We start from the raw sequence: 381,225 nt of genomic DNA on the forward strand, positions 1-381,225 counted from the left end.
CCGAGGACCTCGTGGAGGCCGTACGCAAGCAGGCCCGCGCGGGGGACGGCTGGGTCAAGCTGGTGGGGGACTGGATCGACCGCGACGCCGGCGACCTCGCTACGAGTTTCCCGGCCCGGAGCGTCAGGGACGCGGTCCGGGCCGCCCACGACGAAGGCGCCCGCGTCACGGCGCACTGCTTCGCGGAGGACACCCTCGATGACATGCTCGACGCCGGCATCGACTGCATCGAACACGGAACCGGGCTGCTTCCCCGGCACTTGCCGCGCTTCGTCGAACAGGGTGTCCCGATTGTCCCCACCCTGATCAACATCGCCACTTTCCCGGACATCGCGGCCCAGGCCAAGGCAAAGTTCCCCCGCTACGCGGCGCACATGCTGGGGCTCTGGGAACGCCGCGCCGAACGGATCCTCGAGGCGTATGAGGCCGGGGTCCCCATCTACGCCGGGACGGACGCGGGGAGTGTGATCAAGCACGGGCGCATCGTCGACGAACTTGAGGCCCTGCACGGCGCCGGGCTCCCCGCCGGCGCCGCCCTCGACGCAGGGGCCTGGGCCGCCCGCGACTGGCTCGGAGCCGACGCGATCACAGAAGGTGCCAGTGCCGACGTCCTGGTCTGCGCCGAGGATCCGCGCGGGAATCTCGGCACCCTGCGCGAGCTCAGGGGCATCGTGCTCCGCGGCGAACTGGTACAGGGGAGCATCCCCGGCCATTAGGAATAAATTGAAGCTTCAAGTAATTTAACTCTACGAGGGTCGCCGAAGGTCGGGGGCCACAGAACCACCGGAGCGTTTCAATGACCGTAGAAGCCAGCACCCAGGATCTCCTTCCTGCCGAACTCACCATGGGCACCGTGATGCTCAAGGTCGGCGACATGAAGCTGATGACGGACTACTACCAGCGCGCCCTCGGCCTCGACATCGTTGCCGAGCAGGACGGCGGGCTCTACCTCGGACGCAAGCTCAAGCCGCTGGTCCACCTGGCACCGGCACCCGGGCTGAACCTGCCCTCCCGCGGCGAAGCCGGCCTCTTCCACACCGCCCTTCTCTTTGAGGACCAGCCCTCGCTGGCCGCCACCGTCGCGTCCGCCGCGCAGTATGAGCCGCAATCCTTCACCGGCAGCGCCGACCACCTTGTCAGCGAGGCCTTCTACTTCAATGACCCGGAGGGCAACGGTATCGAGCTCTACTGGGACCGCCCCCGCGAAGCCTGGTCCTGGGACGGCAAGAACGTCGTGATGGACAGCCTGGCCCTGCCGCCGCAGCGCTACCTCGAGCAGCACCTCACCGAGGCGTCGCTCGCCGGGCAGCGCGAGGCCGACGCCGGCGTCGGGCACGTCCACCTGCAGGTCGGCGACGTGCAGTCCGCGCACGACTTCTACGTCGGCACCCTCGGCTTTGAGAAGACCGCGGGCTGGCACGGCCAGGCGCTCTTCGTCTCAGCCGGCGGCTACCACCACCACATGGCCATGAACGTTTGGAACAGCCGCGGCGCCGGCCCCCGCCGTGACACCCTCGGCCTCGGCGAAGTGCTGGTTGAAGTACCGTCCGGCGACGACGTCGGCGCCCTCGCCGACCGCCTCAAGACCGCGGGCGTCCAGTCGCACCACACCGGAGCCGAGCTGCGCTTCGAGGATCCGTGGCGCAACAGCATCCGCGTCGCCGTCCGCTGATCATCCGGACATGCCCAGCCTGCAGCGCCAGCGTTGGACATGTCCAATCCTCGAAGCCCACTCCGGGCATGTCCAACTTTCGACGGCAGGGTCCGCGGACATGTCCTGTGTGCGCGTCGGGGAATGGACATAGTGGGATTATGTCCATTGCTCGCGGCCAGGGGTGGGCATTTCCGCTGGCGGGAGTGCGCGAGGCAGGGCGCGGCATGGGGTCGCCCGGTCATGTCCGTCCGCCGATCGGGACGCCGGGCATGTCCATCCGCCGCGGCCAGGGATGGACATAGTGGGATTATGTCCATTGCTCGCGGCCGGGGCAGGGCATGTCCGGTCCGGGCGCGGCCGGGCTGGAGCGGATAGGCTGAAAGCGACGCCAAAAACGCGGCCAGCGCCGCCAACCCTCATCAGGAGCACTTCCTTGGGATTTACTGAAATCTTCGTCGCCACCCATGACGCCGCCCTCAAGCGTGCAGCGGCCCTCGACGGCGGCGCCGCGGTCGCCCCCGGCGCGGTCCGGATTCCGGACACCAGCGACTTCGAAGTCGAACGCCTGGGTGACCTGGCCGGGACTGCCGTGCATGCCGCCGGGGCCGACTATGAGCTGGCCATGGTGGACGTGGCCAGCGACTCCCTGCTGGGCGTGCCGGCCGCCATGGTCCGTGCCCTGGCCGAGTTGCTCAGCTACGAGACCGAGGGCGAGGGTGATGTCCTCGCGGACGTCGCCGAAGGCTGGGCCGCGGAGGAGGACATGCCCTTCGGTGCCGACCAGGCCGCCCGCTATGTCCGCCAGCTCGCCGAACTCGCTGCCGGCGTCGACCCCGCCACCAAGGCCGGGCTCTACGTCTGGACCTCCTGACGCGCCCAAGCCGACGGCTCGAAAAAGTGCCCGGACACGCAGCCCTAGGGTGTCAAGTCGAAATCCGCGCGGTGATCTGGCACAATGAACAGGTACTCGATCTGCGTGGCCCCTCTCTCCGCGTCCGGATCTTGTCCTTTTAGAACCCCCTAGTACGGCCCGCCCCACGGGTGCAGAACGCCGGGCTCGACCCCGTTTCAGAAACAGGAGTGACCACAAAAGTGGCCGTAAAGATTCGCCTTAAGCGCTTCGGCAAGATGCGCGCACCGTACTACCGCATCGTCGTCATGGACGCACGCTCCAAGCGTGATGGCCGTGCCATCGAAGAGATCGGCAAGTACCACCCGACCGAAGAGCCCTCGTACATCGAGGTCGACACGGACCGTGCCCAGTACTGGCTCGGCGTCGGCGCACAGCCGTCCGAGCAGGTTGCCGCGATCCTGAAGATCACCGGTGACTGGCAGAAGTTCAAGGGTCTCCCGGGCCAGGAGGGCACCTTGAAGACCAAGGCTCCCAAGGAAGCCTTCGTCACCCCGGAAAAGGGTTCCGTGATCATCCCGGAAGCTATCACCAAGAAGGCTAAGAAGGACGACGCAGCCGAGGCTCCCGCCGACGCCGAAGCAGAGACCACCGAGGCTGAGTAAATTGCTGGCAGAAGCGCTCGAACACCTGGTCCGCGGGATTGTTGACAGCCCCGAGGACGTCAAGGTCAGTGCGAAGAACAACCGCCGCGGGGACACCCTCGAGGTGCGCGTTCATCAGGACGATCTGGGACGGGTGATCGGACGCCAGGGCCGCACCGCACGCGCTTTGCGCACTGTGGTGGCGGCGCTGGCCGACGGCGAGCCGGTCAGGGTCGACGTCGTCGACACCGACCGCCGCCGGTAGCGCGACCAGCATTATTTGTCTTTAGTCCGGCCCCTTCACCAGCTTATGGTGGAGGGGCCGGACTGTTTTGCGCAGCAAATGCACCAACAAATCCCAGACTTTACGAGAACCCGAACAGAGGAACAGATGCAGCTTCAGGTGGCACGAATCGGCAAGCCCCATGGCATCCGCGGCGAAGTGACTGTCCAGGTGCTGACGGACGCCCCCGGTGACCGCTTTGTTCCCGGCACCCAGTTCGTGGTGGAACCGGCGTCGGCCGGGCCGCTGACTGTGGAGAGCGCCCGCTGGAACAAGGACATCCTGCTGCTGGCGTTCGAGGAGGTGGAGACCCGCAACGAGGCGGAAGCCCTCCGCGGAGCCAAGCTCTACGTCGAGACCGAAGAACTGGACGAGGACGACGACGAGGGCTGGTACGAGCACGAGCTGGTGGGCCTGGACGTCCGCATCGGCGACCAGGTGGTCGGCAAGGTCTCCGGTCTGCACACCATGCCGGTCCAGGACCTGCTCGTGGTGACTGACCGGGACGGCAAGGAAATCCTGATCCCGTTCGTGGAGCAGATCGTGCCTGAGGTTATCGTCGCGGACAAGTACGTCCTCGTCACCCCGCCAGCCGGCCTTTTCGAGGTCAACACCGAGGCCGGCGGGACCCCCGACGACGGCGGCACCGAAACAGACGCCGACGCCGAGGGAGCCAGCGACGCCGAACGTGGCGCGGGGGACAACGCCTAAGATGCGGATCGACGTCGTCAGCATCTTCCCCGAATACCTGGCACCGCTGGAACTCTCGCTGATCGGAAAGGCCCGCCAGGACGGGCTGCTGGACCTCAACGTCCACGACCTCCGCGACTTCACCACGGACCGGCACCGCACCGTGGACGACACCCCGTATGGCGGCGGGGCCGGCATGGTGATGAAGCCCGAACCGTGGGCCCAGGCCCTGACCGCCATTGCCGAGGCCGGCCCGAAAGCGCCTGGGGCGGAGGCCGTCCGGAAGCCCGTACTGATCGTCCCGTCGCCGGCGGGGGAGCGCTTCAGCCAGGCGATTGCCCACGAACTCGCGGAAGAAGAGCAGCTCGTCTTTGCCTGCGGACGCTACGAGGGTATCGACGAACGGGTCCTGGAGTGGGCTGCGGAACACTTCACCGTCCGGCCCATGAGCCTCGGTGACTACGTGCTGAACGGCGGGGAGGTGGCCGTGCTGGCCATGGTCGAAGCCGTGGGGCGGCTGCTGCCCGGCGTCGTCGGAAACCCCGAATCGCTCGTGGAGGAATCCCACTCCGACGGCCTGCTCGAGTACCCCGTGTACACCAAGCCCTCCAGCTGGCGGGACCGCGAGGTTCCGCCCGTGCTGCTGAGCGGCAACCACGGCAAGATCGCGCAGTGGCGGCGTCACGAACAGTACCGGCGCACCGCCGAACGCCGGCCGGACCTGCTCGACGCGTTCGACGCCGGCAAGCTGCCGCGCGCGGACCGCACCGCGTTCGGGGAACTGGGCTACGACGTCGTGGACGGCCGGCTCCGGCGCCGCCCCGACGCCTGAGCTGAGCCGATTCGCGAAGCCCATTCGCTCCGCCAATTCACCAAAACGTGCCGGAATGTGGCAAAATTAGTCCTTGTGCCGGCTGGGTGCGAACCTGCCACAGGGGGAGCGTCACCAACAGCGCGGCACCCCGGCCCCGTCAATTCCTGACGGAGCCGGAACGACAAAACTTTCGGCGGGAATTTCCGGTGCGCACAGCACCCGGGCTTGGCCGCCGTGACCCAACGTGAATGACCTGTGGCGTTCACCAGGAGTGGATCAATGCATATCCTCGATTCCGTAGATGCAGCCTCGCTGCGCAACGATGTTCCCGAGTTCCGCGCAGGTGACACCATCAAGGTGCACGTGAACATCATCGAAGGCAAGAACTCCCGTGTCCAGGTCTTCCAGGGCTTCGTCCTGGGCCGCCAGGGCGACGGCGTCCGCGAAACCTTCACCGTCCGTAAGGTCTCCTTCGGCGTCGGCGTGGAGCGTACCTTCCCGGTACACTCCCCGATCATCGACAAGATCGAGCTCGTCTCCAAGGGTGACGTGCGCCGCGCCAAGCTTTACTACATGCGTGCACTGCGCGGTAAGGCTGCGAAGATCAAGGAAAAGCGCGACTTCCAGACCGCCAAGTAAGTCCTTCGGACTTTCCAGCGGGTCCACGGAGGGCTCCGGTGTTTGCCGGAACCGTCCCCACTGCGCCGTTCAATTAGAAAAGCGTTAGAGGACACGGATCATGGAACAGACAAGACGCCGGCCCAGGAAACTGGGCTGGCGTTTTGCGCTTCTGGGCCTGGTGCTGGCCGTGGCAATCAGCGGCCTGGTCCGGTCACTGTGGCTGGATGTCTACTTCATCCCCTCCGCGTCGATGGAGCCGCTGCTCCGCGACGGTGACAGGATCCTGGTGTCCCGCACCGACTTCGCGTTCGACCCGGTCCGCCGCGGCGACGTCGTGGTCTTCGACGGCCGCGGCTCTTTTGCCCCGCTCAGCAGCGGCAAAGGACCTGCGGCTGACGTCCTGACCGGCGCTGGCCACTGGCTGGGCCTGACCGGCAGCGACACCACCTATGTCAAGCGCGTCATCGGGCTACCTGGCGACCGCGTGGTGTGCTGCGGCGCGGACGGCCGGCTCACAGTTAACGGCCAGCAACTTGAGGAACGCTATCTGTATGAAGGCGACGCGGCGAGTAAGTTGAAGTTCGACGTGATTGTCCCGGACGGCAGGCTCTGGCTGATGGGAGACCACCGTTCGAAATCGGCCGATTCGCGCAGCCTGCTGGGCGCGCCGGGAGGCGGTATGGTCCCCCTGGAGCGCGTGATCGGCCGCCCGGTACAGATCATCTGGCCGCTTGATAGATTTGCAGCAATTCCGCGGCCCAACGAGGCCGCCACGACGATGAAGAACGGACAGTAGATGCCCGAGACCGGACCCCGGACTCCTGATCCGCGGGGGCACGACGAGCCCCGAGTGACCTCCTCGCCCATCCCCGGCGCCGAACACCCGACGACGCGGCTGCCCGCCGCGCCGAGGCCCGAACACGCGCCGGACACTCGGCCGGTGCCCGCTGAATCGGTGCACGCTGAACCGGTGCACTCGGCGCCCCCACAGCCCGCGCAGCCCGAGCGGGCCGAGGGCGCCCCATTGGCCGGTCCCTCACATGCCGGACCGTCGTCGGCGCGTGCCCGAAAGGCTAAAGCCCGCCAGGGCCGCAACCCGATGCTTCTCTGGCTTAAGGAGATCGCCACGGTGGTGGTGATCGCCGTCGTACTGTCTTTCCTGATCAAGACCTTCCTGTTCCGGGCTTTCTATATTCCGTCCGAGTCCATGATGAACACGCTGGACGTCAACGACCGGATCTTCGTCAACTTGCTGGTGCCGGAGCCGATCGCCTTGGAGCGCGGGGACGTCGTGGTGTTCCGGGACACCAAGGGATGGCTTGTCCCGAGCGCCGTGAAGCCGGCCGGTCCGTTGACCGGTGTCCAGGATGCGCTGACGTTTGTGGGCCTGCTCCCCGACAACTCCGAGCAGCACCTGGTCAAGCGCGTCATCGGCCTGCCGGGCGACCACGTCGTCTGCTGCGACGGCAGCGGCCGGCTCACCGTCAACGGGGCTCCCCTGAACGAGAAATACGTCAACAGCGCCGAGGTCCCGCAGGTGCGCGACTTCGACGTCGTCGTCCCTGCCGGCAAGGTCTGGGTCATGGGCGACAACCGGAACCACTCCGCCGACTCGCGCGCCCACATGGAAAGCAACGGCGGCTTCATCGACGTGGCCGACATCGAAGGCAAGGCGGCCGTGATCGCGTGGCCGTTGAACCGGATCACGTCGCTGGACAACTATCCGGACGTGTTCCGCGGCGTCCCGGCTCCGGTGAAGAAGTAGGGACAGCAGTGTCCGAAGCTCCAACCCTCGACTACGAGCGCCGCTTCCGTGGCTCCGGCGCGCGGCTGCTCGCCGGGATCGACGAGGTGGGACGTGGTGCCCTGGCCGGACCCGTCAGCGTCGGAATCGCCGTCGTGGACCTGCATAAGCAGAAGCTGCTCGCCGACGTGCGGGACAGTAAGCTGCTCAAGGTCGCGGACCGGGAACGGCTCGAACCGCTGGTGCGCAGCTGGAGCGTCGCCTCGGCCGTGGGGCACGCCAGCGCGGCGGAAATCGACGCGCTGGGGATCATCGGCGCGCTCCGGCTCGCCGGCAACCGTGCCTGGTTCGCGGTGCTGGCCGCCGGTGTGACACCGGACGTGGTGCTCCTGGACGGCAGCCACAACTGGCTCTCACCCGTGGCGCAGGCCTCGCTGTTCGACGAGGGCCCCGAGGAGCCGGGCTGTGACGCGCCGGTCCACACCCTGGTCAAGGCCGACATGCAGTGCCTCAGCGTGGCCGCCGCATCCGTGCTGGCCAAGGTCGAACGTGACCGGCAGATGGCTGTCCTGCACACCGAGTACCCGGCGTTCGGCTGGAACGAGAACAAGGGCTACGGCACCGCTGCGCACAAGGAGGCCCTCCGCGCCGCCGGCCCCACGCCGTACCACCGGGTGAGCTGGCAACTGCTCGGCGACTGAGCGGTGGCGCGCGCCCGGCGCCCGATGGTGCAAGATGGAACCATGAGTGCCGAGGACCTTGAAAACTATGAGACCGACATGGAGCTACAGCTCTACCGCGAATACCGCGACGTCGTCGGGCTGTTCAGCTATGTGGTCGAGACCGAACGGCGTTTCTACCTGGCCAACCACGTGGACCTGCAAGCGCGCAGCGCCGACGGCGAGGTCTACTTCGACCTGACCCTGCAGGACGCCTGGGTGTGGGATGTCTACCGCTCCGCCCGGTTCGTCAAGAGCGTCCGCGTCATCACTTTCAAAGACGTCAACGTCGAGGAACTCCCGCGCAGCGAGGAGCTCGCCCTGCCCAAGGTCGAGGGCCTGGGCAACTGATTCCTGCCTCGCGTGACCTGAAGTTACCCACATAGCCGAATTTTTGTCCGCGTGCTGGCCGCCCTGCGATCCACGCTGGAGGCATGAGAGCTAAGGACATGCTGGGCCGGCGCGGCGAGGAACTCGCCGCCGGCTTTATCGAAGCCCAGGGGATGCGGATTGTTGACCGCAACTGGCGTTGCCCCGAGGGTGAAATCGATATCGTCGCGCTCGACGGCGACGCCCTGGTCATCGCCGAGGTCAAGACCCGAAGATCCCTCGCCTACGGGCACCCGTTCGAAGCCGTGGGCGTGGACAAGCTCGCCCGGCTGCACCGGCTGGCCTCGGCCTGGTGCCGGGACCATGAGCTGCGGATGCCGCTGCGCCGCGTAGACGTCATCGCCGTGGTCGACGACGGGACCGGTTCCCCGGCCATCGAACACCTCAGAGGGGTGGGGTAGATGGCGCTGGGACGGACCTATTCGGTGGCGCTGGTCGGCCTGAACGGCTACATCGTCGAGGTCGAGGCCGACATCGGCCAGACCCTGCCCGCGTTCGTGATCCTCGGCCTGCCGGACGCCTCGCTGAATGAGGCCAAGGAACGGATCCGGTCTGCGGCGCAAAACTCCGGGATCCCGCTCAGCCGCCGGAAGATCACCGCGAACCTCATTCCGGCGTCGCTGCCCAAGCGCGGCTCCGGATTCGACCTCTCCATCGCCATGGCGGTGCTGCTGGCCGCCAACGACGTGCGCTCCACCGGACGCCATGTCTTCATCGCCGAACTTGGCCTGGACGGGCGGCTGCGTCCGGTCCGCGGCATTCTGCCGGCCGTGATGGCGGCTGTTCAGGCGGGGTATCCCGACGTTGTGGTGGCCCAAGCCAACGCCGCCGAAGCAGAGCTGGTGCCCGGCGCCAGGGTCCGCGGCTACCGGACCCTGGCCAGGCTGGCGTTCGATTTCGGCGCCGACCCGCAGGACCTTGCCCTGGACTTCGAGCCGGACACCGCGGATGCCGACGACGTCGACGGGATGGCCCCGGCCGGCCTGGCACCGGATATGTGCGACGTCTCCGGCCAGTCTGACGGGCGCCGGGCCCTGGAAGTGGCCGCCGCCGGAGCGCATCACGTGCTGTTCACCGGCCCGCCCGGGGCAGGCAAGACCATGCTGGCAGAGCGCCTGCCCGGGTTGCTCCCTGATCTCGGTGACCGGGAAGCCATGGAGGTGACGGCCATTCATTCCCTCAGTTCGCTCACCTCGGCTTCCGTCACGCTGCTGCGGCGGCCGCCCTACGAGAATCCGCACCACACCGCCACCGCGGCTGCCATTATCGGCGGAGGATCCGGATTGCCTCGGCCCGGCGCGGCGTCCAGGGCTCACCGTGGCGTGTTGTTTCTCGATGAAGCCCCCGAATACGAGCGCCGGGTCCTCGACGCACTCCGGCAGCCACTCGAAAGCGGCGAACTGGTCATCCACCGCTCGGCGGGCACCGCTGCCTACCCGGCCCGGTTCCAGCTGGTCCTCGCTGCCAACCCCTGTCCCTGCGGCAAAGCCTCCGGAAAGGGCGTGAATTGCACCTGCACCCCGATGATGCGGCGCCGTTATCTCGCTAGGATGTCGGGGCCGCTGCTGGACCGGGTCGACATCCAGCTGGAGGTCGAGCGCGTCGCACTCGCAGACTTCGGCCAGCCCCGGGCCGAAGAGGCCACAGCCGACATCGCCGCCAGGGTGCGCGCCGCCCGGGAGCGCCAGCTGGACCGGCTCCGGCCGCTCGGACTGGAAACGAACTCGCAGGTTCCCGGACGGGTGCTCCGCGGCCCCCTGCGGCTCTCGGGACCGACAACGCGGATCCTCGACCATGCGCTGGAACGCGGCGCCCTGACGGCCCGCGGCTATGACCGGGTGCTGCGTCTGGCGTGGACCCTTGCGGATCTCTCCGGCCGCGACGGGCCGGACGCGGATGACATCGGTCAAGCGCTCAATCTTCGGCAATCCGCGTCGGCTGCCGCGTGACGGCGCCGAGCTGTCCCATCCCGCCACGCCCCGCTATCAGCACCACAGCAGCACCGGAAGAGGAGAGAGCAGCACCATGACACAGAACGAAAGGACCGCCCGGGCGGCGCTGTCCAGGCTTCTGGAACCCCAGGACGCCGCCGGCCTGGCGCTCGTCCGGGTTGCCGGCGCCGAGGATGCGCTGCGGATCGCCACCGGGCAACTGCCGGCCGGCCCGAGGCTGGAGCAGGAACTGTCCCAGGTGCTAGAGCAGAACGGCGCCGGCGGCGGCTGGACCGGCCTGGGCATGGCACTGAAGCGCTGGGCACCGCGGGTACCCGACCTGGCGCCGGAGCGCGACCTGGCGACCATGCAACGCCTCGGCGGCCGCCTGATTATCCCGGCGGACAACTCGTGGCCCGGCCAGCTCGCGGACCTGGGGCTGCAGGAGCCGCTCTGCCTCTGGTGGCGGGGCGTGGAACAGGAGTTGCCGCGAGTTCACAAAGCCATTGCGCTGGTGGGCTCCCGCGACAGCACAGCCTACGGCTCTGCAGTAACGGGTGACCTCGCTTATGGGCTGGCCCAGCGGGGCTTCACGATCATCTCCGGCGGAGCCTACGGGATTGACGCCCACGCCCATCGGGCCGCCCTGGCCGGGGCCGCCGCGGGCCTGCCAACTATCGCCGTCATGGCAGGGGGAGTGGACCGGTTCTACCCCGCGGGCAATGAGGATCTGCTCCGTGCGGTGGCCAACCAGGGCGCCGTGCTGGCCGAGGTCCCGCCGGGTTCTGCCCCCACACGGTACCGCTTCCTGCAACGCAACAGGCTCATCGCTGCGCTGGCCGCCGTCACGGTGGTGGTCGAAGCCCGGTGGAGATCCGGGGCGCTCAACACCGCCCACCATGCCGAGACCCTGGGCAGGGCGGTCGGCGCGGTGCCGGGCTCGGTGCACAGTGCCAACTCGGCCGGCTGCCACCGGTTGCTGCGCGAAGGCGGCGCAGTGTGCGTCACGGACGCGGCCGAGATCGCGGAACTGGCCTCGCCGAGCGGCGAGGCGCTGCCGGAGGCCAAGGCGGGCCGGGCGGAGGCCCACGACGGGCTGACCCTCGAAGACCTCATTCTCCTGGACGCCCTTCCGCTGCGGATCACCAGCACTATTGAGAAGCTTTCCGTGGTCGCCGGGCTGAGCCCGGAATCGGTCAGGGCTGGTCTTGGGCGGCTCGGACTGCTGGGCCTGGCCGAATCACACCGTGGCGGCTGGAAACGCTCCGCCAAGGCGGGCTGACGCGATGCACCAGCTCGGTGGCGCATCACCGCCCGGGGGCAAAACGCCATGCCGCCCCGCGCCGCGACTTCCAGCATGGTGCGGAGCAAGCACGCGGGCGTTGGCGGCGCGCCGCCGGACTGCGCTGGCGCCGGCCAAATTGCTGGGAGAGTGGGAGGGTGTCAACACAGCAACTTCCCCCAGCGCTCGCTGCGGCCGCCCACGGCTTCGGCCGGTATCTGGAGGCTGAGCGGGGCCGCTCCGCCCACACCGTCCGCGCCTACCTTTCCGACGTCGGAAGCCTGTTGGCGCATGCGGTCTCGGAGGGCGCGGAGGATCTGGCACACCTGGAACTCGGCACACTGCGGCGCTGGCTTGGCACCCAGAGCGAAGCCGGGATGTCACGAGCCACGCTGGCCCGGCGCGCGGCCACCGCGCGGGCCTTCACCGCGTGGGCCGTCCGCGAGGAGCTCATCGCCGCCGACCCCGCCCTGCGGCTGAAGGCCCCGAAACGGGAGAAGTCCCTGCCCGGCGTGCTGCAGCAGGGGCAGGTGCAGCGGCTGGTGGCCGGAGCCGAGTCGGCCGCCGCGGAAGGGGAGCCGCTGGCCCTGCGCAACCGCGCCATGCTGGAGCTGCTCTACGCCACGGGCGTCCGCGTCGGCGAGCTGGCCGGCCTGGACATCGACGATCTCGACCCGGACCGCCGGACCCTGCGGGTGCTCGGCAAGGGCAACAAGGAGCGGACGGTTCCCTACGGCCTCCCGGCCGCGGTCGCCGTCGACGACTGGCTGCGCCGTGGACGCCCGGCCCTGGCGGCGGACGGCTCCGGCCCCGCGCTCTTCCTCGGGGCGCGCGGAAAGCGGGTGGACCAGCGGCAGGTCCGTAGCGTCGTCAAGGGGCTGCTGGACGGGCTGGGGGACACCTCGGCCACGGGTCCGCACGCACTGCGGCACTCGGCGGCAACCCACCTGCTCGACGGCGGGGCGGACCTCCGCGCGGTGCAGGAAATCCTGGGGCACAGCAGCCTGGCAACCACCCAGATCTACACCCACGTCTCCGTAGACCGGCTCCGGAAAAGCTACCAGCAGGCGCATCCGCGGGCTTGACCGGCCGCCGTCCGGCACGGCGCCGCGACCTGGGCCATCAGGGCTCCCGGGGGCCCCTCCGGGGCGTGTCAAGGGCACCTGTGGACCATTAGCAAAGCCGGAACGACTCGCCGGGAGCGACGCGCCGAATTGCACTGGCGTAATTAGGCGGGGTACGGCACAATGAGACTCACGCCCGGCAACTTTCAAGTGGTGCTTGAACCGCTAAAGCATCGATTTACCACCTGAGAACCGGACATATTTTTTGCATATTGTTGTTTTGAAGAAACTGAATAGTCTGGCAGGGGCCAAGAGCCCCGCACGCGGATCCACGCAGCAGACAGGCATCCAGGCAGAGGTCGTTGGGGAAGACGTACCTATAGCTATGGAGGATGGAATGTCTGTTGCACTAACCCGCGGTGTCCTGTTCGTACACTCGGCCCCGACCGCCCTGTGCCCCCACGTTGAGTGGGCCATTGGGTCTGTCGTGGACAAGCGCACGGACCTCGAGTGGACTGCCCAGCCCGCTGCGCCCGGAATGTTCCGGGCCGAGCTGTCGTGGACCGGAACACCGGGCACGGGGGCTCAGTTGGCGTCTGCGCTCCGCGGCTGGGCTCACCTGCGCTACGAGGTCACCGAGGAGCCCAGCCAGGGCGTCGACGGCGGCCGCTGGTCGCACACCCCGGAACTCGGCATCTTCCACGCCGTCACGGACGTGCACGGCAACATCATGGTCTCCGAGGACCGCATCCGCTACGCCTACGAATCCGGCGCCGGCGACCCTTCCGCGGTCTACCATGAGCTCTCGCTGGCCCTCGGCGAGGCCTGGGACGAGGAACTCGAACCCTTCCGGCACGCCGCCGAAGGCGCCCCCGTACGCTGGCTTCACCAGGTCGGCTAGCCACTCTGGGGCTCTTCCCACGACCCTGGACGTACCGCACCACACTCCATAGCAACGCCAAATGACAGATGGCGGCAATGTTCACCAGGAACATTGCCGCCATCTGTCATTTCGGCGTGGAGGCCCAGTTGAGCGGGCCCCGGCGGGTTAGACGCTGCGGACGGCGATGACGGCGTTGTGGCCGCCGAAGCCGAACGAGTTGCTCAGTGCCACGATGCTGCCGCCGGGCAAGGCGCGCTCGGAGGTGACGATGTCGAGCGGGATCTCCGGATCCTGGTTCTCGAGGTTGATCGTCACGGGCGCCTTGCGGTCGTATACGGCCATGACGGTCAGTACGGCCTCCACCGCGCCGGAGGCACCCAGCAGGTGGCCCATCTGCGACTTGGTGGCGGAGACGGCCACGTTATCCACGTGGCTGCCGAGGGCGGCCTTGAGGGCGGTGTACTCGGGCTTATCGCCGACCGGGGTGGAGGTGGCGTGCGCATTGACGTGCACCACGTCCTCGGCCTGGATGCGGCCGTCGAACATGGCTGCCTTCAGGGCGCGGGTGGCGCCGAGGCCCTCCGGGTCCGGGGCCGTGATGTGGTACGCGTCGGCGGTTACCGAGGTGCCGGCGAGTTCGGCGTAGATTCGGGCGCCGCGGGCGAGGGCGTGCTCCTCGGCCTCGAGCACCAGAGCGCCGGCGCCTTCGCCCATCACGAAGCCGTCGCGGTCGCGGTCGTAGGGGCGCGAGGCATGCTCGGGATCGTCGTTGCGGCGGGACAGCGCCTGCATCGAGGCGAACGCGGCGATCGGCATCGGGTGGATGGCGGCTTCGGCGCCGCCGCAGACGACGACGTCGGCCTTGCCGGAGCGGATCAGGTCCAGGCCCATGTGCACGGCTTCGGTGCCGGACGCGCAGGCGGAGACGGGGGTGTGGGCGCCGGCACGGGCGCCGAGGTCCAGGCTGACGGCCGCGGCGGGGCCGTTGGGCATCAGCATGGGGACGGTCATGGGGAGGACACGGCGGGGCCCCTTTTCGCGCAGGGTGTCCCAGGCGTCCAGGAGGGTCCAGACGCCGCCGATGCCGGTGGCGAAGGCGACGGCCAGGCGGTCATGATCGATGTCGGTGATGCCGGCGTCGGCCCATGCCTCGCGGGAGGCGACGACGGCGAACTGCGTCGACGGGTCCATGCGCTTGGCCTCGACGCGGCTCAGGACCTCGGTGGCGGGGTTGGAGGCCCGAGCAGCGAAGTGCACGGGCAGCTCGTACTTGGCCACCCAGTCGTCCTCAAGCGTGTGCGCGCCGGAGACGCCCTTCAGCGCGTTCTTCCACATCGTGGGGACATCGCCGCCAATGGGTGTGGTGGCACCCAGACCGGTAATGACTACTTTGCGTGCCATGGGATCACTCTCTGTCGGTGCGCCTGCCGTATCCGGAACCTGGTGAAGGCGGCCGGGGCCTGCGTAGGGAAAACTCGGTGGTCATGCAGAAATCAGGGATTGAACTGTGGTGTTCCGGTCCGGGACGCTGTCGAAGCGTCCCGGACCGGCCACAAGCCCGGCCGTTGCCGGCCACAAGCTCCGGCCGGTTACCGGCCGGAGCCAAGGCGCAGGCGGAATTAGGCCTGGGCGTTGGCGATGAAGCTGACAGCGTCGCCGACGGTCTTGAGGTTCTTGACCTCTTCGTCCGGGATGCGCACGCCAAACTTTTCCTCGGCGTTGACCACGATGGTCATCATGGAGATGGAGTCGATGTCCAGGTCCTCGGTGAAGGACTTGTCCAGCTCGACAGCCTCGGGGGCCAGGCCGGTCTCTTCGTTGACGATTTCGGCCAGGCCGGCCAGGATCTCTTCGTTGTTAGCCATTGATGGCTCCTTTTCTTGTTGTTGCCGTCGGCTTCCGGTGGTTGTGCCGGGAACGTCGGGCGAAATGATTCAAACCGAGGGTTCGGCTTGGTTGGGAATCCGTGCTGTTGAGGAATGCGTTCAGCTTGGGAAGTGCGGTGGCCGCCTACGGAAGCACAATCACCTGGGCGCCGAAGACAAGTCCGGCTCCGAACCCGATCTGCAGTGCCAGTCCGCCGCTCAATTCAGGGTTTTCCTGAAGCAAGCGGTGGGTGGCGAGGGGGATGGAGGCTGCCGAGGTGTTGCCTGCTTCGGCGATATCCCGGGCGACCTTGACGGTCTCCGGAAGCTTGAGCTTCTTGGCCATCTCATCGATGATCCGCATGTTGGCCTGGTGCGGGATGAAGGCCGCGAGGTCCTCGGCCTTGATCCCGGCGGCGTCGAGGGCCTGCTGGGCCACCTTGGCCATTTCCCAGACCGCCCAACGGAACACCGTCTGGCCGTCCTGCCGCAGCGTGGGCCACAGGGCCGCCTCGGTGACGGCGGCCTCGCCCTCGCTGAGGGCGGTGTCACGCTTGCCGGCGGCGGCGAAGTCGCGGATGTCCAGCATCGAGTGGGTCATGCCGATGGCGTCCCACTTGCTGCCGTCCGAACCCCATACCGAGGGGCCGATGCCCGGGGTGTCTGAGGGTCCGATGACGACGGCGCCGGCGCCGTCGCCGAGCAGGAAGGAGATGGTGCGCTCGGTGTTGTCGATGACGTCGGAGAGTTTCTCCGCACCGACCACGAGCACGTACTTGGCCGCGCCGGAGCGGACCAGCGCGTCGGCCTGGGCGATGCCGTAGCAGTAGCCGGCGCAGGCGGCGGAGATGTCGAACGCCGGTGCCGGGGTGGCGCCGAGACGGTCGGCCAGGCTTGCGGCGGCCGAGGGCGTCGCATACGGGTGGGTGACGGTGGAGACGATTACCGCGCCGAGCTCGGAGGCCTCAATGCCGGCCTTTTCCAGGGCCTCGCGGGACGCGCCCTCGGCCATGTCGATCACGCTGACGTCGGCGGGGGCCCGGTGGCGCGTGATGATGCCGGTGCGCTGCCGGATCCACTCGTCCGAGGAGTCGATCCACTGGCAAACGTCCTCGTTGGTGACGATCACGCTGGGCCGGTACGCGCCGACGCCCATCACCCGGGTGTTTTCCTGCAGGGGAGCCTGCTTCAGAGTAGGAGCGCTCATTCCCCTCCCTCCAGTTCTGCGAATAGGGCCAAGGCGGCGGAAAGGTCATCCGGGGTCTTGACGGTGACGGTCTTCACGCCGGGCATGCCGCGCTTGGCCAGGCCGGCCAGCGTCCCGGCCGGGGCCAGTTCGATCACTCCGGTCACGCCGCGCTTCACGAGGGTCTCCATGCAGAGATCCCAGCGGACCGGGCGGGAGACCTGGGCAATCAGGCTGTCGACGGCGGCACCGCCGTCGGTGACCTCCGCGCCGTCGAAGTTGGACAGCAGCGGGACCTGCGGGTTCCGCGGGTGCAGCGAGGGCCGGAGGGCCTTCAGCGCGGCGACCGCGGGGGACATGTGCGAGGTGTGGAACGCGCCGGCGACTTTCAGCGGGATCACTCGGGCCTTGGCCGGGGGATTGTCGGCGAGGGCCTTCAGCTGCTCCAGGGTGCCGGCCGCGACGGTCTGGCCGGCGCCGTTGACGTTGGCCGGGGTGAGGCCGCAGGCCTCGATCGCGGCCAGGACTTCGGCGGGGTCCCCGCCCACGACTGCGCTCATGCCGGTGGGGGTGGCCGCGGCGGCCGCGGCCATGCCGTTGGCGCGTTCGCGGACAAAGGTCATCGCTTCGGTCTCGGTCAGGACACCGGCCAGGGCGGAGGCGGTGATTTCGCCGACCGAGTGTCCGGCGAGGATGACCGGGAGGGTGCCCAGTTCGACGTCGAAGAGCGACTTGGCGGCCACGAGTCCGGCGGCGACGATCAGGGGCTGCGCGACGGCGGTGTCCTTGATGGTCTCCTCATCGGAGGTGGTTCCGTGGGCGGTGAGGTCGATACCTGCTATTTCGCTAAGGGAGGCCAAATGGCCTGCGACGGGAGGCAATTCCAGCCAGGGGGCTAGAAAACCAGGGGTCTGGGAGCCCTGTCCAGGGCAAACGATTGCAAGCACGTATCCAGCTTTCCAAATTGCCGCGTGATTCATCGGTACTCTCATGCACCAAGCTCACTGGGTCAGATTGTAGGAAGTCTACAACGGGTCAGGAGTTGTTGCGCGACGGCTGGCGTTCCGCGGAGGGCCTGGGCGGGGCCGAGAGCCGGCCCACCACGAGCGCCGCCTGGAGCACAAAAGCCTCCCGGGGGATCAACGGATCCCAGCCCGTGACGTCGCAGACACGCTTGAGCCGGTAGCGCACGGTGTTGGCGTGGACGAAAAGCTCGCGGGCGGTCGCTTCAAGCGAGTGGCCGAGTTCGAGGTAGGTCCCGAGGGTCTCCACGAGGCCGTTGGACGCCGCGACCAGCGGCCGGTAAATGTTCTTGACCAGGGAACGCCGGGCCGCGTCGTCACCGGAGATCACGCGCTCGGGCAGGAGGTCATCGGCAGCCACGGGACGCGGCGCGGAGGGCCACGCCTTGGCTGCGGTCAGGCCGGCGAAGGCGGACTGAGCGGAGCTGCTGGCCTCCAGCAGGGATCCGGCCTCGGCGCCGTAGACCACCGGCCCCGGGGCGAAGAGCTCGCTGAGTTTCTGGCAGGCCGTTTCGCGGTCCTGCACGCCGCCCAGGATCAGGATCAGCCGGTCGCCCTGGATCCCGACGAGGGCGTCCTCGGCGAAGCGCCCGGCCGTGCGGCGGAGTTCGCTGACGTAGCTGGCGCTGGGTTCCGACGGGGAATTCCCCACCATCACGGTGAAGCGTTCCTGGGCTTTCCAGCCCAAGGCGGCGATCCGGGAGCGCAGCGCGTCGGTGTTTTCGCCGCGCAGGATCGCGTCGACAATCAGCGCCTCCAGCCGGGTGTCCCAGGAACCGCGGGTCTCGGCGGCGCGGGCGTAGACGTCGGCCGCGGCGAAGGCCACCTCGCGGGAGTAGCGCAGCACGGCCTCGCGCAGGCCGGCCTGGTCGGCTTCCGGGGCGATGATCGGCACCTGCTCCTCGACCACCTCCACGACGATCCGGATCAGCTGCAGCGCCTTCTGCAGGCTGATCGAGCGGGTCAGCTCGGTGGGGGCGGTGCCAAAGACATCGGAGAGGATCCAGGACGGAGAGCTGGGCCGCTCGAACCAGGTGACAAAAGCGGCAATGCCGTTCTGCGCGACCATGCCCAGGGCGGAGCGCTCATCGGAGTTCAGCCGGCTGTACCAGGGCAGTGATTTCTCCAGCTGCCGCAGGGTCGTGGTGGACAGCTGGCCCACGCTGGCCCGGAGCTTCTTCAGCGTCTCGGCCTTCTCCGGGGTGAGCGCCCGCACGGACGGCTTGCGTTTTGCGGGAGTGGTGGTGGGCTCTGCCATGCATCGAGCATACGGTGCCCGCCGTCCAAGCTCCATTTGTGCAAAGGCTACAAGTCCCTTTGGGCTGCGTCACAGGCTTAAACGCCCGACGGCGGCCCCCACCCGAAGGTGGGAACCGCCGTCGTGCGTTCGCTTTGGAGACTAAGAGTCGCCGCCCGCGTTGCCGGTGGTGCCGGCGTTGACGTTGAGCAGGCGGTACTTCTCGATTGCCTGGGCCGGGGCCTGGGCGTCGACCTCGCCGCGGCGGGCCAGCATCTGCAGGGAACGGACCACGATCGAGTGGATGTCGTTCTTGAAGAAGCGGCGAGCGGCGGCGCGGGTGTCCGAGAAGCCGAAGCCGTCAGCGCCGAGCGAGGCGAACTCGTTCGGGATGAACTGGCGGATCTGGTCCGGAACGGCCTTCATGTAGTCCGAGACCGCCACGATCGGGCCGGTGGCGCCGGCGAGCTGTTCGGTGACGAACGGGACGCGGGCCGGCTGACCCGGGTTGAGGAAGGCGTCTTCCTCGGCGGCCATGGCGTCGCGGCGCAGTTCGGTCCAGGAGGTCACGGACCAGACATCGGCGGAGACGCCCCAGTCCTCGGCGAGGAGCCGCTGGGCTTCGAGGGCCCAGGGGACGGACACACCGGAGGCCAGGATCTGCGTGCGCGGGCCGTCGATCTTGGCCGGTGCCAGCAGGTAGATGCCCTTGATGATGCCCTCGACGTCGAGTTCGGCGGGTGCCGGCGGCTGGACGATCGGCTCGTTGTAAACCGTGATGTAGTACATCAGGTTCCGGGCCGGGTCGTTGTCCGCCGGGCCCGGACCATACATCCGGTGCAGGCCATCACGCATGATGACGCCGATCTCGTAACCGTAGGCCGGGTCGTAGGTGACGACGGCCGGGTTGGTCGAGGCAAGGATCGGGGAGTGGCCGTCGGCGTGCTGCAGGCCCTCGCCGGTCAGCGTGGTCCGTCCGGCGGTCGCGCCGATGATGAACCCGCGGGTCATCTGGTCGGCGGCGGCCCAGAAGGAGTCGCCGGTGCGCTGGAAACCGAACATCGAGTAGAAAACATAGATCGGGATCAGCGGTTCGCCGTGCGTGGCGTAGGACGTGCCCGCCGCGGTGAAGGCGGCGACCGAACCGGCCTCGTTGATGCCGGCGTGCACGATCTGGCCGGCAATGGATTCCTTGTAGGCCAGGACGAGGTCGCGGTCCACGGACAGGTAGTTCTGGCCGTTCGGGTTGTAGATCTTCGCCGTCGGGAAGAACGCGTCCATGCCGAAGGTGCGTGCCTCATCGGGGATGATCGGCACGATCCGGGAGCCGAAGTCCTTGTCCCGCATCAGGTCCTTGAGCAGCCGGACGAACGCCATGGTGGTGGCGGCCTGCTGCTTGCCGGAACCGCGGTTGGCGACCTCGTACGCCTTGTCGCCCGGCAGGGTGACGTCGGTGTGCTTGGAGCGGCGTTCGGGGACGAACCCGCCGAGGGCGCGGCGGCGTTCCATCAGGTACTGGATCTCCGGGGCGTCGGCGCCGGGGTGGTAGTACGGCGGCTGGTACGGGTCGGCCTCGAGCTGCTCGTCCGTGACCGGAATGCGCAGGTGGTCGCGGAAGGCCTTCAGGTCCGCCAGCGTGAGCTTCTTCATCTGGTGGGTCGCGTTGCGGCCCTCGAAGTGGGTGCCCAGGCCGTAGCCCTTGACCGTGTGGGCCAGGATGACCGTCGGCTTGCCCTTGAACTCGGTGGCGGCCTTGTACGCGGCGTAGACCTTGTTGTAGTCGTGGCCGCCGCGCTTGAGGTTCCAGATCTCCTGGTCCGTCATGTCCGCGACCATGTCCTTGGTCTGCGGGGTCTTGCCGAAGAAGTGCTCACGGACGAATCCGCCGGATTCGGCCTTGTACGTCTGGTAGTCGCCGTCGACCGTCTCATTCATGATCTTCACGAGCGAGCCGTCTTCGTCCTTGGCGAGCAGGTTGTCCCACTCGCGGCCCCAGACGACCTTGATGACGTTCCAGCCGGCGCCGCGGAAGAACGCCTCGAGCTCCTGCATGATCTTGCCGTTGCCGCGGACCGGGCCGTCGAGGCGCTGCAGGTTGCAGTTGATGACGAAGTTGAGGTTGTCCAGCTTGTCGTTCGCGGCGAGCTGCAGCAGGCCGCGGGACTCCGGCTCGTCCATTTCGCCGTCGCCCAGGAACGCCCAGACCTGCTGGTCCGAGGTGTCCTTGATGCCGCGGTTGTGCAGGTAGCGGTTCGACTGCGCCTGGTAGATGGCGTTCATCGGGCCGATGCCCATGGACACGGTGGGGAACTCCCAGAACTCCGGCATGAGGCGCGGGTGCGGGTAGCTGGAGAGGGCGTGGCCCTCCTTGGACTTCTCCTGGCGGAAGCCGTCCAGGTCCTCCTCGGTCAGCCGGCCTTCCATGAAAGCGCGGGCGTACATGCCGGGGGAGGCGTGGCCCTGGAAGAAGACCTGGTCGCCGCCGCCGGGGTGGTCCTTGCCGCGGAAGAAGTGGTTGAAGCCGACCTCGTAGAGGGTCGCCGCACCGGCGTAGGTGGAAATGTGGCCACCGACGCCGATCTCGGGACGCTGGGAGCGGTGCACCATGACGGCGGCGTTCCAGCGCAACCAGGCGCGGTACTTGCGTTCGATCTCTTCATCGCCGGGGAACGGCGCTTCCTGGTCCACCGGGATGGTGTTGACGTAGTCGGTGGTGGTCACCATCGGCACGCCCACGCTCTGCGCGCCGGCCCGCTGGAGCAGGCTCCGCATGATGTATTGGGCACGCTCGGTGCCCTGTTCCTGAATCAGGGTGTCCAGGGACTCCAGCCATTCGGCGGTCTCTTCCGGATCACGATCAGGCAGCTGGTTAGTCAACCCGCTGAGGATATGGGAGGTATCTTCTCCTGCAGCCACGTCCAACCTCTCTTTGAGCGCATTCATCGGCACCCTCAGCTCCGGCAGGGTAACTGCCTGGCGTGAACGCGACGTGTGCGACATATCGGTAACAGCAGCCCGGTCCTGTACGCCGGGCTAGGTCCAATCACAACCATGCCTGCCTGTATTAGCGGTCGGTTGTCCGCGCAGGCAAAGTCGTCATCAGCCACTCTAGCCGTGTCAGTCCGCGGATGCGTAGCTGTCCTATGGGGCCACCGCCGTATTTCACGGGCATACTGGTTCTGTGACGTGGACCCCCTCCGGGGCCCGCGGAACGGCCGGTGTGACGCAGAATATGGCGGATCGCGGCGTTAGCAGCTTGAAGCAAAGGCCCAAAGGGTGTTGGCTTGTAGTAATGGAAATCACTAGCACCATTGGGTCCACCAAGCAGTACACCAAGAAGTACAAACAGCATAGGAGCACCACGTGAGCGAGGCCGACGCCGCCACTTCGGTAAATGTGGCGGAAAAATTGGGTTTCAAAAATGGAGATCTGATTCAAGAATTCGGTTATGACGACGACGTCGACTTCGACTTGCGCGACGACATCGAGGACCTCACCGGCTCGGAACTCTTCGACGAGGACGACCATGAGGTGGTCGACGCCGTGATCCTCTGGTGGCGGTCCGACGACGGGGACCTCGTTGACACCCTGGTCGGCTCGCGCACCACTCTGACCGAGGGCGGCGTGGTCTGGGTGCTCACCCCGAAGAACGGCCGGGTGGGCTACGTCTCACCGGCCGACATCCAGGATGCCGCGCCCACCGCAGGCCTGCACTACACCACGTCCGCTGGCGTCTCCAAGGAGTGGAGCGCCACCCGGCTGGTCACGCGGAAAAACAAGTGACCCAACCCGGCGCAGGAGTGGCGCTGGCAACCGCCGTGCCGGCGGTCGGCCAGCCCGCCCCCGACTTTGAGCTGGTCAACCAGTTCGGTGAGCCGGTCCGGCTGTCGGAACTGCGCGGACGCAATGTGGTCCTCGTGTTCTTCCCGTTCGCGTTCTCCGGCATTTGTACGGGCGAACTTTGCGAAATCCGGGACAACCTTGCGCTCTTCGAGGACGCCGACGCCGCCGTGCTGGGGGTTTCGGTGGACAGCAAGTTCGCGCAGCGCGCCTACGCGGAAAAGGAGGGTTACTCCTTCGACCTCCTTGCGGACTTCTGGCCGCACGGTGCCGTGGCCGAGCGCTATGGCGTCTTTGACCCCGACAGCGGCATGGCCAAGCGCGGCACCTTCATCATCGACGCCCACGGAACGGTCCGCTACGTCGTGGTGAACCCCCGCGGCCAGGCCCGGGATTTCACCGAGTACCGCGCCGCCCTGGCGGGGCTCGCAGGGAACTGACGGGGACAGGCGCGATGCGGCAGCGGCGACCCGGCGTCGGCATGACTGGCTTTGCCAGCCTGCCGCCGGTCGTTGCCGCCGAACCGGCGCGGAGCGAACTCGAGGTCCTGCGGGAAATCCACGGCGTCCTCGCGGGGGAGCGCTTCGCGTTGCTCACCGGCGCCGGGCTCAGCACGGATTCGGGCATCCCGGATTACCGGGGCCCCGGGGCGGCTCCGCGGGCGCCCATGACCTACCAGGAATTCATTGGCGACCCCGAGAACCGCCGTCGCTACTGGGCGCGGAACCACATCGGCTGGTCCCATCTGCGCCGCGCCGATCCTAACGACGGCCATGCGGCCGCCGCCCGACTCGAGCACCGCGGGCTCCTCACCGGCCTGATCACCCAGAACGTGGACCGGCTGCACGAGGACGCCGGGAGCGTCAACGTGGTGGACCTGCATGGCCGCTTCGACCGGGTGGTCTGCCTGGCCTGCCATCGCCGCTACAGCCGCTCGTTGCTGGCCGGCGTGCTGGAGGAACTCAACCCTGACTTCCTGACGGAAGCACTCGCCGCCGGTGTCGTGGAAATGGCCCCCGACGCCGACGCCACCGTGGAAGATTCGGAGCTGATCGCGGGTTTCGTCGTCGCCAACTGCCCGGCCTGCGGCGGCACACTGAAACCCGACTTTGTCTACTTTGGCGAGAACGTGCCCAAGGACCGGGTTGAGCGCTCCTACGCCATGGTGGACGACGCCGCGGCCCTGCTGGTGGCCGGTTCCTCCCTGACCGTGATGAGCGGACTGCGGTTCGTCCGGCACGCCGCCAAGCAGGGCAAGGCGGTGGTGATCATCAATCGTGGGCAGACCCGCGGCGATGACCTGGCCACCATCAAGCTGGAGGCAGGCGTCAGCGAATCGCTGACCTGGCTCGCCGCGGAGCTCCCCTCACTGTGAGGCGTTCCGGCCCGGCGGACGATTGGCGTTTCCGGCGCCGTTTCGGGTAGAGTCATTGTTCGTTGGTGGACGCACTGAAGTGCGGAAACAGCATCTTGGGTCTTTAGCTCAGCTGGTAGAGCGCCACGTTTACACCGTGGATGTCATCGGTTCGATCCCGGTAGGACCCACCAAGGAAAACCCCGTCGCGGCAGGCCTAAACGCCCGCCGCGGCGGGGTTTTTTGCTCTCCATGTGCTGTGTCCTGCACTATTCCCGCGCCTAAAAGTAGCCGGAACTATCTGTGTGCTCACATATCGGTTGGCAACGCGCGGGCGCTACGCTGCTGGCCCCGAGGGCCACTGCTCGCCGCGGGGGTCGGCAGGGGGCGCCCCGGCCGAGCAGGGAGTGGGGGATTCCGAACCGATAATAAGCTAAGTGATATTGTTATCTTACTTATTTGGGGGGCGACTTGTTAGGTTTACGTTCTTTTTTTGCCAGGTTTTGGGCTACAAAATGCCGGCTATGCGGGATTCCTGTTCCGGATTCCCGGGTCCCTTACTGCAAGGAGCAGCACCAGACGGAGTTCGAATCCGCAAACGCCTGGTAGTGGAGCGCGGCCCCGCTGCCCATGCGCTGTCGGCCATCCAAGTCCGGACTGCACCAAAATGTCGGTGCCTGTCCGTACCGTCACCGGCATGGAACATGTGATCGTAAAAACCGGCCCTGACGGACATCCGCGGGCCGTGGTCCGCGGTGGCCGCGAATGGGTGGTTGGCGCGGAACCCGTGCGGTGGTTTGAGCGCGTGAGCTGGTGGGAGGCCGAGCGCCGGATGCCGAAGGGACTGAGCCGGGTCGATGTCGAGGTGTGGCAGGTCCAGGCCAGGCTGGGCCGGAACAGCGGATCGGCCCTAACTACGATGGAAATCATCCGGGACGGCCTCGGCGGAGGCTGGCGGCTCCGGGACGCGGTGGCGGACGCCGCCGGACCAGCGCTCACCCGCGGCAAAAGCTTCCGCGCAATGGAAAAGCCTGAGGGCAATGGAAAAGCCTCCGGGCAATGGAAAAGCCTTCCACCGCGACTATTGGGGGATGCCGCGGTGGAAGGCTTGTTAGAAATATACCGTGAATGCGTCCAAATGTGAAACGCCTAGCGGTTGAATTTGACCATCGACGGGACTAATCCGGGCCCCGCGACTGTCTATCGGAAGCCGTGCCGCTGCCGTGCGGGCGGACTAGCGGGGCTGGACCGGGACGAAGACGCGGGGCTGGTCCTTCCAGCTGGGTTCCATGTCCGCGATTGTCTCGCGCATGATCTTGTTGGAGGCCTCGCGGGCGGCCACGCCGTCGCCGGCCGCAATCGCCTCCGCCACGTCCACGTGCCACTGCAGCGCGGAGGCCCTCGGATGGTCCGGCATCAGACCGTGGACGGTGCGGCCGGTCAGCGTCTCGGCCACCTGGCCCACCATGTTGGCGAACATCTCGTTGCCGGAACCGGTCAACAGCAGGGAATGGAACTGGATGTCCAGCTCGAGGAACCGAGGCACGTCGCCGGCCACGCCCGCCTCCCGCATGGCGTGGGAGATTTCCACCAGCCGGCTGCGGAGTTCATCCGGGGCGTTGCCGGCCGCCAGTTCGGCGGCCACCGGCTCCACCGCGGTGCGCAGCTCGGCCAGGGAGCGCAGCTGGGCGCCGCGGCCCTCGCCGGCCAGGCGCCAGCGGATCACGAGCGGATCGAAGGGATTCCAGCGGCTGGCGGGGAGCACCCGGATGCCGACACGTTTGATGGTCTCGACCAGCCCCAGGGACTGCAGCACGCGCACCGCCTCGCGGACCACCGAGCGGGAGACCTTCAGCTCATCCTCGAGGTGCTCGGCCAGCATGACATGGCCGGCGGGGAGCTCGCCGGCGACGATGCGGGCTCCCAGATGCTCGATGGCGCGGTGATGCAGGCTGGTCGACATAGTCGTAAGCATAGTGGCGCAGGCCGCAATCCCGGGGCTACAGGCGCAGTGGCCGCCGAAAATCATAGACTGTTTGTGACGCGCCGTATTCCGCCACGTGGGCGCTGCTTTCCTGCAGTCAGCGGAAATACATATGGTTTATTGACAGCCACTGATCCCAAGAAGCGTGTTCCGCAGCAACTGCGGGACGAACTGCACTCGATGCACAGAATGAATTGGAGTTTTGATGTCAGCACACATCGGTGTCACCGGCCTTGCGGTGATGGGGGCCAACCTGGCCCGGAACCTGGCCCGTAACGGCTTCACCGTTGCCCTGCACAACCGTTCCGTGGAGAAAACCGACGCGCTCCTCGAAAAGCACGGCCAGGACGGCGACTTCGTCCGCACCGAAACGCTGCAGGAACTCGTTGACTCGCTGGAGAAGCCGCGCCGCGTGCTGATCATGGTCAAGGCCGGCAAGCCGGTGGACTCCGTGATCGAACAGCTCGAGCCGCTGCTGGAGGCCGGCGACATCATCATCGATGCCGGCAACTCGCACTACGAGGACACCCGCCGCCGCGAGGCCGCCCTCGCGAAGAAGGACCTCCACTTCGTCGGCATCGGCGTCTCCGGCGGCGAGGAAGGCGCGCTCAACGGCCCCTCGATCATGCCCGGCGGCTCCAAGGAGTCCTACGAGGCGCTCGGCCCGCTGCTGGAAAAGATCGCAGCCCACGTCGACGGCCAGCCCTGCTGCGCCTGGATCGGCACCGACGGCGCCGGCCACATCGTCAAGATGGTGCACAACGGCATCGAATACGCCGACATGCAGGTCATAGGCGAGGCCTTCGACCTGCTGCGCTCCGGCGCGGGCATTGAGCCGGCCGAGCAGGCAAAGATTTTCGCCGAATGGAACAAGGGCGAGCTCGCTTCCTTCCTGATCGAAATCTCCGCCGAAGTCCTCGGCCACGTCGATGCCAAGACCGGCAAGCCGTTCGTCGACGTCGTGGTGGATGCCGCCGGCCAGAAGGGCACCGGCCGCTGGACGGTCATCTCCGCCCTTGAACTGGGTTCCCCGACTTCCGGCATCGCCGAATCGGTCTTCGCCCGCGCGTTGTCCTCGCAGGCGGAGCAGCGCAAGCTGGCCCAGGAACTGCTGGCCGGCGGCGAGGCCGCCGTCGAGGTCCCCGAGACTTTCGTCGAGGACGTCCGGCAGGCACTGTACGCCTCCAAGCTGGTCTCCTACGCGCAGGGCCTGGACATGCTCACCTCCGCCGCCAAGGAATACGGTTGGGACCTCAAGCTGGACGAGATCGCCTCGCTGTGGCGCGGCGGCTGCATCATCCGCGCAGAGCTGCTGAAGGAGATCACCAAGGCCTACGCCGCGGACGAGAAGCCGGCGAACCTGCTGTTCGCGCCGGCCTTCACCAAGGCGATCGCCGAGGTCCTCCCGGCCTGGCGGCGCGTGGTGGCCACCGCGGTGCAGCTGGGCATCCCGGTGCCGGTGTTCTCCTCCTCGCTGGCGTACTACGACGGCCTGCGGCGCAAGCGCCTCCCGGCCGCCGTGATCCAGGGCCAGCGCGACCTCTTCGGTGCACACACCTACGGCCGCATCGACACCGAGGGCACCTTCCACACCCTCTGGGGCGAGGACAAGTCCGAGATCTCGGCAGTGGACACGCACTAATCCAGACCGGTTAATCGACAGCGGCCGGCGGCCCCGTTTTGGGGCCGCCGGCCGCTGTCTTTATGACTGCGTGCCTTAGATGCGGTACTCGATCAGGTACTCGGCCGGGTCGACGGCGGGTTTGGTTTCGCGCTGGGCGTCGCGGTGCCGCCAGGTGGCGGGCACTCCGGTCAGGATCGATTCGGCCGGGGCGTCCTTGACTACGACGGCGTTGGCGCCGATGGCGCTGTCCCGGCCGATCGTGATGGGGCCCAAGACCTTGGCTCCGGCGCCGATGACGACGCGGTCCTCGATGGTGGGGTGCCGCTTGATCTTTGCGAGCGAACGGCCGCCGAGCGTGACACCGTGGTAGATCATGACATCCTCGCCGATCTCGGCGGTTTCGCCGATCACAACGCCCATGCCATGGTCGATGAAGAAGCGGCGGCCGATCGTGGCGCCGGGGTGGATCTCGATGCCGGTCAGGAAGCGGGCCAGCTGGGAGATCAGCCGCGCAGGGAAGCGCAGCGAAGGGTTCTGCCAGAGCCGGTGCGTCAGGCGGTGCGCCCAGATCGCGTGCAGGCCGGAGTAGGCAAAGAAGTTTTCGAAAGAACCGCGCGCCGCCGGGTCGTGGGACCGGGCGGCGTCGAGGTCTTCCTTCAGTCTTGCGAAGAAGCTCACAAAGACCTTTCTACGAAATCTTGGGACAGGGCTGGGCTTAGCCGCGGATGTCGTCGTACAGCACGGTGGAGATGTAGCGCTCCCCGAAGTCGCAGACAATGGCAACAATCAGCTTACCGGCGTTCTCCGGGCGCTTCGCGAGCTCCAGGGCCGCCCAGACGATCGCGCCGGAGGAGATGCCGCCGAGGATGCCTTCCTTGACGCCCAGCTCGCGGGCCACGCGGACCGAGTCCTCCAGGGTGGCGTCAATGACCTCGTCATAGACGTTGGTGTCCAGGATTTCCGGCACGAAGTTGGCGCCGAGGCCCTGAATCTTGTGCGGGCCCGGGGCGCCGCCGTTGAGGATGGGGGAGTCCTTGGGCTCGACGGCGATGATCTGCACGTCGGGCTTGCGCTCCTTGAGTACCTGGCCGACACCGGTGACGGTTCCGCCGGTGCCGACGCCGGCGACGAAGATGTCCACCTTGCCGTCGGTGTCCGACCAGATTTCCTCGGCGGTGGTGCGGCGGTGCACCTCGGGGTTGGCCTCGTTGGCGAACTGCTGCGCCCAGATGGAGTTCTCCGTGTTGGCGACGATCTCCTGGGCCTTCTCCACGGCTCCGCGCATGCCCTCGGAACCGGGGGTCAGCACAATTTCTGCGCCGTAGGCGCGGAGCATGACGCGGCGTTCGGTGGACATGGTCTCGGGCATGGTGAGGATGACCTTGTAGCCGCGGGCGGCGCCGACCATGGCCAGGGCGATGCCCGTGTTGCCGGAGGTTCCCTCGACGATGGTCCCGCCGGGCTTGAGTGCACCGGACTTCTCCGCGGCGTCGATGATGGCGACGCCGATCCGGTCCTTGACGCTGTTGGCCGGGTTGTAGAACTCCAGCTTGACCGCCACCGTGGCGTCCAGGCCTTCGCTCAGCCGGTTGAGGCGGACCAGCGGGGTGCCGCCGACCAGCTGGGTAACATCGTCATAGATCCGTGCCATGGGTAGGTGTGCCTATCTGTGAGGAGGAATTCTAAGGTCAGCGTAACGAGGGCGCTCAGGCCCTAGCTAAGCATTAAGCCATGCAGAGTAATATATCCTGGCCTTCGCCAGCTTCGGGTTGATGATCACCTGGCAGTAGCCCTGTTCGGGGTACTTCGCGTAGTAGTCCTGGTGGAAATCCTCCGCCACGTGGAAGACCGGCAGGCGGCTCACCTCGGTGACGATCGGGTCCGACCACAGCTCCTGGTTCCGGCCGATCGCTTCCTCGAAAAGGATCTTCTCCTCGGTGGTCTCGTAGAACATCGAGGACCGGTACTGGGTGCCGACGTCGTAACCCTGCCGGTTCAGCGTCGTGGGATCGTGCAGGGCGAAGAACATGTCCAGGATGACCTCGGCCGGGATCACCTCCTCGTCGAAGGTCACCGCCACCACCTCGGCATGGCCGGTGGTGCCGGAGCACACGCTGTAGTAGTCGGGGTTGCGGTCGTGGCCTCCGGTGTAGCCGGAGACGACCGAGCTGACACCCTTGGTCTTTTGATAGACGGCGTCGAGGCACCAGAAGCAGCCCCCGCCGAGGACGAAAGTTCTCATGTCCTGTTCAATGGACGAAGGGCCCGGATCATTCCCGAACCCGGCATTCCGCCAGCATCCGGGACTCCCGGCAGGGGTGGCTGGCACCGCGGATAGGGTAAAAATGAGGTTATGGAACCTGAGAACACCGACGTTTCAGCGCAGCCCGACGAAGCTACCCGCCCCGGCGAGGCCGCCACGCTGGGCATGATCCTGCTGGCCGTCGAGGAGCTCTGGCCCGAATCGCTGGCGGAGGAGTGGGACGAGGTAGGCCTGGTGGCCGGGCACCCGTCCGCCGAGGTGAGCAGGATTCTCTTCGCCGTGGACCCCACCCTCGAAGTCATCGAGGAAGCCGTCGCCTGGGGCGCCGAACTGCTCATTACGCACCATCCTCTGCTGCTCAAGGGCGTCACCTCCGTTGCCGCCAACACCCCCAAGGGCAAGGCGGTGCACCGGCTGATCGAGTCAGGGACCGCACTGCTGACAGTGCACACCAACGGTGATTCCGCCGTCGGAGGCGTCTCCGACGTACTGGCCGACGCGCTGGGCCTGCAGGACGTGGTGCCGCTGACGCCCGCCGCGAACGGCCTTCCGGAGGAAGGGATCGGCCGGGTCGGGGACCTCGCCGACGTGCAGACGCTGGGGGACTTCGCCGCGCGGGTCTTCGGCATCCTTCCCTCCGTGGCCGGCGGCGTCCGTGTTTCCGGCGACCGGGACGGCCTGGTGCGACGTGTGGCCCTGTGCGGCGGCGCGGGCGACTCGCTGTTCAACGAGGTCCGCGCGAGCAACGCCGACGTCTACCTGACCGCGGACCTGCGCCACCATCCGGCGTCGGAGGCCCGCGAGGCTGCCGTCAATGACCGGCCGTACCTGATCGACGTCTCGCACTTTGCGAGCGAGTGGCTGTGGCTGCCGGCGGCCGCCGAGGCCTTGGGGAATGTGCTGACCGACCAGGGCCACGACATTGAGATCCGGGTCAGCAGCACCAACAGCGACCCCTGGGACTTCATTCTGACTCCGGGCTAAGCCTGGCGTGCGAGGGGCCCCGGGTGAGCGTAGCGAGGCCGGGGAGCACGCTAGGCGCTAGAGTCTAGGGAGCGCCGGTACGGTGCCCGGCTCCGGCCGGTAAGTGAACAAGCGGAGGAAATAGTGGCCAAGGCAGCACCGGCGGAACAGTTGAAGTTGCTCGAATTGCAGGGACTCGATGCCAGGCTCAAGTCCCTGTCCAACCGCCGCCGCAGCCTTGAAAGCGACTCCCGGATCACCGACCTGGAGGCTGCCCTCAGTGTGGCCAACGGAGAACTCGGGACCGCGAAGGTGGCGGTGCACGACGCCGAACTGGAACTCAAGCGCGCCGAGGCCGACGTCGAGCAGGTCGCCTCCCGGATCGAACGCGACGAGGCCAGGCTCAACAGCGGCACCGGGCTGTCCAAGGACCTCGTGGCCCTGCAGCGCGACATCGCGTCCCTGAACAAACGCCGCTCGGATCTTGAGGACGTTGAACTCGAGGTCCTGGAGCGGCTGGATTCGCTGCGCCTGCGCCAGGCCAGCCAGCAGCAGATCGTTGACGATATCCAGGGTTCCTTTGGCACCATCCGCGCCGAACTGGACGAACAGCTCGCCGAAGTGGCCGCGGAGATGACCGTGGTGCGCGGCCAGCGCGCCGAGTTCGCCGAGGGACTGGACGCGGGAATGCTCGCCGTCTACGAGAAGACGCTCGCCAAGCGCGGCGTCGGCGCGGCCCGGCTCTTCCACGGCACCTCCGAAGGATCCGGCATGCAGCTGAGCCCCGGTGACCTCGCCGAGATCAAGGCCGCAGCCGAGGACGACATCGTCTTCTGCCCGGATTCCGGGTGCATCCTGGTCCGCTCCGCCGAGTGGGCCTAGCCCCCAAGTGACTCGCAGTTGTTGTCGTTTAGAGGCGTCTAAACGACAACAACTGCCAGCTAGTTGGGCAGGATGAGGTTGAGGGTGTGCGGCTTCCGGGCCGTGCCCTGGACCAGCTCCGCGGACCATTTCTCGGCGGCGGCCTTGTGCAGCTGCGCCGGGGTCTGCGGGGTCTTGCCGCGGCGGGCCAGCAGGTGCCGGGCAAGCTCCCCGCGGGTGTGCTTGGCGAAGTGGCTTACCACCTTTCGGACGCCGTTGACCTCCGTGAAGACGTTCACCGCCACGGTCCGCTCGGGCGGGGGAGCCCAGGCCGCGGCGTAGGTGCTGGAGCGGCAGTCGACCAGCAGCTCGCCGTCCGTTGCGGCGGCCAGGGCCTCAGTCAGCTGCGGCTTCCAGAACGAGGCCAGCCGTCCGACGTCGGGCAGGGACGTGCCCATCGATAGCCGGTACGCCGGCACCCGGTCCGCAAACCGGATCGCGCCCCAGAGCGCGGAGATCACCAGCACGTTTGCGTCCGCCTTCTTCCGCTGCGCCGGAGTCAGCGAGCGGTAGTCCAGGGCGTCGTAGAGGACGCCGGAATACACCTGGTGGGCGGGCGCGGCAGGCTCGGCGTGCAAGCGGGTGTTGCGTTCGACGTCGGCCTTCAGCGAGGCGCCGACGCCCAGCAGCGCCAGGGCGTCCTCGTGCGCGCTGACGGTGCCGAGCGCCTCGAGCACCTTTGCGCGGTAGGCGTTGAGGCCGGGGAAGCTGAGCGAAGCCGCGTCGACGGCGTCACCGCCGGTCGCGGGGGTCTTGCCTTCGGAGGGCGGCAGCAGAATTAGCACCGTACGATCCTACCGGCGGCCAGGCGGCTGCAGCCGCGCGCGGCCCGGCGTCGGGCTAGCGCCGGTGTCCGGTGTTGTCGAGGCCCACGAAATTCGACTGGCCGACTGTCTTGGCCCGCTGGATGTCCCGCCGTGCCCGCTCGGATTCCGGGTCGCTGCCCAGCCGCGCGTGCTTCCGGCGGGTCAGGATGTCACGCACGACGGTCGCGACGACCAGCAGTCCGGCGCCGACGGCAAGGAGCAACAGTTCCATGAGGTCAGGCTACCTTCGTTGGCGCCGCCGGGACAGGGGGAGGCGCCGTGGCCGCCACGGGGGTGGGGCCGGCGGCCTGGGCCGGCGCCGCTACCGCTGCCTGGGCGGCCTTGGTCTCCCGGGCCAGGAACGCGGACAGCTCGCCGATGGTGCTCATCAGCGGCGCCGGGAAGACCACGGTGGAGTTCTTGTCCACCGCAATCTCGACGAGGGACTGCAGGTTCCGCAGCTGCAGGGCCAGCGGATGCGCCATCATCATGTCAGAAGCCTCACCGAGCGCCGCCGCCGCGATCGACTCGCCCTCGGCGGCAATGATCTTGGCCCACTTCTCCCGCTCGGCCTCCGCCTGCCGGGCCATGGCGCGCTTCATGCTTTCGGGAAGCTGGATGTCCTTCAGCTCCACGAGCGTGACTTCGACGCCCCACTCCAGGGTGAGTGCGTCCAGGATTTCGCGGATGTCGCTGTTGATGTGTTCCGTTTCGGACAGGGTCTGGTCCAGGCTGTGCCGGCCGACCACCTTGCGGAGCGTCGTCTGGGCGATCTGGTTGATCGCGGCAGCCACATTTTCGATCGCCACCACCGACTTCACGGCGTCGATCACCCGGTAGTAGGCCACCGCGGAGATATCCACGCTGACGTTGTCCTGGGTGATGATGCCCTGCGACTGGATCGGCATGGTCACGATCCGCAGGCTGACCAGCTGCAGCCGGTCGATCACCGGGATGATAAAGCGCAGCCCGGGCATCCGGACTCCGATCACCCGGCCCAGCCGGAACAGCACGCCCTGCTCATACTGGCGCACAATCCGGATCGAGGCCCGGGCCAGGATGAGCACGAGCGCGGCGATGATCAGCCAAATGACGACGGCGGTGAAATCCATCCGAATCGCTTCCTTGCCTGGCGGGGTTGCTGCTTTCATTCTCCCACCGGCAGGCCCAAAAGGCGCCGGTGCGGTGAGCCTGCGGGGGCAGCCCGTAGAATGAGAACCGGATGGGTTGACCAGGCGGCCGCGCGTCACGCAAGTGGCTCGAGGAACGTCCGGGCTCCGCAGGGCAGGGTGGTGGGTAACGCCCACTCGGGGTAACCCGCAGGCCAGTGCCACAGAGAATAGACCGCCTGCCCCAGGGCCGTGTCCGCACGGTCGGGGGAGCAGGTAAGGGTGAAACGGTGGTGTAAGAGACCACCAGCTTCCCGGGTGACCGGGAAGGCTAGGTAAACCCCACCCGGAGCAAGGCCAGACAGGACACGTTTGAGGGCTGCCCGCCCGAGTGTCCGGGTAGGCCGCTGGAGGGCGTCGGCAACGGCGTCCGTAGATGGATGGCCGCTACTCCCGCGCCGGCAACAGCGCGGGAACACAGAACCCGGCGTATCGGTCAACCCATCCAACCAAACGAAAAGGACCGGCACCGTGTGGTGCCGGTCCTTGCCGTTTGGATCGAGGTGTAGGTTTCGGATCAGGCCTTGGCCTTCCGCTTCACCCAGCCCCACGCCGCCGTGGCGACGAACAGGACCAGGCCGATGACGGCCAGCCAAAGCAGGCCCTTCACGACGAAGCCCAGGATCGAAAGAATGAGCCAGATGACAAGTAGTGCAACTATGAGTCCCATCTGGACATCCTACGTCAAGGGCTGCGTGACGCGGCGGACCCCGCTCGTGTGAGTGATTTCACGCCGCCTCCGGCCCCCTGGACCGGCGCCCCGCTCTAGAATGGATAGCGAACGTAGATGTTCTGCCACCGGGTCTGCGTTCGCCGCCGGTGGCTTTTTCTTTGCGCTCCATGCAGGCGCCCGGGGTGGACCGAATCCCCGCCGCGTCCAGGTTCCGGAGATCCGCCGGCAGCCGACTTCCGCATACGAGGACGTATGTGGTGGATTTTAGGAAGGTAGTTCTGTGAGCCAGACGTCAGATTCTTGTCTTGATACGTGGATGGGCCGGGAGGCGCTCGCCGAGGCCATGATTCCGGTGATCGGCCGGCTGTACCGCGAAAACAACGTGGTGACGTCCATCCACGGCCGGAGCCTGATCAATAAGTCCACCATGAACATCCTCAAGGCGCACCGTTTTGCCCGCCGGATGAGCAAGGAAGAGCTGCGCCTCGAAGAGACCGCGCCCCTGCTCGACGCCCTCACCAAGCTGGACCTCGGCGCGGCAGCCATCGACATTGCCCGCCTGACCGAAAAGTACCGCGTAGAAGGCAACGGCATCAGCCTGGACGACTTCCTGCGCGAGGAGCTGGCCGAAGTGGTCGGCAAGCGCGGCGGCGACGACCGCACCAGCACCGACGTCGTCCTCTACGGCTTTGGCCGCATCGGCCGGCTCCTGGCCCGCCTCCTGATCGAGAAGGCCGGCGGCGGGCACGGCCTGCGGCTGCGCGCGATCGTGGTGCGCCGCGGGTCGGACAACGACCTCACCAAGCGCGCCAGCCTGCTGCGCCGCGACTCGGTGCACGGGTCCTTCGAAGGCACCATCAAGGTGGACCTCGAGAACGACACCATCACTGCCAACGGCGTCCAGATCCAGGTCATCTACTCGGACAACCCGGCCACGGTGGACTACACCGCCTACGGCATCCACGATGCACTGGTGGTCGACAACACCGGCCGCTGGCGCGACGCCGAGGGCCTCTCCCAGCACCTGCAGAGCAAGGGCGTTTCCCGCGTTCTGCTCACCGCCCCGGGCAAGGGCGAGCTGAAAAACATCGTGCACGGCATCAACCACGCCACCATCACGGATTCGGACAAGATTGTTTCGGCGGCGTCCTGCACCACCAACGCCATCACGCCGGTACTAAAGGCGATCAACGACCGCTACGGCGTCGTGCACGGCCACGTAGAGACGGTCCACTCCTTCACCAACGACCAGAACCTGATCGACAACTTCCACAAGGGTGACCGCCGCGGCCGCTCCGCCGCGCTGAACATGGTCATCACTGAGACCGGTGCCGCCAAGGCTGTCGCCAAGGCCCTGCCCGAGCTCCTGGGCAAACTGACCGGCAGCTCCATCCGCGTTCCCACCCCGGATGTCTCCCTGGCCATCCTGAACCTGAGCCTGGAAAACGGCACCACCAAGGATGAGGTCAACGACTACCTGCGCGAGATGTCGCTGCACTCGGAGCTGCGCAAGCAGGTCGACTACATCGATTCGCCGGAGGTTGTCTCCACCGACTTCGTCGGCTCCCGCCGCGCCGGCATCGTCGATGGCCTCGCCACCATCAGCAACGAGAAGAACCTTGTCCTCTACGTCTGGTACGACAACGAATTCGGTTACAGCTGCCAGGTGGTCCGTGTGATGGAGGAAATGGCCGGCGTGAACCCGCCGTCGTTCCCGGCCAAGGACGCGGCCGCGACCCTCGAAGCTGCCGGGCTGCCGGTCGAGGTCGGGTAGCCCCACTTTGGACCTTCCCGGCCGGTTCGCTGGAATCGGCCGGGAAAGGGAACCACAATGGAGCCATGGAACAGAACTCGGCTGTGGAGCACGAAACCACCCTGGAACATGCCCTCGACGTAGCCCGGCGGAACGCCAAGGAAGCCAAGCGCCTCCTCGACGACGCCCGAGCCAAACGCGAGGCCGGCGAGATCGACGACGCGCGGGTCAGCCAGTTGGAAGCGCTGCTGAATCTCGCCGAGGAGGACCTCCGCCGGGTCACCAAGGAACAGTGACCGCTCGGCACTGACCAGCCGGCGGCCGTCCGGCCGCCAGCCCCGGGGCATAGCCTGTCCTGTCCTGCACACTGTGGACAACCGGGCCGCTGTCGGTGCCCCGGCCTAGGCTGATGAGGTGCAGCAGCCCCATCCCTCCCCGGAACTTCCGTGACCGTCACCTGGCGCGACTTCAGGCGCGCCCGGCGCCGGTCGCGCCAGGCCTGGGCATTGCTGGGCGCCACGATGCTGGCGTTGCTGGCTGGCCTCGGCTGGTTCTTCACCGCCGGCCAATTTGCGATCGCAGAGCCGAGGGTGGCGGGGCCCACCGAGGCTCCCGTGCTGGCGGCGGGTTGGATGAAACCGGTCGCGCCGGTTCGGGCCGTGCCGTCCGGTCTCGCCGTGGACCTCCTGTCGGTGCTGCCGGTCAAGGGCCGCGCAGCCAGCGGCAACTACAACCGCAGTGCCTTTGGCCAGGCGTGGCTCGACGTCGACCGTAACGGCTGTGACACCCGCAACGACATCCTCCGCCGAGACCTGGCCGGCGCCATGTTCACCGAAGGCTCCCGCTGCCGGGTCGGATCCGGGACCTTCCAGGAGCCCTACACCGGGCGGACCATCGCCTTCCAGCGCGGTGCGGCGTCCAGCAAAGCCGTGCAGATCGACCACGTCGTGGCGCTGGGGGACGCCTGGCAAAAGGGGGCCCAGCAGCTGAGTCCGCTGCAGCGCCAGCACCTCGCCAACGATCCGCTGAACCTCATTGCCGTGGACGGGCAGGCCAACCAGGACAAGAGCGCGTCCGACGCCGCCACCTGGCTGCCGCCGAACAAGGCGTTCCGCTGCCACTACGTCGCCCGGCAAATCTCGGTGAAGGCCGCCTACGGGCTGTGGGTAACGCCGGCCGAAAAGGACGCGATGAAACGGGTTCTCGGTGCCTGCCCGGGGCAGCAGACCATCGTGCCGCGCTGATGTCCGGGCTGATTCGCGCTGCTGTCTGCGCTGTTGGGAGCGGAACGATTCCCGGCTCATTGACACCCGACACTGCCAGGTCTAGGACTGGAATCGTCAGCTACGGCCCACCACTCGAGGAGTAGAAATGGCCTACGGAGTTGTGCACTTTTTTCCGGGAGGAACCAAGGAACAGTACGAGGCGTCCATTGCCGCGGTTCATCCCGGCGAAGGCCGCTTGCCGGAGGGGCAGGTCTTTCATGCCGGCGGCGCATCGGCCGGTGGATGGACAATCATGGCGGTCCACGATTCCCAGGAGAGCTGGGAGAAATTCCGTGACGGCATCCTGATGCCCAAAATGCAGGCCGGCATCGAGGGCGGCTTCACATCCCCGCCGGAAGAGACCGTCATTGAGCTTTACAAGGTGATGCCTTAGGACACAGGCCGTCCGGCAGTCAGAACAGCAATGAGACGAGGCACCAGCAGGCCACGACCAGCCCCACGACCAGCATCGGGACGTTCCACTCGGACACGACCGTGCGCTCGGCCGAACTCTGGCCGGGGCCGCTGGTTGCGCCCGGCTGCCTGGCATCCTGCCAGGCCCGGACAATCGCATCCCGTCCGCCCGACGTCGGAGGCTGGCCCATGCGCTCATTGGACGGCAGCATCCCGAAGGGGCGTTCCTTCCAGTCCCGGGCCTGTTCGAACCCGGTGCCAAAGGCGCTGGGCGGCGTCGGGGCACCCCAGCTGACATACTTCCTACCGGCAGCCCTCACCGTGACGGAGTAGCGGACCTCGACGTCGTCCACGGCGGCGAACGGGATCCGGTGCCGTCGGAGCCCGTTGACCACGTCAAACTTGTCGGCTCCCACGATCAGCCTCGGCTGCCACTGCGTCAGATAGACCAGCAGGGCCGCGGCAGCCAGCCACGGCGCGGCCGCCACGGCAGCCCCGCCCCTTCCCGCGAGCATCAGCCAGCCCATGCCGGCAGCGCTGCCTCCCCAGACCAGGAGCGATACCACCCGGCCGGATGGCTCCTTGAAGGTGCGCGGCCTCGGTCTTGAGCTTGTTTCGGTTTCCCCCATGCGCCACATCATGCCAGCGGAGTGCCGGTTTCCCGGCTAGGCCCGGGCGGCTTGTTCCGCGAGTTCTGCTTCGAGCCGCTCGACGTCGGCCCGGTGGCAGAGCTCGGTGGCGCGTGTGGTGACAGTCGCGCTGCCGGCAGCGACCGCCGAACGGAACGCATCAGCCAGCGTGCGCCCCTGCGCCAGCCGGAGCACGAAGGCTGCCAGGAAACTGTCGCCGGCACCGACCGTGCTCTGCACCCGTACCGGCGGCACGGCCAGCCGGAGCGTGCCGCCCTGGGACGCCAGGACTGCTCCCTGGCCGCCCAGGGTCAGCGCGACATGTTCGGCGGATCCGTCGGCCACCAGCGCCATGGCGGCGTCGAGCTCGCTTTGCTCGGTCTCCAGGGTCGTGCCGAAATGCAGCCCAAGCTCCCGCCGGCTTGGTTTGACCAGGAAGACCCCCTCGGACAGGGCAGCGGCCAGGGCAGGCCCGGAGGCGTCGACGACGCAGCGCGCATTCTGCTCGCGCGCGAGCCTGGCCACCTCGGCGTAGAAGTTATCCGGTACACCGGGGGGCAGGCTGCCGCTGGCCACCACGTACCCGCCGGGCTGGATGGAATCCGCCACGAGCGCCAGGCACAGCCGCCACTCGGGTTCATTCAGCTCGGGTCCCTGCAGGACAAAGCGGAACTGCTTGCCGGTGGAGGTCTCATCGACAGTGAAGTCCTGCCGGGTGCTGCCCTGGATCGGAACCACCAGTGTGGGGAGCCGCTCCGCTTCGATCAGTCTCCGGTAGGCCTCACCCGTGGGGCCGCCCGCCGTGTAGATGGCCAGGGGACGTCCGCCGAGCCGTTGGACCACCCGGGCCACGTTCACGCCGCCGCCGCCCGGATCCAGGCGGCTGGGTCCGCAACGGAGCTTATGACCGCTGGTGACCACCCCGGTGGTGGTGCTGATGTCCAATGCTGGATTCACGGTCACCGTGAGGATGGGCTGTGCCGGCGTGGTGGCTTCCATGGGGCCAAGCATAAGAGCACGGCGTTCACACTGTCCCCGGGCCTAGATCCCCTTGTGGGCAGTGGGGCGCTCCGCAAGAATGGGCGCGGCAGGACAGGAGGCTGGAATTCAGCCGCCATTACTGGGACGGGAACCATGGCACATCGCAAGGCAGGCGCCGTCAAAGGCAGTGCCGTCAAGGGCAGTGCCGGCAAGGGTAGCGCCGGGCGGGAGCCCACGCGCCGGAAGGGCGGACCGGGGGAGGAACCGGGGCAGCCCGGGCGGCTGCCGCTGGGCGTCTACGCCGCGGAACTGGCGCGGCTTCAGGCGGAGCTGGTTGCGTTGCAGGAATGGGTCCGCAGCACGGGAGCGCGGGTGCTGGTGATCTTCGAAGGGCGCGACGCCGCCGGCAAGGGCAGCGCCATCAAGCGGGTCACCGAGTACCTGAATCCCCGCGTTGCCCGGATCGTGGCGCTGCCGGCACCGACCGAGCGGGAGCGCGGTGAATGGTACTTCCAGCGCTACGTCCAGCACCTGCCAGCGGCCGGGGAAATCGTGCTGATGGACCGCTCCTGGTACAACCGCGCCGGCGTCGAACGGGTGATGGGATTCTGCACGCCCGCGGAACACAAACGCTTTATGTCCCAGTGCCCGGTCTTTGAACGGCTGCTGATCCAGGACGGGATCCTGCTGTTCAAATACTGGTTCTCGATCAGCCACGCGGAGCAGGAACGGCGGTTCAGGTCCCGGCTGGAGGATCCGCTGCGTCAATGGAAGCTCTCGCCGATGGATCGGGAGGCGATCCTGCGCTGGGAGGACTACTCGCGGGCCAAGGACGACATGTTCATGCAGACGGATACCGCGGAATCGCCGTGGTTTGTGGTGGAGGCAGAGGACAAACGCCGGGCCCGGATCAACATGATCGCCCACCTGCTCTCCAGCATCGACTACACCGAAGTCAGGACGGAGCCGGTTACCCTCCCGCAGAGGCCGCGCGCCGTCAATTACACCCGGCCGCCGCGGGACTTGTTCCGCTACGTCCCCGACCATGCCGCCCAGCTGCTGAAACCGAACGAGGACTAGCCCGCCGGGGCGTAACTCCACGGCGGAAATTCCCCACTTTTGGGGGCGGCCGCCGGCGCGTCCCGCGAAATTCGCGGCGATTTCCTGCGTGTTGGCGTCAAAGGTGGGGAGACTCCGCGCCTGCGGGCGCAGTCCGAACGAGGACTAGCCCGCCGGGGCTAGTGGCCGAAGGGATCCGGGTCCACACCCGGCATCCAGGTCAAACCGGGGACGCCCCAGCCGCTCTTCTTGGCCTGCTTCATCGCCTTACGGGCGTAGCGGTCGATCAGCCGATTGACGTACAGCTTGCCGTCCAGGTGGTCGTACTCGTGCTGGATCACGCGCGCGAACCAGCCCGTTGCCTCGAACTCGACGGGTTTGCCGTCGCCGTCGAAGCCCTGCACCCGGGCCCATTCGGCGCGTTTGAGCGGGTACTGCCCGCCCGGGAAGGACAGGCAGCCTTCCTCTTCCTCGTCCGGGTCCGGCAGCGCCCCGGAGACTTTGGAGAGGGTCAGCACCGGGTTGACGACGACGCCGGAGGGCGGGGCGCCGTCGTCGTTGGCGTACTTGTACACGAAAAGCCGCTTGCCCACACCGACCTGGGGCGCGGCCAGGCCGACGCCGTTGGCGGCGTCATTGGTCTCGAACATGTCCGCGATCAGGGTGCGGAGTTCGTCGTCGAAGACCTCAACTTCGGCGGCCCGGCGGTGCAGCACGGGTTCGCCCCAGATCGTGATGGGTAGGACTGTCATGTCGAAAAAGTTCCTTTAGTGCTGTTGGCTGCTGGTGCTGCGACGGTCAGCCGGCGATGGTGCGGCCGACGACGTCGCGCATGATTTCGTTCGTGCCGCCGAAGATCGTGAGCAACCGTGCCGCGAGGAAGGCCTGCGCCACCGGGTACTCCAGGATGTAGCCGTAGCCGCCATGCAGCTGCAGGCACCGGTCGGTGACGGACTTGGCCCGTTCGGAGGCCCAGAGCTTGGCCCGCGCCGCCGAGGCGGCGTCGAGTTCACCCGCGTTGAAGGCCCGGATGGCCTGGTCCACGTAGGTTTCAGTGACCTCGACCTCGGTGAGGATGTCGGCCAGTTCGAAGCGGCTGTTCTGGAAATCGATGATCCGCTCGCCGAACGCGTTACGGTCCTTTGTGTACGTCACGGTCGCCTCGTAGACGGCGCGGACGACGGCGGAACTGGCGACGGCGATGGCCAGCCGGCCCTGGGGGAGCTGCTCGGCGGCGTACTGCAGCCCCTTGCCTTCTTCGCCGACCAGGTCGGCGTGCGGTACCCGGACGTTGTCGAAGAACAGCTCAGCGGTGTCCGAGGCCTTCAGCCCCATTTTGTCCAGCTGGTTGCCGGTGTTGTAGCCCTCGGACTTGCGCACCATGAACAGCGAGAAGGAGTCGCGGCCGCCCCGCCCGGTGCTGCCGTCGGTGCGGGCCAGGACCAGGGACGCGTCGCCGGAGATGCCGTTGCCGATGAAGGTCTTCTGGCCGGTGATGAGCCAGTCGTCGCCGTCGCGCACGGCCTTGGTGCGGATGCCGCGGAGGTCCGATCCGGCGCCGGGCTCGGTCCAGGCGACCGAGGTGACCGTCTCGCCGGAGACCATGCCGGGCAGCCAGCGCGCTTTGAGATCGTCGGAGCCGTAGGCCAGCAGGTGGGGGAGGACCATGTCATCGTGCAGGTGGAAGGCCAGCCCCACGGCAAGGTGGTTGCTCTTGGCGAACTCCTCGTCCAGCACGGCACGGAAGCGGTAGTCGTTCATGCCCAGGCCGCCGAATTCTTCGGGAACGGCGAGCCCCAGCAGGCCCTGCTCGCCGGCCGCGGTCCAGAGCGAACGGGGCATCATGTGGTCCTGGTCCCACTGGCCGTAGTGCGGGGCCACCGCCCGCGCGTTGAACTCCGCAGCCATCTCACGGAACATCTCGTGGTCTTCTTCAAAGAGCTGGCGCTTCATCGCGGTTCCTTCCACGCACGGACGAGACTGGACAGACAACAAAGGCCGCACCGGATATCCGGTGCGGCCTTTGGAAAAGGTCGGACAATTCTGCCGTCCTTTGTGAGGGTGAGCGACGGGGGTTGAACCCGCGACCTCCTGGACCACAACCAGGCGCTCTGCCAACTGAGCTACGCCCACCATGTGCCCCGCCATGCCTTCCGGCGAACCGGCTGGCTGAAAAGGCAACGACAAATAGCTTACCTGCTGTTTGGGGGTGGTTTTGCCACTTTCCTCGAATTCGACGAAATTTTCCCTAAACGTGGTGGAGATTACTCCGCGGGTGCTGCTGCCGGCGCGTCGGCGGGGGCGTCCGCAGGGGCCATGATCGACTTCGCGATCCGCTGCGCCGTGGCGCTGTCCGGACCCGGTGCGGGCACAAAGACCGCCTCGCGGTAGTAGCGGAGCTCGTCGATGGAATCCTTGATGTCGCCTAGGGCACGGTGGCCGCCGAGCTTGGCGGGGGACTGGAAGTACGCCCGGGCGTACCAGCGCCGGGAGAGTTCCTTGATGGTGCTGACATCGATCACGCGGTAGTGCAGGTGCTCCACCAGTTCCGGCATGTCGCGGACCAGGAACACGCGGTCGGTGCCCACCGAGTTGCCGCCCAGCGGGGCCTTCTTCGGGTCCGGCACCCACTTCTTGATGTACTCGAGCACGGCGGCCTGGGCTTCGGCCATGGTCTTGCCGTGGGGGAGTTCCGCCAGCAGCCCGGACCGGGTGTGCATGTCGCGCACGAAGTCGTTCATTTGGGCCAGCGCGGCGTCGTCCGGCTTGATCACGACGTCCACGCCGTCACCGAGGATGTTGAGTTCCGAGTCCGTCACCAGGGCCGCGACCTCGATGAGGGCGTCGTTTTTGGAGTCCAGGCCGGTCATTTCGCAGTCGATCCACACGATGCGTTCATTAGATATAGGCACCCGCCCAGCCTACCGTTCCGCCGCCGCTGAGCGGTCCGGTGCTAGGATTTCGGGTACGCGGCCGTCGAAGATTTTCGTCATCGCGGCGTGCCCCATGGCCGGCTTGTCGGTCCGTTGCGGGCCAAAACGAGCCCCACAAGAGATTGGACGATCCTGAGATGACGGCGCCTGTACCTGCGGCGGGGGAAACGGCTGCCGGTACCTCCCGCCAGTCTCCGAAGGCCGTTGTTGCCGATGTGGATAATGCCAGGTCGCCGATCCTTGCCGGATTCCTTGGCTCCGTGTTCATGGCGGTCGGCTCGCTGGGCGTCGGCTGGCTCGCTCCGGTGTCCGAACTGCGGCGCCTACCCTTGTTCATCTGGATGCGGACCGAGGCGGTGGGTGTCGGGCTGAGCATTGTGCTCCTGGCGGTCGGCGGAATGCTCCTGGTCCGCGCCTGGCTCCGGCTGGGGCAGCGCGTGCGGAGCTGGGGCCCCGGGGCCCGCAAGGCGACGCTGCTGGCGGTGGCTGCGTGGGGGCTGCCGATGATGTTCTCCGTCCCCTTGTTCAGCCGCGATGTCTACGCCTATATCGGCCAGGGCCGGCTGATGGTCGAAGGGTTCAACCCCTACGAGAACGGCATCTCGGCGCTGTCGAACTACTTCCAGCTGGGCGCGGACAAGATGTGGACCGAGGCTCCCGTGCCGTACGGACAGCTCTTCCTCTGGATCGAACAGTTCGTGGTCTGGTCCACGAACGTCCACCCCGAGGCCAGCATCATGCTGTTCCGGCTCGCGGCCCTGCTCGGAATCGTGCTCTGCGTGATCTACGTGCCGAAACTGGCCGAGCTGCACGGCGTCAACCCGCACCGTGCCCTCTGGCTCACCGCCGCCAACCCGCTGTTCCTGACCAACTTCATCGCCAGTGTGCACAACGATGCCCTGATGATCGGCCTGGCCCTCGCCGGCCTCTACTACTGCGCCACCAAACGCGTGCTGCTGGGCCTGGTCCTGGTCACGCTTTCCATCTCGGTCAAACCCATCACGATCGTGTTCCTGCCGTTCATTGGCCTGCTGTGGGCCGGCAAGAACGCCAGCTGGCCGCGCAAGTTCGTCTTCTGGGCGCTCACCGCCGGCCTCAGCCTGGCGCTGCTGTACGCGATGAGCCTGGTAAACGGCTTCGGCTTCGGCTGGATCAACGGGCTCTCCGCCCCGGGCAGCATCTGGATCTGGTACGCACCGGTCGGCCTGCTGGGGCTCATTGTCGCCTCGATCTTCAACGCCTTCAGCCTGGACGGCTGGGGGATGGCCAAGTGGGTTTATGACGCCGGGAAGCTGCTGGCGCTCGGCATCGTCGGCTGGCAGATCTTCCGCGGCGACTTCGACCGGCTGATGCGCCGGCTCACCCTGGCCTTCGCCGCCGTCGTCTTCCTGGCACCGATGATCCAGTCCTGGTACGTCGTCTGGCTCATCCCGCTCTTTGCGGTGACCGGCATCCGGGACGACTGGCAGGTCAAGGCGGTGTACTTCATAGTGTCCTTCTTCATGGTCTACGCCATTTCGGACCAGCTGGAAGTCTTCCCCTACCTGCAGACCGACGACCTGGGCCTCGCGCTCGCCCTGGCCCGCAACGCCGCTGCCATCATCGCCCTGCTGTTCGCGCTGTACCTGATCTTCCTCGACCCGAAAACCAAACAGCTGTTCAGCAAGCCATCGGAACCGGTGACCACCCGGCCCGTCATCTGAGCCGCCGGAGCCACCTGCTCCCGCGTCGGAAGGAAGCCCCATGTCCATGATCAAGAGCCCCGAAGAGATCGCCCTGATGCGCGAGGCCGGACGGGTGGTGGCTAACGCGCTGGCGCAGGTACGCGAGGCTGCCGCCGTCGGCGTGTCCCTCAAGGAGCTCGACGGCGTGGCCGCGCAAGTGATGGCCGAGGCGGGCGCCACGCCGGCATTCCTGAACTACCGTCCCCGCTGGGCTTCCGTCCCTTTCCCCGGCGTGATCTGCACCTCGGTCAACGACGCCGTGGTGCATGGCATCCCCAACGACTACCGGCTCGAGGACGGCGACCTGCTCAGTGTGGACTGCGGTGCCTTCCTGGCGGGCTGGTGCGGGGATGCCGCCGTCAGCTTCATTGTGGGCACGGCAGACCCGGGGGACCAGGCGCTGATCGACGCCACCGACGAGGCGCTGGCCCGCGGCATTGAAGCGGCGCGGATCGGCAACAAGATGGGCGACGTGGCGTACGCGATCGGCGGGGCCGCGCGCCGGGCCGGCTACGGGCTGCTCGCCGACCACGGCGGCCACGGCATTGGCCGGACCATGCACGCAGAGCCGCCCGTGCCCAACGACGGCCGGCCGGGCCGGGGCATCAAGCTGACCGAAGGTCTGGTCATCGCGATCGAACCCATGCTGATCCTCGGCGGCAACGGCGACTACTACCACGACGACGACGAATGGACCCTCCGATCGGCCAACGGACGCCGCGCCGCCCACAGCGAGCACACCGTGGCGATCACCGCGGAGGGCCCGGTCATATTGACGCTGCCATAGGGCCGGCGGGCGGCGCCGCGCCCGCTGGTGGTCAGCGGCTCCGCGTGGCCTGGCCAGCCAGTCGGATGCGCTGGCGGTGCGTTGCGAGCCGCAGCTGGATGATGCGGGCCGCCCCGGCGATGGCGACCAGCACACCGCCGCCGACCGCCGCGATGAAGAGGGCAACGCCGAGCGGGACGGAGCCCTCCAGGCCGAAGAACTTCACCTGGACATAGACCTGGTTTTGCAGGATGAAGACGATCAGCAGGATCAGCACCACCAGCGCGCTGGCAACCGCAGTCCACACCATGCCCGCGCGGGTGACCCGGCGGGGTTCCGGTGCGGCGGCCGTCGGTTCCGGCGTATCGGCACGGGGAGCTTCTTCGCGCGGAACGGCTATGGCGTCGACGGGGGCCCCGGCGCCGGGGTCGGTGCTGTCTGCCGTGCCGCCGGCGGGGTAGCCCTCAACGGAGCCGGACGGGGCCTCAGAAGTCACCGGGTACTGCGCGGGAGCGGCGTTGCGCGGATCCTGGGGATCGAATCCGTGGGGTGTCTGGGTCATGGCGGCCGTACCTTTCGATTGCGGGCGGGTCGCTCAGGCTTTCCCTGGTGCCCCGCCTGTCACCTCAATACTAAGCGTGCTCATGGCTCGGGAGGCTTGCAGCCTAGGGGTGCGTTGCGGCTCAGTCGGGCCGCGGCAAACGCAGGAAGGCAGGCTGTTGGCACCGGGCGGGCGGGGGTATAGCGTCACAGCCAAAGGGGCGCCCGGAGCGGGCGGTTCAGGCGAGGAGGCATGGCCGTGACGATCGTCGACAACGCCGTCTACGTGGACGGGTACCGGACCGCGGACCCTGAGGACCTGGACGAGACGTATTTCCTGTTGCGGCAGCGCCAGGGCATGGCCTGGATCGGGCTCTACCGTCCGGACGCAGCGGAGCTTCGCTCGGTGGCCGAGGAATTTGACCTGAACCATCTGGCGGTGGAAGACGCGCTCGCCGGCCATCAGCGCGCCAAGCTGGAACACTACGGCGACACCCACTTCCTGGTGCTGCGCCCGGCCCGGTACCTGGATGAGGTGGAGAAGGTCCAGTTCGGCGAGATCCATATTTTCACCGGTCCCGATTTTGTGGTCACCGTCCGCCACGCGGAATCACCGGACCTGGCCCGGGTGCGCCGTCGGATGGAGTCCCAGCCGGACTTCCTGGCCCTTGGGCCGGATGCCGTGCTGTACGCCATCCTCGACCAGGTGGTCGATGAGTACGAGCCCGTTGCCGCCGGCCTGGAGAACGACGTCGACGAGATTGAAGACGAGCTGTTCGCGGCAGATCCGGGAGTCTCCCGCAGGATCTACGAACTCTCGCGGCAGGTGATCATGTTCCAGCGCGCCACGGCGCCGCTCACCGGCATCCTGCAGGCTCTCCGGGCCGGCGCCCCCAACCACGTCCCGGGCCCGGAACTGCAGGACCACTTCCGCGATGTGCTGGACCATGTGCTGCGCCTGAGTGAACGGATCACTGCGTTCCGCGCCCTGCTCCAGAACGCGCTCGCGGTCAACGCCGCCCTCGTGGCGCAGCGACAGAACGATGAAATGCGGCTCCTCACGGAGTCGAGCATCGCCCAGAACGAACAGACCAAGCGGATCTCGTCCTGGGCCGCCATTCTCTTCGCGCCCACGTTGATCGCGTCGATCTACGGGATGAACTTCCGCCTGATCCCGGAGCTCGACTGGGTTTTCGGGTATCCGATGGCGCTCGGGCTGATGCTGGTGATGGGCGTGGCCCTTTACCTGACCTTCCGGCACAACAAATGGATCTGAAGGGGCCGGGCTTCGCGTCAGAGCGGGCTTCGGGGCGGCAGGGGTGCGGCCCTGGGCGGCGGATAAGCCGCGGCCAGGGCCGCACGTTGTGCCCCAGGAGGGAATCGAACCCCCGACCGGCGGATTAGAAGGCCGCTGCTCTATCCCCTGAGCTACTGGGGCACGTTCGGCGTGCCGACAGGCTACTGCCGGGGACGCCTCAAGAAGTTTACAGGGCCCCGCGCGCTCCGCCAGTCAAGCGTGCCCGCAAATGCCTGTGCCTGTCCGACCAGGTTTTCCACATAGCGGAATCCCGCACTGCCGTCCGGCGCGCCCGCACGTGAAGCTGGAACTGCTCGGTGGGGCAAGACCAAATCGAGCGAGCGTACTCAAGACAGGGCTTGTTCAGGACAGCGACTACTCAAGACAGGACAGACCAATGAACGACAGCATCACGGTCCGCGGCTTCGTCGCCTCGGAGATCAGGAGCACGACGACGCCGGGCGGGGTCGCCACCGCTTCCTTCCGGCTGGGCTCGACGGAGCGGCGCTTTGACCGCTCCGCAAACGCATGGGTGGACGGAAACACCAACTGGTTCACGGTGCAGGGATACCGCCAGTTGGCCGGAAACATGGGCTGCAGCATCAAAAAGGGCCAGCGCGTCATCATCGTGGGCCGGCTCAAGATGCGCAGCTGGGAAAAGGACGGCCGCGTTTATCACGTGGCAGAAATCGACGCCGAGTCTGTCGGCCACGACCTGATGTGGGGGTCCGCCAACTTCACGCGCACCGCCGCCAATGGCCCGGTGCCCGGACAGGACGCCGCAGCCCCCGGACGCACCGGGAGCGGCCACGACGCCCATGACGACGACCGCGGCGTGGACGCCGACGCGGACGATGCAGGGGCCGACGATGCCGGGTCGGACGACGACGAGCAGGATTTTGACGCAGAGACCGGCGAATTGAAGGGGGCCGCCGCCTGAGGCCGCCGGACGGCCGCCCATGGCAGAATTGCCGGGTGAAGCGAGCCCGGACGAACTCTCAAGACCAGGCGGTGCTGCCGGTGCTCGGGGCGCTTATCCTGCTGCTTGCATCAACGGCGGGTTGTTCGGCGGCCGCTGGGGGCAATGGGGGAGCGCCGGGGGGCGTCCTCTCCGCGGAAACACCGCCGGGCACGGCCCGGCCCGCACCCGCCCGGATCCCTTCCGCGGCAGCGACAGCGCGCCCTGCCACCTCCGCGGCCGCCGCCCGGCTTGAGGCGGCTTTGGCGAAGCTGGCCAGGGAGGCCGAGCCCGGAACGGAACAGATCCGGGCGGCCCTCGTCGAAGCCGGATTCCCGCGGGACGGCATCGAAGTCACGGCGAGCCGAACCCCTACCGGGCTGCAGGCTGACGCTGTGGAGGCTGCGGTCCGGCAAGACCGGGACTGCGTCGTTGCCCAGCTGCGCAACGGTACGGTGGCGGTGGCCGTGTTGCCCGTCTTGGCGGATGGCCGCTGTTTCGCGGGCTCACCCGCCTAGAGGCCGCCCGGAGACCCGGTGCCGGGGTGCCGGCTGGGCGGGGACCGGAATGTGAGTTATCCGCGTCAAGCCACTAGATTTGTAGGCATGGCGGAATTTATCTACACAATGACCAAGGCCCGCAAGGCCGTTGGCGAAAAACTTATCCTCGACGACGTGAGCATGTCCTTCTTCCCGGGGGCCAAGATTGGTGTTGTTGGCCCGAATGGTGCCGGTAAGTCCACCATTCTCAAGATCATGGCCGGCCTGGACACTCCCTCCAACGGCGAGGCCCGGCTGAGCCCCGGCTACACCGTCGGCATCCTGCTGCAGGAGCCGCCGCTGAACGAGGACAAGACCGTTCTGGGCAACGTCCAGGAAGGCGTCGGCGAGATCTACGGCAAGATCCAGCGCTTCAACGAGATCTCCGAAGAGATGGCCAACCCCGACGCTGACTACGACGCCCTCCTTGAGGAAATGGGCCAGTTGCAGGAAGCCATCGACGCTGCCGACGCCTGGGATCTCGACTCCCAGCTTGAGCAGGCCATGGATGCGCTGCGCTGCCCGCCGGCCGACGCCGATGTCACGCTGCTCTCCGGTGGTGAGCGCCGACGCGTCGCCCTCTGCAAGCTCCTGCTGCAGAAGCCGGACCTGCTGCTCCTTGACGAGCCCACCAACCACCTCGACGCCGAGAGCGTGCTGTGGCTTGAACAGCACCTCTCCTCCTACCCGGGCGCCGTCCTCGCCGTCACCCACGACCGGTACTTCCTGGACCACGTGGCCGAATGGATCGCCGAGGTGGACCGCGGCCACCTGTACCCGTATGAGGGCAACTACTCCACGTACCTCGAGAAGAAGCGCGCCCGCCTGGAGGTCCAGGGCAAGAAGGACGCCAAGCAGGCCAAGCGCCTCTCCGAGGAACTCGAGTGGGTCCGCTCCAACGCCAAGGGCCGCCAGACCAAGTCCAAGGCCCGTCTGGCACGCTACGAGGAAATGGCCGCCGAGGCGGACCGTACCCGCAAGCTCGACTTCGAAGAGATCCAGATCCCGCCGGGACCGCGGCTGGGCGGCCTGGTCCTGGAGGCCAAGAACCTCCAGAAGGGCTTCGAGGACCGCACCCTGATCGACGGCCTGTCCTTCACGCTGCCGCGCAACGGCATCGTCGGCGTCATCGGCCCGAACGGTGTCGGCAAGACCACCCTGTTCAAGACGATCGTCGGGCTGGAGCCCCTCGACGGCGGCGAACTGAAGATCGGCGACTCCGTCAAGATCTCCTACGCTGACCAGAGCCGTGGCGGAATCGACCCGAACAAGACCCTGTGGGAGGTCGTTTCCGACGGCCTCGACTTCATCCAGGTCGGCCAGGTCGAGATGCCGTCCCGCGCCTACGTTGCCGCGTTCGGCTTCAAGGGCCCGGACCAGCAGAAGAAGGCCGGCGTGCTTTCCGGTGGTGAGCGCAACCGCCTGAACCTGGCCCTCACCCTCAAGCAGGGCGGTAACCTGCTGCTCCTCGACGAACCGACCAACGACCTCGACGTCGAGACTCTCAGCAGCCTCGAAAACGCCCTGCTCGAATTCCCGGGTTGCGCCGTCGTGGTCTCGCACGACCGCTGGTTCCTGGACCGGGTGGCCACGCACATCCTCGCCTACGAAGGCGACGAGGAGAACCCCTCCAAGTGGTACTGGTTCGAGGGCAACTTTGAATCCTACGAGGAGAACAAGATCGAGCGCCTCGGCCCCGACGCGGCCAAGCCGCACCGGGTGACGCACCGCCGCCTGACCCGCGACTAAGTCCGCAAGGCGGTCCCGCCAGGGCCTACGCGAAAGGCCCGGCTCCCCACGGGGAGCCGGGCCTTTCGCGTGTCCGCGTCAGCCGCGGTCGGCCTTGCGCATCTGGTGCTCCAGCACCTTGGTCTGGACGGCGCCCTTGACCTTGTTCTTGAAGTCGGTCGGCACCCGGATCATGCCTTCCTGGGCCACCGTCGCGACGTGCCGGCCGTCGCGGCTGAAGATCTTGCCGGTAGCCAGGCCGCGGGCACCCTGGGCGCTGGGGGATTCCTGGACGTAGAGCAACCACTCGTCCACGCGGACGGGCCGGTGCCACCACATGGCGTGGTCGAGGCTGGCGACGGACATTCCCGGGGTAATCCAGCTCATGCCGTGCTTGCGCAGGACGGATTCCAGCAGCGTGTAGTCGCTGGCATAGGCCAGTGCGGCGCGGTGCATCTCCGGGTCATCGGGCATCGGGCCGAAGGTACGCATCCAGACCGCGTTCCGGGCTTCCTTCGGGCCTTTCGCGGAGACGTACAGGGCCGGATCCACATGGCGGATGTCGAAGGGGCGCTCGTAGGCCCAGTGGCGGGCCACCGGGTGGTCGTACTTGCCCAGCAGGTCAGCCGTGCTCGGCAGCGACTCCGGGTCCGGAATCCCGGCGGGCATCTGGGTCTGGTGCTCGATTCCTTCATCCTCGTCCTGGAAGGACGCGATCATCGACAGGATGGGCATGCCTTCCTGGTACGCGTGGACCCGGCGCGCGGAAAAGGAACGGCCGTCGCGCAACCTCTGGACGCCGAAGGTGATGGGCTTGTTGGCGTCGCCCGGCCGGAGGAAATAGCCATGCATGGAGTGGACCCCGCGGCCGTCCGGAACAGTGCGGCTGCCCGCCACGAGGGACTGGGCCAGCACCTGGCCGCCGAAGACGCGCTGCCGGGGCTGCTTCTGTGAGGGGCCCATGAAGATGTCCTCGTCGGTCCGCGCGCCCTCCAGCTCGCCGAGGTTCAGGAGTTGGATGAGCGAGGAGGTGGGGTCCTCGGTGGGCATCGCCTGTAATCCGGCTTCGGCTTCAGTCATGGTTTGACTCTAGACGGCACCCCGGCACGGCTCAAAAGAGGCACAGCCGGTAGAGTCAAGATTGTGTCTGACGTCCTAACCCAGCCCCTGCAGTTCACCGATCCCCGCGACCTCGCCGACCTGCGCACCTTCGCCACCCGCGCCCGGGCCATCGACGACGGCGCCATCCGGTTGAACGCTGCCGGGCCGGTCCTGGCCGCCTACGTCTGCGTGCTCCGGCCGCGGCTGCTGGGGGAGGCAACCCCCACCATCCTGGGGCTCCGGACCGTGGCGCTGGCAGCGCCGGCCGAGCTCGATGTGACCGTCCCGCTCTCTGCCGTGCTGGACCGTCTGGCCCGCGCGGGCGCCGACGACGTCGAACTCCCGGTGCCGCCGATGGCCGTCACCGAATCGTGGGCCGGCGTCGGCGCACCCCGCACCGGCTGGGAGCCGCTCGGCGCGCTGCCGGACACTGTCCTGCGGCAGGCCGCGGAGGCAGGCATCACCGAGATCGCAGCCATCATCCCGGACAAGCCCGGCGCCCTGATCGTGAACAACGCCCGGGCGACCGTCTGGGGCCGGGAGTTGCCCGACGCCGGCGGACTGCCCGCCGGGGCCGCGTTCGCCGCGCTGACCCTGGGCTTCCTGGCCGACGGCGAACAAAGCCTCTTCCGTTCGGGCCGCTGGTTCCGGCTCAGCAGCCCCCGCGGCCACGTCCTGGTCCGCGCCGGCTCGGGACTTTAGAGCCGCCAGGTCCAGAGGGGCGGCCGGCTGGCGGACTACCTGCTCAGTCCGCCGTGACGGACGCGAGTTTGACCGGGATCCGCTGTCCGGCCCAGGTAGCGGTGAGGGACTCAGGGCCAGCGGTCTGTTCCGCCAGTTGAAGCCGGCGGATGACCAGCAGCTCCAGCGCTCCGGTCCGGACCACTGTTTCCGCGTCCGTGCTGGAGGCTGTGCCGGGGCCGAGGGCCGGCGCCGCGGAACGTAGCGGCCCGGTGCTGCCAACGAGGACGGACTCCGGCATCGGCTCAAGCCTGCCATCGACGTCCAAAAAGTGCTGCGCCTGGGGCTCGGCCGTCAAAATGGCGGCAGCCAAGGCGTCCAGGTAGCAGGGATCGCCGACGGCGTCGTAAACCCACCGTTCGCCGAGGACCGAGTGCTGCATGGTGCCGATCAAGGACGCTTCGGCGCCTTGCAGAGGCGATCCCCGGTAGCTCAGCGGCACCTGGAACACGCTACCGTCAGCGGCGACGAGGATCGTCTCGATGCCAACTTCGCCTTCCGGGTCGTCGAACCGGAAGGCGCCCACCTTCCCCAGCGCCGCGGCGGTTCCCGTGAACCAGGGTTGGCGCGGCAGCCAGCCTTGGAGGAGTTCAAGTTTTGTGGGCTGCAGCTCAGCCTGATGAATGATCGCCATGATCGTCAGCCTAGCCGGACCGGGGTGCCGTCCCGGTCAGAACCGGAGGACGCTGAGTTCTTCGGCAGGCTGGAACCCCAGCCGGGCGTAGAAGTTCCGGGACGCAGGCGATGGCGAAAGCACCATCCGGGCCGCGTTGAGGCCCCGCGAGAACTCAACCGCCGCCTGGACCAACTGTGCTCCGATGCCGGCGTTCCGGAAATCCGGCAGCACGTAGACGTTGCCGAGGTAGACCCAGCAGGAGGGCGGTTTCCCCGGTTTGGGCATCCGCTCGAAGACCAGGAGGTTGAGCATCCCGACCAGTCGGCCGTCCACCTCGGCGACAAAGAACTTCCGCGGGTTGGCGTCCATCCAGTAGCCGTAGATCTCTTCGAAGCCGTGACCGTCCTGCGGTTCCGGCTCCTGTTCCGCGGCCCATGTGGCCCTGAGCGCTGCAAGGGCGGGGCGGTCCCCGGGCCATTCGTCGCGGATTATTGGCATGGGAAGTACCTTACTAATCCCCGCGACGGTCCTGGGACGGAATACTTGCCGCCCCATACCCGGCAGGGTATTCTGGACGCAGAAAGACCCCGGAGGCATTCCCCCAAGTGCCTCCGGGGTCTTTCCACGTCCGGTCCTAGGCCCCGGAAGGGCTGTTGACCATCGAGAGCGCGGCCCGCTCCATGTAGTCCCAGAGGGTCCCCTCGTAGAGCGGCGGCAGGTCCAGCGCATCGACGGCGGTGCGCATGTGGTGCAGCCAGGCATCCTTCGCCTCGGGCGTGACGCGGAACGGCTGGTGCCGCATCCGCAGCCGCGGGTGGCCGCGCTCCTCGCCGTACGTGGTGGGGCCGCCCCAGTACTGTTCCAGGAACATCAGGAACCGCCGCTTGGCCGGCCCGAGGTCCTCTTCCGGATACATCGGGCGCAGCAGCGGGTCGGTCGCGACGCCGTCGTAAAACACATCGATCAGCTTCACGAACGTGTCGTGGCCGCCCACGGCGTCATAGAAGTTGTCGGTGTAACCGGGCTGGCTGAACGGATCGTTCTGCATCAGCATCTTGGGCTGGCGGGGTTCGCCGGAAATGGGGATCGACATTTTATTCTCCGGCCTGTTGCTGGGTTGAGGAGCCGGCGTCGTCCGCCAGCCCGCTGTCGGGCGCCACGTAGCTGCCCTGCGAACGGTTGCCCACCCGCAGGATTTCGCCGTTGCGCAGGTACCAGACGGTGCCGTCCTCGGCCCTGACCCGGGTGATGCGCAGGCCCATGGACTCGACCGTTCCCACCACTTCGGACGTTTCGATGATGTCGCCGATACCGTACTGGTCCTCGATGGTGATGAAGATGCCGGCCAGGAAATCGCGGATCAGCTGCTGGGCGCCGAAACCGATCGCGACGCCGAGGATGCCGACACTGGTCAGCAATGGGGCGATGTTCACGTTGAGGTTCTGCAGGACGTACATCACCGTGATGACGACGACGAGCACGCTGACCACGCTGTTGAGCAGCGAACCGATCGTGTTGGCGCGCTGCTCGCGCCGCTGATGGTCCAGGGCACGAAGCGCGGGTGCCACCCAGCGGAAATGCGGTTTCTTGAAGAACGTGGTTCCGGCGGCAACCCGCTTCGTGATGCCCGCGATCACGAAGGACGCCACCAGCCAGGTGGCGACGCCAACGCCGATGCTGATCAGGACGCCCGGCAGGTTGACTGCCGAGATGTCCGGCGGCGTGAGGGGCTCGGCGGTGGTCAGGCTGTACATCAGCAGGGTTTACTCCTTAGGGGCGCCCGCGTTCGCCGGGCGCATAACACTCTGTTCAGCTTCCACATTAGCGCCGTAGCGTGGCCCCATGCGCATCCTGGTCCTCGGCGGCACCGCCTTCCTGTCAGCAGAAATCGCCCGGCAGGCCGTCGCCGCCGGGCACGACGTCATGTGCCTGGCCCGCGGGAGTCGGTCGGCCCCGCCGGAGGGCGCCAGCTGGCTGAAAGCGGACCGCTCGCTGGGCCCTGCCGCCTACGCCGGCGCCGCCGGCGCTGGGGACTGGGACGCCGTCATCGACGTCGCCCGGGACCCCCGCCAGGCGCGGGAGGCACTCGAAACCTTGGCCGGAACGGCCCGCCACTGGACCTTCGTTTCGAGCTGTTCGGTCTACGCGGACCCTTCCGTCCCGGGCACGGCCGAGGACGCCGCCGTGCTCGCCCCGCTGGCGGCGGGAATCGAGGCGACCATGGAGAGCTACGGCGAGGCAAAGTCGGCCATCGAACGCCTGACAACGGAACTAGCCGGGGACCGGGCGCACCTTTGCCGGGCCGGGCTGATCGGAGGGCCGGGGGATGGCTCGGACCGGTACGGCTACTGGCCCGCCCGTTTCGCCCGGGACGCGGGGCCGGTGCTGGCTCCGGACATTCCGGCGGATCCCACCCAGATCATCGATGTCCGGGACCTCGCCGCCTGGCTGCTGCTGGCGGCGGAGGCCGGCGTCACCGGGGCGCTGAACGCGGTCGGCGAACCGGTGCCGTTCGCCGAGTACCTCGAAGAGTCACGGCAGCTGTCGGGGGGAGCTGCGGAGGTGGTGGCCGCCCCGGCCGAATGGCTCGCCGAACGCGGGGTGAACTACTGGGCCGGTCCGGACTCGCTTCCGTTGTGGCTCCCGCCCGGCCACGAGGGCTTTGCGGCCCGCAGCAACGCGGCGGCCCGCGCCGCGGGACTGCAGTTGCGGCCGTGGACCCGGACGCTGCGGGACACGCTGGCGGACGAGCGCCGCCGCGGACTCCACCGGGAGCGCCAGGCGGGGCTCACCCCGGACGTCGAGGGCCGGCTGCTACTCGAGTTCCAGACCGAGTTTCAGTCCGCCTGAGCATCTGCGGCCGGATCCGCCGGATCCGGTGCACCGGGAACCGGTTCCACGGCGGCTGAGGCCTCGTGCCGGACCGGGAAGTTGACGCTCCGGGCGATGAAGCACACCGAGTTCGCTCCGCGGTGCAGTTCCTCGAAAAGTTCCCCGGCCACCGGGGCCGCCGTCGTGACCCGGGGTTTGAGCGTGACCGATTCGAACTGGCCGCTGCCGTCGCGGTTGGTCCGCATCACGCCCTCGGCACGGTCCTCATAGCCGGTCACCACCACGCCGTGCTTCACGGCGACGTGCAAAAAGGACAGCATGTGGCACTGCGAGAGCGCCGCCAGCAGCAGCTGCTCCGGGTTGTACCGCTCCCGGTCGCCGTGGAACGTGGGGTCCGCAGAGCCCTTCAGGACCGGCAGCCCGGGGATCTCGACGTCGTGGTCGCGCGAGTAGCCCCGGTAGGAGGACGTCCCGCTGCCCAGGTTCCCGGTCCAGCGAACCGTCAGGGCGTAGTGGTGCTCGTCGAGGTTCATGCGGCCAGTCTAACGGCGCAGGAACGGCAGGACCCCGGCGCCGCCGAGAGCGGTGCCGGGGTCCTGAACTGCTGGTCCTGAAGTGCGGGCTAGTTTCCGCCGGGCCTAGACGTCCGCGGCACGGGCGCGCAGGGCGCGGGCGACGCCGTCACGGTTTTCCAACATCATCCGTCGCAGCGCCGCGCTGTCTTCCGGCAGCGAGGCCAGGAACTCATCCGTGCGGTCCACCGTGGCCTGCGTGGTCAGCTGCGCCGGGTAGAGCCCGACGACGATCTGCTGGGCCAGGGCGTGGGTGCGGTCCTTGACGATGCCCGGCACGGCCTCGAAGTACTTTTCGGCGTAGGGCTCCAGCAGCGCGGTGTCCAGTACGCGGGTGAAGCCGGCAACCGCCGAACCCTGCAGCGCGTTGGACAGCTCGCCCTTGACCACGATCGATTCCCAGGCCGCGGCCTTGGCCTCGGCGGTGGGGATGGCTGCCTTGGCAAGGGCCGCCGCGTTTTGTCCGGTGGCGGTGTTGTCGTGCTCCAGTTCGGCGTCGATCTTCTCCTGCCCGGCCCGGCCGCCTGCCACGAGGGACGCGATCAGCTCCCAGCGCAGGTCCTGGTCCACGGTGAGGCCGGCCAGCTCCAGCGAGCCGTCCAGCAGGCCGGCGACGGTGTCCAGCTGCCCGGCGCTACGGGCCAGCAGGGCGTAGGACTTCACGAACTGCAGCTGCGCGTCGGACCCGGCCGGGACGCGGGAGGCGAGCTCCCAGAGCCGGTCGGCCGCGGCCGTCGCGGTGGCGTCCTTGTGCTCTGCGGCCACGTAGAAGTTCAGCGTGGTGGCGAGCTGCCGGAGCTGGACCAGGATCACGGAGGAATCGGACTCCTCAGCGATGTTGGCCAGGATCAGTTCCACGTAGCCGCGGGCCGGGGTTTCGCCGTCGCGCGCCGCGTCCCAGGCCGAACCCCAGACCAGCGTCCGGGGGAGGCTCTGGCCGAAGTCCTTCAGGTGCGCCGTGGCGGTGGCGAGGGACTTCGGGTCCAGCCGGACCTTGGCGTAGGCGAGGTCGTCGTCGTTGAGCAGGATGAGGTCCGGCTGCGCCAGGCCCGCCAGGGCGGGAACCTCGGTGCGCTCGCCGTCGACGTCGAGCTCCTCGCGGTGCACGCGCTCCAGCTTCCCGGCGCCGTCCAGGTTGTAGAAGCCGACGGCGAGCCGGTGCGGGCGGATGGTCGGCTGCGCCTCGGTGGCGGACTGCAGGATGGCGAACGAGGAAATGCTCCCGTCCTCGCCGACGGACAGCTCCGGCTTGAGCGTGTTGACGCCGGCGGTCTCCAGCCAGAGCCGTCCCCAGTGGTCCAGGTCGCGGCCGCTGGCCTTTTCCAGCTCGACCATCAGGTCGCTGAGCTCGGTGTTCTGCCAGGAGTGCTTGCGGAAGTACTCGCGGACGCCGGCCATGAACTCTTCCGGGCCCACCCAGGCCACCAGCTGCCGCAGCACCGAGGCACCCTTGGCGTAGGTGATGCCGTCGAAGTTCACCTCCACGTCCTGCAGGTCGTTGATCTCGGCGAAGATCGGGTGCGTGGTGGGCAGCTGGTCCTGGCGGTAGGCCCAGGACTTTTCCACCGAGGCGAAGGTGGTCCAGGCGTGGTCGAATTTCGTGTTCTCGACGGCGGCGAGGTGGGACATGTACTCGGCGAAGGACTCGTTGAGCCAGAGGTCGTTCCACCAGCGCATGGTCACGAGGTCGCCGAACCACATGTGGGCCAGCTCGTGCAGCACGGTGATGGCGCGGCGTTCCACCTGGGCGTCGGTGACCTTGCTGCGGAAGACGTAGCCCTCCAGGATGGTCACGGCCCCGGCGTTCTCCATGGCCCCGGCGTTGAACTCCGGGACGAAGAGCTGGTCGTACTTCTCGAACGGGTAGGGGCAGCCGAACTGTGCCTCGAAGAACTCGAAGCCCTGGCGGGTGAGGTCGAAGATGTTGTCCGCGTCGAGGTACTGCATGAGGGACTTGCGGGCGAAGACGCCCAGCGGGGTGACTTTCCCGTCCGCTGACTTCACTTCGCTGCGGACCGACTGGTACGGACCGGCAATCAGGGCGGTGACGTAGGAGGAGAGCCGCGGGGTGGGGGCGAACTCCCAGACCGAGCGCGCGCCGCCGTCCTCGCCGGGGATGGTTTCCACCGGCACCGGGGTGGGGGAGTTGGAGACGACGTCCCAGTGGGAGGGCGCGGTGACCGTGAAGGTGAAGCTGGCCTTGAGGTCGGGCTGCTCGAAGACAGCGAACATGCGCCGGGAATCCGGAACCTCGAACTGGGTGTACAGGTAGACCTCGTTGTCCACCGGGTCCACGAAGCGGTGCAGTCCCTCGCCCGTGTTCATGTAGGGCGCGTCCGCGACCACCAGGAGCTCGTTCTCGGCGGCCAGGTCCGGCAGCTGGATCCGGATCCCGTCCGAGACTTCCGCAGGATCCAGCTCGCGGCCGTTGAGCGTGACGTTGTGCACCGTGTGGGTCACGGCGTCGATGAAGGTCGAGGACCCCGGCTTGGCCGTGAACTTCACGGCGGTGGTGGAGCCGAAGACCTTTTCGCCCCGGGTCAGGTCAAGGCTGACGTCGTATGAGTCGACGGCGATCAGTTCTGCGCGCTCGCGGGCTTCGGCGCGCGTGAGGTTCATACCGGGCAAGAGGTGCCTCCAGAAGTGGTGGGAACGGTGGAAACGATACTGTGAAATTATTCTTTCACGTTGCGGTGCGTTGGCAAGTTGTCCACGTCACAACGCGTCCCCTCCGACCGGCCCCGGCAGGGGTAGCGTTGGCTTTATGCGAAAGATCCGGGATTCCGTTGACGCCAGGGCCCTGCGTTTCGCCGTGGGTTTCCCGCTCATGCTGGCCGCCGCCTTCGTGGTGTGCGCGCTGCTGATCCGCGCGGACCTGCCCGAGCCGCTGGCCGTCCGCTGGACCGACGCCGGCGCCGCCGATTTTGCGCCCTTTGGAGCCGTGGTGGGGGTTGGTGCGGCCATGATCGTCCTGGTCGGCTGGGCCGTCCTGCTGCAGGCGGCGCCGCTGTCCCGGCCGGCCCTGATGCGCCGGTTCATGATGGGCGCCGGGTTGGCGGTAAGCCTCTTCGTCACCACCGTCCTCGCCGCCGTGCTGGTGGGCCAGCTGGGGCTGGCCGATGCGCGGGAGTCCCGCGTGGACGTGGCGGTCCTGGCCATGGGCAGCGGTGCGGCCCTGGGCCTCGGCGTCGTGATGGGCTTTGTCTTCAAGGCGGACGAGCGGTGGTCCACCGAGGACGAACGGGCCGCGCAGGCCGCGCTGGAACGGGAGCTGGACCCCGAACTGGCCGGCGATTCCGTCAGCCTCTGGGTCCACGCCCGCAGCTCGGTGTTCGTGATGCTCGGGATTGCCACGCTGTTCCCGGCGGCCCTGCTCACCGTTGCCGTGCCGTGGCTGGCCGCGTTGCTCGTGGCGGTCGCACTGCTGGCGGCCGTGTTCCTGTTCGCCCGCATTCGCGTAGACCGGAGCGGCTTGCGGGTGTTCGCGGCCGGGTTCGTCCGGGTCATGGATGTTCCCGCGGCGGCCATCGACTCGGCGACGCCGAAAGAGGTCAAGGCTGCCGACTATGGCGGCTGGGGCTACCGGAGCCACGGCGCCACGACGGCGATGCTGGTCAGCAGCGGCCCCGCCGTCGTCGTCGACCGCTCCGACGGCCGCCGGCTGGCAGTGAGCGGCGGCAGCGCGACGACGGCGGACAACGTCGCGCAGGTGCTCTCCCGCGTGGCGGCCCGTGCGCGCCGCAACGGCGGGGCGCCGGCGGCATAGCCCTAGTAGGCTTGGACGAGCCCTGATCAGCAGCGCCGAGAGTCCACCGGCGCCCCACAGAACGGATACGCCGTGACCACTGCCCCGGATTTCCCGCGCGTTCACATCGCCACCGACCACGCCGGCATGGAGCTCAGTGCCCATCTGGTGGCCTACCTCCGCGCGAAGGGCTACGACGTGGTGGACCATGGGCCGAAGGTCTACGACGCTCTGGATGACTACCCCTCGTTCTGCATCAACGCCGCCCGCGCCATCGTGGCCGACCAGGAAGCCGGCACCCCCGCGCTGGGCATCGTCCTGGGTGGTTCCGGCAACGGCGAGCAGATCGCGGCCAACAAGGTCAAGGGGGTCCGGGCCGCCCTGGCCTGGAACCTCTCCACCGCAAAGCTGGCCCGTGAGCACAACGACGCCAACGTCGTGGCCGTGGGCGGCCGCCAGCACAGCGTCGACGAGGCCACCGAGATCATCGAGGCCTTCCTGACCGAGCCCTTCAGCAACGACGAGCGCCACGTCCGCCGGATCGGCAAGATCGCCACCTACGAAACCACCGGCGAGGTCGTCGAGTAGTGCCGGAAGGGCATTCGGTCCACCGGCTGGCGCGGCAGTTCGCGGACGTTTTCGCGGGGGAGCGGCTCGCCGTGTCCAGCCCGCAAGGACGGTTCGTGCAGGGCGCAGCGCTGCTGGACGGCCACGTCCTCACCGGGTCCGTGGCGCACGGGAAGCACCTGTTCCTCGGCTTCGACCACGGACTGGTTCTGCACGTCCATTTGGGGCTGTACGGCGCGTGGGACTTCGGCGGCGACGCGGACTTCCGCGGGGCCTCCAGCATTGGCGCGCCCCGGAAAATAGGGGAGCGGGAGGTCTACAGTGACGGCGGCGCGGATCCCGTATACGCGGGCCCGCCGGCTCCGGTGGGCGCGGTCCGGGTCCGGCTGGCCAGCGCGCACGGCTGGGCGGACCTGCGCGGGGCAACCACCTGCGAGACGCTGACCGAAACCGAGGCTGACGCCGTCACGGCCCGGCTGGGCCCGGATCCGCTGCGGAACCTTCCGGGGGACCGGGAGGATTTCATCGCCGCTCTGGCGAAAAAGCGCACCCCGCTGGCCACGCTGCTGATGGACCAGAAGGTGATTGCCGGCGTCGGCAACGTCTACCGGGCCGAGCTGCTGTTCCGGCAGCGGCTGGACCCCTGGCTGCCCGGGAGTGCCCTGCCGGCAGAATCCGCAGGGCTGCTCTGGGACGACACCGTCGCGATGATGTCCGACGGCGTCCGCGACGGCCGGATCATCACCACCCCGGCAAGCTACTGGACAGGACAAAGCGATGGAGCGGGGCAGAGTGACAGGCTGCCCGACCCCGAGGAATCGCACTTTGTCTACCGCCGGCAGGGCCAGGACTGCCGAGACTGCGGCACAGCCGTGGCTCTGACGGAACACGCCGCCCGGAAGCTCTACTGGTGCCCGGCCTGCCAGCGGGCCTGAACCGGCCGACGCACCGCGTGCTCGTGTCGGTTGCTCCATAAGTGCCCTTTTGACCCGCGAGAAGGGCACTTGCGGAGCAGTCGATGACGGGGGTGGGCACGAAAAAAGCCCCTCCGGGGAGGGGCTCGAGCTTCGTCATATTTGGAGGGGACGACGGGAATCGAACCCGCGTAATCAGTTTGGAAGACTGAGGCTTTACCATTAAGCTACGTCCCCGGGAATTTGCTGGAACTTCAGCAAAACTTCCGGGCGGCTGTTGAAGCCGGATACAACTAAACCCAATTCAGGCCCCCAGTGTCAAATGTGCAAATCAGCACAGTATGACCGTAGACTGTTCTGTGCACTTACGGGGTGTAGCTCAGCTTGGCTAGAGCGCCTGCTTTGGGAGCAGGAAGTCGCAGGTTCAAATCCTGTCACCCCGACTCTGCAGCAACTGCCAGATATGTGGCGTTGCAGAACCCCATCCCCCAAAACCAGGAGTACTTAGACTGTGAAGAGCGCTGTCGAGAACCTCACCCCTACGCGGGTCAAGCTCAATGTTGAGGTCCCCTTTGAGGAATTGAAGCCCAGCATCGCAGAGGCATACAAGACTGTTGCTTCGCAGATCCAGGTTCCCGGGTTCCGCAAGGGCAAAGTCCCCTCCAAGCTCATTGACCAGCGCGTTGGCCGCGGCTACGTCCTGGAAACGGCCATCAACGAAGGCCTCAACGGCTGGTACCAGGCTGCCGTGCAGGAAACCGGCATCCGCCCGCTGAGCCGTCCCGAGGTCGAAATCACCGAGGTGCCGGATCCGTCCGCCACCGACGGCGAACTGAAGTTCCACGCCGAGGTCGACGTGCGCCCCGAAATCGAACTCCCGGACTACTCCGGCATCAAGGTCGAGGTCGCGGCTGCCGAGTCGTCCGACGCCGACGTAGACAAGGCCCTCGACGAGCTGCGCGGCCGCTTCGGCACGCTCAAGTCCGTTGACCGCCCCGCAACCGACGGTGACTTCCTCACGATCGACATCACCGCCTCGATCGACGGCGCCGAGGTCGACTCTGCGTCAGGCCTGTCCTACCAGGTCGGCGCCGGTACCATGCTCGAAGGCCTCGACGAAGCCGTCACCGGCCTGAGCGCCGACGAAGACGCCATCTTCGACACCACCCTCGTGGGCGGCGACCACGCCGGCGAGGCCGCGCAGGTCAAGGTTGTCGTCAAGGCCGTCAAGGAGCGCGAGCTTCCCGAGGCCAACGACGACTTCGCCCAGCTGGCGTCCGAGTTCGACACTCTGGCGGAGCTCCGCGAGGACCTCGCCAAGCAGGCCGCCGACTCCAAGACGGTCGAGCAGGGCGTAGAGGCCCGCGACAAGGTCCTGGACAAGCTCGTCGAGCTCGTAGAGGTGCCGGTTCCGGAATCCGTCGTCGAAGAGCAGCTTGAGCAGCACTTCAGCGCCGAGAACTCCCACGGCGAAGGCGAGCACGACACCGAGGAACACCGCGCCGAGGTCAAGGCCAACACGGAGCGTGCCTTCCAGAACGAGATCATCCTTGACGCAATCGCCGAAAAGGAAGAAGTCAACGTCACTCAGAACGAGCTGATCGACTACATCGTCACCACCGCCGGCCAGTACGGCATGGATCCGAACCAGTTCGCGCAGATCATCGATCAGAGCGGCCAGGTTCCCATGATGGTTTCCGAGGTGCGCCGCCGCAAGGCACTCGCCGTGGTCCTGGGCCAGGCCGAGGTCACCGACTCCGAGGGCAACAAGGTAGACCTGAGCGACTTCGTCCGCCCCGGCGGCGAAGAGGCCTCCTTCGAAGCCGACGCCACCGACGAGGCAGCCGCAGCCGAAGCACCCGCCGAGTCCACCGAGGACGCGGCAGCTGCCGAAGCGCCCAAGAACGACGACCCCGCGGCCGTGAAGTTCTAGCACCCACGGTTCCCGCAGTTCCTGCCCGCACCCCCGGATCACTGATCCGGGGGTGCGGCTTTTTAAGCCTGCAATGAACCCTTCCGGGCAATCGTGCGCCGTCAGCGAACAGCCCTGCGCCTGAGCACAAAGCAGCCGCGAAAACCGTTAGTGTCCATGTAGGAAAGTTCAGTGATGCCGTCCAGTGGCGTCACCGTCGCCAGCGAGAGGTAAGTACACATGTCACAGCAAGCAGGGGCACCCCGGATGGCTACCGTCGATCCGGCAGCCCAGGATAACTACATTTACAACCGCCTGCTGAAAGAGCGCATTATCTGGCTCGGCTCCGAGGTCCGCGACGAGAACGCCAACGCGATCTGCTCGCAGCTGCTGCTGCTCTCGGCCGAAAACCCCGAGAAGGACATCTACCTGTACATCAACTCGCCCGGCGGCTCCGTCACCGCCGGAATGGCCATCTACGACACGATGCAGTTCATCCCGAACGACGTCGTCACCGTCGCCACCGGCCTGGCCGCCTCGATGGGCCAGTTCCTGCTCTCCTCCGGCACCAAGGGCAAGCGCTACGCCACTCCGAACGCCCGCATCCTGATGCACCAGCCCTCCGGCGGCATCGGCGGCACCGCCTCGGACATCAAGATCCAGGCCGAGCTGATCCTGCACATGAAGAAGGTCATGGCCGAACTGACCGCCGAGCAGACCGGACAGACCGTGGAGACCATCCTCAAGGACAACGACCGCGACAAGTGGTTCACGGCGCCCGAAGCCCTCGAATACGGCTTCTTCGACAAGATCGCGGCGCACGCCGGGTCCGTGGCAGGCGGCGGCGGAACCAACGCCGACGCCGGCACCGAAAACTAACCGGCACGCAGACAGAACCGACTTCAGGAGCAATGAACATGGACTACAACTTCGGATCGACTGCCGGTAACCTGCCGACCAGCCGCTACGTGCTGCCGCAGTTTGAAGAGCGGACCCCCTACGGCTTCAAGCGCCAGGACCCCTACACCAAGCTGTTCGAGGACCGCATCATCTTCCTGGGCGTCCAGGTCGACGACGCCTCCGCCGACGACGTGATGGCGCAGCTGCTGGTGCTCGAGTCCACCGACCCGGACCGCGACATCACGCTTTACATCAACTCCCCGGGCGGCTCCTTCACCGCCATGACGGCGATCTACGACACGATGCAGTACATCCGCCCGGAGATCCAGACGGTCTGCCTGGGCCAGGCCGCGAGTGCGGCCGCCGTGCTGCTCGCCGCGGGCACCCCGGGCAAGCGCCTGGCCCTGCCGAACGCACGCGTCCTGATCCACCAGCCGGCCCTCTCCGGCGGCCAGGGCGGACAGGCCTCCGACCTGGAGATCCAGGCCGCCGAGGTCATGCGGATGCGCTCCTGGCTGGAGGACACCCTGGCCAAGCACTCCGGCCGCACCTCGGAGCAGGTCAACAACGACATCGAACGCGACAAGATCCTCACGGCCGCCGAGGCCATGAGCTACGGCCTGATCGACCAGGTGCTTGACTCCCGCAAGATCAAGCCGCAGGCGATCACCAAGTAGCAACACGGCAGTTCAACCACGACGCCGGTGCAGCTCAAGCAGAAATGGGCCGCACCGGCGTCTCCTTTCCACCCATCAGGCCGAAAGTGACCTAGAGTGGAAGTTGTCACGGCCTCACGTCCCGCGAGGAACGTCCGTGATTCCAGTAACGGGTGCAGCGCTGCACAGGAGCACGACCCAGCCGGCAGCAAGATACTAAGGGGTTCACATATGGCTCGGATTGGCGAGAGCACCGATCTGCTGAAGTGTTCTTTCTGCGGAAAGAGCCAGAAGCAGGTCCGCAAGCTCATTGCCGGGCCCGGCGTCTACATCTGCGACGAGTGCATTGAACTCTGCAACGAGATCATTGAAGAAGAACTCGCCGAAGTAGCTGACCTGGGGAGCTTCGAGCTGCCCAAGCCCCGCGAGATCTTCGACTTCCTGCAGGAATACGTCATCGGCCAGGAGCCCGCCAAGCGGTCCCTCGCCGTCGCCGTGTACAACCACTACAAGCGGATCCAGGCCGGCCACGCACCCAAGAGCGGCACCCTTGCCGAGGGCGGCCACCACGACGACGTCGAGATCGCCAAGTCCAACATCCTGCTGATCGGACCTACCGGCTGCGGCAAGACCTACCTCGCACAGACCCTCGCCCGGCGCCTCAACGTCCCCTTCGCCGTGGCTGACGCCACCGCCCTGACCGAGGCCGGCTACGTCGGCGAGGACGTCGAGAACATCCTGCTCAAGCTGATCCAGGCCGCGGACTACGACGTCAAGAAGGCCGAACAGGGCATCATCTACATCGATGAGATCGACAAGATCTCGCGCAAGAGCGAGAACCCCTCCATCACCCGGGACGTCTCGGGCGAGGGGGTGCAGCAGGCGCTGCTGAAAATCCTCGAAGGCACGGTCGCCTCCGTCCCGCCGCAGGGCGGACGCAAGCACCCGCACCAGGAATTCATCCAGATCGACACCACCAACGTGCTCTTTATCGTGGCCGGCGCCTTCGCCGGCCTGGAGGAGATCATCGGGTCGCGCTCGGGCCGCAAGGGCATCGGCTTCGGCGCCCCGCTGAACGAGGTCAAGAACAACGCGGACTCCTACGGCGAAGTCATGCCCGAGGACCTGCTGAAGTTCGGCCTTATCCCCGAATTCATCGGCCGGCTCCCGGTCATCACCACGGTCTCGAACCTGGACCGGCCGGCGCTGATCCAGATCCTCTCCACGCCCAAGAACGCGCTGGTCAAGCAGTACCAGAAAATGTTCCAGCTCGACGGAGTCGAGCTGGTGTTCGAGGACGAGGCCCTGGACCTGATCGCTGACCAGGCCCTGGAACGCGGCACCGGTGCCCGCGGCCTCCGGGCCATCATGGAGGAAGTCCTGCTCCCGGTGATGTTCGACCTGCCGAGTCGCGACGACGTCGCCAGCGTGGTCATCACCGAGGACGTTGTGGCCAAGAAGGCCCCGCCCACCTTGATCGCCCACGACGTCAAACGCCGTAAGTCCGCCTGATCCGAACCGCGCAGCGCGCCGGGGAAGTTCCGGAATAAATCCGCCGGCAGCTTCGCTATGACTAGCTGATGCTCCGTGCCGTCCGCGGCCATTTCCGCCGGCCCGCCGCGGTTCCGCGTCCCCGTTGACTTCCAAAGGAGAACTCCTGTGCCTGAGACCATGACGAATAAAGCTGACTTCTGGTTTGACCCCATGTGCCCCTTCGCCTGGGTGACGTCGCGCTGGATCAGCGAAGTGGAAGATGTCCGCGACATCAAGACCGAATGGCACGTGATGAGCCTGGCCGTCCTGAACGAAGGCCGGGACGAGCTGCCGGCCGAGTACAAGGAATTCCTGGTCAAGGCCTGGGCCCCGGTGCGGGTGATCGTGGCCGCCGCCGAGAAGCATGGCGCCGAGTACATCAAGCCGCTTTATGACGCCATGGGCACCAAGATCCACAACGAGGGCAACAAGGACATCGCCGAGGTCATCGCCAAGTCGTTGGCCGAGGCAGGACTGCCGGCCGAGCTCGCGGCCGCCGGCCAGAGCGACGAGTTCGACGCCCAGCTGCGCGCCAGCCACGAAGGCGGCATCTCCCTGGTCGGCCAGGACGTCGGCACCCCGGTGGTGGCGTTCAACGGCACGGCGTTCTTCGGGCCCGTGCTCACCCGCATCCCGCGCGGCGAGGACGCCGGCAAGTTGTGGGACGCCACCGTCGCTCTCGCCTCCTTCCCGTACTTCTTCGAACTCAAGCGCAGCCGCACCGAGAGCCCCGTTTTCAGCTAGGCAGCCCCCGGCAGCGATCGCGAGGGCCCCGGAAGAACTACTCCCATGTAGTTCCGCCGGGGCCCTTGTGCATCCACAACCTCGGGAGAACAATAGAACTTACCCACTTCGAAAGAAGCGGGACGCAGGAACCAAAGATTCAGTGACACTCATCCGACGCAGCCTTCGGCAAAGTCAGATGATGGCTACCAGTGACGAGGTAGGAAGACCTGAAATTCCAAGGATCCCGCCAGATTACCTAAGACGTCACGTGGTGATCGAAAAGTCGAAGCCCCACCAACCGCAAAAAGCTGATGGGGCTTCCCCTTTGCCCAAAAATGGCCTCAGATTGGTGCCATGAGCACCGAGCCCATCGCGGACTACGCCCTGCTGTCCGACTGCTGGTCCGCCGCGCTGGTCAGCGCCGCAGGCTCCGTGGACTGGCTTTGTTTCCCCCGCTTCGACAGCCCCTCGGTCTTCGGCCGGCTGCTGGGCGAGGAGGCCGGCTTTTGGTCCATCCGGCCTGCCGGCGAGTACACAACCACCCGGCGGTACGTGGGCCCGTCCATGGTGCTGGAGTCGCTCCACACCACCGCCCGCGGGCGACTGACGGTGAGCGACGCCCTGGTCCTCGGCTCCGGCCGGCGCGGCCACGACCTCGGCCAGGCGTCCCCCGGAACGTTGCTGCGCCGGCTGGCCTGCACCGCGGGGACCGTGGAGGTTGAGGTCAGTTTCGCGCCGCGGCCCGGCTACGGCCTCATCCTTCCAATGCTTCACAACGTCGACGGCGGCGTCCTGGCCCGCGCCGACGCCGAGGAACTCGCCCTTTCCTCCCCGGTGCCGTTCGAGCTCGACGGCGGCACGGCGCGCGCCGTCCTGCGCCTCCGCGCCGGTGACGCTGTTGGCTTCGCCCTGCACCGCCAGCGCGGCCAGGACGAAGCGCCGTCGTTCTGGAGCCAGCAGGAGATGGCCGGCCGGCTTACGGACACCGTCGAGGGCTGGACAAGCTGGTCCGGAATCCACCAGAGCTACAGCGGTCCGTGGCAGGAGCTGGTGGCAGGCAGCGGCCGGGTCCTGCAGGCCCTGAGCTACTACCCGAGCGGTGCGATCGTGGCCGCACCGACCACCTCGCTGCCCGAGGTTGCCGGCGGCACGCGCAACTGGGACTACCGCTACACCTGGGTCCGGGACGCCAGCATGACGCTGCAGGCCCTGTGGGTGGCGGCCTGTCCGGACGAGGCGGGCAAGTTCTTCCAGTTCCTCGCCACGGCCGCCGCCCGCCAGCTCGCCGGCGGCGAAGAGCTGCAAATCATGTACGGGATCGGGGGAGAACGGGACCTGCCCGAACGGGTGCTGCACCACCTCCCCGGCTGGCGGTCCAGTGCACCGGTGCGCGTCGGCAACGGCGCCTGGAACCAGCGGCAGCTCGATGTCTATGGCGAACTGCTGGACGCCGCAGCCACCATGCCGGAATTCCTGGCGGAGCTGGCACCGGAAACCCTGCGCTTCCTCGCCGACGCGGCCGACGCCGCCATGGCCCGCTGGCAGAATCAGGACCAGGGGATCTGGGAGGTCCGCGGCGACCCCCGGCACTACCTGTATTCCAAGCTGATGTGCTGGGTGGCGGTGGACCGTGCGATTACCCTCGCCGGGATGCTGCAGGCGAGCGACCGGGTGCCCCGCTGGACGGACGCCCGGGAACAGATCGCCGCCTCCATCCGCGACAACGGCTGGAGCGAGGCCGCGGGCGCGTACACCCAGGCGTACGGGAGCGAGCAACTCGACGCCTCTGCCCTCATGCTGGCGATCGTCGGATTCCTGCCGGCCGGCGATCCCCGGTTCCTGGCCACCATCGAGGCCATCGAGCACCGGCTCACCGACACCCGCGGGCTGGTCTACCGGTACCACGGCGACGACGGGCTCCCGGGCGAGGAGGGAGCGTTTTTGCTGTGCACGTTTTGGCTCGCACACGCCCTTGCCCTGGCCGGGCTGACGGAACGGGCCAGGGCGGTCTTCGCGCGGGCCGCCGGATTCGCCACCGGCCTCGGACTGATGGCCGAGGAGGTGGCCCCGGACAGCAGTGAGCTGCTGGGCAACTTCCCGCAGGCGTTCAGCCACATCGGACTGGTCAACGCGGCCTGGGCCATCAGCGAGGCGGAACGGCGAGGCCGGGGTTCTGCCACCTAAGGGCGGCAGAGGACCGGCACGGCGTCGAGGGAACAAGTCCGGAAGCGCCGCTGTTGCCTCCAGTGAGCAAGCTGACCACGCGACCATTGGAGTGCCATGCCCATCACAGCCCACCTTGACCTGACCCTCAAAGCGGAATCCCTGCCCACGGCGCCGGCCGTGCTCCGCGACATTCTCGCCGACACCCGGGCGTTCGACGGCTGCCTTGGCGTCGATGTGCTGGTCGACAACGCGGATCCGGCGCACATCCTTGTCGTGGAACAGTGGGCGTCCCTGGAGCACGACTCCGCCTACCGCGCCTGGCGGGCGGGCGAGGGAGCCAGCGGGCTGGGAGACCTCCTGGCCGCCCCGCCGGTCCTGACGCACTTCGAGGCCACCACCGGGATCTGAGCCCGGAAGACCCAGAACGGAAGACCCAGAGCAGAAGACCCAGAACAGAAGACCCAGACAGAAGAGGGCCCTCCGCCCGGCGTGAGCCGGCCGGAGGGCCTTCTTCTTTGTTGTCGCTTTGCGTGGGTTACGCCTGGGCGGGCTCCTCGGCGGGGACCAGCACGACGTCGCTCACGGTCAGTTCGCCCTCGCCGGCCACCAGCGCCAGCTCACGCGCGTTGGCCGCGGCCTTGAGGTCGCCCAGTCCGGCCTTCAGCTGCGTGGTCAGGGACTCCGACGCCGTGATGGTCGCGGAGAGCACCTCGGTGCGCTGCTTGACCTTGGCCTCGGACTTGGCCTTGCGGATGCCGCCCAGCGCCGCGCCCACGGTGGCGAGCAGGGTGGTGTCGCCGTCGATGTCCACGGCGGCCGGCCACTGCGCGCGGTGCACCGAGCCGGTCCGCCACCAGCCCCAGACTTCCTCCGTGGCGAACGGCAGGAACGGCGCAAAAAGCCGCAGCAGGGTGTCCAGGCTCGTCGCCAGCGCGGCCAGCACGGACGCCTGCTGGGCCTCGCCGGCGGCACCGTAGGCGCGGTCCTTGATCAGCTCCACGTAGTCATCGGTGAAGTGCCAGAAGAAGCTTTCGGTGATCTGCAGCGCCCGGGCGTAGTCGTAGTTCTCGAACGCTTTGGTGGCCTGCTGGACCACGTCTGAGAGCTGGGCAAGCACGGCGCGGTCCAGGGGATTGGTGAGGACCGAGAGGTCGGAAGAGACCACCGAGTCCTCGGTGGCGCCGAGGTTCAGCACGAACTTGGACGCATTGAGGAGCTTGATCGCCAGACGACGGCCAATCTTCATCTGCGCGATCTCGTAGGCGGTGTCCGCGCCGAGCTTGGCCGAGGCCGCCCAGTAGCGGACGGCGTCCGAGCCGTATTCGTTGAGCACGTCGGTCGGGACGATCACGTTGCCCTTGGACTTGGACATCTTCTTGCGGTCCGGGTCCAGGATCCAGCCGGAGATCGCCGCGTGCTTCCACGGTGCGACGTCCTGCAGGGCATCGGCGCGGACGGCAGTGGAGAACAGCCAGGTCCGGATGATGTCGTGCGCCTGCGGGCGCACGTCGAACGGGAAGACCTTGGCGAAGAGTGCCTCATCGGTGCTCCAACCGCCCACGATCTGCGGGGTCAGCGACGAGGTGGCCCAGGTGTCCAGGACGTCCGCGTCGCCGGTGAAGCCGCCCGGCACATCGCGCTGGGCCTCCTCGTAGCCGGGGGCCGCATCCGCGGCGGGGTCCACCGGCAGCTGCCCGTCGGCGGGCAGGATGGGCGCGTCGTAGTCCGGGTTGCCGTCGGCGTCGAGCGGGTACCAGACCGGCACCGGCACGCCGAAGAACCGCTGGCGGGAGACCAGCCAGTCCCCGTTCAGACCGGTGATCCAGTTCTCGTAGCGGGACCTCATGAAGGACGGGTGGAATTCGATCTCGTTGCCGCGGCCGACCAGGCGTTCGCGCCGCTCCTCGTCACGGCCGCCGTTGCGGATGTACCACTGGCGGGAGGTGACGACCTCGAGGGGCTTGTCGCCCTTTTCGAAGAAGTTGACCGGGTGCATGATTTTCTTCGGTTCGCCGTCGAGCAGGTCCGCGGCGGCGAGCAGCTCCACCACGCCTTCCTTGGCGCTGAAGACCGTCTTGCCGGCGATCGCCTCGAACGCGGCCCGGCCTTCCGCGGACGTGATCCAGTCCGGGGTTTCGCCGATGATGCGTCCGTCGCGGCCGACGATCGCGCGGGTTGGCAGCTGCAGCTCGCGCCACCAGGTGACGTCAGTGAGGTCGCCGAAGGTGCAGACCATGGCGATGCCGGAACCCTTGTCCGCCTTCGCGAGCGGGTGGGCCTTGACCTCCACCTCGACGCCGAACAGGGGAGAGGTCACCGTCTTGCCGAAGAGCGGCTGGTACCGCTCGTCGTCGGGATTCGCCACCAGGGCGGCACACGCGGCGAGCAGCTCGGGGCGGGTGGTCTCGATGTAGATCTTCTCGCCCTCGGCGGTGAAGAACGGGTAGCGGTAGTACGCGCCGGCGACCTCGCGGTCCTCCAGCTCGGCCTGGGCCACTGCGGTGCGGAAGGTGACGTCCCACAGCGTGGGTGCCTCGGCCATGTAGGCATCCCCGGCGGTCAGGTTGGCCAGGAACGCCCGCTGCGAGATGGCGCGGGACTTGTCGTCGATGGTGCGGTAGGTCAGGTCCCAGTCGACCGACAGGCCGAGGGTCTGGAAGAGGTTCTCGAAGACCTTTTCGTCCTCGACGGCGAGTTCCTCGCAGAGTTCGATGAAGTTCCGGCGCGAGACGACGTCGAAGTCGCGCTGGTTCTTGGCGGGCTCCGCCGGCGGCCGGTACCCGGCGTCGTAGGGGATGGCCGGATCGCAGCGCACGCCGTAGTAGTTCTGCACCCGGCGCTCGGTGGGCAGGCCGTTGTCGTCCCAGCCCATCGGGTAGAAGACGTTCTTGCCGGTCATCCGCTGGTAGCGGGCCAGGACGTCGGTCTGGGTGTAGGAGAACATGTGCCCCACGTGCAGGGACCCCGACGCGGTGGGCGGGGGTGTGTCGATCGAGTAGACCTGCTCCCGGGTGGTCTCCCGGTCGAACTTGTAGGTCCCTTCGTCAAGCCAGCGCCGGGTGAGGGCGACTTCGAGCCCCTCGAGGGCGGGCTTGTCCGGAACGTTGATGGGGGCAGTGGTGGGCGTGTCTGTACCCTGAGTGTCTTCAGCCATGGGTCAATTCTTGCAGTTCTTTACACTTCGCTTCACCGCGCTTCGCTAGTTTCGCGAATCTAAGTGCAATAACCTGCACCACTATGGAGGAAAACACCGGAAGTTTCGCGATCAAGCGCATCTACGACGAGACCGCCGACGACGACGGTTGCCGGGTTTTGGTGGACAGGCTCTGGCCGCGCGGAGTCAGCAAAGAACGGGCGCGACTGGACTTGTGGCTCAAGGAAGTGGCGCCCTCGCCGCCGCTGCGCACCGAATTTGCGCACATGCAGGAACGCTTCGCGGACTTCCGCGCCGCCTACGAGGCGGAGCTCGAATCCAACCCCGCCGTTGGCACCCTGCGGGAACTGGCCGCCGAACACGGGAAGGTGACCCTGCTGTTCGGCGCCCGGGACCCGGAGACCAACCACGCCCGGGTGCTGCTGGAGTTCCTCGGGCGGGGCAGGAAATGAGCCGCCGATTCCCATAGGGTGGTGCCATGACTGAGGGAATCCACAACGCAGGAACTGCAACTACAGCAAAAGCCGCCGTCGTCACCGGCGCCAGCACCGGTATCGGGCAGGCCACCGTGCGCGCGCTCCGGCAGGAAGGCTGGACCGTCTTCGCCGTCGCCCGCCGTGCCGAACGGCTGGAGGCGCTCGCCGCCGAGACCGGCGCCGTCGCGGTCCCCGCCGATGTGACAGACGACGCCGACGTCGCGCGGCTGGTGGATGAGGTGACCCGCGCCGGCGGCATCGACACCCTGATCAACATCGCCGGCGGTGCCCGCGGCGCGGACAAGGTGGCCGAGGCCAAGACCGAGGACTGGGCGTGGATGTACGAGGTCAACGTGCTCGGCACCATGAAGCTCACCCGCGCGTTCCTGCCGATGCTGCGTGCCTGCGGCGAAGGCACCGTCCTGAACCTGACCTCGACGGCGGGGCTGTCCGCCTACGAGGGCGGCGGCGGCTACAACGCCGCGAAGTTCGCCCAGCACGCCCTCACCGGCGCCCTGCGCTTGGAAGAGGCCGAGCACAACCTGCGGGTGATCGAGGTGGCCCCCGGCATGGTGCAGACCGAGGAGTTCTCACTCAACCGGCTCGGTGACCAGGGCGCCGCGGAAAAGGTCTACGCCGGCGTCGAGAAGCCGCTGACGGCCGCCGACGTCGCCGACGTCGTCCGCTTTGCGGTCGCCGCGCCGCACCACGTCAACCTGGACCAGATCGTGATCCGCCCGGTGGCGCAGGCCTCCAACTTCAAGGTGATCCGCAAGGGCTAGCGGCAACCGCCGGGGCGCACCGGGCTCCGTCGTCGGGGCCCAGCGGGCCGCCCCCGGACGTTCACCCATGCGTTGCACGGTAGTCGGACAGGGGTGGCTGGGAGTTGGCTGGCGGAGGACACCGTGGGTGGGCAACTGCACACCACCAGAGTGGAGACTCCTTCCCATGCGCACCCCCACGAAGCCCGCTGGTTCGATTGTCAGCGCCGCCGCACTCGGCGCGGCCCTGCTCCTTGCCACTTCCGTCCAGGCCCATGCTGCCGACACCAACCCGAACGGCGGCGACAACCACTTCGACCTCCAGGCCCACCGCGGCGGCATCGGCCTGACCGTCGAGTCCACCCTGGCTTCCTTTGCCAAGGGCATCGAGACCGGCGTCTCCACCCTCGAGCTGGACCTCCAGATCACCAAGGACGGCCGTGAAGTCATCACCCATGACCGGAAGATCAGCGGCAAGAAATGCCTGGACACCGCGCCGGTCACGCCGAACGACCCTCAGTACCCGTACGTGGGCAAGTACATCAAGGACCTGACCTTCGCGCAGGTCCGCAGCCTGGACTGCGGCTCACTCACCCAGCCCGAGTTCCCCGGCCAGCAGGCCGCCCCGGGCGCCAAAATGCCGACCCTTGCCGAGGTGTTCGCCATGACGAACGCGCACCGGGCCAGCCAGGTGAAGTTCAATATCGAGACCAAGGTCGAAGCCGGTGCTCCCCAGGAAACCGCCCCGCGCGAGCAGTTCGTTGACGTGGCCCTGCGTGAGATCAGCAAGGCCCACATGCAGCACCGCGTCTCGATCGAGAGCTTCGACTGGGGTGCACTGCGGCTGGTGCAGCAGCGCGCGCCGCAGATCCCGACCGTGGCACTGACCAACAAGGACTTCCTGCAGGCAGGCCAGCCGGGGAAGTCCCCTTGGCTTGGCGGCATCGACGCTGACGACTTTGGCGGCGACCTGGTCGCTTCGGCCGCGTCGCTCGGCTTCAGTGCCATCTCGCCGGTGCACGGCACGCCGCAGAACGGCAAGGTCACCGACCCGGACTACGTCCCCTACGTCACCCCGGACATGGTCCGGCGCGCCCACGCGGCGGGCATGCAGGTCATTCCATGGACTGTCGACGACAAGCCCACCATGCGCGCCCTGATCGGCGCCGGCGTCGACGGCCTCATCACCGACTACCCGAACCTGTTGCGCGACGTCATGGCCGAGTCCGGCATGAAACTGCCCAAGCCCGCGCCGTCCGTCGGGTAGCCGCTGGGAGTTTCCGGTAACATCGACGTATCAGCTTTGACCCGGCCATCACCGGTGAGCTTCCGGAAGAACGCCCCGGCGCAGCAGCATTGTGCGCCGGGGCCGGTAGAACCGGACGGGTAAGCCCGTCACAGCAGTCAACGAGCGGCCGCCGCCGGTGCAGCGCTTTCCTTGGATTCTTAGGGAAAGGGCGGGACCGGTGCCGGTAAGTGAGGTGGTACCGCGGTGCCGGTGTTGTTCCGACAACACACGGGCCGTCCTCGCATCCTGAATGAATCCCGTTGTTCACCAGCTCAACCCAGGATGTCGAGATGACCCATTACCCCAAGGCCTCAGCCGCACCGTCAGGCGCCAGCACCTCCGCTTCCAACACCTCAGGCGTGTCCGCTTCCGTGAAGTTCCCGGAGATCGAAGAGCGCATCCTCAAGTACTGGGACCAGGACGGCACCTTCCAGGCCAGCATCGACCAGCGGGATGCGGGTAAAGACGGGTCCAACGAATTCGTCTTCTATGACGGCCCGCCCTTCGCCAACGGCCTGCCGCACTACGGCCACCTGCTGACCGGCTACGCCAAGGACCTCGTGGGCCGCTACCAGACCCAGCGCGGCCGCCGCGTCGAGCGCCGCTTCGGCTGGGACACCCACGGCCTGCCTGCCGAACTGGAAGCCATGAAGCAGCTCGGCATGACGGACAAGACCCAGATCGAGGCCATGGGCATCGACAAGTTCAACGACGCCTGCCGCGCCTCGGTGATGAAGTACGCCGACGAGTGGAAGAGCTACGTCACGCGCCAGGCGCGCTGGGTGGACTTCGAGAACGACTATAAGACGCTCAACGTCGAGTACATCGAGTCCGTGCTCTGGGCTTTCAAGCAGCTGCACGAAAAGGGCCTGACCTACAACGGCTACCGCGTGCTGCCGTACTGCTGGAAGGACGAGACGCCGCTGTCCAACCATGAACTGCGCATGGATGACGATGTCTACAAGAACCGCCAGGACCAGACCGTCACCGTCACCTTCCCGATCACCGCGGGGGAGTCGGAGCTGTCCCGGCAGCTGGCCGGGGTGCAGGCGCTCGCCTGGACCACCACGCCCTGGACGCTGCCCACCAACCTGGCGCTCGCCGTCGGGCCCGCGATCAACTACGTCGTGCTGCCGGCCGGCCCGAACGGGATCAAGGCCGCCTCGGCCGAGGCCCCCGTCACGGGCAGCTTCCTGCTCGCCGCGGACCTGCTGGGCGCCTACGCCAAGGACCTCGGCTACGGCGACGGCGCCGAGGGTGCCGCAGCGGCCGAGGCCGCCGTCACGTCCCGCCACACCGGCGCCGAGTTGGAAGGCCTGAGCTACGAACCGCTCTGGGACTACTTCCACGACGCCGAGAAGTACGGCACCGAGAACGCCTGGCGCGTCCTCGTGGCGGACTATGTCACCACCACCGACGGCACCGGCATTGTCCACCAGGCGCCGGCCTACGGTGAAGACGACCAGAAGGTCTGTGAAGAGGCCGGGATCCCGGTGGTCCTCTCGGTCGACGAGGGCGCGAAGTTCCTGCCGCTTTTCGGCCACGGCGACCTCGCCGAAATCGCCGGACTCCAGGTCTTCGAAGCCAACAAGCCCATCACCCAGGTGCTCCGCGCCCAGGGCCGCCTGGTCCGCCAGGCCAGCTACGAGCACTCCTACCCGCACTGCTGGCGCTGCCGCAACCCGCTGATCTACCGCGCGGTGTCCTCCTGGTACGTCGAGGTCACCAAGTTCAAGGACCGCATGTCCGAGCTGAACCAGGAGATCAACTGGATCCCGGGCAACGTCAAGGACGGCCAGTTCGGCAAGTGGCTCGCCAACGCCCGCGACTGGTCCATCAGCCGCAACCGCTACTGGGGCAGCCCTATCCCGGTCTGGCAGTCCACCGACCCGGACTACCCGCGCACAGACGTCTACGGCTCACTCGCCGAGATCGAAGCCGACTTTGGCCGGCTGCCGCTGAACAACGACGGCCAGGTGGACCTGCACCGGCCGTTCATCGACGAGCTCACCCGCCCGAACCCCGACGACCCCCGCACCCCGGAACAGGGCCAGTCCGTGATGCGCCGCGTCGAGGACGTCCTGGACGTCTGGTTCGATTCCGGCTCCATGCCGTACGGCCAGGTCCACTACCCGTTCCAGAACGAGGAGTGGTTCGACACCCACAACCCGGCGGACTTCATCGTCGAGTACATCGGACAGACCCGCGGCTGGTTCTACATGCTGCATATCCTCTCCACCGCGCTGTTCGACCGGCCGGCCTTCCGCAACGTCATCAGCCACGGCATCGTGCTCGGCTCCGACGGGCAGAAGATGTCCAAGAGCCTGCGCAACTACCCGGACGTCTCCGAGGTCCTGGACCGTGACGGCTCCGACGCGATGCGCTGGTTCCTGATGTCCAGCCCGATCCTGCGCGGCGGCAACCTCGTGGTCACCGAGCAGGGCATCCGGGACGGCGTCCGCCAGGTCATCCTGCCGCTGTGGAACGTCTACAGCTTCTTCACGCTCTACACGAACGCCGCGAACGGCGGGGACGGGTACGACGCGAAGCTGCGCTACGACGGTTACGCCGACACCCTGGATCAGTACCTGATGGCCAACACCGGGGACCTGGTCCGGAACATGACCGCGCAGCTGGACAGCTACGACATCTCCGGGGCCTGCGACGAACTGCGCGGCTACCTGGACATGCTCACCAACTGGTACGTCCGCCGCAGCCGCCAGCGCTTCTTCGACGAGAACGTCGACGCCTTCGACGCGCTCTACACCGCGCTGGAGACCGTCTGCCGGGTCGCGGCATCGCTGCTGCCGCTGGTCTCCGAGGAAATCTGGCGCGGCCTCACCGGCGGGCGCTCCGTGCACCTGGCCGACTGGCCGGACGCGGACCTGTTCCCGGCCAACGCCGGCCTGGTTGAGGCGATGGACCGGGTCCAGCAGATCTGCTCCACCGGCTCCTCGCTGCGCAAGGCCGCCAACCTCCGCGTGCGACTGCCGCTGCAGGAACTCACGGTCGTGGCACCCGGCGCGGACGCGCTGGCAGGCTTCGCCGCCGTCGTCGCCGATGAACTGAACCTGCGCTCGGTGCGCCTGCTCGACGCCGAGAGCGCCTCCCCGGAGGAGTTCGGCATCGAGCAGAAGCTCGTGGTCAACGCCCGCGCGGCCGGCCCGCGGCTGGGCAAAAACGTCCAGCAGGCGATCAAGGGGTCCAAGTCCGGCGACTGGTCCGTGGACGACGCCGGTGTGGTCACCGCCGGTGGCCTCGCCCTCGAGCCGCAGGAATACACGCTGGAAACCGTGGTGGCAGAAGCAGCCGAAGGCGAGGGCTCCCGCGCAGCGGCAGTGCTGCCGGGCGGCGGCTTCGTGGTGCTCAACACCGAGGTCACCCCGGAGCTGGAAGCCGAAGGGACCGCCCGCGACCTGGTCCGCGCCATCCAGCAGGCCCGCAAGGACGCCGGGCTGAACGTCAGCGACCGGATCCGCACCACCGTCACCGCGGCGCAGGACACCGTCGAGGCGCTGCTGGCCCACGCCGCGCTGGTCAAGACCGAGACCCTGACCGTGGAGCTGGACACCGTTCCCGCCGAGGTCAAGGAACCTCAGGTCAGCGTCGAAAAAGTAACCGTTGAAGCAGGGGCATAATTCATGAGCGACGAATTTTCCGTAGAGAGCGTCTACGCCGAGCTGCTGGGCCGGGCGCCGGAAAACAAGATGGAGCCGAGGCTGGCTCCGCTGCACCGGGCCATGGACATCCTGGGGGAGCCGAACAAGGCGTTCCCGATCATCCACGTCACCGGCACCAACGGCAAGACCTCCACGGCCCGGATGATCGAGGCCGGCCTGCGCGCCTACGGGCTGAGCACCGGCCGGTACACGAGCCCGCACCTGTCCAAGGTCACCGAGCGGATCAGCATCGACGGCGAACCGGTGCCGGATGAGACGTTCGTCCGGATCTGGGACGAGATCCGCCCGTACCTGGAAATCGTGGACAGCGAGCTCGTCGCCGAGGGCCAGCCGCGGCTGACCTACTTCGAATGCCTGACCATCCTCGGCTTCGCGGTGTTCGCGGACCAGCCGGTCAATGTCGCCGTGATCGAGGTGGGACTCGGCGGCATCACAGACGCGACCAACGTCGGCGACGGCCAGGTTGCCGTGGTCACCCCGATTTCGCTGGACCACACGGAGCTGCTCGGCGAGACCACCGAGGAGATCGCCTACGAAAAGGCCGGCATCATCAAGCCCGGCGGGTTCCTCATCAGCGCCGCGCAGCCCGTCGACGCGGCCCAGGTGCTGCTGGAAAAGGCCAAGGAAGCAAACGTGCCGTTCCGCTTCGAGGGCGTGGAGTTCGGCGTCGAGTCCCGCACCGTCGCCGTCGGCGGCCAGATGGTGAACATCCAAGGCATTGCGGGTCGCTACGAAGACCTGCTGCTGCCCCTGCACGGCGCACACCAGGCGGAGAACGCCGCCGTCGCCGTCGCCGCGCTGGAAGCCTTCTTCGGCGCCGAAAAGCCGCTCGACCCCGAGGTGCTGCAGGAGGCCTTCGCCTCTGTCACCTCCCCGGGCCGGCTGGAGGTGCTCCGCACCGCGCCGACCATCATCGTGGACGCCGCGCACAACCCGGAGGGCATCCGGGTCTCCGCCGAGGCGATCCACGAGGCCTTCAGCTTTAGCAAGCTCGTGGTGGTGGTGGGCGTCCTGAAGGAGAAGGATTCCGAGGAAATCCTCCGCCAGCTCAAGGAATCCCTGGGCGACCTCGCCTCGGACTACTGCTTCACCCAGTCCAACTCGCCCCGCGCCGTACCGGCCGAGGACCTCGCGGAGCTGGCGCTGGACCTGGGCTTCGGCGAGGACAACGTCCACGTGGCCGAGAAGCTCGACGACGCCCTGGAATGGGCCGTGGAGCGGGCCGAGTCCAACGACGACCTTGCCGCCGGGATCCTGGTCACGGGGTCCATCACGCTCGTTGCCGAGGCCCGGATCCTGCTCGGAAAGACCGAGGCGTAACCCATGGCCAGACTCACCAAAGCCCAGCGCGAATGGCGTCCGGGCATGCCCAAGAAACGCCGCTCCACCAAGGTCATGTTCGCCTCCACGGTGCTCCTGCTGGAGGCCTTCGTGGCCCTCTTCGGCACCCTGGCGGTCTTCGGCCTCCGGCGCGGCGAGTTCCCGCCGCTGCTGGTCTTCGGGGTCGGGATCGGACTCAGTGCGGTGCTTGTGCTGACCTGCGCGGTGCTTTCCAAGCCGTGGGGCGTGGCCTTGGGCTGGATCCTGCAGCTGGTGCTGGTCCTCACCGGGATTGTGGAGCCCACGATGTTCGTGGTGGGCGGCCTCTTCGCGATCACGTGGTGGTACGGCATCCGCACCGGCATCCGGATCGACCGCGAAGCCGCCGAACGCGAACGCGAGCAGGCGGCCTGGGAGGCCGCGAACCCCGAGGGCCAAAGCAACTAGACTTGTCCCGAACCCCACCCCAACACATTGGAGCAGCTGTGAGCACTGAGCGCACCCTAGTCCTGATCAAGCCCGACGGCGTCGCCCGCAACCTGACCGGCAGCATCATCTCCCGGATCGAAGCCAAGGGCTACACCCTGGCCGAACTGAAGAAGGTCAACGCCAGCCGCGAACTCCTCGAACAGCACTACGAGGAGCACGTCGGCAAGCCGTTCTACGAGCCCCTCGTCGAGTTCATGCTCAGCGGGCCCGTCGTTGCCGCGATCTTCGAAGGCCACCGCGTGATTGAGGGCTTCCGCTCGCTCGCCGGCACCACGGACCCGACGACGGCGGCGCCCGGCACCATCCGCGGCGACTTCGGCCGCGACTGGGGCCTCAAGGTCCAGCAGAACCTGGTCCACGGCTCAGACTCGGCGGAGTCCGCCGAACGCGAGATCAAGATCTGGTTCTAAGAACCCGCAGCACCGCACCGAGGTGACAGTTAAGGCCAATGTTCGCGTTGAACATTGGCCTTAACTGTCACCTCGCGGCGTTTGCGGAACGCTCAGTAGCCGGAGGTTCCGATGAACACCTGAATGAAGGCGAAGAAGATCGTGGCGACGACGGCGACGTAGAGCAGGGCCGTGAGGATCCAGCCGGAGTCCGCCAGGATGCGGGCGGCAGCGGCGGGCACCCGGATGACGCCGTGGCTCACGTTGCGGACCGTCACCCAGACGAACAGCGGAATCATCGCGGCCCAGACGATCATGCAGAACGGGCAGAGAATGTGGATCGAGTACAGCGCCTGGGACCACAGCCACACCACGAAGGCGAAGCCCAGCGTCACACCGGCCTGCAGCCCGATCCAGTACCAGCGGGCAAACGTGGCCCCGGCGAGGATTCCCATGGCCGTGGTGATGATGACCGCGAACGCGACAATGCCGATGAACATGTTCGGGAAGCCGAAGACCGAACTCTGCCAGGTCTGCATTACCTGGCCGCAGGAGATCCACGGGTTCACGTCGCACACCGTGGCGTGGTTGGGGTCCTTGAGGACAGCCAGTTTCTCCAGCACCAGCGTGCCGGACGCGAGCCAGCCGACGACGCCGGTGATCAGCAGGAGCCAGGCGAAGGGCCGGTCGCGCGTCATCGGGGGCAGCGGGCGCTCCGCAGCTGCCGCGCCGGTGCCGCGCTCGTGGGCGGTCACGTCGCCGGGGGCGTGGGAGATGCTGGGCATGGGATTTCAGTCCTTTGCGTCGGGTGCTCTTGGGCCGATTCTATCGCCGGAGGCTGGATGTAACCGGGTAGGAGTCGTGCCCTCACCGGTGATTCGGTCCGCGGCGCGGACTGGATGTCCCGCTTAGCCCTGCTTCGGCGGCTCCTGTGAGACAATGAACCTGGCTGGGGCCCGATCCACATTCGGGTTTCGGTCCGGCGACTTTGCTTTCAAGACCGCCAGTGATGAGCAGGGCATACTTCGGATCCCTCGATCCGGCCTATCCCGCAATGCCATTGGACGGCACCTGGTTGTGACAGAGAGATCAACGGGTTCAGAGCAATCTTGCCGGCCTTCCAGGGCTGCCGCACCCCACTGCCGGTGCGAACCTGGAGGTATCCAATTGACTTCTGTCAATGCCTGCGGGTGTTGACAAATATTTGCCCCACGGGTGCCGGATGTGGCGGTACATCAGGGGCAGGAGTGTCGCCACATATGGATAATGACCAGCTTGTAGCCGGTAACGACGAAGCCGCTGTTGCCGAAGTAGCACCGGAAGCCGCCGCCGCGGAGGCGCCCAAGAAGGCCACCCGGTCCCGCCGCAAGGCGGCCCCAAAGGCGGAGGCCGTCGCGTCCGACGTCGTTGCTGACGCCCCCGCCGTCGACAATCCCGAAGCGGCCCCGGAAGCGAAGGCCCCGGCCCGCCGGAGCCGGTCGCGGAAGAAGGTCGAACCCGAGGTGCTGCCCGCCTTCGCTGACTCAGCCGCCAGCACGGAAACTGCGGTTCCCGCCGATGAAGCGCCTGCCGAGCTGCCGGCCGCCGAGGCGGCACCGGAGAAGCCGGTCCGCCGCCGCGCCTCCCGCGCGAAGACAGCCGTGACGCCTGCAGCGACGGAAGAAGCCCCGGCCCCGGCCGAGGCTCCCGCCGCCGTGGCTTCCGACGCGCCGGCCCCTGAGGCCGCGCCCGTCGAGGCCCCGGCCGACGCTGCACCCGCTGCCGAGGCGTCTGTAGAAACATCCGGAGCCCCCTCGCTCTTCCTCGCACCGGGCGCCGTCACCTCGATGATCTTCCAGGCCCCGGATCTGAGCACCGTCATCCGCCCGGCCCCGGCCCCCGCTGCTGTTGCCGAGGAAGCCGAAGAAGAAGAAGACGAAGAAGCCGAGGGCGAGGATGCCGGCAGCCGCCGTCGCCGCCGCAGCCGTGGACGCCGTGGCCGCAGCCGGACCGGCGAAGCCGACACCGACGCAGACGGCGCAGCCGAAGATGCAGCGGAGACCGGCGAGGACTCCGAGAGCACCCTCGAAGACGGCGTGACCTCGCGCCGCCGTCGCCGTCGCCGCCGCGGCGACCAGGATCTCGAACTGACCGGCGGCGGGGACGACGATCCGCCCAACACGGTAACCCGCGTCCGGGCGCCGCGCTCGGTCAGCGAGGCCCCGGTCAACAACCGCGTCACCTCCGTCAAGGGCTCCACCCGCCTGGAGGCCAAGAAGCAGCGCCGACGCGAGTCCCGCGACACCGGCCGCCGCCGCACCGTCATCACCGAGGCCGAGTTCCTGGCCCGCCGCGAATCCGTGGACCGCCAGATGATCGTCCGCCAGCGCGACGACAGAATCCAGATCGGCGTCCTGGAAGACGGCGTGCTGGCCGAGCACTTCGTCTCCAAGACCCAGCAGGATTCCTTGATCGGCAACGTCTACCTGGGCAAGGTCCAGAACGTGCTGCCGTCCATGGAAGCCGCGTTCGTCGATATCGGACGCGGCCGCAACGCCGTGCTGTACGCCGGCGAAGTCAACTGGGACGCCGTCAACCTCGAAGGCAAGCAGCGGCGGATCGAAAATGCGCTCAAGTCCGGCGACTCCGTGCTCGTCCAGGTCACCAAGGACCCGGTCGGCCACAAGGGTGCCCGCCTGACCAGCCAGATCTCGCTGCCCGGCCGTTACCTGGTGTACGTGCCCGGCGGTTCCATGACCGGCATCTCCCGCAAGCTGCCCGACGTCGAACGCAACCGGCTCAAGCGGATCCTCAAGGACCGCCTGCCGGAAGACGCCGGTGTCATTGTCCGCACCGCGGCCGAGGGCGCTTCGGAAGAAGAGCTGACGCATGACATCAACCGGTTGCGAGCCCAGTGGGAGGGCATCGAAAGCCAGTCCACGTCCACCAAGATCCTCGCCCCCGAGCTGCTCTACGGCGAACCTGACCTGACCATCAAGGTGGTCCGCGACGTTTTCAACGAGGACTTCTCCAAGCTGATCGTCTCCGGCGAGGAAGCCTGGGACACCATCGAGGCCTACGTCACCTACGTGGCACCGGACCTGGTGGGCCGGCTTGAGAAGTGGACCAAGGACACAGACATCTTCGCTGCGTGGCGCATCGACGAGCAGATCCACAAAGCACTGGACCGCAAGGTCTTCCTGCCCTCCGGCGGCTCGCTCGTGATCGACCGCACCGAAGCCATGACCGTGGTGGACGTCAACACCGGCAAGTTCACCGGCAGCGGCGGCAACCTCGAGGAAACCGTCACCAAGAACAACCTCGAAGCGGCCGAGGAAGTCGTCCGGCAGCTGAGGCTGCGTGACATCGGCGGCATCATCGTGATCGACTTCATCGACATGGTGCTGGAATCCAACCGCGACCTCGTGCTGCGACGCATGGTGGAGTGCCTAGGCCGGGACCGGACCAAGCACCAGGTTGCCGAGGTGACCTCGCTGGGCCTCGTGCAGATGACCCGCAAGCGGATGGGCACCGGGCTGCTCGAAGTCTTCGGCGAACAGTGCGAGGCCTGCGCCGGCCGCGGCATCGTCACCCACGACGAGCCCGTGGAACACCGCCGTGCCAACACCGTCGCCGCAGAACACCACGTCCCGCGGACCGAGCACCAGCCCGCCGCACGCAGTGAGCGCAAGCGTCGCCGCGGCAAGGGCGGCCAGGGCGGCGAAGCCATGCCGTCCGCACCCGTCGCCGTGCACGCCGAGCCCACCGAGGCGGAGCGCCACGCCAAGGCAGAGGCGACGCGCGCCGCGCTGGCCAACATCGCCGCCGCGGCGCACGCTGCCCACCTGCACGATGGTGAAGCGACAGCAGCTCCCGACGCCGAAACCCGCCAGGCCGCGCTCGACGCCGCCGTGGAACTCGCTTCGTCGGAGGAGGCAGCGGGTCGTCCCGCGGCCGTGCTGACCTTCGGCGGCGAACAGGTTGCCTTGCCCTTCGTCGAGCACGCCGAGGAAACCCCGCAGCCCGCGCTGACCCTGGACCTGCTGACCGAAGCGTTCGCCCACCTGGGCGACGCCGAGACCGGCAAGCCAGCCGCCGCGGCTCCGGTTGCCGAGTCGCCCGCAGCCGAGGTTCCCACGGCCGAGCACGCGGCGGAGCACGCTGCGCCTGCAGCTGCAGCGCCGTCCCGCGCCACCCGGGGCCGCGGCCGCGCCAGGACGGCGCGGATCCAGCCGCCGAGTGTACGTACCGCCGAGGCCGAGGCCCCGGCCCCGGCTCGCCAGGAAGCTGCGAAGGCCCCCGCGGCCCAGGCGCCGGCCCGCCAGGAAGCCCGCAAGGCTCCTGCGGCCCAGGCCCCGGTACGCCAGGAAGCCCGCAAGGCCCCTGCGGCCCAGGCCCAGGCCCCGGACACCACCGGACCCCGACGGGTGCGCCGGAACCGGAGCGCCAGCCGAGCCCAGGGCGCCGCCAACGAGACGTCCGTGCAGCAGCGCGAGACCGCTCCGTCGGTTGAGGCCGTCTCGGTCCATGAGGCCAAGGCCCCGGAGCCGGCGAAGGTGGCCGCCAAGCCCACCGCCAACGAGCCGATCATCCTCGGCGTCGGCGTCCCGGCGTCGGAGCTCTAGGACCAAGCAGGCACCACCACTCGCGGGTTCCGTCCGGGATCGACGTAACATCACGTCGACCCCGGACGGAACCCGCGAGTGCGTTAAGGGGACGGGCTGAAATTTAGCGGGGTTGCCGGCGAGGAACGCTAGGCTGGGGGACTGACACGGGGTGCCGCGCATCGAGCCGGCTGAGATCCAGACCCGTTGAACCTGTCCGGTTAGCACCGGCGAAGGGATGTCTCTTGTCTTCAACAACCCAGCCTGCATCGGCGCAGCCTGCATCTAGCCGAACCTCAGCCATCCTGCAGTCCGTCTTCCCGGAGCCCGACGGCGGGGCCTCAACGCCGCCGCGGATTCCGCGGGTGCTGGCCATCGCGGGCTCGGACCCCTCCGGCGGCGCCGGCATCCAGGCCGACCTGAAGAGCATTGCCGCGAACGGCGGCTACGGGATGGCTGCCATCACGGCACTGACCGCCCAGAACACCCAGGGCGTCCGGTCGGTGCATGTACCGCCGGCAGCGTTCCTGACCGCCCAGCTGGAGGCCATCAGCGACGACATCACCATCGACGCCGTCAAGATCGGTATGCTCGGCGACGACTCGGTGATCGACGCCGTCCGGGCCTGGCTCGAAAAGGTGCGCCCCGGCGTCGTGGTCCTGGACCCGGTGATGGTGGCGACGAGCGGCGACCGGCTGCTCCAGGAATCGGCCGAAACCGCGCTGCGGGCTCTCCTGCCACTGGCGGACCTCATCACACCGAACCTGGCCGAGCTGGGCATGCTGCTGGGGGAGCCGCCCGCCGCGGACTGGGCCAGTGCGCTGGAACAGGGCAAGCGGCTCGCGGCCCTGGCCGGCACCACGGTTCTGGTCAAGGGAGGCCACCTGCCGGCCGGCGGAAGCCAGAACGACGGCGGTTGCCCGGACGCGCTCGTCAACACCGGGGGAGTGCTCGGCCAGCAGACGGTGGTGGTGCCGGGCGAGCGGATCGACACCCGCAACAGCCACGGCACCGGCTGCTCGCTGTCCTCGGCTCTGGCCACGGTCCAGGCCCGGACGGGGGACTGGGAGGCAGCGCTGCGGGAGGTCAAGCCGTGGCTGCTGGGTGCGTTGCGGGATGCCAGCCGCCTGGAGGTCGGATCCGGCAACGGACCCGTGCACCACTTCCACCACCTGCAGCACGCTGCGGCACCCCAGCTTCCTGCCGAGGGCGAGTTCGCCACGCTGCTGGCAGGGCACGCGGCGGACGGGCTGGACGCGATCTACGGCCTGGACTTCATTCGGGGGCTCGCGGACGGTACCTTGCCGGAACCCGAGTTCGCCTACTACCTCGGCCAGGACGCCCTGTACCTCAACGGCTACTCCCGGGTGCTGTCCCGCGCGGCGGCCCTGGCGCCGTCGGAAGCCGAACAACTCTTCTGGTCCCGCTCGGCGCAGCAGTGCCTCGAAGTCGAATCCGAACTGCACCGGAACTGGCTGGCCGGCCGCGCCGTCGAGACCCAGCTGGGACCGGTGACCAAGGCGTACGTGGACCATCTGCACGCGGCATCGCTCGCCGGCAGCTACGGCGTGCTCGTGGCCGCGGCGCTGCCGTGCTTCTGGCTCTACGCGGAGGTCGGCGCCACGCTGCATCGCGAGTTCCTCGCTGCCGGCGCACCGGCAACGCATCCCTACGCGGAGTGGCTGCGCACCTATGCGGACGAGGCCTTCGCGGAGGCGACGCGGCAGGCGATCAGGTACACGGACGCGGCGGCCGGTAGAGGCTCCGAGGCGGAACGCAGCGCCATGGCGGTGGCGTTCAGGCAGTCCTCCCGCTACGAGGCGGAGTTCTTCGACGCGCCGAGGCTGCACGCCTGAGCCGCGCTACGCGAAGCAGCCGGTAGGATAGTTGGGCGCGGTTCCGGAAGTCGCTGCGGCACCATAACTTTGGCCCCCGGGCGCAGGGTGTGGCGTCCGTCACGCACTACCTGCCGGGACCAGCCTCGTTTGCGGCCGAAGGCAAAATTAGCGTAGTCTAGATCTTCGGTGCTTACGCCAACACTTGGGTTATGACCTTGAGGAACAGTTCACCCGTATTACGGGCAGGACTTTTCCGCAGGATAGCTCATGGGTTCCCCCGGGGAATCCACCGGCGTTGAGGCACAGCGTGAGCCGGTCCAAGCATTTGGGCCCCAGGTTCCGCACGCAAATCTAGTAATAAACGTCGAGAGAAGTGAGTTCCCCAGTGGTGTACGCGATTGTCCGCGCAGGCGGCCGCCAAGAGAAGGTTTCCGTTGGAGACTTCGTTACCCTGAACCGCGTCCCCGGTGGAGCCGGCAGCACCTTTGAGTTGCCCGCACTGCTCCTGGTGGACGGTGACAAGGTCACGTCTGCAGCCAAGGACCTGGCCAAGGTAACGGTTACGGCTGAGATCCTCGAAGACCTCCGTGGTCCGAAGATCGTCATCCAGAAGTTCAAGAACAAGACCGGTTACAAGAAGCGCCAGGGTCACCGTCAGGAACTGACCAAGGTCAAGATCACCGGTATCAAGTAACTAACGTTACTGTTCAGGTTTTCAGCAGATTCCCCAGAATTTTAAAGGCAGGCATTTCAAATGGCACATAAAAAAGGCGCGAGCTCCACTCGCAACGGTCGTGACTCCAACGCCCAGTACCTCGGCGTCAAGCGCTTCGGCGGCCAGGTAGTTTCCGCAGGCGAGATCATCGTCCGCCAGCGTGGCACCCACTTCCACCCGGGCGCCGGCGTTGGCCGCGGCGGCGACGACACCCTGTTCGCACTGACCCCCGGCGCTGTCGAGTTCGGCACCCGCCGTGGTCGTCGCGTTGTGAACATCGTGGCTGCTGCAGCTGCAGAGTAACAACAAGTTCTAAATCGGTGGGGCGGACCAGTAGGTCCGCTCCACCGGTGTTTTAACCGCATTACAATCATCTTGGGCCCCTTGCGGGCCCGAGGAACAGCACTGAGGAGATCCACGTGGCGAGCTTTGTAGACCGGGTAGTACTGCACGTATCCGGCGGTACCGGCGGCCATGGCTGTGTCTCCGTCCACCGCGAGAAGTTCAAGCCCCTCGGCGGTCCCGACGGCGGCAACGGCGGCAACGGCGGCGATGTCATCCTGCGCGTGGATCCCCAGACCACCACCCTGCTCGACTACCACCACGCCCCGCACCGGCACGCCACCAACGGCGGCCCCGGCATGGGTGACTGGCGCGGCGGCAAGAACGGCGAGACCCTGGTCCTGCCCGTACCCGAGGGCACGGTCGTCAAGAGCAAGGACGGCACCGTCCTGGCCGACATGGTGGGCGAAGGCACCGAGTACGTCGCCGCTGCCGGCGGCATCGGCGGCCTCGGCAACGCCTCGCTGTCCTCGCAGAAGCGCCGGGCCCCCGGCTTTGCGCTGCTGGGCATCGAGGGCGAATCCAGCGACATCGTCCTGGAGCTGAAGTCCATCGCGGACATCGCCCTGGTCGGCTTCCCGTCCGCCGGCAAGTCCAGCCTGATCGCCGCGATGTCCGCCGCGCGGCCCAAGATTGCCGACTACCCGTTCACCACCCTGATCCCCAACCTCGGCGTCGTCCAGGCCGGCGACGTGCGCTTCACCATCGCCGACGTCCCGGGCCTGATCGAAGGCGCCAGCGAAGGCAAGGGCCTGGGCCATCACTTCCTGCGCCACGTCGAACGCTGCGCCGCGCTCGTGCACGTGCTGGACTGCGGCACGCTGGAATGGGACCGTGACCCGCTCTCGGACCTCGCCGTGATCGAAGCCGAGCTCGAAAAGTACGCCGTGGACATGAGCTACGCCGGCACCGACGGTGAAGTCGTGCCGCTGAACCACCGCCCCCGCCTGATCGCCCTGAACAAGGTCGACCTGCCGGACGGCAAGGACATGGCCGAGTTCGTCCGCCCGGAACTCGAAAAGCGCGGCTACAAGGTCTTCGAAATCTCCGCCACGAGCCACGAGGGACTCCGCCAGCTGGGCTTCGCCATGGCCGAGATCGTCAAGGCCGCCCGCGACGCCGTGGCCGCCACGCCGCCGAAGGTCCAGGCCCCCGTGCTGCGCCCGCGCGCCGTCAACGAGAGCGGGTTCACGATCCGCCGCGAGGAAAAGAACCTGGAGCCGCTGTTCCGCGTGCTCGGCGAGAAGCCCGTGCGCTGGGTCAAGCAGACCGACTTCACCAACGAGGAAGCCATCGGCTACCTCGCTGACCGCCTCGCTAAGCTCGGCGTCGAGAACGAACTGTTCAAGCAGGGCGCCAAGCCCGGCGACATGGTGGTCATCGGCGAGGACGACGGCGTCGTCTTCGACTGGGAGCCGACCATGATGGCCGGCGCCGAACTGCTGGCCTCCCCGCGCGGCACCGACGTGCGCTTCGCGGACATCGGCGACCGCCCCACCCGTGGCCAGAAGCGCGACGAGCAGCAGGAACGCCGCGACGCGAAGGCCGCTGCCCGGGCCGAGCTGGAGGCCGAGCGCAAGGCCGGCATCTGGACCGAGTCGGTCAGTGCCCGCCGCGCCCCGCAGCCGCTCAAGGAGAGTGGACTCGGCGAAGCCGATGACGAGTAACGCCGTCGTCGTGCCCGGAGCGGCGGCGGTCCCCAGCCGCACCCTGCTCTCCGGCGCCCGCCGAATCGTGGTCAAGGTCGGGTCTTCCTCGCTGACGTCCATCAAGGGCGGCATCGCCGAGGAAGCCCTGAGCGACCTAGCCGACGCCCTCGCGCACAAGCGCAACGCGGGCACCGAGATCATCTTGGTCTCCTCCGGGGCGATCGCCGCCGGGTTGGCACCGCTGGGGCTCGAAAAACGCCCTCGGGACCTCGCCACCCAGCAGGCCGCCGCGAGCGTGGGCCAGGGCCTGTTGATGGCCCGCTACACCCACGCCTTCGGCGCACACGGCGTCACGGTGAGCCAGGTGCTGCTGACCGCGGACGATTTCATGCGCCGCAGCCAGCACACCAACGCCTTCCGCGCCCTGGACCGGCTGCTGAACCTTGGCGTCGTCCCCGTGGTCAACGAAAACGACACTGTCGCGACCCACGAGATCCGCTTCGGCGACAACGACCGGCTCGCGGCCCTCGTGGCCCACCTGGTCCGTGCCGACGCCCTCGTGCTCCTCTCCGACGTCGATTCGCTCTACGACGGGCCGCCCTCGCACGGCGCCAAGCGGATTGCCCACGTCTCCGGCCCGCACGACCTCGAAGGCATCTCGATCGGCAGCACCGGCAAGGCCGGAGTCGGCACCGGCGGAATGGTCACCAAGGTCGAGGCCGCATCCATCGCCGCCGGCTCCGGGATCAGCGCCCTTGTGACCTCCACCGCGAACGCCGCTGCCGCGCTGGCGGGGGAGGACGTGGGAACCTGGTTCTCCGTCAACGGCGCCCGCAAGCCAATCCGGCTGCTCTGGCTTGCCCACCTGGCATCCGTGCAAGGCACTTTGGTACTCGACGACGGCGCCGTCCGCGCCGTGCGCGACCGCCACACCTCGCTGCTGCCGGCCGGGATTACCGCCGTGCGCGGGGACTTCGAAGCCGGCGACGCCGTAGAGATGGTCGGCACCGACGGGACCGTGATCGCCCGCGGCCTGGTGAACTACGGGGCCGCCGAGCTGCCCCAGATGCTCGGCCGCTCCACCCGTGAACTCGGCAAGACGCTGGGCCGCGGCTATGACCGTGAAGTTGTTCATGTTGACGACCTGGTGCTGGTCTAAGCTGCCGCCTCGCCTAAACTTGGAGCATGACTGAGGCCCTGACTTCGCACCCCGACCTGCCGGTTCACGACGCGCCCTCCGGGGGCCTGCCGCCGGCCGCAACGGACGTCGAAGCCGCCGTGCACGCCGTCGCAGACCGCTCCCGGACCGCCTCCCGCCGGATGGCCCGCGCCAACCGGGCCTGGAAGGACCGGGGGCTGCGCGCCATCGGCGCCGCACTGCTGGAGCACAGGGACCGGATCCTGGCCGCCAACGCCACGGACGTCGCTGCCGGCCGGGCCAATGGCACCTCCGCGGCGCTGCTGGACCGCCTCACCCTCAACGAAACCCGGGTGCAGGGCCTGGCCGCCGCACTGGAAAACCTCGCCAACCTGCCCGACCCGGTAGGCAACGTGGTGCGCGGCCAAACCCTCCCGAACGGGTTGCGCCTGCGCCAGGTCAACGTGCCGATGGGCGTGGTTGCCGCGATCTACGAGGCGCGTCCCAACGTCACCGTGGACATTGCCGGACTGGCCCTCAAGAGCGGCAACGCCGTGATCCTGCGGGGCGGAAGTGCCGCCGCCGCCACCAACGAGGCCCTTGTCGGCATCCTCCGCGAGGCGCTGGAGTCCGTGGGCCTGCCGGCGGACGCCGTCCAGAGTGTTGACCAGTACGGCCGCGACGGCGCAAACGTCCTGATGCGTGCCCGCGGCCGTGTCGACGTGCTCATTCCCCGCGGCGGACGCGAGCTGATCCAGACCGTGGTGACGAACTCCTCGGTGCCGGTCATCGAAACCGGCGAAGGCAACGTGCACATCTTCCTCGACGCCTCCGCGGACGAGGAGATGGCCGTCGAGATCCTGCTCAACGCCAAGACCCAGCGGCCCAGCGTGTGCAACACCGTGGAGACGCTGCTGGTCCATTCCGCTTCCACCGTGCTGCCCGCCGTCGCCGCCGCCCTGCGCGCCGCCGGCGTGACTCTGCACACAGACGACCGGATCCGCGCCGCGCTCCCGGCCGCAGTGGAGTCCGTGCCGGCCACCGAGGTGGATTGGGCTACCGAATACATGGACCTGGACCTGGCGGTGGCCATGGTGGACAGCCTCGACGAGGCCGTGGAACACATCCGCACCTGGTCCACCGGGCATACCGAGGCGATCCTCACCAACGACCTCGCCAATGCCGAGCGCTTCATCGCGGAGGTGGACTCGGCTGCGGTAATCGTGAACGCCTCAACGCGGTTCACCGACGGCGGGGAGCTGGGCCTCGGCGCCGAAGTGGGCATTTCGACGCAAAAGCTGCATGCCCGCGGTCCGATGGGGCTGACCGAGCTCACCACCACGAAGTGGATCGTGCAGGGCGAAGGCCAGGTCCGGGCCTAGCAACGCGGTAACATGGAACAGAAGCCAGGAACGGCGGGGACCTCCGTCGTCGCAAAACCGCAATTAATTTGTGAAGTCACTAGGGGAGAACATGCTGTTGCAGCAGATCACCACGTCCATCGCCGCAGCCGTTGAACATGAGGAGCTCGCGCCGCTCATTGCGCCGCCGTTCGTCATTGGCGGCTCCATGTTCGTGATCCTGCTGGTCCTGATGTTCATCACGCTGTCCTACGGCAACCTCGGCAAGCGCCACGAAGCCGTCGAGGAGCACGCGGATCCGCACCGCCAGCACCCGAACAAGCACGACCACGGCCAGGGCCACTAATATTTCCGCCAAGGTGAAGCAGCACGGCGCGAAGCGCCGCCTGCGGCTGGGTGTGATGGGCGGCACGTTTGATCCGATCCATCATGGTCACCTCGTCGCGGCCAGTGAGGTCGCGGCGAAGTTCGGCCTCGACGAGGTGGTGTTCGTTCCCACCGGCCAGCCCTGGCAGAAGAGCAGCAAGAAGGTCAGCGAGGCCGAGCACCGGTACCTGATGACGGTCATCGCCACGGCCTCGAACCCCCGGTTCACGGTGAGCCGGGTCGACGTCGACCGCCCGGGTCCCACCTACACCATCGACACCCTGCGCGACCTGCGCACGCTGCGGCCGGACGCCGATCTGTTCTTCATCACCGGCGCGGACGCGCTGGCCCAGATCCTGTCCTGGAAAGACATTGACGAACTGTGGTCCTTGGCGCACTTCGTCGGTGTGACCCGCCCCGGACACGTGCTGGACGGCATGGGCCGCGATGATGTCAGCCTGCTCGAGGTCCCGGCCATGGCGATCTCCTCCACGGACTGCCGGGCACGCGTCGCCGCGGGAAACCCTGTCTGGTACCTCGTGCCGGACGGCGTGGTCCAGTACATCGCCAAGTACGACCTGTACGACGGCCAGCCCGATCCCGGGCCGGATTTCCGGGAATCCCGGGCTGCCCTCGAAATAAACCAAACCGCCAGCACCGAATGAGCCTTCAATGAGTCAGGAACAGCCTCCCATCCGCAGCCGCCGCGAATTGCGCCAGGCCAGGGATGAACGCCAGGAAGTGAACCCCGGCGCCGGTACCGCGGGTGCTGGCGCGGATCAGGCTGCCCGGAATCAGGACGGCGGGGGTTCCGGCTCCCGGCAGGCCGGCGCGGATCCCTCCTTCTCCGGACGTCCCGAGGAACCGACCGAGGCCGAGACCACGGGCCGCCGCCGCGTCCCAGGCCCGGTGGATTCCGTCCGGACTACTTCCGCCGCCGAACGGTCCTCCCAGATCCGCGCCCGCGACCGTGCCGCGCTGCGGACCATCAAGGAACTTGCGGAAAAAGAGGGGCAGCTGTCGCCCGGCGGTGCGCCCACGCGCCGCCAGCTCCGGCTCCAGCAGCTTGCCGAGGAGACCGCACCTGCCACCTCGGCCAATCCGATCGTGCCGATGCCCAGCCCGCGAACCCGCTCGCACCCGGCAGTGGGAGCGGCTGCCAAGCCGCCGGCCGGCGCGGAAACGTCCGCTGACGCGGTCCCGACGCCGGCGGAGGCTGCCGCCGCCCCGAACCAGGGCGACGGCGAGCCCGGTCCCGGCCGCGGCGGAAAGCTGCCGGACGGAATGAGCGTCGAGCAGGCCCTCGCCGCGCGCGAACTGCTCGCCGAGCAGGCCCGCAACCAGATGGCGAAGATGGAGCACATTGCCGCCACCGATCCGGACGCCGTCGATCCGGAGATTCTGGCCGAGCAGATTGCCCTCGCCGAGCGGGCGGCGGTGCTCAACCGTCGCGCGGCCGCGAAGCAAAAGCTGGCCGAGCAGAACAACCGGCCCGCCCAGCCGCGCAGCGAACAGCCTAAGAACGATCCCTCGACCGCCAGCAACCTCGCCATGGTGACGCCGCTGGAATTTGTCGAGGTCCCCGGCGTGGAGCGGCCAGTAATGAAGCGCCCTGCCACGTCGTATGTCCCGCTGGTCACCAACTCCAGCCCGAAGGTCCAGCCTCCACGCACCTCGCGCCGTCCCGGCCAGGCCCGCAAGCGGGATGCCGCTCCGGTCAACGGCCGCTCCGGTGTCCTGGCACGCGCGGAGGCGGCCGCGCAGGCCGCACAGGTCCGCCGCCCGGCTGCGGCAGCCGCCCCCGAAAATCCCAGTGCCCCGGCGGTGGAGGAAGATTTTGCGGCACGTCCGCCGGTCGCTGCCAACGCCGCCTACGGCCTCGATCCGCTCGACGCGGCCACGGCCGGATTGGGCCGGGCGCGGCGTCTGCGAGCCCTTCAGCTCGGCGTTCTGGCCCTCGGCGTGCTGGCGCTGATTGCCGGCATCATCCTGATCGTCACCGGACTGGCGCACTAGCCGCTCCGCCGCGGCGGCGCCGGGCTGCTTCGGTAGCCTTCCGGTCCCAGCAGCGGTTCCAGCACACAGCTTTTCATTCCAACAGCTTTCGACATTCAATGCTTTTACATTCAACAAGGAGTCCCGTGACTGCAACCGATTCATCCATCGCCACAGCCCGCCACGCAGCCCGTGCTGCCGCGGAAAAATTGGCCGAGGACATTGTGGCCCTCGACGTCAGCGAGCGGCTTGCCCTCGCCGACGTCTTCCTGATCGCCTCGGCACCGTCGGAGCGACAGGTCAACGCGATCGTCGACGGCATCGAGGATGAACTGTCCAAGTTCGACCTCAAGCCCGTGCGCCGCGAAGGACGCTCCGGCGGACGCTGGGTGCTGCTGGACTACGCCGACGTCGTCATCCACGTCCAGCACGAGGAAGACCGCGTGTTCTACGCCCTGGAGCGCCTCTGGAAGGACTGCCCCGTCGTGGACCTCCAGCTCGGTGACGACGCCTCGGCGAAGGCCACTGCCGCCACCGAATCCGAGTAGGCGGCGCGGCAGCCAGCAGCGCAAAACCCTGAATATGCCCGATTTGGAATTTTCAGAAGTGCTGATCTAAGATATTTGAGTTGCTTCGGAGAGAACGAAGTCGGAGCAGCGAAAATTCGGGGCTGTGGCGCAGCTGGTAGCGCACCTGCATGGCATGCAGGGGGTCAGGGGTTCGAGTCCCCTCAGCTCCACCGGATAATCCGCCGGAATCGAAAGATTCCGGCGGATTTTTTTGTGCCCGCTCCGCCCGGAGGCGTGCGGACAGCGGTCCGGCCCGACACGCCGCACGCCGATTAGCGTCGGCGGCAAATGTAGATTAAGCTAATCAGGTTGCTTGATCGAACCGGCTCTTTGAAGGTCCCGGTCAGCGGCAGTTTCGGGGCTGTGGCGCAGCTGGTAGCGCACCTGCATGGCATGCAGGGGGTCAGGGGTTCGAGTCCCCTCAGCTCCACCGAACGAGGTCCCGCTCTCTGAGCGGGGCCTCGCTTAGTTAACGCTCAATTAGGATGGGGACCGTGAACGACTCCCTGCCGCCGTGCCCCGAATGCTCCAGTACATACAGCTACGAGCTGGGTGCCCTGCTGGTCTGCCCCGAATGCGGCCATGAGTGGTCCGCTACTGCCGATGCGGCGGAGGCCGAAGCCGGTGCCCGGGCCGCGCGAGTCATCAAGGACGCGGTGGGCAACGTGCTGGCCGATGGTGACACCGTAACGGTCATCAAGGACCTGAAAATCAAGGGCAGCTCCACTGTCATCAAGGTCGGGACCAAAGTACGCGGAATCCGCCTCATGGACGGCGTTGGAGACCATGACATCGATTGCAAGGTCGACGGCGTCGGACCCATGCAACTCAAGTCCAGCGTCGTCAAGAAGAGCTAAGCGGGGGACCCGCCATTCCTGAACCGCGTCCGGGCCAACCGGAAGCGCCAGTAATCTCCGCCGACGTCGTGGTCATCGGTGCCGGCCAAGCGGGGCTGTCCGCCGCCTACCATCTGCAGCGCCGCGGCTTCGTCCCGGCCGGCGTCTCCGGCAACGCCGGTGCGGACAGCGCCGCCGACCCGCTGAGCTATGTGGTGCTCGACGCCGAGGACGGCCCCGGCGGCGCTTGGCGGCACCGTTGGAAAAGCCTGCTGATGGACACCGTAAACGGCATCAGCGACCTCCCCGGCATCGCGCAGCCGCAGGTGGACCCGCAGGAGCCCAGCTCGAGTTTCCTGAGCCGCTACTTCGGCGGCTACGAATCCCGGCTGGGCCTGGCCATAGAGCGGCCCGTGAAGGTCCACGCCGTCACCCGCGAGGACAGCAACCCGGCCGGACGCCTGCGCATTAAGACCTCCCGCGGCGCCTGGTCCGCCCGGGCCCTGATCAACGCCACCGGCACCTGGACGCGCCCGTTCTGGCCCATTTATCCGGGCCAAGCCAGTTTCCGCGGCAGGCAGCTGCACGTCGCGGACTACGTGGCTGCGGAGGAATTCCGCGGCCAGCACGTGATCGTGGTGGGCGGCGGCATTTCCGCCGTCGGACTGCTCGACGAGATCTCCAAGGTCACCGGCACCACCTGGTTCACCCGGCGGGAGCCGGTCTGGCGCGACGCCGCCTTCGACCGGCAGGCAGGCCACGACGCCGTCGCCCTGGTCGAGGAGAGGGTCCGGCAGGGGCTGCCGCCGCAGAGCGTCGTCGCCGCGACCGGACTGATCTGGACACCGGCCCTGCGCGCCGCCGCGGACCGCGGCGTGCTCAAGCGACACCCCATGTTCACCGGCATTGAACCCGGGGGAGTGCGGATGGCGGACGGCAGCTTCCGGTCCGCCGACGTCATCCTCTGGGCAACGGGCTTCCGCGCCGAGCTGGAACATCTCGCGCCCCTGCACCTGCGCGGACCCGGCGGCGGCATCGCGATGGACGGCACCCGGGTCGCCGCGGAGCCCCGGGTGCACCTCGTCGGCTACGGGCCGTCGTCCTCCACCATCGGGGCCAACCGCGCCGGCCGGGCCGCCGTGGCAGGGATCGTCAAACTGCTGGCCGGTTCGGGATAACGTAAAGCGGTGCCCGTTACCAACAATCTTGAATCCCTCTTCCCCCGGCTCCGGAGGTTCCCCGACGTCGAGGCCGCCAACCTGCAGGCCTGGGACGCCACCGACCGTTTGTTGCTGGACACCGCCGCCGAACTGCGGGCCGCCGGCCAGGTGGCATCCGGCGGCAGGATCGCCGTCGTGGGGGACCGCTACGGTGCACTGACCCTCGGTGTGCTCGCGCTGGGGTGGCACGACGCCGGCCCGGTCCGGGTGCACGAAGACCTGATCACGGGCGAACGCGCGCTGCGGCATAACGCCGCCGCCACGGGGCTCACCGAGGGGTTCGAGCAGCTCCCGCTGGTCGACGCCGTGGAGGGCGCCGCCCTGGTCCTGCTCCAGCTGCCGCGGTCCCTGGCCGAGCTGGAGGAGATCGCCGACGCCGTCGCGCGGTACGCCGCACCCGGGGTGGTGCTGCTCGCCGGCGGCCGGGTCAAGCACATGAGCCTGGGCATGAACGCTGTGCTGGAGCGCTACTTCGGGGAGGTGCAGCCGCAGCTGGCGCGGCAAAAATCACGGATCCTGCTGGCCCGGGCCGCGAAAGCAATGGACGGGCCACCGCCGTTCCCCGTCTCTGAGCGGAACACCGGGCTGGAGCTCACGGTCTGCGCCCGCGGCGCCGTGTTCGCCGGCACCGGGCTGGACATCGGAACCCGCTTCCTGCTGGATTTCCTGCCGGAGATCCCCGGCGTCCGGCACGCCGTCGACCTCGGCTGCGGCACCGGCATCCTGGCCGCACTGTACGCCCGCAGCCATCCGGAGGCCCGGGTCACCGCCACCGACCGGTCCGCGGCGGCCGTCGATTCCGCCCGGGCGACGGCCCGCGCCAACGGCCTGGACCGCCGGATCGAGGTCCTGCAGGACGACGCCATGAGCACCCTGCCGGACGGATGCGCCGAGCTGGTCCTGCTCAACCCGCCCTTCCATCTCGGCGCCGCGGTGCACGCCGGAGCCGGGATCAAACTGATCGAAGCCGCGGCCCGGGTCCTGGCCCCCGGCGGTGAACTCTGGACGGTGTTCAACAGCCATCTTCACTACCAGCCCGCGCTGGAACGGCTGGTCGGCCGTACCCGGGAGGTGGGCCGCAATCCGAAATTTACCGTCACCGCGAGTGTCCGCAGGCCACGACCGTAGGAGCCCGCGCCGGTAATGGTAGGCCGTTCGGGCGAAATCTGACCGACTGTGACGGCCGAAGGTGGGGGCGTGGGGCCGCGGGTAACGTACGATTCTGACATCAGCAGTGCTTGGCCGAAGACGTTTAGAGGTATCAGTGACTGAGATCCGAACACCCTCGCCGCGGCGCGGAACGAACCTCCCCCGGATGGGGGATTTCAACCTCACGGTTATCCTGGATGCGATCCGGCGCGCCCCGGGCGGCCTTAGCCGGGTGGAACTCGCGCAGCTCGTCGGACTCTCGCCGCAGACCATCTCCAACATCTCCCGCCGGCTGCTGGACCAGAACCTGATCGTCGAGGCGGGCAAGGAGGGTACCGGTCCCGGAAAGCCGCGGACCATGCTCCGGCTTAATCCGGGCGGAATGTACGCCGTCGGCGTCCACCTCGATCCCGCCGTGCTGACGTTCGTGCTGCTGGACCTCGTCGGCGCCGTGGTGAAGCACTCCCGGATCAAGACACCCTCTGGCGCGGATCCGGGGTCCATCATCGACACCATTGCCGCCGAGATCAAGCAGCTGATCGAGGACTCCGGGGTGGACCGGGCCAAGGTCGCCGGGCTGGGCATCGCCTCGCCGGGGCCGATCGACCTCGAGGAAGGCGCCGTGGTGGACCCGCCGCTGCTGCCGGGCTGGGAACGCGTGCCGCTGCGCGACCGGCTCGCTGAAGCCACCGGGCTGTCCACGCTCCTGGACAAGGACGTCACCAGCGCCGCCGTGGCCGAAACCTGGGCCGGCGGCCCCAGTGGCGCCGGCAGCTTCGTCTTTATGTACATGGGCACCGGAATCGGCTGCGGGGTGGTCCTCAACGACGAGGTCATCCGCGGGACCTCCGGCAACGCCGGCGAAATCGGGCATATCATCGTCGACCCCGAGGGCCCGCTGTGCGACTGCGGGCAGCACGGCTGCGTGAAGTCCTCCGCCATCCCCCAGGTCCTCGTGGCCCAGGCCGAGGCGGCCGGCGTGCTGGACGGCGCACTCGCGGACCGGAGCGCTCCGGCGGTGCAGGAACGCTTCGCGGAACTCTGCGCACTGGCCTACGGCGGGAACGAGGAGGCCCAGGGCATCCTGCGGAGGTCCGCCGTGCTGGTGGGACGGGCCATCTCGGCCGTCACCAACGCCCTGGACGTGGACCGCGTCGTCTTTGGCGGCCCGTTCTGGACCTGCCTCGCGCCGGCCTACCTGGAGCTGATCCCGGGACTCGTCGGGGACAACAGCGCCACCCGGAAGATCCATGGGATCGAGGTCGTCGGCACCGGCGTGGGTGAGGATGTGGGCGCCGTCGGCGCCGCCTGCCTGGTCCTGGAGCACACCCTGGCCCCGCGCTCCCAGCGCCTCCTGCTGGAGGGGTAGCCGGGAGCCGTCCGGGTGCCTTGCCGTCAGCCGGGAACCGGAGCCGTCAGTCGATGTCCTCGATGACGGTCCCGAACGGGATGGTGTCATCAAGATGCGCCTGGTGGTCGTGCGGGTGCACCACCACCCGGACCCCGTGCAACTTGTCAGCCGCCGACTGCATCAGGATCGGGCGGACGGTGTTGATGACGCTCTCGCTCTTGCCGGCGAGATACTCCTGGTAACTGGCTGGAAGCTGGATCATGCCCTCAGGATAGACCTGCGCCGCGGACATGGGGAGGGCCGATAGGGCCCCGGTTCCGGGACAACGTCAGCCCACATAATCGGCCTGATCGGCGAAGAATCTTCCGTGGGAGGCTTCGCGAAGGCGTAAAGTCGCGTCTTAATTCGGCGGAGAACTTGAATGCCCTTCCCAGGCACCTTAGAGTCGTAGACAAGTTACCGCGGTAACGTGTCAGCGATCCTCCGCTGCGGGCCGGCTCTTGGAAGAATTCCATGCGAATTATTCACGGGCGGCCTAGGAGGGTGTGGGTGCCCCCATGTGGGCCTGACATTTGCTCACGGACAACTTCGTATCAGGCGTAACAGTCGCGGCTGCGTCCTGCTGAAGTTTCCTCCGTGTTCCCCAAACTCAACTCATTGGCGGCAGCGCCGGCCGGACTCCGGCCCAGCTGGCACCAATGGCCCACAGCCAAGGACGCAAATGTCTCCACCAAGCCTTATTGACGCACATCCAAATCTCGCCGGTGCGGCCCCCGTCGCCCTGTCCTACGAACTCTTCCCGCCACGTTCGCCAGCGGCTGCTGAGTCGCTCTGGACCACCATCGGGGAACTGGAAGCCACCAGCCCCGACTACGTGTCCGTCACCTACGGCGCGAGCGGCTCAAACCGGAACACCGCCGTCGAACTCATCAACCGCCTGGTGCAGGAAACCACGCTGCGCCCGCTGGCGCACCTGACCTGCGTAGGCAACACCCCCCAGGAGCTGGCCGAAATCATCGGCGAACTGCTCGACGTCGGCGTGCGCGGCATTCTCGCCCTGCGCGGCGACCAGCCCAGGGACGGCGGCGCCCCGGCCGATGGCTCGCTGCGCTACGCCCAGGACCTGATCGAGCTCATCCGCCGCGTCGAGCAGCGACGCTCGGCTCTGCTCTGCGCCGGCAAGGTGGCGGTCGGCGTCGCGGCCTACCCCACGCGGCACCCCGAATCCCCGAGTGAGGCGCACGACGTCGAGGTGCTGCTGGCCAAGCAGCGCTCCGGCGCGGACTTCGCCATCACCCAGGTCTTCTTCCACACCGAGCAGTACGCCCAGCTGCTGTCCCGGGCACGCCGGGCCGGCGTCACCATCCCGATCGTCCCCGGGGTCATGCCGCTGACCAGCATCCGGCGGCTCACCCGGCTGGGCGAACTGACCGGCGTCGAACCGGCGCCGGAGCTGATTGAGCGGCTGGCAGCCGCCGATACCGACGCCGAACGCAACCGGATCGGGGTCAGCGCCACCGTGGACCTGGCCAACGCGGCCCTGGACGCCGGCGCCCCGGGCCTGCACCTGTACACGTTCAACGAGCACGCCAGTGCCCTCGAGGTGCTGGACAAGCTCGCGCTTCCCCGCCCGCGAAGCGGCAACCGGCACAGTAGCCACCAACGCCCGGCTGGCCGCCGCCAGCTCGCCAGCTGACGGCGCCGGTAGACACAACTTTCCTCTGCACCGCACCACCAACTCTTAGGACTTCCCATGACTGACCACAACACCGCTGTCCCCACCCCGTTCCCGGCAGCCTCGATCCTGGGCTACCCGCGCATCGGCCGCCGCCGCGAGCTCAAGAAGGCCGTCGAGGCCTACTGGGCCGGCAAGATCGACGCCGCCGCCCTGGACGCCGCCGCCAAGGAGATCCAGCTGGGCACCGCCAAGCGCCTCCAGGGCCTCGGCCTGACCGAAGCCGCCGCCGTCCCCGGCACTTTCTCCTACTATGACCAGGTGCTCGACGCCGCCGCCCACCTCGGCGCCGTGCCGGCCCGCTTCGGAAACCTCCTCGACGCCGAGGGCCAGCTGGACATCGACGGCTACTTCACCCTGGCCCGCGGCACCAAGGACCAGCAGCCGCTGGAAATGACCAAGTGGTTCGACACCAACTACCACTACCTCGTCCCGGAAATCGGCCCCGAGACCAGCTTCGCGCTGACGTCCAACCGGATCGTCGAAGAATTCGAATACGCCCTGGCCAACGGGGTGCAGACCCGCCCGTACATCGTCGGCCCGGTCACCTTCCTGCTGCTGAGCAAGGCCTCCGACGACGCCCCGGCCGGGTTCAACCCGCTGTCCCGCCTCGAGGACGTCCTCCCCGTCTACACCGCACTGCTGGAAAAGCTCGCCGCGGCCGGCGCCAACTGGGTCCAGCTCGACGAGCCCGCCCTCGTGGTGGACCAGGACACCCCCGCCGACGAGATCCAGGCCGCCGTCGCCCGCTCCTACGAGGTGCTCGCCGCCGCCGCGGACCGTCCGCAGCTGTTCGTCTCCACCCCCTACGGTGCGCTCAACGGCCAGCTCGGCACCCTCGCGGCGACCGGCATCGATGCCCTGCACCTGGACGTCTTCAAGGGCGACGTCCCGTCCGCCGCCGCCCTGGCCGCGCTGGGCGACAAGACCCTCGTGGCCGGCGTCGTGGACGGCCACAATATCTGGCGCAATGAACTGTCGGCCTCGGCCGCGAAGATCGCCGAGCTGCAGAAGTCGGTGGCGAAGCTCGCCATCAGCACCTCCACGTCCACCCAGCACGTCCCGCACGACGTCGACGAGGAAGTCCAGCTCTCCGCGCAGCTGCGCAGCTGGCTGGCCTTCGCCGACCAGAAGGCCACCGAGGTCGTCACCCTCGCCGGGCTGCTGAGCGATGCCGACGCCGTCCGCCCGGCCATCGAGGAGGCCACCCGCATCATCGCCTCCCGCGCCGAGGCCGAGGGTGTCCGCCGTGCCGAGGTCCGTGCCCGCACCGCTGCCCTGACCGACGCGGACTTCAGCCGCTCCGCCTACGCGATCCGCGAAGCCGCGCAGACCGAGGCGCTGCACCTGCCGCCGCTGCCCACCACCACCATCGGCTCCTTCCCGCAGACCTCCGAGATCCGCACCGCCCGGGCCCGCGCCAACAAGGGCGAGCTCAGCACCGAACAGTACGAGCAGCTCATGAAGGATGAGATCAAGCGCGTCGTGGAGCTGCAGGAGGGGCTCGGCTTCGACGTCCTGGTCCACGGCGAACCCGAGCGCAACGACATGGTGCAGTACTTCGCGGAGAACCTCGAAGGCTTCGACGTCACCGTGCACGGCTGGGTTCAGTCCTACGGCTCGCGCTGCACCCGCCCGTCCATCCTCTGGGGCGACGTCACCCGCAGCGCCCCGATCACGGTGGAATGGGCCCGCTACGCGCAGTCGCTGACCAGCAAGCCGATGAAGGGCATGCTCACCGGGCCGGTCACCATCCTCGCCTGGTCCTTCGTCCGCGACGACCAGCCCCTCGGCGAGACCGCCAACCAGGTGGCCCTCGCGCTCCGCGACGAGATCGCGGACCTGGAAGCGGCCGGTATCAAGGTCATCCAGGTCGACGAGCCGGCCCTGCGCGAGCTCCTGCCGCTGCGCAAGGCGGACCAGGCCGCTTACCTGGACTGGTCCGTGAAGTCCTTCCGCCTCGCCACCGCCGGCGCCGCGGACGCCACCCAGGTCCACACGCACCTGTGCTACTCCGAGTTCGGCGCCATCATCGAAGCGATCGACGGCCTGGACGCCGACGTGACCTCGATCGAGGCCGCCCGCTCCCGCATGGAGGTTGTGCACGACCTCGAATCGCACGGCTTCGGCCGCGGCGTGGGCCCGGGCGTCTACGACATCCACTCGCCGCGCGTCCCGGGCGAGCAGGAAGTCACCGAACTGCTCAGCACCGCGGTCAAGCACGTCCCGTCCCGCCAGCTCTGGGTCAACCCGGACTGCGGCCTGAAGACCCGCGGCTACGCCGAGACCGAGGAGTCGCTGCGCAACCTGGTCACGGCCACCAGGACGGTCCGCGCGGAAGTGCTCGAAGCGGCCAAGTAGCACGCAGCTGGCCCGGCGGTCGCTGAACGGTCGGCGGCTTAACCGACGACGGCGGCCGGTCACCTTCCTAGGTGGCCGGCCGCCGTCGTACGTTTGTCCCATCGGCTGCTGAGCAGGGGCCCCTGTCAGCGCTCAGAAGGGCCGCTGCGGAACAATAGATTCAGGATTCCCAGAGGATCTCGTCGTCAACCACGCCGTCCTCGTCCGCGGAGGCCACCAGTACCTCGTCGGAGAAGTGCGCGCCCAAGGTGAAGTCGAGGACGAAGTAGCGCTCCGGCTGGCCCGGGTAGATGCCGACATGGCCGAGCTTCAGGGCCTTGAGGAAGACCTGGTTGGTCAGCTCTGACTTGTCCGTGACGCCGAAGACCTGCTGCAGGTGCTCGGGCTTGATGGCGTTGCAGTGGAAGCGGAGGTATTCCTGCGGGCTGGTGCCTTCCTGCTCCAACTCCTCGGCAATCATTTCGCGGACCTGGTCCACAAGCTCGGGCAGGAAGCGCAGCCGGTAGTCAACCTTGTGCATGGCCGCCTCGTCGAAATGGTCATGCGCGTTGACATTCAGGTCAAGCTCCAGGGGCTGGCCGGCAAGTTCGTGCTTCGCAGCGAAATTATGGTCACGCCCGTGGTTGAGCTCGATCTCTCCAAAGTGCTGGCTCGCTACCTTGCTCATGTCTTCAACATAGTCCTGAATACTGGTCCGTTCCAGCATTGGCCGGCATTTATCCGATACCGCCCCTGAACTCCGGCAGGGGAACGGTACATTGATCGGATGCAAACAGTTGCCGCCACCGTCGCCCGCGCCCGAGATTTTTTTGACAGCGGAACCACCCGCCCGCTGGCGTGGCGGCTGGAGCAGCTCGGCAACCTGCGGCGGATGCTCATCGAGCGGCGCCGGGAGTTTGCCGCCGCACTGGCCCGCGACCTGGGCAAACACGAAACCGAGGCGCAGCTAACGGAAATCGGGTTTGTCACGGCGGAAGCCGCGCACCTGGAGAAGCACCTCGAAGCCTGGCTGCGGCGGCGGCCGGTGTCCGTCCCGCTGGCGGTCCAGCCGGCGAAGGCCTGGACCGAACTCACCCCGCTGGGCGTGGTCCTGGTGATCGGCCCATGGAACTATCCGCTGCAGCTGCTGCTCGCCCCGCTGGCCGGCGCCCTGGCCGCGGGCAACGCCGTGGTGCTCAAGCCCAGTGAGCACGCCCCCGCCACCTCCGCCGCCCTGGCCCGCTGGATTCCGGAATACCTGCCCGGCGCGGCCCAGGTGGTCGAGGGCGGCATCCCCGAGACCACGGCGCTGCTGGCGGAGCGCTTCGACCACATCTTCTTCACCGGGGGCGAGGCCGCGGCCAAGGTGGTGCTCCGCGCCGCAGCCGAGCACCTGACGCCGGTGACCCTGGAACTGGGCGGCAAGTCCCCGGTGTATGTGGATGCCTCCACGGACCTGGCCGGCGCCGCCAAACGGATCGCCTGGGGCAGGTTCATGAATGCCGGGCAGACGTGTGTCGCTCCCGACTACATTCTGGCCACGGAGGACGTCCTGGTGCCGCTGGAACGCGAGCTGGTCAAGGCCATCAAGGCGCTGTTCGGCACGGATTCCGCGCGGAGCGAGTCCTACGGCCGGATCGTCAACGACCGGCACTTTGCCCGGCTCGCCGCGCTCGCGGACAGCAGCACGGTGGTCCACGGCGGTGAGCGCGACGCCGGCAGTCGGCACTTCGCTCCGACGCTGCTGCGCCCGGCGCCCGGGGATGCCGCGATGGGGGAGGAGATCTTCGGCCCGTTGTTGCCGCTGGTGCCGGTCAGCGGCCGGGACGAGGCGATTCGGACGATCAACGCCGGAGCCAAGCCGCTGGCCCTGTATGTGTTCAGCAACGACGCCGACACGCGCCGGGCGTTCGCCGAACAGACCTCCTCGGGGGCGCTGTGCTTCGACGTGCCGGCCGCGCACCTGACCGTTCCCGGGCTGCCCTTCGGCGGGGTGGGCGGCAGCGGCATGGGCGCCTACCACGGCGAACACTCGCTGCGGACGTTCTCGCACGAGCGCTCCACGCTCTCCAAACCGCTCTGGCCGGACACCCTGGCGCTGATCTATCCGCCGTACACAAGGGCGAAGCACCGGATCATCAGCACGCTCGTGGCGCCGGCCGGGAAGACCGGAAAGTCCCGGAAGTCCCGGAAGCCGGCGGAGAAGCCGGGCCGGTCCTAGCGCTCAGTCCCGGCGCGTGGTTCCGAGTTTGTGGAGCGTGTCGGCCAGCAGTTCCACGAACAGCTGGACCTGGGCCGTCTGCTTCTCCTTGGGCAGCAGCGCGAAGACGTTGCGGGCCAGCCGGATCTCGGGGACATCCAGCACCACCACGCCGGCCGGCCGGTGCAGCAAGGCCAGCTCGGGGACCAAGGCCGCGCCCAGGCCGGCAGCGGCCATTTCCAGGCTGGCGTGGAAATCGTCGCTGTAGGCCACTACGCGCGGGTGCAGGTTGCAGCTGGCGAAGAGCCGTTCGATCACTGTGGCGTCGGAGGTGCCGGGGTGGTGCATGATCCAGGGCATGTCGGAAAGGTGGTCGGCCGCCACCTTGGATTCGGGGCCGATGCCCCAGGCCGCGGGCAGCACCACCCGGAAGTCGTCGTCGCCGATCCACTGCCGGTTCACCGTATGCGGCCAGGCGAGGCCGGACTGGCCCACCTGGTAGACCAGCGCGACGTCGAGCTCGCCGCCGGTGCGCAGCCCCTGGATGGTCTGGCCCGGCTCGGCCACGGAGACCCGCAGTTCGATGCCCAGCTTCTTCCACGCCGGATTCTGCAGGATCCGGGGGAGGACGTACGTGGCCAGGCTGGGGAAGATGCCGAGCCGGAGTTCCTGGCTGGCACTGTCGTGGGTCCGGGCCGCCGCCGCCATCAGCGCGTCGATGTCGGTGAGGACCTTGGCCGCATGCCGGGTCATCACGACAGCGGCCTCCGTCGGGTTGATGCTGCGAGCCGAGCGCTGAAACAGGGCCACCCCGGTGTCCCGCTCCAGGGCTGACATCTGCTGCGACACCGCCGAGGCGGTGTAGCCCAGCCGCGTGGCGGCCGCCGCGAACGAGCCCAGCCGGACCACTTCCACGAGCGTTCGGAGGTGCACGGGGTTGATCAAGGGCGGCCCTTCGGTGGTTACGGTGAGGCGGGAGCGAAATCCCGCTTCATTCTGGCACATTGGTGTGCAGGCGGCCGCTGGGAAATCGGACTCATCCGGCCGCCCCGCGGTTACGAATTGCCCATAAGACGGTCCACCAGGACGATTCAGGCGAAGCAACAGGAGCAGACCAGTGCAGCAAGCATCAAGCATCCCGGACGGACGGCGCGTCGCCGTGATCGGAAGCGGGGTGGCCGGACTGACCGCCGCCTACGTCCTGAACCGGCGCGACCACGTGACGGTGTTCGAAGCGGATGCACGGCTTGGGGGCCACGCCCACACGCACGACGTCGGCCAGGCCGACGGCTCCGTCCTGGGGATCGACACCGGCTTCATCGTCCACAACAACCGGACCTACCCCACCCTGCTGCGGCTGTTCAAGGAACTGGGCGTGCAGACCCAGGAATCGGAAATGAGCATGTCCATCCGCTGCGACGGCTGCGGACTGGAATACGCGGGCGCCCGGGGCGGCGCGCGGGGCATCATCCCGAGGCCCTCCACCCTGCTGCGCGGCCGCTACCTGCTGATGCTGCTGGAGGTCACCCGCTTCTACCGCCGGGCCCGGGCCCTGCTGGCCGAGGCCGACGCCGCCACCGGCACCGGCACGGCTGCGCCCGAGCTGACCCTCGGCGAGTTCCTGGACCGGGAGAAGTTCAGCAGCTACTTCGTCGTCCACTTCATGACCCCCGTGGTCAGCGCAGTGTGGTCGTGCGACCCCACCACCGCCCTGGCCTACCCGGCCCGCTACCTCTTCACCTTCCTCGGCCACCACGGGCTGCTCGGGGTGAAGGGCTCCCCGCAATGGCGCACGGTCACCGGCGGCTCGCGCAGCTACGTGGATAAAGTCGCCGCGACTCTGCCGGACATCCGCCTCTCCAGCCCGGTCACACGGGTCCGCCGCCACGCCGGCGGGGTGGAAGTCACCACCGGGGAGAGCACCGAGCAGTTCGACGCCGTCGTGATCGCCACCCATCCGGCGCAGGCGCTGCGGATGCTCGAGGACGCCACTGCCGCCGAGCGCGAAGCCCTGGCCGGCATGCCCTACTCGGTCAACCACACGGTCTTCCACCGCGACGACGCCGTGCTGCCCGCCAGCGACAATGCCAAGGCGTCCTGGAACTACCGGCTGCCCTCGTGCGACGCCCGCCCCGACAGGGTCCTGGTCAGCTACGACATGACCCGCCTGCAGCGTCTGGAACCGGCGGACGGTAAGCGTTACATCGTCAGCCTGGGCGAGTCGGAGCTGATTGGAGACGGCACCGTCCTGGAGCGGATGGTCTACGAACACCCGCAGTACACGCCGGATTCACTGCGCGCCCAGCAGCAGATCCTGGGCCTTGGCGACGGCAGCCTGGCGTTCGCCGGCGCCTACCACGGCTGGGGCTTCCATGAGGACGGCGCCCTCTCCGGCGTCCGCGCCGCAGGGAAGCTGGGACGCGAGTGGGAACCCGCCGGTGTTGCCGAAGTGAAGGCGGCTTCCTTGCAGGCGGCTGCCCAGGAGGGTGCATGAGCAGTCAGGCAGCCATTTACCGCACGTCGATCGCGCACGTGCGCCGCACCCCGCTGCACAATGCCTTCACTTACCGCAGCTACAGCTGGTATGTCGACGTCGATTCCCTCCCCAGCCTGCCGCGCTGGCTCGCCCCGCTGGCCGGCTTCTGCGTTACCGACCACCTCGGTGACCCGGACGGAACGCTGCGCGGCAACGTCGAACGTTATCTCGCCACCCAGAACATTGAGCTCGATGGCGGGCGGATCACCATGCTGGCCAGCGCGCGCGTCTTCGGCCACGTCTTCAACCCGCTCAGCCTGTTCTGGTGCCACGACGCCGCGGGGGAGCTGCGCTGCGTCGTCGCCGAGGTCCACAACACGTACGGGGAACGGCACTGCTACCTGCTGGAGACCGACGACGCCGGACGGGCCACCGTACCCAAGGCGTTCTACGTCTCGCCGTTCAACGACGTCGACGGCCAGTACCGGATGAAGCTGCCGGAACCCGCCGAGCGGCTCGCCGTCTCGATCGTCCTGGAGCGGGACGGGCAGAAGCCGTTCGTCGCGACCGTGGACGGCAGCCGCCGCGACGCCACCGTGCCGAACATCCTGGCCGCGGCGCTCGCCGTCCCGCTGGCGCCGCTGCGGGTGGCCGCGCAGATCCGCTGGCAGGGAATCAAGCTTTGGGCACGTCGGTTGCCCATCATCAAAAGACCACACCACCCCTCACAGGAGGCAGTCCAGTGACCATGACCGAAGCGACCGGGTCCCAGCCTGCGCAGACGAACACTACGCAGGCGAACACGGCGCAGACGAAGACATCCGCGAACCCGTCGGTGCCCTACACGGTTCCGCAGCCGCCGGCGGCTATCGACGCCACGATCTGGCCCAGCATCGCGGCCGTGCCCTCCAGCCTCAAGGCCCGGCTGGCGGGGAAGGCCGCCGATGCGATCTTCCGTGCCGCGGTGCGCCGCCTCCCGCTGGAGGTGCGCTACCCCGACGGTTCCGTCCTCGGGAGGGCGGCATCCGGCCAGGCCGGGCCGGGCCAGTCCTTCCCGGTGATGACGATGAACCGTCCGGAGGCATTCGCTGCCCGGCTCGGCGACGGCGGACTGATCGGCCTTGGTGAGTCCTACATGGCCGGGGACTGGGACGCGGACGACCTGACCGCCGTGATGGAGGTCTTCGCGGCCCGGGTGGGAACACTCGTACCTGAGCCGTTGCAGAAGCTCCGCGGCCTGTACCTGCCCCGGACGCCGCGCACCGAGCGGAACACGGAGCAGAACACCCGCTCCAACATCTCCCGGCACTACGACCTGTCCAACGAGCTCTTTGCCACGTTCCTGGACAGCACCATGACCTACTCCAGCGCCCTCTTCCCGGAGAGCGGCGACGCGTTGCGGAATGTTGCCTGGGACGGCCTGGCCGCCGCGCAGCAGGCGAAGATCGACCGGCTGCTGGACAAGGCCGGTGTCACGGAGGGAACCCGCGTGCTGGAAATCGGCACCGGCTGGGGTGAACTTGCCCTCCGGGCCGCGGCCCGCGGGGCGACGGTCTACTCCGTGACCCTCTCCAGCGAGCAGCAGGAACTGGCGCGGCAGCGCGTGGCCGAAGCAGGCTACGCCGACGCCGTCACGATCGAGCTCAAGGATTACCGCGCCGTGGAAGGCGAGTACGACGCCGTCGTCTCCGTGGAGATGATCGAGGCGGTCGGCTACGAGTACTGGGCCACCTACTTCCAGACGATCGAGCGCGTGCTGGCCCCCGGCGGCAAGGTCGCCATCCAGGCCATCACTATCGGCCACGACCGGTTGATCGCCACCCGGACCAGCTACACCTGGGTGCACAAGTACATCTTCCCGGGCGGCGTCATTCCCTCGGTCCGGGCGATCGAGGAGATCACCGAGAAGCAGACCGGGCTCCGGGTCCGCGAACGACTCGCCATGGGCGAACACTACGCCCAGACCCTGCGGCTCTGGGAGGAACGCTTCATGGCCCGCGCGGAGGACGTCCGCGCCCTCGGGTTCGACGAAATCTTCCAGCGGATGTGGCTGTTCTACCTGTGCTACTCCCGCGCCGGCTTTGAGACCGGTTACCTGGACGTGCAGCAGATCGTGCTGGACAAGGTTTCCAGCAAGACTGCCGCCGGTAAGGCAGCGGCCAAGGTTTCCAGCGAGCGGACCGCAGGATGACGGCGGCGCTTGCAACCATGATCGCTGACGTCCTTCGCCCGGTGGTCGGCGGTGAACTCCCCGTCCGGCTCGTCGTGTGGGACGGCAGCGAGGCTGGTCCGGCCGGGGCTCCGGTGGTGCGGCTCAACTCCCCGGATGCCATCCGCCGGCTGCTCTGGGCGCCGGGGGAGCTGGGTGCCGCGCAGGCTTACGTCACCGGGGAACTCGACGTCGACGGCGACCTGAACTCGGCGCTTGAGCACCTCTGGAAGGTGGTCCGGGACCGCGGCCTGTCCGGCGTCCGGCCCACCCCGTCCATTCTGGCCGGCGTCGGCCGGATCGCTAAGGCTGCCGGCGCCTTGGGCGCGCCGCCCGAACCGCCGGCCAGCCAGGCCCGGGTGAAGGGCCGGCTGCACAGCCTGATCCGTGACCGCGCCGCCATCAGCCACCACTACGACCTCAGCAACGACTTTTACGCGCTGATCCTGGACCCGCAGATGGCGTATTCCAGCGGCTACTGGATGGATTCCCGCGGGAACGCCGCCCCAGGGTATGGGCTCGAGGACGCCCAGCGGGACAAGCTGGATCTGGTCTGCCGCAAGATCGGGCTGAAGCCGGGGATGCGGCTGCTCGATATCGGCTGCGGCTGGGGATCGCTGAGCCTGCATGCGGCGCAGCACTACGGCGTCGACGTCGTCGGTGTCACCCTGTCGGTCGAGCAGAAGGCGTTCATCGACGCGCGGATCAAGGAGCGAGGGCTGGAGGGCCGGGCAGACATCCGGGTGCAGGACTACCGCGAGATCCCGGACGGCCCGTTCGACGCCGTGGCATCGCTCGAGATGGGCGAGCACGTGGGGCAGCGTAACTACCCCATCTACGCCGCCGCACTTTTCAACAACGTGGTCCCCGGCGGCCGCGTCCTGGTGCAGCAGATGTCCCGTCGCGGCAAGCATCCCGGGGGAGGGCCGTTCATCGAGTCGTTCATCGCCCCGGACATGCACATGCGCCCGGTCGGGGAGACGCTGGGGTTCCTGGAGGGCGCCGGTCTTGAGGTCGAGGCCGTTGAGGCGATGCGCCGCGACTACGTCCGCACTCTTGAGGCCTGGCACGCGCGGTTCGAGCAGAACTACGACGCCGCCGTCGCGATGATGGGTGAGGAGATTGCCCGGGTATGGCGGCTGTACTTGGTGGGCGCACTGCGCAGCTTCGCGGAGGGCCGGATGGGCGTGGAACAGATCCTCTGCAGCCGGCCGGAGTAACAGTTCCGGAAGCTCCACCCTAGAAGGACTTGGCCAGCAGCTTCGCGAACATCCCGGGCGCCTGCTGCACGCCGCTGCAGTTGCTGGAGGCGCTGCTGCCTTCTTCGGGCCGGCTGGCGGAAGTGCAGGCGATGTCCCGGTTCAGCGACCACATGGACATCCGCCCGATGCCGCGTTCCGCGGCGAAGCTGTTCAGGCCTTCGGCGTCCGCGAGGGTGAAGACCTGGCCTTTCACATCGTTCACCCCGATCATCGGGGTGAGCCCGATCCGCTGCCACAACGCCGCATCGTCGAGCGGCTTGCCGGCTTGCTTGTACAGTGCACCCAGAGTCTGGTGGGTAGCCTCGGCAGCGCTTTTTGCCGCGGCGAGCATCGTCTGGCCAGGCGCGAGCGGTTCAAAGTCCATCACCATGATGTTGACGCCGGCGAGTTCGACTCCGGCGTCCAGCATGGCTGTCACGGACTTTTCGCCATCCGTCGTCAGGCCCTGCATCGACACGGGAAGGGTCAGCCAGACCTTCAACGGGTTGACGGCAGGACTGTCGGCCTGAAGCTTCGCGGCGGCCGCGGCACGTCGTGTTGCCGCGGCCTGATCGCTCAAGCCCGCGCCTTCTATGTCGAAGTCCAGGGTGTCGAGTCCGTACTTGGTGATGACCGCCGCGTAGGCCTTCACCAGCGCGGCGAGGTCGGTGCAGGTTTCGGCGAGCTCCTTGCCGAGCTGTCCTCCGAAAGAGACAGCTATGTCATTGCCGGCCTTGCGGAATGATTTGATCTGGTCGTCCACGCTCAGCTTGGCGCCGGCCTGGTCAAGCGTGTGTACGCCGTCCCAGGAGGGTTGGCAGGTATTTTTCGGATGTGCGCCAACAAAGGACAGGACCGTGGTGGCGGCTCCGTGAAGTGCCGTGTCCTGTAGGCGCAGGCTCGGGAGGAGCGTGACGTCGAGGTAGCCGCCGAACCACTGAGGGGCCGGCGCGGACTGGCTCCTGCGCGGCTCCTGTCCGTAGTTGGTCGGCGGTGCCGGAGAACAAGCGGCAACCGCCAACACTACGGCGGAGGTGGCGAGGACCCCGCTCCGGTTGCGGGAGCGGGGCCTATTCCGTCTTTGCATGAATGCTTCCTCCGTCCGCCACGAGGGCCGTCCCTTTCTTCGCCACGGATCCCGCCAACGGCCCTAGGCTACAACGGGGCCAGCTGGTCCGCATGCGCCGGGGCGAGGGCACCCAGTTTTGCCTGGCCCGTCGGCATCAGGACGCTGTTGGTGCGTTCGGGCCTGTACCAGCCGACGGCGGTGCCCCGCAGGGCCAGAATCGCGGACCCGAACACCACGTAGGCGCGGAGGGGTTCGTAGATGAGCCGGTAGATGGGGACCATGAGGAGGTGCATCGGGCTCTCATGGACCATCAGCACGGCCACTATCGAGATGATCATGTGGGTTGCGGCGACGAACACCGAGAACGCGGCGACGGCCTGCCATTCGCCGCGGGCCAGGCTGGTCACAGCCACAATGACCGTCAGGGGCATGAAGACCAGCGGAACCAGCACCGAGATCAGGGCGTAGGGCATGGTCAGCATGCCGAGGGCGCCGAACCGGGGATTGAAGAGCATCGAGCGGTGCTTGTAGAGCGTCTGGATGTTGCCATAAGTCCAGCGGAGCCGCTGCTTGAACAATCCCCGCAGGGTCATGGGCGCTTCCGTCCATGCCACGGCGGAGTTCTCCTGCACGATGCTGTAGCCGAGCCGCTGCAGGGAGAGGGTGAGGTCAGCATCCTCTGCGAGCGTGTCGTGGGAGTAGCCGCCTGCCTGGATGAGTGCCTCCCGCCGCCAGGCTGCGCAGGCGCCCGGGACAATCGAGATCGCTCCCATCAGGCCCTCCGCCATTCGGGTGACGCAGATGCCGGAGAGATATTCAAGGCTTTGCCAGGCAGTCAGGAGATTGCGGCGGTTTCCGACTTTCACGTGCCCGGCGACTGCTCCGACGATCTTGCCGTTGCGCGGCGCCAGGAAATGGCGGGCAAACATCTTGATGGTCTGGGGTTCAAACAGCGTGTCACCGTCGAGGGTGACCACAATTTCTCCGCGGGACTGGGCTATTCCGTGGTTACTGGCGGCGGACTTTCCGCCGTTGGGCTGGTCGATGACGCGCAGTTGCGGCCAGGTCTGGGCGTATTCGGAAAGAACCGCCAAAGTGCCGTCGGTAGAGCCGTCATTAATGGCGACGACTTCCATCCGGGGGTAGTCGCTGGCTCTAAGGGCATCCAATGTTTTGGCCACGACAAGTTCTTCGTTGAACACCGGCAGGACGACGCTGACGAACGGCCACTCTTCCTCCTTGACGTCCGCCCAAAGACGTTTCTTCTGCCGCTGATTGTTGATGACGGCGAGGACCACGTAGAGGAACGTCAGGACGGTCAGCGAGCCGATTCCGAACCAGAAAAGCCAGGTGAGGACCACGTTCGGAGTCACTAGATACGTCGTCATCGCGGCCAGGGTCGCATCGTCCTCCACGGCGGCCTTGGCGTCCGACTGGGGAATGTATTCGGGCGGAAGCAGCGGCTCGACCGTGGTGAAGGTGTAACCCATCGCTTTTGCCTGCGGGATGAAAGTCTTCAGCATTTCGATCGTTGCGCTGCGATCACCGCCGCCGTCGTGAACTAGGACAATGTGCCCTTGTCCGTCCAGTTTCTGCGCCTTGATCGGAACGCCGGGGGCGTAGGACCAGTCACGCGTATCAAAGTCCATGTTGATGTGGAGGAACCCCAACTGCTGGGATTGCAGGAGGGCCAATGTGTTGTTTTCCGGGTCTCCGGTGGGGATCCGGAACAGCCGTGTTCCATAGTTGTCTGCGGCGCGCATAACCCGGTCCGCCCCGATAATTTGCTGGCGGTTAAACAGGTCGTCGTGAGCCCAGAAATCGATGTGGGACATCGTGTGGTTTCCGACCATATGACCTTCCTGGGTCATGCGGCGGAAGATATCCGGGTACTTCACGATGTTGTCGCCAACCGTGAAGAACGTCGCCGGCACGCCTTCTTTGGACAGCAAATCCAGAATTTGCGGCGTATTCCGCGGGTCCGGCCCATCATCGAAGGTCAACATCAATGTGTGGTCCGCCGGCTTCCCAAAAGTTTCCATGGCGTAGGGGCTGTTGCCGATCAGCTCAATTTCCTCGGCGGTGGCCTCCCTCCAGATGGTGTTGCTGAAGGGATCCTTGAGGAAGACTTTGCCGCCTCGCCGCTCGATGAGCGCTATCCGGTCGAAGGCGAAGCCCCCTTCGGGGCCGATTCGGGGAATGTTGCGCAGATCCTGGGTGGACAGCAATTTCCGGGGATACTCCACGGACTGGTTCTCCGCCGCTTTCCATACCGGTGCGCTGGCAGCGGGCAGGATCCACACGACCGACAGGACGATCAACAGCACGCTCGCCACCAGGGCGACGAGGATGCGTCGCCACCGTTTTCCACTGGGATCGAAGAAGACCGGTGCAGTGCCGGAAACTGGGGATATTTTCTTCATGGATTGCCTCGACAGGGAATCTGGTGTGATGAAGTCCCGACCGGAGTCAGGGCGTGAGCGCCAGCGCTCGTGCCCGGGGGTCAAACCCGGAATTGGCGACCAATTCGCGGAGGGAAAAATCGGCGCTCATCTGATCTCTCCCTTGAAGCCGCGGGAGCCGCCGGTTCGCGGCGTCCCCTATGCCTTCGAGGTTAGGAGCGCCCGATGGGGTCACACACGCGTAGGAAACACCCGCGTTTTAAGAGTGGTTCTACTTGGTTTGAGGGGCCGACTACCGCGATTGGTGGCGACGAGTCGAGTAAGCGCGGCGGGGCACAACTGGGGTGCCGCCGGACTCTGAGAGACGGGTGAAGCTTGCGTCTATCGCCGCAGCCGGGCCGACGGGTAGCGTTCTAGGTACGTGGTCCGAATTAGTGGAGGCAGATGCCGAATGCGCAGAGAGATCGGACTGGCCGCGGGCTTGCTGTCGGTTGTCCTGGCTGCCGCCGCGTGCGAGGGCGCGCCGCCTTCGCCACCGCCTTCTCCTTCGTCATCGGGGCTCTCGGCCGTCCCGGACACGTACATCACGGCCTATACCTGGTTCGACAACACGCCCGAGGGCTCCCCGGACATCAGCCACCCGGTGCTGCACAAGAAGGCGGGCGGGGCAGGGACCTACGCGGATCCGGTGACGATCGCCGTCGGGCACTCCCTGGAGACAGGCCAGGATGTCCTTGATTTCCCTGCCGGCACCCGGATCTACTTACCCGACGTCCGCCGGTACTTCATCGTGGAGGACACCTGCGGGGACGGCCCCACCCCGGAGGACGGGCCCTGCCACGCACTGGCGGCCAGGCACGGGGGTGCATCCAGCTGGCTTGATGTCTGGATTGGCGGCGAGGGGGAGAGCGAGTCGTTTGCCAGGCGCTGCGCGGACCAGGTAACCGGTGTCCGGGCCGCCGTCTTCCACCCTGCGGACAACTACGTCGTGGCTTCCGGGGTGGGTGTGATCCACGACGGCAAGTGCGATAGCGGCTACGGCAATCAGCTCGTCACCACGTCACCGTCCCCGAAGGCCCGCTGATTTCCTGCGCCGAGTTTGAAAACAGGTCAAAGGACCCTGTCGATTGGCCTCTCCGCGCTTGCCAAGGTAACGTTTGGGTTACCGGTTGGTACACACGCCCGACAGAACATCCAGAATGCTCTCGCGTGTGGTAATCCCCTCGGCGAGGCGTCTTAGCGCTCCGCATGCCGTGACCAACTCCGGGCAGGAACCATCCCCAGGGACTGCCCGTTTTCCGCACCCCATGAAAAGGCTTTATTTTCCATGCGCAGAAATACTCTGCTGGCCGCCGGCATGCTCTCGGTCCTCCTCGCCACCTCGGCGTGTGGCGCCGAAACCGGCGCCTCCAATTCATCCGCCCAGTCTTCCGGAGCGGCAAACGCCGGTGTTGAGGTTTCGGCCGCTGCCGATAAGCCGTCCGCCGAGGTCGGCGCCTCGCAGCGGGCCGCTGCCGAGAAGGCCAAGGTTGCAGCTGTAGCCGCCAAGAAGGCCAAGGCGGCAGCAGCGCAGAAGGCCGCGGCTCAGAAAGCCGCAGCCGCTGCAGCAGCCAAAACTGCAGCCGCAGTAAAGACGCCGGTAACTGTTCCCGCCGCACCCGCCGTGCCGGCCGTGGCTCCGAAGCCGGCCCCGGCACCCGTTGTGCCGGCGTCGTCCTCCGAGCGGGTTGTCCACACCACGTACACGACGGCGTACACCTGGTACGACAACACACCGGTGGGCTCAGCCACGATCAGCCACCCCATTCTGCACAGCACGGCCGGGGGCACCGGCACCTACAACGACCCGATCACCATCGCCGTGGGTCATTCCACTGCCACCGGTAAGGACGTGCTGGACTTCCCGGCCGGCACCCGGATCTATCTTCCGGACGTGCGCCGCTACTTTGTCGTCGAGGACAGCTGCGGCGACGGCGACGACCCCCAAGGCGGCCCCTGCCACCAGGGCACCAACGTGGAGGGGACCAACTCCACCATCTGGATCGACATGTGGATCGGCGGCCAGAGCATGAGCGCTGACGGTGCCGACAACTGCGCCAGCCGGGTGACGAACGTCCGTACGGCCGTCTTCAACCCTGCCAGCAACTACGCGGTTGCCCCGGGCACGGGCGTGATCCACGACGGCAAGTGCGACGCCGGCTATGGCAACACGCTCCTGAAGCGGTAGCTTTCGGGAGATTGACCTCCGGCTGCGGCCGGAGGCCCTGCGGGGGCTGGCGAGACTTCGCCGGCCCCCGTTTTCTGTTGGCGGGGCCGGTGTTGGGCCGCCCCGTTCCGCTCCGGAGGCCCAAAGACCCTTGTTCCTGGCCTGGGACAACGCAGACTTGGATGGAGTAGTCGCACCCAAAAGGGGAGGGCGCCATGCGTCGGTCCGCACAGTCCGTCAGGGCAGTTTCAGTAGGGTTTTGCGTCGCTTTTCTGCTGGCGTCCTGTTCTTCCCCCAGTGGCCCGCCAACGGGTACCGGGACAGCTGCACCGTCGCCGGCCGCCTCGTCCGCAAGCTCGAAGCCGGGCCTGAAACCGTTGGCCCAGGCTTCACCCCGGCCGACAGGGCAGGCCGACTGGAAGACCTACACGACGCCGGATGGCACGCTTATGTTCGACTACCCGCCGGACTGGACCGTCAAGGACCGGGCCCGCGAGGCAGCGCCCGGGGGAGTCTTCATCGAAGTCCTCACCGGCGCCCGCAAGTCGATCGCCACCCTGCGGACCAACATTGTGACCAAGGCGAACTGCACCCGGAAGTTGCCGTATGCCCTGATGGACTCACAGGAGTTGCCGGCTCTTACCCGGAACGGTGTGAAGCCGCGCTTTGTGTTCGAGGGCCGGGACGACCATGAGTCCTACCCCTCAAGGCCGGCCCCGTTGTCCTACGGGATCACCTCCGCACCGCTGCCGGCCGGCCCCAGCGCCTGCCCGATTTTCCAGTTCTTCAACTGGCCGCCGGGCGTGGCGGCCTTCAGCGGCGTCTACGATCCGCTCCTTACGACACCGGGGGACACGCCCGACGTCGACACCCCGGAGTCCTATACGGGAACCGAGGAGTACGACTCGCTACGGCAGATGATCACCTCGCTGCGTCCGGCGGACTAGACCCGGCCGGGCGCCACCTGCCGAGGGCAGCGCGCCGCCGCCTCGGGTCCAAACCCGTCCATCCCGGTCCGGACACTCGGGGTGGCTCTTGCTGTGCCTTCGCCCACTGGATGTGGTGCTTCGTGCCACTCCGCGGCCTGCTGCGACGCACCTGCGACACGCCGTCCAAAATGCGACACGCGGGGCGGTTAATTGTGGCTAAGTACTCCACAGGGTGTGGATTTCGTCCTCGAAAACGGCTGAAATCCGGACATTTTGAAGGCCCTGGGCTGTGGATTAAAAGTGGGTTAAATGACATACTTGTAATACATCATCTTGGGGTCCGCGCGGGACTCTTGCACTACATGTAGTATCGACATACAGTTCGAGCGGAGCGGTTGCAGACCGCCAGGCGAGGCCAGTAACGGATAAGGATTCCTGTTCCGGTCAGGCCCCACCGGACACGAACCACAGATTTCAACAAAGGGGACTGAAGGACATGACCGTTACGGTTTACACGAAGCCGGCTTGCGTGCAGTGCAACGCCACCTACCGCGCTCTCGACAAGAAGGGCATCGCCTACCAGAGCGTCGACATCTCCCAGGATGCCGAGGCCCTTGAGCGCCTCAAGTCCCTGGGCTACATGCAGGCCCCGGTCGTCGTCACCGACCAGGACCACTGGTCCGGATTCCGCCCGGACAAGATCGAAGAACTGGCGCAGGCTGCCGCCGTCGCGGTCGCCTGAAAGCCAACACACGGCACAAGCACGTCAGATGAGGTGACTCCGATGGCACCGGTTACAGCGGCAACAGCTGACACGCCGCTGGCAGCAGGCGCCGGAGATCCGGACCCGGTCCGAACCACCAGCAGCCACCTCATTTACTTTTCCTCCACCTCCGAGAACACCAAACGCTTCGTTGCGAAGCTGGGTGTCGACGCCGCCCGCATCCCCCTCCACGCGAGGGAACCGGGGCTGGTGGCGACCGAGCCCTACGTGCTGGTGCTTCCCACCTACGGGGGGACCGGGGGAGAAGGATCGGTTCCGAAGCAGGTCATCCGCTTTCTGAACGATCCGAGGAACCGGCAACAGCTCCGTGGAGTGATCGGGGCGGGCAACACGAACTTTGGGGACAACTACTGCATGGCCGGGGACATCGTCGCCGCCAAGTGCCAGGTCCCGCACCTATATCGTTTCGAACTCATGGGGACGCCGGAAGACGTCAGCCGAGTACAACAAGGATTGGAAGAATTTTGGACACGACTGTCGCAGACACCGAAGTGACCGGGGACTCCCACGGCACCGCCGGTAAGGCCAGCAATACCGCCGTCGAGAAGCACACCGTAGCTGGCGAGAAGCCGGCCATGCCGGCCGCCTACCAGGGCCTGGGCTACCACGAGCTCAACGCCATGCTGAACCTCTACGGCCCCAACGGCGAGATCCAGTTCGAGGCCGACCGCGAGGCTGCCCACCAGTACTTCCTGCAGCACGTGAACAACAACACCGTGTTCTTCCACGACCTCGAGGAAAAGCTCGACTACCTCGTCAAGAACGAGTACTACGAGCGGGAAACCCTCGACCAGTACACGATGAACTTCATCCGCGAGCTGTTCAACCGCGCCTACAAGAAGAAGTTCCGCTTCGAGACCTTCCTTGGCGCGTTCAAGTTCTATACCTCCTACACGCTCAAGACGTTCGATGGAAAGCGCTTCCTGGAGCGCTACGAGGACCGCGTCTGCATGGTGGCCCTGCACCTGGCCCGCGGCGACGAGAAGCTTGCCCTGCAGATGGTCGACGAGATCATCGAAGGCCGCTTCCAGCCGGCCACCCCCACGTTCCTGAACGCGGGCAAGAAGCAGCGCGGCGAGCTGGTCTCCTGCTTCCTGCTCCGCATCGAAGACAACATGGAGTCGATCGGCCGGTCCATCAACTCCGCGCTGCAGCTCTCCAAGCGCGGCGGCGGCGTCGCGTTCGCACTGACCAACATCCGCGAGGTCGGCGCGCCGATCAAGCAGATCGAGAACCAGTCCTCCGGCGTCATCCCCGTGATGAAGCTCCTCGAGGACAGCTTCTCCTACGCCAACCAGCTCGGTGCCCGCCAGGGTGCCGGCGCGGTGTACCTGCACGCCCACCACCCGGACATCTACCGCTTCCTGGACACCAAGCGCGAGAACGCGGACGAGAAAATCCGCATCAAGACCCTCTCCCTGGGTGTCGTCATCCCGGACATCACCTTCGAGCTGGCCAAGAAGGACGAGGACATGTACCTGTTCTCGCCGTACGACGTCGAAAAGGTCTACGGCATGCCGTTCTCCGACGTCTCGGTCACCGAGAAGTACTACGAGATGGTGGACGATTCCCGGATCAAGAAGACCAAGATCAAGGCCCGCGAGTTCTTCCAGACCCTCGCCGAGATCCAGTTCGAATCCGGCTACCCGTACATCATGTTCGAGGACACCGTGAACCGGGAAAACCCGATCGACGGCAAGATCATCATGTCCAACCTGTGCTCGGAGATCCTCCAGGTCTCCCAGCCGACGACGTACCACGATGACCTGTCCTACGACCAGACCGGCAAGGACATCTCCTGCAACCTGGGTTCGATGAACATCGCCAAGGCCATGGACTCGCCGGACTTCGGCCTGACCATCGAGACGGCCATCCGCTCGCTCTCGGCAGTCTCGGACATGTCTAATATCACCTCCGTGCCCTCGATTGCCCGCGGCAACGACCAGAGCCACGCGATCGGCCTCGGCCAGATGAACCTGCACGGCTACCTGGCCCGCGAGCGGGTCCACTACGGGTCCGAAGAGGGCCTGGACTTCACCAACATCTACTTCTACTCGGTGGTCTACCACGCTGTCCGGGCCTCGAACCTGCTGGCCATCCAGACCGGCCAGACCTTCGGCGGCTTCGAGAAGTCCAAGTACGCGTCCGGGGAGTTCTTCGACAAGTACACGGACCGGGAATGGGTCCCGCAGACGGCGAAGGTCGCCGAGCTGTTCGCGCACATCCACATCCCCACCCAGGATGACTGGCGCGAGCTGAAGGCTTCCGTCATGGAGCACGGCATCTACAACCAGAACCTGCAGGCCGTCCCGCCGACCGGCTCGATCTCTTACATCAACAACTCCACCTCCTCGATCCACCCGGTGGCGTCCAAGATCGAAATCCGCAAGGAAGGCAAGCTGGGCCGCGTGTACTACCCGGCGCCGTACCTGACCAACGACAACCTGGAGTACTACCAGGATGCGTACGAGATCGGCTACGAGAAGGTCATTGACACCTACGCCGCCGCCACGCAGCACGTGGACCAGGGCCTGTCCCTGACGCTGTTCTTCAAGGACACCGCCACCACGCGCGACATCAACAAGGCCCAGATCTACGCCTGGAAGAAGGGCATCAAGACCATCTACTACATCCGTCTCCGCCAGCTCGCGCTGGAAGGGACCGAGGTAGAGGGCTGCGTCAGCTGCATGCTGTAACCAGCCGCTGAAGGCTTGAGTACGACGGCGGGCGCCCGCCCGCCGTCGTACGCTTTAACTTAGAGAACAACCCAACATTGAGGGGATGACATGACCGAGAAGGTCAAGCTGCTTAGCCACGTCGAGGCGATCAACTGGAACCGGATCCAGGACGACAAGGACGTTGACGTCTGGAACCGCCTGGTCAACAACTTCTGGCTGCCGGAGAAGGTGCCGCTGTCCAACGACGTGCAGTCGTGGGCGACGCTTACCCCGGACGAGCAGCAGCTCACCATGCGCGTGTTTACCGGCCTGACCCTGCTGGACACCATCCAGGGCACCGTCGGCGCCGTCTCGCTCATTCCGGACGCCCTTACCCCGCACGAAGAGGCTGTCTACACGAACATCGCGTTCATGGAGTCCGTGCACGCCAAGAGCTACTCCTCCATCTTCTCCACGCTGGCCTCCACCAAGGAGATCGACGAGGCGTTCCGCTGGTCCACCGAGAACGAGAACCTTCAGAAGAAGGCCCAGATCGTCATGGACTACTACCAGGGCGACGACCCGCTGAAGCGCAAGGTGGCTTCCACGCTGCTGGAGAGCTTCCTGTTCTACTCCGGCTTCTACCTTCCGATGTACTGGTCCTCACGGGCCAAGCTGACGAACACGGCCGACCTGATCCGCCTGATCATCCGCGACGAAGCCGTGCACGGCTACTACATCGGCTACAAGTTCCAGAAGGGCCTGGAAGGTCTCTCCGAGGAGCGCAAGCAGGAGATCAAGGACTACACGTTCGAGCTCCTCTTCGAGCTGTACGAGAACGAAGTCCAGTACACGCACGACCTTTACGACTCCGTCGGCCTGGCCGAGGACGTCAAGAAGTTCTTGCACTACAACGCCAACAAGGCGCTGATGAATCTGGGCTACGAGGCCATGTTCCCGGCCTCCGTCACCGACGTGAACCCGGCGATCCTCTCGGCCCTGTCACCCAACGCGGACGAGAACCACGACTTCTTCTCCGGGTCGGGGTCGTCGTATGTGATCGGCAAGGCTGTTAACACTGAGGATGATGACTGGGACTTCTAGGTCCTTGTGAGATCGGAAGCTAGTTGGCATTCCTCCAAGTAGGTGTCACTGAAGCGAGCCCTGCGCGATGAATCGTGCAGGGCTCGCTTCGTGAGCTTCGTCCATGGTTTGTAGCAGTGGCGCGGTCGTCTTTCACCACGAGATTGACCACGGACACGCCCACGCGCTGACTGAGCTGGCCAGGGGACGAGACATCCACACGCGCTCCGCCCCCTCGGCCGTGGGTACCGCAGCTTCGACTTAGAACACGAGAACGAGGCACCCGGGGACCTGCCCTCGGCCGTCCGCACACATGAGGTTGGACAGTGCCGGGACCCGGACTCCGAACCCGCGTCCCGGAGCGGAATTCTTCCTCGCCCGGAGTGGTTCCAAGAGTATGGCCCTTCCCCTTCCCCGGATTTCCATTCTCGACCGTGCCAACGCACGGGACGGGTTTCCTGCTGCGGACGCCCTGAACCGGGTGCTGGAACGGGCCCAGCGGGCCGAGGAATGGGGTTACCACCGCTTCTGGGTTGCAGAGCACCACGCGGTGCCAGGCATTGCCGGTTCCGTTCCGGCCGTGCTGATGGCCGCCGTTGCTGCCCGGACGCATTCCATCCGGGTCGGTTCAGGAGGCATCATGCTCCCCAACCACCAACCACTCGTGGTGGCCGAACAGGCGGCCACGCTGGAGGCTCTGCATCCCGCACGGATCGACCTGGGCGTCGGCCGGTCTGTCGGTTTCACCCCGGCAGTCCGGAATGCGCTGGGCGCCGGGAAACAGGACGCGGAGCGGTTTGAAGAGCAGCTGGCCCAACTGCTGGCTTACCTGTCCGGAGCCGCGCCCATCACTGCCCGGCCGCGGAACGATTCGGCTACACCGGTATTCGTGCTGGCCACCGGTTCGGGAATCGATATTGCAGCCCGTGCCGGCCTGGCTGTGGTGCTGGGCGGGCCGGCCGTGTTCCGGACGGATCAGAACGGCACACTCCCGGCGCTGGAAAGGTACCGCTCACAGTTCCGTCCATCACGCTGGTTCGAGCGGCCCTATATCCTGGTTTCCGCCAACGTAGCAGTGGCCGCCACCCGCCAGGCAGCGAGGGAACTGCTTCTGCCCGAAGCCGTCGCGCAGGCCCGATCCAGGACCACCGGCGAATTCGCTGCCTTGGCGCCCGTGGGTCCGACCGAGTGGGCCGGGCTGACTCGCCGGGAAAAGGAAGCGGTCGAAAGGAGCCTGTCCACATCGCTCTACGGCACGGCCTCCGAGGTGCGGACCCAAGTCCAGCACCTACTCGCGACCTCCGGAGCCAACGAGTTGCTGATCACAGGCGGAGCCTTCGATGTCGCGGCACAGGCGGAATCCGACCGGATCCTGGCCGGGATCTTACCCCAAGACGAACACCGCAGCATGGAAGACCGCCCTGGATTCGCCGCATCCCGTTGACGCCCACCTGACTTGACGCCGCCTAGCGCCCTCCCAGCGGGAGCAGCCATTCCGGCCTGGCCCGGTCCTATAAATGCGCTGTGGTGGAGGAGCTACTCGTCGGCGCCGCCGTGCAGGGGACCGTCGCTGGCGTCGCTGTCTGGTGTTGCGCCGAGGTCCTCCGGGGGCAGGTCGATGTTCCCGATCGCCTCGGACATATTGGGCATTCCGGCGACGCGGTAAGTATCCGGAAAGATGCCGTGGGCTTGTTCCTCGATCAGGGCTTCCTCTTCGCTGAAGCGGATCTCGTTCGCTTCGTCGCCGACGTCGCCCGGCACGTCGTCGCTGAACTTGGCGGGTTCGGAACTATAAAGCCGTTGAAGCTGTCTTCGCTGCTCCCGGTCGTTTGTTCATCCTTTCGTAAAGCCTCAATCACCTCAGCGTATGCCCGGCAGCTCAGGTATGACCCGGACGCGGCCGGGCGACTTTAAGGAGCGCTGGAGAGGGATAGGGTCAATGCGCACCCCGGCAGTGTGTATTGGGCTGTCCGGACGAGGGCGATCGATGCAATATTGACGGAGGACACGACGGCGCCGAAGAAGCAGCGCATACGGCCCCCGGATCCTGTGCGCTGTCCACAACCGGGGACGATTCTTATTCTTCTACCCTCTGGTCAGCAAAGGACGACCCCGCACCCGGTCCGGCGGAAGGGAATGCGGCGAGCGCGGCATGGGCTTTGCTCGACAGCACTCGCCCTCATCATTCCAGCGGTCATCCTTGCATTCTCATTCGGAACGGCACCCGCACGTGGTGCCGTCGCGGGCGGCCTTACAGCCGTCCACCCGACTCTCTCCAGAAGTAGCTGTCCCATCCGTAAAGAGCCAGTTCTCTTCGCAGTCTTACTGGGTGTGTCCCTATTCGGGTTGTGAGTGCACTCATCTGCCGTTGATCGAGCCTCTACTGAACACGCCCGCGACAAGGAGCCCCGCGGCTGTGGGCCGGTTCGCCTCCACGCGGCCGCCTTTACACGTGGTCGGCACATGATCGCGCGGTGGGGTCTGGCTCGTACGAGTGCGCCTTTCGTGGGTGATGACAGTGGCGGCTAAGGCGATGCTGAGGCCAACGACGGTCTCGAGGGCGCGCTGAGTCAGGAGGGTGCCGATCGAGGCGGGCAGCATGAGATCGCCGAGCAGAAGGGCCATCGGGGTGAAGAAGACCAGGCCGAGGCTGTAGTTGCGCCCGGTTGTCAGCTCGGTGCACGCCTGGAGCACGGCGATCACGATGATCGCGGCATAGCTGCTGGGGTGGGCGGCCAGGACGAGGGCTGCGACGCCGAGGCCGGCGGCGGTGCCGATCACCCGCTGGGCAGCGCGCGTGAGGCTGGCGTGCAGGTCGGGTGCCGACATGGGGACGGATGCCGTGACGAAGGTCCAGTAGGGGTGGCCGATGCCGCTGGTCGCGACGGCGAGGGCGGCGGCGGCGATACCGAGCAGATAGCGGGCGGCGTGGCGGCCCACCGGGTCGGACGGGCGTAGGCCGCGCCACGACAGCCGATACCGCACCGGGAGGCCGCCGTCGCGGGCGGTGCGACCCGGGAGGGCGAGCAGCAGCGCAAAGACGGCCGCGCCAGCCGCAGCGAGGGCGGCTGCGGGCACCGCGCTCAGCGCGATCGGGACCGTGGCCGAGGCTGTGAGAGCGAAGACCGGGTTGAGAGCTCCGGCCGGATGCCATCGGCCTAGCTCGGCTAGCACTACCGCGACGCAGGCCCAGGCGGCCGCGACCGGGACGAGCAGCCAGAGCCGGAACGGGACGGTCGCGACTAGGGCGCCGACGACGACGCCGACCACCAGCACCACGCCCGCCTGCGCCTGCATGGCTAGGCGTACCCGAGCCGGCTCGTGTCGGCCGTACAGTGCGGTGAAGGCGCCGATCGCCGCATACAGCAGCAGGTCGCCGCCACCGGACGCCAAGCAAGCCACCAGCGGTACGAAGATCGCCAGGCTTGCGCGCAGGGCGGTCCAATGGGCGCCGGCATGCGGGCCCAGATCGAAGACTGCCGCCCACCAGGACCGCGTGGGGGTGGCCTGCGTCATTCTAACCTTCCGCGGTGGTACAGGAATGAAGTACCTCAAGGTTACTACACGTATGAACTACTATTGAGTTGACCGAGGCGACCGCCACGGAGGCGCGGAGGAGCCGGATGGACCAGGACGCAGACAGCCTGCCCGCGCATGGCGACGTCGTAGACCGGATGCAGCGTGAGTGGGCCCTGCTGCGCCCGGACCTGAGCTTCACCAGCCTCGGGGTGATCCACCGCGTGCTGCGCGCTTCCCGCCTCATCCTCGAAGCCAGTGACGCCTTCCTCGCCGACTACGGGCTCACCCGCGGCGAGTTGGACGTGCTTTCCGCGCTGCGCCGTACGGGCGAACCTCTGAGCCCAACGACGCTGGCCCAGACGCTGCTTGCCCCGCGCTCGGCGATCACCATGCGGCTGAACGCCCTCCAGGCTCGGGGACTGCTGAGCCGGACGGCCAACCCGGCCGACGGCCGCTCGTCCCTGCTCGTCCTCACCGACACTGGCGCCGCGCTCGTGGACGAGGTGATTCCCGCCCAGCTCGCCCTCGAAGATGCCCTACTCGCTGAAGCCCCGGCCTGGGCCATCGAGGGCTTGGCCGGTCCTCTGCGGGCACTGACCTCCGTGTGGGAGCAAGGACGAGACCACCAAGCCGGGTCCAGCAAGCACCGGCGGAACGGCGCGCTCGAGCCCTCCGGATGAGCCGCAGCAGCGCGCGCTTCGGGTGAGCATCAGCCGACGCGCTACCGGGCTCCGCGTGGTAGACCACCAACGGCGCGCTGCTCCAACCTGAGGACGAAGAGCTACCGCGCGATGCGCGGTGGTCATCAGCCCTGCCGACTCCCGACGCCGGCAGCTTGTTTAGGGGACTATTTGCGCAACGCTGCCCAGGCTTGGAAACCGCCGATAAGGTCGGTCGCGCGGGTCAGTCCCAGCCGTCGCAGGGTGTGTGCAGCGAGACTGGAGCTGTAACCTTCATTGCAGACCACCACGATCCGCCGTGCGGGGTTGTCAGCGATCGGGAGCCGGTGGGGGCTGGAAGGGTCCAGCCGCCACTCGAGAACGTTTCGGTCAATAACGACCGCTCCCGGAAGATCACCGTCGCGGTCTCGCTGATCGACCGGCCGCGTGTCGACAACGAGGGCGCCCGCTGCCATCTCTCGCTCAAGATCCGAAGCGTGAACACGCTCGAGCCCCATGCGGCTCTCAAGTAGTAATTCGTTGATCGTAAGCGTTGCAGGGGAAGCGCTCGGATTTAGGACCCGTTGGCAGATCGGAACGCCGTCATCGGGGATTTCACACTGCGTCACGGTTTTCCTCGCTCTGCCTGCTGATCCGTCTGTCGTTCCACCCCCAAGCGGAACCATGAGCTATTTTGGTCATCATTCCAAGGGCATGGAGGGAATCATGTCAATACACGTCAATCACGCAATACGGCCATGCCCGGCCTCTCGCGGCGGAGTCGGCCCGTGCCGCGGGCTGAGGTGCGAGGCTGGGGCCCCGCGGGAATAAGAACCCCTAACAAGAGGTTGGACCGTGGTGTGAAAAACATCGGATTCCTGTCCTTTGGCCATTGGACCGACCACCCGGAGTCCGGCACGCGCAGCGCGTCGGACGCGCTGTTGCAGGCGATCGATCTTGCGGTCGCGGCCGAGGAGCTGGGGGCGGACGGCGCGTACTTCCGCGTCCACCACTTCGCGCGGCAGTACGCCTCCCCATTCCCGTTGCTCGCCGCCATCGGGGCACGGACCAGCCGCATCGAGATTGGTACCGGCGTGATCGACATGCGCTACGAGAACCCGCTCTACATGGCGGAGGACGCCGGTGCGGCCGATCTGATCTCGGGCGGCCGGCTGCAGCTGGGCATAAGTAGGGGTTCACCCGAGCAGGTCATCGACGGGTGGCGTCACTTCGGCTTCGCCCCCGCCGAGGGCGAGTCGGACGCCGATATGGGCCGCAGGCACACCGAGCGCCTGCTCGAGGTGCTCACTGGCGAGGGTTTCGCGGCGCCGAGCCCCCGCCCGATGTTCCCGAACCCTCCGGGCCTGCTGCGCGTGGAGCCGCATTCGGAGGGCCTGCGTGAGCGCATCTGGTGGGGTTCCGGCTCGAACGCCACGGCTATCTGGGCGGCGAAGCTCGGCATGAACCTGCAGAGCTCCACGCTCAAGGATGACGAGAGCGGCAAGCCCTTCCACGTCCAGCAGGCCGAGCAGATCGAGCTCTACCGGCAGGCCTGGAAGGAGGCGGGGCACGAGCGGGAGCCGCGCGTTTCGGTCAGCCGTAGCATCTTCGCCCTGACGGACGAGCGCGACTGGCAATACTTCGGCCGCGACCGCCGCAGCTCGGACCAGGTGGGCAACATCGACGAGAATACGCGCGCGGTATTTGGCCGGTCCTATGCGGGTGCCCCGGATGAGCTGGCCGCGAAGCTGGCGGAGGACGAGGCGGTCGCCACGGCAGACACCCTACTGCTCACGGTCCCGAACCAGCTCGGTGTCGACTACAACGCCCACGTCATCGAGTCGATTCTGAAGTATGTGGCGCCGCAGCTCGGCTGGCGCTGACCCCGCGTGGCAGCTTCCCCCTGGGAGACTGCTGAATTAGTGGCGTGGTTGGCTGATGCTGTACGCGTGCCGGAGCGCCCCCTTTGAGCGCGAGCAAAGCCAGCCCCAGCATCTCGAGCCCAGTCCAGGCGAGCGTCCCGCCCCAAATCTCGGCGGAGAAGCTGAGGGCCCCATCGTGGAGTGCCACACCGGCGAAGTAGGCGGCCCAGAACACGACGGGCGAGAGTGCTGCCGCGGTCATGAGCCTTGCCTGGTGGCCCGGGGCCGGGCGGACCGCCGCCCACACCACTCCCACGAGCAGGGAACCGACGAGGGCCACCGGCACGAGCCAGGCGTCCCGCATCGCGACCATAAGCTGCATCGCTACGGAGGGTACGAGTGCCATGGCCGCGGGCACCGCTGCGTTCAGGTGCCAGCGCAGCGACAGCAACAGGACGGGCACGAAGAGCACGGCCGTTGAGACGAAGAACGATCCCAAGGCGACCAGGATGGCCGACGACGTCGGAGCCGTCACCGCGGGCTGGGCTGCGGAGCCGGTGTACGTCTGGACGAGGCCATGGCGCGCGAAGACAGCGAATTCCTGCAGGATGAACGCCGCAACCATGCCCGAAAGCATCGCGCTCACGACGGCCGGCACCAGCTGTGGCCGTGACCGCTCTGGCGCGTGCCATGCGGCGGAAAACGGCGCGCTGAGGATCAGGAATGCGCCCGCAGCAAGTCCCAGATGGGACGGGCTGAACAGCGCCTTGAGGTTCTGCTCAATTCCGAAGACCGAATGCCAGGCGAAGTCGGCCACCCCGGAGGCAAGGAAGAGGAAGACGCCTGCAGCGGCGGGTCCGTAGCCGGCCGGGATCGCTTCCGTCCACCGCATGCCCGGTGCGTGCCGGCGCCACGTCAGGGCGGCGACCCAGAGGGCGCAGGCAGCAAAGCCCGAGTAGAGGACCGCGTGCCAAGGCGTGAAGAAGGTCTCAAGGTCGTGGAGGTTGTTGTGGGCCCAGCCGTCCACGTACGTCCCGCCGAGGAGCCAGACCCCGGCGGCGAGGGTGATGGTGTCTTCAGCGACCGTAGTGGGACGGTGCACTGAGACCTGCGGAATGGCCAAGGCGTTGGCGGCTGCGGCGTCCATGGTTCCACAGTAGGACTCGCGGCCTTTGGGGGCGAGAGGCTAAAAGCCCGGGGGTCACCGCATCACGGTGCGGTGACCGGCATCCAGACGCCGGGTCCAGCCGCGCGAGTCCAGATATTCAAGCAAGGGGACCGCGACCCGTCGAGTTGTGCCGAGGGCCTGGCGTGCCTGGCTGGTGGTGAAGGGCTGCTCCAAGCGGGCCAGTTCGCGCATCGCCAGGGCCGGGGCCGTAGGCAGCAGCACCACCCCGTCGCGCAACCGCAAGAGCCGCCCGGTGCGCTCGCCGGCAGCGAGCTCCCGGGCGCCCAGGCCCAATGCGGCCAGCTCATTGGTTTCCGGGGCATGGAAGGCGTTTTCAGTGAGCCTGCGCTCCAGCTCGGCGACCGCCGGCCCGGCGGCGCCCAGGTTGCCTTGGGTCCCTGGCAGCCGGACGTGGCCGCCCTCCTGTTCGAGACTTGCTTCGCGGATGACCGGGTCAAGAAGCCGCTCATCGGGCAGTTTGAGAAGGTCCCGGGCCGCGCCCCGGGAAAGGCCCGGTGCGAGAGGATCGCGCTCCTGCAGTTCCCCGAGCGCCGTACGCAGCCGACGCTGCCATGCCTCGAAGAGGGGAGCGTGCACCCACCAGTCGCCGAGAACCTGGACGCCGGGTGGCGCCGCCTCGTGCGCAGACAATAGCCCGAGCCGACGCAGGTGCTCTTCCTGCACGGCCCCGCGGCCTGCCACTTCCCCAAGCACGTCTCCGGCGGCGTCCATGCCTGCGAGCCGCTCAGCCCAGTGGACGCCGTCCCCGCGCCGCCGCAAGGCCGGCGGATCGGCGTCGAGCACCTGCGCGCCGCCCAGCACCGAGCGGGTCCCGGGGTCCCTCAGCACCAGACGGTCTCCGAGAACGAGCGGCAGGCGCCGGTCCAGGACAAGCCGGGCATGGTCGGCACCGAAGGGACGCAGCCGGGCCGGCACGGCAGCGGTTCCGGCATGCACCATGAGCTGCTCCGGTACGTCCGTGTAGGCCACGCCGGTTGTGCGCTGGATGCCCAGGACGCCCGTGACGGGCCACGCGTCGGGGGTCAGCAACGCGTCTCCCCGTCGGACGTCGGCGGCGGAAACATCGCGCAGGTTCAGTGCCACCCGGTTGACCGGCCCCAGCGAGGAGTACGACGTGTCGCGGCTTTGCAGGCCGCGGACCACGACGGACCGCGAGCCATCGTGGCCAAGCAGCTCCAGCCGGTCACCTTGAGCAAGGGTTCCCGCTGCCAAAGTTCCGGTTACCACGGTTCCGGCACCCTTGATGGTAAACGAGCGGTCCACCCACAGCCGGAGCCGGCCTGTAGTGGCGGGGGCGGGCACCCCGGCCAGAACGCCGTCGAGCGTGGCACGCAGTTCGGTCAGCCCGGTGCCCTCGATGGCAGACACAGCCACTGCGGGCGCATCCGCCAGGCCTGTCCCGGCCAGCTCTCTGCGCGTCCGGGCGAGCACTTCACCAACCTGCCCGGGTGCCCGGTCGGTGCGGCTGATGACTACGACGCCGTACTCGATGCCCAGCGCCGCGACGGCGTCCCGGTGGTCGCTTGACTGCGCCTGCCAGCCTTCATCGGCAGCGACGACGAAGCAGACGACGGGAGCGGGTCCGATTCCGGCGAGCATGTTCCCGAGGAATCGTTCGTGGCCCGGTACGTCCACGAAGGCAACATCCTGCCCGGAAGGCAACGTGGTCCAGGCGTAGCCCAGGTCAATGGTCAGTCCACGGCGCCGCTCTTCCTCCCAGCGATCCGGTTCCATGCCGGTAAGCGCGCGCACCAGCGTACTCTTGCCGCAATCGACGTGTCCGGCGGTGGCAACGACATGCACGGTTCAGCCCGCCCTGCCTGCATCCGAATCCGTGAGGGTCGCCAGCGCCTGGCGCACCGCGTCGAGTATCCGGTCATCGTCCTCTTCGGGCACGCAGCGCAGATCGAGCAGGCAGGAGCCGTCATGGACGCGCGGGAGCACGGCCGGGTCGCCGGTTCGCAGGGGCGCCGCGAGCGCTTCGGGTAGCCGGAGCGCCCACCCCTGCAGTGCCACGCCGGGCGCTCCGCCGCCGCCGACCCGGCCGTCGTGCGCGACGACCGGTACCCCGAGTGCCGCGGCCAGTCGGCCGGTACGGTTCCGCAACCACTCCGGGTCCGCGTGCAGGGTCCGGACAACCGGCGGTGCTTCACCCGCGACCGTCGCCTCCAGCGCCGCGAGGGCCAGTTTATCGGCCCGCACTGCTCGGGCCAGCGGGTGGCGTGCCAGCCGCGAGATGATCTCCGTCCGGCCGAGCAGCAGACCGGCCTGTGGTCCGCCCAGGAGTTTGTCGCCGCTGGCGATCACGACGTCGGCCCCGCTGGCCAGCGCGGTGGCAGCGTCCGGTTCTGCGGGAAGAAGCGGATCGGGCGCCAGCAGTCCACTGCCGAGATCGGCCACGAGGGCGACCCCGTGCACCGCGGCGAGCCTGCTCAGTTCGTCCAATGGAACAGCGGAGGTGAATCCGTCCACCCGGAAGTTGCTCGGGTGGACCTTGAGGAGGAAGCCGGTGGCTGGTCCGATGGCGTCGGCGTAGTCCCGCAGGTGCGTGCGGTTGGTCGTGCCCACCTCGTGCAGTGTCGCGCCCGTTGATTCGATCAGGTCGGGAAGCCGGAAGCCGGCACCGATCTCAACCAGTTCGCCGCGGCTCACCACCACCTCCCGGCCGGCGGCGAGGGCCGTGGTGGCCAGCACCAGCGCCGCAGCCCCGTTGTTGACCACCAGAGCGTCCTCGGCAGCGGGACAGGCGGCGAGCAATGCGGCCCGGGCACCGGCGCCGCGGCGGGCGCGGCTGCCGGTTGCCAGGTCGAGCTCCACGTCGACGTAGCCGCTGGCTGCGACAAGAGCTTCGACCGCGGCCGCGGACAGCGGGGCGCGGCCGAGGTTGGTGTGGACGACTACGCCGGTTGCGTTGAGCACCGGGCGCAGGGTGGTCGCCCTGCGTGCGGCGACGGCGGAGAGCAGGGCCGGTTCCACCTGGCCGGGAGCGAGTTCACCGCGCCGCGCCCGCTCCTGGGTTTGCCGGACGAGTTCACCGATGAGTTGTGCACTCAGACGACTCCGGGCCGCGCGGACGGCCGGCAATGCCAGCAGATCGTCGGTGCGCGGAATCAGGCGGCGGGGATCGACCTGGTCCACACAGTCCCTCTTCCTTCCGCGGCATTGCGTGACGGTGGTTGGCGGAGGCGGACGGGAATCGAACCCGCCAGGCCGAGATACTCAGCCTCACCGGTTTTGAAGACCGGGGGGCCCACCAGGACCCGGACGCCACCGCGTTCAATGTAGCAGATTGCCCCCGGGGGTAGCCTAGGGGTGTGAAAGAGACCGAGACGTCTATTCCGCAGCTCAAAAACGACGGCGTCGGAGCAGTCCGGCTCACCGGCTATGCCCACGGTGGGGGCTGCGCGTGCAAGATTCCGCCCGGCGAACTCGAAGAAGCGGTGCGCGGCCTTACCGGCCAGCCAGGAGCGGACGTGCTGGTGGGTCTTGACAGCGGCGACGACGCAGCCGCCGTCCTGGTGCGCGGCGACCTGGCGGTATTGTCCACCGCCGACTTCTTCACTCCCGTGGTCGACGACGCCTTTGACTGGGGCCGGATTGCTGCCGCCAACGCGCTCTCTGACATTTACGCCATGGGCGGCCGCCCGATCATGGCAATCAACCTCGTCGGTTGGCCCCGCGGCGTGCTGCCGCTCGAGTTGATGACTGAAGTGCTCCGCGGCGGCCTGAGCGTCGCCTCCGAGGCGGGGTGCCCGGTGATTGGCGGGCATTCGATTGACGATCCGGAGCCGAAATACGGCATGGCGGTCACCGGCGTCGCCCATCCGGACCGGTTGCTGCGCAACGACGCCGCCCGGCCCGGGCTGCCGCTCACCCTCACGAAGCCGATCGGCGTCGGACTGCTCAATAACCGGCACAAGCAGACCGGTGAAGTGTTCGCGGAAGCCGTGGCGACGATGACGCGCCTAAACCGCGGCGCCGCCGAGTCCGCGGTGGCGGCCGGCGTGCGGGCGGCCACGGACGTGACGGGTTTCGGGCTGCTTGGACATTTGTACAAGATGTGCCGCGCCTCCGGAGTGGGTGCAGTGATCGACCGGGCGGCCGTGCCACTCGTCGAGGGCGCCCGGGAGGCGTTGCGGGACGGCTTTGTCTCCGGCGGGACGCGGCGCAACCTCGATTGGGTTCGACCGCACCTGCGGGCCGAGGCGGGCGTCACTGAAGACGATCTGCTGCTGCTTGCCGATGCGCAGACTTCCGGCGGCTTGCTCGTGGTCGGCGAGGTGCCAGGCTATCCAGTGATCGGGCATACCGTCGTCGGTCAGGGCATCGAAATCCGCTGAACCCGGGATCTCCTGAACCCACGGTCCTCTAGATCAGCATCCCCTAGAGCACAGCGGACTCGTCAGCCGGCAGTGGTGATCGAGTCTCCGGTGATGCCGGCGGCGCGGCGGGCGGCGAGACGGTTCTTCTGCGGTTCGATCGTATACCGCGGGTCCCGAGCCGAGGCAAGGCCGGCCTCGAACACCCCGAACCGGGTCAGCCCCGAGGCGGCCAGCAGTGCCAGTCCCGAGACCGCGGCCACCGCCCGGTTGCGTCCGCCCAACAGTGCCCCCAGTCCGCCCGCAGCGGCTAGCCGCTCGCTCCATTTCAGCATGACACCGGCCTTGCCCTGATGCAGGGGCTCGGCGACCACCGGGTCCATCCGGTGCTCCATCACCCGCATGGCCACCACGTCACCCATCACGCCCAGCACCGCAAGTTTCCGGGCCGGGCCCGCCTCCTGTACCGGAGTCGTGATCATCGCGAGCCCGGCAGAAGCGAGGGCCGCGGAACTCACGAAGACGAAGGGCAGTTCCTCGTGCGCGGCGTTCCAGGTGGGGGTGGCCGTGTCACCGAGCAGGACCGCCGTGTACGCTGCCAGCGGTCCGGCGAAAAACGCGGCCTCGAAGCCGGCCGGTCCCTCGACCGCGTACAGCAGGTTCCGCAACGGACCCAGCGGCAACCGCGCTCCGGTCATCCGATCGACCTCCGCTGCCGCCGAGACCGCCGCGCCCACGCTGAATGCGCTGAGAATCCACGAGCCCACACTCATCGGCGAGGTCAGTTTGATGGTCCGCAGCATGTTCAGGAAGCGCTCCGGCCTGCCCAGATCCTTCAACAGCGCAACGGTGCCCATGCTTACTGCCGTCAGGGCACTCAGCCGGGCATTCCGGCGCAGCGTCGGCCGCCCGGTCAGCTGGCCGCCGAGACCGAGCAGTGCAGAGCCGGCCGCCACGCCGCCAAGGAACAGGTAGGCGGCCACATCTTCGGTCCAGGGTGCCGGTTTGACCACGGGACGGCCGTAGTACGAGGTGAATTCCGGCTCCGGGACCATAGGCATTTCTCGGGAACCGTCACCGCCGTCGCGGCGGCCGGTGCCGCGCTTGCCGCCAGCCCGACGCCGGCGGGCAGGTTCGGGCGGCCGAAAGCTGTCGAACTCGGAGTGGGTCACGCGCGCCCTCCCAGGAAAGCCAGCGCCGCGGCGGCGGCCATGCCGGCGACGGCCATACCGGCCCGCCGGTACATCTGCGGCAGATCGGCGGTTGGCACCCTCGGATCCGGCGGAAGCCCGTACACTTCCGGTTCGTCGAGCAGGAGGAAGACCGCTCCGGTTCCGCCGACGCCGTCGAGTTCGTTCGCACCATAGAGCCTGGCTTCCGTGAGTCCCTGCTGGTGCAGGGCGGCGACCCGTTCCCGGGCCGTCTCCACCATGTCGTCATGGTTGCCGTACTTGATGGACGTCGTCGGGCAGGCTTTAGCGCAAGCGGGCGTCTCATCGTCGACCAGCCGGTCGTAGCACAGCGTGCACTTCTGGGCGACGCCGACGTTGGGGACGGCGGGCTGCTTGGCGTGCGGCTCCTCCCGTTGGGCGGCCACCGCCACCATGCCGTCGCTGCGGCGCTCAATCACGCCGAAGGGACACCCGGCCACGCAGGTTCCGCAGCCGTTGCACACATCGTCCTGGACCACCACCGTGCCGAACTCGGTGCGGAACAGCGCTCCGGTCGGGCAGACATCAAGGCACCCGGCGTGCGTGCAGTGCTTGCAGACATCGGAGGACATCAACCAACGGAAGTCTGCGGTGTCCGGCGGCGTCGTATCCACATTCGCCAGGTCCGCCCCGGCGGACGCCGCCGTCGGGGGAGGCCCGATGCGGGGCATGCCGAGGTTGACCAGCGCGCGCCCGGATTCCCGCGCCTCGGTAATGCGTTCCTGGCCCTGTTCAACGAAGGCAACATGCCGCCAGGTGCTGGCGCCGAGTCCTCCGGTGTTGTCATAGGAGGATCCCAGCAGCTCCAGGTTCCCGTCGTGGGGGTTGTGGTTCCACTCCTTGCAGGCCACTTCGCAGGCCTTGCAGCCGATGCAAATGGAGGTGTCTGTGAAGAACCCCTTGCGCGGCTGCTGGTCCTCCCACCGGGCATCGGCGGCGGGGTCGGTCGGTCCGGACAGCTGGCCCATCTAATCCTCCAACATCGAGTCGGCATCCGGAACGGTGCCGCGCGGATCGGTAACGAGTCGGTTCCCGGTCTCGGTCGTCGCTCCGGCCCGGGCCTGGTACTCAGCAACCAGGGCAAGCAGCTCCGCCCCGCGGGGCCGGCGGCCCGGACGGATGTCACAGGAGGCGGCCTTGGATTCCTGGATCTGGACGTTGGGGTCCAGCGTCACGCCCAACAGGTCATTGGCCGCGTCACCGCTGACCACAGCATCCGCTCCGACGCCCCAGTGGTACGGCAACCCGATCTGATGGACGGTGTGGCCGCCGACGGCCAGCGGTTTCATCCGCTCGGTGACGAGCACCTTCGCCTCGATGGCGGAGCGGGCCGAAATTATGGTGGCCCACCCGTACGGCTCAAGCCCGCGCTCAGCGGCCAGCTCGGGAGAGACCTCGCAGAACATTTCCGGCTGCAGCTCCGAGAGGTACGGCAACCAGCGGCTCATTCCGCCGGCCGTGTGGTGCTCGGTCAGCCGGTAGGTGGTGAAGACGTAGGGGTAGACGCCCGCGCCACTGCTACCGGCGCTTGGTGCGCTGAGGTTGTCTGCGCGGGGGTACACCAGCCGGGCCGGATTTTGCTGCTGCGGGTAAAGGCCATTGGCCACCGGCGATTCCTGCGGTTCGTAGTGGGTGGGAAGGGGACCGTCGACGACGCCCTTCGGCGCAAACAACCATCCCTTGCCGTCTGACTGCATGATGAAGGGATCATCTCCTGTCAGGGCGGCCGGACCACCGAGATCGGGGTCGGGTTGGCTGCCCGGAGCACGGTCAACCGGGAAGTCGGGAACGTCGTCTCCGACCCAACGTCCCTGCTCCTGGTCCCACCAGATGTATTTCTTCCGCTCGCTCCACGGTTTACCGGCCGGGTCGGCCGACGCCCGGTTGTAGAGGATCCGGCGGTTGGCCGGCCAGGCCCAGCCCCATTCCGAGGCGGCAGGCCCTTGCTCATGGCCCGGTTTCCGGTTGGCGGCATGGTTGATGCCGTCGGCGTAGACGCCGGTGTAGATCCAGCAGCCCGCCGACGTGGAACCGTCGGCGCGCAGCTCTGTATACGCGGAGAGCGGTTTGCCTGCGTCCGGGCCGCTGAGGTGGCGGCCGTTGATCTCGGCCAGCACCGCCTCGCCGTCGGGCTCGCCGTGTTCGTCGGTGGGGTAATCCCAGGTGAGGTCGAGCAGCGGACGGTCGCGTTCATCCTCCGAACCCGCCAGTTTTTCGCGGATCCGCTGGCCCAGCTCAAAGAAAAACTGCAATTCACTTTGACACGCACCAGGCGGTGCCACCGCCTGGTGCCGCCACTGCAGCAGCCGTTGGGTCTGCGTGAACGAGCCGGCCTTTTCGACGTGGCTTGCTGCAGGCAGGAAGAACACTTCGGTCTCGATGTCTTCGGTGCGCAGTTCGCCCGATTCGATCTCCGGGCCGTCCTTCCACCAGGTCGCCGACTCGATGAGGTTCAGGTCGCGCACCACCAGCCACTTCAAGTGCGACATGCCAAGGCGTTGCATCCGGCCGTTAGACGAACCTACGGCGGGGTTCTGTCCGAGCAGGAAGTAGCCCTCCACCTTGTCCTCGAGCATGTCCATCACCGTCTGGTACGTGCCGTGCGCTCCGGTCAGTCTGGGAAGGTAATCGTAGGCCCAGTCGTTCTCCGCGGTCGCGGCGTCGCCCCACCAGGCCTTCAGCAGGCTGGTGACGTAGGAGTCGGCGTCCGCCCAGAAGCCCTTCTGCTTCTTCGACGCGATCGCATCCAGGTATTCGCTGAAGGTGTCGTGGCGTCCGGCGCTGGGCATCGGCAGGTAACCGGGCAGCAGGTTGAACAGGGTTGGAATATCCGTGGAGCCTTGGATGCTTGCATGCCCGCGCAGGGCCATAATTCCGCTGCCCGGGCGGCCCACGTTGCCGAGCAGAAGCTGCAGGATAGCGGCGGCCCGGATGAACTGCGCTCCGAGCGTGTGCTGGGTCCAGCCGACGGCGTAGGCAAAGCACGTTGTCCGTTCGCGCCCCGAGTTTTCCGTGATGGCGTGGGCCAGATACTCGAAGTCCTTGGCGTTGATGCCACACATATCCTGGACCATCTCCGGGGTGTAACGGGCGTAATGGCGCTTCAGGATCTGGAAGACGGTCCGGGGGTCCTGCAGGGTATCGTCACGCTGCACTTGGGCGTGTTCCAGGGCGGGGCCCCCGCTGCCGAACTGGTCTCCCGCGGCCCGATCCGACGCGTGGGAGCCGTGCTCGGTGCCCGCCCCAGCGTCCCCGATGGTGCCTCCGCCCTGTTCCGCGTACGACCATGACGCCATGTCGTATGCTCCGGTTTCGGGATCGTAGCCGGAGAACAGGCCGCCCAGGTCCTCGGCGTCGCGGTAATCGGCGTGAACCAGCGTGGCCGCGTTCGTGTAGGCGCTGACGTACTCCTTGAACCACAGGTCGTTGGTGATCACGTAGTTAATCAGCGCGCCCAGGAGGACAACGTCAGAGCCGGCCCGGATGGGGATGTGCTTATCCGCGACGGCCGAGGTGCGCGTGAACCTGGGGTCGACGTGGATGACCTTCGCTCCGCGGGCCTTGGCCTCCGCAACCCACTGGTATCCCACAGGATGGCATTCGGCCATATTGGAACCCTGAATGATGATGCAGTCGGCGTTGGCCATATCTTGCAGTGATTGCGTCGCACCACCGCGTCCAAACGAGGCTCCCAAACTGGGAACCGTGGAGGAGTGTCAAATGCGGGCTTGGTTCTCGATTTGCACTGCTCCGGCAGCCGTGAAGAGTTTCTTGATCAGGTAGTTCTCTTCGTTGTCCAGGGTTGCCCCGCCCAGCGAGGCTATGCCCATGGTGCGTCGAAGCAGCCGGCCTTTTTCGTCTTCCTGCTGCCAGGTCCGGCGGCGGGAGTCGACGAAGCGGTCCGCCACCATGTCGATGGCAGTTTCCAGATCCAAATGCTGCCACTGGGTGGAGCGTGGCGCACGGTAGAGCACCTCGGTCTGTCGGCCCGGCGAGTTGACCAACTGCTCGCTCGCCGAGCCCTTGGGGCACAACCGGCCACGGGAAATCGGCGAATCGGGATCGCCTTCGATCTGAACGACCTTTTCGTCCTTGACGTAGACCCGCTGTCCACAGCCCACGGCACAATACGGGCACACGCTCTGCACGACGCGGTCTGCGGTGGCCGTGCGCGGGGTGATGTCCCTCGTCCGCGGGGAGGTTACCGCCGGGCCGCGTCCCAGCAGATCGCCCGTGCTGAACTGCCGGACGACCGGCCACTGAAGAAAAATGCGCCGAGCCATGGCAGGAGCCTACACAATCCGGGGCCCCAACGACAGGGTGTCGATGAAGCGTTCCGTGCTGCCCATCGCCTCCGACGTTTCAGCGGGCCGTTGGAGTGCACGGCCGCCGTTATCCAGGCGAGCCGTCGAACAAATCCGGAGAAGTCCTGGATAAGTGCGGCTTGTCCGCATCGCGGCGCCGGGACCCGGGGGCCGGACATTGTGGGCCGAAGTCCGAGCTAATGCTTGGCCGTCCGGTGCCGGAAGAAAACCCCTGCCGAGAGGGTCCGGCAGGAGATTCCGGACGTAGTATCAGCGCATACGGAAGAACTGAGGTGAGCAGATGAACACCGACGCATCACAGACGGACGGCCCTTCCGGGCAGCCAGAACAGGGCGGGAGTGGCAGCGGCGGACTGGCCACACGGCTCAGCGACCTGGCCAGGGAGCTGCAGCACGAACATGATCCCGACAGGGTGCTTGCCGGGATAGTGCAGGCCGCCGTCCAGCTCATCCCCGGCGCCGCCGATGCGTCCATCAGCGTGGTCACTGGCCGGAAGAAGATCGATTCACCGGTCGCTTCGGGAGACCTTCCCCGCAGGGTTGACGCTCTGCAAAGCACATCCGGACAGGGGCCGTGCCTGGACGCGGCCTACGAAGACCGGATTGTGCGGGTGCCCGACCTCAGCAGTGAGACCCGTTGGCCGGCCTTCTCCCGCGGCGCCGTTGAGCTTGGGGCGCGCAGCATGCTTTCAATCCAGTTGTTCGTCGAAGGCGACCGGCTGGGTGCGTTGAACCTGTATGGCGCCAGTCCGAACGCTTTCGACCTAGAGTCGGAGCAAATTGGGCTGCTCGTCGCCGCCCACGCAGCGGTGGCCTTCGCCGACTCCCAGAAAATCAGCCAGCTCAATGAGGCGCTGGTCTCCCGCCAGCTCATCGGCCAGGCCGAAGGCATCCTCATGGAGCGTTACAAACTAACCGCCCAGCAGGCCTTTCTGGTCCTCTCACGCGCCAGCACCACGTCCAACACGAAACTGCGTGAGGTGGCAGAAAACCTGACCAGTAGCGGAGAAATGTCGACCGAAATACCTCCGCGTCCAAAGTAGGGCAGTGCCGCGGCAGATCGTCAGTTCGCGCCTGCCCCGTCCCCGGAGGGCTCATCGTCGCGCGGTGCGCCGCCCCGGCGCCTGACTACTTCCTCATCGACAAGGAGAAGGAGCTCGCTGGCGCCGGTCCGGCCGCCGAGGCTCTGCGCCTGACGCAGTGATTGGCGCAACTTCAACAGGTCTTCAGCGGGCACGAACGGCCATCTCCCGAAATGGTGGAATATCCGCTCGTGGTAGCCGGAGCTGCTTAGTTCCATCACGCGGCCGTCCGCGTTGGGGCACTGGGGCGGCACCCGGCGCGTGGGTGATGGCTGCGAATGGTCCGGGCCCCGGCCTGGCTAAGGGCGGGGAGCGTTTCAGGGCAATCCACGAGGAGCTGGTCAAGATCAAGCAGGACGTCAAAGCCGGGCAGGACGCGCGTCGCGCGTCGCACCACAGCAAGGAGGCCTTAAACGTTCCTGGGGGTCAACCGGCCGGTGGGTCGAAGGGTAACGGCGGCGGCGTCCATGTCGACGGCGACAGTTACGGAGAGTTTCGCGGGCATACAGTGTGTCCTCTGGAAAAGAACGGAGGCCACTGCCTGACCTCTTCCAGAGTATCGGAGTATGGCTGGAACGGACCCGTTGTGACGACACTATTCCCGGCGGCGTCAGCGCGCCGACGGTCGGTCGCCGGGCTGCGACCAGCGCCTGCGACGGTCCGACGAGTTGATCCGCCCGCGGATCTGCCCGCTAGCTGCGGCCGCCGCACGACGGCGTCACCAGCCGCCGCGCGTTGGGGTGTGACCCTTCCGGGCGTCGTCGGGCATCGGCATTTCGGCCCGCAGGCCCAGGAGCCGGATGGGCCGGCCCGCTTCGATGGCGGCCGCAAGGTCCAACGCCTGCGCGAGGATCTCGTCCCGGTCGAACGTCTCGGGAATCTTCCTTGCGTGGGTCTTGGTGACGAACGGCGCGTACCGAACCTTCAAGGTCAGCCCAATGACGGGTCGTCCTTCGGCCGCAACATCCTCGAGGACGCGCGCTGTCAGCTCCCTGACAGCGCCGGCCACCTGGGCTGCCTCGGTCAGGTCGTGCTGGAAGGTGGTCTCCCTGCTGTGACCGCGGGCAACCCACGGGGTGGCGTCCACCACGCTGGTGCCGTCGCCACGTGCCAGCTCCGCGTACCAGGGACCCATTCTGGGGCCGAACTCCGGGACCAGGTCCTGAGGGTCGGCGGCGGCGAGCTCGGCGACAGTGTTGATGCCGAGCTTGGCCAGCCGGCCGGACACCTTGGTTCCGACGCCCCACAGCTCCTTGGTGGGCAGGCTGCCCATGACCTCGAGCCAGTTCTCGGAAGTGAGGCGGAAGACGCCGGCCGGCTTGCCGAAACCGGTGGCCACCTTGGCACGGACCAGGGTGTCGCCGATGCCCACGCTGCAATGCAGCTGCGTTTGCTCCAGGACGGCGGCCTGCACCTGCCGGGCGTAGGCTTCCGGATCCTCTGACTCGATGCCGACAAAGGCTTCATCCCAACCCAGCACCTGGACGGTGGCGCCCGGCTGCGCGCGCAGGGTAGCCATCACCGTTTCAGACGCCGCGAGGTATGCCTCGTGATCGACGGGCAGGATCACGGCGTCGGGCACTTTCCGGGCCGCAATGCGCAAGGGCATTCCGGATCCCACCCCGAACGCCCTGGCTTCGTAGGACGCGGTGGAGACCACCGCCCGTTCCGTGGGATCGCCGCGGCCGCCGACGATGATCGGCTTGCCCGCAAGCTCCGGCCGCCGGAGCACTTCGACGGCGGCGATGAACTGGTCGAGATCGACGTGCAGCACCCACCGGATTCCGTCCACGCCACCAGTCTGCCCTAAACATCACCGGCAGGCATCGGCCGCAGCAGTCGAGTTTGCGGCGCCGGTCCGGGGAAGCTAGCCCTCACTATGTGATTCACGAAGCTTGAACCTTCAAGTAAAGCCGACTAAGCTGAAGGCATGACTTCGACACTCGACCGCCCTCCGGTTCTTTTCCTCAGCCATGGCGCGCCGCCGCTGGCTGACGACGCGACGTGGACGGGTGAACTCAAGAATTGGTCCGCCACCTTTGACAAGCCCAAAGACATCCTGATGGTGTCCGCCCACTGGGAGAACGCCCCGGTCACCCTCAGTGCCACCGGGCGCAACCCGGGACTGGTCTACGACTTCGGCGGGTTCGCCCAGAAGTACTACGACGTCACGTACGACGCCCCGCAGGCTCCCGGGCTGGCCGCCGAGGTGGAGAAGCTTGTGGTCGGCCATGGCCATCACGTCGAGCGGGACGAGAGCCGCGGCCTGGACCATGGCGCCTACGTCCCGCTCAAGGAGATGTTCCCGGACGCGGATGTACCGGTGGTGCAGATGTCGATGCCCACCCTTGATCCGCAGGGCCTGTTCGATCTGGGCAAGTCGCTGGCGCCGTTGCGGGACCGCGGCACGCTGATCGTCGGATCCGGCTTCACCACACACAACCTGCGCTGGTTCAACCCCGCCGGGGGACCCGACAGCACCCCGCCGTCGGTCTCCCGTGAGTTCGACCAGTGGGCCGAGGAAGCGATGGCGCGCGGCGACGTCGACTCTATCCTGGACTTCCTGCACAAGGCCCCGGCAGCCCGCGAGGCGCACCCCCGCAGCGAGCACTGGGCACCGCTGTATGTGGCGCTCGGCGCTGCCTACGAGTCCGGTGACCTGCAGGCCAAGACCGCCATCGACGGGTTCTGGTTCGGCCTGTCGAAGCGCTCCTGGACCCTGACCTAAGCCAAGAAACCTGCTGCGGGACTTCCTCCGGTCCGGTCTGCGGATGCCCCGCTCTTCTTCCAATCTACCGCGCCCTAAGGGGCTTGCGGCAAGGCCCCCTTCATGCTTCAAACTGGCTCGGTGGTGCCGGAAGCGGTGCCGGGGAAGCCAGCCTGGAGAAGGCGCGGAGAGGCGGGGGTATTGGTGGTTGATGTGATCGTTGCGGGCGGCGGTCCGACGGGGTTGATGCTGGCCGGCGAGCTCGCCTTGGCCGGGATAGATGTGGCAATTGTGGAACGCCGACCGACGCCGGGACTGGTGGGCTCGAGAGCGGGCGGGTTCCACTCGCGGACAATCGAACTCCTCGACCAGCGCGGGATTGCAGACCGGTTCCTCGCCGAGGGCAAGGCCGTCCAGGCGGCATTCTTCGGCACGACGGCCTTGGACCTGGGTGACTTTCCTACCCGGTATCCGTACACGCTCGGCTTGTGGCAGAACCACATCGAGCGGATCCTGGCAGGCTGGGTGGAAGAGCTGGGTGTGCCGGTCCATCGGGGGCTCGACGTTGCCGGCTTTGCGCAGGACAGCGGCGGTGTCACCGTCCATCTCGCCGACGGCGGTGCGAGGCGCGCGCTGTACCTTATAGGCGCCGACGGCGGCCGGAGTGCCGTCCGGAAGGCGGCCGGCATCGAGTTCCCCGGCTGGGATGCGACGAGGAGCAGCCTGATCGCCGAGGTGGAGGTGACGGAGGAGACGCCAACGGGCATGCGCATCGACGAGGTGGGGGTCCACGGGCTGCACCCGATGGAGGACGGGCGAACCATGCGGGTGGTCGTGACCGAGAAGCATCTCGGACCGGCCACGGAGCCGACCCTGGCTGACCTCGCCAGGGCGCTGGTCGAGGTCTACGGCACGGACTTCGGGGTCCATACTCCGACCTGGATCTCGCGGTTCACCGACGCCACACGCCAGGCCGCGGCCTACCGCAGCGGCCGTGTGCTGCTCGCCGGGGACGCCGCGCATATCCACTCTCCGTCGGGTGGCCAGGGGATCGGCCTTGGGATCCAGGACGCCGTGAACCTCGGCTGGAAACTCGCCCAGGTGGTCAAGGGACAGGCGCCGGAGGGCCTGCTGGACAGCTATCACGCCGAGCGGCACCCCGCCGGGGCACGCGCGCTACAGCACACGATGGCACAGTCCGTTATGCAGCGGTCCGACCCGCGCATCGGCGCATTGGCCGACACTGTGGCCGGCCTGCTGACGATCGATGAGGCCCGGAAACGGCTTGGCGGCCTCATCTCCGGCCTCGACGTCCGCTACGACCTGGGGGAGGGGCATCCGCTGCTCGGGCGTCGGATGCCCGATCTCGACGTCGTCACCGCCAGCGGTCCGCTGCGCGTGTTCAGCTTCCTGCACAACGCCCGCGCGGTGCTGCTCAACCTCGGGGCGCCGGGCAGAGTCGACCCGGGGCCGTGGGCGGACCGGGTGCAGCCGGTGGACGCCATGTACGACGGCGGATGGGAGCTTCCGGTGATCGGTCCGGTGAGCGCCCCGGCTGCCGTGTTGATCCGTCCGGACGGGTATGTGGCGTGGACGGGAGACGGAACCTCGCGGGGGCTGGCCGAGGCGCTGGCCAGGTGGTTCGGGCCTCAGGGCTGACTAGCCACGGCCCGCCTGGGTGACAAAGTGCTCAACCCGGCGGTCCGGCACCAGCCAGATCAGGGCCACCACGGTGTACACGGCAAGCCCGAGCAGCGGTTGTACGACGCCCACGGCAATCCCGGTGAGGTAAATCAGCGGCGACGCCTTGCCCTTCCAGTCCCGGCCGACAGCGCGTGCCAGGGCGCCGTCCCTGCCCTGCTGGCGGATCAGTGCCTGCTGCAAAATGAAGTAGGCGATGGCTGCACAGAATAAGTTCATCCCGTAGACCAGCACCGGTACACGGACGAAGCCGGTTTCATCCATCCAGCGGGTCGTGAAGGGGAACAGCGAAAGCCAGAACAACAGGTGCAGGTTCGCCCAGAGGATTGTCCCGTTGACGTGGTCGGCCAGGTGGATCATGTGGTGGTGGTTGTTCCAGTAGATTCCAACGTAAACGAAGCTGAGCAGGTAGCTGAGGAAGGTTGGCAGGACATCGGCCAGGCCATGCCAGGTCGGTTCCTCCGGCACCCTCAGCTCCAGGACCATGATCGTGATGATGATGGCCAGCACGCCGTCGCTGAACGCCTCCAGGCGGTTCTTATTCACACCGTTTCCTCCATCAAGTCATCATGCTCGCGGCAGACTGCAACGGCAACGGCAACGGCAACGGCAACGCCGGTCGGATCAGATGTTGGCAGCCTCGCTCCCCGCCACGCGCCGGGAAAGGAACTCCTCCACCACTGCGGCGAACTCGTCAGGCCGCTCGATCTGCGGCATGTGCCCCGTCTTCGCGAAGACATGTGACTCGGCCTGCGGCAGTGCCGCCGTCGCCGCCGCCAGATGGCTAAACGGCAGGATGTGGTCGTGGGAGCCCCACAACACCAGGGCGGGTATCTCCGACGTCGCCAGAGCACCAAGCAGGGACGTCCGCCATTCGGCCCGAACGCCGGAGACTGTGCCAAGGTCGCGGGCGACGTCCAGCAGCGACTTGCGGTGCGTGGCCCGTCGCGACAGGGCGAAAGCGTGGCCAACCCGGGCGTCGGTCACCAGCCTCTTGTCATAGAAGATCGACTCGACCGTGCGGCGGGAGGCCGCCGCAGCGGGACGCGTGAGCAGGGCCGCGAGCGGCCGAATGGTAAGCAGGCGCAGGACCAGCGCAACCTCCTTGCCGAATCCGGCGCTGTTGGCAAGAACCAGGGCGGAGACGCGGTCCGGATGGTCGGCCGCCAGTTTCATGGCGACGGCCCCGCCGAGCGAGTTGCCGATCACGGGCAGCGGCTCGTGCACCCCGACGGCGTCGAGGAAGGCCGGCAGGGCGTCGGCAAGCTTTGCCAACGTCGCCGGCCCGGAGAGGCGGGCAGAGTACGCGAACCCGGGCAGGTCCACGCTGATGACCGTGTGCCGTGCCGCGAGACGATCGTGTTGCTCGTTCCAATCCTCCAGGCTCTGGCCGATGCCGTGCAGGAGCAGCACGGGATCCCCGCTGCCGGTCTTCCGGAAGCGCAGCCGCGCACCGCCGACGTCGACGTATCCCGTTCCCGGAAGCTCAAGAGGGCCAAGCGCCGCCGTCGTACGTCCGAACGCGCGCACCTGCTGCCCGCGCCGGCCGAAACGGACGTGGTCCGTGACCCGGCCGGCCCTGAGCAGGGCGAAGTCGCGCAGATAATTCTGGTGCAGCCGCCAGGGTGAGCTGGCGCCCTGCCGGGGGAGCTTGTCCGCGCCGCGCAGGATGTACCCGGCTTTCAGGTCGATCAGCGAAATCAGCCCCGCGTCCGCAACGTCGCCGGGCGCCGCGGGTGCAACCCACTGCAGGTTCCGGCGGTCGAGGTGCTTGAGCAGCCGGCAGATATAACCCGCGACCAGATCGGCCTTGAGCGTCCATGACGCGTTCGTGTAGCCGATGGTGAGCGCAAAGTTGGGTACGCCGTCGAGCATCATGCCCTTGTAGGTCAAGGTCTTGCCGACGTCCACGGGCTCGCCGTCCACGGTGAGGGTCATTCCGCCAATCACCAGCAGGTTCAGCCCGGTCGCCGTGACTATCACGTCGGCAGGAATTGATCCGCCGGAAACCAGGTCAATCCCGTCCGGGGTGATCCGGGAGATCTCGTCGGTCACGATGTCGGCAGTGCCGGCGCTGATCGCCCGGTAAAGGTCCCCATTGGGGATGGCGCAGACCCGCTGGTCCCAGGGCTGATACGACGGGGCCAGGTGCGTGTCGACCGGAAAGCCGGCCGGCAGTTTGGCGACGGCTGATTTCCGGAGGATCGCCTTCATCGTTTCCGGCCGCCGCCGGCTGAGCTGGTACGTGAACATCGAAAAGAGAATGTTCTTGGCCCGGACGACGTCGTAAGCCAGCTGGGCGGGCATCTTGCCTCGGAGGCGGTCGGCCAGGTGGTCCCGGGAGGGCACGGGGGCGATGTAGGTGGGGGAGCGCTGCAGCATGGTGACCCTGGCGGCCGTCTTCGCCATCGACGGCACGAGCGTCACCGCGGTGGCGCCGCTGCCGATGACCACCACCTGCTTGCCCTCGTAATCGAGGTCGGCCGGCCAGTGCTGCGGGTGGACGATCGATCCGGTGAAGGTGTCGGCGCCCTCGATGGCCGGGGTGAAGCCCTCGTCATAGCGGTAGTAACCCGAGCAGACGGACAGGAACGAGCAGGTAAAGGTGGCCGGCTTGCCGGGACGGGATGCCGCAGCGTCCTGGCGGTACTCGCCGCCCGACGTCGGGACCGCCGTCACCGTCCACAGCGCGGTTTCGCTTGACCACTCGGCCGAGACGACCCGGTAATTCAGCCGGATCCGCGATTCGAGACCCTCGTCCGCGACCGTCGCCTGGATGTATTCGCGAATCGAATCGCCGTCGGCGATGGCCTTGGCGCCGGCCCAGGGCCGGAAGGAGTAGCCGAGCGTGTACATGTCGCTGTCGGAGCGGATGCCGGGGTACCGGAAGAGGTCCCAGGTGCCTCCGACGGCGCTGCGGGATTCCAGGATCGCGAACGACTTCCCGGGCATCTCGCGTTTCAGCCGGCTGGCGAAGCCTATGCCGCTCAGCCCGGCGCCGACAATCAACACATCCACGTGTTCGCTCATACCGCCAAGTTATCGACTTAGTGTTGAGAGAGTCAACACGGCGTCGGAAAGTTGGATTAGGATGGTCGGCATGGTTCAGCGAGGAAGACGCTCCGCAAAGGTCTCGGGTGATGAGCGCCAGGACACAATCCTGATTACCGCCGAGGCCCTCCTGGCCGAGCGGGCCTTCGACGATATTTCGATTGAGGAGCTGGCCCGCGGCGCCGGCATTTCACGCCCTACCTTCTATTTCTACTTCGGGTCCAAGGACGAGGTGCTGCTGGCCCTGCTGGACCGTGTCATCACCGAGGTGGAGCACCGGGTCGGTGACCTGCCGCGCGATTTCGAGAGCGACCCCGCGGCAGCCTGGACCCGTTCCATTGGCATGTTCGTCGAGGTGTTCGCGGCCCACCGGGGTGTTTCCACGGCGGCGATCGCGGCGCGCGCCCGCAACGAGGAGGTGCGTGCGCTCTGGTCCAAGTCGATGCAGTCATGGGTCGACTTCTCCAGCGACGTGATCCGGTCCGAGCAGGCACGAGGCGCTGCGCCGGAGGGCGTCGACGCCCACGACCTGGCCGTAAGCCTCAACCTGATGAACGAACGGGTGATCACCGCGGTCCTCAACCAGGAGAGTCCCGCCATCCCGGAGTCCAGCGCCCTGCACGTGTTATCGACCATCTGGATCCGCAGCATCTACGGCTCCGACAACCCCGGCCGACGGTAACGTCCGCGCCGAAAGGAAGAACGCAAATGGCAGAAATCAAGACCCTCACCGTGCTTGGCGCCGGAGTACTCGGCTCCCAAATCGCCTACCAGGCCGCGTTCCACGGGTTCGCCGTCACCGCCTACGACCTCGACGATGAGGCCCTCGACAAGGCCCGCTCCCGCTTCGCGCAGCTCGCCGGCATCTACCGGGCGGCGAACATTGCCGGCGCCGGGGAGGGCAAGGCCGAGGCGGCTCTCGGCAACCTCCGCCTCACCGCCGACCTCGGGGACGCCGTCTCCGAGGCGGACCTCGTGATCGAGGCCGTACCCGAACTGCTCGAGCTCAAGCGGGACGTGTACCGCAAACTCGCGGAGCTGGCCCCCGCCAGGACCATCTTCGCCACCAACTCCTCAACCCTGCTGCCCAGCGACCTCAAGGAGTCCACCGGCCGCCCCGACCGCTTCCTCGCCATCCATTACGCCAACAACATTTGGGCGCAAAACATCGCCGAGGTGATGGGCACCGCCGACACCGACCCGGAAGTGTTCGACGCCGTCGTCGAGTTCGCGCGGAACAGCGGCCTGGAGCCGATCGAGATCAAGAAGGAGAAGGCCGGCTACGTGCTGAACTCGCTGCTGGTTCCGCTGCTGAACGCGGCCGCCGGCCTGCTGCTGCAGGGCATCGCCAGCCCGGAGACAATCGACAAGACCTGGCGCATTGCCACCGGGGCGCCGAGCGGACCGTTCCAGATTTTCGACGTCGTCGGCCTGGGCACCGCGTACAACATCGCCGCCTCCTCGCCGGACGCCGGGTCTCAGGCATTCGCTAAGTATCTGAAGGACAATTACATCGACATGGGCAAGCTCGGTGTCGCGACGGGCGAGGGCTTTTACCGGTACTGAGCCATGCCGGCGCCACGTGCGTCCAGGGTGTCAGCCCCGGCCGTTCGCGTCCAGGACCGTGACGCTCAGTGGCATCCGGTTGGCCCGGCGGAGCCGTCCGGCCAGCACGTTGCGCACCCCACGGGTCACCATGGTGGTCTTCGTCAGATACCGGAACTCGGCCGCGTCCGACGTTACGAGATCCAGGAGTGGGCGCACGGCGTCGTCGGGGGTCTGCCCCCACAATCCGACGACGACCTGCAACGCGCCCAGCCGATGGTCGTACCCCGGCTGGGACGTGATGTGCCCCAGCAGGTCCGTCACCACAAGCCCCGGGTTCATGCCATGCACCCGGACGCCGGTGCCTCGGGTCTCCAGCCGCAACGTCTCGGTGAACTGCCGGACCCAGCGCTTGCTTGACGCGTAGGCATTCTGCAGCGCGACGGGCCCCCGGTCGCCTTGGCCGTAGACGTTGACGAGGTCGCCGCGGCCCTGGCCGAGGAACACGGGCAACGCGACTCTCGATCCGTGGAACGTGCCGAGGATGTTTGTGCGCACCACCCGCGTGAAGTCGTCGACCGGTGTGGACGCCGTGGGCCCGAAGACGCCGGAGACTCCGGCGTTGTTGACCCAGATGTCGAGCGTCCCGCGGCTTAGCGCCTCGTCGCGAAGGGCCTCCACGTCGGCGAGCTCCCCGGTGTCGCAGCGACGTCCGGACGCCGCGATCCCTTCCGTTCTCAGCCGCTCCACGGCGGCGGCGACGTCGGCGTCGGATCTTGACGCCAGCACCACGGTCGCCCCCTGGTGCCCCAGCAGCCGCGCCATGGCAAAACCCAAACCGCGTGTCGAGCCGGTCACGACCGCCACGCGTCCGTGGAGGACGTCCCGTTGCGAACTCATGCTTCTCTCATACGCGCAGCGGCCGTGGAGAGCAAGAGTTGTCATCGGACTCGGTACCGGGGCGGAGCGAGGCTCAGGGCTTGGTCATCGACTTGGGCGGCGGCGGGAAGGGTGCGGCGGGGTAGAGCGGGGCCACCTGCTGCATGTAGTTGGCCCACTGCGGGCCGGCGAGCATGTAACCGTCAATGTTCCGGTAGAACTTGCCGTTGATGGTGACGTTCTGGCCTGGCCGTTTCTGGCCCGCCAGGGTGTCGCCGAAGAACGATGCGGTGGCGAGGCCGGTGGTGTAGCCGACCACCCAGGTCGCACCATTGTTGTTGGAGGTGCCGGTCTTGGCAGCCACCGGAACTCGGGCCTGGACCTTGGGTTCAATGTAGATTCCCGACCCCCGTTTCAGCACGTCCTGCAGCACGGCATTCACGCCGCGGGCCACCTCGGGCCTGACCGCGCTCCGGCAGTCGCTGGCCTGGGCCGGAAGCTCCCGTCCGGCGGCATCGGTCACCGCGGTGATCGCGATGGGGGCGCAGTACTTGCCATCGGCGGCGAAGGTGGCAAAGGCATTCGCCAGATGGAGCGGCGCCACGCCGATGGCCCCGAGCAAGTTGCCCAGCTGGTGCATGTTCACCCGGGCGTTGTCCACGCCGCTGTGGAGGCCCACCGTGTCCACCATTTTCTGGATGCCGCAGAAGTCCAGCTGGGCGGCCTCGGCGAAGGTTGCCGTGTTGATGGAGTTGTAGAGCCCGAAATTGACGGGCATCTTGCGGTAGTAACCCTCATCATTGTTCTTCAAGTCGTCGGCGGCACCGAGGGCCCTCTGCGCTGTGTTGTAGGCGCCGAGGACCTTGCCACAGCTGGACTTCCAGGGGAAGTCCAGCGGATAGACCCGCCGGGAAGCATCCACCTTGGTGAGCATGGATTTGCCTTCATTGAGCCACTCCGCGAAAGTGAACGGTTTCATTGTGGACCCGGGCTGGAATCCGCCGGCGCCGTTCAGGTCCTTGCCGTTGGCGTCCTTGGAATCGACGTTGAAGTTCAGCTGGGTGTCGAACTTTCCTGGGGCGGGCAGAAACACGGTGTTTTGCGCCATGGCGAGGATCTTGCCGGTGCCCGGCTGGATAGAGACCAGGGACGCGCCCCATTTGTCCGGGTTGGCCCCGGCTGTGGCGTCGACCTGCACCTGGGCGGCCGCCTGCAGCCTGCTGTCCAGCGTGGTGGTGATGGTCAGGCCGCCGCGGTACAGCCTCCTTTCGCGTTCCGTGGTGTCGGCGCCGTAGGCCGGGTTGTTGAGGATCAGGTGGGAGACATAGTCGCAGAAGTACGGGGCCATGTCCGCCGCGGAGCAGCCCTGCTTTGCGGCGGCGATTTTCAGCCTGACACCGCTGGCGACGGCGGCGTCATGGGCAGCCTGGGTAATTTTTTCCTCGCTGAGCATCTTGTCCAGGACCTGGTTGCGCCGCTTGATGGAGTTTTCCGGATGGACGGCGGGGTCGTAAAAGCTGGGACTGTTGACCAGGCCGGCCAGCAGGGCAGCCTGGGGCAGGGTGAGAGCCTTGGCGGTGGTGCTGAAGAAATGCCTGGCTGCGGCCTCAATGCCGTATGCGTCGCGGCTGAAGAACACGATATTGAGATAGCCCTCCAGGATCTGTGCCTTGGTGTACTTCTTTTCCAGCTCGATGGCGAGCTTCATCTCGCGTACTTTGTCGCCGATGTTTTTCTGCCCGCTGAGGATGACCTGATCGCTCCGGTCCGCCGACAGCAGGGACTCGTTGATTACGTTCGTGACGTACTGCTGGGTGAGCGTGGATGCTCCCTGCCTCGCGCCGCCGGTCAGGTTGGAGGTGAGCGCCCGGAGAATGCCCTGCGGGTCGACGCCGCCGTGTTCGTAGAAGCGGCTGTCCTCGATGGCGACAATCGCATCCTTGATGTACGGGGACATCTGGTCCAGCCTCACCTTCACACGGTTCTCCGCGAAGAAGGTGGCAATCGGTTTCCCGTCCGCGCTCAGGACTTTGGTTGACTGCGACGGCGCAGTCACGGCCAGCTCGGAGGGAAGGTTATTAAAGAACGTGATTGATCTGCTGACGGCGACGCCGGCCGCCGCCACACCGGGGACCACCAGGCTGGCGGCCAGAACACCGCAGAACGCGCTCACTATCAAGAACCCGAGGACCCTCCTAAAGGCCGCGGCCAGCCGAGCTCCGAATCGCTTTTTCTGCGCCATTTTCTGTCCAGCTATCACGCTCAAAATCTGTGCCCAGATTAGGCCGGGCCGCCCCCGAAGGACCAGTGCCGGAAGGCCTTCCCGCTGCCGGCATCCGTGAGGCGCGACACCCGTCCGCTTCCGGGAGCCCGAGTCCCTGTGAGAGTTCACCATTTTTTGCGGAACAGCAGGCCTCGCCGTTTCCGCTGCTCGCCGCAATCGCCGCCGCACCTCGCGCATCGAACTCGGCACCGGCGTGATTGACATGCGCTACGAGAACCCGCTCTATATGGCCGAGGAGGACTCCCGGGCCCAGGCGGATGCCCGGGACCAGATGGGGTACCTCGACGGCGGACTTGACCGCTTCGGGCGCAGCTACGCCGGCGAACCCGAGCCCTCGTGCAGGAGCTCTCCCGTGTGCCGGCGCCCCGGTCGGTGGCCAATGACTCTTCCCGCGAGGGGCGTGTCGCTGGTAGGCCGGTAATCAGGTCCTGATTGTTCCAGTCGTCCGGGAGGCCCCATGGCCGAGGTAATCATTGGCACTTCCCGCGGCGAAATGCCGGCCTACGTGGCCACGCCGTCCGGCGAAGGTCCCTGGCCCGGCGTCGTGGTTATCCATGACGCGCTGGGCCTGAGTCGAGACACCCGGGGGCAGGCCGACTGGCTGGCCCGCGAGGGGTTCCTCGCAGTGGCACCGGACCTGTTCTACTGGGACACCAGGGCAGCCTGCCTCTGGTCACTTATCCGCGGCTGGCGGCCCCTCGGCGACCTGGACCTCACCCGCGCCTGGCTGGTGGCACGCGGCGACTGCACAGGCCGCGTCGGGGTGATCGGCTTCTGCATGGGTGGTGGCTTCGCCCTCATGCTCGCACCGGATCACGACTTTGCCGCGGCCAGCGTGAACTACGGCGGACTCGACGACGCCACGGCCCGGGCCATGCCGCGGGCCTGCCCAATCGTGGCGAGCTACGGAGCAAGAGACCGCTGGCCGGGGGTGCGCCGGGTGCCCGCCCGGCTGGAACCGCTGCTGGCTGACGCGGGGATAGACCACGACATCAAGGTCTATCCCGGCGCGGGCCACGGCTTCCTCAACCGGCATGGCCCGTCAGACCTGACGTTCGGCGACAAGTTGCTGGCGAAACTGGTGGCCGCCGGTTACCACGAGCCCTCGGCCGAAGACGCCCGACGGCGGATCCTGGCGTTCTTCCGGACGCATCTGAAACCTGAGGGGGTGCCACGATGACCTCGCACCGGATGGGGGGAATGGCCGGCGGAGTTGCCGCGTTTCTCACCGCCGCTTATCTGATGGTTGTGCGCCCGCGCCTGCTACGCGCCGGTGCGACCGACGGTGAAGTTCACGGACCCTACCCGGGTGCCGGGCTTATCCCGGACGGGACCCGAAGCGCCACGATGGCCGTGACCGTTGACGCGCCCCGTTCGCGCGTGTGGCCCTGGCTGGTGCAGATGGGAACCAGGCGGGGCGGCTGGTACAGCTGGGACCGCCTGGATAACTTCGGGCGCCGCAGTGCCGGGACAATCCATCCTGAGTGGCAGGATGTCGCCGTTGGGGACCGGCTGGCGGCCACGCCGGACGGCAGCCAGTGGTGGGAGGTCGCGGCGCTGGAACCCGAGAAGTTTCTGGGTCTGCGCATGTCGATCGATTTGCGCGGGCGTCCGTTCGACCCAGCGGGAGAGCGGCCCCGTCACTTCACCGACTCGCTGTGGGGGTTCGAGCTGAAGGACGCGGCAGGCGGCCGCACCAGGCTGGTGGTCAGCGGCTATTGGTCGTTCCGGCCCCAATGGCTTCAACCCGCGCTGAGTATCTTGGTGTTGGAGCCCTCGCACTGGGTCATGCAGACCCGCCAGTTCTCAAATCTGAAACGTCTCGTTGAGTCAGAAAGCAGCTGAACCCCGGAATTCGCCTCCGGCAGGGCCACCACCAGCGCCCTCTCCGACCCCGCTGCCCAGCAAACTGCGGGTGAGCGCCTCGCCGTCGGCCATCAGCTGGCCCACGGAAGTCTGAAGGTGGCCGTCCGCGACCGGGACGCCGGCCAGGGCGGCCGCCACGACGGCACGGCGGATCAGTTCGCGGGCAAAGGAGGCCGTGGTTCCTTCGGTGCGGGCAGCCGCCTCATCAAGGGCGGCAACACTGAAGGGGATCCCGCGTGAATACAGCTTGAGCAACGCCACGCGCTCGGGCTGCGCGGGCAGGGGAATCTCCACGGCCAGATCCACCCGCCCGGGGCGTTGCGCGAGGGCGCGTTCCAGCATGTCCACCCGGTTGGTGGTGAGGACGAACGCCACGTCGGCGTCGCTGGCCAGGCCATCCATCGCGTCGAGCACCTCGAATAGCAGCGGCTGGGGTCCATGTCCGAAGCTGCGGTCCTCGGCAATGAGGTCACAGTCCTCGAGCACCACGATGGAGGGCTGCAGCGCCCTGGCCATGGAGGCCGCCTCGGAAATCCGGGCAAGCGATCCGCCGGACAACAGGATGGCAGTGGCACCTTGGCTCCGGCTCAGCAGATACCGCACCGTGTGGGTCTTTCCGGTGCCCGGCCGCCCGTAGAGCAGGATGCCCCGCTTCAGGTGCTGCCCGTACTGGTTGAGGGTGTCCCGGTGCTCGGCGATGCCGAGGGCATGGTCAGACACTTTCTGCAGCAGACCGTCCGGCAGGATGACCTCGGACGCGGCCAGATCCGGCCGGGCGTGGAAGGTCACGCCTGCCGCGCTGGGTCCGTACTCGCCCATGACAAGGGAGATGACCTGTCCCTTCAAGATGCTGTGGCGCTGCATCCGACGTCGGAACTCCGCGAGGAAGCTTGCGGCAGTATCGGTAGCGCCGGCCAGGACTTCCAGGGACGCCGTTTGCCGACCGTACCGGGGGTTGGCATCCCGTTGCAGCACCACGATCGGATGTCCGCCGTGACTGAACAGCCAGAGCCCCAGCGCCACGGCCTGCCGCTGCTCGTCAGGGCCCACCGCGAGGTTGGCGTAGTCCGGCTGGGAGAGCGGGAATTGGGGAAAGACCTGCGCCTGCTGCAGCATGTCGCTCAAGGAATGATGGTGTCGCTGGTCGCCGCCACCGATGCCGACCAGCCGGGACTTCGGATCCTCGCGCGCCAGCTCGGCCATTTGGATGTCTGCGTCGACGAACCGGTGCGGCGGAATCTCCTCCACCACGACAGAAACCGACCCGGCCGGCGCGCCCAAATGTTCGGTAAGCGTCGACAGCAACTGTGGTCCCGCCGGCGTCCGGTGCTGGCCGGACTGCGCAAGTTGCACAAGCTGCGCAAAATCGTCGATGAACTTCCCCAAATTTTCATCCATGCGCAGACCCTACCAGCGGCCGCCAGCGTAGCGTCCGCTGCCGCACCATCCGCTACTGCCCGTTCCGCTCGATCGCCTGGCCCAGGACCCGGGCGCCCTCCGGGAAGTCACCCGGGTTCGGCCCGGCGTAGTTGAGCCGGATGAAGGGACCCGCGGGTTCGGCAGGGAACCATTCCGTGCCGGCGGCGATCAGCACCCCGGCGCGCTCGCAGTCGGCGCTGAGCCGGTCGACGTCGGTCCCGTCAGGCAGGCGGGCCCAGAGGTTCAGACCGCCCTTGGGGACCAGCGTCAGATGGGCCTGCGGGGCATGCTCGCGAAGGCTCGTGACCAGCAGGTCGCGGCGTGACTGGAGCTGGTGGCGGACGCTGCGCAGGTGCGTCTGCCAGGCCGGCTGGGTGACGACGTCGAGGGCAGCGGACTGGAGGACGCCGCTGACGTACATCGACTCGGCCCCGCGGTCCGCGAGGATGCGGTCCCGAGCCGGGCCGCGCGCGATCACGGCCCCCACCCGCATGGCAGGCGAGACACTCTTCGTCAGGGACCGCAGGTATACGACGTGGCCGGAATCGTCACGCGCGGCGACGGGGGAGGGGGCCGATGTGATGCCGAAGTCGTGGGCCCAGTCATCCTCCACCAGGAACGCTCCGTGCCGGCGCACGACCTCCAGGACCTCTTCGCCGCGCCGGCCCGTCCACTGCGCCCCGGTGGGGTTGGCGTAGTTGGCCTGTGCGTAGAACAGGCGGGCGCCGGTCTCCTGAAACGCGCGGTCCAACCCGTCCGGCTCCGGGCCGTCGGGTCCGCTCGGAACGGGAACGACGCGCACGCCGGCCTGGGCGGCAGCGAGAATCGCGCCCCAGTAGCTTGGGGATTCCATGAGCAGCGGCTGCGCGCTGCCCACCAGCGACCTGAAGATCGAGCTGAGTCCGCTTTGGGTTCCGGGCAGTACGACAACGTCGCTCGCAGCCGGCGGGGTGACGCCGGCCTGCATCGAGGCACCCAGTTCGTGCGCGAACCAGGACTGCAACTCCGGGAGGCCCGCTGCCGGTGCGCGGGACAGTGCCGCGTCGCCCCTGGCCGCCCTGGTCAGGGCTGCCCGGACCAGCCGTTCGGGCAGCAGTTCGCGGGCCGGGTAGCCGGAGTGCAGGGCGATGACATCGTTCGCCGCGCTGCGCATCGCGGTGGATGCTGAACGAAGCGGCGCGTGCGGCGTCCGCAGCGCCGCGGTCTGCCAGCCGTAGTCGGAGGGGCGCGCCGTCCGGATCTCCCGGACGAAGGTCCCGACGCCGGGCCGGCTCTCGATGAGCCCCTGGGCGGCGAGGACCTGCAGCGCCTTCTGCACCGTGACGGGACTGGCCCGGTGTTCGGCCACCAGCGACCGCGTGGACGGCAGCCGGGCTCCGGGGGCGGCACGTGCGATCCACTCTTTGAGCTGCGTCACAATCCGTGAACTGCTATCGTGGTTCATGAGAGACAATAGTAGCGCTACTGTACTTTTTCGCCCAGTGATACCGACTCCTCGGTCCGGCCGTTCCGGCGGCGGCCTCGGGTGGGGACTGCTCGGAGTTGCGGCGTTCTCCTTCACCGTTCCCTTCACCCGGGTGGCCGTGGCGGGACTGTCGCCCTTGTTCATCGGCTCCGGCCGGGCGGTCGTTGCCGCGGCCCTGGCTGCCACCGCCCTGGTCCTGACCCGTCAGCGGTTTCCGCTGGGCCTTCAGTGGGCCCGTCTCGCGGTGGTTGGCGGCGGGATCGTCGTCGGCTTCCCGCTGCTCACCTCGTTCGCGCTGACCAGTGTGCCCGCCAGCCACGGCGCAGTCGTTATCGCCCTGCTCCCGGCCGCTACCGCCACCGCCGTCGTCCTCCGCGGCCACGAACGTCCGCGCGCGGCTTTCTGGTTCGCTACGGCTGCCGGCGCCGCGGCGGCCCTTGGCTTCGCCTTCGCGCAGCCCGGGGGCTTTGGGCAACTGCACTGGTCGGACCTGCTGCTGCTGGGCGCCGTCGCGGCCGCGGCGGTTGGCTACGCCGAAGGGGGCCTGCTCGCCCGGGAGCTCGGTGCGTGGCAGACCGTCTCGTGGGCTCTCGTGCTCGCCGCGCCGTTGATGCTGTTTCTGGCCGCGTGGACGATGATCCAGCAGCCCCCGTCGGGTACTCCGGCGCAGTGGGCCGCCTTCGCCTACCTCGGCGTCGTCAGCATGTTCCTGGGGTTCTTCGCCTGGTACCGCGGCCTCGCCATCGGCCCCATGACCCAAGTCAGCCAGATCCAGCTGATCCAGCCGGTGCTGAGCATCGCCTGGGCCGCGCTGCTCCTTGGCGAAACCTTGACGCCGACCACCCTGGTCGGCGGGGCCGCGGTAATCGCCTGCGCGGGCATCGCCGTCCGCGTCCGGCTGAGGCCAACACCGCCGCCACCGCGGCCCTGACTCTTCCGGCACCCCACCCAACGGCAAAGGACAATCCCATGTACATCCCAGCGCACTTCGCGGCCGGCCCCGGCGCCGTCCGTGACCTGCTCACCACCCCGGCGGCCGCCAACCTGGTCACGACGACCGCGCACGGCATGCTCGCAACCTTGCTGCCCTTGGTTTACGATCCCTCAATCGGCGAGCACGGGGCCCTGCACGGCCATCTGGCCCGGAATAACCCGCAGTGGTCCGAGCCGGCTCTCGGCGAGGCCCTGGTCATCATGCAGGGCGCCGACGGCTATATTTCACCGGGCTGGTATGCATCAAAGGCCGAACACGGGCGCGTGGTCCCGACCTGGAACTACTCCACGGCCCACGTCTACGGCACCCTGGTCATCCACGATGATGCGGCCTGGCTCGCCGGCCACGTCAGGCGGCTCACCGACCTCAACGAAGCCGGTTCAGCCCGGCCCTGGTCCGTCGACGATGCGCCGGAGCGGTACATTGCCGGCCAACTGCGCGCCATTGTCGGCGTCGAACTGCTGATCGGCAGGATCGAGGCGAAGACCAAGCTCAGCCAAAACCGCTCCGATCAAGACGTCGACGGCGTCGTGGCCGGACTCGCGGGGTGCGGGCACACAGCCAGTGCCCGTGACGTCGAACGCGCACGCCGTGAGCGGCGCCCGGACCTGGGAGGGTAGGCCGGCTGGGTCCGAACTGCCGCGCCCCTACCGTTCGTCGCTGGCGTAGCTGAGCCCGATCTGGCTTCGGACAGTGTCCAGCGCGGCCATGACCTGGACCGTCTCGCCGGGTGACAGCACGTCGTTGGCCACCGCGCCGTCGGCAATGAGCCGCTCGACTTCCCACGCCTGGTACTGCATGCCGCGGCCGGTGGCCGGCTGGTCAAAGCGCTCAACGACGTTGCCGCCGTCGTCGTACCGGGTGAAACCGGTGGGCGTGTACCAGACCGGGTCCATCTCGATGCTGCCTTCGGTGCCGATCACCGCGGCGCGGTTGGGCCCAGCGGTGTCCAGTGCGCAGTGCAGCACAGCCTGCTGTCCGTCCGCGTATTCGAAGATCATCGCGGTCTGGCGGTCGACGCCGGTGGCCGTCATGCTGGCGGCTGCCTGGATCCGGGCTGGCTCGCCGAACACGTCGAAGGCGAAGGAGACCGGGTAGATCCCCAGGTCAAGGAGGGCTCCGCCGCCCAGGGCGGGGTCGTTGAGCCGGTGCGCCGGATCCTTGGGCAGGTTCTGGTTGTGGTCCGCAATGACGGTCCGGACCTCCCCCAGGGCACCCGAGCGGATCAGTTCCCGCACCCGGACCATGTGCGGGAGGTAGCGCGTCCACATCGCCTCGAGGGCCACCAGCCCCTTCGATGCGGCGAGGTCCAGGATTTCCTGCGCCTGCCACTCGTTCATGGCGAACGGCTTCTCCACCAGCACATGCTTGCCGGCGTTGAGGGCCAGCAGTGCGTTCTCGTAATGGAACGGGTGCGGCGAGGAGATATAGACGACGTCCACCTCGGGGTCGTTCACCAGCGCTTCGTAGCTGCCATGGGCCGCGGGCAGCCGGAACCTGCCGGCGAACTCGCGGGCCGTCGCGAGGTTCCGGGAGCCCACCGCCTGGACGTTGAAGCCGTGTTCCACCAGGTCCGAAGTCTGCAGCCCGGCGATTAATCCGGTGCCGAGGATTCCCCAGCGGACGCCGCCGGGGGAGTCGGAGCTTTTGGGGGCGCGCGTCGCAGCGGTGTCTGACATGGCTTCGGTTCTCCTTGGGCTGGCGGTCAGGTCGGCGTCGCTGCGTACGGATCGCAACGACGCCGTCTGAGCATGCTAGCCCAGCCGCGGAGCCGGCCGGGGACGAGTCACTTGCAGGTGCAGCGCTGTTCGGTGGGCACCTCGGCCATGACGGAGTCGACGTGCTCGCCGCAGCCGGCCCAGGTGATCTTTCCACAGCTATTGCAACGGACGGGACTGCACATTGTTTTCTCCTTAAGTGGGTGCTGCTGGTTGGGTGCTGCGTTGGTTTGGTATTGCTGGCGGTTAGGACGCGGGCGCGGCGGCCATCTTGGCCCGGATTTCTTCCATGTCCAGTCCCTTGACGGCGGTGATGAGTCCGTCGAGCCCGCTGGTGTTCATGGCGCCGGGCTGCGAGAAGACGAGGATACCCTCTCGGAAGGCCATCAGGGTGGGGATCGAGGTGATGCGTGCTGCCGCGGAGAGCCCCGGCTCAGCCTCCGTGTCCACCTTCGCGAAGACGACGTCGGGGTGGGCTTCGGAAGCTTTGCTGAATGTGGGGGCAAACATGCGGCACGGACCGCACCAGGCTGCCCAGAAGTCCACCAGGACGATGTCGTTGCCGGAAATGGTGTCGTTGAAGGTCTTTTCAGAAATGTCGATGGTTGCCATGCTCCAAATATATACCCCCGGGGGTATTGGTGCAAGCGTGCTCCACGGGGGAGGTGGATGGCGCGGGGTCTTGATCAAATACCCCCAGGCGCCGAGGTACAGAGGCTAACTCTCGACGAAATCCGTACCCTCTTCCTGCGCCTGACCTGACGCCCCGCGGCTTGAGCGGCGCCCCCGGCGACTCCGGGCGAACAGCGGCAGATTTTGAACCTCGATACCCCTGGGGGTATATTTATGAGTGGCTGGATCGGCCACATGCCCCTGCCGAACGCCTCCCGAAAGGTGCACATCAATGGACATTACCGCCCAGCAACTCAACGAACAGCTCAAGAGCGGCAGCGACGCCCAGGTCGTGGACGTTCGCGAATCCGACGAGATTGCTTCCGGCATGATTGCCGGCGCCCGCCACATCCCGCTGGCGCAGCTCCCGGCCCGCTTGGGGGAACTGGACAAGACCCGTCCCGTCGTCGCCGTCTGCCGCAGCGGCCGCCGCAGCGCCGCAGCCGCCGACCAGCTCGCCGCCGCCGGCTTCACCGCCTACACGATGACCGGCGGGATGCTCGACTGGTCCGACGCCGGGCTGCCCGCCGGCTGACACTCCCCATGGACTGCCCGGGCGGCGCCTCCCCCCATGCGCCGCCCGGGCCTCCACCTGTCCTGACTGCGCCCTAACGGGCTTCAGGCCGGTGGACGGCGGCCCGCATCCGCAGGGGTGCCGCCAGAACCACCCAAGCTAGACCGAAAGAGACTATGACTACCTCAAACAAGACCACTACGACCGAGTCCGCACCCCAGTCCATTGACGCCGCCACGCTCAAGGCCTGGGAGGACAACCACGATGACCTGATGGTGATCGACGTACGCAGCGGTGCCGAGTTTGATTCGATGCACATCAAGGGCTCGTACCATGTCCCGCTCCCCATGCTGAGCGAACACACCGAGGAATTCGCCGCCAAGATGGGCACCCGCGTTGTCCTCGTATGCCAGTCCGGGAATCGGGCCGAGCAGGCCCGCAAGCACCTGGACGCAGTCGGCCTGGGCAGCGCGAGCGTGCTGGCCGGCGGCGTTCCTGCCTATGCTGCCGCCGGCGGCAACGTGGTGAAGGGCCGCAACACCTGGGCCTTGGAACGCCAGGTCCGCATGACGGCCGGCTCCCTGGTCCTGGCCAGCATCGTGGGCAGCAAGCTGCTCTCGCCGAAGCTCGGCCTGGTTGCCGGCGGCATCGGCGCCGGCCTGACCTTCTCCGCGGCGACGAACAGCTGCGCCATGGGCCAGATGCTCTCCAAGATGCCGTGGAACCGTTCCGCCAACGAGCCCACCGCCCACCAGGCGCTGCAGAACCTGGGCTCCAAGGCATGATCCTCACCGCGGCGGCGTTCGGGCTGGTCGTCGGCGGCCTGCTGGGCCTGGTTGGAGGCGGCGGGTCCATTCTCGCCGTCCCCGCCCTCGTCTACGGCGTGGGGCTTCCGCTGGCTGCGGCGATCCCGACGTCGCTGGTCGTTGTCGGCGCCTCCTCCGCCGTCGCGGTGCTGCCCCGCCTGCGGGGTGGTGTGAACTGGCGGCTGGCCCTCATTATCGGTGCGGCCGGCACGGCAACTGCCTACCTGGGCGCTTACGTGAACCGGTTGCTCGACCCGAAGGTGCTGCTGCTGGCTTTCGCCGCCATCATGGTGTTCGCCGGCATCCGGATGATGCTTCCGGCCAAGGCCTCCGGCGGCTCCTGCGCCCTGCCTAGCGGCGGCGTGAACTGGCGCAGCTGCCTGCCCAAGGCCATCGCGACGGGTGCCGTCGTGGGTTTCCTCACCGGGCTGCTCGGCGTCGGCGGCGGCTTCCTGATCGTCCCGGCCCTGACCCTGGTCCTGGGCCTGCCGATGGCGGTGACCGTCGGTACCTCGCTGGTCATTATTGTGATCAACTCGATGGCCGGCTTCGCGGCGCACCTCGGTGACCTGCAGATCGACTGGGCCGTGACGGCAGCGTTCGCGGGGGCAGCAATGGTTGCCTCCCTGATCGCGGGCCGGCTCGGCACCAGGATCCCGGACAAGGTGCTCAAACGCGGTTTCGGCATCCTGGTCCTGCTGGTCGCGGCCTACGTGAGCGTACAGGCACTGCTCTCCTGAGCCGGACAGCCCGGGGGAAAACAGCACGGCGGTAAAGCGCCGGAGGACATGTCCTCCGGCGCTTTTTCGTTGCCCGGGTTCTGCTCAAGTCGGTTGGTGGAGGGTACCTTTGGTGCTTAGGGGGATGAATGGAAGAGATCTTGATCGCAGGCGGGAAAGGACGGCTCGGAATCTGCGGGCCTCATTTTCACCTGGTTTGGGCGCCGGGGACGCTTGTCGACGCCCGGGACGCGGCCGCTTCGATTGAAGCGATGCGGGCCCTTGGCGGCGGCCGGGAGTTGCCCTTACTCGTGGAAATATCCGGTGTAACGATGCGCTCGACGGCAAGACATACCTACGAACGTGCCAAGGCAGTGACCGCGGTGGCCCTGCTGGGTTCCAGCGTGGTGGACACCGTCGTTGCGGCGGCACTCGGCCGCCACAGCTTTTGCCCGCACGCGTATTTCACCTCACGCACGGAGGCGCTGGAGTGGCTGGAGGGCCTCCAGCTTCCGGAGCTCGCCGCGGGGGAGGGAACGGGCCTGCACAAGGCGTAGCCCCGGTGCCGGCTCCCGTCGCCGCCTGACGGCAGGGATTGGAACTTGTCGCGGACACAGCTGTGGCGGCGACCCGGGTACCCGGGGCGCCGCCACGCTGTCACTGTGTTGCCTTACTGGTTGTCCTGCTTAGCTGGCCGGAACGGTTTCCGGTGCCTGCCGGCGGGCGGCCTGTTCCATTGCGTTCCACGCGGAGTAGCTGCCGTCGAGTTCGACGACGTCGTAGCCGGCGCGGCGCAGCGCGCTGGCCGCGACGGAGTTCCGGACGCCGCTCTGGCAGTAGGACACGATGGTGCCTTCGGTGGGGAGTTCATCCAGGTGCCACATCACGCGGCCGCCGCTGAGCTGGTAGGAGCCGGGGATGTGGCCGGCTGCATGTTCGGTGCGGTTGCGGACGTCCAGGACCATGGCGGCGTCAAAGCCGTCGAGTTCCTCGGGCTGGATCAGCTTCGGGACGCTGACCGGCAGGCCCTCGAGGCTGGTGACGTAGCCGGCGACTTTGTCGATGCCGACCCGGACGAGGTGGTCCCACATTTCCTGCGCGTCCGCCTGGCTGGAAGCGAGGAGGACCAGCGGGTTGGTGTCGGTTTCCGGGTTTACGACCCAGGCGCCGAAGCTGGCGGTGGACTTACCGGCCGGGACGTTGACGGAGCCGGTGACGGTGCCTTCGTGGACCTCGTTGTTCGGGCGGGTGTCAACGAAAATGACCTTGTCCGCGGCGAGGTCGCGGGCGACATCGGCGGTGCCCAGCTCGGGGAGCGGGGCGCGTTCGCCCATGACGGCGGGGCCTTCACGGTTTTCGCGTTTCATCCGGGCGAAGTAGGCGTGCGCGTCCGGCTGGCCGTCGAGGAGTTCATCGATGAAGCCCTGCTCGTCGTTTGCGGCCAGGTAGGGGCCCCACCAGGCGTAGAGCCGTTCGTAGCCGACGGTCGAGGACGGGATCGCGCCCAGGGCCTTGCCGCAGGCGCTGCCGGCGCCGTGGCCCGGGTGGACCTGGACGTGGTCCGGCAGGGTCAGGAACTTGTCCCGCAGGCTGGCGAACAGCTGCTTGGCGCCTGCGAAGCGGGTGTCGACACCGCCGGCGGCCTCATCCAGCAGGTCCGGCCGGCCCAGGTCGCCGGAGAACACGAAGTCACCCGAGAGCAGGTAGCCCGGCTTGTCTGCGAATGCGCCGTCGGTGATCAAAAAGGACAGGTGCTCCGGGGTGTGCCCGGGGGTGTGGAGGGCCTTGACCGTGATGTTGCCCAGCACGATCTCATCGTTGTCGTTGAGCCGCTCGGCCTCAAAACCGTACTGCCAGTCCGCGCCGCCCTCGCCCGAGACATAGGCGGTGGCGCCGGTCGCGGCGGCCAGTTCCCGGGTGCCGGAGAGGAAGTCCGCGTGGATGTGCGTCTCGGTAACGGCCACGATCTTCATGCCGTTCGCGGCAGCGAGGTCCCGGTACACGGCGATATCACGCCGGGGATCAACCACAAGGGCCTCGCCCTTGGCCTGGCAGCCGATGAAATAGCTCGCCTGGGCAAGGTCTTCGTCGTAGATGCGCTCGATAAGCATTCGGGAGAACTCCTTCTTGAGGTGGACGGGGAAGGGATTCCTTCCTCCTCTACATTCAACAGTAATACCCCCGGGGGTATCGCGCAAGCGGCGCCGGACCGGTCCTGCGGTGCCGCCGACGTCGCCCGGAGGCTTCAGTTGCCGATCCTGGCCAGCACCTTGTTGATGGTCGCCGCGAGCCCGCGCGCGGCCTGAAGGACGCCGGCGTCGGACAGGGCTTTCGTTTCCGTTTCCACGCACAGCCTGCCCTTCCGGGCACCCACCTGGATGTGCCGGACTCCGGTCCCGTCGGGAAGCACATAAACCACGGCGTAGCCCGCTTCGCCGCCGGTGTTGACGATCGGGTGTTTGATGGCGGTCCAGGTGCGCGAGCCGCCGCCCGGCAGGCTCTCCCGGATCGAACTGCAGCGGCTGAGGTCGGCTGCCCGGCTGTCAAAAGGGGACGGCCCGGCCGGCGGGGGCGGCAAGCTGACGAGCCGCAGGCTGATCTGGTCCAGCACCTGCGGCCCACCGGCGATCTCAGCCACCACGGTGGCCGCCCCGGGGAACGAGGCAAGATAGGCGGCGTCGTCGTAAATGCATCCGGAAACGGCCGGCGCCGTGGCAGGGCCGCTCCGGGTGTAGCGTCCCTCCAGCACCTGGGCCGGCCTTCCAGTGGGGCCGGTAACGCCCTGCAGCAGCCTGGCCAGTTGCTGCGGCGTCCGTTGTTCGGGGGGCTGTGGGGTAGCGGTCGGACCAGACGGCGGTGCGGCTGACGGTGCCGTGCCGGAGTCGGTCTGCCCGACCAGTTTTTGGGCCAGCCGGACCAGCGGCTCGAGGGCGGTCCTGAGTTCCGCGTCGGACCTGGCGGTGGGTGCCTGCCGGCTCAGCCCGATCGTCAGGGTTCCCTTGAGTACCTGCAGTGCAACGGTGGCGCCGCCCGGGGGAGTGCCGGCGGTTGCCGGTGTGCTCAAAACCGTGGCGTAGGCCTTCTCGCCCACGGCCGGCGTCCTAAGCAGCCTGACCGTGGACGTTGGATCATTCCCCACCGTCTGCCGGAACGTTGAACACCTTTGGGCCAGGTCGTCGGTGTAGGCGAAATCCGCAGCGAGCACGTCGCTGCGCGGTGCGCTTCGGGCAAAGACAAACGCCAGGGCCTCGCGTGACCACACGCCGGTCAGCGTCAGGACGCCCGCGGCGAAGTGCATTGCCAGGTCCGCTCCGCTGGTCGGCGAACTGTGCGGCCGGAACACGCTGCACTCGCCGGGCTCGACGGCCGGCTTATCGGCGGGCTCCGGTCGTCCCTGCAGGCGGGTGCGCAGGTCCGAGCTTCTGGAGACCCGCCCGGTGCCTTCCTGGCCGCTGTTGATCGCCCTGTCCACGAGGACCATCAGTTCCTCATCGGAAAGCACCTTCTCCGCCGTCGCCGACGGGAGAGTCCCGGTTGCGGGAGACGATCCGCTGCCCGCGGGCGGTGAGGGTGAGCCCGGCGTGCAGCCGGTCACCCCCAGAACAGCGGCAGCGCAGGCCAGGAGCCAGCGCTGGGTCCGCGAGCGGGGACCGCTGGTGTTCCGTGTTGTTGCAGCACCTGGACACACGACTGGACTCCCTGCCGTCGAAAGATGTGCTGAGCCCATGATCCGGCGCAGGGCCCGGGGGCACCAGAGGATTTGTGCCCCCGGGCCGCGCCGGAGCTTACTCAATGCCGGGGACCAAGTCCGGCGGATGACCGGAAGTAAGTAGGCGACCAAGTGTCCCTAACAACCAACCAAGTAGGACCGGCCGGAAAGCAAGAAGCCCCTTCCAGAAGACGGGTAGGCGCCACTCGCGCGCTGCTCTTTCGGCGCTTCTAGGCTCCGGAGTACTGGGTGGAGTTAGTCAATTGAATGTTCAGAAACGGGTCTCAGCCATGCGTGAACAAGCGGCACTTCGTGCTTTGTCCGGACATTTTCCTGGTCGCTGTGGGGGCGCGGCCGGGGCATCCCATTTCAAGCGGAAGCGGGCTGCCGGATGGTCCCAGGCTCCCTCCCGGCGACGGTCGCGGACCCGACGCGCGTGGGCGCTCATCGTGGCATCATCGCTCGCCCTGGCCGGGCTATCCGTCAGCGGTCCGGCCTCTGCCGACGTCGGCACGATCGCGCACGATTTGTTACGGACAGGGTGGGACAGCAACGAGACTGCGCTTTCGCCGACGTCGGTCGCGTCATCAAATTTCGGCAAGCTTTTTTCCACCGCCGTGGACGGCCAGGTGTACGCCCAGCCGCTCGTGGTGGGCGGCACCGTCATAGCCGCGACGGAGAACAACAACGTCTACGGCCTGGACGGCGGCACCGGAGCGGTGAAGTGGCAGCGCAACCTCGGTCCGGCCTGGCCGGCAGCGACCGTAAGCTGCGGTGACCTCACCCCCAACATCGGAGTCACGTCCACTCCGGTCTTCGACGCCGCGACCAACAGCGTCTTCCTGATGGCGAAGACGAACGACGGAGCGACGCCGCAGCTCCCGCACTGGTACATGCATTCGCTGGACAGGGTCACGGGGGCCGAGAGGCCAGGGTTCCCGGTGCTCATCAACGGCGCGCCCACTAACGACCCGACACGGCCGTTCAACGCGATGACTGCGATGCAGCGGCCCGGGCTTCTCCTGCTGGATGGCGTGGTCTACGCCGGTTTCGCCAGCCACTGCGACTGGGCACCGTTTGTCGGCTACGTCGTCGGGGTGTCGACCGCAGGCCGGCAGACCACGATGTGGGCCACCGAGTCCGGCAACAGCAGTGCGGAGGGCGGAATCTGGCAATCCGGCGGCGGCCTGGTCTCCGACGGCACCGGCCAGATCCTGTTTTCCACCGGGAACGGGATTTCCCCTAAGCCGGGACCGGGCAAGACCCCTCCGGCGACCCTCGCAGAGTCAGTCGTTCGGGTCAGCGTCGGAGCCGACGGAAACCTCAAGGCCACGGACTTCTTCAGCCCGGCCAACAACGCCAAGTTGGATCAGAACGATGCCGACCTGGGTTCCGGTGCCCCGATCGCCATCCCCACCGGCTACGGCACCACGGCCCACCCTCGCCTGATGGTCCAGGTCGGCAAGGACGGCCGGGTCTACCTGCTGGACCGGGACAACCTGGGCGGTATGGGGCAGGGGAGCGGCGGAACGGACGCCGTCCTCGACGGCGCCGGGCCGTACAGTGGCGTCTGGGGCAGGCCCGCGTTCCTCGGGACCACAAACGGCGGGTACATCTACACCGTGGAGAACAAGGGCTACCTGCGTGCGCACAAGCTGTTGGCCAGCAGCACCGGCGGCATCCAGCTGGCCTCCGTCGGTACGTCCATTGGTACCTTCGGGTACACCTCCGGGGCGCCCACGGTGACCTCCAACGGTACAAACGCCTCCACCGCCCTGGTCTGGGCCGTGTACGTAACGGGACCCACCGGTACCGGCGCGGAACTCCGTGCCTACCGCGCAATGCCGGACAGCACCGGTAAGCTTCAGCAGGTTTTCGCGGCCCCGCTGGGCACCGCCGCCAAGTTTTCCACGGTTGCCACTGACAACGGGCGCGTCTACGTGGGAACCCGGGACGGGCACGTGATCGGCTTCGGTGCCCCGACGACCTCAGCGGTTGGGGCGACAAACACGGACCTGGGAACCGCCGCGGTAGGCACCACCGTGAAAGGGAACCTGATCATCACCGCCAGCAGGGCTGTTACGGTCAGTTCCGTCGCAGCACCTGCGCCGTTCGGGATCGAGGCCCTCACACTGCCCCGGACGCTTGCCAAAGGCGGAACCATGACGGTCCCGGTCACCTTCTCGCCGACCGTAGCCGGACAGGTCGACGGGACGTTGACCGTCAAAACCTCCGACGGCGAGACGGACCTTCTGGGGGTTCACGGCGTCGGCACCAAGGACGGGCTGGGGGCAACGCCGCCCACCCTGGTATTCACCGACGTGCCGACCCAGACCAGCAGTCGCCAGACCGTAAACGTGGTCAACACCGGCACGAGCGTCGCCACGATCACCGGCGTCACCTTGCCGGGCAACGCCCAGCTTGCGGTCGACCCGGCCACGCTGCCGGCCGTGGGACAGAAGATTCAACCCCTTACTTCCGTTCCGGTGTCCGTCACCTTCAGTCCGACGACGGCAACCCCGGTGGCTGATCAGCTCCTCATCACGAGCGACCGAGGATCGCTCACGGTACCGGTGACGGCGACCGCCGTGTCGGGCGTAGCGCATCTGCAGCTGCCGGCATCCCTGGACTTTGGTGATGTGCCTGCCGGCGCTGCGGCCACCCGGGATTTCACCATTACTAACACTGGCAACATCCCCCTGACGATCACCAAGGCCAAGGCGCCGGAGGGTGTATTCTCCACCACCGTTCCAATCTCGGAAGGCCTGGTGATCCCGCCTGGGGAGTCCGCACATCAGAGCGTGACGTTCAAGCCGACGGTGGTCGGTCAGGCCGGAACCGCCGACACCTACTATCTGCTGACCGCGGACGACGGCCAAGGAGCACAGAAAGTAATGCTCACCGGAATGGGCGTCGACGATCCCATCGGCCTGAAGGCGTACCAGACCAATGCCGGTGACCCGCGGTCTGTCCTCGGCAGGTCGCTGACCTTGGAGTACCCGGTGGGGGCAGGGAAATGCCAGGACTACACCAAGGGTGTGATCTGCTGGTCCCCGTCCACCGGGGCCCATTGGGTCGCAGGCGCGATCTATGCCCGCTACAAGGCCGCGGGCGGCGCTGCCGGCGTCCTGGGGTTCCCCACCACCGACCAGCTGACAACCCCGGACACGATCGGGCGGTATGAACACTTCGCCGGCTCCGGCGGGGCATCCATTTACTGGACGCCAAGCACCGGGGCGCACCTCATCACGGGCGCGGTCCGTGCCAAGTGGTCGGCCCTGGGCAGGGAACGGGGGCTGCTGGGCTATCCGACGTCGGACGAGGCGCGCACCCCTGATGGCGTGGGACGCTACAGCCACTTCACAGGTTCGGGGGGTTCATCGATCTACTGGACGCCACGCACCGGGGCGCACTTCATCACGGGCGCGGTCCGTGCCAAGTGGTCGGCCCTGGGCAGGGAACGGGGGCTGCTGGGCTATCCGACGTCAGACGAGACGCGCACCCCCGATGGCGTGGGGCGTTACAGCCACTTCACAGGCTCGGGCGGTGCATCGATCTACTGGTCGGCGAAGACCGGGTCGCACTACGTCCTCGGTGCGATCCGTGCCAAGTGGACGGCCCTCGGCAGGGAAAGGGGACGTCTGGGATATCCGACCCGGGACGAGTACGCAGTGTCCGTGGGCCGGGCGTCGGACTTCCAGCACGGGCGGTTGACCTGGAATAGCTCAACCAGACTGGTGACCGGCTAGCGCGTGCGGGCCCCCGGGCCCCAGCGGTCCGCGTAGGACACTGCGCTCGCCGACGGTTTCCCGCGGGAGGACGCAGCTGCTTAGGCCAAGCCGGCCCCCGCACGACAGAATGGATCCATGAGCGAGGCCGGTGACTTCATTGACGCGGCGCTGCTGCGTGAGAGCTCGTGGCAGCGGGCCGAGGAAGCGCAGACGCGATACGGCCCGGGCCTGGGGAGCTACGGCTCCTCGGTTGGCGCCGTCCGCGGCACTGTCCGCGACGCGCTGCGCCGGTACCGGTCACTTGGCCGCGACGATGTCACCGCCCTCAGCTCGGAGTTGTGGGAGGTGCCCGTCTTCGAACGCCGCCTTGCCGCCGTCGTCCTGCTGCAGTCCAGCCTGGCCCTGCTGGACAATTCGGACCTGACGCGGATCGAGGGTTTCCTGCGGACTGCGCGCCTGCGCGAGCTGGCCGATCCGCTGGCGACCGATGTCGTCGGGCCGCTGATTGCGGGACTGGACGGCCAAAACCGTTCCCGCGCGGAAACCGTGCTGGGCCGCTGGCTGCAGGACCCGGACGATTGGCTGCGGCGGGCGGCCCTGATGGCGCCGCTCCGCGAGCTACGGGCCGGGGGAGGGGATTGGGACCGTTACCGGCGCCAGGCCGGGCTGGCGGAGTCGGGCACCCCGGACGACGCCGGTCTGGTGAGGGAGGCGATCGCTGCCGTCACCTCCGGGATGGCGAAGTAGCGCTACGTGCCGGGCCGGCGCTCCACGACGGCATACGCCTTTCCGTCGAGGAACTGCCAGTCGGTCACCACCATAAAACCGAGCGCGTCCACGCGGTCATTCAGGACGTGGATATCGAAGCCGCCGTCGCGCGGTTCCGCGTCCCACGTGGCTACGTGGATTTCCTTTCCCTCGAGAACCAGCAGTTCTGTGTTGACGTCGAAATCCTCCTGCGGCTGATCGCTGAGCTGGCAAATTGCGACACAGTGGCTGTTCATAACGGGGCCTCCGCTCGGGGAATGCTGGGTGCCCTCATCCTATGGCTGGCGGGTAGAAGCGTCCTAGGCTTTCTTCCGCGCCAGGACACGGCTCCGTTATCTGAATGTGACATTCCCGCCCGGGCCCGTTACCGTAGATGGGTGCCTGTTTGATTCCGATACGGGCGCTCCCGAGCCGATTGCCTAACTCTGCCGCGGCCTGGGATCCGAATGCAACCTTTCTGGCAGAGACGGGGAAACCACTTTTGACCTGCAGTTTTAGCAGGTCTTGGGGTGAAGCCGCACAGCGCCCGCATTGACGGGCCCGCGGCCGGGTGCCTCCCATCCGAATCCGACAGCTCACCTCGCAGGCATTGGGAGAGGCTACAAACATGACTTCAAGCATTACTTCTGCGCGCCATCGTTCCGACGCATCCGCCGGACGGGCCTCAGCATTCTCGGGCAAATCAGGCACCATCGGTCGTCAGGCCGCAGTAATCTTCGCAGCCTCCGGCCTCGTCCTCACGAGCGGAATGGCAGCCAATGCAGCCGTTGCCCCGGCCGAAAACAAGACCGCCCCGGCTTCGTCGGTTGACGTCGGCAGCAAGGTCTCCGCGCCGGTTACCGCTGATTCCGCAGTTCAGATCAGCTTCGCCCGCCCGGCAGTCGCTACCACGCCGGCGCCCGTGATCGAGCAGCCCAAGCCCGTCACCGCCCCTGCGGTTGCCGCCGCTCCGGCTGTCGCGCCTGCCCCCGCTCCGGTGCTCGCGCCGGCAGCGCCGCAGGTCAGCGTTCAGGCGAAGGCGGCCGTGGCACCTGCCTCGGCAGCCGGCGGAGCCAACGCCGCGATGCTTTCGGCCGCCTACAGCCAGATCGGCATCACCCAGGACTGCACCGCCATGGTGGAGAAGGCCCTCGGTGCGGCCGGTATCCACGTGGGCGACCTCGGTCCCCAGCAGTTCATGGGCTACGGCAAGGTTGTGGGTGCCCCGCAGCCCGGCGACATGATCGTCCAGTCCGGCCACGTCGCCATCTACGCCGGTGACGGCATGGCCATCAGCGGTGGCATGAACGGCAGCAACCAGACGATCAAGCACCCGCTGTCCTGGCTGACCGCCACGGGTGGCGTGACCTTCGTCCGCGCCAGCGCATAGCAAAAAGCGTAAGAACCTCTTTCCAGGGCCGGTGGTCGGCTGCTAAACGGCAGCTGGCCACCGGCTTTTGCGCACGTTTACGCCGGCCGGTGAGCTCAGCCGGCGTACCGCAGCAGGACGACGCCGTTGCCAAACGCGCGGGTGCCGGCGAGCGTGAGCGCGGTCCTGTCGTCTGCTGACTTGAACAAGGGATTCCCCCGCCCGATCAGCACCGGGTGGACATAAATCCAGTACTCGTCAATGAGCCCGAGCCGGCGGAAGGTATCGGCGAGGTCAGCCCCGCCCAGTGCCAAGTCGCCGCCGGGCTGCGCCTTCAGTGCCAGCACGTCATCGGCGACGACGTCGCGCACCACCGTGGTGTTCCAGTCGGCCCGTTCCAGCGTCCTGGAGTAGACAATCTTCGGCATGTCCCGCCAAATTTTGGCGAACTCGACCATAGCCGGTGTACTGGACGGATCCTGGTCCGCCGTCGGCCAGAAGTCGGCCATCAGTTCGTAGGTCACGCGGCCGTCCAGGAAGGCGCCCATAGAGGCCAGTTGCTCGTTGAAGTGGCTGTGGAGCTCCTCGTCCACCATGTGCCAGTCAATCTCTCCGTTCGGCCCCTCGAAAAAACCGTCGAGGGAGACCTGGAGGGCCAGAATGATCTTTCGCATGGGCCAGAGCCTACGCCCGGACGAAGCGTTGCGGGAAGGCGGCGCTCGTCCCCGGTGAACGGCGGCATCCTGCCGTTTTGGACTCCAAGCTCGTGCCGTAGGCTCGCGACAAACCAATTTCGGCAGTATGTTGCCGAATGGGTAATATTCGGACACTATTAGGAGAGCCCTGCTGAGGGATCGGCAAAATGATGCCGATATGGCGAAGCCGGGACATCAGGCCGCGGCATGGTGTGCGCGCAGCGAAGGGGAGTGCCAGTGAGCGACGTGGCGGCGATTGCCGAGGGGATCCGCCGGACCCGCAAGGAGGCCGGGCTGACCCAGGAGGACCTGGCGCACCTGGCCGGCACCTCGGAGCGTACCGTCCGCGCCATCGAGACCGGGAGCGGCAACCCGTCGCTGCAGGCTGTGGTGGCGGTGGCGAACGTGCTCGGCCTGAAACTCGCGGTGGGCTGATGCCGGCCGAACTCCAGGACCTGAGGTTCGTCAGGGCGGCCGACGTCTACAAGAACGGCCGCCTGGCCGGCCACCTCGCACGGACCGGCACCGGGGGAGTGCGGTTCTCCTACCGGCCCGACTACCTCGCAGGCGGCCACCCCGCCGTCGCCATCTCCCTGCCCCCGTCCGAGGTGGCAGTGGAAGCCCCCGCCGGGGCGCTGCCCGCCTTCTTTGCCGGACTCCTCCCCGAGGGCCACCGGCTCACCGTGCTGAAGAACGCCACCAAAACGAGTTTCGACGACGAGTTGACCCTGCTGCTCGCCGTCGGGGCGGACGTTCCCGGCGACGTGCAGGTCGTTCCGGCCGGAGAGCCCCCGGCGGAACCGGCGGCCCTGGCCGATACCTCACGGCCCGAAGAACTGGATTTCTCCTTCCTCGCCAACACCGTGGACCTGCACGGCATCCCGGGGGTACAGCGCAAGACCAGCGCCTCCATGCTGACCACTCCGCTGGCCCTGCGGGGACACCGCTACCTGCTGAAACTCGATCCGCCGGAACACCCGCACCTGGTGGAAAACGAGGCCGCCCACCTGAAAGGTGCGAAGGCGCTGAAGATCGCCGTCGCAAAAAGCTCCGTCATTGCCGACCGGAACGGCCTGCCCGGACTCCTCGTCGAAAGGTTTGACCGGGTCAAGACGGCCGACGGCGCATGGCACCGGCTGCCGCTCGAAGACGGCACCCAGGTGCTGGGCCTCCCGCCGGCGTCCAAGTACGGCGTGGCGTCGGAGGATGTTGCGGCCGCGCTGGCCCGGATGTGCAAGGCGCCGGTGGTTGCCAGCCGCAACCTGTACCTCCAGTTCCTCTTCGCGTGGCTGACCGGAAACGGCGACCTTCACGCCAAGAACCTGGCCATCCTGGGCGGTCCCGCCGGTTTCGCGATGGCCCCCGTCTACGACGTTCCCTGCACCCTGCTGTACGGGGACGAGACGCTGGCCCTCCCCGTCGCCGGCAAGACCCGGAACCTCAAGGCCAGGCACTGGGCCGAATTCGCGGACACACTCGGGTTGCCGCGCCGGGCCGCGGAGAGCGCCAACCGCACTGCGCTTGCGGCAGCGGACGCCATCCGCCTCGAAGACTTGCCGTTCTCGGGTTCCCCGCTGCGCGGAGCGCAGCGGGAATTGCGGTTCAGGCGCCAGGAGATCAACGCCTGAACCAGGACATGGAAGGTCTAGGCCCGGCCGCGCCCTATTCCGTGCCCTTGGCGAAGGTGGCCGCGCTCAGGAACTCGACCCCGACAAACGGGTCTCCGCCTTCAACCCAGGCGTCGTGGCCCGGGGGAATGGTGTAGGAATCTCCCGCGGCGATGTCGATGCGGCCGCCGTCGGTGGTCTCTACGGTCAGCTTGCCGGACACGCAAAACCCCACGTGGCTGTTCTCGCACGAATCAGTGTGCACCACGGGTTTGATGCATTCGGACCAGCGCCATCCCGGCTCAAAGCTGAATCGGCCGATCGTGTAGTCGCCGACGGACACGATGTCGACCTCGGTCTTGTCCGGACGGCGCTTCTCATCGGGCGAGTTGTGGGACTTCACCTGCAGCTGGGTTACAACATTTGTGGTCATGGCACTCCCTCTTCCCTATCAGGGAATTTAACTGCTTACGGAGCCAAGCGTCCTCGCTTGGCCGCCCGTTGTCGATACACATTTCTTAGAAGCTGGACGAGCTCCCGGAGCCGGAAAAGCTGCCGCCGCTGCCGCCGTATCCTGTGGTGGAACCGCCCCTGGCGGAGCTGACGCTGCTGACGCCGGTGCTGAAACCACTGTTGAAAGTGGGGACCGAGAAGAAGTAATAAGAGGGATACACCGTGCCCAGGATGCTGGGCTCGTAGCTGCGCCGTTGCTTCTTGCCGGTCCCCGCCTGGGCCTCCTCCATTTCCTTGCGCATGAGCTTGGCCTCGCGCTCGTTCCGGGCGAAGCCGGCGATCACCGTGTCCGCGTGGCTCTTGAGCAGCTCTGAGAGCTCGGTCCTGGCGTCGCGCAGCCGGTCCAGCGCGGTTTCTGGGGTGATGCTGCCGTCGGAAAGTTCCGCGGTCCAGCGTTCTATGTCCCGCTGGCTGCGGTCGCGGAAGGAACGGAGTGCGGCGGCAGTGGCGGAATCGCCCTCACCGTGGCTCTTGGCGAGCATGCCCTCGATCCCCGCCAGGTCGCTGCGGAAGGGGGCGAGCTGCCGGTCCCACGCCGTCGCCCAAATGGACCCGCGGTTCAGCAGTGCGTTCGTGTCGGCGATGACGTCATCCAGGGCATCGAGTTCGGCGGCTGCATCGGTGTACTGCCGGGCCAGCGACAGGCTGGAACGGCGCCCCAGCTGCCGCGGCGTCAGGGCATGCACCTGGTTCGAGAGCCCGGTGGCCGTGTTGTAGCGGCTCAGGAAGGTGCGGTGCTTCTCCAGCACGGTGCTGCCGTACCGCGACGACTCGGGGATGGTGCTGGCATTGAGTTCGGTCACCTGCAGATCCATGCTCACGTTGGCATAGTTCGCGTCGCCGCGGGCGATCTCTTTGCGGCTGCCCACTCGGGTCCGCCAGCGCACCAGCAACCAGGTGCCCGCAGCGGCCACCGCGGCCCCCACAACGCCCCAGGCCGTGACCAGGAAGGCGGTGGAACGATACCACGGCTGGTTGATCAGCTCCGCGCCGCGCCGAATGCCCGCAATGGTCCCTTCCGTCCACTGGGCGTCGCGCAGCAGTTCCTTGGCGGCGTCCTGGATGTCAGAGCGCTGCTCGAGGGATACCTTCCGGTCCTCGCCCATGTACGTTCCGACGTGCCGGCCCACCGGATCCAGCGCAAAGATGAAGAGGCCGTCCGCCCATTTCTGCCCGTCCTTGCTGATCCAGTCCGGGTGCTCGGCGCGGGCGAAGCGCAGCACCTCTTCGTTGAGGTTGTCCGCCGCGCTGCCTTTGTACGTGTAGACGGCGACCTTGGTGGGCTCGTAGAACTCGATCTTCTGCACCGCAGGGATCAGCGCGTTGCGGTCCAGGACCCCCGCCCGGTCCTCCACGACGACGTCGGCTGGCGGGACGGCGAGCGCCGCCGGCGCGGCGCCCAACAGGATGGCCAACGGGGCGATGAGCAGCAGCAGGGCGCCCGCCAGTTTCGGGCCAATGATTTTCCGCATGATCCCCATCGCCTGAGAGTAGTGTCTGCTGCCAGCGTCGTCGAGCCGTGGGGGCGCTGAAAGGGCCGAAAGACACCGTGACGGGGCATCGCGGCCCCTCCATACTGACGGCATGAGTCAGCCGCCGAACGGCCCCGAACGACCGGCCACAGCAAGCAGCGACGGCCCGCGCGGCAAGGATCAGGTCCCGGGACCCGCCGCGGTCCGGGCCCCGGTCCCGGAACGGCACCGGCCCGACCGGGTGCTGCTCGGCATCGTGGCTGCGATCGCCGTGCTGGTGGCTGTGGCGCTGGCCGTGGTCTTTCTTCGCGGGGAGCCGCAGCCGCTGGACGAGTCGTCCCCGGCCGGAGTGGTGCAGCGCTACAGCAGGGCCGTCATCGACGCGGACACCGCTGCCGCGGACGCCTACCTCACCGACGCCGCCCGGTCCCGCTGCGCCAACTTCTACGGCAGTGCCCAGGCCAGCCGGGTGGTCCTGATCTCCACCTCGGAGCGGGGGGACACCGCCACGGTGAAAGTCTCGGTGGTGCACTCGGCGTCGGAGGGGCCGTTCGGCCCCTCCGAATACGCCGAGGAAGCCGTCATCGGCCTGGTGAAGGATGCCGGCAAGTGGATGATCAACGATCTGCCATACAGCCTCCAGACCTGCGCCGGCGGGGTGTTGAAAAAGTGAGCGCCACCAGGGTGCCCACCGGCCCTGCGGCGGGGTCGGCGCAGGCGAAGGTCCGCCGCCTGGTGGTCTTCGTGTTGCTCTTTGCCCTCGTGGTGATCGCCGCCAACGGGCTCAGCGGCCTGCTGGAACGGCTGCTGCGCTCCGGCCAGGTGCTGGCCGGAGAAGGGGTCGCGGGGCTGGCGTTGTCGCTGGCGTTCACGCTGATCGGCGGCCCGCTCGCCGCGCTGCTCTGGTGGTTCGTCTGGCGGCGGCTGGACGAGGAAGCGGAGCGGGCGGCCACGTCGTGGGGTCTTTACGTCGCCGCGGTTTACACGATTTCGCTGATCCTCTTTGCGACGTCCCTGCTGGCGATGGCGGCCTCGTTCATCGCCGACGCGAATCCGGAGTGGCGGTCGCCGCTCTCCGTCGGCCTGGTCTGGGCCTTAGTGTGGGTGTGGCACCGCTGGATGTGGCGGCATCGGGCGCGGAGCCCGCTCGAGCTTGCGAACGTGCCGGCCGTCATCGGCACGTATTTCGGGCTGGGCGTCGGAGTGGGCGCCGCGGTGACGGCCTTTGGCGGCCTGCTGGACGTCGCTATCCGCGGATCGATGGAGCTCACGTCGACCGTTGACCCGTGGTGGCAGTCCACCCTGCAGGATCTGGTCTGGGCGGCCGGCGGGGGCCTGGTTTGGTGGTGGCACTGGGTCCGGGGTGGTGCGCGCCGGCTCCGGGGCGGGTTCGCCGATGTGGGGCTTGTCGTCGTCGGTGTGCTGGCGGCGGGCCTGCTCGCCCTGGGCGGGGCCGGGACCGTCCTTCTTGTCCTGCTGCGACTGGCGTTTGACCGGCAGGACGCCCTGATGGAATTGCTTGCGCCCCTCGGCGTCGCGATCGCGTCGGCCGCCGTCGGCTCGCTGGTCTGGCGCTATTACCGGACCATTGCGGTCAGCCGCGCCGAACGGACCCGTCAGGCAGGGGCGCTGGTGACCTCGGGTGTGGCCCTGGCGGCGGCCGCCACCGGCGTCGGCGTGATCGTGAACGCGGCCCTCTCCATCGCGGTGTCGCCGTTGGCCGGAGGCAACGCCCGCACCCTGCTGCTCGGCGGCATCAGTTCCCTCGCCGTGGGCGGCTGCGTCTGGTGGCTTGCGTGGCGGCCGGCGAGGCAGCACCGGCTTGAAGGCGCTGTCCCGCTCGGGCGGCGCGTCTATCTCATCGCGGTGTTTGGCCTCAGCGCCGTGGTGGCCCTGATTGCCCTCCTGGTGGTCGGTTACCGCGTCTTCGAATATTTTCTGGGCGACGTAACCGGCGGCAGCCTGGTGGACAGGATCCGCGCACCGCTGGGCCTGCTGGTGGCCACGGGCCTGGCCGCCGGCTACCACTTTGCCGTCTGGCGGCAGGACAGGTCCCGGCCGGCAGCCGCGGGGCTCGGCCGGAAACGGACGATTGGGCACGTGATCCTTGTGGCCGGCCCCGACCCGGAGCCGCTGCGCCGCGCCGTCGAGGAGCTCACGGGGGCCGCGGTGACTGTCTGGAGCCGGGACGACATCGCCGTGCCCGTACCGGCGGGCGCCGTGCCTGCCGCCGGCGTGCCTGACGCCGGCGCGCCCGGCGTCGGCCTGTCCGAGGCCGGCGTGTCCGCGGGGGATCCCGGCGGCCGGCTGGCCGAAGCCCTCGCCGGGGTAAGCGCCAAGCGCGTGCTCGTGATCACGGGTACCGGCGGCAGCGTGGACGTCATACCGCTGCGCGGCTGAGCCGGTTGCGGGCAGCCGGCGACACCGCCCGGCGGGTCTCTGGCCGGTCCTCCAGGGTTGGCAGTAGCCTGTCGATTAACGGCCGCCCGGCCGTGGTTATCGACGAAGAAGTCGGGGTGCGACATGGCTGGAAAATTCGAAGTGTACAAGGACAAGTCCGGTGGGTTCCGGTTCCGGCTCAAGGCTGCCAACGGCGAGGTAGTGGCGTCTTCGCAGAGCTACAAGTCCAAGGCCAGCGCCATGGGCGGAGTCGAATCCGTCAAGAAAAACGCCGGGGCCGACGTCGTTGACCTCACCGAAGAGCCCGCAGGCAGCATCACCGGGGTAGCCGGCTAGGCCAGGACCCGCCGGCCCGGATCACGGAAGTCCGAATTCCCTGCGGTAGGAACGCACGGCGTTGTGCACCGTGGGAAAAAAGTGGTCCGGGCCGAACCGGCTGCTGACGCCGAAGCGGATGAGCCGGTCCTTGATCGGCCCCTTCATCTCGGCGAACACCAGGCTGATGCCTTTCCGGGCGAGTTCGTCGTCGAGTTCCACGAGGTCATCCAGGGCAGTCGTGTCGAGGTCCGTGATGGCCTCCGACGCCACCACCACCCACCGTACGGGTCCGGGGGCCTGCGCCACGAGCGTGCGGATGTGCTCGGCAAACACCGCGCCGTTGGCGAAAAACAGCGGGGCGTCGAAGCGGGCAATCACCAGCCCCGGCACCCGGTGGCCTTCCGGGTGCCGGCTGAGGTCGTGGTAGCCGGGCAGGTCCTCAACACTGGCCAGCTCCGTGCGGTAAGGGTCCCAGGCGCGCAGGACGAAAGCGATCAGGGACAGGCCGATTGCGACCATGATGCCCTCGAGGACGCCCACGAAGGCGACGCCGAGGAACGTCGTGACGAGCAGCGCCGTTTCGGTCCGGCTCATCCTGATCAGCCGCACGAGGGTCTTGACGTCAACGATCGAGGCCGCCGCAAGGATCACGACGGCGGCCAGGGTGCTGGAGGGCAGGAACGCCGTGATCCCGGGCGCGGAGATCATGAACAGCACCACAAGGGCTGCCGCGATGACGCCGCTGAGCGGACTGCGCGCCCCGGCCTCAAGCGCGATCGGGGTGCGGGACGCGCTGCCGGAAACCGGAAAACCGCCGAACAGTCCGCAGGCCGCATTGGCGAAGCCGAGTGCGCCCATTTCCTGGTTCCCATTCACGCGGGTGCCGCGCTGGCGCGCGAGGCTCGTCGAGAGCACTGAGGTGTCCGCGAAGGCGATCAGTGCGATGCCGGCCGCGGGCCCCAGCAGGGCAAGGACTTCCTCCGGCCGGACGCTGCCAAGCGCGGGCACCGAAGGCTCTGCCGGGAGGGCGCCAACCACCGGAACGGCCCCGCCCAGCCCGGCCGCGGCGGTGACAGCCATGGAAGCCAGCACCGCCAGCAGCACACCGGGGACTTTCCACGGCAGCGCCCGGCAGCCGAGGACGACCGCGATGGTGCCGGCGCCGAACAACAGTGCCAGCGGATTAGCGGCGCCCTGGAGCAGTGCCCGCCCCGTACCGCCAAGGCTGCCGGCGAGTGAACCGGCGTCGGCCGGGATGCCGAACAGCTTGGGCAGCTGGCTGGCGATTACGACGAGCGCTATGCCGTTCAGGTAGCCCACGCGGATGGGCTTGGACAGCAGGCCGGTGACAAAACCGAGTTTGAGGAACCGGCCAACGATCAGCATCGCCCCTATCAGCAGCGAAAGCACCCCGGCCAGGGCCACGGCGTGGCCGGACGCCCCGCCCGCCAGTGGGAGGATCGCCGCGGCGATCATCGGTGCGAGGGAGGAGTCCGGCCCGACGATCAACACCCGCGAGGGGCCGAACACGGCGTACGCGAGCAGGGGAACCACCGAGGCGTAGAGACCGGTGACGGCGGGCAGGCCCGAGGCCTCGGCGTAGGCCATGCCGGCCGGGATCAATGCCGCGCTCAGGGCCGCGCCCGAAGCCAGGTCGGACTTCAGCCAGGAGCGCCGGTAGCCGAGGACAATCTTGAGGCCGGGCGGCACACTTCCGATCCAGCGGCGGCGCACGGCGGCCGGCTCAGTTCCAGGCCGGTGACGAGCGGGCGCGCTTCATGCTCGATTCTACGTCGGCCGGCCGGCCCGACCCCCACCTAAACGCAGCTTGGCTGGTAGGCGGGGTCGGCCGGCTGACCGGCCGGGCGCCCGAGCGCGTTGGAGACGAGCCGCTGAACGACCGGATCGTTGGGCGTCTGGTCGTGCTCAATCACATCCGCCGGGCACTTGTCCTGGATGGTGATGTTGGTGACCTGCTGCGCTGACCCGGCCAGGAACTGGCTCTGATACGGCGTCACCACCTCATCGTGCGTCGTTGAGATGACCGTGTATGCCGGCCCCGCCACGGTATCCCCGATCGAGTTCAGCTTGGCCAGGAACGGCGAGCCCGCCTGCTGGTCAGCGCAGGCCTGGCAGTTGGAGCCGCCCAGGGAGGTAGCGGGCGGCACGGAGTCCGGTGCCGGAGCTATCAGCCCCTGGGTGCCGTGGTTGGACGGGGCGATGCCGACCAGATGGTTGACCTTTTCCGCGCCGTCCAGGAATCCCATGTAGTAACGAGGCATCATGCCGCCCTGGCTGTGTCCCACCAGGTCGGCCTTCTTCGCCCCGGTCGAGGCCAGTACGGCGTCGACAAACGGGGCAAGCTGCGCCGCGGAGTCGGCGATCGGGCCGGTGGCGTCGATGCCGTTGGTCGAACCGTAGTTGAGCGCGTAGACGCAGTAGCCCTCACTCTTGAGGGCCGGCGCCATGGTCGCCCAGTTCTTTGCCATGCTTTCGAAGGTGCCGGGTACCAGAATCACCGGGTAGGGATGCGCCGTCGTGGGCTTGCACGACCAGTCGTTTGCACCGGGAGGGGAGACGTCGACGGTGTCGGCGTTAGCCGCGGGTGCAGCCGCCAGGGATCCGCAGAGGAGGGCGATTGCACCCACCGCGGCGGACATGGCCTTGGCGCGCTTGGTTCGGGCAGATGTGCTGGGCTGGGACACGGAAGTACCTCTTCGATTGGGCCCCTCGGCACTGAGGGGTCTGTGTAGATGGAGGTGAGTTAGGGACCGCCCCCCTTGTGATCCGGCTCACGTCCACCCCTTCACGCTAGATAGCTCTTCCCGACGTGCGGACTTTTCTGCACGTTTGTGCAGCGGTTTCTCGCCGCATGAGGGTACTTCCCGGTAACAGGACAGCGCGGCTGCACATATGCGCCTTTCCGGCCCTGGCCCAGTGCCGCTGGCTGCTACTGCTCTTGCCGTCTCCGGCTTCAGTCTCCGGTTTTCAAAGGTTGGGCGAAGGTCTTGGCCGCCTGCGATCCGGCCAGGCTGCTGGCGGCTATGGTCACCAAGGCGCAGAGGAGCAGGGCGGCGTCCTCGCCGGGCAGCAGCACGTTCAGCTGCGTGCCGATGCTGGCAGCTGCCACCGGCACCCCCAGCTGGGCCGCCGAGAGAACGCCCAGCGGAAGGGGAAGTCCGACCACTCTCAGGCCGGCATGGAGCAGCACCGTCCCGGTCCCCAGGGAGAGTCCCAGGACCACCATGTCCGGGTGGCCGGCGAGATCGCGCAGATTCAGGGACGCGCCCAGCCAGACAAAGAAAATCGGGCCGAGAAATCCGTCGCTGACGGCGAAAAGCTGGCGGGCCAGGCGCCTCGGTTCGCCGACGGCGGCCACCACCAGACCGAACGAGAAGCCTGCCAGCATCACGGAGACATGGCCGAAGTTGGCCACTCCGGCCAGCGCGAAAAGCAGGGTCAGCTGGATTCGCAGCTCCAGGGCAAATTTGCGCTCCTCGGAGAGCCGGTGCATGCGCTGCCGGGTGCCGCTCCGCTCCAGGGCGCGCAACGCGAAGAAGAGCGCCATGGCCGCGACCCCCACCGCGAGCGCCCCCAGCGCGGCGCGGCCGGCGTTCGGCGGATCCACGGCCAGTGGCAGCGCGACGATGCAGGCGATGTCGGCAATCGCAACCTGGGCCGTCATTGCCACCACCTTCGGTCCGCCCAGGCGCAGGGAGTCGACGATCGGGAGGACCAGTGCGGCTGACGATGACGCCAGGAGCACCACATAGAGCGGAGCATGGCCGGTACCGAAGGCCAGGCCCATGCCGGTTCCGATGACCACGGCCGCGCCGGCAGCCACCGCGGCCCTGCCCGATCCCTTTCCCAAGGCGGAGCGGATCTGTGGGTCCCTGACGGGCACATGCGTTCCGGCCACGAACATCATCAGCGCAAAGCCGATGTTTGCCAGCAGACTGAAGGTGGGATCACCCGGATCGACCAGCGAGAGCCCCGTCCGGCCGATCACGACGCCGGCCAGCAGCTCGCCCAGGACCACCGGCAGGCGCCAGCGGACCGGCAGTGCGAGCACGGGCCCGGCGAGGGCGACGACGGCGATCAGCGCCAGGGACAGGAACGTCACCGTGGACGCAACCCGGCGGGCGGCGCTGACGGCGCAAGCGCCCCCGGCACCTGTGCGGCGGGCGCCTGTGCCGCCGGTTCAGGCAGCCAGATGACGGAAGCCGCCGCGGCCCTCATTCTGGGGTGTTTCACCATGGAATGAGACTAGTCCGTCGGGGGTCCGGCGCCCCCGAATGAGACGCCCGCGCCCCGGCGTCAGCGCCCGGCGGCGGGAAGGACGATCTTCATGACGGTTCCTTCGGCCCCGGTGCGGGCCACCTCAACCGTGCCGCCGGCGGCCATGGCAATCTCACGGACCAGGGACAAACCGATACCGAAGCTGCGCTGGCTTCGGGCACCGTCGGCGTTGGGGGTCCTGACGAAGCGCTCGAAGATCCGGTCCTGCTCGACGCCGCTGATCCCGGTCCCCGTGTCTGCGACGGTAATGACGGCCCGGTCCTGCTCCGCACCCGTTGAAATGGTGATGCGCCCGCCGGGCGGCGTGTGGGCGAGGGCGTTGTCCGCGAGCGCCAGCACCGCGCGTCGCAGGGCGTTCTGCTCAATCCTGGCCTGTGGCCGGCCGAGAGCGGCGAAGTCCAGGCGCACCCCGTTCGCCGACGCCAGTTGCTGGAGGCTCTCAGCGACTGAAGCGGCGACGTCGGCCAGTTCGACGGGCTCCGCGCCGGGATCGGGTGCCGCGGCCGTAGCGGCCAGCAGCAGTTCGTTGACGATTCCGGTCAGCGTGGCCGCGTCCTCGCGGATCCGGGCCAGGTTCCGGCCCGGCTGGGAGTCCGGCGCGGCATCGCGCTGCGCGAGCTGGATCCTAGTGTCCAGGATGGCCAGCGGCGTGCGCAGTTCGTGGCTGGCGTCCTGGACGAAGCGGCGCTGCAGGGCCAGCGCCTCGCCCAGCGGGCGGATGGCGCTGCGGGCACTGAGCCAGCCCACGAGGCCGGCGAGTGCGATTCCGGCCACCCCGGCGATGATCATCGCCTCCAGCAGGTCCCTGGAATCCAGGTAGGCGTAAGTCCCGGCAGCCGCGGCGGGCGGCAACTCCGGATGGGCCAGTTTGTTCATGAGATATACGGCGGCGACGGCGAGGAGGCAGACCACCATCACCGCGCAGGCGGCGCTGATCCGCACCGCCACCTTGAGCGAGGCACTGCGAAGGGTGGACTGGTCCGGCGTTCCCCCCGGCACGGTTTCCTTGGTCATTGGCTTCCTAGTCATTGGCGTCGCCGATCTGGTAGCCGACGCCGTGGACGGTGCGGATGACGGTCTTGGCGATCTTCCGGCGCAGGTGGTGGACGTAGGTGTCGATCACGCCGGGCTGGTCGGTGGCGTGGAAGAAGCCTGCGAGCAGTTCGTCACGGGTGAAGACCCTGCCGGGCTCGGCTGCGAGTGCCCCGAGCACCTCGGCCTCCTTCGCGGTGAGGGACACCTGGCCTCCGTACACAGAGCGGACCGAGCGCGACGCCGGATCGAGTTCCCAGTCGCCGATGCTCACCGGGCCGGCGGGCCGGGCGAAGGTGCGCGTCAGCGCGCGCAGCCGTGCCGCCAGTTCGCCGGCGTCGAACGGCTTGGTGACGTAATCGTTGGCGCCGGCGTCGAGCCCCCGGACCTTTTCGTCCGGGTCGCCCAGCGCCGTCAGAATCAGGATCGGTGCGGCTATGCCCTTGGACCGCAAGGCAGCGATCACGCTGATCCCGTCCATCACGGGCAGTCCCCGGTCGATGACCATGACGTCCCAGGGCTCCGTCAGCCCCAGATGCAGGCCGTCCTGGCCGTTGGCGACCAGCCGGACCCGGTAGTCCGGTTCCAGCAGCTCGGCGATCATCGGGCCCAGGGCGGGGTCATCCTCGACGAGCAGCAGGGACGGCCGGTCAGCGGTGGTCATGGAGCCTATTCTTCCGTGGCGGTCTTCCCGGCCAGCACGCCCCCGGCCGTGTCGTGTCCAGTTCCGTCTACACCGGCTGCTTCGTCCGGAGCGGCCGCAGCAGCGGCGCGGCGGTTGCTCCGCCGGCGCCTGAGGAACTGGATCACCCAGGGCACCACCGAGACGAGGACCATGACAACGGCGATGACGTCGATGTTCTTGGCGATGATCTCGTAGTGTCCCAGCCAGGTGCCCAGCAAAGTCACGGACGTGGCCCACGCGAGGGCTCCGACGATGTTCCAGAGGGTGAAGGACTTGTACCCATAGCGGCCGATGCCTGCGGTGAGCGGCGCGAAGGTCCTGACCATCGGCACGAAGCGGGCAAGCACGACGGCGGCGCCCCCGTGGCGGCGGAAGAAGTCCTCCGTGGTGGTCAGGTGGGCCGTCTTCAGCACCCTGGCGTCATCCTTGAACCATCTCCGGCCAAAGCTGCGTCCCAGCATGTAGCCAACCTGGTCACCGGCGATGGCGGCCCCGGTCACGACGCCGATCAGCGCCGGCAACGTCAGGTGCAGCTGCTGATGCAGCAGCCCCGCCGTGAAGAGCAGGGAATCGCCGGGCAGGAACGGGAACAGGACCCCGGACTCAACGAACACCATGGCGGCAATGACGCCCAGCGCGGCCGGTCCGAGCCCCGCGAGCAGGCTGGCCGGGTCCAGCAGGGAGGGGGTTCCGGCCGCGGCGGCCAGGGCAGGGGCCAGTCCCGAAGACAGGATGCTGTGCACGGTCACGTCCTTAGGGTCGGTGTGAAGGGAGGAATGGGGCGGCCGGCAGGCGCTCCACGATCCGGGGCGCGAACCGGTTCCACAGTCCGGTGAGCAGGACCACCGCGGCACTCGCGGCCAGGAAGCTGGCCGCGACGTCGGTGGGGTAGTGGACGCCGACATAGAGCCTCGACCAGGCCACGACCAGCGCCATGGCCGCACCCGCGACGGCGGCGGCCTTGGACCAGCGGGTTCCGCGGGCCAGGAAATACAGGGCGAAGGCGAGCGCGACGGCGAAGGAGACGTGGCCCGAGGGGAAGCTGTTGGAGCCCGTCTCCGGCGCCAGCGGGTCGAAGAGCAGCTTCGGATCCGGCCGTTGCCGGGCGATGAGGAGCTTGAAGGCTTCGCTGGCCACCCAGCCGGAGCAGGCGACCAAGCCAAAGGCCACGGCCTTGACCAGGTCACGGCGGACCAGCCAGAGGTAAACGGAGACGACGCCGACCAGCATGAGCCCTACCAGCGGACCGAACAACACGTTGATGCCCATCGCGACGGCGGTCAGCGCCGCGCCGTGGTGCCGGCTGAGACCCTGGTCCACGCCCAGCTCGGCGGAGGTGTCGCCGGGCACCAGCTGCACCGCCAGGCCCAGCGCGATGACGGCCGCGCACAGCAGCGCGCCCACCACCAGCCAGTGCCTGGCCTGGGGGAGGGTCCAAAAACCTGGTCCGGCAGCGGCCCGATTGTCGGGCAGGCGGGACGGTGCAGTGCGGTCGTCAGTGGCGGGCCCAGTCATGGAATCCTTCGGCTCGAGTCGGCGGCGCGCGGTCACGCGTCCTGATCAACTCTTCCGCGGGGCTCTTAAGAAACGCTTAAGAACTGGCCGCGGATGTCCTAGGACCCGGCGTTGTAGACGTCCAGGCCGAAGCGGTTCAGGCCCGGTGTCCCGGCGTAGCCCAGGTAGGGCAGCCCGAAGGTGTCTTCGATGCTGGCGAGCAGGCTGTAGTGGTTGTACGGCGTGGTGGACCAGGTGCCGCCCTTGGTGAACGGCGAGAGGACCAGGGCACCGACCCGGCCTCCGCCCATGCCGGTGATGCCCGGCAGCGGCGCATTCGGCCCGGGGCCTTCGCCGCAGCAGGCGCTGGCGTCGCTCTGCGGCCCGTCGGACTCGTCGAAGGTGATGACCAGGACCCCGTCCTGCTTGAACGCGGGGGAGGAGGTGATGGCCGGAACCCATTGCTTGAGCCACTCGTCGGCGCTGGCGAGGCCGCCCGGCTGCCCGTCCACGCACGGGGAATCGTGTCCGTCGTGGCAGAGGTTGGGAGTGATCATGGACAGGTTCGGGGTGGTGGCGGCGGAGGCGAGGTCCGTCTTCAGGGCGGCCAGGTCGACGTCGTTCTTGGCGCAGTCGGGCGAGCCGGTGATCCCGGCGAAGTATACGAACGGGTTGTGGCGCGCCGCGTACTGGTCGCCGACCTTGGCTTTCTGGGTGTCATCGACGGCGCCGAGCGCCGGGTGCCGGCACGGGGTGCCCATGTCCTCCATGTACCCCTTCCAGGTCTTCCCGGCGGCCGTCAGCTGGCCGGCGACGGTGGGGACGCTGGCCGGGAAGACGCAGCCGTCCCCGACGGCCTGGCCCGGGCTGGCCGTTCCGCTGCCGGCAAAGGGGGTGTAGCTCTGGCAGTCGGCTTGCATCTGGGGGTTCGGTCCCTGCCCCGAAATCTGCGCCACGTAGTTGGGCTGCGAGTTGTGCGCGGTTCCGAAGTACTGGTTCAGCAGGACTCCCTGGCTGCGCAGCGTCTGGGAGAGATACGGTGCTGCCGACGCCGGGCCCCAGGTCTTGTCATAGCCCTTGTTTTCAAGGTTGATGACGAAGACGTGCTGGGCCCCGGGCAGGTAGCCCTGGCCGGCGGTGGTGCCGGCCGGGGCAGCGTTGGCCGGCGTGGCCGCCGTGCCGGCCTGGGGGCCGTAGCTGAGCGCCGCGGCGGCCAGTACGAGCAGCGCGGCGGCGGCGAAGCGCTTGAGCGTGCGGCGGCTACGCGGCCGGGGTGCGGAGGTCGGTGCGGATGCGGTAGGGGTGGTGGGGTTCACGGGAGCTTCCATCCGTCGGCGAGTGCTTTCTCTTTCAGTCCGGACCATTCCTCGGCCGGCGGCGGGCCGACGGGGGTGCAGGCCGGTCCGGCCACGAAGGGCGGGACAAGGTATTTGGGCGCGGCCAGGTTTGCCGGTGTGGCGAAGTCCAGGACTTCGGCGATGTTGCGGGCGGCCCTGTCCCGCGGCGTCAGTGGCGGGAGGTTCCAGCGCCATTCGATGGCCTTGAGGACCGAGGTGTGGTCGTAGACGTCGTGGGCGACGTAGCGGCGTCGTGCGCGGGGAGAGACCACCAGGGAGGGGACCCGGAAGCCGCGCAGGGCCGCGGCGGCACTGGTGTCCGGGGCCGTCGTCGGTGCTACGTGGTCGTAGAAGCCGCCCCATTCGTCGTAGTTGACCACCAGCAGGGTGTTGGCCCAGCCGGGACCGGAGGTGACCGCGTTGTAAACCTCGGCCAGGAACGTTTCGCCGGAGCGGATGTCCGCGTGCGGGTGGTCATCGCCCGAGGTGCCGGAGCCCTCGTCGGTGAACCGCGGGTCCACGAAGGACACCGCGGGCAGGGTCCCGGCGGAGCAGTCCGTAAGGAACTCGGAGTAATGGTGCGAGATGCCCTGGTATTTGGCCCCCCAGAGCGCGGTGAAGGGGATGTCGCCGTAGTAGTACTTGCCGGATACCCCTGCGGCGGCGAGCCGGTCCCAGATGGTCGGCAGGGTGCTGGTGACCGTGGAGTTATGGACCCGGTCGGTGGCTGCGGCGTGCTGGTAGAACCGGTTGGGGTAGGTCTCTGCCATGGTCGCGGCGAAGTACTGGTCGCAGACCGTCCAGCCGGGGCCGGCCTGCCGCCAGAAGTCCAGGTCGGCGGCGTCGTAGTATCCGACGGCGAACTCGTCGTTCTCCCCGGCCTGGAGCCAGCCGTTGTTCTTCCCGTTGTTGAACTGGATCCGGCCGCCCTCGTAGGAGTGGTCAGGGTCCGGGTGGCCGCAGCCCTGGAAGTCTGTCAGGTGGTGGGTGGAGTGCGGGATGCCGTAGCGGTCGGTGAAGCTCAGCCCGGACTGTTTCCCGTCGGCCCCCGGCATCCAGCCGAGGAAGTGGTCGAAGGAGCGGTTCTCCATCATCACCACGATGATGTGGTCGATGCCGGAGGCACCGGGTGCAGGCAGCGTCGCCGCGGCTGCGGCCCGGGAAGCGTTGCCGGTGGCCAGGGCCGTGGCGGTGCTGGCGGCCAGGGCCGTGCCGGCGGCGGTCATGAAGTTACGTCGTGTTAAGTTCACGCCCAGAAGTAGATCACGGAAAGGTTACGGCCCCGGCCCGTTTCGGGGCTGGTTCACGAACTGTTCACCGTGTGTTGGCGGTCCGGTACCGCCGCGGAAATCCGGGCAGGACCCCGGACTTCCGCCGGGCAACGGTCAGGCTGGCGCGGTGCCGCCTGGCATCCCGGGCGCGTTCTGGCCGTACTCGGCCGAGATCAGGATGGGCAGGTGGTCGGAGGCGCCGCGCGGCAGCGTTTCGACGTTCTCGATCATGAGGCCCTGGGACGTGGCGAAGTCGAAGTGGCCCTTGAAGACCTTGTACCGGGTGTACGTCCGCCGGTCGCTGAGGGAGAGCTCGTAGCCGGCGTCCTTCATCTGTTCCGTGAGGTACTTGGTGAAGAACGGGTAGTTGAAGTCGCCCACCATGAGTGTCATCAGCCCGCCGCCCATGCTGAGCAGTTCCGCGTGCGCGGCGTGGATCTGGTTCCGGCGCAGCGAGTTCGACGCCGTCAGGGGCGCCGCGTGGAAAGAGGCGATGACGAGGTCGTGGTCCGTCTCGTTGTCGACCACCCGGGTGCCGATGAGCCGCTCGTGCGCGGGTGCCAGCACCCGGTCATGCATCGACTTCTTCAGGGCGAACGTCTTGGTCTCGTACGCGGTGAAACGGTCCTTGCGGTAGTAGATGGCCAGGCCCAGCCGGTTGCCTCTCGTGGCATCCGCGAGGTGCAGGTCGCCGATGGTTTCGGGCAGGTCTTCGGTGTCGCACTCCTGGAGGCAGAGCGCATCGATCTCATAGCCGCTGGCCAAAGCCTCCAGTTCGCCGCTGGCCTTGTGTTTGCGGAGGTTGTAGCTGATAACTCGGATCAGGGGGAGCACCTCTTCGCGCAATAGTCGGGGTAAACCTGCTCCCGAGTCTACCCAGTCCGGCGGATCGGACGGGACCAGACTGGCCGGGTGACTGCCCGGGCCGCTCCGTGGAACCGCCGCCGCAATGGCGCGCTGAAGCGGTGGTGGCCCGAGGCGATAAGGTGGTTGGGATTCTCTGATTGTTGCTGCGAAAGGGTCGACGTTGACTGCTGAACTACCCGTGCTGGCCGAGGGCGATTTCTACTACGAGGTGCTGGGGGACGGTCGTTTCCGCTCCACCATCCACGCCCAGGGCGCGTGGAACGTGCACGAACAGCACATGGCGCCGGCGTCCGGCATTATGGCCGATTGCCTGGCCCGGCACGAACCGCGGGACGACATGCGGATGGCGCGGATCAGCTACGAGATCCTGGGCCTCATCCCCGGCGGCGAATTTGAGGTCACCACCACCACGCTGCGCCCGGGCCGGACCATTGAACTGCTGCAGGCCGAACTCGTGGCCGGCGGCCGCGTGGCGATCCGGGCGACGGCGTGGCGCATGATCACCTCCGACACCTCGGCCATCGCCGCCTTCGAAGACCCGAGGATCCCGGCACCGGACGACTGTGAGCCCTATGACGCCGCAACGGTCTGGCCGGGCGGGTACATCGCCTCGCTCAAGATGCGCATCGCCGAGGGCCACCGCGCCGGCTCCGGGACCGTCTGGCTGCACACCGACCACCCGCTCACGGACCGGGCGGACAGCAGCGACCTGGCCCGTCTGATCGGCCTTGTCGACACAGCCAACGGGATTGCCGCCCGGGTTCCGCCGGGCAAGGGCAGCTATGCATTTCCCAACTTGGACCTGCAGATCCACATGTACCGGCGCCCGGAGGGGGAGTGGCTGGGCCTGGACAACGAGGTGTCCTTCGGCACGGACGGCATCGGCCTGACCTCCACGGTGCTGCACGATCTGCAGGGCCCCTTCGGGCGGGCCGAGCAGATCCTGACGCTGCGCAAAAGCTAGTCGAGTGCCCCGGCAGGGAAACTGTCCGGTCAGTGGAAGACGAGCCAGCCGACGGTTGTGGCCAGGCCGGTCAGGAACGCGCCCCAAAGGATGTCCGCCACGACGATCGCCAGCGGCCAGTTCTTCAGCGTCGCGGCGTTGGTGAGGTCGTAAGTGGCGTAGGCGAACCCGCCGAGGGCGGCGCCGTATCCCAGCGCGGTCAGCCAGCTGCCGCCGTCGAGGGCCGGGCGGAGGGCGAAGAAGACGATCCCGGCAATGTAGAGCACGTAGAACACCACGGCGTACCCTAGATGGGGTTTGTCGGCCATCAGGTGGCCCAAGTGCCGGCGGTAGAACTTGTTCATCGACTTGAGCCAGACGGCGTCGATGACGGCGAACGCGGCGGCTACCACTAGGAATTGCAGAATGACCATAAGGGAGCATAACAACATGCAGCAGGCCGCGGCCGGACCCCGGAGCCTGACGGCGTTCCGGCAGGAGCACTCCCTCGGCGCCGCGGAGGATCTGGACCTCGCCTTGGAGCTGCTGCAGCGGGTGAAGACCGGCGCGGTGGGACCCATGCTGCGGCTTTACCGGCCGGCGCCCACCGTGGCCTTCGGTCAGCGTGACACGCACCTGCCGGGCTTCGACGCCGCGGCGCGGGCCTGCCGCGAGCTCGGGTTCGAGCCGTTGGTCCGGAAGGCAGGCGGACGGGCTGCCGCGTACCACGGGGGAACGCTGGTGATCGACCATCTCGAGCCGGACGCCGATGCGATCGCGGGCGCGAAGGGACGCTTTTCCTTCTTCGGCGAACTGCTGGCGCAGGCACTGCGCGACGCCGGGGTGGAGGCCGCCGTCGGGGAGATCCCCGGCGAATACTGCCCCGGCGAGTTCAGCGTGCACGGCCAGGACCCGCTGGCCCCTGAGCGCCGGCTCAAACTCATTGGCACCGCCCAGCGCGTGGTCTCCGGCGGCTGGCTGTTCAGCTCGGTGATCATCGTGCAGAACTCAGCGCCGATCAAGGCCGTGCTCGAAGCCAGCTACGCGGCCCTGGGCCTGGACTGGGACCCGGCGACGGCGGGGGCGGTCAACGATCTTGTCCCGCACCTGGGCGTGGACGCTATCGAGGCCGCCGTGCTGGGCGCGTACGGCCGCTACGCCACCCTGGACTACGGCGACTTCGACAGCCTGCTGGATTAGCCTGGGGCGCGCGCCGCGCGGAGTTGCTCGCGCAGGATGTCGGCGTGCCCGCAGTGCTGGGCGAGTTCCCGGAGCATGTGCAGATACACCCACCGCAGCGGGAGCGGCCCGCGCCGGTTTCCGGTGACCAGGTCGTCCAGCCCCAGCGGCCGGGTCCTTTCGCGCGACTCAGCGCAGGCCAGCCGGTACGCGGCCTGGACGCTTGCGATGGTGTCGCTGTCGTCCAGGATGAACGACTCGTCCGGGGTGGCTGGTATGCCGATCTCCTGGCGGCTACGGCGCGTGATGGCTTCGTCGAACCAGACCTTTTCCACGAACGTGGCGTGCTTGACCAGCCCCAGCAGCGTGGTGCGCGAGGGGACCCGGGAGGCCCGGGCCTCGTGCTCGCTCATCCCATCCAGGCAGTCGTGCAGTGAGGTCCGGTGCTCGTCCAGGAAGGCGTCGAACTGCACCCGAAGGTCGGCCGCGAAGATGCCGGGATCCATGCTGGGGAAAGTGCTCATGGGTCCACAGCCTAATACCCTGCAGCCGGGCGCCCGCAGGCCTGCCCTTACCGCATCCCGCCCCACCATGGGCTGGCCCCGTCCGCGACTTCGGCCGGGGCCAGCCCATGACGGAACACCGGGACGTCAGTGCCCCCGCGCGATCCAATCCTCAAGTTGCGGCGCTTCGGCGCCCACACTGGTCGAGTCCCCATGGCCGGTGCGGACCACCGTGTCCGCGGGAAGCGTCAGCAACCTGGACTTGATCGACTCGACAATGGTGGGGAAGTCGCTGAAGGACCGGCCGGTGGCGCCCGGGCCGCCCTGGAAGAGCGTGTCGCCGGTGAAGACCGTGCCCTCGGCGGCCAGGTAGAAGCTCACGGAGCCGGGCGAGTGGCCCGGGGTGTGGAGCGCCACCAGCCGCGCGCCGCCGACGTCGAAGGTGTCGCCGTCGTCGATGCCGTGATCCGGCTCGGTTCCCGGGAAGACCCGGTCCCAGAGCATCCAATCGTTCCGGTTGAGGCAGACCGGCGCGTTGACCAGGCCGCGGAACTCGCCCACCGCGGCGATGTGGTCGTCGTGGCCGTGGGTGAGCAGGATGGCTGTGACTTTCCGGCCGGCGACGGCGGCCGCGATGGCGGCGGCGTCGTGGGCCGGATCGATCACCACGCACTCCCGGTCATTACCGACGAGCCAGACGTTGTTGTCCACGTCCCAGGTGCCGCCGTCGAGCGAAAACGTGCCCGAGGTGACCAGCCGCTCGATCCTCAGTCCGGTTCCGGAACCGGCGCTCACAGTTCCACCACCGAGCGGAGGACGGCCCCGGAGTGCATCTTCTCGAAGGCGTCTTCGATCTGGTCGATGGTGATCCGTTCCGTGACGAAGGCGTCCAGGTCCAGCCGGCCTTGCTGGTACAGGTCGATAAGCATGGGGAAGTCGCGCGACGGCAGGCAGTCGCCGTACCAGGAGGACTTCAGCGAGCCGCCCCGGCCGAACACGTCCAGCAGCGGCAGTTCCAGGGTCATGTCCGGGCTGGGGACACCCACGAGGACCACGGTGCCGGCGAGGTCGCGGGCATAGAAGGCCTGCTTGTACGTCTCGGGCCGTCCCACGGCGTCGATCACGACGTCGGCGCCGAAACCGCCGGTCAGTTCGCGGATCGCCTCCACCGGGTCGACGGCGGAAGAGTCCACCGTGTGGGTGGCGCCGAGTTCCTTGGCACGTTCGAGCTTTTTGGCGTCGATGTCCACCGCGATGACGGTGGTGCCGCCGGCGAGCGCGGCACCGGCGACGGCCGCCACGCCCACGCCGCCGCAGCCGATGACGGCGACGGAATCGCCGCGCTGGACGTTGCCGGTGTTGATCGCGGCGCCGAGGCCCGCCATCACGCCGCAGCCGAGCAGGCCGATCGCGGCGGGGTCGGCGTCGGGGTCCACCTTGGTGCACTGGCCGGCGGCGACGAGGGTCTTCTCGGCGAAGGCGCCGATGCCGAGCGCGGCGGTGAGCTCGGTGCCGTCCGCCAGCGTCATCTTCTGCGTCGCGTTGTGCGTGTTGAAGCAGTACTGCGGCTCGCCGCGGCGGCAGGCCCGGCACTCGCCGCAGACGGCTCGCCAGTTCAGCACCACCCGGTCGCCGGGAGCCACCTCGGTGACGTCGGGGCCGACGGCGCTAACCACGCCGGTGGCCTCATGGCCGAGCAGGAACGGGAAGTCGTCGTTAATGGCGCCCTGCTTGTAGTGCAGGTCGGTGTGGCAGACACCGCAGGTGAGGATGTCCACCAGGGCCTCGCCGGGTCCGGGGTCAGGGACCAGGATGGTCTCCAGGGTGACGGGTGCGTTCTTGGAACGGACTACTGCGCCTTTGACTTCGTGGACCATGGGGTTGGCTCCTTTCATCACCGCTTCCGTGGCGGGAAGCGGCACGGCGCGGGCCCCTGGGGTGAGCCGGGAGTCCGCGCCGTAAGTGGTTTGGGGGGTGTCCTGAAAAAGTGGCGTTAGGCCGCGAGGCGGCTCTTGACCTCGGCCGCGGAGGGGTTGGTGGCGGCGGTGCCGTCCGGGAAGAGCACGGTGGGGACCGTGCGGTTGCCTCCGTTGAGCTGCTCCACGAGTTCGGCGGTGCCTTCGACTTCCTCGATGTTGATCTCGGTGTATCCGATGCCCTGCGCGTCCAGCTGCTTCTTCAGCCGGTTGCAGTAGCCGCACCAGGTGGTCGAAAACATGGTGATGGTGCCGCAATCGGGGGTGAAGTCCACGAAGTTCTCCTCAAGGCAGGTTGACGGCGCTGGTTGGCGATGATGGGTGGCATCGCCGTTGCCGACAAAAGTCGTATGTCACTCCCAATAACGGTAACCCGGGGCCCGCTATTCCCTGCTCTATTCCCGCTGGGCGGCCCGCGGTGGCATGCTGGTGCCATGTGTGGACGCTACGTGATGGCCCGGGCCGTCGGGGACCTGCTGGCAGAATTCGACGCCGAACTCGAGGAAGAGGTGGTGATTCCACCGTCCTGGAACGTCGCGCCGACCGCGGACGTGCCGATCCTGCTTGAGCGGCTGGTGGACGGTGAACTCGTGCGGCAGCTCCACATTGCCCGCTGGGGACTGGTGCCGTCCTGGGCCAAGGACCCCGGCATCGGCTCGAAGATGATCAACGCCCGCAGCGAGAGCGTGCTGGAGAAGCCGGCCTTCCGCAAGGCCACCCGCACCCGCCGCTGCGCCGTTCCGGCCGACGGCTATTACGAGTGGAAGGGCGAGGGCCGCGGCAAGCAGCCGTACTACGTGCACCCAAAGGACGGCAGCCCGGTGGTCTTCGCAGGCCTCTATGAATGGTGGAAGGACCCGTCAAAGACCGAGGGGGACCCGGGGCGCTGGCTGCTCTCGACGTCGATCCTCACCACCGATTCTCCGCCGGAGGGCTACGCGGACGGCATGCTGGCGGAACTGACGGCCCTGCACGACCGCGTCCCGCTGCCGATGGACCGCAGGACCATGGAGACCTGGCTGGATCCGCAGGCGGAAGACGCCGCCGCGCTGGTTGGGCTGGTCCGCGCCGGCGCGCACGACGTCGCCGAGGGCTGGAGGATCGACGCCGTCGGCACCGCCGTCGGGAACGTCAAGAATGACTCCCCGGAGCTGATCGAGCCGGTCGGCAGCCTGTTTTAGCGGACGGGCCGGCAGGCTTGGCTCCGTTCCCGGCCATGTTTGGCTCTGCAGGGCCGAGACAAAGGTACATTTGACTCGATTAGAATCTGGTTCTGCCATGGGGGGCAATGGTGACAATTTTGGGTCGTGAGTCGGCTACCGCGGTCTTTCGAATAAGGCGAAAAGCGAGTGGGCTGCGGTGGATCATCCTAAGCACCGTACTCGCTGTGATGGGCCTTCTCGGCGTATGGATTACCATCCCGGAATGGATCAACGTGCTCCTGGCGGCAATCTCATTTGCCTTGTTGTACATGGAGGTGCGTGCCCACCGTCGCTCCGTTGCCTCGACGGTGTTTGAACCGCGCATTAGCGATTCCTTCGAAAGTTTCGTGCCGACGACTAGCAGCCACGGTCGGTTCACCTATCGCAAGTTCCCGCACGGATCCTTCCTCTCGGACGACTTGGTGAGCTCGGCCATACAGGACGGACTGGAGGCGCGACTGGAATCCAAACCGTTCACGATGCCCCCGTCCCTGAGCGCCCTCGGCCAACGCTTTCTCGACGACAAGATCAAGGTTAGGCATGTCTTTGACGGGCCTATCCTTGGATGGAACTCGAACGTTGGGGTAGGGCCGGCTGCGTCTGAGCTGCCTCGCTGGATAGATTTTCAGCCCGCAACCTACTTTCAGCACATCGCAACGGACCAGCTTGCGCTCCACGACGTAAGCCAGGCCGGTCGTTTCACCGAAGACCACGGACGAAGGCTTTTCATTACCCGACGCGGGGCGCTCAGGGACTTCCACGACTCATGGCTTGTAAACGTGGTGGGGACCTCAGTCATGGCATTCACGAGCGATGGCAAGCTGCTCATAGTGGATCAAGGAATTCATAACCTAAACAGCGGCGGTCAGTTGGCTCCGAGTGGCTCGGGTGCGCTGGAGCCCAAGGATTTTCAGGGCCGCGCTTCGCTTCCCTTGGCGGAACTGGCGGCCAACGGGGCCAACCGTGAGTTGCAGGAAGAAGCTGGAGTTCTGGCCAATGAGATCCAAGAGAGCTACTTCCTAGGCTTCGGACGCTGGCTTGAAAAGGCGGCGCGTCCCGAACTCATGACATTGAGTTTGCTCTCCGTGGACTCGCACGTTCTGGAACAGCGGATGACGGGGAAACTCGAGAGACCGTTCGTTCGCGGACGGACATTCACCAGGCTTGTGGGTGAACCGAGCGAATGGGGATCGTCGCCGGAAACAATGCTCGAGCCCCAGTACCGGGGAAGACTCTCCCTGCCGCTTTCAGTGGGGCTTGCCCTTTTGAAAGAATTCGTCGCAGCGGGCGGCCCGTCTGCAGAAGTGTTTTCGAGCCAGGTCATCGGCGGCGACTAGACCGTGACCTTGCCGCCGGCGTCGACCGTCCAAGTGGGGTTGAAGGCGACCTCCCAGCGGAAACCGTCCGGGTCCGCGAAGTAGCCCGTATAGCCGCCCCAGGGCTGGGTCTTCGGCGCGGCCACGACGACGGCGCCGGCGGCCTCCGCCTGGCGCATCGCCTGGTCCACCTCGTCAGCGCTGCCCACGTTGTGGCTCAGGGTGATGCAGGGGATGCCGGCCGGGGGATCGGTGGCGGCCTCGGCCTGCATCTGCCCGGCGTCCCAGAGCGAGAGGATAAGCCCGTGGTTGACCTGCAGGAAGAGCACCTCGCCGGAAACCTCCCGGTGGACCGGCCACCCGAGGCCCTCCACGTAGAAGCGGCGCGAGGCGTCAACGCTGCGGACACCCAATGAGATGAAGTCGACTCGTGGTTGCATCGTTCGATACTGTCATGCACATGTCCACACATCACCGTGACGCCAAAGACGCCCAGGCCGATAAGGAACAACTCGCCGCCGTGCGGGTGGCGGTCGACGAGGTGGACGAACAGATCGTCGCGCTGATCGGCCGGCGCGAACGGCTTATCCGGATTGCCGGCACCCTGAAGGCGGACAGTGCCGAGGTGCGGGCGCCCGGCCGCGTGGAGCGGGTCCTAGAACACGTCAAGGCGACGGCTGAGCAGAAGGACATCGACACCGAGATCGTCGAACAGACCTACCGGGCCATGATCGATGCCTTCATCCGGCTTGAGCTGGACGTCTACAAAGCTTCCAGCTAGGGCTGGTCGACTCAGCTAGAGCGACTCTTCGACGGGCACGTTGGCCTGGTACTCCCGGCCCTCACAATCGCTGTAGGCCGTCATCAGATGGCCCTTGGCCAGCCCCATCACCGTGCTCAGCGGAAAGTTGCCGGTGATGGTGTTGCCGGAGTGCTCCACACCCTTGAGGTCGAAGTTCTCTTCCGTGCCGTCATGGCTGAAACAGAAGAAAGAAACTGCCTCGCCGTTCATGAACTCGATTTCCATCCGGCGCTGGTGCGAATGGTCCGGGGTGGCCGCCACGAGCCCCACCACATAGGCCCCGGAACTCGGGATATTCCCGTCTATATCGAACTTCGCCACCAAGGTTGAATCCTTGGCGGCGATGCTTACGTGCTTCAGGAGTGCGCTATGGGAGCTCATAGCTCAATCCTGCTACCTGCGCTTGCGTCCGTCCACCCCCATCTAGGTTTTGTCCCGGGCCCGGCGTAGACTTGAATTGTTCGAAGATATATTCGAATACCCTCTCAAGATTCTTGCCAGAGGTCAGCGTATTCCGGGAGGCACCATGGGGATGTTCAGCGAGTCGGTGGACGTCGCGTGCACCCCGTCCGGCCAGCCGCTGTCCCTTGCCTGGGGCGGCCGGCACTACGACGTCTGCGCCGAACCGGTCCGCTGGTTTGAGCGGCGGCAGTGGTGGGCCGAGGAGCAGCGGGCTCCGCTGGGCAGCGGCCCGGGACTGGTGGACCACGAGATCTGGCGGATCCAGGTCCGGGACGCCGGTAACCCGGAGGACACCCTCACCCTGGACCTGAGCCGTCATCTGGGCAGCGGTCGCTGGCGGCTGCTGCGGATCCACGATGCCCTGCGCACTATCAGGAAGCCCGAGTCGGCATGAGCTTCACCCACCTGCACGTTGCCACCGCCTTCAGCGCCCATTACGGGGTGTCCTGGCCGGAGGAACTGGCTGCTGCCGCCGCCGCGGACGGGGCCACGGCGCTCGCCTGCACGGACCGTGACGGGCTTTACGGCACGGTCAAGCACCTGAAAGCCTGCATGGCGGCAGGGCTTGACCCAGTCGTGGGGGTGGACCTGGCAGTCTTCGACGACGACGGCGACCTCCGAACCCAGCTCGGCGGCCGCGTCGTCGTACTGGCGCACGGGCACAACCGCGGCGCCGGCTACCGGGCGCTGTGCCGGCTGGTCTCCGACGCCCACGCCCGCACCACGGGCAAGGCCGGAGGAACGGTGCCCGTCGCCGTGACCAGGGCGGAACTGGCCTCCCGTGCCCTCGACCCGCAGACCCTCGAACCGGTGCTGACCGTGCTGATCGGCCCGGACTCCGACGTCGGCCGCGCGATGGGCGGCCGGCGCTACCTCCGGCCCCGCACGCTCTTCAAGCGCTGGCTGGACGCCATGCCGGCGGGAACTCTCGCCGCTGAGGTCGTCTCGCAGCTCAGCCCGCCCGGCGAGCCGCTGAGCACGGCCCACGCGGTGCGAATGCTCAAGCTCGCCGCGGAACACGCAGTCCCCGCGGTGCTGAGCAACGCCGTGCGCTACTGTGCCGAGGACGGTGCCGCGACGGCGGACGTGCTGGACTCCGCCCGGACACTGAAATCCCTTCCCGAGCTCTCCGCCGCGCCGCAGCTGCAACCCAACGGGCAGGCCTGGCTGAAATCCTCCGCGCAGATGCTGCGGCTGGGCCAGGAAATCATGCACGCCGCCGGCTACGGCGCCGCGGACCTCAAGAGCCTGCTGGCACACACCGAGGCGCTCGCGGACCGCTGCCGGATGGATCCGGTCACGGACATGGGATGGAAGCAGCCCGTGGTCCCGGAGGCCTCGGTGATCGGAATTGCGGGGGACCCGCTCGTGGAACTCACGCAGCGCTGCGAGGCCGGCATCAGCCGGCGCTTCCCCGGGATCGCCGGCAAGCCAGCCGAAGAAATGCGCGCCCGGCTGGAGCACGAACTGCGGATCATCGACAGTCTTGGTTTTGCCTCCTATTTCCTGACGGTGGCCGAAGTGTCCCGGATGATCCTGGACATGGGGGTCCGGGCGGCAGCCCGCGGCTCGGGCGCCTCCAGCCTGGTCAACTTCCTGATCGATGTCAGCCAGGTCAACCCGCTGCAGCACGACCTCATCTTTGAACGATTCTTGTCCCGGGACCGCGCCACCCTGCCGGACATCGACATCGACGTCGAAAGCGCCGAACGGCACAACGTCTACCGGAGGATCTTTGAGCGCTTCGGCTCCGAACGCGTCACGCTGATGAGCATGCAGAACGGCTACCGCGCCCGCGGGGCCGTCCGCGACGCCGGCCTGGCCCTCGGCATGGACGGCGGCGACATCGACGAGATCGCCAAACAGCTGTGGCGGTTTTCGGCCCGGAACTTCCGTGAGGCCCTGGTGGAGAAGCCGGAGCTGAAGGAATTCGCCGGCCGGGTGGAGCAGCGGGACTTCACCGAAAACCAGCAGCTGGACCTGTTGGTGGACCTGACCGAACGGCTGGACCGGCTGCCGCGGCACATCTCGATGCATCCCTGCGGGGTCATCCTGGGCGATGCGACACTGCTGGACCGCACCCCCGTGCAGCCCAGCGGCCTGGGCCTGCCGATGAGCCAGTTCGACAAGCACGACATGGATCCGATGGGCATGCTCAAGCTCGATGTCCTTGGCGTCCGGATGCAGAGTGCCATGGCGTTCGCGGTCCGGGAGGTGATCCGGCTGCACCCGTCCAAGGCCGAGGTGGTGGCGGCCGGCCGCCACCCCGCAGGCCCGGACGGCTCCGGCCCGGACTACATCGCAGCCGACGGCCGCATCGACCTCAACGCCGTCCCGCTCGACGACGAACCCACCTATGAGCTGATCCGCAGCACCCACACCCTGGGCTGCTTCCAGATCGAATCCCCGGGCCAGCGGGAACTCATCGGCAAGCTGGCGCCCCGGGAATTCAACGACCTCATCATCGACATCTCGCTGTTCCGGCCGGGGCCGATGAAGTCGGACATGGTCCGGCCCTTCCTGGAACACCGGCACGGCTTCGCGCCGGAGGTCTACCCGCACCCGGACCTCAAGCCGGTGCTGCAGGAGACGCACGGCGTCACCGTCTTCCATGAGCAGATCCTCAAAACCTTCGACGTCATGACCGGCTGCGGGCTGGCCCGGGCCGATGAATTCCGGCGGGCCCTCGGCAACGAGGTGCTCGAGGGACGGGTGGAGGAATTCTTCCGCCGCGAAGCCCGGGCCCGGAACTACACCCCCGAGGTGGTGGACAAGGTCTGGGGGACGCTGAAAGCCTTTGGCAGCTTCGGCTTCTGCAAGGCCCACGGCGCCGCCTTCGCCGTGCCCACCTACCAGTCCGCCTGGCTCAAGACCCACCACCCCGAAGCCTTCCTGGCCGGGCTCTGGGAACACGACCCGGGGATGTACCCCAAGCGGCTGCTGGTGGCCGAAGCCCGGCGGCTGGGGATCCCCATCCTGCCGCTGGACATCAACCGCAGCCACGCCGAATACCGGGTGGAACGGGTGGACACCGGCCCGAACCGGGGCAAGCTCGGCATCCGGCTGAGCCTGAACGGCATTTTCGGGCTTTCCGGGGCCGAGCTGAAACGGATTGTGGCCGGCCAGCCCTATGATTCCCTCGCGGATCTGCGTGCCCGCACCCGGCTCAGCAAGCCGAGCATCCAGCGCCTGGCGCAACTGGGCGCCTTCGACTCGCTGCACCGCTCCTCCGGCAGCACCGCCAACCGGGCCGACCTGGTCCAGCACCTGCAGCAGCTGCAGGGCAGGCCGCAGCGCAAGGGGGTCGAGGTCATCGAGGGGCAGTTGGCCTTGCCGCTGGGCGACGTCGAGCTCAAAAACCTGAAGGGCGGCCTGCCGGCCCCTACGCTGGTGGAAACAGTGCGCGCCGAACTGGACCTGTTGGCCCTGGATGTCAGCGGACACCTGATGGACAGCCACCGCCCCTTGCTGGACCGGCTGGGCGTTACGACGGCGGACAAGCTGCTGGGACTGCGCAACGGTACCGAGGTGCTGGTGGCCGGGGTGCGGGTGGCCACCCAGACCCCGCCGATGCGCGGCGGCAGGCGGGTGGTGTTCATCAGCATCGATGACGGCACCGGCTGCGTGGACTCGGTCTTCTTCCATGAGGCCCAGGAACAGTCCGGTCCGCTGCTGTTCGGCACCCGGCTGCTGTTGATCCGCGGTACCACCCGGCGGACCGGGCCGCGGGGCATCAGCGTCAGCGCCTCGATGGCCTGGGACCTCAGTCGGACCGAGACGCTGCCCTTCCCGGCGCCCGCCGCCAACCGGACGGCTGCTGCCGAGCCTGGCGCCGGCGGAGCTGCCGCCCCCGCGCAGGGCCGTCCTGAGCACCCGGTCCAGGGCCCGCTGGACGGGATCCGCCGGACCCTGGCCATCACCGGGTTCTCCGGCTAAGCGGCGGCAAAACGCCTGTCGGCCGGCGGCCTGCCGCGTTGGTTGGCCTATCCGGAACCCGATAGCATGGACGAGGCTGGCTGTGGTCCCCGTACGCCACAAGCTACGAAGCCTTAACTTTGAATAGGAGACACCCGTGTCAGATGCCCAGCAGATCACCCTTATCGTCGACGGCGAAGAGACCAAGGTGACTACCGGGACCACCGGCGCGGAACTCTTTTTTGAGCGCCGCGACGTCGTTGTGGCCCGCGTCAACGGCGAGCTGAAAGACCTGGACCAGCCGCTGCCCGAGGGTGCGGCGATTGAAGGCGTCACCATCGATTCCCCGGACGGCCTCAACGTCCTGCGCCACTCCACCGCTCACGTCATGGCCCAGGCCGTGCAGCAGTTGCGCCCCGACGCCAAGCTCGGCATCGGCCCGTACATCACCGACGGCTTCTACTTCGATTTCGACGTCGAGGAGCCGTTCACCCCGGAAGACCTGCGCCAGCTGGAAAAGATGATGCAAAAGATCATCAACCAGAACCAGAAGTTCGTCCGCCGCGTCGTCTCCGAGGACGAGGCCCGCGAAGCCATGAAGGACGAGCCCTACAAGCTGGAACTGATCGGCCTCAAGGGCGCCGGCTCGGACGCCGACGGCTCCAGCGTGGAGGTGGGCGGCGGCGAGCTGAGCATCTACGACAACGTGGAGCGCAAGGAAGGCGCCACCGTCTGGTGCGACCTGTGCCGCGGCCCGCACCTGCCCAACACCAAGCTGATCTCCAACGCCTTCGCCTTGACCCGCTCGTCGGCCGCCTATTGGCGCGGCAGCGAGAAGAACAAGCAGCTGCAGCGCATCTACGGCACCGCCTGGCCCACCAAGGAAGCCCTCAAGGCCTACCAGGAGCGGATCGCCGAGGCCGAGCGCCGCGACCACCGCAAGCTCGGCGCCGAACTGGACCTGTTCTCCTTCCCGGACGAGCTGGGCTCCGGACTGCCGGTGTTCCACCCCAAGGGCGGCATCATCCGCAAGGCTATGGAGGACTACTCCCGCCAGCGCCACGTCGACGCGGGCTACGAGTTCGTCTACACCCCGCACATCACCAAGGGCCACCTCTACGAGGTCTCCGGACACCTGGACTGGTACCGCGAGGGCATGTTCCCCCCGATGCACATCGACGCGGAACTGAACGAGGACGGCACCGTGCGCAAGCCCGGCCAGGACTACTACCTGAAGCCGATGAACTGCCCGATGCACAACCTCATTTTCCGCTCCCGCGGACGCTCCTACCGCGAACTTCCGCTCCGGCTCTTCGAATTCGGCTCGGTGTACCGCTACGAGAAGTCCGGCGTCGTGCACGGCCTCACCCGCGTCCGGGGCATGACCCAGGACGACGCCCACATCTACTGCACCCGCGAGCAGATGAAGGACGAGCTCACCAAGACGCTCAACTTCGTCCTCGGCCTGCTCAAGGACTACGGCCTGGAGGACTTCTACCTGGAACTCTCCACCAAGGACCCGGAGAAGTCCGTGGGTTCGGACGAGGTCTGGGAGGAAGCCACCCAGACCCTCGCCGAGGTGGCGCAGGAGTCCGGACTGGAACTGGTCCCTGATCCGGGCGGAGCCGCCTTCTACGGCCCGAAGATCTCGGTGCAGGCCCGCGACGCCATCGGCCGGACCTGGCAGATGTCCACCATCCAGCTGGACTTCAACCTGCCGGAGCGCTTCGAACTCGAGTTCCAGGCCGCGGACGGCACCCGCCAGCGCCCGGTCATGATCCACCGCGCCCTTTTCGGCTCCATTGAACGCTTCATGGGCGTCCTGACCGAGCACTACGCCGGCGCCTTCCCGGCCTGGCTGGCCCCGGTGCAGGTGGTCGGCATCCCCGTGGCCGAGGCGTTCAACGACTACATGTTCGACGTCGTCGACCAGCTCAAGGCCGCCGGGATCCGCGCCGAGGTGGACATCTCCTCGGACCGTTTCCCGAAGAAGATCCGCACCGCCAGCAAGGACAAGATCCCGTTCGTGCTGATCGCCGGCGGGGACGACGCCGAGGCCGGCGCCGTGTCCTTCCGCTTCCGCGACGGCAGCCAGGACAACGGCGTGCCCGTTGCCGAGGCCGTCCGGCGGATCGTCGACGCCGTCCGCAACCGGACCAGCTAGGGGAGCAGCACGTGCAGGAGACCACAGGCGCTGTCCCGGGCTACCCGGGTGACGACGGCGTAACCGACGACTTTGGCCTGGCCGGGGTGCCGGACGCTTTCCAGCGCCTGTGGACTCCGCACCGCATGGCGTACATCAAGGGCGGCCAGCACCAGTTCAAGAACCCGGATGACTGCCCCTTCTGCGTCGCTCCCGAGCGCGAGGACGACGACTCCCTGATCGTGTTCCGCGGCCGGTCCTGCTACGTCGTGCTCAACCTCTTCCCCTATAACCCGGGCCACCTCCTGGTCTGCCCCTACCGGCATATCCCCGATTACACGGACCTGACTGTCGAGGAGACCGCGGAGTTCGCCGAGCTGACCCAGACGGCGATGCGGGTGCTGCGTAAGGTCGCGAACCCGACCGGCTTCAACTTAGGGATGAACCAGGGCGTGACCGGCGGGGCCGGCATCGCGGGCCACCTGCACCAGCATGTGGTGCCGCGCTGGGGCGGGGACGGCAATTTCTTCCCGATCATCGCGCAGACCAAGGCGATCACCCAGACCCTGGGCGAGGTCCGACAGCAGGTCGCCGAGGCCTGGCCCCAGGCCAATGACCAGGCCAATGACGAGGCCAATGACGAGGCCAATGACGAGGGCAGCGACCAGGCCGGCCCTACGGGGCAGCGGCCCTCCGGGACGTCGGATGCTGAATAAGCACGCCCGCGGTTTCTTCACCGCGCTGTTCTCGCCGCTGGCCCGCTGGCTGCTGCGGGTGGGTGTCTCGCCCGACGCCGTCACGATCATCGGCACCGCCGGCGTCGTCGTCGGAGCGCTCGTGTTCTATCCGCTGGGCCAGCTCTGGTGGGGAACGCTGTTCATCACGGCGTTTATTTTCTCCGATGTCATCGACGGCATCATGGCCCGGATGCAGGAACGGGGCGGACGCTGGGGCAACTTCCTGGACTCCACCCTGGACCGGGTCGCCGACGGCGCCCTCTTCGCCGGCGTCGCCATCTGGTTTTTCACCGGCGGCGCCGATATCCCCATCGCCATCGCCGCCGTCGTCTGCCTCGTACTGGGCATGGTGGTGTCCTACGCGCGGGCCAAGGCCGAGGCGCTCGGCTACCACGCGAACGTGGGCATCGCGGAGCGGGCCGAACGGCTGGTGTCGGTCCTGGTGGTCACCGGCTTCACCGGGATAGGCCTCCCCACCGTGGTCCTGTTTGCCACCCTCTGCCTGCTCGCCCTGGCCAGTTTCGTGACGGTCGTGCAGCGCATCGCCTCCGTGCACCGCCAGTCGCTGGAGGAAAATACGGGAAGCGCCACGGAACAGGCCGCCTGAGCCCGTAATCGGAATTCAACCCCGCCGCGGCGGGGGACTAGTATTAGGCTTACCGGCCAATGGTTCCCGGTAATCCGGTGTGTGCGAGCCGGTGTATGCGAGATTGTCATCTGCGTGCCGTCCGCGCCCCGGCGAGGTCATCTATCTACCCATAGGGGTTTTTGTGTCTACACCTGATGTAAGCAGCGAAGCCGGCGCGTCCGCCAAGAACGTTACGGGCAGCAGCCGCGTCAAGCGCGGCATGGCGGAGATGCTCAAGGGCGGCGTCATCATGGACGTCGTCAACGTCGAGCAGGCCCGCATCGCCGAGGACGCCGGTGCCGTGGCCGTGATGGCGCTGGAACGCGTTCCCGCAGACATCCGCGCCCAGGGCGGCGTGTCCCGGATGAGCGATCCGGACATGATCGACAAGATCATCGACGCCGTCTCCGTGCCGGTTATGGCGAAGGCCCGGATCGGCCACTTCGTCGAAGCCCAGGTCCTGCAGTCGCTCGGCGTGGACTACATCGACGAGTCCGAGGTCCTGACCCCGGCCGACTACACCAACCACATCGACAAGTGGAACTTCACCGTTCCGTTCGTCTGTGGTGCCACGAACCTCGGCGAAGCGCTGCGCCGCATCAACGAGGGCGCGGCCATGATCCGCTCCAAGGGCGAGGCCGGCACCGGAGATGTCTCCAACGCCACCACCCACATGCGCCAGATCCGCGCCGAGATCCTCAAGCTCGCCGCCCTGCCCGAGGACGAGCTCTACGTCGCCGCCAAGGAGCTGCAGGCCCCGTACGACCTGGTCAAGGAAGTTGCCGCGACCGGCAAGCTTCCGGTGGTGCTGTTCACCGCCGGCGGCATCGCCACCCCGGCCGACGCCGCCATGATGATGCAGCTCGGCGCCGACGGCGTCTTCGTCGGCTCCGGCATCTTCAAGTCCGGCAACCCGGCCCAGCGCGCCGCCGCCGTCGTGAAGGCCACCACCTTCTTCGACGACCCGGACGTCATCGCCAAGGCCTCCCGCGGCCTGGGCGAGGCGATGGTCGGCATCAACGTCGACGAAATCCCCCAGCCGCACCGGCTCGCCGAGCGCGGCTGGTAGCGTTCGACTGCTTCTCCACAGACTCGGCGCCAAGGCGCCTCGTCCATGGAGCCTCTGCAGTCTCTCTTATTAAGCCAAGAGAGTTAGGCGCGTCTGTTGCCTGATTTTTGACCGACGACGGCGGCGGGGGCCCTTTTACGCGCGTTGCCGGATCACACCGCCCCGCGCCTTGCGCTTCTGATTGAACGACGGCGGCGGGTCACCTTTCTGAGGTGACCCGCCGCCGTCGTTTGTGTTCTGGGGGTCAGTCGAGGCCGCGGCGCTTGAGCAGCGGTTCGAGCCGGGCTTCCCGGCCCCGGAAGGAGCGGAAGGATTCCAGCGGGTCGCGGCTGTTGCCCCGGGAGAGCAGCTCGGCCCGGAAGAAGTCACCGTTCGCCCGGGTCAGGCCGCCGTTTTCCTTGAACCATTCGACCGTCTCGGCGTCGAGCACCTCGCTCCAGATGTAGGAGTAGTACCCCGCGGCGTACCAGCCGCCGGCAAAGATGTGCTGGAAGTAGCCGGTGCGGTAGCGCGGCGGGATCAGGCTGTGCGCGACGCCGGCGGCGGCCAGGGCCTTGGCCTCGAACTCCAGCGCGTCCTCGGGGATCTCGGTACCGTCGAGCACGTGCCAGGCGAGGTCCAGCAGCGCGGCGCCAAGGTACTCGGTGGTGCCGAAGCCCTCGCCCCAGAGGGCGGCTTCGTTGAGCTTGTCCACCGCTTCCTGCGGCAGCGGCTCGCCGGTGGCGTGGTGCCGGGCGTAGTTGGCGAGCACCTCCGGCCACATGATCCACATTTCATTGACCTGCGAGGGGTACTCGACGAAGTCACGCGGCACCGAGGTGCCGGCGAACCTGGGGTAGGTGACCGAGGAGAACAGCCCATGCAGGGCGTGGCCGAACTCGTGGAAGGTGGTCCGCAGCTCGTCCAGGGTCAGCAGCGTCGGCTCGCCGGCCGGCGGCTTGGAAATGTTGAGGTTGTTGATCACCACGGGCCGGGTGTTCAGCAGTCCGGATTGCTCCACGAGGGAGTTCATCCAGGCCCCGCCGCGCTTCGAATCCCGGGTGTAATAGTCGCCCAGGAACAGGCCGAGGTCGGTGCCGTCGGAGTTCTTTACCTCCCAGACCCGGACATCGGGGTGATAGCCCTCAAGGTCGGTGCGTTCGTGGAAGGTGATGCCGTACAGGGCGGTGGCGGCGAAGAAAACTCCATCCCGGAGCACCCGGTCCAGCTCGAAGTACGGCCGCAGGGCCTGCTCGTCCACCGAGTACCGTTCACGCTTCACCTGCGCCGAGTAGTAGGCCCAGTCCCAGGCCTCGAGCGGGTGGCCGGCGACCTCCGCCAGCGCCTCCGCCTCGGCGTCGGCGTTCCGGACGGCGGCCGGGGCGAGCCGGTTCATCATGGCCTGCACGGCCTCGAAATCGGGGGCGGTCTGCTGGTCCACACTGAGCTCGGCAAAGTTGGCGAAGCCAAGGAGGCCGGCCTTCTCCGCGCGGAGCCGGACCATGTCCTTGACCAGGTCCAGCACATCGAGGTCGCCACCGCCGCTGCCACGGCCAACCGACGCCTCGAAAAGCCGGCGCCGCACCTCCCGGTTCTCCAGGGCGGCCAGCGCGGGCTGGTTGCTGGGCTGGATCAGGGTGAGCAGGAATTTCCCCTCGTGCCCCGCGGCGCGCGCGGCTTCGGCGGCGCTGGCGACGTCGTCCGCCGGGAGACCGGCGAGCTCGGCGGCGGCGTCGTCCAGCAGCAACGAGGCGGACTTCATGCCCTCCTTGACCCGTTGGCCGAACTCGGTCCCGAGGGTGGACAGCTCGGCGTTGATGGCCTTGAGCCGTTCCTGGCCGGCCGCGTCGAGCTGGATGCCGGTCTGGCGGAACTCTTTGAGGTATTCCTCCACGAGCCGGTTTGATTCCCCGTCCAGCCGGTCGGTGTTGATGGCGGCGAAGCGCTCGTACAGCCCCCGGTTCAGGTACACCGCGTCCTGGTGGGCCGAGAAGCTGGGGGAGAGGCGGGTCTCGAGCTCCCGGATGGCCTCCGAGGCGTCCGCGGACACCAGCGTGAAGAACGACGCCGCGGCACGCTGCAGCAGCTGTCCGGAGCGCTCCATCGCCAGCGCCGTGTTCTCGAAGGTCGCAGGCTCCGGGTCCGCCACGATGGCCTGGATCTCGGCCAAGTGTTCGGCGAGGCCGGCCTCGACGGCCTCGGAGTAGTGCTGGACCTCGATGTCCGCGAATGGCGGCAGTCCGTAGGGCAGGGTGCTGGGACTCAGAAGGGGATTGGTCATGAAATAACTCTTTCATGCACAGCGCCGGTTCTCAATGGACCGCTAGGCGTGTTGTGACCCGGGCCACCGTACGATGACAAAATGCGAATCATCACCCCCACGCTGCGCGGACGGCTGCTGGCCGGGTCCGCCGCGGCTCTCCTGGCGGTCTCCCTGGCGTCTTGCGGCCTCGTCGCCCGCCCGGACTCCAGCGCGGGACCGTCCTCGGCGGCTGCCGCCAATACTGCCGGGACCACTGCCTCTGGAACCCCGGGATCCACGCCGGACGCGACGCCGACACCCACCCCGACGCCGACGCCGGGGAAGGGGCCGGCCTGCGCCGCCATCCGCTGCACCACCGTCCTGGTCACCGGGGACATGCTGGTCCACGCCCAGCTCTGGGAGCAGGCCCGTGCCGACGCCCTCGCTACCGGTGCCAAGGGCCTGGACTTCGAACCGCTGCTGGCGGGCCAGCGCAAGTACATCGAAAAGAGCGACCTCGCGGTCTGCCATCAGGAAACACCGGTCTCCGGACCCACCGGGCCGTTCTCCGCCTACCCGTCGTTCAACGTGCCGCCGCAGATCATCACCGCCGCCCAGCAGGTGGGCTACCAGGCGTGCACCACCGCCAGCAACCACACCATCGACCAGGGCACCGCGGGCCTGGTCCGCACCCTCGACGTCCTCGACGCGGCCGGACTGCAGCACACCGGCTCCTACCGCAGCGAAGCCGACTCCCGCGGCGTGATGATCCTGAATACCGCCGCCGCCACGGTGGCCGTGATCGAGGGCGCCTACGGTTTGAACGGGCAGACCCCGGAGCACGCCTGGCAGGTGGACATGCTCGATCCCGCCGCGATGATCGCCAAGGCCCGCAAGGCGAGGGCACTCGGGGCGGACATCGTGCTGGGCGTCATGCATGCCGGGGACGAGTACGCCAACGTGCCGAACGAGCAGCAGCGCACCGTGGCCCACGCGCTGGTGGACAGCGGCCAGTTCACCATGATCTACGGCCACCACACCCACTCGGTGCTCCCGATTGAGCGCTACAAGGGGACCTGGATCGTGTACGGGCTGGGCAACGGCGTCACCGAACTCTCGCCCTGGTACGTGGTGAACAACGAGGGGCTGCTGGTGCGGGCGCAGTTCAGCCAGGACGCCGCGGGCAAGTGGTCCGCCTCGGACCTGGCCTGGGCGCCCTCGGTCATTGTGCGCGGGCCTTACCGCTGGTGTTCGGTCGCCTCCGACGCCCCGCAGGGTCCCTGCGCCGGTGCCGCCGCGGACGCGGCCACCCGGCTCCGGACCCGAACCGTGGTGGAATCGATGGGCGCTGCCGCGGCAGGCGCCCATGAACTGCTGATCACGAAGGAGCGGTAGCCCTGGACACACTGAGCGAACGACGGCGGACTGTCGGCGCGCACGGTGCCGAGCTGGCCGTCGTCGAATACGGCCGGCAGCCGGGTCCGGACGTTCCGACGTTGCTGCTGGTGCACGGGTATCCCGATGACCACCGGGTGTTCCTGCCCGTCATCCGGGAGCTTGCCGCAACGCACCACGTGGTCGCGTACGACACCCGCAATGCGGGCGCCTCCGTCGTCGGGAGCCCCGGCGACTTCAGCCTGGCCACGCTGGTGGACGATCTTTTTGCCGTGCTCGACGCCGTCGGAGCCGCCGGGGTGCATCTGGTTGGCCACGACTGGGGGTCGATCCAGGGCTGGGCAGCGGTGCAGGATCCGCGTGCCGCCGGTGTGATCCGCCGCTACACGAGCATCTCCGGCCCGGACCTGCGCCACTTCTCGCGCTGGGTGCGCTCACGGCTCCGGGACCCCCGGTCCTGGCGGCAAGCGGCCGGGCAGTTGCTGCGCAGCTGGTACATCGCGGCGTTCCTGGTCCCGGTGCTGCCGGAGGCTGCCTGGCGGCTGTTCCTGACCGGGCGCTACGAGCGGGGCGCCAAACGCAGCGTCGGCAACGACCCGGTGCGCGGGCTGGCCCTGTACCGCAGCAACTTCCGGTCCGCCCGGAACTGGCCTGCACCCGCGCGGGTGGCGATGCCGGTGCAGGTGGTGGTCCCGTTGCGGGACCCCTTCCTGTCCCCGCACCTGGTGGAGGGGCTTGAGGCGTGGGTGGATGACCTGCGCGTGGTGAGGGTGGACAACGGCCACTGGTGGCCGGCTACCCGGCCGGCCGAGCTCGCGGCGCTGCTCAGGACTAGCGGAGCTGGAGGATGACGACGACGGCGGCGCCCGCGGTCCATTTGCTCTGCGGGCTCAACGGTGCGGGCAAAACGACGCTGGCCCGGGAACTTGAGGCAACCTTGCCGGCCGTGCGGTTCAGCCTCGACGACTGGATGCTGCGGCTGTATCCGGGCTTGCACTACGCGGCCGAGGAGTACGGCGGCCGCGCAGAGAGCTGCAAACTGCTCATCTGGGACACGGCTGCGCAGGTCCTGCGCGCCGGGACGGATGTGGTCCTCGACTGGAACCAGTGGAGCCGCGCCCGGCGGGCGCTGTGGCATGGGAAGGCGACCGCGGCCGGGTTCGACGTCGTGCTGCATTATCTCCAGACGCCCTTGGACACCGCCCTTGAGCGTGTCCGCCGGCGGACCCTGGCGGAAGAACCGGGTTCCCATGCGTTGGAGGACTCCGGGGTCCGGCACCTGGCGGCAATCTTCGAGGAGCCGGGGGAGTCGGAGGGGCTGGAGATCCTCCGGGTGTCGGGCAACTGACCGCGGCGTCCGGCGCTTCTCAATTCGTCAGCGAACCCGACAGGTTGCAGGCCATAAAGACGCTGTTGGGGTCGGGCAGGTAATCGGCGAACGGCTGGCAAAGGACAAATCCGTGCCGTTCATAGAGCCGCCGTGCCGGTGCGAAGAAGTCCTCCGACCCCGTTTCCAGGCACACCCGGCCGTAGCCGCGGTTCCGTGCCTCGTCGAGGATCCGGGCCAGGAGGAGCGCGGCGATGCCACGGCCGCGGGCGTGGAGCGCTGTCCGCATCGACTTGATCTCGCCCTCGCCCGTGCCGAGGTCCTTCAGCGCGCCGCAGCCAAGCAGCGCGCCGCCGCCGTCGCGCGCGGTCCAGAAGGCGATCTCCGGACCGGCCAGCGCGTCCGGGTCCAGGGCGTGCACGCTCTCGGCCGGTGAGGTCGCATACATGTCCGCGAGGTGTTCTTCCAAGAGGCGCCGGACGTCCGGGCGCGCCGGGTTGTCGCGGGCAACCTTGATCATGCGGCGCGCGTCAGCGGGGCCGGCGGGCCGCGTGGTCGCGGGCCAGGACGGCGTACGAGTCATCCGGGGTGCCCGGTGAGAAGCTGCCGTACTTGCGCTCGACGGCGGTTCTTATCAGGAAGTCTGCCAGCGCGGGGTTCTTGGGCAGCAGCGAGCCGTGCAGGTAGCTGGCGACGATGTTGCGGTAGCGGGCGCCTTCCTGGCCGTCGCTGCTGTTGTTGCCGGTGCCCTTGGCCGTGGTTCCCAGCGGCGCGACGCCCGGGCCCAGCGTGGTCTGGCCGCTGTGGTTTTCGTAGCCCAGCACGGTGCCGAATTCGGGGGAGGCCACCGAGACGTTGCCGATCAGCCGTTCGTCCGTGCCGTGCGTCTCGACGTCCAGGATGCCGATGCCCGGGATGACGGAGCCGGTCCTGGTCTTGAAGAACTTCCCGAACAGCTGGTACAGCCCGCAGATCACCAGCATCGGCGTGCCGGCCTCGGCGAGTTCCTTCAGGGCGGTCTCGCGGGAGAGCAGGTCATCCTGGATCACCAGCTGGCCGCTGTCCTGGCCGCCGCCGCCCACGATCAGGTCGACGCCGGCGGGGAACTCGTCCCCGACGTTGTACTCGAGCAGTTCCGGGGTGTACCCGTGCCAGCGCAGGCGTTGGGCCAGGACCAGGGCGTTGCCCCAGTCGCCGTAGATGTTCATGTCCCGTGGATAGAGCTGCAGCACGCGGATGCTGCCCTTGCTGGGGGCCGGGGTGTCCTCGGGGGGCAGTTCGTGCCCGAAGGAGAGCCCATTCGGGGTTTCTGGGGACGCGGGGGTCATGAGACCACCTCCACTGTGGTGATTTTGGACAGCTCGCGGCGGATGGCCAGCATGGCGGTGTAGGTGCAGAAAATCCGCTTCGGCTTGTCCTTGGAACCGCGGATGAAGGCGGCAAGCGCGGCGGCGATGTCCGTGTCGACGGCGCCGATCGCCACGTCGTCGTATTGCAGCCTGAGCGCCATGTCGTAGGCGCGCGAGCCGGAGAGCTGGTCCACGCCGCCGTCGCGCAGGGTGTCGAATTCGACGTCCCACAGCCAGGACATGTCCCGGCCGTCCGCGTAATTGTCATTGATGGCGATCATCGTGGCGTAGCCGGCGGCCGGGAAGGACTTCAGGCCGAGGCGGAAGCCGCTGGGGTTCTTGACCAGGACCAGTTCCAGCGGCAGTCCGTCGACGACGAGGCTTTCGCCGCGTCCGAAGGCAGGGGCAACGTTGGAAAGCGCCGTCAGCAGGCCGGCGTGGTCGGTGCCCGTGCCGCGGGCGCCAGTGATGGCCCGCGCCAGGCTCAGGGCAGCCGCAGCGTTGAAGATGTTGTAGACGCCGCGGAGCTTCATCCCGGTGCTGACCGTCGCGCCGTCGTACTCGAAGTCGGCGTCGTCCGCGCCCACCCGGCGGAGGACGACGTCGGCACCCGGCTTGGCGGGGGCCGGAGGCACCGGGCTGCCCGGCGCGGCACGCATTTCGTCGTCGTTGGGGAACGTGCTGAGCAGCGAATCATCGAGGCCGAAGTAGCGGACCTCGGGACCGCCGGCCGCCGGGCCGTTGAGCGTGTCGGCGATGCGGGCCACGCGTGGGTCCTCGCGGTTCAGGACGACGGTCCCGGAGGTCTTGGCGGCGATGTGCTGCAGCAGCTCGGCAGTCTTGTCGATCTCGCCGAAGCGGTCCAGCTGGTCGCGCAGGACGTTCAGCAGCAGGCAGTAGCGCGGCGGGACCTTGTTGACGAAGTGCACGGCGTGGGCCTCGTCGAGTTCCAGGACGGCGACGTCGGCGTCGAGCCGGCCGCGCCAGTCCACCTCGCCGAGCAGCGCAGCGGCCACGCCCCGGGTGAAGTTGCTGCCGGTGCGGTTGGTGAAGACCTTCAGGCCCTGGCTCTCCAGCAGTTCCACGACCATCTTGGTGGTGGTGGTCTTGCCGTTCGTGCCGCTGACGACGGCGACGCCCAGCGGCAGTGTGGAGAGCGTCCGTTGCATGAAGCCGGGGTCGATTTTTTCGACCACCAGGCCGGGGAGGGCTGAGCCTCCGCCCCGGAGCCGGGAGACCCGGCGGACGAGCTTGCCGAGCGGAACGCTGAAGTAGAGCATGCTTTGTAATATATCCCAGCGGCGGCATGGAACCCGGTCCGGGGGCGCGCTCCGGTGCGGCCCCGGGGAGCGCGGCGCATTATGCTGGCACCATGACCACCCCCCTTTCTTTGCCTGGTTCCGGCGCGGGATCAGGCCTCCGGATCGGCGTCCTGGCGCTCCAGGGCGACTTCCGTGAACACCTGCACGCCGTGGAGGCAGCCGGCGCCACGGGCATCGGCGTCCGCCGCCCTGCCGAGCTGGACGGCCTTGACGGCCTCATCATTCCCGGCGGGGAATCGACGACCATCGACAAGCTCGCCCGGATGTTCGAACTGCGGGATCCGCTGCGCGAACGCATTCAGGCCGGCCTGCCGGTCTATGGTTCCTGCGCCGGCATGATCCTGCTGGCGGCGGACATCGCCGACCCGGCCCGGGACCTTGCCGGCAACCCCCAGCAGACCTTCGGCGGCCTGGACATCACGGTCCGCCGCAACGCCTTCGGCCGGCAGCGGGAATCGTTCGAGACCGACCTTGAGTTCAAGGGGCTGGAGTTCAGCGCCGATGAATCCGGCGTGGCTCCGGTGCACGCCGTGTTCATCCGCGGACCCTGGGTGGAGCGCGTCGGCGCGGGCGTTGAGGTCCTGGCCCAGGTGGAACCGTCCAAGGCCGGCCACCCGGAATCCCTCGACGGGACGGCTAGAATTGTTGCTGTGCGTTCCGGCAAGCTGCTGGCCACCTCCTTCCACCCGGAAGTGACGGGGGAGAAGCGCGTGCACGAATTGTTTATTCGAATGATCAGAGGAGAAGCGTAAAGCATGTCAGGCCACTCCAAATGGGCGACGACCAAGCACAAGAAGGCCATCCTGGACAGCCGCCGGGCCAAGTCGTTCGCCAAGCTGATCAAGAACATCGAAGTTGCCGCGCGCATGGGCGGACCCGACCTCGCCGGCAACCCGAGCCTGGAACTCGCCGTCACCAAGGCCAAGAAGACCTCGGTCCCCGCTGACAACATCGACCGCGCCATCAAGCGCGGCGCCGGCCTCACCGGCGAGGTCGTGGACTACACCGAGATCATGTACGAATGCCGCGGACCGCAGGGTTCGGCCCTGCTGATCGAGTGCCTTACGGACAACAAGAACCGCGCGGCCTCCGAGGTCCGGCTCGCCATCTCCCGCAACGGCGGCACGATCGCCGATCCCGGTTCGGTCAGCTACCTGTTCTCCCGCAAGGGCGTCGTCTCGCTGCCCAAGAACGGCCTGAGCGAGGACGACGTGCTGATGGCCGTCCTCGACGCCGGCGCCGAGGAAGTCAAGGACAACGGCGACAGCTTCGAGATCCACTCCGAACCGACTGACCTGCAGGCCATCCGCGATGCGCTCAAGGAAGCCGGAATCGACTACGACACCGACGAGGCCGAGTTCGTGCCCTCCATGCAGGTGCCGCTGGACCTCGACGCCGCCAAGAAGTTCATGAAGCTCGTGGATGCCCTGGAAGAGCTAGACGACGTGCAGAACGTCTACAGCAACGCAGACCTCAGCGACGAAGTGCAGGCCGCACTGGAAGCCGAGTGACCCTTCGCGTCCTCGGCGTCGATCCGGGCCTCACCCGCTGCGGCATCGGCGTCGTGGACGTCGAGAAAAACCGGCGCGCCACGATGGTGGCGTTCGGCGTCGTCGGTACCTCCCCGGAGGAGAGCCTGGACCAGCGGCTGCTTGTCATCGCCACCTCGATCGACGACTGGCTGGACAAGTATGAGCCGCAGGTCCTCGCCGTCGAACGTGTCTTCTCCCAGCTCAACGTCAGCACGGTCATGGGTGTGGCCCAGGCCTCCGGCGTCGTGATCGCGGCCGCCGCGCGCCGCGGCATCCCGGTGGCGTTGCATACGCCCTCGGAGGTCAAGGCCGCCGTGACCGGCAGTGGAACGTCCAACAAGGACGCTGTCACCAAGCTCGTCACCAAGATCCTGCGGCTGGATGCCCCGCCGCGGCCAGCCGATGCCGCCGATGCGCTGGCACTGGCCATCACGCACGCGTGGCGGGCCGGCAGTGGTGCCGCGGTGGCCACCACAGGGCCGGGAAGCCAGTCCCTTACCCCGGCCCAGCGCGCCTGGGCCGACGCGGAGGCCAAGGCGCGCCGCGCGCGCTGAATGTCCGGGGCGCTTGCTAGGGTATTCGTAGATATGTTCGGATAGCCGGCTGCCAACCCAGCCGTAGACCCAGGAGCCAGGCCTTGATCAGTTTTCTCCGCGGAACCGTAGCGCACGTTGGCCTGTCCTCGGCAGTGATCGACCTCAACGGCGCCGGCATGAGCGTCAACGCGACGCCGCAGACCCTCAGCAAGCTCCGCGTCGGGGACGAGGGCAAGCTCTTTACTTCCCTGATCGTGCGCGAAGACTCGCTGACCCTTTTCGGCTTCTCCAGCGACGACGAACGTGAGGTCTTCGACGTGCTGCTCAGCGTCAGCGGCGTCGGCCCGCGCCTGGCCCTGGCCGTCCTGGCCGTCCATGAGCCCGAGGCGATCCGGGTCGCCGCGCATTCCGGTGACGGCAAGGCCTTCACGAAGGTTCCCGGAATCGGCCCCAAGGTCGCCGGCCGGATCGTGCTGGAACTGGCCGGCAAGCTGGTCCCGCACGGCACGCCCGGAGGCTCCGCGCCGGCCGTGTCCGCCGAAGCCGTGTGGAAGCCGCAGGTGGTTGCCGCGATGACGAGCCTGGGCTGGTCCGAGAAGGACGCCACCGCCAGCATCGACAAGTCACTGGCCGATTCCCCGGAGCTCGCCGAAAAGGGCAACGTCGCGGAAATCCTCCGCGCCACGCTGCGCTGGCTGGGCCAGGACGGCGCCCGCGCCGGCAACAGGGTAGGCGCCCGTGGCTGAGCCGTCGCTCGTCGCCGGGGGCGAGGAACCCGAGGAGCGCGCGATCGAGGCCGCCCTCCGGCCCAAGAACCTGCACGACTTCGTGGGCCAGCACCGGGTCCGCAAACAACTCTCCCTCGTCCTGGAGGCCTCCCGGATGCGCGGCCGCAGCGCCGACCACGTGCTGCTGTCCGGGCCGCCCGGCCTGGGCAAGACCACGCTGTCCATGATCATCGCCGCCGAGATGAACGCCCCGCTGCGGATCAGCAGCGGCCCGGCCATCCAGCACGCCGGTGACCTGGCCGCCATCCTCTCCTCGCTGTCCGAGGGCGAAGTCCTCTTCCTCGACGAGATCCACCGGATGTCCCGCCCGGCCGAGGAGATGCTCTACATGGCCATGGAGGACTTCCGCGTCGACATCGTCGTCGGCAAGGGCGCCGGGGCCACCGCCATCCCGCTCGAGCTCCCGCCCTTCACCCTGGTCGGCGCCACCACCCGCGCCGGGCTGCTGCCGGGGCCGCTGCGGGACCGGTTCGGTTTCACCGGCCACCTCGAGTTCTACTCCGTCGAGGAGCTCGAACTGGTGCTGCGGCGCTCCGCCGGCCTGCTGGACCTGAAGGTGAATTCGGCCGGGTTCAGCGAGATCGCCGGCCGGTCCCGGGGCACGCCCCGAATTGCCAACCGCCTGCTCCGCCGCGTCCGGGACTGGGCCCTGGTGCACGGCGTGGATCAAATCGACGCCCGGACGGCGTCCGCTGCCCTCGACATGTACGAAGTGGACAAACGCGGCCTGGACCGCCTGGACCGTGCCGTCCTGGAGGCGCTGATCACCAAATTCGGCGGCGGACCGGTGGGCCTGTCCACCCTGGCGATCGCCGTCGGCGAGGAAACCGAAACGGTGGAGACCGTCGCCGAACCATATCTGGTCCGGGAGGGTCTGCTGGGCCGGACGCCGCGCGGTCGGATTGCCCTGGCCCCGGCGTGGACCCACCTGGGTTTTGCGGTGCCCGCCGGCGCCTTCGGGCAGGACCCGCTGGACCTGTTCCAGGCCGGCACCCCCGATAGTGGACCGGCCGGCTTCGGCGTGGATGCCGAGGGCGAAGTCGATCCGGAATGGATCCGTAATAGTCAATAGCACTCGCTAGTGACCTTTTCCCTTTAGACTGGTATGACGCTCGGCACGTTCGGGCCATTGTTTCCGTGTGCGGCTACCGCTAGCCGCTGCCGGCCGGGCATGATTTTCTGCCAGGTCTACTGCCAGGGCCCACACCAGGCGGCCCCGGAACGGAACGGACGTTGCTGTGAAACCAGCTTGCAAGTACAGAACGGAACTTTCCCCTTGGATCCAATGACTATTCTCCTGTTCGTCATGCTCGGCGTGTTCGTCTTCATGATGTTCCGCCGCAACAAGAAGACGCAGCAGCAGCAGGCAGAGCTCCAGTCGAAGTTCGGCACCGGCGTTGACGTCATGACCAGCTTCGGGCTGTTCGGCCGCATCGTTGAGATCGACGAAGCCGAGAACAAGGTTGTTTTGGAGCTCTCCCCGGGCAACACCGCCACCGTGCACCGCCAGGCCGTCACCAAGATCGTTGAGCCGGTTGTTGCCGCCGAGGAACCGACGGTTGTTCCCGACGATGCCTCCTCGCTGACCCTCGGGAAGACCGATGCCACCATCGACGGCGTCGACAGCGCCGCCACCGCCGGTGAGGCGCCCCGCCACGAAACGCCGGACGAAACCCTGCGCCGCCTGAACGACGAAGGCAAGAAAGACAGCTAGTCTGCCTCCTGAGCTATCCCGCGAAGCTACGGTGCGCGGGCATCCGCCGGTGCAGGCCTGACAGGCCGCACCGGCGGTTCCTCCGTAAACAATAGAAAGATCGACAATGGCACGAACTGGCCCCAAAAACTCAGCCCTCAGGGTGCTGGTCTGGCTTGGCGTAATTCTCGCCGTCTTGACTGCCGTCCTGGCGGGCGGCACCATGGCCGGGCAGGCGAGCTGGGCTCCCAAGCTGGCACTGGACCTTGAAGGCGGCACCCAGATGATCCTGGCGCCCAAGGTGGAGGGCGGTTCGGACATCAACGAAGAACAGCTCAACCAGGCCGTGGCGATCATCCGCCAGCGTGTGGACGGCTCCGGCGTCGCGGAAGCTGAAATCAGCACGCAGTCCGGCCGCAACGTCGTCGTCAGCCTTCCGGGCACTCCGTCGAAGGAGACCCGTGCGCTGATCCAGGCGTCGGCCGACATGAACTTCCGCCCGGTCATCCAGGCCGGCGCCGGCGCAGCCGTCCCGGTCGCGTCCCGGACCCCCGCGAACAAGCTGCCCAAGCCGACCGCCGCGCCCAAGAACAGCAGCGACGAGAACTGGGTCACCGCGGACGTCTACAAGAAGTTTGAGGCGCTCGACTGCGACAACCCGTCCCAGGACAAGCAGGAACGCTCCGATCCGGCCAAGCCGCTGGTTACCTGCGAACCCGCCTCCGACGGCAGGCCTGCAATCAAGTACATCCTCGGGCCGGTTGAGGTCAAGGGCTCGGACATCACGACCTCGTCCTTCCAGCTGCAGCGCGGCGCGCAGGGCGCGGTGACCAACCAGTGGGCTGTCGACATCCAGTTCAACGACGAGGGCACCGCCAAGTTCAAGACGGTCACCGAGCGGCTGAACAAGTTCTACGTCGCTGCCGGCGGCGAGACCGGTTCGGACCCGAAGGCGCAGTTCGCCATTGTCCTGGACGACCAGGTCATTTCCGCCCCGCGGGCCCAGGCCGTCATCACCGATGGCCGCCCGCAGATCACCGGCGGTTTCACCGAGCAGTCCGCCAAGGCCCTCTCCGACCAGCTGCGCTTCGGCGCCCTGCCGATCAGCTTCGAGATCCAGAGCGACCAGCAGATCTCCGCCACCCTCGGCGGTGAGCAGCTGCGGATGGGCATGCTGGCCGGCTTGATCGGCCTGCTGCTGGTTGTGGTCTACTCGCTGTTCCAGTACCGGGCGCTCGGCTTTGTCACCGTCGCCTCGCTCGTCGTCGCCGGTGCGCTGACCTACCTGGCCATCGCAATCCTCGGCTGGACCGAGAACTACCGCCTCTCGCTCGCCGGTGTGGCCGGCATCATCGTGGCAATCGGCCAGACGGCGGACTCGTTCATCGTCTACTTCGAACGCATCCGTGATGAGCTGCGCGAAGGCCGCGGCCTGGTCTCGGCCGTGGAAAACGGCTGGAAGCGGGCCAAGCGGACCGTGCTGGCGTCCAAGGCCGTCAACCTGCTGGCAGCCCTCGTGCTCTACTTCGTGGCGGTGGGCAACGTCCGCGGCTTCGCCTTCACCCTGGGCCTGACCGCAATCGCCGACCTGATCGTGGTCTTCATGTTCACCCATCCGACCCTGCAGGTCCTGGCCCGCACCAAGTTCTTCGGCGAAGGCCACAAGTTCTCGGGCCTGGACCCGAAGCGGCTCGGCGCCGTGCCCCTGTACCGGGGAGCCGGACGCATCCGCACGCCGGAGGACCGGCCGGTTGCGGCCCCGCGCGCCAAGAACACCGGTGCCGCGGCCGAGGCCGAACGCCGGATGACCATTGCAGAACGACGCCTCGCGGAAAAGCAGGAACAGCTTGCTGGTTCCTCCAAGAGCGCGTCCAAGGAGGGCAAGTAAATGGCCAGCTTCGCCACTTTCGGTAACGAGCTTTACACGGGCAAGCGCTCGTACGACTTCGTCGGTTCCAAGAAGATCTGGTTCCTGATCGCCGCGGCCGCCGTCGCGCTTTCCATCCTGCTGCCGATCGCCAAGGGCGGCTTCAACCTGGGCATCGAGTTCCGCGGCGGCTCGGAGTTCACGGTCTCCAACGTCAAGGACCGCGACGCCGCCCTCGGTGAGAAGGCCGTCCAGGAAGTCGTCTCCGGCAGCCTGCCGCGCGTCGCCAACGTCGCCGGCAACACCATGCGCATCCAGACGGACAGGCTCAGCGACGACGAGGTGATCAAGGTCAAGGAAGGCCTCACCAAGGCCTATGGCGTGACCGACAACGAGGTCACTTCGACGTTCGTGGGGCCCACCTGGGGCGCTGACGTGACCAAGCAGGCGCTGCTCGGCCTCGCCATCTTCGTGGGACTTGCCGCCGTCCTGATGGCGCTGTACTTCCGGACCTGGAAAATGTCCCTGTCCGCCCTCGCCGGCATGGCGGTAACGATGTTCGTCACGGCCGGGGTGTATTCGCTGAGCGACTTCGAGGTCACCCCCTCGGCCATCATCGGCTTCCTCACGGTGCTCAGCTACTCGCTCTACGACACCGTGGTGGTGTTCGACAAGATCCGTGAAAACACCTCGGACCTGCAGGCATCCACCAGGCGCACGTTCGCCGAAGAAGTGAACCTCGCCGTCAACCAGACGCTGGTGCGTTCCATCAACACCATGATGGTCGCCATCCTCCCGGTCGGCGCGATCCTCTTCATCGGGGCCGGACTGCTGGGCGCGGGCACCCTTCGGGATCTCTCGCTGGCGCTGTTCGTGGGCATCCTGATCGGCACCGCGGCGACCATCTTCGTCGCCGCCCCGCTGTACGCCTGGCTGCGCCAGGGGGAGCCGGACCTGATCAAGCAGGCCAAGCGCGTGCAGCAGCGCCGCACCGAGAATGCCGCCAAGGCGGCACCGGCCACGGCCTAGCCGGCAGGCCCGCAGAACACCGCCCGACGGGCCGGAGAACGTCCCCGCGACGTTCTCCGGCCCGTGGCCGTTGGTCCCGGTTATCGAAGTGTCCTGCTGCGGGAATAGACTTGAATAATTAACGGGTTGTGAGAGGTGCTTCATTGGAAGAACGTTCGACGCCGGTGCCTGCAGCCCCGGCGGATAAGGCTACCGGCCAGGGGCCCCAGACTGGCGTGGTCGCTGCCGGACGCCCGGACACGGCCGTGCCCGTCGACAACTCCGGAACCCGGCCCACCTTCCCCGGACGCCGCGAACGCACCCGCTCCCGGCTGGCGCGCCTGACCGGCCGCGGAACGCCCTCGTACTCGCCGATTCTGGAGCCGTTGCTGCGCACCGTGCGCGCCAACAACCCCAAGGACGACTTCGAACTGATCCAGCGCGCCTTCGTCGTGGCGGAACGATGCCACCGCGGACAAAAGCGCAAGAGCGGCGACCCGTACATCACGCACCCGGTGGCCGTGGCGACGATCCTGGCCGAGCTGGGATTGAGCGGGACGACGCTGGCCGCCGCCCTGCTGCACGACACCGTCGAGGACACCTCGTACACCCTGGATGATCTCAAGGGTGAGTTCGGTCCGGAGGTGGCCATGCTGGTCGACGGCGTGACCAAGCTGGACAAGGTCAGCTTCGGCGAGGCCGCCCAGTCCGAGACCGTGCGCAAGATGGTCGTGGCCATGGCCAAGGACATCCGCGTGCTCATGATCAAGCTTGCGGACCGGCTCCACAACGCCCGCACCTGGCGTTTTGTCTCGGCCGAGTCCTCGGCCCGCAAAGCCCGCGAAACCCTGGAGATCTTTGCGCCGCTGGCCCACCGGCTCGGCATGAACACGATCAAGTGGGAACTCGAGGACCTCTCCTTCGCTGCGCTGTACCCCAAGGTCTACGAGGAAATCGTGCGCATGGTGGGGGACCGCACCCCAGAGCGGGAGAAGAACCTCGCCGTCATCCGCAACCAGATCACCGAGGATCTACGCGCGGCCAAGATCAAGGCCACGATCACCGGCCGGCCCAAGCACTATTACTCGATCTACCAGAAGATGATCGTCCGCGATAAGGACTTCGACGACATCAACGACCTGATGGGTGTCCGGGTTCTCGTCGACTCGGTGCGCGACTGTTATGCAGCCCTCGGTGCCATGCACTCGCGCTGGAACCCGCTCCCGGGCCGGTTCAAGGACTACATCGCGATGCCGAAGTTCAACATGTATCAGTCGCTGCACACCACGGTGATCGGCCCGGGCGGCAAGCCGGTGGAAATCCAGATCAGGACCCACGAGATGCACCGCCGCGCCGAATACGGCGTCGCCGCGCACTGGAAGTACAAGGACCAGCCCAACCGCACGGCGGCCGGTCCGGGGAGCCCGCGCGACGGGGATATGGGCTGGCTGCGGTCGCTCGTGGACTGGCAGCAGGAAACCTCCGACCCCGGCGAGTTCCTCGATTCGCTGCGCTTCGAGATCAACGCCCGCGAAGTGTTCGTGTTCACGCCCAAGGGCGAGGTCATGGCCCTCCCGGCCGGTTCGACGCCGGTGGACTTTGCGTACGCGGTCCACACTGAAGTCGGGCACCGGACCATCGGCGCGCGCGTCAACGGCAAACTCGTGCCGCTCAACAGCGAACTCAACCACGGCGACTGGGTGGAGATCTTCACCTCCAAGGCCGAAGGCGCCGGCCCCAGCCAGGACTGGCAGCACTTCGTCAAGAGTGCCCGTGCGCGGAACAAGATCCGGCAGTGGTTCAGCAAGGAACGCCGCGAAGAGGCGATCGACCGCGGCAAGGAACTGCTCACCAAGGCAATGCGCAAGCAGAACCTTCCGCTGCAGCGCCTGATGACCCACGACGCCCTCGCCGCGATTGCCGAGGACTTCAAGTACGCGGACATCTCCGGGCTCTACGCGGGCGTGGGCGACGGCCACACCTCGGCCCAGTCCGTGATGGAGCGGCTCGTCGAGAGCCTCGGAGGGAACGAAACTCCCGAGGACGACCTCACCGAGATCTCGATCCCCACGCAGGTCACCAAGACGCGGTACTCGGACTCCGGCGTCGTGGTCCGCGGCGTCGATGACGTCTGGGTGAAATTGGCACGCTGCTGCACCCCGGTGCCGCCGGACCCGATCCTGGGCTTCGTCACACGCGGTTCCGGCGTCTCCGTGCACCGGACCGACTGCACCAACGTGTCCGGCCTGATGGACCAGCCGGACCGGATCGTCGAGGTGGAGTGGGCGCCGACCCAGTCCAGCGTCTTCCTGGTGGAAATCCAGGTGGAGGCCCTGGACCGCAAGTCCCTGCTCTCCGACGTCACCCGGATCCTCTCGGAGAACCACGTCAACATCCTGGCCGCTAGCGTGCACACTTCCACCGACCGGGTGGCGATCTCCAAGTTCGCGTTCGAGATGGGCGATCCAAAGTACCTGAGCCACGTGCTCAGTGCCGTCCGGCGCATCGACGGTGTCTTCGACGTCTATCGCACCACGGGCAACCGCCGCCGCAGCTAGCATCCCGGACCGGCTAACAATCCGGGACAGTGCCGCGGTCCTGCTCCGGCAGCAAGGCCGCGAGTTTCGCCAGGGCCGACCTCCGGTACGGCAGCCGGGGCGTGGCCTCCACCGCGCGGATGAGCAACCGCAGCCGCACGTTCAGCTCCGTCGCGGCCAGAAAGGCTCCGAGGGCGGGCACTGCCCGCTCTGCGTCCACATGCAGGGCGATGTCCACTGCCGTCCGCAGCGGACTGGAGACCATGAGCCCGCCGAGGCTGACGACGTCGAACGGCCCCAGCCGCACCTCATGGAAGGTGCAGCCGCGGGTGGCCCGGAGGCTCGAAACGCGCCGGTTGGCGTCCACGAGCAGGGCCGTCCGGTCCGGTTCCCCGGCGCAGCCGTAGATCCACGCCGCCGTCATCCGTCCCGCGACCACGCGCTGCCGGATTGGCGGCGGAATAGTGCAGGCCGCCGCCCGGGCGCGCAGCTGCGGGGTGGACGCGGCGCCGGGCGGGAGGTAGCCGCGCTGGGAGAGTTGCGTCAGCACGCCGTCGGACGCCATGGCCTGCAGCTCCGCCCATGAGAACAGCGTCCCGGGGGAGTAGAGCACCGACGGCGCACCGCCGGGCTGGCCCGGACCGGACGCCGGCTGGCCGCCAGCCGCGGGGCCGCCAGCCGCGGGGCCGCCAGCCGCGGGGCCGGCACCCGGGGAACTGGCGGCGGGGTAGCCGGGGCGCAGGGTCATTCAGCCATCGTGCCGCGTGGCCCCGGACGCGAAACAGGCCCCGTCCCGGTCATGTGGATAACCGGGAGGGGCCTGTCGCTGCTAGCTGTTCCTAGGAGAGTTCGCTGGCTGACCGCTCGAGCTGCTCCAGCCAGGCCTGGCGGGCCTCCAGGGCTTCCTGGGCTGCCTTGATCTTGCGCTCGTCGCCGGCTTTCTCGGCCTTGGCCAGATCGTCCTTCAGCCCCGCGATGGCAGACTCCAGCTGGGAGAGGGCGCTGTTGGTGCGGGCCTTCGTTTCCGGATTCGACCGCTTCCAGTTCTCGTCCTCGGCGTGGCGGACGGCGTCCTCCACCTTCCGCAGGCCGGCTTCGATCCGGCCCATGTCCGCGCGGGGAACCTTGCCGGCTTCCTCCCAGCGGTCACGGATGGACTGCAGCGCCTTCTTGGCCGCGGCGAGGTCCTTGATCGGGAGGAGTTCGTTGGCCTCCACCAGCAGGGCTTCCTTCACCTTGAGGTTCGCCCCGTACTCCTGGTCGATCTCCTCGTTGGCGGCCTGGCGATTGGTGAAGAAGACGTCCTGCGCCGCGCGGAAACGTGCCCACAGGGCGTCGTCGTCCTTGCGGCTGGCGCGCGGCGAGGCCTTCCACTGATCCATCAGGCGGCGGTATTCGCCGGCAGCGAAGCCCCAGTCGGTCGAGGAGGACAGCGCTTCGGCCTCGGTGATCAGCTTCTCCTTGGCCGCCTTGGCCGCGGAGTTGTTGCTGTCCAGCTGCGAGAAGTACGCGCGGCGGTGGCGGTCGAAGACGGTGCGGGCGGCGCGGAACCGCTTCCACAGCGCGTCCTCGTTGCTGCGGCCAAGCCGGACGCCGCTCTTCTGGGCGGTCTTCCAGCTCTCGAAGAGTTCGTTCATCCGGGCGCTGGAGGTCTTCCACTGGATCTGCGCGGGATCGTGCCCGGCGATTTCCTCGGCCTCGGCCACGATCGCTTCGCGGGCTGCGAGCTCGGCGGCGCGGACGGCGTCGTGCTCCGCCTTCCCGGCCTTTTCGAGTTCGGTGATCTGGCCCGACAGCGTGTCCAGGCGACCCTCCGCGGCACGGAGGTCGCCCACCATGTTGCGCTCGGCCAGCAGCTCGCGCAGGTGCGTGACTGTCTTCTGCATGTCAGTCGCGGGAGCCTTGGAGGCAACCCGCTGCTCGAGCAGGACGATCTGGGCCACGACGTCGTCGTACTTGCGGGCGAAGTAGCCGAGGGCCTCATCATCGCTGACGCCGGGGTACTGGCCGACCGGGTGTTCCTCGCCATCGATGGTCAGGAACACGTGGCCGTCGCCCTCGACGCGGCCCCAGCGTGCTGCCTCGGCAAGCGATGTGGCACTCGAGGAGGGGGTGGCTGCGGGCGCGGCCAGCGATGGCGTTGCCTTCGGGCGTGCGGCAAAGGCGGCGGGTGACGGGGCCGGACGGGGCGCGGGAGCCGGGGCCGGGCGGGAATCCGCTGCGGATTCTGCGGCGGGTGCGGCCTCGGGCTGGACTGCTTCCTCGGCCTCGGGCTGCACGTCCGCCTCTGCGGATGCGGCGTCGGCCTCCGTTGCCGCGGGCTCCGGGGCTCCCGTCTCCTGTACTTCCGGCGTGGCCGGGTTGGCGCCGCCGGGCTCGTTGGCCGTCTCGGTCACCGTAACCTCGGCTTCGGTCTCGTTGGCAGCTGCTGCCACTGTTTCGTCGGATTTCTGACTGTCTGTCACCGCTAGAAGTCTTTCGCTTGGAGGGAAATACCGGCACCGCGGCCGCGAGGGCCCCGGCTGGTTACTTCAGAGAGAACGAGTCTATCGTGACTGGTTCCACAGGTGCGCCGTCCGTGGCGCTGGCGCCGGGTTTGACGCCGGCAGCCGCAATCTTCTTGACCACGTCCAGCCCGGACGTGACCTTGCCGACCACCGTGTAACCGCCGGCGGCGTCGGCGGGGATCACGGTGTCCTTGTAAACGATGAAGAACTGGGTTCCATTGCCGTACGCGTTGCCGCCGGTCCGTGCCACGGCGATCGTGCCGGCCGGGTACTTGTTGTCGGCAGGGGTGTTTTCCAGCGGACCCCAGGTGTACGCGGGGTCGCCGCTTCCGTCCCCGGACTTGGAACCGCACTGCAGCACGCCGAAGGACGCGGCGGTGGTAAGCCGGTGGCAGCTGAGGCCCTTGTAGAAGTTTTTGTCCGCGAGGGACTTGAACACGGCGGCCGCCTGCGGAGCCTTGCTGCCGTCCAACGTGATCCCCAGGCTGCCGCGGTTGAGGGCCAGGGTGCCGGTGAAGGTCTTGCCGGACGCGGTCTCCGGCTTCGGAATGTTCGCGCCGTTGCTCGCGGCGGGGGACGGGGTGGCGGAGGCCGACGGGCTCTGCAGCCCGGCTTCCGCGGCCTTGAACTCGTCCTCGCTGGGATTGCTGGAAAACACCGTCAGCTGCAGCACGACGGCGAGGACGAGGGCGGCGGCGCCGCCGGCGGTCGCGAGGACATTGTCGCGTTTCCGGCGTTTGTCCTGCTCCCGGCGCAGCTCGCGCTTCGCCTCCATCTGCTGGACGCGCCGCTTGGCTTCGCGGGCGCTCCGTGAACTGGCCGCCAAAAGTCCTCCTGGTTGTAGGGCCGCACCCCGGGCCGCGCCGTCGGCGCCGATCCGGGTGCAACACGCAAGCTTCCGGCAGTACTGCCGGCGGCAACCGTTTCAGAGCCGCGCATTAGAGATGCGCGCGCCGAAAGCATAAACTGACTGCCGCACACAGTTTATGCACGACTGGCCGGTCAGCGCGCGACGCCGCGGCCGTTGCAGCCGCCGTCGTTATCAGAGGAGAAAATTCCACCATGGCACGCACCGCCTCCCTGTCCGGATTCCCCGAGTGGCTTCCCGAGGAGCGGCTGGTGGAACTGCATGTGCTGGACACCCTGCGGCGGACCTTTGAGCTGCACGGCTTCTCCTCCATTGAGACGCGCGCCGTGGAGACGGTGGGACAGCTGCTCCGCAAGGGCGAAATCGACAAAGAGGTCTATGGCCTCAGCCGGCTGCAGGACGACGAGGGGGCCGGCGGCGCTGCGAGCGACCCAGCCGCGTCCCACAAGGCCGATCCGCACGCCCTGGCCCTGCACTACGACCTCACCGTGCCGTTCGCGCGCTACGTGGTGGAGAACGCCGGTTACCTGGCGTTCCCGTTCCGGCGCTACCAGATCCAGAAAGTCTGGCGCGGTGAGCGTCCGCAGGAGGGCCGCGCCCGCGAGTTCACCCAGGCGGACATCGACATCGTCGGCGACGGCGAGCTGCCGTTCCGCTACGACGTCGAAATCGCGCTCGTGATCGCTGAGGCGCTGGGTGCCCTGCCGATCCCGGACTTCCTGCTCCGGGTCAACAACCGCAAACTGGCCGAGGGCTTCTACAATGGCATCGGCCTGACCGACACGGCAGGGGTCCTGCGCAGCATCGACAAGCTCGAGAAGATCGGCGCGGCCAAGGTCGCTGAGCTGCTCCAGACCGAGCTCGGCGCCACCGAGGAGCAGGCGCAGGCAGCGCTCAAGCTGGCCGGGATCCGCACCGGGGACACCTCGTTCGTGCAGCAGGTCCGGGCGCTCGGCGTGAGCAACGAGCTGCTCGAGGAAGGCCTCAACGAGCTGGAGCAGGTCATAGCCGCCGCCGTCCAGCGCGCGCCGGGCAAGGTGGTCGCGGACCTCAGCATCGCCCGCGGCCTGGACTACTACACCGGCACCGTGGTGGAAACCGTCCTGGTGGGCCACGAGCAGCTCGGTTCGATCTGCTCCGGCGGCCGGTACGACGCGCTGGCGAGCAAGGGCAACCGGAAGTTCCCCGGCGTCGGACTGTCGATCGGCGTGACCCGGCTGGTGTCGCGCATGCTCAGCCAGGAGCTGGCCAAGGCGTCCCGGGCCGTGCCCACCGCCGTTCTGGTGGCGCTGACCAACGACGAGAGCTGGGGCGCGGCGCAGGACGTCGCGGCGCAGCTGCGCGCCCGCGGGATCGCCACGGAGGTCGCGGCAAAGGCAGAGAAGTTCGGCAAGCAAATCAAGTTCGCGGACCGCCGCGGCATCCCGTTCGTCTGGTTCACCGACGACGACGGCAAGCACCAGGTCAAGGACATCCGTACCGGCGAGCAGGGCGACGCCGATCCGGCCAGCTGGGCGCCGGCCGAGGAGGACCTGCACGTCCGCGTGACCAGGGCCTAAGCCCTTCCGCGGCGCGCACCGTTTCAGCGTCCGCTGCGCCTTCGGTGCGCCAGCACCAGGAACCGTCCGGCGACGCCCACAGCCAGCACCGCCGCCATGCCCAGCACCGAGGCGGGCGGCAGTGTCACGGCCAGGACCAGGCAGCCGGCGAATCCGAGGGCATTGAGCCAGCGCGGGGCGAGGCGGCGGGGGCCCGTGAGGGTGAACGCGGCGGCATTCGTCACGGCGTAGTAGATCAGCACACCGAAACTGGAGAAGCCCACCACCGTCAGCACGTTCGTGGTCAGCAACAGCACGATCACGGCCGCGGCGACGGTCAGCTCGGCCACGACCGGAACAGTGTGCGCCCCGCCGACCCGGGCCAGCGGGGCGGGCAGGTCCCGTTCCCGCGCCATCGCCATGGTGGTCCGGCCCACGCCGGTGATCAGCGCCAGCAGGGCGCCGAGGCACGCGGCGGCGGCCCCGGCCTGTACGAAGGGGGCGCCGGCGCGCAGCGACGAGTTGGTCACGGCGTCGAGCAGCGGGGCGGATGAGCCGGCCAGTTGGTCCGCCGGCAGGTGCCACTGCAGCAGGGCCGCGAGTCCGAGGTAGATCAGGAAGGCCGCGGCGAGGGTGGCGAGGATGGCCCGCGGGATGGTGGTGGCTGGATCCTTGACCTCTTCGCCCAGGGTGGCGATCCGTGCGTACCCGGCGAAGGCGAAGAACATCAGCCCCGCCGCAGGCAACACGCCCCACGCCCCGCCGGTGGCACCGGGCTGTAGCGCCTGGAGTGGTATTGCCCCGAACGGTCCGCCCAGTGCCGCGCCGGCGCCTTCCGGGTGCGGGCCGATAACCGAGGCCACGGAAACGAACGCGAGCGTGGCCAGCACGACGGCGAGCAGGATCTTGGTCAGCAGCGCCGTACGGGTGATGCCCAGCAGGTTTACGCCGGTCAGCACGACGACGGCGGCAACCGCCACCGGCGTAGCGAAGCCGGGCGCCAAGTAATGCCCGAAAGTTAGAGCCATGGCCGCGCAGGAAGCCGTCTTGCCGGTCACGAAACCCCACCCGGCGATGAAGCCGGGCCATTCGCCCAGCTGCCGGCGGCCGTACACGTAGGTGCCGCCGCTGGACGGATATCTGGCGGCCAGCTGTGCCGACGCCACCGCGTTGCAGTAGGCCACCAGGCCGGCCAGGGCCACTGCGACGGTGAGCAGCGGCCCGGCGAGGGCTGCGGCGGGGGAGAAGACCACGAACACGCCGGCGCCCAGCATTGAGCCGAGACCGATCGCGGTGGAATCGACGACGCCGAGTCGGCGCTTCAGCTGCCCCGGCACGGGCGGATGGCTAGCCATGGCGGGTGGGGCCTTTCCAACGGGTAAACTCGAACGGGATCGTTCCCGTAGCGGTCCCATTTAACACCACCCTGTTTTCCTTCTGAAAGGCGAGCTGTGCTGCGCACACACGACCTCGGATCCCTTCGCTCCGAGCACATTGGACAAACCGTAACCCTCGCCGGCTGGGTCGGCCGGCGTCGTGACCACGGTGGTGTCGCATTCGTGGACCTGCGCGACGCTTCGGGCGTCGCCCAGGTGGTCGTCCGCGAAGAAGAGGTCTTCCACGGCCTCCGCAACGAGTTCGTGCTGCAGGTAATCGGCACCGTCGCCAAGCGTCCCGAGGGCAACGAGAACCCGGCGCTGGCCACCGGCGAGATCGAGGTCATGGCCGAGAAGGTCACCATCCTCAACACCTCCGACCCGCTGCCGTTCCAGATCGACGAGCACGTTGAGGTGGGCGAGGAAGCCCGCCTCAAGCACCGCTACCTGGACCTGCGCCGCCCGGGCCCGGCCCGCAACCTTCGCCTGCGCTCCGAAGCCAACCGGGTGGCCCGCGAACTGCTGCACCAGGACGGCTACGTCGAGATCGAGACGCCCACGCTGACCCGCTCGACGCCGGAAGGCGCCCGCGACTTCGTCGTCCCCGCCCGCCTCGCACCGGGTTCCTGGTATGCGCTGCCGCAGTCGCCGCAGCTCTTCAAGCAGCTCTTGCAGGTCGGCGGCTTCGAGAAGTACTACCAGATCGCCCGCTGCTACCGCGACGAGGACTTCCGCGCCGACCGCCAGCCGGAGTTCACCCAGCTCGACATCGAAGCCAGCTTCGTGGAGCAGGATGACATCATCGGCCTCGGCGAGAGCATCGTGAAGGCGCTGTGGAAGCTGATCGACGTCGAGATCCCCACCCCGATCCAGCGCATCACCTACAACGATGCGATGGCCCGCTACGGCTCGGACAAGCCGGACCTGCGCTTCGGCCTGGAGCTGACCGAGCTCACCGAGTTCTTCAAGGACACGAACTTCGGCGTCTTCAAGGCGCCCTATGTTGGTGCCGTCGTGATGCCGGGCGGCGCCTCGCAGGCCCGCCGGGCCCTGGATGCCTGGCAGGAATGGGCCAAGCAGCGCGGCGCCAAGGGCCTCGCCTACGTGCTCTTCAAGGAAGACGGCGAGCTTGCCGGTCCGGTGGCCAAGAACCTGACCGAGGCCGAACGCGCCGGCCTCGCCGACGCCGTCGGCGCCAAGCCCGGCGACTGCATCTTCTTCGCCGCCGGTGAGAAGACCCCGTCCCGTGCGCTGCTCGGCGCCGCCCGGGTCGAGATCGGCCACCGCACCGGCCTGATCAACCCGAGCGACTGGGCGTTCTGCTGGGTGGTCGACGCGCCGATGTTCGAACCGGCGGCAGCGGCCGTCGCGTCCGGCGACGTCGCCGTCGGCGGCGGCAAGTGGACGGCCGTGCACCACGCATTCACCTCGCCCAAACCGGAATTCATGGACAGCTTCGACACGGACCCGGAAACCGCGCTGGCCTACGCCTACGACATTGTCTGCAACGGCAACGAAATCGGCGGCGGCTCCATCCGTATCCACCAGGGCGACATCCAGGAGCGGGTCTTTAAGGTCATGGGCCTCTCGCACGAGGACGCCCAGGAGAAGTTCGGCTTCCTGCTTGAGGGCTTCAAGTTCGGCGCGCCCCCGCACGGCGGCATCGCGTTCGGCTGGGACCGCGTGGTCTCGCTGCTCGCCGGCGTGGACTCCATCCGCGACGTCATTGCCTTCCCGAAGTCCGGCGGCGGCTACGACCCGCTGACCCAGGCGCCCGCGCCCATCACGGCGCAGCAGCGCAAGGAGGCCGGCGTCGACTTCAAGCCGGAAGCCAAGAAGGACGAGGGCTCAAAGTAGCCTGACCCGATCAGCAGCAGAGGCTCCCCGGGCAACCGGGGGGCCTTTGCCGTTCAAACCGGCGGTCATTTCTTTTGCGGAGGTCACGAACATGGAAGCAGTGCCCGGCCTTGAGGCCCTGATGGACGCCGCGTGGCCAGCCGCCGACCGAGAAGAGTGCGGCGGCTGGGAGCTTCGGGCTGCCTCGGGCGTGACGCAGCGGGCCAACTCGGTGTGGCCCCGCCAGCCGGGAGCTGACCCGAACGCGCAGCTCGCCGCGCTCCGGGACGCCCGGCTCTGGTACCGGGCCCGCCGCCAGCCGCTGATCTTCCAGGTCTTCGACGACCCGCGCTCCGCGCCGCTCAACGCCCTCCTCGATACCGAAGGTTTCACCCGCCAGTCGGAAACTCTCGTCCTGGTCCGGGCCGGAGGTAGGCCGGCTCCGGGTTCGGCCCGCGGCGTCGAGCTCTCCACGGAACCCTCCGGCGAGTGGCTGCAGCTGTGGTGGAGCGTCGACGGCCGCGGCGACGAGACGGCCCTGGACGTGGCCCGCGGCATCCTGACCGGTTGTCCCTCGCTCTACGCCCTCGTGCGGGACGCCGATGGCGCCCCCGCCGCCGTCGGACGCCTTGCCCTGCCCGTCGCGGAACCTGGCAGCCCCGGGTGGGGTGGTCTCTACTGCATGGCGACCCGTCCCGACGCGCGCCGGCGGGGTTACGCCGCCAGGGTGCTGCACGCCTTGCTGGGTGAGGGAACGCGCCGGGACCTTGCCGGCTACTGGCTGCTCGTCACGGCGGCCAACACCGGGGCCCAGGAACTCTACGCCCGCGCCGGCTTCGAGGAGTCCGGCCGGTATCTGTACCGGCAGGAGCGCCCCAAGCGACACCTGACCGGCTGCTGACCGCGGATCCCTTGGGCCGTTTCGACGGTTCCCTGCGCACAAGGTGTTTCGCAGCGTCGAACGGGCACGGAACCGTCGAAATGGCCGGGTCGGGAGAGCCTGCGCCCTACGCCGGCGGGTCTGTGACCATGATCCGCACCGCACACGCGTCGGCCGCGGCCTTCTTCAGCACGGCCGCCCGCGGGTCCGGGACGTCCAGGAACGGCAGCCGGACCAGCGCCGCATAGCGCTTGAGCACGGGTTCGGTGAGTACCTGCTCGGCCAGGGTGCGGTCCCCGCCCGGGGCGAGGTATTCGACGCTGTGGTCCGCGAAAATCCGGGCGGCATGCTCGGCCACGGCCTCCACCAGGGCGTCGGCCTGGTTGGCGCGGCGCCGGGCGAAGCGCTGCTGGGACCATCCGCCGGCCGCGGTGCGGGACTGCACATGCCGGGTCCCGGTTTTGGCGGCGAGCACCCGGCCCTCGGACACCACCGCCACCGAGTAGCCGCCGCGCCGCACCAGCACCAGGCCGAGCCGGCGAGGCTGCGAGGCCAGCGACGCCAGCCGGGCCACGGGATCGTTCCCGCGGCCGGGCCGTCCGCCGTCGGGCCAGGGCGGGAGCAGCAGGGCGGTGGCGCCGTCGGCCGCGAGCAGCCGCAGGCCGGCATCGTCGTGCTCCTCCCGCAACTCCCCGTGGCTGGCGCGGAACCGCTCCACCCAGCCGGGCAGCCTTCCGCCGGAGACGAACGCCACACGGGTGTCGGGGCTGGCCATGGCGCGGATCTCCGTTGTGAGGGTGCAGGGGCGGCCGCCGTGTCGGGGCGGGCAGGAACTAGAAGTAGCCTATCTATGTGGATGATCTCTTTGGCTCAGGGCAGGACAACGCGTCGGCGACCAACGACGTCGACGCCGAAGAGTCCGGAGGTGCCAGCTCCCCGAGCGGCACAACAGCCCGCTCCACTCCGCGCAGCCCGCTGGCCGTCCGGATGCGGCCGCGCAGCCTCGACGACGTTGTGGGCCAGCAACACCTCCTGGGCCAGGGATCGCCGCTGCGCCAGCTGGCGGCCGGCAGCGACGCCACCGGACCGGCCGGACCGAGCTCGCTGATCCTCTGGGGCCCGCCCGGCACCGGCAAGACCACGCTGGCACACGTCATTGCCAAGGGCCCGGGCCGGAAGTTCGTCGAGCTCTCCGCCATCACCGCCGGCGTGAAGGACGTCCGCCGGGTCATGGATGAGGCCCTCACCGCGCGGGACCTGTACAAGACCACCACCGTGCTCTTCCTCGACGAGATCCACCGCTTCAACAAGGCCCAGCAGGATGCGCTGCTGCCCGGCGTCGAAAACCGCTGGGTGGTCCTGGTCGCGGCCACCACGGAAAATCCCTCGTTCTCCGTGGTGTCGCCGCTGCTGTCCCGCTCGCTGCTGCTGACGCTTAAACCGCTGACCGACGCCGACGTCGAAGGACTCCTGCGCCGGGCCGCCACGGACGCGCGGGGCCTGAACGGCAAGGTGGAACTGGACGAGGAAGCACTCGCGCACCTGGTCCGGCTCTCCGGCGGGGACGCGCGCCGGGCGCTCACGGCGCTGGAGGCCGCCGCCGGCGTCGCCTTCGGGGACGCGGACGACACTGACGGGATCGCCGGGGCGGGCGGAGATGCACCCGTCAGGATCGAGCTCAAGCACACCGAACGTGCCCTCGACGTCGCATCGGTGCGCTACGACCGCGCCGGCGACCAGCACTACGACGTCGCCAGCGCGTTCATCAAGTCCATCCGCGGATCCGACGTCGACGCAGCGCTGCACTACCTGGCCCGGATGCTTGAGGCAGGGGAGGATCCCCGCTTCGTGGCCCGCCGGATCGTCATCTCCGCGGCCGAGGACGTCGGCATGGCCGACCCCACCGCGCTGCAGACCGCGGTGGCGGCGGCCCAGGCGGTGCAGCTGATCGGCATGCCCGAGGGGCGCATCATCCTGGCCGAGGCCGTGGTCCACCTTGCCACCGCACCGAAATCCAACGCCGCGTACATGGGCATCAACCAGGCGATCGCCGACGTCCGTGCCGGCCTCGGCAACGGCATCCCGGCGCACCTGCGCGACGCCCACTATCCCGGATCCAAGCAGCTGGGGCACGGCAAGGGCTACAAGTACGCGCACGACGCGCCGCATGCGGTGGCCACCCAGCAGTACCCGCCGGACGACCTCGTTGGCCGGAACTACTACGAACCCACCGGCAACGGCGCCGAACGCGACATCTCCACCCGGCTGGAACGGCTGCGGAAGATCATCCGGGGCAAGTGAACCTCTGGTAGGATTGATCGTTGTCTGGCAAGGCACGGACGCACAATCCACCAGTTCTCGGCAGTTCCTGCTGATTTGATGGGTTCGCCCTGTGCCCAGTAGCAAAAGGCAGCGGTTGGCCGATGCTCTCCATCGTGGAGGCCAGTAACACTGACACACCGCAGATATTGGAAGGACACAAGTGGCTAACAACACTCGTGCTCGCCGTACCGCACGCCTCTCGCGTGCACTCGGCATCGCTCTGACCCCCAAGGCCGCCAAGTACATGGAGCGCCGCCCGTACGGCCCCGGTGAGCATGGCCGTGCCCGCAAGAAGCAGGACTCCGACTACGCCGTACGTCTGCGCGAAAAGCAGCGCCTGCGCGCCCAGTACGGCATCCGCGAAGCCCAGATGACCCGTGCCTTCGAAGAAGCACGCCGCACCAAGGGCCTGACCGGTGAAAACCTGATCGAACTGCTCGAAATGCGTCTCGACGCCCTCGTGCTGCGTGCCGGCTTCGCCCGCACCATCGCCCAGGCCCGCCAGCTGGTTGTGCACCGCCACATCCTGGTTGACGGCATCCGCGTTGACCGCCCGTCTTTCCGCGTCGGTGAGGGCCAGCTGGTCCACGTCCACAGCCGCAGCGAGACCATGCCTCCGTTCCAGGTGGCAGCAGCCGGCGCGCACCGCGACGTGCTGCCGATGGTTCCGGCCTACCTGGACGTCAAGCTTGACGCCCTGCAGGCACGCCTGGTCCGTCGCCCGAAGCGCTCCGAGATCCCCGTGACCTGCGAAGAGCAGCTCGTCGTGGAATTCTACGCACGCTAGATCCAACGCGACACCTTACAAAGAAGCCCGTGGCAAGCGCCGCGGGCTTCTTTGTATGTAAGGTACTTGGGGGAGTTCTCCGCTTGCCATGCCCGGCCAGTGGAGGACCACGCAGGAATCCACGTAGTTTCAAGGAGATGAACGTCTATGTCTGGTGGCGATATTGCCGGCCTGATCGCGGCCGGAGTGTTTGCACTGCTGGTCCTGCTGCTCGCCGTACCGATCCTCAAGCTCGGTGGTGTGTTCGACGAGGTCCGCAGCACCATCCGCTCGATCAGCGACGGCGCCACCCCGCTCATGGATGAGGTCACCGCCACCGTCTCCACCACCAACCAGCAGCTGAAGAAGGTCGACGGGATCGCCTCCAACGTCTCAGACGCCTCCGCCAACATCTCGGCGCTGTCCTCGCTGGTCGCCGCGACCGTCGGCTCGCCGCTGATCAAGGTTGCCGCCTTCAGCTACGGTGTGCGGTCCGCCTTCTCAGCCCGCAAGAAGCCCGCCACCGGCCGCCGTAGCCGCTGACCAAACCGATCACGCTGACAGGATCTGACATGAACAGAATCATCTGGATGGGCATCGGCGTCGCGATCGGTGTCATCGCTTTCCGCAAGCTCACCGAGGCGCAGTCGACCCTTGGCCCCGAAGGCCTGAACCGTGCCGTCGGCCGGCTCGCCGACGGCGTGTACGACTTCGCCGACGCCGTCCGCGTCGGGATGCTCGAGCGGGAAACCGAACTCCGCACCGCCCTCGGGGTGGACGCCAGCGCAGACGGCGCCGTCACCGGCCGGGATGCGCTCCGGCGCTAGCCGGGGGAGAATGGGAAACAACGGCGCCCCGCGGGGCGCCTGCCGGAACCAGGCCGGCGCATCAAAGAATTTTCCGAAGGCTGGCAGCACGGCGCACCGCGCCCACATGCTGGCACACACCGCTGGCAGAAACCGGTGGCAGGCAACCAGCCCGGAACCAACTACGCAGTGCATATTGAAGGGTAAGTAACCAGGTTATGAAGTCGCAGGAGATCACCAAGCGCTGGATCGACTTTTTTGTCAGCAAGGGCCACACCGCCGTGCCCTCCGCCTCCCTGGTCTCCAGCGACCCCTCCCTGCTGTTCACCGTGGCCGGCATGGTCCCCTTCATCCCCTACCTCACCGCGCGTGAGGAAGCCCCCTACTCCCGCGCCACCAGCGTGCAGAAGTGCATCCGCACCGGCGACATCGAAGAAGTCGGCAAGACCGCGCGGCACGGCACGTTCTTCCAGATGTGCGGCAACTTCTCCTTCGGCGACTACTTCAAGGAAGACGCCATCAAGTTCGCCTGGGAACTGCTCACCACGAGCGTCGACGACGGCGGCTACGGCCTGCCGCCCGAGCGCCTCTGGGTCACCGTCTACGAAGAGGACGACGAGGCCAAGGAACTCTGGCTCAAGAACACCGGCGTCCCGGCCGAGCGGATCCAGCGGATGGGCAAGGCGGACAACTACTGGTCCACCGGCCAGCCCGGCCCGGCCGGCCCCTGCTCCGAGATCTACTACGACCGCGGCCCGGCCTACGGCATCGAGGGCGGCCCGCTGGCCGACGAGACCCGGTACATCGAAATCTGGAACCTCGTCTTCATGCAGTACCAGATCGACAACGTCCGCTCCAAGGTGGACTTCGACATCACCGGCGAACTGCCGAAGAAGAACATCGACACCGGCCTCGGCATGGAACGCCTCGCAATGATCCTGCAGGGCGTCGAGAACATGTACGAGACGGATCAGGTCCGTCCGGTGATCGACAAGGCCGCCGCGCTCTCCGGCAAGGAATACACCTCCGCGGAAACCCCGGCGGACCCCCACCACACGGACGACGTCAGGATGCGCGTGGTGGCAGACCACATCCGCTCTGCCTTGATGCTGATCGCCGACGGCGTTACCCCCTCCAACGAGGGCCGCGGCTACGTGCTGCGCCGCCTGATCCGCCGGGCGGTGCGCTCGATGCGGCTCCTCGGCGTCGAAAAGGCCTGCCTGCCCGAGCTGCTGCCCGCCTCCCGCGACGCCATGAAGGGTGTCTACCCGATCGTGGAGACCGACTTCGACCGGATCAGCCGGATCGCCTACGCCGAGGAGAAGGCGTTCCTGCGCACCATCGCCTCCGGCACCGCGCGGCTCGAGGACGCCGTGAAGGAATCCAAGGCCGCCGGCCAGCCGCTCTCCGGCGCCGACGCCTTCGCGCTGCACGACACCTACGGCTTCCCGATCGACCTCACCCTTGAAATGGCCGAGGAAGCCGGGCTCAAGGTCGACGAGCCGGAGTTCCGCAAACTCATGCTGGAACAGCGTCAGCGCGCCCAGGCGGACGCCAAGGGCAAGAAGGGCGCCCACGCGGACCTCAGCGCCTTCCAGGAGCTGCTGGCCGCGGGGGAGACCGTCTTCACCGGCTACACCGAGCTTGCCGGTGAATCCAAGGTGCGCGGCATCCTGGCCGGCGGCCGGAAGGTCTCGCAGGCCTCCACCGGCGAGGAAATCGAACTGGTCCTGGCCGAGACCCCGTTCTACGCCGAAGCCGGCGGCCAGGCCGCCGACACCGGGCTGATCACCGGAGACGGCTTCGTCGTCGAGGTCCTTGACGTGCAGCGGCCCATCAAGGGCCTGAGCGTGCACAAGGCAATCGTCCGCGAGGGCGAAATCGGAGCCGACTCACTGGTCCAGGCCGCCGTGGACCGGGAACGCCGCCACGCCGCCGAGCAGGCGCACACCGGTACGCACATCGTGCACGCGGCCCTGCACCAGATCCTCGGGCCGGAGGCTACGCAGCGCGGTTCGTTCAACAAGGCCGGCTACCTCCGCTTCGACTTCGCCTGGGGTGAGGGCCTCAGCGCCGCCACCCGCTCCGAGATCGAAGAAGTGTCCAACATCGCCATCCGGAACAACTTCCAGGTGCAGACCAAGGTCATGGGCCTGGCCGAAGCGAAGGCCCTCGGCGCTATGGCGCTGTTCGGCGAGAACTACGGCAACGAGGTCCGCGTCGTGGAGATCGACGGCGCCTGGTCCCGTGAGCTTTGTGGCGGAACGCACGTGTCCAACACCTCGCTGATCGGCAGCCTGTCGCTGCTCGGCGAACAGTCCGTTGGTTCGGGAAACCGCCGCGTGGAGGCCTTCGTCGGCATGGACGCGTTCCGGCACCTCGCTGCTGAACGCGCCCTGGTCACCGAACTCACCGAGATGCTCAAGGTTCCTTCCGGCCTGCTCACCGAGCGGATCGCCAGCACCCTGAACAAGCTGAAGACGGCGGAAAAGGAACTCGAGCGGCTCCGCAAGGAACAGCTCACGGCTGCCGCAGCGCAGTTGGTCGGCACCGCCAAGGACGCCGCCGGCGTCAAGGTGATCGCCCACGATGCCGGCCTGGTCAGCGGAGCCGACGACCTTCGCGGCCTCGCCCTTGACCTCCGGACCCGGCTGGGCTCCGAGCCGGCCGCCGTCGCGGTCGCCGGTGTCAGCAACGACCGCCCGGTCATTCTGATCGCCACCAACGAGGCTGCCCGGTCCGCCGGCGTCAAGGCCGGTGCGCTGGTCCGCCTCGCCGCCGGTATCCTCGGCGGCGGCGGCGGCGGCAAGGACGACGTTGCACAGGGCGGCGGCACCGACGCTACCAAGGTCGGCGCGGCCCTCTCCGCCGTCGTGGACGCCATTACCAGGCGCTAACCCAGGACCTTGGATGACTGAATCGGCCGTGCCCGGCGCCTACCCCCAGGGCGTGAAACTCGGGGTAGACGTCGGCACCGTCAGGGTGGGCGTCGCGGTGTGCGACCGCGACGGCATCCTGGCCACGCCCCTGCGTACGCTGGCCCGCAATGCCAAGAAGAACACCGACGTCCGGATCCTCGCGGATCTTGCCGTGGAGCTCGGAGCGGTGGAAATTTTTGTGGGCCTGCCGCGCACCATGAAAGGTGAGGAGCACGCTTCCGCCCGAATGGCCACCGAATATGCAAAGCTACTGGTCAGTAAACTATTGGAGGCCGGATCCGGCGTGCCGGTGAGGTTGGTTGACGAACGGCTGAGCACCGTGTCAGCCCACCGCGACCTGCACCAAGCTGGCATGAGCAGCAGGGACCACCGTAAAGTAGTTGATCAGGTCGCGGCCGCAGGTATCCTGCAGCATGCGATCGATATGCAAAAGGCCAGGGGAACGGATGTAGGAAACCGCGTCAGCGCGGACCTCCCTCCGGGGCCACCCGGTGACGGCGCTCAGGCCGTCCCGGCAGTACACACGCATTCTGCACAACGCATTCTGCCCAAAATGGAAGGCTACAGTGAGCCCGGTCAACAATGACGACTCCTCTGGTGTTGCCAAGAGCGGCGCCGGCCGACCGCTGACGCGCAAAGAGATCAGGGCCCAGGAGAAGTTCCTGGCCACCCAGGGTCACGACGTCATCCCGCCGCAGGCCTTCGAGACGGGGCCGGAAGCTCCGGCCGTGCCGCCAGCCGACGCTTCGGCCACGGCTGATGCACCCCGTGAACCCTCCGCAGACGCCCCGGAACCCCCGGAGGCTGCGCCGACCGTGCACGAACCCGTGAACGAGAGCCCCGCAGCGCGCGTGCACGAGGAGCCCGAACACGCGGATCCCGCACACGCAGTACCCATACACGCAGAACCTGTGCGCGCGGAGCCGGTGCTTGAACAGCCCGGGCACGCCACACCCCAGCCGGAACAGCCTGTGCACGAGGACCCCGCGCAGGGGGAGCCGGTCCACGGCTACTCCGGTCACGATGAACCGCACCATGATCAACCGCAGCACGAGGAACCCGCGCTCGAGGAGCCGGTCCACGAGTACGCCGGCGGGATGTCCCGCGAGGAGACCCTGCGCCGGGCCGACGCGCTGCAGTACGGCCACGGCCTTCACGACGGGGCGGATTTCCACCAGGCCTACGCGGACCAGCCCGACGATGAGGCCCACCATGTCTACGACGACGAGCCCGGCCACGATCTGATGGCCGGCGCCGCCAGCATTCCCACCGCCAAGGGCCCCTCCAAGAAGGTCCGCCGGCGCCGCCGCTTCCTCGCCCTCGTCCTGACGTTGGCCGTGTTCGTGGTCGCAATCGTGGTCGGCGCGCAGGTCATCAAACCCCTGCTCGGCGGCGACAAGGTCGCCGACTACCCGGGCCCGGGAACCGGCTCGGTGACGATTACCGTTCCGCCGGGTGCCGGACCCCGGTCCGTGGCGGCGGAGATGGAATCCAAGAAGGTCATTGCGAACGCCGATTCCTTCGTCAAGCAGTTCGCCGCCTCGGGCGGCGCCCTGAGCCCGGGGACATTCACGATGCGCAACGAAATGAACAACTCCGATGCCGTGGCCGTCCTGTTGAACAAGGGCCAGGAAAAGGTCATGTACGTTGCCCTGAGCGCCGGTTTGAGGATCAGCGAATCGCTGCAGGCCATATCCGAGGGCACCGGAATCCCGGTGGCGGAGCTCAAGGCACTCAGCGACTCCCCGAAGCAGTTCGGTGTGCCGTCCAAGGCCAAGAACCTCGAAGGGTTCCTGTTCCCGGGCGAGTACCGCTTCCCGCTGGGCACGTCCGGGAAGGACGTACTGCAGAAACTGGTCGGCAGCACGCTGGAGGAACTCAAGTCACAGGGCGTGACCGATCCGGCCAAGCAGTACGACGCCATCACGGTCGCGAGCATCGTGCAGGCCGAAGGTGGCCAGGCGGAATACGGAGACGTCGCCGGCGCGATCTACAACCGGCTCAAGCCCAACAACACCGAGACGAACGGCCTGATCCAGTCCGACGCCACGGTGACCTACGGGCTGGGCATCCGGAGCTTCCACATCGACGAGGACCAGAAGGCCGACAAGTCGAACAAATACAACACGTACGCCAACGCCGGCCTGCCGGCGGGCCCGATCGGTTCGCCAGGCAAGCGGGCTATCGACGCGGCCGCCAAGCCGAAGAAGAACGACTACCTCTACTGGGTCACCATCAACCTGGACACCAAGGAGACGAAGTTCTCCAAGACCCTGGCCGAGCACAACGGCTACGTGGCCAAGTACAACGCCTGGTGCGAGGCCAATCCCGGACGTTGCGTGTGACGCTGCGGGCCGCCGTCCTCGGGCATCCCATCAGCCACTCAAAGTCGCCGGCCCTGCATCGCGCCGCCTACGCCAAGATCGGCGTGGAAGTGGCCTATGACGCCGTCGACGTCACCGAGGAGGCCCTCCCGGCCTTCATGGCGGGCGTACGCGGGGACGAAGGCTGGCGCGGGCTGTCGGTGACCATGCCGCTCAAGGCCGCGATGGCCGCCGAGGTGGACGAGGTCCGCGGCGTCGCCCGGCAGTTGGGCGTCATCAACACCGTGGCCTTTGAGCGGCCGGGCGCTGCCGCCGGTGCGCCGGTCCGCCTGGTGGGGTACAACACCGACGTCGCCGGGATCGTCAACGCCGTCCGCTACGCCGGCGTGGCCGCTGAGCCGTCCGCCGTCATCCTCGGCGGCGGCGGAACCGCCGCGGCCGCCATTGCCGCGCTGAAGGAGCTCGGCGCCCCGGATGCTGCCGTTTACGTCCGGGACGTCGGCCGCGCCGTCGAAGCCCGGGCAGCGGCCGCCGCCGTCGGACTTCCGCTGCAGGTGCTGCCGCTGACGGCTGCAGCGCCCGCGGTCGCAGCAGCGGACATCGTGATCTCCACCCTGCCGCCCCGCGCCGCTGACGGCCTCGCGGAGGAACTCGCCGCAGCATTGGGCGCGAAGGGCGGCACAGTCGCCGGGGTGCTCCTCGACGTGGCCTACGACCCGTGGCCGAGCCGGATCGCCGCGGCCTGGGCGGCCGCGGGCGGTCGGGTGGTCCCCGGCCTGGAAATGCTGCTCTACCAGGCGGTGGAGCAGGTCCGCCATTTCACCGGCCTCCAAGGACCCGTGCCGGCGGAGGTCATAGATGTGATGTGTGACGCAGTCGGGGTACCCCGGCGGGTGTTCTAAGTGCCTTGCATGGCAGGATGGATTTTATGTTGCGTTGGTTGACTGCCGGAGAATCCCATGGTCCGGCCCTGGTCGGAATTATCGAAGGCGTCCCCGCAGGTGTTGAACTCACCAGCGACCGGATCGTCGAAGCGCTGGCCCGCCGGCGCCTCGGTTACGGCCGCGGCGCCCGGATGAAGTTCGAACAGGACGCGGTGACGGTCCTGGGCGGTGTGCGCCATGGCCTGACCCAGGGCGGCCCCGTCGCGATCCAGGTCGGCAACACCGAGTGGCCCAAATGGGAGCAGATCATGTCTGCGGACCCGGTGGACCCCGAGGCCCTCGCGGACCAGGCCCGCAACGCACCGCTGACCCGGCCTCGGCCGGGCCACGCCGACTTCACCGGCATGCAGAAGTACGGCTTTGACGAGGCCCGCCCGGTCCTGGAGCGCGCCAGCGCCCGGGAGACCGCCACCCGCGTGGCCCTGGGCGCCGTCGCTTCCGCGTTCCTCAATCAGCTCGGCATCGAACTCGTCTCCCACACGGTGTCCATTGCCAGCGTTTCCGTCCCGGAGGGCCGGCCGCTGCCGCTGCCGGACAACGTGCTGGCCCTCGACGCCGACCCGCTGCGCTGTTTCGACCGCGAGACCTCGGACGCCATGGTCGCGGAGGTGGACATGGCGCACAAGGAAGGCGAAACCCTCGGCGGCGTCGTCGAAGTCCTCGCCTACGGCCTGCCCCCCGGATTGGGCAGCTACGTCCACTGGGACCGGCGCCTCGACTCGCGCCTCGCTGCCGCCCTAATGGGCATCCAGGCAATCAAGGGCGTGGAGGTCGGCGACGGCTTCCTCACCGCTGCGCGTCGCGGCTCGGCTGCCCATGATGAAATCGTCAAGGACGCCGACGGCAGGATCATCCGCACGTCCAACCGGGCCGGCGGCATCGAAGGTGGCATGAGCATCGGCGACGTGCTCCGCGTCCGCGCCGCCATGAAGCCGATCGCGACGGTGCCGCGCGCGCTCAAGACTGTCGACATCAGCACCGGCGAGGCCGCCAAGGCACACCACCAGCGCTCGGACGTCTGTGCGGTCCCGGCCGCCGGCGTGGTGGCGGAGGCCATGGTGGCGCTGGTCCTCGCCGAAGCGGTCACGGAAAAGTTCGGCGGCGACTCCGTGCAGGAGACCGCCCGCAACATCAAGGGTTACCTGGACAACATTCCGGCGTCCCTGGACTCGATCGGGCACTAGTGCCGGGTCGTCACGCAGCGCGTAAGTCACTGGACCGCCCGGTCGCCCTGATCGGCCCGATGGCGGTCGGCAAGTCCGCTATCGGGCAGCAGCTCGCCCAGCAGCTCGGCGCCCGCTTCGTCGACACCGACGTCGAAGTGGTCGCCCAGCACGGCACCATCGCGGACATTTTCGCCTGCCGCGGCGAAAACGCGTTCCGCGAACTGGAAGCCCGGGCCGTCGCCAAGGCGATCGAGGAGGCCGCAGGCACCGACACCGCAGGCACCAACACCATCATCTCCCTCGGCGGCGGGGCTGTGCTGGACTCCGGAACGCAGCAGCTGCTGGCCAACTGCACCGTGGTCTACCTCGAATGCGATGCCGACACCGTCTCCGAGCGGATTGCCCGGAACTCCGGGCGTCCCCTCCTGGCAGGCGACGCGATGGAACGCTGGCGGACGCTGTTCGCCACCCGCCAGCCGGTCTATGAACGGCTCGCGGACCTGACCCTCGATGTCCGGAGCGGTTCCGTCCAGGAGCTCGCACGCCGGCTTGAAGATGCGCTGGAGCAGCTCGCCGCCGCCCCAACCGCGGCAACGCGCACCCCCGCAGCCACAAGGAAAGTTGAAAAGTGAGCACCGAATCAACCGTCATCAAAGTCACCGGACACGCTCCGGCGGAGAACTACGACGTCGTCGTCGGCCGCGGATTGCTGGCTAAGCTGCCCGGGCTGCTGGGGGAGCGCGTCAAGCGCGTCCTCGTCGTCCACCCGCGCGCCCTGCGGCTCACCGGTGACGCCGTCCGCGAGGAGCTCGCCACCGCCGGCTTCACGGCGCTGACGGCCGAAATTCCGGACGCCGAAGAAGGCAAGCACATCGAGGTGGCCTCGTTCTGCTGGCAGGTGCTGGGCCAGAACGACTTCACCCGCTCGGACGCAATCGTCGCCGTCGGCGGGGGAGCGGTGACCGACCTCGCCGGCTTCGTCGCCGCGACCTGGCTGCGCGGCGTGAAGGTCATCCACATGCCCACGAGCCTGCTCGGCATGGTGGACGCCGCCGTCGGCGGCAAGACCGGCATCAATACCGCCGAGGGGAAGAACCTGGTGGGCGTCTTCCACCCGCCGGCGGGCGTCCTCGCCGACCTGGACGCGCTGGACACGCTGCCGAAGAACGAGATGATCTCCGGCATGGCCGAGGTCATCAAGTGCGGCTTCATCGCCGACCCGGCCATCCTCGACATGATTGAAAAGGACCCCGCCGCGGTGTCGGACCCGCGCTCCGAAACGGTGCGCGAACTGATCGAACGCGCCATCGCGGTCAAAGCCCGGGTCGTCTCCGAGGACCTGAAGGAAACCGGGCAGCGCGAGATCCTCAACTACGGCCACACCCTGGGACACGCGATTGAACTCGCCGAACGCTACTCCTGGCGGCACGGCGCCGCCGTCTCGGTGGGCATGATGTTCGCCGCGGAACTGGCCCGCAGCGTCGGCCGGCTCAGCGACGCCGACGCCGACCGGCACCGGAGCATCCTGGAGAGCCTCGGTCTGCCCATCACCTACCGGCGCGACCGCTGGCAGGCGTTGCTGGACGGCATGCGGCGGGACAAGAAGTCCCGCGGCGACCTGCTGCGCTTCGTGGTGCTCGACGGCGTCGGGCGCCCGGGCATCCTGGACGTGCCGGACACCTCGCTGCTCTTCGCGGCGTACCAGGAAATCGCTTCCTGATGATCAGCGACAGCGGTGGCACCAGCGAGTGGCCCGACGGCGGGTTCCCCGGCATCCGGATCAACCCGGAAACCCTCATGCCGCAGGTGGTCAACGGGGAAGCCTGCGCCGGGGCGCTGGCGGCCTCAACGGACGCCACGGACCTGATCTTCGTGCGCCTCGTGGAAGGGCACCCGGGCGAGGCCGCCGAGCTGCTCGCCGAGGCCCGGTACAAGGACCCGGATTCGTTCCGGCTGCGGATGTTCGAGGCGGAAGTCCTGCGGGTGTCGCACCGCTTCGACCGCGCCGTAGAGCTTTACCGCCAGCTCCTCGCCGAAGCCCAGGGCACTCCCGACGAGGCCGTGGTCCGGCAGCACCTTGGCCGGTCCTACTTCGCCGCCGGCAACATCGCGGCCGCCGTCGAGTCCTTCGCCAAGGCGCTGGACCTGCGGGTGGCGGGCTCGGCTGATGCCGCGCTGATCTACTCCTCGACCGTGGCGCTGCAGCGCGCCCGGGACGTGCTGGACCTGGCCTGCTAGGGGCCGTTCCTGGCCCGTCCGGCAGCGCACCGGCAAAACCGGTAGAATGGTTTTTGGATTTTTGATAAATACGCGCTGGCGGGCCGGATCGGCATGCCTGCCTGGCATAAGCGGCTGGCGGCTAGAACCAGTCAACAAAGAAACCTGAGGATACTGTGGCAACCACTAACGACATCAAGAACGGAACCGTGCTGAAGCTTGAGGGCCAGCTTTGGAACATCATCGAGTTCCAGCACGTCAAGCCCGGCAAGGGCGGCGCTTTCGTCCGCACCAAGATGCGCAACGTGATGTCCGGCAAGGTCGTCGACAAGACCTTCAACGCCGGGCTCAAGATCGAGACCGCCACGGTTGACCGCCGCGACTACCAGTACCTGTACCAGGACGGGGCCGACTTCGTGTTCATGGACACCTCGGACTTCGACCAGCTCACCGTGTCCGCCGCTACCGTCGGCGACGCCACCAACTTCATGCTCGAGAACCAGATGGTCAACATCGCCATCCACGAGGGCAACCCGCTTTACATCGAACTGCCGCCGAGCGTCGTGCTGGAAATCACCTACACCGAGCCGGGCCTGCAGGGCGACCGCTCCTCGGCCGGCACCAAGCCCGCGACCCTCGAGACCGGCTACGAGATCCAGGTGCCGCTGTTCGTCGAGAACAACACCAAGGTCAAGGTCGACACCCGCGACGGCAGCTACCTTGGCCGGGTCAACGACTAGTGAGTGCACGCGGTAAGGCCCGTAACCGGGCCCTGGATGTTCTCTTCGAGGCGGAGCAGCGCTCCGTCTCCGCATTCGATGTGCTGCGTTCCCGTCGTGAACAGACGGATCAGATCATCAACCCCTACACCCTGGAAATCGTTGAGGGGGTCGTGTCCCACCAGGCCGCGATCGACGAATTCCTCGAAACCTATTCGCAGGGCTGGTCGCTGGAGCGGATGCCCTCGGTAGACCGCATCATCCTGCGGATCGGGACCTGGGAACTGCTCTACAACGACGACGTTCCCGACGGCGTCGCCGTGAGCGAGGCCGTGGCGCTGGCCAAGACGCTGTCCACGGACGAGTCGCCGTCGTTCATCAACGGCCTGCTGGGCCGCCTGCAGCAGCTGAAGCCGTCGCTGCTGGCCTGATGGCCGTTCCATAAAGGGCCGGTGCCCGCCCCACGGCGGACACCGGCCCTTGGCGTATCCCGGCCCGCTTTCCCTCTAGGCTTGCCCTCCGGGGGTTAGCGCAGGACGGCGTCGCGCAAGGCCAGGATCTCGCCGAGCTGGTGCTGTTCGTCAAGCTGATGCGCCGCCACGTCCCGGCCGCTGAGGATCCGCTGCCGGATGATGGCCAGCCGGGTGGCGGCCTGCAGGAAAGCCTTCATCTGCGGGGCCCGGCCGATCGTCCTGGCCCAGCGCAGGGCCGAGCGGCGCCCGGCGGGAGTCGCCAGCATGGCCACCTCCTGGCCGGTGAACCAGCCGGCCGCCGCGTACTCCTGCAGCCGTTGGCGGGTCAGCCGGCGTTCCGCCACGCGCAGCAGCACCACGACCAGGACGGCGAGCAGGAAGATCGGCACCTGGACCAGGATGTACTGCGCCAGGAAATTCTGGCCCATTGAGTTCCAGCCGCTATGCAGCAACATGGCGGGGACCAGGCCCACCGGGAAGGCGAGCAGCGTCAGGCCGGAGTGCCAGCGCCGCGCCGCGAAGCCCAGGATAAGCCCGGTCGTGCCGGTGAAAATGGCATGCGCGAACGGGGACATCACGCCGCGCAGGAAGAACACGACCGCCAGGTCCGTGCCCGGAGTGCTGGACTCGGCGATGGCCCGGCCGAAGTACAGGATGTTCTCGGTGAAAGCGAAACCGCCGGCAACCGTGAACGCAAAGACGACGCCGTCGACCGGACCGTCGAATTGTTTGCGCGCGAAGAGCAGGAGCAGCAAGAGACCGAGTGACTTCGCGAATTCCTCCACCACCGGGGCCTGTACCGTGACGGCGAACGTCCGGTAGTCCAGCCCGGACGCGGGACCCGCGGCGAGCGAGAAGAACGGTTGGATCAGCATCGTCACGGCAATCGAAACGAGCGCGCCCCACGCGAACGCGAAGAACAGCAGCCGTTTCGGTTCGGGCTCCCAGCGGTCAATGTAGCGGACGGCCAGCAGGACCGAGCTGAGCGGCAGCAGCGACGCGATGAAGCCCACGACGAAGCCGCCCGGCCCGGTGTTCTCCAGCACGAACGGCAGCACCAGGAACAGGCTCACAAAGGCGAGAACCGCGCCGCCCAGCACGAGGGCCGCCATACCCGCAGAGGCCCGCGCACGGGGTGCCGCGGCGTAGGCTGCCGGCAGTACCGGATGGCGCTGCGCCGGAGCCTGCGCTGACGTCTGCGCCGGCAGCGGTGCCTGCCCGAAGCCCGGCGCCGGACGGTAGTTCTCCGGCTGGACCTGGCCCATCCAGCTTGGGTTCGCCTGCTGCGGCTGCCGGGTCGCTCCGGGCGGCTGCCGGGCGGGGGGAGGATCGAAGCTCGTCATGCCATGAGCCTAAGCCGCGCGCCGCCGGGCGGCCCAATACGGCCCGTGCCGGTGTGACGCACGCCGCCTGCTCCGGGGCCGGGAGGCGGCGGCCCGTGTGGTAATTTGAAGGAGCAAATGATCCTTTTTTAATTCCGTCCCGTGAGGCGGGGAAAGGGGAGACGAGCGTTGACTTCTGTTCCAGAAGCACCGGTTCCGGCCAAGGTCCAGCTCAGCAGGGTTGTCCTCAACCAGGCTGACATCGACCGTGCACTCACTCGTATCGCCCATGAAATTCTTGAGTCCAACAAGGGCTCCCAGGACCTGGTCCTGCTGGGCATCCCGCGGCGGGGCTATCCGCTCGCCGTCCGGCTCGCCGCCAAGATTGCCGCCGCCGATCCCAACGTGGACCCGGCCGCGATCGTGGGCCAGTTGGACGTCACCATGTTCCGCGACGACCTCTCGCACCAGCCGACCCGGCCCCCGTACCCCACCCAGTTGCCCCGCACCGGGATCGACAACAAGGTAGTGGTGCTGATCGACGACGTCCTCTACTCCGGCCGTACCATCCGCGCCGCGCTGGACGCGATCATCGACCTGGGCCGTCCCCGGATCGTCCGGCTGGCCGTCCTGATCGACCGCGGCCACCGGGAGCTGCCCATCCGCGCCGACCACGTCGGCAAGAACCTCCCCACCTCCTCCGCGGAGAAGGTCCGCGTCCGGCTGGAAGAAACCGACTCAACCGACGGCGAAGCCGTGAACGAAGTTGTTATCGAGGCCACCGCATGAAGCACCTGCTCTCCACCGAAGACCTCAGCTACGCCAACGCCATCCGCATCCTCGACACCGCCGAAGAGATGGCCGCGGTGGGGGAGCGCGAGGTCAAGAAGCTGCCGGCGCTGCGCGGCCGCACCGTGGTCAACCTTTTCTTCGAGGACTCCACCCGCACCCGCATCTCCTTCGAAGCAGCCGCCAAACGGCTCTCCGCGGACGTCATCAATTTCGCTGCGAAGGGTTCCTCCGTCTCCAAGGGCGAATCCCTCAAGGACACCGCCCAGACGCTCGCCGCCATGGGAGCCGACGCCGTCGTCATCCGGCACTGGGCCTCCGGTGCCCCGCACCGGCTGGCGGCGACCGACTGGATCGACGCCGCCGTCATCAACGCCGGCGACGGCACCCATGAGCACCCCACCCAGGCGCTGCTGGACGCCTTCACCATGCGCCGGCACTGGTCGCAGCTCGCCGGCAGCCCGTCCGCCGGCGCGGACCTGAAAGGCATGCGCGTCGCGATCGCCGGCGACGTGCTGCACTCCCGCGTGGCCCGTTCCAACGTCTGGCTGCTGCGCACCCTGGGGGCGGAAGTCACCCTCGTGGCCCCGCCCACGCTGCTGCCCATCGGCGTCGAAGAGTGGCCCTGCACGGTCAGCTACGACCTCGACGAGACCCTCGCCCGGGGCGTTGACGCGATGATGATGCTGCGCGTACAGGGCGAGCGGATGAACGCTTCGTTCTTCCCGACCACCCGCGAGTACTCACGGCGCTGGGGCTTCGACGACAACCGCCTCCGCGCCCTCGACAGCCTGGGCCTGAAGGACACGATCATCATGCACCCCGGTCCGATGAACCGCGGGCTGGAAATTTCCTCGGCCGCCGCCGACTCGCCCCGCTCCACCGTGCTGGCACAGGTGCGCAACGGCGTGTCGATCCGGATGGCCGCACTGTACCTGCTGCTCTCCGGGGACACCCGCGAACCAGCAACCTCCACCGCCGCCTATTCCAAGGAGAGCCACTGATGGCATCACAGCAACAGGACACAGGCAGCACCGGCGCCTACCTCATCCGGGGAGCCTCGATCCTCGGCGGGGCCGCTGAAGACCTGCTGATCCGCGACGGCGTCATCGCAGCCCGCGGCCAGGACCTCGACGCCGGGAACGCAACAGTCATCGATGCGGCCGGCCTCGTCGCCCTGCCCGGCATGGTGGACATCCACACCCACCTGCGCGAGCCCGGCCGTGAGGACGCCGAAACGGTCGAGACCGGCACCCGCGCCGCGGCCCTGGGCGGTTACACCGCCGTGCACGCGATGGCCAACAGCACGCCGGTGGCGGACACCGCCGGTGTCGTCGAGCAGGTCCTCACCCTGGGCCGCACAGCCGGCTGGGTGGACGTCCGCCCGGTCGGTGCCGTCACCGTCGGCCTGGCCGGCGAGCAGCTCGCCGAGCTCGGCGCCATGGCCGACTCCCGCGCCCGGGTCCGGGTCTTTTCCGACGACGGCATCTGCGTCAGCGACCCCGTGCTGATGCGCCGTGCCCTCGAATACGTCAAGGCGTTCGACGGCGTCGTCGCCCAGCACGCGCAGGAGCCCCGCCTCACCGCGGGAGCGCAGATGAACGAGGGCGTCGTCTCCGCGGTCCTCGGCCTCACCGGCTGGCCCGCCGTCGCCGAGGAGAGCATCATCGCCCGCGACGTCCTGCTCGCCCAGCACGTCGGATCCCGGCTGCACGTCTGCCATGTCTCCACCGCGGGCTCGGTGGAAATCGTGCGCTGGGCCAAGTCACGCGGCATCAACGTCACTGCCGAGGTCACGCCGCACCACCTGTGGCTGACCGACGAGCTGGTCCGCAGCTACGACCCGGTCTACAAGGTCAACCCGCCGCTGCGCACCGACGAGGACGTCCAGGCCCTGCGCGCCGCCCTGGCGGACGGCACAATCGACGTCGTCGGCACCGACCACGCCCCGCACCCGAGCGAACACAAGGAATGCGAATGGGCGCAGGCCGCGATGGGCATGACCGGGCTGGAAACCGCCCTGTCGGTGGTGCAGCACACCATGATCGAGACCGGGCTGATGACGTGGGCCGACTTCGCCCGCGTGACCTCCACCACGCCTGCCGCGATCGGCCGGCTGGAGGACCAGGGCCGGCCGCTGGAGACCGGTGAACCCGCCAACGTCATACTCGTGGACCCGGCTGCGCGCTGGACCGTGGACCCTTCTAAGATGGCAACCATGGGCCGTAACTCTCCGTTTGCCGGCCGGGAACTCCCGGGCAAGGTGGTGGCCACCTTCTTCAAGGGTCATCCGACCGTCCTGGACGGGGAACTCAACACCCCGTACCGGTGGCTCCCCGACAGCACAGACGTGCCGGACACGGCGGTCCGCCCCTGATGGTCAAGGAACTCTCCCTGCTCTTCACGCTGGTCCTGATCGGCGTCGCGCTGGTCCTGATCTGGATCGGCTGGCGCAATCGGCTGCGACGCCAGGCCGACGTCGATCCGCTCCCGGCCGTTCCCGCCGAACTGGGCGGAACGCTGGCAGCCGCCGAGGGCCAGTACGTCGCCTCCACCACCGCCGGCGACTGGCTGGACCGGATCGCCGTCCACCAGTTGGGCCTGCGCACCAACGCCGAACTCAGCGTCCACCCCGAAGGCGTGTTGTTCGACCGCTCCGGCGCCGCCCCCGTGTTCATCCCGGCCGCCAGCCTCACCGGCGTCCGGCAGGAAAGCGGCATGGCCGGGAAGTTCGTCGAAAAGGACGGTCTCCTGGTTCTCAGCTGGATGCTCGGCGCCAAGGAGCTGGACACCGGCTTCCGCACCCGCCGTGCCGAGGACAAGTCCCTGCTCCTGTCCACCCTCCAAGATTTGATCTCCGCAGCCCCTCAGGCAGAAGCCGATAGTGGAAAGTAACGACGTGACAGACTCCCACGCAGTGTCAGAGACAGCAGTGTCAGAAGCAGCAGTGTCAGGAACAGAAGTGATTGAAGAAACAGTGACAGCAAACGACTCTGCACCCGCTGCAGCAGCCTCCACCCCCGCCGTGCTCGTGCTCGAAGACGGCCGGATCTTCCGCGGCCGCAGCTATGGGGCGACCGGCACCGCGCTGGGCGAGGCGGTCTTCGCGACCGGCATGACCGGCTACCAGGAAACCATCACCGACCCGTCCTACGCCCGCCAGCTGGTGGTGCAGACCGCGCCGCACATCGGCAACACCGGTGTGAACAAGGACGACGCCGAATCCCGCCGCATCTGGGTGGCCGGCTACATCGTCCGCGACGCCGCACGCCGCGCGTCGAACTGGCGCTCGGAGCGCAGCCTCGACGAGGAACTCGTCGACCAGGGCATCGTGGGAATCCAGGGCGTCGACACCCGCGCCATCACCCGGCACCTGCGCGAACACAAGACCATGCGCGCCGGGATTTTCTCCGGCGAGGCCGCCGGCGCCACGGACAAGGAGCTGGTGGACACCGTGCTGGCCAGCGCGCCGATGGAAGGCTCCCGGCTGGCTGAGGAAGTCAGCGTCGACGAGGCGTACACCGTCGAGCCCGCCGACTGGGGCTGGGAGGGCGAGCCGCGGTTCAGCATCGCCGCGATCGACCTTGGCATCAAGCGCATGACCCCGATCCGCTTCGCCGAACGCGGCGTCCGGGTCCACGTCCTGCCGGCCACCGCCACGCTCGAAGACGTCAAAGCCGTCAACCCCGACGGCGTCTTCATGTCCAACGGCCCCGGCGACCCCGCCACCGCCGACAGCCAGGTAAACCTGCTGCGCTCCGTTCTGGACGCCAAGCTGCCCTACTTCGGCATCTGCTTCGGCAACCAGATCCTGGGCCGCGCCCTCGGCTTCGGCACCTACAAGCTCCGCTACGGCCACCGCGGCATCAACCAGCCCGTCATGGACCGCCGCACCGGCAAGGTCGAAATCACCTCGCAGAACCACGGCTTCGCCGTCGACGCCCCGCTCGAAGGCGCCACCCAGGCTCCGGAGGAGCGCTTCGGCCGCGTCGAGGTCAGCCACGTCAGCCTCAACGACGACGTCGTCGAGGGCCTGTACTGCCTTGACATTCCCGCCTTCTCGGTCCAGTACCACCCCGAGGCGGCTTCCGGCCCGCACGACGCCGCCTACCTCTTCGACCGCTTCATCGAGCTGATGGCGGACACCAAGAACGCCGACACCAAGACTGCCACCGACTCCAAGACTGAGGACAAGAAGTAATGCCCAAGAGAACTGACCTTAAGAGCGTCCTGGTCATCGGTTCCGGCCCGATCGTCATCGGCCAGGCGGCCGAATTCGACTACTCCGGCACCCAGGCACTGCGCGTCCTCAAGGAGGAAGGCCTGCGCGTCATCCTCGTCAACTCCAACCCGGCCACGATCATGACCGACCCGGAGTTCGCCGACGCCACGTACATCGAGCCGATCACGCCCGAGGTGGTCGAGAAGATCATCGCCAAGGAACGCCCGGACGCACTGCTGCCCACCCTGGGCGGCCAGACCGCACTGAACACGGCGATCGCCCTGGACAAGAACGGTGTGCTGGAGAAGTACAACGTCGAGCTGATCGGCGCCAACATCGCCGCGATCGAGCTCGGTGAGGACCGCGAGAAGTTCAAGGGCGTCGTGGAGCGCTGCGGCGCCGAATCCGCGCGCAGCCACATCATCCACAGCATGGACGAGGCCCTCACCGCGGCCCAGGACCTGGGCTACCCGATGGTGGTCCGGCCCTCCTTCACGATGGGCGGCCTCGGCTCCGGCCTGGCCTACAACGAGCAGGACCTGCGCCGGATCGTCGGCCAGGGCCTGCAGTACAGCCCCACGTCCGAGGTGCTGCTCGAAGAGAGCATCCTCGGGTGGAAGGAATACGAACTCGAGATGATGCGGGACAAGAACGACAACGTCGTAGTGGTCTGCTCCATCGAGAACTTCGACCCGGTGGGCGTGCACACCGGCGACTCCATCACCGTCGCCCCGGCGCTGACCCTGACGGACCGTGAGTACCAGCGGCTTCGCGACATCTCGATCGCCGTCATCCGCGAAGTCGGCGTCGACACCGGAGGCTGCAACATCCAGTTCGCCGTCGAGCCGGACACCGGCCGCGTCGTGGTGATCGAGATGAACCCCCGCGTCTCCCGCTCCTCGGCCCTGGCCTCCAAGGCCACCGGCTTCGCGATCGCCAAGATCGCCACCAAGCTCTCGCTCGGCTACACCCTGGACGAGATCCCGAACGACATCACGCAGAAGACGCCGGCCTCCTTCGAGCCGACCCTCGACTACGTTGTCGTCAAGGTCCCGCGCTTCGCCTTCGAGAAGTTCCCCGCCGCGGACTCCACGCTGACCACCACCATGAAGTCGGTGGGCGAGGCCATGGCCATGGGCCGGAACTTCACCGAGGCGCTGCAGAAGGCGCTGCGGTCCCTGGAACAGAAGGGCTCCCAGCTGGACTTCAGCCCGGTCCCGGAATGGGAAGTCCCGGAACTGATCGAGAAGGCCAAGCGCCCCAGCAACGAACGCCTGCACCAGGTCCAGCGCGCGCTGCTCGGCGGCGCCACCCTGGAACAGCTGTTCGAGGCCACCAAGATCGACCCTTGGTACCTGGACCAGCTCCAGCTGCTGAACGAGATCTCGCAGGAAATCCGCCACTCCACCGCCCTGACCCAGGAGATGCTGCAGCGCGCCAAGCGGCACGGCTTCTCCGACGCGCAGATCGGGGCACTGACGCACAACTCCGAGGACGTCGTCCGCGGCGTCCGGCAGGCCCTCGGCATCCGCCCGGTCTACAAGACCGTGGACACCTGCGCCGCGGAGTTCGCCGCGTACACGCCGTACCACTACTCGTCCTACGACGAGGAGGACGAGGTGGCGCTGCACGCCAAGCCGTCCATCATCATCCTCGGCTCCGGGCCGAACCGGATCGGCCAGGGCATCGAGTTTGACTACTCCTGCGTGCATGCCTCGATGGCGCTGCGCAAGGCCGGTTACGAGACCGTGATGGTCAACTGCAACCCGGAGACTGTCTCCACCGACTACGACGTCTCCACCCGGCTCTACTTCGAGCCGCTCACCCTCGAGGACGTCCTCGAGGTCATTGCAGCCGAAGAGCGGACCGGCGGTGTGATGGGCGTGTTCGTCCAGCTCGGCGGCCAGACCCCGCTCAAGCTCGCCCAGCAGCTCGCCGACGCCGGCGTGCCGATCCTCGGCACCTCCCCGGAGGCCATCGACCTGGCCGAGCACCGCGGCGCCTTCTCCCGGGTGCTTGATGAGGCCGGGCTGATCTCCCCGAAGAACGGCACCGCCGTCTCCTTCGAGGACGCCAAGAAGATCGCCGACGAGATCGGCTACCCGGTCCTGGTCCGCCCGTCCTACGTGCTCGGCGGCCGCGGCATGGAGATCGTCTACGACGAAGCGAACCTCTCCCGCTACATCGCCAACGCCACCGAAATCACCCCGGACCACCCGGTGCTGATTGACCGCTTCCTCGAGGACGCCGTCGAAATCGACGTCGACGCCCTCTACGACGGGAAGGACATGTACCTCGGCGGCATCATGGAACACATCGAGGAAGCTGGAATCCACTCCGGCGACTCCGCCTGCGTGCTGCCCCCGATCACCCTGGGCAACAACGTGATCGACCGGGTCCGGACCGCCACACGGGCCATCGCCGAAGGCGTCGGCGTCCGCGGCCTGATCAACATCCAGTTCGCCCTCGCCTCCGACGTGCTCTACGTGCTCGAGGCCAACCCGCGCGCCTCCCGCACCGTGCCCTTCGTCTCCAAGGCGACGGGTGTGCAGATGGCCAAGGCGGCAGCACTGATCGGCACCGGCGTCACCATCAACCAGCTCCGCACTGCCTACAAAATGCTGCCGGAATCCGGCGACGGCTCCACGCTGCCGCTGGACGCCCCGGTGGCGGTCAAGGAAGCGGTGCTGCCGTTCAGCCGCTTCCGCACCCTTGAGGGCAAGGTGGTGGACTCCCTGCTTGGCCCGGAAATGCGCTCCACCGGCGAGGTCATGGGCATCGACAAGCACTTCGACACGGCCTTCGCCAAGAGCCAGGCCGCGGCCAACAACGCGCTGCCCACCGAGGGCAAGGTCTTCGTCTCGGTCGCCAACCGGGACAAGCGCGCCGTCATCATGGCCGTGAAGCGCCTCTCCGACCTCGGCTTCGAGATCGTCTCCACCGGCGGCACCGCCGACGTGCTGCGGCGCAACGGCCTGCAGGCCACCACGGTCCGCAAGGTCGCCGAGGGCTCCAGCGCCGAGGGTGAAGGCACCATCGCGGACCTGATCATCGCCGGGGAAATCGACATGGTCTTCAACACCCCGTCCGGCGGCGAAGCCCGCGGCGACGGCTACGAAATCCGTGCCGCGGCCACGTCGATCGGCATCCCGTGCATCACCACGGTGGCCGAGTTCAACGCCGCCGTCCAGGCCATTGAGGCGATGCGGACCTACGAGTGGTCCGTTACCAGCCTGCAGGAGCACGCCGCGGCCCTGGCTGCTTCCCAGGAGCGGGTCGCGCAGGAAGCGAAAGCGCATGCCTGAGGCTGCCACAGCTGAGACGTCCGGCCGGGAGTCCTTTGGCTCCCGGCTCGGCCGGGCCATGGCGGAGCGCGGCCCGCTCTGCGTGGGCATCGACCCGCATCCGGCGCTGTTGGAGCGCTGGGGCCTGAACGACGACGTCGCCGGGCTGGAGCGCTTCTCGCTCACAGTGCTCGAGGCCGTGGCCCCGCTCGCTGCCGCGGTGAAACCGCAGGTGGCGCTGTATGAACGCCACGGCTCGGCCGGGATGGCCGTGCTGGAACGAACCCTGGCAGGGTGCGCGGAGGCGGGCGTGCTCAGCATCGCCGACGCCAAGCGCGGCGACATCGGCTCCACCATGGCCGCCTACGCCGACGCCTGGCTGCGGGACGGCTCGGCCCTGGCCGCGGACTCGGTGACGTTGAGCCCCTACCTCGGCTTCGAATCGCTCCGGCCGGCGCTTGACCTCGCGGCGGAGTCCGGGCGCGGCGTCTTCGTTCTGGCGCTGACGTCCAACCCGGAGGGCGCCTCCGTGCAGCATGTCGGTGGCGCGGACTCGGTGGCGCGGCGGATTGCCCGGGCCGCCGCCGCGGAGAACCGGCGGTACGGTGTTGAGCAGGGCGACGGGAAACTGGGCTCCGTCGGACTCGTCGTGGGCGCGACCGTTGGCTCCGCGCTGGCGGACCTTGACCTGGACCTGTCGGCGGTACGCGGCCCGATCCTGGCGCCGGGGCTGGGCGCGCAGGGGGCCACGGCCGCCGATCTGCGGAGCACCTTCGGCAGCGCTTACGGTCAGGTGCTTGGCACCTCAAGCCGGGACATCCTCGGCGCCGGGCCGCAGCCTGCAGGGCTCCGGGACGCCGCGCAGCGCACGCTCGACGAACTCCGCGCAGCCTAGGCCTTCCCGGCTCGGCGGAAAACCGCCCGCGGGGCCGGCCCCGGGTTTGCTGCGTCGGTTGGTCACAGAAGGCCGCTGTGGCGACAGCATTGCGGCCGTCTGTGGCGAACGGAGGCGCTGCCGTCCCGCCAGCCTGTCCGCCAGGCCCCGCAGCCACACCTCCGGCGTGCTGGGCCCGGGCTGGAGCCCCACGTCCGCCGCCTGGCTCGAATGGCGTCGGCCGCAGGTTTAGCGCCGGACGCGATCCATTGCTTTCCGGCGACTTCAGACTGTAAGTTCAGGACAAGTCCGCGGTACCGGCCGGGGCGCTGTCTGCGGCCCGTCTCACGGTCACGTCTGACCAGGACGTTTGCGTGGGCCGTTTGCGTGGGCCCGGCTGACAATGCAGGGAGGACCTCAGTGAGCTTGCGACCCCTCACGCCGCAGGAGCGTGCCGACGCCCTGCACAAGGCCGCCGCGGCCAGGCTGGCCCGGGCGGCCGCGAAGGAGCGGCTGAAGTCGGGGGAACTGTCGATCGCGGAACTGCTCAGCGCGGGGGAGACGGACGAAGCGATCGCCCGGATGCGGGTCGTGGAGCTGCTGGAAGCGCTGCCGGGAATCGGGCGCGTACGGGCCGCGGCGATCATGGACCGGTTCGGCATCGCAGCCTCCCGGCGGGTTCGTGGCCTGGGAATCCACCAGCGCCGGGCGCTGGTAGATTTTATAGACGAGAAATAGCTTGGCCCGCCGAGCTTCCACCACCGCCCAAAGGAATACGTGAGCAAGAAACCCGGACTGACAGTCCTCGCCGGTCCGACGGCTGTCGGCAAAGGCACCGTGTCCACCTATATTCGGGACAACTATCCCGAGGTCTGGCTTTCAGTGTCGGCAACCACCCGCCCGCCGCGGCCCGGTGAGATCGATGGTGTGCATTACTACTTCAAGTCCAAGGAAGAGTTTGATGCTCTCATCGCGGCAGGGGAACTCCTGGAGTGGGCTGTGGTGCACGGACAAAATACTTACGGCACCCTCAAGAGCACTGTAGACGCGGCGATTGCTGAGGGTCGCTCGGTGCTTTTGGAGATTGACCTGCAGGGCGCACGCCAGGTGAAGCAGGCCGTCCCGGACGCGCAATTCGTCTTCCTCGCCCCGCCAAGCTGGGAAGAATTGGTGCGCCGCCTGGTGGGCCGCGGCACTGAATCCGCCGAGGAACAGCAGCGACGGCTGGAAACCGGTAAAGTAGAACTAGCCGCTGAACCGGAGTTCGATCACACAGTCATCAATGATGACGTACGTCGGGCAGCGGATGAGCTTGTTTCACTCATGGGGCTAACGCCGCACCCGCACTAACCGCAGGGTCGGATTGGCCCGTTAGAATTTGGAGAATTCGTGTCCACGAACCTTGAAGGCATCATCAACCCGCCGATCGACGAGCTGCTGAAGGCTGCCGATTCGAAGTACGGACTGGTGATTTTCGGTGCCAAGCGCGCCCGGCAGATCAACGCCTACTACGCCCAGCTGCACGAGGGCCTGTTCGAGTACGTCGGCCCGCTGGTCGACACCAAGCTGAACGAAAAGTCGCTTTCCATCGCCCTGCGCGAAATCAACGAAGGCAAGCTCGTTTCCACGCCGATCGAAGCCGCCGCAGAGTAATATCTCTGCTGCCTGACGGAGGTCACGTGCGCATAGTCCTCGGAGTCGGGGGAGGGATTGCCGCCTACAAGGTGGCGTCGCTCCTCCGGCTTTTTACTGAAGCCGGCCATGACGTCACCGTCATTCCCACCGAGGCCGCCACCCGGTTCGTCGGCGTGGCCACCTGGGAGGCCCTTTCCGGGCACCCGGTGAGCAACAGCGTCTTCGACGAGGTGCACACCGTCAACCATGTCCGGCTCGGCCACGAGGCTGAGCTGATCGTGGTGGCACCGGCCACGGCGGACCTGCTGGCCCGCGCCGCCACCGGCCAGGCCAACGACCTGCTAACCAACACGCTGCTGATGGCCGGCGGGCCGGTGCTGATGGCCCCGGCCATGCACACCGAAATGTGGCGGCACCCGGCTACCCAGGCCAACGTCGAAACCCTGCGCAGCCGTGGCATCACCGTGCTCGAACCCGCCACCGGCCGGCTGACCGGGGCGGATTCCGGCCCGGGCCGGCTGCCCGAACCCGAGGCAATCTTCGCTGCCGCGCTGGCCCTGGCCGGCGCTCCGGCCGCGCCCAACACCCCCGGCCTGTCGACGTCGGACGCGGCCCTTCCAGCCGCCGCAGCCAGGCCGCTGGCCGGACTCACTGTCACCATCAGCGCCGGCGGCACCCGCGAACCCCTGGACCCGGTCCGCTTCCTCGGCAACCGTTCCTCCGGCAAACAGGGCGTGGCGCTGGCCGTCGCCGCCCGCGAGGCCGGCGCCCGCGTTCGGCTGCTGGCAGCCCACATGGACGTCCCGGCCCCCGACGGCGTCGAGGTGGTGCAGGTTGAGACCGCACTGGAACTGCGCAAGGCGGCCCTGCACGCCGCCGCCGATTCCGACGTCGTCATCATGGCCGCCGCGGTGGCGGACTTCCGCCCGGCGGATGTCTCCGGAACCAAAATCAAGAAGCGCGACGACGTCGCCGATCCCGTGATTTCGTTGGTCCGCAACCCGGACATACTCCGGGAACTCGTCGAGGTCCGTGATGCTGCGTCCCGCAACCAGCTGATCGTGGGTTTCGCTGCCGAAACCGGCGACGCCGACGGGGACGTCCTCGAATACGCGCAGGCCAAGCTGCGCCGCAAGGCCTGCGACCTGCTGGTGGTCAATCAGGTGGGCCAGAACCAGGTCTTTGGCCAGGACAGCAACGCCGTAGTCATCCTTTCGCGGTCCGGCTCCGAACCCCAAGAGGCGTCGGGTTCCAAATCCGACGTCGCGGCTGCCGTCATTGACCGCATCAGCGCCGAGCTAAGCCGGGTTGTCCCGCCCGCATAAGCGCTGGCGTAATCAAGGTCTCCTTAGCAGGGGGACACACGCCGCCGGACGTCCGTTTCCCAACCAGTAAGGTAGTTGAGTGACTTTACCGCTGCACATCCCAGACTTCCATGGGTCCACGCCCGCCTCGCTCCGGCTCTTCACGTCCGAGTCGGTGACCGAAGGACACCCCGACAAGATCTGTGACCAGATCAGCGATGCGATCCTCGACGCCCTGCTGGCCAAGGACCCGGAGTCGCGCGTCGCCGTCGAGACCCTGGCCACCACGGGCCTCGTGCACGTGGCCGGTGAAGTCACCACGGACGCCTACGTCGAAATCCCGCAGATCGTCCGCGAGACCATCCTCGGGATCGGCTACGACTCTTCCGCGAACGGCTTCGACGGCGCCCGCTGCGGCGTGTCGGTCTCCATCGGCCAGCAGTCCAACGACATCGCCGGCGGCGTATTCAACTCCCTCGAGGCACGTGAAGGCCGCCAGGAAGACGATTACGACCTCCAGGGCGCCGGCGACCAGGGCATCATGTTCGGCTACGCCAGCGACGAGACCCCGTCCTACATGCCGGTCCCGATCTGGCTCGCGCACCGGCTTTCCGAACGGCTCACCGAGGTCCGCAAGTCGGGCCAGCTGGGCTACCTGCGCCCCGACGGCAAGACCCAGGTCACGGTGGGCTACGACGGCGACCGTCCCGTCTCGGTCGAGACCGTCGTGATCTCCAGCCAGCACGCGGAAGGCGCCAGCCTGGACCAGCTCCGCGCCGACCTCGCCGAGCACGTCGTCGACCCGGTCATGGCGCTGTCCAACCTGGACATCTCCCGGTCCCGCAACATCCTCAACCCGGCCGGCGCCTTCGTGATCGGCGGTCCGGTGGGTGACGCCGGCCTGACCGGCCGCAAGATCATCGTCGACACCTACGGCGGCATGGCCCGGCACGGCGGCGGCGCCTTCTCCGGCAAGGATCCGTCCAAGGTGGACCGCTCCGCTGCTTACGCGATGCGCTGGGTTGCCAAGAACGTGGTGGCCGCCGGCCTCGCCAAGCGTGCGGAAATCCAGATCGCCTACGCGATCGGGCAGGCCCGCCCCGTGGGCACCTACGTGGAGACTTTCGGGACCGAAACCGTCGATCCCGCCCGGATCAGCGCCGCGATTGCCGAGATTTTCGACCTCCGCCCCCGCGCCATCATCGACGCGCTCGACCTCAAGCGTCCGATCTACGCGAAGACGGCCGCGCACGGCCACTTCGGCCGCGAGGAGCCTGACTTCACCTGGGAGCGCCTGGACCGGGTCGACGAGCTGAAGGCCTTCTTCAACGCCTAGCAACCGGCCGAACCGCTGGATGGCAGAGCTCTTGAATGTCATTGCTCTTCAATGTCACAGCTCTGTGATGTGCTGTAGCCAGGCCGCCGAACGGCGGCCTGGCTACAGCTTTAATGTTGATCGTTAGCCTGATCGTCGAAGTTTCCAGGCTCTTTACTTGACCGATTCCAGCGCCGAAGGGAGGCAGGCACCATGACTCCAGATCGCCGCGCCGCCACGCCGGAGCAACCGCTTCAGCTCTCGCTGCTGCACGGCTTCCCGGCCTCCGCGGCAGCCGCCGGGCCCGCCCTTGCCGCGGAACTGCCGGTGGCCCGGGTGCTGCTGGAATCCTCCCTCCCGCACCTGGACCGCCCTTTCGACTACAGCGTGCCGGCGGACCTCGACGCCGCGGCCCGGCCGGGCGTGCGGGTCAAGGTGAAATTCAGCGGCCAGGAGCTTGGCGGATACCTGCTCGAACGCACGGCGGCGTCCGACGCCGGCCACCCGCTGGTGCCGCTATTCAAGGTCGTGTCCCCGCTTCCCGTGCTCACCCCCGCCGTGTCTGAACTGGCCGGGAGGGTCGCGGCGCGCTACGCCGGAACTGTCAGCGACGTCCTGCGCGTCGCCATCCCGCCCCGGATGGCCAAAATGGAAAAAGACTACGCACCGGGAGGCCTGCTCGACCCGGCACTCTTCGCCGCCGGGGACGACGCCCGGGCAGAGCCGCCTGCTGCCCCTCCGTCCGGCTGGGCGGAATATCATAACGGCCCGGCATTCCTCCAGCACCTGGGGGCGGGGGAGTCGCCGCGTGCCGTGCTAAGCGCCCTGCAGGGGTTTGGTCCCGGCGGCTGGCCCCGGATGGTTGCCGAGGCTGTTGCCGCCGTCCGCCGCTCCGGCCGGGGCGCCGTCGTCGTGGTGCCGGACTACCGCGACCTGGACCGGGTGGAGGCGGCCCTGCTGGAACACCTGCCGGCCGGCGACGTCGCCCGGCTCACGGCCGACGACGGCCAGACACCGCGGTACCGCAGCTTCCTGCGGGTCCTCAGCGGCGCCGCAGGGGTCGCCGTCGGCACCCGCTCCGCCGCCTACGCCCCGGTGCGGAACCTGGGCCTGGTGGTGTGCTGGGACGACGGCGACGACCTGCACATCGAGCAGCGTTCCCCCTACGCCCACGCCCGTGAAGTCCTGCTGCTCCGGGCCGCGCATGAAGGCGCCGCCTGCCTGCTCGCCGGGCACGCCCGCAGCACGGAGACGCAGCGGCTGGTGGAATCCGGCTGGGCCCGCCCGATCGAGGCGGGGCGCTCCGTGATGCGCCGCACCGTCCCGCGCGTCCAGAACACCGCGGACAGTTTCGAACAGGAGCGCGACCCGCTGGCGCGGATCGCGCGGTTGCCGGGCGCCGCATGGCGCGCCGCAAAGGAAGGCCTGGAACGCGGTCCCGTCCTCGTTCAGGTTGCCCGCGCAGGGTACGCGCCGTCTCTGGCCTGCGAACGCTGCCGCGAAGCCGCGCGCTGCACCGCCTGCAACGGACCGCTGGCCATCGCCGGGCCCGGCGGCAGCGCCGCGGTGCCGGTGTGCCGGTGGTGCTCCGCGGCGGCCCCGGACTGGCACTGCGTGCACTGCGACGGGGTCCGGCTCCGGCGGGGCGCCACCGGGGCACTTCGGACGGCCGAGGAACTGGGCCGGGCGTTTCCGGGCAAACCCGTCGTCACTTCCTCCGGCGACCGCGTGCTGGCCACCGTCCCGGACTCAAAGGCCCTCGTGGTCGCGACGGTCGGCGCCGAACCGGTCGCGGCGGGCGGCTATGCGGCCGCGCTGCTGCTCGACGGCGACTCGCTGCTGCGGCGCGAGAACCTCCGGGCGGGCGAGGACGCCGTGCGGCGCTGGTTCAACGCCGCGGCCCTGGTCCGTTCCGCGTCCGAGGGCGGCCTTGCGGTCATCACCGCCGAGGACACGGCGGGAGTCGGGGCACTCCTGCGTTGGGACCCCGCCGGCTACGCCGGACGCGAGCTCGCCCTGCGGCAGGAGCTGTCGCTGCCGCCAGCGGTCCGGATCGCGTCCGTCACCGGCGGCCGGACCGCCGTCGGGCACTTCACCGAGGCCGTCGAACGGGCGCTGGCCAAAAAGGGCATTGTGCTCCGGCAGGCCGGGCCGGCGCCGCTGCCGGGCGCCGGCGGATTCGTAGCCACGCCAACGGCTGCCGGCATGGAGCGGCGCGGTGGGGAGGACGTGCGGACGCTGCTGTTCATCCCGTACGCCGAAGCCTCCGAGGCCACAAAGGCCATGCGTGCGGTCAAGGCCGCAGCCGCCGCCAAGCGCACCGACGATCCGGTGCAGCTGCGGCTCGACGGCGTCGACGTTCTCTAACGGTGCTTGCGCCGGCGTACGGGCGCCGCTTCGACGGTTCCCTGCGCACTCGACGTCCGCCCGCGTCGAATTGGCACGGAACCATCGAAACGGCCGAGGTTAGCGTCGCTTGCGCCGGCGCAGGGCCACGGCCTCTTCGGCGGCGGCCAGCAGGCGCTGTGCGGAGGCGTCCCAGCTGAACTCGGCCGCGCGCTGCACCGCACTGCTGGAGCGCTGCTTCCAGAGCTCGGGCTCCTCGAGCTCGCGGACCGCGGCGGCAAACGCGGGCGGGGAGTCGGGGTCGACGTAGCTGACCGCGTCCCCGCCCACCTCGCGGAAGATCGGAATGTCGCTGGCGATGACCGGAGTGGCGTGTGACATCGCTTCCACGAGCGGCAAGCCGTAGCCCTCGGCCTTGGAGAGGCTGACCAGAGCCGTGGTGCGGGCCAGCAGCGCCTCGTACTCGGCATCGGTGACGCCGTTGTGGAACACGATGCTGGCGCCCGCCGGGGCCAGCGCCTCCAGCTCCGCCCTGCGTTCGGGCGTGATCCGGCTCAGCAGGTGCAAGGTTATCTCCGGCAGCTGGGCCATGCCCTTGACCATGGTTTCGACATTCTTGTAAGGCATGAAAGACCCCATGTAAAGCAGCGTCTTGTCGGCGCCGGCGCCGGGGTCCCGAGGAGTCAGCCCGGGCTGCGGGGCGTTGCCGACGATCCGGACCGGTCGCTTCGTCAGGCGGTACTTCGCCATCAGGGCCTCGGTGGTGGAGCTGATGGTCGCGACGACGTCGGCCCGGTTCAGCAGGACCCGCTGGGGCCAGAACGCCTTGTGATAGAGCCGCCAGAGGACCCGGACCGGGGCCGGGAGGAAGCCGGGAGGTGCCGGGTGCTCGTAGTAGATCAGGTCGTGCAGGGTCAGGACCAGGGCGTACTTCCGGCCCCAGCTGCCCATGGTCTGCATCGGGCACACCACCACGTCGGCCCCCAGCGGGTTGACCTTGGCCGCAACGAACAGCTCCGCGGGCGAGAGCGGGCTGTTGATCAGGGTGTAGGGGACGTCCGGGAGCAAGGCCAGCTGTCGCGTATCGCTGATCAGCATGGAGACGTCCGCGACCTTGGCGGTCGCGGCAATGAGGCTGGCGCCGTAACGGCTGATGCCATCGTGGTGGTCGAGCCTGGTGAAGCGGGCGTCAATAAGGATTTTCACGCGGCGTGTTCCTTCAGGAAGCGTCGGATGAAGCCCGCGGCGGGTTCCGGGGTTTCGTAGTGGATGAGGTGCCCGACGCCGGGAATGACTTCGAGGCTGGCGTTCGGCAGCAGCGGGAGCAGCTTGTGCTGGTCGGGGAGGGTGGCGATTTCGTCTCTTTCGCCCGCCACGAGCAAAACCGGAAGGGCCAGCCGTGGAGCCACCTCCGCGACGTTGCTGCTGACCGAGGCCTTGAAGGCTTCGAGCAGGCTGTCGCGGTCGGCGAAGGCGGAGAAGTACGCGCTGTGCTGGGCGTGGACGAACCTCCGCAGCGCCTTGTCCTGGGTCTTGGCCATGGTCTCGCTCATCACCCGGACGATCAGCTGGTTGCGCAACAGCGCGTTCCCGAGTCCGCGGGGGAGCCGGGCCGCCGCCTCGTAGTACAGCACCGCGGCCTTGGTCATGAGCCCTTTGGGCCCCTCCAGCGCGGGTGCGGCGATGGGGTTGATCAGGATCAGTTCGGCGACCGCGCCGGGATGGTCCGCCACGAAGTGGCTGGCGATGATCGAACCGAAGGAGTGGCCCAGCAGCACCGTCTCCTTGCCCAGCCCGAGGGCGGCCATGAAGTCGGCGATGAACCGGCCGTAGCCGCTAACGCTGTGCCCGCCGGTCCGGAACGCGGCGGAGGCGCCGAACCCCGGGAGGTCCGGCATGATGAGGCGCATTTCGGGGAGCTGGTCGACCACCCGGAGCAGGCCATGGTGGTCGCCGCGGAAGCCGTGGATCACAAGGATGGTCCGGGTGTCGGCGGTCTCCCGGACCGGTTCGTAGCTCCAGTAGGCGACCCGGGTACCGTCGAGGTCCACCGCGGAGGCGCTGCTGCGCGTTTCCAGTTCGGCGCTGAGCAGGGGAGGCAGGGGGGAAGGCTCGGTGGCCACGTGTTCCATTCGTTCGGGTCCTAGTTGACGTCGTCGGGGTTCGAGCCGGTGCGGAATCCCCGGTCCAGGCCGGCCAGGGCGTCCAGGTCCGTGGTGCTGAGGCTGAAACCGAAGATGTCGTGGTTCTCGCGGATCCGGGCGTAGGAGCTGGCCTTGGGGATGACGACGTTGCCCAGTTCCAGGTGCCAGCGCAGGATGACCTGGGCCGCGGTCCGCCGGTGCGCCGCGGCGAGCTCCAGCACCACCGGGTCCTCCAGCACCTGGCCGCGGCCCAGCGGGCTCCACGCCTCGGTGGTGATGCCCAGCGACGCGTGCAGGGATCTCAGCTCGGCTTGTTGCAGCCAGGGATGCAGTTCAATCTGGTTGACCGCGGGCACCACTTCGGCGGTCTGGAGCAGCCGCTCCAGATGTGCGGGCTGGAAATTGGACACCCCGATGGCGCGGACCTTTCCCTCGCGGTAGAGCGATTCGAGCGCGCGGTAGCTCTCCGTGAAGAGCCCGCGCCGGGCGCACGGCCAGTGAATCAGGTAGAGGTCCACATATTCCAGGCCCAGCTTGGCGATCGAGGTGTCGAAGGCACGCAGGGTCGCGTCGTAGCCCTGGTCGTCATTCCAGAGCTTGGTAGTCACGAAAATGTCCTCCCGGGCGAGCGGGGAGTGCAGCTCGCCGGAGCCGCCGGCGGAGCCGTCGAAGGCGGACAGGGCGCCGATCGCCTTCCCGACGCCCGTCTCATTCCCGTACATCGCCGCAGTGTCGAAATGACGGTAACCGGCCTCCAACGCCATGGTCACGAGCCCGGCGGCGTCCGCGGGGGGCACCTTGTAAAGCCCGAACCCGAGGCGGTCCATCATCACGCCGTTGTTCAAGGTCAGCCGGGGGGAGATTCTCATAGCAACGACTCTACCCATTCCGGGCACCCGGCCGCGGGTGACCGGCCCTCAGGACAGGCCCTCGGCGCTGACCAGCCGCCGGGCGCTGGCCTCATCCAGGATCAGGTCCGTGGCCAGGCCGGCAGCGAGCGCCCCGCGCAACCCGTTGATCTTGGACGCGCCGGAGACCACGCAGATCCGGCGGCGGACCTGCCGGAGCTGGGCCAGGTCCGGCCCGGTGGAGCGTTCGTTGAGGGTAATGCCGTCCGAGGAGCCGTCCGCGCGGAAGAAAACAGTGGCGACGTCGCCCACGACGTCGGACTCCGCCAGCACGCTCAGGTCGTCCTCGTCCAGGTAGCCGCCGGCGTACACGTGGCTGGGGTAGTCGGCGTCGACCGATCCCACCCCGAAAATGGCGATGCTCATCCGGGACTGCAGCTGCAGGATGCGTTGAACACTGCGTTCATTCCACATGGCCTTCTTGGTCGCGGCGTGGTCGAAGAACGCCGGCACCGGGAACTGTTCCACCCGCGCCCCGTAAGCGCTGCCGAAGCGCCGCATGATGTCCGAGGCGTAAGTGATGCCCGTGGTCTGCATGTTTCCGGCTCCATTAAGCTGCACGATGATGCTGTCATGGGTGATCTTCCGGGTCAGGTGCCGGCTCACGGCGCTCAGCGTGGAACCCCACGCCACCCCGATGATCGCGTTCGAGTCCACGAGCGGGCCGATGGTGCGCGCGGCCTGCATCGCCACGCGGTCCAGCGTTTCCGCCTCGTTGAGCGTGTCCACCACCGGCACGACGTGCACATCGACCTTGTATTCGGCGCGGATCATGCTGGCGAGCTCGGGTCCGGTGTCCAACGGGCTGCGGATCTGGATCTGCACGAGGCCCGATTCCCGGGCCGCCGACAGCAGCCGCGAGACGGTCGAGCGGGACGTTCGGAGCTCACGGGCGATGGCGTCCATCGTCAGGTCCTGGAGGTAATACAACTGGGCGGCCCGGAGGGCGTCGGACTGGCGGGTTGGCGACATTCCATTTCCAATCTGCACGTTTGTGCATAGTGCTTGACTCCATTTTCCATTAGTCCAAAGAATAGTGTTGAACGGCGACGTGCCCGGTGGGCGCGCCGCAGAGCACCGATCCCCAAGGAGCAGTTTTGGGAAACAAGGTTTCATCCGGCAATCCGGCGTCGAGCACACAGCGCACGTCCGTGCAGCAGTTGCGGAACCGGCCGCACGCGCAGGTGCTCATCATCGGCGGCGGCATCAACGGGGTCGGAACCTTCCGTGACCTTGCCCTGCAGGGCGTTGACGTTGCCCTCGTCGAACGGGGCGACTTCTGCCAGGGAGCCAGCGGCGCCTCCTCGCACATGATTCACGGCGGTATCCGGTACCTGGAAAACGGCGAGTTCCGCCTCGTCCAGGAGTCCGTGGTGGAACGCAACCGGCTCCTCCGGATCGCGCCGCACTACGTGAAGCCGCTGCAGACCACCATCCCGATCTTCAGCACCTTTTCGGGCATCCTGGCCGCGCCGTTGCGGTTCCTGACCCACAAGCAGGGGAAGCACACCGAGCGCGGTGCCTTCCTGATCAAGCTGGGCCTGAGCATGTACGACTCCTTCTCCCGCGACGGCGGCACCGTGCCGCGCCACCAGTTCCGCGGCCGCAAGCGCGCCCTGGCCGAGCTGCCCCGGCTGCACCCCGGCATCAAGTACGCCGCGACCTACTTCGACGCCTCCGTGCACAACCCGGAGCGCCTCACCCTGGACGTGCTCCAGGACGGCGAGAAGGCCGGCGAGGCGGCCGGCAACGGGGCCCGGGCCAGCAACTACCTCTCCCTGGTCTCCATGGACGGCGCAGCCGGTTCCGGCAATGGCACGGCAACCCCCGGAGCGAAGGGCGGAACCGTCCAGCTCCGGGACGAACTGACCGGCGACGTCTTCGACTTCAGCGCCGACGTCATTGTCAACACCACCGGCGCCTGGGTGGACCTGACCAACCAGGCCATGGGCGCGGCGTCCGCGTTTATGGGCGGCACCAAGGGTTCCCACATAGTGCTGGACCACCCCGGGCTGCTTGAGGCCTGCCAGGGCCGGGAGATCTTCTTCGAACACACCGACGGCCGGATCGTGCTGATCTACCCGATGGGCGACCGCGTGCTGGTCGGCACCACCGACATCGACGCCGACATGGCCGAGGACGCCGTCTGCACCGAGGCCGAGATCGACTACTTCTTCGACCTCATCGGGCACGTCTTCCCGGACGTGGCCGTGGACCGGGAACAGATCGTCTACACCTTCTCCGGCGTCCGTCCGCTGCCCCGGCACGACGCCACGCAGCCGGGCTTCGTCAGCCGCGACTACCGGATCGAGCGCCGCGGCCCCGCCAGGGGCGCCGGGCAGCTGGCCGACGGCGGCGCCGTCGTGCTCAGCCTGGTGGGCGGCAAGTGGACCACGTTCCGGGCCCTCGCCGAACACCTCAGCAACGACGTCCTCGCCGAACTCGGCATGGAACGGAAAGTCTCGACCGCCAAACTTGCCATCGGTGGCGGGGCAGGCTTCCCCGACACCGAGGACGGCGTCCAGCGCTGGATCAAGGCCCACATGGGGGCCGGCCGCGACGCGGACCGGACCGCTGGCCTGCTGACCCGCTACGGCACCCGCGCGGTGGACGTCATGGCCTACCTCGACGCCGGGACCGACCGGCTGCTGCACTCCACCCGGGAACTGAGCGTCCGGGAACTGGAGTTCATGGCGGCCAACGAGCAGATCGGACACCTGGTGGACGTGCTGATCCGCCGCACCTCACTCGCGTTCCGCGGGCTCGTGACGGGGGAGCTGCTGAACGAGGTCGCCGAGATCCTTTCCGGACCGCTGGGCTGGGACGCGGCGACGCGGACCGCCGAGATCGACCACGCCCAGGAGGTGCTCCAGCGGTTCCACGGCGTCCAGGTACACAGCCTGGTCGCCTAACAACTTGAGTGTCCGGAGGCTGGAGCCTCCGGACACAAGGGCTGCGGGATTTCTCCCAGGGGAACCCGCAGTGGCCGGCCGGCAGCGCGAAACCGCTGCCGGCCCAACGGCCCTTCAAACTCGCGAAGGGCTGACAACAGAAAATAGAGGAGTCAAAGATGTCTCTTGGAATAGTTTTCCTGTCCGAAGTATTCGGCACCGCAATGCTGACCCTGCTGGGTTGCGGCGTTGTGGCCAACGTCGCGCTCAAAGGCACGAAGGGCAACAACGGCGGGTTCCTGATGGTCACCTGGGGATGGGGCATTGCCGTCTTCGCCGGTGTCTTTGTTGCGGCCAAGTCCGGGGCGCACCTGAACCCGGCCGTCACCTTCGGCCTGTTGCTTAACGGCAAGAAGGAGTACGCCCCGGGTGTCGCGGTCGATTTCGGCTCCACCCTGACCTACTTCGGCGGGGAACTGCTGGGCGCCTTCCTGGGCGCCGTCGTGATGTGGCTGGCCCACAAGCAGCACTTTGATGTCGAGCCCGAGCCCGCCAGCAAGCTGGGTGTTTTCTCCACCGGACCCGCCATCCGCTCCACCCCGTGGAACCTGATCACGGAGATCATCGGCACCTTCGTCCTCGTCTTCGTCATCCTGACCTTCGGCGGGACCCCGTCGGGACTTGGCCCGCTGGCCGTGGCGCTGCTGGTTGTCGGCATCGGTGTTTCCCTCGGCGGCCCCACCGGTTACGCCATCAACCCCGCCCGTGACCTTGGCCCGCGCATCGCCCACGCCCTGCTGCCCATCAAGGGCAAGGGTTCTTCGGACTGGAGCTACTCGTGGATCCCGGTCGTCGGACCGCTGATCGGCGGCGGACTCGCCGGCGTCGTAGCAGCCGTGGTGCCGATCATCGCCACCGCCGCCGCCTGATTCTGCCGCAGAGGACCCTGAACCAAACCCGCTCGAATCGCATCAATTCCACCGCCAGGCCCAAAAGACAAGGACGTCAGCATGAACCAGTATGTAATCGCCATTGACCAGGGAACCACGAGCACCCGCGCCATCGTGTTCGATCACAGCGGCAACATCGTTTCCTCCGGCCAGATGGAACACGAGCAGATCTTCCCGCAGGCAGGGTGGGTGGAGCACGACCCCGCCGAGATCTGGAACAATACCCGCGAGGTCATCGCCTCCGCACTGTCCAAGGCCAACCTGACCCGCCACGACATTGCCGCCGTCGGCATCACCAACCAGCGCGAAACCGCGGTGGTCTGGGACAAGACCACCGGCAAAGCCGTGTACAACGCGATCGTCTGGCAGGATACCCGCACCCAGTCGATCGTCGACGAGCTGGCCAAGGACGGCGGCCCGGAACGCTTTAAGCAGAAGGTGGGCCTGCCGCTGGCGACCTACTTCTCCGGCACGAAGATCAAGTGGATCCTGGACAACGTCGAGGGCGCCCGGGCCAAGGCAGAAGCCGGCGACCTCGTCTTTGGCAACACCGACAGCTGGGTGCTGTGGAACCTCACCGGCGGAACCGACGGCGGCGTGCACGTCACCGACGTGACCAACGCGTCCCGGACCATGTTCATGGACCTCGACACGCTGTCGTGGGACCAGGAAATCCTGGACGCCTTCGGTGTCCCGGCCTCCATGATGCCCGCCATCAAGTCGTCCTCAGAGGTGTACGGCACCGTCCACACCTCCCAGCTGCTGCGCGAAGTTCCGGTCGCCGGCATCCTCGGCGACCAGCAGGCGGCAACCTTCGGCCAGGCCGCGTTCGACACCGGCGAGGCAAAGAACACCTACGGCACGGGCTGCTTCCTCATCTTCAACACCGGCGAGGAAATCGTCCACTCCAAGAACGGGCTGCTGACCACGGTCGGCTACAAGCTTGGCGACGCCAAGCCGCACTACGCCCTGGAGGGTTCGATCGCTGTCACCGGTTCGCTGATCCAGTGGCTGCGCGACAACCTGGGCATGATCAGCAGTGCCCCGGAAGTCGAGACCCTGGCCGCTTCGGTGGAGGACAACGGCGGCGTGTACATCGTTCCGGCCTTCTCCGGCCTGTTCGCACCGTACTGGCGCTCCGACGCCCGCGGCGCGATCGTCGGCCTGACCCGGTTCGTGAACAAGAACCACATCGCCCGCGCAGCGCTGGAGGCCACCGCGTTCCAGACCCGCGAGGTGCTCGACGCCGTCAACGCCGACTCGGGGGTTCCGCTCACGGAACTCAAGGTCGACGGCGGCATGGTCGCCAACGACGCGCTGATGCAGTTCCAGGCCGACATCCTGGGCGTGCCGGTGATCCGGCCGAAGGTCGTCGAGACCACCTCGCTCGGCGCCGCCTACGCGGCCGGCCTCGCCGTCGGCTTCTGGAAGGATCTGGGCGAGTGCTCGGCCAACTGGTCCGAGGACAAGCGCTGGGAACCGAAGATGGACCAGGCGGAGCGCGAGCGCCAGATGCGTCTCTGGAAGAAGGCCGTCACCAAGTCCATGGACTGGGTCGACGAGGACGTGAAGTAGGCCGACGAGCCGATGCCTTCACTGTTGAGGGGGCCCCGCCCGCTTCGCGGACGCCCGAAGCCGCTCCCGGGCCCCCTCAACAGTTCGGCATTTCCGGGCTGGCCGATTCAGCCGCTCGTGGCGACTTACGTAGCGCTGGCAAGCCGTGCGCTAAAGTAGTCGTATGCGTGCGATCCTCCTGCTTAGTTAGCCGCCCGGCATCCCGGCGAAAACCCGGATTGCCGAGCGGCAGCCCCTCCGTGTCGAGGGGCTTTTGTGTGTCCGGGATATGTACCGGCCCGCAGCAGGGGACCAAGGGATCAGGCGGGACAGTCCTGATCCGACAAGATCGAAAGAACAGAAGAGGCCAGCAGTGAGCGTTCAGCCGGAGACAGAGACCGGAACAGCAGCAGCCGTCGCGAATGAAGGCCCCGAAGAGGGCGCCTACAGCTTCGCCGCCATGGAGGCCAAGTGGCCGCAGGTCTGGGAGGACCTCAAGGTCTTCACGCCCCTGGATGACGGCTCGAAGGAACGCCGCTACGTGCTGGACATGTTCCCGTACCCGTCCGGTGACCTGCACATGGGCCACGCCGAAGCGTTCGCGATGGGCGACGTCGTCGCCCGCTACCTGCGCCAGCAGGGCTACGACGTGCTGCACCCGATCGGCTGGGACTCCTTCGGACTGCCGGCGGAGAACGCCGCCATCAAGCGGAACGCGCACCCCAGCGAGTGGACGTACGCCAACATCGACACCCAGGCGGCGTCGTTCAAGCGTTACGCCATCTCCGCTGACTGGTCCCGCCGGCTGCACACCTCGGATCCGGGGTACTACCGCTGGACCCAGTGGCTGTTCAAGCGTTTTTACGAGCGCGGGCTGGCCTACCGCAAGAACTCTCCGGTCAACTGGTGCCCCAAGGACCAGACCGTGCTGGCCAACGAGCAGGTCGTCAACGGCGCCTGCGAACGGTGCGGCACCGCCGTGACGAAGAAGTCCCTGAACCAGTGGTACTTCAAGATCACCGACTACGCCGACCGGCTGCTCGATGACATGGACGAACTGCGCGGGCACTGGCCCGAGCGGGTCCTGGCCATGCAGAAGAACTGGATTGGCCGTTCCGAGGGCGCGCACGTCAACTTCGTGGTCGAGGCCGACGGCGGCAAGCCCGCCAAGAACGTCACGGTCTTCACCACCCGCCCGGACACCCTGTACGGCGCGACCTTCTTCGTGGTCGCCGCCGACGCCCCGCTGGCCGTCGAACTGGTCACCGAGGAACACGCCGCGGCCCTGGACGCCTACCGGGAACAGGTCAAGGCGCTGTCGGAGATTGAGCGCCAGTCCACCGAACGGGAAAAGACCGGCGTCTTCACCGGCCGCTACGCCATTAACCCGCTGAACGGGGAGAAGCTGCCCGTCTGGGCGGCCGACTACGTGCTGGCCGACTACGGCACCGGCGCCATCATGGCCGTCCCGGCCCACGACCAGCGCGACCTGGACTTCGCCAAGACCTTCGACCTGCCCGTCCGGGCGGTCCTGGACACCGGCGAGGAAGACCCCGCCGTGTCCGGCACGGCGACGACCGGCGAGGGCACCTTGATCAACTCCGGCGCCCTGGACGGGCTGCCCAAGGCCGAGGCCATCCCGGCCGCCATCGCGATCCTGGAGCAGCTGGGCACCGGCGAGAAGTTCGTGAACTTCCGCCTGCGCGACTGGCTGCTGAGCCGCCAGCGGTTCTGGGGCACCCCGATTCCGATCATCCACTGCCCGGCCTGCGGCGAGGTCCCGGTCCCGGACGACCAGCTGCCGGTGACCCTGCCGGAGGACCTGCGCGGCGAGGATCTGTCACCAAAGGGCACCTCCCCGCTGGCCGCCGCCGAAGCCTGGGTCAACGTCGAGTGCCCCAGCTGCCACGGCCCGGCCAAGCGCGACACGGACACCATGGACACCTTCGTGGACTCCTCCTGGTACTTCCTGCGCTTTGTCTCGCCCGACTACACCGAGGGCCCATTCGATCCCGCCAAGATCAACGACTGGATGCCCGTGGGCCAGTACGTCGGCGGGGTGGAGCACGCCATCCTGCACCTGCTGTACGCCCGCTTCTTCACCAAGGTCATCCACGACCTGGGCCTGATCGAGGCCGACGAACCGTTCAAGGCGCTGCTGAACCAGGGCCAGGTGCTCAACGGCGGCAAGGCCATGAGCAAGTCACTCGGCAACGGCGTGGACCTGGGCGAGCAGCTGGACAAGTTCGGCGTCGACGCCGTGCGGCTCACCATGATCTTCGCCTCCCCGCCGGAGGACGACGTCGACTGGGCGGATGTCTCGCCGTCGGGCTCCGCTAAGTTCCTGGCCCGCGCCTGGCGGCTCGGCCAGGACGTCAGCAGCGAGCCCGGCGTCGATTTCGCCGCCGGGGACCGCGCCCTGCGCACCGTCACCCACCGCACCATCGCCGACGCGCAGGCACTGCTGGACCACAACAAGTTCAACGTGGTGGTGGCAAAGCTGATGGAACTGGTCAACGCGACCCGTAAGACCATTGATGCCGGCGCCGGCGGCGCGGACCCGGCCGTCCGCGAGGCCGTGGAGGCTGTAGCGGTGATCCTGAGCCTCTTCGCGCCCTACACCGCCGAGGACCTGTGGAACGTACTGGGACACCCGGCATCGGTAGCCAACGCCGGCTGGCCCACGCACGACGAGACGCTGCTGGTGCAGGATACGGTGACCGCCGTCGTCCAGGTGCAGGGCAAGGTGCGGGACCGGCTCGAGGTTTCCCCGGGCATCTCCGAGGACGAACTGCGCGAACTGGCGCTGGCCTCGGAAAACGTCCAGCGCGCGCTGGACGGCAGGGGGATCCGCACGGTCATTGTGCGGGCGCCTAAACTGGTCAACATCGTCCCGGCCTAGCCGGGCAAGGCCGTTCGTGAACCGGCCGCCGGCAGAAGCCGGCGGCCGGAACTCTTTTCAGGAGGTGCTTCGTGCCGGACCGTGAGCCCCCGGGCTGGCCGTGGCTGCGCGAGCGCCTCGTCAGGCTCCGCCAGGCTGCCCGCCCCGGGGCGGTGCCCGAACCAGTGCGCGCCATGGCGGCGCGGACTGCGGTGGTCACTGACCCCGCCGCCGCGTTGCCGGCAGAATGGGTGCGGGACTTCACCGCCGACGGCCGCCTGACCGTGGTACCGATGCCGGTCATGGTGGGCGCCGAGATCTACGGCGAGGGCGAGGACGACATCGCCGAGACCATCGCCGTGGCACTGGCCAGCGGCTTGCCGGTCCGGACCTCCAGGCCCTCACCCGGCCAGTTCGAACAGGCCTACCTCGCGGCGGCGGCACGCGGCTTCGAATCCGTAGTCTCGCTGCACATTTCGGGGGAGCTCTCCGGCACCGCCGACTCCGCCAGGCTCGCAGCCGCCAAAGTGGGAATCCCGGTGGTGGTCGTGGATTCGCGCACGGTCGGGATGGCGCAGGGCATGGGCGTGCAAAGCGCGGTCGTCGCGGCTGCTGACGGCCGGGGCGCGGACGAGGTCAGGGCCTTCGCCGAAGAACGGCTGGCCCGGACCAAGGTCTACTTCTATGTGCCGAGCCTGGAGCAGCTGCGCCGCGGTGGCCGGATCGGCGCAGCCGCCTCCCTCTGGGGCACCATGTTTTCGATCAAACCGATCCTGGCGGTCGACGGCGGCAAGGTCGTCCCGCTGGAAAAGGTCCGTTCTGCGCCCCGCGCCATCGGCCGGCTGGAGGAAATCGCCGCCGCTGATGCGCTGTCCCGCCCCAGCGGTGAGGCCAGGATCGCCGTGCACCACTTCGGCAACCGCGCCGAGGCCGAGCAGCTGGCATCGCGGCTGGCACAGCGGTTGCCTGACTGCCCGACCGCCCAGATCAGTTCGCTGCCGGCCGTGCTGGCGGCCCATGCCGGACTGGGCGTGCTGGCCGTCATTGTGGGGGAGAGCAGCACCCCGCTTCCCGGGGCTGGCCCCACACCGGGGTCTGGCTCCACACCGGGGGCTGCCGGGGCGCTTTCCACATAGCCGTTGCTGCGCCTGTCGGCAGGTCCGGTCCCATCCCTAGGCTGGCTTCATGTCGCGCCGATACCCGGGGGCCGGAGCCCGCAGCGGACCCCACTCAGGATCCGGCGTGGCACGGCACCGCTGGGCCGCCAGCCTCGGCACTGCGCCGGAGGAGGGGCTGCTCGGCGATGTGCCGGCCCGGGGAGCCCCGGCTGACGGAGCCCCGGACCCGGCGGCGGCGGACCGGGCCTCTCCTGACGGGGCCGATGCTGCGGAGTCCCCAGTCCCTGCGGTGTTCAGGTGGCGCAGCGGTCGGAGTGCCGCAGCCTTGCTCGCCGTGATCTCTGTGCTGCTGGCCGGCTGGTTCTGGTGGCAGGCAGCCGACGGAGCGCCACGGGTCCGGTCCCTGGGCGAGCCACCCGGTTCGGAAGCGGCGGACGGGTCCGGACCGGCCGTAGCCGATGACGGTGGTCCCGACGGGGCGCCGTCGAGGGCGGACCCGGCTGCCGCGGAGATGCCCGGCGCGACGGCGGCCGGCACCATTGTCGTCCACGTTGCCGGTGCCGTGGCGAAGGCCGGGGTGGTGGTGCTGCCGCGCGGAAGCCGGATCCACGAAGCGATCAAAGCCGCGGGCGGAAACACCCGCGCAGCCGACCTTGACCGGCTCAACCTGGCCGCCGTCCTCGAAGACGGTCAGAAAGTCCTCGTCCCGGAGCGCGGCAGCCCGGACCCGGTTGAACTTCCCGGCCCCTCCACCGGTCCCGACGGCACCGGGACCTCCGGCGGCGCCGGAGCTCCAGCGGGGAAAATCAACCTGAACACCGCCGGCGTCGAAGAGTTGGCGACGCTGCCGCGCGTCGGTCCGGTCTTGGCCCAGCGCATCGTCGACTGGCGCAAGCAGCACGGCAGTTTCGGCAGCGTCGAAGAACTCGACGCCGTGGAGGGTGTTGGTCCCAAGCTGCTCGAAGCCCTGTTGCCGCTGGTGCGGGTCTGACGTGGCCGGGGAACAGCGGCCCCGTTGGCAGGCTTTCCGCGCCGCCGCCGCCGATGCCGCCGATGCCATGGCCTGCAGCCGGGATCCGCTGGATCCTGCAACGACGCAAAAGAGACAGGCACCGGGCGTGCCCGCGGCGCCGGACAGCTCGTTCCGCGCAGGGGGAGCCGCGCGTACCGCCTTGGCCGGCCTGGGGCACCGTGTCCTTGAGGCGCTGCGCAGCCGCCGGGCCGGGGTCATGCCCGTGCCGCACGGCGTGCCGGGACGACGACGCCGGACCGACCTCCGCCTGGTGCCCGCCGCGCTGTTGGTTTGGGGCATTGCTCTGGCTGGCGGATGGCTGGAACCGGCCCCGCTTGCCGGGCTCTGCGCCGGGTTGGCGGCCGCCGCGGCTGCCCTGTTGCTGGGTCCCGGTGCGCATCGCCGGAGACCTGGACCCCGAAGCTTCCGGGCCACCTTGGCGGTAGCTTTGCTTCTCTCGTGCGCCGCCGGGGCGCATTCGGCGGTGGCATCGGCGCAGCGGAACGACGGTGCTGTCGCAGAGGCCGTCGCCGCCGGCGCGTCGGTGGTGGCCGAGATCGAAGTTGCCGGCATGCCACGGCGGCTTTCCGCCCGGGGCCGCTCCGGTTTGTCAGACCGGTGGGCCGTGCCAGTGACCCTGCTCGTCCTGGTCTTCGACGGCCGACGCGTGGAAGCCTCCGTGAAGCTGCTTGCCCTCGGCGGGGAGGAGTGGGGACACTCAGCTCCGGGGCAGCGTTTCCGGGCCACAGGCAAGCTCAGGCAGGCCGGAGCAGGTGAGGCCGAAGCCGGCATCCTCTCTGCCTCCTCTGCGCCGGACCGTGTGCGGACCGCCTCCAGCTGGGTGCACCTCCCGGCAGGCCTGCGGCGCGGTTTCAGCGTCGCCGCCGCGGGGCTGCCTGGCGACGCGCGCGGACTCCTGCCAGGGATGGTGACCGGCGACACCGGTGAGCTGGACCCCGAACTCGCTGCGGCCATGAAAACCGTCGGAATGACCCACCTGACCGCGGTGAGCGGAGCCAACTGCAGCCTGGTCCTCGGGGTCCTGCTGCTGGCGGCCCGTAGCCTGCGGCTTCCGCGCCCGGCGGCTTCCGGAATCGCCGTGGCCGGGCTGGGGCTGTTTGTGCTGATGGTCGGGCCCGATGCCAGCGTGCTCCGGGCCGCCCTGATGGGGTCGATCGGGCTGTGGGCGCTAGGGTTTGGCCGTGCCGGCCGCGGCCTCAGCCTGCTGTGCGTGGCCGCGGCCGGCTTGCTGCTGGCGAATCCGGCCCTGGCTACCGACTTCGGCTTTGTGCTCTCCGTTTTGGCCACGCTTGGCATCGTCGTGGTGGGCAGGCCCCTCATGGGCTGGCTGGCCGCCGTCGTGCCCCACTGGTTGGCTGCCGGACTCGCTGTTCCGTTGTCCGCCCAGTTGTTCTGCAGCCCGGTGATCGTGCTGCTCCAGCCGCAGTTCTCCAGCTACGCGCTGCCCGCGAATCTGGCAGCTGCCGTGCTGGTGCCGCCGGTTACGGTCTTCGGCACGGCAGCAGTGCCACTCGTGCCCCTCGCCCCCGCGTTGTCGGCTATGCTCATCGCCGTTGCCGGCACCTTCGCAGCGGGTGTGGCCGGCATCGCCCGCTGCTTCGCGGCGCTTCCGGGGGCCGCGTTGCCCTGGCCGGAGGGGGCCCTCGGCTCGTCCACGATGGCGGCGCTCTCGGGGCTGACACTGACGGGCTTCTGGCTCGCCACCCACCCTGCCGCTGCGGTACGCCTGGTCCTGAAAATACATGACCGGACCACGCTGTGCCTCACCCGGACTCTGCGCCGTCATGAGCGGCCGCCGGGCACCGTCCGCGCCCTGCCGGGGTCCGTCGGCCGCGGCTTGGTGGACCGCCCACGCCGTGGCAGGCTTAGAGTCTGCAAACCAACTTCCCGGAGGAACCACGAGTGGCTGCTGCCCAGACCCAACGCACCAGGACCACGGCGACGAAGACCGCCACCTGGCGCGATGTGACGCCCGCGGCGGTGGTGCTGGTCGGCGGACCGGAGGACTACCTGGGTTCCCGGGCCATGGACCGGATCCGCTCCCAGGTCCGTGCCGCGGCCCCCGACGTCGAGCTCACCCGCCTCAACGCCGGCAGCTACGAACCGGGCACGCTGGCCATGAACGTCAGCCCGTCCCTTTTCGGCGAGCAGAAGCTGATCGAGGTGGAGGGCCTGGAAGCGATGAATGACGCCTTCCTCGCCGACGCCCTGAAGTACCTGGCCCAGCCCGAACCCGACGCCGTCCTGGTGCTCCGTCACGGCGGGGGAGTGCGCGGCAAGAAGCTCCTGGACGCGATCAAGGCGGGCGGTTGGCCCGTGGTCGACTGCCAACCGTTGAAGAAGGACGCGGACAAGGTGGCTTTTGTCACCACAGAGTTCAAAGCCGCCTCCCGGCGGATCGAGCCGGACGCCGTGCACGCCCTGGTCAACGCGGTCGGGGCCAACCTGGCCGAACTCGCGGCCGCCTGCAGCCAGCTGATCGCCGACGCCACCACCGGCGTGGATTCGGACATGGTTGACCGCTACTACGGCGGCAGGGTGGAGGCCACGGCATTCAAGGTCGCGGATGCCGCCATGGCCGGGAATGCGCCGCTGGCCCTCTCCACGCTCCGCCACGCACTGGATACCGGTGCCGACCCGGTGCCGATCGTCGCTGCGCTGGCCTCCAAGCTGCGGTCCCTGGCCAAGGTGGCCGGGGCACAGGGGTCTTCCGCCCAGATCGCCAAGCAGCTGGGCATGCAGCCGTGGCTCGTGGAGCAGGCGCAGCGCGATGTGCGGCGCTGGACTCCGGAGGGCCTGGTTAGGTCCATCCAGGTCACGGCCGAAGCCGACGCGCAGGTCAAGGGACTCTCCCGCGACCCGGTCTACGCCGTGGAACATGCCGTCACGGTGATTGCGGGCGCGGTCCGCCGCTGACGACCACGGCCCGCGCACGGCCGGTGCCCGACCGCACGTCCCGGGCCGCGGCTTGCCCGGGTTGCCGGGTCACGTTGGCGGGTCGCTGGGTCAGGCTGCCGCGTCCGGTCCGGCGCTTTAACTGGCTGTGGCCGGCACCCTGGGGGTGCCGGCCACAATCATCAGTTCAGTTGAACTGGAAAACCTTAGAGTGCGTTGACCTTCTTGGAGATCGCGGACTTGCGGTTTGCAGCGTTGTTCTTGTGAAGAACACCCTTGCTGACAGCCTTGTCGAGCTTCCGGCTGGCAGTAACCAGTGCAGCAGCAGCGGCATCCTTGTCGGTGGACTCAACGGCGGTGTTGACGGCGCGGATGGCCGTCTTCAGCTCGGACTTGACTGCGTTGTTGCGCAGGCGAGCCTTTTCGTTGGTCAGGATGCGCTTCTTCTGGGACTTGATATTAGCCACGTGTGAACTCTCTTTTTCAATGCGGAAAATGGTCTAGAGGGCTTTCAGATTGGCCATTGACTGAGCGGCGTGGGGATACCTATGGCGACCAACCATCTGTGGCCGTCGACCTGCACGGACACACAGCTGTCAATAATAGCAGAGACGCGAACCCGGTGGCGATTCCCGGTGCGACCCGCGGGTCGGAGTTCCCCCGCGCGGCGTCGCCGAAGAACCCGGACTTCAGGACCAGCCGTGCCGCCTGCGCAGCGCAGAGGAAATGTCCCGGAACCGTCCGGCGTCCAGGATGGCGCCCTCGCGGCGCACGCCCTGGGGGTTGATTTGCAGGATGCGGTCCAGCCTGGCTTCGCTCGGGCGCCACTGCCGGTCCCAGGGCCCGGTGCCGATGTCGACGTAGTCGTCCGAGCGGCGCGCGTCGCCGTCGTGGTCCTTGCTGGTGAGCATCAGGCCAAGCAGGAAGCGGCCCTTGCTTCCCACGAGCAGCACCGGCCGGTCCTTGCCCCGGGAGTGGTCCTCTTCGAACGGGACCCAGGTCCAGACGATCTCACCGGGCTCGGCCCGGCCGTTCGCGGCGGGGCTGTACTGCACTTTGGCTTTGCCCTGGAAGTCGCCCGGGTAGGTCCCGGTCAGTCCGCCGGATGCGCGGGGCGGCTGCCGGGCGGGAGCCTTGCCGGCAGGACGGCGTGTGGCGGGAGGACCGCTGCCGCCGAGCCGGTCGAGGAAGCGCAGAGCGCCGCGGACGGCGTTGCCGAGGGAGCGAAGATTCAAGGCCATGGGGAAACCCTACCGGCCGCCGTGCACCGGCGTACGTTGACGGAGCGGCGACGAGGCAGTGAGCGCCGGCGCTAATGCAGTGCCACGGTCCGGGACGTGGGAGACTATAGGAACGAGAAATGCGGCGTGCCGCAGCAGGTGGAACAAGCAACGTAGAACACCGGCTGCGCCCGCCCCTAGAACAGCCCAGCTGTGCAGCCCGCCAGTACAGCCCCCAAGTATTGCCAACAGTAAGGACCCTGCGTGTCTCCCATGGCCCGCACCGCCCCGGTGCCTGCCGCAACAGATCCGGCCCTCATCCGGAACTTCTGCATCATTGCGCATATTGACCACGGCAAGTCCACGCTGGCCGACCGGATGCTCCAGTACACCGGAGTCGTCCAGTCCCGCGACATGAAGGCCCAGTACCTGGACCGGATGGACATCGAGCGCGAACGCGGCATCACCATTAAGTCCCAGGCCGTCCGGATGCCATGGGAGCTGGACGGCACCAGCTACGCGCTGAACATGATCGACACTCCCGGCCACGTCGACTTCACCTATGAAGTCTCCCGGTCACTCGCCGCCTGCGAGGGCGCCGTGCTGCTCGTGGACGCCGCCCAGGGCATTGAGGCGCAGACCCTCGCCAACCTCTACCTGGCGATGGAGAACAACCTCACGATCATCCCGGTCCTGAACAAGATCGACCTGCCCGCGGCGCAGCCGGAGAAGTATGCCGAGGAGCTGGCCAACCTGATTGGCGGCGACCCGGACGAGGTGCTGCGCGTCTCCGGCAAGACCGGCGCCGGCGTCGAAGTCCTGCTGGACAAGATCGTCCGCGATCTCCCCGCCCCGGTGGGCGACCCGAACGCCCCCGCCCGGGCAATGATCTTCGACTCCGTCTACGACACCTACCGCGGCGTCGTCACGTACGTCCGCGTGGTGGACGGCATGCTGCACCCGCGTGAGCGCATCCAGATGATGTCCACCCGCGCCACCCACGAACTGCTCGAAATCGGCGTGAGCTCCCCGGAGCCCACCCCGTCCAAGGGCCTGGGCGTCGGCGAGGTCGGCTACCTGATCACCGGCGTGAAGGACGTCCGCCAGTCCAAGGTCGGCGACACCGTGACCAACCTGGCTAAGCCCGCCACCGACTCCCTGCCCGGCTACGCCGACGCCAAGCCGATGGTGTTCTCCGGCCTCTATCCGCTGGACGGCACCGACTACCCGGTGCTCCGTGACGCGCTGGAGAAGCTGATGCTCAACGACGCCGCCCTGGTCTACGAGCCGGAGACGTCCGCCGCGCTGGGCTTCGGCTTCCGCGTCGGCTTCCTGGGCCTGCTGCACCTGGAAATCACCCGCGAGCGGCTCGAACGGGAGTACAAGCTGGACCTGATCTCCACCGCCCCGAACGTGGAGTACGAGGTGACGCTGGAGGACAAGAAGGTCGTCCACGTGACCAACCCCAGCGAATACCCCACCGGTAAGGTCTCCGAGGTCCGCGAGCCGATGGTCTCCGCCACGATTCTGGCGCCCAACGAGTTCGTCGGCGCCATTATGGAGCTGTGCCAGAGCCGCCGCGGCGTCATGGGCGGCATGGACTACCTCTCCGAGGACCGGGTGGAGATCCGCTACCGCCTGCCGCTGGCCGAAATCGTCTTCGACTTCTTCGACATCCTGAAGTCCAAGACCCGCGGCTACGGCTCGCTGGACTGGAAGGCCGACGGCGACCAGGTCGCCGATCTGGTCAAGGTGGACATCATGCTCCAGGGCGAACAGGTCGACGCCTTCAGCGCCATCACCCACCGCGACAAGGCCTATGCCTACGGTGTAATGATGACCGGCAAGCTGCGCGAACTCATCCCGCGGCAGCAGTTCGAGGTGCCGATCCAGGCTGCCATCGGCTCCCGGATCATCGCCCGCGAAAGCATCCGGGCCATCCGCAAGGACGTCCTGGCCAAGTGCTACGGCGGCGACATCACCCGAAAGCGCAAGCTGCTGGAGAAGCAGAAGGAAGGCAAGAAGCGCATGAAGATGGTGGGCCGCGTCGAGGTCCCGCAGGAGGCCTTCATCGCCGCACTCACCACGGACGAGTCCAAGGACAAGGCCAAGAAGTAGCCATGCCAAGTGCGCTTCCCCTCGGTGACCCCGCGCCGTCGGACGGGCTGCTGCCCGGCCAGGCGCTGGAGGGCGCCGCGGACCGGGCCTTCGGGCTCTACGTCCACATTCCGTTCTGCGCCGTGCGCTGCGGCTACTGCGACTTCAACACGTACACCGCCACGGAACTCGGCGGCGGCGCCTCGCAGGACGCCTACGCGGACACCGCCGTCGCGGAAGTGGACTTCGCCGGGCGGGCGTTGAAAGCCTCCGGCCTCCCGGAGCGCCGGCTCAGCACGGTGTTCTTCGGCGGCGGCACCCCCACGCTTCTCCCGGCCGGGGACCTGGCCCGCATCCTGGCCGCCGCGATCGACACCTGGGGCCTCGAGCCCGGCGCCGAGGTCACCACGGAAGCCAACCCGGATTCGGTCACGCCCGAATCCCTGCAATTGCTCGCCGACGCCGGCTTCACCCGGGTCTCCTTCGGCATGCAGTCCGCGGTGCCCCACGTGCTCAAGGTCCTCGACCGCACCCACACGCCCAGCCGTGTGCCGCAGGTGGTCCAGTGGGCGCGTGAGGCGGGCCTCGCGGTCAGCCTGGACCTGATCTACGGCACCCCGGGGGAGTCGCTGGAGGACTGGCGCTACTCGCTGGAGACCGCACTGTCCTACGGCCCGGACCACATCAGCGCCTACGCGCTGATCGTCGAGGAGGGCACGAAACTCGCCGCCCAGATCCGGCGCGGCGAGGTTCCGGGGATCGACGACGACGACCATGCCGCCAAATACGAACTGGCCGATGAACTGATCTCCGCGGCCGGGCTGGGCTGGTATGAAGTAAGCAACTGGGCGCGCACGCCGGACCAGGCCTGTCGCCATAACCTGGCCTACTGGCGTGGGGATGACTGGTGGGGCATCGGCCCCGGAGCGCATTCGCACGTCGGCGGGGTCCGCTGGTGGAACGTCAAGCACCCCACGGCCTACGCCGGTCGGCTCGCGGCAGGCGTCTCGCCCGCGGCCGGGCGGGAGACCCTCGACGCCGAGACCCGCAACGTGGAGCGCGTCATGCTCGAAGCCAGACTGGTCACCGGCCTGGAAATCCCGAGTCTTGGCGGGCTGGGGGATACCGGACGGCACGCGGTCGCCGGACTCATCGCCGACGGGCTCGTTGAGCCTGCGGAAGCGTTCAAGGGCCGGCTGGTGCTCACGCTCAAGGGCCGGCTCCTAGCCGACGCCGTGGTCCGCCGGATCCTGCCGGACTAGGTAGTCCGCCCATGCGGGCCGGAAGTGTCCGATCGCCTTGGGCGCGCGGGCCGAAAATGTCCGTTCGCGCTACTTGATCCAGCGGAGGTTGTACTCGTAGCGGTGCGGCTGGCCGCGGTTGACGTGGATGCCGGCGGCCACCGAGAAGCAGGCGAGGGCAATCCAGATGGCGGTCGCCAGGACTGCGAACAGGTTGCCCACCACCGGGACGAAGACCAGCAGATTGGCTACCACCGCAGCGATGGTGGGCGGAAGCGTAAAGTTCAGCGCCTCCTTGGACTCCTGCGCCGTGAACGGGCCGCGGTCCTTGAAGATCAGGTAGATCAGCAGCGCGGGAATGCAACCCAGAATGCCGCCAAAGTGCGCCAGGGTGGCCCATTGCCGGTCCTCGCTTGCCGTCAACGGCAGAGCATTTGCGGGAACGCCATGGTACTGCGACTGGCCATGGCCGGCCTGGTGATCCGTGTGTTCGCGTGCGTCTTCTGCCACGTTTCGTCCTTTGGATTGCGGTGGAGCGTAGGTACCTGTACGAGCCGCGGCCGCAACAAAATGCAGCGGCCGCCCTACCAAGAATACTTGCTCGGACCGCGAACTAAAGCACGGGGAGGCGGCTACGGCACCGTGAGGAAGTCGATGACCTCTTCGACCCGGCCCAGCAGGGAGGGCTCCAGGTCCGCGTAGCTGCGGACAGCGCCGAGGAGTTTCTGCCAACCCAGGCCGATGTCCTCCTTGGTGCTGTGCGGCCAGCCGAAGGCCGTCAGGATGCCGGTCTTCCAGTCCACCCCGCGCGGAATCACCGGCCACCGCTCAATGCCCAGGACGGCAGGGCGGATGGCCTGCCAGACGTCGACGTACGGGTGCCCGACGATCAGCACGTTGCCGGCCGCGCCCGGGGAGGCCATCACCGCGTCGGCGATTCGCGACTCCTTCGAGTCTGGAACAAGGTGATCCACCAGGACGCCGAGGCGACGGCCGGGGCCGGGCCGGAACTCCTTCACGGCGGCAGCGAGGTCGTCGATGCCGTGCAGCGGCTCGACCACGATGCCCTCGACGCGGAGGTCGTCACCCCAGACTTTCTCGACGAGTTCGGCGTCGTGCTTGCCTTCCACCCAGATCCGGCTGGCCTTCGCGACCTGGGCACGCTGTCCCTCCACCCGGACCGAACCGGAGGCGGTGCGCGCGCCGACTCCGGCACCCGCCGCGGGAACCCGCGGGGCGGGCGGCATCAGCCGGATGGGCTGGCCCTCGAGCAGGAAGCCGAAGCCGAGGCGGAAGGATCGGGACTTGCCGCGCCGGTCCTCGAGGGCCACGACGTGCATGCCGCCGGACTTCTCCACCCGGGTTACGGCGCCCACCCAGCCGGACTGCACGTCCTCCAGCACCATGCCGCGCTCCACCGGGATCGCGGGCAGCTGGGCCTTGGCGGGCGCGGAGAGATCCTGCGGGCCCCAATTCTGGTACGACATCTGCTACACACTGCTTTGCACTCGGGAATTACGGGGGACAGAACGGCGGCGCGGCTTGTGGTGTGCCGGGAAACACCAGTCCCGGGGCTCACGCCCGCAGCGAATCCAATGCTAACAACGGCGCGACTCATATTAGACTGGTTAGCACTTAGGCATGTCGAGTGCTAACCCCGGGTGTTCTTGCACGCGCGGCGGCACCGGCGAACCGATACGGGTCGATTGGAGGTGGAGAGTGAGCGAGCCACGCAAACTCGAAGTGCTGCGCGCCATCGTGGAGGACTACGTCCATTCCCGCGAGCCGGTTGGATCCAAGGCCCTGGTGGAACGGCACCATCTGGGCGTGTCCAGCGCCACGATCCGCAATGACATGGCCGCCCTGGAAGACGAGGGCCTGATCACGGCGCCGCATACCAGCGCCGGCCGGATTCCCACGGACAAGGGCTACCGCCTGTTCGTGGACCAGATTTCGGCCGTCAAACCCCTCTCTCCGGCGGAGCGCCGCGCCATCCAGGCGCTGCTCGAGGGGTCCGATGACCTCGACGACGTGCTGGACCGGACGGTGCGGCTGCTGTCGCAGCTGACGAACCAGGTCGCCGTCGTGCAGTACCCGCTGTTGAGCCGGGCCCGCGTCCGGCACATCGAATTCGTGCTCCTGGCGCCGCGCAAGGTACTCACGGTCCTGATCGCGGATACGGGCAAGGTGGAACAGCGGGTGATCGACGTCGGCCAGGACTTCGGCGACGACGCCCTCGCCGAACTCCGCACCCTGTTCCTGGCCAGGCTCTCCGGCACCCCGTTGAGCTTGCTGCCCCAGTCGCTGCAGGCCGTGGTGGACAGCTGTCCGCCGGTGCGGCGGGGACCCGCCCAGGCCCTGGCCCGCGGGCTTGAATCGCTTGCCGCGAGCAGCCGCGAGGAACGGATGGTCATGGCCGGGACCGCCAACCTGGCCAGGTCCAATGTGGATTTCCCGCTGAGCATCGGACCCGTGCTCGAAGCGCTTGAAGAGCAGGTGGTGATGCTGCGCCTGCTCAGCGACATGGCAGAGGACCCGCGCGGCGTCACGGTAAGCATCGGCCGGGAGAACCCTTACGACGGCCTGTCCGAAGCGTCCGTGGTGGCCACCGGCTACGGCCCGGACGCCACGGCCAAGGTCGGAGTCCTTGGCCCCACCCGGATGGACTACCCCACCACCATGGCCGCCGTCCGTGCGGTGGCCCGCTACCTTTCGCGGATCCTCGGGCCCTGACGGGCCGGATCCGGAACCGGACTTCTTGCCAACTACAGGCAGTGCCCCACTGGCAGTACAAAAAGGAAGAGATACAGACTTTGAGCAGCCACTATGACGTTCTTGGAGTCTCCCGTGAAGCCACGGGGGAAGAGATCAAGAAGGCCTACCGCAAGCTTGCGCGGACCCTGCACCCGGATGTGAACCCCGGTGATGACGCTTCCGAGCGCTTCAAGGCGGTCACCCATGCCTACGAGGTGCTTTCCGACCCGCAAAAGCGCCGGGTCTACGACACGACGGGCAACGAGAACGGGAACGACAACGGCTTCGGCGGCGGCTACGCCGGCCAGGGCTTCGCCTTCCAGGACATCTTCGAAACCTTCTTCGGCGGCGCCGGCGGCCAGGGCGGCCCCGCATCCCGGGTGCGGCGCGGCCAGGACGCCCTGATCAGCGTCCGGATCGACCTGCGCGACGCCGTCTTCGGGGTCAACAAGAAGCTCGAAGTGGACACCGCCGTCACCTGTCCCACCTGTGAGGGTTCCTGCTGCCGCGAAGGCAGCCACCCCGAGCGCTGCGACATTTGCGGCGGCAGCGGCCAGGTCCAGCGCGCCGTGCGTTCCATCCTCGGCCAGGTCATGACCACTGCCCCCTGCGGCAGCTGCGAGGGCTTCGGCACGGTGATCAAGGATCCCTGCAACGAATGCGCCGGCCAGGGCCGCATCCGCAGCCGCCGCTCGCTTACCGTCAAGGTTCCCGCCGGCGTCGCTACCGGCACCCGCATCCAGCTCTCCGGCCAGGGTGAGGCCGGTCCTGCCGGCGGCCCGTCCGGTGACCTGTACGTCGAGATCCGGGTCAACAACGACCCCACCTACGTGCGCGAAGGCGACGACCTGCACGCGAGCCTGAACATCCCGATGACGGCGGCCGCGCTCGGCACAGAGCTGACCCTTGAGACCTTCGACGGGCAACAGGAAATCGACGTCAAGGCCGGCACCCAGTCCGGCGAGGTCATCACGCTGCGTGGCCTGGGCGTCACGCACCTGCGCGGCTACGGCCGCGGAGACCTCAAGGTCCACCTGCAGGTGGATACCCCCGCGAAGCTCGACGCCGCCCAGGAAGACCTGCTGCGCCAGCTCGCCAAACTCCGCGGCGAGCAGTTCACCGAAGGGAAGCTTGCCGCCAGCGGCGGCGTCTTCGCGAAGCTGCGGGACCGGCTCGGTAACCTGTAGCGGTGAGCAACCCGGTCTTCTTCACCCCCGCAGGCACCCTGGACCAGCTGGTCCCCGGCGCGACGTTCGTCCTCGAAGGCGCCGAGGCGCGCCACGCGGTGACGGTCAAGCGCCTGGCCGTGGGGGAGCCGGTGGACATCGCCGACGGCGCCGGCAAGCGGATCACCGGCACCGTGACGGCCGCCGCGCCGCAGGAGCTGACGGTGGAGTGCGGCGAGGTCGTGACCGAGCCAAGGCCTGACGTTCGGCTGGTGCTGGTGCAGGCCCTGGCCAAGGGCGACCGCGACGAGCTGGCGGCTGAGACCGCGACCGAATTGGGGATTGACGCCGTCGTGCCCTGGCAGGCCGAACGCTCGATCGTCCGCTGGAAACCCGAACGCGCGGCGAAGGCGCACGCCAAATGGCAGTCCGTGGTGACGGCAGCCGCGAAGCAGGCACGCCGCGCCTGGATTCCGGAGGTCCGCGCCGCGGTGGACGGCAACGGCCTGCAGGCGGCCGTAGCCGCCGCGGACCTGGCCGTGATCCTGCACGAGGACGCGGTTCGGCCCCTGCGGCAGGTGCTGGAAGCCTGGCACCAGCAGGCCGGCGACGGCGGTGTGGCCCGCGAGGTGCTCCTGATTGTGGGCCCCGAGGGCGGCATCAGCCCCCGCGAGGTCACCCGGCTGTGCGGTGCGGGAGCCGTCACCGCCCTGCTGGGCCACCACGTGCTGCGTTCTTCCACCGCCGGCCCCGCCGCCACGGTGCTGGCCAGCGACGTCCTGGGACGTTGGTAGGGGCAAGCAGTAATAGGACAGGCCAGGCGCCGCGCCCGTGCGGGTACGCCGGGTGCCTGCCTTAGCGGAATGCCTTAGCGGACAGTGAACCCGCGGGTATCTACGTTCAGGTCCTGGACCTTGGTGCCGGGGTCGACCTGCGACACGCGGACCTCATACTCACCGGGACCGAGGTTCAACGAGAGGTTGAACAGGCCGGGCTTCGAGGCATCGGCGGAGGCCGTGATGTTGCCGTCCAGATAGGGCGTCTTGCTGGCGCCGTCGACCCGCAGGATCTCCCAGCGCAGCTTGCCGCCCGGGACCGTGCTCCGGCCGGAAATCTTGACCGCGCCGTCCGCCACCTCGGTGCCCTCCTGCGGATCGATGATCCACACGGGCGCCACCATTCCGGCGCTGCGCGAGGTCGGTGAACCGAGCCGGACCCGGTTGAAGGCGACGTAGTCGGTGTGCCCGTCGACGAGGATGACGACCTGGATCTGCTGCCCGGTATCGGTCAGCCCGGCGCTGGCACCGGCGGCCGTGGCCGTGTAGACGAGCTGCTGGATCGCGCGTTCGGCCATGTCGGCGTCGACGTTGCTGTTGAACGCATCGGCGGACACGTCCACCGTGATCACGTTCTTTCCGGAAATCGAGGTGGCGAGGAGCCTGGGGTTCTGCCACGGGGTGAAGAAATCAGGGTCCAGCGGCTTCTGCGACATCATCACCCGCAGCGCCCTGGTGATCGGATTGTCGTCTTCGGACACGTCCCGGAACTCGCGGTACAGGAAGACGTTGTTGTTGCTGCGCCCGATCCAGTAGACCGGAGCCTTGTTGGAGGCCTGGGTGGATTCCAGCGGTGCGCTGGTGGTGGCGACGCCGGCGGCCGGGCCGGGGACCGTGTGGGAGGGCGTGTCGGAGTTCGTGATGCCCGGCTGGGGCGTGGCCACGCAGCCGGACAGCGCCAGGGCAGCGGGCAGCACAAGGTGCAGCAAGCCGCGGCGCGTACGCCGCCCTGCTGCTGTCTTGTTCACTCCACGCTGGCTGATTGCCCCTGTCCCTTCGCTGTGTTTCTCGCTCCGCGGGCCCGGCAGGGCCGAATCCAGCATTGCACAAGGTGCCTGCGCTCCAGTGGGGATTCCGCGCTGTCCGGCGAACTGCAACGGGAACGATATGAGGACGATATGAAGTTGATACCTAATGCCCTCCGCTCCGGCATCGGGCCGCGCTGGCGTAAGATGGAAGGACCCGCTGAAACCCGGCGCGGACGGCCCGGAACGCCGTCGGCCGGCGCCGAGGCGGCGAGACCATTTCCGAACTGGAGGGGACCAGAGGCCCACGGGCCAACACCATGACTGAAGCAGCCAACGGCAAGGCCCGGATCAGCGCGAACGAGCGCACCGCAGGGGAATTTCCCCACTCCCTCCCAGGTCTGCGGACGGAGGTGGTCCTGTTCGACAATTCCGACCAGATGGTGCAGTCCCTGGGGAGCCATGACGAAGCCCTGCGCTTTATCGAAACCCAGTTCCCCAGCGTCGACTTCCATGTCCGCGGGAACGAGCTCTCCATCAGCGGCCCTGCCGCCGACGTGCCCAGGATTATGCGGCTGCTCAACGAGGTGCGCGGCCTGGTGGCGCGCGGCACGGTGATTACGCCGGTTGTCCTGCAGCAGCTCGTGTCGCTGTTGCGCACCCAGTCGCTGCAGAACCCGGTGGACGTTCTCACCCACAACATCCTCTCCAGCCGCGGCAAGACCATCCGGCCCAAGACCTTGAACCAGAAGAACTATGTGGATGCGATTGACGCGAACACGGTGATCTTCGGGATCGGCCCGGCCGGCACCGGCAAGACCTACCTGGCCATGGCCAAGGCGGTCCAGGCGCTGCAGCAGAAGGAAGTCAGCCGGATCATCCTGACCCGCCCGGCCGTCGAAGCGGGGGAGCGGCTCGGCTTCCTGCCCGGCACGCTCAGTGACAAGATCGATCCCTACCTGCGTCCGCTCTACGACGCCCTGCACGACATGATGGACCCCGAGTCGATCCCGCGGCTGATGGCCGCCGGCACCATCGAGGTGGCGCCGCTGGCCTACATGCGCGGACGCACGCTCAACGACGCGTTCATCATCCTGGACGAGGCCCAGAACACCACCCCCGAGCAGATGAAGATGTTCCTCACCCGGCTGGGCTTCGGCTCCAAGATGGTCGTCACCGGCGACGTCACCCAGGTGGACCTGCCGTTCGGCACCCGTTCCGGGCTGCGGATCGTCGAAGACATCCTGCAGGGGATAGAGGACGTCAATTTCTCGGTCCTGGACGCATCCGACGTCGTCCGGCACCGGCTGGTGGGCGACATCGTCAACGCGTACAGCGTCTGGGACGAGACACAAAGGAACCGGGTCAAGCATTCCGTCGCCCGGGAGAACCGGGGAGAACACGCATGAGCATCGAGGTCAACAACGAATCCGGCGTCACGGTGGACGAAGCCGAGCTGGTGGCGCTGGCCCGGTTCGTCTTTGAGCGACTCTTCATCCACCCGCAGGCGGAGCTGTCCATCCTGCTGGTCGACGAGCCCGCCATGGAGAAGCTGCACATCGAACTGATGGACGAGCCCGGGTCCACCGATGTGCTGTCCGTGCCGATGGATGAACTCACTCCCGGCACGCCGGACAAGCCCACACCGCAGGGCATGCTCGGCGACATCGCGATCTGCCCCCAGGTGGCGGAGGTGCAGGCTAAGAACGCCGGCCACTCCACCCAGGACGAGATGTTGCTGCTGACCACCCACGGCATTCTGCACCTGCTGGGCTTCGACCACGCGGAGCCGGAGGAGAAGGAAGAGATGTTCGGGCTGCAGCGCGAGCTGCTCTCCGGCTTCACCGGCAAGGACGCCCCGGCAGAGACGATTCAGTGACCCCACTGATCCTGGCCGGCATGGCGCTGGTCTTTCTCAGCTTTGCGGCTGTGTTGACCGCGGCAGAGGCCGCCTTTAATTACCTTCCCCGCCACGACGCCGAACAGGCGATCCTGCAGAGCCGCGGCACGGCGCTGAAACGGATCATGGCCCAGCCGGTGGCGCACATGCGCGCGCTGCGGTTCTGGCGGGTCTGGTTCGAGATGGCCTCCGCGGTGGCCGTGACCGTGCTGCTGAACAGCCTGCTCGGCAATGTCTGGCTCGCCGGGCTCGCCGCGACCGGCATCATGGCCCTCGTGGGCTTCGTGATCGTCGGCGTGTCTCCGCGCCAGCTGGGCCGGGTGCACTCCGCCGGCATGGTCCGTTTCTCCGCCCCGCTGATCCGCTGGCTCTGCTGGGTGCTTGGTCCGATCCCGGGCTGGCTGGTCACCCTGGGCAGTGCCGTGGCACCGGGGGCGCCTGCGGACAACGAGGCCTTTTTCAGCGAAGAGGAGTTCCGCGAACTCGTTGATCGCGCCAGCGAATCCGACGTGATCGAGGACAACGAGGCCGAGCTGATCCAGTCCGTCTTCGATTTCGGCGACACCCTGGTCCGCTCCGTGATGGTGCCCCGGACCGACATTCTCTGCATCGACTCCGGCTCCAGCCTGCACCGGGCCATGTCGCTGTTCCTCCGCTCCGGGTACTCGCGGATCCCCGTCATCGGCGAGAACACGGACCAGATCCTCGGCATCGTTTACCTCAAGGACGTCGCCGCCGTCGTCCACAACCTGGCCCCCGGCGAGGAACCCCCGGTCGTCGACGAACTGGCCCGCGAGGTCCGCTACGTGCCGGACTCCAAACCGGTCAGCGAGCTGCTCCGCGAGCTGCAGAAGGAATCCACGCACGTGGCGATTGTGATCGATGAGTACGGCGGCACCGCCGGGCTGGTCACGCTCGAGGACCTGATCGAGGAAATCGTCGGCGAGATCGTGGACGAATACGACACCGAGGCCGCGGAAGCGGTCGAATTGGGCGACGGCAGCTACCGGGTCAGCGCCCGGATGAGCATCGACGACCTCGGCGAGCTCTTCGACCTGGAGCTCGACGACGATGAGGTGGACACCGTCGGCGGCCTGCTCGCCAAGGCGCTCGGCCGGGTGCCGATCGTCGGAAGCACCGTCAGCGTCGACGGCGTCACCCTCCGGGCCGACAGGCTGGAAGGCCGCCGGAACCGCGTCAGCCACATCATTGCGGCCGCGGTGCCAAAGGAAGAAACTGACCTTGAAGATCTTCTCGACGAGGCTGAACCAACGCAACAGGGAGTTCCACGTGAGCAAGCAGAATAAGTCCGACGGCGAAGCGCCTTTCGGCGGTTACCGGGCCGGGTTCGCGGTGCTGGTGGGACGGCCGAACGCGGGGAAATCCACCCTCACCAACGCCCTGGTGGGCCAGAAGGTCGCCATCACCTCGGCGAAGCCGCAGACCACCCGGCACACCATCCGCGGCATTGTGCACCGCGACGACGCGCAGCTGATCATGGTCGACACCCCGGGCCTGCACCGCCCGCGGACCCTGCTGGGCAAGCGGCTCAACGAACTGGTCGCGGACACCCTTGCCGAGGTCGACGCGATCGGCTTCTGCCTGCCCGCCAACGAGAAGATCGGCCCCGGCGACAAGTTCATCGCCGCACAGCTCGCCGCCATCGGCAACAAGCCGGTCATTGCGATCGTGACGAAAGCCGACACGGTGGACCGCCAGGCACTGACCGAGCAGCTGCTCGCCGTCGCCGCCCTGGGCCGCGAGGTGCTGGGGGAGGACGGCTGGAAGGATATCGTTCCCGTCTCCGCGACGGACGGCTTCCAGGTCGGCACCGTCGCCGACGTGCTGATCGGCCACATGCCGCCGTCGCCGCCGCTGTACCCGGACGGACACCTGACGGACGAGCCGGAAGCGGTGATGATCGCCGAACTCATCCGCGAGGCAGCCCTGGAAGGCGTCCGCGACGAACTTCCGCACTCCCTGGCGGTTGTGGTCGATGAGATTGTTCCTCGCGAGGGCCGGCCCGAGGACCGCCCGTTCCTGGATGTCCGGGTTAATCTCTATGTCGAACGGCCGTCGCAGAAGGCAATCATCATCGGTAAGGGCGGAGCGCGGCTCCGCGACGTCGGCACCACGGCCCGCAAGGCCATCGAGGCGCTCCTCGGCGCCCGCATCTACCTGGACCTGCACGTCAAGGTCGCGAAGGACTGGCAGCGGGATCCAAAGCAGCTGGTGAAGCTGGGCTTCTAGGCCTGGACTGAACCGGCGGCGGTTACCCGCCGGGACGGACCGCGCAACAACGCAGCGGCCCCGCTCGGGCATGCCCATCGGGATTTTCCCAGTTTCGGCCACTAAAATAGGGAAACTCCCGTTCGCAAAGGAAGGCTCCACCCGTGGTTCTACCCCGTGATAACCGTGCAGACGGAACCGGCCCCCCGGTTCGGTCCCATGCGGCTGCTCGGCACGCGGAAGATCCTTCCGTCGGCCCGGCGCGCCATCTTGGCGCCGCCCGGCATATCCCCGGCTGGCTGAAGGCCACCACGATCGTTGTCTCCGTGCTGCTCGTGGGGGTCATTGCGTTCGGGGCTTACTGGCTCATCCGGTTGCAGGGCAACATCAGCACGCAGGCCCTCGGCGCCGGCAACAGCCGGACGGAGGGCGCGCCCGACGATGCCACCGGGCGAATGCAGATCCTGATCCTGGGCACGGACACCCGCGACGGCAAGAACTCGCAGTACGGTTCCAAGGACGATTCCTCCGGCTACGGCCACTCGGATGTCATGATGCTGATGGACATCTCGGCGGACAACAAGCGCGTCAGCGTCGTTAGTTTCCCGCGCGACCTGCTGGTGGACACCCCTAAGTGCAAGGACCCGAAGTCCAACAAGCAGTATCCCGCCCAGACAGGCGTCATGATCAATTCGGCGATGTCCGAAGCGGGCATCGGCTGTGCCGTGGACACCGTCAACAAGCTCACCGGCCTGGAGATCGACCACTTCATGATGGCGGACTTCAATGCCGTCAAGGAACTCTCCAACGCCGTCGGCGGTGTGGATGTCTGCATCAGCGACGCGGTCTTCGACCCGGACTCCGGGCTCCGGCTTCCCAAGGGCACGTCCAAGGTCAAGGGCGAGCAGGCTCTCTCGTTCGTTCGTACCCGCCATGCCTTCGGCGACGGCAGTGACCTCGGCCGGATCAAGGCGCAGCAGGGCTTCCTGTCCTCGCTGGTCCGCAAGATCAAGGACGACGGGACCCTGACCAACCCGGCCCGGATGCTCGGCATTGCGGACGCCATTACCAAGAACCTGACCATCGACGACGGCCTGGCCTCCGTACCGACGCTGTTGACGGTGGGGAACCGGCTGAAGAACATCGACGTCGGCAAGGTGGCGTTCGTTGCCGCCCCGACCGAGCCGGCGGTGTCCGACTCGAACCGCCTCCAACTGGCGGAACCCGCAGCCTCCGAGCTGTTTGCGGCGATGCGCAAGGACATCGACCTGACCGACCCGACGGCCAAGCCTGCGGCCACCCCCGATGCTTCCGCCAGCGCGTCGGCAAGTGCCACGCCGACGGCCAGCAAGGCCCCGGCCGCCCCGGCCTACGACAAGACGCTGCAGCCCATTGCCGTGGCCAACGGTTCCGGTAACCCGGCTCGGGGCCAGGAACTCGCGGCCGCCCTCAAGGCCGGCGGCTTCACCCAGACAAGCCAGTTCGACGCCCAGTCAGTGGCGGCCACCGCCGTCTACTACGGAGCAGATTTCGCCGACGTTGCAGCCGACGTCGCCAAACTGCTGGGCATCCGGGCGAAGCAGGTGCTCCCGGCGGCCGGTGTCACCGGCGTCCAGGTCTATGTGGGCAGCGATTACAAGAGCGGCACCAAGCAGGCGGATGCACCGGTATCGCTGCCGCCGGACATCGTCAACCAGACGGCCGGTGACACCGTCTGCCAGCAGGCGAACCCGGAGCTGATTGTCCCCTAGGACGAGGACGGGGCACGAACTGGGGGCCGGCCGAACGAAGTTAACAGGGGCGGGCCGGGTGATGATTTCMCCCGGCCCGCCCCTGCTGGCTCAGTTGCCGCCGAAGGCTGGCTACCAGATGCTGACGCGTTCCTCCGGCGCCAGCCACATGCCGTCCTGCTCGCCGGTTTCGAAGGCCGCATGGAAGGCGTCAAGGTTCTGGGCGATGTTGTTGGTGCGGAATTCGTTGGGGGAGTGCGGATCCGTGGCGAGCCGCCGGATGGCTTCCTCGCTCCGGATCACCTGCCGCCAGCTGGCCGCCCAGGAAGCGAAGAAGCGCTGGGCGCCGGTCAGCCCGTCCAGGACCGGCGCCTCCTGCCCGCCGAGGCTGATCAGGTACGCCTTGTAGGCGATGGTCAGGCCGCCAAGATCGCCGATGTTTTCGCCCAGCGTCAGCCTGCCGTTGACGTGGTGGCCTTCGGCTTCCGCGGGGGAGAGGGCATCGAACTGGGCCACCAGCCTGGAGGTCAGCGCCTCGAAGGCCGTCCGGTCGGCCTCGGTCCACCAGTTCCGGAGCAGGCCGCTGCCGTCGTACTGGGAGCCCTGGTCATCGAAGCCGTGGCCGATCTCGTGGCCGATCACGGCCCCGATGCCGCCGTAATTCACGGCGTCGTCGGCATCGGCGGTGAAGAACGGCGGCTGCAGGATGGCTGCCGGGAACACGATCTCGTTCAGCAACGGATGGTAGTAGGCATTCACGGTCTGCGGCGTCATGAGCCACTTCTCCCGGTCCACGGGCTTGCCCACCTCGTCCAGGTGCCGGTCGACGTCGGCGCTGTGGGCGCGCTCCACGTTCCCCAGCAGGTCCGCCTCGTCGATCACGACGGCGGAGTAGTCGATCCATTTGTCCGGGTAGCCGATCTTGGCCCGGAAGGAATCCAGCTTCTTCAGCGCCTCCAGCTTGGTCTCTTCGCCCATCCACGCCAGGCCGGTGATGGATTCGCGGTACGCCTCGATCAGGTTGCCGACCAGCGAACGCATGTGCGCCTTGTGGCTTTCCGGGAAGTGCCGGGCGACGTAGATCTGCCCGACGGCCTCACCCAGGGCGGCCTCGACGACGGCGACGCCACGCTTCCAGCGGTCCCGGTTGCGGGGCGTGCCGCTGAGCGTGGTGCCGTAAAAGGCGAAGTTCGCGTCCACGAACGCGGCGGACAGATACGGCGCCGCCGCGCTGACCACCCGCATGGCCAGCCATTCCTGCCAGGTGGCCAGTGGCACCGCCTGGAGCAGTTCCGCGGCTCCCGCGAAGAAGTCCGGCGTGCTGACGACGAGTTCGGAGCGCTTCTCCGGCACGATGGCGGCGGCATCGAACCAGGCGGACAGCAGCGGGAACAGCTGCGAGACCTCCTCGGCTGATTTCAAGTTGTACGTCTTCTGCGGATTGCGCAGCGTGACCTTGTCCCAGTGATGGGACGCGAGGGACGTCTCCAGGTCCACCACCCGGGCCGCGGCTGCCTCCGCGTCCGCTACCCCGGCCAGCCCGAACATGGTGCGGACATGTTCACGGTAGGCCTGGACCATCGGCGCGAACTTCTCTTCGCGGTAGTAGGACTCATCCGGCAGGCCCAGGCCGCCCTGGCCGGTGTAGAGCAGGATCCGGTCCGGGTTGCCCGCGTCCGGTGCCGGGTAAATGTAGAACAGTCCGGAGACGTCCGCGCGGAAGAGCCGTCCGGACAGCTGGACCAGTTCGGCCACCGAGCCGGTGGCGAAAACCTCGGCCAGCCGCTCCCGGATCGGCTCCGCGCCTTTGGCCTCCGCGGCGGCCTCGTCCATGAAGCTGTTGTACAGGTCGCCGATCTTGCGTTCGATACCGGTGGCTGCCTCGCCGCGGCCGGCCGCCTCCAGGATGATCTCCTTGACCGCCAGCTCCGAGCCGTCGCGCAGTGCCGTGAACGTTCCCTCCAGGGGCCGGTCGTCCGGGATGGCGGTTTTCTTCAGCCAGCCGCCATTGAAATGCCGGTACAGGTCGTCCTGGGGGCGGACGCCGTCGTCGATGGTGGACTTGTCGATCCCGGAAAGCGGCACTGATGCTCCTTCGAGTGGGAGGCTGAACCGGGCCTGGGACCGGCACAGCGTCTGCATGGTGGACGTTACGGAGGTATGGCTCCTTCATCTTACGCACCCGTGTTACTGTGAAAACGTGCGCGCAGAACTGCTCCTTCTTAGCTGCCGCGGCGGGGCCTCAGACGCGATCTAGCGCAAGGCCAAACCTCGTTGCGGAGTTTGTGTTGCCCGGCCACCCTTTCACCAAGAACCACAGAAAAGGCCCCGATAGTAATGCGAAACGCACAGCAGCCCTCAGGAATGCCGGTCCACCGCTACGTCCCGTTCCAGGACCTGATTACGGTCGAACTGCCGGACCGCACCTGGCCCGACAAGGTCATCACCAAGGCCCCGCGCTGGTGCGCGGTCGACCTGCGTGATGGCAACCAGGCACTGATCGACCCGATGAGCCCGGCCCGCAAGATGAAGATGTTCGATCTGCTGGTCCGGATGGGCTACAAGGAGATCGAAGTCGGCTTCCCTTCGGCCTCGCAGACGGACTTCGACTTCGTTCGCCAGCTGATCGAGGGCAACCACATCCCGGACGACGTTACGATCCAGGTCCTGACCCAGGCCCGCGAGCATCTGATCGAGCGGACCTACGAGTCCCTGGTCGGCGCCAAGCAGGCCATCGTGCACCTCTACAATTCGACGTCGGTCCTGCAGCGCCGCGTCGTGTTCAACCAGGACGAGGACGGAATCCTCGACATCGCCCTGCAGGGTGCCCGGCTGTGCAAGAAGTACGAGGAAACCCTCGAAGACACCCACATCACCTACGAGTACTCCCCGGAGTCCTTCACGGGCACCGAGCTCGCCTACGCCGTGCGCGTCTGCAACGCCGTCGCCGACGTCTTCGAAGCATCCGCCGACCGCCAGGTGATCATCAACCTGCCGGCCACGGTGGAGATGGCCACCCCCAATGTGTACGCCGATTCGATCGAATGGATGAGCCGGCACCTGCACCCGCGCGAAGGAATCATCCTCTCCCTGCACCCGCACAACGACCGCGGTACCGGCGTCGCGGCGGCCGAGCTGGGCTACCTGGCCGGTGCCGACCGGATCGAGGGCTGCCTGTTCGGCAACGGCGAACGTACCGGCAACGTCGACCTGGTCACGCTGGGCCTGAACATGTTCGTCCAGGGCATCGACCCGATGATCGACTTCTCCGACATCGACGACGTCCGCCGAACGGTGGAGTACTGCAACCAGTTGCCCGTCGCGGAGCGTTCACCCTACGGCGGTGACCTGGTTTTCACAGCCTTCTCCGGCTCGCACCAGGACGCCATCAAGAAGGGCCTGGAAGCCCTGGAGAAGGACGCCGCCGCCGCCGGCAAGGACGTCGCGGACTACGCCTGGCAGGTGCCCTACCTGCCGGTCGATCCGAAGGACCTCGGCCGCAGCTACGAGGCCGTGATCCGGGTCAACTCGCAGTCCGGCAAGGGCGGCGTGGCTTACCTGCTCAAGAACGAGCACAACCTGGACCTGCCGCGCCGCGCGCAGATCGAGTTCTCCGGTGTCATCCAGCGCCGAACCGACACGGTGGGCGGCGAAGTCAGCGGCGCCCAGCTGTGGCAGCTGTTCCAGGACGAATACCTGCCTTCCGCCGCGGCCGAAGCCCAGTGGGGCCGCTATGCGCTCGGCGCGGTCAGCACCGAGTCCGACGAGGACGGCACCATGACGCTGACCGCCGCTCTCAAGGTGGACGGCAAGCAGCTCCGCCGCACCGGGGTGGGCAACGGCCCGATCGCGGCCCTGCTGAGCATCCTGCGCGAGGACGGCGTTGACGTCCGCGTGCTGGACTACAGCGAGCACGCACTGTCCGAGGGCGGCAGCGCCCAGGCCGCGGCCTACGTTGAATGCGCCGTGGGGGAGCGGGTGCTGTGGGGCGTCGGCATCGACGCCAACACGTCGATGGCCTCGCTCAAGGCCGTCATCTCCGCCGTTAACCGCGCCATCCGGGACGCCCGCGCCTAGGCCATTCGGGAACAGCACTGCGCCGTCGGAGTCTCCGGCGGCGCAGTGCTGTTTTCCCAATGGCGGAGATTCCCGAAAGTCAGTGCGAAGATTAACTGTGGCCCAACCTTCCTCCTTTGCTGCCCGCGCGTACCGCGACGACGCCGTGGTCCTGCGCACCCATAAGCTCGGCGAGGCGGACCGCATCATCACCCTGCTGACCAAGCACCACGGGCAGGTCCGTGCGGTCGCCAAGGGCGTGCGCCGCACCAGCAGCCGATTCGGCGCCAGGCTGGAGCCGTTCATGGTCGCGGACCTCCAGCTCATCTCCGGCCGCACCCTGGACGTGGTCACGCAGGCCGTCGCCAAGGGCGCCTACGGCTCCAGTATCGCGGCCGACTACGGCCGCTACACCGTCGCCGCCGCGATGACCGAAACCGCGGAAAAGCTCACCGACGTCGACGGCGAAGCGGGAACCGCCCAGTACAACCTGCTGGTCGGGGCGCTGGCTTCCTTGAGCCGCGGCGACCATGCCCCGGAACTCATCCTGGACTCCTACCTGCTCCGCGCCCTCTCCACCGGCGGTTGGGCACCCAGCTTCACCGAATGCGCCCGCTGCGGCGCTCCGGGCCCGCACACCGCGTTCTCCGCCCCGCTGGGCGGCATGGTCTGCGGGGAGTGCCGGCCACCGGGTTCACCCGCGCCGGCTACGGAGACTGTGCTGCTGCTGGGTGCGCTGCTGACCGGGAACTGGACGGCCGCGGATGCGTCCGCAACCATCCACCGCCGGGAGGCCGCCGGCCTGGTGGCGAGCTACCTGCAGTGGCATTTGGAACGTGTCCTGAAATCCCTCAAACATGTGGAGCGAACCTAACCGTGGCCCTAGGCAAGAAAACTCCAGGCAGCAAGAAGAACCCCGTCCGACAGCGCAGCTCCGAAGTGGTGGCGCCCTACCCGCATCCCTCCGGTGCCGTGCCGCCCGCCATCCCTGCCGAGTTCATTCCCCGGCACGTCGCGATCGTGATGGACGGAAACGGCCGCTGGGCGAACCAGCGTGGACTGCCCCGGATCGAAGGCCACAAGGCGGGGGAACCGGCCCTGCTGGACGTCATGGCCGGGGCAATCGAACTGGGCATTGAGCACGTCAGCGTCTATGCATTCTCCACCGAAAACTGGCGCCGTTCACCCGAGGAAGTCCGCTTCCTGATGGGATTTAACAAGGATGTGCTGCGACGGCAGCGCAACCAGCTGGATGAGTGGGGCGTGAGGATCCGCTGGTCCGGCCGGCGGCCCAAACTCTGGGGGTCGGTGATCCGGGAGCTAGAAGAGGCCGAGGAGTTCACCCGCGGCAACAGCACCTGCACTTTGAACATGTGTGTTAACTACGGCGGCCGGGCGGAGATCACCGACGCAGTCTCAGCCATCGCCGAGGAGGTGGCCGCAGGCCGGCTCAGGCCAGGCGCTATCACCGAACGGACCATCCAAAAGTACCTGGACGAACCGGACCTGCCGGACGTCGACCTGTTCCTGCGCAGCTCGGGTGAGCAGCGGCTCTCCAACTTCATGCTCTGGCAGTCGGCCTACGCCGAATTCGTCTTCCTGGACACGCTGTGGCCGGATGTGGACCGCCGCACCCTCTGGGACGCCGTGGAGATTTACGCGCAGCGGGACCGCCGCTACGGCGGCGCGGTGGACGCCGCCGCCCCCGTCACCCCAGCCTGACCCCGGTAGCCGGCGCGGCGGCCAGCCACGTCGCCGGCCACGCCGCCTGCCACGCTGGCCCGTTCCAGCGCAGTCAGCCTGGGTAGAGGCTCAGCCAGAGCAGGAGGTCGTCGTAGGCCTCCTGCCGCACCGTGCGGCGGGAGAGAAAGACGTCGTGGATGGCGCCCGGGTAACGGAAGACGGCAGCCCTGCGGCCCAGCCCCAGCGCCCGGCGGGCAGTTTCCTCGACGTCGATCACGGCGTCGACGTCCATCAGCACGTCGCTCCATTCGGCCTGGATGTGGGTGCGCCCGGAAAGCATCACCAGTACCGGCGAGGTGATGTCCAGCCGCCGCTGCACGGCCGCATGGCCGGCGAGGACAGCCTTCGTCCAACCCGGACGGATCGGGAAGGACGCCCGTGGCCGCCACTCGGGATCCACGTCCCATTCGCCGTGCGCTGAGCCGCTGACGCTGTCCCAGTAGCCGGGCATGCTGGGCAGCAGCAACGGCCGCCGCGGGTCGGTGCGCGCCAGTGGTTCCACCAACTGCATGGCGATGTTTCGGATCAGGCTGCTGCCCTGCAGTTCCAGCCATGGCGCGTTCAGGACCAGGGTGCCCAGTACTCCCGGATTCCGGTCAGCCCACAGTGCCGCGACGAGGCCGCCGAGGGAATGCGCGAGCAGGTGGACCGTCGGCCGCCCGGCGCTGCCGGTCCGGGTGGCCACATCGGCGGTGACGGCGGCAAGCGCAGCGGCGAGGTCCTCGTCATAGACCGTCAGGTCGGTGGTGTAGCCGGGGGTCTGCCAGCTGCGCAGGCTGCGCCCGAACTTCCGCAGGTCCAGGGCGTAGAAGTGGAACCCAGCAGCCACGATTTGCTCAGCGAGTTCCGCCTGCAGGAAGTAGTCGGCCCAGCCGTGCAGGTAGAGGACCACTTTCTCCGGCGCCCGGGTCCCGGGGGCGTCCGGCGGGCCATCAGCTGCACCGCCGTTGCTGGCATGGCGAACGAGGGTGGCAACGACGGGTCCTTCATCGTCCGGCGGCAGTTCCAGCTCCAGGGACTCGAAACGGTGTCCCAGTACATCCCGGCGCCACCGCGGTGGCGCCGCTGGACCCCTCACGCGGGGCCGCCGTCGTCCAGAACGTAGGCGCGGATCCAGCGGGCGAGCCGCGCATACGCGTCCGCGCGGACCCGCGGCGCCGAGAGGAAGACGTCGTGCAGGGCACCGTCGATCCGTTCCAGGGTCACGGTGCGGCCCAGGCTCAGGGCGCGCAGGGCAATGGTGTTGACATCCAGGACGGCGTCGGTGCGCCGCATGGACTCCTTCCAGAACATTCCGTTGGCGCTGGCCCCGGAGATCATCACGAGGATGGGAACGTCGATGTTCAGCCCCCGGGCCACCTGGGACTGGCCGGCCAGCACGGCGCTGAGCCAGCCCGCCCGCACCGGGAAGGCCCGGGGCGGGCGGTAGTTGTCATCCAGCACCCATTCGCCCTCGGCGGCGCTGCTGATGCTGCGCCAGTAGAAGGCGCGCTCGGGAAGCCGGATCACGGATTCGGGCCGGAACCGGGCCAGCGGCTCCAGCATGGTCCGCGCGGCGCGGCGGACCGCCGGGCTGCCATGCATTTCCAGCCACGGGCTGTCGAGGACCAGTTGGGCGGCGCGGCCCGGATGCCGGCTCACCCAGAGCGCCGCGATGAGCCCGCCGGTGGAGTGTCCCATCAAGGTGACCCGCGGGGGAGGGGACCCCATGGGGGCCAGGGATTCGATGATGCCGATCGCCGCCGTGATCTCGGCGTCGTAGTCGGCAAGGTCGGCGACGTAGCCGCCGTGCGCACCGTACTGCAGGCTTCGGCCGTGGTTGTGCATGTCCAGTGCGAAGAACCCGAAGCCGTGGCCGGTCCAGAACTCGGCGAGCTCCTCGTTGAAGAAGTAGTCGCTCCAGCCGTGCAGGAAGAGGACGGCCCGCCGGGGAGCCTTGCCGGCTCCGGTCGAAGGGATGTGCCGGACCAGGGTGGCCGTGCGTTCGACCCCGTCCGGGCCGGCCGCCTTGAAAGCGCACGCCGCGAAGTCCTCACCCAGGATGTCGGTCTGCCAGTCCATCGGATCCTCCCGCTCTGCCGGCTACAGGGCCGAGGCCGCGGCGCGGCCTGCCGCGCGGCCAGAGAACAGGCACCCGCCCAGGAAGGTGCCCTCCAGGGAGCGGTACCCGTGGATGCCGCCACCGCCGAAGCCGGCCGCCTCGCCGGCCGCGTAGAGTCCGGCGACCGGCCGGCCGGCGGCGTCCAGGACCCGGGAATGCAGGTCGGTGTGGATCCCGCCGAGGCTTTTGCGGGTCAGGACGGAGAGGCGGACCGCCAGCAGGGGCCCGTGCCGGGGGTCCAGCATCCGGTGTGGCGGGGCCACCCGCATGATCCTGTCGGTGGTGAAGCGGCGGGCGGCGCGGATCGCGGCAAGCTGCGGGTCCTTGCCCAGCCCGCTCGCGAACTGCCGGTCCCGGGACCGGACCAGCCGGTCCAGCCCGGCGGCGTCGATGAGCGGGGTCCCGGTGAGCCCGTTCATTTTCGCGGCAAGCTCCGTCGGAGTGCCTGCCTGCAGGAAATCCACGCCCCGGTCCAGGAACCGCTGCAGCGGACTGTCCGCGGAAGGTTTCAGCCGGGCGGCGAGCAGGCGCACGTCCTTCCCGGTCAGGTCCGGGTTCTGCTCCGAGCCGGAGAGCGCGAACTCCTTCAGCGCGATGGTCTTGTTCAACACGAACCACGAGTGGGTGTGCCCGGTTCCGAGGATGTGCCGCAGCGCGCCGAGCGAGTCGAAGCCGGGGAACAGCGGTGCCGGGAGCATCTTGCCGGTGGCGTCGAGCCAGAGCGCCGAGGGCCCGGGCAGGATCCGGATGCCGTGCTGCGGCCAGACCGGGCTGTGGTTCTGGATGCCTTCCGGGTAGTGCCACATCCGGTCGCCGTTGATCAGCCGGCCGCCGGCACGGTCCACAGCGACCAGGAAGTCGCCGTCCACCGAGGCCGGCACGCCGCTCAGCATGGACGCCGGGGCGCCGCCGCCGGGCCACTGCCGCCGGACCGCGCCGTGGTTGCCGCCGATGCCGCCGCTGGTGACGATGACGGTTCCGGCGGAGGCCTCGAACGCGCCGGCGGCGATGCGGGAGGACTGCTCGCCCCGCGCAGCGCTGCTGGCCTCCAGGATCTCGCCGTGCACGCCGCTGAGCCGGCCCGCCGTCGTCGTCAACTCGGTGGCGCGGTGCCGGAAGTGGAAGGAGACGCGCCCTGCAGCCACGCCCTCGCGGAGTTTGGCGAGGAAGGGCGCGACCAGTGCCGGGCCGGTGCCCCAGGCGACGTGGAAGCGCGGCACCGTGTTGCCGTGGCCGTCCGGGCCGTAGCCGCCGCGCTCGGCCCACTGCACGAGCGGAAAGAGCCGGACGCCGAGCGAGGCGAGCCAGGCGCGCTTCTCACCCGCCGCGAAGTTCACGTAGGCCTCGGCCCACTCCCGGGCGAGGGCGTCTTCGGGGCGGTCGAAGGCGGCGGAAGACAGCCAGTCGGCGAGGGCCAGCTCGGCACTGTCCCGGACGCCCAGCCGGCGCTGCTCCGGGGTGTTGACCAGGAACAGGCCGCCAAAGGACCAGTGCGCCTGCCCGCCGGCCGAAGCCTCCGGCTCCTGGTCCAGGACAGCCACCCGGCGGCCAGCGGCGTACGCTTCCGCCGCGGCCACCAGGCCGGCGAGGCCTGCCCCGACAACGACGACGTCGGCCTCGATCCGGGTGCCGGGCGTCGCCGGCACGCTGCTGTGGACTGCACCCTCGCTGGTCATGGCTTCATGCTAGCGCCCGCGGGGGTACGGTTTGCCCGGCATTTTGGTTTGCGCGGCCGGAACCGGAAAACTAGGGGTATGCGCGTATATCCCACCTTCTTCCGGCTCGCCTTCTCCTGGATGGACGCCGAGCGCGCCCACAAGATCGGTTTTCTAGGCATCCGGCTGGCCAACCGCTGCGGCGCCGGCCGCGTGCTGCAACGGTTCACGGCGCCGTCCGCAGCGCTGTGGACCGAGGCATTCGGCTTGACCTTCCCCTCGCCCTTCGGGCTGGCCGCGGGTTTCGACAAGGAGGGCCACGGGATCGAAGCGCTGACCGACCTTGGCTTCGGGCACATCGAAGTGGGCACCATCACCGGGCAGGCCCAGCCGGGCAACCCGGCGCCGCGGCTGTTCCGCCTGATCGAGGACCGCGCCGTGATCAACCGGATGGGCTTCAACAACGACGGTGCCGCGGCCGTGGCGCCCAGGCTCCGTTCCGCCCGGGCTGCCCTGCAGCGCCGCTATCCCGGGGTCCGCCCGGTGATCGGTGTGAATATCGGCAAGAGCAAGGTGGTGGAGCTTGAGGATGCCGTGGAGGACTACCTGATCAGTGCCCGCAGCCTGGCCCCGGCCGCCGACTACCTGGTGGTCAACGTCAGTTCCCCGAACACCCCGGGCCTGCGGTTGCTGCAGGATGTCAGCACCCTGCGCCCGCTGCTGGCCGCGGTGGGGGAGGCCGCGGACAACGCCGCCGGCCGGCACGTGCCTCTGCTGGTGAAGATCGCCCCGGATCTCAGCGACGAGGACATCGACGACGTCGCCAGGCTGGCGCTGGACCTGAAGCTGGACGGCATCATCGCCACCAACACCACCATCGCCCGCGCCGGACTGGTCTCCAGCCCGGAACAGATTGAGGCGTGCGGCGCCGGGGGCCTCTCCGGTGCCCCGCTCCGGAAGCGATCACTGGAAGTCCTGGCCCGGCTCCAGGCCGCGACCGGCGGGGCCATCACGCTGGTTTCGGTCGGCGGGGTCGAGACCGCACAGGACGTCCGGGACCGGCTTGAGGCCGGCGCCACCCTGGTGCAGGGCTACACTGCGTTCCTGTACGAGGGTCCCTTCTGGGCGGCGAAGATCAACCGCGAGCTGGCGAAGCGGCCGGCCCGCCGCTAACCGGCGGTCTCCTCCCGCCAGGGCGGGCTCCCACCCAGCACGCCCGCGCGGATTCCGGAAACGCGAAAGCCCCCGGCAGTCCAACTGCCGGGGGCTTTTCGATGGCCGGATTCAGGCGGGGAAGTCGCCGCGCTTGACCTGGGGCTTGGGAAGGCGGAGGCGGCGGAACTGCAGGGATCGCATGGAGCCGTACCAGACGGTGCCCCGCTCCACCTCGCCGAACTTCTCGGCCAGACGCTTCTTGAGCTTCCGGGACAGGATGAAGACGTCCACGAAGACGGCAAGGAACATGACCCAGAAACCGCCGAGGACGTAGATCATCTGATCGCTGCTCGCCGGGACCAGCAGGGAGATGATCACGAAGACCAGGGCGCCGAACATCAGGTATTCGCCAAGGCTGAAACGGGCGTCCACGTAGTCGCGGGCGAAGCGCTTCTGCGGGCCCTTGTCACGCAGCGGCAGGAACTTCTCGTCACCGGTATCCATGGCCTGGCGCATCTTGAGGCGCTGGTCCGCGATCGCCGTGCGCTCGGCCGCCCGGGAGGCCTTGCGGTCCTCCGGAACCAAGGGGCGCTTGCGGGCAGCCACCTGGGCGCTCCGCTTGGGCGTGGGTGCGCCCTTGCCGATGGCGGCGTCCCGGGCTGCTGCCTCGGCCACCTGCTGGTCAACTACGTCCTGCGCCAGGGGCGCTTCCTTTTTACGTCCAAACACCCCTACAGAATACCCTGCGGCGGCTCGCCCGAGACCCAGCCCACACCGGACCGGGGCGGCGGTGATCCCAGCCGTAAATCGCGCCGGTTTCAGCGCCGGGGTAAACGTCTCCCGGGCCGCCGCAGAGCCGCCGCGGGAGCGCCGTGGCGCATTTGTCGTGATGCCGGACACGGGTAGTGTTTTGGCCATGACTTCATCACCCGCGGGGACCCCGCAGCCCTCAGCCGGCGGCTCCATCAATGCCGCCGCCCTCCGTCAGGCCGTTACCGAGTCCTTTGACGCCACCGTCGAGCAGTTGAAGGCGCTCGTAGCGATCCCGGGCATCGCCTGGCCCAGCTTCGATCCTGCTCCGCTGAATGCCAGCGCCGACGCCGTCGCCGAACTGGTCCGCGGCAGCGGCTTCGAGGACGTCCGGATCCTGCGCTGCGACAAGGAGGATGGCACCCCGGGCGGGCCGGCCGTCGTCGCACGCCGCCCCGCCGCAGCCGGCAAGCCCACCATCCTGCTCTACGCCCACCACGACGTTCAGCCGACCGGCGACCTCGCGCTCTGGGAGACCGAGCCGTTCACCGCCGTCGAACGCGACGGCCGCCTCTACGGCCGCGGTGCCGCGGATGACAAGGCAGGGATCCTGGCCCACGTCGCCGCCTACTCCGCGGTGACCCGGGTGCTGGGGGAGGAGCTGGGCCTGGGCGTGACCTTCTTCTTCGAAGGTGAGGAAGAAGCAGGCTCACCCACCTTCCGTTCGTTCCTCGAAACCCACCAGGAACTGCTGCGCTCCGACGTGATCGTCGTCGCCGACTCGTCCAACTGGAAGGTCGGCATCCCGGCCCTCACCACCAGCCTGCGCGGCCTGGTGGACGGCACCATTGAGGTCAAGGTACTGGACCACGCGGTCCACTCCGGGATGTTCGGCGGCCCGGTCCTTGACGCCCCGACGCTGCTGGCGCGGCTGATTGCCACCCTGCACGACGACGAAGGCAGCGTGGCGATCGAGGGCCTTGTCAGCCGCGACGACGCCGAAGTGGACCTCACCGAGGAGGAGTACCGCAAGGACGCTTCCGTGCTCGACGGCGTCAAGCTCGCCGGCACCGGGAGCATCGCCTCGCGCATGTGGACCAAGCCCGCGCTGTCCATCATCGGTTTCGACGCCCCAGCCGTGGACGTTGCCTCCAACACCCTGCTGCCGCGGGCCCGCGCCAAGTTCAGCCTGCGGCTGGCCCCCGGCCAGGACCCGGCCGAGGCCATGGAAGCGGTCCGCCGGCACGTTGAATCCCACGCGCCGTTCGGCGCCGAGGTGGTGTTCACCCCGGGGGAGAGCGGCAACGCCTTCCTCACGGACACGTCCTCCACCGCCGCCACCATGGCGATGTGGGCGCTGGGTGAGGCGTGGGGCGTGCCGGCTGTCGAGACCGGGATCGGCGGTTCAATCCCGTTCATCGCCGACCTGACCGAGCTGTACCCGGACGTGCAGATCCTGGTCACCGGCGTTGAGGATCCCGATTCGCGGGCGCACAGCGCCAACGAGTCGCTCCACCTCGACGACTTCCGCAACGCAATCGTGGCCGAGGCGTTCCTGCTGGCCCGGTTGAACGCGGAAGGCCTGGCCTAAGCGGAACGCCTGCGGCTGGGTCGCCGGCTGGATCTCCGGCTCTGCCGGGTGGGCATTTCCGGGGAACATCCAGCCGGCGTTGACGGTTACGTCAGGAGTTAGAGCTACACGTCTGATCGACGTAGCATGTAGCTATAGCCCATACCGTTTAAGTAGGGGCGGGCACCGCGCAGGCGGAGCCGCCACGACCGTCGTAAGAAGGTAGGCCATGAGCACTACAACCAATGAAAACAGCGCCGACACCACCGTCCAGGCGGACCAGGAACTGGCCAGCCACGAGGTCCAGCTGACCGATGTGGCCGCCGGGAAGGTCCGCAGCCTGCTGGAACAGGAAGGCCGCACTGATCTTCGGCTCCGCGTTGCCGTGCAGCCGGGCGGTTGTTCCGGGCTGATCTACCAGCTGTACTTCGATGAGCGGCTCCTCGAGGGTGACGCCGTCCGCGACTACGACGGCGTCGAGGTCGTTGTGGACAAGATGAGCGTCCCTTACCTCAGCGGCGCGAGCATCGACTTCGAGGACACCATCTCGAAGCAGGGCTTCACCATTGACAACCCGAATGCGGGCGGATCCTGCGCTTGCGGGGACTCCTTCCACTAAGGCCTAAGGCCGGGCAATCCGCCCGGCCTTAGTGCCGTCCAGGGGATGGCCGCCGGAACCGCCGAAAACTCCATCGAGGCACGGCGCGGACATGTGGGCGAAAACTCGCGGGGAGCGGTAAGCTCTACACCGAGTAGTAAAACTTTTAGTGTGCCCGGAACGCCGACGGCGGCCGGGCGACAGCAACAAGTAGGAAGGGCCGTCTGTGAGTTCGCAGAACCGAACCGGCAGCCGACGCAAACAGATCACTACGATCACTGGCTTGGCACTAGCCGGCGCGTTGGCTTTGACTGGATGTTCACCAGAGGTACAGAAAGGGTGGCTGCCCACTGAGCGTGGCACCACCAACCACACTGACCGCATCATGGACCTCTGGGTCAACTCATGGATTGCCGCGCTGGTCGTCGGCATCATCACCTGGGGCTTGATGATTTGGGTCATCGTCGCGTACCGGCGGCGGAAGGGCACGGTCGGTTTCCCGCGCCAGAACAGCTTCAACCTGCCCCTCGAGGTCTTCTACCTGACGATTCCGCTGTTTATGGTCCTGGTGTTCTTCTACTTCACCGACCGCGACCAGCAAGCGATCGACAACCGTGACCAGCCGGCCGACGTCGTCGTCGACGTCCGCGCCAAGCAGTGGGCCTGGGACTTCAACTACAAGAAGGGCGACGTCGTTACCGACGACGTCCACGAGGCCGGCGTCCAGGCGCACCTCACCGGCAACAACGTGGACAAGGAAAAGCTGCCTACGCTTTACTTGCCGGTCAACAAGTCGGTTGACCTCGAGCTGAACGCCCGCGACGTCATCCACTCCTTCTGGGTTCCCGCCTTCCTGCAGAAGCGCGACATGATCCCGGGCAAGACCAACTACATCCGGTTCACCCCCACCAAAGAGGGAACCTACGACGGCAAATGTGCCGAACTCTGTGGTGAGTACCACTCCGAAATGCTGTTCCGCGTGAAGGTTGTCTCCGATTCGGAGTTCAAGGCCCACCTGGACCAGCTCCGCCAGGACGGCAACACCGGACTGCTCGGCGAAGAGTACGACCGCAACCCGGCCCCGACCGAGAACAAGTAAGGGGAGCGCGAAGTGGCAACGACCTACTCTCAGCCCTCAGGGATCCTTGAGGCTCCCGTAGTACCCAAATCCAAGGGGCGCATCGTCGTCAACTGGATCACCTCCACCGACCACAAGACCATCGGGTACATGTACCTGATCTCGTCCTTCGTGTTCTTCTGCTTCGGCGGCGTTATGGCGCTGCTGATCCGTGCGGAGCTTTTCGAGCCCGGCATGCAGATCCTGCAGACCAAAGAGCAGTACAACCAGCTCTTCACCATGCACGGCACCGTCATGCTGCTGATGTTCGCGACGCCGCTGTTCGCCGGCTTCGCCAACGTGATCATGCCGCTGCAGATCGGTGCCCCCGACGTCGCTTTCCCGCGGCTGAACGCGCTGGCCTTCTGGTTCTTCCTGTTCGGCTCCACGATCGCCGTGTCCGGCTTCATCACCCCGCAGGGTGCGGCGTCGTTCGGCTGGTTCGCCTACGCGCCGCTGTCCAACACGACCTTCAGCCCCGGCGTGGGCGGTGACCTCTGGGTCTTCGGCCTGGCGCTCTCCGGCTTCGGCACCATTCTCGGCGCGGTCAACTTCATCACCACCATCATCTGCATGCGCGCCCCGGGCATGACGATGTGGCGGATGCCGATCTTCACCTGGAACGTTCTGGTCACGGCGATTCTGGTGCTCATGGCGTTCCCGCCGCTGGCCGCCGCCCTCTTCGCCCTCGGCGCGGACCGCCGCTTCGGCGCCCACATCTTCGACCCGGAGAACGGCGGCGCCGTCCTCTGGCAGCACCTGTTCTGGTTCTTCGGCCACCCCGAGGTGTACATCATCGCGCTGCCGTTCTTCGGCATCGTCTCCGAGATCTTCCCGGTGTTTAGCCGCAAGCCGATCTTCGGCTACAAGGGCCTCGTCTATGCGACGATCTCGATTGCCGCACTGTCCGTGACCGTGTGGGCGCACCACATGTACGTCACCGGCTCGGTCCTGCTGCCGTTCTTCTCCTTCATGACGATGCTGATCGCGGTTCCCACCGGCGTGAAGTTCTTCAACTGGATCGGCACCATGTGGCGGGGTTCCATCACCTTCGAAACCCCCATGCTGTGGAGCATCGGCTTCCTGGCCACCTTCCTCTTCGGCGGCCTGACCGGAATCATCCTGGCCTCACCGCCGCTGGACTTCCACGTCTCCGACTCCTACTTCGTCGTGGCGCACTTCCACTACGTGGTCTTCGGCACCGTGGTGTTCGCGATGTTCGCAGGCTTCTACTTCTGGTGGCCGAAGTGGACCGGCAAGATGCTCAACGAGCGTCTCGGCAAGATCCACTTCTGGATGCTCTTCCTGGGCTTCCACGGCACCTTCCTCATCCAGCACTGGCTCGGCGTCGAGGGCATGCCCCGCCGCTACGCGGACTACATGCCGCAGGACAACTTCACCTGGATGAACCAGTTCTCCACCTACTCGTCCTTCCTCCTCGGCGCCTCGCTGATTCCGTTCTTCTGGAACGTGTACATCACCTGGCGCAGCAACGAGAAGGTCACGGTCGATGACCCCTGGGGCTTCGGCGCCTCGCTCGAATGGGCGACGTCTTGCCCGCCGCCGCGTCACAACTTCACCTCGCTGCCGCGGATCCGCTCGGAGCGTCCTGCCCTGGACCTGCACCACCCCGAGCTCTCCCAGTACTACACCGTCGACTCGCCCGCTCCGGCAGCAGCGACGCTCGGTAACGCCGACCAGAAGGATCAGGCCCAGTGAAAATCGAATCAAGGATTTTTGGACTGGGAGTCTTCTTCTTCGTCCCAGTTGCCATCGTCTACGGCTTCATGACGCATTGGTCCGAATGGGTCGGCATCCTGGGTGTCCTGCTGGTTGCAGGCCTGGCCGGTATGATCGGCGCCTACCTGGGCTTCACCGGCCGTCGGGTCGGCATGCGCCCCGAGGACCGCAGCGACGCTGAGATCCACGAAGGCGCGGGCGAGCAGGGCCACTTCAGCCCCTGGAGCTGGTGGCCTCTGGTTCTCGGCCTGGCATGCGCGGGCGGTTTCCTCGGCCTGGCCGTGGGCTTCTGGATCACGTTCATCGCCGGCGGCCTCGCCGTGGTGGCGCTCGTGGGCTGGGTCTATGAGTACAGCCGCGGTGACCACGCGCACTAGCGCCGGACACTGACAGCAACGACGGCGGGCCCCCACCTTTTGGTGGGGGCCCGCCGTCGTTTGCCTGTGCCCAGCGGGCGTGGCGGCCGGTCAGCCGGACTGGGACTCGAGCAGGGCGCAGAGCTCGGTGAGGGCGCGCTCAGCGTCGGCGAGACTTGCATCGTCTGGGACCGTCTCCGGCCGTACCGCCAGCTCCACTTCGCAACCGCAGGCGAAGTCCTCGGTCATGACCTCCAGCAGGGACCGTGCATCCACGCCCGGCCTGCCGTCCTTGCTGATCGTGACGGCGAATCCGGTCTGCGTCACGGCCCGGACAAACGCGGCCGCGGGGCGGGCGTGCAGTCCGATCGAGGCCTGGACGACCGCCTTGCGTGCTGGCAATGGAACTCCTTCAATCGTGACGCGCCGGGCGGTGCCGGCCCGGCGCTGGGGGCCCCCGGCCAACTGGTCCCGATACGACAGGCCGGCGGGGCGCATATCCAGCGTAGCCGGGGGAGAAGTCCCGGGCGAACCGGGCAGACCTGAGTGGTCTAGACCTGCTGGGAAAGTGCCTTAGGCTTAAGGGATGAATGATTGCAGCAGGCGCCTCCGTGGGCTCTAACGCGGTCCGGATGGCCGGTGACATTGACCGGACCAGCGGCACCCCCATCTACGTCCAGCTCCGCGAAATCCTCCGCGCCCACATTGCCAGCTCCTGCCCGCCGGGTTCGGCGCTTCCCTCCGAACGGGACCTCTCCGAACGCTTCGGATTGGCCAGGATGACCGTGCGCCAGGCCATCGATGCGCTCGTGGGCGAAGAAGTGATCGAGCGCGTGGTGGGCCTCGGCACCTTCGTCCGCAAGCCCAAGCTGGACCTCCAGGTCAAACTGACCTCGTATAGCGAGGAGATGCAGCGACGCGGCATGGTCCCGGCCGCCAAGGTGCTCAGCTTTGAACAGATCAACGCCAGCGCCTTTCTGGCCCGCGAACTGCAGCTCGAGGAGGGAACACCCCTGGTGCGGTTCCGGCGACTCCTGCTGGCGGACAGTGAGCCAATGAGCGTGGACGAGAACTTCATCCCCGCGCACCGCGTGCCCGGACTGCTCGACGGCGAGCCGCCGACGTCGCTCTACAACGTCCTGAGCGAGCGGTACGGCTTGGTGATGGAGTGGGGCGAGGACATGATCGAGGCGACGGCTGCGTCTCCGTCCACGGCGCGCCTGCTCAACGTGGAGGTCGGCTCACCGCTGCTGAAGATCCAGCGCCACGCCTTCGTGGCCCGGGCCATGGTCGACTACTCGGTCTCCTACTACCGGGCGGACCGCTACAAGCTCTGGGTGCCGCTGCAGCGCCCCGGGGTCCGTCCCACACGGAACTACGCCTCCGGCTACCGCCCCTGACAACCAGCGCGGAGTCCTTGGAAACGCAGAAAGGCCCGGTCCTGGTGGACCGGGCCTTTCTGTGGACTAATGCCGTGTCTTAGTGGCTGAGGCTCTTCTGCTCCGCAGCCGGTTCGATCGACTCGTGCTCGCCGTGGTGGCCGTGGGCCGCCGCGAGTTCGGCCGGGGTTGCCGGAGCGACCCGGTCCTCGAAGAACCACTTGGAAAGCATCGCGCGACGCTTTTCCTTGCGGTCCACGACGCCGTGGCTGTTCGGCTCGGCCGGGAGCGGCGACGGGGATTCGAAGCCGACCAGCTTGTAGCGCTTGTATTCGTTCAGCGGGGCGTGGACCTCGATGAACTCACCGTGCGGCAGCCGCACGATGCGGCCTGTCTCGCGGCCGTGGAGGGCGATTTCGCGGTCCTTGCGCTGCAGGGCCAGGGCGACGCGCTTCGTGATGATGAAGGCGAGTACCGGGCCAATGAAGAACAGGGCGCGCAGCCAGTAGGTGACGTCGTTCAAGGCCACGTGGAAGTGGGTGGCGATGAGGTCGGAACCAGCAGCAGCCCACATCACGCAGTACCAGACGAAGCCGGCCATGCCGATGGCGGTGCGGGTCGGCGCGTTCCGGGGACGGTCCAGGACGTGGTGCTCGCGGTCGTCCTTGGTGATCCAGCGTTCGATCCACGGGTAGGTGAACATCACGGTGAACAGGATGCCCGCAGGGACCAGCGCCGGCAGCAGCACGTTGAACGTGAAGACGTGGCCGAACCAGACCTGCTCGACGTGCCAGTTCCCGAAGGTGCCCGGCATCAGGCGCAGGGCGCCGTCAACGAAGCCGATGTACCAGTCAGGCTGGGTGCCGGCCGAGACGGGGGAGGGGTCGTACGGGCCGTAGTTCCAGATCGGGTTGATGGTGAAGAAACCGGCCATCAGCGCGATGACGCCGAACACGATGAAGAAGAAGCCGCCGGCCTTCGCCGCATAAACCGGGCCGAGGGGGTAGCCGACGACGTTGCCGTCGTTGCGGCCCGGGCCGGGGTACTGGGTGTGCTTGTGCACGACCACCATAAAGAGGTGCACGACGATCATCAGCAGGATGAGCGCGGGAACCAGCAGGATGTGGAGCATGTACAGGCGCCCGATAATAGCCGTGCCCGGGAATTCGCCGCCGAAGAGGAAGAACGAGATGTAGGTGCCGATCACCGGGATGGACTTGATCACGCCGTCGATGATGCGCAGGCCATTGCCGGAGAGCAGGTCATCGGGGAGGGAGTAGCCGGTGAAGCCGGCGGCCATGGCGAGGATGAGCAGCACGCTGCCCACCACCCAGTTCATTTCGCGCGGCTTGCGGAAGGCGCCGGTGAAGAAGACCCGAAGCATGTGCACCGAAACCGAGGCTACGAAGAGCAGCGCGGACCAGTGGTGGACCTGGCGCATGAACAGGCCGCCGCGGACATCGAAGGAGATGTTCAGGGACGAGCTGTAGGCCACCGACATTTCGACGTTCTTCAACGGCAGATAGGAACCCTGGTAGTGGGTTTCCGCCATCGACGGGTCGAAGAAGAAGGTCAGGAAGGTGCCGGAGAGCAGCAGGATGACGAAAGAGTACAGGGCCACTTCGCCGAACATGAAGGACCAGTGGTCCGGGAAGACCTTGCGGCCGAATTCCCGGAGCATTCCGGAACCGCCCACGCGCTGGTCAACAAAATCGGTAATGCGGCCGCCCTTGGTCTTGGCGACGAAGGGGGAGGCGTTAGGGGTTGATGTTGCGCTCATGCTCAGCACGCTCCCAATAGCTAGGTCCAACGGGTTCATGGAAGTCGCTCGTAGCGTAAAGGTAGCCCTCGTCGTCTACGGCGATGGGCAGCTGCGGGAGCGGCCGGCTGGCCGGGCCGAAGATAACCTTGCATTCCTGGGTCAGGTCGAAGGTTGACTGGTGGCACGGGCACAGCAGGTGGTGGGTCTGCTGCTCGTACAGGGCAACAGGGCAACCAACGTGGGTGCAGATCTTGGAGTAGGCAACGATTCCGTTGTAGCTCCAGTCCTCGCGGCCCGGGGAGGGCTTGAGGGACTCCGGGTTAAGGCGCATGAGCAGGACGACGGACTTCGCCTTCTCGTTCAACTTGCCTTCTTCGAGCTCGTTGAGCCCTTCCGGGATGACGTGGAAAGCCGAGCCGATGGTGACGTCCGAGGCCTTGATGGGGGTGCCATCGGGGTCGCGGGTGAGACGCTTGGTCTTGCCGCCAACCGGGGCCCACATGGTGTGCGCCAGCTTGTTGTCCGGGCGGGGACCGAGGTCGCCGAAGACGGCCAGGGCCGGCAACGGCGCCAGGGCGACGGCCCCAAGCAGGGTGTTGCGGATCAGCGGGCGGCGCTTGATGCCGGTTTCCTCGACGATGTCGTCGACAATCCGGACAGCGGCCAGGCGGTCCTCTTCGGTGCGGATGGCGTGGCGCTCTTCCGACACTTCGTGGTCCGGCATAAGGGCCTTGGCCCAGTGCACGATGCCGGTGCCGATGCCCAGCATGGCAAAGGCGGTGCCGATACCCAGCAGCATGTTCTGCAGCCGGATAGTGGCGATCGAGGAGTCATTTCCAAGATCGATGGCGAAGTACGCCACCAGGAATATCAGGGTGCCAACGACCGAGGCGCCGAACAGAATGGCCACCTGCCGTTCCGCTCGCTTGGCGGCCCTCGGGTCCGTGTCAGCCAGGCGCAAACGATGCGGAGGAATTCCAGGATCCTGGAACTTCTCCACCTCATTCTGACCAGCCGTAGCTACGGTGCCCGAGTGGTTCGGACTGCCGTCACTATGGTTGCCCATAATTCGCCTCATCCTTCTCTCGTCTCGACCAGTGTCGAGTTAGTTTTCAATTCAAACTGCTGACGGATCAGCAGAAAATTCTTACAGGTGCCGCGGTCCGTCTAGGACGTCCGCGAAGTCAGCCAGATGGTGAAGGCGATGATGACGCCCAGGCCGGCAATCCAAACAAACAGGCCTTCGGAGACGGGACCCAGGGCGCCCAGGTCGTTGCCGCCGGGGGAGCCGTTGGCTTCGATCTGCTTCAGGAAGGTGATGATGTCACGCTTGCCTTCGGGGGAGACGTTGGCGTCGGAGAAGACCGGCATGTTCTGCGGGCCGGTGACCATGGCTTCGTAGATGTGCTTGCCGGAGACGTCAGCGAGAGCCGGGGCGAACTTGCCCCGGGTCAGCGCGCCGCCGGCTGCAGCAGCGTTGTGGCACATGGCGCAGTTGGTGCGGAACAGCTCGCCACCCTTGGCGGCGTCGCCCTTCTCATCGAGAACACCTGCCTCGGGGATGGACGGGCCGGGGCCGAGCGAAGCGACGTAAGCCGCGAGCTGGTGGGTCTGCTCCTCGTTGAACTGGGCGGGCTTCTTGTAAGCCTGCGGGCCGTTCATCTGCATGGGCATACGGCCGGTGCCAACCTGGAAGTCAACGGCGGCGGCGCCGACGCCAACGAGCGACGGTCCGGCCTGCGAGCCACTGGCACCCATGCCGTGGCAGGTGGCGCAGTTGGCGGCGAACAGCTTGCCGCCCTCTTCTGCGTCGCTTGCACTGAAGCTCGTGGTGTCGGCCTTGGCCTGGTTGACGGTGGTGGCGACGGCGTACAGCCCACCAGTGATGAGGAGGCCCATCAGCAACAGTGCAACTGCTGCCAGTGGGTGACGTCGCTTCTGCGAGAGTGCCTTCACGTGGTGGTTCCTTTATTCGATCCTGCGTTGGCTCCGGGAGCCGCTTCTTGAAATTCTATCTCTTGTAGAAAGAGAGACAAGTGGGGCTACTTGAGGACGTAGATGACCAGGAAGAGGCCAATCCATACGACGTCGACGAAGTGCCAGTAGTACGAGGTGACGATCGCGGAGGTTGCCTCAAAGTGTCCGAACTTTTTCGCTGCGAAGGAGCGTCCGATGATGAGCAGGAAGGCAATCAGGCCGCCGATGACGTGCAGGCCGTGGAAGCCGGTGGTCATGTAGAACGCGGAACCGTAGGCGTTGGAAGAGAGCGAGACGTGCTCGGAGACGAGCATGGCGTACTCGGTCGCCTGGCCGGCCACGAAGAACGCACCCATGATGAATGTGAGTGTGAACCACTCGTTCATTCCCCAGCGGGTGAAGCTCAGGGGCCCGCCGAGCCTGCGCGGCTGGAGCCGTTCGGCGGCGAAGACGCCCATCTGGCAAGTAAAGGAACTGGCCACGAGGACGATCGTGTTTACGAGCGCAAAGGGGAAGTTGAGCTTGGCTGTCTCTTCGGCCCACATCTGTCCGGAAGTCGAACGGAGTGTGAAGTACATGGCAAAGAGACCGGCGAAGAACATCAACTCACTGGACAGCCAGACGACGGTTCCAACGGAAACCATGTTCGGGCGATTCAGCGTCGGGTGCGCCGGGGTACTGGGGGCATGGGTCGCAGATGTCACATAGACATTATGTCTGTAAAAGTCCGTCCTGCCCAACGCAACCCGCGTTTTGGGGGGACTTTTTCTACAAAGACGCGAAATCGCGGGGAAAAGTTCCGGGACCCCTTCGCATTGGGCATTGCAGCCCCCGGCTCGATAGCATCAGAACGTGACTTCTCAGGCATCTGCACAGGCTGTAGGCAAGACTTGGCCGCGCCTCATCGGCGCCCTCATCCTCGGCACGAACCTCAGCGCCGGCGATACTGAGTGGGCGATGAACTCCATCATGTCCGGCGAAGCTACGCCGGCCCAGGTGGCCGGCTTCCTGGTGGCGCTGCGCGCCAAGGGTGAGACGGTGGAAGAACTCACGGGCCTCGTCGAGGCGATGATCGACTCCGCCAACCCGATCGAGATCGCGGGTCAAAAGCTGGACATCGTCGGCACCGGCGGAGACCAGCTGAATACTGTCAACATCTCCACCATGGCCGCTCTCGTCTCGGCCGGAGCGGGCGCCAAGGTGGTCAAGCACGGTGGCCGGGCGGCGTCGTCGAGCTCGGGCTCCGCCGACGTGCTGGAGGCGCTGGGTGTCCGGCTGGACCTTCCCATCCCGCGGGTAGCCCGGAACGCCGAAGAGGCTGGAATCACCTTTTGCTTTGCGCAGGTCTTCCACCCCTCAATGCGGTATGCCGCCGTCGCGCGCCGCGAGCTGGGTGTCCCCACGGCCTTCAACTTCCTGGGACCGATGACCAACCCGGCGCACGTCCAGGCGTCCGCCGTCGGCGTCGCTAATGAACGGATGGCGCCGCTGGTGGCCGGCGTGCTTGCCAAGCGCGGCAGCCGAGGCCTGGTGTTCCGCGGCAACGACGGGCTGGACGAGCTGACCACCACGGGTCCGTCGCGGATCTGGGAAATCCGCGACGGCAAGGTTATTGAGCAGGAATTCGACCCCCGCGATCTTGGTATCCGCCAGGCGACTGTCGAGGAACTGCGCGGCGGCGACGCTGCCGCCAACGCCGCCGTCGTCCGCTCGGTGCTTGCCGGAAAGCCTGGCCCGGCACGGGATGCCACGCTGCTGAACGCCGCTGCCGGTCTGGTGTCGTTCGACCTGGACGCCTCGGGTCCGCTGACCGAACGGATGGCAGCTGCGATGAAGCGGGCCGAGGAGTCCGTCGATTCGGGCGCGGCAGCCGCGGTGCTGGACCGCTGGGTCGCACTCTCCCGCGACTAATTTCCCTCCGGCTGGCGGCGCTCCGTGCCCGCTGGGCCGGCTACTGTTCGAAGCCCAAGGCGAACGCCGCGTCGAGGTCGTGCTGCGAGTAGGCGCGGAAGGCGATGTGCGTGGTGGTGTGCACCACGGCCGGGACCTTGGAGAGCTTGTCCGCGATGACGTCGGCGAGCTCCTCGTGCTTGGCGACGCGTGCGATTGCGATCAGGTCCCATTCGCCGGTCACGGAATAGACCTCGCTAATGCCGGGAATCGCGGAGATTTTTTCAGCCGTCTCCGGGATGGCGGAAGCGTCTGTCTTGATCAGGACGAAAGCGGTGATCACGTGGGGGCCTTTCGGATCTGGTGCGCCGTTGCTGGCTTGTTGATTGGCCCCATTGAGGCCGTGCCATCTGCTTGCAAGCCTAGTGCATCAGCTCCGCCGGCGCCCTGCCCGGAGCCGCCGTGTGGCCGCGAACAAAAGGCGGTAGCCGAGCAGGAAAACGGCCAGGCTGAGCAGCGCCACGATCACGAACGGCAGCACCACAACTTGCCCGGTGAGGGCCCGGAGCAGCATGCCGACCGCCACCGTGCCGAGCCAGACCGCGACGCCGGCCGGCCAGAGCGCCAGGGGACCCCGCCACGGGCGCAGGGCGAGCCATGCCACGGCGGCGCCGGCGAGGAACGGCCAGGCCGTCGCCAGGACCCCGGTGATGATCTCGCCACGCTGATGGGCGTCGCGTCCGATCGCGGCGAAGAGCAGGATCAGGACGGCGTCGCCGGCGGCGGCCAGCAGGGCCACTCGTGCATTCGATGGCGGTTGGGGGACCGGGGAAGTGTTGGCTGGCATACCTCCAGCCTAGCTGCGGCCATTGCGGGACGCCGTCGCGGCCCAGCATGATGACCTGAGGAACCACAGCTGCGAGCAAGGAGATGATCATGACAACGCTGTCGGATCGGCCCAACACGGCCTTGATGGTGATCGATGTGCAGAACGGGGTGGTGGAAGGCGCCCACGAGCGCGATTCCGTCGTTGCGAACATCGCCGAACTCGTCGACAAGGCTCGTGCAGCCGCCGTCCCGATCATCTGGGTCCAGCATTCGGATGCGCAGCTGGAGCGGGGGAGCGAGGCCTGGCAGTATGTTCCTGAGCTGTCCCGGGCGGAGCACGAACCTCTGGTGCACAAGTCCTACGGTGATTCCTTCGAGGCTACGGACCTCGAAGATGTGCTCGCCGCTGGCGGCGTCGGGCGAATCCTCGTTGCGGGAGCGCAAACGGACGAGTGCATCCGATCCACCATCCACGGGGCGTTTGTGCGTGGCTACGACGTGACCCTGGTGGGTGACGCGCACACCACAGAGGATCTTTCGGCTTGGGGCGCACCGCCGCCGGAGCTGGTGATCGCCCACACAAACCTCTACTGGCAAAACCAGTCGGCGCCGGGGCGTGCGGCGGGCGTCGTGGCGACCAATACAGTGATGTTCGACTGATCCCGGAGCATAGGATCGTCTGATGGCCCGCCTCATTGTTCCAGACATCCGTTACCACTCCTCCTGGCTGGAGGGAGCAGCAGAGTTCGACGGTGCCCACAGGGACGGCGGCGGCGCCGAGGACTGGCCGCTGGATGATCTCAAGGACACCGCCACCTTCCGCCGCTTCGTCGGTGCGCTCGTCAACAACGCGTTACCGGAGACCCCCCGGAAGCCCGGATACGTCCCGTGCACCTACCTGTGGATTGTGGACGGCGACACCTTCCTGGGCTCGCTGGCCATTAGGCATGAGCTGAACAGTTTCCTCCTCAACGAGGGCGGCCACATCGGCTACAGCGTCAGGCCGTCCGCACGGCGCCGCGGCCACGCAGCCAAGGCACTGGCCGACGCCCTGCCGGTGGCGAAGGAACTCGGAATTTCCCGGGTCCTGATCTCTTGCGACGAGGACAACGCCGGATCCAGGGCGACCATCGAACGCAACGGCGGCGTCTACGAAGACACCCGCAACGGCAAGCGGCGCTACTGGGTCGAGACAGACGAGCAGGGCGCGCCGGCACTGCCCTGAGGCCTGGCTTTAGAGATTTTTGGCGGCTCCGTAATTTCTGGCCACGCCCGGGAAACCTTATATCTAGCGGGACGTTTAGCCCGCCTTCACAGATATTGGGGGTAACAAAAATGAAATCCAATCGTGCCGGGTACATCACCGCAGTAACAATGGCCGGTCTTGCCGCCAGCCTCGTCCTGGCCGGCTGTGGGCCACAGCCAGGGGCTGCTCCCGCAGCCGCGCCGAATGTGGCAGTGACAGACGCCACCACTTCCTCCACGGTGCTGGCCGCTTCGCCGCTGTCCACTACGCGGACCGCAAACTCTGCGACCTCGCCTGCCGCTTCGCCCACCAGAGCGGGCGGGGCCGCACCGACTCACGCGCCGGCGGCAAAGCCCGCGCCCAGCAGCCTCAAGACGTTCACCTTCCCTGACGGGCATATCTCCTTCGACTACCCGGTGTCGTGGACGGTGCGGACAGCGCTTCCTCCGGCGGGGCCTCCCGGTGTCGAAGCTGTTGTTTCGGACGGCGCCGGCAACGATCTGCTTCTCATGGCCAACGGCGTTCCCGTGGGCTGTGCCGGGGGCCCGGTGTCGCGGCGGGTGTTGGATCAGGCGGAGGTCGCGGGCATGGCGGCACCGAATGGTTCCGCCCCGGTCTTCGGGTTCTCCGTTGAATCCTATGGTGCCGGTGCCGGCGACGCCTACTTCATGGGCCTGGTCGATCCTCGGTCGCTGAAGCAGGGCGACGGGGTGCCCTCCTGGTGCAACGTTGTGTCGACTGACAACGGCGGCTTGGTCACCCGTGTGCTCTTCGACGACCCCGCATTCAAGAACCGGGGAGCGGCTAAGGCGTGGATGGCCACGGAACAATATGCACAACTCAAAGCGCTGCTGGTCAGCCTGAACTACCACTAGCTCCCGCGCTGGGGCGGCCCGCCGGTTGGGGGACCGGCGGGCAGTCCGCATCCCGGACGCTGCAGCGTTCCATGGGTAGGCTTTTCCCACCATCGTTCTCGACGAAACCCCGGCGCGCCGGGTCGACGGTCAGGCGTTGAATGAATTCGAACCGCATGAGGACAAGGGGACCAGTGCTGGGGTTAGTTCTGTGACGCGTCTCGTTTGGTGGGGGCGGACGTATTTCGCCTTCCAGGCTTTCGCCGGTGCGTCCTGGTGGATTGCGGTTCTGGTGTCCCCGGCCATCCGCCTGGGGACCCTCGGCAATCTTGATGCCGCCGCCGTCGCGGTCTTCGACATTCCCCTATTTGTCGTGGCTTCAGCCCTCGCCGCTTTTGGTATCCGGGCCGCCGCAGTGGTGAGTGTCAGCTGGACCGGACTGGTCGCCTTCGTGCTGGCGGCATATGCCACCATAACGGCCGAGGCCGGCTGGGGTGTGGTGACCATGGGTGCGGCCTTCGCTGGTTCAGTGATCGCGCTTTGCGCGGTGCTTCTGGGGCGCATACCGACCGCATGGATCATCCGCGGGCCCTTCGCATTCCGCCCGGCCGCCCGCCGCCCGGCAGCAGTAAGCCATGTCGCCGCAACATTCGGGCAGATCGTCATATTTTGGGGCTTCTTCCTGGCCGTCGTTCCTTTTGCCCTCGCGTTCCTCGAAGAACGGTGGGCGGTGGCCCTTCCATTTCCGCCGGTTGCAAATCCAGTCGGCGCCATGGTCCTGCTACTTGCCAGCGCTCTTGGCATCTGGTCGGCCATCGTCATGTCCACGTTGGGGCACGGCACGCCGCTGCCGTCGGCGATGCCCAACCGGCTGGTCATCGTGGGCCCGTATCGCTGGATCCGCAATCCGATGGCGGCCGCAGGGATTGTCCAGGGCGCCGCGGTAGGCGTGATGATGCAGTCGTGGCTGGTTATTGCCTACGCAGTCGCCGGCTCGCTCGTGTGGAATTACGCCGTCAGGCCGCTGGAGGAAGCAGACCTGCTGGAACGGTACGGTGATGAATTTCAGCAGTATTGCGACACGGTCCGCTGCTGGATCCCGCACATGACGACGGCGAGACGCACCCAGCCGGGCACGCCGTAGCTGTCGGCGCGAACCAGGCGCCGGGGGAGAGGGCTACTGGGACCCGGCGTAGGCTGTGCCCATGATTTCCCTCCGCCGGCGCCGCTTGGACACTGGCATGTGGGCGATTGGAGTCCTGGTCTCCGTTGGCCTGACAGCATGGGGACTCTGGCTCACCGCTTTCCTCTTCGGATATTGCGATGGTTTTGAACGCGAAAGGTCCGGCCATACGCTGATCTTCCTGGGCGCTGTTGCGTCCGCTGCGGCGGCGGGCTGGGCACGGTTTCGGGGTCTTGGCTGGCCAGGGACGCTCGCCGTCGGCGCCACGGCATAGCTGGTTGGCTGGACCGATCTCGCGGCACCGGACGGCCTGCTGCCTCATCTTGCTGGAGTCATTGCGGTGCCCGCCACAGTAATCGGGTTGGTTGTTGGCCTGCCGGCTATCCGGCAGGGGAGAGGGCCGCAGAACCGAACCCCTTAGCGGCATTGCCCACATTCACGAAGGCTTGATTCTGCGCGCGGCGCCGAAAACATCAACGGTGGTTCCCAATGAGTCAGCTTCGTGGGAACTGCCATTCGGCCGTCGTCGGTACTATTCATTCATGACGATCCAGGGGGAGGGAAGTCCCGGCCCGTTCGTTCGCCGCGGCCTGCGGGTTCTAGTCTGGGTGGCCGTGGTGGTCGCCGCTGGAGCGTATGCCCTTGGTCTCGTTCCCGACGTCGTTGTGACCTCCATGGCCGTGGGCCTCCTGGTGGGCCAATTCGTATCCAAAGATGAACGGGCGCCGTCCGATGTCAGCGGCAGTTCTTCCTGGTGGAGACGGAGGGCGCGCGGCGCCTTCTACACAGCCTGGTGGGTATTGATACTTCTAATCGGCGTGCTCATCAACGTGATCTCCCGGGCCGGCTTCGGCTGGGAGGCATTCGGCGTGCTGGCCGTTATGGCGTGGCCGCTGTGGGTTGTCGTGCGAAATCCGCCTGAGCGGCCTTGGGACCCATGGCGTCTCACCCCGTAACCAGGCGAAGCCCCTCCTGGCAACTTTCTGTTTACTTGACATAATGTTGATTATCGGCGTTACGTTAAGGGCCGGAAGAGGGCTTCCATAGTGCCGGCCGCGGTTGCTCTCCGTCGCCTGGTGCACCGGCTGCGCCGGGATGAAGCAGCCGGGACATTTCCGCCGGGAGGAAGCGGCCGGGATGCTGCTGCACGGTGCGACCTTGGAGCCGCCGGAGACGTTCCAGCGCCGATGCGCGAAGCCAGTGCCACAGGCTGCGACTTTGCTGCCTCTGCGCTAGTTGGTTGCAAATTTGCATTTCTTGTCCATGGTCACTTCATTAGCCGACCTCGTGTCACTTCAGCGGACAACGTCGCCACCTGACGTGCCAGGAAGATCCCGGGCAATTAGCGGATATCAAAACAACAATGTCGCCATAATGCGGAAATTGCGCTGTCCGACCACGCGGCTTGGGCGGCAGTTCGCCACAGCCCTCAGCCGGACGCCGGACTAGTTGAAAGCCAGGGAGCGCCGGGAAGCCAGGTGAAAGCAGGGTGCCGGCCGCGGAGACATCCATGTCAGAAGAACGTGCCGGCAAACAGGCTGGAGTGACTTCAGGGGGCTACTCCCCCGGACTATTTGATAAATTATCAATTGCTAATGCATTAGCATAAACCCGACATAAAGAAATCGAAAACCCTCTGCAATGTTTGATTTTCACATATAGGTAAGATCCGGATCTCATCGAGTATCCATGCCGCGCATAAATGACCCAGGCAGAGCCCGCGCTCACTCTCCGACGTAGGCCGCCAGATGTTCCCCGGTCAGCGTGGACTTCGCGGCAACCAGCTCGGCGGGCGTGCCCTCGAAGACGATCCGGCCGCCGTCGTGTCCGGCGCCGGGGCCCAGGTCGATGATCCAGTCGGCGTGTGCCATGACCGCCTGGTGGTGCTCGATGACGATCACCGACTTGCCGGAATCGACCAGCCGGTCCAGCAGCCCGAGCAGGTTCGCGACGTCGGCCAGGTGCAGGCCCGTTGTCGGTTCGTCGAGGACGTAGACGTCCCCCTTCTCCGCCATCTGGGTGGCCAGCTTGAGCCGCTGCCGTTCGCCGCCGGACAGGGTGGTGAGCGGCTGGCCGAGGCTGAGGTAGCCGAGTCCGACGTCCACGAGCCGGTCGAGGATCTTGTGCGCCGCCGGCGTGCGGGCCTCGCCGTCGCCAAAGAACAGCTCCGCCTCGGTCATCGACATCGCCAGGACTTCAGCGATGTTGCGGCCGGCCAGCTTGTATTCCAGCACTGATGCCAGGAACCTGCGGCCCTCGCAGTCCTCGCAGGTGGACTCGACAGTGGCCATCACGCCAAGCTCCGTGAAGATCACGCCCGCGCCGTTGCAGGTGGGGCAGGCGCCTTCGGAGTTGGAGCTGAACAGCGCCGGCTTCACGCCGTTGGCCTTTGCGAACGCCTTGCGGATCGGTTCAAGCAGGCCCGTGTACGTCGCAGGGTTGCTGCGCCGTGAACCCTTGATGGCGCTCTGGTCGATCAGCACCACGCCGTCCCGGCCGGCCACCGAGCCCTGGATCAGCGAGCTTTTGCCGGATCCGGCGACCCCCGTGAGCACGCAAAGCACCCCGAGCGGGAGGTCGACGTCGACGTCCCGGAGGTTGTTCGTCGACGCGCCGCGCACCTCAAGCGAGCCCGACGGAGTACGCGCCGCATCCTTGACCGTCGCCCGGTCGTCGAGGTGGTGGCCGGTGATGGTGTCACTGCGCCGCAGGCCCTCCACGCTTCCTTCGAAGCAGACACTGCCGCCCCCGGTGCCCGCCCCGGGACCGAGGTCAACGACGTGGTCGGCGATCGCGATCGTCTCCGGCTTGTGCTCGACGACGAGCACGGTGTTGCCCTTGTCCCGGAGCTGCAGCAGTAGCTGGTTCATCCGCTCGATGTCATGCGGGTGCAGGCCGATCGTCGGCTCGTCGAAGACGTACGTGATGTCGGTCAGCGAGGACCCCAGGTGGCGGATCATCTTGGTCCGCTGGGCCTCTCCCCCGGACAAAGTCCCCGCCGGCCGATCCAGCGAAAGGTAGCCCAGCCCGATTTCCGCAAACGAATCGAGCAGGTGCCGCAGGCCCTTAAGGAGCGGCTCGACCGAGGGCTCGTCGAGCTCACGGACCCACAGGGCCAGGTCACTGATCTGCATCTCGCACAATTCGGCGATGTTCTTCCCCCGGATCTTCGAGGACCGTGCCTCCTTGCTGAGCCGGGTGCCGTTGCACTCCGGGCAGGCCTGGAAGGTAATGGCACGCTCGACGAAGGCCCGGACGTGCGGCTGCATCGCCTCGACATCCTTGGAAAGCATCGATTTTTGGATCTTCGGGATCAGGCCCTCATAGGTGAGGTTGATGCCCTCGACCTTGATCTTGGTCGGCTCCTTGTAGAGCAGGTCGTTCATTTCCTTCTTGGTGTATTTCGCGATCGGCTTGTCCATGTCGAAACCGGCGCCGCTGAAGATGCGGCCGTACCAGCCGTCCATGCTGTACCCGGGGATCGTCAGCGCGCCCTCGGCCAGCGACTTGGTCTCGTCATAGAGCGCCGTGAGGTCGAAGTCGGAGACCGAGCCCATCCCCTCGCACCGCGGGCACATGCCGCCCAGGTAGACGGCGCCGTGCACCACACTCTTCTCAACCCTCCCCCCGGCTTTTTCGGTGCTCATCACCCCGCTGGCCTTCCTCGTCGGGACGTTGAAGGAGAACGCCGTGGGCGGCCCCACGTGCGGTGTCCCGAGCCGGCTGAAGAGGATGCGGAGCATGGCGTTGGCGTCGGTGGCGGTGCCGACGGTGGACCGCGGGTTCGCGCCCATCCGTTCCTGGTCGACGATAATCGCCGTCGTCAGCCCCTCCATCAGGTCGACGTCGGGCCGCGCCAGGTTGGGCATGAAGCCCTGCACAAAGGCGCTGTAAGTTTCGTTGATCATCCGTTGCGACTCGGCGGCGATCGTGGCGAACACCAGCGAGCTCTTACCCGAGCCGGAAACACCGGTGAACACGGTCAACCGGCGCTTCGGAATTTCAACGCTGATGTCCTTGAGGTTGTTCTCCCGGGCGCCCTGCACACGGATGAGGTCGTGGGTGTCGGCGACGTGCGGCGCCAGCCGCGGGTCCGTCTCCGTGTCCGCGTTCGTGTTGGTCGCCATGCTCATCGTGTCTCCCTCTGTTCGGCCTGGCCGCCCCCGCGCATCCGACGGCGTCGCCTCGCTCGATGTGAACAGCTTAGAACAGACGATGGGGTTATCCTCCGCCGCGCTGGCCGCACGCCCCGGCATGCATTGTCTTATCCGCCGCCCTCACTGAGAATGAACCATGACGGTCTACCTGAGGTCCCTGGAAACTGCTGTCCCGCCCACCGTATTGATTCAGTCCGAGGCCCGCGACGTGTTTGCCGCCCAGCCGGGGCTCAGCCGGCTCGGCTCCCGGCTGGTGAGCACCTGTTTCGACTCCGCCGCCATCGACACCCGCTACACCGCCGTCGGGGAGCTCACCACCGGCAGCCGGTCGGAGAATCCGCAGTTCTTCGACCCCGCCACCGGCCTGCTGCTGAGCCCCAGCACCAAAGTCAGGAACGACATCTTCGCGGCCGAAGCCAGCAAGCTCTTCATCGAGGCGGCGGACAAGGCGCTGGCGGCCTGCCAGGGCATCGAAGCCCGCGAGATCACCCACCTCGTCACAGTGTCCTGCACCGGCTTCTTCAACCCCGGCCCCGACTACAAGATTGTCCGTGCGCTCGGGCTGAACCCCTCGGTCCAGCGCTACCACCTCGGCTTCATGGGCTGCTACGCCGCCTTCCCGGCACTGCGCGCGGCCAAATCGTTTTGCGACGCGGACCCGGAGGCCGTGGTGCTGGTGGTCTGCGCCGAACTTTGTTCCCTCCATGTAAGGACCTCCAACGACCCGGACACGATCATGGGATCCGCACTGTTTGCCGACGGCGCGGCGGCCGCCATCATCAGCGCCCGCGACATCCCGGACCAGCCGGCCCTGCTGACTTTGGACCACTTCGAAACGGTCCTGACCCCGGTGGGCGAGGAAGCGATGGCGTGGAACATCGGCGACGAAGGATTCGAAATGGTCCTCGGCACCTACGTCCCGCACATCATCGACGACCACATCATCGGCGCCCTCGAACCGCTCCTGTCCAGGGATTCCTCGCTCCTCGGACTCCCCTACCGCGACATCCGGCACTGGGCCATCCATCCCGGCGGCCGCAGCATCCTGGACAAGGTGCAGTCCAGGCTGGAGCTCAGCGACGAACAGCTGACCCCGGCGCGCGAGACGCTGCGGAACTACGGCAACATGAGCAGCGCCACCGTGCTCTTCGTGATCCGGCACATCCTCGACCTTCCCGCGCCCGGCGCCGGCACCGCCGGCACCGACGGCGCCGACACCGGCGGTGCGCTGGCAGCCGACGACGAGGGCGGGGAACGCATCTGCTCGATGGCATTCGGCCCGGGCCTGACGGTGGAGACCGCGCTCTTCACCAAGATCACGGCACCACGGGCGGCCAGCGGTGAGGCCGACCTGCAGCGCCCCGGCGTGCCCCGGCCGGCATCGGCCCTGGCCTGAGCACCGGCGCCATGGTGCTGCTGCGCACGCGTGCCCTGGATGCCGTTGAGGAGATGGACCGGCCCGACTGCGATCCGGCCAGGCTGGAACGGACCTACGCCCAGTTCGCCCTGGTGAACCGCGCTGTGTCCGGCTGGAGGGGCATCTACCGGCAGCAGATCAAGCCGCTGCTCTCCGCGGAGTCGGCCACCACGTTGCTGGACATCGGTTGCGGCGGCGGCGACGTCCCGGTGCTGTTGTCCCGCTGGGCGGCCCGGGACGGGCTGCGACTGGAGATCACTGCGATCGATCCGGACCCACGGGCCGCTGCGTTTGCGGCCGCCCGGCGCACCCGGGGCGGCGTGACGTTCCGGCTGCAGACAGCGGCGGAACTGCTCGGCGAAGGTGAGCGCTACGACGTCGTCGTCTCCAACCATGTGCTGCACCACCTGGACGCCGGCGCGCTGGCCGGCTTCCTTGCCGAATCGGCCGCATTGAGTGCCCGCACGGTGATCCACAACGACCTCCGCCGCAGCCCGGCCGCCTATTCGCTGTTCTATGCGGGCGCCTTGCCGTTCCGGGGCTCCTACATCCGGCAGGACGGCCTGACGTCGATCCGGCGCAGCTACACCTCGGCGGAACTGCGCGCTGCGGCTCCCCCGGGCTGGACCGTGGTGGCCCGCGCCCCGTTCCGCAACCTGCTGATCCTGGACAGGGCGCGGGGGCGGAGTGCCGGGGCGGGACCATGACCGACGCCGCGACGGACGTCGTGATCATCGGCGGCGGTCCGGTGGGGCTGTTCATGGCTGCCTTGCTGCTGCAGCGGGGGCTGCGGGTCGCGGTGCTCGAACAGCGGACCGGGCCGGAACCGCACTCGCGGGCCATTGGCATCCATCCGCCGGCACTCGATGCCCTGCGGCACGTCGGCGTGGATCAGGAGCTCATCCGGCGGGGCGTCCCGATCCGGCGCGGCATTGCCCTCAACCGCGGCACCATGCTGGCCGAAATGTCCTTCGCCCGGGTGTCCGAGCTGTTCCCGTTCGTGCTCTCCCTGCCGCAGGGTCGCACCGAGGCGGTGCTGGAGGGGCGGCTGCAGGAGCTCGACCCGGACGCGCTGCGCCGGGGCGTGCGGGTGGAGGGGCTGCACGACGACGGCCGGCAGGTCACGGTACAGGCCTGCCTGGGCGGACGGTCGGTGAGATTCGCGGCTCCCCTCGTGATCGCCGCGGACGGGGTCCGCTCCGCGGCCCGGGCTGCGCTCGGCGTGCCCCTGCGGCGCCGAGACTACCCGGACCGCTACCTCATGGGCGACTTCGCCGACGGCACCGGACTTGGTCCGGATGCGGCGCTGTTCCTGGCCAGCGGCGGGATCGTCGAGTCGTTCCCGCTGCCGGGGAAGCTGCGCCGCTGGGTGGTTCGCCTCGGTCCGGCCGGGGCTCCGGCGGGGAGCTCGGCCGACGCCGTTTGGCTGGCACGGGAGGTCCGGCGACGGACCGGCGTCGGCGTCGACCCCGGCAGCAACAGCATGCTCAGCGGCTTCGGCGTGCGTTCCCGGCTGGCCCGCCGACTGGTGGTTGGCCGCTGCATTCTGATCGGGGACGCGGCACACGAGATCAGCCCGATTGGAGGTCAGGGCATGAGCCTGGGCTGGCTCGACGCCCTGGCGCTGGCACCCCTCGTGCCGGAGCTCATGGCTGGCGACCGCAACGGCCTGCCGGCGTTCGAACGGCAGCGGATGCGCCAGGCCGCCAGAGCGGCGCGGCAGTCGGAGATCAACATGGCGCTGGGCCGGCCGCTCCGCGAAGGCCCGCTGACCGCACGCAACAGTGTCTTGGCCGCCGCGGCGGCCGTCCCGGCCGTCAACAGCTTCGTGGCCCGCCGGTTCACCATGCAGTAGCCGGGGCGGCAGCCCTCAGTGCGGCGTGTAGTAGCAGTCGTAGCTGTGCTGGCTGATGATCCGGCCGTCGCGCACCTCGAACACCGAGGCGGTCCGGGCCCGGATTTCGTCGCCCTTGTCCCAATGCGGTAGATCCATCAGCACCGTCGCGGACCACTCGGCCTCCAGGACCACCCGGCCTCCCTCGCACGTGCTGCGCTGGACTTCGAAGCGCTGCCCGGAAACGATTTCGCCGCTGTGCTCGGCACCGTCGAGGACCTGGTCCCGGTTGCGGGTGGACCCCCCGGGAGCGAGCAGGTGGGGTGCCTCGGTCAGGACGTAGTCTTCGGCCAGGAAGGGGCCGAGCGCCTCCGCGCCGCCGCCGGCTTCGATGGCCCGGAGCAGGCCGAGCACGCAGTCCAGGGGTATCGGTGTCATGGACCGAGACTAGCCGAACTGCGCCCCAGGCGTGCCGGCCGCGGTGCCGCGGCCTAGACTGACCGCATGGGTAGCCTTCCCCCGACGCTCCGGTGGTCCGCCGCAGTGCTGGTCGTCCTGGCGGCGGCATCGTGCAGTCCGGGCACGGGCCCGGCAGCAACCGGAAGCGGAGCGACGCCGGCGGCTTCCGGAAGCGGACCGCTGACCGCGGAGATCAGCCAGTTCCGCGACAACTACAGCAAGCGGATCGTAGAGATCCAGCTGACCAACACCACCGGCGAGGCGGTCACCGTGCTCGCAGCCGGTCTGCGGAGTCCGCTTTTTGCTGACGGAATCCACTGGACCTCGGCGGCAGCGGGGACGGAGCTGCCGCCCGGCCAGACAAAGAGCCTGCCGGCCCGGTTGCCGGCCGCCGCCTGCCCCGATCCTGCGCCGCGATCCAGCCAGGCCGCGCCGTCCGGTTCAAAACCTGCAGAGCCGGGCGCAGTCGTCGAGGTCCGGGTGGCGGCCGCCGCCGGAATACCGGAAAAGACGCTCACCGCAACAGCGGCCGATCCTTTCGGAGTCCTGCCTCGGAACAACGCCGAAATGTGCGTTGCCCAGGCCGCCGCCGCGGTGGCCGGCTTCCGGCTCAGCCCCAGCCTCGAGGTGTCCGCAGATGCCCGAGCTGCCGTCCTGCACCTGGTCATCACCCCGCGAAACCCGGCGGCAGCCGGTGGCGGCGGGACCCTTACGATCGACAGCATCGGCGGGACCACCTTGCTGGAAGAAGACACGAGTGCGCCCTGGCCCAGCGGCCTCCGGGTGGATGCGGCCGGGCCGGTGCACGAAGTGCGGCTCGGCATCCGCCCGGCCCGGTGCGACCCGCACGCCGTGGCGGAGGACAAGGTGGGGACGCTGATTCCGGTGCAGGTCACCGTCGGCGGCCGTCGGGGAACCCTGAAGATCGACGCCGGGTCACAACTGCGGGGACGCATTTACGATTTCGTCACCTCAGCGTGCGGTCGCCAGTAGTCTGTTCCCATGTCTTCAGACACGACGAACGACGCAAACACCATCGCCCCCACCGCCGAGATCAGCACCGAGAGCATCCAGGAGACTGTTGAGGAGATCCTGAACGCAGGCGTGCTTCCGCCCATCGTCCAGGTGGGCCACCCGGTGCTCCGGCAGCAGGCGGTGCCCTTCACCGGCCAGCTGGACGACGCCGAACTCAGCCGGCTGATCGATCTGATGCGCAGGGTCATGCATAAAGCACCGGGCGTCGGGCTCGCCGCACCGCAGCTGGGAATCCCCCTGCAGATAGCCGTCCTGGAGGACCGGTTCGACGTCGACCCGGAGGTAGCCGCGGCCCGGGGGCGGGAGCCCCTGCCGTTCTTTGCCATGCTCAACCCGAGCTACGTGCCGCTGGGCTCGGCCAAGAAGGCCTTCTACGAGGGCTGCCTGTCCCTCAACGGCCTGCAGGCGGCAGTGCTGCGGCCTGAATCGGTGCGGTTGGACTTCACCGCGGTGGACGGCACAGCGCAACAGCGGGACTTCACCGGGTGGCAGGCCCGCATTGTCCAGCACGAGACCGACCACCTGCACGGGATCATCTACCTGGACCGGGCCGAGCTGCGCTCCCTGAGCAGCAACGCCGAATACGCCGCCCGCTGGGCCCAGCCGGACATCGAACACGCCCGGCAGGAACTGGGGTTCCTGCCGGACGAGCCGGCCGGTTAGCTTCCCGAGCTTCCTGCCGCGTTGTTCGCTGCGCCGCGCGCCGGCGCCGGATTGGCCGCCGTCGGAAGGTGCCGTGACCACCACTGCAGGATCTGCTCGAAGCGCTGCCGGCGGTGGTGCGGCGTTCCGGACCGGGACAGCTCGTGGTTCTCGCCCGGGAAGACCAGGAAGGCAGCCTCCACGCCCTGCTGCTTGAGGGCAGTGAAGTAGCGCTGGCCCTGTTCCACCGGGCAGCGCAGGTCCTCCTCGCTGTGGATGACCAGGGTGGGAGTGCGCACCTGCTCCACCCGGGCCATCGGGCTTTGCGCCGCCATCTGCTCCGCGGTGCGGCCGGTGTACTCGCCGCCGAAGAACCAGCCGATGTCCGAGGATCCGGTGAAGCTCACGGGATCGAGGAAGCCGCGCTCCACAATGGAGGCCTTGAAGCGGTGGTCGTGGCTGATGGTCCAGGCCGTCAGGTAGCCGCCGTAGGATCCGCCCATGATGCCGAGGGCCGCGCCGTCGAGTTCCTCGAACTTCTGCAGCGCCCCGTCCAGGAAGGCCAGGACGTCCTGCATGTCGACGGTGCCCATGCGCTCCTTGATCGAGCGTCCGTGGGCCTGGCCGTAGCCGGCCGAGCCGCGCGGATTGCACATCAGGACGGCATACCCGGCCGCCGCGTAGACCTGGGCCTCATCGAACAGCGCCCCGGTGAACTGCGCGAACGGGCCGCCGTGGATGTTGAGCAGCACCGGGTGCGGACCGTCGCCCGCCGGCCGGACCAGCCAGCCGTGCACCGGGTAGCCGTCCCCTGACGCGAAGGTGAGTTCCTGCGGGGCGATGATCCCGGCTTCGTCACGCAGCGGCGCCGAGAAGTCGCTCACGACGCGGAGCCGGCCGCTTCCCTCGAGGACCGCCACGTCTCCGGCAGTTTCCGCATCGGCGAAGCTCAGGACCAGTGTTCCCCCGCCGTCGGCCGCGCCGCTAACCACTCGCTCGCCATCGAGCAGAACGCCGCGTTGCCCGGTGGGGCGGAACTCCAATAGTTGTACGGTGCCCCGTGCGTTATTCAGGACCAGGGCACCGTCTGCGCCGCGCAGCTCAATCCCGCCGCCGCTCAGATCCGTGGTCTCCGGATCGCTGAGCAGGACAGCGTCCCCGCCGCCGGCCGGCAGGACGTAGAGCGCCGTGTTGCGGGCCACGAAGTCCTTGCCCTCGGCGCCGAGGTCCTGCGCCGAGAAGTACAGCCACCGGCCGTCCCGGCTTTGCCGGACGGCGGTGACGGACAGCCGTCCGGTGTCGCCCAGGGGCACGGACTCGGGGCCCTCTCCCCCGGCTTGGGGATCAGCCGGAATCCGGTAAATGCCGCTCACCAGGTCCTCGTCGCTGCCATCGTGCAGGGCGGCGGTGAAGTACACGGCTTCGCCGTCGGTGCTGAAGGTGGCACTGTTGTGGTCCGTCGCGGCTGTGGTGAGCTGACGCGCCTCCGGCAGGCCCGCGGCAGCCGTGCCTTCTTCTGCGGCCTTGGCGGCCTTGAGTGCCCGGCCGGCCGGGGCCACCCTCGGTTCCTCGTCCAGGTCCGGGACCGGGATGACGAAGAGCTGCAGGGGTTTATCCGCCGTGTAGCCGACGCCATTCATCCGGTACTGGTAGTCCGTGATCAGCCGGGCATCCTCGCCGCCGGCCGAGACACCGTCGACCGTGCCGTAGCGGCCGTCCTCGGGCGTCCTGGCGCTGAAAACGATGCTGCGCGAATCCGGGGACCAGGTGAAGGCGCTGACGCCCAGCGGCGCATCCGTCAGCACCACGGGCTCGCCGCCCGAGGCCTCGACCACGTGCAGCTGCGGTTTGCCGCCGGCTTCGGCGCGGAGGAACCCCAGCACCTGCCCGTCCGGGGAAAAATCCGGTGCCGTGTCACGGAAGCCGCGGGTCAGCCGGCGCGGTCGCAGTGCCGGATCCACCGGCACGTTCCACAACTGGCCCACGTAGGCGTCGGCGTCGAAATCGGGGCGGACCACGGCCACGACGGCACGGGAGCCGTCAGGGTGCACCGCGGGAGCCGAAACGGACTTGAGCAGGGGAAGATGTTCGGATTTCACGAGTGCGAGCCTAACCGCTGGCGTCCGTGAGGTGAAATACCTCACATCCGCGCGGCGCCGCCGGGAGTTCAGGGCGGCCGCCGGAGCGTGCCGGCCCTACGATTGACTTTATGCCCGCCGCTTCCCTCGCCGCCCTCGTGTGCCCCGTGTGCCGGAGGCCGTTCACGGCAGGCAGCGGTGGGCGCTCCCTGACCTGCGCCGCCGGGCACAGCTTCGACGCCGCCAAGCAGGGATACTTCAACTTCCTGACCGGCAAGGGCACCGTCTTCGAAGCGGACTCCGCGGCGATGGTCGCGGCCCGCTTCGACTTCCTGTCCGCCGGCCACTACCGTCCCCTGGCCGAGGCGGTCGCCGGACTTGCCGCCCCGTTCCTCGCCGAAGCCGGGTCCGCGGTGCTGGACTCCGGGACCGGCACCGGGCACTACCTTCGCGCCCTGCTGGACCGTGTGGCGGCTGCGGCCATCGGCATCGACATCTCAAAATTCGCGCTTCGCCGGGCGGCCCGGCTGAACCCGGAGGCGGTCAACCTCGTCGGCGACGTGTGGCAGCCGCTCCCTGTGGCGGACGACGCCGTCGACGTCGTCACCGTGGTCTTCGCGCCGCGCAACGCGGCTGAGTTTGCCCGGGTGCTCCGGCCCGGCGGCCGACTGATCGTGGTGACTCCCCGGCCCGGGCACCTGGCCGAGATCGCCGGACAGACCGGCATGCTGGGAATCGAGCCGGCCAAGGAGGAACGCCTCGCGGCGACACTCGCCGGGCACTTCCACGCGCACGAAGGGCGGGACCTGGACCTGGACCTGCGCCTGGCGCCCGCCGACGTCGCCAACCTCGCCCTGATGGGGCCCGCCGGGCACCACCTGGACCCTGCCTCCCTGGCCGCCAGGGTGGCAGGACTGCCTGCCCGCACAGCAGTGTCCGCCCGCTTCCGGATCGGCGTTTTCGAACCGTTGCAGTCTCCGCAACAGGCCGCTGAACGATAACGACTTGGCCACGTTCCCGGGCTGATCCTGGCACCCTGCCCGCGTCCTTGCCGTCCGGCTTAGGATGGAACCACGTTAGGGAGGGCCTGTGCCTGCAGGCCCGGCTGCGTGGCTAAGGGGGAATGATGTTCGACTGGCTGGCCGAAAACTGGTGGGCGTTGTGGCTCACGGTCTTCCTGGTGTTTGCCGTGGTGGAGATGCTCACCCTCGATCTGTTCTTCATCATGCTCGGCGGCGGTGCCCTGGCCGGGCTGGTCGCCGCCTTCGCCGGCGCGGACTTCTGGCTCCAGATCGTTGTCTTCAGCGTCGTCTCGCTGCTCATGATCGGATTCGTGCGGCCGGTGGCGCTCAAGCACCTTCGCAGCAGCCCGGCCGACCAGCGGAGCAACGTCGAACGCCTGATCGGCGAATCCGCGCTCGTCATGGAACCCGTGAGCGCCAACGGCGGCCTGGTCAAGATCGGCGGCGACATCTGGAGCGCCCGCTCGGAGTCCGGCGTGCTGACTCCCGGGCAGCACGCCGTCGTCAGGTCCATTGACGGTGCCACCGCCGTCGTCGACCCGCAGCCTGAGCCGCAACCGAACCCGTCGCCGGAACCGGAGGCGCTGTAAGGCTGCGACCGTTCTGAGCCGCCTCTCGGGGCACAATCTTCCTGTTGCCGCCACCGGCCGCAGGATCAGCGGCAGCCGGACTGCCGCGCACAGCAAAACCACATAACTGGGGAAAAGGTGATGTATGGATATCGCAGTCGCAATAGTGCTGCTGGTACTCGTTGCGTTCGTAATAATCGTGCTGGTGCGCTCGGTGCGGATTGTCCCGCAAGCGCGCGCCGGCGTCGTGGAACGCCTGGGCAAGTACCAGCGGACGTTGAACCCGGGCCTCACCATCCTGATTCCCTTCGTTGACCGGCTCCTGCCCCTCCTCGACCTGCGCGAACAGGTGGTGTCCTTCCCGCCGCAGCCGGTGATCACCGAGGACAACCTCGTGGTGTCCATCGACACCGTCGTCTACTTCCAGGTGACCGACGCGCGGGCCGCTACCTACGAGATTGCCAACTACATCCAGGCCGTCGAGCAGCTCACCACCACCACACTGCGCAACGTGGTCGGCGGGCTGAACCTTGAAGAGGCGCTGACCTCGCGCGACCAGATCAACGGCCAGTTGCGCGGCGTCCTGGACGAAGCGACCGGACGCTGGGGCATCCGGGTCTCCCGGGTGGAGCTCAAGGCGATTGATCCGCCCCACTCCATCCAGGACTCGATGGAGAAGCAGATGCGCGCCGAGCGGGACCGCCGTGCCGCCATCCTGACGGCCGAAGGCACCAAGCAGTCCGCCATTCTTACCGCCGAGGGCCAGCGCCAGTCCTCGATCCTGAAGGCGGAAGGCGATGCCCAGGCAGCCATTCTGCGGGCCGACGGCGAGGCGCAGGCCATCCAGAAGGTCTTCGACGCCATCCACAAGGGCAACCCGGACCAGAAGCTCCTGGCCTACCAGTACCTGCAGACGCTGCCGAAGCTCGCCGAGGGAAGTTCCAACAAGCTGTGGATCATCCCCAGCGAGGTGGGCGAGGCGCTCAAGGGGATCGGCAGCGCCCTTGGCGGCACCAACCCCGACCCGCGCTCGGACGGGCCGTTCGGGACCGCTGCTGCCTCTGCCGCAACGTCGACGGAGCCGACGACGGCCGCGGGTTCCGCGCCGGAGGCCTAGTCGGGACGCTACAACCGTAGTTACAGGGGAGGCACCCGCTCGGGCGGGTGTCTCCCTTTTTCCTGCCGCTTGTCCCTGCCACTTTTCCCGCAGCTGCTCTCGATCGCTTCACCCCGACGCGGGAGCGGCTTTACCTGAGGTGCCGCTCCCGCGTATACTTGAGTATTTGTCCGGACGGTTCAGCTTGCCGGAACAATTACGCTTCGCGCGGCGTTATATCTACTGACGATTCCTGCAGTGGGGAACGCCACGCAACAAGTAGTCCGGCGAGGTCCCAGTGGCCCCCGGCTAGCGCAGGGCCCGGCCCTGCGAACCGATCATAAGGGAGAAAAGATGAGCGATCGCAGCCTGCGGGGTATGCGCCTTGGCGCACAGAGCATGGAGACCGAATCCGGCGTCGAACCGGCTCCGCGCCAGCGGGTCGAGTACCGCTGCGAGGACGGCGAGCAGGTGTTCGTGACCTTCTCCTCCGAAGCGGAGATCCCCCCGGTTTGGGTTTCGAAGACCGGCAAGGAGGCCCTGCTGGTCGACGGCGAACGCCCCGTGAACAGCAACGAGAAGGCCGTCCGCACGCACTGGGACATGCTGCTGGAACGCCGCTCCCTGCCCGAGCTGGAGCAGATCCTGGAAGACCGGCTCACCATCCTGCGCGAACGCCGCGGCGAACGCCGCTCGGCCTAGCAACCGCGCCCACGCACAAAAGGCCGGGCCGGCACCTCAACGAGGTGCCGGCCCGGCCTTTTGCGCGTCTGAGTCTATTTGCGGCCGAGCTTGCGGCTTAGGGTGTTCCAACGGGCGGTGAGGCCCCACTTGGTGACGTTGATCATGGCTTCGACCACGATGTTGCCGCTCATCTTCGACGCGCCCAGCTCGCGCTCGACGAAGGTGATGGGACGCTCCACGATGTTCAGGCCCAGCTTGGCCACACGCCAGGCGAGGTCCACCTGGAAGCCGTAGCCCACCGAGTCCACGGAGTCGAGGTTGAGCTTCTCCAGCGTGCTCCGGCGGAAGGCACGGAAGCCGCCGGTGACGTCCTTGATTTTGACGCCCAGCATGATGCGGGCGTAGGTGCTGCCAACGCGGGAGATGGCCTGCCGGTACAGCGGCCAGTTCACGACGCTGCCGCCCGGGACCCAGCGGGAACCCATGGCCAGGTCTGCACCCTGCTCGACTGCTTCTATCAGCTGGGGCAGCTGCTCCGGCTTGTGCGAACCGTCGGCGTCCATCTCGACAAGGATGTCGTAGCCGGCGTCGAGGCCCCACTTGAAGCCGGCGATGTATGCCGCGCCGAGTCCGGCCTTGCCCTCCCGGTGCAGGACGTGGACCTGGCCATCCTCAGCCGCGATTCGATCCGCCAGCTGGCCCGTGCCGTCGGGGCTGTTGTCGTCAACCACCAGGACGTCGGAGGCCGGCACAGCGGTGCGGAGACGCCCGAGGGTCTTGGGCAACGATTCCAGCTCGTTGTAGGTCGGGATGATCGTGAGGACACGCACAGCGGGGCCTTTCCTTGGAGGGAGCGGTCGGAGGGCCGGGACTGTCGGCAGTTAGCCGACGACAGGCACAGCTCCCCATTATAGTCAGTCGGCACGCCGAGGCCGGGCGGCCGGCCCGGCAGGCGTGGTCCGGCGCGGACCGCCCGGTGTGGACCGCCCGGGCATGCCGGCGTGGTCCGGCGCGGACCGGCCGGTTTGGACCGCCCGGGCGTGCAGGCGTGGTCCGGCGCGGCAGGGCGCTTAGCGTCCGAGTGAGCCGTTGGAGAAGAGTTCGACGCCGTCCCGCACGGTCTGCAGGCAGACCGGGTCGGTGCCGGTGTCCAGTGCCGGGAGCAACGGTGTCCGGGCGCGCGGGTCCGTGCTCCAGGACTGGACCCGGCCGTCGGCCACCTGCACCATGAGTTCTTCGACTTCCCAGACCGCGAAACTCGCCGGAGCGCCGGGGACAAGCTGGCCCGCCATTGGGTTCCGGTACCGGGCCGCCCGCCAGCCGGCCCGGGTGTGGCCGAGGAAGGCTGCGCGGGCAGAAATCCGCTCATCGGCGTTGTGGTGTTCGAGGCAGGCGCGGACGCTGGACCAGGGCCGCAACGGCGTGACCGGGCTGTCGCTGCCGAAGCACACCGGCACGCCGGCGGAGTAGAACGAGCCAAAGGGGTTCATGGCGGCGTGGCGGGCGCCAAGCCGCTGGGCATAGAGGCTCTCCCCGCCGCCCCAGAGGGCATCGAAGACGGGCTGCGCACTGACGGTCACCGAGTACTTGGCCAGCCGTTGGATGGCGTCCGCGTCGGCGATTTCGACGTGCTCCAGGCGGTGGCCGGCGGCACGGACGCGCTGTTCCCCGACTTCGGCGGCGGCCTGGTCCAGGGCGTCCAGCGCCGCGTCGAGTCCGGCGTCGCCGATCACATGGAAGCCTGCCTGGATCCCGAGCACCGAGCAGGCCGCGAGGTGCGCCGCGGCCTCATCGACCGAGAGGTAGCGGGTGCCCCGCTCCCCCGGCGCGTCGCTGTAGTCGCCGCGGAGCGCGGCGGTCCGTGAACCGATGGAACCGTCCATGTTCAGGTCGCCGGCCAGGCCCAGGACAGAAACGCCAAGGCTGTCCAGGATGGACCGGGCCTGTTCGGCGGAACCGGCGAGCTGGCCCCAGTAGGGCAGGATCTCCGGGACGGCGTGTCCTGGCCGGTCGGCGGCGTTCCAGCCGGCCGCGAGCTGCAGGTCCTCGATGCTGCCGATGTGCGGTGCCGCCATTTCGGCGAGAGCGACATAGCCGTTGGCGGCCGCCTCGGCCAGCGCGGCCTCCTGGTAGCGGCGCAGGGCACCGGCGGGCAGGTTCCGGGCGGCGCGCCGCGCGGCGGTGTGGGCGGCCCGTTTGACCTGCCCGTCGGCGGCGTAGCCGTCGAGGCTCTCAAGGCCGGACGCGGCGGCCAGGGAAGCGGAGACAAGGGCCGAGTGCACGTCCACCCGCGACAGGTATACCGGCCGGCCGCCGGCGGCGCGGTCCAGTTCTTCGAGGCTGGGCAGGACCGGGTCGGCCCAGAGCGTTTCGTCCCAGCCGTGCCCCAGCACCGTGCCGCCCGCGCCGGAAGCGGAGACGGCGGCGCCGGCGACGGCGTCAAGCAGTTCGGCTGCGGAGCGGACCCCGCCGAGCTGGAGCGAGTCAAGGGCGATGCCGGTCTCCGTCAGGTGCACGTGGGAGTCCACGAAGCCGGGGGCAAGGAGCGCGCCCTGCAGGTCGATGACCTCCATGGAGGAGTCCGCGATGGACGTGGCGGCCTGTTCAGAGCCGACCCAGGCCACGGTGTCACCGTCGACCAGCATGGCCGTAGCGAAGGGATCAGCCGCGGTGTAGACGGAACCGTTGCGGTACAGCGTCACCTTGCGCTGTTCCTTGGAAGCCTCGGACGGTGAAGCGGTCATGGTGTGGAACTCCTTGTAGCTGGGGGCCGGTGTGCCGGGCCTGCGGCATCGGGGCATGGTGGAGGAAAGGCAGGGGCGGAGGGCCGCTAGGGTCCGGTCACACGACGGCCGAGTAAGCGACGACGCCGCGTTTGACCAGGGTGATCGCGTCGCCGCACAGCCGTGCGACGCGCGGGTCCAGTCCGGGAATCTTGGCGAGCTGGTCCAGCAGGTCGATGACCTGTTTCACCCAGCGGACGAAGTCGCCGGCGGCGAGGTCCGTGCCGCTGAGCACCTCCTGGAGGTGCCGGCCCTTGGCCCACTTGAAGATCGGCCAGACCAGGCCGAGCTCGGGCTCCCCCGTCAGTGGCAGCTTGTTGGCCTCCTCCACGTCCTCCAGGGCGGACCACTCGCGCACCACGGTGTCGACGGCGGACTCCAGCGAGACGCTGGGCATCTTGGGCCGCAGACCGCGGTCCTCGCGCTTGGCCTGGTAGACCAGAACGCTGGCCAGTGCCGCGATTTCCGCGGCGTCGAGGTCGCTGAAGGCGCCCATCCGCAGCGACTGGGAGATCAGCAGGTCCTTTTCCCCGTAGATCCGGCGCAGCCGCTGCCCGTCCGGGCTGATGGAAAGCGTGCCCGAGTCGGAGGTTTCCAGGTAGCCGTAGCCGGAGAGGACTCCGCAGACCCGGTCGAAGGTCTTGGCGATGGTGTTGGTGCGGCCCTGGATTTGGCGGATCAGGCCGTCGGTTTCCTGCCGGAGCTTCCACCAGCGCTCGGACCAGCGGGCGTGGTCTTCGCGTTCGCTGCAGCCGTGGCAGGGGTGGGCCCGGAGCTCGCGGCGCAGTTCCGCGATCTTCTTCTCCATGTTCGGCAAGGCGGCGGCACGGCCGAAGTCCTCGTTCCGGTTCGGCGGTGCCGGCGGACGGCTCTCCCGGATGGCGTTGCGGACCGATGAGGCCAGGTCGCGCCGCGACTTCGGCACTTTGGCGTTGAAGGACTTGGGGATCCTGACCCGCGTGATCGGGGCCAGCGGTCCTTCCACATCGTGAAGGCCGATCCGGCGAAGCTGGTTGTCCAGGGTCATAACCGCCGGCCGCGGCTCGCGGGAGTGGTGGTCCGAGCTGAGCACGACGGCGAGGCCGGGGGCCCGGCCGGACGGCACATCGACGACGTCGCCGGGCAGCAGCCGGCTCAGGGAGTCTTCGGTGAGCGACTTCCGGGCCCGTGACGTGCCTTTGGAAGCTGCGTTTTCGGCGTCCGACAGGGCCCGGCGCAGTCTGGAGTACTCGGTGAAGTCGCCCAGATGGCAGCTCATTGCCTTGCTGAACCCTGCCAGGGATTCCTCCCGGCTGCGGACCTGCTTGGCCAGTCCGACCACGGAGCGGTCCGCTTGGAACTGGGCGAAGGAGGACTCAAGGATTTCGCGGGCGCGCGGCCGGCCGAACTGGGCCACGAGGTTAATGGACATGTTGTAGGTGGGCCGGAAGCTGGAGTTCAGCGGGTAGGTCCGGCGGGAGGCGAGACCCGCGACGGCTGCCGGATCGGTGCCCGGCTGCCAGAGCACGACGGCGTGCCCCTCGACGTCGATCCCGCGGCGGCCCGCCCGGCCGGTCAGCTGGGTGTACTCCCCCGCCGTGATGTTCACGTGCGCTTCGCCGTTGAACTTGTCCAGCTTCTCCAGCACCACGCAGCGCGCGGGCATGTTGACGCCCAGCGCGAGGGTCTCGGTGGCGAACACCGCCTTGACCAGTCCGTCCACGAAGAGCTTCTCGACTACCTCCTTGAAGGTCGGCAACATGCCGGCATGGTGCGCGGCCAGGCCACGCAGCAGCCCGTCCCGCCAGCTCCAGAAGCCCAGGACGTCCAGATCGTCGGAGGGGATTTCCTGGGCCGCTTCGTCGACCCGCTGGGCGATGATGAGCTGTTCCTTCTCGGTGGTCAGCCAGAGCCCGGCGGAGACGCACTGCGCCACGGCGGCATCGCAGCCGGCGCGCGAGAAGATGAAGGTGATGGCCGGCAACAGGTCCATCCGGTCCAGGCTGGCGATGACCTGCGGGCGGCTGGCCTTCCGGACCGGGCTGCGCGGGCCGCCCTGCGGGGCCGCCTCCCGCTGGCCGCGCTGCTGGCGGCGCTGGTTGCGGCCGCCGTGCCCGAAGCGGCCGCGGAAGTTCATCTGGCTCTCGGCCCGGGCCATCGACAGCAATTCCGGGTTGACCTCGTAGCCGGCGCGTTCGGTGATCGCGGCGCTGGAGCCTGCGGTATCCGCGGTAGCGGCTACGTTCTCCTCACCGGCGGGCGCAATTTCGTCGAAGCTGGTGTCGCCGGCGAACAGGTCCACGATCTTGCGTCCCACCATGACGTGCTGCCACAGCGGTACGGGACGGTGCTCGGAGACGATCACGTCTGTCTGGCCGCGGACGGTGTCCAGCCAGGCGCCGAACTCCTCGGCGTTGGAGACCGTGGCGCTGAGCGAGGCCACCTGCACCTCGCTGGGCAGATGGATGATGACTTCCTCCCAGACCGCGCCGCGGAACCGGTCGGCGAGGTAATGCACCTCGTCCATCACGACGAAGCCGAGGTCATCCAGGGTCTCCGAGCCGGCATAGAGCATGTTGCGGAGCACCTCGGTGGTCATCACCACAACCGGGGCTTCGCCGTTGATGCTGGTGTCACCGGTCAGCAGGCCCACCTGCGCCGCGCCGTACTTCTCGGCCAGCTCGGTGTACTTCTGGTTGCTTAGCGCCTTGATCGGCGTCGTGTAGAAGGCTTTCAGGCCGCGCTGGAGCGCCAGGTAAATGGCGAACTCCCCGACAATCGTCTTTCCGGCCCCGGTCGGGGCGGCCACCAGCACGCCCCGGCCCGCTTGCAGGGACAGGCACGCCTCGCGCTGGAAGGGATCGAGGTCGAACGCGAGCGAACGGGTGAAACCGCCCAGATAGGTCTTGGCTTCTGCGGCCCGCTCGGCGCTGGCACGGTAACGCTCGGACGGCGACTCCGGCCCGGGTAGTGAGGACATGCTTCCAGCCTAGTGGGCGGACGGCTAGAGATTCTCCAGCTCGGAGCTGGGAGTCGCCTGGTCCGCGGTGGCTTCGGTCTCGGCGGCCACCTTGGCCGCCCGCTTCTCCCGCCGGCGGTCGTTGAGCAGGCACAGCCCGATGGCGGTGAAGAACAGCACTAGCATGGGCACGGCAAGGTAGAACATGCTCATCGCGTCGGCGCCGGGGGCGGCCATGGCAGCGAAGAGGCAGACCAAGAACACGGTGATCCGCCAGCTCTTGAGCAGCTGCTGGCCTTTGATCAGCCCGGCCAGGTTGAGCCCGAACAGCACCACCGGCAGCAGGAAGGCAATGCCGAAGGCGAGCAACAGGCGCAGCACGAAGGACAGGTAGACCTGGGCGCTGATGAAGTTGGAGCCGCCGGAGGGGGTGAAGTCGGTCAGCACCCGCACCGCGTTGGGGAGCACCAGCCAGGCGAGCAGGACGCCTCCGACGAAGAGCGGCACGGCGGCGGCGACGAAGGAGAGCGCCAGGCGCCGTTCCTTCTTGTGCAGCCCGGGGACAATGAACGCCCAGAGCTGGTAGAGCCAGACCGGGCTGGCGACGATCAGGCCCAGGAACACGGACACCTGGATCATCAGGTCAAAGGAGCTCGCCACGCCGTCGAAGTTCAGCGACGCCTGCCGGCCTTCATGTTCGTTCAGGTCGCGGATCGGCTTGATCAGCGCCGCCAGCATGGGCTGGTAGACGAGGAATCCGACGACGGTCCCGAGGACGACGGCGATCGCCGACTTAAAGAGCCGGTTCCGCAGCTCTTTGAGGTGATCGAGGAGGGCCATCCGGCCTTCGGGGTTCGATCGGCGGCTCATGGTTACTGCCATGTGGTTCTAGGCGCGGTTCGGCGGCGGAACGTCGGTTCCCTCGCCCGGGCGGCTCTCGGTGCCGGCGGACCGGGGGTGGTTCACGACTTTGCCTTCGACGGCGTCGGAGTCAGCCTTGGCCTCCGGCGTGCCGTCCTTTTTCATTTCGCGGACCTCGGATTTGAAAATCCGCATCGACTGGCCCAGGCTGCGGGCCATTCCGGGCAGCTTCGGTGCAGCGAAAAGCACCAGGGCCAGGACGATGATGATGATGAGATGCCAGCCTTCAAGCCTCATGCTGGGTGGTCCTTTCGTTTGAGTACATCCTATGTCTAACGCAGATCGATGTCGCGCAGCGCCTGGGGCTGGCCTCGCTCCGCTTTGCGCCGGATCCGGCGCAACCGCCGGGCTTCCTGACGCGCGATTTTGGATGCATGGTAATCATGTCGCATCAACGCGGGCGGGGCAAAAACGGCTGCCCCGGGCTCCGCGTACGGGCCGGCTCCGTCCCCCGCGTCGTCGCCGTTCGAGCCTACGGCACCCACATGAACAGCGGCTGAACCGGAGGTAAGCGGGGAGGAAGCGAACGTGGAGAAGCGCTCCCCCGCCTCACCGAGTTCCTTGACCGTGGCCATGAACTGCCGGAAGAGCCGGACGCCGAGCACGCCAAAGAACAGCAGCGACAGCGCGACGAGCGCTATCCAGATTACGATCCAGGACCACCAAGGCATGCTGATCAGTCTAGCTGGCGTGCGGGGTGGTCCTCGTATCGGGCGAGGGCGGCGTCGAGCCATTCCCGGGCGGCCGCGGCCAGCGCAGGAGGCTGCAGGATGCGGACGGCGCCGCCGTGCTGGGCCACGAACATCGGCAGCCAGCCGGCACTGCCGAAGCGGATTTCGGCCAGGACGTGGCCGTCCGCAAGCGCGGCGGTCCGTTCGGCGTAGTAGTCATCCGCGAGCCCGGCGCCCTGCCTGGTCAGCTCGACCACCACCACGGCGTCATCGTCGTTGGGCGTGAACAGCTTGACCGGGAACCCGCCTGCCGGGTTGGCGGCCGAGGACACCGGGCGTCCGTTGGGTTCCAGGCTTTGGATCCGGTCCAGCCGGAAGTTCCGCAGGCCCTGCGCGGAATGGCAGTACGCCTCGAGGTACCAGGTGCTGTCCATTGAGTAGAGCCGCTGCGGGTCGATGTCGCGTTCGGTGACGGCATCGCGTTGCGGGGAGAGATAGCTCAGCCGCAACTGCGCGCCGGTGCGGATGGCGTTGCGTGCCGTTTCGAGGGTGCCGGAATCCTCCGGCGCCACCTCGGGACCGGACACGGCCGCCGCCTTCAGCCCCTCCTCGCCGGCCGCGGCCATGAGCTTGAGCGTCACGGACTCCAGGGTGCCGCCCTCGGCGAGTCCGGGCAGGCCGTTGAGCGCTTCGAGGCCGGTGAGCAGCGCGCAGGCCTCGTCCACGGTGAAACGCACCGGCCGCTTAAGGTCGAGGTCCTCGATGATGTAGACGTGGTCGTCGTCCCACTGGATGTCCAACAGATCGTCCGGGTAGCCCTCGGGCAGGCCGGAGCAGATCAGGATCCGCAGGTCGTCCTCGAGTTCCTTGCGGGTGATGCCGAACCGGTCGGCAACTTCGCTGATGTGCAGGCCCTGGTTGTGTACCAGGAACGGGACCAGCTGGAGCATCCGCTTGAGCTGGTCCTCGGACGTGCGTTTCCGGCTCCGTTTGGCCGGAGCCAAACGCGGGAATTCGATCGGCGGGACCGGCGCCGCAGCGAAGGCTGCGGCTGCCGCCAGTCGCCGGCGCACGGCGGTGTGCAGCTCGGGCGGCGCGACGACGACGGCCTTCGGGCCGTAGGAGGCGAGTTCCTCGGCGAGCGTCTCAATGTCCCGGTATGGCACCTTGAGGCGGTCGAAACCGGGGCGAGGCGCTGCCGCGACGGCATCGGTGATGTCACCCTCGGTGCCGGCGGCGGGTCCGGCATGCTTGCGAAGCCCCAGCAGCGCGCCGTCGGCGACGTCGACGAGGGCGTGCCGCACGGGCAGTTCGGGCAGCGCGGCAAGTTGTTGGCGGACGTTGAAGGACGACGGCGGGGTGAAGGACTCCTGGTCCAGCACGGTGACGGCGGAGGTGAACCGCGACAGCCGGTAGAACCGTTTGTCCCCGCGGGCGCGGTCGTGGCCAACGAGGTACCACTGCCCGAAGCGGCTGCCGAGGCCCCAGGGCTCGACGGTGCGGGTCTCCTCCTGTCCGGTGCTGCCGGCCAGATAGTTGAAGCTCACGGGGTGCTGGGTGTGGACGGCGGCGACGAGGTCCTCGAACGCCTGCCCGGCAGGGCGGATGCGGGGCTGGACCCCCGGGGGAAGTTCGGCGTCCGGCAGGCCGCCGGCGGCCTGCAGTTTGCGCACGGCGTCGCGCGCGGCGGAGCCCAGGGCAGCCTGTTCCCAAAGCTGCGCGGCGAGGATCAGCACGGTGCACTCTGCGGGGGTCAGGCTGACGTCCGGCAGCCGGTTGGATTCCTTGCCGATCCGGTACCGCGTGGTCGCCGGGTCATCGGAGCCCCAGCCCTTGTCCGTCACGGTCTCGACGTCGAAGCCGAACTGGCGCAGCTCGCCTTTGTCCCGTTCGAACATCCGGCCGAAGGCCGCCTCGGAGCTGGTGGTGTCGTGATAGACCTTCTCGCGCAGCTCGCTGCGGCGTAGCCCGTATTGGGTGTTGAGCAGGGCGATGAGCAGGTTCAGGAGGCGTTCAGTACGTGAGGCGGACACTCCGCAAGGGTACTAAAGTGTCCGCCCCGAAGACGGCGAAAGCGCGGCAACAACCGGAAGAACTTTCCGATTGTTACCGCGCTTTCGCGGTGCCGGCCTGAAGCCGACGGTTGAGTTCGAGCCTCTTAGCGGACGGCGACGAGGTCGACGACGAAGATCAGGGCCTCGTTGGGGCCGATCGCTCCGCCGGCGCCGCGGGCGCCGTAAGCCATTTCGGAGGGGATTTCGAGCCGGCGGCGGCCGCCGACCTTCATGCCCAGCAGGCCCTGGTCCCAGCCCTGGATGACCTGGCCGACGCCGACCCGGAAGTCCAGGGGTGCGCCCCGGCCCCAGGAGGCGTCGAACTCTTCGCCGGTGGACCAGGCCACGCCGACGTAGTGGGTGGAGACGGTGTCGCCGGCCTTGGCCTCGGCACCGTCACCCTCGATCAGGTCGGTGATGACGAGCTCGGTGGGTACGTCGCCCTCCGGGAAGTCAATTTCCGGCTTCTGGCGGTCGATGTTGCGCTGTCCAAATGACATGGTTGCTCCTTCTTGGGTGGCTTGCTTAAGCGGGGTTGTTTACTTGACGCCGAGGATGTCAACGACGAAGACGAGGTCGCCCTTGGCGTCGCCCTGGCCCTTGTCGCCGTAGGCGAGGGCCTTCGGGATGACCAGGAGGACGCGGGAGCCGACGGTCTTGCCGGCGAGGCCCTGCGTCCAGCCCTTGATGACGCCATTGAGCGGGAACGTGGCCTTCTTACCGCTGGTGAAGCTGGAGTCGAAGACCTTGCCCGAGGCCAGCGCCACGCCAACGTAGTTGACGGTGACGGTGTCGGATTCCTTGACCGCCTGGCCCTTGCCCTTGATCAGGTCCTGGGAAATGAGGGCCTTGGGAGCGGCCACGCCCTTGACCGAGATCTCCGGAACGCCCTTGTCGTTTTCCTTCACGGTGGGCAGGCCGGCCGGCGGGGTCACGGCGTCGCCCTCGGGCTTGTCCAGGACCTTGGGAGCGTCCTTCGCGGCGAGGATTTTGATGACCAGCAGCTGCGACGGCTGGGCCGCGCCGCCTTCGGCGCTGGCTGCCTTGCCCGGCACGGCCAGGGCCAGATGGGAGCCGACCTTGGCGCCGACGAAGGCGTTGTAGATGACCGCGCTGCCGGCCTTGAGTTCATCGTTCAGCTCGAGCTTCTCGGGGTCCTTCGGGAAGGTGTCCTCAAGGGTGGAGCCGTCCTTGCCGTTGAAGGCGACGATGGAAATGTCCGCGACCTGGTTGGCCTTGACGCGTTCGCCGTCGCCGTCCTTGACCACCTTGATGGTCGGGTCCTTGACCTCAAGCGGCTTGGTGAACTCGACGCCGGGGGCCTTCTTGTCGCCGTTCTCGGTCAGTTTCAGGGAGTCCAGCTTCGCGGTCTCGCCGGCGGACTGGCTGGTGGGCTCCGGGGCGGCAGGCTGGCCGCCACCACAAGCGGTGAGCAGCAGCAGTCCGGGGAGGAGAATTGCTAATAGTCGGCGCACGTAAGAACTTTCGTCGGGGCAGGATGGACGCTTCGCCGGACGGTTGCCAGCGGCAAAGCATGCGGTGGCCGTGAAACGGCACCTTCCCCAGAATAACGCGGAAAGCTGGGTATCAGCCCATAGAGTCCAGCAGGGCGTCCACCCGGTCGTCCACGCTGCGGAAGGGATCCTTGCACAAAATGGTCTGGTGGGCGCGGTCGTTCAGCTTCAAATGGACCCAGTCCACCGTGTAGTCACGGCCCAGTTCCTGCGCCCGGCGGACGAAGTCGCCGCGCAGTTTGGCCCGGGTGGTCTGCGGCGGCGCGTCGACGGCATCCTTCACTGCGGTGTCATCGACGACCCGCCGTGCCGCGCCGCGGGCCTGGAGCAGGTAGAAGAGACCGCGGCTGCGTGAAATGTCGTGGTAGGTGAGGTCCAACTGGGCGATCCGCGGCGCGTCGAGTTCCAGGCCGTGCCGCTCCCGGTAGTTGTCCATCAGCTTCTTCTTGATGGCCCAGTCAACTTCGGTGTCGATCGTGCTCGTGTTTCCGCTTTCGATCGCGTCAAGGGTCCGTTCCCACAGGTCCAGGATGAGCGGGACGTGCGGGTTGTGGGCGCCGCGGTCCGCCACGAATTCGGTCACCTTGTTCAGGTACTCGCGCTGGATCTCAAGGGCCGTGAGCTGCCGGCCGTTAGCGAGGCGCACCACCGCGCGGCCGCTGAGGTCGTGGGAGATCTCCCGGATGCTGCGGATCGGGTTTTCCATCCGCATGTCACGCATGATCACGCCGGCCTCGATCATCCGCAGGATCAGGTCCACGGTGCCGACTTTGAGCAGGGCCGTGGTCTCGGACATGTTCGAGTCCCCGACGATCACATGCAGCCGCCGGTAGAACTCCGCGTCGGCGTGCGGCTCGTCGCGGGTGTTGATGATCGGCCGGGACCGGGTCGTGGCGGAGGAGACCCCCTCCCAGATGTGGTCCGCGCGCTGGGAGAAGGCGTACGTGGCGCCGTGCGGGGTCTTCAGGATCTTTCCCGCGCCGGCGATCAACTGGCGGGTCACGAGGAACGGGATCAGGATTTCCGCCAGCCGGGAAAACTCCCCGCGGCGGGGAATCAGGTAATTCTCGTGGCTGCCGTAGGAGTTGCCCGCCGAGTCGGTGTTGTTCTTGAACAGGTACACGGTGCCATTGAACCCCTCGGCCGCAAGGCGCTCCTGCGCCTCGTCCACGAGGTCGTCCAGGATCAGCTCGCCCGCCCGGTCATGGGCGATGAGCTGGGCCAGGTCGTCGCACTCGGCGGTCGCGTACTCAGGGTGCGAACCGACGTCGAGGTAGAGCCGTGAGCCGTTGGTGAGGAACACATTGGAGGACCTCCCCCAGCTGACCACCTTGCGGAAGAGGTACCGGGCCACTTCCTCCGGCGCGAGCGGGCGGGACTCCGGGCTCGAATAGGAAATTCCGAATTCGGTTTCGATACCGAAGATGCGCTTGTCCATTTCAGTTCTCCTCAGCCAGCAGTGCCACGACGTCGGCGTCGTCGAGGCGGCGGAAAGCGCGGCGGGTGCCGCGGCTGCTCTCGGAGCCGCGGTCCAGCACGGCCACCTCCACGGCCGACGCCGGCAGTGCGTCGGTTTCCTTGTCCGCTACCAGTCCGGCCAGGGCCAGCCGGATGGCGCCGGCGAAGTCGAGTTCGCTGCGCCAGCCGGCCGCAACGGCTTCGGACACCTTGTCGGCCTGGCCGCCCATCACGATGAATCCCTGTTCGTCGGCGATGGACCCGTCGAAGGTCAGCCGGTAGAGGTGGTCCAGGTCCTGGCTGTCCCCGACCTCCGTCACGGCCAGTTCCACTTCAAAGGGCTTCTGCTCGGCGGTGAAGACGGCGCCGAGGCTTTGCGCATAGACGCTCGCCAGGCCCCGGGCCGTGACGTCCTCGCGGTCGTAGGAGTAGCCGCGGACGTCCGCGTAGCGCACCCCGGCCTGGCGCAGGCTTTCGAACTCGTTGTACTTGCCGACGGCGGCGAAGGCGATTTTGTCGTAGATTTCGCCGATCTTGTGCAGCGACGGCGAGGGGTTTTCCGCGACCAGGGCGATCCCGTCCCGGCAACTGATGACCACCACAGAACGTCCCCGCGCGATGCCTTTCCGGGCGAAGTCCGCCCGGTCCTTCATCAGCTGTTCGGGCGAGACATAGAACTGCTGGGTCATCTCAGGCCTCCCGCTGGGCTACGGCCCGTGACTCGATGATGGCGCCGGCCACCGCCGCAAGTTCGCGCTCCGGGACGCGCACTGCACCGGAGCGGCTGACGGTGTAGACCACGGGCCAGAGTTGCCGGACGGGGTCCGGACCGCCCGTGGCGGAGTCGTCGTCGGCCGCGTCGTACAGGGCTTCGACCGCCACCTGGACGGCGTCGACTTCGGAGAGGTTGGGCCGCCAGAGCTTCTTCAGCGCGCCGCGGGCGAACATGGAGCCCGAACCGACGGTGTGGTGCTCCTGCTCCTCGTAGCGGCCGCCGGTGACGTCGTAGGAGAACAGGCGGCCGACGCCGGCGGGCCGGTCGAAGCCGGCAAACAGCGGGACCACGGCGAGGCCCTGCATCGCCATGGGAAGGTTTCCGCGGATCATGGCACCGAGCCGGTTGGCCTTGCCGTCCAGGCTCAGCTGCGTTCCTTCGATTTTTTCGTAATGTTCCAGCTCTACCTGGAACAGCCGGGTGATATCGAGCGCGATGCCGGCAGTGCCGGCGATGCCGAGCACGGAATACTGGTCCGCGGGGAACACCTTCTCGATGTGCCGGCTGGCGATCACGTTGCCCATCGTCGCGCGGCGGTCACCGGCCATCAGCACTCCCCCGGCGTAGGTCAGGGCCACGATCGTGGTTGCGTGCGGGGTCTGGAGCGGCGCGGTTGCAGGTCCAGCTGGTAAGCCGTGTTGGAGGGCGTTGTAGGGCAGCAGTTCGGGCCGTGAACGCTGCAGGTGCTCCGTGAATGAGGACGTCGCGTTCGCTGCTACCTGGTTGGCTGATGTTTCCTGCACTGGTGCACTCCCTCAACGTAGTGGATCAACGACTTCCGGCCCTCAGCCCTGTGTCTCCTCAGTTCCGGTTCTCCTCCAGTAGTGTCCGCGACCAGCCGTCGGCCGGGGGGCTACTGGCCGCCCTTCTGGACGAAGGCCCTGACGAACTCCTCGGCGTTTGACTCCAGCACGCCGTCGATCTCATCGAGCAGATCGTCCACGCCCTGGGTCGCGGCAGAGGCCTGGGCCTCGGGTGCCGCGGGAGGTGCGGGTATGTCCTCCTCGACCTCAGTGTCGCGGGACTGCGGCTGCTGCTGCTCCTGGCCTGCCATCGTTTTCTCCTTCTGATCCCACTGTTTAATCCCACCGGCTGCCCCATCCTGCACAGGACATCCTGTAAGCAATCTTGCCACGCCCTGGTCCCCTGCGGGGGGTCTTTGGGCCTACGAACCCGGGGGCAACCCGAGCAACTCCGCAAGGAACGGCGCGGCCTCGCGGTGCCGGGCGAAGAGTCCTCCGGTCAGGGCCTCCGTGCCGCGCAGCGGTTCGCGGGTGGGGACCCGCTGCAGCTTGCCGCGCCCCGGCAGGTCGAAGATCACCGAGTCCCAGCTGGCGCCGACCAGGTCGGTGCCGAAGCGGCTGACGCAGCGGCCGCGGAAGAAAGCCCGGGTGTCCGACGGCGGCTCCGTCACCGCACGGGCGATCGCTTCGTCGTCGACGATCCGCTGCATCCGGTCGCGGGCCAGCAGCCGGTGGTAGAGCCCCTTCTCGGGGCGGATGTCCGCCCACTGCAGGTCCACGAGCCCCAGCCGGGCGTCCGACCATTCCAGCCCGTCACGCTGGCGGTAGCCCTCCAGCAGCGAGAGCTTGGCCAGCCATTCGACTGTCGACGCGGCGGCGGCCCGGTCGCTGTCCAGCGCGGTAAGGGTCGCCGACCAGCGCTCGAGCACGGCGTGGGTGTGGCCGTCGCCGTCGACGGCGTCCGCCACACCGGTATCCTGGGCGAGCTTGGCGGCAGCCTCGAAGTACATCCACTGCAGGTCCAGGGCAGTGACGCGGCGTCCGTCGAGCAAGCGCAGGGTCGCGGTCAGGGAGGTGTCGTGGCTGACGGCCTGCAGGGCCGCCACCGGTTCGTGGACCTCGATGCGGGGCGCCAGGCCAGCCTCGATGAGGCTCAGGACCATGGCGGTGCTGCCGAACTTCAGGAAGTTGGCTCCCTGGCTGAGGTTCGCATCGCCGATGATGACGTGCAGCCGGCGGTATTTGTCCGCGGTCGCGTGCGGTTCATCCCGGGTGTTGATGATGGGTCGCCGGATGGTGGTTTCGAGGCCGACCTCGGTCTCGAAAAAGTCCGCCCGCTGGCTGATTTGGTAGCCGGGCCGGGAGCTGTCCTGGCCCAGGCCGACGCGGCCGGCGCCGCACATGATCTGCCGGGTGACAAAGAACGGTGTCAGCCCCCGGGCTATTTCGCCGAACGGGACCGAACGGGGCATCAGGTAGTTTTCGTGCGAGCCGTACGATACGGATTTGTTGTCCGTGTTGTTCTTGTACAGGTTGATCGGCGGCAGTTCCGGGTCCGCGGCCAGCCGGCGGACCGCGGCCAGAGCCACGAGGTCCCCGGCGGCGTCCCAGGTGACGGCATCGCGGGGGTTGGTGACTTCCGGGCTCGAGTATTCCGGGTGGGCGTGGTCCACGTAGAGCCGCGCGCCGTTGCCCAGCACCATGTTCATGAGCAGCGAACCGGACTCGTCCTCGCCGTCGTGGTCCAGCTCCGCGCGGCCGTAGGCAAGCGCGATCGCCTCCGCGTCCAGGGCCGGTGGCCGGTCGGTGAGTTGTTCCGGTTCCGCCTCGCTGCGCTCCAGGGTCCAGCCCCGGGCGTCGTGCAGCGGCTCTTCGTCGGTGTAGTCCCAGCGGGTTTCGGCGCCGCCGGCTGCGCGTTGCCGGGTCACCTGGGCGTAGGCCTGGATGACCCGGGCGGACATCATAGTGGCGTTGGCCCCCGGGGCGGAGGGCGCGTGGATACCGTATTCGGTCTCGGAGCCCATCACCCGCATGGCGCCGCCGGCGGGCAGCCCCCCTGAAACCGCTGAAGGTCCGGCGGTCACAGGTATTGGCCCGTGCTCGGCATCGTCTCGATGGATTTGCCGGGTTCCTGGCCGGCCTTGCCTTGGACGATGGTGCGGATGTATGTGATGCGTTCGCCCTTCTTGCCGGAAATCCTGGCCCAGTCGTCCGGGTTGGTGGTGTTGGGCATGTCCTCATGCTCGCGGAACTCATCAATGACGGCGCGGAGCAGGTGGTCGATGCGCAGGCCCTTCTGCCCGGAGGTGAGCAGGTCCTTGATCGCGGACTTCTTGGCGCGGTCCACGACGTTCTGCACCACGGCGCCGGAGTTGAAGTCCTTGAAGTACAGCATTTCGGTGTCCCCGTTGGCGTAGGTCACCTCGAGGTACTCGTTGGACTTCTCGGTGGAGTACATGGCCTCTACCGTGCGCTGGATCATGGCATCCACCGTCGCCTGCACGTCGCCGTTGTGCTCGGCGAGGTCCTGCTCGTGGAAGGGCAGGTCCGTGGTGATGTATTTGTTGAAGATGTCCGCGGCGGCCTCGGCATCGGGACGCTGGATCTTGACCTTCACGTCCAGCCTGCCCGGGCGCAGGATCGCCGGATCGATCATGTCCTCGCGGTTGGAGGCGCCGATCACGATCACGTTGTCCAGCCGCTCCACGCCGTCGATCTCGCTGAGCAGCTGCGGCACGATGGTCGTCTCGACGTCCGAGGAGATGCCGGTGCCACGGGTGCGGAACAGCGAATCCATCTCGTCGAAGAACACCACCACGGGGCTGCCCTCGGAGGCCTTCTCGCGGGCCCGGGCGAAGATCAGCCGGATGTGCCGTTCGGTCTCACCGACGTACTTGTCCAGCAGCTCCGGTCCCTTGATGTTCAGGAAGTAGCTCTTCATGTCCGTCTTGCCGGCGCGTTCGGCGGCCCGGGCGGCCAGCGAGTTGGCCACGGCCTTGGCGATGAGGGTCTTGCCGCAGCCCGGCGGCCCGTAGAGCAGGATGCCCTTGGGCGCCTTGAGCCCGTGCTCTCGGTACAGGTCCGGGTGCAGGAACGGCAGTTCGACGGCGTCGCGGATCTGTTCGATCTGCGGGCCCAGTCCGCCGATGTCCTGGTAGGTGATGTCCGGGACTTCTTCGAGGACGAGGTTTTCCACTTCGGAACGGGGAATCTTCTCCAGGGCGTAGCCGGTGCGGCTGTCGATCGAGAGGGCGTCGCCGACCCGGAGCTTCTGCGCCAGCAGGGCGCCGGAGAGCCGGATGACCCGTTCCTCGTCCGCGCGGCCCACAACGAGGGCGCGGTCCGATCCCAGCAGTTCCTTGAGCGTGACCAGGTCTCCGGCCCGCTCGTAGCCAAGCCCGGCTACCACCAGCAGCGCCTCGTTGAGCAGGACTTCCTGCCCGACGGCGAGTTGGTTGATGTTCACAAGCGGGCTGATGCCCACCCGCATCTTGCGGCCGGCGTTGAAGATGTCCACGGACTCCTCCGTGTCGGCCTGCCCGCTGCTGCCGGGTTCGGGGCGTCGCTTCGGGTTTAGCTGCAGGACGGTGCCGAAGCTGTAGGGCGGCTGGCCCTCCTGGTCCAGGGCGTTCTTCAACCGCAGGATCTCGGCCTTGGCCGTTTCCAGCATGCCCACGAGCTTGGAGTTGTTCTGCGTGGCGGCCGCGAGCTGGCGGTCGATGTGGCGGAGCTTGTCCCGCAGGATATTGACCTGGCGTTCGGCAACCGATAGCTCATTGGCTGCATACCGGTCGACGTCGGATGCCCCCGCCGGTTCAGTCCCTCCGGCAGCGGCAGCCGCCTGGGCCTCGTCCTCCGCCGGCGTCCGGCCGTGGTCGTTGTTGGGAGTCTCCATCATGCATCAGCCCCTTCCGTACTTCTATTAAGACCATAGCCCCAACTCGGCGGGTGCTGCTGAAGACTTCCGAAATACGGACTAGTTCGTAACCTCGGGGGTGTCCTTGACGTTAGTTCCGGCGATCGCGTCGCGGGCGGCCCGGCGCAGCTTCTTGTCCGAGACCGCGCGTTCGCCGACTGCCCCGGGGGTCCAGGCGTTGACATCCTCGGCGTCGAACTCGGTCTTGGACGGCCGGCGCTTCACGGAGATGCCGGTGACGCCGTCGGCCAGCCGGCGGGTGACCAGCAGGAAGCCGGTGTGGGCTACCATCCGGTGGTCCGGGCGCACGGCGAGGCCCTCGAGGTGCCAGCCGCGGACCATGGATTCCCAGGCATCCGGCTCGGTGAAGCGGCCGTCGGCGCGGATGGCCTCGGCGGTCCGTGACAGCTGCGTAACAGTCGCGACATAGTTGATCCACACGCCGCCGGGAGCCAGCACGGTGGCCACGGCGTCGAGGCATTCCCAGGGCGCCAGCATATCCAGGACCACCCGGTCCACGGATCCCGGCGCCTCGGTCCGCACAACTTCCTCCTGGAAGTCGCCCAGGGTGATCTGCCACGCCGGGTGCGGGCCGCCGAAGATCGTTTCGACGTTGCCGCGGGCGATGTCGGCGAATTCCGCACGGCGTTCGAAGGAGTGCAGGTAGCCGTTGTCCCCCACCGCGCGCAGCAGCGAGATGGACAGTGCGCCGGAGCCGACGCCGGCCTCAACCACGCGTGCGCCCGGGAAAATGTCGGCCATGGTGACGATCTGGCCGGCGTCCTTGGGATACACCACGGCCGCGCCGCGCGGCATCGAGAGCACGAAGTCCGAGAGCAGCGGGCGCAAGGTCTGGTACTGCTGGCCGACGTTGTTCACCACGACCGAGCCGTCCGGCTTGCCGATGATCTCGTCGTGGTTGAGGAAGCCGCGGTGCGTGTGGAAGGCCCCGCCGGCCTCGAGGCTGATGGTGTTCATCCGGCCGCGTTCGTCCGTGAGCTGCACCCGCTCGCCCTCGCGGAACGGACCGCGGCGCCGGTTGGCGCCGACCGGCGCAGTGCCGGGTGCTGTTTCGGTGGCTGTTACATTGGCAGTTTCGGCGGCTGGCGCCGAAATGCTGTCGGCGGCTGTGCTGTCCCCGCTGGGGGTGGCGTTGGCGGCAGTGTCGCTGCTCATGAGATGTTCCTCGCTCCTGTAAAGCTGCGGTGGCCGCGGATGGGCGGCGGGCACCGGCCCGTGTTCGTGGGCCGGAGAATTCACGACCGGCAGGTAACTCTACCGGGTCTGGTCCTGATTCCGGCCTTCGCCCCCGGTCTGTGAGCCGGGGGTGCCGCTCGGCTGCTTCCCGGTCAGGGCGTTGAGCACGGTCAGCTGGCGCAACAGTCCGGTGACGGTGCCGGCGTCGTTGACCACCGCATAGTCCGAACCTTCGATCTGGGCAAGGTATGCCAGCAGTTCGGCTCCCCGGTCGGTTTCCTTGACGTACGCACCCGCGGCGAGCGGATAGGCGGCGGCGGTTGCCGGGGTCGTGGCGGCCAGCGCGGGCGGAACGGCCGCTGCTGCCGTTTCGTCGACGACGGCCGACGGGCGCGCGTCCTGGCCGAAGAGCACGACGGCGGGGACACCCTGCGGCGAGTGCCGCAGCACGTCCAGGACGGTGGCGGTGTCGGGCAGCCCGAGCGCCGGCTCGGCGAGGGCCGCGGCGTCCACCAGGTGCAGCCGGCTCCGGTACCGGGCTTGCTGGATGGAGGCGGTGGCACCCATCCAGAGGAAGCTGCCAACCAGCAGGGTGATGAGCATGAGGGAGGTATCCGGGCGGTTGCCGCTTAGGAGCGGGAGTGCAACAAACCAGACTGCCAGTGCGATCACGATGATGCGGCCGGCCCAGCCGGCCGCAATGGTGCCCTTCTCGTGGCTGCCGGTGACCTTCCAGACCGCGGATTCCACCAGCCGGCCCCCGTCCAGCGGCAGGCCGGGCAGCACATTGAAGATGCCGATCAGCAGGTTGGCCCAGACAAAGATGTTCGCCAGGGTGTCCGCGACGCCGTCCAGCTGCCCGCCGGAGAGCAACAGCCAGCCGCCGGCGGCGAGCACCAGGTTCGCGGCTGGTCCGGCCAGGGCGACCAGCACGGATCTGCCCGGCGAGGCGGTGAACTCTTCGAACTGGGTGTGGCCGCCCCAGAGGTTGAGGACGATCTTGCGGGTGGGCCAGTGGTAGAGCCGGGCGGTGAGCGCATGGGCCAGTTCGTGGACGAGCACCGAGATCAGCAACAGCACTGAGTAGGCGAACGCCACGAGATAGGCGGTGATGCCAAGGCGGGGGTCGTTGTGCTCGAGCACGGGTCCGTAGGCGATCACGGTGAAAGCGGCGATGGCGAACCAAGAGTAGGCAAGCACCAAGGGAATGCCGGCGATCCGGCCCAGCGGGATTCCGCCACGGAGCGAAAAGGGGCGGTCCCCGGTCTCCGGCGGCTTCTGCGGCGACGGCTCAGTCAAGGCGACGGCCTCCGCTTGCCGCGCTTTCCAGCCCGGAGTTCTCCAGTTCGCCAGCGGACAGCCGCAGACCGGCTCCGGTAAATTCGTGCCGGAGGCCGAGCAGCTCCTCCAGGTCGGCGACCGTGCGTCCGGCCAGGGTGTCCCAGGTCGCGCGCCGCGGATCGTGCGGGAGCGGGACGATGTGCGGAATCGCCACCGTGACGACGCCGGAAGCCACGGCCGCCGCGACCCCCGGCCCCGAGTCTTCAAGGGCCACGCAGTGACGGTGGTCCAGCTCGGGGTCGTGCTGCTGCAGGAGTTCCACGGCTTTCAGGTACGCCTCGGGATGCGGCTTGCCCTGCGTGACGGTGTCCCCGGTGACCAGGAACTCGAAATAGGGTTTGGGCAGGCTGGCCACGATTTCGCGGGCCAGGGGCGCCTCGGACATGGTCACGAGGGCGCAGCGGACGCCCGCCGTGTGCAGTTCCTCCAGCAGTTCGCGTGCGCCGGGGCGCCACGGCACGGACTCCCGGACCAGGCTGACGACATGCCCGGTGAGGGTGTCGATGATTTCGCGCACTTCCAGCGCCACGCCGGCTTCCTGCAGGATGCCGGCCGAATAGACCAGCGACTGGCCTACGAGCTGCATGGCCTTCTCGTGCGACCACTGTCCGCCGTGGGCGGCTACCAGGGCGTGTTCGGCTTCAATCCAGTACCGTTCGGTGTCCACGATCGTGCCGTCCATGTCCCATAAAGCGGCTTTGAGCAGGGGCTGGGAGGCTGGGGATCGCATGCCCTCCAGTCTACGGTGCAGGCCGTGTGGGGCGCCCAAGGCTACGCCGATGGCGAATTTCAGGGCACCCGGGGCGTTTTCCTCCATGCGCGCGCCTGCGACTTGGACGTAGGGTGAACACATGAATAGCTTCGAGCCAGACACCACGGAAACGGGCGTCACGCCCGAGCCGGAGCGGCTGCTGCAGCCCGTGCCCGAGGGCCAGCGTGTCACCGTGATGCTTGCAGCCTTCGAAGGCTGGAACGATGCCGGTGAAGCGGCGAGCGATGCGCTGCGCTACCTCAACAAGCTCTGGGGTGGCAAGAAGGTGGGCTCGATTGATGCCGACGAGTATTACGACTTCCAGTTCACCCGCCCCACCATCCGGCGCACGGCGTCCGGCGAACGGAAGATCAAGTGGCCTGCCACCCGGATCTTCAAAGCCAGCGTCCCGGACTCCAACGTGGACGTCATCTTTGTCCAGGGCACCGAGCCGTCTTACAAATGGCGCGCCTACACGGCCGAGCTGTTGGTGCACGCCGAGGCGCTGAAGGTGGACTACGTGATCCTGGTCGGGGCGCTGCTCGCGGACGTGCCGCACAGCCGCCCCATCCCGGTCAGCGCCTCGACCGACGACGCGGCACTGCGGGAACGGATGGACCTGGAGGCATCCCAGTACGAGGGTCCGGTAGGGATCGTCGGGGTGCTCGCCGAGGTGGCCCTGCTGGCCGGGCTTCCCACCGTCTCGCTCTGGGCGGCCGTGCCACACTACGTGGCGCAGGCGCCCTCACCGAAGGCCCAGCTGGCGCTGCTGCACCGGATCGAGGAACTGCTGCAGGTCCCGCTCGACACGCAGGAGCTGGTGGAGGACTCGGACGCGTGGGAACGCGGCGTGGACGAACTCGCAACAGAGGATCCGGAGATCGCCGCCTACGTCCGCCAGCTGGAGGAGGCGAAAGACACCGCAGACCTACCCGAGGCAAGCGGCGAGTCCATCGCGCGGGAATTCGAGCGCTACCTCAAGCGCCGCGGCAAGGACAAGCCCTAGACCTTGGGGCCGACGCGCTTGCTTCCCGGCGCTACGCCAAAGCGCTGGCGACGCCGGAATCCGGGTGTCGCCAGCGTTTTTTGCGTCGCCGGCCTTTTGGCGGTTCGTGAGGTCTAGAGTTCGACGCCGAGCAGTGCGTCGACGGCGTCGCCCACCAGTGCAGCGTCAGCCGCGGAACCAGTACCCGCTCCGGCTGCCAGCGCTGCAGACGCCCATGCGTCCACGGCCTCGAGGGCGCGCGGGGCGTTGAGGTCGTCAGAGAGCGCGGCCCGCATCTCTGCGAGGAGCGGCCCGGCAGAACCCGCCGGTGCGAGTTCGACGGCGGCACGCCAGGTCCGGAGCCGGTCCTTGGCCTCGGTGAAGCCCTCATCGGTCCAGGACCAGTCGCTGCGGTAGTGGTGGGCCAGGATTGCCAGCCGGATGGCGGCAGGGTCTTCGCCGGCGGCGCGCAGCTTGGAGACGAGTACGAGGTTGCCCTTGGACTTGCTCATCTTTTCGCCGTCGAGTCCCACCATGCCGGCGTGCGCGAAGTACTTGGCCAGCGGCACCCCGGTCAGGGAGTAGGCGTGGCCGGCTCCCATTTCGTGGTGCGGGAAGACCAGGTCGGACCCGCCGCCCTGCACGGTGAACGGAGCGGGCAGGTATTTCTGCGCAATGACGGTACATTCGATGTGCCAGCCGGGGCGCCCCTCCCCCAGTTCGCCGCCGGGCCAGCTGGGTTCGCCGTCACGGGCCACGCGCCAGAGCAGCGGATCAAGCGCCTGGCGTTTCCCGGCCCGGCCGGGGTCGCCGCCGCGCTCTGCGAAGAGTTCAAGCATCTCGGCATCGGACAGGCCCGAGATGGATCCCAGCGTCCACGCGTCCTGCGCTTCTGCCGAGTGCTTTCCGGCCGCCTCGACGTCGTAGTAGACATCTCCGTCGGGCTCGCCGGGGGTGCCGGACACCCGGTAGGCCAGGCCGCGCTGCACGAGCGACTCGATAGCCGGGACGATCAGCGGGATGGCCTCCACGGCGCCCACGTAGTTATCCGGCGCCAGCACGTTCAGGGCTTCCATGTCGGTCTGGAACAGCTCAATCTGGCTGGCGGCGAGTTCCCGCCAGTCCACCCCGGTGGCAGTCGCGCGCTCCAGCAAGGGGTCGTCGACGTCGGTCACGTTCTGGACATAGGCGACCTGCTGGCGGCCGTCGCGCCACGCCCGGTTGAGCAGGTCAAAGGCCACGTAACTCGCCGCGTGGCCCATGTGGGTGGCGTCATACGGGGTGATCCCGCAGACGTACATGGACTGCTCCCCCGTCGCTTCAAGGGTGGCGAGGCCGCCCTTGGCGGTATCGAAAAGACGCAGCGCGGGCATGGTGCCCGGCAGCTGGGGAACAGGGCGGGAGATCCAGGATTTCACACCCCAAGCCTAGTGCTAGGCGCTGATGACATTGAAACCGAGCAACAGGTACAGCGCGAGGCCCAGCAAAATGCGGTACCAGACGAAGAGCCGGTAGCTGCGGGTGGAGACGTACCTGAGGAACCAGCCGATGATCACGTAGCCCACCACGAAGGCGATCGCGGTGGCGAGGGCGGTTTCGGGCAGGCCGTAAGGGCCGGTGATGCCGTCCTTCGAGACCACCTTGTAGAGCTGGTACAGGCCGCTGCCGAAGACGGCGGGGATTGCGAGCAGGAAGGAGTAGCGGGCGGCGGCCTCACGGGTGTACCCCATGAGCAGGCCGGCCGTGATCGTGCCGCCGGAGCGTGACACCCCGGGGATCAGAGCCATCGCCTGAGCGAGGCCGTAGAAAATGCCGTGCTTGTAGCTGAGCTTGGTGAGGTCACGTTCCTGGCGGCCGACGGCGTCCGCCACGGCGAGGATCATGCCGAAGACGATCAGGGTGGTGGCGACGATCCACAGGCTGCGGAGCACCGATTCGATCTGGTCCTGGAATAGCAGGCCAAGGACGATGATCGGCAGGCTGCCCAGAATCACGAGCCAGCCCATCCGTGCGTCCGGATCCTGCCGTGAGACCTTGCCGGTCAGCGAGCCGAACCAGGCCTTGACGATCCGCACAATGTCCCGCCAGAAGTAGACGATCACCGCCGTCTCGGTACCCAGCTGGGTGATGGCGGTGAAAGCCGCGCCAGGGTCCGCGGCGTTGGGCAGGAACGCCCCCACGATCCGCAGATGGGCGCTCGAGGAAATCGGGAGGAATTCTGTCAGTCCCTGCACAAGGCCCAGAAAGGCCGCTTCTAACCAGTTCACGTTTATAGACCCTACGTTATGGAGGTTCCGAAGCATCGTAAGCTTGCAGGCATGCAGCAGCGTTATGTCGGCAACAGTGGGTTGCGTGTCTCGTCCCTTTCCCTTGGCACCATGTCGTGGGCCGGTGAGACCGATGAACAGGATGCCGCCGGACTGCTTCGTGCTTTCGTCGACGGCGGCGGCACGCTGATCGACACGGCCGCGTCCTACGCCGGCGGCGGGGCCGAGGTCCTGCTGGGCGGCATGCTGGGCGACGTCGTGGCCCGCTCCGAAGTGGTGATCTCCACTAAAGCCGGGTTGACGACCTCGGGCGGCCGGCGCAGCGTGGACACCTCGCGCAACGGCATGCTGTCCGGCCTTGACGCGAGCCTGGCCCGACTCGGCACCGACTATGTGGATATCTGGTTCGCCCAGGCCTGGGATCCGAACGTTCCGCTGGAGGAGACCCTTTCCGCCTTGGAATTCGCAGTCCGCTCCGGCCGGGCACGCTACGCCGGTGTCTCCAACTTCAACGGCTGGCAGACCGCCAAGGCCGCCGCGGTGGCTGACTTCCCGCTGGTTGCCTGCCAGGCCGAGTACTCGCTGCTGCAGCGAAAGCCCGAAGCCGAGCTGATCCCGGCAATCGAAGACGCCGGGCTCGGCCTGATGGCGTGGGGCGCGCTGGGGCGCGGGGTGCTGACCGGCAAGTACCGCGGTCATATTCCCTCCGATTCGCGGGCTGCACACCACAAGCTGGCCGGCTACGTGGAGCCCTACCTTGAAGGGACCGCCTCCAGCGTCGTAGAGGCCGTGGCGATGGCGGCCAAGGGTCTGGGCCGGACCGCGCTGGACGTGTCCCTGAGCTGGTTGCTCTCCCAGCACGGCGTGGCCACCGCGTTGGTGGGTGCCCGGACGCCGGTCCAGCTGAAGGAGATCATGGATGCGGTGCTGACGCCGTTGCCGCCGGAGATTGCCGCAGCGTTGGAGGATGTCTCCAGCCCGGCCTGATCCGGGGTAGCTTTTCGGTTGTTTCCGGGCGGATTCCCTGTTTTGAGCCTTAGTCTTAGGCCATGAACCTGCAGAACCTCGCTATTACTACTGGCGTCGTGCCCGTGGTTCTCTACATTCTGGCCGCCGCGGCCCTCATCTGGCTTATTTGGGGTCGGCGGCGCCATCTGTCCCGCTGGGTGCCGGCCGCAGTACTGGCCGCCGGCCTCCTGAGCGCCATTATTTGGGTGTTGTGCGAGCCGGTGTGGAACTTGTGGGGGTCCCCGCTGCCTAAGCGTGTCTATGCCTACGCGGGCCTCGGTATCCTCGCCTTGCTCCTTGTGGTGCCCAAGATCCGGGACCTCCGTCGGCTGCCGGCGCGCATCGCCGTGTTGCCGGCGGCGCTGGTCGTTGTCCTGGCGTCGGGATCGCTGATCAACCAGAACTTCGAGTACTACCCCACCCTGGGATCGGTCTTCGGAGACACCGGCGTCAAGATGGAAACCTTGGATCAGTTCAAGAGCCAGGAACGAGGAGACCCGGTGCCGGACGTCAAGCCGAGCGAGCCGCCCACCACGCTGGCCGACTGGACGCCGCCGGAGAATATGCCGGATCAGGGAACAGTCGTCCGGGCCTTCATCCCGGCTCCGATCTCCCACGAGGTGTCCTCAACGGCCTTTGTATACCTTCCCCCGGCGTATCTCGCCGCACCGCGGGCGGATCTCCCGGTGCTGGTTCTGATCCACGGGGTCCCGGGCGAACCGGTGGATTGGCTTCGGAACGGCAGGATTGCCGAGTTCATGGACGAGTACGCATCCGAACACAAGGGGCTGGCGCCGATCATCGTGATGCCCGACGCCGGGGCAAAGTGGGCCAACTACCCGCCGCTGTGTATGAACACCAAACAGGGCCAGGCCGGACGTTACCTGAGCGAGGACGTGCCTAACTGGGTCAAGGCCACTTTCGGAGCCGGCAGGCACTCCAGCCGCCAGTGGGCCATCGGAGGGTTCTCCTACGGCGGGACCTGCGCCATGCAGCTGGCCATGAACTACCCAGAGGTCTATCCCACGTTCATCGACAGCTCGGGTGAGAACCAGCCGACGATTCGGCAGGGCCACCAAGTGCTCCTGCAGCAGTACTTCGGCGGCAGCGCAGCCGAGTTCAAGAAGCAGAACGCGCTCGACGTCATCAAGACACGCAAGTACCCGGACACCGCCGGCATCGTCACCGTCGGCGCTGGCGATCCGTTCTTCCGGGCCCAGGGAGTCCAGGTCTACCAGGCGATGAAGAAAGCCGGCATCAATGTCCAGTTCCAGGAGGCGCCCGGCGGACACGCCTGGACGGCCTGGAAGTACGGGGTGGAGAACAACATGGACTGGCTGATGGGCCGCCTTGGGGTTACGGGCTGAGCCGTCTGCAGGGCGGCGGGATTCGGCTACCGGCGGCCGGGCCTGCTCGCAGGCTGAGGGCCGGTGGTGACATCACGGATCAGCCGCGCCGTATGGCGCACAGACCAGTTAGGCAGGTACGCCTCGGCGAGGGCGCGGCCGATCAGCGGCAGCGCCAACGGATCCTGGTACAGGATGAAGAGGGTCCGGTGCTGGGGCTGGAAGCGTTGCTTGAAGGCCGCCAAGGACCGGAATCCGTAGACCGGCTCAAGCACGTCGCCGAGCCAGCGCAGGACGCGGCCCGCCGTCCCGCCGTCGTCCGCCACTGTGGCGCCTTTGCCGGGCAGCCCGGCCCCCGCAGAGGGAAAGACTTCCGCCTGGCGGGGCACCAGCGCCGTCGCGGGAACCAAGGGTGAACCGGACAACGAAATCTCGGCCATGCTGTCCTTAAAGTGGAGCACCGCCGATGCGATCAGGAACTCCATGACACCGTTAAAACAGTCCTCGCGGCGCCTCATGAAATCCAGGGTGCGGCTGACCACTTCCCCGTTGCGGAAGACCGGCAGCCAGCTGGTGACACCGAGGACCGCGCCCTCAGGATCTACGGCGAGGCAGAGCAGCACATGGTCGTCCTTGAGTTGCTCCACACCCCCGAGGGTGAAACCCATTTCCGGGAGTGCCCGGGAGTAGGCCCACCGCTCCGAAATATCGTGGACCTGGCTCCGCAGTCCGTCAGGGAGCCCGCTGTAGACGCCCCAGTGGGCAGTAATTCCGAGCCTTCGGGCTTTATTCATGGCGGTGCGGACGCTTTGCCACTCCCTGCCGCGGAAATCGATTCCAGTCAAGGGAAGCACCGTCTCCTGGGCTACCTCCATGCCCCTGAAGCCCAGCGACCTGAGTTCTGCCCAGTGGGCGTCGGCGACGGAGTACCAACACGGCGTCAGGGACTGCTCGGCACAGTACCCCGTGAATTCGCGGACGGCGTCGGCGAAGTCGCACTCCCTCCCGAACGGACCTCCTGCCGTCAGGGCGATGCCGTGATGCAGTTGGTAGGCGATTCCCACCGTTCCCGCACGGTTAAACCAGTAGCTGTTGTTGGGCCACAACGCCATCCAGGACAGCGAGCCGCCGCCCTGGAACACCAGGCGCCGGGCCAGGGAGCGGTGATCGTCTACCCGGTGGTCCCAGAGGCGCCGCTTGGTAAAGATGACCAGGACGGCGACCAGGCAGATCAGCCAAAAAGCTGCTCCGCCGTAACTGAAAATCAACGACGACCAATAGCCGCGAGGGTGCACCGAGACGGAATACTTGAAGGAAAAGGGATACGGCAGGAACATCCGAGGCAGGGTTGTTCCCAACGACAGGAGGCCGGCGCGGTGCCGGTTGTTTCCCTCTGCGAACCACGCGAGGACGTAGAGGGCGACAAATGCGGCAAAGATGCCGGGCACCAAGACCAGTGCGCGGCGTCCGAGCGCGGGATCCGTGTCCACGGGAAAATGGCGCCGGTTGAAAAACAGCGCGGTGGCGATCAGCAGTGGCACCAGTACCACCGGCAGGATCTCCACGATGCCCGAGTCGACAGGAATCCTGCGGCTCCCGTTCCTGACGTAGACGCCAAAGTGGGCAAATAGCTGTAGGTAGATAGCAGAGAGCACGCCGACGGCGAGATGGGCAACCGTGGCTATCCACAACGCTACCCGGCTCCCCCGGCGCAGCCCCTCCGCACATGCCAGCAGCAGGAGCAAGGGAACCACGGAGAGGGCGGCGCCGCCGGGGCCGTGCAAGCCGGGACTGTGCATGATCTGGGAGCAGCCCGCATTCACGGCTGCGGCGCAGTCGCTCTGGAGCTCGCCCAGGGTGGGCACCGGATTGACAATCAGGTTCCGGAGAGCGGCAAGGGGGCCGATAGGCGCCTGGGACAGCCCGGCCAGCACCGGGCCGGCGGCGAATACTGCCACGGTCATGGCCAGCGTCGAGCGAACGTCGCGGCCGGTCCACACCGCGCCCGGCGGGTATACAACGTTCGCGCGCGAAGCGGCGCCGTTCGCGGCACGTCGGGTGGTGGCCTTGGCGGCGGCCCTGGACCTGGCTGTGGCAGCGGCCCAGCCGCTTGCCAGGCCGCTGAGCACCCCCAAAAATGCGAGCACGTTCTGGGGGTGACCTACGTACAGCAGGAGCATGATGGTCACGGCAAGGCCGAGTGACCGCAGGCGGCGACGCCACAAGGGACTGATTCCGGGACTCGCAGCCATTACGGCAGCCAGGGAGCCGGCGAACGGACCCGCCAGGGCCGGGTGCTGCATGGAGCTCAGCCAGCTGCTGCCGAGCTCGTCGCCGGCCGCCACACTCCCTACGAACAGGAAGACGGCTGCAAGGTGGCCGGCCATTACGGCGGCCAAAGCCCGGCCGCTTCCCAGCGTGGTTTCGGCAAACCCGACACACAGGAGAAGCACCACAGTGGCCAGGACATAGGACGCAACGCCGCCGGGAAACAGCAGGCTGGCAAGAGCGGGTCCCCATTCACCCCGTGTCAGGGTGTCGGGGCCGATGGCAACGAACGGACCGAGGGCCTGCGGGGGGCCGGAAACCAGGGATCCCGTGGCGGCTCCGGCGGACCACAAGAGAACGATAAGCAGCCAGGTCAGCGGTATTCGACGCAAGCCGTACCGCGGCAGCGGCTGGGCCCGATGTGCTCCTGCCTGCCGCTTCACACGTCCGTCGGGGCGGACCGGTGTGCTGCTCGTAGGCTTCATGTCACCCGTCACTTCCAGTGCGGCAGCGTAGCCCGGCTCAGCGGCACGGCTACGGCACGCCTGAAGCATATTCCCCTTCGGGCGGCACTTCGGGAGTAGGCAATACTCGCTTTTTTGGGGCGGATGTACAGGGCGCCACTCAGGTGCTACGTGGATGCTACGCTCCGGCGGCTGCTTCGGCCGCGGCGCTCATCCGATGACGCCCCGCAGCAGCCTGGCCGTGTGCCGGATGGACATGGTGGGCATGTAGGCCTCGGTCAGCGCGCGTCCAATTACCGGCAACGCCAGGGGGTCGTGATACATCATGTACAGCGTGCGGTGCCGCGGGTGGAAGCGCTGTTTGAAGGCAGCGAGCGACCGGAAACCGTACGCCGGTTCCAGGGCCCCGCCCAGCCAGTCCAGGAAGCGGCCGACCGCGGCGCCGTCGGACGGCTCGCGCGCCGGATCACCACGTGGTACCGGCGCCAGAGGCGACCCGGACAGGGAAATTTCCTCCATCGTTCCGTCAAAATGCAGTACGGCCGAGGCAATCAGGAATTCCATCACGCCCTTGAAGCCGTCCGGACTCCGCCGCATGAAATCGAGCGTCCGGCCGGTGACGACGCCGGCTGTGAACACCGGAAGCCAGCTGGTGACGCCGTGGACCTTGCCGGCGTCATCCACGGCCAGGCACAGCAACACGTTTTCGTCCTTGAGTTCCTCAACGCCGCCCAGCGTGAATCCCATTTCCGGCAACGTCTTCTCGGAAACCCACTCTTCCGAGATTTCGTGGACCTGAGTCCGCAGTGGTCCGGACAGCTCGCCGTAGGTACTCCACCGGGCCTCGACGGAGAGCCTCCGGGCTTTGTTGAGGGCGGTGCGGACCCCCTGCCATTCCTTGCCCTTGAACTCAATGTTGCCCAGCGGCAGCAGGGTCTCCTCGGCCACCCGCACGCGGCTGAATCCGAGCCCGCGTAGCAGGTTCCAGTGTTCATCAGTGACGGAATACCAGCACGGTGAAAGCGACTGCTCGGCGCAGAAGGCGGTGAACCCCTCAACGGCCCTCTCGAAGTCGGCGGACGCGCCGAATGGTCCGCCCACCGTCAAGGCCACGTTGTAGTGGAGCTGGTAGGCGACACCGACGGTCTCCGCCTCGTTGAACCAGTACCGGTTGTTGGGCCAGAGTGCCATCCAGGACAGTGATCCCCCGCCCTGGCGCACCAGCCGTCGGGCCAGCGAGATCCCGCTGTCTGCGCGGAGGTCCCGGAGCTTGCGGCTGACGAACATGGCGAGGATGCTCATCAGGCAGACGAGCCAGAACACGGCGCCGCCGTAGCTGAAGATCAGCGGCGACCATACGCCGTGCGGGTACACCGACACGGAATACCGGAAGGAAAAAGGGTAGGGAAGGAACATCCTCGGCAGGGTGGCCAGAAGGGCCAGCAGGCCGGCCCGGTGGTGGTAGTTATCCTCGGCAAACCATGCCACCACATAGCCCGTGACGAAAACCGCGAAGACGCCGGCCAGCAGGATAAGTGACCGACGCCCCAGAACCGGATCGGCGTCGACGTTGAAGTGCCGCCGCGCCGCAAACAGCGCGGCGGCTATGAGCAGAGGCACCAGCACAACCGGGAGGACCTCCGCGATCCCCGAGTCCACCGAGAGCACCCGCGACCCGCTCCGCACGGATGTCCCGAACTGGGCGAAGAGCTGCAGGTAGATGGCCGAAAGGACGCCGATCACCAGATGGACGGAAATTGCCACCCAGAGGGCAGCCCGGTTTCCCCGGCGCAGCCCTTCCGCGCACACCAGCAGCAGCACGAGGGGCACCAGGGACAGGGCCTCACCGCCAGGGCCGCGCAACCCGGGGCTGTGGATGATCTGGAGGCAGGAAAGGTCGACGGCGGCCGAGCAGCTCGCCTGGAGATCGTTGATGGTGGGGATCGGGTTGACAATCAGGTTCCTGAGCACAGCGAGCGGCCCCGAGGGTGCCTTCGCCAGGCTGGCAAGGACCGGGCCGGCCGCGAAGACCGCGACGACCATTGACAGCAGTGCCCTGACTTCGCGGCTCGTGGAGCGGATGTAGTGGGCGGAGCCGTGCCGGCCGCCAATCAGGGCGCCGATCCCGAGTCCGCATGCCACACCGAGCACGCTGTCCAGGTTTTGCGGATGCCCGATATATAGCAGGAGCATTACGGTTACGGCGATGCTGACGGATCGGATCCTCCGGCGCCAGAGGGCGCTGATCCGCGGACTCGCCGCCAGGACGGCGGCCAGCGACCCGGCAAACGGCCCCATTGGGCCCGGATGGCGGAGCGTGGACAGCCATTCGCTGCCCATGGCCGTTCCGAGTTCGACCACCGCAAAGTACAACAGCAGTGCGCCGAGGTGCCCGACGACGAACGCCACGGCGGTCCGGCCAACGCCAATCGTTACTTCGGCCAGACCGACGCACCCCAGGACGACGGCGGTCGCCAATACGTAGGAAGCAAAAGGGCCGGGGAAGAACACGGAGGTGAACATGGACAACCACTGGCCGCCCATCAGCTGGTCCGGACCTGCCGAGACGGCCGCGCCCAGCGGCGCCGGTGGCCCTGACGACACCGAGCCTGTGACAAGTCCGACCGTCCACAACAGCACAGCCATGGCCAGCGCCAAGGGGATCCTGATGATGCTCCGGCCGAGCCGCCTTAGCAACCGGCCCGGGAGGCTCCGCCAGACGGTCGACCAGCGCGCAGGGGAACGGGCCGGGGCGTCTGCGGCAGCGCGGTCGGCCGAGGGGACTTCGTCAACGCCGGCCTCCGACAGGCCGACGCTGCGCCGTGGTGCAGGCAACAACAACCTCCGACATCGGGCCAACCCGGGACATAGAACGTCTTAGGGCGTTCCGAGCCTTTGCGGACTCGAACAGCGTCCCGTAGGACTGTCCACAGAGTACGCCCGCAAGCTGGGGAGATCCCGGGAATTGCAGCTCTAGGGATGCTATGGCTCCGCGCGGCCGCCAGGGAGCGGGAGGGAGTGCCGGCGTCGTTCCGAACGTGGCTTGGGTGCTAGTTGTCCTGCAGGAGTTCGAGATCTTCCTCGTCGTCGACGTCTTCGCTTTCGTCCTCGTCATCTTCTTCGTCGATGACCTCAAGGGGCGTCACTTCGCCATACGCTTCATAGAGGGAGTCGTCGTAGACTTCAAAAGCATCGGCGACGGCGAAGAAGGCCGCTTCGACCGCGGGATCCCCGTCTCCCCGCCGCGCCGCGGCAGCGGCCAGGTGTTCTTCGAGGGCGGCGGTTAGGGACTGAAGCGCGACACGCGGATCGATGCTCATGACTTCACGTTAGCCCGAAAAAGACGAAAATGGAGAGCAATGAAGGAACATTTTCTGAGCAGCTCGGTCCGTCGGGAGCGGGACTACGCACGTCAGTACGAGTACCTCGTGCTGACGGTCAGCCCTGAGGATTCGCTGCCCGAGGCCCGCCGTATCCTCGCCGCACACTCCGAGTACGGCAAATGGGAACTCGAGCGCAGCGTCCTCTATGTCGGCGGCGGACGCCGCTTCTGGCTCCGCCGGAAGGTCATCCAGGTCCAACGGACCGTGTAGGCAGCGCTGGCGATCGTCTAGGACTCCAGCGGGCCAAGCCAGGCGTTGGCCACGGTATTGTGCGCGGACTCGTCGTCGGACGGATGGAACATTCCGGCCAGCACGTCCCGATAGAGCCGTTCAAGCTCGGAACCACGGAAATAGCTCGAACCGCCGGAAACCCTGATCGCCAGATCCACGACGGTGCGCGCGGTCTCGGTGGCGCGCACCTTAACCCCGACGAGCTTCGGGAACCACTGGTGGCCGTGGTCCGCGAGGGCATCGACGTCGGACGCCACGGTGGCGAGTTGCGGGTAGAGCGCGTCCATCGCCATCGCCGCTTCCGCGACTTTCCAACGGATGTCGGGATCCTGGGCGTAGCTGCGGCCCCCGTTCTTGAACGAGGTGCGGCGCTTGACCGCCTCGACGCCGAGTTGCAGCGCCCGCTCCCCGATCCCCGTATAGACCGCCGCCAGGAGGGTCTCGAAGCAGGCGAAAATGGCGAAGATCAGCGGATCTGCGTTCGGGCCTACGGGGAGCTTGCGGAAGACCCGCTCCGGCGGCACCACGGCGCCCTCCAGCACCGTGGTGTTGGACTGGCTGGCCCGCATTCCCAGGGTGTCCCAGTCGGGCAGGATTTGGTAGCCCGGGGTCTCACGGTCAATGAAGCCGTGCACCAGTTCGCCCTCGCCACCGCGCGCCGCAGCGTCCTTGCCGAAAATTCCCAGCCGGGTCCAGGCCGGAGAGAGGCTGGTGAAGATTTTCCGCCCGGTAAAGCCGTAGCTTCCGTCCGGCAGCGGCGTCGCCTCGGTCCTCGAGTCGAAGAGCACGGAATCGTTGCCCGCTTCGGAATTGCCGAACGCGAAGATCTCGCCCTCCGCCGCCTCCTGCAGGACGAAGTCCAGCGAGGAGTCGCCCCGTGCGGCCAGGACGTGCGCGACGCCGGTCCACACCAGGTGCATATTAATCGCCAGCGCGGTGGCCGGGGCTGCCGTGGCCAGCCGCCGCTGCAGCTGTGCTGCCCCGGCGAGCCCCAGGCCCAGGCCGCCGTCGGACACGGGGACGAAGATCTTCAGGTAGCCGACGTCCGCAAGCTCGCGGAGGTCCTCAGTGAAGAACGCGTTGTCCCGGTCATAGCCGGCCGCGCGGGCGCGGATCCGCTCCAGCAGGGCGTCGGGGAGGATGTCTTCGGGCGTCATGTCTGTGTGGGCCATTCCTTTGAGGTGCCTCTCAGTAGTTGCTCAGGAGGGTGTTCAGCACGCGGGAGCCGAACTTCAGCGAGTCGGCCGGAACCCGCTCGTCCACTCCGTGGAACATGCCGGTAAAGTCCAGCTCGTCCGGGAGCATAAGCGGCGCGAAGCCGTACCCGGTGATGCCGAGCCGGCTCAGGGCCTTGTTGTCAGTGCCGCCGGAGAGCGTGTACGGCAGGACCTTCGCGCCGGGGTCCTCGGAGTGCAGCGCGTCGATCATAGAGTCCACCAGGTTGCCGGCGAACGGGACTTCGAGCGAGACGTCCTGGTGGACGTAGCTGACGTCCACGCCGGTGCCCGCCAGTTCGCGGACGATCTCGAGGACCTGTTCCTGCTGGCCGGGCAGCGTCCGGCAGTCCACCAGGGCTTCGGCCGATTCAGGGATGACATTGTGCTTGTAGCCGCCCTTGAGCAGGGTGGGGTTGGTGGTGTTCTGCAGGGTGGCGCCGACAAAGCGGGCAACGGTGCCGAGCTCCTTGAGGATCTTGTCCGGGTCGTGGGGGTCGAATTCGACGCCGGTGAGTTCCGTCACACCGTCGAGGAACTGCCGGGTGGTGGGTGTCAGCTCCACCGGCCACCGGTACTCGCCGATCCGTGAAACGGCGCTGGCGAGCCGGGTCACCGCGTTGTCGGTGTTGATCTGGGAGCCGTGGCCGGCGCGGCCGTGGGCCACCAGCCGCAGCCAGGAGAGGCCCTTCTCCGCGGTCTGCAGCAGGTAGGTGCGCTGGCCCCCGATCGTGGCCGAGAATCCGCCGACTTCGGAGATCGCCTCGGTGGCGCCCTCGAAAAGTTCGGGCCGGTGTTCAACGGCGTAGCCGGCGCCGTACTTGCCGCCGGCCTCCTCGTCGGCGAAGAAAGCGAAGATCAGGTCGCGCTTGGGCTTACGGCCGGTGCGGGCGAAATCCCGCAGGACGGAGAGGATCATGGCGTCCATGTCCTTCATGTCCACGGCGCCGCGGCCCCAGATCAGGCCGTCGTTGAGTTCGCCCCCGAACGGGTCAACGGACCACTGCTCGCGCAGCGCCGGAACGACGTCGAGGTGGCCGTGGACCACCAGGGCGCTGGCCGAGGGGTCCTCGCCCGCCATCCGGGTGACTACGCTGGCGCGGCCCGGCGCCGATTCGAAGATTTCGGCGTCCAGCCCGACCTCGGTGATGAGGCCGGCGGTGTACTCCGCTGCGGCCCGCTCCCCCGGCCCTGAACCATCACCGTAGTTGGACGTGTCGATCCGGATCAGTTCCTGGCAGATCCGGACAACCTCATCTTCGGGCCGAACGTCAGTCATATCGCTCCTCGTGGCAGTGGCTGTGTATTGGCTTCAGCCTACCCACTGGCCCCGATTATTTGTTTCCGGAATCTTCGTGCTAGAGTCTTTCTCGCTGCTTCCGAGAAAAGCAAAACGCTGAAAGGCGAAATTGTTCCCGGAAATACCACCTGCGCGGGTGGCGGAATGGCAGACGCGCTAGCTTGAGGTGCTAGTCCTCGAAAGGGGGTGGGGGTTCAAGTCCCCCTCCGCGCACATGGGAAAAACCCCTGGAATCCACGGATTCCAGGGGTTTTTTGTGCTTAAATAGCTGTCCGCTGGCAAGGTGGCCCGAGGATGCATGGCGAGGCGTCCACCCGACCAGGGAAACGCCCGCTGGCTCGGGCGCCTTTGTCGTCAGAAACCGACGCGGACACCGGCAGGCGACGAAGGCGTTTGCCAACGCCGTCGAGGCGAAGCCGCCGGATAGATTCCCGACCGCCGTCGACCAGTCCCGGCTATAGTCAGCACCACTGGCTGTGTACGATACTGGTCATTGCCTGAGCCGTGGCAGAGCTCCGATGACGCCGAAGGTCTCGGCGAATGTGGCGATTATCGAGGGAGAGCAAACATGTCCGAACCAGGTCAGGCTCCGAGAGCCAGACGGCGCACCACCGGCATCGTCGTCGCCGCCGTCGCGCTGGCGTCCCTGGTGGTTCTGCTGATTGTCACGCAAGCCAGCCCCAGTGCGGGCCGGCCCGACGCTCAGGGCAGTTCTTCGCAGGCTGGCGCGCTCCCGACGGCGTCCGGTTCTGCCGCTGCGGCCGCCAAGCCTTCGGCAGACCCGTCGGCCAGCGCTACACCCGCCGTTGCTGTTCCGGCCCCGGTGGCGGCGTCGGTGGCGAAGAACGCTGCCGCGTACGTGGGCAGGACGGCCGCGGTGCTAGCCAAGGTGACCCCGCCGTCCAAGGCCGAGCTTTCCGCGGTGGCCACCGGCTCCGCCTACGACTCCCTGATGGCAAGAACCACCGAGTTCGAGGCCAACGGCTGGCACCTCGAGGGCAAACCGAAAGTAGTGTCAACTAAGGTGGTCCGCTACCAGCCGAGCGCAAAGCCGCCGACCGTCACCCTCAACGTGTGTATCGATTCCTCGGCTGTTTCCGTGCTGACGAAGGCCGGAGTGACGGTCCAGAAAGGCAGCGCCAAGGACCGGTCCTTGAACGTCATGACGCTGGTGCAGTCCCCGATGCGGACCTGGCTCGTCAGTGAAGTGACCTTCCCGGACAACCCGGCTTGCTGATTCCCTGAGCCGTCCGACGGCGGAGCACCCTGCCCTGCGTCAGCCCCCGCGGTCCAGGCTGACCGACCGTACGCTCAACCGCCGGGCAGTCCGGGACGGCGACACACTCCCCCAGCCGCGCAGAAAAGGACCCGCCGGCCGCTGATACAGCAGCCGACGGGTCCATCTGGTGCTCATAGCGGGGCGTGATCCCCCGCTGCGGCTCAGGGCTGTTTGGTCATCGTAGCCTTGAGATCGAAGCTGACATCGGGTGTCGAGCGGTAGTTCAGATGGGTTTCCACCGCGATGGTGTTGATGCCTGCCACCAGCACGGACAGCGGCACGTCGATGGACAGCGGCGCCGCGTTGGCTTTGGCTGTGCTGATCGCGGTTGACGCGTACGTTGAGAACGTCACCGGCCCGGCCGGCATATTCTGCCGGGCAACCTCCGTTCCGTTGACGTACACCACCACCCCGTCGTCAGCCACGGTGTTCAGCGTCAGCTTCGAGACCTTGGTGAGGTTGTCCACATTGAACTGATTGAGGAAGTAAGCTGCCAGCGGCCGGCTGCTGGTCGGTGGCGGCACATCGATGTTCGTTCCCAGGCCTGTTGAGCCGAACCCGAGAACCGCATTGCCGATCTTCCACGAGGAGGCATCAAACCCGTTGTTCTTCCACGCGGCATCCGGCGCCGTTGAGGCGTAGCGCCAGCTCCAGGGAGACTTCGCCGGCACCACGGCCACATCCACCGGCCCGGTCACCGAGGTGACTGTCACCGGAGCCGTTGCCACACCGGTTGCGCCCTTGTTATCCGTAGCCGTGAGCGTGACCGTGTACGTCCCAGCGGCGGCATAGGTGTGCGTGGCCGTGATACCTGTCCCGGTGGTGTTGTCACCATAATTCCAGGCATACGATGCCACCGTCCCGTCAGGATCGGCCGACGTGGACCCGTCCAGCGCAACCCCCAGTCCCGAAACCGTCGAGGTGAATTTGGCGACCGGGGCCTGGTTCGGCACCGTCCCGCCGACCGTTGCAGTGGCGTTCAGGTCGAAGCTGATGTCGGCCGTAGCGCGGTAGTTCAGGTGCGTCTCGACGGCGATCGTGTTGGCACCGTTCCGAAGCAGGACCACCGGCACATCCATCGTCACCGGGCTGGCCGCGGCCACCGAGGTGCGAGGTGCGCTCGATGCGTAGGTATTGAACGTCACGGTGCCGGCAGGCATATTGCTCCTGCCCACCTCGGTTCCGTTGACGTACACCACCACGCCGTCGTCGGCGACCGACTTAAGCGTCAGCTTGGAAACGCTGGCTGCGTTATCCACCGTGAACGTCTTGATGAAGTAGGCAGCAAGCGGTCGCGTGCTGGTTCCGGTGCTGACGTCGACATTAGTACCCAGGCCCGTGGAGCCGAAGCCCAGGACGCCGTTTCCGGTCTTCCAGGACGAGGCGTCGAAGCCTTGTCCCTTCCAGCCGGTGGGAGGCGCGGTGGCTTCGTAGCGCCAGCTCCATGCGGATTTGGCCGGAACAGCAACCACGTCCACCGGTGCCGGCGCCGTCACGGTCACCTGGTCCGTCTTCTCACCCGTCGCGCTCTGGTTGTCGGTCACGGTGAGCTTCACCGTGTAGGTTCCGGCAGCCGCATACGTGTGGGTCGCCGTCGCACCCTGACCATTGGACCCGTCTCCGAAGTCCCAGGCGTA

At 67.7% G+C, this 381,225-nt stretch carries 344 protein-coding genes, 11 tRNA genes, 1 other RNA gene, 3 pseudogenes and 2 riboswitches (1 of these 361 cut by a window edge); of the genes and pseudogenes, 217 read left to right on the forward strand and 142 right to left on the reverse strand.

The features are described 5' to 3' along the window. The 17 genes from AC1DBL_RS04740 to AC1DBL_RS04820 all read left to right on the forward strand — a co-directional run. Window positions 1–716, forward strand: the 3' portion of a protein-coding gene (locus AC1DBL_RS04740) for an amidohydrolase family protein (RefSeq protein WP_476925579.1). The gene continues 385 nt to the left of window position 1, outside the view; 716 of the gene's 1,101 nt are visible here — the last part of the coding sequence; its start codon lies off the left edge, out of view; the stop codon is at window positions 714–716. A gap of 80 nt (window positions 717–796) precedes the next feature. Next, complete coding sequence (locus AC1DBL_RS04745) at window positions 797–1,672, forward strand: VOC family protein (protein WP_441417509.1); 876 nt, start codon at window positions 797–799, stop codon at window positions 1,670–1,672. A gap of 415 nt (window positions 1,673–2,087) precedes the next feature. Then, window positions 2,088–2,525: a hypothetical protein gene (locus AC1DBL_RS04750; protein WP_476925580.1), complete on the forward strand. Its 438-nt coding sequence runs from the start codon at window positions 2,088–2,090 to the stop codon at window positions 2,523–2,525. A gap of 221 nt (window positions 2,526–2,746) precedes the next feature. Further along, window positions 2,747–3,169 (forward strand): 30S ribosomal protein S16, encoded by a 423-nt coding sequence (rpsP, locus tag AC1DBL_RS04755; RefSeq protein ID WP_138769023.1) that lies wholly within the window; start codon window positions 2,747–2,749, stop codon window positions 3,167–3,169. A gap of 1 nt (window position 3,170) precedes the next feature. Next, window positions 3,171–3,413 carry an RNA-binding protein gene (locus AC1DBL_RS04760; protein ID WP_056426755.1) on the forward strand — a complete coding sequence of 81 codons (243 nt, stop codon included), beginning with the start codon at window positions 3,171–3,173 and terminating at the stop codon, window positions 3,411–3,413. Window positions 3,414–3,539: 126 nt separating this feature from the next. Beyond that, the gene (gene rimM, locus AC1DBL_RS04765; protein WP_476925581.1) at window positions 3,540–4,142 is read left to right on the forward strand and encodes a ribosome maturation factor RimM; all 603 of its coding nucleotides are present in this window, start codon (window positions 3,540–3,542) and stop codon (window positions 4,140–4,142) included. A 1-nt stretch (window position 4,143) separates the two neighbouring features. Next, window positions 4,144–4,953 (forward strand): tRNA (guanosine(37)-N1)-methyltransferase TrmD, encoded by an 810-nt coding sequence (gene trmD / locus AC1DBL_RS04770; protein ID WP_441417511.1) that lies wholly within the window; start codon window positions 4,144–4,146, stop codon window positions 4,951–4,953. 261 nt (window positions 4,954–5,214) lie between these two features. After that, window positions 5,215–5,574, forward strand: a complete 360-nt coding sequence (gene rplS / locus AC1DBL_RS04775; protein ID WP_056738299.1) for a 50S ribosomal protein L19 — start codon at window positions 5,215–5,217, stop codon at window positions 5,572–5,574. A gap of 100 nt (window positions 5,575–5,674) precedes the next feature. After that, window positions 5,675–6,352, forward strand: coding sequence for a signal peptidase I (lepB, locus tag AC1DBL_RS04780; RefSeq protein ID WP_476925582.1), 678 nt, complete (start codon window positions 5,675–5,677; stop codon window positions 6,350–6,352). Beyond that, complete coding sequence (gene lepB, locus AC1DBL_RS04785) at window positions 6,353–7,321, forward strand: signal peptidase I (protein WP_441417513.1); 969 nt, start codon at window positions 6,353–6,355, stop codon at window positions 7,319–7,321. Window positions 7,322–7,329: 8 nt separating this feature from the next. Further along, a complete protein-coding gene (locus AC1DBL_RS04790) occupies window positions 7,330–8,001 on the forward strand; it encodes a ribonuclease HII (protein ID WP_441417514.1) in 672 nt (223 codons plus the stop codon). A 42-nt stretch (window positions 8,002–8,043) separates the two neighbouring features. Further along, a complete protein-coding gene (locus AC1DBL_RS04795; RefSeq protein WP_056426737.1) occupies window positions 8,044–8,370 on the forward strand; it encodes a DUF2469 domain-containing protein in 327 nt (108 codons plus the stop codon). A gap of 83 nt (window positions 8,371–8,453) precedes the next feature. Next, the gene (locus AC1DBL_RS04800) at window positions 8,454–8,810 is read left to right on the forward strand and encodes a YraN family protein (protein ID WP_441417515.1); all 357 of its coding nucleotides are present in this window, start codon (window positions 8,454–8,456) and stop codon (window positions 8,808–8,810) included. Beyond that, window positions 8,811–10,358, forward strand: coding sequence for a YifB family Mg chelatase-like AAA ATPase (locus AC1DBL_RS04805; RefSeq protein ID WP_441417516.1), 1,548 nt, complete (start codon window positions 8,811–8,813; stop codon window positions 10,356–10,358). It abuts the gene before it with no gap. A 76-nt stretch (window positions 10,359–10,434) separates the two neighbouring features. After that, on the forward strand, window positions 10,435–11,622 hold the full coding sequence (gene dprA / locus AC1DBL_RS04810; protein ID WP_441417517.1) for a DNA-processing protein DprA: 1,188 nt from the start codon (window positions 10,435–10,437) through the stop codon (window positions 11,620–11,622). 158 nt (window positions 11,623–11,780) lie between these two features. Further along, complete coding sequence (locus AC1DBL_RS04815) at window positions 11,781–12,707, forward strand: tyrosine recombinase XerC (RefSeq protein ID WP_441417518.1); 927 nt, start codon at window positions 11,781–11,783, stop codon at window positions 12,705–12,707. A 376-nt stretch (window positions 12,708–13,083) separates the two neighbouring features. Then, window positions 13,084–13,587: a DUF3145 domain-containing protein gene (locus AC1DBL_RS04820; protein ID WP_136322385.1), complete on the forward strand. Its 504-nt coding sequence runs from the start codon at window positions 13,084–13,086 to the stop codon at window positions 13,585–13,587. A gap of 147 nt (window positions 13,588–13,734) precedes the next feature. Here AC1DBL_RS04820 and fabF read toward each other — a convergent pair whose 3' ends face one another. The 6 genes from fabF to aceE all read right to left on the reverse strand — a co-directional run bounded on the left by fabF (window position 13,735) and on the right by aceE (window position 21,822). Continuing rightward, a complete protein-coding gene (gene fabF / locus AC1DBL_RS04825; RefSeq protein WP_476892354.1) occupies window positions 13,735–14,970 on the reverse strand; it encodes a beta-ketoacyl-ACP synthase II in 1,236 nt (411 codons plus the stop codon). Window positions 14,971–15,188: 218 nt separating this feature from the next. Further along, window positions 15,189–15,434 carry an acyl carrier protein gene (locus AC1DBL_RS04830; RefSeq protein ID WP_091256299.1) on the reverse strand — a complete coding sequence of 82 codons (246 nt, stop codon included), beginning with the start codon at window positions 15,432–15,434 and terminating at the stop codon, window positions 15,189–15,191. A gap of 145 nt (window positions 15,435–15,579) precedes the next feature. Continuing rightward, the gene (locus tag AC1DBL_RS04835) at window positions 15,580–16,641 is read right to left on the reverse strand and encodes a beta-ketoacyl-ACP synthase III (RefSeq protein ID WP_476892355.1); all 1,062 of its coding nucleotides are present in this window, start codon (window positions 16,639–16,641) and stop codon (window positions 15,580–15,582) included. Next, a complete protein-coding gene (locus AC1DBL_RS04840; RefSeq protein WP_476892356.1) occupies window positions 16,638–17,567 on the reverse strand; it encodes an ACP S-malonyltransferase in 930 nt (309 codons plus the stop codon). The genes AC1DBL_RS04835 and AC1DBL_RS04840 overlap by 4 nt, the downstream gene beginning before the upstream one ends. An 88-nt stretch (window positions 17,568–17,655) precedes the next feature. After that, window positions 17,656–18,900: a PucR family transcriptional regulator gene (locus tag AC1DBL_RS04845; protein ID WP_441417521.1), complete on the reverse strand. Its 1,245-nt coding sequence runs from the start codon at window positions 18,898–18,900 to the stop codon at window positions 17,656–17,658. Window positions 18,901–19,041: 141 nt separating this feature from the next. Continuing rightward, window positions 19,042–21,822, reverse strand: coding sequence for a pyruvate dehydrogenase (acetyl-transferring), homodimeric type (gene aceE, locus AC1DBL_RS04850; protein ID WP_476892357.1), 2,781 nt, complete (start codon window positions 21,820–21,822; stop codon window positions 19,042–19,044). A gap of 420 nt (window positions 21,823–22,242) precedes the next feature. Between aceE and AC1DBL_RS04855 the strand changes: the two genes are divergently transcribed. The 5 genes and pseudogenes from AC1DBL_RS04855 to AC1DBL_RS04875 form a co-directional block, all read left to right on the forward strand. Then, window positions 22,243–22,662: a DUF3052 domain-containing protein gene (locus tag AC1DBL_RS04855; RefSeq protein ID WP_175320867.1), complete on the forward strand. Its 420-nt coding sequence runs from the start codon at window positions 22,243–22,245 to the stop codon at window positions 22,660–22,662. Next, window positions 22,659–23,159, forward strand: coding sequence for a peroxiredoxin (locus tag AC1DBL_RS04860; RefSeq protein ID WP_476892358.1), 501 nt, complete (start codon window positions 22,659–22,661; stop codon window positions 23,157–23,159). Before AC1DBL_RS04855 ends, AC1DBL_RS04860 begins: the two co-directional genes overlap by 4 nt. A 14-nt stretch (window positions 23,160–23,173) precedes the next feature. Then, on the forward strand, window positions 23,174–24,094 hold the full coding sequence (locus AC1DBL_RS04865) for an NAD-dependent protein deacetylase (RefSeq protein ID WP_441417524.1): 921 nt from the start codon (window positions 23,174–23,176) through the stop codon (window positions 24,092–24,094). Window positions 24,095–24,191: 97 nt separating this feature from the next. Next, window positions 24,192–24,267, forward strand: a tRNA-Val gene (locus AC1DBL_RS04870). 503 nt (window positions 24,268–24,770) lie between these two features. Next, a pseudogene (locus tag AC1DBL_RS04875) lies at window positions 24,771–25,058 on the forward strand (hypothetical protein); the annotation flags it as partial. Between the two features lie 249 nt (window positions 25,059–25,307). Here AC1DBL_RS04875 and AC1DBL_RS04880 read toward each other — a convergent pair. Beyond that, a complete protein-coding gene (locus AC1DBL_RS04880; RefSeq protein ID WP_476908681.1) occupies window positions 25,308–26,036 on the reverse strand; it encodes a FadR/GntR family transcriptional regulator in 729 nt (242 codons plus the stop codon). 226 nt (window positions 26,037–26,262) lie between these two features. Between AC1DBL_RS04880 and gndA the strand changes: the two genes are divergently transcribed. Then, window positions 26,263–27,699, forward strand: a complete 1,437-nt coding sequence (gene gndA / locus AC1DBL_RS04885) for an NADP-dependent phosphogluconate dehydrogenase (protein WP_476925583.1) — start codon at window positions 26,263–26,265, stop codon at window positions 27,697–27,699. A 75-nt stretch (window positions 27,700–27,774) separates the two neighbouring features. Here the strand turns inward: gndA and epsC are convergent, their stop codons facing one another. From epsC to msrA, 3 genes are all read right to left on the reverse strand, one after another. Beyond that, window positions 27,775–28,359: a serine O-acetyltransferase EpsC gene (epsC, locus tag AC1DBL_RS04890; protein WP_138769044.1), complete on the reverse strand. Its 585-nt coding sequence runs from the start codon at window positions 28,357–28,359 to the stop codon at window positions 27,775–27,777. Window positions 28,360–28,396: 37 nt separating this feature from the next. After that, window positions 28,397–29,332 (reverse strand): cysteine synthase A, encoded by a 936-nt coding sequence (gene cysK, locus AC1DBL_RS04895; protein WP_441417528.1) that lies wholly within the window; start codon window positions 29,330–29,332, stop codon window positions 28,397–28,399. 66 nt (window positions 29,333–29,398) lie between these two features. After that, complete coding sequence (gene msrA, locus AC1DBL_RS04900; RefSeq protein ID WP_476925584.1) at window positions 29,399–29,923, reverse strand: peptide-methionine (S)-S-oxide reductase MsrA; 525 nt, start codon at window positions 29,921–29,923, stop codon at window positions 29,399–29,401. A gap of 111 nt (window positions 29,924–30,034) precedes the next feature. On the opposite strand from msrA, the gene AC1DBL_RS04905 reads away from it, so the two are divergent. Continuing rightward, entirely contained in the window at window positions 30,035–30,928 is an 894-nt protein-coding gene (locus tag AC1DBL_RS04905) for a Nif3-like dinuclear metal center hexameric protein (RefSeq protein WP_476925585.1), read from the forward strand. A 123-nt stretch (window positions 30,929–31,051) separates the two neighbouring features. Continuing rightward, window positions 31,052–31,789 carry a zinc ribbon domain-containing protein gene (locus AC1DBL_RS04910; protein ID WP_441417531.1) on the forward strand — a complete coding sequence of 246 codons (738 nt, stop codon included), beginning with the start codon at window positions 31,052–31,054 and terminating at the stop codon, window positions 31,787–31,789. Window positions 31,790–31,848: 59 nt separating this feature from the next. Here the strand turns inward: AC1DBL_RS04910 and AC1DBL_RS04915 are convergent, their stop codons facing one another. From AC1DBL_RS04915 to AC1DBL_RS04925, 3 genes are read right to left on the reverse strand one after another with little or no spacing between them, the layout of a single operon-like run. Beyond that, the gene (locus tag AC1DBL_RS04915) at window positions 31,849–32,613 is read right to left on the reverse strand and encodes a YaaA family protein (RefSeq protein ID WP_476892363.1); all 765 of its coding nucleotides are present in this window, start codon (window positions 32,611–32,613) and stop codon (window positions 31,849–31,851) included. A 55-nt stretch (window positions 32,614–32,668) separates the two neighbouring features. Then, on the reverse strand, window positions 32,669–32,866 hold the full coding sequence (locus AC1DBL_RS04920) for a hypothetical protein (RefSeq protein ID WP_476892364.1): 198 nt from the start codon (window positions 32,864–32,866) through the stop codon (window positions 32,669–32,671). 4 nt (window positions 32,867–32,870) lie between these two features. Further along, the gene (locus AC1DBL_RS04925) at window positions 32,871–33,746 is read right to left on the reverse strand and encodes a slipin family protein (protein ID WP_476925586.1); all 876 of its coding nucleotides are present in this window, start codon (window positions 33,744–33,746) and stop codon (window positions 32,871–32,873) included. A gap of 111 nt (window positions 33,747–33,857) precedes the next feature. Here AC1DBL_RS04925 and rnpB point away from each other — a divergent pair. Next, an RNA gene (rnpB, locus tag AC1DBL_RS04930) (RNase P RNA component class A) lies at window positions 33,858–34,251 on the forward strand. A 69-nt stretch (window positions 34,252–34,320) separates the two neighbouring features. Here the strand turns inward: rnpB and AC1DBL_RS04935 are convergent. After that, window positions 34,321–34,473: a hypothetical protein gene (locus AC1DBL_RS04935; protein WP_175320881.1), complete on the reverse strand. Its 153-nt coding sequence runs from the start codon at window positions 34,471–34,473 to the stop codon at window positions 34,321–34,323. A 283-nt stretch (window positions 34,474–34,756) separates the two neighbouring features. Between AC1DBL_RS04935 and AC1DBL_RS04940 the strand changes: the two genes are divergently transcribed. The 4 genes from AC1DBL_RS04940 to AC1DBL_RS04955 all read left to right on the forward strand — a co-directional run bounded on the left by AC1DBL_RS04940 (window position 34,757) and on the right by AC1DBL_RS04955 (window position 37,888). Next, a complete protein-coding gene (locus AC1DBL_RS04940) occupies window positions 34,757–36,250 on the forward strand; it encodes a glyceraldehyde-3-phosphate dehydrogenase (RefSeq protein ID WP_441417535.1) in 1,494 nt (497 codons plus the stop codon). Window positions 36,251–36,315: 65 nt separating this feature from the next. Further along, window positions 36,316–36,525, forward strand: a complete 210-nt coding sequence (locus tag AC1DBL_RS04945) for a hypothetical protein (protein WP_175320883.1) — start codon at window positions 36,316–36,318, stop codon at window positions 36,523–36,525. A gap of 150 nt (window positions 36,526–36,675) precedes the next feature. Beyond that, a complete protein-coding gene (locus AC1DBL_RS04950; RefSeq protein WP_441417536.1) occupies window positions 36,676–37,473 on the forward strand; it encodes an HNH endonuclease family protein in 798 nt (265 codons plus the stop codon). A 127-nt stretch (window positions 37,474–37,600) separates the two neighbouring features. Then, on the forward strand, window positions 37,601–37,888 hold the full coding sequence (locus tag AC1DBL_RS04955) for a hypothetical protein (protein WP_441417537.1): 288 nt from the start codon (window positions 37,601–37,603) through the stop codon (window positions 37,886–37,888). A gap of 19 nt (window positions 37,889–37,907) precedes the next feature. Here AC1DBL_RS04955 and AC1DBL_RS04960 read toward each other — a convergent pair whose 3' ends face one another. Both AC1DBL_RS04960 and AC1DBL_RS04965 read right to left on the reverse strand, forming a co-directional pair. Beyond that, window positions 37,908–38,474 (reverse strand): hypothetical protein, encoded by a 567-nt coding sequence (locus AC1DBL_RS04960; protein WP_441417538.1) that lies wholly within the window; start codon window positions 38,472–38,474, stop codon window positions 37,908–37,910. Between the two features lie 99 nt (window positions 38,475–38,573). Further along, window positions 38,574–39,536: a 1-phosphofructokinase family hexose kinase gene (locus AC1DBL_RS04965; protein ID WP_476925587.1), complete on the reverse strand. Its 963-nt coding sequence runs from the start codon at window positions 39,534–39,536 to the stop codon at window positions 38,574–38,576. A 135-nt stretch (window positions 39,537–39,671) separates the two neighbouring features. Here AC1DBL_RS04965 and ppk2 point away from each other — a divergent pair, with 135 nt between their 5' ends. Further along, window positions 39,672–40,598 carry a polyphosphate kinase 2 gene (gene ppk2 / locus AC1DBL_RS04970; RefSeq protein ID WP_476925588.1) on the forward strand — a complete coding sequence of 309 codons (927 nt, stop codon included), beginning with the start codon at window positions 39,672–39,674 and terminating at the stop codon, window positions 40,596–40,598. 158 nt (window positions 40,599–40,756) lie between these two features. Here ppk2 and def read toward each other — a convergent pair whose 3' ends face one another. The 4 genes from def to orn all read right to left on the reverse strand — a co-directional run bounded on the left by def (window position 40,757) and on the right by orn (window position 43,489). Continuing rightward, complete coding sequence (gene def, locus AC1DBL_RS04975) at window positions 40,757–41,329, reverse strand: peptide deformylase (protein WP_306909767.1); 573 nt, start codon at window positions 41,327–41,329, stop codon at window positions 40,757–40,759. A 46-nt stretch (window positions 41,330–41,375) separates the two neighbouring features. Next, complete coding sequence (locus AC1DBL_RS04980; protein ID WP_476925589.1) at window positions 41,376–42,530, reverse strand: acyl-CoA dehydrogenase family protein; 1,155 nt, start codon at window positions 42,528–42,530, stop codon at window positions 41,376–41,378. Window positions 42,531–42,637: 107 nt separating this feature from the next. Continuing rightward, window positions 42,638–42,710: transfer RNA gene (locus AC1DBL_RS04985), tRNA-His, on the reverse strand. A gap of 131 nt (window positions 42,711–42,841) precedes the next feature. Further along, window positions 42,842–43,489 carry an oligoribonuclease gene (gene orn / locus AC1DBL_RS04990; protein ID WP_476908690.1) on the reverse strand — a complete coding sequence of 216 codons (648 nt, stop codon included), beginning with the start codon at window positions 43,487–43,489 and terminating at the stop codon, window positions 42,842–42,844. Window positions 43,490–43,647: 158 nt separating this feature from the next. Between orn and mptB the strand changes: the two genes are divergently transcribed. Both mptB and map read left to right on the forward strand, forming a co-directional pair. Continuing rightward, complete coding sequence (mptB, locus tag AC1DBL_RS04995) at window positions 43,648–45,213, forward strand: polyprenol phosphomannose-dependent alpha 1,6 mannosyltransferase MptB (RefSeq protein WP_476925590.1); 1,566 nt, start codon at window positions 43,648–43,650, stop codon at window positions 45,211–45,213. 40 nt (window positions 45,214–45,253) lie between these two features. Further along, window positions 45,254–46,021: a type I methionyl aminopeptidase gene (gene map / locus AC1DBL_RS05000; RefSeq protein WP_476925591.1), complete on the forward strand. Its 768-nt coding sequence runs from the start codon at window positions 45,254–45,256 to the stop codon at window positions 46,019–46,021. A gap of 31 nt (window positions 46,022–46,052) precedes the next feature. Here map and AC1DBL_RS05005 read toward each other — a convergent pair whose 3' ends face one another. Continuing rightward, the gene (locus tag AC1DBL_RS05005) at window positions 46,053–46,562 is read right to left on the reverse strand and encodes a LapA family protein (protein ID WP_476925592.1); all 510 of its coding nucleotides are present in this window, start codon (window positions 46,560–46,562) and stop codon (window positions 46,053–46,055) included. Between the two features lie 237 nt (window positions 46,563–46,799). Between AC1DBL_RS05005 and AC1DBL_RS05010 the strand changes: the two genes are divergently transcribed. After that, on the forward strand, window positions 46,800–47,816 hold the full coding sequence (locus AC1DBL_RS05010; RefSeq protein WP_441417546.1) for a magnesium and cobalt transport protein CorA: 1,017 nt from the start codon (window positions 46,800–46,802) through the stop codon (window positions 47,814–47,816). A gap of 89 nt (window positions 47,817–47,905) precedes the next feature. On the opposite strand, the gene AC1DBL_RS05015 is transcribed toward AC1DBL_RS05010, so the two are convergent. Beyond that, window positions 47,906–47,978, reverse strand: a tRNA-Arg gene (locus AC1DBL_RS05015). A 256-nt stretch (window positions 47,979–48,234) separates the two neighbouring features. On the opposite strand from AC1DBL_RS05015, the gene AC1DBL_RS05020 reads away from it, so the two are divergent. From AC1DBL_RS05020 to ettA, 3 genes are all read left to right on the forward strand, one after another. After that, window positions 48,235–48,777 (forward strand): single-stranded DNA-binding protein, encoded by a 543-nt coding sequence (locus AC1DBL_RS05020; RefSeq protein ID WP_476925593.1) that lies wholly within the window; start codon window positions 48,235–48,237, stop codon window positions 48,775–48,777. A gap of 35 nt (window positions 48,778–48,812) precedes the next feature. Next, a complete protein-coding gene (locus AC1DBL_RS05025) occupies window positions 48,813–49,313 on the forward strand; it encodes a DUF6993 domain-containing protein (protein ID WP_476925594.1) in 501 nt (166 codons plus the stop codon). Window positions 49,314–49,400: 87 nt separating this feature from the next. After that, window positions 49,401–51,083: an energy-dependent translational throttle protein EttA gene (gene ettA, locus AC1DBL_RS05030; protein WP_346960802.1), complete on the forward strand. Its 1,683-nt coding sequence runs from the start codon at window positions 49,401–49,403 to the stop codon at window positions 51,081–51,083. A gap of 78 nt (window positions 51,084–51,161) precedes the next feature. Here ettA and tesB read toward each other — a convergent pair whose 3' ends face one another. Then, a complete protein-coding gene (tesB, locus tag AC1DBL_RS05035; protein WP_476892370.1) occupies window positions 51,162–52,142 on the reverse strand; it encodes an acyl-CoA thioesterase II in 981 nt (326 codons plus the stop codon). A 63-nt stretch (window positions 52,143–52,205) separates the two neighbouring features. Here tesB and AC1DBL_RS05040 point away from each other — a divergent pair, with 63 nt between their 5' ends. Then, window positions 52,206–52,865, forward strand: a complete 660-nt coding sequence (locus tag AC1DBL_RS05040) for a DUF8185 domain-containing protein (protein ID WP_476916835.1) — start codon at window positions 52,206–52,208, stop codon at window positions 52,863–52,865. 43 nt (window positions 52,866–52,908) lie between these two features. Here the strand turns inward: AC1DBL_RS05040 and AC1DBL_RS05045 are convergent, their stop codons facing one another. The 4 genes from AC1DBL_RS05045 to AC1DBL_RS05060 form a co-directional block, all read right to left on the reverse strand. Beyond that, window positions 52,909–53,538 (reverse strand): CG0192-related protein, encoded by a 630-nt coding sequence (locus AC1DBL_RS05045; protein WP_476925595.1) that lies wholly within the window; start codon window positions 53,536–53,538, stop codon window positions 52,909–52,911. A gap of 36 nt (window positions 53,539–53,574) precedes the next feature. Then, a complete protein-coding gene (locus AC1DBL_RS05050) occupies window positions 53,575–54,018 on the reverse strand; it encodes a GNAT family N-acetyltransferase (protein WP_476925596.1) in 444 nt (147 codons plus the stop codon). Window positions 54,019–54,154: 136 nt separating this feature from the next. Next, complete coding sequence (locus AC1DBL_RS05055) at window positions 54,155–54,613, reverse strand: globin (RefSeq protein WP_441417552.1); 459 nt, start codon at window positions 54,611–54,613, stop codon at window positions 54,155–54,157. Window position 54,614: 1 nt separating this feature from the next. Further along, window positions 54,615–55,274, reverse strand: coding sequence for a mechanosensitive ion channel family protein (locus tag AC1DBL_RS05060; RefSeq protein WP_441417553.1), 660 nt, complete (start codon window positions 55,272–55,274; stop codon window positions 54,615–54,617). Window positions 55,275–55,362: 88 nt separating this feature from the next. Here AC1DBL_RS05060 and AC1DBL_RS05065 point away from each other — a divergent pair, with 88 nt between their 5' ends. Next, complete coding sequence (locus AC1DBL_RS05065) at window positions 55,363–56,370, forward strand: NAD-dependent epimerase/dehydratase family protein (RefSeq protein WP_476925597.1); 1,008 nt, start codon at window positions 55,363–55,365, stop codon at window positions 56,368–56,370. Here AC1DBL_RS05065 and AC1DBL_RS05070 read toward each other — a convergent pair. Next, window positions 56,358–56,885 (reverse strand): OsmC family protein, encoded by a 528-nt coding sequence (locus AC1DBL_RS05070; protein ID WP_476925598.1) that lies wholly within the window; start codon window positions 56,883–56,885, stop codon window positions 56,358–56,360. The two genes, AC1DBL_RS05065 and AC1DBL_RS05070, sit on opposite strands and share 13 nt — an antisense overlap. Before the next feature lie 105 nt (window positions 56,886–56,990). Beyond that, window positions 56,991–59,543 (reverse strand): aminopeptidase N, encoded by a 2,553-nt coding sequence (pepN, locus tag AC1DBL_RS05075; protein ID WP_476925599.1) that lies wholly within the window; start codon window positions 59,541–59,543, stop codon window positions 56,991–56,993. A 145-nt stretch (window positions 59,544–59,688) separates the two neighbouring features. Here pepN and AC1DBL_RS05080 point away from each other — a divergent pair, with 145 nt between their 5' ends. The 3 genes from AC1DBL_RS05080 to AC1DBL_RS05090 all read left to right on the forward strand — a co-directional run bounded on the left by AC1DBL_RS05080 (window position 59,689) and on the right by AC1DBL_RS05090 (window position 62,171). Beyond that, window positions 59,689–60,690, forward strand: coding sequence for a hypothetical protein (locus AC1DBL_RS05080; RefSeq protein ID WP_476925600.1), 1,002 nt, complete (start codon window positions 59,689–59,691; stop codon window positions 60,688–60,690). Window positions 60,691–60,762: 72 nt separating this feature from the next. Further along, entirely contained in the window at window positions 60,763–61,257 is a 495-nt protein-coding gene (locus tag AC1DBL_RS05085) for a ribose-5-phosphate isomerase (protein ID WP_476925601.1), read from the forward strand. Further along, window positions 61,257–62,171 (forward strand): Fpg/Nei family DNA glycosylase, encoded by a 915-nt coding sequence (locus AC1DBL_RS05090; protein WP_476925602.1) that lies wholly within the window; start codon window positions 61,257–61,259, stop codon window positions 62,169–62,171. The genes AC1DBL_RS05085 and AC1DBL_RS05090 overlap by 1 nt, the downstream gene beginning before the upstream one ends. A 142-nt stretch (window positions 62,172–62,313) precedes the next feature. Here the strand turns inward: AC1DBL_RS05090 and AC1DBL_RS05095 are convergent. Continuing rightward, window positions 62,314–62,387, reverse strand: a tRNA-Gly gene (locus AC1DBL_RS05095). A gap of 131 nt (window positions 62,388–62,518) precedes the next feature. Here AC1DBL_RS05095 and AC1DBL_RS05100 point away from each other — a divergent pair. The 8 genes from AC1DBL_RS05100 (at window position 62,519) to AC1DBL_RS05135 (ending at window position 70,451) form a co-directional block, all read left to right on the forward strand. Continuing rightward, window positions 62,519–62,593, forward strand: a tRNA-Pro gene (locus AC1DBL_RS05100). 68 nt (window positions 62,594–62,661) lie between these two features. Next, window positions 62,662–64,083, forward strand: coding sequence for a trigger factor (gene tig / locus AC1DBL_RS05105; protein ID WP_476916828.1), 1,422 nt, complete (start codon window positions 62,662–62,664; stop codon window positions 64,081–64,083). A gap of 246 nt (window positions 64,084–64,329) precedes the next feature. Next, window positions 64,330–64,941, forward strand: a complete 612-nt coding sequence (locus tag AC1DBL_RS05110; protein ID WP_175321079.1) for an ATP-dependent Clp protease proteolytic subunit — start codon at window positions 64,330–64,332, stop codon at window positions 64,939–64,941. A gap of 38 nt (window positions 64,942–64,979) precedes the next feature. After that, entirely contained in the window at window positions 64,980–65,639 is a 660-nt protein-coding gene (locus AC1DBL_RS05115) for an ATP-dependent Clp protease proteolytic subunit (protein WP_441417867.1), read from the forward strand. Window positions 65,640–65,849: 210 nt separating this feature from the next. Continuing rightward, on the forward strand, window positions 65,850–67,130 hold the full coding sequence (gene clpX / locus AC1DBL_RS05120) for an ATP-dependent Clp protease ATP-binding subunit ClpX (RefSeq protein ID WP_441417561.1): 1,281 nt from the start codon (window positions 65,850–65,852) through the stop codon (window positions 67,128–67,130). A 159-nt stretch (window positions 67,131–67,289) separates the two neighbouring features. Then, complete coding sequence (locus AC1DBL_RS05125; RefSeq protein WP_441417562.1) at window positions 67,290–67,895, forward strand: mycothiol-dependent nitroreductase Rv2466c family protein; 606 nt, start codon at window positions 67,290–67,292, stop codon at window positions 67,893–67,895. Between the two features lie 336 nt (window positions 67,896–68,231). Beyond that, complete coding sequence (locus AC1DBL_RS05130; protein WP_476916827.1) at window positions 68,232–70,061, forward strand: glycoside hydrolase family 15 protein; 1,830 nt, start codon at window positions 68,232–68,234, stop codon at window positions 70,059–70,061. A gap of 96 nt (window positions 70,062–70,157) precedes the next feature. Next, complete coding sequence (locus AC1DBL_RS05135) at window positions 70,158–70,451, forward strand: putative quinol monooxygenase (RefSeq protein ID WP_441417564.1); 294 nt, start codon at window positions 70,158–70,160, stop codon at window positions 70,449–70,451. A gap of 127 nt (window positions 70,452–70,578) precedes the next feature. Here AC1DBL_RS05135 and valS read toward each other — a convergent pair whose 3' ends face one another. Then, window positions 70,579–73,197, reverse strand: a complete 2,619-nt coding sequence (gene valS, locus AC1DBL_RS05140; RefSeq protein ID WP_476892379.1) for a valine--tRNA ligase — start codon at window positions 73,195–73,197, stop codon at window positions 70,579–70,581. A gap of 83 nt (window positions 73,198–73,280) precedes the next feature. Here valS and AC1DBL_RS05145 point away from each other — a divergent pair, with 83 nt between their 5' ends. From AC1DBL_RS05145 to ndk, 7 genes are all read left to right on the forward strand, one after another. Next, complete coding sequence (locus AC1DBL_RS05145) at window positions 73,281–73,649, forward strand: DUF488 domain-containing protein (protein WP_476925603.1); 369 nt, start codon at window positions 73,281–73,283, stop codon at window positions 73,647–73,649. A gap of 26 nt (window positions 73,650–73,675) precedes the next feature. Continuing rightward, window positions 73,676–74,455 (forward strand): SDR family oxidoreductase, encoded by a 780-nt coding sequence (locus AC1DBL_RS05150; protein ID WP_441417567.1) that lies wholly within the window; start codon window positions 73,676–73,678, stop codon window positions 74,453–74,455. 166 nt (window positions 74,456–74,621) lie between these two features. After that, entirely contained in the window at window positions 74,622–75,701 is a 1,080-nt protein-coding gene (locus AC1DBL_RS05155) for a glycerophosphodiester phosphodiesterase (protein WP_476925604.1), read from the forward strand. A 311-nt stretch (window positions 75,702–76,012) separates the two neighbouring features. Next, window positions 76,013–79,360: an isoleucine--tRNA ligase gene (gene ileS, locus AC1DBL_RS05160; RefSeq protein ID WP_476925605.1), complete on the forward strand. Its 3,348-nt coding sequence runs from the start codon at window positions 76,013–76,015 to the stop codon at window positions 79,358–79,360. A gap of 3 nt (window positions 79,361–79,363) precedes the next feature. After that, entirely contained in the window at window positions 79,364–80,722 is a 1,359-nt protein-coding gene (locus tag AC1DBL_RS05165) for a bifunctional folylpolyglutamate synthase/dihydrofolate synthase (RefSeq protein WP_476908711.1), read from the forward strand. A 3-nt stretch (window positions 80,723–80,725) separates the two neighbouring features. Beyond that, the gene (locus AC1DBL_RS05170; RefSeq protein ID WP_441417571.1) at window positions 80,726–81,169 is read left to right on the forward strand and encodes a DUF4233 domain-containing protein; all 444 of its coding nucleotides are present in this window, start codon (window positions 80,726–80,728) and stop codon (window positions 81,167–81,169) included. Between the two features lie 38 nt (window positions 81,170–81,207). Next, window positions 81,208–81,621, forward strand: coding sequence for a nucleoside-diphosphate kinase (ndk, locus tag AC1DBL_RS05175; protein ID WP_476908712.1), 414 nt, complete (start codon window positions 81,208–81,210; stop codon window positions 81,619–81,621). A 92-nt stretch (window positions 81,622–81,713) separates the two neighbouring features. On the opposite strand, the gene AC1DBL_RS05180 is transcribed toward ndk, so the two are convergent. After that, window positions 81,714–82,385, reverse strand: a complete 672-nt coding sequence (locus AC1DBL_RS05180) for a vitamin K epoxide reductase family protein (protein WP_441417573.1) — start codon at window positions 82,383–82,385, stop codon at window positions 81,714–81,716. Window positions 82,386–82,859: 474 nt separating this feature from the next. Here AC1DBL_RS05180 and AC1DBL_RS05185 point away from each other — a divergent pair, with 474 nt between their 5' ends. The 17 genes from AC1DBL_RS05185 to AC1DBL_RS05265 all read left to right on the forward strand — a co-directional run bounded on the left by AC1DBL_RS05185 (window position 82,860) and on the right by AC1DBL_RS05265 (window position 100,730). Continuing rightward, window positions 82,860–86,204 carry an Rne/Rng family ribonuclease gene (locus tag AC1DBL_RS05185; protein WP_476925606.1) on the forward strand — a complete coding sequence of 1,115 codons (3,345 nt, stop codon included), beginning with the start codon at window positions 82,860–82,862 and terminating at the stop codon, window positions 86,202–86,204. 137 nt (window positions 86,205–86,341) lie between these two features. Next, window positions 86,342–86,439, forward strand: a riboswitch (TPP riboswitch). Between the two features lie 46 nt (window positions 86,440–86,485). After that, the gene (locus tag AC1DBL_RS05190) at window positions 86,486–88,039 is read left to right on the forward strand and encodes a bifunctional hydroxymethylpyrimidine kinase/phosphomethylpyrimidine kinase (RefSeq protein ID WP_476925718.1); all 1,554 of its coding nucleotides are present in this window, start codon (window positions 86,486–86,488) and stop codon (window positions 88,037–88,039) included. A gap of 367 nt (window positions 88,040–88,406) precedes the next feature. Continuing rightward, window positions 88,407–88,715, forward strand: a complete 309-nt coding sequence (rplU, locus tag AC1DBL_RS05195; protein WP_175321083.1) for a 50S ribosomal protein L21 — start codon at window positions 88,407–88,409, stop codon at window positions 88,713–88,715. Between the two features lie 60 nt (window positions 88,716–88,775). Next, the gene (rpmA, locus tag AC1DBL_RS05200; RefSeq protein ID WP_009372867.1) at window positions 88,776–89,039 is read left to right on the forward strand and encodes a 50S ribosomal protein L27; all 264 of its coding nucleotides are present in this window, start codon (window positions 88,776–88,778) and stop codon (window positions 89,037–89,039) included. 116 nt (window positions 89,040–89,155) lie between these two features. Beyond that, window positions 89,156–90,745, forward strand: a complete 1,590-nt coding sequence (obgE, locus tag AC1DBL_RS05205; RefSeq protein ID WP_476925607.1) for a GTPase ObgE — start codon at window positions 89,156–89,158, stop codon at window positions 90,743–90,745. Further along, on the forward strand, window positions 90,735–91,886 hold the full coding sequence (gene proB / locus AC1DBL_RS05210; RefSeq protein ID WP_476892672.1) for a glutamate 5-kinase: 1,152 nt from the start codon (window positions 90,735–90,737) through the stop codon (window positions 91,884–91,886). Before obgE ends, proB begins: the two co-directional genes overlap by 11 nt. Window positions 91,887–91,912: 26 nt before the next feature. Next, entirely contained in the window at window positions 91,913–93,247 is a 1,335-nt protein-coding gene (locus AC1DBL_RS05215) for a glutamate-5-semialdehyde dehydrogenase (protein WP_476892384.1), read from the forward strand. Between the two features lie 91 nt (window positions 93,248–93,338). Continuing rightward, entirely contained in the window at window positions 93,339–93,572 is a 234-nt protein-coding gene (locus AC1DBL_RS05220) for a hypothetical protein (protein WP_175320924.1), read from the forward strand. 13 nt (window positions 93,573–93,585) lie between these two features. After that, window positions 93,586–94,257: a nicotinate-nucleotide adenylyltransferase gene (gene nadD, locus AC1DBL_RS05225; RefSeq protein WP_441417578.1), complete on the forward strand. Its 672-nt coding sequence runs from the start codon at window positions 93,586–93,588 to the stop codon at window positions 94,255–94,257. A 7-nt stretch (window positions 94,258–94,264) separates the two neighbouring features. Then, window positions 94,265–95,608, forward strand: a complete 1,344-nt coding sequence (locus tag AC1DBL_RS05230; RefSeq protein ID WP_476925608.1) for a hypothetical protein — start codon at window positions 94,265–94,267, stop codon at window positions 95,606–95,608. A gap of 125 nt (window positions 95,609–95,733) precedes the next feature. Next, the gene (gene rsfS, locus AC1DBL_RS05235) at window positions 95,734–96,135 is read left to right on the forward strand and encodes a ribosome silencing factor (protein WP_441417580.1); all 402 of its coding nucleotides are present in this window, start codon (window positions 95,734–95,736) and stop codon (window positions 96,133–96,135) included. 118 nt (window positions 96,136–96,253) lie between these two features. Next, window positions 96,254–96,326, forward strand: a tRNA-Ala gene (locus AC1DBL_RS05240). A 187-nt stretch (window positions 96,327–96,513) separates the two neighbouring features. Further along, a tRNA-Ala gene (locus AC1DBL_RS05245) sits at window positions 96,514–96,586 on the forward strand. Between the two features lie 64 nt (window positions 96,587–96,650). Further along, on the forward strand, window positions 96,651–97,013 hold the full coding sequence (locus AC1DBL_RS05250; RefSeq protein ID WP_476925609.1) for a zinc ribbon domain-containing protein YjdM: 363 nt from the start codon (window positions 96,651–96,653) through the stop codon (window positions 97,011–97,013). Window positions 97,014–97,081: 68 nt separating this feature from the next. Further along, window positions 97,082–98,170, forward strand: coding sequence for an NAD(P)-binding domain-containing protein (locus tag AC1DBL_RS05255; RefSeq protein WP_476925610.1), 1,089 nt, complete (start codon window positions 97,082–97,084; stop codon window positions 98,168–98,170). Between the two features lie 9 nt (window positions 98,171–98,179). Next, on the forward strand, window positions 98,180–99,340 hold the full coding sequence (locus AC1DBL_RS05260) for a class I SAM-dependent methyltransferase (protein WP_476925611.1): 1,161 nt from the start codon (window positions 98,180–98,182) through the stop codon (window positions 99,338–99,340). A 136-nt stretch (window positions 99,341–99,476) separates the two neighbouring features. After that, window positions 99,477–100,730 carry an ROK family transcriptional regulator gene (locus AC1DBL_RS05265; protein ID WP_476925612.1) on the forward strand — a complete coding sequence of 418 codons (1,254 nt, stop codon included), beginning with the start codon at window positions 99,477–99,479 and terminating at the stop codon, window positions 100,728–100,730. A gap of 46 nt (window positions 100,731–100,776) precedes the next feature. Here AC1DBL_RS05265 and AC1DBL_RS05270 read toward each other — a convergent pair whose 3' ends face one another. Further along, complete coding sequence (locus AC1DBL_RS05270) at window positions 100,777–100,974, reverse strand: hypothetical protein (RefSeq protein WP_249777074.1); 198 nt, start codon at window positions 100,972–100,974, stop codon at window positions 100,777–100,779. Between the two features lie 459 nt (window positions 100,975–101,433). Between AC1DBL_RS05270 and AC1DBL_RS05275 the strand changes: the two genes are divergently transcribed. Then, the gene (locus tag AC1DBL_RS05275; RefSeq protein WP_441417585.1) at window positions 101,434–102,408 is read left to right on the forward strand and encodes a methylenetetrahydrofolate reductase; all 975 of its coding nucleotides are present in this window, start codon (window positions 101,434–101,436) and stop codon (window positions 102,406–102,408) included. Between the two features lie 57 nt (window positions 102,409–102,465). After that, entirely contained in the window at window positions 102,466–104,808 is a 2,343-nt protein-coding gene (gene metE / locus AC1DBL_RS05280; protein WP_476925613.1) for a 5-methyltetrahydropteroyltriglutamate--homocysteine S-methyltransferase, read from the forward strand. 160 nt (window positions 104,809–104,968) lie between these two features. On the opposite strand, the gene AC1DBL_RS05285 is transcribed toward metE, so the two are convergent. Further along, complete coding sequence (locus AC1DBL_RS05285; protein WP_476925614.1) at window positions 104,969–105,475, reverse strand: DUF2004 domain-containing protein; 507 nt, start codon at window positions 105,473–105,475, stop codon at window positions 104,969–104,971. A 99-nt stretch (window positions 105,476–105,574) separates the two neighbouring features. Between AC1DBL_RS05285 and AC1DBL_RS05290 the strand changes: the two genes are divergently transcribed. Beyond that, window positions 105,575–107,008, forward strand: coding sequence for an aldehyde dehydrogenase family protein (locus AC1DBL_RS05290; RefSeq protein ID WP_476925615.1), 1,434 nt, complete (start codon window positions 105,575–105,577; stop codon window positions 107,006–107,008). Window positions 107,009–107,011: 3 nt separating this feature from the next. Here the strand turns inward: AC1DBL_RS05290 and AC1DBL_RS05295 are convergent, their stop codons facing one another. Further along, on the reverse strand, window positions 107,012–107,932 hold the full coding sequence (locus tag AC1DBL_RS05295; RefSeq protein ID WP_441417589.1) for a LysR family transcriptional regulator: 921 nt from the start codon (window positions 107,930–107,932) through the stop codon (window positions 107,012–107,014). 172 nt (window positions 107,933–108,104) lie between these two features. Between AC1DBL_RS05295 and AC1DBL_RS05300 the strand changes: the two genes are divergently transcribed. From AC1DBL_RS05300 to AC1DBL_RS05315, 4 genes are read left to right on the forward strand one after another with little or no spacing between them, the layout of a single operon-like run. After that, window positions 108,105–109,481: an NAD(P)/FAD-dependent oxidoreductase gene (locus AC1DBL_RS05300; protein ID WP_476925616.1), complete on the forward strand. Its 1,377-nt coding sequence runs from the start codon at window positions 108,105–108,107 to the stop codon at window positions 109,479–109,481. Continuing rightward, window positions 109,478–110,209: a DUF1365 domain-containing protein gene (locus AC1DBL_RS05305; protein WP_476925617.1), complete on the forward strand. Its 732-nt coding sequence runs from the start codon at window positions 109,478–109,480 to the stop codon at window positions 110,207–110,209. The genes AC1DBL_RS05300 and AC1DBL_RS05305 overlap by 4 nt, the downstream gene beginning before the upstream one ends. Beyond that, entirely contained in the window at window positions 110,206–111,654 is a 1,449-nt protein-coding gene (locus AC1DBL_RS05310; RefSeq protein ID WP_476925618.1) for a class I SAM-dependent methyltransferase, read from the forward strand. The genes AC1DBL_RS05305 and AC1DBL_RS05310 overlap by 4 nt, the downstream gene beginning before the upstream one ends. Next, complete coding sequence (locus tag AC1DBL_RS05315; RefSeq protein ID WP_476908721.1) at window positions 111,651–112,892, forward strand: class I SAM-dependent methyltransferase; 1,242 nt, start codon at window positions 111,651–111,653, stop codon at window positions 112,890–112,892. Before AC1DBL_RS05310 ends, AC1DBL_RS05315 begins: the two co-directional genes overlap by 4 nt. A gap of 19 nt (window positions 112,893–112,911) precedes the next feature. On the opposite strand, the gene AC1DBL_RS05320 is transcribed toward AC1DBL_RS05315, so the two are convergent. Beyond that, window positions 112,912–114,000, reverse strand: a complete 1,089-nt coding sequence (locus tag AC1DBL_RS05320) for a chitinase (protein WP_476908722.1) — start codon at window positions 113,998–114,000, stop codon at window positions 112,912–112,914. Window positions 114,001–114,068: 68 nt separating this feature from the next. Next, a complete protein-coding gene (locus AC1DBL_RS05325) occupies window positions 114,069–116,405 on the reverse strand; it encodes a bifunctional polysaccharide deacetylase/glycosyltransferase family 2 protein (RefSeq protein ID WP_441417595.1) in 2,337 nt (778 codons plus the stop codon). A gap of 430 nt (window positions 116,406–116,835) precedes the next feature. Here AC1DBL_RS05325 and AC1DBL_RS05330 point away from each other — a divergent pair, with 430 nt between their 5' ends. The 8 genes from AC1DBL_RS05330 (at window position 116,836) to AC1DBL_RS05365 (ending at window position 125,487) form a co-directional block, all read left to right on the forward strand. Continuing rightward, window positions 116,836–117,468 (forward strand): hypothetical protein, encoded by a 633-nt coding sequence (locus AC1DBL_RS05330; RefSeq protein WP_476892398.1) that lies wholly within the window; start codon window positions 116,836–116,838, stop codon window positions 117,466–117,468. Window positions 117,469–117,711: 243 nt separating this feature from the next. Continuing rightward, complete coding sequence (locus tag AC1DBL_RS05335) at window positions 117,712–118,611, forward strand: hypothetical protein (protein WP_476916819.1); 900 nt, start codon at window positions 117,712–117,714, stop codon at window positions 118,609–118,611. Window positions 118,612–119,039: 428 nt separating this feature from the next. After that, on the forward strand, window positions 119,040–119,537 hold the full coding sequence (locus tag AC1DBL_RS05340) for a hypothetical protein (protein ID WP_476925619.1): 498 nt from the start codon (window positions 119,040–119,042) through the stop codon (window positions 119,535–119,537). A gap of 478 nt (window positions 119,538–120,015) precedes the next feature. Next, window positions 120,016–120,261, forward strand: coding sequence for a glutaredoxin-like protein NrdH (gene nrdH / locus AC1DBL_RS05345; protein ID WP_018773329.1), 246 nt, complete (start codon window positions 120,016–120,018; stop codon window positions 120,259–120,261). Between the two features lie 42 nt (window positions 120,262–120,303). Continuing rightward, window positions 120,304–120,798 (forward strand): class Ib ribonucleoside-diphosphate reductase assembly flavoprotein NrdI, encoded by a 495-nt coding sequence (gene nrdI / locus AC1DBL_RS05350; protein WP_441417599.1) that lies wholly within the window; start codon window positions 120,304–120,306, stop codon window positions 120,796–120,798. Between the two features lie 80 nt (window positions 120,799–120,878). After that, a complete protein-coding gene (nrdE, locus tag AC1DBL_RS05355; protein WP_441417869.1) occupies window positions 120,879–122,999 on the forward strand; it encodes a class 1b ribonucleoside-diphosphate reductase subunit alpha in 2,121 nt (706 codons plus the stop codon). A gap of 90 nt (window positions 123,000–123,089) precedes the next feature. Then, entirely contained in the window at window positions 123,090–124,064 is a 975-nt protein-coding gene (gene nrdF, locus AC1DBL_RS05360) for a class 1b ribonucleoside-diphosphate reductase subunit beta (protein WP_018773326.1), read from the forward strand. Window positions 124,065–124,440: 376 nt separating this feature from the next. Then, window positions 124,441–125,487: an MsnO8 family LLM class oxidoreductase gene (locus AC1DBL_RS05365; RefSeq protein ID WP_476925620.1), complete on the forward strand. Its 1,047-nt coding sequence runs from the start codon at window positions 124,441–124,443 to the stop codon at window positions 125,485–125,487. Between the two features lie 92 nt (window positions 125,488–125,579). Here the strand turns inward: AC1DBL_RS05365 and AC1DBL_RS05370 are convergent, their stop codons facing one another. Both AC1DBL_RS05370 and AC1DBL_RS05375 read right to left on the reverse strand, forming a co-directional pair. After that, entirely contained in the window at window positions 125,580–125,804 is a 225-nt protein-coding gene (locus AC1DBL_RS05370) for a hypothetical protein (RefSeq protein WP_476925621.1), read from the reverse strand. 597 nt (window positions 125,805–126,401) lie between these two features. Beyond that, window positions 126,402–127,445 (reverse strand): FUSC family protein, encoded by a 1,044-nt coding sequence (locus tag AC1DBL_RS05375; RefSeq protein ID WP_476925622.1) that lies wholly within the window; start codon window positions 127,443–127,445, stop codon window positions 126,402–126,404. 221 nt (window positions 127,446–127,666) lie between these two features. Here AC1DBL_RS05375 and AC1DBL_RS05380 point away from each other — a divergent pair, with 221 nt between their 5' ends. Then, entirely contained in the window at window positions 127,667–128,242 is a 576-nt protein-coding gene (locus tag AC1DBL_RS05380; RefSeq protein ID WP_476925623.1) for a MarR family winged helix-turn-helix transcriptional regulator, read from the forward strand. A 167-nt stretch (window positions 128,243–128,409) separates the two neighbouring features. Here AC1DBL_RS05380 and AC1DBL_RS05385 read toward each other — a convergent pair whose 3' ends face one another. Beyond that, window positions 128,410–128,907, reverse strand: a complete 498-nt coding sequence (locus AC1DBL_RS05385; protein WP_476925624.1) for a rhodanese-like domain-containing protein — start codon at window positions 128,905–128,907, stop codon at window positions 128,410–128,412. Window positions 128,908–129,081: 174 nt separating this feature from the next. On the opposite strand from AC1DBL_RS05385, the gene AC1DBL_RS05390 reads away from it, so the two are divergent. Further along, window positions 129,082–130,104 carry an LLM class flavin-dependent oxidoreductase gene (locus AC1DBL_RS05390; protein WP_476892404.1) on the forward strand — a complete coding sequence of 341 codons (1,023 nt, stop codon included), beginning with the start codon at window positions 129,082–129,084 and terminating at the stop codon, window positions 130,102–130,104. Here the strand turns inward: AC1DBL_RS05390 and AC1DBL_RS05395 are convergent. The 4 genes from AC1DBL_RS05395 to AC1DBL_RS05410 form a co-directional block, all read right to left on the reverse strand. Then, a complete protein-coding gene (locus AC1DBL_RS05395) occupies window positions 130,055–131,230 on the reverse strand; it encodes a hypothetical protein (RefSeq protein ID WP_476925625.1) in 1,176 nt (391 codons plus the stop codon). The genes AC1DBL_RS05390 and AC1DBL_RS05395 overlap by 50 nt on opposite strands. 54 nt (window positions 131,231–131,284) lie before the next feature. Beyond that, the gene (selB, locus tag AC1DBL_RS05400) at window positions 131,285–133,075 is read right to left on the reverse strand and encodes a selenocysteine-specific translation elongation factor (protein WP_476925626.1); all 1,791 of its coding nucleotides are present in this window, start codon (window positions 133,073–133,075) and stop codon (window positions 131,285–131,287) included. 3 nt (window positions 133,076–133,078) lie between these two features. Next, window positions 133,079–134,410 (reverse strand): L-seryl-tRNA(Sec) selenium transferase, encoded by a 1,332-nt coding sequence (gene selA / locus AC1DBL_RS05405; RefSeq protein WP_476925627.1) that lies wholly within the window; start codon window positions 134,408–134,410, stop codon window positions 133,079–133,081. Between the two features lie 39 nt (window positions 134,411–134,449). After that, window positions 134,450–134,544 (reverse strand) — tRNA-Sec (locus AC1DBL_RS05410). Between the two features lie 42 nt (window positions 134,545–134,586). Between AC1DBL_RS05410 and selD the strand changes: the two genes are divergently transcribed. Further along, the gene (gene selD, locus AC1DBL_RS05415; protein WP_476925628.1) at window positions 134,587–135,612 is read left to right on the forward strand and encodes a selenide, water dikinase SelD; all 1,026 of its coding nucleotides are present in this window, start codon (window positions 134,587–134,589) and stop codon (window positions 135,610–135,612) included. Between the two features lie 62 nt (window positions 135,613–135,674). Here the strand turns inward: selD and nrfD are convergent, their stop codons facing one another. The 3 genes from nrfD to fdh are packed head-to-tail and all read right to left on the reverse strand — an operon-like array spanning window position 135,675 to window position 141,085. After that, window positions 135,675–136,763, reverse strand: a complete 1,089-nt coding sequence (gene nrfD / locus AC1DBL_RS05420; RefSeq protein WP_476925629.1) for an NrfD/PsrC family molybdoenzyme membrane anchor subunit — start codon at window positions 136,761–136,763, stop codon at window positions 135,675–135,677. Then, the gene (locus AC1DBL_RS05425; RefSeq protein ID WP_476892410.1) at window positions 136,760–137,770 is read right to left on the reverse strand and encodes a 4Fe-4S dicluster domain-containing protein; all 1,011 of its coding nucleotides are present in this window, start codon (window positions 137,768–137,770) and stop codon (window positions 136,760–136,762) included. Before AC1DBL_RS05425 ends, nrfD begins: the two co-directional genes overlap by 4 nt. After that, window positions 137,771–141,085, reverse strand: a complete 3,315-nt coding sequence (gene fdh / locus AC1DBL_RS05430; protein ID WP_476925630.1) for a formate dehydrogenase — start codon at window positions 141,083–141,085, stop codon at window positions 137,771–137,773. Window positions 141,086–141,407: 322 nt separating this feature from the next. Here fdh and AC1DBL_RS05435 point away from each other — a divergent pair, with 322 nt between their 5' ends. Then, window positions 141,408–142,169 (forward strand): GAF and ANTAR domain-containing protein, encoded by a 762-nt coding sequence (locus tag AC1DBL_RS05435; protein ID WP_476892412.1) that lies wholly within the window; start codon window positions 141,408–141,410, stop codon window positions 142,167–142,169. Between the two features lie 757 nt (window positions 142,170–142,926). Here AC1DBL_RS05435 and AC1DBL_RS05440 read toward each other — a convergent pair. Next, complete coding sequence (locus AC1DBL_RS05440; protein ID WP_476892413.1) at window positions 142,927–144,000, reverse strand: DNA polymerase IV; 1,074 nt, start codon at window positions 143,998–144,000, stop codon at window positions 142,927–142,929. A 138-nt stretch (window positions 144,001–144,138) separates the two neighbouring features. Between AC1DBL_RS05440 and AC1DBL_RS05445 the strand changes: the two genes are divergently transcribed. Both AC1DBL_RS05445 and AC1DBL_RS05450 read left to right on the forward strand, forming a co-directional pair. Next, window positions 144,139–144,936, forward strand: a complete 798-nt coding sequence (locus tag AC1DBL_RS05445) for a dioxygenase family protein (protein WP_441417629.1) — start codon at window positions 144,139–144,141, stop codon at window positions 144,934–144,936. Window positions 144,937–145,119: 183 nt separating this feature from the next. Next, window positions 145,120–146,574, forward strand: a complete 1,455-nt coding sequence (locus AC1DBL_RS05450; protein WP_476916891.1) for an FAD-dependent monooxygenase — start codon at window positions 145,120–145,122, stop codon at window positions 146,572–146,574. On the opposite strand, the gene AC1DBL_RS05455 is transcribed toward AC1DBL_RS05450, so the two are convergent. Then, window positions 146,575–147,162 (reverse strand): TMEM175 family protein, encoded by a 588-nt coding sequence (locus AC1DBL_RS05455; protein WP_476908746.1) that lies wholly within the window; start codon window positions 147,160–147,162, stop codon window positions 146,575–146,577. A gap of 78 nt (window positions 147,163–147,240) precedes the next feature. Then, the gene (locus AC1DBL_RS05460; RefSeq protein ID WP_476925631.1) at window positions 147,241–149,646 is read right to left on the reverse strand and encodes an alpha/beta fold hydrolase; all 2,406 of its coding nucleotides are present in this window, start codon (window positions 149,644–149,646) and stop codon (window positions 147,241–147,243) included. 70 nt (window positions 149,647–149,716) lie between these two features. Between AC1DBL_RS05460 and AC1DBL_RS05465 the strand changes: the two genes are divergently transcribed. Both AC1DBL_RS05465 and AC1DBL_RS05470 read left to right on the forward strand, forming a co-directional pair. Continuing rightward, a complete protein-coding gene (locus tag AC1DBL_RS05465; RefSeq protein ID WP_441417632.1) occupies window positions 149,717–150,349 on the forward strand; it encodes a TetR/AcrR family transcriptional regulator in 633 nt (210 codons plus the stop codon). A gap of 26 nt (window positions 150,350–150,375) precedes the next feature. Then, the gene (locus tag AC1DBL_RS05470) at window positions 150,376–151,233 is read left to right on the forward strand and encodes a 3-hydroxyacyl-CoA dehydrogenase (protein ID WP_476925632.1); all 858 of its coding nucleotides are present in this window, start codon (window positions 150,376–150,378) and stop codon (window positions 151,231–151,233) included. A gap of 30 nt (window positions 151,234–151,263) precedes the next feature. Here the strand turns inward: AC1DBL_RS05470 and AC1DBL_RS05475 are convergent, their stop codons facing one another. Together AC1DBL_RS05475 and AC1DBL_RS05480 are read right to left on the reverse strand one after the other, a co-directional pair. Continuing rightward, a complete protein-coding gene (locus AC1DBL_RS05475; RefSeq protein WP_476908749.1) occupies window positions 151,264–152,112 on the reverse strand; it encodes an SDR family oxidoreductase in 849 nt (282 codons plus the stop codon). Window positions 152,113–152,185: 73 nt separating this feature from the next. Beyond that, the gene (locus AC1DBL_RS05480) at window positions 152,186–154,333 is read right to left on the reverse strand and encodes a transglycosylase domain-containing protein (protein ID WP_476925719.1); all 2,148 of its coding nucleotides are present in this window, start codon (window positions 154,331–154,333) and stop codon (window positions 152,186–152,188) included. An 84-nt stretch (window positions 154,334–154,417) separates the two neighbouring features. On the opposite strand from AC1DBL_RS05480, the pseudogene AC1DBL_RS05485 reads away from it, so the two are divergent. The 3 genes and pseudogenes from AC1DBL_RS05485 to AC1DBL_RS05495 form a co-directional block, all read left to right on the forward strand. Continuing rightward, a pseudogene (locus tag AC1DBL_RS05485) lies at window positions 154,418–154,664 on the forward strand (LLM class flavin-dependent oxidoreductase); the annotation flags it as partial. A 168-nt stretch (window positions 154,665–154,832) separates the two neighbouring features. After that, complete coding sequence (locus AC1DBL_RS05490) at window positions 154,833–155,555, forward strand: dienelactone hydrolase family protein (protein ID WP_476892421.1); 723 nt, start codon at window positions 154,833–154,835, stop codon at window positions 155,553–155,555. Continuing rightward, the gene (locus AC1DBL_RS05495; protein WP_476925633.1) at window positions 155,552–156,220 is read left to right on the forward strand and encodes a hypothetical protein; all 669 of its coding nucleotides are present in this window, start codon (window positions 155,552–155,554) and stop codon (window positions 156,218–156,220) included. The genes AC1DBL_RS05490 and AC1DBL_RS05495 overlap by 4 nt, the downstream gene beginning before the upstream one ends. Here AC1DBL_RS05495 and AC1DBL_RS05500 read toward each other — a convergent pair. Together AC1DBL_RS05500 and AC1DBL_RS05505 are read right to left on the reverse strand one after the other, a co-directional pair. Continuing rightward, window positions 156,206–157,639: an AAA family ATPase gene (locus AC1DBL_RS05500; protein ID WP_476892423.1), complete on the reverse strand. Its 1,434-nt coding sequence runs from the start codon at window positions 157,637–157,639 to the stop codon at window positions 156,206–156,208. The two genes, AC1DBL_RS05495 and AC1DBL_RS05500, sit on opposite strands and share 15 nt — an antisense overlap. Before the next feature lie 52 nt (window positions 157,640–157,691). Further along, window positions 157,692–159,104, reverse strand: coding sequence for an aminotransferase-like domain-containing protein (locus AC1DBL_RS05505; RefSeq protein ID WP_476892424.1), 1,413 nt, complete (start codon window positions 159,102–159,104; stop codon window positions 157,692–157,694). On the opposite strand from AC1DBL_RS05505, the gene AC1DBL_RS05510 reads away from it, so the two are divergent. Beyond that, window positions 159,103–160,056: a DMT family transporter gene (locus AC1DBL_RS05510; protein ID WP_476892425.1), complete on the forward strand. Its 954-nt coding sequence runs from the start codon at window positions 159,103–159,105 to the stop codon at window positions 160,054–160,056. The genes AC1DBL_RS05505 and AC1DBL_RS05510 overlap by 2 nt on opposite strands. 38 nt (window positions 160,057–160,094) lie before the next feature. Further along, window positions 160,095–160,739 (forward strand): FMN-binding negative transcriptional regulator, encoded by a 645-nt coding sequence (locus AC1DBL_RS05515; protein ID WP_476925634.1) that lies wholly within the window; start codon window positions 160,095–160,097, stop codon window positions 160,737–160,739. A 27-nt stretch (window positions 160,740–160,766) separates the two neighbouring features. Here AC1DBL_RS05515 and AC1DBL_RS05520 read toward each other — a convergent pair whose 3' ends face one another. Together AC1DBL_RS05520 and trxA are read right to left on the reverse strand one after the other, a co-directional pair. Beyond that, window positions 160,767–161,798 carry a Gfo/Idh/MocA family protein gene (locus tag AC1DBL_RS05520; protein WP_476925635.1) on the reverse strand — a complete coding sequence of 344 codons (1,032 nt, stop codon included), beginning with the start codon at window positions 161,796–161,798 and terminating at the stop codon, window positions 160,767–160,769. A 285-nt stretch (window positions 161,799–162,083) separates the two neighbouring features. Beyond that, a complete protein-coding gene (gene trxA, locus AC1DBL_RS05525; RefSeq protein ID WP_476925636.1) occupies window positions 162,084–162,449 on the reverse strand; it encodes a thioredoxin in 366 nt (121 codons plus the stop codon). Window positions 162,450–162,741: 292 nt separating this feature from the next. On the opposite strand from trxA, the gene AC1DBL_RS05530 reads away from it, so the two are divergent. From AC1DBL_RS05530 to AC1DBL_RS05545, 4 genes are all read left to right on the forward strand, one after another. Continuing rightward, window positions 162,742–163,044 carry a rhodanese-like domain-containing protein gene (locus AC1DBL_RS05530; RefSeq protein WP_476916806.1) on the forward strand — a complete coding sequence of 101 codons (303 nt, stop codon included), beginning with the start codon at window positions 162,742–162,744 and terminating at the stop codon, window positions 163,042–163,044. Window positions 163,045–163,199: 155 nt separating this feature from the next. After that, a complete protein-coding gene (locus tag AC1DBL_RS05535) occupies window positions 163,200–163,808 on the forward strand; it encodes a rhodanese-like domain-containing protein (protein WP_476925637.1) in 609 nt (202 codons plus the stop codon). Next, window positions 163,805–164,569, forward strand: a complete 765-nt coding sequence (locus AC1DBL_RS05540) for a sulfite exporter TauE/SafE family protein (RefSeq protein ID WP_476925638.1) — start codon at window positions 163,805–163,807, stop codon at window positions 164,567–164,569. Before AC1DBL_RS05535 ends, AC1DBL_RS05540 begins: the two co-directional genes overlap by 4 nt. Window positions 164,570–164,697: 128 nt before the next feature. Next, window positions 164,698–165,105, forward strand: coding sequence for a DUF7793 family protein (locus AC1DBL_RS05545; protein WP_441417645.1), 408 nt, complete (start codon window positions 164,698–164,700; stop codon window positions 165,103–165,105). 129 nt (window positions 165,106–165,234) lie between these two features. Here AC1DBL_RS05545 and AC1DBL_RS05550 read toward each other — a convergent pair whose 3' ends face one another. Both AC1DBL_RS05550 and AC1DBL_RS05555 read right to left on the reverse strand, forming a co-directional pair. Further along, a complete protein-coding gene (locus AC1DBL_RS05550) occupies window positions 165,235–166,659 on the reverse strand; it encodes an MBL fold metallo-hydrolase (protein ID WP_476908755.1) in 1,425 nt (474 codons plus the stop codon). A gap of 134 nt (window positions 166,660–166,793) precedes the next feature. Then, the gene (locus AC1DBL_RS05555; RefSeq protein ID WP_476925639.1) at window positions 166,794–168,050 is read right to left on the reverse strand and encodes a hypothetical protein; all 1,257 of its coding nucleotides are present in this window, start codon (window positions 168,048–168,050) and stop codon (window positions 166,794–166,796) included. A 656-nt stretch (window positions 168,051–168,706) separates the two neighbouring features. Between AC1DBL_RS05555 and AC1DBL_RS05560 the strand changes: the two genes are divergently transcribed. After that, window positions 168,707–172,006: an Ig-like domain-containing protein gene (locus tag AC1DBL_RS05560; RefSeq protein WP_476925640.1), complete on the forward strand. Its 3,300-nt coding sequence runs from the start codon at window positions 168,707–168,709 to the stop codon at window positions 172,004–172,006. A gap of 117 nt (window positions 172,007–172,123) precedes the next feature. After that, window positions 172,124–172,735 carry a DNA alkylation repair protein gene (locus AC1DBL_RS05565; protein ID WP_476925641.1) on the forward strand — a complete coding sequence of 204 codons (612 nt, stop codon included), beginning with the start codon at window positions 172,124–172,126 and terminating at the stop codon, window positions 172,733–172,735. Between the two features lie 2 nt (window positions 172,736–172,737). Here AC1DBL_RS05565 and AC1DBL_RS05570 read toward each other — a convergent pair whose 3' ends face one another. After that, window positions 172,738–172,992 carry a hypothetical protein gene (locus AC1DBL_RS05570; RefSeq protein ID WP_441417650.1) on the reverse strand — a complete coding sequence of 85 codons (255 nt, stop codon included), beginning with the start codon at window positions 172,990–172,992 and terminating at the stop codon, window positions 172,738–172,740. A gap of 201 nt (window positions 172,993–173,193) precedes the next feature. Further along, window positions 173,194–173,359, forward strand: a riboswitch (cyclic di-AMP (ydaO/yuaA leader). Window positions 173,360–173,363: 4 nt separating this feature from the next. Between AC1DBL_RS05570 and AC1DBL_RS05575 the strand changes: the two genes are divergently transcribed. Then, a complete protein-coding gene (locus AC1DBL_RS05575) occupies window positions 173,364–174,125 on the forward strand; it encodes a hypothetical protein (RefSeq protein ID WP_441417651.1) in 762 nt (253 codons plus the stop codon). A 95-nt stretch (window positions 174,126–174,220) separates the two neighbouring features. Here the strand turns inward: AC1DBL_RS05575 and AC1DBL_RS05580 are convergent, their stop codons facing one another. After that, the gene (locus AC1DBL_RS05580) at window positions 174,221–174,778 is read right to left on the reverse strand and encodes a dihydrofolate reductase family protein (protein ID WP_476892434.1); all 558 of its coding nucleotides are present in this window, start codon (window positions 174,776–174,778) and stop codon (window positions 174,221–174,223) included. A gap of 258 nt (window positions 174,779–175,036) precedes the next feature. Between AC1DBL_RS05580 and AC1DBL_RS05585 the strand changes: the two genes are divergently transcribed. Continuing rightward, on the forward strand, window positions 175,037–175,234 hold the full coding sequence (locus tag AC1DBL_RS05585) for a helix-turn-helix transcriptional regulator (RefSeq protein ID WP_349627135.1): 198 nt from the start codon (window positions 175,037–175,039) through the stop codon (window positions 175,232–175,234). Further along, entirely contained in the window at window positions 175,234–176,427 is a 1,194-nt protein-coding gene (locus AC1DBL_RS05590) for a type II toxin-antitoxin system HipA family toxin (RefSeq protein WP_476892435.1), read from the forward strand. The genes AC1DBL_RS05585 and AC1DBL_RS05590 overlap by 1 nt, the downstream gene beginning before the upstream one ends. Before the next feature lie 34 nt (window positions 176,428–176,461). Here the strand turns inward: AC1DBL_RS05590 and AC1DBL_RS05595 are convergent, their stop codons facing one another. Both AC1DBL_RS05595 and AC1DBL_RS05600 read right to left on the reverse strand, forming a co-directional pair. Continuing rightward, a complete protein-coding gene (locus tag AC1DBL_RS05595) occupies window positions 176,462–176,839 on the reverse strand; it encodes a cupin domain-containing protein (protein WP_476908758.1) in 378 nt (125 codons plus the stop codon). 85 nt (window positions 176,840–176,924) lie between these two features. Next, window positions 176,925–178,400, reverse strand: coding sequence for a DUF5129 domain-containing protein (locus AC1DBL_RS05600; protein WP_476925642.1), 1,476 nt, complete (start codon window positions 178,398–178,400; stop codon window positions 176,925–176,927). A 103-nt stretch (window positions 178,401–178,503) separates the two neighbouring features. Between AC1DBL_RS05600 and AC1DBL_RS05605 the strand changes: the two genes are divergently transcribed. The 3 genes from AC1DBL_RS05605 (at window position 178,504) to AC1DBL_RS05615 (ending at window position 181,127) form a co-directional block, all read left to right on the forward strand. After that, window positions 178,504–179,064 (forward strand): LpqB family beta-propeller domain-containing protein, encoded by a 561-nt coding sequence (locus AC1DBL_RS05605; protein ID WP_476925643.1) that lies wholly within the window; start codon window positions 178,504–178,506, stop codon window positions 179,062–179,064. Then, complete coding sequence (locus AC1DBL_RS05610) at window positions 179,061–180,791, forward strand: DUF5671 domain-containing protein (protein ID WP_476925644.1); 1,731 nt, start codon at window positions 179,061–179,063, stop codon at window positions 180,789–180,791. The genes AC1DBL_RS05605 and AC1DBL_RS05610 overlap by 4 nt, the downstream gene beginning before the upstream one ends. Window positions 180,792–180,914: 123 nt before the next feature. Continuing rightward, the gene (locus AC1DBL_RS05615; protein WP_441417658.1) at window positions 180,915–181,127 is read left to right on the forward strand and encodes a YegP family protein; all 213 of its coding nucleotides are present in this window, start codon (window positions 180,915–180,917) and stop codon (window positions 181,125–181,127) included. Between the two features lie 21 nt (window positions 181,128–181,148). On the opposite strand, the gene AC1DBL_RS05620 is transcribed toward AC1DBL_RS05615, so the two are convergent. From AC1DBL_RS05620 to AC1DBL_RS05665, 10 genes are all read right to left on the reverse strand, one after another. Further along, a complete protein-coding gene (locus AC1DBL_RS05620) occupies window positions 181,149–182,819 on the reverse strand; it encodes a SulP family inorganic anion transporter (protein ID WP_476925645.1) in 1,671 nt (556 codons plus the stop codon). A 107-nt stretch (window positions 182,820–182,926) separates the two neighbouring features. Beyond that, window positions 182,927–183,769: an esterase/lipase family protein gene (locus AC1DBL_RS05625; protein ID WP_441417874.1), complete on the reverse strand. Its 843-nt coding sequence runs from the start codon at window positions 183,767–183,769 to the stop codon at window positions 182,927–182,929. Window positions 183,770–184,083: 314 nt separating this feature from the next. Then, on the reverse strand, window positions 184,084–185,232 hold the full coding sequence (locus tag AC1DBL_RS05630) for a cation:proton antiporter (protein WP_476925646.1): 1,149 nt from the start codon (window positions 185,230–185,232) through the stop codon (window positions 184,084–184,086). 194 nt (window positions 185,233–185,426) lie between these two features. Then, the gene (locus AC1DBL_RS05635; protein WP_441417661.1) at window positions 185,427–186,422 is read right to left on the reverse strand and encodes a sensor histidine kinase; all 996 of its coding nucleotides are present in this window, start codon (window positions 186,420–186,422) and stop codon (window positions 185,427–185,429) included. 7 nt (window positions 186,423–186,429) lie between these two features. Then, window positions 186,430–187,104: a response regulator transcription factor gene (locus tag AC1DBL_RS05640; RefSeq protein WP_441417662.1), complete on the reverse strand. Its 675-nt coding sequence runs from the start codon at window positions 187,102–187,104 to the stop codon at window positions 186,430–186,432. A 5-nt stretch (window positions 187,105–187,109) separates the two neighbouring features. Continuing rightward, window positions 187,110–187,859 carry a DedA family protein gene (locus tag AC1DBL_RS05645; RefSeq protein ID WP_476925720.1) on the reverse strand — a complete coding sequence of 250 codons (750 nt, stop codon included), beginning with the start codon at window positions 187,857–187,859 and terminating at the stop codon, window positions 187,110–187,112. A 19-nt stretch (window positions 187,860–187,878) separates the two neighbouring features. Further along, window positions 187,879–188,640: a phosphatase PAP2 family protein gene (locus AC1DBL_RS05650; RefSeq protein WP_441417664.1), complete on the reverse strand. Its 762-nt coding sequence runs from the start codon at window positions 188,638–188,640 to the stop codon at window positions 187,879–187,881. A 98-nt stretch (window positions 188,641–188,738) separates the two neighbouring features. Then, a complete protein-coding gene (locus AC1DBL_RS05655) occupies window positions 188,739–189,935 on the reverse strand; it encodes an alkaline phosphatase family protein (protein WP_441417665.1) in 1,197 nt (398 codons plus the stop codon). Then, window positions 189,932–191,206, reverse strand: a complete 1,275-nt coding sequence (locus tag AC1DBL_RS05660; protein WP_476925647.1) for an alkaline phosphatase family protein — start codon at window positions 191,204–191,206, stop codon at window positions 189,932–189,934. The genes AC1DBL_RS05655 and AC1DBL_RS05660 overlap by 4 nt, the downstream gene beginning before the upstream one ends. Before the next feature lie 135 nt (window positions 191,207–191,341). Then, a complete protein-coding gene (locus AC1DBL_RS05665; protein WP_441417875.1) occupies window positions 191,342–192,049 on the reverse strand; it encodes an endonuclease/exonuclease/phosphatase family protein in 708 nt (235 codons plus the stop codon). Window positions 192,050–192,254: 205 nt separating this feature from the next. Here AC1DBL_RS05665 and AC1DBL_RS05670 point away from each other — a divergent pair, with 205 nt between their 5' ends. Next, entirely contained in the window at window positions 192,255–193,058 is an 804-nt protein-coding gene (locus AC1DBL_RS05670) for a thioesterase family protein (RefSeq protein WP_441417667.1), read from the forward strand. A 29-nt stretch (window positions 193,059–193,087) separates the two neighbouring features. Here AC1DBL_RS05670 and AC1DBL_RS05675 read toward each other — a convergent pair whose 3' ends face one another. Then, window positions 193,088–193,471: a DUF2177 family protein gene (locus AC1DBL_RS05675; protein WP_175320988.1), complete on the reverse strand. Its 384-nt coding sequence runs from the start codon at window positions 193,469–193,471 to the stop codon at window positions 193,088–193,090. 16 nt (window positions 193,472–193,487) lie between these two features. Between AC1DBL_RS05675 and AC1DBL_RS05680 the strand changes: the two genes are divergently transcribed. Beyond that, the gene (locus tag AC1DBL_RS05680; RefSeq protein WP_476925721.1) at window positions 193,488–194,237 is read left to right on the forward strand and encodes a lipoate--protein ligase family protein; all 750 of its coding nucleotides are present in this window, start codon (window positions 193,488–193,490) and stop codon (window positions 194,235–194,237) included. Here AC1DBL_RS05680 and AC1DBL_RS05685 read toward each other — a convergent pair. The 4 genes from AC1DBL_RS05685 to AC1DBL_RS05700 all read right to left on the reverse strand — a co-directional run bounded on the left by AC1DBL_RS05685 (window position 194,234) and on the right by AC1DBL_RS05700 (window position 196,970). Continuing rightward, entirely contained in the window at window positions 194,234–194,740 is a 507-nt protein-coding gene (locus tag AC1DBL_RS05685; RefSeq protein ID WP_476925648.1) for a DinB family protein, read from the reverse strand. The two genes, AC1DBL_RS05680 and AC1DBL_RS05685, sit on opposite strands and share 4 nt — an antisense overlap. Before the next feature lie 126 nt (window positions 194,741–194,866). After that, a complete protein-coding gene (locus AC1DBL_RS05690) occupies window positions 194,867–195,514 on the reverse strand; it encodes an MBL fold metallo-hydrolase (protein ID WP_476925649.1) in 648 nt (215 codons plus the stop codon). Next, the gene (locus tag AC1DBL_RS05695; protein WP_476925650.1) at window positions 195,511–196,596 is read right to left on the reverse strand and encodes an S-(hydroxymethyl)mycothiol dehydrogenase; all 1,086 of its coding nucleotides are present in this window, start codon (window positions 196,594–196,596) and stop codon (window positions 195,511–195,513) included. The genes AC1DBL_RS05690 and AC1DBL_RS05695 overlap by 4 nt, the downstream gene beginning before the upstream one ends. A gap of 116 nt (window positions 196,597–196,712) precedes the next feature. Then, a complete protein-coding gene (locus AC1DBL_RS05700; RefSeq protein ID WP_476925651.1) occupies window positions 196,713–196,970 on the reverse strand; it encodes a mycoredoxin in 258 nt (85 codons plus the stop codon). A gap of 159 nt (window positions 196,971–197,129) precedes the next feature. Between AC1DBL_RS05700 and AC1DBL_RS05705 the strand changes: the two genes are divergently transcribed. Both AC1DBL_RS05705 and AC1DBL_RS05710 read left to right on the forward strand, forming a co-directional pair. Further along, the gene (locus tag AC1DBL_RS05705) at window positions 197,130–197,876 is read left to right on the forward strand and encodes an SOS response-associated peptidase (RefSeq protein WP_476925652.1); all 747 of its coding nucleotides are present in this window, start codon (window positions 197,130–197,132) and stop codon (window positions 197,874–197,876) included. A gap of 206 nt (window positions 197,877–198,082) precedes the next feature. After that, window positions 198,083–199,234 (forward strand): hypothetical protein, encoded by a 1,152-nt coding sequence (locus tag AC1DBL_RS05710; protein ID WP_476925653.1) that lies wholly within the window; start codon window positions 198,083–198,085, stop codon window positions 199,232–199,234. Here AC1DBL_RS05710 and AC1DBL_RS05715 read toward each other — a convergent pair. Beyond that, the gene (locus AC1DBL_RS05715; RefSeq protein WP_441417673.1) at window positions 199,231–199,653 is read right to left on the reverse strand and encodes a VOC family protein; all 423 of its coding nucleotides are present in this window, start codon (window positions 199,651–199,653) and stop codon (window positions 199,231–199,233) included. The genes AC1DBL_RS05710 and AC1DBL_RS05715 overlap by 4 nt on opposite strands. A 14-nt stretch (window positions 199,654–199,667) precedes the next feature. Between AC1DBL_RS05715 and AC1DBL_RS05720 the strand changes: the two genes are divergently transcribed. Continuing rightward, the gene (locus AC1DBL_RS05720; protein ID WP_441417877.1) at window positions 199,668–199,994 is read left to right on the forward strand and encodes a chorismate mutase; all 327 of its coding nucleotides are present in this window, start codon (window positions 199,668–199,670) and stop codon (window positions 199,992–199,994) included. A gap of 15 nt (window positions 199,995–200,009) precedes the next feature. Here the strand turns inward: AC1DBL_RS05720 and AC1DBL_RS05725 are convergent, their stop codons facing one another. Further along, window positions 200,010–200,396, reverse strand: a complete 387-nt coding sequence (locus AC1DBL_RS05725; protein ID WP_441417674.1) for a hypothetical protein — start codon at window positions 200,394–200,396, stop codon at window positions 200,010–200,012. A 145-nt stretch (window positions 200,397–200,541) separates the two neighbouring features. Between AC1DBL_RS05725 and AC1DBL_RS05730 the strand changes: the two genes are divergently transcribed. The 6 genes from AC1DBL_RS05730 to pdxS all read left to right on the forward strand — a co-directional run bounded on the left by AC1DBL_RS05730 (window position 200,542) and on the right by pdxS (window position 208,969). After that, window positions 200,542–200,871, forward strand: a complete 330-nt coding sequence (locus AC1DBL_RS05730) for a DUF6504 family protein (protein ID WP_476892446.1) — start codon at window positions 200,542–200,544, stop codon at window positions 200,869–200,871. Then, window positions 200,868–204,413: a DNA polymerase III subunit alpha gene (locus AC1DBL_RS05735; protein WP_476925654.1), complete on the forward strand. Its 3,546-nt coding sequence runs from the start codon at window positions 200,868–200,870 to the stop codon at window positions 204,411–204,413. The genes AC1DBL_RS05730 and AC1DBL_RS05735 overlap by 4 nt, the downstream gene beginning before the upstream one ends. Window positions 204,414–204,549: 136 nt before the next feature. Then, window positions 204,550–206,556: a threonine--tRNA ligase gene (gene thrS, locus AC1DBL_RS05740; RefSeq protein ID WP_476925655.1), complete on the forward strand. Its 2,007-nt coding sequence runs from the start codon at window positions 204,550–204,552 to the stop codon at window positions 206,554–206,556. Between the two features lie 11 nt (window positions 206,557–206,567). Then, window positions 206,568–207,251 (forward strand): HIT family protein, encoded by a 684-nt coding sequence (locus tag AC1DBL_RS05745; RefSeq protein ID WP_476925656.1) that lies wholly within the window; start codon window positions 206,568–206,570, stop codon window positions 207,249–207,251. Further along, window positions 207,241–207,879 carry a phosphatidylinositol phosphate synthase gene (pgsA, locus tag AC1DBL_RS05750; RefSeq protein ID WP_441417679.1) on the forward strand — a complete coding sequence of 213 codons (639 nt, stop codon included), beginning with the start codon at window positions 207,241–207,243 and terminating at the stop codon, window positions 207,877–207,879. The genes AC1DBL_RS05745 and pgsA overlap by 11 nt, the downstream gene beginning before the upstream one ends. A gap of 163 nt (window positions 207,880–208,042) precedes the next feature. Continuing rightward, window positions 208,043–208,969 carry a pyridoxal 5'-phosphate synthase lyase subunit PdxS gene (gene pdxS / locus AC1DBL_RS05755; RefSeq protein WP_441417680.1) on the forward strand — a complete coding sequence of 309 codons (927 nt, stop codon included), beginning with the start codon at window positions 208,043–208,045 and terminating at the stop codon, window positions 208,967–208,969. Window positions 208,970–209,213: 244 nt separating this feature from the next. Here the strand turns inward: pdxS and AC1DBL_RS05760 are convergent, their stop codons facing one another. Then, window positions 209,214–211,229 (reverse strand): M3 family metallopeptidase, encoded by a 2,016-nt coding sequence (locus tag AC1DBL_RS05760; protein ID WP_476916787.1) that lies wholly within the window; start codon window positions 211,227–211,229, stop codon window positions 209,214–209,216. A gap of 81 nt (window positions 211,230–211,310) precedes the next feature. Here AC1DBL_RS05760 and AC1DBL_RS05765 point away from each other — a divergent pair, with 81 nt between their 5' ends. Genes AC1DBL_RS05765 through AC1DBL_RS05775 form a run of 3 tightly spaced genes read left to right on the forward strand, consistent with a single transcriptional unit; the run spans window position 211,311 to window position 213,933 of the window. Then, window positions 211,311–212,585, forward strand: coding sequence for a CapA family protein (locus tag AC1DBL_RS05765; protein ID WP_476925657.1), 1,275 nt, complete (start codon window positions 211,311–211,313; stop codon window positions 212,583–212,585). A gap of 53 nt (window positions 212,586–212,638) precedes the next feature. Continuing rightward, on the forward strand, window positions 212,639–213,436 hold the full coding sequence (locus AC1DBL_RS05770) for an alpha/beta fold hydrolase (RefSeq protein ID WP_476925722.1): 798 nt from the start codon (window positions 212,639–212,641) through the stop codon (window positions 213,434–213,436). Continuing rightward, window positions 213,433–213,933, forward strand: a complete 501-nt coding sequence (locus AC1DBL_RS05775) for a P-loop nucleotide/nucleoside kinase family protein (protein ID WP_476916786.1) — start codon at window positions 213,433–213,435, stop codon at window positions 213,931–213,933. Before AC1DBL_RS05770 ends, AC1DBL_RS05775 begins: the two co-directional genes overlap by 4 nt. Before the next feature lie 19 nt (window positions 213,934–213,952). Here the strand turns inward: AC1DBL_RS05775 and AC1DBL_RS05780 are convergent, their stop codons facing one another. The 3 genes from AC1DBL_RS05780 to AC1DBL_RS05790 are packed head-to-tail and all read right to left on the reverse strand — an operon-like array spanning window position 213,953 to window position 216,541. Then, the gene (locus AC1DBL_RS05780) at window positions 213,953–214,432 is read right to left on the reverse strand and encodes a GNAT family N-acetyltransferase (protein WP_476916785.1); all 480 of its coding nucleotides are present in this window, start codon (window positions 214,430–214,432) and stop codon (window positions 213,953–213,955) included. 10 nt (window positions 214,433–214,442) lie between these two features. Further along, window positions 214,443–215,240, reverse strand: a complete 798-nt coding sequence (locus AC1DBL_RS05785) for a type 1 glutamine amidotransferase (RefSeq protein WP_476925658.1) — start codon at window positions 215,238–215,240, stop codon at window positions 214,443–214,445. Then, window positions 215,237–216,541 (reverse strand): MurT ligase domain-containing protein, encoded by a 1,305-nt coding sequence (locus AC1DBL_RS05790; RefSeq protein WP_476925659.1) that lies wholly within the window; start codon window positions 216,539–216,541, stop codon window positions 215,237–215,239. The genes AC1DBL_RS05785 and AC1DBL_RS05790 overlap by 4 nt, the downstream gene beginning before the upstream one ends. 92 nt (window positions 216,542–216,633) lie before the next feature. Here AC1DBL_RS05790 and pdxT point away from each other — a divergent pair, with 92 nt between their 5' ends. The 9 genes from pdxT (at window position 216,634) to AC1DBL_RS05835 (ending at window position 226,565) form a co-directional block, all read left to right on the forward strand. After that, entirely contained in the window at window positions 216,634–217,335 is a 702-nt protein-coding gene (gene pdxT / locus AC1DBL_RS05795) for a pyridoxal 5'-phosphate synthase glutaminase subunit PdxT (RefSeq protein WP_476925660.1), read from the forward strand. 3 nt (window positions 217,336–217,338) lie between these two features. After that, on the forward strand, window positions 217,339–218,094 hold the full coding sequence (locus AC1DBL_RS05800) for a YebC/PmpR family DNA-binding transcriptional regulator (protein ID WP_441417688.1): 756 nt from the start codon (window positions 217,339–217,341) through the stop codon (window positions 218,092–218,094). Continuing rightward, complete coding sequence (gene ruvC / locus AC1DBL_RS05805; protein ID WP_476908780.1) at window positions 218,091–218,669, forward strand: crossover junction endodeoxyribonuclease RuvC; 579 nt, start codon at window positions 218,091–218,093, stop codon at window positions 218,667–218,669. The genes AC1DBL_RS05800 and ruvC overlap by 4 nt, the downstream gene beginning before the upstream one ends. 83 nt (window positions 218,670–218,752) lie before the next feature. Next, window positions 218,753–219,397 carry a Holliday junction branch migration protein RuvA gene (ruvA, locus tag AC1DBL_RS05810; RefSeq protein WP_476908781.1) on the forward strand — a complete coding sequence of 215 codons (645 nt, stop codon included), beginning with the start codon at window positions 218,753–218,755 and terminating at the stop codon, window positions 219,395–219,397. Next, window positions 219,390–220,511, forward strand: a complete 1,122-nt coding sequence (gene ruvB / locus AC1DBL_RS05815; RefSeq protein WP_441417691.1) for a Holliday junction branch migration DNA helicase RuvB — start codon at window positions 219,390–219,392, stop codon at window positions 220,509–220,511. The genes ruvA and ruvB overlap by 8 nt, the downstream gene beginning before the upstream one ends. Window positions 220,512–220,724: 213 nt before the next feature. Further along, window positions 220,725–221,153: a preprotein translocase subunit YajC gene (gene yajC, locus AC1DBL_RS05820; protein ID WP_441417692.1), complete on the forward strand. Its 429-nt coding sequence runs from the start codon at window positions 220,725–220,727 to the stop codon at window positions 221,151–221,153. Window positions 221,154–221,259: 106 nt separating this feature from the next. Beyond that, a complete protein-coding gene (gene secD, locus AC1DBL_RS05825; RefSeq protein WP_441417693.1) occupies window positions 221,260–223,020 on the forward strand; it encodes a protein translocase subunit SecD in 1,761 nt (586 codons plus the stop codon). After that, the gene (secF, locus tag AC1DBL_RS05830) at window positions 223,021–224,028 is read left to right on the forward strand and encodes a protein translocase subunit SecF (RefSeq protein ID WP_476925661.1); all 1,008 of its coding nucleotides are present in this window, start codon (window positions 223,021–223,023) and stop codon (window positions 224,026–224,028) included. Window positions 224,029–224,171: 143 nt separating this feature from the next. Then, a complete protein-coding gene (locus tag AC1DBL_RS05835; protein WP_441417695.1) occupies window positions 224,172–226,565 on the forward strand; it encodes a RelA/SpoT family protein in 2,394 nt (797 codons plus the stop codon). 13 nt (window positions 226,566–226,578) lie between these two features. Here AC1DBL_RS05835 and AC1DBL_RS05840 read toward each other — a convergent pair whose 3' ends face one another. From AC1DBL_RS05840 to AC1DBL_RS05850, 3 genes are all read right to left on the reverse strand, one after another. Further along, window positions 226,579–227,292, reverse strand: coding sequence for a hypothetical protein (locus AC1DBL_RS05840; RefSeq protein ID WP_476925662.1), 714 nt, complete (start codon window positions 227,290–227,292; stop codon window positions 226,579–226,581). A gap of 91 nt (window positions 227,293–227,383) precedes the next feature. Then, window positions 227,384–229,009, reverse strand: coding sequence for a DUF349 domain-containing protein (locus tag AC1DBL_RS05845; protein WP_476925663.1), 1,626 nt, complete (start codon window positions 229,007–229,009; stop codon window positions 227,384–227,386). A gap of 61 nt (window positions 229,010–229,070) precedes the next feature. Continuing rightward, entirely contained in the window at window positions 229,071–229,877 is an 807-nt protein-coding gene (locus AC1DBL_RS05850; protein WP_476925664.1) for a peptidylprolyl isomerase, read from the reverse strand. Between the two features lie 236 nt (window positions 229,878–230,113). On the opposite strand from AC1DBL_RS05850, the gene hisS reads away from it, so the two are divergent. Next, complete coding sequence (hisS, locus tag AC1DBL_RS05855; RefSeq protein ID WP_476925665.1) at window positions 230,114–231,478, forward strand: histidine--tRNA ligase; 1,365 nt, start codon at window positions 230,114–230,116, stop codon at window positions 231,476–231,478. A gap of 23 nt (window positions 231,479–231,501) precedes the next feature. Here the strand turns inward: hisS and AC1DBL_RS05860 are convergent, their stop codons facing one another. Continuing rightward, on the reverse strand, window positions 231,502–232,812 hold the full coding sequence (locus tag AC1DBL_RS05860; RefSeq protein WP_476925666.1) for an APC family permease: 1,311 nt from the start codon (window positions 232,810–232,812) through the stop codon (window positions 231,502–231,504). A gap of 96 nt (window positions 232,813–232,908) precedes the next feature. Here AC1DBL_RS05860 and aspS point away from each other — a divergent pair, with 96 nt between their 5' ends. Both aspS and AC1DBL_RS05870 read left to right on the forward strand, forming a co-directional pair. Further along, entirely contained in the window at window positions 232,909–234,690 is a 1,782-nt protein-coding gene (gene aspS, locus AC1DBL_RS05865) for an aspartate--tRNA ligase (protein ID WP_476908784.1), read from the forward strand. A 91-nt stretch (window positions 234,691–234,781) separates the two neighbouring features. Beyond that, window positions 234,782–235,570 carry a GNAT family N-acetyltransferase gene (locus tag AC1DBL_RS05870; protein ID WP_476925667.1) on the forward strand — a complete coding sequence of 263 codons (789 nt, stop codon included), beginning with the start codon at window positions 234,782–234,784 and terminating at the stop codon, window positions 235,568–235,570. A gap of 106 nt (window positions 235,571–235,676) precedes the next feature. On the opposite strand, the gene AC1DBL_RS05875 is transcribed toward AC1DBL_RS05870, so the two are convergent. Next, window positions 235,677–236,324, reverse strand: coding sequence for an acVLRF1 family peptidyl-tRNA hydrolase (locus AC1DBL_RS05875; protein ID WP_476925668.1), 648 nt, complete (start codon window positions 236,322–236,324; stop codon window positions 235,677–235,679). Between the two features lie 212 nt (window positions 236,325–236,536). Here AC1DBL_RS05875 and AC1DBL_RS05880 point away from each other — a divergent pair, with 212 nt between their 5' ends. From AC1DBL_RS05880 to nusB, 14 genes are all read left to right on the forward strand, one after another. Then, entirely contained in the window at window positions 236,537–237,850 is a 1,314-nt protein-coding gene (locus AC1DBL_RS05880; protein ID WP_441417879.1) for a replication-associated recombination protein A, read from the forward strand. 181 nt (window positions 237,851–238,031) lie between these two features. Then, window positions 238,032–238,658 carry a 30S ribosomal protein S4 gene (gene rpsD / locus AC1DBL_RS05885; RefSeq protein WP_091251848.1) on the forward strand — a complete coding sequence of 209 codons (627 nt, stop codon included), beginning with the start codon at window positions 238,032–238,034 and terminating at the stop codon, window positions 238,656–238,658. Between the two features lie 147 nt (window positions 238,659–238,805). Then, window positions 238,806–239,180 carry a DUF948 domain-containing protein gene (locus tag AC1DBL_RS05890; protein ID WP_175321020.1) on the forward strand — a complete coding sequence of 125 codons (375 nt, stop codon included), beginning with the start codon at window positions 238,806–238,808 and terminating at the stop codon, window positions 239,178–239,180. A gap of 29 nt (window positions 239,181–239,209) precedes the next feature. Then, a complete protein-coding gene (locus AC1DBL_RS05895; protein WP_441417704.1) occupies window positions 239,210–239,464 on the forward strand; it encodes a DUF6167 family protein in 255 nt (84 codons plus the stop codon). 197 nt (window positions 239,465–239,661) lie between these two features. Then, entirely contained in the window at window positions 239,662–242,340 is a 2,679-nt protein-coding gene (alaS, locus tag AC1DBL_RS05900; RefSeq protein WP_476925669.1) for an alanine--tRNA ligase, read from the forward strand. Between the two features lie 13 nt (window positions 242,341–242,353). Continuing rightward, entirely contained in the window at window positions 242,354–242,968 is a 615-nt protein-coding gene (gene ruvX / locus AC1DBL_RS05905; protein WP_441417706.1) for a Holliday junction resolvase RuvX, read from the forward strand. After that, window positions 242,949–244,727 (forward strand): endolytic transglycosylase MltG, encoded by a 1,779-nt coding sequence (gene mltG / locus AC1DBL_RS05910; RefSeq protein ID WP_476925670.1) that lies wholly within the window; start codon window positions 242,949–242,951, stop codon window positions 244,725–244,727. The genes ruvX and mltG overlap by 20 nt, the downstream gene beginning before the upstream one ends. Then, entirely contained in the window at window positions 244,724–245,608 is an 885-nt protein-coding gene (locus AC1DBL_RS05915; protein ID WP_441417880.1) for a shikimate dehydrogenase, read from the forward strand. The genes mltG and AC1DBL_RS05915 overlap by 4 nt, the downstream gene beginning before the upstream one ends. A gap of 26 nt (window positions 245,609–245,634) precedes the next feature. Next, a complete protein-coding gene (gene aroC / locus AC1DBL_RS05920; protein WP_441417708.1) occupies window positions 245,635–246,834 on the forward strand; it encodes a chorismate synthase in 1,200 nt (399 codons plus the stop codon). 59 nt (window positions 246,835–246,893) lie between these two features. Further along, a complete protein-coding gene (locus tag AC1DBL_RS05925) occupies window positions 246,894–247,448 on the forward strand; it encodes a shikimate kinase (protein WP_476925723.1) in 555 nt (184 codons plus the stop codon). Then, window positions 247,445–248,536 (forward strand): 3-dehydroquinate synthase, encoded by a 1,092-nt coding sequence (aroB, locus tag AC1DBL_RS05930; protein WP_476925671.1) that lies wholly within the window; start codon window positions 247,445–247,447, stop codon window positions 248,534–248,536. Before AC1DBL_RS05925 ends, aroB begins: the two co-directional genes overlap by 4 nt. Then, window positions 248,536–249,054, forward strand: coding sequence for a tetratricopeptide repeat protein (locus tag AC1DBL_RS05935; protein ID WP_476925672.1), 519 nt, complete (start codon window positions 248,536–248,538; stop codon window positions 249,052–249,054). Before aroB ends, AC1DBL_RS05935 begins: the two co-directional genes overlap by 1 nt. Window positions 249,055–249,209: 155 nt before the next feature. Next, a complete protein-coding gene (efp, locus tag AC1DBL_RS05940; RefSeq protein ID WP_018773146.1) occupies window positions 249,210–249,773 on the forward strand; it encodes an elongation factor P in 564 nt (187 codons plus the stop codon). After that, complete coding sequence (nusB, locus tag AC1DBL_RS05945) at window positions 249,773–250,183, forward strand: transcription antitermination factor NusB (RefSeq protein ID WP_441417711.1); 411 nt, start codon at window positions 249,773–249,775, stop codon at window positions 250,181–250,183. Before efp ends, nusB begins: the two co-directional genes overlap by 1 nt. A gap of 95 nt (window positions 250,184–250,278) precedes the next feature. On the opposite strand, the gene AC1DBL_RS05950 is transcribed toward nusB, so the two are convergent. Then, entirely contained in the window at window positions 250,279–251,568 is a 1,290-nt protein-coding gene (locus tag AC1DBL_RS05950) for a PrsW family intramembrane metalloprotease (RefSeq protein ID WP_476916773.1), read from the reverse strand. A 168-nt stretch (window positions 251,569–251,736) separates the two neighbouring features. Here AC1DBL_RS05950 and pyrR point away from each other — a divergent pair, with 168 nt between their 5' ends. The 13 genes from pyrR to AC1DBL_RS06015 all read left to right on the forward strand — a co-directional run bounded on the left by pyrR (window position 251,737) and on the right by AC1DBL_RS06015 (window position 267,337). Next, window positions 251,737–252,336 (forward strand): bifunctional pyr operon transcriptional regulator/uracil phosphoribosyltransferase PyrR, encoded by a 600-nt coding sequence (gene pyrR, locus AC1DBL_RS05955; protein WP_441417713.1) that lies wholly within the window; start codon window positions 251,737–251,739, stop codon window positions 252,334–252,336. Further along, window positions 252,333–253,340 (forward strand): aspartate carbamoyltransferase catalytic subunit, encoded by a 1,008-nt coding sequence (locus AC1DBL_RS05960; protein WP_476892473.1) that lies wholly within the window; start codon window positions 252,333–252,335, stop codon window positions 253,338–253,340. The genes pyrR and AC1DBL_RS05960 overlap by 4 nt, the downstream gene beginning before the upstream one ends. Further along, window positions 253,340–254,713 (forward strand): dihydroorotase, encoded by a 1,374-nt coding sequence (locus AC1DBL_RS05965; protein ID WP_476925673.1) that lies wholly within the window; start codon window positions 253,340–253,342, stop codon window positions 254,711–254,713. Before AC1DBL_RS05960 ends, AC1DBL_RS05965 begins: the two co-directional genes overlap by 1 nt. Then, window positions 254,713–255,231, forward strand: coding sequence for a PH-like domain-containing protein (locus tag AC1DBL_RS05970; protein WP_476892475.1), 519 nt, complete (start codon window positions 254,713–254,715; stop codon window positions 255,229–255,231). Before AC1DBL_RS05965 ends, AC1DBL_RS05970 begins: the two co-directional genes overlap by 1 nt. An 82-nt stretch (window positions 255,232–255,313) precedes the next feature. Continuing rightward, window positions 255,314–256,537, forward strand: a complete 1,224-nt coding sequence (gene carA, locus AC1DBL_RS05975) for a glutamine-hydrolyzing carbamoyl-phosphate synthase small subunit (protein WP_476925724.1) — start codon at window positions 255,314–255,316, stop codon at window positions 256,535–256,537. Continuing rightward, window positions 256,537–259,863, forward strand: a complete 3,327-nt coding sequence (carB, locus tag AC1DBL_RS05980) for a carbamoyl-phosphate synthase large subunit (protein WP_476925674.1) — start codon at window positions 256,537–256,539, stop codon at window positions 259,861–259,863. The genes carA and carB overlap by 1 nt, the downstream gene beginning before the upstream one ends. Further along, window positions 259,856–260,737: an orotidine-5'-phosphate decarboxylase gene (gene pyrF, locus AC1DBL_RS05985; RefSeq protein WP_476925675.1), complete on the forward strand. Its 882-nt coding sequence runs from the start codon at window positions 259,856–259,858 to the stop codon at window positions 260,735–260,737. Before carB ends, pyrF begins: the two co-directional genes overlap by 8 nt. Before the next feature lie 399 nt (window positions 260,738–261,136). Further along, the gene (gene mihF, locus AC1DBL_RS05990) at window positions 261,137–261,454 is read left to right on the forward strand and encodes an integration host factor, actinobacterial type (RefSeq protein WP_441417720.1); all 318 of its coding nucleotides are present in this window, start codon (window positions 261,137–261,139) and stop codon (window positions 261,452–261,454) included. Window positions 261,455–261,493: 39 nt separating this feature from the next. After that, a complete protein-coding gene (gene gmk / locus AC1DBL_RS05995; RefSeq protein WP_441417721.1) occupies window positions 261,494–262,066 on the forward strand; it encodes a guanylate kinase in 573 nt (190 codons plus the stop codon). A gap of 39 nt (window positions 262,067–262,105) precedes the next feature. Beyond that, window positions 262,106–262,369, forward strand: a complete 264-nt coding sequence (gene rpoZ / locus AC1DBL_RS06000) for a DNA-directed RNA polymerase subunit omega (RefSeq protein ID WP_138769242.1) — start codon at window positions 262,106–262,108, stop codon at window positions 262,367–262,369. A 26-nt stretch (window positions 262,370–262,395) separates the two neighbouring features. Continuing rightward, a complete protein-coding gene (locus AC1DBL_RS06005; RefSeq protein ID WP_476925676.1) occupies window positions 262,396–263,676 on the forward strand; it encodes a bifunctional phosphopantothenoylcysteine decarboxylase/phosphopantothenate synthase in 1,281 nt (426 codons plus the stop codon). A gap of 79 nt (window positions 263,677–263,755) precedes the next feature. Beyond that, on the forward strand, window positions 263,756–264,991 hold the full coding sequence (gene metK / locus AC1DBL_RS06010) for a methionine adenosyltransferase (protein ID WP_441417723.1): 1,236 nt from the start codon (window positions 263,756–263,758) through the stop codon (window positions 264,989–264,991). A 192-nt stretch (window positions 264,992–265,183) separates the two neighbouring features. Next, window positions 265,184–267,337, forward strand: a complete 2,154-nt coding sequence (locus AC1DBL_RS06015; protein WP_476925677.1) for a primosomal protein N' — start codon at window positions 265,184–265,186, stop codon at window positions 267,335–267,337. A 99-nt stretch (window positions 267,338–267,436) separates the two neighbouring features. Here AC1DBL_RS06015 and AC1DBL_RS06020 read toward each other — a convergent pair whose 3' ends face one another. Genes AC1DBL_RS06020 through AC1DBL_RS06035 form a run of 4 tightly spaced genes read right to left on the reverse strand, consistent with a single transcriptional unit; the run spans window position 267,437 to window position 271,340 of the window. Beyond that, complete coding sequence (locus AC1DBL_RS06020) at window positions 267,437–268,522, reverse strand: glycosyltransferase family 4 protein (protein ID WP_476925678.1); 1,086 nt, start codon at window positions 268,520–268,522, stop codon at window positions 267,437–267,439. Continuing rightward, window positions 268,519–269,448, reverse strand: coding sequence for an alpha/beta fold hydrolase (locus AC1DBL_RS06025; RefSeq protein WP_476925679.1), 930 nt, complete (start codon window positions 269,446–269,448; stop codon window positions 268,519–268,521). The genes AC1DBL_RS06020 and AC1DBL_RS06025 overlap by 4 nt, the downstream gene beginning before the upstream one ends. A gap of 11 nt (window positions 269,449–269,459) precedes the next feature. Further along, window positions 269,460–270,329 (reverse strand): aldo/keto reductase, encoded by an 870-nt coding sequence (locus tag AC1DBL_RS06030; RefSeq protein ID WP_476925680.1) that lies wholly within the window; start codon window positions 270,327–270,329, stop codon window positions 269,460–269,462. Window positions 270,330–270,377: 48 nt separating this feature from the next. Then, window positions 270,378–271,340, reverse strand: a complete 963-nt coding sequence (locus AC1DBL_RS06035; RefSeq protein ID WP_441417728.1) for a sugar-binding transcriptional regulator — start codon at window positions 271,338–271,340, stop codon at window positions 270,378–270,380. A gap of 125 nt (window positions 271,341–271,465) precedes the next feature. On the opposite strand from AC1DBL_RS06035, the gene AC1DBL_RS06040 reads away from it, so the two are divergent. The 6 genes from AC1DBL_RS06040 (at window position 271,466) to AC1DBL_RS06065 (ending at window position 280,753) form a co-directional block, all read left to right on the forward strand. Continuing rightward, entirely contained in the window at window positions 271,466–273,280 is a 1,815-nt protein-coding gene (locus AC1DBL_RS06040; protein ID WP_476925681.1) for a glycerol-3-phosphate dehydrogenase/oxidase, read from the forward strand. A gap of 158 nt (window positions 273,281–273,438) precedes the next feature. Beyond that, entirely contained in the window at window positions 273,439–274,188 is a 750-nt protein-coding gene (locus AC1DBL_RS06045) for an MIP/aquaporin family protein (protein ID WP_441417730.1), read from the forward strand. A gap of 81 nt (window positions 274,189–274,269) precedes the next feature. Next, window positions 274,270–275,784 carry a glycerol kinase GlpK gene (gene glpK / locus AC1DBL_RS06050; protein ID WP_441417731.1) on the forward strand — a complete coding sequence of 505 codons (1,515 nt, stop codon included), beginning with the start codon at window positions 274,270–274,272 and terminating at the stop codon, window positions 275,782–275,784. A gap of 352 nt (window positions 275,785–276,136) precedes the next feature. After that, a complete protein-coding gene (leuS, locus tag AC1DBL_RS06055) occupies window positions 276,137–278,665 on the forward strand; it encodes a leucine--tRNA ligase (RefSeq protein ID WP_476916764.1) in 2,529 nt (842 codons plus the stop codon). A gap of 71 nt (window positions 278,666–278,736) precedes the next feature. After that, the gene (locus AC1DBL_RS06060; protein ID WP_476925682.1) at window positions 278,737–279,780 is read left to right on the forward strand and encodes a DegV family protein; all 1,044 of its coding nucleotides are present in this window, start codon (window positions 278,737–278,739) and stop codon (window positions 279,778–279,780) included. Window positions 279,781–279,886: 106 nt separating this feature from the next. Further along, on the forward strand, window positions 279,887–280,753 hold the full coding sequence (locus tag AC1DBL_RS06065) for a ComEA family DNA-binding protein (RefSeq protein ID WP_476925683.1): 867 nt from the start codon (window positions 279,887–279,889) through the stop codon (window positions 280,751–280,753). Between the two features lie 566 nt (window positions 280,754–281,319). On the opposite strand, the gene AC1DBL_RS06070 is transcribed toward AC1DBL_RS06065, so the two are convergent. Next, window positions 281,320–281,421 (reverse strand) — tRNA-Val (locus tag AC1DBL_RS06070). On the opposite strand from AC1DBL_RS06070, the gene AC1DBL_RS06075 reads away from it, so the two are divergent. Further along, window positions 281,400–282,764, forward strand: a complete 1,365-nt coding sequence (locus AC1DBL_RS06075) for a ComEC/Rec2 family competence protein (RefSeq protein ID WP_476925684.1) — start codon at window positions 281,400–281,402, stop codon at window positions 282,762–282,764. The genes AC1DBL_RS06070 and AC1DBL_RS06075 overlap by 22 nt on opposite strands. Beyond that, complete coding sequence (holA, locus tag AC1DBL_RS06080; RefSeq protein WP_476925685.1) at window positions 282,698–283,711, forward strand: DNA polymerase III subunit delta; 1,014 nt, start codon at window positions 282,698–282,700, stop codon at window positions 283,709–283,711. Before AC1DBL_RS06075 ends, holA begins: the two co-directional genes overlap by 67 nt. A gap of 185 nt (window positions 283,712–283,896) precedes the next feature. On the opposite strand, the gene rpsT is transcribed toward holA, so the two are convergent. Both rpsT and AC1DBL_RS06090 read right to left on the reverse strand, forming a co-directional pair. Beyond that, the gene (rpsT, locus tag AC1DBL_RS06085) at window positions 283,897–284,157 is read right to left on the reverse strand and encodes a 30S ribosomal protein S20 (protein WP_056739236.1); all 261 of its coding nucleotides are present in this window, start codon (window positions 284,155–284,157) and stop codon (window positions 283,897–283,899) included. A 222-nt stretch (window positions 284,158–284,379) separates the two neighbouring features. Then, on the reverse strand, window positions 284,380–284,931 hold the full coding sequence (locus AC1DBL_RS06090; RefSeq protein WP_476925686.1) for a type II toxin-antitoxin system PemK/MazF family toxin: 552 nt from the start codon (window positions 284,929–284,931) through the stop codon (window positions 284,380–284,382). 243 nt (window positions 284,932–285,174) lie between these two features. On the opposite strand from AC1DBL_RS06090, the gene lepA reads away from it, so the two are divergent. Together lepA and hemW are read left to right on the forward strand one after the other, a co-directional pair. Further along, window positions 285,175–287,028, forward strand: a complete 1,854-nt coding sequence (gene lepA / locus AC1DBL_RS06095) for a translation elongation factor 4 (RefSeq protein WP_476908796.1) — start codon at window positions 285,175–285,177, stop codon at window positions 287,026–287,028. 2 nt (window positions 287,029–287,030) lie between these two features. Continuing rightward, entirely contained in the window at window positions 287,031–288,269 is a 1,239-nt protein-coding gene (gene hemW / locus AC1DBL_RS06100) for a radical SAM family heme chaperone HemW (protein ID WP_476925687.1), read from the forward strand. Window positions 288,270–288,338: 69 nt separating this feature from the next. Here the strand turns inward: hemW and AC1DBL_RS06105 are convergent, their stop codons facing one another. Then, window positions 288,339–288,758 (reverse strand): DUF4870 domain-containing protein, encoded by a 420-nt coding sequence (locus AC1DBL_RS06105; RefSeq protein ID WP_441417740.1) that lies wholly within the window; start codon window positions 288,756–288,758, stop codon window positions 288,339–288,341. Between the two features lie 122 nt (window positions 288,759–288,880). Beyond that, window positions 288,881–289,735 (reverse strand): DUF3097 domain-containing protein, encoded by an 855-nt coding sequence (locus tag AC1DBL_RS06110; RefSeq protein WP_476925688.1) that lies wholly within the window; start codon window positions 289,733–289,735, stop codon window positions 288,881–288,883. 232 nt (window positions 289,736–289,967) lie between these two features. Between AC1DBL_RS06110 and hrcA the strand changes: the two genes are divergently transcribed. From hrcA to AC1DBL_RS06125, 3 genes are all read left to right on the forward strand, one after another. Continuing rightward, window positions 289,968–290,981, forward strand: coding sequence for a heat-inducible transcriptional repressor HrcA (gene hrcA, locus AC1DBL_RS06115; protein WP_476892484.1), 1,014 nt, complete (start codon window positions 289,968–289,970; stop codon window positions 290,979–290,981). An 80-nt stretch (window positions 290,982–291,061) separates the two neighbouring features. Beyond that, complete coding sequence (dnaJ, locus tag AC1DBL_RS06120; protein WP_441417743.1) at window positions 291,062–292,189, forward strand: molecular chaperone DnaJ; 1,128 nt, start codon at window positions 291,062–291,064, stop codon at window positions 292,187–292,189. Window positions 292,190–292,191: 2 nt separating this feature from the next. After that, complete coding sequence (locus AC1DBL_RS06125) at window positions 292,192–292,962, forward strand: 16S rRNA (uracil(1498)-N(3))-methyltransferase (protein ID WP_476925689.1); 771 nt, start codon at window positions 292,192–292,194, stop codon at window positions 292,960–292,962. A 74-nt stretch (window positions 292,963–293,036) separates the two neighbouring features. Here the strand turns inward: AC1DBL_RS06125 and AC1DBL_RS06130 are convergent, their stop codons facing one another. Next, on the reverse strand, window positions 293,037–293,972 hold the full coding sequence (locus AC1DBL_RS06130) for a GerMN domain-containing protein (protein ID WP_476925690.1): 936 nt from the start codon (window positions 293,970–293,972) through the stop codon (window positions 293,037–293,039). Window positions 293,973–294,289: 317 nt separating this feature from the next. Between AC1DBL_RS06130 and AC1DBL_RS06135 the strand changes: the two genes are divergently transcribed. The 5 genes from AC1DBL_RS06135 (at window position 294,290) to AC1DBL_RS06155 (ending at window position 299,849) form a co-directional block, all read left to right on the forward strand. Beyond that, entirely contained in the window at window positions 294,290–295,378 is a 1,089-nt protein-coding gene (locus tag AC1DBL_RS06135; protein WP_476892487.1) for a PhoH family protein, read from the forward strand. Then, window positions 295,375–295,848, forward strand: a complete 474-nt coding sequence (ybeY, locus tag AC1DBL_RS06140; protein WP_175321062.1) for an rRNA maturation RNase YbeY — start codon at window positions 295,375–295,377, stop codon at window positions 295,846–295,848. The genes AC1DBL_RS06135 and ybeY overlap by 4 nt, the downstream gene beginning before the upstream one ends. Then, window positions 295,845–297,176 carry a hemolysin family protein gene (locus AC1DBL_RS06145; protein ID WP_441417748.1) on the forward strand — a complete coding sequence of 444 codons (1,332 nt, stop codon included), beginning with the start codon at window positions 295,845–295,847 and terminating at the stop codon, window positions 297,174–297,176. The genes ybeY and AC1DBL_RS06145 overlap by 4 nt, the downstream gene beginning before the upstream one ends. Beyond that, window positions 297,160–298,119 (forward strand): GTPase Era, encoded by a 960-nt coding sequence (gene era / locus AC1DBL_RS06150; protein WP_175321064.1) that lies wholly within the window; start codon window positions 297,160–297,162, stop codon window positions 298,117–298,119. The genes AC1DBL_RS06145 and era overlap by 17 nt, the downstream gene beginning before the upstream one ends. Window positions 298,120–298,262: 143 nt before the next feature. After that, window positions 298,263–299,849 carry an LCP family protein gene (locus AC1DBL_RS06155; RefSeq protein WP_476892488.1) on the forward strand — a complete coding sequence of 529 codons (1,587 nt, stop codon included), beginning with the start codon at window positions 298,263–298,265 and terminating at the stop codon, window positions 299,847–299,849. A 111-nt stretch (window positions 299,850–299,960) separates the two neighbouring features. Here the strand turns inward: AC1DBL_RS06155 and AC1DBL_RS06160 are convergent, their stop codons facing one another. Next, window positions 299,961–301,913, reverse strand: coding sequence for a M13 family metallopeptidase (locus AC1DBL_RS06160; protein ID WP_441417750.1), 1,953 nt, complete (start codon window positions 301,911–301,913; stop codon window positions 299,961–299,963). A 252-nt stretch (window positions 301,914–302,165) separates the two neighbouring features. On the opposite strand from AC1DBL_RS06160, the gene leuA reads away from it, so the two are divergent. The 3 genes from leuA (at window position 302,166) to AC1DBL_RS06175 (ending at window position 305,606) form a co-directional block, all read left to right on the forward strand. After that, window positions 302,166–303,905, forward strand: coding sequence for a 2-isopropylmalate synthase (gene leuA / locus AC1DBL_RS06165; protein ID WP_476892490.1), 1,740 nt, complete (start codon window positions 302,166–302,168; stop codon window positions 303,903–303,905). A 97-nt stretch (window positions 303,906–304,002) separates the two neighbouring features. After that, entirely contained in the window at window positions 304,003–304,758 is a 756-nt protein-coding gene (recO, locus tag AC1DBL_RS06170; protein WP_441417752.1) for a DNA repair protein RecO, read from the forward strand. Between the two features lie 2 nt (window positions 304,759–304,760). Beyond that, complete coding sequence (locus tag AC1DBL_RS06175; RefSeq protein WP_441417753.1) at window positions 304,761–305,606, forward strand: isoprenyl transferase; 846 nt, start codon at window positions 304,761–304,763, stop codon at window positions 305,604–305,606. A 73-nt stretch (window positions 305,607–305,679) separates the two neighbouring features. Here AC1DBL_RS06175 and AC1DBL_RS06180 read toward each other — a convergent pair whose 3' ends face one another. Genes AC1DBL_RS06180 through AC1DBL_RS06190 form a run of 3 tightly spaced genes read right to left on the reverse strand, consistent with a single transcriptional unit; the run spans window position 305,680 to window position 309,404 of the window. Beyond that, window positions 305,680–306,705, reverse strand: a complete 1,026-nt coding sequence (locus AC1DBL_RS06180) for an alpha/beta hydrolase (protein WP_476892491.1) — start codon at window positions 306,703–306,705, stop codon at window positions 305,680–305,682. Further along, window positions 306,702–307,688 (reverse strand): alpha/beta hydrolase, encoded by a 987-nt coding sequence (locus AC1DBL_RS06185; RefSeq protein WP_476892492.1) that lies wholly within the window; start codon window positions 307,686–307,688, stop codon window positions 306,702–306,704. The genes AC1DBL_RS06180 and AC1DBL_RS06185 overlap by 4 nt, the downstream gene beginning before the upstream one ends. A gap of 21 nt (window positions 307,689–307,709) precedes the next feature. Continuing rightward, window positions 307,710–309,404, reverse strand: a complete 1,695-nt coding sequence (locus AC1DBL_RS06190; protein ID WP_476925691.1) for an FAD-binding dehydrogenase — start codon at window positions 309,402–309,404, stop codon at window positions 307,710–307,712. A 78-nt stretch (window positions 309,405–309,482) separates the two neighbouring features. On the opposite strand from AC1DBL_RS06190, the gene AC1DBL_RS06195 reads away from it, so the two are divergent. Then, window positions 309,483–310,556, forward strand: coding sequence for a quinone-dependent dihydroorotate dehydrogenase (locus AC1DBL_RS06195; RefSeq protein ID WP_476925692.1), 1,074 nt, complete (start codon window positions 309,483–309,485; stop codon window positions 310,554–310,556). Between the two features lie 111 nt (window positions 310,557–310,667). Here AC1DBL_RS06195 and AC1DBL_RS06200 read toward each other — a convergent pair whose 3' ends face one another. Continuing rightward, window positions 310,668–311,267, reverse strand: a complete 600-nt coding sequence (locus AC1DBL_RS06200; protein ID WP_476892495.1) for a DUF3043 domain-containing protein — start codon at window positions 311,265–311,267, stop codon at window positions 310,668–310,670. A 220-nt stretch (window positions 311,268–311,487) separates the two neighbouring features. Next, on the reverse strand, window positions 311,488–311,907 hold the full coding sequence (locus AC1DBL_RS06205) for a hypothetical protein (protein ID WP_476892496.1): 420 nt from the start codon (window positions 311,905–311,907) through the stop codon (window positions 311,488–311,490). Between the two features lie 216 nt (window positions 311,908–312,123). On the opposite strand from AC1DBL_RS06205, the pseudogene AC1DBL_RS06210 reads away from it, so the two are divergent. After that, a pseudogene (locus AC1DBL_RS06210) lies at window positions 312,124–312,492 on the forward strand (peptidase dimerization domain-containing protein); the annotation flags it as partial. Window positions 312,493–312,632: 140 nt separating this feature from the next. Next, window positions 312,633–312,712, forward strand: a tRNA-OTHER gene (locus tag AC1DBL_RS06215). On the opposite strand, the gene AC1DBL_RS06220 is transcribed toward AC1DBL_RS06215, so the two are convergent. Next, a complete protein-coding gene (locus AC1DBL_RS06220) occupies window positions 312,694–312,948 on the reverse strand; it encodes a hypothetical protein (RefSeq protein WP_476892497.1) in 255 nt (84 codons plus the stop codon). The genes AC1DBL_RS06215 and AC1DBL_RS06220 overlap by 19 nt on opposite strands. Window positions 312,949–313,087: 139 nt before the next feature. Here AC1DBL_RS06220 and AC1DBL_RS06225 point away from each other — a divergent pair, with 139 nt between their 5' ends. From AC1DBL_RS06225 to AC1DBL_RS06240, 4 genes are all read left to right on the forward strand, one after another. Beyond that, complete coding sequence (locus tag AC1DBL_RS06225) at window positions 313,088–313,477, forward strand: HesB/IscA family protein (RefSeq protein WP_138769282.1); 390 nt, start codon at window positions 313,088–313,090, stop codon at window positions 313,475–313,477. A gap of 205 nt (window positions 313,478–313,682) precedes the next feature. Then, entirely contained in the window at window positions 313,683–314,555 is an 873-nt protein-coding gene (gene ctaC / locus AC1DBL_RS06230; RefSeq protein ID WP_476892498.1) for an aa3-type cytochrome oxidase subunit II, read from the forward strand. Between the two features lie 12 nt (window positions 314,556–314,567). Further along, window positions 314,568–316,292 carry an aa3-type cytochrome oxidase subunit I gene (ctaD, locus tag AC1DBL_RS06235; protein ID WP_441417761.1) on the forward strand — a complete coding sequence of 575 codons (1,725 nt, stop codon included), beginning with the start codon at window positions 314,568–314,570 and terminating at the stop codon, window positions 316,290–316,292. Next, window positions 316,289–316,690, forward strand: a complete 402-nt coding sequence (locus tag AC1DBL_RS06240) for a cytochrome c oxidase subunit 4 (RefSeq protein WP_441417762.1) — start codon at window positions 316,289–316,291, stop codon at window positions 316,688–316,690. The genes ctaD and AC1DBL_RS06240 overlap by 4 nt, the downstream gene beginning before the upstream one ends. Window positions 316,691–316,780: 90 nt before the next feature. Here the strand turns inward: AC1DBL_RS06240 and AC1DBL_RS06245 are convergent, their stop codons facing one another. Then, window positions 316,781–317,071: an HPr family phosphocarrier protein gene (locus AC1DBL_RS06245; RefSeq protein ID WP_476892499.1), complete on the reverse strand. Its 291-nt coding sequence runs from the start codon at window positions 317,069–317,071 to the stop codon at window positions 316,781–316,783. Window positions 317,072–317,259: 188 nt separating this feature from the next. Here AC1DBL_RS06245 and AC1DBL_RS06250 point away from each other — a divergent pair, with 188 nt between their 5' ends. Continuing rightward, the gene (locus AC1DBL_RS06250) at window positions 317,260–318,069 is read left to right on the forward strand and encodes a GntR family transcriptional regulator (protein ID WP_476892500.1); all 810 of its coding nucleotides are present in this window, start codon (window positions 317,260–317,262) and stop codon (window positions 318,067–318,069) included. Between the two features lie 79 nt (window positions 318,070–318,148). Here AC1DBL_RS06250 and qcrB read toward each other — a convergent pair whose 3' ends face one another. From qcrB to ctaE, 4 genes are all read right to left on the reverse strand, one after another. Further along, entirely contained in the window at window positions 318,149–319,828 is a 1,680-nt protein-coding gene (gene qcrB / locus AC1DBL_RS06255; protein ID WP_441417764.1) for a cytochrome bc1 complex cytochrome b subunit, read from the reverse strand. Then, window positions 319,806–320,876, reverse strand: a complete 1,071-nt coding sequence (gene qcrA / locus AC1DBL_RS06260; RefSeq protein ID WP_441417765.1) for a cytochrome bc1 complex Rieske iron-sulfur subunit — start codon at window positions 320,874–320,876, stop codon at window positions 319,806–319,808. Before qcrA ends, qcrB begins: the two co-directional genes overlap by 23 nt. A gap of 101 nt (window positions 320,877–320,977) precedes the next feature. Then, complete coding sequence (gene qcrC, locus AC1DBL_RS06265) at window positions 320,978–321,766, reverse strand: cytochrome bc1 complex diheme cytochrome c subunit (RefSeq protein WP_138769290.1); 789 nt, start codon at window positions 321,764–321,766, stop codon at window positions 320,978–320,980. 86 nt (window positions 321,767–321,852) lie between these two features. Beyond that, window positions 321,853–322,527 carry an aa3-type cytochrome oxidase subunit III gene (gene ctaE / locus AC1DBL_RS06270; RefSeq protein WP_217500973.1) on the reverse strand — a complete coding sequence of 225 codons (675 nt, stop codon included), beginning with the start codon at window positions 322,525–322,527 and terminating at the stop codon, window positions 321,853–321,855. 112 nt (window positions 322,528–322,639) lie between these two features. Here ctaE and trpD point away from each other — a divergent pair, with 112 nt between their 5' ends. Continuing rightward, complete coding sequence (gene trpD, locus AC1DBL_RS06275; RefSeq protein ID WP_476892501.1) at window positions 322,640–323,698, forward strand: anthranilate phosphoribosyltransferase; 1,059 nt, start codon at window positions 322,640–322,642, stop codon at window positions 323,696–323,698. Between the two features lie 40 nt (window positions 323,699–323,738). Here trpD and AC1DBL_RS06280 read toward each other — a convergent pair whose 3' ends face one another. Together AC1DBL_RS06280 and AC1DBL_RS06285 are read right to left on the reverse strand one after the other, a co-directional pair. Then, window positions 323,739–324,020: an Lrp/AsnC family transcriptional regulator gene (locus AC1DBL_RS06280; protein WP_146337532.1), complete on the reverse strand. Its 282-nt coding sequence runs from the start codon at window positions 324,018–324,020 to the stop codon at window positions 323,739–323,741. Window positions 324,021–324,107: 87 nt separating this feature from the next. Continuing rightward, window positions 324,108–324,524: a DUF3054 domain-containing protein gene (locus tag AC1DBL_RS06285; RefSeq protein WP_476925693.1), complete on the reverse strand. Its 417-nt coding sequence runs from the start codon at window positions 324,522–324,524 to the stop codon at window positions 324,108–324,110. Between the two features lie 89 nt (window positions 324,525–324,613). Between AC1DBL_RS06285 and AC1DBL_RS06290 the strand changes: the two genes are divergently transcribed. The 5 genes from AC1DBL_RS06290 to AC1DBL_RS06310 all read left to right on the forward strand — a co-directional run bounded on the left by AC1DBL_RS06290 (window position 324,614) and on the right by AC1DBL_RS06310 (window position 328,744). Next, a complete protein-coding gene (locus AC1DBL_RS06290; protein ID WP_476916746.1) occupies window positions 324,614–325,165 on the forward strand; it encodes a cysteine hydrolase family protein in 552 nt (183 codons plus the stop codon). A 22-nt stretch (window positions 325,166–325,187) separates the two neighbouring features. After that, window positions 325,188–325,730 carry a GNAT family N-acetyltransferase gene (locus tag AC1DBL_RS06295; RefSeq protein ID WP_476925694.1) on the forward strand — a complete coding sequence of 181 codons (543 nt, stop codon included), beginning with the start codon at window positions 325,188–325,190 and terminating at the stop codon, window positions 325,728–325,730. Between the two features lie 233 nt (window positions 325,731–325,963). Further along, window positions 325,964–326,626: a hypothetical protein gene (locus AC1DBL_RS06300; protein WP_476916744.1), complete on the forward strand. Its 663-nt coding sequence runs from the start codon at window positions 325,964–325,966 to the stop codon at window positions 326,624–326,626. Window positions 326,627–326,816: 190 nt separating this feature from the next. Continuing rightward, window positions 326,817–327,749: a methyltransferase family protein gene (locus AC1DBL_RS06305; protein WP_476925725.1), complete on the forward strand. Its 933-nt coding sequence runs from the start codon at window positions 326,817–326,819 to the stop codon at window positions 327,747–327,749. A 581-nt stretch (window positions 327,750–328,330) separates the two neighbouring features. Further along, window positions 328,331–328,744, forward strand: coding sequence for a hypothetical protein (locus AC1DBL_RS06310; RefSeq protein WP_476925695.1), 414 nt, complete (start codon window positions 328,331–328,333; stop codon window positions 328,742–328,744). Between the two features lie 768 nt (window positions 328,745–329,512). Here AC1DBL_RS06310 and AC1DBL_RS06315 read toward each other — a convergent pair. Beyond that, on the reverse strand, window positions 329,513–331,921 hold the full coding sequence (locus AC1DBL_RS06315) for an ATP-binding cassette domain-containing protein (RefSeq protein ID WP_476925696.1): 2,409 nt from the start codon (window positions 331,919–331,921) through the stop codon (window positions 329,513–329,515). 160 nt (window positions 331,922–332,081) lie between these two features. On the opposite strand from AC1DBL_RS06315, the gene AC1DBL_RS06320 reads away from it, so the two are divergent. From AC1DBL_RS06320 to AC1DBL_RS06330, 3 genes are read left to right on the forward strand one after another with little or no spacing between them, the layout of a single operon-like run. Beyond that, on the forward strand, window positions 332,082–333,341 hold the full coding sequence (locus AC1DBL_RS06320; protein WP_476925697.1) for a type III polyketide synthase: 1,260 nt from the start codon (window positions 332,082–332,084) through the stop codon (window positions 333,339–333,341). A gap of 11 nt (window positions 333,342–333,352) precedes the next feature. Beyond that, entirely contained in the window at window positions 333,353–334,069 is a 717-nt protein-coding gene (locus AC1DBL_RS06325) for a class I SAM-dependent methyltransferase (RefSeq protein WP_476925698.1), read from the forward strand. After that, window positions 334,066–335,217: an FAD-dependent oxidoreductase gene (locus tag AC1DBL_RS06330; RefSeq protein ID WP_476925699.1), complete on the forward strand. Its 1,152-nt coding sequence runs from the start codon at window positions 334,066–334,068 to the stop codon at window positions 335,215–335,217. Before AC1DBL_RS06325 ends, AC1DBL_RS06330 begins: the two co-directional genes overlap by 4 nt. Before the next feature lie 15 nt (window positions 335,218–335,232). On the opposite strand, the gene AC1DBL_RS06335 is transcribed toward AC1DBL_RS06330, so the two are convergent. Further along, on the reverse strand, window positions 335,233–335,634 hold the full coding sequence (locus tag AC1DBL_RS06335; RefSeq protein WP_441417777.1) for a nuclear transport factor 2 family protein: 402 nt from the start codon (window positions 335,632–335,634) through the stop codon (window positions 335,233–335,235). Between the two features lie 66 nt (window positions 335,635–335,700). On the opposite strand from AC1DBL_RS06335, the gene AC1DBL_RS06340 reads away from it, so the two are divergent. Beyond that, on the forward strand, window positions 335,701–336,648 hold the full coding sequence (locus tag AC1DBL_RS06340) for a hypothetical protein (RefSeq protein WP_476925700.1): 948 nt from the start codon (window positions 335,701–335,703) through the stop codon (window positions 336,646–336,648). A gap of 9 nt (window positions 336,649–336,657) precedes the next feature. Next, window positions 336,658–337,353 (forward strand): peptide deformylase, encoded by a 696-nt coding sequence (locus AC1DBL_RS06345; protein WP_441417779.1) that lies wholly within the window; start codon window positions 336,658–336,660, stop codon window positions 337,351–337,353. Here AC1DBL_RS06345 and AC1DBL_RS06350 read toward each other — a convergent pair. Then, a complete protein-coding gene (locus AC1DBL_RS06350; RefSeq protein ID WP_476925701.1) occupies window positions 337,350–339,431 on the reverse strand; it encodes a S9 family peptidase in 2,082 nt (693 codons plus the stop codon). The genes AC1DBL_RS06345 and AC1DBL_RS06350 overlap by 4 nt on opposite strands. Window positions 339,432–339,541: 110 nt before the next feature. Between AC1DBL_RS06350 and AC1DBL_RS06355 the strand changes: the two genes are divergently transcribed. From AC1DBL_RS06355 to AC1DBL_RS06370, 4 genes are all read left to right on the forward strand, one after another. After that, window positions 339,542–340,411, forward strand: coding sequence for a methyltransferase domain-containing protein (locus AC1DBL_RS06355; protein WP_476925702.1), 870 nt, complete (start codon window positions 339,542–339,544; stop codon window positions 340,409–340,411). A gap of 125 nt (window positions 340,412–340,536) precedes the next feature. Further along, the gene (locus tag AC1DBL_RS06360) at window positions 340,537–341,022 is read left to right on the forward strand and encodes an NfeD family protein (RefSeq protein ID WP_441417883.1); all 486 of its coding nucleotides are present in this window, start codon (window positions 340,537–340,539) and stop codon (window positions 341,020–341,022) included. Between the two features lie 124 nt (window positions 341,023–341,146). Continuing rightward, window positions 341,147–342,118, forward strand: a complete 972-nt coding sequence (locus tag AC1DBL_RS06365; RefSeq protein ID WP_441417782.1) for an SPFH domain-containing protein — start codon at window positions 341,147–341,149, stop codon at window positions 342,116–342,118. A gap of 333 nt (window positions 342,119–342,451) precedes the next feature. Further along, window positions 342,452–342,799: an RNA polymerase-binding protein RbpA gene (locus AC1DBL_RS06370; protein WP_026266329.1), complete on the forward strand. Its 348-nt coding sequence runs from the start codon at window positions 342,452–342,454 to the stop codon at window positions 342,797–342,799. Between the two features lie 74 nt (window positions 342,800–342,873). On the opposite strand, the gene AC1DBL_RS06375 is transcribed toward AC1DBL_RS06370, so the two are convergent. The 18 genes from AC1DBL_RS06375 to AC1DBL_RS06460 all read right to left on the reverse strand — a co-directional run bounded on the left by AC1DBL_RS06375 (window position 342,874) and on the right by AC1DBL_RS06460 (window position 363,822). Continuing rightward, a complete protein-coding gene (locus tag AC1DBL_RS06375; protein WP_441417783.1) occupies window positions 342,874–343,611 on the reverse strand; it encodes a polyprenol monophosphomannose synthase in 738 nt (245 codons plus the stop codon). Window positions 343,612–343,851: 240 nt separating this feature from the next. After that, the gene (locus AC1DBL_RS06380; protein ID WP_476925703.1) at window positions 343,852–345,525 is read right to left on the reverse strand and encodes an amidohydrolase; all 1,674 of its coding nucleotides are present in this window, start codon (window positions 345,523–345,525) and stop codon (window positions 343,852–343,854) included. A gap of 97 nt (window positions 345,526–345,622) precedes the next feature. After that, window positions 345,623–348,523: a DEAD/DEAH box helicase gene (locus AC1DBL_RS06385; protein ID WP_476925704.1), complete on the reverse strand. Its 2,901-nt coding sequence runs from the start codon at window positions 348,521–348,523 to the stop codon at window positions 345,623–345,625. Window positions 348,524–348,547: 24 nt separating this feature from the next. Then, the gene (gene tatC, locus AC1DBL_RS06390) at window positions 348,548–349,342 is read right to left on the reverse strand and encodes a twin-arginine translocase subunit TatC (protein WP_441417884.1); all 795 of its coding nucleotides are present in this window, start codon (window positions 349,340–349,342) and stop codon (window positions 348,548–348,550) included. A 48-nt stretch (window positions 349,343–349,390) separates the two neighbouring features. After that, window positions 349,391–349,660 (reverse strand): Sec-independent protein translocase subunit TatA, encoded by a 270-nt coding sequence (tatA, locus tag AC1DBL_RS06395; protein WP_441417786.1) that lies wholly within the window; start codon window positions 349,658–349,660, stop codon window positions 349,391–349,393. 35 nt (window positions 349,661–349,695) lie between these two features. Next, window positions 349,696–350,094, reverse strand: a complete 399-nt coding sequence (locus tag AC1DBL_RS06400; protein WP_476908818.1) for a hypothetical protein — start codon at window positions 350,092–350,094, stop codon at window positions 349,696–349,698. A 5-nt stretch (window positions 350,095–350,099) separates the two neighbouring features. Beyond that, complete coding sequence (locus AC1DBL_RS06405) at window positions 350,100–352,127, reverse strand: helix-turn-helix transcriptional regulator (protein ID WP_441417788.1); 2,028 nt, start codon at window positions 352,125–352,127, stop codon at window positions 350,100–350,102. Window positions 352,128–352,252: 125 nt separating this feature from the next. Next, on the reverse strand, window positions 352,253–352,648 hold the full coding sequence (locus AC1DBL_RS06410) for an FKBP-type peptidyl-prolyl cis-trans isomerase (protein WP_441417789.1): 396 nt from the start codon (window positions 352,646–352,648) through the stop codon (window positions 352,253–352,255). Window positions 352,649–352,687: 39 nt separating this feature from the next. Then, a complete protein-coding gene (locus AC1DBL_RS06415) occupies window positions 352,688–353,623 on the reverse strand; it encodes an FKBP-type peptidyl-prolyl cis-trans isomerase (RefSeq protein WP_476908819.1) in 936 nt (311 codons plus the stop codon). 112 nt (window positions 353,624–353,735) lie between these two features. After that, entirely contained in the window at window positions 353,736–355,100 is a 1,365-nt protein-coding gene (gene pafA, locus AC1DBL_RS06420; protein ID WP_441417791.1) for a Pup--protein ligase, read from the reverse strand. A gap of 1 nt (window position 355,101) precedes the next feature. Further along, complete coding sequence (gene prcA, locus AC1DBL_RS06425) at window positions 355,102–355,809, reverse strand: proteasome subunit alpha (RefSeq protein ID WP_175323655.1); 708 nt, start codon at window positions 355,807–355,809, stop codon at window positions 355,102–355,104. Between the two features lies 1 nt (window position 355,810). Beyond that, window positions 355,811–356,638, reverse strand: a complete 828-nt coding sequence (prcB, locus tag AC1DBL_RS06430) for a proteasome subunit beta (RefSeq protein ID WP_476925705.1) — start codon at window positions 356,636–356,638, stop codon at window positions 355,811–355,813. A 110-nt stretch (window positions 356,639–356,748) separates the two neighbouring features. After that, window positions 356,749–356,949 carry a ubiquitin-like protein Pup gene (locus tag AC1DBL_RS06435; protein ID WP_146337557.1) on the reverse strand — a complete coding sequence of 67 codons (201 nt, stop codon included), beginning with the start codon at window positions 356,947–356,949 and terminating at the stop codon, window positions 356,749–356,751. Window positions 356,950–357,060: 111 nt separating this feature from the next. Further along, window positions 357,061–358,671: a depupylase/deamidase Dop gene (dop, locus tag AC1DBL_RS06440; RefSeq protein ID WP_476908852.1), complete on the reverse strand. Its 1,611-nt coding sequence runs from the start codon at window positions 358,669–358,671 to the stop codon at window positions 357,061–357,063. A 47-nt stretch (window positions 358,672–358,718) separates the two neighbouring features. Beyond that, entirely contained in the window at window positions 358,719–360,533 is a 1,815-nt protein-coding gene (gene arc, locus AC1DBL_RS06445; RefSeq protein ID WP_441417886.1) for a proteasome ATPase, read from the reverse strand. A gap of 81 nt (window positions 360,534–360,614) precedes the next feature. After that, window positions 360,615–361,730 carry a tRNA (adenine-N1)-methyltransferase gene (locus AC1DBL_RS06450; protein WP_476925706.1) on the reverse strand — a complete coding sequence of 372 codons (1,116 nt, stop codon included), beginning with the start codon at window positions 361,728–361,730 and terminating at the stop codon, window positions 360,615–360,617. A gap of 99 nt (window positions 361,731–361,829) precedes the next feature. Then, a complete protein-coding gene (locus AC1DBL_RS06455; protein WP_476916742.1) occupies window positions 361,830–363,050 on the reverse strand; it encodes a site-2 protease family protein in 1,221 nt (406 codons plus the stop codon). Continuing rightward, a complete protein-coding gene (locus AC1DBL_RS06460) occupies window positions 363,043–363,822 on the reverse strand; it encodes an HAD family hydrolase (protein WP_476925707.1) in 780 nt (259 codons plus the stop codon). Before AC1DBL_RS06460 ends, AC1DBL_RS06455 begins: the two co-directional genes overlap by 8 nt. 121 nt (window positions 363,823–363,943) lie before the next feature. On the opposite strand from AC1DBL_RS06460, the gene AC1DBL_RS06465 reads away from it, so the two are divergent. After that, window positions 363,944–364,849, forward strand: coding sequence for a PAC2 family protein (locus AC1DBL_RS06465; RefSeq protein WP_175323659.1), 906 nt, complete (start codon window positions 363,944–363,946; stop codon window positions 364,847–364,849). Window positions 364,850–364,962: 113 nt separating this feature from the next. Here the strand turns inward: AC1DBL_RS06465 and mshC are convergent, their stop codons facing one another. Both mshC and AC1DBL_RS06475 read right to left on the reverse strand, forming a co-directional pair. Continuing rightward, the gene (mshC, locus tag AC1DBL_RS06470) at window positions 364,963–366,246 is read right to left on the reverse strand and encodes a cysteine--1-D-myo-inosityl 2-amino-2-deoxy-alpha-D-glucopyranoside ligase (protein ID WP_476925708.1); all 1,284 of its coding nucleotides are present in this window, start codon (window positions 366,244–366,246) and stop codon (window positions 364,963–364,965) included. 15 nt (window positions 366,247–366,261) lie between these two features. After that, entirely contained in the window at window positions 366,262–367,095 is an 834-nt protein-coding gene (locus AC1DBL_RS06475) for an undecaprenyl-diphosphate phosphatase (RefSeq protein ID WP_441417797.1), read from the reverse strand. A 51-nt stretch (window positions 367,096–367,146) separates the two neighbouring features. Here AC1DBL_RS06475 and AC1DBL_RS06480 point away from each other — a divergent pair, with 51 nt between their 5' ends. Beyond that, window positions 367,147–368,082, forward strand: coding sequence for an aldo/keto reductase (locus AC1DBL_RS06480; protein ID WP_476925709.1), 936 nt, complete (start codon window positions 367,147–367,149; stop codon window positions 368,080–368,082). A gap of 62 nt (window positions 368,083–368,144) precedes the next feature. Further along, window positions 368,145–369,470, forward strand: coding sequence for an alpha/beta hydrolase (locus AC1DBL_RS06485; RefSeq protein ID WP_476925710.1), 1,326 nt, complete (start codon window positions 368,145–368,147; stop codon window positions 369,468–369,470). A 26-nt stretch (window positions 369,471–369,496) separates the two neighbouring features. On the opposite strand, the gene AC1DBL_RS06490 is transcribed toward AC1DBL_RS06485, so the two are convergent. The 3 genes from AC1DBL_RS06490 to AC1DBL_RS06500 form a co-directional block, all read right to left on the reverse strand. Beyond that, entirely contained in the window at window positions 369,497–371,836 is a 2,340-nt protein-coding gene (locus AC1DBL_RS06490; RefSeq protein WP_476925711.1) for a bifunctional lysylphosphatidylglycerol flippase/synthetase MprF, read from the reverse strand. Between the two features lie 555 nt (window positions 371,837–372,391). Then, entirely contained in the window at window positions 372,392–375,016 is a 2,625-nt protein-coding gene (locus tag AC1DBL_RS06495) for a bifunctional lysylphosphatidylglycerol flippase/synthetase MprF (protein ID WP_476925712.1), read from the reverse strand. Between the two features lie 215 nt (window positions 375,017–375,231). Continuing rightward, window positions 375,232–375,501 (reverse strand): hypothetical protein, encoded by a 270-nt coding sequence (locus AC1DBL_RS06500; RefSeq protein ID WP_175323663.1) that lies wholly within the window; start codon window positions 375,499–375,501, stop codon window positions 375,232–375,234. 39 nt (window positions 375,502–375,540) lie between these two features. Here AC1DBL_RS06500 and AC1DBL_RS06505 point away from each other — a divergent pair, with 39 nt between their 5' ends. Beyond that, window positions 375,541–375,774, forward strand: coding sequence for a DUF5703 family protein (locus AC1DBL_RS06505; RefSeq protein WP_175323664.1), 234 nt, complete (start codon window positions 375,541–375,543; stop codon window positions 375,772–375,774). A 17-nt stretch (window positions 375,775–375,791) separates the two neighbouring features. Here the strand turns inward: AC1DBL_RS06505 and AC1DBL_RS06510 are convergent, their stop codons facing one another. Together AC1DBL_RS06510 and AC1DBL_RS06515 are read right to left on the reverse strand one after the other, a co-directional pair. Further along, complete coding sequence (locus tag AC1DBL_RS06510) at window positions 375,792–376,952, reverse strand: acyl-CoA dehydrogenase family protein (RefSeq protein ID WP_476892529.1); 1,161 nt, start codon at window positions 376,950–376,952, stop codon at window positions 375,792–375,794. A gap of 31 nt (window positions 376,953–376,983) precedes the next feature. Further along, window positions 376,984–378,288: a M20/M25/M40 family metallo-hydrolase gene (locus AC1DBL_RS06515; protein WP_476908824.1), complete on the reverse strand. Its 1,305-nt coding sequence runs from the start codon at window positions 378,286–378,288 to the stop codon at window positions 376,984–376,986. 151 nt (window positions 378,289–378,439) lie between these two features. Here AC1DBL_RS06515 and AC1DBL_RS06520 point away from each other — a divergent pair. Further along, window positions 378,440–378,522, forward strand: a tRNA-Leu gene (locus AC1DBL_RS06520). Between the two features lie 355 nt (window positions 378,523–378,877). After that, complete coding sequence (locus AC1DBL_RS06525) at window positions 378,878–379,546, forward strand: hypothetical protein (RefSeq protein WP_441417804.1); 669 nt, start codon at window positions 378,878–378,880, stop codon at window positions 379,544–379,546. A gap of 203 nt (window positions 379,547–379,749) precedes the next feature. Here the strand turns inward: AC1DBL_RS06525 and AC1DBL_RS06530 are convergent. Then, window positions 379,750–381,225, reverse strand: a 1,476-nt coding sequence (locus AC1DBL_RS06530; RefSeq protein WP_476925713.1) for a PKD domain-containing protein, incomplete at its 5' end; no start/stop codon positions are given.

It is taken from the genome of Arthrobacter sp. 10T44 (assembly GCF_056393885.1).

Bases quoted from the DNA above. Each gene is read 5' to 3' on its own strand.
- AC1DBL_RS04745 (WP_441417509.1), top strand. From the start codon at position 797: ATGACCGTAGAAGCCAGCACCCAGGATCTCCTTCCTGCCGAACTCACC.
- rimM (WP_476925581.1), top strand. From the start codon at position 3,540: ATGCAGCTTCAGGTGGCACGAATCGGCAAGCCCCATGGCATCCGCGGC.
- trmD (WP_441417511.1), top strand. From the start codon at position 4,144: ATGCGGATCGACGTCGTCAGCATCTTCCCCGAATACCTGGCACCGCTG.
- rplS (WP_056738299.1), top strand. From the start codon at position 5,215: ATGCATATCCTCGATTCCGTAGATGCAGCCTCGCTGCGCAACGATGTT.
- lepB (WP_476925582.1), top strand. From the start codon at position 5,675: ATGGAACAGACAAGACGCCGGCCCAGGAAACTGGGCTGGCGTTTTGCG.
- lepB (WP_441417513.1), top strand. From the start codon at position 6,353: ATGCCCGAGACCGGACCCCGGACTCCTGATCCGCGGGGGCACGACGAG.
- AC1DBL_RS04795 (WP_056426737.1), top strand. From the start codon at position 8,044: ATGAGTGCCGAGGACCTTGAAAACTATGAGACCGACATGGAGCTACAG.
- AC1DBL_RS04800 (WP_441417515.1), top strand. From the start codon at position 8,454: ATGAGAGCTAAGGACATGCTGGGCCGGCGCGGCGAGGAACTCGCCGCC.
- AC1DBL_RS04805 (WP_441417516.1), top strand. From the start codon at position 8,811: ATGGCGCTGGGACGGACCTATTCGGTGGCGCTGGTCGGCCTGAACGGC.
- dprA (WP_441417517.1), top strand. From the start codon at position 10,435: ATGACACAGAACGAAAGGACCGCCCGGGCGGCGCTGTCCAGGCTTCTG.
- AC1DBL_RS04820 (WP_136322385.1), top strand. From the start codon at position 13,084: ATGTCTGTTGCACTAACCCGCGGTGTCCTGTTCGTACACTCGGCCCCG.
- fabF (WP_476892354.1), bottom strand. From the start codon at position 14,970: ATGGCACGCAAAGTAGTCATTACCGGTCTGGGTGCCACCACACCCATT.
- AC1DBL_RS04830 (WP_091256299.1), bottom strand. From the start codon at position 15,434: ATGGCTAACAACGAAGAGATCCTGGCCGGCCTGGCCGAAATCGTCAAC.
- AC1DBL_RS04835 (WP_476892355.1), bottom strand. From the start codon at position 16,641: ATGAGCGCTCCTACTCTGAAGCAGGCTCCCCTGCAGGAAAACACCCGG.
- AC1DBL_RS04845 (WP_441417521.1), bottom strand. From the start codon at position 18,900: ATGGCAGAGCCCACCACCACTCCCGCAAAACGCAAGCCGTCCGTGCGG.
- aceE (WP_476892357.1), bottom strand. From the start codon at position 21,822: ATGAATGCGCTCAAAGAGAGGTTGGACGTGGCTGCAGGAGAAGATACC.
- AC1DBL_RS04865 (WP_441417524.1), top strand. From the start codon at position 23,174: ATGCGGCAGCGGCGACCCGGCGTCGGCATGACTGGCTTTGCCAGCCTG.
- AC1DBL_RS04880 (WP_476908681.1), bottom strand. From the start codon at position 26,036: ATGTCGACCAGCCTGCATCACCGCGCCATCGAGCATCTGGGAGCCCGC.
- gndA (WP_476925583.1), top strand. From the start codon at position 26,263: ATGTCAGCACACATCGGTGTCACCGGCCTTGCGGTGATGGGGGCCAAC.
- cysK (WP_441417528.1), bottom strand. From the start codon at position 29,332: ATGGCACGGATCTATGACGATGTTACCCAGCTGGTCGGCGGCACCCCG.
- msrA (WP_476925584.1), bottom strand. From the start codon at position 29,923: ATGAGAACTTTCGTCCTCGGCGGGGGCTGCTTCTGGTGCCTCGACGCC.
- AC1DBL_RS04905 (WP_476925585.1), top strand. From the start codon at position 30,035: ATGGAACCTGAGAACACCGACGTTTCAGCGCAGCCCGACGAAGCTACC.
- AC1DBL_RS04920 (WP_476892364.1), bottom strand. From the start codon at position 32,866: ATGGAACTGTTGCTCCTTGCCGTCGGCGCCGGACTGCTGGTCGTCGCG.
- AC1DBL_RS04925 (WP_476925586.1), bottom strand. From the start codon at position 33,746: ATGGATTTCACCGCCGTCGTCATTTGGCTGATCATCGCCGCGCTCGTG.
- AC1DBL_RS04935 (WP_175320881.1), bottom strand. From the start codon at position 34,473: ATGGGACTCATAGTTGCACTACTTGTCATCTGGCTCATTCTTTCGATC.
- AC1DBL_RS04945 (WP_175320883.1), top strand. From the start codon at position 36,316: ATGGAACAGAACTCGGCTGTGGAGCACGAAACCACCCTGGAACATGCC.
- AC1DBL_RS04955 (WP_441417537.1), top strand. From the start codon at position 37,601: ATGGCCTACGGAGTTGTGCACTTTTTTCCGGGAGGAACCAAGGAACAG.
- AC1DBL_RS04965 (WP_476925587.1), bottom strand. From the start codon at position 39,536: ATGGAAGCCACCACGCCGGCACAGCCCATCCTCACGGTGACCGTGAAT.
- ppk2 (WP_476925588.1), top strand. From the start codon at position 39,672: ATGGCACATCGCAAGGCAGGCGCCGTCAAAGGCAGTGCCGTCAAGGGC.
- def (WP_306909767.1), bottom strand. From the start codon at position 41,329: ATGACAGTCCTACCCATCACGATCTGGGGCGAACCCGTGCTGCACCGC.
- AC1DBL_RS04980 (WP_476925589.1), bottom strand. From the start codon at position 42,530: ATGAAGCGCCAGCTCTTTGAAGAAGACCACGAGATGTTCCGTGAGATG.
- mptB (WP_476925590.1), top strand. From the start codon at position 43,648: ATGACGGCGCCTGTACCTGCGGCGGGGGAAACGGCTGCCGGTACCTCC.
- map (WP_476925591.1), top strand. From the start codon at position 45,254: ATGTCCATGATCAAGAGCCCCGAAGAGATCGCCCTGATGCGCGAGGCC.
- AC1DBL_RS05005 (WP_476925592.1), bottom strand. From the start codon at position 46,562: ATGACCCAGACACCCCACGGATTCGATCCCCAGGATCCGCGCAACGCC.
- AC1DBL_RS05020 (WP_476925593.1), top strand. From the start codon at position 48,235: ATGAACGACAGCATCACGGTCCGCGGCTTCGTCGCCTCGGAGATCAGG.
- ettA (WP_346960802.1), top strand. From the start codon at position 49,401: ATGGCGGAATTTATCTACACAATGACCAAGGCCCGCAAGGCCGTTGGC.
- tesB (WP_476892370.1), bottom strand. From the start codon at position 52,142: ATGACTGAAGCCGAAGCCGGATTACAGGCGATGCCCACCGAGGACCCC.
- AC1DBL_RS05045 (WP_476925595.1), bottom strand. From the start codon at position 53,538: ATGGCGATCATTCATCAGGCTGAGCTGCAGCCCACAAAACTTGAACTC.
- AC1DBL_RS05050 (WP_476925596.1), bottom strand. From the start codon at position 54,018: ATGCCAATAATCCGCGACGAATGGCCCGGGGACCGCCCCGCCCTTGCA.
- AC1DBL_RS05055 (WP_441417552.1), bottom strand. From the start codon at position 54,613: ATGTCGATCCCCATTTCCGGCGAACCCCGCCAGCCCAAGATGCTGATG.
- AC1DBL_RS05060 (WP_441417553.1), bottom strand. From the start codon at position 55,274: ATGTACAGCCTGACCACCGCCGAGCCCCTCACGCCGCCGGACATCTCG.
- AC1DBL_RS05065 (WP_476925597.1), top strand. From the start codon at position 55,363: ATGCGCATCCTGGTCCTCGGCGGCACCGCCTTCCTGTCAGCAGAAATC.
- AC1DBL_RS05070 (WP_476925598.1), bottom strand. From the start codon at position 56,885: ATGAACCTCGACGAGCACCACTACGCCCTGACGGTTCGCTGGACCGGG.
- pepN (WP_476925599.1), bottom strand. From the start codon at position 59,543: ATGAACCTCACGCGCGCCGAAGCCCGCGAGCGCGCAGAACTGATCGCC.
- AC1DBL_RS05080 (WP_476925600.1), top strand. From the start codon at position 59,689: ATGCGAAAGATCCGGGATTCCGTTGACGCCAGGGCCCTGCGTTTCGCC.
- AC1DBL_RS05110 (WP_175321079.1), top strand. From the start codon at position 64,330: ATGGCTACCGTCGATCCGGCAGCCCAGGATAACTACATTTACAACCGC.
- AC1DBL_RS05115 (WP_441417867.1), top strand. From the start codon at position 64,980: ATGGACTACAACTTCGGATCGACTGCCGGTAACCTGCCGACCAGCCGC.
- clpX (WP_441417561.1), top strand. From the start codon at position 65,850: ATGGCTCGGATTGGCGAGAGCACCGATCTGCTGAAGTGTTCTTTCTGC.
- AC1DBL_RS05125 (WP_441417562.1), top strand. From the start codon at position 67,290: ATGACGAATAAAGCTGACTTCTGGTTTGACCCCATGTGCCCCTTCGCC.
- AC1DBL_RS05130 (WP_476916827.1), top strand. From the start codon at position 68,232: ATGAGCACCGAGCCCATCGCGGACTACGCCCTGCTGTCCGACTGCTGG.
- AC1DBL_RS05135 (WP_441417564.1), top strand. From the start codon at position 70,158: ATGCCCATCACAGCCCACCTTGACCTGACCCTCAAAGCGGAATCCCTG.
- valS (WP_476892379.1), bottom strand. From the start codon at position 73,197: ATGGCTGAAGACACTCAGGGTACAGACACGCCCACCACTGCCCCCATC.
- AC1DBL_RS05145 (WP_476925603.1), top strand. From the start codon at position 73,281: ATGGAGGAAAACACCGGAAGTTTCGCGATCAAGCGCATCTACGACGAG.
- AC1DBL_RS05150 (WP_441417567.1), top strand. From the start codon at position 73,676: ATGACTGAGGGAATCCACAACGCAGGAACTGCAACTACAGCAAAAGCC.
- AC1DBL_RS05155 (WP_476925604.1), top strand. From the start codon at position 74,622: ATGCGCACCCCCACGAAGCCCGCTGGTTCGATTGTCAGCGCCGCCGCA.
- ileS (WP_476925605.1), top strand. From the start codon at position 76,013: ATGACCCATTACCCCAAGGCCTCAGCCGCACCGTCAGGCGCCAGCACC.
- AC1DBL_RS05165 (WP_476908711.1), top strand. From the start codon at position 79,364: ATGAGCGACGAATTTTCCGTAGAGAGCGTCTACGCCGAGCTGCTGGGC.
- AC1DBL_RS05170 (WP_441417571.1), top strand. From the start codon at position 80,726: ATGGCCAGACTCACCAAAGCCCAGCGCGAATGGCGTCCGGGCATGCCC.
- AC1DBL_RS05180 (WP_441417573.1), bottom strand. From the start codon at position 82,385: ATGCCCAGCATCTCCCACGCCCCCGGCGACGTGACCGCCCACGAGCGC.
- AC1DBL_RS05185 (WP_476925606.1), top strand. From the start codon at position 82,860: ATGGATAATGACCAGCTTGTAGCCGGTAACGACGAAGCCGCTGTTGCC.
- rpmA (WP_009372867.1), top strand. From the start codon at position 88,776: ATGGCACATAAAAAAGGCGCGAGCTCCACTCGCAACGGTCGTGACTCC.
- proB (WP_476892672.1), top strand. From the start codon at position 90,735: ATGACGAGTAACGCCGTCGTCGTGCCCGGAGCGGCGGCGGTCCCCAGC.
- AC1DBL_RS05215 (WP_476892384.1), top strand. From the start codon at position 91,913: ATGACTGAGGCCCTGACTTCGCACCCCGACCTGCCGGTTCACGACGCG.
- AC1DBL_RS05220 (WP_175320924.1), top strand. From the start codon at position 93,339: ATGCTGTTGCAGCAGATCACCACGTCCATCGCCGCAGCCGTTGAACAT.
- AC1DBL_RS05230 (WP_476925608.1), top strand. From the start codon at position 94,265: ATGAGTCAGGAACAGCCTCCCATCCGCAGCCGCCGCGAATTGCGCCAG.
- AC1DBL_RS05270 (WP_249777074.1), bottom strand. From the start codon at position 100,974: ATGATCCAGCTTCCAGCCAGTTACCAGGAGTATCTCGCCGGCAAGAGC.
- AC1DBL_RS05275 (WP_441417585.1), top strand. From the start codon at position 101,434: ATGTCTCCACCAAGCCTTATTGACGCACATCCAAATCTCGCCGGTGCG.
- metE (WP_476925613.1), top strand. From the start codon at position 102,466: ATGACTGACCACAACACCGCTGTCCCCACCCCGTTCCCGGCAGCCTCG.
- AC1DBL_RS05285 (WP_476925614.1), bottom strand. From the start codon at position 105,475: ATGAGCAAGGTAGCGAGCCAGCACTTTGGAGAGATCGAGCTCAACCAC.
- AC1DBL_RS05290 (WP_476925615.1), top strand. From the start codon at position 105,575: ATGCAAACAGTTGCCGCCACCGTCGCCCGCGCCCGAGATTTTTTTGAC.
- AC1DBL_RS05305 (WP_476925617.1), top strand. From the start codon at position 109,478: ATGAGCAGTCAGGCAGCCATTTACCGCACGTCGATCGCGCACGTGCGC.
- AC1DBL_RS05315 (WP_476908721.1), top strand. From the start codon at position 111,651: ATGACGGCGGCGCTTGCAACCATGATCGCTGACGTCCTTCGCCCGGTG.
- AC1DBL_RS05320 (WP_476908722.1), bottom strand. From the start codon at position 114,000: ATGCAAAGACGGAATAGGCCCCGCTCCCGCAACCGGAGCGGGGTCCTC.
- AC1DBL_RS05325 (WP_441417595.1), bottom strand. From the start codon at position 116,405: ATGAAGAAAATATCCCCAGTTTCCGGCACTGCACCGGTCTTCTTCGAT.
- AC1DBL_RS05330 (WP_476892398.1), top strand. From the start codon at position 116,836: ATGCGCAGAGAGATCGGACTGGCCGCGGGCTTGCTGTCGGTTGTCCTG.
- AC1DBL_RS05335 (WP_476916819.1), top strand. From the start codon at position 117,712: ATGCGCAGAAATACTCTGCTGGCCGCCGGCATGCTCTCGGTCCTCCTC.
- AC1DBL_RS05340 (WP_476925619.1), top strand. From the start codon at position 119,040: ATGTTCGACTACCCGCCGGACTGGACCGTCAAGGACCGGGCCCGCGAG.
- nrdH (WP_018773329.1), top strand. From the start codon at position 120,016: ATGACCGTTACGGTTTACACGAAGCCGGCTTGCGTGCAGTGCAACGCC.
- nrdI (WP_441417599.1), top strand. From the start codon at position 120,304: ATGGCACCGGTTACAGCGGCAACAGCTGACACGCCGCTGGCAGCAGGC.
- nrdE (WP_441417869.1), top strand. From the start codon at position 120,879: ATGCCGGCCGCCTACCAGGGCCTGGGCTACCACGAGCTCAACGCCATG.
- nrdF (WP_018773326.1), top strand. From the start codon at position 123,090: ATGACCGAGAAGGTCAAGCTGCTTAGCCACGTCGAGGCGATCAACTGG.
- AC1DBL_RS05365 (WP_476925620.1), top strand. From the start codon at position 124,441: ATGGCCCTTCCCCTTCCCCGGATTTCCATTCTCGACCGTGCCAACGCA.
- AC1DBL_RS05380 (WP_476925623.1), top strand. From the start codon at position 127,667: ATGGACCAGGACGCAGACAGCCTGCCCGCGCATGGCGACGTCGTAGAC.
- AC1DBL_RS05385 (WP_476925624.1), bottom strand. From the start codon at position 128,907: ATGGTTCCGCTTGGGGGTGGAACGACAGACGGATCAGCAGGCAGAGCG.
- AC1DBL_RS05395 (WP_476925625.1), bottom strand. From the start codon at position 131,230: ATGGACGCCGCAGCCGCCAACGCCTTGGCCATTCCGCAGGTCTCAGTG.
- AC1DBL_RS05425 (WP_476892410.1), bottom strand. From the start codon at position 137,770: ATGGGCCAGCTGTCCGGACCGACCGACCCCGCCGCCGATGCCCGGTGG.
- AC1DBL_RS05435 (WP_476892412.1), top strand. From the start codon at position 141,408: ATGAACACCGACGCATCACAGACGGACGGCCCTTCCGGGCAGCCAGAA.
- AC1DBL_RS05445 (WP_441417629.1), top strand. From the start codon at position 144,139: ATGACTTCGACACTCGACCGCCCTCCGGTTCTTTTCCTCAGCCATGGC.
- AC1DBL_RS05460 (WP_476925631.1), bottom strand. From the start codon at position 149,646: ATGAGCGAACACGTGGATGTGTTGATTGTCGGCGCCGGGCTGAGCGGC.
- AC1DBL_RS05465 (WP_441417632.1), top strand. From the start codon at position 149,717: ATGGTTCAGCGAGGAAGACGCTCCGCAAAGGTCTCGGGTGATGAGCGC.
- AC1DBL_RS05470 (WP_476925632.1), top strand. From the start codon at position 150,376: ATGGCAGAAATCAAGACCCTCACCGTGCTTGGCGCCGGAGTACTCGGC.
- AC1DBL_RS05475 (WP_476908749.1), bottom strand. From the start codon at position 152,112: ATGAGTTCGCAACGGGACGTCCTCCACGGACGCGTGGCGGTCGTGACC.
- AC1DBL_RS05480 (WP_476925719.1), bottom strand. From the start codon at position 154,333: ATGGCGCAGAAAAAGCGATTCGGAGCTCGGCTGGCCGCGGCCTTTAGG.
- AC1DBL_RS05490 (WP_476892421.1), top strand. From the start codon at position 154,833: ATGGCCGAGGTAATCATTGGCACTTCCCGCGGCGAAATGCCGGCCTAC.
- AC1DBL_RS05495 (WP_476925633.1), top strand. From the start codon at position 155,552: ATGACCTCGCACCGGATGGGGGGAATGGCCGGCGGAGTTGCCGCGTTT.
- AC1DBL_RS05500 (WP_476892423.1), bottom strand. From the start codon at position 157,639: ATGGATGAAAATTTGGGGAAGTTCATCGACGATTTTGCGCAGCTTGTG.
- AC1DBL_RS05510 (WP_476892425.1), top strand. From the start codon at position 159,103: ATGAGAGACAATAGTAGCGCTACTGTACTTTTTCGCCCAGTGATACCG.
- AC1DBL_RS05505 (WP_476892424.1), bottom strand. From the start codon at position 159,104: ATGAACCACGATAGCAGTTCACGGATTGTGACGCAGCTCAAAGAGTGG.
- AC1DBL_RS05515 (WP_476925634.1), top strand. From the start codon at position 160,095: ATGTACATCCCAGCGCACTTCGCGGCCGGCCCCGGCGCCGTCCGTGAC.
- AC1DBL_RS05520 (WP_476925635.1), bottom strand. From the start codon at position 161,798: ATGTCAGACACCGCTGCGACGCGCGCCCCCAAAAGCTCCGACTCCCCC.
- trxA (WP_476925636.1), bottom strand. From the start codon at position 162,449: ATGGCAACCATCGACATTTCTGAAAAGACCTTCAACGACACCATTTCC.
- AC1DBL_RS05530 (WP_476916806.1), top strand. From the start codon at position 162,742: ATGGACATTACCGCCCAGCAACTCAACGAACAGCTCAAGAGCGGCAGC.
- AC1DBL_RS05535 (WP_476925637.1), top strand. From the start codon at position 163,200: ATGACTACCTCAAACAAGACCACTACGACCGAGTCCGCACCCCAGTCC.
- AC1DBL_RS05540 (WP_476925638.1), top strand. From the start codon at position 163,805: ATGATCCTCACCGCGGCGGCGTTCGGGCTGGTCGTCGGCGGCCTGCTG.
- AC1DBL_RS05545 (WP_441417645.1), top strand. From the start codon at position 164,698: ATGGAAGAGATCTTGATCGCAGGCGGGAAAGGACGGCTCGGAATCTGC.
- AC1DBL_RS05550 (WP_476908755.1), bottom strand. From the start codon at position 166,659: ATGCTTATCGAGCGCATCTACGACGAAGACCTTGCCCAGGCGAGCTAT.
- AC1DBL_RS05565 (WP_476925641.1), top strand. From the start codon at position 172,124: ATGAGCGAGGCCGGTGACTTCATTGACGCGGCGCTGCTGCGTGAGAGC.
- AC1DBL_RS05570 (WP_441417650.1), bottom strand. From the start codon at position 172,992: ATGAACAGCCACTGTGTCGCAATTTGCCAGCTCAGCGATCAGCCGCAG.
- AC1DBL_RS05575 (WP_441417651.1), top strand. From the start codon at position 173,364: ATGACTTCAAGCATTACTTCTGCGCGCCATCGTTCCGACGCATCCGCC.
- AC1DBL_RS05580 (WP_476892434.1), bottom strand. From the start codon at position 174,778: ATGCGAAAGATCATTCTGGCCCTCCAGGTCTCCCTCGACGGTTTTTTC.
- AC1DBL_RS05590 (WP_476892435.1), top strand. From the start codon at position 175,234: ATGCCGGCCGAACTCCAGGACCTGAGGTTCGTCAGGGCGGCCGACGTC.
- AC1DBL_RS05595 (WP_476908758.1), bottom strand. From the start codon at position 176,839: ATGACCACAAATGTTGTAACCCAGCTGCAGGTGAAGTCCCACAACTCG.
- AC1DBL_RS05600 (WP_476925642.1), bottom strand. From the start codon at position 178,400: ATGGGGATCATGCGGAAAATCATTGGCCCGAAACTGGCGGGCGCCCTG.
- AC1DBL_RS05605 (WP_476925643.1), top strand. From the start codon at position 178,504: ATGAGTCAGCCGCCGAACGGCCCCGAACGACCGGCCACAGCAAGCAGC.
- AC1DBL_RS05615 (WP_441417658.1), top strand. From the start codon at position 180,915: ATGGCTGGAAAATTCGAAGTGTACAAGGACAAGTCCGGTGGGTTCCGG.
- AC1DBL_RS05625 (WP_441417874.1), bottom strand. From the start codon at position 183,769: ATGTCCGCCGCGGTGGGTGCAATCGCCCTCCTCTGCGGATCCCTGGCG.
- AC1DBL_RS05635 (WP_441417661.1), bottom strand. From the start codon at position 186,422: ATGACCAAGGAAACCGTGCCGGGGGGAACGCCGGACCAGTCCACCCTT.
- AC1DBL_RS05640 (WP_441417662.1), bottom strand. From the start codon at position 187,104: ATGACCACCGCTGACCGGCCGTCCCTGCTGCTCGTCGAGGATGACCCC.
- AC1DBL_RS05650 (WP_441417664.1), bottom strand. From the start codon at position 188,640: ATGACTGGGCCCGCCACTGACGACCGCACTGCACCGTCCCGCCTGCCC.
- AC1DBL_RS05675 (WP_175320988.1), bottom strand. From the start codon at position 193,471: ATGGTCATTCTGCAATTCCTAGTGGTAGCCGCCGCGTTCGCCGTCATC.
- AC1DBL_RS05680 (WP_476925721.1), top strand. From the start codon at position 193,488: ATGCAGCAGGCCGCGGCCGGACCCCGGAGCCTGACGGCGTTCCGGCAG.
- AC1DBL_RS05685 (WP_476925648.1), bottom strand. From the start codon at position 194,740: ATGAGCACTTTCCCCAGCATGGATCCCGGCATCTTCGCGGCCGACCTT.
- AC1DBL_RS05695 (WP_476925650.1), bottom strand. From the start codon at position 196,596: ATGGTCCACGAAGTCAAAGGCGCAGTAGTCCGTTCCAAGAACGCACCC.
- AC1DBL_RS05705 (WP_476925652.1), top strand. From the start codon at position 197,130: ATGTGTGGACGCTACGTGATGGCCCGGGCCGTCGGGGACCTGCTGGCA.
- AC1DBL_RS05715 (WP_441417673.1), bottom strand. From the start codon at position 199,653: ATGCAACCACGAGTCGACTTCATCTCATTGGGTGTCCGCAGCGTTGAC.
- AC1DBL_RS05720 (WP_441417877.1), top strand. From the start codon at position 199,668: ATGCACATGTCCACACATCACCGTGACGCCAAAGACGCCCAGGCCGAT.
- AC1DBL_RS05725 (WP_441417674.1), bottom strand. From the start codon at position 200,396: ATGAGCTCCCATAGCGCACTCCTGAAGCACGTAAGCATCGCCGCCAAG.
- AC1DBL_RS05730 (WP_476892446.1), top strand. From the start codon at position 200,542: ATGGGGATGTTCAGCGAGTCGGTGGACGTCGCGTGCACCCCGTCCGGC.
- AC1DBL_RS05735 (WP_476925654.1), top strand. From the start codon at position 200,868: ATGAGCTTCACCCACCTGCACGTTGCCACCGCCTTCAGCGCCCATTAC.
- pgsA (WP_441417679.1), top strand. From the start codon at position 207,241: ATGCTGAATAAGCACGCCCGCGGTTTCTTCACCGCGCTGTTCTCGCCG.
- AC1DBL_RS05760 (WP_476916787.1), bottom strand. From the start codon at position 211,229: ATGACCAATCCCCTTCTGAGTCCCAGCACCCTGCCCTACGGACTGCCG.
- AC1DBL_RS05765 (WP_476925657.1), top strand. From the start codon at position 211,311: ATGCGAATCATCACCCCCACGCTGCGCGGACGGCTGCTGGCCGGGTCC.
- AC1DBL_RS05775 (WP_476916786.1), top strand. From the start codon at position 213,433: ATGACGACGACGGCGGCGCCCGCGGTCCATTTGCTCTGCGGGCTCAAC.
- AC1DBL_RS05780 (WP_476916785.1), bottom strand. From the start codon at position 214,432: ATGATCAAGGTTGCCCGCGACAACCCGGCGCGCCCGGACGTCCGGCGC.
- AC1DBL_RS05785 (WP_476925658.1), bottom strand. From the start codon at position 215,240: ATGACCCCCGCGTCCCCAGAAACCCCGAATGGGCTCTCCTTCGGGCAC.
- AC1DBL_RS05790 (WP_476925659.1), bottom strand. From the start codon at position 216,541: ATGCTCTACTTCAGCGTTCCGCTCGGCAAGCTCGTCCGCCGGGTCTCC.
- pdxT (WP_476925660.1), top strand. From the start codon at position 216,634: ATGACCACCCCCCTTTCTTTGCCTGGTTCCGGCGCGGGATCAGGCCTC.
- AC1DBL_RS05800 (WP_441417688.1), top strand. From the start codon at position 217,339: ATGTCAGGCCACTCCAAATGGGCGACGACCAAGCACAAGAAGGCCATC.
- yajC (WP_441417692.1), top strand. From the start codon at position 220,725: ATGACTATTCTCCTGTTCGTCATGCTCGGCGTGTTCGTCTTCATGATG.
- secD (WP_441417693.1), top strand. From the start codon at position 221,260: ATGGCACGAACTGGCCCCAAAAACTCAGCCCTCAGGGTGCTGGTCTGG.
- secF (WP_476925661.1), top strand. From the start codon at position 223,021: ATGGCCAGCTTCGCCACTTTCGGTAACGAGCTTTACACGGGCAAGCGC.
- AC1DBL_RS05840 (WP_476925662.1), bottom strand. From the start codon at position 227,292: ATGACCCTGCGCCCCGGCTACCCCGCCGCCAGTTCCCCGGGTGCCGGC.
- hisS (WP_476925665.1), top strand. From the start codon at position 230,114: ATGGCACGCACCGCCTCCCTGTCCGGATTCCCCGAGTGGCTTCCCGAG.
- AC1DBL_RS05860 (WP_476925666.1), bottom strand. From the start codon at position 232,812: ATGGCTAGCCATCCGCCCGTGCCGGGGCAGCTGAAGCGCCGACTCGGC.
- AC1DBL_RS05870 (WP_476925667.1), top strand. From the start codon at position 234,782: ATGGAAGCAGTGCCCGGCCTTGAGGCCCTGATGGACGCCGCGTGGCCA.
- AC1DBL_RS05875 (WP_476925668.1), bottom strand. From the start codon at position 236,324: ATGGCCAGCCCCGACACCCGTGTGGCGTTCGTCTCCGGCGGAAGGCTG.
- AC1DBL_RS05880 (WP_441417879.1), top strand. From the start codon at position 236,537: ATGCGGCCGCGCAGCCTCGACGACGTTGTGGGCCAGCAACACCTCCTG.
- AC1DBL_RS05890 (WP_175321020.1), top strand. From the start codon at position 238,806: ATGTCTGGTGGCGATATTGCCGGCCTGATCGCGGCCGGAGTGTTTGCA.
- AC1DBL_RS05895 (WP_441417704.1), top strand. From the start codon at position 239,210: ATGAACAGAATCATCTGGATGGGCATCGGCGTCGCGATCGGTGTCATC.
- alaS (WP_476925669.1), top strand. From the start codon at position 239,662: ATGAAGTCGCAGGAGATCACCAAGCGCTGGATCGACTTTTTTGTCAGC.
- ruvX (WP_441417706.1), top strand. From the start codon at position 242,354: ATGACTGAATCGGCCGTGCCCGGCGCCTACCCCCAGGGCGTGAAACTC.
- aroC (WP_441417708.1), top strand. From the start codon at position 245,635: ATGTTGCGTTGGTTGACTGCCGGAGAATCCCATGGTCCGGCCCTGGTC.
- AC1DBL_RS05925 (WP_476925723.1), top strand. From the start codon at position 246,894: ATGGCGGTCGGCAAGTCCGCTATCGGGCAGCAGCTCGCCCAGCAGCTC.
- AC1DBL_RS05935 (WP_476925672.1), top strand. From the start codon at position 248,536: ATGATCAGCGACAGCGGTGGCACCAGCGAGTGGCCCGACGGCGGGTTC.
- AC1DBL_RS05950 (WP_476916773.1), bottom strand. From the start codon at position 251,568: ATGACGAGCTTCGATCCTCCCCCCGCCCGGCAGCCGCCCGGAGCGACC.
- AC1DBL_RS05960 (WP_476892473.1), top strand. From the start codon at position 252,333: ATGAAGCACCTGCTCTCCACCGAAGACCTCAGCTACGCCAACGCCATC.
- AC1DBL_RS05965 (WP_476925673.1), top strand. From the start codon at position 253,340: ATGGCATCACAGCAACAGGACACAGGCAGCACCGGCGCCTACCTCATC.
- AC1DBL_RS05970 (WP_476892475.1), top strand. From the start codon at position 254,713: ATGGTCAAGGAACTCTCCCTGCTCTTCACGCTGGTCCTGATCGGCGTC.
- carB (WP_476925674.1), top strand. From the start codon at position 256,537: ATGCCCAAGAGAACTGACCTTAAGAGCGTCCTGGTCATCGGTTCCGGC.
- pyrF (WP_476925675.1), top strand. From the start codon at position 259,856: ATGCCTGAGGCTGCCACAGCTGAGACGTCCGGCCGGGAGTCCTTTGGC.
- AC1DBL_RS06015 (WP_476925677.1), top strand. From the start codon at position 265,184: ATGACTCCAGATCGCCGCGCCGCCACGCCGGAGCAACCGCTTCAGCTC.
- AC1DBL_RS06025 (WP_476925679.1), bottom strand. From the start codon at position 269,448: ATGGAACACGTGGCCACCGAGCCTTCCCCCCTGCCTCCCCTGCTCAGC.
- AC1DBL_RS06030 (WP_476925680.1), bottom strand. From the start codon at position 270,329: ATGAGAATCTCCCCCCGGCTGACCTTGAACAACGGCGTGATGATGGAC.
- AC1DBL_RS06035 (WP_441417728.1), bottom strand. From the start codon at position 271,340: ATGTCGCCAACCCGCCAGTCCGACGCCCTCCGGGCCGCCCAGTTGTAT.
- AC1DBL_RS06045 (WP_441417730.1), top strand. From the start codon at position 273,439: ATGTCTCTTGGAATAGTTTTCCTGTCCGAAGTATTCGGCACCGCAATG.
- glpK (WP_441417731.1), top strand. From the start codon at position 274,270: ATGAACCAGTATGTAATCGCCATTGACCAGGGAACCACGAGCACCCGC.
- AC1DBL_RS06090 (WP_476925686.1), bottom strand. From the start codon at position 284,931: ATGGCCTTGAATCTTCGCTCCCTCGGCAACGCCGTCCGCGGCGCTCTG.
- hemW (WP_476925687.1), top strand. From the start codon at position 287,031: ATGCCAAGTGCGCTTCCCCTCGGTGACCCCGCGCCGTCGGACGGGCTG.
- AC1DBL_RS06110 (WP_476925688.1), bottom strand. From the start codon at position 289,735: ATGTCGTACCAGAATTGGGGCCCGCAGGATCTCTCCGCGCCCGCCAAG.
- AC1DBL_RS06135 (WP_476892487.1), top strand. From the start codon at position 294,290: ATGACTGAAGCAGCCAACGGCAAGGCCCGGATCAGCGCGAACGAGCGC.
- ybeY (WP_175321062.1), top strand. From the start codon at position 295,375: ATGAGCATCGAGGTCAACAACGAATCCGGCGTCACGGTGGACGAAGCC.
- leuA (WP_476892490.1), top strand. From the start codon at position 302,166: ATGCGAAACGCACAGCAGCCCTCAGGAATGCCGGTCCACCGCTACGTC.
- AC1DBL_RS06185 (WP_476892492.1), bottom strand. From the start codon at position 307,688: ATGGACTGGCAGACCGACATCCTGGGTGAGGACTTCGCGGCGTGCGCT.
- AC1DBL_RS06190 (WP_476925691.1), bottom strand. From the start codon at position 309,404: ATGACCAGCGAGGGTGCAGTCCACAGCAGCGTGCCGGCGACGCCCGGC.
- AC1DBL_RS06195 (WP_476925692.1), top strand. From the start codon at position 309,483: ATGCGCGTATATCCCACCTTCTTCCGGCTCGCCTTCTCCTGGATGGAC.
- AC1DBL_RS06220 (WP_476892497.1), bottom strand. From the start codon at position 312,948: ATGTTCCCCGGAAATGCCCACCCGGCAGAGCCGGAGATCCAGCCGGCG.
- AC1DBL_RS06225 (WP_138769282.1), top strand. From the start codon at position 313,088: ATGAGCACTACAACCAATGAAAACAGCGCCGACACCACCGTCCAGGCG.
- AC1DBL_RS06250 (WP_476892500.1), top strand. From the start codon at position 317,260: ATGATTGCAGCAGGCGCCTCCGTGGGCTCTAACGCGGTCCGGATGGCC.
- qcrB (WP_441417764.1), bottom strand. From the start codon at position 319,828: ATGAGCGCAACATCAACCCCTAACGCCTCCCCCTTCGTCGCCAAGACC.
- qcrA (WP_441417765.1), bottom strand. From the start codon at position 320,876: ATGGGCAACCATAGTGACGGCAGTCCGAACCACTCGGGCACCGTAGCT.
- AC1DBL_RS06285 (WP_476925693.1), bottom strand. From the start codon at position 324,524: ATGCCAGCCAACACTTCCCCGGTCCCCCAACCGCCATCGAATGCACGA.
- AC1DBL_RS06290 (WP_476916746.1), top strand. From the start codon at position 324,614: ATGACAACGCTGTCGGATCGGCCCAACACGGCCTTGATGGTGATCGAT.
- AC1DBL_RS06295 (WP_476925694.1), top strand. From the start codon at position 325,188: ATGGCCCGCCTCATTGTTCCAGACATCCGTTACCACTCCTCCTGGCTG.
- AC1DBL_RS06310 (WP_476925695.1), top strand. From the start codon at position 328,331: ATGACGATCCAGGGGGAGGGAAGTCCCGGCCCGTTCGTTCGCCGCGGC.
- AC1DBL_RS06315 (WP_476925696.1), bottom strand. From the start codon at position 331,921: ATGAGCATGGCGACCAACACGAACGCGGACACGGAGACGGACCCGCGG.
- AC1DBL_RS06320 (WP_476925697.1), top strand. From the start codon at position 332,082: ATGACGGTCTACCTGAGGTCCCTGGAAACTGCTGTCCCGCCCACCGTA.
- AC1DBL_RS06325 (WP_476925698.1), top strand. From the start codon at position 333,353: ATGGTGCTGCTGCGCACGCGTGCCCTGGATGCCGTTGAGGAGATGGAC.
- AC1DBL_RS06330 (WP_476925699.1), top strand. From the start codon at position 334,066: ATGACCGACGCCGCGACGGACGTCGTGATCATCGGCGGCGGTCCGGTG.
- AC1DBL_RS06335 (WP_441417777.1), bottom strand. From the start codon at position 335,634: ATGACACCGATACCCCTGGACTGCGTGCTCGGCCTGCTCCGGGCCATC.
- AC1DBL_RS06340 (WP_476925700.1), top strand. From the start codon at position 335,701: ATGGGTAGCCTTCCCCCGACGCTCCGGTGGTCCGCCGCAGTGCTGGTC.
- AC1DBL_RS06345 (WP_441417779.1), top strand. From the start codon at position 336,658: ATGTCTTCAGACACGACGAACGACGCAAACACCATCGCCCCCACCGCC.
- AC1DBL_RS06355 (WP_476925702.1), top strand. From the start codon at position 339,542: ATGCCCGCCGCTTCCCTCGCCGCCCTCGTGTGCCCCGTGTGCCGGAGG.
- AC1DBL_RS06360 (WP_441417883.1), top strand. From the start codon at position 340,537: ATGTTCGACTGGCTGGCCGAAAACTGGTGGGCGTTGTGGCTCACGGTC.
- AC1DBL_RS06365 (WP_441417782.1), top strand. From the start codon at position 341,147: ATGGATATCGCAGTCGCAATAGTGCTGCTGGTACTCGTTGCGTTCGTA.
- AC1DBL_RS06370 (WP_026266329.1), top strand. From the start codon at position 342,452: ATGAGCGATCGCAGCCTGCGGGGTATGCGCCTTGGCGCACAGAGCATG.
- AC1DBL_RS06380 (WP_476925703.1), bottom strand. From the start codon at position 345,525: ATGACCGCTTCACCGTCCGAGGCTTCCAAGGAACAGCGCAAGGTGACG.
- AC1DBL_RS06385 (WP_476925704.1), bottom strand. From the start codon at position 348,523: ATGTCCTCACTACCCGGGCCGGAGTCGCCGTCCGAGCGTTACCGTGCC.
- tatC (WP_441417884.1), bottom strand. From the start codon at position 349,342: ATGGCCCTCCTCGATCACCTCAAAGAGCTGCGGAACCGGCTCTTTAAG.
- tatA (WP_441417786.1), bottom strand. From the start codon at position 349,660: ATGAGGCTTGAAGGCTGGCATCTCATCATCATCATCGTCCTGGCCCTG.
- AC1DBL_RS06400 (WP_476908818.1), bottom strand. From the start codon at position 350,094: ATGCCTTGGTGGTCCTGGATCGTAATCTGGATAGCGCTCGTCGCGCTG.
- AC1DBL_RS06410 (WP_441417789.1), bottom strand. From the start codon at position 352,648: ATGTCATTTGGACAGCGCAACATCGACCGCCAGAAGCCGGAAATTGAC.
- pafA (WP_441417791.1), bottom strand. From the start codon at position 355,100: ATGGACAAGCGCATCTTCGGTATCGAAACCGAATTCGGAATTTCCTAT.
- prcA (WP_175323655.1), bottom strand. From the start codon at position 355,809: ATGACCCAGCAGTTCTATGTCTCGCCCGAACAGCTGATGAAGGACCGG.
- AC1DBL_RS06435 (WP_146337557.1), bottom strand. From the start codon at position 356,949: ATGGCAGGCCAGGAGCAGCAGCAGCCGCAGTCCCGCGACACTGAGGTC.
- dop (WP_476908852.1), bottom strand. From the start codon at position 358,671: ATGCGGGTGATGGGCTCCGAGACCGAATACGGTATCCACGCGCCCTCC.
- arc (WP_441417886.1), bottom strand. From the start codon at position 360,533: ATGGAGACTCCCAACAACGACCACGGCCGGACGCCGGCGGAGGACGAG.
- AC1DBL_RS06450 (WP_476925706.1), bottom strand. From the start codon at position 361,730: ATGAGCAGCGACACTGCCGCCAACGCCACCCCCAGCGGGGACAGCACA.
- AC1DBL_RS06460 (WP_476925707.1), bottom strand. From the start codon at position 363,822: ATGCGATCCCCAGCCTCCCAGCCCCTGCTCAAAGCCGCTTTATGGGAC.
- AC1DBL_RS06465 (WP_175323659.1), top strand. From the start codon at position 363,944: ATGAATAGCTTCGAGCCAGACACCACGGAAACGGGCGTCACGCCCGAG.
- AC1DBL_RS06480 (WP_476925709.1), top strand. From the start codon at position 367,147: ATGCAGCAGCGTTATGTCGGCAACAGTGGGTTGCGTGTCTCGTCCCTT.
- AC1DBL_RS06485 (WP_476925710.1), top strand. From the start codon at position 368,145: ATGAACCTGCAGAACCTCGCTATTACTACTGGCGTCGTGCCCGTGGTT.
- AC1DBL_RS06490 (WP_476925711.1), bottom strand. From the start codon at position 371,836: ATGGCCGGCCACCTTGCAGCCGTCTTCCTGTTCGTAGGGAGTGTGGCG.
- AC1DBL_RS06500 (WP_175323663.1), bottom strand. From the start codon at position 375,501: ATGAGCATCGATCCGCGTGTCGCGCTTCAGTCCCTAACCGCCGCCCTC.
- AC1DBL_RS06505 (WP_175323664.1), top strand. From the start codon at position 375,541: ATGAAGGAACATTTTCTGAGCAGCTCGGTCCGTCGGGAGCGGGACTAC.
- AC1DBL_RS06510 (WP_476892529.1), bottom strand. From the start codon at position 376,952: ATGACGCCCGAAGACATCCTCCCCGACGCCCTGCTGGAGCGGATCCGC.
- AC1DBL_RS06515 (WP_476908824.1), bottom strand. From the start codon at position 378,288: ATGACTGACGTTCGGCCCGAAGATGAGGTTGTCCGGATCTGCCAGGAA.
- AC1DBL_RS06525 (WP_441417804.1), top strand. From the start codon at position 378,878: ATGTCCGAACCAGGTCAGGCTCCGAGAGCCAGACGGCGCACCACCGGC.